Below are 461,373 nucleotides of genomic sequence, written 5' to 3' on the forward strand. Positions count from 1 at the left end.
AGGACGTGGCCATCCACAACCTGAGAGCGAAGGGGCTTAAATGACAACAAAGATCTTGCCGTCTGTTCCGGTGCTGGGCCAGCCCGCCATCGACACCGCCCACCTGGCCCTGGCCGGGCGCGTTGTACAGATGACGGCAGGCAGCGACGGCGAGCTGGAAGCCGGGCTGCCGGCGCTGGTAGACGAGATCGAGGCCGATTTCCGCGCCGAGGATGCGCTGATGGAGGAGATCGCGTTTCCTGGCATCCAGGCGCACCGCGAACAGCATGCGCGCGTGCTGGCCGCCCTGCATCACGTCGACCCGCGCGATCCGGCGGCTGCGCGCAGAGCGCTGGGGCTGCTGATGGAATGGTTCCAGCTGCATGTGGCCACCATGGACAACGTGCTGGCCATTGCGCTGGAACTGGCCGCGTGCGAGCCAGCGCAGTTCAGCGCCGCCAGGAACGCGGACGGCGTCCAGTCCCAGCCGGGCGCCGCACCGGACCGGTGAGCCCCCGCCGGCAGGCCGCCGCTAGCCAGCGCTCAGCACAGTATGGCCGCCGGCATACAGGGCCTCCACCAGCGCCGCGCGGCGGCTCAGTACGACGCGCTGGTTGATCGAGCCCTTGTCGGTCTGCTCGCCGGCCGCCACGGACGGCGCTTCCTCCAGCAGCAGTATGCGCTCGATGCGCGAGGCCGAACCGGTGGCCTTGGCGTTTAGCTGCGCCAGCAACTGCTGGAAGTGGCGGCGCACGGCCGCGCTGGACAGAATAGCGGCGGCGTCGGCCTCCGCCCCCAGGCCGGACAGCGCCAGGCACTGGTCCAGGCGCGGGAACACCAGCAAGCCTATGCTGTCGCGGTCGATGCCGGCCACCACCACGTCCTGGATGTAGGGTGCGCCGGCGCTGATCACGCGCGCCCGCAGCGGCCCCACGCTGACAAAGGTGCCGCTGCTGAGCTTGAAGTCCTCGGCGATGCGGCCGTCGAACATCAATCCCAGTTCCGGCAGGTCCGGATCGACGAAGCGCACCGCGTCGCCGCTGCAGTAGTAGCCCTCCTCATCGAAGGCGGCGGCGGTGGCTTCAGGCGCGCGCCAGTAGCCGGGCATCACGTGCGGGCCTCGGAAGCGCGCCTCGTACTTGCCGTCCACCGGCGCCAGCTTGACTTCGCAGGCCGGCGCCGGCAGGCCGACGTAGCCCGCCATCATCACCGGACCGGTGGTGAAGGTGCAGGAGGGCGCCGTTTCCGTCATGCCCAGGCCGGCCATGATGCGGATGCGCTGGCCGCACTGCTGCTCGCTGACCTGCTCCAGCGCATCCCACGCCGCCTGCGACAGGCCGGCGCCGGCGAAGAAGAACAGTTCCATCTGCGAGAAAAAGTGGCGGCACAGCGCCGCATCGTCGCGCAGCGCGGCGGTGAGCAGCTCCCAGCCCTTGGGCACGTTGAAGAACACCGTTGGCGCGATATCCTTCAGATTGCGCACCGTGGTGGCGAAATCGCGCGGGGTGGGTTTGCCGTCGTCGATGTAGTAGCTGCCGCCGTTGTACAGCGCGATGCCCACGTTGTGGCTGCCGCCGAAGGTGTGGCTCCACGGCAGCCAGTCCAGCAGCACCGGCGGCCTGTCGCCGAAGGCCGGGAAGCTTTGCAGCAGCATCTGCTGGTTGGCGCACAGCATGCGCTGGGTGGTGGTGACGGCCTTGGGCAGCTTGGTCGAGCCGGAAGTGAACAGGAATTTGGCGATGCTATCCGGGCCGGTGGCGGCGTTGGCCGCGTCCACCGTGCCCGGAGCCGTCGCCAGCAGGCTGGCCAGCGGCGTGCTGGGACGGCCAGCGTCGCCATGTCCGGCGACAATCTCGACGCCGTCCGGCACCGTGGCGGCCAGCGCGGCGGCGCAGGCGCCGGCGTCGGTGGCGTAGATCATGCCGGGCGTCAGGTGGCGCACGAAGTGGGCCAGCTTGGTGTAATCGGAGCCTTGCAGCGAAGCGGCCGGCGACACCGGGCAATACGGTATGCCGGCGTACAGCGCTCCCAGCGCCAGTTGCAGGTGTGCCAGGTCGTTGCCGGACCAGATCATCAGCGGGCGCTCGGCCGACAGGCCGCGGTCGAGCAGGGCCTGGCCGACCGCGCGCGCCTGTTCCAGCATCTGCCGGTAGCTGATGTGGCGCCAGGCGCCGTCCGGGCCGCGCTGCGCGGCCAGCGTCCGCTCGGGGTGCTGCCCGGCGCCACGCACCAGGCAGTCGGTAATGCGGTCCGGGTAGGCCCCCAGCGGCTCCTGCGACGCCAGGCGCCAGACGCCATGCGGACCGGCTTCGATCCGCACCGGCGCGCTGCCGACGCGCACCGGGCGGTAGCGCGACAGGTCCAGCTCGGCGGTGGCGGCGGCAACGGCGGCGACAGGGAAGGACTGCGTCATGGCATGTCCCCCATTACACCGGGTAGTGGCGGTGGCCGCTCTGGATGGTGATCCAGCGCAGGTCGGTGAATTCGGCGATGCCGGCCTTGCCGCCGAAACGCCCGTAGCCGCTGGCCTTGACGCCGCCGAACGGCATTTGCGCCTCGTCGGCCACGGTGGAACTGTTGATATGGCAGATGCCAGATTCGACGCGGCGCGCCAGTGCCAGCGCGCGCGGGATGTTGCGGCTGAAGATGGCCGCCGACAGGCCGTATTCGCTGGCGTTGGCTTCGGCCAGCGCCGCCTCGTCGCCGCCGACCCGGATGATGCCGACAATGGGGCCGAACGATTCTTCCTGGTATACCGCCATGTCCGGCGTGATGTGGTCGATGATGGCAGGCTGCAGCACGTTGCCGTCGCTGGCGGCGGCGCCGCATACCAGCGTGGCGCCTTTGGCCAGGGCATCGGCCACCATGGCCGCCACGCGGGCCGCTGCGCCGGCATCGACCATGCCGCCCAGGACCGCGCCTTCCTGCCCCGGCTTGCCGGCGCGCAGGCCGGCGGTCTTGGCGCGCAGCTTGTCGACGAAGGCGTCGGCCACCTTGCGGTCGACGATGATGCGGTCGGTCGACATGCAGATCTGTCCCTGGTTGAAGAAGGCGCCGAAGGCGGCCGCCTGCACCGCCTCGTCGAGGTCGGCGTCGTCCAGCACCAGCAGCGGGTTCTTGCCGCCCAGTTCCAGCACCACCGGTTTCAGCTGCTGCGCCGCCTGTTGGGCGATGATGCGCCCGACCTTGGTTGAACCGGTGAAGTTGATGCGCTTGACGGCCGGATGGGCGATCAGGCGCGCCACCACGGCGGCGGCATCCTGCGGCGCATTGCTGATGACGTTGACCACGCCGGCCGGGAAGCCTGCGTCCTCGAACACGGCGCCGATCAGGCGGTGCAGGGCAGGGCACACTTCGGACGATTTCAGCACCACCGTGTTGCCGCAGGCGAGCGGGGTGGCGATGGCGCGCGTCCCGAGGATGACCGGCGCGTTCCACGGCGCGATGCCCAGTACCACGCCGCAGGCCTGGCGCACGCCCATGGCCATCAGGCCCGGCACGTCGGAGGGAATCACTTCGCCGGCGATCTGGGTGGTCAGCGAGGCCGCTTCGCGCAGCATGCCGGCCGCCAGCATCACGTTGAAGCCGTACCAGCCTGGCACGCCGCCTGCTTCGGCCACGCCGGCCGCGATGAATTCAGGGCCGCGCGCTTCCAGGCAGTCGGCCGCCTTGAGCAGCAGGCGGCGCCGCTCGCCCGGCGCGGTGGCGGACCAGCCAGGGAAGGCCGCCTGCGCCGCAGCCACGGCGGCGTCGGCGTCTTCCAGGGTGGCGGCGGCGGCCACCGAGGCGGTGTCGCCGGTGGCGGGGTTCAGGCGCTGGCAGGTGGCGCCGTTGGATGCGGCCTGCTCCAGGCCTCCAATCAGCAAGCGTGCTTCAAGCATGGCGTATCTCCTTTGTGTTGTGTGGGCGGGGGCTGCTGTGCGTCTTATGCGCGCTTGTAGGTTTGCAGGCCCGGCTTGATGGTCTTGTCGTCCAGGAACTGCTTGAGGCCCTGGGCGCGGCCTTTTTCCGGATCGCGGTAGTTGGACTGGTCAACCTTGGCATACAGATAGTCCTCGTTCTGCTCCCACGTCAGTTCGCGGCAGCGCTTGAAACCGTGCTTGGCGATGCGCAGCACCGTCGGCGACTTGGCCAGCAGCTTCTCCGCCAGCTCGATGGTGGCGGCGCGCAGCTCGGCCAGCGGCACGCTCTTGTTAACCAGCCCCATGGCGGCGGCCTCCTTGCCGGTGAAGGTGTCGCCGGTCATGATGTAGTGTAGCGCCTGGCGGTGGCCCATGGTGTCGGCGACGGCCTTGCTGACCAGGTTGCCCGGCGGGATGCCCCAGTTGATCTCGGACAGGCCGTACACCGCGTCGTCGGCGGAGATGGCCAGGTCGCAGGCCACCAGCGGCGAGAAGGCGCCGCCGAAGCACCAGCCGTTGACCATGGCGATGGTCGGCTTGCTGTACATGCGCAGCAGTTTCCATTGCCACTGCGAGCAGTCGCGGCGCAGCTTTTCCTGGAATATCTCCGGCTTGCCGTCGTTCTCGCGGAAATACTCCTTCAGGTCCATGCCGGCGGTCCAGCTGTCGCCGGCGCCGGTCAGCACCAGCACCTGCATCTCCGGGTCCAGCTCCAGGGTCTCCAGCACGTCGATCATTTCGCGGTTCAGCGTCGGGCTCATGGCGTTGCGCTTCTCCGGACGGTTCAGCGTCACCCAGCCGATGCCGGCGGCGACTTCGACTTTGACGGTGCTCCAGCGGTTCTCATATTGGCTCATCTCATACTCTCTTATGGTAGGTTAATATCAGGTTGCCTGATACGTGACTTATAATATATTCTGCTTGGCCTGGAATGCAAGCGCTTTCTTGAACGCTGTTTGAACTTGTTGAAGACCATGAAAAATGACCAGCCCGCCGCGCCCGGCAAACCCACCGGCATCGCCTACCTGATCGGCCGCATCGACCACGTGCTGAGCCGCCGCCTGCGCGACAGCCTGGGGCTGCTGGGACTGAGCGCCGCCCAGTACACGGCGCTGTCGGTGCTGGACACCCAGAAGCAGCTGTCGAACGCGCAGCTGGCCGAGCGTTCCATGATCTCGCCGCAGTCGGCCAACGAGATGGTGAAGGCGATGGAGGCGCGCGGCTGGATCGTGCGCCAGGCGGACGCCCACCATGGCCGCATCATCCATTTGCGCTTGAGCGACGAGGGCAGCGCCTTGCTGCGCCAGGGGCACGCCGCCGTGGCGCAGCTGGAGCAGGCCATGCTGGCCGAGCTGGGCGTGGACCAGCGCAGCGAGCTGCATGCGCAGCTGCGGGTGCTGTTGCGCTCATTGAGCGCCATTGTGCTTTGACGGACGCCATTCCAGGTGCTCCAGCCCGGAAGCGATGATGGCCGCCGCCGCGGTCGGCGGCCGGCACGCCGCTGCGGCGCAGCACCGCGCGCGCGGCCTCGAGGCCAAGATCGGTGGGCGACACGTGGCTGAAGGCGCCGCAGTAGTCGGCCATGGGTGTGCGCAGGCCGTCCAGCATCCACAGGTCTTCGACACTGCGGAAAAAGCCGGGTTTGGTGTGCGCGCTCATGGCCAGTAGCCGGGGCGCAGCTGCTCGGTGGGACCGGCATAGCCGTGCGCCAGGGCATAGGCGGCCAGCGCCTGCGGCGCCTCCTGGCCGCCGAAGATGGACCACAGGAACATGCGGCCAAACAGCTCGCAGCGTTCGCGCGGATTGCCGTCCAGCGCCGGGTCCTGCGCCAGCGCCGCCTTAAGTGCGGCCCGGCTGTTCTCGTGCACCACCATGCGGCTGCCGCCGCCGGCGCTGGTGTCGAACACCATCAGGCGCGGCTGGGAGGTGTCCTCGCTCCAGCGCCACCAGTCGGCCAGCATGCCGCCGGGGCCGCGCCCGGGCCGGCCGTGGCGGGCGAAGCCGGTCCAGTAGCCGGCCATGGCGTCCGAGACCTCCTTGCGGCCCGGCAGGTTGGCGCCCGTGAAGGAGCGGAAGGGATCGAACTCGCCGTCCAGGTCGCGGAACACGAAGGCCACGTCCAGCACGTGGGCCGCGCCCAGCAGCACGCGCGGCGCTATCAGCGGTATGGCCGGCTGTTCGTCCCAGTCGAAGCGGTAGACCCAGACGTCGCGATGGCCTGAGGCCAGCATGGCGTTGGCCGGCTCCAGCGCGCCCGCAGCCTGCCACAGGGCCGACATATAAGCGGCGTGGCGCTGGTAGCGGACGCGGTCGCGCATCAGGGGGATAGTGCCGAACACCATGCGCACGTAGTCCGGGTTGTTGGACATGAAGAGCTTGTATTCGTCCCGGTTGGTGCCGATGATGACCGGCACCGCGTTGTAGCGGCGGCGGTCGGTGAACACCTCGGGCAGCGGCATGGCCGGCAGCACGTGGCCGTCCTGCAGCACGCAGGGCGCATCGTAGAAGCTCAGTGAACCCGGCTTGACAGGGGCCAGCAGTGCCTCCGGCGACAGGCCTCGCACGTAGGCCGCGATGTCGGCGGCCGGCATGGAGGCAATCAGCGCCTTGGCGGCGGCGCGGTCGGCTGCACGGCCGTCGCGCTGCAGCCATGCGCACAGCAGTTCGCGCGAACTGAGGGCGTGGCCGGGCGGCGCGCCTTCCGGGCCTTCTTCAGCGTAGTTGCGCGCCTGCGCCATGGTGTAGCTGGCTGTCAGCGGCGACTGCAGGATGGCGCGCTGGAACAGGCCCGTGGCCAGCGGGCTGGCCAGCATGGTGTAGGTGTTCAGGCCGCCGGCCGATTCGCCGAACACCGTGACGTTTCGCGGGTCGCCGCCGAAGGCCGCGATGTTGCTGCGCACCCATTGCAGCGCGGCGATCAGGTCCAGCGTGCCGAAGTTGCCCGAGCGGTCAGCGCCGGTGTCGCCGTCCTGGGCCAGTTCCTCCAGGCTGAACCAGCCGAGAATGCCGAGGCGGTAGTTGGCCGACACCACAATCATACGGTCCTGGCCGGCCAGGTTGCGCAGCGTGGTATAGGTGGCGGCGGTGCCGGCCGAGTTGGCGCCGCCGTGGATCCAGAACATCACCGGCAACGCGGCCGCTTGCGCCTCGGCGGCCGTCATCCGCGGGGCAAACACGTTCAGCGTCAGGCAATCTTCCGAACCGGCCAAGCGGCCCCATTGCGCGGGCGGCAGCTCCAGCGTGATGCCGCCCAGTTGCACGGCGGGCTGACTGAACGCCAGCGCCTCACGCACGCCGCTCCACCGCCCCGGTGGACGAGGCGCCTTCCAGCGCAGCGGGCCAACCGGCGGCTGCGCATACGGAAGGCCGAGCCAGGCGTGGGTCTGGTGGCGGTCGTCAAAGCCCAGCACGTCGCCCAGAGTAGTGCTGCGCAACGATCCAGGCGCGGGCACGGCAGCCGTCCGGGTCGCATGCGGTGCTGCGTTGGGCCCTGCGGCGGCTGGCGCCGGCGCGGACGGAGCATCGGCGGCGCTTGCAATGCGGCGTCTGCGGCGCCACAGCAGGGCGGCCGCCAAGCCCAGGGCTGCTGCGGAGTACAGCAAAATGTCAGGTATTATCGCGGGCATGATAGGCGTCCTTTTGGTGGGGGAGTAGGTGGTGTGACCGGGCGGGCGTGTCGTCCAGTTTGAAGGCGCGTACCAGCTGCGCCAGTTCGGCCGCCTGGCTGCGCATGCCGGCGGCGGCGCCGGTGGCATGCTCGACCAGTTCAGCGTTGCGCAGCGTGGCCCGCTCCATTGCCAGCAGGGCGGCGCCGGCCTGCTCGATGCCTGCCTGCTGCCGGGTGCTGACCGTCGCGATGCGGCCGATGATGGCGCTCACCTGCCGCACGCTGCCTACAACCTCCGCCATGGTGGCGCCAGCGCGCGCCACCAGCCGGTTGCCCGCTTCGACCTGTGCCACGGAGTGTTCAATCAGCGTGCGGATTTCGCGCGCGGCGGTGGCGGAACGCTGGGCCAGGCTGCGCACCTCGGCGGCGACGACGGCGAAGCCGCGTCCGTGTTCGCCCGCACGCGCCGCTTCCACCGCCGCGTTCAGGGCCAGGATGTTGGTCTGGAAGGCGATCCCGTCGATGACGCCGACGATTTCGCCGATGCGGCGCGCCGAAGCGGTGATCGAGTCCATGGTGCGTATCACCTCTGCCGCAGCCTGGCCGCCGTCCCCGGCTACTGTGGTGGCGCTGGCGGCAAGCGCGGTGGCTTGCCGGGCATGGCCGGCATTGTCGCGCACGGCCACGGCCAGCTGTTCCACGCAACCGGCAGTGGCGCGCAGCGACGCGCGCTGGCCATCGCTGCGGCGGGCTAGGTCCTGGTGGCCGCCGGCGATATCGTCCGCCGCGCCGGCGATGTGGTCGGCGCCCTGGCGCACCTTGCCGACCATGGCAGCCAGTTCGGTGCGCATGGTGTGCATGGCGAACAGCAGGCTTGATGCGTCGCCGCCGCGCAGCACAACGCCGCCCGCCAGGTCGCCGGCGGCGGTGCGGCCGGCGATGCTGACCGCATAAGCGGGTTCGCCGCCCAGCTGAGCGAGGATGCCGCGCGTAAGCCGCCAGCACAGCAGGCCGCCCAGCAGCAGGGCGCCAAGGCCCAGGCCCAGCATCCAGGACCGCGCCATGGCGTCGGAGGACCGGCTCTGGGAAGCTGCCTGCTCGTTCTGGCGGGCCTCCAGCGCCGCCAGCTGTTCCAGCGCCGCCATCCAGCGTGACTGGACCGGCAGCAGGCGTTCCACCAGCACGGTGTAGATGCGGTCGGACTCGCTTGCCATGGCGAGGTCCACGGCTTGCAAGATCGGCGTGCGTGCTGCCGCATCGTGCTGGCTTATCTGCGCCAGCAGTGCGGTTTCCTCCGGCGTCGCCGTGGCGGCCAGCAGCCCGCGCAACTGCGCTTCGGCGGCCGCGTAGCGCCTGGCCTGGTCCTGCACCCGTTCGGCTTCCGGCTGCAGGTAGGACAGGGAACCGATCAGCGCCATATTGCGCAATGCGATCATGCGCTCGTACACGGTGTCGCGCATTTGCGTGGCGAGCCGGGTCTTGACGTTGCCGACCAGGGTGATCTGGTCGGTGCGGCGCTGCATCTGCGCCATGTGGCTCACGCCGAGCGCCACCACGGCAACCAGCAGTGCCAGGATCAGGCCGAAGCCCAGGCGCAGGCGGGAACCTATGCTCATGTCGAAAGCGCGCATGGCCTTAGTGGACCCCGGCCACGCTGGCTTGCTGCTCCGGCGCCGGCGCTTCATCCTGCGCTGCCTGTGGCGAGGCCCCGGCATGTTGCGCGGCCTTCTGCGGCATCAGGAAGTAGGCCAGCGCCGGTACCAGCACCAGCGCGCCCACCATATTCCACAGGAACATGAAGGCCAGCAGGATGCCCATGTCGGCCTGGAACTTGATGGGCGAGAACAGCCAGGTGGCGACCGCCACCGCCAGCGTCACGCCGGTCAGGATCACTACGCGCCCGGTGAAATGCAGCGCATGCAGGTAGGCGCTGGACAGGCTGGCGCCGGCGCGCATGCGGGTCAGCATCACGCTCAGCACGTAGAGCGCGTAGTCCACGCCGATACCGACGCCGAGCGCAATCACCGGCAGGGTGGCGACCTTGACGCCCAGGCCCAGCACCACCATCAGCACTTCGCACAGGATGGAAGTGAGCACCAGCGGGAGGATGGCCACCGCCACCGCGCGCCAGTCGCGGAAGGTGGCGTAGCACAGCAGGATCACCGCGCCGTAGACCCAGAACAGCATGTCGCGCATGGCTTTCTTGACGACGATGTTGGTGGCCGCTTCGATACCCGCGCTGCCGGCAGCGAGCTGGAACTGTACTTCCGGCGTGTGGTTGGCGGCGCTGAAAGCTTCCACCGCGTCTACCACGCGGCTCAGCGTGGCGGCCTTGTGGTCCTTCAGGTAAACATACAGTGACAGCAGCGAACAGCCCTGGTTGAACAGTTCGCGCGGGGCCCGCGTCTGCACCGCACCCAGCGCGCCGGCGTTGGGGATCAGGTCGAACCACTTGAAGCTGCCCTCGTTATAGCCGGTGGTGGCAAGCTTGCTCAGCGCCGCCATCGAATTGGTCGAGTCCACGCCGGGCAACTGCTCCAGTTGCCACGCCAGGGTGTCGACGCTGGCCAGCGTGTCGTAGCGGGTGCATTGGTCGGGCGCGGTCTTGACCATCACCACCAGGATGTCCGAGCTGGCCGCGTAGTTGGCGACCATGAAGCCGTTGTCGCGGTTGTAGCGGGAGTCGGCGCGCAGTTCCGGTGCGCCTGGATCGAGGTCGCCGACCTGCAGGTTCAGGCTGTACAGGTAGCCCAGGGCGCCCAGCAGGACGCTCGCGGCCACCGTGATGGCGGCCCAGCGGCGCCTTGTGAAGCGGTCCAGGAAGGTCCACAGCCAGGGCTGGGAGGCGCCGTCGGTGCCGGCGCTGTCGGCCTGCAGGCTGCGCACGGCGGCGCTGGCGCTGACGCCGGTGTAGGATAGCAGCACGGGCATCAGCACCAGGTTGGTAAAGATCAGCACCGCCACGCCAATGCTGGCGACGATGGCCAGGTCCTGGATCACCTTGATCTGGATGCTGACCAGCACCGCGAAGCCGACCGCATCGCACAGCAGCGCGGTGAGACCGGCCGCGAACAGGCGCCGGAAGGTGTAGCGCGCGGCCACTACCTTATGGGTGCCGCGCCCTACGTCCTGCATGATGCCGTTCATTTTCTGGGCGCCGTGGCTCATGCCGATGGCGAACACCAGGAAGGGCACCAGCACCGAGTAGGGATCGAGTTCGTAGCCCAGCGTTGCCAGCAGGCCGCACTGCCACAGCACGGCCACCAGCGAACACGCCACCACCAGCGAAGTGCTGCGCCAGCAGCGTGTGTACCAGAACAGCACCGCGCCCGCGATGGCGATGGCCAGCAGGAAGAACAGCAGCACCTGCTGCAGGCCGTCGATCAGGTCGCCGACGATCTTGGCGAAGCCGGTGATGTGGATGCGCACGCCTTCCTGCTCGTACCTGGCGCGGATCTGTTCCAGCCGCGCCGACAGGTTGCCGTAGTCGAGCGCCTGGCCGGTCTGCGGGTTCTTTTCCAGCAGCGGCACGAAGACGATGCTGGACTTGAAGTCGGCCGCTACCAGCTGGCCGATTTCGCCGGAGCGGGCCACATTGGCGCGCAGCTGGGTCAGGCTCTCGTGTGAGCCATCGTAGCCGTCCGGGATGACGGTGCCGCCGTCCAGGCCATCCTCGGTAACGGAGGCCCAGCGCGTGCTGGGCGTCCAGAGCGACTTCATGAAGGGCCGGTCCACGCCCGGCAACAGGAACAGTTCATCGTTCAGGCGCTGCAGGGTGTCCATGTAGCTGCGCTCGTAGATGCTGCCGCTGCCCGTTGCCACGGCGATGCGCACCGAGTTGCCCAGGCCGTTCAGGTCAGACTTGTTGGCCAGGTAGTTCAGCACGTAGGGATGGGCGCTGGGGATCATCTTCTCGAAGCTGGCATTGAGCTTGATGCGGGTGGCCTGGTAGCCGAGCATGATGGTCGCGAGCAGGCATAGCAGGATGACCAGCGGCCGGTAGTTGAACAGTGCGCGTTCGCCCAGCTTGCCCGAGGCCGTGTCGAAGTCCTGCAGCCGTTTCACCACCGGCTGTTGTTGCAAATCTTGATCTGTGTGCATGATGATTCAACCGTGTTGGTATGGGGGAGGCGCTAGCGCGGGAGCGCCGGCGCCGATGCGGACGGGATGTCGACGCGGCGCAAGCCGCGCAGGCCGGCCAGCACCAGGGCGCCGCCGGGCGCCTGCGCCACGGCCGCCAGCGGCAGGGCCGGCGGCAGCGCGGGGCCGGCTTGCGGGGCGAAGCTGCGGCCCTGGTCCCGGCTGAGCAGGACGTCGCCGCCCTGGCTGACCAGCACCAGTGTGCCGTCCGCCAGCTCGGCGCCCCCGGCCAGCGCGGCCTGGACGCCGGTTTCCACCTTGCTCCAGCTGGCGCCCTGGTCTTCGGTCCGGAAGGCGTTGCCGCGCAGGCCGAAGGCAATCAGCGCACCGCTCCGTGCTGCCAGCAGTCCGAAGTAGCTGCCCTTGTAGGGCGTGGCGAGCGCGCTGAAGCTGGCGCCCTGGTCGGTCGAGCGCAGCAGCAGGCCTTGTTCTCCGGCGATGTAGAGCGCGCCGCCGGCGGCGCGCATGCCGTACAGGTGCAAGCCCTTCGGATTGGCGGTTCGGCCCTGCCATGGCTGCCAGGTGGCGCCGCCGTCGGCGGTTCTGAACAGCAGGTTGTAGGCGCCCAGCGCGTAGCCGTGGCGCGGGCCGTCGAAGTGGACGTCGAGGAAGGGCTTGTCGGGACCGTCATCGACCAGGCGCTGGGCGTCTGCCCGGACGCGCGCCTGATCCGGCCCCGTGGCTTCAGCAGCCGCACGCAGCGCCAGCTGGGCGGCCTGGATGCCGTCCAGCTGCTTGCTCCAGGTGGCGCCGCCGTCGGTGCTGTGCAGGACCACGCCCTGGTGGCCGACGGCCCAGCCGCGCTTGGCGTCGACGAACTGCAGCGCCGTCAGGCTGACGCTGACCGGCACGCTCGCCTGGCGCCACGTGGAGCCGGCGTCATCCGAATACAGGATGGTGCCGCGTTCGCCGGCCGCCACGATTCGATGGCCGGCAACGCCCACCGTCAGCATCGCCGCATGCAGCGCCTTGGGCGTGACCGGGGCCGGCTGCCGCAGCGCCGCCGTAACGGCAGTGGCTGCCGTTCCGGCTGCTCCGGCGGCAGCCGCCGGCACCCGGCCGCCGGCGCTGGCGGCGTGCGCGTCATCTGCGCGGGCGAACGGCGCCAGTGCCAGCACCAGCGCGCTGCACGCCGCCAGCGCTGCCGACGCTGTCCGTGCCGGCGGAGGTGCGGCGGCAGCCTTGGCCATCGTTGCGTGGCCGGCGCATGGGGTCAGTCTGTTCATCGAACGCTCTCCATTTAGCGCGAGCCCTGATTGGCCAGTTCTTCCGGGCCGAAGTAGCTGGCCGGCAGGCGCGGGATCATTTTGTACTGCGACGACAGCTCATTGGACGCCTCGTTCAGCAGGTAGGCGCCGGTCTGCACGTTGTAGGTGCCCCACATGACGTTGCCCACTACGGCCGGCACGTCCGGCGCCAGCAGCGTCAGTGTGTAGTTGCCGCGCCAGATCTGGCCCTGCGCGTCGTAGCCGTCGACCAGGATGATCTGCCAGGTGTCCTCATCGAGGTAGTAGCGGCGCTTGGCCACCACGTGGCGCTTGCCGGGGACCAGCGTCGCTTCCACTTCCCATACGCGGTGCAGCTCCCAGCGCACCAGGTCCGGGTTGAGGAACTGCGGTCCCACCAGGTCGCCGATCTTGGCCGACGCGGCGCGGTTGTTGTTGTACGGGATGTACATTTCCTTCTTGCCAATCAGCTTGAGCTCGTGGTGGTCCACCGGCCCGAACAGCATGAAAGCTTCGTCGAACAGGCCGATGCCGGAGGTGACCGAGTCCGGTGTGTCGTAGGACACCGACGGCGCCCGCCGCACGCGGCGCTGGCCCACCAGGTACTGCCAGATGGCGCGCGGCTGCGCCTCGCTGATGCCGTCATGGACCAGGATGCCTTCGCCCGCTTTGGAGGCCGGCGCGCGCGTGATCAGGCGGCCCATCTGGTAGATGCCGTCGAACTTCTCCAGGCTGCCGTCCTTGAAGTAGTAGGGCCGCATGATGGTCTGCTCGGCCTCGGTGGCGGTGGCGCGCTTGCCGTCCGGGGTGACAATGGTGGTCCGCAGCGGGAACACGGTGGTTTCGCCGGTCCAGGCCAGGCGGTGGTTCATCAGCGCCTCGTAGCCGGTCTTCGGAATGGGAAAGGGAATGCCGCCGAACGCGCCTTCCACGCCGAAGCCGCCGTCGATGGCCTTGGCGCGGGTGGCGTTCTTGAACGTGTTGTCATATACCCAGCCCGGTGCGCCGCCGGTGCGGTGGGTCGGGTACACGTCGAGCCGGTAGTTGGGGTACTTCTTCAGCAGCGCCACGGTGGCGGCCGACAGCCTGGCCGCGTGCTGGTCGACGTTGTTGCCGGTGATGGCCAGCGTCGGCTTCTCGCCGGAGAAGGGATCTGCGCGGAAGTCCCCGGCCTTGAAACCGGCGGGCACTTTGGCGTAGGCACCGTCCCAGGCCGGGATGGTGCCGTCCTTGTTGGCGGCCTTTTCGGCGCCCAGCGGCGTGAGCGTGGAGCGCAGCTTGGCCGCGTCTTCCGGCGAAACGGCGGCGCCGGCGTGCGGCAAGGCGAAGGCCAGCGACAGGGCGGCGGCTGCGAAAGTCAGGGTCGTCTTCATCATGGTCTTTTCCTTAGAATGCGCGTTTGATGTTGAAGGAGATGTAGTCGCGGTCGGCCAGCGACTGGGCGTAGCTCAGGACGGGCGTGTTGGTGGCTGGATTGTTCTTCAGGAAGGTGCCGCTGGAGCCGAGGAAGCGCACGTAGCTGATGCCGAACTTCCAGTCCTGGCGGTAGGTGCCGTTGACGCCGATGTTGAAGTCGCCGCCGTGCGAGCTGCCGCCGTTGAAATTGAACACCGCGCGCGAGCGGCCGTCGATGTTGTAGCCGAGGCCGATCGGGATCGAGATGTCCAGCCCGTCCATCACCTGGTAATAGGCCGGTTCGAAGATCACGCGGGCCGAGGTGGCGTCGCGCGTGGTGTTGGGGTCGAGCGAGCCCTGGAAAGCCACGCTGGTGGCGCGGTTCCACGCCAGTTCGCCCAGCAGCGACGCGCCCTGGAAGAAGGGATTGGTCGGCATCACGTAGATGGCGGACAGGTTCATGTGCGCCGTGTTGCCGACCGCGTAGGCCGGGTTGCCGCGGTTGTCGGCGAGCTGGCCGACGCCGGCGCGAGACAGGAAATCGGGCGTGGGATCGCTGACTAGCGGCGAGTTGCGGCGCACCGAGATCTCGGCCGCGACGTTGGCGCCCAGCAGCACGGTGCTGGCGCTGGCGCCGAAGGTGCGCACGCCCTGCGCGTACACCGCCTGCACGGTGGACGGCGCGCCGGGCGGAAACGCGGGGGCGAAGCCCAGGTAGAAGTATGGCGTCTTGTCGTGGTAGCGCGCGGCATACAAGCCGTATTCGACGTCCGAGCCGGCAGGGGTGTACTTGAGCTGCAGGCCTCCCTGGCCGGCGTTTTTCGCCTTCATGTCCGGCACGGTGCGGAAGGCCGGCGCGCCGCTGTCGGTGGGCGCCACCAGGAAGGCGGTGCTGCCGGCGCCGGCCGCGTCGTAGGAGCTGAGGTAGCTGCCCACGCCCGGAATCTGTGTGGCGCGCCATTCGAACTGGTAATAACCGCCCAGCGAGACGTTGGGCAGCAGCTGCAACTGGCCGGAAACCTGGTTCACCGGACGCAGGATCTCCTTGAACTGTGCGCCCGGCACACTGAGCAGCTTGACCAGGTCCACCGGCCCCTGCGCGTTGGCGATGCCGTTGGCCCCGAAGAACAGGCTTTCGCCGTACTGCAGCGTGTGGCGGCCCACCCGCACGGTGCCCGGCAGTGCGCCCAGCGAACCTTTGGCGAAGACGAAGGCGTCCAGCAGCTCGGCGTTGCGGCCATGCAGCAGGCGGGTCCCCTTGGCGAAGCTGTTGCCGCCCTGGCCGGCCAGCGTGACTGCGTTGCTGGCAGGGGAAGCGTTGCCGTTGCTGCGGTTGTAGACGCTGTCGTACCAGCCGGCCGCGCTGACGCGCATGCCCAGCGTGCGGGTGCCGGCGTCGAACTCGGACAGCCAGTCGATGCGGCTGGAGACTATGCCCTTGTTGCGGAAGTTCTGGTTGCCGTCATCCAGGTTGTAGCCGGTGAAGTCGCCGGGCCCGGCCGATGGATAGCCGCCCGCCAGCAGGCCGGCGTCGGCGTCCTTCAGGCGGTAGGCGGCGCTGTATTTGAAGGTGTTGTTCCAGCTGACCTTGAATTCGGGATTGCCGGTATCGAATTCGTGGGCATGGACCGGCAGGGCTGCCATCGCGGCCAGTGCCAGCAGGGTCGGGCTCAGGCGCGTCGTCGCGTGCCGTTTGTTCGCGTGCATGTTGTCTCCTGGTTATTGTTTTTATGGCCGCTGGCGCGCGGCCGGGCGTATCCTCAACGGATCAGATAAAGGTCGAAGCCAGCCCGCCATCCACCGCTAGGTTCACGCCGCTGATCCAGCGCGCGTCGTCGCTGCACAGGAAGCCGATGGCGGCTGCCACTTCGTCCGCGTAGGCCGGGCGTTTCATGCGGTGCGCGTCGCGCTGCACGCGCTCCTGGCCCAGCATGGTTATGAAGTCGCCCAGGATGGGTGTGAACACCGGGCCGGGCGCCACGCAGTTCATGCGCACCGAATGGGCCAGGAACCATTTCTGCGACTGGGCGGCGCTCCACACGATCAGCGCCTCCTTGAAGTACTGGTAGCAGGTGTCGGCCGGCACCGGGTGCGCGTCCAGCCATGCCTGGCCCTCCGCGTAGCCCTGCACGGCGGCCAGCTGCTTGTGCAGTTCCAGCCGCTGCGGCCACTCGGCGCCGAGAATGGAGGCCACGTTGACGATAGCGCCGCCGGCCGGCATGCGCGGCAGCACGGCTTCGGTCAGGTGGCGCAGGCCGAGGTAGTTGACCTTCGCCAGCAGCGCTGGATCGGCGGTGCCGGGCACGCCGGCGATATTGCACAGCGCGTCCACGCGCTGCGGCAACTGGGCGGCGGCGGCATCGATGCTGGCGGTCGACGCCATGTCGACGGCGATAAATCCGTCCAGCGTGAGGCCGGCTTCGTTGCGGTCCATGCCGATCACGGTGGCGCCTTCGAAGCGCGCCAGGCGCGCCACTTCGGCGCCGATGCCGGAAGCGGCGCCGGTGACGACGATGGTCTTGTTGCGTAACTTCATATGCTCTCCTTGTTGGTGTGGTCTGTCGCTTCAGAACGGGTAGCGCGGCGCTTCGGTTTTCACCGTCATCCACTGCCACTGGGTGAACTCGTCCCAGTCGGACGTGCCGCCATGGCGGCCGCCGTTGCCCGAAGTGCCGCAGCCGCCGAAGGGCGCGTGCGCCTCGGCCAGCACGGTCTGGTCGTTGATGTGCACGTGGCCGGCCGGTACCCGGTCGGCGATGAACATGGCGCGCGCCAGCGACGGCGAGATCACGCCGAGCGCCAGGCAGCCGGTGGTGGCCGACGCCAGCGCGATGGCTTCCTGGTCTGTGTCGAACACGGTGACCGAGGCCACCGGGCCGAACAGCTCTTCCTCGAAGCAGCGCATGCCGGGCCGCACGTTGGCCAGCACGGTTGGCCGGTAGAACTGGCGCTCGTAGCTGCCGCCGGCCAGCAGCGTGGCGCCGGCCGCCACGCTGTCTTCGACGATGGCGTGCAGCCGCTGCACCTGGCGCGCGTTGATCAGGGGCCCGAGCGCCACCTGGCCGCCCATCGGGTCGCCCACCGGCAGCGACCTGGCCTTGGCCAGCACGCGCTCGATCACGGCGTCGGCGATGCCGCGCTGGAGCAGGATGCGGCCGGCGGCCATGCAGATCTGGCCCTGGTGCAGATAGGCGCCCCAGGCCACGTTGGCGGCGGCGATGTCGGGATCGGCGTCGTCCAGCACGATCAGCGAGTTCTTGCCGCCCAGCTCCAGCGACATCTTTTTCAGGTTGCGCCCGGCCAGCTCGCCGATGCTGCGGCCCACGGCGGTGGAGCCGGTGAAGGCGATCATGGCGATGTCGGGATGGCTGCACATGGCCTGGCCCGCCTCGGCGGCGCCGGGCAGCACCTGCAGCACGCCCTTGGGCAGGCCGGCCGCTTCGAACACGCGGGCGATCAGCACGCCGCCGCTGATGGGCGTTTGCAGGTCCGGCTTGTGCACCACGGCGTTGCCGGTGGCCAGGGCCGGCGCGATGGAACGGATCGACAGGATCAGCGGGAAGTTGAACGGCGAAATCACGCCGACCACGCCGTGCGGCATGCGCCGCGCAATGCTCATCTGGCCGGCGGCGGAGGCCAGCAGCTGGCCCTTGGGCTGGGTCAGCATGGCGGCCGCTTCCTGCAGGTGGGCGCCGGCTTCGCGAAGCTCCAGGTCGGCCTTGGGGCGGATGGCGCCGGTTTCGCGCACGATCCAGGTGGCCAGTTCGTCGTGGTGTCCGGCGATCACGGCGGCGGCGCGGCGGAAGATGGCGGCGCGTTCCTTGTAGTCGCTGGCGCCCCATGCCGGCTGGGCGGTGCGCGCCTGGCTGGCGGCGCGCGCCACGTCGCCGGCGTTGGCCAGGCCGACACGGCCCAGTTGTTCGCCGGTTGCCGGCTCGGTGAAAGTGTGGACGCCGCCGTGGGCGGCGATCCAGTCGCCGTTGAAGATGCGGTCCTGCCAGACCGCGGGGCGCAAAAGCGCGTTAGCGTCAGTCATGCTGTCTCCTGTTGTTGATGGATGGTGGGGAAGTCGGCCTGTTTGCGCCCGGTGAGCACACAAGTTGCATTCAGGTCCGCTTGCCGTTCTTGCCTTAGCTATTACAAGTTGCGTGCCAGCGCGCCGCAAGGTTTGGCCGCTGCGCCGCAATACGCACGCTGCGCGCTATGAGGACGGCGCCATTCCCTGGCCCGGCGTGGCGCGGCGCAGCATGGGACGAGGCTTCCGGCCGACTGATGAAATGATCAAATGAGAGGATTGCCGATGTATGATTTGGTGAAAGACAAGGAAGGCGGAGACATGAGCAAACCCCATCGCGTATCGCTGGCGGAGGTGTCGCGCGCCACCGGCAAGATGCTGCAGCACGGCGACAGCCAGCACCTGAGCGCCGGCGCGGCGCCCTCGCTGGAGGACCTGACGCAAAGCCTGCACTTTTCGCCGGGCGACGGCCGCATCTGGCTCAACGGCCAGCGCATGCAGCTGCTGCACACCACCTCGCTGGGCGCGCTGCGGCGCGAGCTGCTGGAGAGCATAGGCGCCGAGCGCGCGCGCGGCCTGCTGACGCGGGTGGGCTATTCGGCCGGCGCGCGCGATGCGCAACTGCTGCGCGAGCGCTGGCCGGACGCAGAACCGGGCTCGCTGTTCGCGGCCGGGCCGCGCATGCATTCGCTGGAAGGCGCGGTGAAGGTGGAACCGGTGCATTTCGAGTTCGACTTCGAGCGCGGCACCTACCACGGCGAATTCCTGTGGCACCACTCCAGCGAGGCCGAGGTGCATATGGCCGATTTCGGCATCGGCACCGCGCCGGCGTGCTGGATGCAGACCGGCTATGCCATCGGCTACACCAGCGCGATGATAGGGCGGCTGACCGTCTACCGCGAGATCGAATGCACCGCCATGGGCCACAAGCACTGCCGCCTGATCGGCAAGCCGGCCGACGAATGGGATAACGTGGAGGAAGACCTGCGCTTCCTGAACGCGGAGCCGTTTGTCAGCACCACGGCCTACGGCGGCCCGGGCCAGCACCAGCAGGCGGCCGAGCTGCCGGGAGACGATGGCCGCGCCTACGGCGAAAAGGAGATGGTGGGCGTGTCATCGGCCTTCAACGCGGCCTGCCATATGCTCAAACGGGTGGCGCCCACCGCCGCCACGGTGCTGTTCACCGGTGAGTCGGGCGTGGGCAAGGAGCTGTTCGCCTACATGCTGCACCAGATCGGTTCCCGCAAGGAGCAGCCTTTCGTGGCGGTCAATTGCGCGGCGATCCCGGAAACGCTGATCGAGTCCGAGCTGTTCGGCGTGGAGCGGGGCGCTTTCACCGGCGCCACCCAGTCGCGGCCCGGCCGCTTCGAGCGCGCCTCCGGCGGCACGCTGTTCCTGGACGAGATCGGCACGCTCAGCCTGGTGGCGCAGGGCAAGCTGCTGCGCGCGTTGCAGGAAGCGGAGATCGAACGGGTGGGCGGCGTGCGCAGCGTGAAGGTGGACGTGCGGCTGGTGGCGGCCACCAATGTCGACCTGCGAGAGGAAGTGCGCCTGGGCCGCTTCCGCGAAGACCTGTTCTTCCGCCTGAACGTGTTCCCCATCCGCCTGCCGCCGCTGCGCGAGCGGCGCGACGACATCCCGCTGCTGATGGGCTACTTCATGCGCCACTACGGCCAGAAGCACCAGCGCCGCGTAACCGGCTTCACCGCGCGCGCGGTCGACGCGCTGCTCAACTACCACTTCCCGGGAAATATCCGCGAGCTGCAAAACCTGGTGGAGCGCGGCGTCATCTACGCTGACGAGGATGGTCCGATCGACCTGCCGCACCTGTTCACCAGCGGCGAGGAAGCGCAGACCTCCTATTTCTCGCTGGCGCAGACCGGGCGCCTGACCAGCCACGGCACGCCCGCAACGGCGGAGGCGGAGGCCGCGCCAGGCGGCGCCTTGCTCGATGTGCTGCCGGCCATGTTGCGCCAGCAGGCGCAGCAGGGGCAGGGAGAAGGTCAGGCATGGTCGCTGGACCACCTGGAAAGCACGCTGATACTGGCGGCGGTGAAGCGGGCCGACGGCAACCTGTCGGCGGCGGCGCGCATGCTGGGCATTACGCGGCCGCAGCTGTCCTACCGCATCAAGAAGCTGCAGCAGGTCCAGGAATAGATCACTGCATGTAGATCTTCTGCAGCAGGCGGATCAGCTGCGCGCGCTCGTCGTCGGTGAGCGCGGAGGTGGCGTCCGCTTCCAGCTCGCTGGCGGTCTTTTCCGCCCTGGTGCACATGCTCAGGCCTGCGGGCGTCAGCGCCAGCGTCTGCGAGCGCCGGTCCAGGGGGCTGCGCTGGCGCAGCAGCAAGCCGCGTTCCTGCAGCCTGTCCAGCAGGATGGCCAGGTTCGGCGGCGATACGTTCACCGCATCCGATAGCCGCTTCTGGTTGATGTTGGGATTCGCCTTGAGCAGGCTCAGAACACTGAAATCCACCGGCCGCAGCTGGTACTTCGCCATGCGCTTTTCAAACAGCGGCAGGATGTTGATGTAGGCGCGCCGGCAGTTATAGCCCACCAGGCCGGACAGGGTGCTCTGGTCCAGCGGCTGATCCGCCGCCTCCTGGACGGCGTCGATCAGGTCGAGTTTCTTGTTGGGCTGCTTGGTCATGCCCCGATTCTAGCAAAGATGCCGCACGCCGGCCATCCAAAAGCTTGCAATGTGGCGAAAATGCGTATAGCCTATAATCATTATAAATCATAACTAAATTTCGCAAACCCCACCCATCGAGGAGACAGGATGAAGACCGCCGCAATCGCTACCGCGTTCAGTACTGCGTTCGCTACCGTATTTACGGCCATGCTGGCCGCCAGCCCGGCCCAAGCCCAGGACACCATCCGCATCGGCGTCATCGCGGCGCTCACCGGGCCATTCGCCAACACCGGCAAGCCGTTCGAGGACGGCATCAAGACCTATATGCAGCAATACGGCGACAAGGTGGCCGGCAAGAAGATCGAAATCATCTACCGCGACGACGGCGGTACCAACGTCGACCATTCCAAGCGGGCCGCGCAGGAGCTCATCACGCGCGACCGCGTCAGCTTCCTGATCGGCTTTTCGCTGACCCCGAGCGCCCTGGCGGTGGCGCCCATCGCCACCCAGGCCAAGATGCCGATGATCGTGATGAACGCCGTCACCAACGGCATCACAGCCAAGTCGCCCTACATGCTGCGCACCAGCATGACGATGCACCAGATGACCGGCCCGTTCGGCGAATGGACCGCCAAGAACAAGATCGGCAAGGTGTACACCCTGGTGAGCGACTACAGCACCGGGCTGGACGCCGAGGCGCGCTTCAGCAAGACCTTCAGCGCGGGCGGCGGCAAGGTGGTGGGCACGGCGCGCGTACCGCTGGCCAATCCCGACTATTCGCCCTTCATCCAGCGCATCAAGGATGAAAAGCCGGACGCGCTGTTCTTCTTTGCACCCGGCGTGGAGGACGGTGTCGGCCTGCTGAAGGCTTTCAGCGACAAGGGCCTGGACAAGGCCGGCATCAAGTTCCTCGGCGTGGGCGACATGACCAGCGAAACGCCGACGCTGGAGGCGCTGGGCGACCGCGCGCTGGGCGCGGTGACGGTGCTGAACTACGCCCCCACGCTGGACAACGAGGCCAACAAGGCCTTTCTGAAAGCCTACGCTGCGGCCAATCCGGGCCGTCCACCTGCCACCTTCGTCACCGTGGCGGCGTACGACACCATGGGCATGATCTACGAAACCATCCGCGCGCTGGGCGGCGCCGTCAGCGGCGACAAGGCCATGCAGGCGCTGTCCGGCATGAAGCGCGACAGTCCGCGCGGCCCGATCAGCATCGACCCGGCCACCCGCGACATCGTGCAGAACATGTACATCCGCGAAGTGAAGAAGATCAACGGCAAGCTGGTAAATGAGCCCATCGGCGTGCTGCGCGACGTCAGCCCTAACTGAGGAGAGCGGCCATGACCATCGAACGACGTAAGCCGAAGGGCGCGCCGCTGGCTGCGCTCGGCCTGGCGGCAGCGGCATTGGGCGCCTTGGGCGCCTGCGGCAGCCACAGCGGCGGAGCCGCCCCCGGCGGCGCGGTGACGCTGCCGCAGTTGACCGCCGCCAGCGGCGCCAAGCTGGCCTCCTGCGCTGATTTGGCCGGCAAGATCAATTATCCCAACACGTCCATCGCCAGCACCGCGCCGGTAGCGGCAGGCGTGCTGACGGTAGCCGGCAAGCCTTTGCCCGCGCACTGCCTGGTCAAGGGTGCGATGCACCGGCGCGTCAGCCCTGTGGACGGCAAGGGCTACGCGATCGGCTTTGAAATGCGGCTGCCGGTGGACTGGAACGGCCGCTTCTTCTACCAGGCCAACGGCGGCCTTGACGGCGCCGTAGTCACGGCGTTGGGCGAAGTGGGCGGCGGCGGGCAGCTGGACAACGCGCTGAACCAGGGCTTCGCCGTGATCAGTTCCGACGCCGGCCACGGCGCCGCCACGCCGCTGTTCGGAATCGACCCGCAGGCCCGGCTGGATTACGGCTACCAGGCATCCGGCAAACTGGCGCCGATGGCCAAGAGCGTGATACAGACCGCTTACGGCAAGGGGCCGGACCGCTCCTACTTCGGCGGCTGTTCCAATGGCGGCCGCCACACCATGGTGGCTGCGGCGCGCTACGGCGAGCAGTTCGACGGTTACCTGGTCGGCAATCCCGGCTTCCGCCTGCCGTTGGCCGCCATCGCCAACATCGCCGGCGGCCAGGCCTATGCCTCGCTGGCCAGCACGCCGGGCGACCTGGGCACCGGCTTTACGGCGGCCGAACGCACGCTGGTGTCGAATGCGGTGCTGGGCAAGTGCGACGCGCTCGACGGCGCCACGGACGGGCTGGTGCAAGATACAAGCGCCTGCCAGGCCGCCTTCAGCCTCGAGCGCGACGTGCCCGTGTGCGGCGCGCAGGGCCGCGACGGCAGCTGCCTCAGCGCGGCGCAAAAGACGGCAATCGGACGGCTGTTCTCGGGTGCGGTCACCAGCACCGGCGCCAAGTTCTATTCCAGCTTCCCGTACGATGCCGGCCTGGGCGCCGGCAACTGGGCGTTCTGGAAGTTCTTCAGTCCTTTGCAGCTCGACTCCGGCGCGGTGGCGATGATCTGGAAAGTGCCTCCGGCGGACCCGGCCACCTTCAACGGCGCGGCGTTCGCCCTGGGCGCCAACATCGACACGCTGCTGGCGCAGGTTGCCGCAAGCGACGCCACTTACACGGAAAGCGCGCTGTCCTTCATGCTGCCGCCGCACCTGGCCGACTACAGCACCATCAAGAACCGGGGCGCCAAGATGATGGTCTACCACGGCACCAGCGATGCGATCTTTTCCAGCGACGACACCACCGCCTGGTACGACAATCTGCGCGCCGCGAATGGCGGCGACGCCTCCGGCTTCGCGCGCTTCTTCCGGGTGCCGGGCATGAACCACTGCTCCGGCGGCCCGGCGGCCGACCAGTTCGACATGCTGACGCCGCTGGTCAACTGGGTCGAGAAGGGCCTGGCGCCGGAGCGGGTGCTTGCCAGCGTGCGCGGTGCGGGCAATGCGGGCGGTGCCAATACCGAACTGCCGGCGTCCTGGTCCGCCACGCGCACCCGGCCGCTATGCCCGTATCCGCAGGTGGCGAAGTACAGCGGCAGCGGCAGCATCGAGGATGCGGCGAACTTCAGCTGCAAATAGCGTCCCCGGCGCGCCCGGCGCACCCGGCGTACACAGGGGGCGTCGGGCGCGGAGAGCCATGCCCCGCGCTCGCGGCCCTTACTTGCCCGGGTCCTTCTGGCTGGCGAATTGGTCGAACTCGATGTTGTACACCTCGTTGCCGACCTTTTCGACCTTGCGCACGTAGACCGTCTGCACGATGTCGCGCGTGGCCGGATCGATGGAGATCGGGCCGCGCGGGCTGTTGAGGCGCATGTTCTTCAGGATGGCCATGGCTTGGTCCCCCTCGATCTTGCCGTTCAGCTTGCGCGCCACCTCATAGATCGCGGCCATGCCGTCATAGGCCGCCACGGCCATGAAGTTGGGCCTTCCGCCATCCGGATTGGCGGACGCGAAATTCTTCAGGAAGGTCGCATTCTCGGGGGACTTATGGGCAGCGGAGTAGTGGAACGTCGTGATCACGCCCAGCGTGGCGTCGCCCATCGCCGGCAACACGTGGTCGTCGGTCAGGTCGCCGGTGGCGATCACCTTGATGCCGGCCGCCGCCAGGCCGCGCTCGCGGTAGCCTTTCATGAAGGCGATGCTTTGCTCGCCGGCCGGCACGAAGATGAACACGGCGTCCGGCTTGGCGTCCTTGATGCGCTGGATGTAGGGCGCGAATTCCGGATTGCGCAGCGGCACCCGGATCGCTTCCGTCACCGCGCCGCCGCTTTTCACGAATTCAGTCTTGAAGGCCGCCTCGGCGTCGATGCCGGGGCCGTAGTCCGCCACCAGCGTGACCACTTTCCTGATGCCGTTCTTCGCCGCCCAGGTTGCCATCGGCGCGGAGATCTGCGGCAGCGTCATCGAAAAGCGCGCGATATAGTTGGACTTGGTGGTGATCACCGAAGTGGCCGCGTTCATGATGATCATCGGCTTCCTGGCCTGCTCGGCGATGGGCGCGACGGCCAGCGCCTCGGGCGTCAGGCCGAAGCCCGCCAGGAAGTCCACCTTGTCGCGCACCACCAGTTCCTGCGCCAGCCGCTTGGCGACTTCGGGCGCGGGGCCAGTTGTGTCCTTGAGGATGATCTCGATCTTCTTGCCTGCGACGGAGGCGCCGTGCTGCGCCATGTACGCCTTGATGCCGCCCTCCATCTGCTTGCCGTAATCGGCGAAGGGACCGGAGAAGGCGGCGATCACGCCCACCTTGATGGTGTCCTGCGCTTGCGCCAGCGGCATGGCGCTCCACGCGGCCGCGGCAAGTGTCGCAATTGGTACAAGTTTGCTGATCGTCATGCTGGTCTCCTTGATGTAGTTGTTGACAGTGTATCGCCTGATCCATAGTATCCAATATATGTGCGATTAACAAGCGAATGTTCGGTGATCGCACATTCATGAGTAAGAACCAAAACAATACTGGAGACTGGAATGAAGAAAGCAATCCGATGCGCTGCGGCGCTGCTGGCCGGTGCGGGGGCATCCGCCGCCATGGCGCAAAGCAATGTGACGGTGTACGGCCTGGTGGATACGGGCCTGGTGTACACCACCAACGTCAACGCCGCCGGCGGCAACATGACCAAGATGCCATCGCTGACCGGCTCCTTCCCGTCGCGCGTGGGCTTTCGCGGCACCGAGGACCTGGGCGGCGGCCTGCAGGCCGTATTCACGCTGGAGACCGGGTTGTCGCTGGACACCGGCGCCATGGGGCAGGGCAACCGCATCTTCGGCCGCCAGGCCTCGGTGGGATTGAAGGGCGCCTTCGGCACCGTGACGCTGGGCCGCCAGATCAACATGACCTACCTGGCGATGATCAAGGCCGACGTGCTGGGGCCCAACCTGTTCGCCATCGGCAGCATTGACGCCTACCTGCCGAATGCGCGCAGCGACAACGCAGTGGGCTACCTGGGCAACTTCAACAACTTCGTGGTGGGCGCCACCTACAGCACCGGGCGCGACGCGTCCGCCGCCGGCGGGCCGGCAGCCACCAACTGCCCTGGCGAGGTGGCCGGCAATTCCAAGGCTTGCCGCCAGGTCACCGGCCTGTTCGGCTACGAAGTGCCGGAGTACGGCCTGAACGTGTCGTACGACATCCTGTACGGGAACACCGGCGCCGCCGCCGGCCTGACCAGCAGCAGCAACAGCGACAAGCGCATCACCGTGAACGGCTACCTCAAAGTGGGGCAGGCCAAGATCGGCGCCGGGGTAGTGGACCGCAGTACGAGCGCAGTGACGGGCTTGAGCGAGTCCGACCTGTACTATCTGGGCTTGAGCTACCCGGTCACGCCGCTGGCCACCTTCGACGTCCAGGTGGCGCGCCGCGACACCAAGCGCAGCGCCTCGGACGTGAGCATGCTGGTGGGCCGCATGACCTACTTCCTGTCCAAGCGTACCGCGGTGTACGGCGCGATAGGCCGCATGAAGAACTCCGGCACTTCGGCCGTGGCGCTGGATGCCGGCGGCACCGTGGGCGCGGGGATGACGCAGAACGGCGTGATGGCCGGCCTGCGCCACCATTTCTGACCGGCCTAAGGCAGCAGTATCGAGAGTTCCTGGGCGCCGCGCAGCAGCACCGGCAGGAACTCCTGCTCCAGCTGCTGCACGCTGACGCGCGACGCCTGTGCGCCGACGTTGAGCGCCGCCAGCACCGAGCCCGAGGCGCCGCGCACCGGCACGGCGATGGAACGCAGTCCCAGTTCCAGCTCCTCGTCGTTGATGGCGTAGCCGGCCTGGCGCACGCCGGCCAGGATGTCGCGCAGGCGCTTCTGGTTCACCACCGTGTTCTCGGTCATCGGCTTGAGGCGGGTGGTGGCCAGGTACTGGTCCAGTTCCTTGGGCGGCAGGTGCGCCAGCATCACGCGGCCCAGCGAAGTGCAGTAAGCTGGCAGGCGGCTGCCGGTGTTCAGCGCCACCGACATCACGCGCGAGGTGGCGGCGCGCGCCACGTACAGCACCTCGCCGTCGTCCAGCACCGCCAGCGAGCTCGATTCGTTCAGCGTGCGGCTGATGCTGTTCAGGTAGGGCTGGGCCGACACGGTCAGCGGTGTCGACGACAAGTAGGAGTAGCCCAGGGTGAGCACCTTGGGCCGCAGCGAGAAGTTGTTCAGCTCCGCATCCACGTAGCCCAGTTCGCGCAGCGTGTGCAGGCAGCGCCGCACGGCCGCGCGCGGAATGCCGGTCTTCTGGCTGATGTTGGCGATGGTTTGCGGCTTGCGCGAATCGCTGAAGGCCTGCAGCACGGCCAGGCCGCGCGCCAGCGAGGTCATGAAGCTGGGATCGGTGAGCGCGTCGATCTGCTCGGAGATGGTGGGCTCGCGCTGAGGCTCCGGCTGATGATCAAGTTCGGGACTCGGCTCGCCGGCATTGAGTTTGGTAGTCTTGGGCATGGCGTGATTCTAATGCAGTCGGCGGATTCGATAGGCGTTTTTTTGTTGACCTGCGCAAGAGGGCGTTGCTAAACTGAGTGTGCGATAAACAATCATAAGTGCGGTAATCGCACATGGAGATAAGATGAATCAAGAATACCTCAGTGGATATCCCGGCGGATGCCTCGGCGGGAGGCAGACATGCTAGCCAACTTCGCCGGCGTACTATTTGACGGCATCGCCTACGGCAGCCTGCTGTTCCTGATCAGCGTCGGCCTGTCGGTCACGATGGGCATGATGAACTTCATAAACCTGGCCCATGGCGCCTTCGCCATGCTGGGCGGCTATGTCAGCGTGACCGTGCTGTCGCGCCTGGGCGTGCCTTTCCTGGCCTCGCTGCCGCTGGCCTTCCTGGCCTCCGCCGTGGCCGGGCTGGTGCTGGAGCGGCTGCTGTACCGCCGCCTGTACCAGGCCAGCCACCTGGACCAGGTGCTGTTCTCCATCGGCCTGACCTTCATGTCGGTGGCCGGCGCCACCTGGCTGTTCGGCCCCACGCAGCAGCCGGTAAGCTTGCCGGAATGGCTGCGCGGCCAGGTGCCGCTGCTTGGGCTGGAAGTGGGCGCCTACCGCCTGTTCTTGATCGGCGTGGTGGTGCTGGTCACGCTGGCGCTGGGACTGCTGATCGAACGCACCCGCTTCGGCGCGCAGATCCGCGCGGCAGTGGACAACCAGACCGCCTCCGCCGGCCTGGGCATCAACGTCGGCATGGTGTTCAGCCTGACCTTCGCGCTGGGCTCCGGCCTGGCCGGCCTGGGCGGCGGGCTCGGCATCGACGTGCTGGGCCTGGACCCGACGTTCCCGCTCAAATACATGGTCTACTTCCTGCTGGTGGTGGCCGTGGGCGGGGCCGGCACCATCAAGGGGCCGCTGCTGGCGGCGCTGATCCTGGGTGTGTTCGACGTGGCCGGAAAATACTATGTGCCGCAGGTGGGCGCTTTCGTCATCTATGGGCTGATGGTGGTGCTGCTGATCCTGTTCCCCGCAGGCCTGATCCGGAGGAAAGCATGAACGCCTTTTCCCAAACCGCCGTCAAACCGGCGCCCGCCGCCGAACAGGCGGAAAACATGCATCCGCAGAACCCGAGTGCGAAAAATATGACCCCGCTCCGCTTGCCCAACGACCGCTGGAAGGCGCTCGAAATCGCCTTCTGGCTGCTGCCGGTGGCCGCCTACTTCGCCTTCCCCGGCTACCTGGTGCTGATCAGCCAGATCATGATCGTCGGCCTGTTCGCGCTGTCGCTCGATCTGCTGCTGGGCTACGCGGGCATCGTCTCGCTGGGCCACGCCGCCTTCTTCGGGCTGGGCGCCTACACCGCCGGGCTGCTGTCGGTGCACGGCTGGAGCGAACCGTTCAGCGGCCTGCTGGCCGGCGCCGCAGTGGCGGGGCTGGCCGGCTTCGTGATGTCCTTCCTGGTGGTGCGCGGCCAGGACCTGACGCGCCTGATGGTCACCCTGGGCATCGGCCTGATGCTGTTCGAAGCCGCCAACAAAGCCTCCTTCCTCACCGGCGGCGTCGATGGCTTGTCCGGCATGGTGGTCGGCAAACTGTTCGGCGTGTTCGAGTTCGACCTGAACGGCAATGTGGCTTTCTGTTACAGCCTGGCCGTGCTGTTCGTCGTGTTCGTGGTGCTGCGCCGGGTGGTGAACTCGCCCTTCGGCCTGAGCCTGATCGGCATCCGCGAGGGCGCGCGCCGCATGCCTGCGCTGGGCGTCAACGTCAACCGCCGGCTGGCGGCCGTGTTCACGCTGGGCGCCACCGTGGCCGGCCTGGCCGGCGCGCTGCTGGCGCAGACCACACAGTTCGTGGGCCTGGACTCGCTGGGCTTCCCGCGTTCGGCCGAATTGCTGATCATGCTGGTGCTGGGCGGCACCGGCCGCCTGTACGGCGCGCTGATCGGCGCCGCCGTGTTCATGCTGGCGCAAGACTATATTTCCGGCCTCAATCCGGCCTACTGGCAGTTCTATATCGGCCTGCTGCTGGTGGCCATCGTGCTGTTCGCGCGCGGCGGCATCCTGGGCGGGCTGGAGAAGCTGGCCGCCCGTTTCACACGCAAGGAGCAGCCATGAGCATGGAGACGAACATGAGCACGAGCGCGAACGCCGACATCACGCTGCGCACCGAAGGCCTGAGCAAGCGCTGGGGCGCCTTCGCCGCGAACAGCGATGTCAGCCTGAGCTTCGCGCCGGGCGCGCGCCACGCGCTGATCGGCCCCAATGGCGCCGGCAAGACCACCTTCATCAACCTTCTGACGGGCGGCCTGATGCCCAGCGGCGGCAAGGTCTACCTGGGCGGCGAGGACATTACGCAGCTGCCGCAGCACCAGCGGGTGCAGCGCGGCATGACGCGCACCTTCCAGCTCAACACCCTGTTCGCCGGCATGACGGTGCTGGAGTCGGTGGCGCTGGCGATCTGCGAGCGGCGCGGCCTGCAATCGGTGTGGCACAAGACGGTGGCCAGCCTGACCGACGTGATCGACGAAGCCATGGCCTTGCTGGTCACGCTCAAGCTGGCCGACCAGGCCAACAGCGTCACGCGCAGCATGGCCTACGGCAAGCAGCGCCTGGTGGAGATCGCCCTGGCGCTGGCCACCAAGCCGCGCATCCTGCTGCTGGACGAGCCGGCCGCCGGTATTCCGCAGGCGGAGAGCAAGGAACTGTTCGAGGTGCTGGCCCAGCTGCCGCGCGACGTGACGGTGCTGTTCATCGAACACGACATGGGACTGGTGTTCCGCTTCGCCGACCGCATCACGGTCATGGTGGGCGGCAAAGTGCTGACCGAGGGCACGCCGGCGGAAATCGCGGCCGACCCGCGCGTCAAGGAAGTTTATCTGGGGGAGGCCGAACATGGCTGAATTGCTGGCGCTCGACAAGGTTACTGCCGGTTACGGCGAATCCATCGTGCTGGAAGACGTATCGTTCGCCCTGAGCGAGGGCGACAGCCTGGCCCTGCTGGGCCGCAACGGGGTAGGCAAAACCAGCTTGCTGGTGACGCTGATGGGGTTGACGCGGCTGCACGGCGGCGCCATCCGCTGGGCCGGCGCCGACATCGCCCGCATGCCCACCTACCGGCGCTCCCGCGCGGGACTGGGCTGGGTGCCGCAGGAACGGCATATGTTCCCCTCGCTGACGGTGGAGGAGCATTTGACGGTGGTGGCGCGTTCCGGCCGGTGGAACCTGCAGAAGATCTACCAGCTATTCCCGCGCCTGTTCGAGCGCCGCAGCAACATGGGCAACCAGCTGTCCGGCGGCGAGCAGCAGATGGTGGCCATCGCGCGCGCACTGATGACCAATCCGCGCATCCTGCTGCTGGACGAACCGATGGAGGGCCTGGCGCCCATCATCGTGCAGGAGCTGGTGAAGGTGATCCGCCAGCTGGTGCGGGAGGAGGGCATGTCGGTGATCGTGGTGGAACAGCACGCGCGGCTGGCGTTGTCGCTGACGCAGCGCGCCATCGTGCTGGACCGGGGCCGCATCGTGCACGACTCGGACAGCGCCAGCCTGCTGGCCGAAGGCGACAAGCTGGACCGCCTGGTGGCCGTAGCCTGATCTACTTCGGCTTGTAGATGCCGGCGCCGACGGTGTACTTATCCTCGGCCTGGCGGATATAGGAAGTCTTGTTTTCCAGCGCCTTGGTGACGGGATTGACCCAGACATAGTCGACCCAGCCGGGTTTCTTTGACTGGGCCACTTCCCGCATCTGCTGCACGAACTGCTTGCCGTCGGCGTCCTTCAGCTGGGACATGTCCTTGCCGTTCATGCGCGGCGTGGTGGCATGGCACACCATCATCATTTGCGCGTCCTGCACGAACACATACAGGTCGCCCTGGATAAAGCCGGCCCTGGGATCGGCGAAGTCCTTGCAGGCTTCCTCGATGCCTTTCTTCTGGATGGTGGCCACGGCCTTGTCCACCAGCGCGATGGCGTCGGCCTTGGTGGCGTTTTGCGCGGACGCGGGCAGCGCGGCGGCCAGCAGCCAGGCGCCGGCGAGGTGGGCGAGCGGGGAACGATGCATGGTGTCTCCTTGTAGTGTGGGAACGGCGGTCCTGCCCATGTATATTGCACCAGAATCGCCGTGCCGGAACCGTTTCGTGTGGTCCTTTCCGTTGTTTTACGGCACCAGTTTGAGCGCCGTTTCGGCCGGCCGCACCCGCCCCGGCTACCCCCCGATTCAATTGAATCACTCTTGCCACGAAGCAGTAACTCAGGTTTAATGCCCGACGGAACATAGTAATTTATTAATTTATCCGTTTTTGCATGTATGTCGAGGGCTGGGCCAATGTCTGTGTTGCAAGAAAATTTTACTCAAGATAAACGAATTCTTCAGTTGATCACGCCGCTCGGCCCACAGCGCCTGCTGGCGGAATGCCTGCGCGGCGAGGAAGCGCTGAGCCAGCCTTACTCGCTGACAGTGACGGCGCTGTCGACCGACGCCACCATCGCGCTGAAGTCGCTGCTGGGCCAGCCGGTGCTGCTGCAACTGATGACGGCCGCCAGCCGCGAGCAGCTGCGTCCCTTCCACGGTCACGTGACGGGCGCGCGCATGCTGGGCGCCGACGGCGGCCTGGCGCGCTACGAACTCAGCATCGGCCCCTGGTACGCCTTCCTCGGCCTGGGCCGCGACAGCCGCGTGTTCCAGGACATGACCGTGTTCGACATCCTGGACGCGCTGTTCGGCGGCTGGGCGAACCCCGGCCGGCTGGTGCCGCAGTGGCGCTACGACGTGGCCGACCGCGCCTTGTACCCGAAGCGCTCGCTGACCTGCCAGTACCAGGAATCCAGCCTGGCTTTCGCCGAACGCCTGATGCACGAGGAGGGCCTGTTCTATTACTTCGAGCACGAGGGCGCGCCCGGCAGCCCGGCGCTGGGCGGCCACACCATGGTGATTGCGGACCACAACGGCAGCTTCCAGCCGAATGCCCAGGCCAGCGTGCGCTTCACCCAGCCCGGCGCGGTCATGAAGGATGACGCCATGGACCGCTGGCGCAGCGAGTTGAACTGGAAAGTGGGCGGCGTGGAAGTGGCCAGCTGGGACTACCGCAGCACCGGCATGCGCCCGGTGAGCGCCGGTGCCGGCAACGCAGCTGGTCCCGCCAGCCGGGATACGCCCGGCGCCTATGCCTATGTGTCGCGTGAACACGGCCAGCGCATTGCCGACCGCCAGGCCGAAGCGCTGGCGGCAGGCCAGGCCATCTATACCGGCGCCGGCACCGTGCGTACGCTCAGTCCCGGCACCACCTTCACGCTGGACGAGGGCGTGCATGCAGGCGAGGGCGAGAACAGCTACGCCATCGTGCGCGTGGTGCACCTGGCGCACAACAACTTGAGCAGCGAAGTGCGCGAAGCCGCGCACCAGGCGCTGGGCGCGTGCGCGCTCGCCGCCGCGGTGCTGCGCGAGCAGCAGCAATCGCTGGGCGGCCTGCACGCGGTGGGCAGCGGCAAGGGCGAGCGGCCGCTCTACCGCAACCGCGTCGACGCCATCCCCAGCGCCGTGCCATACCGCCACAGCGGCCGCGATGGCCACGGCGTGCTGTTGCATCCCAAGCCCACCGCGGGCGGCCAGCAGACCGCCATCGTGGTCGGTCCGCCGGGCGCCGTGATCCACACCGACCGCGACCACCGCATCAAGGTGCAGTTCCACTGGCAGCGCGGCGAACAGAGCCACAGCCGCCTGGCCCATCCGGCGCCGCAGGGCGACAGCGGTGCGCCCGGCGACGACAGGGCGGGCACCTGGGTGCGCATCGCCACCCCGCTGGCGCCGGTTGCCGGCACCAACTGGGGCTCGGTGGCGGTGCCGCGCATCGGCAGCGAAGTGCTGATCGATTTCATCGACGGCGACATCGACCGCCCGGTAGCGATCGGCAGCCTGTACAACGGCAGCGGCCAGACCGATGCGCAGCACAACAAGGTGGGCCAGGGCGCTGGCGCCGCCACCGGCAATGCGCCGCCCTGGTTCCCCGGCGAGGCCGGCGCGCACGCCCATCCGGCCGCGCTGTCCGGCATCAAGTCGCAAGCCATGCAGGCCAGCCAGAGCGGCACCGGCGCCTACAGCCAGCTGGTGTTCGATGACCATGCGGGCGAACCGCGCGTGGCCCTGCAGCGCCACGCCGCCGCGCACGCCGGCACGGACGAACTGAACCTGGGCCACTTGCGGCACCAGTCCGACAACCAGCGCCTGGCCCCGGCCGGCTTCGGCGCCGAACTGAAGTCCGCGCACAGCGTGGCGCTGCGCGCCGGGCAAGGCATGCTGCTGACGGCCGATGCGCGCCAGGGCGCCACCGGCCAGCAGCTCGACTCGCGCGAGGCGCAAACCCAGGTCGAGCAAAGCTGGCAGCTGCAGCAGCAACTGGCCGGCACGGCGCAGCAGCACAACGCCAAGCTCAAGGACGAGCCGGAACCGGCCAAGCTGGACGCGCTGGCCCAGATGGGGCACAGCGCCGAGGTGCTGCGCGCCAGCGGCGCCGGGCAGGGCGGCGAGGCCGGCGGCGCAGGCCAGGCCACGGCCTACAGCGAAGCGCACCTGCAACTGTCCAGCCCGTCGGGCATCGCCGCCGCCACGCCGGCCAGCGCCATCGTGGCGGCCGGCGGCACGGCCAGCATCACGGCCGGGCAGGACATCAATTTCGCCGCGCAGGGCAACGCCTGCAACCTGGTCAAGGACGGCATCAGCCTGTTTACCTACGGCAAGGCGGGCAATGCCAGCAAGCCGAACCAGGAAACCGGCATCCGGCTGCATGCAGCCAGCGGCAAGTTCAGCATGCAGAGCCAGAACGGCCCCACGCGCGCCACGGCCGACAAGCTGATCACCGTGGCCAGCACCGCCAAGAGCGTATCGGTGGCCGGCAAGACCCACGTGCTGCTGACCGCGCAGGGCGCCTACATCAAGCTCGAGGGCGGCAACATCATGCTGCACGGCCCGGGCACAATAACCTTCAAGGCCAGCATGAAGGAGCTGACCGGGCCGCAGAGCTCGAGCAGCAACCTGGCGCTGCCGCCGCTGGGAAAACTGGCGGAATGTCCTTCCAAACAGGCGGAAGCGGCAGGTGGAGGCGCCAGTGCCATCTAGGCTGGAACAACTGCGTGCCGGCGTTGATGCGTTGACCCCGCTTTTCGTACTGGTGGATCCCATGGCCGGCGAGCCCCTGTCCGGCATGGGCGCTCCCGGCACGGCCGCAGAGGCGCAGGCGCTGCGGGAACAGGCATGGGACAGGGAAATAGCGCCGGTGCCGCTGGCCGGCACGATCGCCTTGCCCCCGCGCCAGCACCCGTATCTGGTGCAATTGCGCGGTGCGGACGACCCGCTGCTGGAGGCCACCCTGGAATTGGCGGAGGAGGAACGGCTCGCCGCGCAGTCCAAAGGTCTGGACGGCGAAGGCCGGGCGGTGCACCGCATCGGCGGCTGGCTGCAAAGCAGCATGCATTTCGAGCAGCTTGGCGCGCGCCTGTCTGCGCTGTGCCGGGTGAACACCGATGCCTATACCAAGGCCACCTATCTGCGGCTGGCCGACCGGCGCGCGCTCGACCTGCTGTGCCACGTGGCCGGCGAGCACCGCGTTGCCAGCCAGCTTGGCCGCGTGCAAAGCTGGACCTACCTCGACGCCTTCGGCGCACTGCGCCGCCTGCGCTCGCCCGGCGAGCTGCCGCAGCCGCTGCGCCTGGACGCGGCCGAATGGCGCCGGATGGAAGGCGGCGAGATGCTGCACCGGACCATCGCGCAATGGCTGGGAGAGCTGAGCCGCAAGGACGGCGCCACGCCCCGGGAGCTGTACCCGGCCGCCGGTGGCGCGGTGAGCGAGGCTGCCAGCGCGGCGCGCAAGTGGCCGCACCGCTTCCAGAACAGCAGCGACCAGGTGGTGTGGGCCACCCTGTCCCTGCTGCACCCGGAGCTGGCGCGGCTGCCTGGGGTACAAGCGCTGCTCGACGATCAGGGCACGCAGGACGAGCCTCCAGAGCCCCTGCGCTACCTGCACCGCGATCTCGATGCCATCGCGCTGCGCGCCGGCGCCGCAAAATCTATGCAAATCGACAGAAATTCAGGAACATCATGGTAACGAACACAGGCTGCGACGTCTGCAGGAAGAGCTCCCTATCGCTATTGTTTTTGCGGCCCAGTCCTATAGCAAAAAGTAAACTGATTGCCGCCACCGGCGCCGACAAAGTCGCGGCCGACGCTGCCGTCACCGGCGGGCTGCTGCCCATGCCCTTGCCCCGCCAGTCGCGCTTTGCCTTGCGGCTGCTGCGTGCAGGCTATGTACACATCTATGTGGAGAGCCCGCCGGCCGGCGTGCCGAACTGGCTGGTCTACCGGGTGACGGAGCACGCCGATCTGGTGCCGGAAAGCCACGAGCTGTTTTCGCAGCCGGACGCGCCGGTGCCATGCAAGCGCCCTGAGCATATCGCCACGGGCATGAAGGTCGCCGGCATTCCGCAGGCGCACAAGATCAAAGAGCTGTGGGTGGCGTACAGCGTTGCATTGTGGAGCGACAAGCTGCGCGACAAGAACAAGGCGGACCCGCTGGTGATGCAGAAGATCTCGCTGCAAAGCTGCGGGCCGAACAGTTTCGTGCCGACGGCCGATAGGCTGAAGGAGCAAGTGCTCGAGTGCGCGCTCGGGACGCTGAAGATTGACGGCGCGACCGACCACGATTTTCCATTCAACAGCATCGCCGGCAAGGTGGACGAGCTGGCGGCCAACTTGACGCTTGCCGCCGCCAAGCATCCCAAGACGGCGGGTAAGGAAATGGCGATCGTGCTGCGCGACCCGGTGGGCATCGCCACCGAACTGAATGCCCTGCGGATACGCAGGAATAGTTTTGTCAAGAGAGAGATTGAAAAGCCGGAAAATCTGCACCCGCTGAACAGCTCCCACACCGTGCTGGGGTTAAAACAAAGCCTGGTTGACGAGGCCGATCTCACCAGCTACGACGATGTCAGTCCTTTGCGCACGAAAAAGTCTTTCGATGCTCAAAGGCACTTGTGGCCGAAGGACGCCTACGCCAGGCCCCTGACGGAAGAGGAAAGGCAGACGCTGATTCGCAGTACGCAGTGCCGTGGTGCACTTGGTAACTTCCTGTTGTCCGGCTACCAGTCGGCCTTTGAAAAGGAAGAACTGGTGCGTGTGGTTTTCGCGGACCACGACGCACGGGCTGCCGCCTGGACAGAGAAAAAGGCCAAGAAGAACTGGGCCAAGTTCACCTCGTACTACGACGAGGAAGAGCGGGCGGCGTGGGTCAAGCAGTTCGAAGCGAAGATGAAGGCGGACCACTATGACCCGATAGAGCTTCTGGAGCAGGACTGGTTCGCCGCCACACGGGATGCGCAGACCTTGACGTACTTTGCGCGGCATTTTGACTCGAATGTGTGCAGCCTTCCTTATTCTTCCGAGAACAGCAGGATAAACGAGCCGGGTCCGTTCATTGTCGGTCCGGTGATGAAGCGTTACGCCGCCTTGCTCGACCTGCCGATAACCGCAGAGGATTCAGTGGCGCTGCGTGCCATGGTGGGCAATATGGACCGGATGATCAAGCAGGTCCATGTGCAGTTGACTGGCGACCCCGGTGCCGAAGGCATGCGTGACAAGACGTACGATCTTGTCAAAGGCTTTAGCGAACTGCAAAAAGCCAAGAACGTCATGGGCTCCCATGGCTGGCTTGGCCACTCGCTGGCGCTGTTCAGTGTCGGCCAGCTCAGCGCACTGAGTGGGGCCGCACTGGCGCTCGCGTCGCACGCGGGAAATAAGACAGGCGCGACCGCCAGCATGCTCGGCAAGCTTCAGAGTTTGTCCCTGGTGCAAAGTGCGCTGGAAATTGCGGTGGAGGGCGCGTTGAAAGGCAACGCACCGAAATTGCCGGTGCTGGTCACGATGAAGGTCAACGCCGACGACGCGCTCGCCATTTTCGCGGCGCGGTCAGGCCAGCCGCTTGGCATCAGCAAAACGCGCATCAAGAAGGCGCGGGCCAACCACACCAAAATCCAGTTGACGTTGCTGACCGACACGGATGCCATCAAGGCAGCGAACGGCAAGGTAGCCGACGTGGCCAACAATCCCGCTGCCGGCACGGTCAAGATGGGTAGCGCCGCCACCACGGCAGCGGTCGCGAAAGCCGGCAGCTCGGTATTCACGATGTCGGAAGAAACGTTCCTGCAGCTGTACCAAGGCCAGGCCAGCACAGCCGCAAAGTCTGCCAATCTGATGCGCTCCGCATTGCCCAATATGGCGCAGAGCGCGACCGGCTCGCATATGGTGGCGGTAGCGAAGACGCTCGATGCGCGCCTGGCGCTGGCCAGCATGGTGATCCAGACGATAGGCGTGATGAACGGCCTGGCAGCGGTGAGCAATGCAAAAGACGAATCGGCGGCGATCGATGCGAATTACGGCATGATGGATAGCGTGTTCGGGTTTACCGGGGGCGCCCTGGCACTGTGGACCGTTGCTGCTGAGATAGATATTTCAAAGCGGTTGGGCCCGGCGGCCGCCAACCTCAGTGTGAAACTGGCCTTGTTGCGGATCGCGGGCAATTTAACGGGTGTTGCAGGGGGCGCGATTAATGCGATTGCTTCCAGGAAGAAAAGCAAAGACCAGGCTGAGCTTGGAAATACGCTGGTTGCCGACCTGTACACAATTTCGGCGTACGCGTTCGCAGGCACGGGGGTGACCTCGGGCGCGCTGACTATCGGTGCCGTAGCAGGCGCGCTCGAGACACGCGCAATCGGTGGCGCGGTGGTCAGAACAGTTGCGACGCGGCTTGCGGCCAACGCGGTTCTTGGCACCGTCGCGGGAGTAGGGTTGACGGTATCGGGTGTCGGTTTGCTGCTGCTTGGCGCCGGCGTTGCGATTCAGGTCGCTGCAATTGTGCTGACGCCAAATGAACTGCAGCGATGGCTGGGACGAAGCTACTTTGGCCGGGATGGCGGTTTTATAGTCCAGGGGAAAAGAGATGACATGTTCGCCAAAGGCGACTGGAGAGCAGAGCGGGCAGCGCTTGATGAGGTAATGAAAAACACCGCGGAGGAGCAGAAGGCTGCGATTGCGCAGGCAAATTCGGGGTGCAGCACATGAGCGCCGATAACACCGGGAAGACGGGCAATGTGTCCGGTGTCCTGCATCGATTCGAGCGCAGCCGGAGAGCATCGGAACATGGGGTGGCGCTCGGTTTGATAAAGAACGTTTTTGACGACGCGATTGAATACACCGCCATAGCTCCGGGCATGAGGGGCGTGGTGATGCTGGGCGGGGTCCTGATTGCGGCCTTTGCGTTCTGGTTCGGCCAGCTCTTCTTGTTTGACATACTGGAGAGAGGGAAGTTTCGGCTGTTCGAGATTTTTGCCGTGTTCTGCACATCCCTGTTCTTTATATTCGGTGCCTATTTCGGCATCAAGTACATCCGGTTCGAGCTATTTCGACCTGAAGATGAGCCGACGATTTTTGACAGGAAGAACCGTAAGGTTTACCGGATTTTCCGGGAGACCTATTCGGGCTTCCGGGGCGTTCTCAGTCGGTGGCCAACCAAGACTGCCGAGTACGATTGGGATCTCATCGACGCCGAGCATCACGCTGCGGTAAGCACAACCGGCTCGACGATTGCGCGGCAACACGGCCTTATCTTTGTGGTGCGGACCAGCGCCACCGATCCGACGCCGATGGACAGTTTTGCGATCGGCAACAGTACGCTGATGGGGGAGGTGACCGTTCCGGCTGCGTGGGAGCATATCCGGCGCTTCATGGAAGAAGACGGCCCGCACTTGCCGCCGGGTGAAGTACTGGCGCGGGCCAGCAGCACGGCATCGTTTTGGCAGTGCATGGCGTCGGCCGGACCCTACGGCAAGAGATTTCGCATCTGGTGGCGCGAGCAGAAGGCGATGATGGTACTCGGGCTGATCTTCTTCCCCATCGTCTTTCCTCTCATGACGCTGGTGGGCATATTCAGGTGGCTGAGCTACAAGACGGCCGCGCCAATCAAGTGGTCGCCTTCAGTACGCGCGGCAATCGGGGCAGCGTGACACTGTGGGCATGGACGGGCGCATTGGAAACCCGCGCCAACAGAACGGCAACGGTTTGGCATTGCATGGCCGCCACAGGACCCTACGGCGCAAATTTTCGCAATCGACTGGGCGCTGTCGGTGAGGGCTGCGATAGGCGCCGGGCGACGACAGGACGATGCTGCGGCCCCGCAGCAAGTACCGAGCTGACCGCCGGGCGCCGAAGCCTCAAGCGTCGCGGCTTGCCAGCGGGGCGCGGCTTTGGTCGTTGTTTTCCTGTACCAGCTTGGTCAGCAGTTCCATGAACTGCAGCTGCTCCGGCCCGGTCAGGGGCGCCAGCAGGCGGCGGCGCAGGCGCTGCGAGCCGGGGATCAGGTCGGCCAGCAGCTGCTCGCCGGCAGGCGTGATGGCGAGCGCGCGCTGGCGGCGGTTGGTCGGGATCACCGTGCGGGTCAGCAGGCCTTTCTCGGCCAGCCGCGCGCAGACCGTGGCGCCGGTGGACGTGTCGATGCCGCTGGCGGCCGACAGCGTGACCTGGTCGATGCCCGGATTGCGCTCCAGGTTGCGCAGCATGGCGTATTGCACCGGGGTCAGCTCGCTCCCCATTTCATCGTAAAAAATCGATACCGAGATCTGCTGCGCACGGCGCAGCAAGTGGCCAGGGTGCTCGTACAGATTGGTCAGTTTGCTTTCGGTTTCTGGCATGGCGTACCGTAAAAAAGATTTCGAGCCGGGTGTTTACTTCTCCGGTTTCCAGTCTATACTTTACAACATTCAGTGTACTGAATATCAAAAACAAACAAGGAGACGAGATGTACCCGAAAAATACCTGGTACGTGGCCTGCACCCCGGACGAAATCGAAGGCAAGCCGCTGGGGCGCCAGATCTGCGGCGAGAAGATCGTGTTGTATCGCGGCGCCGGCGGCAAGGTGGCGGCGGTGGAGGATTTCTGCCCGCACCGCGGCGCGCCGCTCTCGCTCGGCTTCGTGCGCGGCGGCCAGTTGGTGTGCGGCTACCATGGCCTGGAAATGGGCTGCGAGGGCAAGGTGATCAGCATGCCGGGCCAGCGCGTGCGCGGCTTCCCGTGCATCCGCAGCTATCCCGTGGAAGAGCGCTATGGCTTCATCTGGGTCTGGACCGGTGAACGCGAGCTGGCCGATCCGGCCCTGATCCACCACCTGGAGTGGGCCGACAATCCCGAGTGGGCTTATGGCGGCGGGCTGTATCACATCAACTGCGAATACCGGCTGATGATAGACAACCTGATGGACCTGACGCACGAGACCTATGTGCACGCGTCGAGCATCGGCCAGAAGGAAATCGACGAGGCGCCGGTCAGTACCCGCGTCGAGGGCGAGCAGGTCATCACCAGCCGCTACATGGAGAACATCATGGCGCCGCCGTTCTGGCGCGCCGCGCTGCGCGGCAACGGCCTGGCCGACGACGTGCCGGTGGACCGCTGGCAGGTGTGCCGCTTCACGCCGCCCAGCCACGTGATGATCGAAGTGGGCGTGGCGCACGCCGGCAAGGGCGGCTATGATGCCGCACCCGAGCACAAGGCTTCCAGTATCGTGGTCGACTTCATCACGCCGGAAACCGAGACCTCGCACTGGTATTTCTGGGGCATGGCGCGCAATTTCAAGCCGCAGGACAAGGAACTGACCGCCACCATCCGCGAGGGCCAGGGCAAGATCTTCGCCGAGGACCGGCAGATGCTGGAGCTGCAGCAGGCCAACATCCTGCGCCATCCCGATCGCAAGCTGCTGATGCTGAATATCGACGCCGGCGGCGTGCAGTCGCGCCGCCTGCTGGACCAGTGGCTGCTAAAGGAGCAAGCGCAACAGGGCAAGCAGGAGCGGGCCGCATGAGCACCGAACTCCTGCAGGTCCGCGTCGAGCGCAAGCACCAGGAGGCGCAGGACATCTGCAGCTACGAACTGGTGAGCGCGGATGGTGCGCCGCTGCCGTCCTTCACCGCCGGCGCCCATATCGACGTGCACACCGGCGCGGCCGGCCTGGTACGCCAGTACTCGCTGTGCAATCCGCCGCACGAACGGCACCGCTACCTGATCGGCGTACTGCGCGAGCCCGGCTCGCGCGGCGGGTCGCAAGCCATGCACGACGAGATCCGCGCCGGCGCCACGCTGCGCATCAGCGCACCGAAGAATCACTTTGCGCTGGCCGATGCGCCATACAGCCTGTTGCTGGCCGGCGGCATAGGCGTGACGCCCATCCTGGCGATGGCGGAAGCGCTGTCGGCGCAGGGCGCGCCCTTCGAGATGCACTATTGCACCCGCTCGCCCGAACGCACCGCCTTCCGCGGCCGTATCGCCGCCGCCCTGTTCGCGCCGCAGGTCCATTTCCACTACGACAGCGGCGACGCCGCGCAGAAGCTGGATCTGCCGGCCTTGCTGGCCAGGCTGGACCGGCGCACCCGCATCTACCTGTGCGGCCCGGCCGGTTTCATCGACTATGCGAAGGCCACCGCGAAGGCGCACGGCTGGCCGCAGGAGCAGCTGCATCTGGAATACTTCGGCGCCGGCGCGGTGGAAGCGGCGGTGTTGGAAGGCGACCGGCCGTTCGAGGTGAAGCTGGCGTCGAGCGGCATGGTGTACGCGATACCGGCCGGCAGCACCGTGCTGCGCGTGCTGAGCGACGCCGGCGTGTTCATTCCCGCCTCCTGCGAGCAGGGCGTGTGCGGCACCTGCCTGACGCGCGTGCTGGACGGCGTGCCGGACCACCGCGACCTGTATCTGGACGAATCCGAGCAGGCCGCCAACGACCAGTTCACCCCCTGCTGTTCCCGCGCCAAAACCGCCACGCTGCTGCTGGACCTATAAGCTAACCTACAACGAGGAGACACCATGCCAGACAATATCAACCACCAGCGCCGCCATTTGCTGCTGGGCGCCGCAGCCCTGTCGGCCGGCGTGCTGCCAGCCGTACCCGCATCCGCTGCCGAACCGCTGAAAATCGGCCTGATCGTGCCGATGTCCGGCCCGTTCGCCTCCACCGGCCGCCAGATCGAGGCGGCGGTGAAGCTCTACCTGCAGCAGAACGGCGCCAGCGTGGCCGGCCGTCCGGTCGAGATCCTGCTCAAGGATGACGGCGGCGTGGCGCCGGATGTGACCAAGCGCCTGGCGCAGGAGCTGGTGTCGCGCGACAAGGTGCAGGTGCTGGCCGGTTTCGGCCTGACACCGCTGGCCTTTGCCGCCGCGCCGGTGGCCACGCAAGCCAAGGTACCGATGATCGTGATGGCGGCCGCCACCTCGGTGATACCGCAGCGTTCCCCCTACATCGTGCGCACCGGCTTCACGCTGGCGCAGGTGACGGCGCCGATGGCACAGTGGGCGGCCCGCAACAAGATACGCAACGTGGTGACACTGGTGAGCGACTACGGACCGGGGCTGGACGCGGAGAAGGTGTTTGTGAAGGACTTTGCCGAAGGCGGGGGCAAGGTTGGCGACAGCCTGCGCGCGCCGCTGCGCAATCCGGATTACGCGCCGTTCCTGGCGCGCGTGAAGGACTTGAAACCGGACGCGCTGTTCGTATTCGTGCCGTCGGGCGAGGGCGCCGCCGTGCTCAAGCAGTTCACCGAGCGCGGACTGGCCGCCGCCGGCATTCGCCTGATCTGCACCGGCGACGTGCTGGACGACGACCTGATGGCCAGCATCGGCCCGGCCGCCGCCGGCGTGGTCAGCAGCCATCACTACTCGGCGGCCCACCCGTCGGCCGAAAACAAGGCTTACGTGGAGGCGTTCGGCAAGGCGAACAAGGGCATGCGGCCCAACTTTCACTCGGTCGGCGCGTACGACGGCATGCATTTGCTGTACCAGGCGCTGAAGCAGACCAGGGGTGACAGCAACGGCGACAAGCTGCTGGCCGCCATGAAAGGCATGGCCTGGACCAGCGTGCGCGGCCCGGTCAGCATCGACGCCGCCACGCGCGACATCGTGCAGACGGTATACATCCGCCGCGCCGAGCAAAGCGGGGCGGCCTGGTACAACGTGGAGTTCGACCAGGCCGAGAAGGTGCGCGATCCCGGCGTGTAGCGGGGATGCGCAGCGCGGGTCAGAGCGCGGCCATAAAGCTGCGCACCGCCGCCGCGAAGGCCTGCGGCTGCTCGACGCAGGCCAGGTGGGACGCGTCATTCAGCACCAGCAGCCGAGCCCCGGGCACGGCCTCCGCCAGGGTGCGTGCCATTTCAGGCGGCGTGCCCTGGTCCAGTTCCCCGGCGATCACCAATACAGGCGCGGCGATCGCGTGCAGCCGCGCGGTGGTATCGAGCGTGCCAACCGCGTTGCAGCAGCCGATATAGCCTTGCACGTCCGTGCTGACTACGCGGCGCCGGAAGCGCGCCACGGTGGCCGCCTGCGTGCTGCGGAAGCCGTCGTGGAAGTAGCGCCCCATCACCGCGTCGGCGATGGCTTCGATGCCCTGCGCGCGCACGGTGGCGATGCGCTGGCGCCATACCTCGCGCGCCGCCTCGGGATAGCCCGAAGTGGTGTTGGCCAGCACCAGTGCGCGCACCAGCGCCGGATGGCGCAGCGCCAGCTCCTGGCCCGCCATGCCGCCCATCGACACGCCTATCCACACCACCGGCCCGGTATCGAGTTCGCGCAGCAGGGCGGCGGCGTCGTCGGCCAGGTCGGCCATGGAATACGCGCCGTCGGGCGCTGCCGAGCTGCCGTGGCCGCGGTGGTCGTAGGCGATCACGCGGCAGTCGGCGGCCAGCTGGTTCGCCAGCGCGTCCCACATGGTCAGGTCGCAGCCCAGGGCATGGCTCAGTACCACGGTATGGCGCGGCGCCTTGCCGCTGCGCGGGGCGCGCACGGTGTAGTGCAGCGCAGGCTGGCCGGCACTGCGGCCTTCGCGGCCCACGCCCGGATGGCTGGCGGCGGCGGGCGCCGCCGCTTCCAGCACATAGCCGATCTGCGGCCCGACCTCGCGCAGGATGGCCTGCGCGTGGGAGAAGGCGGTGTTGGCGGCCGGTACGCCGGCGTAGATGGCCGACTGTATCAGCACTTCCTTCAGTTCGTCCGGCGACAGGCGGTTGCCGGCCTCGCCCAGCAGCGCGGCGCGCACGTGCAGTTCGAACTCTTCCCAGCGGCCCAGGGCGATGGTGATGGAAAGGACGATGGCGCGGCGGGTCTTCTGCTCCAGGCCGGGCCGGCCCCAGACTTCGTTCCAGGCAAAGCGCGTGATCAGGTTCTGGAAGTCGGCGTTGAAGCTGTTGGCGTTGGCCAGCGAACGCTCAACCCAGGCGTCGCCGAGGATGGCGCGGCGGTGGTTCAGTCCGCGTTCGAAGTCGTGGTCGATAGGGTCGAAGCTCATTTGGTGGTCCTGTCGTGCGTGTCGGGATTGGCGCCGGAATAGGCGTGGGCGCCGTTCAGCGTTGCGATGTCCATGCGCAGGCCGTGCAATTGCTGCTGTGCCAGGCGCCGGGCCGGTGCGGCGGCGGTGGCCGGATCGAATAGCGTGGCCAGCGCGGCCGGGTCGACTTGCCGGCGCAGCTGGTCGTCGGCCCGCACTGCTTCGGCCAGCGCATCGGCAAGGTGACTGCCACTGGCAAGCGCCTGCGCGCTCATGGTTTCGAGCAGGCTGTGTGCCGCCGGACGGCCGATGCTGCCGGCTAGCCAGGCCGACGCCGCCTCGGCGAACACCAGCCCCTGCAAGGCATCGATGTTGCGCAGCATGCGCGCCGGGTCCACCTGCAGTCCGGCGAAGGCGTCGTTCAGCGCTTGCAGTGCGCCGTGCGCGCTGAGGAACAGGCCGGGCCATTCGGCCAGTTCGGCCTGCCAGTTGCCCAGGCCGCGCTCATGCTGCTGCCCCATGCTGGCCAGCAGCGCCGCCGCGTGCTGCGGCGTGCGGGTGGCGGCCGCCAGCGCGATCATGGCCGATACCGGGTTGCGCTTGTGCGGCATGGCGGACGAGCCGCCCCGGCCATTGCCGGACGGTTCCGCCAGCTCGGCGATCTCGCCTTGCGCCATCAGGCTGATGTCGGTGGCGATCTTGCCCAGGCTGCCGGCCAGCACCGCCACCTCCAGGCCCAGGCGCACCCATTCGTCGCGCTGCGTGTGCCAGGCGGCGTCGGCCAGCTTCAGGCCCAGGTCTGCGGCCACCAGTGCTGCCACGGCCGCGCCTTGCTGGCCCATCACGGCCAGCGTGCCGACCGCACCGCCCAGCTGCAGCTGCAATGCGCGCGCGGCGCATTCGCGCAGGCGGGCCCGCGCGCGCACCAGCGGCGCCAGCCAGCCCGCCAGCTTGAACCCGAAGCTGCTGACCTGCGCCGGCTGCATCAGGGTGCGCGCCAGCACCGGCGTGTCCACGTGCCGCTCCGCCAGCTGCAGCAGCCGGCCGCACAGGTCGTGCAGGCCGTCGTCCAGCAGCTGCAGGGCGTCGCGCGTGGCCAGTACCATGGCGGTGTCGATCACGTCCTGGCTGGTGCTGCCCCAGTGCACGCGCGAGGCGGCTTCTTTGTCGTACAGCGCCACGGTGCGGGTCAGCTCGCGCACCAGCGGAATCGCCAGGCTGCCGGCGCGCCTTCCGGCGTTGACGATGGCCGGGATGTCGTACAGCTGGGCATTGCACACGCCGGCAATGGCGCGTGCGGTGGCCGGCGGCAGCAAGCCCGCTTCGGCCTGCGCCTGCGCCAGCGCCTGCTCGAAGCGCAGCATGGCCTGCACGATGGCTGCGTCGTCGAACACGGCGATCATGTCCGGCGTGGTAAGGAAACTGTCGAAAATGGATACGCTCAAGGGAACCCCGCTGCCAGGTCAGACATAGTCGAAGAATGCGGTTTCCTTGTCGGACTGCATCCAGATGTCCCAATGATAGACCCCGGGCGCGGTCTTGCGCGCTATCAGGGTGTGGCGCCGTTCGGCCGGCACCTGCTGCAGTATCGCCGACTGCGCCAGGCCGGCGTCGTCCTCCAGGAACACGGCGCTGAACTGGTGCTTGACCAGGCCGCGCGCGAACACGGTGATGAAGGTGGCCGGCGCGCCGCTGCCCGGCGCTGCGCACTGCGACAGGCGCAGGCCGAACTGGCCCTGGTCGCCGCTGGGCACACGGCGGAAGCCGGGCAGCGCCTGTGCCGCCTCGGCGCCGGCGGCCTCCGGCTGCCAGGCTTCGATCTGGGCGTCGTTCACCGGCACACCGTCGCCGTCGTAGATGGCGCCGCTGATGGTGATGGTGGCGGCCGTGGTCTCAAGCTGCCCGGCGGCGCTGGCGTCGACCGCCCACTGCCAGGCTTCGTGCGAGAAGGGACCGATGGTTTGCGAAGTCGTAATCCTGGTCATGCGCTGCTCCTCAAATGCCCATGGGCGTGGCGCCGCGGCCGCGCAGTACGATATCGAATTCATAGCCCAGCATCTTGTCGCTGTCGGTGTGCTCCAGGCTATAGCGGGAAATCAGGCGCTGGCGCGCGTCCAGGTCGGGGATGCTCTGGAAGATGGGGTCGTAGTCGAACAGCGGGTCGCTGGGGAAGTACATCTGCGTGACCAGGCGCTGCGCGTACACATTGCCGAACAGGGAAAAATGGATGTGGGCCGGACGCCACGCCTTGTCGTGGTTGCCCCACGGGTAAGGGCCGGGCTTGATGGTGATGAACCGGTAGCGGCCATCGTCGCCGGTCATCATCTTGCCCCAGCCGTTGAAGTTGGGGTCCAGCGGCGCATTGTGCTGGTCGCGCTTGTGGCGGTAGCGGCCGGCGGCGTTGCATTGCCACACTTCCAGCAGCGAGTTGCGCACCGGTTTGCCGTCTTCATCGACCACGCGGCCGGTGACGACGATTTTCTCGCCCAGCGGCTCGCCCTGGCCGTGCGCCGTCAAGTCCATGTCGTTGGGCAGCAGGATGCGCGGGGAAGGCTGCAGATTGTCCTGCACCGGCTGCTCGGCGCGGATGCGCAGCAGCGGCTGCGTGGGGCCGCGCTTCAGCGTGGATTTGTATGGCGGGTAGATCAGCTCCGGGTACACGCCGGGCGCGATGGCATCGAATTGCAAGGCAGGCCTCCAGTGGTTTGTTGTGCCTTGAATGTTATGAAAGGCCGCGCGGCGCGACAATACGCCCATGTCGAGCGACATTCGCTATGCGCCCAAAATGTGCGATACTCGCACAAATCAGCAAATATCTTATCCATGGACACTGCAGACGAATCGCCGGCCAAGCGCGACATGGTGGCCGGCCTGGAAAAAGGCTTGCAAGTGATCGCCGCCTTTGACCAGGAGCGCAGCCGCCTGACCATCGCCGAGGTGGCCGAGCGCACCGGCCTGACGCGCGCGGCGGCGCGCCGCTACCTGATCACGCTGACGCACCTGGGCTATATGCGGCACGAGAACAAGCAGTTCGCGCTGACGCCCATGGTGCTGCGGCTGGGCCAGTCCTACCTGCATTCGGCGCGCCTGCCGCGCATCGTGCAGCCCTTGCTGTACCGGCTCGCCTATTCGCTGGGCGAGGCGGCCTCGGCCGGCGTGCTCGATCACGACCAGCTGGTGTGCGTGGCCGCCGTCAGCGCCGGGCAGCTGGTGTCCGTCACGCTGCAGCCGGGCACCCGGGTGCCGGCTTACTGCACCGCCAATGGACGCGTGCTGCTGGCGCACCTGCCTCAGGCGCAGATCGAGGCCTTCCTGGAGCGCGCCCAGCCCGAACGCATTACCGAGCACACCGTCGTCAGCAAGGAGCGCCTGGCGCTGGAGCTGGCGCGGGTGCGCGCACAGGGCTATGCGCTGGTGGACCAGGAACTGGAACTGGGCTTGCGCACCATGGCCGTGCCGCTGAAGAACTTCCGGGGCGAGATCGTGGCGGCCATGAACATCAGCGTGCACGCCGGACGCATGCCGCTGGAGCAGATGGTGGAACGCTGCCTGCCGGCGCTGATCAAGATCCAGGTGGAGCTGAACGCCTTGCTGTAGATTGCTGCGGGCAGCGCTCAGGCGGCCCGGAAGGCCTTGGGCGTCAGTCCCATGCGTTTCTTGAACAGGCGGCTGAAGTAGGCCGGGTCCTGGAATCCCAGCTCGTAGGCGATGCTGGCGATGCTGGCGGGAAGATAGGTCAGCTTGCGGCACGCTTCCAGCATCAGCCTGTCCTGCGCAATGTCGAACGCCGACTTGCCGGACAACTTGAGGCACAGCCGGTTCAGCCGCGTGGGCGTGGCCCGCAGCGCTGCCGCATACTGGCCCACCTGCCACTGCTCCCTGTAATGCTGCTCCACTTCCGCCCGGAAGCGGCTGAACAGTTCAAAGTCGCTGCGGCCCGACTGGTCGGCGAAGCGGCGCTCCGCGTGCACGCGCACCAGCAGCAGCAGGGCGCTGCGGGCCAGCCATTCCAGCATCAGCGTGTGGCCGTGCCGCGGCCAGGCCGCTTCTTCCAGCAACTGGCGCAGCAGCGGCTCCAGCCGCGCGCACTCCGGGGCACTGGACAGGTCGAGCGCCAGCGGTTCCACGAACAGCGGCGAGTACAGGTCGCCGTGGCTGCCTCCGGCCGCGAACAGCACGTTCTGGTCCACCGTCAGCACATAGCCGTGCGCCTCGGCTGAAAAATCGAAGCCGTGCACCACGGAGGGATGGATGGTGATGGCGGCCGGCGCGCGGCGTTCCCACACGGCGCCGCCGATGCTGGCGCGGACTTCGCCACCGAACAGGAAAAGTACCTGAAACAGGCCGGCGTGGGTATGCTTGTCGATGTGCCAGTGATGTAGGCGGCTGCGCGTTTCGATCAGCTCGATATGCACGAACTCGGCGCCGTCGCCCCGTGTTTGCTCGCCGTACAGGGCGAACTGGGGAATTTCCGGACGGGACGGTTTCGTGCTGCGGGACATGGGCGGGGCGGGCGGTGAAAGTGGCTGGGTGTCGAAATAGTACAAGTTTTATGCGATTTCCTCCATTTTTTTTCGCCGCCCCCGGCGCTACGATGGCTGCACATAACAACCAACCGGAGACACCATGCGTACCCAGGTAGCCATCATCGGCGCCGGCCCAGCGGGCCTGCTGCTATCCCATCTGCTGCATCTGAACGGCATCGAATCGATCGTGCTGGAGTCGCGCAGCCAGGCCGAGATCGAAGCGACGATACGCGCCGGCGTGCTGGAGCAAGGCACCATGGACATCCTCAACAACGCCGGCGTTGGCGCCCGCATGCGGGCCGAGGGCGCGCTGCACCACGGTTTCGAACTGGCTTTCAGCGGCCGCCGCCACCGCATCGACCTGACCGAACTGACCGGCAAGTCGATCACCGTCTACCCGCAGCATGAGGTGATCAAGGACCTGGTGGCGGCGCGGCAGGCGGCGCAGGGGCAATTGCTGTTCGAGGTGAGCGGGGTACAGCTGCATCGCGTCGAAACCACCACGCCGTCGGTCACTTACAGCCACGGCGGGGGGGCGGCGCGCATCGATGCCGATTTCGTCATCGGTTGCGACGGCTACCACGGCGTGACGCGGCCGGCCATGCCGGTGCAGGGACGGCAGGATTACCAGCGCACGTATGGTTTCGGCTGGTTCGGCATCCTGGTGGAGTCGGCGCCCTCGTCAGAAGAGCTGATCTATGCGCGCCACCCGCGCGGCTTCGCGCTGGTCAGCACCCGCTCGCCCACGGTGCAGCGGCTGTACTTCCAGTGCGACCCCGCCGACCATGTCGACAACTGGTCCGACGACCGCATCTGGGCCGAGCTGCATGCGCGGCTGGAGAACCGGGACGGCTGGATAGTCCAGGAAGGACGCATCTTCCAGAAGAACATCATCGGCATGCGCAGCTTCGTGTCCACGCCGATGCAGGCTGGCCGGCTATTCCTGGCCGGAGACGCGGCCCACATCGTGCCGCCCACCGGCGCCAAGGGCATGAACCTGGCGGTGTCCGACGTGCACCTGCTGGCGCAGGGACTGGAGCAGTTCTACCGCCAGGGAGCCGACGAGCGCCTGCAGGGCTACACGGCGGGCGCGCTGAAGCGCATCTGGCGCGCCGAGTACTTCTCCTGGTGGATGACCAACCTGCTGCACACCTTCCCCGACGCCACCCCGTTCAAGCGCGAGGTGCAGCGCGCCGAACTGGAATGCCTGGTCAGCTCGCGCGCGATGGCGACCGCCCTGGCAGAAAATTATGTCGGGGCATTCTGAGCGGGACGGCTATGGCGCAGCGCGGCGCGCCAGCCAGGCTTCGTAGCGCAGGCGGGTTTCCGGCGCCGTGGGCGGGTACAGGCCGATGATGGTTGCACCGCGCCGCACTTCGTCCAGCACGAAATCCTCGAAGCGCTCCATCTCCACCGCGTCCCGGGCGATTTCATCGGCCAGGTGGCGCGGGATGCAGACGACGCCGTCGCTGTCGCCCACCATGATGTCGCCCGGGTACACCGGCACGCCGCCGCAGCCGATGGGCGCGTTGATGTCCAGCGCGTGGTGGCGCAGCAGGTTGGTCGGGGCCGATGGGCCGGAACACCAGGCCGGCATGTCCAGGGCCGCGATGCCGGCCGCGTCGCGCAGGCCGCCGTCGGTGACAATGCCTGCCACGCCGCGCACCTGCATGCGTGTGGCCAGGATGCTGCCGGCCGAGGCCACCGAGACGTCGCCCCGGCAGTCCATCACCAGCACGGCGCCAGGCGGGATTTCTTCCACCGCCACGCGTTGCGGATGGCGTGGATCGAGGAAGGCATCAACGCCGTCCAGGTCTTCGCGCGAGGGAATGTAGCGCAGCGTGAACGCCGGTCCCGCCAGGCGCTGGCCCGGCTTCAGGGGCCGCGCTCCCTGGATGAAGACGTTTCGAAAACCACGCTTGAACAGCAGCGTGGTGAGGGTTGAGGTGCTGACGGTTTCCAGCGTGGCCAGTGTGCCGGGTTGCAGGGATTGATCCATGGTTTCCTATCCGCGTGTGAATTTGGTGTTGTCGAAGCGCACCTCGCTGCTGCCGATGCCCTTCTGCTGCAAGTACTGGTCCCATTTCGCGCTGTTGCTGGTGTGCGCATCGGTGGCTGGGTCCCGCGCCTGAAGGTAATCGCCGAACTTGAAATAAATCCTGCCGCTGTCGGCCTTGACAGGCGTGCGCCCGGTATCGATGGCGCCATGCCGGACGGTGGTCGCCGCCACGATCGCGGAGCCGCCGGCGAAACGGATGTCCAGGCCGAAGCTCTCGCCGGAGCGCACGATGCCCAGGGCAGTGGTCACTTCCTTGCCGTCCGTGCCCTTCAGGCGGGCCAGCACGTCGAACAGGCCGTTGTCGGCTTTGCCGTCGATGCCGGCCGCGTCGGCCGTATCCTGCACATAGACTTTCACCAATGTATCGAGGCCTTCGGCGTGGTACTGGGCGACGATGGTCTTGGCGCCTGCCGGCAGCGTGGGCGTGACGTTCGCGGAAAAGTGCTCGCGCGTGGCGGCAACGGTCTGCCTGTACGGTGCCAGGGTCTTCAGCTCGTGGCGGTAACCGTGGCCATTACCGGACACATATCTGGCTTTCAGCGCGCTGAAGGCGAGTGTACCGGCGTAGGGCGAGGGGAACGGCGCCTCGCCTTCGGCCTCGAACAGGGCGCTCAATTCCTCCTTGGGCGTAAAGCCGGACTTCATCATGCTGTCGAGTAGCGGCTGCATGGCGTCGGCCCACAGCTGGTAGCCGGCGGCGCCGGGGTGTAGCTGGTCCGGCATGATGGACTTGGGGATGCGCCCGTCCTGGCCAAGGAAGACGGCGCCGATGTCCAGGAAGCGCACGGTCTTGCCGTCGTCCAGCCTTGCCAGGTCGCGGTTCACGGCATCGATGGTAGCCATGCGTTTTGCGGCTTCTTCCACCGCTGCCGGGGTAACCGGCCCGCCCTTGGGGTCGCGCGGGCCGCGCGGGAAGATGCCCAGCACCAGTATCCGCGTGTCAGGCAGGCGGGCACGTATCATGCCGACGATCTTGCGGTTGGCGGCGGCGATTTCCTCGGCGTTGTAATCAAGGCTGTTGTTGGTGCCCATCATCAGTACCGTCACCTTGGGCGCTATGCCTTCCAGCTCGCCGTGCTCGATCTGCCAGATCAGGTTCTGGGTGCGCGCGCCGCCGATGCCGAAGTTGGCCGGCTGGTATTTGCCGTAGTACGCTTCCCAGATATGCGGTGCGCGCTGCCAGCCGGCCGTGATCGAGTCGCCCAGGAACAGCAGCCCGACCGGGCCGCTTTTGGCGCGTGCCAGGAAACGGGCGTGCAGCTCAAGGAAGGTGCCGTTGTCCTGCTTCTGGAATGCTTCGGAGGCGCTGAGCTTGGGCTTTGCGGTGATTGGCGCAGTGGTCTGCGCAGGGGCTTGCGCCGCTGCAGGCGGGAGCGACAGCGGGCCGGCCACCGCGGCAAACAGGGCGGCGAGCAGGGCGGCGGCCAGCCGCGTGCGCTTGCGGAATGCGGCGGCCGTCATGCGTGTTCTCCTTGCGCTGTGACTTGCGCCACGGGACCGCCCAGCCAGACCGAGACGAACACCAGCGGCACCAGCAAGGCGCCCAGCACGAAGAACGGCGTGTAGTTGCCGCCCGCCGTCAGTTCAGGCACCAGCTGCATGCAGATGATCACGCCCAGCACGGCCGAGGTGCCGCTGAGGCCAGCCAGCGAGCCGACCGTCTTGCCGGAGAAGAAATCGCTGGGCAGGGTCTGGATATTGGTGATGGCGGCCTGGAAGCCGAACAGGATCACGGCAATAGACAGCACGGCCAGCAGCGGCGTGGCGGCCCTGGCGCTGAACAGCAGGGCGGGCAGCATCAGCGCCAGTCCGAGCCCGATCACGGTCTTGCGGGCACGGTTGACGCTCCAGCCGCGCTGCAGCAGCCGCCCGCACAGCCAGCCGCCGGACAGTGCGCCGATGGCGGCGCCCACGTACGGCACCCAGGCGAAGATGCCGATCTGTTTCACATCGAAGTGGAACTTCTCGTTCAGGTACAGCGGCAGCCAGGCCACGAACAGCCACCAGACCGGGTCGATGAAAAAGCGGGCGGCAATCACGCCCCAGCTCTGGCGGTGCCGCAGCAGCTGGCCCAGCGTGGGAACGTATTCGGCGGCCCGCGCCGTTTCGCTGCGCTGGCCCGTCAGGATGTAGCCGCGCTCCTCCTCGGTAATCCAGGGATGAGCATTGGGGCCGGATTTGTAGATGATCATCCAGGGAATGACCCAGATGAAGCCGAGCACCGCGATCAAAAGGAAGGTGGTTTTCCAGCCGAAGTAGGCGTACAGGATGGCAATCAGCGGCGGCGCGATGATGGAACCGAGCGAAGCGCCGGCGCCGAAGATGCCCTGCGCCAGCGCGCGCTCGCGGATGGGGAACCATTCGGCCACGGCCTTGGTCGCGCCCGGCCAGTTGCCCGCTTCGCCTACGCCCAGCAGTACGCGGAACAGGCCGAACGACAGCGCCGAACGGGCCACAAAGTGCAGGCCGATGGAGACTGACCACACGATGATGGACAAGATGAAGCCGATGCGCGTGCCCAGCGCGTCGAACAGTTTGCCGAACAGCGTCTGCCCGACGGCATAGCCGACCAGGAACACGGTGACGATGTTGGCGTAGTCGCGTTTGTCCATCCCCAGTTCGGCTGCGATGCCCGGCCACATGACCGCCAACGCGGAGCGGTCTATATAGTTGATAATTGTCGCGACGGCCACCAGTGTTATCACCAGCCAGCGCAAACCTGCCATTGTCTTCATGCACGAGTCTCCAAGATGTCTCTGTATTGTTTTGTTTTGCGGCCCGCCCGCGGCGGGGCGGTGCGCACTCTTGTCGTTCTTGCTGCAGGCGCGGCTACCGCAAGCCCAGCCACCGCAAGCCCAGCTACCGCAGGCCCAGCTGGGCGCGGGTGGGCAGGCCTTCGCAGTCGCCCCGGTACTGCACCACGCGCGCGCCAATGGCGTTGCCGCGCGCGGCCGCTGCTGCCAGCGGCAGGTCTTCGAGCAAGGCGCTTATGACGCCCACCGCGAAGCCGTCCCCGGCGCCGACGGTGTCGACCACGTTAGCCGGCGGCACCGGTGCGCCGGGAGCGACGCCCCGGCCCTCCGCGCTGGCGTAGTAGGCGCCCTGGGGGCCCAGCTTCACCACCACCTGCCGCGCCCCGCGCGCTAGGTAGAAGTCCGCGATGCCGTGCGCTTCGGCGCAGCCGGTGAGCAGCTTGCCCTCGGCCAGGCCGGGCATGACGATGTCGGCCAGGCCGGCCAGCGTATTCACGGTTTCGACCATGGCCGCCTCGGTCGGCCACAGGCGCGGGCGCAGATTGGGGTCGAAGGTGACCAGGCGTCCAGCGCCCCGCGCTTGCGCCGCCATGGTCAGCACCATGTCGCGGCAGGTGTCCGATAACGCAGGCGAGATGCCGGTCAGATGCAGCAGGCGCGCGTGCTGGTACGGGCCGGAGGGTATGTCGGTCCGCGACATGTGGCTGGCCGCCGAGCCGCGCCGGAAATACTCCACTTCCGGATCGCTGCCATCGAGCGCCATGGACTTCAGCATGAATCCGGTCGGGTAGCGTTCGTCCTGCCGCACGTGGCGCAGGTCTATGCCCTCGGCCGCCATGAAGTCCAGCAGATTGCGGGCCAGGCTGTCCTTGCCCAAGCGGCTTACGTAGCCGACGCGGTAGCCCAGGCGGCTCAATCCGACCGAGACGTTCAGTTCCGCCCCGGCCGTGGCGCGTTCGAACTGGCGCACTGCGGCCAGCGGGCCGGGCTGGCACGCCATCAGCAGGGCCATGGCCTCGCCGACGGTGACCACGTCCGGAATTTTCTCGCCGCCGGCGCCGCCCGCGCCTTCAATGTTGTCGATGTCCATGGCGCCCCGCTCAGAATTTCATGCCGGTGACCAGCGTTGCCTGCTTGCCGGGTGGGAGCGACATGCGCAGCACGTTGCCGCGCTGCTGCTTCGGTCCCTTGTCGACATTGCCCGGCGGCCCGGCAGAGATGACAAAGCCCGGCTCGACCACGGCCTTGACCGCTTTCGTGCGCGCTTCCACCTTGAGCGCCGACGGCCGGCCTTCGACCACGAAGCTGCGTTCGGCCACCTGCCTGATATCGCGGTCGCCGTGTACTTGCGCGGTCAGCACCACCGGTTTGCTGGCGCGCAGCGTGTCGCTGGTGGTCCAGGCGCCGCGCGCGAAGCTGAAGCGGCGTTCCAGCCGCTCGACGCCCAGTTCGGGGCGGTAGGCGCCGCTCAGGTCGGCGACGATGTCGGCGTGATCGCTGCCCAGCGTCAGCTTGGTGATGCGGATGCTGTCCAGCCGCGCATACGGGTAGTCGCGGAAGGCGTCGTGGCCGCCGCCCTCGTTGGCCTGGCCCTGGCCGTCCACCAGCAGCGTGTTGCTCAATTTGCTGCTCGGGATGCCGGCGTAGCCTTTCGGGCCGGTCAGGTAGCTGCCGCCGCCGTACAGGATGAAACTGCCCGCGTCCGGGTGCGAGTGGCCCATGGACAGGTGCCAGTCCGGCATCTTGCCGATCAGCGTGGCGGCATGGTGGCCCTCGGGCGGCCCGGCCCGGAAGGCGAAGGCGGTGGCCTTGCTGCTCCAGTCGCTGCGCCAGTACACGGTGCCCAGGTCGTCGAAGTGATGGTGTGGCGCGATGGCCGACATCGGCTTGGCGGCCAGCTTGTCGTCGAACCACTGCAGGGACCAGAAATCCTCCGCGCAGACGTGGCCGAGCGACTGCATCCACGTCGCCACACCCTGCGCCTCGGGATTGCCGAAGCGCTGCGCAAGGCGGTACAGCAGGTTGTAGTTGGAATGCAGTTTGCCGTCCGGATGGGTGCGGTCCGGTTCGTGGCCGACGCGCGAACGCGTGACCGGGCCTTCGAAGGCGTCGCCGAAGTCGAAGATGTCCTGGCCGTTGGGCGTCATCGAATGCGCCATGTACAGGTGGGCTTTGCGCAGCGCGGGCAGGTCGTACATGTCGTCACCGGCCGCATGCGCGAAAGCGTCCAGCGCGTGGATAATCCACGGCATGGAGAACACCCAGTACTCCACGCCTTCGTAGAAATAGCCGTCCGGTGACGCCACCGCCAGCACCCGGGTGAAAATGGCGCGCGACAGGGCGGCCCAGCCGGCCGCTTCGGGCACTTCATCGAACACGGCGTAGGCCGCCACGGCCAGCCCGGCGATGGGGATGAAGCAGTGGTTCTGGCTGTACGAATAGGATTTCCCCGCTGTTGGGGTGAAGTGCGCCGCCATGATGCGCGCCTGGCGCACCAGTTTCTCCCGGTAGCGGGTGCGCTCCTCTGCGCTCAGCACGTCGAACAGCAGGTCGTAGGCTGTTCCGAGGCCGTACAGCAGATGGCCAGCGGCCAGGTCGATGTCCGGTTTGCTGTAGGTGTAACCCCATACCGGATAGCTGAGCGCCGCGTCCATGTAAACCCTGGCGCGTTCCAGGTAGCGCGGGTCGCCTTCGACCTTGTAGGCCAGGGCAGCGCCCACCATGCCGATGCCCACCGTGTTCTGGGCGCGGCGCGTTTGCGCCGGCGAGGCTTCCGGTTCGGCGCGCATGGCCACCAGGCCGGATAGTGCCTTCTGCCAAACGGCGCTGTGGCTGCCGCGCGCGCGCTGGCGCAGCTGTTCCAGACCGGCCGCCGTGGTGAATATGCGCGGATGCACGCCGTGCAGTTCCGGGCGCAGCGGGGCAGGATGCTGCTGCATCAGCGTTTGCAGCGGATGCACGCCGCCGAAGCTGGCCTTGCCCTGCCTGGTTCCCAGTGCTTCGCGCGAATCCTGGCCGAAGGCGGGCAGGCTGGTGAGGGCGCCGCCGCTGCCGAGCGCAGGCAAGGCGAGGGCGGCGGTGCCGACAAAACGGCGCCGTGTGAATTGCTGTGTCATGGGATCTCCCGGGCGGATCAGTAGAGGCCGAGGCCGCCGTTGACCTGGATGATTTCGCCGGCCAGGAAGGCGGCGCGTTCGGAGGCAAGGAACACCACCACGTTGGCCACGTCGGCCGGTTCGCCTTCGCGGCGGGCCGGCGTGCGCTCGGCGATGGCCAGGCGGTTGGCCGGGGTGTTGAAGGTGTCGTGGAAGCGGGTGGCGATCAGGCCGGGCGAGACGCCGTTGACGCGGATGCCGAGCGGGCCGACTTCCTTGGCCAGTGCGCGCGTGAAGGTGGCCACCGCCGCCTTGGACGAGGCATAGTGCGCCGAGCCCGGACCGCCGCCGTCGAACGCGGCCAGCGAGGACATGGTGACGATCACGCCCCGCTTGCGCGGCTCCATGCGCTTTAGCGCGGCCTGGCAGATCAGGAAGGTGCTGGTCAGGTTGAGGTTCATGGATTCGTTCCACAGCGACAGCGGCATGTCCACCACGCGGCAGCGCTGGATCAGGCCACCGATGTTTGCGAACAGGACGTCGATCTCGCCGATGGCCCCTTCGGCCTCGGCGTATACCTGTTCGGCCACGGCGGCGTCGGTCAGGTCGGCCTTGATGGCCTGGGCGCGGCGGCCCATGGCGCGGATCTGCGCCACTACTGCATTGGCTTCGCCGGCGCTGCTCCAGTAAGTCAGCACCACGTCGGCGCCGGCCTGCGCCAGCGCCAGCGAGGTTGCCTTGCCGATGCCCGAGGCCCCGCCCATGACCAGGGCGCGCTTGCCGTTGAGCTCATTTGCATTCAATTCCGTCATGTCTCTCTCCAGTTGGATGGTGTTATTTTTTCGGCGCCGCAGTGGACGCCCTGACGATCAGCTCCGGCGCAAACAGCTGCCCGTCCGGCACGGCCGACGGCGCCAGGATGCGCTGCACCGCCGCATCGGCCATGGCCTGGATGGGTTGGCGCAGGGTGGTCAGCGGTGGGTCGTGTGCGGCCGAGAAGAAGATATCGTCGATGCCGATCAGGGAAAAATCTTCCGGGATGCGCTTGCCCAGCTGCTTTAGCCCGATGCCGATGCCGATGGCCATCATGTCGTTGATGGCGATGGCCGCCGTCGGTTTGCCGGGCGCGGCCAGCAGGCGCGCCGCCGCGCTGCGTCCCAGTTCGAACAGCTGCGTGTCGCCGTGCGGATCGCTGGGCGCCTCGGTGCCGTCCGCAATCACCAGTTCGCCGCTGATGCCCGCCTGCGCCACCGCCTGCTGGAAGCCGCTCACGCGTTCCTGGCGGTTCAGCGTGTAGGGCGGCGGCGTCACCAGCGCGATGGAGCGATGCCCCAACGCCACCAGGTGCTCCACCGCCATTGCCGTGGCGGCGGCGTTGTCCACCGAGATGGTGGCGATGCGGTCATGCCGTTCGTCCGAGCGCTTGATGTCGAAGGCTACCACCGGGCAGCGCGCTGTCATGGCCGCCAGGTGGTCCGTGTCGCTCAGCGCCGAGCCGGTGATGATGCCCTGCACGCCGTAGGACAGCAGGTCGGCCATCACCGCGCGTTCCCGGGCGGGATCGCGGAAGGTGCTGAAGGTCATCACGTGGCAGTGGTGGCGGGCGGCGGCCGCTTCCACGGCGCAGGCGAGCGAACCGAAAAACTGGTTGGCCAGCGAGGGCACCAGCAGGCCGACCATGGCCGCTACGCCGGTCTTGAGCTGGCGCGCCGCGCTGTTGGGACGGTAGCCCAGCTGCTCGATCGCCTGCTGGATCTTGCGCTGGGTGTCCGGCCGCATCTGGCCCATCCGGTTGTTCAGAAAATTCGAAATGCTGGAGGTGGATACGCCGGCGAGGCGGGCCACGTCCTGAATTTTGGGTTCGCTCATGGTTTCCTTGGTTTTCTTAGAATGCTGCATCCAGGCGGACGGTGAAGTAGCGGAAGGCATCGCGCGCAGGCTGCCAGCCGAGCGACTTGATGTCCGGGCCTGAGGTTTTCTTGAAGTTCAGGAAGGAGCCGACGTTGCCCGACGCGTAGTGATGGTCGGCCACGTTCTTCACGCCTATCGAGAGCTTGTACTTGCCTTTGTCGTCCGACATGGATGCTCCCAGGTCAACGATACCATAGCCCGGACGGTTCAAACTCGGGTCCTGGCTGATGGCGCCCTGCACGCGCGACTGGGTGCGCCACTGCACGTTGAAAGCGGTCTTGAACGGCAGCCAGCCCTGCGGAACGCGGTAGTCGGCGCCCATGCTCAGCTTCCACTTCGGCGCGTTCGGCATGGTGCCGCCGCTGGCGTCGCGCAGGAAGGCGCCGGGCACCAGCTGATTGGGTACCGTGCAGTCCTTGGCGCCGCTGTAGCACGGACCCTGGGTCCAGTTCAGGATGGTGGCGCGGGTGAAAGCCAGGCTGGCGTTCAGCTGCAGTTCGCGCGTGAGCAGCACGGTGCTGTCGGCCTCGAAACCCTTGGTCTGCAACGCCGGTATGCTGTACAGCACACTGGCCTGGCTGCCGTCGGAGAAGCGCTCGGTGGCCGAGGTCTGGTAGTCGTGGAAGCGGGTGCGGAAGGCGGCCGCGTTGAAAGTGGCGCGGTTGTTCCACAGGTTGGCCTTGAAGCCGAGCTCGAAACTGTCCGCCGTTTCGGCCGGCAGCGGCAGCCGCTTGAACACGTTGACGTTGTTGGCGCCGCTGGTCATGTCGTAGGCCACGCCCTTGCGGCCGGTGGCGGCCGAGCCGTAGGCCATCACGTCCGGCGTGAAGTGATAGCTGTAGGCCAGCTTGCCGGTCACGCCGGTTTCGTCGTGCTGCGGCGCGCGGTAGAAATTCTCGCCGGTGTGCACATTGTTCGGCGCGCTCGACGACAGGCTGTCGATGGTGTGGAAGGTGTAGTTGTTCGATTCCCGGTTCACGCGCAAGCCCGTGGTCAGCTTCTGGCGCGGCGCGAAGTCCCAGGTGCTGTTGCCGTAAATGGCGCGGTTCAGGTTGGACGAGGTGGTCTCGTAGTTGGTGAAGTTGGTCTCTTTCACGAACGGATTGCCGCGATAGTAGGTGCGCTCCAGGCTGTTGCGTGCGATCCAGATGCCCGCGATGTAGCGGAACGTGCCTTCGTCCGGCGAGGTCAGGCGCAATTCCTGGGTCGAGGTCTTGCTGTCGCTGGTACCGTTGATCTCCGGCGGATCGGAAATGCCGGACGGCTTGCCCTGGTGGTTGACCTGGTAGAAGGTGGAGATCAGGTCGATATTGTCGTTGTCGCGAAAGTCGTTGGACAAGTTCTTCACCACCGACGAAATCGAAGTGAGCGCGTGGCCGCGCAGCGGCGAGCTGTCCTGGAACTGGTAGTTGATGCGTACGCCGATGCCGCGGTTGGTCGCTTCCAGGCCGGTGGGCGAATCGTTGCGGATGTCGCGGTTGTAGCGGCTGACGTTAATGCCGCGCAACACCTCGGTATTGGACAGGGCGGTGTAGTTCTTGTTGTACAGGTAGCCCACGCCCGGATCGATGGAGGTGATGGCGGCGGTGTTGCCGGTCGAAAGCGAGTGATCGTAATGCGGCGTCACCAGCACATCGAGGTCGCTGTTTACCTTCCACAGGAACTTGGTGATGAAGCTCTTGCCGCCGGAGCCATTTTGCTTGCGGCCGGTGGTCAGGTTGTTCAGCAGGCCGGGGAAGTTGGTCTTGCTGGCGAACAGGCGCATGGCCACGTCGTCCGACAGGCGGCCGCTGAGGGCGGCCGAGGCGCGGTATTCGTCGTCGCTGGATTTGAACAGGCTGACGTTGGTCTTCATTGGTCCGGCGCCGATCGGCTTGGTGGTCATCACCACCGCGCCGGCGATGGCGCTCTTGCCGAACATGGTGCTTTGCGGTCCCTTCAGCACTTCCACGCGTGACACGTCGGACTGGTCCTTGAACGCCTGCTGCGCCTGGGCGTAGGGCAGGTCGTCGATGATGACAGCGATGTCGCCTTCGATGCCCAGGTTGTTCGAGGTGGTGCCGATGCCGCGCATATTGATGCTGTTGGTGCCGACCTGGGTGCCGACCGAGATCGACAGGGCGGGGGACAGGTTGACGATATCGTTGAATTCGCGCACGTTGTTGCGCTGCACGTACTCTTCGCCCAGCACCGTGATGGACTGCGGCACGTCCTCCAGTTTTTCAATGCGGCGGTTGGCGGACACCACCACCGTTTCCAGCTTCAATTGTTCGCCTGCGGGCGGGTTTTGCTGCGCCTGCGCCGGCGCGGCGATGCCCAGGGCCAGCAGCGCCGCCGCTGCCGCTATCGGGGTCGGGCGGTGCCGGATTGCGGCCTGCCACTGTTTACCAGTCATCTCTTGTCTCCGTTATCGGTTTTATAAGTCAGAACTGTATCGATTTACTGTAACGTTACAGTAAATGGCAAAAAAATATAGCCATCGCGTCTTGTCAAAGTCCGGCGGTCTTACACCGACGGCACTTGGTAAAACGATTTACTGTAACGTTGCAGTAAGCTTAAACCAATGCGGTTTGAAGTCAACAACAATTTTGTTTCCACGCGCATGCACGTTGCGGCGAGTGCTGGTAGCGGCCGCTTTGATCCAGATCAAAGAATCCGGCCGCGCCTCCCTGCATAGTATGCGGCGCCGGCACTTGCACGGCGACCATATGAAGGAGGATAGAACTATGCGCACGCAACAACCGGGTGCGGCGGCCTTGACCGCTGCCGAAGTCATGGCCCGCCTGCTCATCACGGTCGGGCCGGAAGCGGGCGTGCAGCACGCCATCGGCCTGATGCTCAAGCACCGCCTGGGGGGGCTGCCGGTGGTGGACGCGCAGGGCTGCCTGGTCGGCATGCTGAGCGAGGGCGACCTGCTGCGCCGCGCCGAGCTGGGCGAGGGCGCGGCACTGCCGCCCTGGCTCGCGCTGCTGCGCGCCAGGGGCGGCGGCAATGACAGCGGCAAGCGCGGCGCGCTGGTCGGCGAGGTGATGAGCGCGGCCGCCGTCTGCGTGGCGCCCGGCACCCCGCTCGAGCAAGTGGCGGCGCTGATGGAGGAGTTCGGCATCCAGCGCGTGCCGGTGCTGCGCGACGGACGGCTGGAGGGTATGGTGAGCCGGGCCAACCTGCTGCAAGCGCTGCTGCGCCTGGTGCCGGCGGCCGCTCCGGCTGCGGACGGGAGTGACGAGGCTGAAACCGACATGGCGGACGGTGACGGTACGGTGAGCCTGGTGGAGACGGCCGCGCTCGAAATGGACTCGGACATCGGCGCGCTGGGCCTGGGCCTGATCGACACGTTCAAGCTGCGCCGTTCGCAGCGCGCCTTCAGCCCGAGGGAGCTGCCGCGCTATCGGCTGTCGCGCCTGCTGTGGGCGGCTTTCGGCATCAACCGGGCGTCGGAACGCGGCCGCACCGCGCCGTCGGTGTCCAATGCGCAGGAGATAGACATTTACGTGGCCACGGCCAACGGCTGGTACCGCTACGACCCGGACGCGCCGGCCCTGCTGCTGTGCGGCCGGGCCGACATCCGCGCTGCGACCGGCAAGCAGGACTATCCCGCCAGCGCGCCGGTCACGCTGCTGTACGTGGCCAACCTGGCCCGGCTGCCGGCGGAGGACCACGCCGAGCGCCTGCTGCACGCCGCATTCGATGCGGGCCACATCAGCCAGAACGTGTACCTGTTCTGCGCTGCCGAAGGCATGGCCACGGTGGCGCGCGGCTGGTTCGATGCTGCCGAACTGGCTGCGCTGATGGGGCTGGGTAGCGGGCAGCGGGTCATGCTGGCGCAGACGGTAGGCTATCCGGTCGAGACGGCGTGAGCCTGTTTGCGCGCGCCGGCGGGCTTGCCGTCGCCTGAAGGCCTATCCAGAAAAGTGGTTTTGTGTAAATATTGACCGGTTAGCTCACTTACCGGTCCATCCATGAAAAAATCACTCTCGAGCCTCTTTCTCAGCGCCGGCCTGCTGGCCTTTGTGCCCGTTGCCGGCCACGCCGCCAAGCCTGCCGTCCCGGCCACGCCGGAAAAAATGAACCAGATCTACGCGGAGTACTGGGAAGAGTACTCGAAGGCGAATCCGCTGTCCGCCACCTTCAACGGCGACAACCGCTACAACGACCGCTTCGGCCCCATCACGTCCAGGGAAGCACTGGCCGAGCGCAAGCGCCTGGCCGACAAATACCTGGCCCGCACCGCCGAATTCGATCCAGCCAGGCTGGGCGCCGAGGACCGTATCAGCTACGATCTGCTGCGCTACAAGCTGCAGCAGTCGCTGGACGATATGCGCTTCCCGTCGCAGCTCACGCCCATCAACCAGACCTTCAGCCTGCACCTGCTGTTCGCGCAGCTCGGTTCGGGCAAGCTGGCGCAGCCCTTTGCCACGGTGAAGGATTACGACAACTGGCTGGCGCGCGCGGCCGGCTTTGCCCCGGCGGTGGACGGCATGATCGCCGACATGCGCGCCGGCATGGCGCGCGGCGTGGTGCAGCCCAAAATCGTCACCAGGCAGATCCTGCCGCAGCTGGAGAACCTGGGCACCGCCGACCTGGCCAAGAGCGTCTACATGGCGCCGGTGCGCCAGTTCCCCAAGGATTTCGGCGAGCAAGACAAGGCGCGCCTGACGGCCGCCTACTCGAAGCTGGTGGGCGAGCAGATTGCGCCAGCCTACCAGCGCCTGCTGGCCTTCATGCGCGACACCTACCTGCCGGCCAGCCGCGAGACCGTGGGCCTGGGTGCGCTGCCGGAAGGGAAGGCGTGGTATGACTCCAAGGTGCGCAGTTCGACCACCACCGCGCTCACCGCCGAGGAGATCCACACCATCGGCCTGAACGAGGTGACCCGCATCCGCGCGCTGTTCGAGCAAGCCAAGCAGCGCGTCGGCTTCCAGGGCACGCTGAAGGAGTTCTTCGTGCACCTGAACACCGCGCCGGAGCAGCGCTTCAGCACCCGCGAGCAGATCCAGGCCGCCTACGAAAGCCTGCGTCCGCGGGTGGAGGCGAAGACGCCGCAGTTCTTCGGCAAGATGCCGAACACCCCGTTCGAAGTGCGCCCGGTGGAATCGTTTCGCGAAGTGAGCGCCGCGCCGGCCCAGTACTTCGCGGGCCTGCCGGACGGTTCGCGTCCCGGCATCTTCTACTACAACGCCTACAAGCCGGAAACGCGCACCCGCTTCACCACGGTGGCGTTCTTCCTGCACGAAGCGATTCCAGGCCACCATTTCGAGATCAGCCTGGCCAAGGAACAGACCGGCTTCCCGGCGTTCCGCCGCAATGAAGGTACTGGCGCCTTCAGCGAAGGCTGGGGCCTGTACAGCGAAATGCTGGGCCAGGAGATGGGCTTGTACGACGATCCGTGGCAATGGTGCGGCCGCCTGTCGGCCGAGATCTGGCGCGCGGTGCGGCTGGTGGTCGACACCGGCATCCACGCCAAGGGCTGGACGCGCGAGCAGGCCATCGCCTATTTCGTCGACAATGTGCCGCAGAACGAGGTGGTGGCGGTGCAGGAGGTGGAACGCTATATCGCCGCGCCGGGCCAGGCCCTGAGCTACAAGATCGGCGAACTGAAGCTGCGCGAACTGCGCGCGCGCGCTGAACAGCAGCTAGGCGCGAAGTTCGACCTGCGCGCCTTCCACGACGAAGTACTGTCGCACGGCTCCGTGCCGCTCAGCGTGCTGGAAGCGGCAGTGGACCGCTGGCTGGCGCGCCAGGCGGCGACTGCGGGTGCTAGTGCAGGCTCTTGATCTTCCGCACCACGTTCTCGACTACCGGACCGACCTCGTTGACGATCTCAACGAGGGTTTCCTTCGGCACGCCGAGCTTTTTGCTCCAGTAAGCCACTTCCCATTCTTTTTCCACGTGGATACGCGAGCGGTCCCGCTGAAACAAATCGACTAAATTTTCCGCCATGTGTGCTCCTGTTTTTTGGGGCATCACTATAGCCGGACAGGCGCTGCCGCTCTGTGCGATAACGCACACTGGCGGGAAATTCAATCTTGCGGCCCACTGCGGAGCGCGGCGCCGCTGCCATGGCGCTGCGGCGGCGCCCTGCGTTATGCCGCAGCGTTGTCGCCAAGGCGCGCGTCGCGCGGCCGGCTGCCGTAGTGGCGGCGGTACGCGGTGGAAAAGTTGCAGGCCGCCGAGTAGCCGGCCGCGTCCGCCGCCTGCGCCACGCTGGCCCCGCCCTGCAGCAGTGCGTGCGCGCGCTGCATGCGCAGCTGGCGCACGCGTTCGAAGACCGTGACGCCCCACGCGCGCCGGGTGAGCGCCTGCAGCGACACCGGATTGGTGCCCAGCTCGCGGGCTATGCCCTGCATCGACAAATCGGCGCCGCAGCTGCTGCGCAGCAATTCCTCCAGGCGCGCCAGGCGGCGCAGGTCAAGCTCGCGCAGGGCTGGCTTGGCTGCCGCCGTGGCCTGCTGGGCGCCGACCGCCGCCAGCGCCTCGGCTGCCAATTCGATGCAGCGCGCTTCCAGGCGCAGGCGCTGCAGGCCGGGCATCAGCGCCTGCGGCGCCAGGATCTGCCTTGCCAGTTCGCGGGCGCGTGGCGTCACGGTCCACGGCTGGCGTGCCAGGTGTTCGCCGTGAAAGGACTGCAGCGCGCCGTGCGCGGCATGCCCCTGCAAACCGCCGTTCTCCAGCCACTCGGGCGTAAGCGTGAGGCTGACCTTGCGCTCGCTGCGGCCGGCCAGCCAGCGGCGCGAGAACATCTCTTGTTCGGCCAGGTTGACCAACGCACCCGCGCTGCGCTGGCGCGGATCAGCCGTGGCCGGGCCGAGGTGAAAGCGGTGATGGCCGAACGAGAGGTCGGTGGCGCCGTCGACCAGCAGCACGATCTTGATGCCGGGATTTAAGTGGTTGCTGGTGTTCATGGTGTGCAGGTCGCGCACGCAGGCGGCGTGCAGGATCAGGCCGGGGCGCAGCTGCAGCGTGTCGAACTGGCCATGCAGCACTTCCTCGTCGGCGGGCGCGCTGTTGTTGAAGGTGTAGGCGGCGCCCAGCAGGCCGGCGCTACGCACCAGGTCGGCCCGCGTGACAAACCGTGTGCTGCCGCACACTGGTGGCGCATTATTTGCCGAATCATACATTTTCTTTTTCCTTGCAAATGTTGCTTAGACAAGATTCTGCCACACTGGCGGTCTTTATGAAATAAGAATCATTCGTATTTGCACACATGGAGAAGATAATGCAGTCCCCAACGAAGTTCCCGTCGACATTCCCCGTACCGCTGCCGCTCGCCAGCCTGCTGTGCGCCGCGTTCGCCCTGCCTGCCGTGGCACAGTCCGATATGCCCACCGTGGTGGTGACCGCGTCCTCCCTGGAACAGACGTTGAAGGATGCGCCGGCCAGCATTTCAGTGTTGACGCGGGCGGACATCGAGAAGCGCCCGGTGGTCGAACTGGCCGAGCTGCTGGGAACGGTTGAGGGCGTGTCGCTGTCGCGCAGCGGCAATGCGGTGCCCGGCGTGCAGTTGCGCGGCCTGGGCCAGGCTTACACGCTGTTCCTGGTGGACGGCAAGCGCGTAAACGCCACCAGCGTGAGCTTCCGTGGCAACGATTACGACACGGGCTGGGTGCCGACTTCGGAAATTGAACGGATTGAAATCGTGCGCGGCCCGATGTCCTCGCTGTACGGGTCGGACGCCATCGGCGGCGTAGTCAACATCATCACCCGCAAAGTGGGCAAGACCTGGCGCGGCTCCATGAAGCTGGACACCGTGCTGCCGAGCGACGATGCGCAGGGCGACACCCGCACGGCCAGCTTCAGCGCCAGCGGCCCGCTGATTGCGGACGTGCTGGGCCTGCGCGTGTCGGCCGGGTACGACAAGCGCGAAGGGGACGGCAAGGTCAATGCGCCGGTGAACGGCGTGACGCAGCCGGGCTTCCCGCTGATCGCCAACCGCCAGTTCGGCGGCGCGCTGTCGTGGATGCCGGCGGCCGGGCAGGACGTGAAGCTGGGTTACGACACCAGCCGGCGCGACCACGGCGGCTTCATCCTGGAACGCCACGCCAGCGCGCTCAGCCACCAGGGGCGTTACGATTTCGGCCGCTCCGAGGTCACGCTGAACGCGGACGAGACGCGCAACCTGGTGGGTACCGTGACGGGCCAGGTCAATCCGAACAAGGCCAACAACAACAGCCTGGACGGCAAGCTGGTGCTGCCGTGGGACGCGGCCCGCCAGACCATCACCGTGGGCGGTGAACTGCGGCGTGAGAAACTGTTCGACCCTGCCAACGTGACCGGCCTGCCGGGCACGCCCGGCTACCGCCAGAATCCGACGGTGAAGCTGAGCCAGTACGCGGCCTTCGTGGAGGATGAAGTGGCGCTGCGCGACGGCCTGAAGCTGACCATCGGCGACCGCTATGACCACCACGAGAACTTCGGCGCGCACCACAGCCCGCGCGCCTACCTGGTCTATCACGCCACGCCCGGCATCACGCTCAAGAGCGGCTGGGCGCGCGCCTTCCGCGCGCCGACGCTGCTGCAGGGCAGCCAGAACTGGGGTTCGGTGTCGTGCGGCAGCGCCACGGTGGGCTGCTACATTGTTGGCAGCGCTGCGCTGAAGCCGGAAACGAGCACCAGCAAGGAACTGGGCGCGCAATTCGACTACGGCAAGGTGGGCGGCGGTTTCACGTTCTTCCGCAACGACCTGAAGGACATGATCGACATCACCAGCCGTACGGCGGACCGCAAGCTGGCGCCGTCGTACAGCAATTTCATCGGCTTCCTGCCGGACGGGCGGCCGATCTTTGCCTATCAGAATATCGCCAAGGTGCGCACCAAGGGTGTGGAGACCAGCCTGAGGGCGGAATTCTCGCCGCAGGTGTCGGTTCGGGCCAATTACACTTACACGGACGCGAAGAACGTCAGCGGCGCGATCGGGCTGCCGATGATTTACCGGCCCAAGAACAACGCCAACGTGACGCTGGACCTGCGTCCGGCCGACAGCTGGACCGCGTCCGCCACCGCGCGCTACATCGGGGAACAGTACCTGAACGTGCCTGCCAGCGGCCTGAACCTGGTGAAAAAGGGCGCTTACACCGTGGCGGACGTGAACGCGGCCTACCGCTGGAACAAGAACCTGACCGTCAGCGCAGGTGTGCTGAACCTGGGCGACAAGGGCAGCCAGCGCGACACGTCGGCCGACTTCAACGAGGAAGGCCGCCGCGTATTCCTGTCTCTGTTGGCGAAATTCTGATGAACACGCATCCGCGTATGACATTGCCGCGCGCGATGCTCGCCGTGGCGCTGGCGGCTGCGGTGGCCACCGCTCCGGCGCTGGCCCATGCGGCCGAGGGGGCGCAAACTGGGGCCGGCCTGGCGAGCTTCGGCGGTACGCTGGAGGCGCAGACGCACCGCGAGCATCCGCTGCAGCTGGCCGAGGGCGACTTTGTGCAGGGGCGGCTGGTGGGCAAGGGCATGCGTTTGGTGCTGATGGACCGCGACGGCAAGCGCGCCAAGATATTGGCCAAGGGCCGCCGCGACGACCAGGACTTCATGTTCGTTGCGGGCGACCGTGGACCGTATGCGCTGGACGTGCGCGCGCCGGAAGCGGGCAGCTACCAGTTGAGCGTGCAGCATCGCGTGCCGCGTGCGGAGCAGGTGGCGCCGCCGCCGGCCATCGACAGCCCGCGCCTGCGCGCGCTCCAGCAGCAACTGGCGCAGGGCGGCGGCACGGATGCTTTCTGGGCCGAAGCTGCAGCGCAGGGCGGGCCGCTGATCGAGGGAGGCACGGCAGGTGCAACGGCTGGCAGCGGCCCGCAGATCAGCCCGTCCCTGGCCAGGGACGAACTGCTGCTCACCTTCCTGTGGCGCGGCGCACAGCGCAATGTCCGCATCTTGGGCGCGCCATCGTCGGACCACGATGAGATGCAGCGCCTGGGCGGCAGCGACGTGTGGTACCGCAGCTACCGGGTGCCGGCCAGCACCCGCCTGAGCTACCGCCTGGCGCCGGACGTGCCGGAATTGAATGGCACGGCCATGCAGCGCCGCCGCGCCATCCTCGCGACGGTGCAGCGCGACCCGCTGAACCCGCGCAGCTTTCCGGCCAGGCCGCTTGACCAGTACGACGGCGCCTCGGTGCTGGAACTGCCCGCTGCGCCCCCGCAGCAGTGGGTGCAGCCGCGTGCCGGCGTGCCGCAGGGCGGGCTGGAAAAGCTGCGCCTGGCCAGCAAACACCTGGGCAACGAACGCGACATCTACTTGTACCGTTCGCACGGCTACCGTCCTGGTGCAAAGGGCAACGCCCTGGTCGTGCTGTTTGACGCCGAGAACTACACCACCGACGTGCCCACGCCGGCGATCCTGGACAACCTGGTCGCCGCCGGCGCCTTGCCGCCCACCGCCGCCATCCTGATCGCCAATCCCAGCGGCGAGACGCGCTCGGCCGAGCTGCCGCCCAACCCGGCGTTCGCGCGCTTCCTGTCGCAGGAACTGATGCCGTGGGCGCGCCAGCGGGGTGTGCATGCGCCGGCCGCGCAGACGGTGATCGCAGGCGCCAGCTATGGCGGGCTGGCGGCGGCCTATGCGGGCCTGAAGCATCCCGAACTGTTCGGCAAGGTGTATAGCCAGTCCGGCTCGTTCTGGTGGGCGCCGCCGCAGCAGGACGCCGAGTGGCTGACCCGCCAGTTCGTGGACCTGCGTGCCGCTGCGCGCCGGCCGCCGCTGCGCTTTCTGCTGGAGGCCGGGCAGTTCGAAACCGGCCGCAATGGCGGCGCCGGCATTGTCGATACCACCCGCCATTTGCGCGATGTATTGCGCGCCAAGGGCTACGCGGTGGCGCACCGCGAATACGCGGCGGGCCACGACTATTACCACTGGCGCGGTAGCCTGGCGAATGGCCTGATAGAGATGATAGGCAAAAGGTGAAGCACTAAACGTTGAATCGCGGTTAAAATACGCCGTTTCCATCCCAGCGAATTGACCGACGTGCTACGCCGTATGCTGCCCCTGCTAATTGCCTACCTGTTGCTGATGTCGCAACAGGTAGCGCTGTCGCACGGCTATACGCACTGGGCGCCGATACAAAAGGCCGTTGGCGGCGAAATGCTGGCCTCGGCCAGCGCCGCACCGGAAGCCACGCTGGTCGACCACATCTGCCTGCAATGCGTGGCCGCCGCGGAACTGGCGTTCGCCGTCAGCAGCCCGCTGCTGCGCTTCAAGGCGCCCGACAGCAGGCCTTCCTTGCCGGCGCAGCTGTTGCTGCAGGTGCGCGAGCGCCTTGCCACCGTTGTATTCCAATCCCGGGCTCCCCCGGTCCTCTGACAAAAAAACACTCCCAGTCGGGCATGCGCGCCAGGAAGGCGCGCAGCCGCTTCACGTCTTTTTTGTTTTAGAGGTTCATATGATTTTCACCCGTACCCTGATCGCTACGGCGGTCCTGTCCGCCATTTCGTCCGCCGCTGTTGCCCAGTCCACCGACGCGGCCATTCCCAAAGTGCTGGTGACCGCCAGCCCCTTCAAAACGGCGGAGGGCGACCAGATCCTGACTCCTGCCAAAGTGCTGGCCGGCGACGAGCTGCGCGACAAGATGGGCAGCTCGCTGGGCGATACGCTGTCGCAGGAACTGGGCGTGTCCGCCTCGGCCTTCGGCGCCGGCGCCTCGCGTCCCATCATTCGCGGCATGGAAGGCGCGCGCGTCAAGATGCTGGAGAACGGCATGGCGGTGTCGGACGTGTCCGGCCTGTCGAACGACCATGCGGTGGCGGCCGAAGGCGCGGTGGCGCGCCAGGTTGAAATCCTGCGCGGCCCTGCGGCGCTGCTGTACGGCTCGGGCGCCATCGGCGGCCTGGTCAACGTGGTCAACGAGCGCATCCCGACCGCGCTGGAAAAGAAGCCGACCGGCCAGGTCGAAGCGCGCTACAGTACCGTCGACAGCGGCAAGAACCTGTCCGGCACCGTCGACGGCGCAGTAGGCCAGTTCGCGCTGCATGTGGACGGCAACTTGCGCAACGCGGACGACTACAAGATTCCGGAAAACCGCGTGGTCAACGACCCTGGCTCGGCTTCCGGCCGCCTGCCGCATTCGGCCACGCGCGAACGCAACGCGGGCCTGGGCGGTTCCTATATCGCGGACTGGGGTTTTGTTGGCGCTTCCGTGTCGCGCCTGGACAATGTGTACGGCATCCCGAGCGATGAAGGTTCGAAGATCGACCAGAAGCAAACCCGCTACGATATCGACAGCCTGGTGCGCAAGCCGTTCGACGGTTTCGAGAGCTTCAAGTTCAAGGCCGGCTACACCTCCTACGAACACGCGGAGCTGGACGAAGAGAACGCGCCTGTGGTGATCTTCAACAACCGCTCGCTGGAAACCCGCGCCGAGCTGGCGCACAACCCGATCGCCGGCATGCGCGGCACCTTCGGCGTGCAGACCGAAAACACGCACTTCTCTGCGCTAAGCCCTGAAGGCGCGGCCGATACCGTGCCGGTCACGCATTCGACTTCCACCGCCGGCTTCCTGGTGGAAGAAGCCAGGGTGGGCGAGTTCCTGCTGAGCGCCGGCGCCCGCGTGGAATCGGTCAAGCGCAAGCCCGTGACCGGCCAGGACCGCGCTTTCAACTTGAATTCTGGCTCGCTCGGCACGTTGTGGACCTTCGCGCCAGGCTATGGCGCAGGCGCCACCTTCTCGTACGCCGAGCGCGCACCGGCCACGGAAGAGCTGTACTCCGGCGGCCCGCACGACGCCACCGTCACCTTCGACATCGGCAACCCGGACTTCAGGAAGGAAGCCTCGCGCAACATCGAATTGAGCGTGCAGAAGACCACGGGCCTGGTTCGCTGGAAGGCCAACCTGTTCCGCAACAAGGTGCGCGATTTCATCTACGGGCATATCACGGGCCAGCTGCTGGACGAGGAAGGCAACCCGGGCGACGAACTGCGCGAGCGCATCTTTGAGCAGGCCAACGCCACCATCAAGGGCGCGGAAGCCGAAATCACCTATAACGCGCAGGGCAGCGGCTGGTCGGGACGCCTGTTCGCCGATACCTCGAAGGGCAAGCTGGATAACGCGGGCAACCTGCCGCTGCAGCCGGCCAGCCGTTTCGGCGCCAGCGTCGGCTTCCGCGAAGGCGCATGGCGCGGCGGCTTGTCGCTGGTGCACGCGAACGGCCAGGACCGCCTGGCGTCGTTCGAGACCACGCCGACCGCGTCGTACAACCAGGTCAATGCGAACTTTTCGTACACGCAGAAACTCGGCTCGCAGGACGTCACCTGGTTTGTGCTGGCCAAGAACCTGCTGAACGACGAGATCCGCATGTCGACCTCGGTGCTGAAGGATATCGCGCCTTTGCCGGGCCGCAATATCGTGCTGGGCGTGCGCACCAAGTTCTGATCAGCGCTTGGGCCTGCGCTTGGTGTAACTGCCCGAGCGCGGCGCTTTCCTGGCCCGGTATTTAGCGATGCCGCGCCAGGACCAGATGCCAAAGGCAATGAACACCGGCAGCAGCAATAGGGCCGACCAGTACGTAAAAGACTGCGAAAGCATGGGGGGTGTGCATGACTGCCTGAAAGGGCCGCCATTCTAGCACGCACCCCCGTGCTCAGTTTTGCGCCGCTTGCCAGGCGTAGGGGCCGATAATGGTGCCGACGAATCCGCCCGCCTTGCGGGTGGACAGGAACGTGGCGTCCAGCTTGTCCGCCAGTGTCCTGGTCTTGCCGCCGATGGTATAGCTGAACGCCATGCTGCCGCCATCTGCCTTCAAGGTCAACGTCGCGGTGTCGCCCGCAAGCGGCGCGCTGGCCACCAGCACATCCTCATTCGATTTCGCCCTGGTGTACAGGGCCAGCACATTCTTGCCGCCGATGCGGCTTATTCCGTAGAACAGATGGGACTCGTCGCTCTGGTAGGCCAGCAGGCCGGCGCGGTCGCCGTCGTGTACGGGGCGGAAGCTGAGCGTGGTGGATACGGTGGTGATGTGGTGCTGCTGGCGGCGCGCGATAAAAGATGGCGTGCTTTTCAGGTCGCCCAGCCGGCCGCCCGGCGTCAGTACCAGCTGGCCTTTGTCCAGTTTGTAGAATGGGGTGGCCGGCGTGCGTACGCCTATCCATTGGTCCGACAGGGTGCTGCCGCTGAATTCGTCCGTATAGCTGATATCACCGGTGAAAGGCTGGGCCGGCCGGACGCCGGTGCCTAAACCGGGAATAGCCGGCTTGGGAACGGTGAACGGAATGCGCTTGCCCGCTTCCAGCACCACCGGCCAGCCATCCTGCCATGTCACCGGCAGCAAGAAGGTTTCGCGGCCGATGTTGTACAAGTCCGGGCCGTAAGGGCGGGTGGCCAGGAAGGTGGCCCACCATTCGCCGCTCTGCGTCTGCACGAACTTGGCATGGCCGGCCGAGGTCACTGGGTTGGCGCGGCTGGCGTCCAGTGAGCGCTGGCTCAGGATGGGGTTGTGCTCGAACGGCACGAACGGACCGCGCACGCTGGTGGAGCGGAACACCACCTGGGAGTGCTGGTCGCCGGTGCCGCCTTCGGCCGCGGTCAGGTAGTAGTACTCGCCGCGCTTCAGCAAGTGCGGTCCCTCGATCCAGATCGGCTTGGTGGAAATGTCGACACCGCCGTTTACGATCAGCGTGCGCTCGCCCACCATGGCGAGCGTTTTCGGATCAAACTCCTGCACCCAGATCGCGCGGTGGCCGTCGTAGCGCGGGGTTTCAACAGGATCGCCATTGTTCACGATGTAGGCCTTGCCGTCGGTGTCCCAGAAGATGGACGGGTCGATGCCGCCGAACTTCACGGGCTTGGGATCGGACCACGGGCCGGCCGGATTGGTGGCCGTCATCACCACGTTGCCGCCGCAGTCGACGCAGGTGGTAACCACGTAGAACACGCCGTTGTTGTGCGAGATGTCCGGCGCGTAGATGCCGCGCGAGGAGCGCAGACCCTGGAAGTTGAACTGGCCGGGACGGCTGATGGCGTTGCCGATCTGCTTCCAGCTCACCAGGTCGCGCGAGTGGAACACCGGCAGGCCGGGATAATTCGTGAACGAGGAGTTGATCAGGTAGTAATCGTCGCCCACGCGGGTGACCGACGGGTCCGGGTAGTAGCCAGACAGGATGGGGTTGCGGAATTCGTTGGCGGCCGGCTGCGCGCTTTCCTGCGCGTGGCCTTCGTAGCTGAAGCGCTCGAAGCGTGCCTCTGCGGCGTGTGCGCTCGCGGCTGTACCGGCCAGGGCGGCGGCGAGGATGATCGCCAGGCGTTGTTGTCTCATTGTTGTTGTCTCGCTGTTATTGTAAGTTTTTGACGTCTACCATAGCGTATATCATAATGAATAGCGCTACCATTAGCATCCTGCCGGATTCGGCATAAGACGTCAACAGGAGACATGATGAATCGACTTTGCCGCGGCGCCGCTGCCGCATGGACGGCTGCGCTTTGCCTGGGCAGCCTGACCGGACTGCCCGCCGCCGCCGCCGACAACGGCAATGGCAGCTACACCAACCCGCCGCTGTACGCCGACTACCCGGACCCGGACATCATCCGCGTGGGCGAAGACTTCTATTTCGTCACCACCACCTTCGCCAACAGTCCCGGCCTGACGCTGCTGCACTCGAAAGACCTGGTGAACTGGGCCTTCGCCTCGCACCTGGTGCCACGGCTGGACGGCGATGAGCGCTTCGACCTGAAGCAGGGCGGCGCCTACCGCCACGGCATGTTTGCCGCCAGCCTGCGGCACCACGCCGGCATGTTCTACGTGGCGGTAACGCCGGTCAACCAGAACACGCGTATCTACTACAGCAAGGATATCAAGGGGCCGTGGGCCTACCATACCCTGGACCGCCCGGCCTTCGACCCGGCCTTGTTCATTGAACCGGATGGCAAGGCCTATATCGCAAGCTCCGGCGGCTGGGACGGCACGGTCACACTGCTGACGCTCAGCGGCGATTTCTCCAAGGTGACGGATGCGCGCAAGATCCACTATTACAAGGGGGCCGAAGGCTCGAAGCTGGTCAGGCGCGGCGAGTACTACTACCTGTTTAATGCCTTGCCTTCCAAACTGGCGCTGGTGGTGTCGCGCGCGAAAAGCCTGCAAGGACCTTGGGAGACGCGCCCGCAGATCGACGATCGCAGCGGCGGTCACCAGGGCGCCATCGTCGATCTGCCGGACGGCGGCTGGTATGGTTTCGTGATGGTGGACGCAGGGCCGATCGGGCGCATGACGAATATCAGTCCGGTGTTCTGGGAAGATGGCTGGCCCGTGTGGGGCACGAAGGAGGCGCCGGGCCGCGTGCCTGCGGTGGCGCCCAAGCCAGTACAAGGCCGGCCGGTACTGGCGCTGGCCGCCTCGGACGATTTCAGCGCGCCGCGGCTGGGGCTCCAGTGGCAGTGGAACCACAACCCGGTCGACAGCCGCTGGTCGCTTGGCGAGCGGCCGGGCTTCCTGCGCTTGAAGCCGACCGAGGCGACCGAGTTCTGGACCGCGCGCAATACGCTGACGCAGAAAGGGCAGGGGCCGTGGAGCCGTGGCGTCGTATCGCTCGACGTGGCCAATCTGAAGGAGGGCGACGTGTGCGGCTTCGGCACGCTGGGCAAGTTCAACGGCCATATCGCCGTGGTGGGCGGCGCCGGGGGCAAGCTGTCGCTGCGCATGGAGGTGATCGAGGATACGGCGGCGGGCAGGCAGTCGGATGTGCGGGTGCCGTCGCTGCCTTTGCCGGCGACATCGGCTTTGGCGGCCGGCAGGATCCACCTGCGCACGGACATGGACTTCAAGACCAATCTGGCCGAGGTGGCGTACAGCGTGGACGGCAAGCAGTGGCACGGCCTGGGCGGCAGCTTCAAGCTGGCCTATGACTGGCGAACCGGCACGTTCCAGGGGCAGCAGTTTGCGCTGTTCTGCTACAACCCGAAACCCGGCGCGGGCTTCCTCGACGTGGACAGCTTCGAGTTCACCCGCGCCGAGGCGCCGCCGCAGAGCTAAGGCCGCGCGCGGCCAGGCAGTTGTGGCAGGCCTGCGCTTTGCGGCAGGCCTGGGCGGCGCGGCTGCCGGGTCAGGCGGCGCGCTGCGGCATGTCGCGCAGCGCCTTGGCGATAGCTTCGCGCAGCGGCTTGGCGCGCAGCTGGTCGTCGAAGGGGGCAGGGCGCTGCGCCTTGCCGTCGGTGCGCGCCGCTTCCTTCCACGTCTGCAGCCAGTTCACGTGGTCGGCCATGCCCCACAGCAGGAGGTCGCGGCAGCGCGGATAGCTCAGCGTCAGGTCGAGGTAGTCGCGCGCCAGGGCGGCCACACCCGCATCGCGCTTGGCGAAATCCACCGGCAGCTTGCGGTCGTTCACGTCGAACTCCGTAATCAGCAAGTCGTAGCCCATGCCGGTCGCCTCGTCCAGGAACTTGCGCCACTCACTGCTGGCGGCCGTGTCGGCGGGCGGCAGCGAATCGCCGATGTGGCTTTGCAGGCCGAGCGCATGCACCGGCGTGCCGCGTGCACGCAAGTCGGCCAGCAGCTTGAGCACGCCCGCGCGATGCTTGGCACTGCCCGCGCCGGGATTCATGTAGTCGTTGTAGACCAACTGCGCGTGCGGCGCATGTTCGTGCGCCAGCCGGAAGGCCAGGTCGATCTCGTCCAGCGCGCCCAGGCGCTTGCTGAACACGTTCTCGATCAGCCGGCCCGTGGCCGGGTCGACCGCCTCGTTCACCACGTCGTAGCTGACGATGTCCTTGCCGAAGTGGCCGCACACGGCCTTGATATGCTCACCCAGCAAACGCTCGGCGGCCTGCTTGGGCTGGGCGCCGAAGTCGTAGGCGCTGACCCAGTCCGGCAGCCATTTCGGCGATTGCCAGATCAGTGTGTGGCCGCGGATCGCCATGCCTTCCTTCTTGGCCCAGGCGAACATTTCGTCCGGCACCGCGAACTGGTGCGGGCCGGGACGCGGCTGCAGCGCTGGCCATTTGGTCTCGTTCTCGGCTACGATCATGTTGCACTCGCGGGCCATGAGCTGGCGGTAGGCAGGGCCGCCCACCTTGCCAAGCGCATTACCGAAGCGCATGCCCTTTTTCGCGGCGATGTCTTTCAGCGGCTCGGGTGCGGGTGGGGCGGCCAATGTTTCGGCCAGGGCCGATGGCGGCAGCAGCAGGGCGCCGGCGGCGGCTCCGAGCAGGTGCAAGGTGTTGCGTCGCGTAGTCATGTGTCTCCTTTGTTAGATTTTATAACGGCGTTTAGTGCGGAATGATAGCGCAATCTATTCTATTTCGGCTTATCATGTTATATCAACCATTTTCGCAGGAAACAGCCTGAATGCACCCAGATTCCAAACGCAGTCCGAATATGATCGACGTGGCCAGGCTGGCCGGCGTGTCGCCCATGACGGTGTCGCGCGTCATGAACGGTAAAGACATCGTGCGCGGCAGCACCCGCAAGAAGGTGGCCGAAGCGGTGGCGGCGCTGAACTACGCGCCCAATCCGGAAGCGCGCACCATCGCCGGCCTGAAGCCGATACGGGTCGGCTTCCTGTACAGCAAACCGAGCGGCGCCTACCTCGCGGAATTCCTGCTTGGCCTGCTCAACCAGGCCAGCCTGAATAATGTGCAGTTGCTGGTGGAGCAGTGCGGGGAGGGCAAGGAGGCATTGACGCAGGCGCAGCGCCTGCTGGACAGCAACCTGGATGGCATCATCCTGCCGCCGCCGCTGTGCGACCGCGCCCCGATTGTCGACCTGGCGGTCAATTCCGGCGTGCCGCTGGTGGTGGTGGCCTGCGGCCAGCCCGACAGCCGCGCCAGCGCCGTCAGCATCGATGAACACGGCGCCGCCTACGAAATGACGCGCCACCTGATCGAACTGGGACATGAACGCATCGGTTTCGTGATGGGCAACCCGGCCCAGTCCTGCAGCGCGCTGCGGCTGGCCGGCTACCAGGCCGCGCTGCGCGATTTCGGCGGCCAGCTGGCGCCCGAGCTGGTGGTGCCGGGCCTGTTCAACTACCGGTCGGGGCTGGACGCGGCCGAACAGCTGCTGGCGCTGCGCGACCGTCCGACCGCGATTTTCGCCAGCAACGACGACATGGCTGCGGCGGTAGTGGCGGTGGCGCACCGGCTGCGGCTGGACGTGCCGGGCGACCTGACCGTGACCGGCTTCGATGACACCGCGCTGGCCATGACGATCTGGCCGGCGCTGACCACCGTGCGCCAGCCAACAGCGGCCATGGCGGAGGCGGCGGTGCAGTGCCTGGTGCGCCAGGTGCAGGCCCAGCGCAGCCAGCAGCCGGGCGCCACCGAGCAGCTGTCCATCGGCTTCACGCTGATCCGGCGCCAGTCCGACGCGCCGCCCCGGATCCGGCCGCCTGCCCGCGCTTATTGAAAAAGCCGTCTTGACAAGTTGCCTTGCAAAGGAATAGACTGAAATGGTTGCGCTATCTTTTTCCTGTTATCCCATTCATTTGGGTGGTCGCGTAACTCATAAGGTCTTTTCGCCGGCGCCATTCGTGGCCCCGGCGTTTTTTTTTAATACGACGACAACGAGACATGAAACCAATTCCTAACTACACGGCGCTTGGCCGCCTGATGCTGTATGCGGGTATGGCGGTCGGATTCGGCAGTGCGGCAGCCGCTGCGGCCGCGACCCCGGCAGCAAGCCCGGCGCAGCGCGAGCGCGTGCTGATCAACGCCGACTGGCGCTTCCAGATGGGCGACCCGGCCGGCACGTCCGATTCGCTGCGCTACGACGTGCGCCCCGAAGTGAAAATCAGCGAAGACGGCAAGGCGGCGGACGCGGTGCCGGATGCCGCCGTCCAGGCCGGCGCGGCGCAGGCCCCGGTGCTCAAAGCGTGGATACTCCCGACCGGCAACGCCTTCATCCGCGACCCGGCGCGCCGCCACCGGCGCCCCGCGCAGGAGCCCAGGCTGGATGTGGCCTACTTGAAGACCGGCTATGACGACAGCGCCTGGAAGCGCGTCAGCCTGCCGCACGACTGGGCCATCGCCGGGCCTTTCCTGGAGCAGGGGCCATACGGCGGCGTGGGCCGCCTGCCCAGCTGGGGCATAGGCTGGTACCGCAAGCAGCTCGCCATCCCCGCGTCCGACAGGGGCCGCTCCATCTTCCTCGACGTGGAAGGCGCCATGTCCTACTCGTCGGTCTGGCTGAACGGCAAACTGGTGGGCGGCTGGCCTTACGGCTACAACTCCTGGCGCGTGGACCTGACGCCCTACGTGGTGCCGGGAGGCGCCAATACGCTGGCGATCCGTCTCGACAACCCGCCGGAATCGTCGCGCTGGTATCCGGGCGGCGGCATCTACCGCAACGTGTGGCTGACCAAGGCCAACCCGGTGCACGTGGGCCAGTGGGGTACACATGTGAAGACCGCCAAGGTCAGCAAGGCATCCGCCGAAGTGTCGCTGGACGTGGCGGTGGATAACGATTCCGGCGCCGCAGCGGAGGTGGAAGTGGCCACCGCCATCTACAACCTGGACGACAAGGGCGCGAAGACGGGCGGCGTGGTCGCCTCCATCGCACCGGCGCGCATCCGGCTGGCGGCCGGCGCCAGCGGCACGGCCAGCGGCTCGGTGGCCATCGCCAATCCGCGCCTGTGGGGGCCGCCGCCGACGCAGCGTCCGAACCGCTATGTGGCCGTGACCACCGTGAAGCGTGACGGCGCCGTGGTGGACAGCTACGAGACCAAGTTCGGCGTGCGCGAGCTGCGCATGGACCCCAACCAAGGCATGTTCGTCAACGGCGAGCACATTCCGTTCAAGGGCGTGAACAACCACCACGACCTGGGCGCGCTGGGCGCCGCCTTCAACGTGCGCGCCGCCGAGCGCCAGCTGGAGATCCTGATCGAGATGGGCACCAATGCGCTGCGCATGAGCCACAATCCGCCCGCGCCCGAGCTGCTGGAACTGACCGACCGCATGGGCATTGTCGTCATCGACGAAGTGTTCGACGTGTGGGAGCGCAAGAAGACTGCGCTGGACACGCACCTGATCTTCCCCGACTGGCACGAGCAGGACCTGCGCTCCATGCTGCGGCGCGACCGCAACCATCCATCCGTGGTGATCTGGAGCATCGGCAACGAGGTGGGCGAGCAGTATTCGGGCGAGGCCGGCGCCGCCATCGGCCGCAAGCTGCACGCCATCGTGCGCGAGGAAGACCCCGGCCGCCCGACCATGACAGCCATGAACTTCGCCCGCGCCGACATGCCGCTGCCCACCACCGTGGACATGATCAGCGTGAACTACCAGGGTGCGGGCATCCGCACCAATCCGGGCCGCTTCCCCGAGTTCCGCGCGCGCTTCCCGGACAAGGTGATCTTCAGCAGCGAAAGCGCGTCCGCGCTGAGCAGCCGCGGCGAGTACCAGTTCCCGGTGACCGGCGCGCTCACCTCGCCGGTGCGTCCGGACGCAGGCGGCGACTGGGCCACGCGCCAGGTCAGCGCCTACGAGCTGTACGCGGCCGATTTCGGCACCTCGGCGGACCGCTCCTGGGCCGCGCAGGACCAGTATCCCTTCGTGGCGGGCGAATTCGTCTGGTCCGGCTGGGACTACCTGGGCGAACCGACGCCGTTCTATTCCTCGCGCAGTTCCTACTCGGGCATGATCGATCTGGCCGGTTTCAAGAAGGACCGCTTCTACCTGTACCAGGCGCGCTGGAGGCCCGAGCTGCCGCTGGCGCACATCTTGCCGCACTGGACCTGGCCGGGCCGCGAAGGCAAGGTCACGCCGGTGCATGTGTTTACCTCCGGCGACGAGGCCGAGCTGTTCGTCAACGGCAAAAGCCAGGGCCGCAAGAAGCGCACCGAGTTCGAATACCGCCTGCGCTGGGACCTGGTGACGTATGAACCGGGCGAGGTGAAAGTGGTGGCCTACAAGCAGGGCAAGGAATGGACCACCTCCACCGTGCGCACCGTGGGCAGCGCCGCGAAGCTGGACCTGGCGCCGGACCGCAAGCAGATCGCCGCCGACGGCCTGGACCTGTCCTTCATCACCTTGCGCGTGGCGGACAAGGATGGCAACACCGCGCCCATGGCGAAGAACCAGGTCAAGTTCAGCATCGAAGGCCCGGGCGAGATCGTCGCCACCGACAACGGCGATCCGACCAGCTTCGTACCGTTCCCGTCGGCCGAGCGGCCAGCCTTCAACGGCCTGGCGCTGGTGATTGTGCGCGGCAAGCCCGGCCAGCGCGGCGCCATCACCGTGCATGCCGAATCCGCAGCGCTGCAAGGCGCGTCGACCACGTTGCAAGCAAATTAATTAAGTCGTTTCGTGTCCATGTAACAACGCATGGACACGATGTTGTTGACGCAGCGTTGCTGAAAAGGTCACAATCAAATGGTAGCGCTATTCATTTGAATATCTCTACCATTGAATTTTAACGAAGGAGGGTATCCGCACCTGATCGTATATGGCGGCGCACAGAGCGTTTGCGCAACCAACAATTTGCTTTTCCTGACATAAGAAGATTGATGCGCCCGCTGGCGCAGACAACCAAGGCACAAGAGGCCACAACAGAGGAGACAAGTATGACCAAGCAACTGGGAGGCGCCGTCCGGCGCTTTGGCTCGGGGGGAGAAGTGTTTGTAATGACCGTCCTCGCGGGGTTGATTTCCACCGCATACGCACAGACCGAACCGGCCGCAGCGCAGGGCACCACGCCTGCGGCCACGCAAACCACCGCCCAATCGAATACCGAAGCGATCGCCAAGTCGCCAGCCGACAAGGCGGTCGTCACGGTGAGCGGCTTCCGCAGCTCGCTGGGCCTGTCCGCGATGGAAAAGCGCGACAACATCGGCCTGAGCGACACCGTGTTCTCCGAGGACATGGGCAAGTTCCCCGACCCTAATATCGCCGACGCGCTGGCCCGCGTGCCGGGCGTGACCGTGCGCCGCGCCGAGATCGACGGCGAAGGCCTGAACATCTCCATCCGGGGCATGGGCCCGGCCTTCACGCGCGTACTGCTGAACAATGCGCCGATGGCGTCGGCCTCGGCCGGCAGCTGGGGCGGCTCCATCAGCGCCAACCGCGAAGTGGACATGGACTTCCTGCCGTCCGAACTGTTCCGCAGTGCCAGCGTCTATAAAAGCCAGCAGGCCAGCCTGATCGAAGGCGGCATCGCCGGCACGGTCAACATGCGCAGCGTGCGCCCGTTCGACAAGTCCGGCTTCCGTTCTGCCTTCACCCTGAGCGGCAACTACCGCGAGCAAAACAGCAAGACCGGCCACACCGGCTCGGCCCTGGTCAGCAATACCTGGAACGACAGCCGCTTCGGCAAATTCGGCGCGCTGGCCGGTATCGCATGGGGCAACACCGAATACAAGACCGACGGCTTCCAGACCGTGGACATGCGCAACCTGCAGCTGAAGAGCTTCCAGAGCAACGCCACCGACAAGCCAAACAGCACCGGCGGCGGCTCGCAATCGACGCCGGACACCGTGCCGTCCGGCCTGGCGCTGGACGCCTTGCCCGCCTATGCGCGCCCCATCCTGGTGCCAGGCAAGCAGATCGACCGCGCCATGCTGCTGGCGTTGAACCCCGGCGCCACCATGGAGCAGATCGACAACGGCCTGATGGGCCGCCTGGGCCGCCACCTGGTGTACGAGGGCGAGCGCAAGCGCGCCGGCGAAGTCATCAGCCTGCAATGGCAGCCGAACGAGAAGTGGGACATCTACCTCGACACGCTGTTCGCCCAGAAGAACAACAAGATGACCTACGAGGCCATGAACGCCGGCACCCGCGCCAACACCGTGATCCCGATCAGCATGGAGTTCGACCGCAGCGACTGCACCATCGGCTGCACCATCACCAAGGCCACCTTCGCCAACACCTTCTGGTCGCTGGAGTACCGGCCGATGGAAGAGAAGACCAAGTTCCGCAGTTTCAACCCGGGCTTTGAATTCCGTCCGGCCGACAAGTGGGTGATCGACGCCCACTTCAACGCCACCAACAGCACCTTCTTCCGCGACATGCCGACCGTGCTGCTGGCCACCAAGTCGCCGAACTCGGTCATCAACTACGACAACACGGTATCGGGCCGGGCGCCCATCTACTCCGGCAACCTGGACGTGAACGACCCGGCCAATTTCGGCTGGTACCAGGCCGGCCAGGGCCTGTCCGGCCTGCGCATGGACCTGTACGAGCGCAACAACAAGACCAAGGGCTCGCGCCTGAACGTCAACTGGGGCGACAACGACTTCAGCATCAAAGTAGGCGGTTCGTGGGACGACATCGAGCGCCGCTACCGCAGCTACTCGGTGGCCGACGCGTGGATGAACGTCGCCTGCGGCAACAACATGAGCTACCGCTTCTTCCAGCCCAACACGCAGATCCGCACCCCGGGCTGCGACGGCCGCAGCACGCCGGGCGCGGTCACCGACGTGGCCACCGCCTATCCGGGCTACGGCACCGGCTCCACCGCCGGCGCCGCGCCGCTGACCTACCTGGGCTCGGTGGTGCCGAACTCCGCCGTGGTGAACTACGCCAAGCCATCGGGCAACGGCTTCATCACGCTGGACTGGCCAAAGTTCGCGCAAGCGACGGACTACCAGTACTTCCGCGACAACATCAAGAAGGGCTTCCAGAACGGCAGCGGCGGCTACATCCGCGAAGTGGTGAGCGCAGCCTATGTGGAAACCACTGGCCGCACCCAGCTGTTCGGCGGCACGCTGCGCTACAACGCCGGCGTGCGCTATGCCGAGACCAAGCAGACCATCGGCGCGCTCAGCGTCGGCGCCGACCCGCGCAACGCCGCCTTGCTGAACGGTGGCCTGTACGACAACGTTGGCGTCTGGGCCTACGAATCGGTCAAGTACGGCAACGCGCTGCCATCGGGCACGCTGGCCTACAACATCACGCCCAAGCTGATCCTGCGCGCCTCCGGCTCCAAGTCCATGACACGCGCCAGCCCGGCCGACCTGCGCCAGACCCAGCTCACGCTGGGCGACCAGGGCGCGCGCCAGGGCAGCGTCACCAATCCCAAGCTCAAGCCGTTCGAAGCGGAGAACCTGGACGTGGGCCTGGAGTACTACATGACGCGCGAATCCTACGTGTCGGCCAGTGGCTTCGCCAAGGACATCATCAGCCGTCCGGGCCAGCGCATCACCACCTACTCGCTGGCGCAGCTGGACCAGATGTTCGGCACCATCGGCCTGACGGACGCGCAGCAGCAGTCGGTGACCGCCAGCGGGGGGCGCGACAAGCACCTGGTGGAAATCACCGAGCCGTTCAACATCGACACCAAGCTCAAAGTGCGTGGCGTCGAGCTGACCTGGCAGCAGCCGCTGGACATGCTGCCGGTGAAAGGCTTCGGCTTGACGGCCAACTTCACCTACGCCAAGCAGACCGACTCGGCCAAGAACGCGCCGCCGGTGGCCGGCGTGCCGCCGCGCACCAACAACCTGACGCTGTACTATGAGCGCAACGGCTTGAACGTGCGTGTGGCCCGCCAGTACACGGCAGCGCACGTGGTCAACACCAGCACCGGCCTGAACGTGCCGGGCGGCGCCTACGCGTACACCACCGAACGCGCGCAAGTGGACGCATCGGTCGGCATGAACCTCAAGCAGATGTTCAACTTCCGCTACAACACCGACGTCACGTTCAGCGTGTGGAACGCCAACAAGGCCATCAGCCAGACCTACACGCAGTTCAGCAACGCCATCTTCGACGAGTACAAGCCAGGCGCCAGCTACACGCTGTCGCTGCGCACCTCGTTCTAAGCCAGCGCCAGCCTCATCCGGCCCGGCAGCTCACCCCTGCCGCGCTTTAACTTTCCAAAAATCAAAATGGGGTCAGGGTTAATTATTTTGTCCAAGACAGAATAATTAACCCTGACCCCATTTTGCTGTAAAAAAACCCAGCGGGCGGGGCCGGCAGGCGGAAGCGACAGTGGGCTCCGGGTCAGGCGGATTTGCCGTAGGGAGGCCAGGCGCCAGCTACTGCTGTCGCCACACACCTCGTTCTAAGCCAGCGCCAGCCTCACCCCTGCCGGGCTTTAACTTTCTAAAAACCAAAATGGGGTCAGGGTTAATTATCTTGTCCAAGACAAAACAATTAACCCTGCCCCCATTTTGCTGTAAAAAAACCCAGCGGGCGGGGCCGGCAGGCGGAAGCGACAGTGGGCTCCGGGTCAGGCGGATTTGCCGTAGGGAGGCCAGGCGCCAGCTACTGCTGTCGCCTCACACCTCGTTCTAAGCCAGCGCCAGCCTCACCCCTGCCGGGCTTTAACTTTCTAAAAACCAAAATGGGGTCAGGGTTAATTATCTTGTCCAAGACAAAACAATTAACCCTGNCACACCTCGTTCTAAGCCAGCGCCAGCCTCACCCCTGCCGGGCTTTAACTTTCTAAAAACCAAAATGGGGTCAGGGTTAATTATCTTGTCCAAGACAAAACAATTAACCCTGACCCCATTTTGCTGTAAAAAAACCCAGCGGGCGGGGCCGGCTGGGCGGAAGCTACGGTGTGGTCCGGGTTAGGCGGATTTGCCGTAGGGAGAGATGGGGATGATCTTGCCGTCAGCGTCGTATTGCAGCTCGGTCATCTTGACCGAGCGCAGGTGGGTGACACCGTCGGACAGGCTGCTGTCGTGGTAGAACAGGTACCAGCGGCCTTCGAATTCGCAGATGGAGTGGTGCGTGGTCCAGCCGATCACCGGGCTCAGGATGCGGCCCTGGTAGGTGAACGGGCCGTATGGGCTGTCGCCGGTGGCGTAGCACAGGAAGTGGGTGTCGCCGGTGGAGTAGGAGAAGTAGTACTTGCCCTTGTACTTGTGCATCCACGGGCCTTCGAAGTAGCGGCGGTCGTGGTCTTCGGCCAGCAGTTCCTTGCCGTTTTGGTCCAGGATGACGACCGCGCGCGGCGCTTCGGCGAACTGCTTCATGTCGCCGCCCAGGCGGGCCACGCGCGCTTGCAGCGCGGGCTGGCCGTCGGCCGGTTCTTGGTGCGCCGCGCTGTAGACGTTGTCGCGGTATTTCTGCAGCTGGCCGCCCCAGATGCCGCCGAAGTACATGTAGTGCTCGCCGCCGTCTTCGAACACCGCCGGGTCGATGGAGTAGCTGCCTTCGATCGGCGCCGCTTCGGGCACGAAGGGGCCGGCCGGGCCGTCGCCGATGGCGACGCCGATCTGGAAGATGCCGTCGGCCTTCTTGGCCGGGAAGTAGAGGTAGTACTTGCCGTCCTTGAAGGCGGCATCGGGCGCCCACATCTGGCGTTCGGCCCAGGGCACGTCATTCACGTGCAACGCCACGCCGTGGTCCACCGTTTCGGCGCCGGGGCGCTCCATCGACAGTACACGGTAGTCTTCCATGGCGAAGTGGTCGCCGTTGTCGTTGAAGGCGATGCCGGCTTCGATGTCGTGCGACGGATAGACGTAGAGGCGGCCGTTGAATACATGGGCCGACGGGTCGGCCGTGTAGATGTGCTCAACCAGGGGCTGCGAGATGGCGCGCGCCTTCAGCTGCTGCAGATCGTCCTGCTTCAATTCCTGTTCTGGCATTTCTGTTACCTAAGTTTGTAGTGGATTGTTGTGCTTAGCGCTGGGCGGCGGCGCGGCGCATGCCCAGTTCTTGTTCGATGGTGCGCTCGGTGGCTTTGCGGATGTCGTAGAACACCAGGCTGGCCACGCCAAGCAGGAAGGGAATCGAGGCGTAGATGCTGACTGACAGCTTGATGCCGACCGCCACGGTTTCCGGCTGCACCGCCAGCAGGGCGTCGTAGCCGATCATGGACAGCAGCGCGGCCACCAGCGCGCCGCCGATGCTGAGGCCCGCTTTCAGGCCGAAGATCATGGCCGAGAACAGCAGCGCGGTGGCGCGGCGGTTGTTTTTCCATTCAGAGTAGTCGGCCACGTCGGCGATCATGGCCCACAGCAGCGGGATGGTGATGCCGTAGAAGAAGCCGTGCAGGGTCTGGGATACGAACACCAGGCCGATCGAGCTGGGCGCATAGAAGTAGAACGCCAGCATGAACAGGGTGGACACCAGCAGCGCGGCGCCGAACACGTCGCGCTTGCCGAAGCGGTCGGCCAGCGGCTTGGAGAAGCCGATACCGATGATCATCATCAGGATGCCGGCGGCGTTGAACAGGCTGAAGCCGGAGGTGGCGGCGTCTTCCGGCCACTGGAACTTGGTCAGGCCGACGCTGGTGAGGACCGAGTTCAGGCCGTTGATGAAGCCGATAAAGCCCACGTCGCGCAGGAAGGCGGCCAGCGACGCTTCGTCCAGATAGGTCTTGAAGTAGAAAATGTACATGCCGCCCTTCAGGGCCAGCGTGATGAACACCAGGATGGTCAGCACCAGCATCACCACCCATGGACGGTTGCCCAGCAGGTCGATGATGTCCTGGCGGATGCTGGAGCGCTGCTCGGCGGTGGGTACGATGCGCTCCTTGGTGGTGAAGAAGGTGACCAGGAAGCACAGCGTACCGGCCACGGCGAAGATGATCATGGTGTTCTGGAAGCCTTGCACCTTGTCGCCGCCGCCCAGGATCAGCACCAGCGGCAGCAGCAGCACCTGAATGATGAACTGCGCCACCATCACGGCCACGAAGCGGTAGGCCGACAGGCTGTTGCGCTGTTCCATGCTGCCGGTAAGCACGCCGCTGAGGGCGGAGTAGGGCAGGTTGTTGGCCGAATAGATCAGCATCAGCAGCACATAGGTCAGTGTGGCGTAGATGACTTTGCCCTGCGCGCCGAGGTCGGGCACGCTGAAGGCGAGGATGGCGACCAGGCCGAAGGGCACCGAGGTCCACAGTATCCAGGGGCGGAACTTGCCCCAGCGCGTGACGGTGCGGTCGGCGATCAGGCCCATGATGGGGTTGAAGCAGGCGCCCACCAGGCCGCCGGCGAAGATGATGCTGGCCGCCGCGTTGGGGGAGATCTTCGCCACGTCCGTGTAGAAGAAGGCGATGAAGGTCAGCAGGGTCTGGAAGATCAGGTTGGCCGCCAGGTCGCCCAGGCTGTAGCCGATTTTCTCCAACGTCCCCAGTTTCGCCGTGGAGCTGTCTGCGATGCTTGTCATGTTGTCTCGTATTTATCGTTATCAGTGCGCGATTCGAAATGAATAGCGCTACCATTTCGTGATGTTGAACCATTTGGCGGTGGTCGTCAACTGTGCCGCGCCGCTCACTGTTCTGTCGATGGGACGCTGAGTTGGGAAACTAGTGGCTAGTGGCGGCATTGTTCCGGGAATAGCATCGGTGCAGTGCGGTTTCGCACGAGCCAACTTTCCAAGGAGACTAGAAATGAGTATGCCGAACAATATCGCCAACTGCGGCGGCACGCGCCCTGTGATTGACCCGGCCGACGCGGCGATGCTGCTGATTGACCATCAGAGCGGCCTGTTCCAGACTGTCAACGACATGCCGATGCCGCGCTTGCGCGCCCACGCCGCGGCGCTGGCGAAGATGGCCGCGCTGGCCAAGCTGCCGGTGATCACCACGGCGTCCGTGCCGCAGGGGCCGAACGGTCCGCTGATCCCGGAGATTCATGCCAACGCGCCGCACGCGCAGTACGTGGCGCGGCGCGGCGAGATCAATGCCTGGGACAACCCGGATTTCGTGGCGGCGGTCAAGGCGACGGGACGCAAGACACTGATCATCGCCGGCACCATTACCAGCGTATGCATGGCGTTTCCGGCGATTAGCGCGGTTTGCGACGGCTACAAGGTGTTCGCCGTGGTCGATGCGTCAGGCACGTATTCCAAGATGGCGCAGGAGATTACGCTGGCCCGCGTGGTGCAGGCCGGTGTGGTGCCGATGGACACGGCGGCGGTGGCGGCGGAACTGCAGAAGACCTGGCACCGCGACGATGCGCAGGAGTGGGCTGCCATTTACTCCCGGATCTTCCCCGAGTACCAATTGCTGAGCGAGAGCTACAGCAAGGCCCAGGAGGTGATCAGCAAGGGCGAGCAGCTGGATTCCGCGCGCCCTTGATGCAAGGATTGCTTACACGGCCGCTCAGGCTGGCGGGTAGCCGTCCATGTATGGCCGGCCCATGTGCTCGATGATCTTGCGCAGCTTGGCACGCAGGAAACGGGTCCAGAGACGCACGTCGGATGGCGATGGGCCGTAGGTGACTTGACTTACGGCGTAGGGTGGGTAGGGTGGGAAATTCATGTTGTTCTCCTGCATGTAGGATTGCGATGAGTTCATATTAGTGCGCTGCAGCATATAAATCCAATTGCAAATACCGATGCCAGACATTCGAATTGTGAATGTTGCTAAAAGATAGATACCCGTATTGATATCGCTTATAAGAAATTATGAATTGGTAAGATATGCGCCGGCCTCCTAAGATGAAATCCGCAATGTGAGCGGTTTGTTTGGATCAGGAGACAAAGATGGGACAGCAGCAACAGCCGAGCAAAGAGCAGATTCGGCAATACATGGAAACGCGGCAGGCACAGCAGTGTCCGCCGCCGTCGATGCCCGAGATCCGGCGCCAGCTGGGCTGGGGCCTGGTTGCGGCGAACCAGGGGGAGGACGTTGCCTATTGCGAGCTGGTGCTGCGCGGCACGGAGTGACTTCCGTGCTTGTATTGGGTGGATGGCCGTTACAGTTAAGTCGACTTTGCGATAAAGTGTATCGGTACTGTATTGGAGGGGTGCGCTAGCATGGGGGCCTTGATAAGGAGAATCCCATGGACTTGCTGCTGCCGCTGGCCCCGCTGATGACGTTTGCCTTCGTTTCGTCCATCACGCCCGGTCCCAACAACATCATGCTGGCCTCGTCCGGCATCTGGTTCGGCTTCCGCCGTTCCATTCCGCATATGCTGGGCATCACCATCGGCTTCGGGGTGCTGCTGGCGATTTGCGCGGTGGGCATCGGCACGCTGGTGATGGCGGTGCCGGCCATGCAGACCCTGCTGAAGGTGGCCGGCTCGGCCTATCTGCTGTATCTGGCCTGGCAGATGCGCGCCATGAGTTTCGACCGGGAGGCCGAGAAAACGCACCGGCCCATGAGTTTCCTGGGCGCGGCCATCTTCCAGTTCGCCAATCCGAAGGCGTGGATCATGGCCATCACCGGCGGCTCGGCCTTCCTGCCGCAGATGGCGCCGGTGTCGCTGGCGATCGCCGTGTACTGCCTGGTGTTTTGCGCGGTGAACCTGCCCTGCATTTCGCTGTGGGCCGGCGCGGGGGCGCTGTTGCGCCGTTACCTGGCCGATCCGTTCTGGCAAAAGGCGTTTTGCTTCACCATGATTGCGCTGACGGCGTATTCCGCGCTGGCGGTGTGGCTGTAAGGCGGACCGCGCGCCTCTGAGGGCTAGCGTACAGAATGGCTGCGGCCTCGGCGCTACCCTGAGCCATTACTTTGGCAAGGAGGACGCGATGAATTCCTGCACGAATCGCTATATCAGCAAGCCCGCGCGCACCATGCAGGCGGCCGCGCTGACGGTAGCATTGACACTGAGCAGCGCTTTGGCCAGCGCCCAGGAGGCCGAATACATTACCGGCGGCGTGGGCGCGGAACAGCGCGAGGAAATGAAGGCGCAGCGGGATCAGTACAACCTGCTGCTGACCTTTGCCGACCGCAACGGCGAAATGCAGGCCGGCGTGGCCGTCACCGTGCGCGACCGGCGCGGGCGCACGGTGCTTGAACTGCCCGATGCCGGTCCCATGGTGTATGCCAAGCTACCCCCGGGCAGCTACCGCATCATCGCCAACGTCGACGGCCGGCAGCAAGTACGGTCGGCCAACGTCGGCCATGGGCCGCGCGAGGTGTCGTTCCACTGGGCGGCGGAGATGGCCAGCGCGCGCTGAGCGGGAGCGGCCGTGCCACGCTTGCGCACAGTTTGCCTGCACGGCCGCTTAGTATTACTCTTAACAGTATGAAAAAATCGATGCCTGCAGTCTCTTCGCCGCCCGTGCCGCCGTCCGCCGCCGAGCCTTCTCAAGCCGAACTGGATGCCGCATGCAAGCGGGTAGCCCGCCAATTGGCGGCGCGCCAGCACGTTTCGCGCAACCTGGCGCAGGAGGGCGACCAGCAAGCCACGCGCGGCCAGAAGGCGGCCGACGCGGTGGCCGCCTTTGGCGGTTCGTGGACCTTCATCGGCTTGTTCATGGCTACACTGCTGGCCTGGGTGGTGCTGAACTCGGTCATCCTGGTGCGGCATGGCAAGCCCTTCGACCCTTACCCCTACATCCTGCTGAACCTGTTCCTGTCCATGCTGGCCTCGGTGCAGGCGCCCATTATCCTGATGTCACAAAACCGCCAGGCGCAGAAAGACAGGATGACCGTGGAGCACGACTACGAAGTGAACCTGAAGGCAGAAGTGGAGATCCTGCTGCTGCATGAAAAGCTGGACCATCTGCGCGAGGAGCAGTGGCGCGAACTGGTGGCCATGCAGCAAAAGCAGATCGACATGCTGACCAGGATATGCGAGCAGCGCGCCGCCGAGGAATAGCACGCGGCGGTAGAGCCGCAGCTCAGCCAGAAGGAAGAGGTAGCGCATCATTGCTTTAGTTCGGCCCGGAATAGTCCAATAATGTTGTTTGCAGGCGAACAACAACCCGGGGGGGTGATGATGAGCTATGTAATCAACGTGAACGGCAAGAGCCGGACCGCCGACGTGGAGGGGGACACGCCGCTGCTGTGGGTGCTGCGCGACGTGTGGCAGATGACCGGCACCAAGTTCGGCTGCGGCATGGCGCTGTGCGGCGCCTGCACGGTGCACCTGAACGGGCAGGCGGTACGCTCCTGCGTCACCCCCGTCGGCAGCGTTGGCAAGGGCAAGGTGGTGACGATAGAAGCGGCCGGCGCCACCCCGGCCGGCAAGCGTATCCAGCAAGCCTGGGTGGCGCACGAGGTGCCGCAATGCGGCTACTGCCAATCCGGCCAGATCATGTCGGCCACGGCGCTGCTGGCGGCCAATCCCAGGCCCAGCGACAGCGACATTGAACAGGCCATGTCCGGCAATGTGTGCCGCTGCGGCACTTACGGCCGCATCCGCGCCGCCATCAAGACCGCCGCGCAGAAAGGATGACCGCCATGGACGCATCCGACCTGCGTAACGATAAGCATGCGACGCCACGCACTGCGGCGCGGCGCGCCTTCCTGAAGACCGGTCTTGGCGCTGCCGGCGGCCTGCTGCTGTCGTTCTGCCTGCCGTCCGCCGGTGCTGCGGCAAAGATGGCGCCCGGCCCCGCATTCGCGCCCAACGCCTATTTGCGCATCGGCGCCGACAACAGCGTGACGGTGGTCTGCCCATTCGTGGAAATGGGGCAGGGCGCTTACACGTCTATTCCCATGCTGCTGGCCGAGGAACTGGAAGTGGACCTGGCCAACGTGCGCGTGGAGCACGCCCCGGCCGACGAAAAACTGTACGGCCACCCGCTGTTCGGCGCGCAATTGACGGGCGCTTCGGCCAGCGTGCGCGGCGCGTGGGAGCCGATGCGCAAGGCCGGCGCGTCGGCGCGCCTCATGCTGGTGTCGGCCGCAGCGTCCACCTGGGGCGTGGAGCCGGGCAGCTGCACGGTAGCGCAAGGCGTGGTGACGCACCAGGCCAGCGGCCGCAAGCTGACATACGGCGAACTGGCGGCCAAGGCGGCAACCATGCCGCCGCCCACGGAGGTGCCGCTCAAGCCCGCGTCGGCCTTCCGCCTGGTGGGCACGCCGGCCAAGCGGCTGGACATTGCCGCCAAGGTGAACGGCACGGCCAAATTCGGCATCGACGCGCAGGCGCCGGGCATGAAGGTGGCGGCGGTGGCGGCCTGCCCGGTCTTCGGCGGCAAGCTGGCGTCGGTGGACGACAGCAAGGCGCGCGCGGTCAAGGGCGTGCGCAAGGTGGTCAAGCTGGACGATGCGGTGGCGGTCATCGCCGACCACACCGGCGCCGCCCGCAAGGGCCTGGCCGCGCTGGCCATCACCTGGGACGAGGGACCGAACGCCAGGTTCTCGGGAGCCGAATGGGAGCGCCAGCTGGAAGCGGCCATGAACGGCAAGGGCCTGCTGGCGGTGAACGAAGGCGGCTACGCCAAGCTGGTCGAGGGCGGCGCGCGCCAGGTGGAGGCGGTTTATATGATGCCTTTCCTGGCCCACGCCACCATGGAGCCGATGAACTGCACCGCGCACGTGCGCAAGGACGGCGTGGACATCTGGACCGGCACCCAGGCGGCGGGCCGGGCGCAGGACTTCGTGGCCAAGGCGCTGAACGTGGACCCGGGCACGGTGCGCATCAATAACTTCCTGCTGGGCGGCGGTTTCGGGCGCAGGCTGGAGGTGGACTACATCGTGCAGGCGGCGCTGATCGCGCGCCAGGTGAGTTACCCGGTGAAGGTGGTGTGGAGCCGGGAAGAGGACATGCAGCACGATTATTTCCGTCCGCTATACCGCGACGAGCTGGCCATGGCGCTGGACGCAAAGGGCAAGCCGGTGGGCTTCCGCCACCGCTTCGCCGGCTCGGCCGTCGAGGCGCGCTACGCGCCGGCATGGATGAAGGACGGCATCGACACGGATGCCATCGACGCCGCCGCCAGCCCCTACGACTTTGCCCACAAGGTGGTGGAATTCCACCCGGTGGAGACGGCGGTGCCGACCGGCTTCTGGCGCGGTGTCGGGCCTACCCACAACACCTTCGTCATCGAGGGCTTCATGGATGAACTGGCGGCCGGCGCCAAGGCCGACCCGCTGGCCTATCGGCGCGCCGTGCTGAGCAAGGAGCCGCGCGCGCTGGCGGTGCTGGAGCTGGCGGCGCAAAAGGCTGGCTGGGGCAAGACCATGGCGCCGGGGACCGGCATGGGGCTGGCGCTGGCAGTGGCCTGGGGCAGCTATGCCGCCTGCGTGGTGGAAGCGGCGGTGGACGCGGCGGGCCAGGTCAATCTGAAACGGGTGGTGTCGGCCATCGATTGCGGCCAGGCTGTAAATACCGACGGGGTGATCGCGCAGATCGAGAGCGGCAGCGTGTACGGGCTGACGGCCGCCTTGTACGGCAAGCTGACGCTGGAGAACGGGCGCGTCATGCAGGGTAACTTCCACGACTATCCGGTGCTGCGCATGAACGAAGTGCCGCCCATCGAGGTGCACCTGGTGCAGAATGGCCTGGCGCCGGGGGGCGTGGGCGAGATCGGCTGCGCCATGGTGGCGCCAGCGCTGGTGAACGCGGTGTTCGCGGCTACCGGAAAACGGCTGCGCCGCCTGCCGGTGGAGGCGGAGCAGCTGAAACAGGCTTAGCGGGCTGAGGGGCAGGCGCGGCGCTTGTGCGGGATGGTGCTTAGTCCGCCGGGGCGGCCGGCAGTTGCGCCAGTACCTTGCGCAGCGCGCCATGCGCCATGGCGACCTCGGGCGAATCGTGCAGCATGGCGCTGTAGCGCAGGCGGAAATCCTCGTCCGTGGCCGGCAGGGGGCCGACCAGGCCTTCGACCTCGGCGCGGAAGCGGCGTTCCAGGTCGACCACCAGGGCTTCCTCGTCGTCCAGGCATTCGTCCAGCGTGCTGATGATGCCGGACAGCTTTTGCAGCCAGGCGAAATGCGGGTGGCTGGTGACCAGTTGCAGGTGTTCGAGAGCGCTGCCGACGTTGCCGAAATACTGGGTTTCGACGTCCAGCAGCGCTTTGTGCAGCGTCCTGAGCGCGCGCGACAGGTGTTGCAGGTCGCTGCGCAGGGTTTTTCCTTCTATCATTTCCGGCTCCGGCTGATGTGATTGTCAAATACGTAAACCGTCATCATAAGCCATTGCCGGAAATCCGGCGCTCTGCTATTTGGCAGGGAGGCCGGCGGGCGCCGTTTGGTTCAGCAGCGAGTGGTGGCGGGCATAGCCGAAGTACACCACCAGGCCGATGGCCAGCCAGATGCCGAAGGCGACCCAGGTGAACCAGGCCAGGAAGCTCATCAGCGCCAGGCACAGCACCACCGCCAGCGCCGGCACCACCGGCACGCCGGGGCAGCGGAAGGCGCGGTGCAGGTCGGGGCGCTTCTTGCGCAGCACGATCACGGCGACCGACACCAGGCAGAAGGCGGCCAGCGTGCCGATGTTGATCAGCTCGGTCAGCACGTTTAGCGGCACCAGGGCGGCGATACCGCCGAAGATCAGGCCCACCATCCACGTGGCGAAGAACGGCGTGTGGTGCTTGGGGTGCACTTCCGACAGTTTTTTCGGCAGCAGGCCGTCGCGCGACATGGCGAAGATGATGCGGGTCTGGCCGTAGGCCATCACCAGGATCACCGTCGTCATGCCGAGGATGGCGCCCAGGTTGACGAAGCGCGCCACCCAGTTTTCGCCCGCATATTCCAGCGCCAGGGTGACCGGATGGTCCACGCCCAGGAATTTCTGGTAAGGCACGATGCCGGTCATGATGGCCGAGACGATCACGTACAGCACGGCGCAGGCGGCCAGCGAGCCGATAATGCCGATCGGCAAGTCGCGCTCGGGGCGCTTGACTTCCTCGGCGGCCGAGGTCACCGCGTCGAAGCCAATGAAGGCGAAAAACACCAGCGCGGCGGCGCTCATGATGCCGGTGGCGCCGAACGGCGCGTACGGCTGCCAGTTGCTCGGCTCCACGTGGCCGATGCCGACCGCGATGAACAGCAGCACCACGCCGATCTTGATGGCGACCATGATGTTGTTGACGCGGGCCGATTCGCGCACGCCCAGCGACAGCATGGCCGTCAGCACCAGCATGATGAGCAGCGCGGGCAGGTTGAACCAGGTGCTCACGCCGGGCACGGCGCCGGGCGCGGCGGTCAGCTCCACCGGCAGGCGGAAACCGACGCTGGCCAGCAGCGACTGCAGGTAGCCGGACCAGCCGACCGACACGGCGGAAGTGGCCAGGCCGTATTCCAGCAGCAAGTCCCAGCCTATCATCCAGGCCACCACTTCGCCCAGGGTGGCGTAGCTGTAGGTGTAGATGGAGCCGGCAACCGGCACCGAGGAGGCAAATTCAGCGTAACAGAGGGCGGCGAAGCCGCAGGCGATGGCGGCGATCACGAAGGAGATGGTCAGGGCCGGACCGGCGGTCAGCGCCCCGGTACCGGTCAGCACGAAGATGCCGGTGCCGACAATGGCGCCTATGCCCATCAGGATGAGGTCGAAGGGGCCGAGTACTTTGGCCAGGCCGCCCGGTTTGCGGCTGGCGGCGACCATGTCGTCTAGATTCTTGGTTCTAAAGATGCTCACTATCGTGTTTCTCCAATGTGTCTCTGTCTTGAGATTTTTTAAGTATGGGCGCCTGGCCAGATCATGGCTGGACGCTGCCGCATACTAGCACAAGGCGCCTTGTTGGCACCATGGCAAGGACGGAGACGTGGAGAGGGGTTGCGGCGATTAGTGCAGCAGGCGGCCGGCGCGGTCGACGTAGCGGCTGGCGGCCGGCATCGGGGCAGCCGAGGCGGCGGCGGTGCGGTCCAACCGGGCCTGCACCAGCTTCTGCCAGGCACTCACCCAGCGCGACGCAACCACGCATTCTTCAGTAGACCTGGCGCCGAGCGTGCGCTCGACAGCGAGTTTCTGGCGTTTCAGGGCGTACAGGGCTTGGGAGTAGTTGTCCATCTGGTGTCGTCGAACAGTAGTGGGGCGGTGCGCTGCCATGGGTCTATTATCGGCGAGCCGGGAATGGCTGAATGTGCGTTACCTCTCACTACGTAGGAATAAGATGACATTTTCGCCTGCTGATGTACTACACGCGGCGATCTTCTGGTCCGATACTGCTGAGCTGCCGGCGCTATTAAAGTAGAGCCTGAAGAAAACAACAACAGATCAGGTGTCCCATGTTCCCAGCCGCTCACAATAGTGTCATCGCCCCTCCCCCAGCCGTGCGCCGTCCGGCCGCCGCGCCTGCCATGTCGCTGGCCGGCGCCCGCCAGAACGAGCTGCTGCGGGCCCTGCCCGAGGCCGACCTGGAGCGCCTGTTCGGGCACATGGAGCTGGTGCCGCTGAAGCCCGGCCAATGCCTGTACGACTTCGGCGACGAACTCGAATACTGCTACTTCCCCACCAACGCCATCGTCTCGCTGCAATATATTAACGAGGAGGGCGCCACCACCGAGATCGCCGTGGTCGGCCGCGAAGGCGTGGCCGGCGTGGCCGTCTACCGTGGCGAGCGCGCCAGCAACACCGCCGTGGTCACCGGCGCCGGCTACGGCTACCGCCTGCATGCCGAGGCGCTGCGCGGCATGTTCGCCGAGGGTGGCATGCTGGCCCAGCAGCTGATGCGCTACACCAGCAGCATGTTTACCCAGCTGGCCCAGAACGTGGTGAGCAGCCGCCACAGCAGCATCGACCAGAAACTGTGCCGCTGGCTGCTGGAGCGCCTGGACCGCTCCATCGGTACTGAATTGAAAGCCACGCAGGAGAACATCGCCAACCTGCTGGGCGTGCGCCGCGAAAGCATTACCGCCAGCGCCGCCAAGCTGCAGGCCGAAGGGGCGATCCAGTGCCGCCGCGGCGTGATCGACGTGCTGGACCGCACCATCCTGGAAAACAATGCGGGCGCATGCTACTTCGCGCCGCGCCTGGCCTTGCCGGAGTAGCCTCCCAACCGTGAAATGTTAGTCCCATCCCGTGTCCCGGTACGGCTGCGCCATTTGCTGGTGCTGCTGACCGCGATCGGCTTTATTCCGCTGATCCTGATTGGCGCCTGGGGCGTCAAGATGACGGCCGACCATCAGCGGCGCGAACTGGAGCGCTCGATGCTGGATTTGTCGCGCGCGCTCTCCAGCGCCGTCGATGCGGAACTGGACGGCTGGGTCGGCACGCTGCGCACCATGGCGCGCACTCCCGCGCTGGGCAGCGGCGACATGCGCGCCTTCTACGACTTCGCCAAGGAACAGGTGCACATGCAATCCGACTGGTCCAGCGTGGTGCTGACCGACGCCAACGGCGCAGTCGTGTTCAAGACCGTGCTGCCCTACGGCTCCCAGGACGGGTGGGTGATCGATCCGGACAGCCTGCAGCGCGCCATGTCCTTGCGCCAGCCTGTGATCGGCCGCATCGCGCACGGCCAGGCGGCGCAGCCGGCCTTCCCGGTGCGGGTGCCGGTGACCGACAACCAGAACAATCTCTATGTGCTGACGGCGGCGATCCAGCCCAGCCGCATTCTCAAGCTGGTGCAGCGCCAGCGCAATCCGGACGGCTGGGTGATCTCGGTGCATGACAGCAGCGGCCTGCGGGTGGCGCGTTCGCTGGACCACGAGCGCACCATCGGCACCGGACCCAGCGCCAGCCTGGCGCAGCTGATGCAGAACGGGCCGATGGAAGGCGTGGGCGTGACGCGCACGCTGGAAAACGTGGAAGTGGTGTCGGCCTACACGCGCCTGTCGCGCTACGGCTGGACCGTGGCGGTCGGCGCGCCGACCGCCGCGCTAACCGGCATCCTGGCCCAAAGCGCGGCGGTGTACGCGGGCGCCATCATCGCTTCGCTGCTGCTGTGCACCGGGCTGGCGGTGCTGATCGCGCGCCGCATGGTGGCGGCGATCGGTGCGCTGCAGGAGCAGGCGGTGCGGCTGGGGCGCGGCGAGCCGGTGCAGATTGCGCCGTCCGGCATCTATGAAGTGAACATGATGGGGTTGGCGCTGGAGGCGGCGGCGCACCAGCGCACCGGCCATGAACGCGAGCGCGGACACTTGCTGGCGTCGCTGGAACAGGCGCTGAAGGCGCAGGAGGAGGCGCTGGCGCGCGCCGAGAGCGCCAGCCGCGCCAAGGACGACTTTCTGGCCGTGCTGGGACATGAGCTGCGCAATCCTTTAAGTCCGATCGTCAGCGCGCTGGACCTGATGTCGGCGCGCGAGCAGGGCGTGTACCAGCGCGAGCGCGACGTGATGCGGCGCCAGGTGGTGCACCTGAAGCGGCTGGTGGACGATTTGCTGGACGTGTCGCGCATCACGCGCGGCAAGCTGGAACTGGTCATGGCGCCGGTGAACCTGTGCCAGGTGGTGGCCCAGGCGGTGGACGCGGCCAACGGCGCCAAGCTGCGCGGGCCCGCCATCGGCGTGCGCATGCCGGAGAGCGCCTGGGTCATGGGCGATGAAAGCCGGCTGGTGCAGGTGCTGACCAATTTGCTGTCGAACGCGGTGCGTTTCGGCGGCGATGGCGCCATTGCGGTAACGCTGGAAGTGGTGTCCGGGCAGGCCCGCCTGCAGGTGCGCGACCACGGCGTCGGCATGCATCCGGGCATGCTGGAGCATATTTTCGAGCCATTCTACCAGGCCCCTCAGCCGCTGGCGCGGGCGGCCGGCGGCTTGGGGCTGGGCCTGGCCATTGCCCGCAATATCGTGGAACGGCACGGCGGGCGCATCGGCGCCATCAGCCCTGGGCAGGCGCAGGGCAGCACTTTCGAAGTGCTGTTGCCTGCCATCGCCGCGCCCAGGCTGGGACTGCCTGCCGACGGCGCGCCGGAACATGAGCCGGATGCCGGCGCCGCGCATGCCGATGCGACATCGTCAGAGCCGGCGCGCCGCCGCATCCTGGTGGTGGACGACAACCAGGACGCCGCGAAGGGCTTGCAGGCCCTGCTGGAATTGAGCGGCCACGAGGTGGTGGCAGTCCATAGCGCCTGCGCCGCGCTCGACAGTTTCGCTGCGGAGCAGCCCGAGGTGGCCATTGTCGATATCGGCCTGCCGGACATGAACGGCTACCAGCTGGCCGGCGCGCTGCGCGCCCGCAGCCGCGGCGCCTTGCGCCTGATCGCGCTGACCGGCTACGGCCAGGCCGCCGACAAGCAGCGCGCCGAAGCGGCGGGATTCGACCTGCACCTGACCAAGCCGGCCGGCATCACCGAGCTGCAGCGCGCGATCGCCGACGTGGAATGAGTAAAGCCCCTGGCGGGGCAGGGGCTTTCGGGACTGGCTTTCGGTGCCCTGGCGGGCGCCGGATTATTTCTCGGCGAAGGCGCGCTCGATGACGAAGTCGCCCGGCGTGGAGGTATTGCCTTCCTTGAAGCCGCGCGCTTCCAGCATTTCCTTCAGGTCGCGCAGCATGTCCGAGCTGCCGCAGATCATCACGCGGTCTTCGTTCGGGTTCAGTTCCGGCACGCCCAGGTCTTCGAACAGCTTGCCGCTTTCGATCAGCGCGGTCACGCGGCCCATGTTCTTGTACTCTTCACGGGTCACGGTCGGGTAGTAGCGCAGCTTGCTGGTCACCAGTTCGCCCAGGAACTCGTGGTTGGGCAAGTGCTCCACCAGCATGTCGTGGTAGGCCAGCTCGTCGACCTGGCGCACGCCGTGCACCAGGATCAGCTGGTCGAACTTCTCGTAGATTTCCGGATCGCGCACAATGCTCAGGAACGGCGCCAGGCCGGTGCCGGTCGACAGCATGTACAGGCGCTTGCCCGGCAGCAGATAGTCGGACACCAGCGTGCCGGTCGGCTTGCGGCCGACGATCACGGTGTCGCCCACCTGCAGGTGCTGCAGGCGCGAGGTCAGCGGGCCGCCCGGAACCTTGATGCTGAAGAATTCCAGGTGGTCTTCGTAGTTGGCGCTGGCGATGCTGTAGGCGCGCAGCAGCGGCTTGCCGTCGACGCGCAGGCCGATCATGGTGAAGTGGCCGTTGGAAAAGCGCAAGGCAGGGTCGCGCGTGGTGGTAAAGGAGAACAGGGTGTCCGTCCAGTGGTGCACGCTTAAAACCTTCTCCTCGTTCATGTTGCTCATTGTCTGATCCCGATTGACTAAAAAGTGAAAGCACCAGGCCCCGCGCGGTGGGCGTTTGCTTGGCAATCGGCTGAGCAGGGGGATGGCGCCGTAGAAAATTAGTGGCGTAACTGACATTGTAACGGATCGCGGGCCATCCTGTCTTGCAGGGCAAGCGACAGCTTAATCATATGCTTATGCGGTAGCGCAAGGGGTTTGCGTGGCATGATGGCGGTTTGATAATCATTGTCCCGGTCCCATGCCCGCTTTTTCTCGTTCCACACCGCTGCCTGTTCTGCCGCTGCTGTCGCTGCTGTTACTACTGGCGCTGCTGTCCCTGCCGCTGACGCCGCGCGCCGCCGAGCCGCCGCAGCTTGTCGCTGGCGCGCCAGCCGCCGCAGCAGCCCCAGCCGGCCAGGTTCCCGGCGCGGCGCCGGGGCCGGTCCTGCCCGCGCCCACCTCGGCACTGGTCTTCGCCAATCGCAGCGTGTTCGTGTTCCGCGCCCCGCTGGCGGGCTATCCGCCGTCGGACCGCGCCGCCGGCGCGCTGCGCCGACTGGAGGCCGCCATGGCCAGGGGCGGGCCGCTGAAGCCTGCCATCCGCAGCATCCCCGAAGGCACGCAAGTGCTGCTGGACGGCATGCAACTGTTCGTGGTGACGCCGGCCGACATCAACCTGCTGGCCGGCGACAGCACCGACAGCGTGGCCGGCGCCGCCGCCGCGCACCTGGGCATGGCGCTGGCGGAGCACCAGGAGCAGGGCAGCTTGCGCTACCTGGCCGTGGCGGCCGCCTACTGCGCCGGCGCCACGCTGGTGTATGCGCTGCTGCTGCGCGGCCTGTCGCTGCTGCACCGCTGGGCCGCGCGCCGCAGCGCCGCGCTGCTGGGCATGCGGCTGCGCGACGTGCGCCTGAAGAATGTGCGCGTGCTGGACGCCGAACACTACATCGTCTTCGCGCGCCACCTGCTCAACGCCGCGCTTTGGCTGCTGTTCCTGATGGCCACCTACCTGTGGCTGGCCTTCGTGCTGGGCCGCGTGCCCTACACCCGCGCGTGGGGCGAGCGCCTGAGCGGCTACCTGCTGGACGTGGCGGGCGACGTCGGCCGCGCCGTGGCCGGCGCGCTGCCCGGCATGGTGCTGGTGCTGATCATCTTCGCCTGCGCGCGCCTGGTGGCGCTGACCGCCTCGTCCTTCTTCAAGCGCTTTGAAAGCGGCGAGCTGCAAATGGGCTGGCTGGACCGCGACACCGCACTGCCCACGCGCCGCATCGCCAGCGTGGTGATCTGGCTGTTCGCGCTGGCCATGGCCTATCCCTATCTTCCCGGCGCGCACACGGCTGCGTTCCAGGGCTTGTCGGTGCTGGTGGGGCTGATGGTGTCGATCGGCGCGTCCAGCGTGGTCGGCCAGGGCGCCAGCGGCCTGATACTGATGTATACACGCGCGCTGCGCAAGGGCGAGTACGTCAAGGTCGGCGACAGCGAAGGCACGGTGCTGGAAGTGGGCATGTTCGAAACCCGCCTGCGCACCGGCCTGGGCGAGGAACTGGCGCTGCCCAACGCCTGGGTCATGGGCCAGACCACCAAGAACTACTCGCGCGCCCACACCGGCACCGGTTTCGTGCTCGACGCCAGCGTCACCATCGGCTACAACACGCCGTGGCGCCAGGTGCACGCCATGCTGGAACTGGCGGCCGCGCGCACCGAGGATGTGGCGCCGTCGCCCAAGCCCTACGTGATGCAGGTGGCCTTGCATGACTACTATGTGGAGTACCGGCTGGTGGCGTACGCCAAGGCGGAAGCGCCGCGCAAGCGTGTGGAAGTATTGAACCAGCTGCACCAGCACATTATCGACGTGTTCAACGAGTTCGGCGTGCAGATGATGTCGCCGCACTATATGGCGGATCCGCCGGCGCCGATGGTGGTGCCGAAGGAGGACTGGCACCTGGCGCCCGCCAGGCGGCCGGACCACAATCCGGCCGGCGCCAGTCCCGGGAAGGATTAAGCGCTGGCAGCCTGGGTGCCGCGCTGCTTGCTCCAGTAGCCCACGCCCAGCACCAGCAGCCAGGCTGGAATCAGGTAGACCGACAGGCGCAGGTCCGGCGTCAGATACATTACCACCAGGATGGCGGCCAGGAAGGCCAGGCACAGGTAATTGGTGAGCGGGTAGCCCAGGCTGCGGAAGCCGGTGACCTTGCCTTCGAGCTGCTTTTGCGCGCGGAAGCGCAGGTGAATCCAGCTGATCATGCCCCAGTTGATGATCAGCGCCGAGACCACCAGGCCCATCAGCATGCCGAAGGCTTGGCCCGGCAGGAAGTAGTTGACCACCACGCAGATGCCGGTGGCCACCGCCGACACGCCCAGCGCCGCCAGCGGCACGCCGCGCTGGTTCACCTTGAGCAGCGAGCGCGGCGCGTTGCCTTGCTTGGCCAGGCCGAACAGCATGCGGCTGTTGCAGTATACGCAGCTGTTATATACCGACAGTGCTGCCGTCAGCACCACGATGTTGAGCGCATTGGCCACCACGTTGCTGTTCAGCGCGTGGAAGATCAGCACGAAGGGGCTGCCGCCGGTGACCACCTTGGTCCATGGGTACAGCGACAGCAGCACGCCCAGTGCGCCGATGTAGAAGATCAGGATGCGGTAGATGGCCTGGTTGGTGGCCTTCGGGATGGTCTCGGACGGGTTGGCCGCTTCGGCGGCGGTAATGCCCACCAGTTCCAGGCCGCCAAAGGAGAACATGATGACCGCCATGGCCATCACCAGTCCCGAAATCCCGTTCGGGAAGAAGCCGCCGTGCTGCCACAGGTTGGCGACACCCGCTTCCGGGCCGGCACTGCCAGATACCAGCAGGTAGACACCGAAGCCGATCATGGCCACGATGGCGACCACCTTGATGATGGCGAACCAGAACTCCATCTCGCCGAACGCTTTCACGTTGGCCAGGCTGATGCTGTTGATGATGACGAAGAAGGCCAGCGCCGACACCCAGGTCGGAATGGCGGGCCACCAGTACTGCACGTAGATGCCGACCGCGGTCAGCTCGGCCATGCTCACCAGCACGTACAGCACCCAGTAATTCCAGCCGGCGACGAAGCCTGCCATGTTGCCGCAGTATTTGTCGGCGAAGTAGGCAAAGGAGCCGGCCACCGGCTCGTCCACCACCATCTCGCCCAACTGGCGCATGATCAGGAACGCGATAAAACCCGCCACTGCATAGCCCAGCAGCACCGAGGGACCGGCCATCTGGATGGTCTGCGCAATGCCCAGGAACAGGCCGGTGCCGATGGCGCCGCCCAGCGCGATCAGCTGGATGTGGCGGCTCTTCAGGCCGCGCTTCAGTTCATTCTTCCCGTCTTCAATCATGTCTCATGGTCCCTGATCGTTTTAAAGGCGCGTTGATGTGGATATTCATGCAACACGCGGAAGCCAGTGATTCTAAAGCATAGCCGTGCCGTGCGGTGGACTCAAATCAGTCACTGTAGAATGCTGGCAACATGGTTTTTTTGCTAAGTTAAATATATCATCAGGAGATGGCAATGCTTGACATGGCGCAGCAGGCTGCATGGACTTCGGAGAGCGGCACTGAGGCCTGGGCCGCTAGCCTGCATGGGCAGTTGGCGGGACTCGAGTCGCGCTACGGCGCCCGCGCGGGCCTGGAGCGCGATATCGCCGGCTACGTGCTGACTGGCCAGCCGCGCACGGTGCCGGCGGAACTGAAGACGGCGGTGCGCGCGCTCGGCCAGCAACTGCGCCTGTGCGGCCTGCCGCCGCCGCTGGACGAGGAGGCGCTGCGCGGGTTTTACGCCGGCTTCAGCAGCCTGCCCCCTGCCGTGGCCCTGCGCTGGACACAGGTGCTGGACGCCGGCTGGAATGACGGCGCCGCGCGTCATCACGGCTTGGCCATGCCGGACGGCAGCCACTGGGCGGAGCATTTGCTGGTGCATGCAGCGACCGAGGCGAAGGGACAGGCCGGCCAGCGCGACCGGGCCGTCGGTCCCAGCGCAAGCTGCATGGAAGCGCTGCTGTCTGAAACCGGCCTGCCGCCGCAAGCGCTGCTGCTGGCGGCGTTCACCGTGCCGGCCGAGGTGTACTCCTGGGTGCGGCGGGCCGCGTTGCTGGTGACCGACCTGCCAGGTTTCCCACAGCAGCTGCAGCGCAACCTGGCGCTGGTGCGGCCGCTGCTGTCCGCGCCGTCGGCGGAGCAGCGCGCCCTGCTGGCCGAACTGCTGGCGCAGGCCGATCCGGCCACACTGGCCGAACTGGCGCCCGAAGTCACCGAGTTTGCCACCTGCGGCAGCAAGCAGGTGCGGGGCGCAGCCGAAGCGCTGCTGTTCAAGGGCGGCATGCTGCTGGTACCGGCACTGCACAAGCTGGCCGTCAAGGGGAAGACCGAGCAGCGTTTGCATGCGCTGCGCGGCTTGTGGCTGATCGCCGGCCAGCAGGGCGACGCCGGACTGCGGGCGGCCGCGCTCGCGCTGGCCCAGGCGGACAAGGCCGGCGCGGTGCAGGCGCTGGCCGCCGAATGGAGCAGCAGCGCCGCCGCAGCAGCGGCGCCGCCCGCCGCGCCGCCAGCCATGCAGTGGTCGCTGCCGTTGACAGCGGAACTGGACGCGGCCCTGGCCGACCTCGCGGACGCTATATATATAGCGGTGCGCGAACGCAACGATGAAGCGATACAGGAGTCCGGAAAGAAAGGCGCGCCGCCGCTGGAATTGTGGGATTACCTCACCGATGCCGACGCCGCCACCTTGCGCGGCTTCCTGGGCGAGCACGCCCTGGCGGCGCCGCCGCTCGAAGGACGCTATGGCTGGAGCCCGTTCGGCGAACCGCTGCAGGCCTTCGCCGCCAGGCCGGGCGTCACGCCGGCAGCCGTGGTCAAGCTGCTGCTGGCGTTTGCCCCCGCCAAGGCCGCGGCCGGGAAGATCCTGGTCAAATTGCTGGAAACGGCGCACCGTGCCAATGGCAGGCCGTCGCTGCTTGAATTGCAGCAGTTGCTCGAACCGGCCGGCGTCACGGCCGAACAGGTGTTCGACGATTATTTCCACACTTGGAGCGGCTTGCAGTTCGACTGGCTGCCGCACGAAATCTGGCCTTTCCTGGAGCAGCACCAGGACCTGGTGCGCCGCAAGCTGGCAGCGCCTGCCGAAGACCGCTATGGTTTCGACCGCATGAAGCTGTACCGCGCCCTTGCCATGCTGCCGCGCATGGGAGCGGCCTATGCCGACGTGCTGTTCGAGCAGGCGCTGGGGGCGCAAAAATCCTGGCGCTTGCCGGCGCAGGACGCGCTGGCTGCTTTCGAGGGCAAGGTGGAGCGCATCCTGGCGGCTCTGGCAAGCAGCAAGGCCGATGCGCGCACGGCCGCCGCGAACTGGCTGATGCGGCTGAACCACGCGCCGGCGGTGGCCGCGCTGGAAGCGGCCGTGGCCAGGGAAAAGCACGATGTGGCCAAGGGCGCCATGCTGGACGCCTTGCAGCGCTTCGGCCAGCCGGTTGAAAAGTACCTGGACCCCGACGCGCTGCTCAAGGAGGCGAGGAAAACGCAGAAGGACATACACCAGGACCTGGCCTGGTTCCCCTGGGGCGCCATGCCGCAAGTGGCGTGGGCCGGCAGCGCTGCTCCGGTTGCGCCGGATATCCTGAAATTTCTGCTGGTGCAGGCCTTCAAACAGAAGAATCCCGAGCCGAACGCGGTGCTGCGCAAGTTCTGCGGCATGTTCGAGCCGGCCGGGCGCGACTGTTTCGGCCAGTTCGTGCTGGAATGCTGGCTGGCGCAGGATGTGAGCACCGTGTCGCAGGCCGATGCCGCCGCCATGGCGATACACGACGGCCGCGCGCTGCACGCCGACATGCAGCAGATCCCGGGGTTGTACCAGGGACATCCGATGGAGGGCCGTTCCGAGCCGGAACTGATCGCCTGGTGCCTGAAACAGCGATTGTCGCAGCCGGCCGGAAACGCCGTTGCCAGCAAAGGCGTATTGGCCGTTGCTGCGGCCTGCGCCGGGGCGCGCGCCGCAGCGCCGGTGGAGCGCTACCTGAAAGCCTGGTACGGCACCCGCCCTTCCCAGGGCAAGTCCCTGATCGCCATGCTGGCCTGGATCGACCAGCCGTCGGCCATCCAGCTGGTGCTGGCCGTGGGCAGCCGCTTCCGCACCCGCAGCTTCCAGGAGGAAGCCAGCCGTCAGATCGAGGCGCTGGCCGAGCGCAAGGGATGGAGCGTAGCCGAACTGGCCGACCGCACCGTGCCGGGAGCGGGATTCGACGAGGCTGGCGTGCTCGAGCTGCCGTTCGGAGCGGGCGAAGGCAGCCGCGTGTTCACTGCGCGCCTCGGCCCGGACTTCAAGGTGGCGCTGTTCAATGAGGAAGGCAAGGCCATCGCCGCGCTGCCGGAGCCGCGCGCGGGCGAGGATGCCGCACTGGCCAAGGACGCCAGGTCCGCGCTGGCGGCTGCGAAAAAGGAGCTCAAGACGGTCGTGTCGCAGCAGGCCGACCGCTTGTACGAAGCGCTGTGCGTCGAGCGGGAGTGGCAGTTCGAGGACTGGCAGCTGTACCTGAACCGGCACCCCATCGTGCGGCGCCTGGCGCAGCAGCTGGTCTGGGCCGAGGTCGAGGGCGCAGAGGGCGGCGCGCGCGTGGTGCGGACCTTCCGCCCGCTTGACGACGGCACGCTCACCAGCCGGCACGAGGAAGCCGTGCGGCCCGCTCCGGCCGCGCGCATCCGGCTGGCACACGATACCATCCTGGCGCAAGAGGAAGTGGCCGGATGGCTGGCCCACCTTGCCGACTACGAGGTGGCCGCGCTGTTCCCGCAGCTTGGCAAGGGCGTCTATGCCTTGCCGGAAGCGCTGCGGCACGCGGCCGGCATCGACGACTTCAAGGGCCACGCCATCAAGGCCTTTGCCTTGCGCACCCGTGCGCAGAAGCTAGGCTATGCGCGCGGCGCCACGCAGGACGGCGGCTGGTTCTATTCCTACGACAGGCGCTTCGCTGCGCTGGGCCTGACCGCGCATGTCGAATTTACGGGAAACAGCCTGCCCGAGGCGGACCGGGAGACCGTGCTGACGCGGCTGTCGTTTACCGACAACCGCAGCGGCTCGGCGGCGCCGCTGGGCAAAATTCCCGCCGTGCTGCTGTCCGAGTGCTATCACGACATGCGGCTGCTGGCCGCCGCCGGCAGCGGCCATACCGAGAAGCGGGAAGCCAATGTAGAATGAGGGCAACATGTCCGATTTGCTAACGGCCGGACCATTTTTGAGGAGCGACAATGCGCAGTGCAGCAGTGCAGGAGCAACAGGCGGCCCCGCCGGACCACGACAACGCCGCCGCGTGGCTGGTGCATTTGCGGCGCGCGCTTGAAGGGCTGGACCAGCGTCCCGGCGCACGCGCCGGGCTGGCGGCCGACATCGAATCCTACCTGCTGCGCGGCGAGCCGCGCGCCGTGCTGGGCGAGGCGGCCTGGCTGTCGCCGGTCAGCAGCCAGTTGCACCTGGATGTCGACCGCGAAGAGGCTGGCCGGGACGAACTGGGGCGTTTCTACCAGGCCCTGTGCCAGGCCGGCAGCGCCACGGGTTTGCGTTGGGCGCACCTGCTGGAGTCGGCCGGCACCGACGCCGGCGTTGAGTGCTATGGCATCGTCATGCCGGACGGCAGCCACTGGGCCGAGGCCTTGATGACACACGCGCGAGGCCTTATCTGCCGTGGGTTACGCTGGCCCACGCCAGCCATGCGGGGCCTGAGCGCGGCCGGAGTCGAGGGCCTGCTGACCGAGGCCGGGCTTGCGGCGGACGCCTTGCTGCTGGGCGTCTTCGGCACACCGGCGGAGCACAATTTCCACACCGGGCACCGTGTGCCCGGCGTGACGGAGCTTGAAGGGTATGCGGACTACGTGCAGCGGCACGTGGAGTCGGTAAGGCCATTGCTGGATGCCGGCGACACCAAGCGGCGCGTGATGAGCATGGAACTACTAAGGCCATGCGGCGACGCGACGCTGGCCTCCCTTGCTCCCGAACTGGCGGGCCTGGCCACTTGCGGCAGCAAGCAGGTGCGCGTTGCAGCCGAACCGCTGGCGCGCAGGGCCGCAATAGCGGTATCGCCCGAGCTGGTGAGGCTGGCAACGAGTGGCAAGCCGGACCAGCGCCTGCACGCGTTGCGGCTGCTGCGGCAGGTGGGCGCGGATCGCGGCGATGCGGCCCTGATGGAACAGGCACGCGGCCTGGCCGCAGCCGACAAGGCCGCAACCGTGCAAGCCTTGCTGGGCGAATGGGAAAGCGCGGCCGTGCCGCACAGCGACGCCTGCGCGTACACGATGCCGGTGATCGGCTGGTCCACGGCGCTGACGCCTGAACTGGATGCCGCGCTGGAGGCATTGTGGGCAAGCATCGGCGAGCGCATCGTGCTGCGCAACCAGGAGCGCACCGAGTGGCACGCGAAGTCGGCGGCCCGTGGCCACAACTGGAAACTGGAGCTGGAACCGCCGCTGCCTGCGTCCAGCCTGGAGCGCCTGCGGGCCTATCTTGCCGAGGCAGGCATTGCCGGGCGCCCCGGCGCAGGCATCTGCGAGCTGCATTTTTCCAGCGATGCGCTGGCGACGTTTGCCGTTCAGCCGGGCGTGACGCCGGCGGTACTGGCCAAGACGGCCATGACGTTCACGGAAAAGCGCGACGTCCTGCTCAATTCCAATGTGACGCCGGCGTTCGATGCGCTGTACCGCGCCACCGGCCATCCCACGCTGCTGGAATACCAGCTGCTGGCCGAAGGGGCGGGGAGCACCGCGCGCGATGTGCTGGACAATTACTGCGCTGGCTGGTGCGCGGTCGGCGCCAACATGGCTGCCGAAGATGTGTGGCCCTTCCTCGCCCATAACCGGGATTTGCTGGTTCAGCGCATCCTCTCTCCGGGCGACGACGACTACCGTTTCGAGCGCCGCAAGCTGTATGCGGCGCTGAAGACTTTCCCGGTGCTGCCGCCGCAGGTCGCCGATGCCCTGTTCGAGCTGGCGTTGAGCTCCTTGAAGAGCGCGCGTCCCGGTGCGCAGGAAGCGCTGGACGGCTTTCCGGGCAAGGAAGCACGCATCACGGCCGCACTGGCCAGCGGCAAGGCCGAGGTACGTGCGGTCGCCGCGCAGTGGCTGATGCGGCTCGGCCACAGCGCCGCCGTGCCGCAGCTCGAAGCGGCCGTAGCGAAAGAGAAGCACGACCTGGCCAAGGGCGCCATGCTGGACGCGTTGCAGCGCTTCGGCCAGCCGGTGGAAAAATACCTGGACCGCGCAGCGCTGCTGAAGGAAGCCGGCAAGACGCTGGAGAAGGGCATCCACAAGGACTTGGCATGGTTCCCCTGGGAGCACCTGCCGGCGGTGGCGTGGGCCGACAACAGCACCGCCGTGCCGCATGAGGTGCTGAAGCTGCTGCTGGTGCAGGCCTTCAAGCAGAAGTCCCCGGAACCCAACGCGGTGCTGCGCAAATTTTGCGTCATGTTCGCGCCGCAGGGCCGGGAGGCGCTGGGGCAGTTCGTGCTGGAGGCGTGGCTGGAGGAGGACGTGCGGCCGATACCGGCCTCGGTGGCCGCCGAACTGGCCGCCTCGGACGGCGCTACGCTACTTCACGGCATGCAGAACTGGCCGCAGTACTACGAGAACCATCCTTTGCTGGGGCGGCCGCTGCCGGACCTGGTGGCCAGCGCGCTGCCGCGCCGGCTGCGCCAGCCGGCCGGCAGCGCCATTGCCAGCAAGGGCCTGCTGGCGATAGCGTCGGCCTGCGCGGGCGGGCGCGCGGCCGCGCCGGTGGCGGCTTACCTGAAGCAGTGGTACGGTACCCGCGCTGCGCACGGCAAGGCGCTGATCGCCATGCTGGCCTGGATCGATCATCCCGGCGCCACCCAGCTGATGCTGTCGGTGGGGAACCGCTTCCGCACCCGCAGCTTCCAGGAGGAAGCCACGCTGCAGGCCGAGGCGCTGGCCGAGCGCAAGGGCTGGACGCTGTCGGAACTGGCCGATCGCACCATCCCCGCCGGCGGCTTCGACGAACACGGCGTGCTGGAGCTGAGCTACGGCGAGCGCGCGTTTACCGCGCGCCTCATGCCCGACTTCAAGGTTGAGCTGTTCAATCCGGAAGGCAAAGCCATCGGCGCGCTGCCCGAGCCGCGCGCCGACGACGACGCGGCGCTGGCCAAGGAGTCCAAGGCGGCGCTGTCGGCTGCGAAGAAGGAAATCAAGGGCATCGTCAAATTGCAGGGCGAGCGCCTGTACGAAGCGTTGTGCACGGAGCGCGACTGGGCTTTCGAGGACTGGCAGCAGTACTTGAACCAGCACGCCATCGTGCGCCGCCTGATCCAGCGCCTGGTGTGGGTGGAAATGCAAGACGGCGTGGCCGTGCGTTCGTTCCGGCCGCTGGACGATGGCACGCTCACCGACCGCGATGACAATCCGGTATCGCTGGCCCCGGCCGCCCGCATTCGCGTCGCGCACGATTCCTGCCTGCCGGCCGAAGAGGTGGCGGGCTGGCTGCAGCACATGGCCGACTACGAAGTGGCGCCGCTGTTCCAGCAGCTGGGCAAAGGCGTCTACTCGCTGCCGCAGGGGCAGCAGGACGCCACCGGCATCGAGGACCACAAGGGCCATATGATAGAGACCTTCGCCTTGCGCAACCGCGCGCTCAAGCTGGGCTACACGCGCGGCGCCGCGGAGGACGGCGGCTGGTTCTATGTCTACGAGAAGCGCTTTCCCACGCAAGGGGTGACCGCGCTGATCGAATTCACCGGCAACGGCCTGCCCGAGGAGAACCGCAAGGTGGCGCTGCTGAAGGTCGCCTTTGCCGGCCCGGGCGGCGGGCGCGGCGGGGCGGCGGGCCTGCCCCTGAGTTCGATCCCGAAAGTGCTGATCTCCGAGTGCTACAACGACATGCGCCTGATTGCTTCCGACGGCAGCGGCTTCCATGCCGACTGGCAGTCGCTCAGCAACTACTAAAACAAGCAGCAAAGCGAGCCCTGATGAATACCATTCCACCTGTATTTCCGCAAGGCACGGAGCCGCATCGTGCGGTGCTGCGCGCCCCGGCCGAGCAAGTGCACGCGGCCGACCTGGCCCGCCTGGCCGAACGCGACAGCGGGCCGCGCCCGCCGGGCTGGCGGATGTCGCCGCGCGCAGTGCGCAGTTTCATCATCGGCGACGACAGGCTGGACGTACGCCGCAAGTTCTATGGCGACGACGCCCTGATCGACCGTTGCATCGTCACGCTGATGAGTCAGCGCGGCCTGCTGCTGGTGGGCGAGCCCGGAACGGCCAAATCCATGCTGTCGGAACTGCTGGCGGCGGCCATCTCGGGGCAATCGGCGTGCACCGTCCAGGGCACGGCCGGCACTTCCGAAGAGCAGATCAAGTACAGCTGGAACTACGCGCTGCTGCTGGCGGAAGGGCCGACGCAGCGCGCGCTGGTGCCCGGGCCGATGTACCAGGCCATGCGCGGCGGCTGGCTGTGCCGCTTCGAGGAAGTGACGCGGGTGCAGCCCGAGATCCAGGACTGTTTAATCAGCCTGCTGTCCGACAAGGTGATCCACGTGGCCGAGCTGAACGGCGAGGATGGCACGCTGTACGCTGCCAGGGGCTTCAATGTGCTGGCCACGGCCAACCTCCGGGACCGGGGCGTGCATGAAATGTCCAGCGCCCTGAAGCGCCGCTTCAATTTTGAAACGGTGCGGCCGATCGCGGACCGGCAGCTGGAACTGAAACTGGTGCGCGAGCAGACCGAGGCCTTGTTGCGGCACGCGCAGGTGGAGGTCGAGCTGGCGCCGGAAGTGATGGAGCTGCTGGTGACGGCGTTCCAGGACATGCGGGAGGGCGCGACGGCGGAAGGCGTGGTGCTGGAGCGCGCGACGGCGGTGATGTCGTCCGCCGAAGCGGTGGCGGTGGCTTACGCGGCTTGCCTGGACGCCCACTATTTCGGCGACGGCGCCGTGGGCGGGGAGCACGTGGCGCGCCAGCTGATCGGCACGGTACTGAAGGACAATCCCGACGACGGCAAGAAGCTGCGCCATTACTTCGACGTGGTGGTCAAGCAGCGCGCCCAGCGCAGCGCGCAATGGAAGCGCGTGCTCGAAGCGCGCCGGGAACTGGAGCGCTGATGACGCATCCGGCGGACCCGCCTGGCGTGGCTGCGCTTGCCGAGGCCATGCTGGACGTGCCTGGCCTGACCCGGTTGGGCGAGTCCTTGCTGTCCGACGAGCTGGTGCTGTTCCCCGTGCGTCACCACAGTCCCGCCTGCGCGCTGCAGCTGCAGCGGCTGTTCGCCGCGCGCGGTCCGAGCATGGTGCTGGTGGAGGGGCCGGCGTCCTTCACGCCGCTGATACCGGCGCTGACGGCGCCGGAAGCGCAGGCCCCGCTGGCAATCTACACCTACGCCGTGCTGCAGGGCGGGCAGCGCCATGCTGCCTACTATCCATTTTGCGACTATTCGCCGGAGTTGCTGGCGCTGCGCGAGGCGCGCCGGCTGGGCATACCGGCGCGCTTTGTCGACCTCGATTTCGTCCAGCAGCTCCGCTTCAGCGCGGCGCACGACGATGGGCCCGACAGCGGCGGGCGCTCGCTGCTGGATGAACGGCACTACCGGCACAGCCGGTACCTCGCTGAACTGGCCAGCCGTGCCGGCTGCCGCGACCACGAGGAATTGTGGGAGCACCTGTTCGAACAGCCCGCGCCCGGCCTGGCGCTGGAGCAGCACGTCGCGAACGTGGCGGCCTATTGCGCACTGGCCCGTGCCAACGCATCCAGCGAGGAATTGATGGCGGACGGCACGCTGGCGCGGGAAGATGGCATGGCCGCCCGCATCCTTTCGGCGCTGTCCGAGCGCCGCCGGGGAGACGGGCCGGTGGTCGCCGTGCTTGGGGGCTTTCATGCCGTCGCCATGCCGGCGCTGCTGCAAGAGCGCCGCCTGCAAGCCGGCCGGTTTCCGCAAGCAGCGGAAACCGGCGTGCTGGACGCCGCCGACGCCCTGATCCGCTACAGCTTTGAACGACTGGACCGCTTGAACGGCTATGCGGCCGGCATCACCTCGCCCGGCTGGCACCAGCGCATCTGGGACCTGTTGCAGAAGCACGAGCGCGCAGGCGTGGCGGGCAAAGCGCGGGTGCGGCAGGAAGCCGCGCTGTCCACCCTGTACGAGCTGGCCGCGCAACTGCGCGAGAGCCACGGCGTCGCAGTTCCCATGCCCGCGCTGGCGGCCGCCTATGAACAGGCGCTGGGCCTGGCCGCACTGCGCGGCCGCTCCGGGCCGGTGCGGGACGACGTGATGGACGCCGTCACCAGTTGCTATATCAAGGGCGACGCGGACGCGGAAGGCCGCCTGGTGCGCCAGGCAGCGCAGCGCTTGATGTGCGGCGAGCGCATGGGGACGGCGCCGCCCGGTGGCGCAGCACCGCCGCTGGTGCGCGACGTGGAGCAGCGGGCGCTGCGGCTGCGGCTCAAACTGCAGGCGGGCGGCATCCGGCGCGTGGTGCTGGACATTTACCGCCGCAGCGAACACCGCGCCACCAGCCGTCTGCTGCACGGTCTGGCCCTGCTTGAGGTGCCATTCGCCGTGCGCACGGCGGGGCCGGATTTCGTTGCCGGGCATGGGCTGGAGCGCTTGCAGGAGCACTGGGAGTACGCCTATACGCCGATGACGGAGGCGGCCCTGGTGGAAGCCTCGGTCTACGGCATGACACTGCCGCAGGCCGTCGCCAGCCGCTACGCGGCACAGCTGCAGCGCCTGCACGACAACGGCGCGGCGGATGCCGCGGCGGCCGCCGGCGCCCTGGCGCAAGGGTGCGTGTTGGGCTTGCATGCCGAGCTGCCGCGCGTACTGGCCTTGCTGCGCCAGTCGGTGGCGGCGGATGCGCGGTACGAACGCGTCACCAGCGCCGCTGTCGCCATCGCCCTGCTGTGGGAGGCGCGCGAACCGCTGGAAGCGCGGCACGCAAGCGAACTGCCGCTGGTGTTGGGCGCCGCCTACGAACGGGCCATCTACCTGGCCACGGCCAGCGCCAGCGATCCTGCCGGCGGCGCTGCAGGCAGTTCGGGTGGCGGCGCAGCGCACGACGCGCAGGCTTCTGCGCTGATGCGCTTGCGGGAACTGCTTGCCAGCGAGGCCGGCCGGGGGCTGGACGCTGCACTATTCTGGAACATGGCGCAACATGCTTTCCGCCGCCATCCCTCCGCCATGCTGCGCGGCGCCGCCGCAGGCGTGCTGTTCGGCGGCGGATACCTGGATGACGCCGCGCTGGCGGCCTCGCTGCGCGGCCACCTGGAAGGCTTGCTGGCGCCGCCCGAAGCCGTGGCCTTCCTGCGTGGCTTGCTGAGCAGTGCGCGCGAGGCGGCCTGGCAGCTGCCGGCCTTGCTGGAATCGGTCAACGGCATGCTGGCGCGCTGGCCGGAGGCCGAGTTCATCGGCTGCCTGCCGGAACTGCGCCTGGCCTTCGCCGCCATGACGCCGCGCGAGACCGGCCGCATCGCCGAAGCGGTGGCCGCGCTGCACGGCGGACAGAGTCTTGGCCAGCTGGTCCACCACGGCGTAACGGAGCGCCAGTTGCAGGCCAATCTCGCGCTGTCGCAGGCGGTGCGCACAGCGCTGGAGCAGGATGGCCTGGCCGGATGGGGAGCGGGGCATGACTAGCCAGCGCTGGCGCCTGGTGCTGGGCAAATACGCCGAAGACAGCTTGCCGGGCGGGGCGCTGGAGGGGGCGCATAGCCGCATGGACCACGCGCTGGAGTATCTTTACGGCCGCGAATACGGCGGCCGGGGCGTGCGTCCAGGCTCCCTGGACGCGACCCAGCTTACGGTGGTGAACTGGCTGGGCGAGGTGCGCGCGCTGTTCCCGCGCGAGACGGTGGAAATCATCGAGAAGCACGCGCTGGACCGTTACGGCATGACCGAGCTGGTGACCGATCCCGACACGCTGGCGCGGCTGGAGCCCAACCAACAGCTGCTGCGCACCTTGCTGGCTTTGCGCGGCCATCTGAAAGGCGAGGTGCTGGAGATGGCGCGCCGCATCGTACGACAGGTGGTGGAGGAAATCCGCCGCAAGCTGGAGCCGGAAGTGCGCCGGACCCTGTCCGGCCGCCGCAACCGGTTCCGCCATTCGCCCATGGCACAGGCCAGCAATTTCGACGCGGCAGGCACCTTGCGCCGCAACCTGAAGCACTACAGCCTGGAACGGCGCCAGATCGTGCTGGAGCAGTTGCTGTTCTTTGAACGCAACGCGCGCCGTCTTCCTTGGGACATCATCCTGTGCGTGGACCAGAGTGGCAGCATGGCCGATTCGGTGATCCACAGCGCGGTGATGGCGGGCATATTGGCGGGTTTGCCGGCTTTCCGCGTCAAGCTGGTGGTATTCGATACCAGCGTAGTGGACCTGTCCGAGGCGGCGGACGATCCGGTGGAAACGTTGATGCGCGTGCAGTTGGGCGGCGGCACGGATATCGGCCAGGCGCTGCGCTATTGCAGCCAGCTGGTTGAAAATCCGCTGCGCACGGTGCTGGTACTGGTGACGGACTTTTGCGAAGGGGCGCCGCCGGGCGAACTGGTACGCGCAGTGCAGAAGCTGGCCGAAGCCCGCGTGCGGCTGCTTGGACTGGCGGCGCTGGACGGCAGCGCCAATCCGGTCTATGACAGACAGATGGCCGACACGCTGGCGGCATCCGGCATGGAGATCGCCGCGCTGACGCCGCAGCGCCTGGCGCACTGGCTGGTGAAAGTGGTCTCGTGAGCACGCGCCATCCTTTGCTCGGCGCGCTGGCGGCCCAGCTGGCGCGCTTTGACGACGACGCCTGGGTTGCGCTGGCAAATCGCGGCCTGTTGCGCCGCGCGCTGAAGGACCTGGAGACGCAGCAAGCCGAGATTGTGGATGACGGCGGTGCCGACCCGGCCACGCTGGCGGTGAGCATGGGCGGGCAGCACATCCTGTTCGACGTGCGCGGGCCGGCGCAGGCACGCTGCAGCTGCCCGGCGGCCGGCGTCTGCCAGCACATCCTGGCTGCCGCAATCGGCCTGCAGCGGATCACGGCCGGTACGCTGTCCACGGCTCCTGCGCCGCCTGGCGTGCCTCTGCCGGCCCAGGCGCCAGCCGGGGAAGGACAGGCCGAATCGGGTGACGGGCCCGTGGCGGCAGCGGACCCGGATGGTCTGGATCTCCTCGCCGCGGAGCTGCTCGCCTTGCCGGCCGAGGCCCTGACGGCGCACGCGGGCTTGGCCGGCTATCGATGGGCGTGGGAGTACGTCCAGGCGCTGGACCTGCGGCGCGGCCTGACGGTGTCCGGCGACCGCAGCATCGTGCTGGCGCTGCGCCATCCCCGTATCACCTTGCGCTACATGGGCGGCGGGCTGGCGGCGATGGTAGCCGGCAGCGCCACGACACACTTGCCCCGGATGCAGGTCGCCGCGGCGCTGGCCTTCCGCCGCCTGAACGGGGTCGAGGATGCGCCCGCCGCCGCACGGTCCGCCAAACCGTCCGCCACACTGTCCGCTTCGTCCGCCGCCGACGCCCCGCGCAGGCCGCCGCTGCAATCCAGGCAGGATGAATCGCGGCGCAGGCTGCTCGCGGCGGTGTGCGGCGCCGCCGAGGATTGCTTGAGCCTGGGCCTGTCGCACCTGTCCGACAACACGCAGCAACGCTTCAACACCCTGGCCGTGTGGGCGCAGGGCGCGGACTGTTACCGCCTGGCGCTGCTGCTGCGCCGGATCGCCGACCATGCGGCTGCGTTGCTGGCGCGCGGCGCCGGCGCCGACGAGCACCGGCTGCTGGAGCAGCTTGCACTGGCCGTCGGGTTGGCGCGCGCGCTGCAGGCGGCGGGCGAGCGGCCGCCGCAGCATTTGCTGGGCAGGGCGCGCAGCAGTTACGAGGGCGGCGGCACGCTGGATTTGCTGGGCCTGGGCGCGCACGCATGGCGCACGCCGGCCGGATACACCGGTTTGACGATGCTGTTCTGGTCCGAGTCCAGCCGCGAGTTCACCGCCTGCACCGAGGCACGCCCGGTACTGCAACGGGGGTTCAATCCGCTTGCGCGCTACCGCGCACCGGGGCCCTGGCAGGGCCTGCACGCGCCGGCGGCGGCGACCGGGCGGCTGGTCCGGCTGGTCAATCCGCAGCTCAACGACACGGGCCGGCTGTCGCCCGCCGAGCGCACCACAGCCAGCGTGGAGACAGCGGCTGGCTTCGCGGCCCGTCTGCCGGCGCGCGCGCGCTGGGCCGATATCGCGGCGGAGCGGGCGCAGTGGGGACGCAGTCTGCTGGCGGAACCGGACCCGATGCGCGACTGGTGCGTGCTGGCGCCGCGCCGCTGGGGCTTGCCCGTGTTCGACGCGGCACGCCAGACGCTGTGCTGGACGGTGTATGACAGCCTGGATGCGCCGCTGGTGCTGGAACTGGCGTATTCGCCCTTCAACATGGCGGCCATCGAACGCATCGAGCTGCATGCGGCGCGCGGAATCGCGCCGGGCACGCTGCTGGTGGCGCGAATCGCCGATACGGCCGGGGGGCTGCTGGGCGAGCCGCTCAGCCTGGTATTGCAGGGCGACGATGGCATGCCGGTGGATTGCCTGCACTTTCCGCAGCCCGAGGCCGGCGCGGTCGCCGCAGCCGAGGGGGCTTTGCCCGCCGGGCCGCGCGGATCGGCAGCGGCAGTGGCAGGCAGCGCACGCCTGTCGCGCGGGCCGCAGCCTGCGCTGCAGCCGCTGCGCGAGTTCCGGCACTGGCTGAACCGGCAGGCCGAGCGCGGGCTGCAGGAGCACAGGCTGCCGGCCTTCGGCCGCGAGTACGCCGTCCGCAGTGCGCAGCTTGCCGCCCAAGGCCACTCGCTGTTTCAGCGCGGCGGGCCGGCAACGCCGGAGTTGCTGCTGTGGGCCTGCTATCGCTGCATGCAGCTCGACCAGCTGGCCGAGCACAGGCCCGCTGGCGCAGACCCGGACAGCTAGCGGAGCAGCCCCGGACCGGGGCGCCGTGCGCTGTCGCCCATGCGGAACTCGCCCACCAGCGCCACCAGCATGGCGGCCTGGTCCTGCAGGCTTTCGGCAGCGGCCGCCGCCTGTTCCACCAGCGCCGCATTCTGCTGGGTCACATCGTCCATCTGCACGATGGCCTGGTTGACCTGGGCGATGCCGGTGCTCTGCTCGGCGCTGGCGTTGGCGATTTCGCCGATAATGGATGTCACCCGGCCCACGCTGGCCACCACCTCGTCCATGGTGCTGCCGGCGTTGGCCACCAGCCTGCTGCCGGCCTCCACCTGCGTCACCGAGGCGTTGATCAGTTCCTTGATCTCCTTGGCGGCACTGGCGCTGCGCTGCGCCAGGTTGCGCACTTCAGAGGCCACGACCGCGAAACCGCGCCCCTGCTCGCCGGCGCGCGCCGCTTCCACGGCCGCGTTCAGCGCCAGGATATTGGTCTGGAAGGCGATGCCGTCGATCACGCTGATGATGTCCACCACCCGCCTTGACGAGTGGTTGATGGACTCCATGGTCTGCACCACTTGCGCCACCACGCCGCCGCCGCGCACCGCCACCTCGGAGGCGGAGGTGGCCAGCTGGCTGGCCTGGCGCGCATTGTCGGCGTTCTGCTTGACGGTGCTGGTCAGCTCTTCCATCGAGGCGGCGGTCTCCTCCAGCGAACTGGCTTGCTGCTCGGTGCGGGCCGACAATGCCGCGTTGCCCTGGCTGATCTCGGTGCTGGCGGTGGCCACGCTGCCGGAGGCCACGCACACCTGGGACAGCACGCCGTGGATCTTGCCGACGAACTGGTTGAAGCCGTTGCCGATGACGGCCAGTTCATCCTGGCCCTGCACGCTCAGGCGCGCGCCCAGGTCGGCATTGCCGCTGGCCAGGCCTGTCATGGCCGCGCCCAGTGTGCGCAGCGGACGCGTGAGGCGGTTGACCAGCATGATCAGCAGCGCCGCCGTGGCCAGCGCGCACAGCACCGACACCACCAGCGTATAGCCCAGCAGCTCGCGCGCCGGCGCCTTGGCCACGGCGCGCGGGAAGCTCAGCTTCACTGCCCATGGCGCGATGTCGGCGTGCAGGTACAGCGGCTGCAGCAGGTGCACCAGGCCGCTGGCGTCCTCGTATTGGTAGGGTTTGCCCTGGCGCACCTGCTCGATGCCGGCGGCAGGGATGTCGCTGGCCGGCTTGCCGGTGAGCTGCGCGTCCGGGTTGCTGGCGTACAGGCCGCCGTTCGACACCAGCGCCAGCTGGCCGCCTTCGATGGTCTTCAGTTCGGCCAAAATCTTGGCCAGCCGGGTCAGCATGAAGTCGGCGCTGGAGACGCCAATGAACTTGCCGTCCACCAGGATGGGTGCGACCAGCGACGCCATCAGCACGTCCTTGCCGTTGACAGGATAGGCATACGGCTCGGTGAAGTAGACCTTGCCGCTGCGCTTGGGAATGTCGTACCAGTCGTTGGCGCCGGGTTTGGGATCGAACACGATGGGTTCCACCGACACGGCCGAGCCATTCCGGGTCCAGTACGGCATGTAGCGGCCGGTGTCGTCGTAATGCGGCTTTTTGCCAGCGTAGTCGGCGTCCTTGCCGTCGAGGGCGTTCGGCTCGAAGGTGACAGCGGCGCCCAGCAGGTCTTCCGAGCCGAGCAAGGTGGCCTTGCTCATTTCGCCGATCTGCTCGCGCGCCAGCGGCACGCCGGCGGCCTTGGTTGCGCGCAGGGCGCCGCCGGCGTTGATCACGGCCGACAGGTTGCTGCCGATGCGGCCTTGCACGGCGGCGGCCGCTTCGCGCGCGGCGGTGTGGGCCAGCTCCATGGCGGCCGCTTCGGCCGAACTGCTGCTCTTGATGCCGGTGACGGTGGCCGTGACGGCCAGGCTGAGCACCACCAGCGCGGTGGCTGCGGCGCAGATTTTGGCGTTCAGGGACAGGGCGGCGTAGGCCTGCTTCGGACTCATGCTCATGCGTGTCGCCTTTCTTTAGAAGACTTTGGTGAGGGACAGGACTACCGTGCCGCGCGCGACGTTGGAGATGTCGAAGGCGCCGGACCGGTTCGGTATGCCCAGCGTGTAGATATCGTAGGCGTTGGTGGCGCCCTTGGCGCGGGTGTAGGCGCCGCTGATGCTCCAACCGTCCTCGAGCGCCTTGGTGAGGCCGACCTTGCCGTCCTTCCAGTCCCAGATGTGGTTGCCCGCGCCGGCCACGCGGCCGTCGCCGTAGTGCAGGTTCAGGGTGTGGCCGCCGCCCACTTCGACATTGGCGCCCAGGTCCAGGTAGCCGGTGCCGCGCGCGTCCGGAATGCCAAAGAAGTCGCGTGAAATGGTGCGGTTGTACTTGGCGTACAGGGCCCGGTAGGTCAGGCCCAGCGATACTTCGTTGTAGTGGTATCTGGTGCCCGTGGCGCGGTAGATGGCGTTCGGGTAGCGGTAAACGTAGAGCATGGCGCTGTAGCCGACGCCGCCCACGGCGCCGCTGTAGCCGCCGTAGATGTCCCACTCGACGGTAGCGCTTTCGACGAACTTGTCGCTGATGGCGGAGGCCCAGGTGCCGGCCGACAAGCCGCTGGGATGCACGTAGTCCAGCCCGCCTTGCAAGGCCGGCTTGTCCCAGGTCTGGCGGATGCCGCGCGAGACGTACTGGCTGGCCAGGGTGATGTTGGCAGTGACGGCCGGAACGGCCGGTGCCGGTGCATCGCCGGCTGCTGCGGATTCTGCCGCAGATGCAGCCTGGGCACACAGGCCGAGATAGAGCGCGGCACAGGCGTGCGCGCAGGTTTGGTGGTACGTCATGAAGATGCCCCTGGCTGAATTGTGTTAACTGCAAGCGGGGTTGGGGCTTGGCGTAGAGCAAAATTTTACAGGCTGGACAAGGAATTGGCGAATGGCCTGTTTACGGAACGCAACAGTGTGTCAGGAAGTCTGCCGCGGCTCCATTGCCGCGCCGGCGGTGATCGCGGCGATCAGTGCGCGGCAGGCGGCGGACAGGCTGCGGTGCGGCGGATAGATCAGCGAAAAGCGGCGGCTGCGGCCCCAATGCTGCGGCAGCACCGGCACAAGCTCGCCGCTGCGCAGGCGCTCGTCGGCGATGAAGCGGTAAGTCTGGCAGATGCCCAGGCCCTGCCGGGCCAGCGTGACCACGCCCAGCACGTCGTCAGTGATGTGCATGCGCGCCGCAGGCAGCCAGTCCACGTCGCCGCCGCCATCGCGCAGCGGCCATGGCGCCGCCTTGCCGGTGCTGGGCATGGTGAACGGCAGGCAGGCGTGCCCGGCCAGGTCGGCTATGCTGGCGGGTGTGCCGGCGCGGGCCAGGTAGCCGGGCGAGGCCACCAGGCACAGTTGCGCATCTTCCAGCGGCCGGGCGATCAGGCCGCTATCGGGCAGCGTGCCCTGGCGGATGGCCATGTCATAGCCTTCCTGCACCAGGTCCACATTGCGGTTGGAGATGCTCAGTTCGACCAGGACGCGCGGATGCTGCTCCATGAACGGCTGCAGCAGCGCCGGCAGGCGGTAGTGGCCGTAGGTGGTGGGGGCGCTCAGGCGCACGGTGCCGGACAGTTCGCCGCCCTGGTCGCGCATCGAGCGTTCGGCGTCCGCCATCAGGCCGAAGGCGCTGCGGGCCTGGTCCAGGTAAGCCTTCCCCGCGTCGGTCAGACTGAGGCGGCGGGTGGTGCGGCGCATCAGTTGCACGCCCAGGCGGGCTTCCAGCCGGGCCACCGCGCGGCTCAGCACGGAGGCGGTCGTGCCCAGGGACACTGCGGCGGCGCTGATGGTGCCCTTGTCGGCGATGACGAGGAAGGCTTCCACGTCGCCCAGGTAGTCGAATTGGCGAGGCATTAAGCTCTTTCAAGAACAAATGATTTGAATTGGTGGCAGTTTATTGTCTCTGGCAATGGGAATAGAGTAGCGCTTATCCACTTAGCCCACAAGGAGTTTTGCCATGAAAGCTGTCATTCCTACCGCTGCTGCCCTTGCCTCGGCCGCCGTGCTCGGCCTTTGCGCCGCCGGCGCGCAAGCCGCCAACGTGCTGGTTGTGTTGTCGGACGCGTCGACGCTGGCGTTGCGCGGCCAGCGCGTCTATGAAACCGGCTTCTACGCCAACGAACTGATGCAGCCTGTCAAAAAACTGATGGACGCCGGCCACAGCATCACGTTCGCCACACCGCTGGGCAAGGCGCCCGCCGTCGACCGCAATTCGCTGGACGCCTCGCTGTTCGGCGGCGAAGCAGCCATGCGGGAACATCTGGCGCTGCTGGCGCAGCTCAAGCTGACCTCGGTATCCGCCTCGCCGGTGCTCAGCCTGGCCCGCGTGGAGCAGGGCGGCTACGCCCAGTATGACGCGGTCTATATACCGGGCGGCCACGCGCCGATGCAGGATTTGATCCGCAGCCCGGCGGTCGGCCGTTTGCTGGCCCATTTCCACAGCAGCGCCAAGCCTACCGCGCTGGTCTGCCACGGCCCGGCCGCGCTGGTGGCCGCGCTGGACCGGCCCGAAGCATTCGTTGCCAAGCTGGAATCGGGCGCCAGGGTGGACGGCAAGGGCTGGATCTATGCCGGCTACCGCATGACGGTGATCAGCAATGCGGAAGAGGAGGCCGGCAAGGGCTACCTGAATGGCGGCGTGATGAAACTGACGCCGCAGACGGCGCTGGAGCGCGCGGGCGGCAAGTACAGCAGCGGCCCGAACTGGGCGCCGCATATCGTTTCGGACCGCGAACTGATCACCGGCCAGAATCCGGCCTCGGCCGTCGGTGTGGCCGATCTGCTACTGGCCCGCTTGCCGGCAGCCGCACTGAACACTACTAAATAGCGGATTGGTATTAACATTTTGGCCCGGCTCGTGCTACTATTTCCAGCACTGTCCAGAACAGCGTACCAAGCGCCCAAACCGCAGCGCGTCCTCCGTGCAGAGCAAGCACATGCCTACCCAGCTCCGTAGGCAGCCCGAGGGAGTCAGTACTATGAGCAGCTGCAAGCGAAACAACCACGACCTGGCCAAGGTGATCGAAGAGGGCCGGCGTATAGACGCGGCCCAAGGCGCCGCGAACGCCTGGGCCTACCTGCTGGCCCATTCCGTCGACCCCAAGACCATACTGCGCGTCCTCACCGGCAATGCCGTGCGGCGCGACGCCGGTTTGCACTAGCGGGCAGGGATGCCGGCCGCTGCGGCAGGCTCACCGCCGACCAGGCGTTTCATGGCTTGGGACACCGCGCCCATTTTGTCGTCCTGCTGGTTGATATCCGAGCAACTTTCCTGCAGCGTTCTTTCGGAGGACTGCGCCGGATAGCGGCCCAACAGGCTGGAGCAGTCACAGCGCAGGCGGGCCTTCAGCTTCTTCGACTTGCGCTCCCTTAGCTCGGCGACCCAGCAGCTGTCGGCGCAGCCGCACGATTTGTAGGTCAGCACTTCCGATGCTACCGCCCACGGCACGGCATAGGTGGCTGGGGCACTGCTCGCCGAGGCGGGGTTGGCAAGCGTCAGAAGCAGCAGGGCGGCGAACAATCTCAGGGACATATTTTCCGGATTTTCATATCGGCGGCAAACGGCGCCTTCGAAAGCCAGGGGCCCGCGGCTTGCGCCGGGAGCCCCTGGGATGCTGGCTGTTCAGGCGGCGGCGCTTAGTCGCGGATTTCCAGCGCGCGGTTCAGGCTCAGTGCGGCCAGGGAGCCGACAGCGCCGGACAGCAGGTACAGGCTGACATAGGCCAGGCCGAAGTTGGCCGACAAGCCCAGCGCCACCAGCGGGGCGAAGCCCGCGCCCACCAGCCAGGCCAGGTCGGACGTCAGGGCCGCGCCGGTGTAGCGGTACTTGGTCTGGAAGTTGGCGGTCACGGCGCCGGCGGCCTGGCCGTACGACAGGCCCAGCAGCAGGAAGCCCACCATCAGGAAGATGTTCTGGCCGCTCTCGCCGCCGTCCATCAGCATCGGCACGAAGCCGCTGAACACGGCGATCAGCGCGGCCAGGGTGCCCAGCGTGGTGCGGCGGCCGAAGCGGTCGGCCAGCAGGCCGGAGACGATGATGCCGAACGCGGCCAGCACCGCGCCTATCATCTGCAGCCCCAGGAAGTCGCTCAGCGAACGGGTCGAGTACAGATTGATCCACGACAGCGGGAACACCGTCACCAGGTGGAACAGCGCGTAGCTGGCCAGCGCGGCCAGCGCGCCGATCAGCACGTTGCGGCCTTGTGAGCGGGCCAGTTCCATGACCGGGGTTGGATCCAGCTCATGCTCGTCCAGCAGCTTGGTGTATTCCGTGGTGGAAACCAGGCGCAGGCGGGCAAACAGGGCCACCACGTTGATGGCGAAGGCCACATAGAACGGGTAGCGCCAGCCCCAGCCCAGAAATTCCAGCGTGTTCAGCTCGGCCAGCAGGAAGGCGAACAGCCCGGCGGCCAGGATGAAGCCGACCGGCGCCCCCAGCTGGCCCAGCATGGCGTACCAGCCGCGCTTGTTCTTCGGCGCGCTCAGCGCCAGCAGCGACGGCAGGCCGTCCCACGAGCCGCCCTGCGCCACGCCCTGGCCGATGCGCAGCACCGACAGCATGATGATGGCCGTCATGCCCCAGTCCGCATACTCGGGCAGGAAGGCGATGCCGGCGGTGGAGGTGCCCAACAAGAACAGGGCGGCGGTGAGCTTGGCTTCGCGTCCGAAGTGCCGCTGCAGCGTCATGAACAGGATGGAGCCGAGCGGACGTGCGATAAAGGCGAACGAGAAAATGACAAAGGAGTACAGTGTGCCGTCGAGGCGGCTTTCGAAGGGGAAGAAGACTTGCGGGAAGACCAGCACCGAGGCGATGGCGTAGACGAAGAAGTCGAAGTATTCGGATGCTCGGCCTATCACAACCCCGATCGCTATCTCTCCGGGTTCGATGTGCCCATCCCTGGCATTAATATTCCGCGCCCCCTGACTGGTCTGGCGCGATGGATGTTCGGCGGGAAGATCGCCGTTGAATGTTGTCGTCGTGGCCATATTCCTTGTCTCGCTTATTAGTTGTACAACGGTCCATCCCCGGGGGTAGGACAAAGTGTCCAATGTCCAGGAGCAGCCGTTGTGGTTACAGTACCATGTTATTCATTTTATGTAACGTACATAACCGCATGAAATCTCCCTTGAACCATCGTGGATTGGCTCTTTTGCCACTGTTGTTGCTTGCAGGCTGCAACACCGTGGTGATGAACCCGTCCGGCGATATCGCCGCGCAGCAGGCCCGCCTTGTGGTGGTGTCCACCTTGCTGATGCTGCTGATTGTCGTCCCAGTCATCGCACTGACCCTGTTCTTTGCGTGGAAGTATCGCCAAAGCAACACTAAAGCCAAATATGAACCCGATTGGGATCATTCCACCAAGCTCGAACTGGTGATCTGGGGCGCACCGCTGCTGATCATCATCGTGCTGGGCCTGCTGACCTGGATCAGCACCCACAAGCTGGACCCCTACCGTCCGCTGGACCGCATTGACGAGAAGCGTCCGCTGGCCGCCGGCGTCAAGCCGCTGGAAGTGCAGGTGGTGGCGCTGGACTGGAAATGGCTGTTCATTTATCCGGAGCAGGGCATCGCCACGGTGAATGAGCTGGTGACGCCGGTCGATGTGCCTGTACGTTTCAAGATTACCGCCTCGAACGTGATGAATGCCTTCTATGTGCCAGCGCTGGCCGGCATGATTTACGCGATGCCGAGCATGGAGACGCAGCTGAACGCCATCATCAACAAGCCTGGCGTATACGACGGCTTCTCGGCCAACTTCAGCGGCGCCGGCTTCTCGCACATGCGTTTCAAGTACCACGGCGTGAGCAACGCGGACTTCGACACCTGGGTGGCCAAGGTCAAGGCCTCCGGCGCCACCGGCAGCGTCGCGCTGGACCGCGCCAACTACCAGGTGCTGGAAAAGCCGAGCGAAAAAGAGCCGGTGCGCTACTACCCGACCGTTTCTGCAGACCTGTACGACGCGATCCTGAACCGCTGCGTCGGCGACGGCACCACCTGCATGAACAAGATGATGGCGGATGACATCGTGCGCGCGAAAACCGCGGCCGAGCTGTGCAATACGCCGACTCCCGTGCCTAATCTTTCCATGAAGAGCAACAATGCAACACGATACTGATCTCATCTTCGGACGGCTGAGCTGGGAAGCGATTCCCTTCCACGAGCCTATCCTGCTGGCGACCTTCGCCGGCGTAGTGCTGGGCGGCATAGGCCTGCTCGGCGCCATTTCCTACTTCCGCCTGTGGGGCAACCTGTGGACGAACTGGATCACCAGTATCGACCACAAGAAAATCGGCATCATGTACATGATCCTGGGCCTGATCATGCTGCTGCGCGGCTTCGCCGACGCGCTGATGATGCGCGCCCAGCAAGCCATGTCCTTCGGCGACTCGGCCGGCTTCCTGCCGCCGCACCACTACGACCAGGTCTTCACCGCCCACGGCGTGATCATGATCTTCTTCGTGGCGATGCCGTTCGTGACCGGCCTGATGAACTACGTGGTGCCGCTGCAGATCGGCGCGCGCGACGTGGCCTTCCCGTTCCTGAACAACTTCTCCTTCTGGATGACCGCCTTCGGCGCGATCCTGGTGATGGCGTCGCTGTTCGTGGGCGAATTCGCCCGCACCGGCTGGCTGGCCTATCCGCCGCTGTCGGGCATCCTGGCTTCGCCCGACGTCGGGGTGGACTATTACATCTGGTCATTACAGGTGGCCGGGGTGGGGACGCTGCTGTCCGGCGTCAACCTGGTGGTCACCATCGTGAAGATGCGCGCGCCCGGCATGGACATGATGAAGATGCCGGTGTTCACCTGGACCGCCCTGTGCACCAACGCGCTGATCGTGGCCGTGTTCCCTGTGCTGACCGCCGTGCTGGGCATGCTGTCGCTGGACCGCACCTTCGGCACCAACTTCTTCACCAACGAGCTGGGCGGCAACCCCATGCTGTACGTGAACCTGATCTGGATCTGGGGCCACCCCGAGGTGTACATCCTGGTGCTGCCGGTGTTCGGCGTGTTCTCGGAAATCGTCTCGACCTACTGCGGCAAGCGCCTGTTCGGCTACACCTCCATGGTGTATGCGACCGTTGTGATCACCATCCTGTCCTACCTGGTCTGGCTGCACCACTTCTTCACCATGGGCTCCGGCGCCAGCGTGAACTCATTCTTCGGCATTACCACGATGATTATCTCGATCCCGACCGGGGCCAAGATCTTCAACTGGCTATTTACCATGTACCGCGGCCGCATCCGCTTTGAAGTGCCGATGCTGTGGACCATCGGTTTCATCATCACCTTCGTCATCGGCGGCATGACCGGCGTGCTGCTGGCCGTGCCTCCGGCCGACTTCGTGCTGCACAACTCGCTGTTCCTGATTGCGCACTTCCACAACGTCATCATCGGCGGCGTGGTGTTTGGCGTGTTCGCCGCCATCAACTACTGGTTCCCGAAAGCGTTCGGCTACAAGCTCAACGAGTACTGGGGCAAGTGGTCGTTCTGGCTGTGGTTCGTGGGCTTCTACTTCGCCTTCATGCCGCTGTACGTGCTGGGCCTGATGGGCGTGACCCGCCGCATGAGCCACTTCGACGATCCATCGCTGCAGATCTGGTTCCAGATCGCCGCCGTGGGCGCGGTGATGATCGCCGGCGGTATTGGCGCCATGCTGATGCAGTTCTGGGTTTCGTTCCGCGACCGCAAGCAGAACCTGGACGTCACCGGCGACCCATGGAACGGCCGCACGCTGGAATGGTCGACCTCGTCGCCGCCGCCGGACTACAACTTCGCGTTCACCCCGCGTGTGCATGACAACGACACCTGGGCCGACATGAAGAAGAACGGCTACCAGCGTCCGCTGAAGGACTACGTGGCGATCCACATGCCCAAGAACACCTGGGCCGGCTTCGCCATCGCGGCGATCAGCGGCCTGGTCGGCTTCGCGCTGATCTGGCAGATGTGGATCCTGGCAGGGCTGTCGTTCGCCGCCATGCTGGCAACCATCATTGTTCACACGTTTAACTACAAACGCGATTACTACATTCCTGCGGACGAAGTGGTCCGCACCGAAAATGCTCGCACCCAACTGCTGAATGCCCATGTCTGACGCCACTTTGAACCCAAGCTCGCGCTACTTCGTGCGCGAGCACCATCCGGAAAACGGCACCTTGCTCGGTTTCTGGATCTACCTGATGAGCGATTGCCTGATCTTCGCCGTCCTGTTTGCAACCTACGCCGTGCTGGGCCGCAACTACGCGGGCGGCCCGACCGGCGCCGAGCTGTTCGACCTGAAGCTGGTGGCATTGAACACCTCGATGCTGCTGCTGTCGTCGATCACCTACGGCTTCGCCATGCTGGAAGCGGGCCGCAAACGCCTGGGCGCCACCATGGGCTGGCTGATCGTCACCGGCCTGTTCGGTGCGGCCTTCATCTCGCTGGAACTGTACGAATTCATGCACCTGCTGCATGAAAACGCCGGTCCGCAGCGCAGCGCCTTCCTGACCTCGTTCTGGGCGCTGGTGGCCACCCACGGCCTGCACGTGACGTTCGGCATCGTGTGGCTGGTCACGCTGCTGTTCCAGCTGAAAAAGCACGGCCTGACGCATGAAAACATGCGCCGCATGACCTGCCTGTCGATGTTCTGGCACTTCCTGGACGTGGTCTGGATCGGCGTGTTCACCTTTGTTTACCTGATGGGAGTTCTGCCATGAGCGATCACAATCACGAGCACCATGGCCATGACGATCACGGCCACCACGGCCATGGCGACCACAACCACGGCAGCCTGAAGTCGTACACCATCGGCTTCATCCTGTCGGTGATCCTGACCGCCATTCCGTTCTGGCTGGTGATGGGCAATGTGTTCGCCAACCCGGCCACCACCGCCTTCACCATCCTCGGCTTCGCCGCCGTGCAGATCGTGGTCCACATGGTCTACTTCCTGCACATGAACGCCAAAGTGGAGGGCGGCTGGTCGATGCTGGCCATGATGTTCACGCTGATCCTGGTGGTCATCGTGCTGGCCGGCTCGATCTGGGTCATGTACCACATGAACACCAACATGATGCCGGGCATGGACGCGCACCAAATGCGCAACATGCCATGATGTCCGCACCGCGCACCCCCGCCGCGCTGCGTCTGCGTTCCGCAGGCCTGCGCTACACGCTGGTGGGCTGCGCGGTGCTCGTTATTGCGGTACTGCTCGCGCTGGGCACCTGGCAAGTCCAGCGCCTGCAATGGAAACTGGCTCTGATCGAACGCGTCAACGCGCGCGTGCACGCGGAGCCGGTGCCCGCCCCCGGCCAGCAGGACTGGGCCAAGGTCTCTGCGCAGGCCGATGAATACAAGCATGTCCACCTGACGGGCATGCTGCTCCCCGAATACTCCACCAAAGCGCAGGCGACCACCGAACGTGGCCCTGGCTATTGGCTGCTGACGCCGCTGTGCCTGGCGGACGGCAGCAACGGCGTCAGCATTGTCATGGTCAACCGCGGCTTCCTGCCGCTGGACGCTGCTGCCCGAGTCGAATCCAGCCTGTCCAACAGCGTGCCCGCCGGCAGCGACGCCTGTGCCGCCGCCGCGCTGGCCGGCCGCGCTGCGGTGCGCCTGAACGGCTTGCTGCGCATCAGCGAAGTGGGCAAGGGCCCGATGGGCCTGCGCGCCAACGAGCCGGCGCAAAACCGCTGGTACGCGCGCGACGTGCACGCCATGGCGGCCGCGCGCGGCTTGCACACGGCGCGCGTGGCGCCTTACTTCGTCGATGTCGACGCCGGCCAGTACGTGGCCGACCTGGACCCGGCCGCGCGCCCTTACGGCGGCATGACGGTTATTTCTTTCCCCAACAATCATCTGGTTTATGCTCTCACCTGGTACGCGCTGGCTGTTATGATGGCGGCCGCGCTGGCGTGGGTGATCCGCGACGAGCGCCGCCGCGCGCGCAGGGACGGCGCGGACGCATAAACCGGGCGAGGGATGATGTCGGGCCAAATACTTTCGATAGCAAAATTGCCGTCCTTCCTGGCCCAGGCCAGCGCGGGACAGGCGGCAGGGCACCAGAACATGCAGCAGCTGATCCAGCTGCGCTGGATCGCCGTGGTCGGCCAGGTGACCACCATCGCGGTGGTGGCCTGGGGCTTCGGCATCAAGCTGCCGCTGGTGTATATGCTGGAAGTGCTGGCCTGCCTGATCGCCTTCAACGTGGCCAGCCAGCTGCGCTGGCATGAAAAATGGGCGGTGTCGAACGCCGAACTGTTCATCGCCATGCTGGTGGACGTGGCCAGTCTCACGGCCCAGCTCTACCTGAGCGGCGGCACCTCCAATCCCTTCGTCTACCTCTACCTGCTGCAGGTGATCCTGAGCGCGGTGCTGCTGGAGGCGTGGTCGACCTGGACCATCGTCGCCATCGCCAGCGCCTGCCTGGCCGGGCTGTCGGTGTGGTCCAAGCCGATCGCGCTGCCGCTGTTCCACGAGCGCGGCTACTTCAGCCTGTACATCCAGGGCATGCTGATCTGCTTCGCGCTCAACGCGGCGCTGCTGGTGGTGTTCATCACCCGCATCATGAGCAATCTGCGCGCCGGCGACGCCATGCTGGCCAGCATGCGCCAGCGCGCCGCCGAGGAAGAGCACATTGTCCGCATGGGCCTGCTCGCCTCGGGCGCCGCGCACGAACTGGGCACGCCGCTGGCCACCTTGTCGGTCATACTGGGGGACTGGCGCCGCATGCCCGAATTTAGCAAGCATCCCGAACTGCTGGAGGAAATCGGCGAAATGCAGGCCCAGCTGGCGCGCTGCAAGTCCATCGTCAGCGGCATTTTGCTGTCGGCGGGCGAGGCGCGCGGGGAGTCGTCGGCGCGCACCACCATCAACACCTTCCTTGACGAACTGGTGCAGGAGTGGCGCGCCAGCCGCCCGGTGGCCGCGTTCGAGTACGATAACCGGATCGCGGACTTGCCGGTGGTGTTCGACTCGGCGCTGAAACAAATGATCTGCAATGTGCTGGACAATGCGCTGGAAGCGTCGCCGGAATGGATCAGGCTGGAAGCCGCCTGCGACGATGGCGCGCTGAAGCTGCTGGTCAGCGACAACGGCCCGGGCTTCGCGCCCGGGATCCTGGAGCAGTTCGGCAAGCCCTACAATTCGAGCAAAGAGGCGCCCGGCCGCGGCCTGGGGCTGTTCCTGACGGTGAACGTGGCGCGCACCCTGGGCGGCACGGTTAGCGCCAGCAACCGTCCCGAAGGCGGCGCGGCCGTCCAGTTGAGCTTGCCGCTTACGGCCATCGCAGTGGAAGAGGAATAGGCATGAGCGCAGAAGAGGCATCAGGGCAGGAAGCGGCTGAGGTACGCCAGCTCATCATTATCGAAGACGACGCTGCCTTCGCGCGCACGCTGGGCCGTTCGTTCGAGCGGCGCGGCTACCAGGTGCTGCTGGCGGCCAGCCTGGAGGAAGCCGAAGCGCTGCTGGAGGAGCATTCGCCCGGCTACGCGGTGGTCGATCTCAAGCTCAAGAACAACACGTCCGGCCTGCTGTGCGTGCAGATGCTGCACGCGCACGACCCGGACATGCTGATCGTGGTGCTGACCGGCTTCGCCAGCATCAACACGGCGGTTGAGGCAATCAAGCTGGGCGCCTGCCAATACCTGGCCAAGCCCTCCAACACGGACGACATCGAAGCGGCCTTCGCCCACGTGGCCGGCAGCGCCGGCGTCGAGATGACCAACCGCTCCACGTCGATCAAGACGCTGGAGTGGGAGCGCATCCACGAAGTGCTGGCCGAGACCGACTTCAACATCTCCGAAGCGGCGCGCCGCCTCGGCATGCACCGCCGCACGCTGGCGCGCAAGCTGGAAAAGCAGCGCGTCAAGTAGGCGCCTGGCGCGGCGCCTAAGCCTTGCCCTCGGCGCCGCCCTCCATGCGGGCCCGCGCCAGCGCCCATTCAAAGTCCTGCACCATGTCGTTCAGGCCGCGCGCGGTCACTTGCGGCAAGTCGGACTCCATCAGCGGCGCCGGCGCGGCGACCGGCCCCTTGGCGTACACGATTTCCCCACCCGTCGCCTTGGACAGTTCGGCCAGCCGCGTTGTGGCCAGCGGCAGGCCATAGCCGTCTTGCGTCAGCTTGACCCCGAGCTTGTGCACCGTGCCGGCGGCGCCCGACGCATACACGGTGGCCACCACCTCGCCGTTGGTGACGATCTGCGCGTAGACCCGATCCGGGTTGTCCCTGGCGTGGCGCACCGCGGCCGCTTCGCGGGCCTGCATCTGCGCCTCGCGCAGCTGCAATTCCGCCACCTGCTCGGGCGTGGCGGGCAGCACGAAGCCCGGCTTGTCTTTGGCCAGGTCGGCGATGGAGGCCACAGGGCCTTGCACGCGGAAGGAATTGCTGGATTCGATACGGGACATACGGCCATCTCCCTGATTGTCTGGTAACGGAAAGTGTACATCGATTCCAGCGGTGGACAAGCGGTCATTCTTCCGGGTAAGATGATTTTTTTGCTAACTACGCGGAGACGAGCTTGATCAGCCAAAAACTGAGGCATCCAGCCGCCGTGGCGCTGCTGGCGATGGCCGGCCTGCAAGGACAGGCGCTGGCAGCCGATCAGGCCCGGGCCAAAGGCGCCGGCGGCGCGGCGCCGACTGCCGCCGTTGCCGATTTCAGCCAGTGCGACAAGCCTGTCTGGCCGCAGGAAGCCTTGCGCCGCGAGCAGACCGGGGTGGTGACGATGGCGTTCAAGATCGGCGCCGACGGCAGCGTCGAGGAATCCAAGGTCACCAAGTCCAGCGGCTACCCGCTGCTGGACGAGGCGGCGCGCTTCGGCATTGCAAAATGCAAGTTTCAGCCAGGCACCCACAACGGCAAGCCGCAGTCCGCGTGGATGCAGATGCAGTACGTGTGGACGCTGAAGGATGATGCCAAGGACCCGGCGGCGCAGGCGGTCTATGCCGAGACCCGCGCGGCCGCTGAAGCGGGCGATGGCGACGCGCAGCTCAAGCTGGGCATGATGCTCCAGCAAGGCAAGGGCGTGCAGCGCGACGACGTACAGGCGCTGGAGTGGCTGAGCAAAGCGGCCGAGGCCGGCAGCGCAGAGGCGCAGTTCAGGATCGCCTCGCTGTTCCTGGCCCGGGAAAGCGGAGCGGTCACCGCCCAGCAGGCGCATGCGTGGCTGCTGAAGGCTGCCGAACAAGGCCACGCGATGGCCATGATGGGCCTGGCCGGACTGTACGCGACCGGAAAAGGCACGGCCAGGGACCCGGAGCAAGCCTTCGTCTGGCTGCGCAAGGCGGCGGACGCCGGCGTGATCCGCGCCTATGCCGCGCTGGCCTGGGCTTACCAGACCGGCAACGGCGTCGAGCGCGACCCTGAAGAGGCGCTGCGCCTGCTGCGCCAGGGCGCAGAGCTGGACGATCCGGTGGCGGTGCAGGGGCTGGGGTTCGAACTGTACCGCTCCCAGTCGCCGCGCGACCACGAGGAAGCCGTGCCGCTGCTGCAGAAGGCGGCCGACAAGGGCTGGGCTCCCGCGCAGACCTTGCTGGGCAAGGCCTACCGCGAAGGGCGCGGCGTGCCGGCCGACACCGAGCTGGGCAGCGAATGGATCCGCAAGGCCGCAGCGCAAAGCCACCTCGAGGCGCAGTACCTGATGGCCGAGCTGCTGGAGCAGGGCAGCGGCGTGCGCAAGGATGACGCGGAGGCGCTGCGCCTGTACGAGCTGGCGGCGAAACGCGGCTGGGCGCCGGCCGTGCTGCGCATGGTCAAAGTGGCCGAGCGCGGCGAACTGGGCCGGCCGGTGGACGTGGCCGCTGCGGCGCAGTGGCGCGGGCGGCTGCCCGCCGCGCGGGCCCCGCAATAGGGACGGACCATGGGGCCGCCGTCGCCTAAGCCGTTGCGCTCCGCGCCGTGGATCGCGGCCGGCGCGCTGGCCGCGCTGGCCGCGCTGGCCGCCGGCGCCGCCGTTTCGCTGGGCGGCGCCGGCGAACTGCGCGCGCAACTGCGCAGCCTGCTGGAAGACGAAGCAACGCCGGCCCAGACCGCCGCGCTGGCCGCGCAAGTGCGGCCGGGCGACGTGATGCTCTACACCGCCGACGGCTGCCTGTACTGCAACCTCGCCAAGGACTGGCTGGAGCAGCGCAGCTTTGCCTATACCGAGTGCAATATCAGCGTCTCCAGTGCCTGCGCCAGGGCCTTCCAGGCCTATGGCGCCAGGGGAACACCGTTCCTGCTGGTGCGCGGCGCGCCGATGCGGGAAGGCTTCCAGCCCGGCGTCTTCCTGAAACTGTTGCGCCAGCAGCCGACCTGACCGGAAAGTGCTATCCTTTTCGCCGGATTGTAAAACGGAGCGGTATCGATGCAAGACTTTCTGGATGCGTACTGCGCGCGCATAGGCTACAGCGGCGCGCGCGCGCCCACGCTGGAGACCCTGCGCGCCTTGCAGCAGCTGCACCCGGCCGCCATTCCCTTTGAAGCCCTGGACCCGCTGCTGCACCAGCCGGTGGACCTGTCGCCGCAGGCCGTGGACGCCAAGCTGATCGCGGCACGGCGCGGCGGCTACTGTTTCGAGCAGAACAGCCTTTTCCAGCGCGTGCTGGAGGCGATGGGATTCAGCGTGGAAGGCCTGATCGCCCAGGTGCGCTGGCAGCTCGGCCCGGAAGCGGCGCTGCGGCCGCGCACGCACATGGTGCTGCGCGTGACCATAGACGGCACGCCCTGGCTGGCCGACGTGGGCTTCGGCAGCTGCGTGCTGACCGCGCCGCTGCGCTTCGACCGCGACGGCCCGCAGGAAACGCCGCACGAGCGCTTCCGCCTGCGCGCGGCCGGCAACGAGCAGCTGCTCGAAGTCGAGACTGGGAATGGCGACGGCGCCGCGTGGCAGCCCGTGTACCGGATTTCGCCGGCGCTGCAGACGGCGGGCGATTACGAGATGGCGAACTACTACACGGCCACGCATCCGGACTCGCATTTCCGCCACAAGCTGATCGTGGCGCGCACCACGCCGCAGGCGCGCCACGCACTGCTGCAGAACCGCCTGACGACACGGGACAGCGACGGCAACGCCACGCGCAGCTATCTCGATGCGGATGGACTCGAGCAGGCGCTGCGCGAGGTGTTCCTGCTGCCGGTGGCGCCCGCGTTGCGCCCGGTGCTGGAGGCCGCCGCTGCCACCGTCTGGGACGACGCCGCGCGCTGACGCGGCGGCGCCGGGGCTGGCGCGTCAGCAGCCTTGCGCGGTGCACAGCGCGGCGATGTTGCCGCTGGTGAAGCGCGGACCGTTGAAGGTCTGTCCGAAGGTGCCGGTGCAGGTGGAGCCGTCGTAGCCGTGCACCACCGAGTCGACATGGTTGCCGCCACGGTAGTCGCGCAGCCACGGCCCGCCGCTAGAGCCGAAGGTCATCGAGCAGCCGGTGTTGAGTACCGAGGTGCCACCGCAGCTGCCGCCGGGGCTGAAGCTCTCGGAGGCGCACAGCTGCAGCGTGTTGCCGCCGCCCAGGTTGCCCGGGTAGCCCAGCGCGTGCTGGCTGAGCACGCTGCCATAGTTCCATGAACGTCCCAGCCAGCCGGTGTAGAAGGTGACGCCACGGCCGGCCGCGTCCGGCTGCAGGGCGATCAGGCAGACGTCGGAGGCCACGTCGCCGTTGTTGATCCAGCTGGTCAGGATGCGGGCCTGCGACCAGCTGAACACGCCGAAGGGCGCGTTGCCGCTGTTGTAGGCCGGGGCGAAGGCCCAGCCGCCTATCCAGTTGCCGCGGCCACGGTCGTAGCAGCAGTGTGCCGCCGTGACTATGATGTTGTTGCCGCTGATGACGGAGGCGGAGCAGCTGCCGGCGTTGGTAAACAGCTTGCCGATCGCGCGCGGGGTGTTGTTGTTGGCAGTTTCCTGGTATTGGGTGAAGATGTCGGCTGTCGCATGCGCCGGGCCAGCCCGGCCCAGCGCGGCCACGCCGGCCAGCGCGGCCAGCGCCATGATGGTGTACTTGTCCATGTCGGATCTCCCTGCCGGGTTCGGCTAGCGTTGTTGATCGGGGGCTTTCCAGTCGTCGGGATGCAGGCGCCGCGCTTCCTCGTCGGCCTTGGGATCGGGCGCGCCGCCTTCGGTGTGCTCGGCCTTGGCGCCGGCCTGCGCCTTGCGTTCGGCCGCCGTCTGCGTCTTGCGCTTGGGCTTGCCCTTGGTGGCGTTCCAGTCCAGCGGCCTGGCGTTCAGGCGTTCTTCGCGGGTCTGGTAGGACGGCTCGGCCAGGGAACGGGCCGGGTCGCTGTCGCGCTTGATGCTGGTGGTGGGCTCTTGCGGCGCTGCGGTGGCGGGGCCGGCCATGAACAGGGCGGCCAGTGCAGCGAGGGATGTGGCTGTGGTCGACATATGCGCCTCCTTTAGGTGAAGCGGGCGGTCCGGCCCCGCTTGCTAAAGTTCAGCCTAGGCCGCCGCCGCCGATATGCAATGGTTTGCTGGAACAGGATTGACGCAGGTCATGGCGCGTCCAGTTCGCGCACGGCCGCTTCCAGCGCCTCGAACGTGGCCGGCTTGGTCAGGTGGCGGTCGAAGCCTGCCGCCAGGGCGTTGTCGCGGTCGCGTGCCTGGCCGTAGCCGCTCAGCGCCACCAGGCGGATGCCGTCCAGTTCGGGCAGCCTGCGGATGGCGCTGGCCACCTCGGTGCCGGGCATGTCCGGCAGGCCGATGTCGAGAAAGACCAGCTGCGGCCGGAACGCCAGCGCCTGGCGGAGCGCGTCCGCGCCGGTGTGGGCCGTGGCTACCTGGTGGCCGCTAAAGCCCAGCAGCGAGGCCACCATGTCGGCTGAATCCACGCTGTCGTCCACCACCAGGATGCGGCGCGGCGGCCGCGCCGCGCCGGAAGCGGACCCGGCGGCAATGTCGCCGGCGCCGGCGGCGGGCGGGGCGCACAGCGGCAGCCGGATCTCGAACGCGGCGCCCTGGCCTTCGCCGGCGCTGCTGGCCGCCACGCTGCCGCCGTGCAGGTCCACCAGGGTCTTGACCAGCGACAGGCCGATGCCGAGCCCGTCCTGCACCCGGTCGGCGCTGTGGCCGGCCTGCGCGAAGAGGGTGAAGATGCTGTCGAGCTGTTCGGGCGGGATGCCGATGCCGTTGTCGCTGATGCGTATCAGCGCGCTGTCGCCTTCGCGCGCCAGGATGGCCTCGATGGCGCCGCCCAGCGCGGTAAACTTGCAGGCGTTGTTGAGCAGGTTGCCGGTGACCTGCGCCAGGCGCACCGCATCGCCGGCCACCCACAGCGGCTCGCCGGGCAGCCGGGACGACAGCGTCTGGCTGCGCCGAGCGGCGTTGTCGGAAGCGGTCTCGAGCACCGAGCGCAGCAGCTCGCCCAGCTCCACCGGCGCCACCCGCAGCACGATCTTGCCCTGGGAAATGCGGGACACGTCCAGCAGGTCGTCCACCAGGCGCACCATGTGGTCGGTCTGGCGGATGATCATCTGGCGCGCCCCTTCCTGCGGCGGCGGGGCGTAGGGGTCGAGGTTGCGCAGCAGCTCGACCGCGTTGCGGATCGGGCCCAGCGGGTTGCGCAGCTCGTGCGCCAGGATGGCCAGGAACTCGTCCTTCCGGCGATTGACCTCGCGCAGCTCGCGCTCGGCCTTGGCCAGGCGCAGCAGGGCGCGCACATTGGCCACCAGCTCTTCCGGTTCGATCGGCTCGATCAGGTAATTGTCGGCGCCGCTGTCCAGCGCGCGCACGCGGTCCGGCGAGGCCACGTAGGAGGCCGAGGTCTGCAGCACCAGCACCATGGCGGTGTGCGGATTCTGCTTCAGGCGGCGGCACACGTCGAAGCCACTGAGGTCGGGCAGCTTGGTGTCGAGCAGGACCAGGGCGGGGTTTTCGCTGGCGGCCTTGGCCAGCGCTTCGCCGCCGCTGGCCGCCTCGATCACCTGGAATCCGGCGCGCTGCAGGATGCGCGATTTGGCGTAGCGCGCCGCTTCGGTGTCGTCTACATTGAGGATCAGGTCGTGCGCCATCATGGGGCCTCGCGCAGTTTGGGGGACGGCGCGCCGGCGCCGGAAGCGGCCAGGTACAGGGCGTTGAGCTGCGCCAGCAGCTCGGCGCGCGGCACCGGCTTGACGAAGTAGGCGTCCGCGCCCAGCGCGTAGGCCTTCTGGCGGTCCGCCACTTCGGAGGCGATGATCACCGGCACGTGGCGGCGCCGCTCGTCGTTCTTGGTCTGCGTCAGCCAGCGCCAGGTGTCGGTGCCGTTCAGGTAGAGGTCCAGGATGATGGCGGCCGGCGCGCCGCTATTCCAGATCTGTTCGGCTTCCCACAGGCTGCGCGCCCACACGGCGCGGTAGGGCGTGTTGCGGAAGAAGCTGCGGTACAGCAGCATGGCGGTACGGTCGTCCTCGACCACCAGCACCGGGATGCCGCCGTCGCCGGCCGGGTTGGCCGCTGCGGAAACGTCCGCGCCGCCGGCCGCGGCCAGGCTGTCCGGCAGGCCGGCGCCGGACTGGCGCAGCTTGAGCGGCAGCGTGGCGAAGAAGGTCGAACCCTGGCCGGGGGTGCTGCTCAGGCTCACCCTGCCGCCCAGCAGCGCGGCCAGCTTGCGGCACAGCGGCAGGCCCAGTCCGGTGCCCTTGGCGCTGCGCTGCAGGTGGCTGGGCACCTGGCTGAATTCTTCGAAGATCAACTGCTGGTCCCCGGCGGCGATGCCGATGCCGCTGTCCTGCACGGCAAAGCGCACCCCGGCGCCGTCCGGCAGCAGCTGGGCCGACACGCGCACCTGGCCGGCCTCGGTGAACTTCAGGGCGTTGGAGATGAAGTTGCGCAGGATTTGCGACACCTTGCCCTCGTCGCTGAGCATGAGCAGGGGGGCGGCCGGCATCTCGAACAGCAGTTCCACCTTGGCGCTCACCAGCAGCGGGCGCAGCATGCCGCGCAGGGCGCTGAACATGTCGGCCACGTCGAACGGCTCGGCGCGGATGTCGATCTTGCCGGCCTCGATCTTGGCCAGGTCGAGCAGGTCATCGACCAGCTCGGCCAGCGAGTCGGCGCTTTTCAGGATGTAGCCGACCTGTTTTTCCTGCTCGCCGCCCAGCTCGCCGTCGGTGCGGTCCAGCAGCAGCTTGGACAGGGCGCGGATCGAGTTCAGCGGGGTGCGGAACTCGTGGCTCATATTGGACAGGAAGCGCGTTTTCATTTCATCGGCGCCGCGCAGATGCTCGGCCTGCTGGTCCAGTTCGGCGTACAGGGCCACCACGCCGCGGTTGGTGTCCTCCAGTTCGCGCGTGAGCTTGAGCAGCTCCTCCTGCCGCACGTTCAGTTCGGCCAGCGTGGTCAGCAGTTCCTTGTTCTGCTGTTGCATCTCGGACAGCGCGGCGCCGGGAGGCAGCGCGTGCAGCTCGGCGCCCAGCGCGCCGACGGCGGCCGCCGTGAGCATGGGCGCGTCGGCCGGCAGCAGCTTCTTGAGCAGGATCACGGTGCCCTTGCCGGGCGCGGTCTCGATGTCGCACTGGTCCATCAGGCGGCGGGCACCCAGGATGCCCATGCCCATGCCGGTGCTGGACTGGTAGCGCCCGGACAGTACCAGCGGCAGGTCGGCGATGCCAGGCCCCTGGTCCTCCACGCGGATCACCAGCAGCTGCGGCGCGGTGGCGCCTTCCACACTGAATTCGATGCGGCCGCTGCCGGCGTAGCTGTAGACGTTGCGCGCCAGTTCGGACACGGCGGTGGCGATGCGGGTCTGGTCCTGGCCGCCGAATCCGCACAGCGCGCCGATCTGGCGCGCGCGCTGGCGCGACGCCACCACGTCCACTTCGGCCACGATGGCCAGGCTGAGGATACGCAAGCTCATGGCTGGCCTCCCTGGCGGTCGCGCAGCACCAGCACGGTGACGTCGTCCCGCCCGCGCGAGAAATCGCGGTACAGCACGGCGGCGATGACGGCCGGGTGGCGCCCGGCCAGGCCGGGATAGTCGTCCAGGTTCCAGCGCGTGGCCAGGCCGTCGCTGTGCAGGATCAGCATGCCGCCGTGGTCCCAGGGCGCGCCGAATTCCTGCACCTTGCGCATATTGCTGCCGACAATGCCGTTGTGCGACACCAGCTGGCGGCGCGCCTCGGCGCTCCAGGCGTGGCAGGCGATGTTGCCGACCCCGGCCAGCTGCACCTGTCCTGCCAGCATGTCGATGCGGACCACGGCGGCGGCGGCGCCACGCGTGGCGCGCAGCGCGGTGTGCGCGTCCTGCAGCAGCACGGCGGCGGGCAGGGCGGGATTGGCCAGCACCGTATGCGCCGCCAGGCGCGACGCGTCGGCCGCCAGCGGGCCGTGGCCCAGGCCGTCGGCCACCAGCACGGTGGCGCTGGTGGCGTCGCACGCCAGGGCCCAGCTGTCGCCGCAGATGGTCTCGCCGTGCATGGGCTGGCACACCACGCCCACCTCCAGCGCCATGACCGGCTGCGTGCCGTCCCCCATGCCCTGCTGTGACGGCTGCGCCTGCAACGCCTGCAACGGCTGCTGCAACTGCTGCGACTGCGGCGGCGGCTGTCCATGCTGCCCCGGCGGCGCTTGCTGCCACAGCGTCATCCAGACCACGCTACCCTGGCCCGGCGCGCTGTAGGCGTCGAAGCGGGTCGACAGGCGCTGCATGGCGCCCAGGCCCACGCCGTAGCTGCCGGCCGTGGTGCGGCCGTCCTGCAGGCTGGCGGCCAGGCTGGCCATGCCGGGGCCGGCGTCCAGCGCCAGCACTTCCACGCCCGCGGCGCCGCGGGCCGAGTGCAGCGGGCGCAGCAGGATCTCGCCGTGCCCGGCGTGCTTGAGGATGTTGCTGGCCGCCTCGGTCACCACGATGGCCAGTTCGCCGGCGCGCACCGCGTCCATGCCGGCGCGCGCGCCCAGCTCGGCGGCGGCGCGGCGCACGGCCGCCACGTGGGTGGGGTCGGATACCGGGCAGCACAGCTGCAGCGGATTTAGTATGGTTTCCATTTGGTGATGCTAACGGTAGTGCCGGCGCCGGGCGCCGACGTGATGTCAAACTCGTCCGCCAGCCGCTTGGCGCCGGACAGTCCCAGGCCCATGCCGCCGCCGCTGGTGTAGCCATCGGTGAGGGCGCGGGGAATGTCGTCGATGCCGGGTCCATCGTCCGTGAAAACCAGCTGCAGCCCGCGCCGCATGCCGTTGGCCACGTGCAGCAGGTGCGCTTCGCCGCCGCCGCCGTAGCGCAGCGTGTTGCGCGCCAGCTCGCTGGCCGCCGTCACCATCTTGGTCTGGTCGATCAGGCTGAAGCCCTGCGCCACCAGCTGCTCGCGCACCTGCTGGCGCAGGCGCACCATGTCTTCGTCCAGCCGCAGCGGCACCACCATGGCGCCGGGCGCGGGGGCGTTCATGCGATCTGGCGTTGAAGCAGCAGCACGCCCTTTTCCACGTTGAGCGCGGTTTGCACGCCTTCCAGCTTCAGGCCCAGCTCCACCAGCGTGATGGCCACGGCCGGCTGCATGCCCACCAGCACCGTGTGCGCATCGAGCACGCGCGCCATGGCGGCGGTGTTGCTGATCATGCGGCCGATAAAGGAGTCCACCATGTCCAGCGTGGAAATGTCGATCAGCACGCCGCGCGCGCGGTCCTGCACGATGCGCGAGGTCAGGTCGTCCTGCAAGGTCATGGCCAGCCTGTCGTGCATGTCGACCTGGATAGTCACCAGCAGCAGCTGGCCCATCTTGAGTATCGGGATGCGCTCCATGCCTGCCTCACGCCGCCTGGCCGTAGGTGACCGAGGCGCCCAGCCGCTTCATGGCGGTCTGGAAGGCGTCGGCCAGCGTGGCCTTGGTGGTCACGTCCTCCAGGTTCACGCCCAGGTGGACGATGGTTTGCGCGATCTGCGGGCGGATGCCGCTGATGATGCAGTCGGCCCCCATCAGGCGCGCGGCGGCCACGGTCTTGAGCAAATGCTGCGCCACCAGGGTGTCCACGGTGGGCACGCCGGTGATGTCGATGATGGCGATGGAGGCGCCGGTGTCGATGATCTTCTGCAGCAGGTTTTCCATCACCACCTGGGTGCGGGCGCTGTCGAGGGTGCCGATCAAGGGCAGGGCCAGCACGTCGCGCCACAGTTGCACCACCGGGGTGGACAGTTCCAGCAGCTCCTGCTGCTGGCGCAGGATCACGCCTTCGCGGTTGCGCTGGTATTCCTCGACGGTGTACAGGCCCAGGCGGTCGAACAGGGCGCCGGTGTCGGCCAGCTCCGCGCCCAGCGCGGCGCCGTCGTGGGCCAGCTCGGCGCGCAGGCCGGCGAACAGCGGCTCCTTCAGGGCGAACACGAAGGTGGCCGTCTCGGTGGGCGTGTAGCCCTGGCGCACGCGCGACGCGGAGATTTCCCTGAGCAGCTGGCGTACTTCGGTCCAGGCCGCGCCGTCGATCTCGTAGCTGGCGCCGGCCGGGGTGGCCTGGATCAGCAGCGGCAGCAGGCGCGCGGCCTGCTGGCGCATCTCGCTTTCGGCGCCTTTGTCGCGGCGCACCGTGCGCGACAGCATGGCGCTGAGCCAGCTTTCCAGCAGCGCCTCCTGGTTTTTGCTGAGGATGTTGGCGAGATGCCCGCTGCTCTGCTTGCTCATGCGTACTCCACTAAGAATGGATTTAGGAGGAGCCAGTCTAACAGCTAATGTTGAAAATCATGATTAATTTGAAACGAGGCGTGCGGCGCGGAACCGGCAGCGCGCACGCTGCCGGGCCGGGAGGGGGAGGGAGCGGCTTACAGCTTGTAGCTGGCCTGCAGCGAGAAGGTGCGGCCGGCCATCGGCAAGTCGAACGGCAGGGTCAGGCCGGGCGCCACGCTGGGTTCGCGCACGTCGGCGTTGAAGGCGTTGCGCACGGAGGCCGAGAAGTTCCACTGGTTCTTGCCGCGCCGTGTGGACACGGTCAGGTCCAGCGTGCGGTAGTCGGCGATCGGGGCGCGCAGGTCGCCGGCCGGACGCTCGCGGTCCGCCACCCAGTTCAGCTGCGGCGACAAGGTGTAGCCGCCGCCGAACTGCCAGTCCGCGCGGGCGTACACGTGGTGGTGCGGCGCATAGCCGGCATCGCGCTGGGTAGTCTTGTCCACCGAGCGCTGCCAGGCGTAGTTGCCCACCAGGCGCAGGTCGCGGTTCACATTCCAGTTGCCTTCCAGCTCCAGGCCGTGGCCGGTCTGGCTGCCCTGGTTGGCGTAGGTGGAGCCGGTGCCGGCCACCGGGTTGGGCAGCAGGCGGATGATGTCGTCCATGGCGTAGCGGAACAGCGTCAGGTTCACCTGCGCGTCGGCCTGCGCCTGCCAGGCCAGCGCCGCCTCGAGCGTGTGGTCGGTTTCCGGCTTCAGGTTGGGGTTGCCCAGCGCCACCGGATTGGTTTCGCCGTAGGCTTCGTTGAAGGCCGGCGCGCGGAAGGCGCGCCCGTACATCAGCTTGGCGGTCAGGTCGAAGCTGGCGTCCCACACCAGCGCCACGCGCGGATTGGTGGTGCCGCCGAAGTCGGAATAGCGGTCGTGGCGCACGCCCGCCGTCAGGTTCCAGTCCTTGGCCAGGCGCCACTCGTCCTGCAGGTAAAGATAGTCGATGCGGCGCCGGTGCGGGCGCAGGAAGGTGCCTGCGTGGCTGAAATCGGCCACCGAGGGCAGCGGAATCGGGCTGCCGTTCGGCGCGTAGGTGAAGTTGCGGCGCTCGCGCGTGCGGTACAGGTGCAGGTCGTCGTGGCCGGCGCCGATGCGGATGTGGTGGTCGGCGAAGCCGCTGTAGTCGGCGAAGGCGGTGGCGCGCACGTTGCGCTCCCAGGTCTCCGGCGCGCCTATCATGCCGTTCGGGAACAGGCCGGTCGGCAGCCGCGCGCCGGGCGGCAGCAGATAATAGGCCACCGGGATTTCCTGCGAATACTGCTGCGTGCTGACGCTCGCGCCCAGGCCCCAGTCCCTGCTGAACTGCGGGCTGGCCCAGGCCAGGCTGGAGGTGATGCGTTCGCTGCGGCCTTCGCCCACCGGGTCCAGCGCCGAGGCGATGCCGGCGCCGCTTTGCACCTTGTCGCGCAGCTTGTAGCCGAAGCGCGCGCGCCACTGGCCGTAGGCCAGCTCGAGGTTGCCGTCGATGGCGTCGCTGCCGGCGTTCATGGGCCCGGGGGCCAGGCTGGCGCGCGTGCCCAGCAGGGTGTCGTTGCGGGTCTGGCCGTCGGCCGCGATGGTGCCGTCCGGGCCGCCCGTGGTGCCCACGCGGACGAAGGCCGCCACATCGAGCGGACCGAGCTTGCCGCCGTGCTGGAACCAGGCGTCGCGCGTGGACAGCGAGCCGATGCTCGCGCCCACTTCGGTGCCGGCCGCCTCGGCCGGGCCCTTGGTGATGATGTTGATGACGCCGGAGAAGGCGTCCGAGCCGTACAGCGCCGAACCGGGGCCGCGTATGACTTCGATGCGCGAGATGTGCTCGACCGGGAAGTTGCCCCAGAAATTGCCCTTGTTGCCGATGAACAGCGTGGTCACCGGCACGCCGTTCTGCAGCACCAGCAGTTGCGGCGTGAACTGGCTGAAGATGCCGCGCACGATATAGAGGGATGAATAGCTGTTGCCGCCGTGGCCCACGTGCAGGCCGGCCACCGATTCGAGCACCTGGTCCAAGTCGGTGGCGCCCATGGCGGCGATGTCGGACGCCGTGATCACCGACGCCACGGCCGGGGCGCGCCGCAGGGTCTGCAGGCTGCCGGTGGCGATGCTGACGGAGTCGCTGTCGCCGTACACCAAGGTCAGTTCGTCTTCTTCGCTGGGCGGGGCGGCCCAGGCCAGTGCCGCCGGCAGTGTCAAGGCCACCGCCAGGCAGATACGGGTTGCGCGGGAGGACTTCAAAGGCTATCTCCAGATGTCTATTTTTGCCATTGTAGCGTGGGGTTTCGTTGCCATGGGTAAAATCGCCACAAGTGTTGCTAGCCTGCTGCTATGCACGTCCCGGTGCGCTGTTGCGCCCCTTCCAGCTTCGGGGCGCGGCGCCGGCATAGGCCACCCCGCTGCAGGGCGTGGCGAACAGCGTGCCTTCGGGCTTTTCGGCCGCTTCCGCCTGGCACGGCGCCATGCCCGCCACGAAGGACGGCACGCGCAGCAGCTGGTATTCGCGCACGGACAGGCCCATGTCCGCGATCATGGCGGCCTGCAGCGCGGCATAGTTCATGCGCAGCTGCGGGTAGCGCGTGAGCAGCACCGCTTCGATCTCGAAGGCCAGCTTCAGGTGGGGCCCGTCGTGCAGGCCCAGCCGCCTGGCCAAGTCCATGATCCAGGGCAGGCGCTCGTCGGTGGAGTTGATCGGGCGGCCGTAGCCGTAGATCTTGCTGCGTCCGGTTTCGGTCCATACCACGTCGGCCAGGCTGGCGCCGGCCTGCACCTGGGCCAGCGCCGACTGCAGGAAGGCCATGCACATCAGGCCGGCGTGGCCGCCGTACACCTTGGCCTCCGACACCGCCATGCCGGCCACCAGGCCCAGCGCGGCGCTGCTGCGCGCGCTGCCTGCCAGCGCCGCCACGCGGTTGTTCCACAGGCGCGCATCCGGGTAGCTGGTGTGGGTCCACAGCGCCTGCACCATCTCGGCCTGCGCCGTGCTCAGGCGGCGGCCGGTGATGCCGAAGGCGTACAGCTCTATCCACTGCAGGTGGCGCAGGTCGCGGTGCAGGTCGTGGCCGCGGAACACCGCGTGGCTGCCCGGGAAGGCGGCGCCGGCCCGCGTGCGCAGGCGGCCGGCGAACTGCTGCAGCAGGGCCGGACCGCGCGCGGGCGCGGCGGGCTGGTAGTGCAAGGCGGCGCTCATGCGGCCTCCCGCAGCTGCATGGACGGCGTGGCGGCCGGATCGAGCTCCAGTTTATAGAAGGGGAAGTGCTTGAAGCCGGTGCGGCCCTGTTCCAGCGCGTGGGCGGCGGCGCCGGGCAGGCGCAGCAGCAGGTACAGCATCTCGCCCTCGTCGGGGCTGAAGCCGAGGTCGTTGAACACGCAGGCGGCCACGCCGCTGACGGCCAGCGGCAGGCCGACGGCGGCGCGCGCATGGTCTTCGCGGCCGAGCGACACTTGCGCGTGCAGCCAGGCGGTGTAGGGACCGGCGCCCAGCTCGGTCAGCGTGGCCAGCAGCTGGCGCACCGGCAGCGCGGTGCTCACGCCGTGCGGGTCGAAGCCGGGCACGTGGGCGGCCTCGGGCCAGACGTCGACCACGTCCTGGCGGCGGCCGGCAAGATAGGCGGCCCAGGCCGACAGGTCGGGGCCGCAGCTGCGCCACATGGTCATGGCGTCGTGCACTTCGCGCGCGCCGCCGCTGCGGCCGGCGCCCACGGCCAGCGCCGCCATCAGGGCGGAGGCGGCGGACGAGCCGCCCACGCCGGCGCACATGGCCGCGTGCACCGAGGCGTCGCGCGGGCCGGGATTGGCCAGCGCCACGGCCAGCGCTTCAAGCGCGTCGAGCTGCGGGCGGGCCGGCAGTTCGCTGCGCAGCAGCAGCCACAGCATCTCCACCCAGCGCGCGTTGCCCACCATTTCGCCGTACACGTCGTAGCCGCGCAGGCGCGCGCTGCGGGTGGCGAAGGCGTTGTCGGCCTCCGGCGCTTCATCCCAGATGGCGGTGTGGATCAAATCCTTGGGCGAGGGCGCCGGCGCCGCGTGCAGGTTCTGCTGCGCCATCACTCGCCTCCGTTGAGCAGGACCCGCAGGCGGCTGCCCATGGGCGGCACTTCCTCCGGGTCGATCTGGATGTCGAGCAGCGTGGGGCCGGGATAGTTGCAGATGGCCTTGATGTCGAGCGCCTCCAGCTCGGCCGCCGAGCGGATGGTGTGGCCGCGCCCGCCCAGCGCGCGGGCCAGGCCGGCGAAATCAGTTTGCGGCAGGGCGAAGGCGATCGGCTCGCCGCCGCCCAGGCGCTGGCCGTGCTTGACCATGCCCAGCGCCGCGTCGTTAAGAATGACGAACACCACGCACTGCTGCTCGGCCACCGCCACGGACAGCTCCTGGCCGCTCATCAGCATGCTGCCGTCGCCGGTGATGCACACCACCGGCGCCGAGGCGTTGCCGGCCGCCGTGCCGACGGCCGCGCCGATGGCCCAGCCCATGGGGGCGAAGTGGGACGTCAGGCGCAGCCAGCCGCCGGCGCTGCGGCGCTTGCCCAGTTGGCGCGACCGGTCGCTGTTGCCGGCGCGGCGTTCGCCCATGCGGCGGTCGCGCGGCTGCAGGTAGTGGATGGCCCAGGCGGCGCTGCTGCCGGCGTCTGCCAGGAAGCGGGTGCTGGGCGGGAACATGCGGCCCAGCTCCTTCATCAGGCGCTGCGGCTTGATCGGCACCGCGTCGCTGTCGTAGGCGGCCTGGGAGTCGAGCATGGAAGCCGGCTCCCAGCGGTGGCTGGCCAGCTCGCGCTTGTGGCGGCGCTTGGCGCGCGCGGACACGCCCAGGTGGCCCTGGCCCAGCATGGTGGCCTGCTCGTGGGCGATGCCGTCGACCAGGCGCTCGAACACGGCGGCCAGGCTGCCGCGCACGTGCAGGCCGGCCATCGGCGTGCGCGCGAGGTGCTCCTCGCAGTCGCCGACGTGCACCAGGCGGCCGTTCAGCAGGCTCTCGCTCCAGCCGCCGGTGTCCCATTCGCCCATGCTGCAGCCGACTGCCAGGATCAGGTCCACCGAGCTCTCGCGCAGGGCCGCGTCGGCCGTGGCGTGGCCGCCGAAGCCGAAGGTGCCGCGGTACAGCGGATGCTGCGGACTGACCAGGCCCTTGCCGTCGGTGGTGGTGATGAAGGTGGCGCCCTCCAGGTCGGCGAACTGCAGGATGGAGTGGATGGCGTCGGTGCAGCCGGCGCCGATCAGCATCACCACGTTGCGCGCGCCGGCCAGCAGCGAGCGCAGCTTTTCCACCGCGCCGTCGTCCATCAGGCCGGCCGCGCCATGCAGGGCGGACAGGTCGTAGCTGGGCGCCGGCTGCGGGCTGGCGGCGCGGAACACGTCGGACGGCACGCTCAGGTGCACCGGGCCGGGCGCGCTGCGGGTGGCGTGCTGCAGCGCGGTGACCAGTTTCCATTCCAGCTGGGCGGGGTGGGACACCATGGTGTTGTAGCGCGTGCAGTGGCGGAACATGGCCAGCACGTCGATGCCGGTGCAGGACGATTCCTGCAGCGTCACCTTGCCGAAGGAGGGCAGATTGGGCTGAGCGGTGATGACCAGCACCGGCACGCCGTTGGCGTGGGAGTTGGCCACGGCGGTGAGCATATTGGTGGCGCCCGGGCCGGAGGTGGAGATGCAGACGCCGAGCTTGCCGGTTTCGCGGGCGTAGCCGTCGGCCATGAAGGCGGCGCCGGCCTCGTTGCGCGCCACGATCTGGCTCAGGTTGCCGCCGTTGCGCAGGTTGCGGGCGATGGCGTTGTACAGCGGCTCGATGGCGCCGCCGGGCACGCCGAACACGTAGTCGACCCCCATCTGCTCCAGGTAGGCCACCAGCAGGTCGGCGGTGTCGGTGATGTGCAGGGTGGGATTGGCGGCGGCAGGGCGTGACTTCTCCTGTCGTTCAAACTCGACATTGTCAAACATATAAGCTCCTAATATGGGCGAAATCGGCTTGTCCGATAAGCCGATATTAACTAGCAAGATTGCAACGTTGAGTGCTCAAATGCAATAAATGTTGCAGTGCGAGATAATAGCTTAAATTTCAGGCAATGTGTGAGATTTGGTGATAATTAGTGAAAAAATTCTATTGCCGCTTTCGTAATAACGATTGCTGCAATGAAATTACAAGGTGAACAAGGCCCGCAGGTAGACCGAGCGCGGGGCCATGGGCAGGTCGTTGGGGATGAGACCGGGCGCCAGGCTGGGCTCGCGCACGTCGGCGTTGAAGACGTTGCGCAGCGCGAGCGACAGTTCGCAATGGCGCAGCAGGCGGCCGGTGCTGAAGGCCAGGTCGACGGTGGTGTAGTCGGGCACCTTGGGACGGGCGTCGCCGGGCGCGCGGCGGCGCTCGGCCACCCGGTTGAGCTGGGGGCTGAGCAGGCCGATGCCGGGCAGGCGCAGGTCCAGCCTGCCGCTCAGGTGGTGGCGCGGCGCGTAGCCGGCGTCGCGCCCGGTGGCCGCGTCGATCGAGCGCTGGTAGGCATAGCTGCCGGCCAGCTGCACCGCGCGCGCCGCTTCCCATACCGCCTCCAGCTCCAGCCCCTTGCCGCGCTGGTTGCCGATGTTCTGGAACGTGGCGCCGGTGCCGGCCTGCGGGTTGGGCACGCCGCGGATGATGTCGTTCATCTTGTGGCGGTACAGGTTCAGGTTCAGCTGCAGCTGCGGGCTGGCCTGCCAGGCCAGCGCCCCCTCCAGCGTGGCGATGCGCTCCGGCTGCAGGTCCGGATTGCCGCGCTGGATGGGATTGTTGATGCCGTATTCCTCATTGAAGGAGGGCGCGCGGAAGGCGCGGCCGTACAGCAGCTTGGCGGTCAGGTCCAGCGCCGCGTCCCACACCAGGGCCAGGCGCGGGTTGGTGGTGCCGCCGAAATCGGAATAGCGGTCGTGGCGCACGCCCGCCGTCAGCGTCCAGTCGCGCGCGAACTGCCATTCGTCCTGCGCGGTGACGTAGTTCACCAGGCGCCGCTGCGGCAGCAGGAAGGGCTGGATCCGCGAATAGTCGATCACCGGGCCGGTGGGCACCGGCACGCCGGCCTGGTTGAAGATGTAGTTCTTGAAGGTGGCCGTGTAGTACATGTCCAGGTTGTCGTGGCCCACGCCGATGCGCAGCTTGTGGCCGTTCCAGCCGTGGTACAGCGCGTGGGCCGACAGGCGCACCTGGCGCTCCGAGGTGTCGGGGTGGCCGATGAAGCCGTCCGGGAACAGGCCGGTGGGGAAGCGCGTGCCGGGCGGCGAGAGCCGCAGGTCGGTGGTGATGCGCTGCTTGAACTGCAGCACGCTCACGGTGGCGCCCACGCTCCAGTCAGCGCTGAAATCGGGCTCGGTCCAGCCCAGGTCGGCGTGCACGCGCTCGCCGCGCTCCTTGCCCACCGGGTCCAGCGCCGAGCCGACGCCGGCGCCGGTGCCCAGGTTGTCGCGCAGCTGGTAGCCGGCGCGCAGGCGCCACTGCGGCCATGCCGGCAGCGCCAGCTCGAGCAGGCTGTCGATGGCGTCGTAGCCGGTATTGACCGGCCCCGGGGCCAGCGAGGCGCGGGTTCCAAAAAGCTTGTCGCGCGCGCTTTGCGCGTCGGCCGTGATCAGCGAACGGAAGCCGTCCGTGGCGCCCACGCGCAGGTAGGCCGCCACTTCCAGCGGTCCGGCCTTGCCGCCGTGCTGGACCCAGGCGTCGCGCGTGCGGAAGGAGCCGGCGCCCGCGCCGGCCTGCGTGCCCGGCGCGTCCGCCGCGCGCTTGGTGACGATGTTGATCACGCCGCTGTAGGCGTCGGCCCCGTACAGAGCCGAGCCGGGGCCGCGTATGATTTCGATGCGCGCGATGTGCGTCACCGGGTAGCCGCCCCATAAGGTGCCCCGGCTGCCGGTGAGCAGCGTGGTCATCGGCACGCCGTTCTGCAGCATCAGCATCTGCGGGTTGTTCACGCTGTAGATGCCGCGCGCGATGTACAGCGGTTCGTAGTTGATGGCCGAGCGCGAGACATGCATGCCGGGCACGCTCTCCAGCACCTGGTCCAGGTCGTTGGCGCCCATGGCGGCGATGTCCTCGGCCGTGATCACGGTGGCCACCGCCGGCGCGCGGCGCAGCGGCTGGGCGCTGCCGGTGGCGATGCTGACCGAGGACTTATCGCCGTACACCAGCGCCAGCTCGTCCTCCTCGCTCAACTGCGCCGGCCCTGGCCGGGCCGGCACGGCCACCCCGGCCGCCATGGAGGGGCCGCTCAGCAGCGGCAGGACCAGGATTGCAGACAGGCAGGGGAACAAGCGCATGGCGGGCCTCGAGGTTGGTGTCAGCGCAGGGCTGCGCCCTCCCGCTGCCGGATCAGGGCGGCGAACTGGTCGTGCGGGATGGCGGGACTGAGATAGTAGCCCTGCATCAGGTCGCAGTTGCGGCCTTTCAGGAAGTTCAGCTGGGCTTCGGTTTCCACGCCTTCGGCCACCACCTCCAGCCGCAGGCTGTGCGCCAGCGCGATGATGGCGGTGACGATGGCCACGTCGTCCGCGTCCATCGGCACGTCGCGCACGAAGGAGCGGTCGATCTTGATGATGTCGACCGGGAAGCGCTTCAGGTAGGACAGCGAGGAATAGCCGGTGCCGAAGTCGTCGATCGACAGGCGCACGCCCAGGCCGCGCAGGCGGTGCAGCGCCTTGAGCGTGTCCTGCGCGTTCTCCATCAGCGTGCTTTCTGTGATCTCCAGCTCCAGCAGGTGCGGCGGCAGGCCGGTGTCGGCCAGCACCGCTTCCACCGAGGCGGCGAATTCCTTCTGCAGCAGCTGGCGCACCGAGAGGTTGACCGCCACCCGCAGCGGCGGCAGGCCCTGCTCCATCCAGCTGCGCAGCTGGGCGCAGGCGGTGCGCAGCACCCAGTCGCCGAGCGGGTTGATCAAGCCGGTTTCCTCGGCCAGCGGAATGAATTCGTTGGGCGGCACCATGCCGCGCGTTGGATGGCGCCAGCGCACCAGCGCTTCCATGGCGATGATCTGGCCGTCTTCCAGGCTGGCCTGCGGCTGGTAATACACCTCCAGCTGCTGCTGCTCCAGCGCGCGCCGCAAGTCGCTTTCCAGTCGCACGTGCTCGGAGATGGACTGCTCCATCGAGGCCTCGTAGAACTGGAAGCCGGTGTTGGTCTTCTTGGCGCGGTACATGGCGCTGTCGGCGTGCTTGACCAGGGTGGCCACGTCGCTGCCGTCGTGCGGGTACATGGCGATGCCGACGCTGCTGGTGACGAAGATGTCGTGGCCGTCGATCTGGAACGGCGCGGCCAGCACGCGGCAGATGTTGTGGGCGGCGGTGGCGGCGGCGGCCGGCCCGTCCAGGTCGCTCAACACCACGGTGAACTCGTCGCCGCCCAGCCGGGCCACGGTATCTACCGTGCGTACGCTGTGGCGCACGCGCTGGGCCACCGCCACCAGCAGGCGGTCGCCGACGTCGTGGCCCAGGTTGTCGTTCACGTACTTGAAGCGGTCCAGGTCCATGAACAGCACGCCGAGCAGCTTGGCGTCGTTCTTGGCTTGCTGGATGCCTTGCGCCAGCAGCTCAAAGAACAGGGTGCGGTTCGGCAGGCCGGTGAGCAAGTCGTTATAGGCCAGGTGGCGGATGCGCTTCTCGGCGCGGTTGGCCTCGATGATGCGGCGCACGCGCTGCGACAGCACGGCGTAGTGGATCGGTTTCGGGATGTAGTCGCTGGCGCCGGCGGCGAAGGCGCGCTCGACCGAGGAATTGTCCTGCAGTGCGGTGATCATCAGCACCGGGATGGCGCTGCCGCCCGGCAGTTCCTGCAGGCGCGCGCAGGCGGTGAAGCCGTCCATCACCGGCATCACGGCGTCCATCAGGATCACGTCCGGATGGAAGCGCTTCAGCATGGCCAGGGCTTGCACGCCGTCGGCCGCTTCCTCCACCTGGAAGCCGTCGCGCTGCAGGGTGTAGCGCAGCGTGCTGCGGGTGCTGCGGTCGTCGTCGACGATCAGCACCGAGGCCAGTTCTTCTTGCGGTGCGTCGGTTTCGGGGTCGTCCACACTCATTTCGGCACTGAGAAAGGCCGCCACGCTGCCGTATTCGGCGCGCAGCGCCGGCAGCAGCGGGGCGATGTGGGACAGCCGGCGCTCGATGGCCAGCGCTTCGATCTGCTGCGCCAGCAGCGCCAAGGCGTTCGCGCCCAGGTTGCCGGACGAGCCTTTCAGCGCGTGGGCGCGGGCCCGTGCCGTGTCGCTGTCGCCGGTGTGCACGGCCTGTTCCAGTTCGTTCAGGTAGACCGGCGAATCTTCCAGGAAGGGCGACACAGCGTGCGGCAGCGCCGCGCCCAGGATTTCGCGCAGTTTCTCGAACACTTCCATGTCGATCGGCGCCAGGTGGTGCGGTTCTGCATGCTGGCCTGCGTGCAGCTGCGCCAGCGCAGCCGTGGCGGGGGCGCCATGCGCCTGGTTGGCCGAGTGGGGGTCGCTTCCATGCGGCAGCCATTTCTGCAGCTTGTGGCGCAGCTCGACCAGCGTGATCGGCTTGGCCAGATAGTCGTCCATGCCGGCCGCCATGCATTTCTCCGCGTCGCCGCGCTGGGTGTTGGCGGTCATGGCCACCAGCGGCGTGCGCAAGCCTTCGGCTTCCTCCGCCACGCGGATGTGGGCGGTGGCTTCGTATCCGTCCATTTCAGGCATGCTGCAGTCCATCAGGATCAGGTCGAAACGGCTGCGCTTGGCCGCCTCCACCGCTTCGCGGCCGTTGGCGGCGAACTCGCATACGCAGTTGTTCATGGCCAGCATGCCGGCCGCCACCATCTGGTTGGTGCGGTTGTCCTCGGCCACCAGTACGCGGAACTGGCGCGCGGGCAGGGCGCCGCCCGGCTGCGCGTGCTGCGGTTCGGCGTGGCTGCGGCCGGCCAGCAGTTCATGCAGGGCGTTCAGCAGGCGCGACTGGCGCAGCGGCTTGGGCAGCACGGCGTGGCTGCTGGCGTGCGCTTGCGGCGGCGAGCCGGTGCCGCCGTGGCGGTCCATCAGCAGCAAGTGCGGCGACAGGCCGGCGGCGGCAATGCGTTCGGCGATGTCGCTGCCCTGGTCGTCGGTGGCGCCGATGTTCATGATGACCACGTGGTAGGGCTGGCCGGCTTCGGCCGCTTCTTTCAGTTCCACCATGGCTTCGCGCCCGCAGCTGCTCAGGTAGCAGGTCATGGCATGGCGTGTCAGCGTGTCCTTGAGGAAGGCCAGCACGGTGGCGCTTTCGTCCAGCGCCAGCACGCGCACATTGGCCAGCGCCGGATCGGCCTGGAAGGGCAGCTGGGCGGGCGCCGCCTGGCAGCGCACGGTGACGACAAAGGCGGTGCCGCTGCCCAGCGTACTGTCGACGCGGATGTCGCCGCCCATCAGGTTGACCAACTGCCGGCAGATCGCCAGGCCCAGGCCGGTGCCGCCGTAGCGGCGCGTGGTGGATGGATCGGGCTGCACGTAGGATTCGAACAGGTGCTGCTGCACCTCCCGGGTCATGCCGATGCCGGTGTCGCGCACTTCGAATTCGAGCGCGATGCCGGTGTCGCCCGCCGCCGGCGAGGTCGCCAAGGCGGTGGCCAACGAGACCTGCAGCGTGACTTCGCCGTTGTCCGTGAATTTGACGGCATTGCCCATCAGGTTGATCAGGATCTGGCGCAGGCGCAGCGCATCGCCGGTGATGCGCTCGGGTACGCCCGGCATCACCAGGTAGGCCAGTTCCAGGCCCTTTTGCTGCGCCGGACGGGCCACCAGCTCGATCACTTCCTCCAGCAGCTTGCGCAGGTCGAAGTCGGTTTCCTCCAGCGTCAGCTTGCCGGCGTCCATCTTGGAAAAGTCCAGCACGTTGTTGATCAGGTCGATCAGCGTGCGCGACGAGTTCCAGGCCACGTCCACGCATTCCTGCTGGCGCTGCGTGAGGCGCATTTCCTTCAGCATGTCGAGCATGCCGACCACGCCGTTGAGCGGGGTGCGCACCTCGTGGCTGACGGTGGCGGCGAATTGCGCCTTCATCTCGGCCATGTTGACGGCCGCGTCGCGCGATTCCTTCAGTTCCGCCTCGCGCTGCTCCAGCACGTTCATCATCTTGTTGAACGCTTGCGCCATGTCGATCAGGTCGCGCGGGCCGGCCGGCTCGGCGCGCATGCCCGATTCGCCCGCTTCGGCGCGGCGCATCAGGTTCGACAGCGCGTTGAGGGGATTGATCATGTGGCGCGTCAGCAGGCGCACCAGCGCCAGCAGGATGGCGGCGAACGAGAGGGTCAGCGCCATGTTGCCCACCAGCAGGGACCAGGTCAGGCGGTTCAGCGTGTCCTTGCCGACCTGGACGTGGACATAGCCCAGCAGCTGCGGCTTCTGGTCCTGCATGTCGAACGGCGAGGCCTCGCTCTGGCCGCCATACACCGGCGCGGCGAACAGCCACGCTTCCGAGCTTTCACCCACCAGGCTGGCGTTGGCCGGGCTGGCCTGGGCCGCAGTCATGGTCGACAGGCGCGCGCTCAGCGGGCCTTGCAGCAGCAGCGGCTTGTGCTTGGCGTCGCTGATCTGCAGGCCCACCACGTCCGGGAAGGCCAAGGTGGTGCTGACCACGTCGCGCGCGTTCTCGGCCGAGTGGAAAAGCAGCGCCAGCGTGCTTTGGCGGGCCAGGTTGTCGGCGATGCGCTGGCCTTGCTCGGTAAAGTGGTCGCGCATGCGGCCGCGCGCTTCCCAGGAATTCATCAGCGACGAGAACAGGGCCAGGCCGAGAATGGCGGCCGAGACGATGACGGTCAGCTGACGGCGAAATCCTGTACGGCGCAAATAATTATGAAACATAGTCCACCGAAAAGAGGCTGCAAAAATACATCGTCAGGGCTGCGGGAACACGTAGTCGAAATTGCGTTGCTGCTGGTGGCCCAGGTTCAGGCCCATGTGGCTGGCCGTGCGCAGGTTGATGGCCGTCTGCAGTTCGCGCAGCGGCGTCAGGCTGCGGCGCTTGCCGTCGCCGGCAATCACGCCCAGCGCGCTGCTGGCCAGCGTGCGGCCCAGTTCCACATTGTTTGGCGCCATGGCGAACAGCGCCCCTTTTTTCACGTGCAGCATATTCGACGAGAACACCGGCACGCCGCTGTTCCAGGATTCGCGCAGCACCAGCGGCAGGATGGTGCTTTCCTCCACCGTGGTGCTGTCGTGCGGCAGCCAGAGCGCATCGCGCCGGTTGTCGGCCGCGCCGATCACCTGCGGGTAAAGCTGGGCCGCGCGCGACAGGTCGTTGGCCACGTGCGCCACCAGCTCCAGCCCCTGGGCGCGGGCTGCGTCGCGCGCCAGCCGGATCAGCCAGTCGCTCTTGGCCGGGTCGTACACCACCACCACGCGGCGCAAGTCCGGCAGCAGCGCGCGCAGGCGCGCGAACAGCACCGCCGGATCGGGCGTGAGGCTGATGCCGGCCACGTTTTCGGCGTCCGACAGCAGCAGCACACCGCCCACCAGCACGGTGATTTCGCGGTCCAGGCCGGCCGTCGCGTTCAGGCCCTGGCGGCCCAGCGCGATGACGACCTTGGTGCCGTTGTGCTTGAGCGTGGCGTTCAGTTCGGCGACGTCCACCTTGGGATCGACCGGGTAGCTGCGCACGCGCAGCTTGGTGCGCTCTTCGATGCCCTGGATGATGCTGGTGAAAGCGTGGCGGAATTGCGCCTCCACATTGGGGTAGAGCACGGCGATGGTACCCTTGCCGATCGACGCCTGCACTTCCGGCCGGCGCAGCTGGTCTTCCAGCTGCGCCAGGGTGACGGGGCGCACGTAGCCGCGCGGCACGTCGCGCGGCAGGCTTTGCTGGAATTCGCGCAGGTATTCGCGCTGGCTGGACGCCGGCGTGCTGCCGGATTCGATGCGGGCCATCACTTCGCTGACGGTGGTGCGCGCGTCGGCGCCGGCGCCGGGGAGCTCGATGTAGCTGTCGGCGTCGTTCAGCTCGGCGTTGGCGGCCGGCGCGGCAACGCCGGTCCCGAGCGCCAGCAGCAGCGCGGCGCTGGCGCGCAGGCGGCGGCTGGCATTAATTGTCATTTTAATCATTATACTATCCGGTGCGGCCCCGGCGCGGGTCTCTTACTGCTAGCGCCATACAGCGGCCAAATTACTGCCGGTAGTATATTCCACTTACTTGGCTGTTTAGAAAGAAATTTAATTTCGACCGGAAACAATTAACAGATCGTTAAAACTCTGTGGCCGGCGCGGCCGGGTAGCCCAGCAGCCATCAAGGTTCCGGGAAAATCGCGTCGTAAGTGCGCTGTTGTCCGAGGGCAACAGAGAGCCCGAAGTGACTGGCCGAGCGCCAGTTGAACGCGGTCCGCACCGCGCGCAGCGGCGTCAGGCCGGGGCGCGGATTGTCGCCGTTGAGCACGCCCAGCGCCAGGGTGGCCAGGTCGCGCCCCAGCGCGAAATTGTTGGGATAGAGCGCGAACAGCGCGCCTTTTTTCACGTGCAGGATGCTGCTGGAAAAGATTGGTACGCTGCGGTTCCAGGATTCCTTCAGCACCAGCGGCACGATGGTTTGCTCGTCGACCGTGACCGGATCGGGCGGCAGCCACAGCGCATCCGAACGGCCGTCGGCGGACGCCAGCGCGCTTTCGTAGCGGCGCGCGGCGCCGGCCAGGTCGCCAGCCTCGTGCGCCACCAGTTCCAGCCCCTGGCCGCGCGCGGCCTCGCGCGCCAGTTTTATCATGGGGCCGCTGGCTTGCGGGTTGTACACGACGATCACGCGCCGCACGTGCGGCATCATGCTTTTCAGGTAGCTGAACAGCAGCGCCGGGTCGGGCAGCAGCGTGATGCCGCGCAGCCGCTCGCTATCCGGCGCCGAACTGACGCCGCCCACCACCACGCCGGTGGAGCCGTCGAAGGCACTGGCTGCTTGCAGTCCCTGGCGCCCGAGCGCGATCACCACCTTGCCGCCGTTGCGCTTGAGCGTGGCCTGCAGGTCGGCAAAGTCGGCATTGGCGGCCACCGGGTAGCCGCGCACGCGCAGCTTGGCCTGTTCTTCGATGCCTTCGATAATTTCGGTGAAGATCTTGCGGTGGGGCTGGCCGATGTCGGGATAGATGACCGCAAGCGATTCGGGCGCAGGGGCGCCCAGCACGCGCTCGCAAAAGAGCGCGGTGCACAGCGCCGGCAGCACGGCAAGCAGCGAACGTCGGTGGCTAGAGTCCAGGTCAGGCAAGGGGTGGTCGTACCGGAGTGGTGGTTGTTCTGAACAAAAATGTACCACGCCTGCGGCTATTGCTCAAAAACATCTTGCTGACTCCGTTGTATAGACATCCGGCGGGGCTGCTGCTCAGGCGGTGACCATAGCGGCTGGCAGCGGCTACCATTTGCAGCCGGAGTCCTTTTTGTCGGTGAGTATCATCACCGGCACGATAATCAGGGCCAGGATGCCGGTGCCGGACGCCACGTCCTTGCAGTCGGCGCGGGCGGTGCGGCCCACCGCGCTGCCCAGCGGCGTATCGGACGGCGGGCCGTACAGGGGCTTGTCGTAGATCTGTGCGACGGGCGGATCATCCTTGGTGGACTTGGCGGTGGCCAGCTTGCGGGCCGATTTCATGGCGGCGCTCACGTCAAATTTGCCCTGGACAGGCGCTGCCGCTGGCGCGAAGGGATCGGCCGGCAGGCTGGGCCCCGCCTGCGCCGTGGCCGGCGGGGTGGCGCCGCTGTGCGCGACGGCGGACGGCTGTTCCACGGGCGCGGCCGATTGCGCGCGGACGGCGCTGCCTGGGCGTTGCGAGAGGCGAGGCGGCGGGAGCGGCGCGCGCCGGGTGGCCGTTTCCGGGGCAGCCGCAGGGACGGGCGTGCCGACGGGCTGGGACGAGGGAAGGGCGGCGGGCGGCGTCAGCCACACCATCATGCGGCGCGGGTCGGGCGGTCGCTCGCGGTGCACGGGGGCGGCCATCATGGCGATCAGCCCGGCATGCAGCAGCAGTGAAACGGCGATGCCGGGCAGCAGGGTCCGATTTTTAGCCATGGTGAGAATGCGCCGGGTTGCGCGTGTCATATTTAATAAACAATATTCTAGCACTCAGGCCAGCTTTCTAGGCTGCAATGTCGAGAGCATTACCGCGCCGATGACGAGCGCTCCGCCCAGCAGGACGGACGCGCCCGGCGCGCTGCCGAACAGTAGCCAGGCCAGCGCGATGGCGTACACCGGTTCCATGCAGATCACGATGGCCACGGTCTGCGCCTTCACCTGTTCCAGCGCCTGGATCAGCATGGTGTAGGCCAGCCCGGTGCATACCGCGCCCAGGCAGGCCAGCAGCAGCCATTCGCCGGCCTCGAGCGCGGCCGCTTCGCGCCAGCCGAACGGGGCCAGCACGCAGGCCGCCGCCAGGCACTGCCACCAGCACGACTGGGTGCCGCTGGCCGCGCTGGACAGGTAGCGGTTGAACACGGCGATGCAGGCGTAGATGGCGCCGGACAGGATGCCCCACAGCAGGCCGGTGGTGGACGCGTTGCGCAAGTCGAAGGCGGGCGTGATGAGCACCAGGCCGGCCAGCACCAGCAGCAGCACGGCCGCGTCCCGGGCGCGCAGGCGCTCGCCGAGGATGGCCAGTTCCAGCAGCGCCACGAACACCGGGAAGGAGGCGAAGCCTAGCGTGGCCAGCGCCACGCCGCCGCTGCGCACGGCCATGAAGAAGGTGACCCAGTGCAGCGCCAGCACCACGCCAGCCCCCATCAGCTTGCCGATGTCGCGCGCTGCCAGGCCGTGCCAGGGCGCACGCCTGCCGCAGGCGGCAAACAGGCCAAGCGCCAGCACGGCGAAGGCGGTGCGTCCGAACACGATCATGACCGGACTGGCGCTCATGGCATGGCCGAATAGCGCGGTGCTGCCGAACAGCAGGGCGGCGAAGTGCAGTTTGAGCAGGGCGCTGGAGCGGGACATGGCAGCCGGGCAATAAAACCCCCATTAGACCTGAACGCGCCCGGCTTGCAAACCGAATTCAGCTACGACGGCGCTACCAGCCGATGTCCTTCAGCAGCGGCAGGGTCAGGTCGCGCGGCGGCGCCACCTCGTGCGACAGGTCGCCGCTGATGGCTGGCTCCATCAGCTGGTTGGGCTTGGCGGCCGTGCTGTAGTGCGACACCGAGGATCCCGGCTGCAGCGGATCGGGCGCGTACATCAGCATGCGCCGCTCGGGGTCCGCGCCCGCCAGTTTCAGCGGATTCACCCCCAGGCTGGCCGTTACGCCGGACTGGGTGCGGGAGCGGCGCTGCAACTGCGCGCGGATGGCGTTGCCATCCTCCTGCGTCAGGCGGACCGCCGGGATGGCGACGGCCGGATCGGCGCCGCCCAGGCCGGTGAGCGGCCCGGCCACGTTGTCCACCACAATCATGGCGATGGCGCCCGCGTTCTGCACGTTGAGCGCCTTCACCACGAAGGCGCATGCGCCACGGTCCACCAGCGCCACGTTGCCGTTCACGGCCAGCCCGTTTTGCGGCGACAGCGGCTCGCACGCCAGACCACGGCCATCGGGCTGGTCCGCCACCGGCATCACCTGCCCGGTCAGCGGCGGATTGGCCAGCGGCGGACCGAAGGAGGCGTCGCCCACCTCGTAGTCGCGCGCGGCGGGACCGGCTGCCGGGCCGGCCACCGTGAGGCGGGACACCGGGTCCAGCACGTCCGGTACCGCCGCCGTCACGAACGGGCCGTTCCACGCCAGGCCGTCGTTGCTGATGGCCGAGGCGGCGCGCTGGGCCGGGGTCAGCTCCACCCACTCGTGGCCGAGGCGGTTGTCGAGCAGGTAGTGGTCCCAGATCGACGGGACGCCGGCGTAGTACTGGCCATTGGCCTCGTCGGTGAAGGTCTGGAAACCCAGGCCGTGTGCGATTTCGTGCAGCAGCACGGTAACGAAGTCGGTGGCGCTGCCGAAGTTGCCGTCCAGGCCCAGGTAGAAGCCGCCGCCGGGCAGGCAGTCGGCCGCCAGGCCCAGGCGCGAATTGAAGGTGGCGCCGATGTGCGGGTCGCCGGGGGCGGACAGGTCGGCGCCGCGCAGCTTGTTGGCCAGTGCGGCCGGGTACCATGTGTTGGCCTTGGGCGCGCCGGGGAAGTCGGCGAAGATGTCCCACGCCCCGGCCGCGCCCAGCACGCCGCTGTTGGCGCTGCACGGCAAGGGATCGAAGGCGGCGCGGATGCGGATCGGCACGCTGCTGTTGAGCCGGCTGCCCCACAGCTTGGCGGCGTAGGTGAAGGCTATCAGGCGCTGTTCGCCCAGCGTCGTGCCGGTGTTGCCGCCCACCGGCGCGGCCGGCGTGGGGTCGTTGAAGCCCTCGCCGGGGCCGTCGGCGACGACGATGACGATGGGCACGGCGGCAAAGGCTGCGCCCCAGCCTGCGGCCAGGCTTGCGCAGCAGAGCAGGGCGGCGGCCGCAGCGCGCGAGACGAGGCGGTTAGCGGTGTTCATGGCTGTTTTCCTCGCTGGCGTTGGCGCCCCGCGGGCGGGAACCATCCTGGCGCAGGGCGGCCTCGGCCGCCTGCTCGCCATGCACGCAGCGGCTGGCCAGGACGCCGTCCGCGCCGCGCGTGGCCACCGAGTAGACCTGGCGCTGGGCGACGCGCGACTGGCGGGTGCCGTCCGGGTGCTGGAACACTTGCGGCGCCACCGTGGGAGGACGTCCCTGCTGCGCCCGCAGGGCCTCGAACTCGGCCGCCGTGGGCGCGCGCAGGGCGCCGGTTTCGGCGTCGCGCACCAGTACCATGCCGTCCTGCCCGGCCGCCGCCGCACCTTGCGCACCGGCCAGCAAGGACGCCATCGCCAGCAGGCGCGCCACGGAGGCACGGCGCCGCGCGCGCCACAGCACCAGCAGCAGGCCGCCGGCGAGCATCAGCCATACGGACGGCTCGGGCACGGCGTTCACCACCACCGTGTCCAGGCCGATATAGTCGGCGTTGGCCGCAGGCCCGGTATAGCGGAAGGCGAAACGGACGGTGGTACCGGGGTCCGTGGTCAGCGAGTACTGCTGCCAGAGGGCGGGATAGGGGCCGCCGCCGCCCAGGGTCAACAGCACGTTGCTGAAATCGCCGATGGCGGAACCGCCGCTGGAGTAGCGTACCTCAAGGTGGTCGCTGAAGCCGGGTGTGGCGGCGCTGCGGGTGTAGAAGCTGAGGGTGGCCGCGCCCGGCAGGCTCAGTTCCGGAGTGATGAGCCAGTTGTCGATGGTGCCGCTGCCCTGGCCCGCGCTGAGGAAATTGGCGGCGATATAGGCGTTGCCGGCGCCAGCCTGCGCCGGGAAGATGCCGCTGTTGCCCTGGAACCAGAGCGAGCCGGACGGGTTGCTCTGGTTGACGAACAGCCAGCCGCCCAGCGCGCCGACATCGTCAAACCCGGTGCTGAGTACGGTTACCTCGGCTCGCGCCTGCGGGGCGGCGGCCAGCATCGCCGCCAAGACCGCATGCAAAGATCTTGCTGGAGTTCTCATGGTGCACTCTCCTTTTCGCTGAGAAATTAAACGAAGCGCAAGATGCGCCGCGCCGTTTCAGTGTATGAAAAGGCAACATTAAGATATTGATATTTGTTCTATATCAAGCGATTAATGGCTGAACTAGTCGTCGAACGTGGGAATTTGCTTGCTCATATTGGCCATCATGGCTGCCTGGAGGTCGTTCGACATCAGCATCGCGGCGTTCCAGGTAGCAATGTAGTTCAAGCCGTCGGCCACGCTGTGGTCGCGCGCGTAGCTGATCATTTCCTTGGTGCCGCGCATGGCCAGCGGCGACTTGGCGGCGATGCCGGCGGCGATCTCGCGCACGCCTGCCGCCAGCGCCTCGGGCGATTCGAACACGCGGTTCACCAGGCGGATCTCGCGCGCTTCCGCCGCGTCCACCGTGCGGGCGGTGTAGGCCAGCTCGCGCGCCATGCCTTCGCCGATCAGGCGGGGCAGGCGCTGCAAGGTGCCGACGTCGGCCGTCATGCCGATGTCGATTTCCTTCACGCTGAACCAGGCGTCGGCCGAGCAGTAGCGCATGTCGGCGCAGGTGACCAGGTCGATGCCGCCGCCGATGCAGGCGCCGTGGATGGCGGCCAGCACCGGCTTGCGGCAGCGCTCCAGGCTGCTCAGGCAATCCTGCAGGTCGAGGATGGTGCGGCGCAGGTTTTCGCGGGTGCGGCCGTCGCAGTCGTTGCGGATCGAGGCAGCCAGGCCCATCATCATCTGCAGGTCGATGCCGGACGTGAACAGTTTGCCTTCGCCCTCCAGCACCACGGCACGCACTTCCGGCGTGCTGTCGGCCCACTCGAAGGCGGTGCGGATTTCGTGCCACATGGCCAGGTTCATGGCGTTGGCCTTGTCCGGACGGTTCAGCCGTATCACGGCCACATGCGCTTCCAGGCTCACTTGCAAGGTTTCGTAACTCATGGTGGTCTCTTTTATTAGGATGATGGGGTGCCGTGGGCATTTTATGCGATTACAATGCATGCTTCCGTAATTAGAAACAGTGTTCTAGTGCAAAGCCGCCAACTCTACTTCCGCCTGCTTGGACAGTTCCGTCCCTATCTTGGCGCCATGTTCGCCACGCTGCTCGCAGTGGGCATAGCGGCGGCCACCGACGTTATGCTGATTCGCCAGTTGCAAAACGTGGTGGATGCCTTGCAGCCCGCCGGCTCGGCCGCCGGTCCGCTGGGCGCGATCCAGGGCGCCACCGGCGGCATGATGGTGACGGTGCAGAGCTGGCTGGATTCGCTCTTGCCCGGCAATCCTGCCGAGGCAGCGCTGTGGAGCATCCCGCTGGTCATCACCAGCCTGGCGCTGCTGCGCATGGTGAGCAGCTTTTCCGCCGATTACGGCTCGGCCTGGCTCACCAGCCGCGTCCAGGCCAATATGCGCGAAGCCATGTTCGCGCGCCTGCTGCGCTTGCCGAACAAGTATTACGACCAGACTTCCACCGGCGCCACCCTGTCGCGTGTGGCGTACGACGCTGCCCAGGTGGCCCAGGCCGGCCTGAACGTGCTGAACGTCTTTGTGCGCGACTCTGTTGCGACGGTCGGCTACTTGATCCTGCTGATCACCATCGACTGGCAACTGGCATGCTTCTGCTTCGGCCTGTTGCCACTGGTGGCGGTGGTGGTGACCGTGGCGGGGCGCCGCATGCGCCGCCTGGCCGAGGATGCGCAGGCCGCCATGGGAGAATTGAGCAGCGTGCTCGATGAAAGCATCGGCGGCCAGCGCGTGGTGAAGATATTCGGCGGCGAGGCGTACGAGCAGCGCCGCTTCCACGACGTGGTCAAGCATAACCGCCATCTGGCGGTGAAGCACGCCGCCACGGCGGCGATGAATTCGGGCCTGATCATGATGCTGGTGGGGATCACGCTGTCGGCCGTAATCTACTTTGCGCTGCTGCGTGCCCGCGCCGGCCACTTGTCGCCAGGTGCGTTCGTCGCTTTCATGGTGTCGCTGATGGCCATGCAGTCGCCGATCAAGAATCTGACCAAGATTAACGAGCCGCTGCAGCGCGGCCTGGCTGCCGCCAAGTCGGTGTTCGGGCTGATCGACGCGCCGGCCGAGGTGGACCAGGGCACGCGCGAGCTGAAACGCGCCACCGGCAGTATTTCGCTGCAAAACGTGGGTTTCCAGTACAACGTAGGCGACCCGGACGCGGCGCCGGCCCTGCGCGACGTGTCGCTTGACATCGCCGCCGGCGAAACGGTGGCGCTGGTGGGCGGCTCCGGCAGCGGCAAGACCACGCTGGCCGGCCTGCTGCCGCGCTTCTACGACGTGGGCCAGGGCCGCATCCTGCTCGACGGCCACGACCTGCGCGACTACCGCCTGGCCGAACTGCGCTCGCAAATCGCCTTGGTGAGCCAGGACGTGGTGCTGTTCAACGACACGCTGGCTTCCAACATCGCCTACGGCGACCCGGCCCCGGACCAGGCCCGCATCGAGTCGGCGGCGCGCGCGGCCTATGCGCACGACTTCATCATGAAGCAGCCGCAGGGCTACCAGACGCAGGTGGGCGAGAACGGCTCGCGCCTGTCCGGCGGCCAGCGCCAGCGCCTGGCGATCGCGCGCGCGCTGTACAAGAACGCGCCCATCCTGATCCTGGACGAAGCCACCAGCGCGCTGGACACCGAGTCCGAACGCCAGGTGCAGGCCGCGCTGGAAGTGCTGATGCAGGGTCGCACCACGGTGGTCATCGCGCACCGCCTGTCCACTATCGAGAAGGCGGACCGCATCGTGGTGATGGAGTCCGGCCGCATCGCCGAATCGGGCAGCCACGACGCGCTGCTGGAGCGCGGCGGCCATTACGCGCGCCTGTACCAGACCCAGAAGCAGGCGCCGGTGCCGGGCTAATCCTTTTTCGCCATCTGCGCGGGCGGCTTGGCGTCGTCGCCCAGCACGTCCTGCACGTACAGCATCACCACCAGCACCATCAATACCGCCGTCATCGGCGTGGCCAGCGCCACGCCGGCCATGCCGAACACCGCGCCGAACGTGACCTGCATGGCGATGGTCAGCGCTGGCGGCAGCGCCACCGTGTGCTGGTCGATCAGCGGTTCCAGCAGGTAGCCTTGCACCACCTGGATGCCGCCGAACAGCAGCAGCACGTACAGCGCTTGCGTGGGGCTGTCCGAGAACGCGATCAGCAGCGCCGGCACCCCCGCCATCAGCGGCCCCACGTAGGGAATGAAGTCCAGCAGCCCGGCGATAAGCCCCAGCAGCAGCGCCATCGGCACGCCCAGCAGGCTAAGCCCGACGGCGGTCATCACGCCGGCCGCCACCATCGAACAGGCTTTCCCCACCAGCCATTTGGACAGTGTGTCGCCGATTTCGTCCAGCACCGCGCGGGCACGCGGGCGGCGGCCCGGCGGCACCAGCGTGACAATGCCGTCGATGTAGAGCCGCGGACGCATGGCGAAGTAGATGCCGACCGCGAGGATGATGATGGCGTTGCCCAGCGCGCCGAACACGCCGGAGAAGAACAGGCCGGCGTTGGGCACCATGGCAGAGAGCTGCCGCGCCAGGTCCTTGTTGCTGGGCAGCTCGTTGAGCAGGCTGCGCAACCTTGGATAGCGCGCCAGTTCGGCCCGTACCTGGTCGAGCGAGGTGGGCACCACCTGGGCAAGGTGGCTGGCCTGTTCCGACAGCTGCGGCGCCATCAGCCAGCCGCCCACGCCGAGCAGCGCCGCCAGCAAGGCCAGCACCAGCGCCAGTGCAATGCGGCGCGACGGCAGGCGCAAACGCCGGTGGGCGATGCGGGCCAGCGCGTTGAGCAGGATGGCGAACAGGATGCAGGCGAAGATGAGCAGCAGCGCGTCCGCCGCAAACCATAAGGCGGCCAGCGTCAGCAGGAACAGGGCGGCGATGCCGTCCATCAGCACAACGCGGTGCAGGAAACCGCGCTGGCCGGTGTCGGCCGCCTGCGGGGTATGGTCGTCGCTCATCGGTATATGATTGCGCATTTCGCAAATGCGTGACGCACGCCGTGGGCGTCGGGCCCGGTTCAGTGATCAGTGCAGCGTTTGAAGGTACGCGGCGATGTCCACCGCGTCCTGCTCGGACACGCCCAGCACGGGCATGGCGGTACCCGGCTGCACATGGCGCGGGTCGCGCATCCAGAGCGCCATGCTGGCGGCGGAATTGGGCAGCCGCCCGGCGATCAGGGCGCGGCCGGCAATGCCTTGCAGCGGCGGCCCGACGTAGACGCGTGAACCGGTTACGCCCGGTATCATGTGGCAGGCCTGGCAAGCGTATTGCGTGAGGGCCGCGCGCCCGCGTTCCGGGCGGCCGGGCAGGACGCCCTGTGCGCCGTGGCCTGCCGCAGCGCCTGACCCGGTAGCCTGTGCCATCCAGTCGCTGTAGGTTGCCGGCGTCATTCTCGGCATCTCGGCGACGAAGGCCACCGTGGCCCACAGGTCCTGCTCGGCCATGTGGTACTCCCATGCCGGCATGCCGCTCATCTTGATACCGTGCCGGATAATCCAGTACATCTCGGCTGGCTGCCAGCGGCGCGCCGCGTCCACCAGCGGGCCGGGTACGGGCTGCATGCTTTGCCCGAACTTCTCCTGCGCCACGCCCGGACCGCCATGGCAGACTACGCAATGGCTGCGGTAAAGCGCCGCGCCGCGCCGTATCAGTTCGGGTTCGTCCAGCGGCGGCGCGGAAGTGGCGCTGGCGTAGCGCCGCACCGACTGGTGCATGGCCCGTTCCAGCAAGCTGTGCACCGGCTGCAGGTGCTGCTCATTGGCGGCCACGTTGTACCACCCCGATTCGACGAGCAGATAAGCGCCCAGCGCGCCGAGCGCAGCCAGTCCGGCCGTGGTTGCAGCCATGGTCTTGAGCATCAGCCGGCGCCGGTTGGATGGCATTGTTCTTGGTCAATAGAAATTAGCCAATTTTGGCATGCTTGTATTATAGCTACTGGCCTCATCAGCACAGGAGTTCAGCGGTGCGCACCTATCGGACAGTCAGCTGCATGGCTCTGCCCCTGGCTTTGCTGGCCGGGTGCAGCGACGACGGTCCGGCGCCCATGCCCGTCCCGGGCGGCAACGCCGGCGCCGGCAGGGCCCTGCTGGTGCGCTATCACTGCGCTGCCTGCCACAGCATCCCGGGTGTGGAAGGGACCCAGGGGCGGATCGGTCCGGCCCTCGACACGTTCGGGCGCGCCAGTTATATCGCCGGACAACTGCCCAACACCCCGGACGTGCTGCAACGCTGGATCGTCGACCCGCCGGCCGCCAAACCCGGCACGGCGATGCCCGCCATGGGCGTCTCGCCGGCCGATGCGCGCGACATGGCTGCTTACCTTTACACGCTGCGCTGAACATGGACGCCGTCTTTGCCCCCGCCAGTGCCGACGCGGCCATCATCTCGCAAATGGCCTGGGTGCTGATTGCGGGCGCGGCGCTGATTTTCGGCGGCGTGATGCTGCTGCTCGGGCTAAGCCTGCGCCGGCGCGGGCAGGGCGGCGCGGCCGGAGCAGGCGGGCGGGTGCTGCGCCCCGGACTATGGATTGTTGGCGGCGGCGTGCTGCTGCCGGTTGCCGTGCTGTCCGCACTCATGGCCTACAACGTGGTGCGCAGCGCGCAGCTCGACCCGCAGACCTCGCGCGGCGCGCTGCTGGTGTCGGTGACGGCCAGGATGTGGTGGTGGGAAGTGCGCTACAGCGATCCGTCCGGTGGAGCGGACATCGTCCTGGCGAACGAGTTGCACCTGCCGGCGGACCGCCCGGTCTACCTGGCGCTTACCAGCACGGACGTGATCCACAGCTTCTGGGTCCCTGCGCTGGCGGGCAAAATGGACATGGTGCCGGGCCGGATGACCGGACTTTCGCTGCGCCCGGTGAAAACCGGCGTGTATCGCGGCCAGTGCGCCGAGTACTGCGGCATCCAGCACGCCAGGATGGCGCTGCACGTGGTGGTCGAGCCGCCGGCCGCCTTTTCCGCGTGGCTGGCGCAGCAGGCGCGCCCGCAGCCGCTGCCTGCCGTGGGCGAAGGCGGCGCGCCGCTTGCGCTGGGTCGCGAACTCTTCCTGCAGCACTGCGCTGCCTGCCACGCGGTCCGCACCGCGGGGGGAGCGGCGGGGCTGGCTCCGGGTGCCGGTCCCTTGCAGCTGTCCGGCGCTGGACCAGACCTGACGCACGTGGCAAGCCGGCTCTACCTGGCTGCCGGCACGCTGCGCAACGAGCCTGGCGCCATGGCCGCATGGATCGCCGATCCGAATGCCCATAAGGCCGGTGTGCGCATGCCGGCCGCCAGCGGCGTCGACCCGGAATCGCTGCGGGCATTGGCCGCCTACCTGGAGCAATTGAAATGAGCCAGCTGCCCAACAGCCTGCCGCGTCCACCCGGCGAGCTGGAACAGCTGGAGCGCGTGTGGCGCACGCCCTCCGGCTGGCGCCACTTCAGTACCGTCAACAACACCAACATCGGCCGCCTGTACCTGGCCACGGCACTGCTGTTCTTCCTGCTGGCCGGCGTGCTTGGCCTGCTGATGCGGCTGCAGCTCGCCGTGCCCGGCAACACGCTGCTGGGCGCGGCCACTTACAACCAGCTGTTCACCATGCACGGCACGGTGATGATGTTCCTGTTCGCCATCCCCGTGGTGGAAGCGTTCGCCGTCTACCTGCTGCCCAATATGCTGGGTGCGCGCGACCTGCCGTTCCCGCGCCTTTCGGCCTACGCTTACTGGGCTTACGCCATCGGCGGCCTGGCCTTTTTTTGCACGCTGTTCGCAGGCCTGGCGCCGGATGGCGGCTGGTTCATGTACCCGCCGCTGACCGGCAAGGCCTGGTCGCCCGGCCTGGGAGCGGACTTCTGGCTGCTGGGCATAGGCTTCATTGAAATCTCCGCCATCGCCGGGGCCATCGAGCTTGTTGTCGGCATCCTGTTTACCCGCGCGCCCGGCATGACGCTCGCGCGCATGCCGGTGTTCGCGTGGGCCATGCTGGTCGTCGGCCTGATGATCGTGTTCGCGTTCCCGGCGGTCATCGCCGGTACCGCGCTGCTGGAACTGGAACGGGCATGGGACTGGCCGTTCTTCATCCCGGAACGCGGCGGCGACCCGGCCCTGTGGCAGCATCTGTTCTGGTTCTTCGGCCACCCGGAGGTGTACATCATCTTCCTGCCCGCTGCCGGGCTGGTGTCCACCATGCTTCCCGCGATCGCCGGCACGCCGCTGGTGGGGCGCCATGCGGTGATCTGGTCGATGGCCGTCACCGGTGTCGTCAGCTTCGCGCTGTGGGCGCACCATATGTTCACCGGCGGCCTCACGCTGCTGTCGGCCAGCCTGGTGTCGGCGGCCAGCATGGTGGTGGCGATTCCGGCCTCGGTCCAGGTGTTCGCGTGGATCGCCACGATCTGGCGGGCCGGCGTGCGGCGCGATCCGCACACCGGCCGCATGAACGGCCCCACCTTGTTCATGTTGGGCTTCCTGTCCATCTTCGCGCTCGGCGGGCTGACCGGCGTGATGGTGGCCGTGCTGCCGTTCGACTGGCAGGCGCACGACAGCTATTTCATTGTCGCCCACCTGCACTACGTACTGGTGGGCGGCATGCTGTTCCCGGTGTTCGCCGGCATCTGCTACTGGCTGCCGCTGCTGAACGGGCACACCATGTCCGAGCGCAGCAATCGCTGGGCCTTCTGGCTCATGTTCGGCGGCTTCAACCTGGGCTTCTTCACGATGCACATCACGGGCCTGCTGGGCATGCCGCGCCGGGTCTACACCTACGCGCCGGACCTGGGCTGGAATGGCCTGAACATGGTCTCCACCATCGGCGCTTTCGTGTTCGCCGCCGGTGTGCTGCTGTTCACGGTCGAGGTGGTACGCACGCTGTGCCGCCCGGAGCAGGACAAGGGCAACCCCTGGGGGGCGGCCACCATGGAGTGGCTGCCGGACGAGGAATACGGTCCGCGCAGCATACCGCTGGTGACGTCGAGCGAGCCGCTATGGGAGCAGGAGGGCCTGGCCGAACAGGTCGAGCGCGGCGCGCACTTCCTGCCCGGCACAGCCACTGGACGGCGCGAAACCATCTTCACCAGCTGGAAGGACGCCAGTCCGCGCTACCTGCTGATACTGGCAGGCGACAGCTGGTGGCCGCTGGTGGCGGCGGCTGGCACGGCGGGCTACTTCCTGCTGCTTACGGTAAAGTGGACCGTGCCGGCCTGGTTGTGCGGCCTGCTGGCGGTGGCCGCCGTCATGGCCTGGCTGTGGCAGACCGACCGCGTGCCGCCGATGGCGAGCGCGAAAGTGGCGGACCGGCTACGGCTGCCGGTGGGAGAGCGCGGCTGCAGGGGCCATTCGTGGTGGGCCTGCGTAATCATGCTGGTGGTGGACGGCTGCATCTTCGCGTCATTCGGGTTCACACACATCCACCTGGCGATGCAGCTGGCCGTGTGCCCGCCACCGGGCGCCAGCCTGCCTGCGGCACAATGGGCCTGGCTGTCGAGCGCGCTGTGGGTGGCGGGAGCCGCATTGATAGCGCTGGCCTGCCGGCCCGCGCGGCCAGGCGAGATGCCGGGCGAACCGCAATGCGGCTTGCGGCTGCTGGTCGCAGGCGCGCTGGCGTGTACGCTGGCCGCGATGGGCAGCGACATCGCCAGCCTGGCGACGGCCGGCCTGTCGGCCAAGAGGGATGCATGGAGCGCGTCGGTAGCGGTGCTGAGCGCCTACCAGGCCTTGCACGTGGTGCTGCTGGCGCTGGCCGCGCCCTACCTGTGCGCGCGCTCGTGGCGCGGGCACCTGACCGCCGACAGCCGGGCCACGCTGAACAATGTGGCCCTGATCTGGTACTACACGGCGGCGCAGGGCGTGCTGGCGGCCTGGCTGCCGCGCATCATGGGCCAGGCCTAGGAGAACTGCTTCAGAAGGAGTACACCAGGGTCAGCGAGGTTTGCGTATCGGTGTTTTTCTTGTCTTCGGGGACGTTGGTGTCGCTGCGGGCGCTGAAGGCGGCCTTCATCTGCATGGTGCCGTTGATCTTGGTGCTAAGCGCCGTCTCGGCCTGCGAGTGCAGGTTCGAGGTGCCGCGTTCCATGCTGACCGTTTGCGTGAACAGCGCGGAAGGGCTGAGCTGCCAGCGCATCGAGGCTGCGCCGCGCACGGTCAGGCCGTTCTCGGATTCGCCGGTGGCGCGCGTGCCGGTGAAGTAGCCCGGACCCAGTTCCACGTCCAGGGTCTTGTCGCGCGACTTGAGCCAGCGCGAGCTGTGACCGACCGACAGCGAGCTGTAAGTGGTGTAGGCGCCGAACTTGTCGTCCACGTGGGAGCCGAGCACGAACAGCTTCTTGTTCTCGTCCACCAGCTTGTAGGCGGCCTTGGCCGACAGGGCGAAACGCTCGGCCGAACGCTCGCGCACCTTGTCGCCGTTGTCGGTGTGGGTTTCGTCTTCCTTGAAATAGCCGCTCAGGATGTATTCGTTGCTCCAGTTGTCCAGCTCCTGGCGCGCATCGATCTTGCCGGTGACGGAAGTGCCGACGGTGTTGCCGGTGGTGGTAATGGCGCCCAGTTCGGCCGAGGTGGACCAGGTGCGTTCAGGGATGTCCTGGGCGGCCGCGCCGCCGTGCGCGGCGGCCAGCGCCAGCGCGAGAATCGAAATCAATTTCATGTGTTGTGTGCCGTGCTGCTCGGGCAGGCCGGCCAGAATACGGTGAGCCAGCATTGTACCTTAATGCCGCTGGCCCCCGCCGTTCATGACACAATCGTTACAATTTGCCAGCTTATGATGCGAAGCCACCGTCGATCAGCAGGTTGGCGCCGGTGACGAAGCCCGCTTCAGGGCTGGCAACGTAGGCCACCATGCCGGCCACTTCTTCCGGGGTGCCGTGGCGCGGGATCGCCATCAGGCCGTGCATGACGGCGGCGAAGTCGCTGTCCTGCGGGTTCATGTCGGTGTTGACCGGGCCGGGACCCACGTTGTTGATGGTGATGCCGCGCGGCGCCAGGTCGCGCGACAGGCCTTGCACCAGGCCCAGCAGGGCGGACTTGCTCATGGCGTAGGCGGCTGCGCCGGCAAACGGCATGCGCACGGCATTGGTGCTGCCGATGTTGATGATGCGGCCGCCCTTGTCCATGAAGGGCAGCACGGCTTGCACGGCCACGAACACCGCGCGGATGTTGACGGCCACCGTGTCGTCGAAGTCCTTCAGCGAGAACTCGGCCACGTCGCCCATGCGCAGCACGCCGGCGTTGTTGACCAGGATGTCGACCTTGCCGAATTCGGCGGCGGTCTGCGCGATGGCGGCGGTGACGGCGGCAGCGTCGGCAGCGTCGGCCTTGATGGCGAGGGCGCGGCCGCCGGCGGCCTTGATGCTGTCGGCCAGCGCCTCGGCCACGGCGGACGAGGACTGGTAGGTGAAGGCGACGGCGGCGCCGCCCTCTGCCAGGCGGCGCACGACTGCCGCGCCGATGCCGCGCGCGCCGCCGGTGACGAAGGCGACTTTGTTGGCGAAGGTGGTAGCGGTGGTGATGGTGGTGGTGTTCATGTTGTTTCTCCTTGGGTGGGTTGATGAGTCCAGTATGTCCTTGTAATTACCTCTCCGCTAGACCGTAATCCGTTATTGCAGTTTCAACTGATGGTATAAAATAAAACGATGGAGCCCCTTAACTACCTGGAATCATTCATCCACGCCGCCGAGACGGGCAGCTTTTCCGCCGCCGCGCGCCGGCTCGGCCTGACGCCGGCCGCCGTCAGCAAGAACGTGGCGCGCCTGGAGGCAAGCCTGGGACTGCGGCTGTTCCAGCGTAGCACCCGCAGTCTCACGCTCACCAGCGGCGGCGAACGCTTCCTGCATCAGGCAGGCGGCGCTTTCTCCACTTTGAGGGACGCCTTCGCCAACGCGGCGGCGGACGACGGCCAGCCGTCAGGCGTGCTCAAAGTGGGCATGGCGCTGGCCTTCGGACGCGAGTACCTGCTGCCGCTGCTGGACGATTTCCTGCAGCGCTATCCGGCCGTGCTGCCGGACTGGCACTTCGACAACCGCCAGGTGGACCTGGTGGGCGGCGGGTTCGACGCGGCCATCGGGGGCGGCATCGAACTGTCGCCGGGCGTGGTGGCGCGGGAGTTGACCAAGGTCGATATGGTGGCGGTGGCGTCGCCGGCCTATATGGAAGGCCGTGAGTGGCCGCGCCATCCAGCCGACCTGGCCCAATTCGACGGCATCGTGCGGCGCTCGGCAGGCACCGGGCGCGCCAAAGTCTGGACGCTGGCGCACGACAGCGGCGAGCAGGGCTTGGCCGCCAGCCGTCCGCGCATGATATTCGACGACCCGGAGGCGATGGCGCACGCCGCCATGCGCGGCCTGGGCGTGGCGCTGCTGCCCATGCCCCACGCTGCGCACTGGCTGAAGCGCGGCGCGCTGGCGCGCTTGCTGCCGGGCTGGCACGCGGACGCGGGGCCGGTGTCGATCTACTATCCCAGCAAGAAGCTGCTGCCGGCGAAGACGCGTGTGTTTGTCGACTACGTGGTGGAGCACTTCCGGCGCCCTGAGGTGGCGGCCATCTTCGACAGCGGCAACTACTAGCGGGCGGAAAGCGTCATGGTTCCACGGAATGCGCGCGTTTCAGGCAGCGCAGCACGAAGGTGGAACGGCTGTGGCGCAGGCCGGGCAGCTTGTATAGCTTGCGGCGCAGGAATTCCTCGTAGCCGGCGGTGCCGGCCACCGCCACCTTGATCAGGTAGTCGTACTCCCCGGTGAGCAGGTAGGCTTCGATCACTTCCGGCAGGTCGGCCAGCGCCTGGCCGAATTTCTCGAAGATCTCGTCGTCGTGGCGGTCCAGCGTCACTTCGATGATGACCGTGTCCGGCAGGCCGAGCGCCTGCTGGTTCAGCACCGCCGTGTAGCTTTCGATCACGCCGTTCTCTTCCAGCGCCCGCACCCGGTTCCAGCACGGGGTGGTGGACAGGCCCACCTGTTCGGCCAGTTTGGTGTTGCTCAGGCGGCCGTCGCGCCGCAGTGCGCGCAGGATGCGGCGGTCGGTTTCATCGATGCTTGGTGTGGAATTCATGATATTGACAAAAATGAAGAAGAATATTCTTCATTCTAGCGAAAATGGCGCAATAACAGGAAGCCTATTTTCCTGGTCGGGCCGTATAGTTCTCAACATGAACACACACACCACTCCCTGCCGGAAAAGCCTGCGCTTCACCATCGAAGCAGACGCAGCCCTGTCCACGCTCGAGAACGCACTTGCGATTGTGCGCCGGGCCGGAATCGATCTGGAGGCGATGCGAATTAGCCAGTGCCCGCAGGGCATGGACGTGCGGATGCGGCTGGGGGCGCCGGAGGAGGATCTTCTGACGTTGTGCCGCATGCGGCTGCACAACGTCGTCGGCATCCTGGCGATCAAGGAATCGCCGGTAGCGCAGGCCTTTGCCGGGAAATCAGCCCGGAAGGTAAGCGTATTTAAAGGTGAACACGGCGGCGATGATCCACACGATGGGTTTGACTTCCCGCGCGCGGCCGGTGAGCAGCTTGAGCACGGCGTAGGTGATGAATCCGAAGGCGATACCGTGCGCAATCGAGTACGTGAACGGAATCAGCATGGCGGTGATACCAGCCGGTACGCTTTCCGTGGTGTCGCTCCAGTCAATATCCGCCAGGTCGCGCAGCATCAGGCAGGCCACGAATAGCAAGGCAGGGGCGGTGGCATAGGCCGGCACGGCGCCGGCCAGCGGGGCGATGAACAGGCAGGCCAGGAACAGCAGGGCCACCACCAGCGCGGTCAGGCCGGTGCGGCCGCCGGCCTGCACGCCCGACGCGCTTTCAACGTAGGCGGTGGTGCTGGAGGTGCCCAGCAGCGAACCGGCCACGATGGCGGCACTGTCGGCCAGCAGGGCCTTGTTCATGCGCTCCATTTTGCCCGGCACCAGCAGGCCGGCGCGGCTGGCCACGCCCATCAGGGTGCCGGTGGCGTCAAACAGTTCAACCAGGAAGAACACCAGCACCACATTGACGATGCCGACCGACAGGGCGCCCTTGATGTCGAGCTTCAGCAGGGTCGGGTCGAGCGATGGCGGTGCGGAGAATATGCCGTTGAACTTGTTGTCGCCGAAGACGAAGCTGAGCAGGGTCACCGCGACGATGCCGATCAGGATGGCGCCGCGTACTTTCAGCTTGTCCAGCGCCACAATCAGCATGAAACCGAAGATGGCCATTAGCGCCGGCGGCTTGTGCAGGTCGCCCGCAGTGACCATGGTGGCCGGATTGGCGGTGACGATGCCGGCGCTCTTGAGCGCAATCAACGCCAGGAACAGTCCCAGGCCGACCGTGATGGCGGTGCGCAGTCCGTGCGGGATGCCGTTGATAATCAGGCCGCGCAGCCCAAGCAGGCTGACGACGACAAACAGGCAGCCTGAAATAAATACCGCACCCAGCGCCGATTGCCAGGGCACGCCCATGCCGAGCACCACGGCGTAGGCGAAATAGGCATTCAGACCCATGCCGGGCGCCATGCCGATCGGGTAGTTGGCGTACAGCGCCATGATGGCCGTGCCCAGCGCGGCGGCCAGGCAGGTGGCGACAAACACCGCTTCCTTCGGCACGCCGGCGTCGCCAAGGATGGCGGGGTTGACGAAGATGATGTAGGCCATGGTGAGGAAAGTGGTGATCCCTGCCACGGTTTCGGTCCGCACGTCCGAGCCGGCTTCTTTTAGTTTGAATAGTCTTTCAGCGATGGACATTGGGGCTCCCGGAATGGTGTCAGGAGCAGCATATCATCTCTCGGTCAGCTCCCAAAAGCCGTTTTGGCGGTGTGGCGCGGGCGCCAGCCGGTGGTCCAGCCGGTGGTCCAGTTGATGGGTCAGCCCGAGGGCGTCCAGGAAGCGGGCGTCGTGCGAGACCACGGCGAGCGCGCCGGTGTAGCTTTGCAGCGCCTGTTCCAGTGCCCGCACCGCGGCCAGGTCGAGGTGGTTGGTGGGTTCGTCCAGCAGCAGGAGCTGGGCCGGCTGCCCGCGCCACAGCGCGCAGGCCAGCGCCGCTTTCAGGCGTTCGCCGCCGCTCAGCAGGCCGGAAGGCGTCTGCACTTGCGCCGTCTGCAGGCCCAGCAGGGCAAGGCGGCTGCGCAGTTCGCCTTCCAGCAAGGGGCTGTCCAGCTGGCGCAGGCGCTCCAGCACCGTCAGTTCTGGCGGCAGCAGGGCGGCGGCATGCTGGTCCAGCCAGGCGTGCGGCACGCAGATCCGGCATTCGCCGGACAAAGGCGGCAACAGGCCCGCCATCATTTTCAGCAGCGTGGTCTTGCCGCAGCCGTTGGGGCCTGTGATCGCAAGCCGCACCGGGCCGGCCAGCGTGAAGTCCAGTGCCGCACCGGCTTGCGCAGCCGGGGGCGGGGCGCCGCCGGCGCCGCCGCGCGCGAGCGGCGTCTGCAAGCCTGGCGGCGGATACGGCGGCACCACGCTGTCGAACTGGACAACGCGCCTGCCCGGCGGGACGGTGCTGGCCGGCAGCAGCAGGGCGACGGCTGCGGGTGCGTTCAGGCGGGACGCGGCCTCGCGCACTGCATCGTCGAGGGCTGCGCTGGTGTCGGCGCGGCGCTGGACTTCGCGGCCGGCGCTGGCCTCGGCCTGCCGTTTCAGCTTGCCGCGCAGGATAGGGGCGATATTGGCCTCTTTGCCCACCCTGGCATTGCGGGCAGCGCGGGCTTGCTGGCCGTCGTGCTGCTTGCGCAGGGCGCGCAGCGCCGTGTCGCGTTCATTGCGCGCGTGTTCCAGCGCGCCGCGCGCGGCGTTGCCGGCGGCCTCGCGCTGTGTCTCGTAGTGGCTGTAGTTGCCGCCATAGCTGTGCAGGCCGGCCGCGTCCAGCTCGACGATGCGGTCCATCGTGTCCAGCAGCTCGCGGTCGTGGCTGACGACCACGGCGCCGCCGCGCCAGTCCAGCAAGCGCGCACACAGCCATGCGCGCCCGGCGCGGTCCAGGTGATTGGTGGGTTCGTCCAGCAGCAGGCCTGCCGCCCGGGACAGGAAGGCGCCCGCCAGGGCCACCCGCATCAGTTCGCCGCCGCTCAGGCCCGCGGCACTGTCGCCGGGCCGCAGTTGCGGCATGCCGCACTCGGCCAGCGCCTGCGCGAATTCGGCCGCCATGTGCCAGCGGCCCTCCAGCAGATCCAGGTCGTCGCTGCGGACTTCGCCCGCGTCCATGCGGCGCAGCGCGTCGAACAGCGCGGCCAGCCCGGCCACGGCGGCAACCGTGTCGCCGGCGGCAGGGCGTATTTCCTGCGGCACGAACACGACGCCGCCTTCGCGCAGCACGGCGCCGCTGTCGGGCGCGACCAGGCCTGCCATGACGCGGGCCAGCAGGCTTTTGCCTGTGCCGTTGGCGCCCACCAGGCCGGTTCGTTCGGCGTGGAAAGTGGCCTCCAGGCGGTCGAACAGGACGCGGCCGGAAGGCAGTGCCAGCGACAACCGGCGCAGGGCGATCGAGAAAACGCTGGAAGGTGAGGGCGCGTTGGACGGCGCCACGGCCACCGTGGCGGTGGCGTTGACAAGTACTGCCATAAAAGTAAGCTCCAGACGAGATATGACGTCATACGCAGGCCGCGCGGCGGTCGTGCGTTCTCTTGCTGAGGAGGCTTACTTCTTCATCGGCGCATACTCCTGAATGGGCGCTGCCCGAAAAATGGGCAGCGCACGCATTTTAGCGCAGCTTCAGGGCGGTGGCAATATCGGACCAGGCCACGTACTTGAAGTTTTGCGGACCGTCGGGCAGGCGCTTGTAGCCGTCCTGCACCACCAGCATGCCCTCGCTGTAGGCGCCGCCAAGGTTGGCGGAGCTGACATCCAGGCCGTCCGTTTCGGAAGCGCCGTCGATGCCGGCCGCCACGTTCAGGCCGATGCGGAAGCTGCCGCGCACCTTGTGCGGTGCAGCCGCATCAAGCACCACATAGCTGTTGCTGCCCTGGCTGGACACCACCAGGTAGCTCGCTTGCGCACCGTGGTAGAGCGACAGGCCTTCCACGTCGGCGGTCAGCACGCCGCCAACCGGCAGCACCATGCGCATGGCCGAGCCCTGGTCTGCAACTGCCGGCAGTGTCCATACGCCGCGCTTTTCCTCGCCCACGTACAGGCGCCCGCTGCGGTCGTCGGCTACGCAGCCTTCGGGTTGGCTGGCGACCTTGAAGCTGCGCAGCAGGGTGCTGGTGTAGGCGCCGTCCTTGCGGCCGATGCGGTAGTGCTGGAACGTGCCGTCCTTGTCGTTGACGAAGGCTTCCAGGCCGCCGCCGGCCGGCTGGTAGACGCAGATGCCGTAGATTTTCTCCAGGCCGGTCTGGAACCTCGCGGTTTCGGCGACCGCGCCGCTGCCGTCTATCGTGAACAGCACAATGCTGTTGTCGTCGCGCTGGGTGGCCAGTGCCAGGTCGTGACGGGCGCCGTCCAGCAGCACATTCTGGCGCAGGTCCACGTTGTTCAGGCGGCCCGATTCCAGCAACTGGGTCTGCCTGCCGTGCATGTCGTAGACCAGCAAGCCTTGCTTCTTGTTGGTGCCCAGTACGCGCGAGGCGGACGGATCGGATGGATGGACCCAGATGGCCGGGTCGTCCGCAGCGTCGCCCAGGCGCGCCATGGGTTCGGTCTGGGCACGGGGCAGGACGACCGCAGGCGAGGCGGCGGGCGCGGTGGCTGCCGCAGCGTTGCCCGCAGCGGTGGCGGCACTGCCGGCTGCGAGGCCGCGTTGCGCAGCCAGTCCGGCCGGGACGGCGTGCCATTGCTTCGCATCCTCGTCGTTCAGCAGCAGTTCGGTGCGCGCGCCGCTGCTGCGGCTGGCCAGCGTGCGGCCGTAGGCGGCCGCCTTCAGCACGCGCGGCGCTTGCGCCTGCCAGGCGCCGTTGCGCAGGCTGAACAGGTTCAGCGTCTTGCCCTTGGCGTCCAGCATGGCCAGCCCGCCCGGCAGCAGCGCCAGTGCGCCGGCGCCGCCGGGCAGCTTGCCGTACGGCGGGCGCAGCGCCAGCGCATGGCGCTCGCCCACGCTGGCCGCGCCTTCCGCATCGGCGTTGTAGGCCCACAAGCCCATGCCGGACTCGCTGACGAACAGTGTGCCGGTGGCGTCGTCCGCGCGGCAATGGCGCACGTGCGTCGGCAGAGCGAGCCTGCGCACCAGTTTGCGTTCGGCGCCGTCCAGCAGCCACTGTTCCCCCTGGCCGTCCTTGGCGATCAGGAACTGGTAGCTGAGCTGCTGGGCGTCGCGGTACAGGCAGGCCGCTTCGGGTGCGAAGGCTGGCGCCGGGAAGGGCGCCTGCACGCGCAGCGTGCCCGCTTTCAGGTCCGCGTCGATGGCGACGGTGCGCTCGGTGTTCGAGTCGACCAGCGTGGCGAGCACGCCGCCGGGCTGGCTGCGGGTGTCCAGCTGCTTGCCGCGCACCGCATGGCGGGCGCGTTCGGCGCCATTGGCGTCCAGCAGGCGCAGGGCGTTCTTGTCGAGCGCCAGCCAGCCGCCGTCCGGCAGCGCGGCCAGCTCCGTGGCCGCCGCGATGGCAGCCAGGGAGCCTGCCGAGGCAGGCGAGCCGGCCGGGCCGATCGACGCGGTGGTTGCAACGCCGGCCGGCAGGCCGGCTGCGGTGGCGCCGGCTGCTGCGGCGGTGCCGGCGAAGGCGGCGAATGCCGCCGTGATGATTGCTTGGGTCTTCATATCAGAACAGGCTGGCTTTCAGGGTGATTTTATAGGTGCGGCCATACTGCTCGTACTGCGCGTTATGGTTCTTGACGCCTTGGTAGACGTAGTACTTCTCGTTGTTCAGGTTGGACGCCTCGAACTGCAGCTGCAGCTGCTTGCTGATCTGGTATGCGAAAGACAGGTCGAGCTGCTTCTGGCTGTCGACGATGCGGTCCTGCGCCGGGTTCAGGATGTCGCCCATTTCAAGCAGGTACTCGGACTTGTAGTTCAGCGCCAGGCGGGTGCTGACCGGACCCTGTTCGTACCCCAGCATCACATTCATCACGCGGTCCGACTGGCCCGGCATGGAGATGCTGCGCGACAGGACCTTGCCGGCCTTGGTGTCGAAGCGCGCCACGTTGGCCCTGGAGTCGCTCAGGCTCGCGTTCACACCCGCCAGCAGGCGGTTGAAAGGCGCCGGGAGCATGCGCAGCGGCTGGGTCCAGGCCAGTTCGATGCCCTTCACGCTGGCCTTGTCGCCGTTGGCGTAGGAAGTGGCCGACGAGTAGCCCGCCCACTGGCCGGTACCGGCCAGGTTGGTGGTGTAGGTGAAGTTCTTGATCTCCTTGTGGAAGGCATAGGCCGACACCGTGCCGTCGGTGCCGAGGATGCGTTCCACGCCCAAGTCCAGGTTGCGCGCCTGCAGCGGGGCCAGGTCCGGGTTGCCGATGGTGGCTTCGGTGGCGCTGGCCAGGCTCACGCCCGGCGCCAGCTGGCTGAAGTTGGCGCGCACCACGGCCTTGGTGACGGCGGCGCGGACGCTGGTGTGCTCGTCGGCGTCGTAGCGCGCTTGCAGCGACGGCAGCCAGTTGGTGTAGGAGCGCTCGCGCTGCAACGGGGTGATGACGGAGCCGTTGACCTGGGAGCCGGCCGCGTCGAAGCTGGTGTGCTCGGCGCGCACGCCGGCCAGCACGCGCCAGGCGTCCCAGGCCAGCGTGTTCTGTACGTAGGCCGAGTCGATGTCCTCTTTCATGCGGAAATCGTTGATGGCCGATTCCGCAGCGAGGCGCGCCGCATTGCGGTCCAGGCCGGCGACACGGGCGCGCACGGCGGAAGGATCGATGGCCGTGCCGATGCGGCCCAGCTTGTAGTCCAGTTCATCGGCGCCCACGAAAGCGGCCAGGGCGGTGGGGCCGGCGCCCCAGTAGTTGGCGCTGCTGGCCTTGCTGCTGTTGTAGGTCCACTGGTTGGTGTCATTGGCCTTCTCGCGGCGGCTGGTCTTGGCGCCAAACTTCAGCGTCGAGCGCATCTCGCCGACAGGGAAGGCGTGCGACAGGTCGAAGCGCGCATGGCGTTCCTTGTCTTCCGAATAGCGCTGCTGCAGCGCGATGGCGTTCAGGCTGTAGCTGGCGGCGTCGTAGACGCCGGCCGGCGCGGCGAGCTGCGGCTTGGCGCCGTCCTTGAAACCGATGCCGGCAAAGTTGGCGTTGCCGCGGAAGCGCGCGTCATTGATCGATTCCGGCGTGTCTTCGTTGGCGCGGCTGGCGCCGCCTTCCACGTTCAGCTGCCAGTCGCCGAACTTCTGTTCGGTGCCCAGCACGGTGGAGCGGATCTCTTGCGTGTACTTGCGCTGGCGCAGGCGGCGCTCGGCGCGGGCGCTGGCGGTAGCGCCTTCGGTGAGGCTGCCGCCGGCGATATTGCTGATGGTGAGGCGGTCGCGCACCTCGTCGTCGCTGAAGCGGCTCAGCAGGTTGCGCATGAACCAGCTGCTGCCCGCTGCCGGGCGGTAGTCCAGGTTGATGGCGGCGGCGCGGCGCTCGCGCACCGGCAGGTAGTCGCGGAATTCGACGCCGCCCAGCTTGTCGCCGTCCCAGGCGCCCCCGGTTTCCACGTTGTCGGAGCCGAACTTGCGCTTCTCGCCGCTCAGGCCCACGGCCACGCCCAGGTGGCCGTCCATGAAGCGCTGCGCCCACAGCAGGCCGGCGCTGGGGCTGGTCTGCGCCGTGTTCTGGTCGCGGCTGGCCGCTGCGCTGAGCGACAGCACCTTGCCCGGCAGGTCGAAGGCGGACAGCGATTTCACTTCCACGGTGGCGCCCAGGGAGTTGGCGTCCATGTCCGGGGTCAGGGTCTTGCTCACTTCCAGCGAGCGGATCAGGCCCGCCGGCAGGATGTCGAGGGCCACGGCGCGCCGGCCCGCTTCTGGCGAGGGCACCAGCGCGCCGTTGATGGTGACGGCGTTCAGGTCCGGCCCCAGGCCGCGCACCGTGATGTAACGGCCTTCACCCTGGTCGCGCTGCACCGACACGCCCGGCAGGCGCGCCAGTGCCTCGGCGGCGTTCTTGTCCGGCAGGCCGCCGATGTCGTCGCTGCTGACGACGCTGATAATGTTGTCGGCCTTGTCCTGCGCGGCGATGGATTTGCGCAGGCTGGCTTGCTGGCCGGTGATGACGACGACGCCCGCCATGGAGGAGGATTCGGCCACCTGGGCGTGCACGCCCATGGAGGTCAGCATGGCCAGCACGCCCATGCTGAGGGCGGACAGGCGGAAGGTTGGCGCGGTTGGCTTGTGCATGGTTTTTTTCGTTGGTTGAAATGATGAGGTAACGCCGGGCATTCTAGAAAGGCAATATGTCGCTTCTGTTACAAAGCGGGTGCGGCGCGTGAGCCGTTTGCACCTCCCCCCGTTGCCAGGGGCGCCTTCCCGGGGCGGTCATGCCCTTGTCATAAAGCGCCGCTATGCTGCGGCCATGCTAAAACTGCACCGCCCCTATCTGATACTGTCGGCCGCCGGCTTGCTGCTGTTCCCCGTGATCTATGCGGTCATGGGCGAGGCCAGGCCGCCGGCGCAATGGAAATGGCTGGATATCCTTTGCGAAGGCGGCACGTCCGCCATGGCGGGCATCTGGCTGCTGATTACCCTGAGCAGCCGGCCGGGCGGCCTGGTGACGCGGCTGCTGGCGCTGGGCTTGGCGGCCATCATGCTGGGTTCGTGGGCGGATTGCCTGGATGAGTTCTTCCATGTCGCCAAGGACCAGCTGTGGGACAACTGGCTGGAGGCGTTGATGCCGCTGGGGATGCTGACACTCACGGGCGGCATGTATTACTGGCGCCAGGAACAGTTCAGCCTGAATGAACACTTGCAGAAACGCGAACGGCTGTTCCGCGACCATCGCGCCTTCGACCGTGTAACCCAGCTGGCCGGCGCCGACTACCTGCGCGCCCAGATAAGGCTGGAGCACGCGCGCGCCCCGGGCAATCCATGCGCTCTAGTGCTGCTGGACATAGACGGCTTCCACAGAATCAACCGTGAACACGGCCAGCGCGAGGGCGACCGGGTGCTGCAGGCAGTGGGCCACATGCTGCTGCTTAACCTGCGCAACGAGGATTTGTTGTGCCGCTACGCGGGCGACCGTTACGCCATCCTGTTGCCCGGCATGGTGCAGGCGCAGGCGCGCGAACTGGCCGAGCACTTGTGCAGCATGGTGGGCCGGATGCGCCACGCGTCGCCCGCCGGACAGATCGCGGTGGGACTGCGCCACGCCTGCACGCTGGCCGAAGGCGAGCCCGAGGCCTTGCTGGCCGAGCTGGGCAAGGCGGTCGACTTGGCGCCTGCAGCCGCAGGCGGCGGACACGGCCTGGCCGCGGCGTGATCGTCTACCACGGCGCCGGCGATGCGGTGATCCCTGCGCGGCACCAGCCGTGGCAGGTGCTGGACTACGCTGCCAGCCGCGATGCGGCGCTGCCGGCGCTGTGGCGCGGCAGCGGGCTGGATGGGCCGGATCTGCCGCCTGCGGAACTGCGCCTGACGCCGCAGCAGTATCTGCAGCTGCTGCAGAACGCCGCGCGCGTGCTCGGTAGCGCCGATACCGCCTTCATGCTGGGCCAGCAGATGCTGCCGGGCGACTACGGTCCGGCCAGCGCCGCGCTGCTGCGCGCCGGCAGCCTGCGCGAAGCCTTGCAGATCCTGGCGGCCGGCCAGTGCCTGCTGTCGCCGCTGCTTTGCCCGCGTTTTCGCGAGGAGGGCGCACTGACTGCGCTGTACTGGACCGACAGTTACGGCGCGCCCGGCCAGTTGCCCTTCCTGGCCGAGATGCACATGACGGCGCTGGCGTCCATGTGCCGCTGGCTGGGCGGCGAGCGCCTGCCCTGGCGCTTCTGTTTCAACCGCACGCGGCCGCGCTACACCGAACAGCACGAAGTGCACCTCGGCGCCGACCTGCGTTTCGACTGCCACCTCGACGCCATGCTGATCGACACCGCGTGGCTGGACCGTCCATGGCCGGCGGCCGCCCCCGCGCCGGCGCCGCCGGTCATGCCGGCCTGGGCCGCCGCCACATCGCCCAGCCTGCTGACCGTGCTGTACGACTACCTGCTGGCGCGCGTGCGCGCCGCGCCGACGCTGGAACAGACTGCGGCGGACTTCGCCGTCAGTCCGGCCACGCTGAAGCGCCACCTGGCGCGCCACCACACGCACTTCCAGGCCGAACTGGACCAGGTACGCACCCACGTCGCCTTATACCTGTTCCAGACCCGCCGCGCCGACAACGACGCCGTGGCCCGGCACCTGGGCTTCCACGACGCCACCAATTTCCGCCGCTCCTTCAAGCGCTGGACCGGCCAGACGCCAGGCCTGCTGCGCGAAGCGCTGCTCTCCGGCGCCAACTAAATCGCGCGGCGCCATTGTACAATTGGCGTCCAACAGACCCATGATCATCGATGCGACTACGTACCCACTATTGGTTGCTTGCTTCCTCCATTGTGCTGCCGGTGGCCGTATTTTGCAGCATCGCCCTCGACATGCTGCTCACGGCGCAGCGCGCGTCGGCGATGCGGCACATCGAGGAAAGCGCCCGCGCCGCCACGCTGGAAATCGACGCTGAAATCCGCCGCGCGCAGTCGGTGCTGCGGGTGCTGGCCAATTCCCATTCCCTCGCTTCCGGCGACATGCAGCGCTTTCACCAGGAGGCCGGCGCCGCCAATGCCGGCCACGGCGGCTGGATCATCCTGTACGACCGCAGCGGCCAGCAGCTGGTCAATACCCGGCTGCCGTACGACGCCAGGCTGCCGCTGCGGCCCGATCCCGAGGTCGTGGCGCAGCAACTCGACAGCGGCACCGGGGTGGTGTCGGGCATGAAATGGGGCCTGGACCTGAAACGGGTGTTCGTCACGGTCGAATTGCCCATCACCACGGCGGCCGGCGACCGGCGCGTGATTTCGCAGGCGTTCACGCCATCCTATTTTGCGCGCAGTTTCCACGCGCGCACCATCCCCGCAAGCTGGAAGGTCAGCGTCATCGACAGCACCGGCGTCATCATCGCCGAGCGCGGCCAGGAAGACGATCCGGCGCGCGTGCGCATCGCGCCCGATGTGCTGGCGCGGGTGCAGGCCGCGCCGGATGGCACGCTGCGCCACGCCAGTGCCCAGGGCACCGAAGTCTATTCGTATTTCGTGCGCTCGGCGCTGTCCGGCTGGGCGGTGGTGGTATCGGCGCCGGTGGCGGAAATCAATGCGGCGGTGCTGCGCGGGATGTCGGTGGCCATTGCCGGTTTTGTCATTGCCATCGGTTCGGCGCTGGCGCTCGGCATCCATACCGGACGCCGGCTGGTGCGCTTTGTGTCGGGCGCCTCCCGCGCGGCGCGCGCCCTGGGCGGCAGCCTGCCGGTGTCCGGCCTGCGCCATTCGAGTATCCGGGAAATGGAAGCGCTGAACGACGCCATCCGCGACGCCGACGCCCGCCTGCGCGCTGAAATGGTGAGCCGCGCCAGCGTGGAGGCGGAACGCAACGAATTGCTGGTGCGCGAGCGCGCCGCGCGCGAACACGCGGAGCGGCAGAACGCGGCCAAGGATGAATTCCTGGCCATGCTGGGCCACGAGCTGCGCAACCCCCTGAGCGCTATCACCAGCGCGGTGGCCCTGCTCGACATGGGCAGCCAGGCCGGCGCGCCGCCGCAGGCAGGCCAGCGGGTGCGCGAGGTACTGCGGCGCCAGACTGCCCACTTGACGTCGCTGGTGGATGACCTGCTGGAGGTGAACCGGGCGCTGATGGGCAAGCTGGCGCTGAGCAAGCGCCAGATCGACCTGGCCGATGCGGCGCGCGGCTGCGTCGAAACGCTGCAGGCCGGCGGGCGGCTGGAGCAGCACCGCATCGAACTGCACGCCGAGCCGGCCCCGGTGCTGGGCGACGCGACCCGGCTGGCGCAAGTGATCGACAACATTCTCGACAACGCGCTGAAATACAGCCCCGCAGGATCTTCCATCGCCATCCGCGTAACGCAGGAAGACGGCATGGCGCAGCTGACGGTGCGCGACCAGGGCGTGGGCATTCCGGCGCAACTCCTGCCGCACGTGTTCAAGGTGTTCGTGCAGGGCGAACAGACCTTGCAGCGCGCGCAGGGCGGGCTGGGCATAGGCTTGACGCTGGTGCAGCGGCTGGTGGAAATGCACGGTGGGACGATAGGCATCGCCAGCGCAGGGTCCGGACAGGGCACCTGCGTGACCGTGCGGCTGCCTGTCGCCGACGCTGCCGGCCCGGCGCACATGGCGGCGGCAACCGGCCCGCTGACGGCTACAAGTTGAAGAGCTGGCTGTAGATGCGCGCGGCCATCAGGCCTGCCGGCGTGTGCTGCAGCGATGGCGCCAGCAGGCGCGCCAGCGTGGCCATGGCTTCCTCTTTGCTGTCCGACGCTGCCAGGCGTGCTTCCAGCAGGCGCAGCTCGCAGCCTATCGATTCCCATGCGTGTTCGTCGGCCGGAAAGTGGTGGCGGATAACCGGACGGTCCGTGCGCACGCGCGGCGCGGTTTCGGCGGTGGCCAGCTGGCCGGTCCGTTGCGCCGCATCGTGGCCGGCGCTGGATGAGCCATGCTGCGCGGCCGCCGACGCCGGCAATGCTGTTGACGATGCCGCCGCTTGCGTGCGCCCCTGGCTGGAAGCCGGCCTGGCGCCGGCGCGGTCCGGCACGGCGTCCGGCGGCAGCACCGGTTCGGCCGGCTCCCGCTGCGGCGCGCTCTGGACCGTGGCCGGCTGTATTGCGGCTGACGGGGCTGCGCCGCCATGCTGCGGGCCGGCAGGCTGGCTGTCCGGCGCTTCGGCCGCCAGCGGCGCCGCGGCGTCGCTGGCCGCAGGCAGCGGCAGGTGCGCCGCCAGCGCATGCAGACGGTAGCCGTCTGCCACGCGGCGGTAGAAGGCGGCCGGGTCGCCGACCCGGGCCATTACGCCGCGCAGGGTGAGCAGGGCGGAAGGGCCGCTGCCCGCCGCCACGGCGGCGGCGGCAAACGCATCCGCGTTCAAGCCCAGTTCCGTCAGTTCGTGACGCGCCACCAGCAGTTCCGCCGACGGCTGCTGCCGCGACAGGTTGTAGCCGATCAATTCCGGCAGGAAGTCGTCACCGTTGTGTGCAAGCGACAGTTCCAGCGCTGCGCTGCGGTAGTTGCCCAGCGGGATGCCGGCATCGGCATTGCCGGCGCCGCCCGCCTGCAGGTCGCGGTACAGCAAGTAGCGGTTGCGGTCCGGCACGCCATTGCCCAGTTGCTCCAGATAGCTCGCAATCATGGGCTGGAAGTCGACATCGTCCCAGCGTTCCACCACGCCGTACAGCGAAGCGCCGTCCGCCAGCCGGGCCGGCGCGGCCAGGCGCAAGAACTGGCGCGCCTGCGCCTGCGTGGCGAAGTGGCGGCGCGGCGCGCCGAATTCGCGCGCTACCTGGTAGCGGTGGTAGGCGTCGGTGACGCTTTGCGCGTGATGGCTGATCCAGCCGGCCAGTTCGTCATAACGTGCAGGCAGGCAGGCAGCCTGGCCGGCTGCGGTGTCGAGCTGGCTGCGCAGGAATAGCGCGGCGTCGGCGGCGCGCAGCGAGTCGCCAGCTTCGGACAGGGCGGCGTAGATGCGCCTCGATGCTTCGGGGGAGGTGGTGGCTACGGGATTCTGCATGACTTGTCTCGCTCAGCTATCAGTTTTTTCCAGTATGCAAAATTGTCGCTTGCATGCGTAGCAGTGATTGTCCCGCCACTCTGTAAGACTAGACTGACAACGCGAAAAAGCCACCCCGAAAAGCCACTCGGCAAGCCAGCCCCCTCGGGATTCAAAACTTGGTGAACTGGCTTTCGTCCAGGGTGCTGGCGGGCGCCAGGGCCGCCGCCGGGCCGGGGCGCTGCGGGCGCGGCTTGGCCGATTTCACCGAACGCACATTGGAACGCGCCGGCTGCTCCTCGCTGGCGTAGCGCTTGAACAGCGCCATCAGATGCGCCAGGTGGTCGGCCTGCGAACTCATCTCTTCCGAGGTGGCGGCCAGTTGTTCCGAGCTGGCGGCGTTGGTCTGGGTGGCCTGGCTGAGCTGGCCCACGGCGGCATTGATCTGGCCCACGCCTGCCGACTGCTCTTCGGATGCGGCGGCGATTTCCTGCACCAGATCCGAGGTGCGGCGGATGTTCGGCACCATGGCGTCCAGCAGCACGCCGGCCTGTTCGGCCAGGTCGACGCTGTTGGCCGCCACTTCGCCGATCTCCTGCGCCGCCACCTGGCTGCGCTCGGCCAGCTTGCGCACCTCGGCCGCGACCACCGCGAAGCCCTTGCCGTGCTCGTGCGCGCGGGCCGCCTCGATGGCGGCGTTCAGGGCCAGCAGATTGGTCTGGTAGGCGATATCGTCGATGATGCTGACCTTTTTGGCGATCTGGCGCATGGCCGCCGCCGTGGCTTTCACCACTTCGCCGCCCTTGGCCGCTTCCTGCGCCGCCTTGGTGGCTATGCCGTCGGTGATGCGGGCGTTCTCCGCGTTCTGGGTGATGGAAGCGGTCATCTGTTCGAGGGAGGCGCTGGTTTCCTCCACGCTGGCGGCCTGCTCGCTGGAGGCCTGCGACAGCGATTGGGCCGTGGCGCTGACCTCGGTGGAGGCGCTGGCCAGCGCGCCGGTGACTTGCTGGATGTCGCGCACGATGCTGCTCAGGCTGCGTGAAATCCACACCGCCAGCAGGCAGCCCAGCACGGCGATCACCACCGCGAAGGACAGGATCCACAGCTTGGCCTGCCGGGCGATGCCGGTCATCTCGGCCGATTCGGCCTTGGTCTCGGCGGCATTGACCTCGCGCAAGCGGGCGCTGGCGGTGGCGATGCCGGCGTCCGCCCCCTTCACGGCCTTGTCCAGGTCCGCCACCGTGGCGCCTTTTTCGCGCAGCGCCTCCAGGTGCGCCATCTGCTGGCCGTATTCCTTGGTGGAGGCCAGGATTTCATTCAGCAAGCCTTGCTCTTCGCGCGACACCTCGCCGCCGGCCAGGTAGCTGTTGGCGGCCTTGTCGATCTCGGCCATTTCGGTGCGGAATTTGGCGGCATAGTCGCCGCCGCGCAGCACATAGTTCTTGAAGCTGTGCGTGGCGCGCCCATGCGCCGCGGCGATGGACATGACAGCGTCCTTGCGCGCCAGCGTCACGCTCTCGATATTGTTCCAGCGTCCCAGCAGGGCGCTCAGGCTGGCAAAAGCCGTCAAGCCCAGCAGTACGACCAGGATCACGATACCGCCCAGTCCAACATGCAGCCGGGTCTCCATTTTCATGTGCTTCAGCATGGCTTTTCCTCCTGACGGCGCGGGCCGCTAAGAAGGACATTGTGCCGCAATCGGCACGCACAATTGTCACCAAATCCCACAATGCCGCATTTACCTCAGCTTTGTTCCGCATCCACAACATAGCAGTCCCGGCCGTTGCGCTTGGCCTCGTACAGCGCCCGGTCGGCGCGCGCGATCAGGCTGGACGCTGTCTCGCCCACGCCTTCGCCGCCGCCCTTGTACAAGGCCACGCCTATGCTGGTGGTCACTTGCATCGGTGAACCATTGACCGTGAACGGGGTGCGCACGGCGGCCACGATCTTGGCCGCCAGCTGCGCCGCTTCGCCGCCCTGGTCCACGTTCTCGAGCACGATGATGAACTCGTCCCCGGCCAGGCGCGCCACCAGGTCGACCGCCCGCACCGACTGGATCAGGCGGCTGGCGAACTCTTTCAGCACGTCGTCGCCGGCGCCGTGGCCCAGGCTGTCGTTGATGGCCTTGAAGTGGTCGATGTCGAGGTAAGCCAGCGCCATGCGGCGCGCCAGGCGCTGGCTGCGCGCCATGGCTTGCTGCAAAACCTCCTCGAATTTGCGGCGGTTGGCGATGCCGGTCAGCGCATCGACCCGGGCCAGCTCGATCAGCTGCTGTTCCACCGCCTTGATGCGGCTCATGTCCTGCGTCAGCGCGTACACGCCGGCCACGCTGCCGTCGGCCCGTACATCCGGCACGAAAGTGGTTTCCAGCGTGCGCAGGTCGCCGTGCAGGCGGGCGCGGTGTTCGAAGCAGACGCGCTGGCCGGCGAAGGCGCGCGCCAGCTGGGGCAGGGTTTTGCCGTAGGCGGCCGCCCCCATCACCTCGCGCAGCGGCCGGCCGGCCAGGCTGGCCGGGTCCAGGCCCAGCCAGTGCTGGAAAGTGGCGTTGCCGAAGCGCAGGGCGTGCCCGCGGTCTATATACGAGATCAGCGCGGGCAGGTGGTCGGTGATCAGTTGCAGGCGTTGCTCGCTGGCGGCCTGGGTCAGCTCGGCGTTGCGGCGCTGGGTGATGTCCATCGACATCGCGTAAATGCCCTGCACCTGGCCGGCGGCGTCCACGTCCGGCACCAGGTCGGTCATCAGGTGCAGCGCGCGCCCCAATTGCACGCCGTCGCGTTCCTCATGCACGCGTTCGCCGCGCAGCGCAGCGTCCATCTTGTCCTTCCAGTTCAGGTAGACCGCCGGGCCGAACACTTCGCTGACCGACTTGCCCAGCATGGCGTCAGGGTCCATCCCCAGCAGCACCTGGTAGTGCTCGTTGGTGAAGCGGTAACGCAGGTCGCGGTCCAGGTAGGCCACCAGCGCGGGCATGCTGTCGGCGATCATGCGCGCGCGGTGCTCGCTGGCGGCCAGCTGTTCCTCGTGCGCCACCCGCTCCGAGATGTCGTGCAGGAAGGCGGTGGCGATCATGCCGCTGTCGTGGCGCAAGCTGCCGATCGACAGCTCCACCGGGATCTCGTGGCCGTCGCGGTGCTGCGCCGCGATGCGGGTGCGTTGCAGCCGGCGCTGGCGCGGCAAGCCGTCCGGCGCGCTGCGGCCGGCGGCCAGGCGCATGATGCCCAGCGCGTGCGCGCTGCGCAGGCGGGGCGGCACGATCAGTTCGGCCACGTTGCGGCCCACGGCTTCGTCGCGGCGCCAGCCGAAGGTCTGCTCAGCCTGTGCGTTCCATTCGGTCACCGTGCCGTCGGGGCCGGTGCTGACGAAGGCGTCGGGCGCATGCTCGAGGATGCTGCGCACCAGGCTCTCGCTGGCCAGCACGCGCTCCTGGGTGGCGGCGCGCTCGGCGGTCAGCTGGTAGAACGCCTCGCTCAGCTCGCCGATTTCGTCCTGCCGCCCGGTGCGCAGCGACGCCAGGTCGGTGCCGCCCCGGCGCAGCAGCGCCACTTGCGAGCGCAGGCGCTCCAGCGGCGCCAGCAGGCGGTCGATGGCCAGCCAGGCGACCAGGCCGGCCACCGCCGCGAACACGCTGGCGGCCAGGATGGCCCGCTTGCGCAATTCAATCAGCGGGGCGAAAGCCTCGTCGGTGGGATAGCGGGCCGCCACGATCCAGTTGGTGGCCTTCAGGCGCTTATATGAATAGATGCCTTCGTTGCCGTCCTTGTTTTTCGCCTCGGTCCAGCCCTCGAAGCCGTTCAGCGCCATTTCCGTGGCGCGGTTGTAGCCGGGCCGGTCATTGATGTTGCGCAGCAGGCGCTCCGGCGTGGGGTGGTGCAGCAGGATGCCGCTGGCCGTCATGATGAACATGAAGCCGGTCTTGCCGGGCTTGAGGCCATTGATCGGGCCGAAGAAGTCGGACTGCTGCAAGTCGATGCCGGCTGCGATCACGTAGGCCACTTCGCCGCGCGGGTCCAGCACCGGCTGGGTCATCAGGACCACCGGGCGGCCCGACAGCCGGCTCAGGAAGGGCGCCGAGATCAAGCCGGCGCGGCTCTTGACGGTATTGTCGAAATAGGGCGCGCCGGCGGCGGAAAGACCTGCTTCCTTCAGGTCCGGACGCATGGTGGCGACCATTTTGCCGCTGCGGTCGAACGCCACCACGTTAAAGAATTCCGCGCCGACCGCAGGGCGGGCCAGCAGCAGCGCCTGCAGCGCGGCCGGGTCGCTGTGGATGCCGGGCGGCAGGCCTTCGGGCAGGGTGGAGAGCAGTGCGCGCTTGGCTTCCAGCTGTTCATCGACATAGGAGGCGGCGGTCGACAGCACCGCATACTGCTGGGCGCCGATGACGGCCTTCATGTCGCGCTCGGCCAGCATCAGCGCGACAGTGGTGACGATGGTGGTGGCGGCCAGCACCAGCAGGATGACAACCGTGGTCATCCGGGATTTCAGGGTACGTGGCAGTAAGCCGGCTGGGGCCATGTCTTTGAGCAAGTCGTTCGGTAGCGTGGAGTATTGCACACCCGGCCCCGGCTAGCCACGGAATTTGGAACGAATGGCGCGCCGGCCGCACATGCCCTACAATTGCTGCACCGCATCTAAACAGAGCCCCGAGTGATCTCCAAGCCCGTCCTGCTGGCCGCCGTAGCGGCCGCCGTCCTGTCCGCCGCCGGCGCAGGCTACTATTACACCCACCGCGCCGCGCCAGGCGCGGGCGCCGGCGCTCCAGTTGCCGGCCAGCCCGGCGCCGCCGGCGCCCCCGCCCCGGCGCAGCAGGCCATCGCCGGCCAGCTCAAGGAAGTGCTGGCGGCCTACCGCAAGACCATCGTGCTGCTTGCAGATGAACAGTCGCTGAGCGAGGCGGAGAAATCGCGCGCCAACCAGGTCGGGCAGGGGCTGTTCCACGACAACCAGCTGCGCATCGCCCGCATCGACGAGGCGCTGGCCGCGCTGGCGGCGTCGGCCGACGCGGGGCGCTTTGCCGGCATGGGCGCGCTGCTGGACTATATCGAGGCCGATCCCGGCCTGTACGACGCCGACCGGCTGGCGTTCCGGGAACTGCTGCAATCGCTGCGCGGCTATGTGGCCAAGGACGGCTCCCTGCCTGCCATCAAGCTGCACAAGCGCATTTCGGAGGACCTGGACGCGCTGGCCGAGATCGAACGCAATTACGACCAGGAGATCAAGCAGATCTTCGGCCGTTTCGAAACGCGCGGCATCGAGCTCAAGCGCGAGCGCTGGGACGACTACGTGGCGCACCTGAAGAAACTGTACAGCCGCGAACAGATCCTGAAGGAATACGGCGTGGTGATGCCGTATCCGCAGCCGCCCGCCGGCGCCGGCGCTAGCCCGGCCAAGCCGGAGGACGGCGAGATCTTCGGCAAGGCGCTGCCGAAAAAGACCGTGGTGCTGACCTTCGACGACGGCCCGCACAAGCGCTACAGCGAAGAGATTGCCGCCATCCTGAAGCAGTACGGCGCGCCGGCCGTGTTCTTCGAGGTGGGCCGCAACATCGGCAGCGTGGACGGCGCGCAGCAGGCCAAGCTGAACGGCGGCGCGGAGGTGAGCCGCAAGCTGAAGGCGGCCGGCTACACGCTGGCCAACCACAGCTACAGCCACGCCCAGCTGTCCAAGGAAAGCGGCGACAAGCTGCAGGCCGAGATCCTGAACACCGACGTGCTGCTGAAGGCGGTGGACGCCGAGCGCTCGCCATTGTTCCGCTTCCCCTACGGCGCGCGCAACAGCGAGGGCATGGCCATGCTGCACAAGGCCAAGCTGCAGTCGGTGATGTGGAACATCGATTCGCTGGACTGGGCCGACCCGGTGCCCAGTTCGATCGCCGGACGCGTGCTGCAGGGCGTGGAGAAGGAAGGGCGCGGCATCATCCTGTTCCATGACATTCACGAGCGCACCGTGAAGGCGCTGCCCATCATCCTGGACCGCCTGGTGGCGGAAGGCTACCAGTTCGCCGGCTGGGACGGCACCGCCTTCAAGGCGGCGCAGGGCGCGTCCGCGCAAGCACCGGCCCCGGCGGCGCCGGTGTCCGTCGGCTACGGCAACTCCTGGGCCATTGTGATCGGCATCGACGACTACGCGAAGTGGCCCAAGCTGCAGTACGCCGTGCGCGACGCGCAGGGCGTGCGGCAGACGCTGATCGACAAGTTCGGCTTCGCCGCCGAGCGCGTGGTGACGCTGAAGAATGCGGAGGCCACGCGGGCCGGCATCCTGCGCGCCTTCCACGACCGGCTGGCGCATGGCGGCGTGCAGAAAAACGACCGTATCTTCGTGTTCTTTGCCGGCCACGGCGCCACGCGCAAGCTCAGTTCCGGGCGTGACCTGGGCTACATCGTGCCGGCCGACGCGGACCCGAACCAGCTGGCCACGGACGCTATCCCGATGACCGAGATCCAGAACATCGCCGAGAGCCTCAGCGCCAAGCACGTGCTGTTCGTGATGGACGCCTGCTACAGCGGCCTGGGCCTGACGCGCGGCGGCTCCTCGTCGTCCTTCCTGCGCGACAACGCCAAGCGCATCGGGCGCCAGATGCTGACTGCCGGCGGCGGCGACCAGCTGGTGGCGGACGGCGGCCCGAACGGCCATTCGGTGTTCACCTGGACCCTGCTGCAGGGCCTGGGCGGCAAGGCCGACCTGAACGGCGACGGCCTGATCACTGCGACCGAGCTGGCGGCCTATGTGGCGCCGGCGGTGGCGGGCGTGTCCAGCCAGACTCCGGCGTTCGGCAGCCTGCCGGGTTCCGAGGGCGGCGACTTCGTGTTCGAGCTGCCGGCCGAGACCGAGTTCCTGGGCGCGGGCACGGCGCAGCTGTCGAACGACGCCATCGCGCTCAATTCCAAGCTCGATGCCAAGGCCGAGGCCAAGCAGGACGCCAAGCCTGATGCGGCGCCGGTGGCCGTCACCATCAAGGACTTGCAGGGCAAGGACCAGGCCATCACGCCGCCGGCGGCGGTGCCGGTGTCCGCGCGCCAGCTGGCCCAGCGCGCCAACGACCGTGGCCTGCAGCTGTACAAGGAAAAACAGTACGCGGCGGCCGAGGCGCAGTTTACCGAGGCGCTCAAGCTGCGCGCCGACTTCGCGCTGGCGGCCAACAACCTGGGCTTCGTGTTCTACAAGCAGGAGCGCTACCCGGAAGCGGCGCGCTGGTTCGAAAACACCATCAAGATGGACCCGTCGCGCGCCATCGCCTATCTGAACCTGGGCGACGCCACGGCGCGCGCCGGCGACGGCAAGCGGGCGCAGGGCGCCTACAAGACTTACCTCGAACTGGCGCCGAACGGCAGCGGCGCGGCGTATGCGCGGCAGCAGCTGGAGAAGCTCTGATGGCGGTGACGGAGCGCCTGTGAAGCCTATCGAAGGCATCCTGTGGGACAACGACGGCGTGCTGGTGGACACGGAGCGGCTGTTCTACCAGTCCAACCGCGAGCTGTTCCTGCCGTTCGGCGTGGAGTTGACCGAGCTGGATTTCTTTAACTGGTACCTGGCCGACAACTGCGGCGCGTGGCACCTGCTGGCGCATCTGGGCATGAGCGAGGAGCGCATCGCCGAACTGCGCGCAGGGCGCAACCGGCGCTACTCGGAATTGCTGCTGGGTGCGGCCGTCGAACCCATCGCCGGGGTGGCGGAGCTGCTGTCCGAGCTGGCGCCACGGCTGCCGATGGGCGTAGTGACCAGCTCCATGGGCAGCCATTTCGAGCTGATCCATTCCAGGCTGGACCTGCTGCGCCATTTCCGCTTCGTGCTGACGGCGGAGCACTATGCGCACAGCAAACCGTCGCCCGAGCCGTATTTGCTGGGGCTGGAGCAGCTGGGACTGGCGGCAGGCCAATGCGTGGTGGTGGAGGATTCGCCGCGCGGCCTGCAGGCAGCCACTGCAGCGGGCATACGCTGCATCGTGCTGCGCAACGCGCTGACGCGGCACTATGACTTTCCGGGCGCGTGGCGCATTGCCGACGACATGGCCGGCCTGCACGCCGAACTGGCGGCGCTGGCCGGCGCGGAGCGCTAGCGCATGGCGCGCTTTCACCTGTGCTGGGAACTGGGCGGCGGCCTGGGGCACGCCGGACGGCTGAAGGTGCTGGCCGCGGCCCTGCTGGCGCGCGGCCACGAGGTGAGCGTCAGCCTGCGCGACCTGGCGCAGGCGCATGGCCTGTTCAGTGGCCGGTTCAGTGACCCGTTGCGCGCCGCTCCGGGCGTCATGGGCGCGCGCGGGCCGCAGATGCCCGCATTGCGCACGCCCCCGCTGCAGGCGCCGGTCTGGCTGCACCGCACCGAAGGCATGCCGCCGAACCACGCCAGCCATGCCGAGATCCTGCTGACCGCGGGTTATCTGCAGGCGGAGCCGCTGGCAGGCCTGGTGGCCGGCTGGCGCTCCATCTTCAGCCTGTTGCGTCCCGAGGTGGTGGTGGCGGACTACGCGCCCACCGCCATCCTGGCCGCGCGCAGCATGGGTTTGCGCAGCGCCTCGGTCGGCTCGGCATTCTCCATGCCGCCGCCCGGGCGCGCCTTGCCCTGCCTGCGTGAATGGGAGAACATCGCGCCGCAACGGCTGGCCGATGCCGAAGCGCGCGTGCTGCAAGCCGCCAATGCCGTGCTGGCGCACCATGGCGCGCCGCCGCTGAGCTGGGCCGCCGATCTGCTGCTGGGTGACGCGCCGCTGCTGACCACATGGCCCGAGCTCGACCCGTTCAGCCGCACCGCCGGCGCCGCTGGCGTCGAATGGTACGGCCCGGCCTTCCTGCCGGCCGGCGGCGCGCCGCCGGCATGGCCGCCGGGGAACGGCCCGAAGGTGTTCGCCTATCTGAAACCGGCCATGCCGACCACGCGGAAGTGCTGGCTGCGCTGGCGCAGCAAGGCTGCCGGGTGCTTTGCTACTTGCCGGAAGTCGCCGGCGGCAAGGCGCCGCCGGTCACCGCGCCCAGCCTGGCGTTCGCGCGCGGGCCGGTTGCGCTGCAAGCCGCACTGGCCGAGGCGCAGTTGTGCGTCGCCCACGGCGGCGAGGCGACCCTGGCGCAAGCCATGCTGGCCGGGGTGCCGGTTTTGATGCTGCCCATGCAGCTGGAACAATTCCTCACCGCGCGCCGCATCGCCGCAGCCGGGATGGGCGTGAATGCCGCGATGCTGGCCAAGCCGCCCGACTGGCGCGCGCTGGTGCGCCACATGCTCGCCACACCCGGTTATGCAAACGCTGCGCAAGCATACGCCGCGCGCGCACAAGGCTACAAAGTGGAAGAGATGGCCACGCGCGTGGCCATGGCGCTGGAACGGCAGGCTGCGGGGAGCTGAACGCGCTTTTCAGCACAGCTTGGTACGCTTGGCCAGTATGTCATTTGGGACGCGCCGGGACGATGCCTGCATCCGGCCGCACGGGATCGCCGGCGCGCAGGCGGGCGATGCAGGCGGCGACTGCGCGCGCCACCACGCGGACCTCTTGCTGGAACTTCTGCTCGCGGTCCAGCACTTCATGGCTGTCGGCATAGGATTCGTAGTAGCCCAGATACCGGTCCAGCTCGGCCTGGCCGCCCGCGCTCACCAGCCCCATCCAGCTCAGCCAGTCCGACAGACTCCGCCGCAGGCTTTCCACGCCCGCCACGTCGCCATGCACCACCAGCCCGTAGGCGCGCCCAGCCAGGTGCTTGGGGTAGCCCCAGCCGGCCAGCTCCAGCGCCTTGGCTTCGGCCGCCTGCTTGCCGTGCGTGCTGGTGGGGTCCGGATTGCCGCCGTCGGCGCAGACCAGCCGGTCTATCATCAGCTTGAGCGGGCTGGGCGCCTGGTACCAGTACACGGGCGTGAGGATGATGACGCCGTGCGCCGCCACCCATTTCTCGTAGATCTCGGCCATCCAGTCATTGGTCTGGCGTTCCGCGTGGTTGGGGTAGCAGCTGCACGGCCAGTGGCACAGCGGCATGGCGGTCGAGACGCAGCCCTTGCAAGGATGGATGTGCAGGTCGTAGCTGGAGGTCAGCAGGCTCAGGTCCAGCACATCCGTTTCGATCTGCTGCGCGGACAGCGTTTCACGCGCCAGTTGCGCCATGCGCCAGGTCTTGGACACTTCGCCGGGGCAGGTGCCGTCGTTGCGCGCCGAGCCGATGATCAGCAGCGCGCGCGAAGGCGTGGCCGGATCCTTCTGTCTGTGTTCGGCGGCGCGCAGGCGCTCGCGGGTGGCCACCCATTCGGCCGACAGCTTGTATCCGGGATCGGCGTAGCCTTCGCCGGCGGCCTGGGTGACAGGCGCCTTGCGGCCCGCATGGTAGTTATTCCAGGCCACTTCCTCCACCTGGTCCAGGGCGCCGCGCACCGCATCGAATGCTGGATCGAGGAAGGAACGCTGGAACTGCAGGCGGAACTCCTGCCGTTCCAGCGGTTTGGGCGCCTGGCCCTTGCGTATCTTTGTCATGGCGGCCTCCGGAGGAAGCCTCAAGCTTGCCACTGCCGCGGCAGGCGCTCTGTACGCTAACGTACGGTCAGAACTCCTGCCATTCGCCGTCGGCTTCATGCACCGGCGCGGCGCCGCCCGCCGCCTTCCGTGCGGCTGGCTTGGCCGGACCGGCCGGGGCGGGCAGCTGCGCGGCGGCCTTGCCGGCCGGGCGCGGCTTCGGCATGCGGCTGACAGTGGCGCCTTGCGCCTTGGCGGCGCCGTCCGCCAGCGTAAACACGCCCACCGTGCCCGACAGTGCCAGCGCTTGCTCGCGCATCGCGGCCGCCGCCGCCGAGGCCTGCTCCACCAGTGCCGCGTTGCGCTGTGTGGTTTCGTCCATGTCGCAGATGGCGCTGTTGATCTGTTCGATACCGTCCAGCTGCTCCTGGCTGGCCGACGCGATCTCGCCGATGATATCCGTCACGCGCCGCACGCTGGCCACGATGTCCTCCATCGTATGTCCGGCCTGGTCCACCAGCCTGGCGCCCCCGTCCACCTTGTCGACCGAGTCAGCGATCAGCGCCTTGATCTCGCGCGCCGCCGCAGCCGAACGCTGCGCCAGGTTGCGCACTTCATTGGCCACCACGGCGAACCCCCGGCCCTGTTCGCCCGCGCGCGCCGCTTCCACGGCCGCGTTCAGCGCCAGGATATTGGTCTGGAAAGCGATGCCGTCGATAACGGCAATGATGTCGACGATCTTGCGCGACGATGCGTTGATGGCAGCCATGGTGTCGACCACCTGCGCCACCACCGCGCCGCCTTTGCCCGCCACGTCCGACGCGGACAGCGCCAGCCGGTTGGCCTGGCGCGCGTTGTCGGCGTTCTGCTTCACGGTCGAGGTCAGCTGCTCCATCGAGGAAGCGGTTTCCTCCAGCGAACCGGCCTGCTGTTCGGTGCGTGCCGACAGGTCGGCATTGCCGGACGCGATTTCCGCCGACGCGGTGGCAATGGTGTCCGTCCCCACGCGCACCTGGGTGACGATGCGCACCAGGCTGTCGTTCATGTCGCGCAGCGCCGCCGTCAGCTGGCCCGCCTCGTCGCTGGAGCGGACTTCGATTGCCGAGCTCAGGTCGCCGCCGGCCACGGTGCGCGCCACTTTCACGGCATGGCCGAGAGGGCGCACGATGCCGCGCGTGATGTACCAGGCCGTGGCCAGGCTCAGGACGGCGCCCGCTGCGCCAAGCAGCACCATGAGCAGGCGCGCGTTGGCCGCCACGTCCTGCGCCGCCTGGCCGGAGGCCTGCATCAGCGCCACCTGAAAATCGATCAGCTGATCCACCGCCGCAAAATAGGCCAGCTGTTCGCCGCGCACGCGCTGGTACAGGGTGGCGATGGCCGCTTCGCGCTCGCCGGCCTTGGCCTGCGCCAGCAGCACGGCAGTGCCGGCGCCGTAGCTGGCGCGCGTGGCGGCAATGCGTGCCAGCAGGGCGCGCGCTTGGGGCAGCGTCACTATGCTGTCCAGCCTGGCCAGATGGGCATCGGCTTGCCTGGCGCTCTGCTCCGCCAGCTCCAGTTCGGCCTTGGCCGCCGCCGCGTCCTGCATCAGCAGTATATTGCGCAGGCTGCGCGCCTGCTGGTTGGCGCTGTTTTTGATCTCGTTCAGCAGGCGGATCTTGTTGTAGCGGTCGCCTATGGTGACGCCGATCTCGCCGCTGACGGCTTGCAGGCGGGTCACGCCGACACCCACCACGACGGCCATCAGCAGCACGGTGAGCGAGAAGGCGATGGTGAGGCGGTGTCCGATCTTGATATTGGCGATATTCATCTGGCCTGGTTTCCCGCGTGTTGTTTGAATTCTGGAAAAATAGTGTAGCAGTGCTATTTTTATTTTTAAAGAAATATTTCTTGATAAGAATCCATAAAAAATTTGTATGATCGTTTTTGCTACACAATGTGAAACTGCTAGGGTGGAAATGTTGCGATTTACGCCAAGCACGGTGTACACTCGATTGCAAGTTGCAGAGGCGCAAGCACCGCCATTCGTGGAAATCGCATAACCGTGGAGTCTGTTCCAACGTGTATTCACAAACGCAAATCGATCCGGTCGTGAGTTTCCAGAATGCGCAGGGCGAGACGGTGCGCGCCACCATCGTCAACCTGCAGCGGCGCGCGCTGGTGATGGAGGTGTACAACCCGTATTCCATCGTGCAGGCCAGCGAAGTGCTGAGCGAACTGACGGTGCGCATCGGCACCCGCTGCGGCTATTCGGGCAAGGCGGTGGTGGTGAGCATCGTCAACACCGGACTGACGGCCGTGGTGTCGGTGACGCTGATCGACGAATGGCGCGAGCTGGGCATGGAAGGCATGGCCGGGATGGGCGATATGCACGGCGGCGGGCTGGCGTTGTCGCCCGGCGCCGTGCGCCGCGAGGCCAGCCAGTTCGTTGCGGACTGGGACGAACGCTTCCGCATCCGGCGCGATTACCAGATCGCCATCAACGAAACGCGCGCCTACCTGTCCGAAGTGGCGCGCTGGGTGGAACAGGTGGATCTGTCCGGTGCGCTGCCCAGGGAGCACGGCAAGCTGCGTGCCGACGTGTTCGCCGAACTGGCCGAGCCGCTGGTGCTGCGCACCAAACGCTATTTCGGCGACATCAACGCCGAGGCGGCGCTGGTGGAGGACGAATGCGCCGCTTCGCACCGCGCGTTCGCCCAGGCCGCGCTGCATCCATTGATACTGCGCGCGCCTTTCGTGTTCCGCACCTACACCAAGCCGCTGGGCTACGCGGGCGACTACCATATGGTCAACCAGATCCTGGACGATCCGCGCCAGGGGCCCAGCACCTATTTCCAGATCGTGAACGCGGCCTTCCTGCAAACGGCGGTTGCGCTGGCGCACCGCAACCGCATCGACATCCTCACCGCCTTCCTGAAGCGGATGGCCGACGCGGCGCGCGCCTTGGGGCGGCCGTTCCGGGTGCTGAACGTCGGCTGCGGCCCGGCGGCGGAACTGCAGCGCTTCATGGCGGAGTACGACGAACCGCACTGGCTGTCATTCGAACTGGTGGATTTCAACGGCGAAACGCTGGAATGGACCAGCCAGCGCCTGGGGGCCATCAACAACAGCCTGCGGCGCCAGGTGACGCTGCGCTTCATGCAGGACTCGGTGCAGCAGTTGCTCAAGCGGCGCGTGGAGGCCGAACCGGCAGGGGAATTCGACGTGGTCTACTGCGCCGGCCTGTTCGACTACCTGTCCGACAAGGTGTGCGCCCGCATGGTAGCCCACTTCACGGCGCGCATGCGCTCCGGCGGCCACCTGCTGCTGACCAATGTCCACGCCAGCAATCCGGAGCGCCCCGGCATGGAGCACCTGCTGGAATGGTATCTGATCCACCGCGACGAACTGAAGATGCAGCAGCTGCTGCCGTTCGAGGCGCTGCACCGCAAGGTGTACCTGGACGCGACCGGCGTCAACGTGTTCGCGGAAGCCGGCATTCCATGACCGGGCGGGGCGGCAGCTACGCCTCCGTGCTGCGCGCCTACCGGCTGCGCTTCAGCCGGGGCGGCGCCTTCACCGCGATTGCGCTCATCCTGCTGGGTACAGGCCTCGACTACAGCCTCTACCCCGCCCATCAGCTGGAATTCGCGCTGGCGCGCGTGGCCACCGCGGCGGTGCTGTTTGGCGTGGTGCTGGCCATGCGCAACCCGTGGGGCGAGCGCAATGTGCAGTCCCTCACGTTTTGCTGGCTGCTGGCGCCGCAGTTGATGATAGCGTGGATGATCCAGCAGACCGAGGGCGCCAATTCCATCTATTACGCGGGCCTGAACCTGGCCGTGTTCGCGTCCGGCATCGCGCTGCCGTTCAGCCTGTGGCAAAACCTGTCGCTGGGCGGCCTGACCTATTTGAGCTACTTCGTCGCGTGCTATCTGCATCCGGCCGGGGTGCAGTGGGCTGGCGCCTTCGCCGTCAACTCCATGTTCCTGGTATTCACCGCGATTGCCAGCGCGGTGTGCACTTTCTACAACGAGCAGGCGCGCTTCATGCTCTACCGCCTGAAAGCCGAACTGGCGGACAACAACGCCCAGCTTGAAGCCACCAACCGCGACCTGGCCGAGATCAAGGGCCAGATGCTGCAGCAGGAGAAGATGGCGGCCCTCGGCACGCTGGCGGCAGGCCTGCTGCACGAAGTAAACAACCCGGTCAACTACTGCATGATGGCAATCGACGTGGCCATCGAAGACCCGGCCGCGCGGGCCAGTGAGCTGGTGAGCGAATGCCTGGCCGACGCCAAGCAGGGCATGCAGCGCGTGCAGCACATCGTGTCCGACCTGAAGACCTTCGCCTACCGCAAGCAGGACGCCGACCACTACAGTGCGCGCTTCATGTTCGAGCGCGCGCTCGATTCGGCGGTGCGGCTGGTGAGCCACGAAACCAAGGGCGTGCGCATCCGCCGCGAGCTGCGCGGCGACACCATGGTGCGCGGCGACGAAGCGGCCATCATCGGCGTGCTGATCAACCTCATCAGCAACGCCGCGCTGGCCATGCGCAAGCACGGCACCGCCGATCCGGCCATCGACATCGTGGCCGAAGCGGGCAGCGGCGCGGCCGCCGAGCGCCTGCGGGTCAGCGTGCGCGACAACGGCCCCGGCATCCTGCCCGAGCACCTCGGCCGCGTCTTCGAACCTTTTTTCACCACGCGCGAAGTGGGCCAGGGCCTCGGCCTGGGCCTGAGCATCAGCTACAGCGTGGTGCAGCGCCATGGCGGCACGCTGGTGGCAGACAGCGCCGTCGGGTTCTGGACCCAGTTTACATTCGACCTGCCATGTGCAGCCCATCCATCGTGACATGAAATTCCCGCGTTCAGAGAAGGAAAAAGCATGAGCGACACCAGCAATCACAGCAAGCCAGGCACACCGCCGCCGGCCATACTTTACGTGGACGACGAGGTCACCGCCCTCAAATACTTCCAGCGCGCGCTCGGCACGCTGGCCCCCATCCTCACCGCCGCCTCGGTGGAGGAGGGCAAGCGGCTGCTGGACCAGCACGCCGACAGCATCGCCGTGCTGGTGTCCGACCAGCGCATGCCCGGGGCCTATGGCAACGAGCTGCTGGTCTACGCCTGGGACAAATACCCGCACATCATCCGCATCCTGACGACCGCCTACGCGGAACTGGAGCACACGGTGGAAGCGGTGAACCAGGGGCAGATCCACCGCTACATGCAAAAGCCGTGGGACATCGCCGCGCTGCGCATGGAGATGAAACAGGCGCTGGACCTGGCCCGGCTGCGCAAGGAACACGCCCAGCTGCTGCGGGAAAAGCTGCTGGTGCGCCAGCAGCAGACAGTGGCCGCCCGCATCGGCACCATCTACACGCTCAGCGCCAGCATCGCCGGCCAGGTGTCCTACCTGCCGGTGGATGCCTATCTGTCGGCCGCGCTGCTGGCCGGCATGACGCCGCCGGAGCCGGACTGGCTGCTGATGGACTACGCCGACCTGACCGCGTCCGAAGCCTTCCGCAGCGCCGCCTTCGGCCTGGCCGTGCGGGAGCAGCTGGCAGGCATCGAGCAGCGCTATCCGCAGGCCGAACCGGCGCGGGCGCTGGAAATGCTGGCAGAAGTATTCGGCGACAGCTGCGCCGCGCTGGGCGGCACCGGCGTGCAGTTCCAGCGCGGCGCCGGCCTGGCCGAATTTCTTGAGACGGCGACCGGCGATGCACTGTCGGCGCAGCACGCGTTCTGGCTGGCGGCGCTGCTGTGGCTCGGCAGGCACGGCTGGTCGCTGCAGGTCTGCCATGGCGAAGGGGGCACGGTGCAAGGCAAGCTGGCGCAAGCCGACAGCATGCTGACGCCGGCGCAGCTTGCGGCTTGGGTGGAACAGTTCTAGCGCGGGGCGACGACGGAGCTTGCTAGCGGACTGGGGCCAGAGTATATTGATTTGACAACATTCACTGTTGAAGGAGCGGTCTGTGACCCTGCACGCTAGCGCAATCCCCGAAACATTCCTCGCCAAGTGGCAAACCACCACCGACGTCATGGCCGGCATCTTCGACGTGCCGGCCGGCTTGATCATGCGCGTGCTGCCGGAGCAGATCGAAGTGCTGGTCTCCAGCCATAGCGAAGGCAATCCCTACGAAGCCGACGAAAAGGCCAAGCTGAACACCGGCTTGTACTGCGAGACGGTGATGGCCACGCGCGGGCTGCTGCATGTGCCGGATGCGCTGGAAGACGAGGACTGGCGCTGCAATCCGGACGTGGCGCTGAACATGATTTCCTATCTCGGCGTACCGCTGCTGTGGCCCGATCAGCAGGTGTTCGGCACCATCTGCGTACTCGACAGCAAGAAGCGCAACTACCAGCAGAAATACGTTGAACTGCTGTGGGAGATCAAGAAGAGCATCGAGCGCGACTTCGTGGTAATCGAGCAACAGGAACAGCTGGAAGCCAGCAATGCCGAACTGCGCCTGGCCATGCGCCAGCAGGAAGCGTTCTCGCTCAAGCTGGCGCAGTCCAACCAGGACCTGCACGCCGCGCTCATGCGGCTGACCTCGCTGCAGGACGAACTGTTGCGCTCCGAGAAAATGGCGGCGCTGGGCGCGGTGGTGGCCGGCATCTCCCACGAGCTGAACACACCGATCGGCAACAGCCTGCTGGCGGCCAGCACGCTGCAGTCGCGCACCGCCGAGTTCGCGCAGGAGATGGGGCGCGGCCTGACGCGCAGCCGCATGCAGGAATTCGTCGGCACGGTGGAGCAGGGCGCGGCCATCCTGATGCGCAGCCTGGACCAGGCGGCCAAGCTGGTGGCCAGTTTTAAACAGGTGGCGGACGAGCAGGCGGCCGACGGCCGGCGGCGCTTCGACCTGGGCGACGCGGTGCGCAGCGCGCTGCAAGGCCTGGACCAGGCGATCACCGACAGCGGCCACCGCGTGCTGTGCAGCATAGGCCCCGGCATAGAAATGGACAGCTACCCCGACCAGCTGGGCCAGGTGGTGGCGCAACTGATCGCCAACGCGGTGCAACACGCCTTTTTGCCCGGGCTGGCCGGCACGGTCACCATTGCCGCCGAGCCGGACGGCGCAGGCCAGGTGGCCATCACCGTGACCGACGACGGCCTCGGCATTCCGCAGGACAACCTGGGGCGCGTGTTCGATCCCTTTTTCACCACCCGCATGGGCAAGGGCGGCAGCGGACTCGGGCTGCACATCGTCTACAAGCTGGTGACCACGACCCTGCACGGCAGCGTGGAAGCCAGCAGCAGCGACGGCGCGGGCGCGTGCTTCACGGTGACGCTGCCGTTGCTGGCGCCGGCGCCGATGCGCAAGCCCGATCGTGCGCCGCCGGCAGGGCCGATTTTGTAGTATCGGCGGTATCTTCACTGCCAGGAGAAGCGCCATGCCACGAGGAGCCAGCCCGAAACGGGAACGCGAGTACAACGAGCTTGAAGAAAAGTTCGAAAAGGAAGGCCGCTACAAAGGACGCGAGGAAGAAGTGGCGGCGCGCATCGTCAACAAGCAGCGCAAGGAAAGCGGCGAGACCAAGGAACAGAAGGGCAAGCAGGGCGACGCCGCGCTGCCCATCAAGAACTACCAGCAGCTCACCGTGACCGAGATCCGCAGCCGGCTCGATGAGCTGACCGCCGCCCAGGTGCGCAAGATCCGCAGCTTTGAAGCGGCGCACAAGAACCGCAAAGGCGTGCTGCAAGCGCTGGAACGGCGCAGCAAATAACGCTACACTGCCTCCATAACAATCTGATGGAGACGGCAATGCGCTATACCGGAAGCTGCCACTGCGGCAACGTGAAGTTCGAAGTCGAAGGAGAGATCACTGGAGCGATGACGTGCAACTGCTCCATTTGCCAGCGCAAGGGCGCCCGCATGGCCTTCTTCCCGCGCAGCGCCCTGACGCTGCTGACGCCGGAAGACAAGCTGGCCAGCTACACTTTCAACAAGCACGTCATCCACCACCGTTTCTGCCCCGCGTGCGGCATCCACACCTACGGCGAAGGCGTAGACCCGCAGGGCAACGCCATGGCTGCCGTCAACATCAACTGCCTGGAAGACATCGACATCTACGCACTGCCGGTGCAGCAGTACGACGGCCGCGCGCTGTAAGCCGCCCTCAGCGCAGCGACCGCCCGCCCACCACCAGGGTCACGTCGTGCGGCTGCCAGCGCGGCGCCAGTTCGCGCAAGGCCTGGCTGGCGCTTAGCAGCGCGGTGAAAATCAGCAGCACGCCCATGGCGCGCGCGGTCACGACGGCGGCGCGCGGATGCGTGCTGAACCAGCCGCTGGCCTGGCTGGACGCAAACGCCAGGGCGCCATAGACGGCCACCTGCGTCACCGCCGTGATCGCGCCCAGCACGCCGGACTGCAGCCAGAGCGGGCCCTGGTCGGTCTTCAGGAATTGCGGGAAAATCGCCAGCATGAAGATGTACGACTTGGGATTGAGCAGGCTGGTCATCATCGCGCGGCGGAAGATGACGGGCGGCGCCAGCACTTCGCGGCCGGTGGCGGGCCGGAACACGCTGTCGCTGCGCAGGAAAGTCATACCCATCCACGCGATATAGGCGGCGCCCGCCAGCAAGATCACGTTGAACAGCGAGGGCCACAGCTGCAGCACGACGGCGATGCCGGCCGTGGCCATCAGCAGGTGGCAGAGCCCGCCCGCCACAATGCCGCCCACCGCCGCCAGTCCCGCGCGGCGCCCGCCGAGGATGGAGCTGGCCATGACGTAAGCCATGTCCAGCCCCGGCAGGGCGATGATGCCGAATACCACCACGAAGTACAGCCACAGGTTGGTGCTTTGTTCCATTTGAATCTCCTTCTTGATTTCTTGTGCGAAGAAGGAGCATAAAGTTCAAATAGGACAGATTCCGCCCTGATTTTCTGCTATCTTTGGCGGCATGTACCATCCAACCACCCGAGTCCTGGCCGTGCTGGAGCTGCTGCAGACGCATGGCCGCCTGAGCGGCGCCGAGATGTCGCGCCGGCTCGAAGTCGACGGCCGCACCTTGCGGCGCTATATTGTCATGCTCGAGCAGATCGGCATCCCCATCCTGAGCGAGCGCGGGCGCCACGGCGGCTACGCGCTGATGCCCGGCTTCAAGCTGCCGCCGATGATGTTTACGGACGACGAGGCGCTGGCGCTGGCGCTTGGCTTGCTGGCCGCGCGCAGTCTGGGGCTGGCCGAAGCGGCGCCGGCGGTGGCCAGCGCGCAGGCCAAGCTGGAGCGCATCATGCCGGCCGGGCTGAAGCAGCGGGTGGGCGCCATCGACGAAACGGTGCGGCTCGACCTGGCGCGCGCCACCGCGCCGGAGGACAATGCCGCGCTGGTGACGCTCAGCTCAGCGGCGCAGGCGCGCCGCCGCGTCCAGCTGCGCTACCAGCCGCCCGGCGCGGCCGAGAGCGAGCGCGGCTTCGACCCCTACGGTCTGGCGTTCTACGACGGCTGCTGGTACGCGGTCGGCTACTGTCATCTGCGGCAGGACATGCGCACCTTCCGCCTGGACCGGATTGTCACGGCGTCGGCGCTGCCGCAGCGCTTCAAGCGCCCGGACAGTTTCGATGCGCTGGCCCACCTGCGCACGTCGCTCGCCTCCATCCCGCGCACGCACGCCACGAAGGTGTTGCTGAACACCGACCTGCGCACGGCGCAGCGCTTCCTGAAGGACGCGATCGGCCTGTTCGAGCAAACCGCCGACGGCGTACTGCTGCACAACCAGGCCGACGACCTGTCGTGGCTGGCGCGCCAGCTGGCCGGCTTGCCGTTCGGCTTCCACATCCTCACCCCCGACGCCCTGCGAGGCGAGCTCGACACGATAGCGCAGCGCCTGTCGCAAATCGCCCGCGTCCGCTAAAATGCGCCCGCCCCGGCGCGCCCCTGCGGCCCGCCATGGCCCTTGAGACACCCAAGCGAGCTGTGCCGCATTCCACCCAAACCGGGGTCAGACCCCGGTGGTGGGTGGAATGCGGCACAGCTCGCTTTCGCAACTGTTTGTTTATTTAGGGATTTATGATTCGGAAATTGGTAATAGCCGGCGTTTTGGCGCTGGCAACGGGATGGGCGGTCGCCGGCGCTTGCCCTTCTCATTATGTCGATGGGCGTACGCCGGAGATACGCAACGGTAAGCTGGCTTCGGCGACCAGGGAATTGTGCTACGGGGTGTTCGGTGTCATGCATTCGGGGATCACGCGCACGCCGCTGTGGTCGGCCGAGCATCTGACCTCCGGCAACGTCGAGCAGGCGCGCGAGCTGGACCGGGAGAACTCTTTCCATCCCGAGCCGCGCTTGCCGCGCAGCGAGCGGGCCGAGCTGTCCGATTACGCGCGCAGCGGGTTCGACCGCGGCCACATGGCGCCCAACGGCGACATGCCTGACCGCGCCACGCAGCGCGACAGCTTCACGCTGGCCAATATGGTCCCCCAGGATGCCGACAATAACCGCCAGGTCTGGGCCGCCATCGAGCAGGCGGTGCGCAAGCTGGCCAAGAAGGAGGGCGACCTGTACGTGATCACCGGCCCGGCCTTCCTGGGCAGCGAGCTGCGCAAGGTGGGCAACGTGCTGGCGCCCAGCCATCTGTATAAGGTGGTGTACAGCCCGCGCCAGCGCGCCGGCGCAGCCTACTTTGTCGAGAACAAGGCGGACGTCAATTATGTCACCATGAGTGTGGCGCAGCTGGAAGCCAAGATCGGCATCGACCTGCTGCCTTCGCTGTCGGCGCGCCAGAAGGAAACCATGCTGCGCCTGCCGAGCCCGAAGATCCGTAAACGTTAACCAGAGTGAAGAATGAACATGGCAAACAAATTCATCCCGTACGCGAACGAGGCCGACGTGCTGCACATCGGTGGCCTGATGATAGAGAACCGCCTGGACCGCATTACCATCAGCGGCGATATCGACCTGAGCCTGGACCAGGCCGGACTGGCCGACGCGCGCGCGCTGCACGCCTTGCTGGGCGACGTGCTGGCGCAGATGGAGGCGCAATCCCTGCCGGCAAATCTGCCGGCAGCCGACGTGAAGACCGTTAAGAATCCGTTCGAATAAGTCAAGTTCAGCGATTTTGCTTGCTTCATCATGATAATGCAGGCAAAATCGCCGCATGGATACCCACGACCTGCAAATTCTACAGCTGATCCAGTCCGATAACCGGCGCTCCGCTGCCGAGATCGGGCAGGAAATCGGCTTGTCCGTTTCCGCCGTCAGTGACAGGCTGCGGCGCCTGAACGCGTCCGGCGCGGTGGCCGGCAACCGCGCGGTGATCGACCCGGCACGCGTCGGCATCACCGTGTGTGCTTTCGTCTTCGTGGACCTGGAGCCGCGCGCCGACGAGGCCCTGTTCGCGGCTGCCTTGCGTTCCTTCGCCGAGGTGCAGGAAGCGCACCACATCACCGGCCCGCATTCATGGCTGGTGAAAGTGCGCGTGTGCGACACCGCCGCTCTGCAGCGCTTCCTCACCACGCAGCTCAAGCCGGTGCAGGGCGTGCTGCGCACCGAGACCATCATCGCGCTGGATACGGCCAAGGAAACCTCCGAACTGTGCTTCAGCCCGGGACAGGGGGCTGCGCCATGATCGAGATGGGTTCGACCCTGATGCGGGGTGCGGTGATCGGCTTCGCCATCGCGGCGCCGGTGGGCCCGGTGGGCCTGCTGTGCATCCGCCGCACCTTCGCCCACGGCGCCCGCACCGGGCTGGCGTCCGGCTTGGGCGCGGCCACGGCGGACGCCATGTACGGATTGATCGCGGCCCTGGGCATCAGCGCCGTTGCAGCGCTGCTGCTGGAACATGCGGCGCTGCTGCGCATGGTCGGCGGCTTGCTGATGGCCGGACTAGGAATTGCCGCGCTGCGCCGCGCCCGCGCGATGCAGGCGCCGGCGCCCGTCGCGCACGGCCAGCAGGGCCAGGCTGCGGCCGCCCAGCCGCCGTCGGCGGACGCAGCCGCCGCGCCCCTCGCGGCGACAGCGCGCGGCCTGTTCGGCGCTTTCGGCAGCACCTTCGCGCTGACTGCCTCCAGCCCGATGACCATCCTCTCCTTCGCCGGCCTGCTGGCGGCCCTGGCGCCCCCCGATGGCAGCATGGCCGGCGGCCTGCTGCTGGTGGCCGGCGTGTTCGCCGGTTCCATCGCATGGTGGGCGCTGCTGGTGGGCGGCGTGGCCGCCAGCCGCAAGGCGGTTTCGCCTGGAATCCTGCGCATCATCGAAGCGGTATCGGGATGCGCCTTGCTGGCCTTCGCTGCCTGGTCGCTGATCACCGGGATGACAATGGCCTGATCAATGGCCTGATCGGATCCTGAAAACGGTGCTAAAGTAGCAGGCAGCCCATGCCTATTCATTACGCCCGAAAACTCACCGGCAGCAAACGCAGCCCCGACGGCAACCGCCACCTTGGCGTGCTGTTGTGCTTTGTCGCCGGCGCGATCAACGCGGGCGGCTTCCTGGCCGTGCGCCAATACACTTCCCACATGACCGGCATCGTGTCCGACATGGCCGACAACCTGGCGCTGGGCGCTTACCGCCTGGTGCTGCCGGGCCTGGGCGCTCTGCTGTCCTTCCTCGCCGGCGCGGCTTGTTCGGCCATCATGGTCAATTACGCGCGCCGGCGCCGGATGCACGGCGAGTATGCACTGCCCTTGCTGCTGGAAGCCTTGCTGCTGCTGGGCTTCGGCGTTTTGGGCGCGCAACTGGCGGACATTGCCGGCCTGTTTGTTCCGCTCACCGTGATGACGCTGTGCTTCATCATGGGCCTGCAGAACGCGCTGATCACCAAGATCTCGAAGGCCGAGATCCGTACCACCCACATCACCGGTATCGTGACCGACATCGGCATTGAGTTGGGCAAGCTGGCGTACTGGAACGGGCGCGAACTGCAGCCGGGCCAGCACCGCGTGCAAGCCAACGGCGAGCGCCTGTGGCTGCTGGTGACGCTGGTATCCGCGTTCTTTGCCGGCGGCGTGTCCGGCGCGCTGGGCTTCCAGACCATGGGCTACACGGCAACCGTTCCATTGGCGCTGCTACTGGTGGCAATGGCGATCGTCCCTGCGCTGGACGATTTGGTGGCCCGCCAGGGCTAAGTAACGATGGCTGCATGGCGTCAAATTCCGCTTGCACCGTTATCCAATATGCTGGATACTTAATCCACTATGACGGAATCTTCTCTCCATTTGTTAATTGCCCAGCGCGTGCGCGAACTGCGCGCCGCGCGCGGCCAGTCACTGGACGCGCTGGCCAGCCACTGCGGTGTCAGCCGTTCCATGCTGTCGTTGATCGAACGCGGCGAAAGCAGTCCCACCGCCGTGGTGCTGGAGAAGCTGGCCACCGGCCTTGGCGTGACACTGGCCTCGCTGTTCGAGGCGCCGGCGGCGGCGGGCGATCCAGTTTCTCGCCGTGCCCAGCAGCAGTCCTGGCGCGACCCGCATTCCGGCTACGTGCGGCGCAACGTGTCGCCGGCAGGCGTGGCCTCGCCGATCCAGCTGGTGGAAGTCGAGTTCCCGCCTCTGGCCCGCGTGGCCTATGAAACCGCCGCGCGCGAGCCGCAGGTGCACCAGCAGGTGTGGATACTGGAAGGCGTGATCGAGATTACCTATGGCGAGGAACTGTTCCGGCTGGGCGCGGGGGACTGCTACGCGATGGTGCTGGACCGGCCCATGGCGTTCCACAATCCTACCGGCGAGACCACGCGCTACGCGGTCGTCATTACCACCACAGGCAACTTCAGGAGCTGACATGCAGGACTATCGCGTACACCGCCTGGCTTCCGTCAGCGAGGCCCACATCCAGGAACTGGCGGACCTGTTGACCGATTGCGTGGAGGGCGGCGCATCGGTGAGTTTCATGCAGCCCTTGGGGATGGACAAGGCGCTGGCCTTCTGGCGCGGCGTCGCGGACGGGGTGGCGTGCGGCGAGCGCGCATTGATGGTGGCCGAGGACGACACCGGCATCCTCGGCACGGTGCAGCTGGTGCTGGCGCAGCCGGATAACCAGCCGCACCGGGCGGACGTCTCCAAGATGCTGGTGCGGCGCCGTGCGCGCCGGCGCGGCCTGGGCGAGGCGCTGATGCGGCACGCCGAGCAGGTGGCGCGCGACTGCGGCAAATGGCTGCTGGTGCTGGACACCGCCAGCCCCGACGCGGAGCGGCTGTACCAGCGGCAGGGCTGGCAGCGCGTCGGCGTGGTGCCCGACTTTGCGCTGATGCCCGACGGCGCGCTGTGCGACACCACTTTCTATTACCGCAAACTGGAGCCGCTGGCGCTGGACAATCCGGTCTGGAACGCGCTTGGCGGCAACGGCCTTGACGGTGGCAGCGGCAGTGGAACACACGCCGCGATGGCACTGCGCAATGGCCTGGCCGCGCGCTATCCGCGCGACGTGTCGCCGCTGGCGGGGCTGCGCGAGCCGTCGGCACAAGCGTTCGAAGACTTGCGCGCGATGGTCGAAACCGATGAGGAAGTGTGGCTGCTGACGCCCAGCCCGCTGGCGCTGCCGCCGGAATGGGAAGTGGTGCGGGCGCGCTATATCGACCAGATGGTCTACACGGGCCCGCATCCCGTGCAGGCCGGCCCGCACGCCTGGCCGCTGCTGGCGCTGGGCGCCGACGATGTGCCGGAAATGATAGCGCTGGCGGCGGAAACCAGGCCGGGGCCGTTCGTGCGGAAGACCATCACCATGGGCCGCTATCTTGGTGTACGCGCGGCCGGCGGCAGCCTGGCGGCGATGTCCGGCACGCGCATGGCGCTGGACGGGTACACGGAAATCAGCGCGGTCTGCACCAGCCCTGAAGCGCGCGGCGCAGGCCACGCGCGGGCCCTGATGCAGTCGCTGATGGCGCAGATCCAGGCGTCCGGCAAGACGCCGTTCCTGCACGTGAAAACGGAAAACGGCGCCAAGCAAGTCTATGAAAAATTAGGCTTTGCCGTGCGCCGCGAGATCTGCTTCAGCGTAATCAGGCGCGTAGCCTGATCATTCCGCGAACACCTGGGCCGACGGCGTGATCTTCACCGCCTCCGGCTTGATGTTCAGCTTCAGGTTGCCGATCACCTGGTCTTCGTCCAGCACTTCCTTCGGCTTGTTGCCGTCGTACTTGATGGGTGAGGGCGCGTCGCTGAGCAGTTTTTCCTTCAGGCCGGCGGCATCCTTGGTGATCATGACCACCGACAGGTTTCTGGCCGACAGGTGTTTCTTCATGGCCGCGTTGACGTCGTCGACGGTCAGCTTCGACAGGCCGTCCCGCATCAGCTTTGTGAATTCGGGCGTGTCGTACCACTGCGAATCGAGCGCATAGCCCAGTTGCTGGTCCTGCGTCGAGGTCATGACGAACACGTTCTTCATCAGGTAGCCGCGCGTGGTTTCGAACTGCTCCTTGCTCATGCCGTTGCTGAGCGCCTTATCCAGTTCCGACAGCGCGATGCGCAGCGCGAAGTGGCCGTTTTCAGGCGCCACAGGGCGGATCCACACCTCGAACAGCTGTGCCTTGCGTCCCAGGTTAGGGTTGGGGAAGAACTGGAACATTCCGCGCGGGAAGGCTTCGGTGTACGCGTAATCGCCATAGTTCATGCCGCGCAGTTGGCGGATGCGCTGGTACAGCAGGGCGCTCGACGAACGGTGCTCGCCCAGCCAGGTCTTCACCATCCACAAGGCGGGGAAGTCGGTGTGGGAACGGGTTACCGTGAGCGGCAGGCCGAAGGAAATGGCGGTGGCGCGAGTGTTCTTCTCGATGATCTCGATTTCCAGTCCGGCCGGCGTCTTGCCCACCGGCGGCTTGCTTGCCGGCAGGCCGGCGCCATCGGGAAGCTTGGCCAGCGCCTGCTTCAGCGTGGCGGTCATGGCCTCGCTCACGTCGCCGGAAATGCCGACGCGCACGGCGCCCTGGGTGTAGGCGGTTTTCCAGAAGTTCTTCACATCGTCCAGCGTGATGCTGTCCAGGCCCTTGGCGGTGCCCAGCACGGCGTGGCCATAGCCGCTGCCCGCGAACACATTCGCCTGCAGGCGCTCCTTGCCCAGTTCTTCCTCGTTGTTGTCCTTCAGGTCAACTTGCAGCGCGTTTTTCTGCGCATCCTTCAGGCGGCGGAAGTCTTCCTGGCGGAAGCCCGGCGACAGCAGCATCGGCAGCGCGATCTCGTTGAAGGCGGCCCAGTTGTCCTTGTGGATGGAGCCGGTGAAGGTGGTCATCTCCTTGTCGGTCTGCTCGCTGAAGCTGCCTGCCATGGGGAAGAACGCCTTGGCGATCTCGTCGATCTTGCGGTCGGTGGAGCCGGCCGAGGCCACCATGGCGGCGGTCAGCGCCGCCAGGCCTTCCTTGCCGGCCGGGTCGTGGGCGGAACCGGCCGAGAACAGCAGCTTGTAACGGATCTGCGGCAGGGCGGACTTTTGCACCAGCACGTCGAGGTTGGCCTTGCCCGCCTTCGGCTCGAAGCTGGCCAGTTTCGGCAGCGTGCCGATCTGCGCCGGCAGCGTGGAGTGCGACAGTGTGGTCACCACCATGCCGTCGTCGGTGAGGAACTTGCGGCCGGCGGCCAGCAGGTCGGCCGGGGTCAGCGAGTCCAGCACGCGGTAGTAGTTGTTGATGGTGCCGTAGGAGCGGTTGAAATGCACGAAGGAGGCCAGCGTGCCGGCGATCTGTTCGGTATTGTCCAGCGAGCGGATTACGCCGTACTTCAGCGCGGACTTGGCTTCGGCCAGCGTCTTGTCGCTGACCGCTTCGGTGCGCGCCTTGGCGACGGTTTGCAGGATGGCGTCGCGCACGTAGATGGCGTCATCGCCTTTCTTCACGCGGGCGGCGATCAGGGCCAGCGTCGGATCGACGCGGTTGGGCGTGCTGTCGAACAGCTGGTCCACTTTCTGCTCGTCCTGTACCAGGCGCTTGAATAGCGGCGAGGTACGGCCGAAGGACAGCGACAGCAGCATCGACAGCGCGGCCTGCTCCTTGGCTTGTTCGGAGAAGGCCGGCGCGCGGAAGGCGACGGTGACCAGCGGCAGGGTGGGCGTGGCCCAAGGAACGTGCTTGTAGATGGCGCCTGCCGGAGCCGGTTCCACCGGCACGTCGGCCTTGTAGCTGCCGCGCTGCCATTTGCTCCAGTATTTTTCCACCATGGCGATAGCCTTGTCCGGCTCCACGTCGCCGGCGACGATGATGGTGGTGCGCTCAGGGCGGTACCAGCGGTCGAAAAACACCTTGGAATAGGCATACTGGTTCGGCATGTCCTCGATGTCCTTGATGAAGCCCATCGTGGTGTGCTTGTAGGTGTGCTTTTCAAAGGCGGCGTCGCGCATCACTTCGAACAGCTTGGAGAACGGATTGGCGCTGTTCTTGTTGTATTCGCCCAGCACGGCGCGCGATTCGGTCTTGAACACGTCTTCGCTGTACTCCAGGTTCTGGAAGCGGTCCGCTTCCACCTTCAGCACGGTGTCCAGGTCTTCCTTGGCGAAGGTGGTGTAGTAGTTGGTCAGGTCGTCGCTGGTGTAGGCGTTCTGGCGCGCGCCGGCCTTGGTGATGATGTCCTGGTATTTCTCGGGCGGGTAGTTCTTGGTGCCCCGGAACATCATATGCTCGAAGAAGTGGGCGAAACCGGACTTGCCGGGCTCCACCTCATTGCGCGAACCGGTCTGCACCGGGATCTGCAGCGAGACGATGTTGGGGAAGCCGGTCGGCACGACGATCACTTTCAGGCCGTTGGCGAGGGTCTTCTCGGTGGCTTTGAAGGGCAGCAGATCGGCCTTGGCCGGGCTGACCGAAGGCGCCGCCATCGCGGGCGCGGCCAGTGCCAGGGTAAGGACTGGTATCAGCTTGGACACTTATTTCTCCTTGTTGTTTTAAAAAACCACGCAACCTTGTGGGGAGTGGCAACGTGGAAGAATAAAATATTCAGGCCCGGATGCATAGGCATTTCGGCGTGCTAACATGAAAGTAAAACGGCCCATTCAGAGCAAGTAACAATATGAGCGCAACCACCGGTATCAACAGCATCGATGCACTGGCCTACAGCAGCTGGACTACGGTGCCCGGCACGGCGGCAACGCTGACCTACCGCTTCCTGACCAGCGTGCCGGGCGACGCCACGGCCGACGATGCCAAGGGTTTCCAGGCGATGACGTTTGCGCAGCAGCAGGCCACCCGCGCCGCGCTGGACGCCTGGGCTGCCGTGGCCAACGTGACTTTCGTCGAAACCGCCGGCGGCGGACAGCTGCGCTTCGGCACCAACGACCAGAGCGGGGACAACAGCAGCGCCTATGCGTACCTGCCTGAACCGGGCGTTGCGTGGGTGGCGCTGTACCTGAACAACCGCGGCTACTACAACAGCGTTTTCACGCCCGGCAGCTTCGGTCCGGCCGTGCTGCTGCACGAGATCGGCCACACCCTGGGGCTGAAGCACCCAGGCGACTATGATTCGGCCGGCGGCAGCGTGGATGGGCCCTTCCTGCCATCGGCCACCGACAATACCGATTACACGGTGATGTCCTATCACCAGTCGTCCGCTTTCAACGGGCGCTACGACGTCTCGCCCATGCTGTACGACATCCAGGCCATCCAGTACCTGTACGGCGCCAACACGGGCTACCGCACCGGGGACGACGTGTACGCTTTCGGCAGCGGGCAGGCGCCAGTGTGCGTGTGGGACGCGGGCGGCAACAATACCTTCGACTTTTCGGCCTGTACCGGCGCCACGCAGATCGACCTGCGCGCGGGCGCCTTCAGCGGCACGGCCAGCGGCCTGGCCAATGTGTCGATCGCCTACAACGTATCGATACGGAACGTGCTGACCGGCGCCGGCGGTTCCAGCGTCACGCTCAACGACGCGGGCAATGTAATGAAAGGCGGCAGCGGCGCCGACGTGGTAAAGGTCGGCGCGGGCGACGACATCATCAACACCGGCGACGGTGAGGACGCGGTGGTGTTCAGCGGCCTGTTTGCCAGCTATTCCATCATCCGCACGGCGGACGAAGTGCGCATAGGAGGGCAGGGGCTGGATGTGCTGACTGGCGTGGAGCTGCTGCAGTTCGCCGACATGCGCGTGAACGTGGCGGACCTTGCCTTGCGCGGGCCGGCCGGCGGCACCGGCGGCAACGATATGCTGCAGGCGGCGCCGGGCAATGAATTCATCGACGGCGGCGCGGGTCTCGATACGCTGGTCTACGGCGCTGCGCGCGGCTCCTACTCGGTGCGCGCGTCCGGCAAGGGCTACACCGTCACCGACGGCGGCGGCAGCATCGATGTGCTGAGCAGCGTCGAGCGGCTTGCGTTCAGCGACAGCGCGCTGGCGCTGGACGTGGGCGTGGACGGGGCGGCCGGCGAAGTGTTCCGCCTGTTCCGGGCGGCGCTGGACCGGGCGCCGGCCAGCGGCGGGCTGGGTTTCTGGATGTCCGCCCTGGACCACGGCACTGGCCTCGGCGCGCTGGCGCAAAGCTTCCTGGACAGCGCCGAGTTCAACGCACGCTACGGCGGCTATGACAACCGGCAGTTCCTCACGCAGCTGTACTTGAACGCGCTGCACCGCGCACCCGACGAGGCCGGCTTGAACTGGAATGTGGCCATCCTTGACGGCGGCATGTCGCGCGCCACCATGCTGCTCAACTTTGCCGACTCGCCTGAGTGCCAGGCGGCGGTGGCCGGCCTGATCGGCAATGGCCTGGTCTACACGCCGTTCGGCTAGGACTCGGCTTCCTGCGTCAGGCTGATGCGGTTGCGGCCCATGTGCTTGGCCCGGTACAGCGCCGCGTCGGCGGTCGCCACCAACTGGGGCGGATCGGCCTCCGGCGCCGGCAGCGCGGTGGCGGCACCGATGCTGACCGTGACGAACTGCTTCTCCGCGCCCAGGTTGGGCAGCTGCAGCCGCTCCACGCGGCAGCGTATGCGCTCGGCCACGATGGCCGCGCCTTTCAGCGACTGGTTGGGCAGGATCACCGCGAATTCCTCGCCGCCGTAGCGGGCCACCAGGTCGTTGGCGCGCATCTCGCTGGCCACCGCCGTGGCGATGCGCTGCAGGCATTCGTCCCCGCCCAGGTGGCCGTAGGCGTCGTTGTATTGCTTGAAGTTGTCGACATCGACCATCAGCAGCGACAGCGGCTGCTGCTGGCGCAAGGCGCGCTGCCACTCGGCGTGCAAGGTGCTGTCGAAGCAGCGGCGGTTGGCCAGCCCGGTCAGGCCGTCGCGCGTGGCCAGCTGCTCGAGCGCGATCTGGGCCTTCTTTTCGTCCGTCAGGTCGCGCAAGGTTTCCACCACCGCCACGATGGCGCCGTCGCCGTCGCGGATCGGGCTGGCGTCCACCGCCAGGTAGCGGCTGCGGCCAAGGCGCGGCATGTCGCACCAGTTTTCGGCGGTCAGGCTTGCTTCGTCCTCGGCGCGGCGCACGTGCAGGTCGTACAGGTGGCCGGCCTCGCCGCTGCGGCCCTGCACCACCAGGTCGGCCAGGGTGGGGCGCTGCTGGTGGTAAAAGCAGCGCCAGTGCTCGCAGCTGCCCAGCACCTCGCCGGCCTTGACCCCGGTAAGCCGCTCGCAGGCGCGGTTCCAGATCAGCACCCGCCCGTGCCCGTCCAGTACGAAGGTGGGGACCACCAGCAGCTCCATCAGCCTGAGCGCCAGGCCGTGCTGCGGGCCGGCCAGGGCCGGGTCGAACAGATGCAAAACCTGTGGCATACGATTCCTTTTTTGACCTGTTTTTACGTGCTTGTGGTTGATTGCGGTGCTGTTTATTGTGCTGCGGCAAGTCACCGCCTGGCTTGATGCGGAACAAAAGATGGCTGATTGGCCGCCTTGGCGGCCGTGGGGATGGAGATGGTCAGCGCGGTGCCCTGTCCGGGCGTGCTGGCCAGCACGAAGCAGCCGCCGGCGGCGGCCACGCGGTGTTCGATGCCGAGCAGGCCGCAGCCCCGGCGCGGCGGCCCTTCGCGCATGCCGACGCCGTTGTCGCGCACCGTCATGCTCAGCTCGTGGTCGTTGCGGCACAGCGCGATGCGCACTTCGGTGGCGCCGGCGTGGCGCGCGATGTTGGACAGCGACTCCTGCAGCACGCGGAACACGGTGGCGTCGGCCGGGCAGGCGGCGTCGCTGCCGTACTGGGCCGACTCCAGCTGATAGTGTATGCCGTTGATGCGCGAGAATTCCGTCAGTTGGCGCTCCACGGCGCGCCGCAGCCCCTGTTCCAGCCCTACCGGCCGCAAGCCGTTGATGACGCCGCGCAGCGAACGCACGGCGGCGTCGGTATGCGCCAGCAAGGTGGCCAGGTGAGGGCGCGCGGATGGCGGCATGCCGGGGTGGTTCTGCAGCGCCGCCAGTTCGATGTTCAGTGTCAGCAGGTTTTGCCCGAGGTCGTCGTGGATGTCGCCGGCGATGCGCATGCGCTCCTCGTGCAGCAGTACGGCGCCGCCCGCCCGGGCCGCTTCCAGCGCGCGTTCGAGCAGCTGGCAGCGCCACAGCAGCGCCAGCGAAATGGACGCCAGCAATACTGTGCAGGCACTCAGAATCTCCACATGGGATGCGGTCATGGCAGGCCCTCCAGCTGTCGGAACAGCTCTGAACATATCCTGAACGCAATTAATGCACTTTGTTAAATATCAAACTGTCAATCGGATATGCCGTATGGCTAACATTTTTTCCACACTTTATGGCAGCGCCGCTTTCGGCTATAATTGAAGGTTGACTATCGGGTTAATCATCGTGACTTACAGCATCAAAGAGATTTTCTACACCTTGCAAGGCGAGGGCGCCCACGCCGGCCGTCCCGCGGTGTTCTGCCGCTTTGCGGGCTGCAATCTGTGGACCGGCCGAGAGAGCGACCGCGCCACGGCGGTCTGCCAGTTCTGCGATACCGACTTCGTCGGCACGGACGGCGAACGGGGCGGCAAGTTCGCCACGCCGGAGGCCTTGGCCGGGGTGATCAACAGCCTATGGCCGGAGACCTATCCAGCCAGCAAGTATGTGGTGTTTACCGGCGGCGAGCCCTTGCTGCAGCTGGACCCGGCCCTGATCGCAGCGATGCACGCGGCGGGCTTTGAGATTGCGATTGAAACCAACGGTACCTTGCCGGTGCCAGAAGGCGTGGACTGGATCTGCGTGAGCCCGAAAATGGGTTCCAGGCTGGTGGTCCACAAAGGCAACGAGATCAAGGTTGTGATCCCGCAGAAGGACCAGGACCTGGCCGCCTATGAAGGCCTGGACTTCGAGAACTTCTTCGTCCAGCCCATGGACGGCCCGCTGGCCGAATTCAACACCACGCTGGCGATCGAAACCTGCAAGCGCAATCCGAAATGGAAACTGAGCCTGCAAACACATAAACTGCTGCAAATACCTTAAGAATCAATATGCTGACCATCACCCGTAAACTGGAATTCGACGCAGGCCACCGCATTCCGGACCACAAAAGCCAGTGCCGCAACCTGCATGGCCACCGCTACACGCTCGAAATCACGCTCACCGGCCAGGTGATCAACGCCGAAGGCAATTCCGACAACGGCATGATCATGGACTTTTCGGACGTGAAGACCATCGCCAAGGAACACCTGGTGGACGTCTGGGACCACGCCTTCCTGGTCTACGAGAAGGACAGCGCGGTCAAGGAGTTCCTGGCTTCGCTGCCGAACCACAAGACCGTGGTGATCGACCGCATTCCGACCGTGGAAAACCTGGCGGCGGTGGCCTTCGACATCCTGAAAGCAGCTTTCAAGGACCGCTACGGCACAGGCCTGCACCTGCACAAGCTGGTGCTGCACGAAACCCCTAACTGCTGGGCAGAGATCACCGATGCCTGATTTGCAGGCGCCCGCCGCACTGGCCGGGCCGCTGCCCACGGCGGCTGTGCAGCCGGCTGACGAGGCCTTCATGCGCGAAGCGCTGGAACAGGCGCAAAGGGCCTGGGACGAGGGCGAAGTGCCGGTGGGCGCCGTCGTCGTCAAGGACGGCGTGGTCATCGCGCGCGGCTACAACCAGCCTATCGGCAAGCACGACCCCACCGCGCACGCGGAGATCGTGGCGCTGCGCGCCGCCGCCGAAGTGCTCGGCAATTACCGCCTGCCGGGCTGCGAGTTGTACGTGACCCTGGAACCGTGCGTGATGTGTTCCGGCGCGATGATGCACGCGCGCCTGGCCCGCATCGTCTACGGCGCGCCCGACCCCAAGACCGGCGCCTGCGGCTCGGTGGTTAACCTGTTCGAGCAGGAGCGGCTCAATCATCACGCCCGGACCGTGGGCGGAGTGCTGGCCGATGATTGCGCCGGCATGCTGAAGAGCTTTTTCGCTGCCCGCCGCGCTGCGGCCTCGGCGGCACGCAAGGCGGCTGCGGAGTAAGGGTCCTGTGGAGTAAAAGCCACTACCTGCGGCGCTCTCCGCATTGGTGTTCCCCCTGCTCAGCGGTTGGTGCTATGCTGGTGCAAACGGCAAGAGGCATTACCCGTAAGCAGGAGATTCAATGCGGTCCCCCAAACAAATAGAAGATGAGGGCGCGCCTGGCGCGGTGCGCCTCGCCCTGGAGTTGCGCGCGCCCTGGGAATTGGGCGCGGCCTTCGCGGCCTACCCCTTCGCCCGCCTGGCGCCCGCCGGCGATGGCCACCCCGTCATGGTATTTCCCGGCCTGGCGGCAGGCGACACCACCACCATCATTTTAAGGCGCTTCCTGGCCGACCGCGGCTACGATACCTATGGCTGGGAGCAGGGCCTGAACTTCGGTCCCAAGCCGGGCGTGCTGGAAGCCTGTGTCGCGCGCATTGAACAAATCCATGAGAGCACCGGCCGCAAGGTCAGCCTGGTCGGCTGGAGCCTGGGCGGCGTGTATGCGCGCGAAGTCGCCAAGATGCTGCCGGAGAAGGTGCGCCTGGTGGTCACCATGGGCTCGCCCTTCACCGGCCACCCCAAGGCCACCAATGCCTGGCGCGTGTACCAGCTGGTAACGGGCGAAAAGCGCATCGATGCGGCGCGTTTCGCGACGCTGAAGCGGCGCCCGCCGGTGCCCACCACCTCCATTTTCAGCCGCACCGACGGCGTGGTCGCCTGGCAGTGCAGCATGGAGGAGGAGACGGCGGACTCGGAGAACATCGAAGTGCATGCCAGCCATTTCGGCATGGGTGCCAACCCCAGCGCGCTGTTCGCCGTTGCCGACCGGCTGGCGCAGCCGGAAGGGCAATGGTCCCGTTTCGACCGCGTGGCGCACACCGGGATCAAGAAGCTGCTGTATCTCGATCCCCAGCGTACGCCGTTCTTCCAAAACCTTTTTGGACTGTACTGATCATGCCTACCGCCCTCGCCAACGGCATCACCATCGCCTACGAAACTTCCGGAGATCCAGCCGGCCCGCCGGTGCTGCTGATCATGGGGCTGGGCATGCAGCTGATTTCGTGGCCGCAGGAGTTCGTGGACGGCCTGGTGGCGCGCGGCTGCCACGTCATCCGCTACGACAACCGCGACTGCGGCCTGTCCACCAAGTTCGACGGCGCGGGCGTGCCGAATCTGCCGCTGTCTTACCTGAAGAATATCGTCGGCTGGCCGCTGCGGCCGGCCTACACGCTGGACGACATGGCGGACGACGCGCACGGCCTGCTGGACCACCTGCAGGTGCCGCAGGCGCATGTGATCGGCGTTTCCATGGGCGGCATGATTGCCCAGGTATTCGCGGCGCGGCATGCCCGGCGCACGCTGAGCCTTACCTCCATCATGTCGAGCAGCGGCAGGCGCGGCCTGCCGGGGCCGACCCGCGCGGCGCGCAAGTCGCTGCTGACGCCTGCGCCGGCGGGCGGCACGCGCGAGCAGCTGGTGGCGCACCTGGTCGACACCTTCCGTGTGATCGGCAGTCCGGGGTTCCCGATACCCGAACATGAGCTGAGGGCGCGCATCGCCCGCACGCTGGACCGCAGCGTGTGCCCGGCCGGCGTGGCCCGGCAGCTGGTGGCCATTGCCGCCAACGGCGACCGCAGCCACCTGCTCAAGCAGATCCGCAAACCTGCCCTGGTGATACACGGCGCCAGCGATCCGCTGGTGCCGGTAGCCTGCGGCATCGACACCGCCAGCCAGATCGCCGGCGCCGCGCTGCACATCATTGAGGGCATGGGCCACGACCTGCCGCCGCAGCTGATAGGCCGGCTGCTCGCCTTGATCGATCCGCACGTGCAAGGTAAGATGGCCCGGCATTCCCAGGCTGCCTGAACGCCTGGGTGCGTACCTTGGGCTGAATCGATTTGAGTACTTCAAAAGCAGGGAAGGGCGTTGGTATCGCGATCGCGGCGCCGGGCGGCTATGCGCTGGATGAAGCGCTGCTGGCGCGCGGTATTGCGCGCATGGAAGCGCAGGGCTTTGTGGTCCACAATTATTATGAGCCGGAGCTGAAGTTCCAGCGTTTCGGCGGCACGGACCAGGCGCGCCTGGCCCAGCTGAACGCGGCGGCGGCCGATCCCGAAGTGCAAGTGGTGATGGCGCTGCGCGGCTCCTACGGCATCAGCCGCATCCTGCCGCAAATCGACTTCCGCGCCATGGCCGACAGCGGCAAGCTGTTCGTCGGCTACAGCGATTTCACCGCTTTCCATATGGGCTTGATGCAGGCCACCGGCGCCATCAGCTTCGCCGGCCCGATGATCTGCGACGATTTCATCCGCGACGAGCCGGTGGACTACACGCTGAAGCAGCTGTGGAACTGCCTGCGCGGCCCGGCCCACTCGGTGCGCGGCAGCGCCGCCGGCAATCCGGCGGTGGACGTGAGCGGCAAACTGTGGGGCGGCAACCTGGCCATGCTGGTGCACCTGCTGGGCACGCCGTATTTCGCGCAAGTTCAGGACGGCATCCTGTTCGTCGAGGACATCAACGAACACCCTTACCGCATCGAGCGCATGCTGCTGCAGTTGCTGCACGCCGGCGTGCTGGACAAGCAAAAGGCGCTGGTGCTGGGCGACGTGTCCGGCTACAAGCTGGCGGCATTCGACAACGGTTACGACTTCGACGCTATGCTGGCCTACATGCGTTCGCGGCTGCCGATACCGGTGCTGACCGGGCTGCCATTCGGGCACATCAAGCAGCGCTGCACCTTGCCGTTCGGCGCGCAGGCGCATCTGGTGTCGGATGCAGAAGGCTTCGATTTGACCGCGAGCGGCTACCCCACGCTGGGGCATGGCTGATATCGAGCCATGCCCCAGCGTAGTATCAACCTGGAAAAAGAAATGGCGACCGTGCGGGCTACTGTGGAAGCCATGCGCTCAAGCTATGTGACCATGGAAGACTTGGTGTGAGTTGGCTGCTGTCTGCTTCGTTGCCCGGTACGTCAACTGAGCTCAGCTGAGCCTTGGCTGACGCTGAGTTCATAGAGTGGTAAAATGTCAGGTTGTGAATTTACCGCTTTAAGGGCCTTCAGACGTGTTATCGACCGCAAACATCACCATGCAGTTCGGCGCCAAGCCGCTGTTCGAAAATATTTCCGTCAAGTTCGGCGACGGCAACCGCTATGGCCTGATCGGCGCCAACGGCTGCGGCAAGTCGACCTTCATGAAAATCCTGGGCGGCGACCTGGAGCCGTCGGCCGGCAACGTGGCGCTGGACGTCAACGAGCGCCTCGGCAAGCTGCGCCAGGACCAGTTCGCCTACGAAGAAATGCGCGTGCTCGACGTGGTAATGATGGGCCACACCGAAATGTGGGCCGCCATGCAGGAACGCGATGCCATCTACGCCAACCCGGACGCCACCGACGACGACTACATGCGTGCGGCCGACCTGGAAGGCAAAGTCTCCGAATACGACGGCTACACCGCCGAATCGCGCGCCGGCGAACTGCTGCTGGGCGCCGGCGTGGACATCTCGCTGCACCAGGGTCCGATGAGCGCCGTCTCGCCCGGCTGGAAGCTGCGCGTGCTGCTGGCCCAGGCCCTGTTCTCGAATCCGGACATCCTGCTGCTGGACGAACCGACCAATAACCTGGACATCAACACCATCCGCTGGCTGGAAGACGTGCTAAACGAGCGCAATTCCACCATGATCATCATTTCCCACGATCGCCACTTCCTGAACCAGGTGTGCACCCACGTGGCCGACATGGATTACGGTACGCTGAAGATCTACCCGGGCAACTACGACGAGTACATGCTGGCCTCGACCCAGGCCCGCAACCAGCAGCTGGCCAACAACGCCAAGGCGAAAGAGAAGGTCGCCGAGCTGCAGGACTTCGTGCGCCGCTTCTCGGCCAACAAGTCCAAGGCCCGCCAGGCCACCTCGCGCGCCAAGATGATCGAGAAGATCAAGGTCGAAGACATGAAGCCGTCCTCGCGCGCCTACCCCTTCGTACGTTTCGACGGCGAGAAGAAGCTGCACCGCCTGGCCGTGGAAGCGGAGAACATCTCCAAAGCCTACGACCGCCAGCTGTTCAAGAACTTCAGCATCATGGTGGAAGCGGGTGAGCGCATCGCCATTATCGGCGCCAACGGCGCCGGCAAGACCACGCTGCTGCGCTGCATCGGCGGCGAAGAGATCACCGGCCTGAACGCCGACACCGGCCGCATCAAGTGGGCGGAAAACGCCAACGTCGGCTACATGCCGCAGGATCCGACCGAGGAATTCGCCACCGACCTGACGCTGACCGACTGGATGGGCCGCTGGACCAAGGAAGGCGACGACGACCAGGCCGTGCGTTCCAGCCTGGGCCGCCTGCTGTTCGGCGGCGACGAGGTGAAGAAGTCGGTGCGCGTGCTGTCCGGCGGTGAAAAGGGCCGGATGATGTACGGCAAGCTGATGCTGGGCCGCCACAACGTGCTGCTGCTCGATGAGCCGACCAACCACATGGACATGGAATCGATCGAATCGCTGAACATCGCGCTGGATAAGTACGCCGGCACCCTGATCTTCGTTTCGCACGACCGCGAATTCGTTTCGTCGCTGGCCAACCGCATCCTCGAAGTCAAGGAAAACGAGATCGTCGATTTCCGCGGCAACTACGAAGAGTACCTGACCAGCCAGGGCATCAACTAATCCAAGAGCACCATGCAACAGACTCTCGCCATCAAGCCAGTCGAGTACGAGCACCCGCAACAGGGAACCAGCTGCGTTGCGCATGCCTGGGCACGTACGCCAGCCACTCCCAGCGCGGAAGAACGCGTTGCCCTCAAGGAGCGCATCAAGCGCCTGCTGAAAGAAAAAGAAGCAGTGCTGGTTGCGCACTACTATGTCGATGCGGACCTGCAGGACCTGGCCGAGGAAACCGGCGGCTGCGTGTCGGACTCGCTGGAGATGGCCCGTTTCGGCCGCGACCACCCTGCCAAGACCCTGGTGGTGGCGGGCGTGCGCTTCATGGGCGAGACGGCGAAAATCCTCAGTCCCGAGAAGACCATCCTGATGCCGGACCTGGACGCGACCTGTTCGCTGGACCTGGGCTGCCCGGCCGACGAGTTCACCGCCTTTTGCGACCAGCATCCGGACCGCACGGTGGTGGTGTACGCCAACACCAGCGCCGCCGTGAAAGCGCGCGCCGACTGGATGGTGACCTCGTCGATCGGCCTGGACATCGTCAAGCACCTGCACCAGCAGGGCAAGAAAATCCTGTGGGCGCCGGACAAGCATCTGGGCTCCTACATCCAGAAGCAGACCGGGGCCGACATGCTGCTGTGGCAGGGCTCCTGCCTGGTGCACGATGAATTCAAGGGCGTGGAACTGGACCTGCTGAAGGCCGAATATCCGAACGCCAAGGTGTTGGTGCATCCGGAATCGCCGGCCAATGTGGTGGAACAGGCCGACGTGGTAGGTTCCACGTCGCAGATGATCGCCGCCGCCGTCAACCTGGACGCCGACACCTTCATCGTCGCCACCGACAACGGCATCCTGCACAAGATGCGCGCCGCCGCGCCGGGCAAGACCTTCATCGAAGCGCCGACAGCCGGCAACAGCGCCACCTGCAAGAGCTGCGCGCACTGCCCGTGGATGGCCATGAACGGCCTGCAGAACCTGGCCGATGTGCTCGGCGGTACCGCAGGCGGGAACATGAAGAACGAAATCCACGTCGACCCTGCGGTCGGCCTGCAGGCCAAGCGTTCCATCGACCGCATGCTGGACTTCGCAGCAGCCAAGAAAGCCAAGGTTGCGCCAAGCGCGGACCTGGCGCAGGAAGGCAAACTGTTCCAGGGGATAGGACCGGCATGAGCACCTTGCGCAACCCATACGCTCCCTTCGACGCGCCGCTGAAGGCCGCGTTTGAAGCCAACCTGCTGGCCGCGCTGCTGGAAGACGTCGGCACCGGCGACCTGACCGGCCAGCTGGTGCAGGCCGAAGGCCGCAGCACCGCGCGCGTCATCGTCCGCGAAGACGCCGTGCTATGCGGCGCGCCCTGGTTTGAAGGCGTGATGCTGGCCGTCGATGGCAGCATCGGCGTCACCTGGCACTACGCCGAAGGCGACATGATGAAGGCCGACAGCGCCGTTTGCACGCTGGAAGGCCCGTCGCGCGCGCTGCTCACCGGCGAGCGTGCGGCACTCAACTTCATGCAGTTGCTGTCCGGCGTGGCCACTGCCACCCGGCGCTATGTGCAGGTAGTGGAAGGCACCCGCGCCAAGATTCTCGACACCCGCAAAACGCTGCCCGGCCTGCGCCTGGCGCAAAAGTACGCGGTGCGCGTGGGCGGCGGCGCCAACCAGCGCATGGCGTTGTACGACGGCATCCTGATCAAGGAAAACCACATCGCGGCGGCCGGGGGTATTACCGCCGCGCTGGTGGCGGCCAAGCGCGTGGTGGCCAATACCGCTGCCAATGCCAATGTGACGATACAGGTGGAAGTGGAAAACCTGGCCGAGCTGGAAGAAGCGCTGGCCGCCGGCGCCACCTCGGTCCTGCTCGACAATTTCGACCTCGGCATGATGCGCGCCGCCGTGCAAATGAATGGCGGGCGCGCGCTGCTGGAAGGCTCGGGCGGCGTCAACCTGGACACCGTGCGCGGCATTGCGGAGACGGGTGTGGACCGTATCTCCATCGGCGGCCTGACCAAGGACGTGCACGCAACCGACTTTTCGCTGCGCATCGTCGGCTGATCCATCACCAGCTGATCCCCGGCCGGCTGAAGCTTCACTTCAGCCGTCTTTCCCCCACTCGGGAAAAGCGGTAATATCATTCCGCAGTCCGCCTGATCCAGACAGGAGATGCCGAATGAGCAACGATAGATCCCCCCTCGGCCCGGCGAGCGCCATCCATGGCCTTGCTGGCTAAGTTCCACGCCCGCCTGGCACGCCTGAGCTTGCGCTCCAGGCTACGCACCGTCATCACTTGCTTAGCTATCCCGATGCTAGTATCTGCACTGGCAGTGGTGCTGGTGCACGCCTACGCGGCGTCCGTGTGGCACACTTTCGCCGAGCAGGACGAACGGGCGCTGCAGCTTGCCCTGAAAGGCAGCGCTTCGCTGCCTGCATTGGAAACACCCGCCAGCCGGCGCGCCACGCTGAGCGCGCTGCGCGCGCAGATGCGCGACATCTCGGCCCTGAGCGGGGACGCCAACGTGCGGCAGGCCGCGCAGGCGGTCACCCTGTTCACCTATGACTATGAAGCCGGCAGGACTGCGGAAGCGCACGAGGGGGCTGCACTTGCGGCGGCGGCAGCGGTAACGCCGGCTCCGTTGCGGCCCCTGCTCGACGATCTGGTGGTGCAGGCCTCGGGCGCCGCGGCCCAGGCGCAAGCGCATGCCGTGCTGGTGGGGCGCATTGCGCTGGCAGCCATGATCCTGCTGCCGGCGCTGGCCGTGGCGGGCGCCATTGTGCTGGCGAGCGGCATCACGCGCAGCATAGACGGCACGTTGCGCGACTGTATCGCCTTCGCCGGCGAAATCGCGGCCGGCAATTTCAGCCACGGCAGCAGCTCGGCGCGCCCGGCCGCGCGGGCGCGCCACATCGACGCCGATCCCGACAGCGCCAGCGAGTTCGACATCCTGGTGCGCTCCATGAACCGCATCGCCGACGAAACCGTCACCGCCGCCGAACGCGAAGTGGAACAGACCTCGCGGCTGGAGCGGGTGGAACGGGCCTGGGCGCTGCGCTCGGCTTGCAGCAAGTCCCTGGTACAGGCCGAAAGCGAAGCCGAACTGGTCAGCGCCATCTGCGGCCATCTGGTGGAACTGGGCGGCTACCGCGTGGCATGGGTGGGCTATGCCCGCGACGATGAGGCGCAAAGCGTGGAAGTGGCCGCGCATGCCGGCACCGATGCCGCTTACGTCAATGACTTGCAGCTGAGCTGGGGCAGCGATGTGCACAAGCAGGGCGGTTTCGGCACTGCCATCCACCAAGGGCGTACGCTGACGACCACCCAGCTGGCTTCCGACCTCGTGTTTACCTGCTGGCGCGAGCTGACGCCGCCGCACGGCCTGGCATCGGCCCTGGCGTTGCCGCTCAGCGAAGAGCGGGGCGAGGGCGGCACCGGCGGCGCCACAGCCTTCGGTGTGCTCGGACTTTACTCCGAGCGGGCGCGCGCCTTCGAAGACGACGAGCTGCAACTGCTGCACGACCTGGCGGACGATCTGGCTTTCGGCATCGTCAGCCGGCGCCAGTCCGGACAGCGCCAGCGCGCCGAGGAGCAGCTGGCCCACCATGTCAACTACGATGGGCTGACCGGCCTGGCCAAGCTGGAAACGCTGCAGGCGCAACTGGCGCCGCTGGCGGAACAGGCGCGCGCCGGCAGCCGCAAGCTGGCGGCGCTGCATGTGAACCTGGACCGCTTCAAGGACGTCAACAATGCGCTCGGCCGCGCCGGCGGCGACCAGGTGCTGCTGCAGGCCGCGCAGCGGCTGGTCCAGTGCGCCGGCGAAGGCGCGCTGCTGGCGCGCAGCGGGGCCGACGAGTTCATCGTGCTGCTGCCGGTGCCGGCGGCGGCCGATGCCGCGCAGGCTGCGGGACGCATGGCCGCAAGGCTGTCCGAGCCGGTGGCGGCCAGCCTGCTGCCGGCCGCTGCGCCGGCCATCCGGCCGATCGCTTCCATCGGCATCAGCGTCTATCCCGACGACAGCGCGCAATCCGGCGACCTGCTGCGCAATGCCGGCCTGGCACTGCAGGAGGCCAAGCGCCAGGGCGGCAACACTTACCGCTACTATGCGCCCGAGCTTAACGCGCGCATGGCATCGCGCTTCGTCATGGAGTCGGAGCTGAGCCGTGCGCTGGAGCGGGGCGAGCTGGCGATGCACTATCAGCCGCAGTGCAATCTGCAAACCGGCGTCGTCACCGGGGCGGAGGCGCTGATGCGCTGGAAGCACCCCACGCGCGGCATGGTTGCGCCGGGCGAATTCATCAAGCTGGCCGAGGAAACCGGGCTGGTGCTGCCGCTGGGCGCCTGGGCTATTGAAAATGTGTGCGCGCAGCTCAAGGCCTGGCGCGAAGGCGGCGTCAAGGCGCCGCCGGTGGCGGTCAACCTGTCGGCCAAACAGTTCCAGCAAAAAGACCTGGTGCAAACGGTGCGGCGCGCCCTGGAAAGCACCGGCACGCCGGCCCGCCAGCTGGTACTGGAACTCACCGAGAGCGCGGTGATGCACGACGTGACGTCGGCCATTCGCACGCTGAACGAGCTGAAAGAAGTGGGCGTGGGAATCTCGCTGGACGATTTCGGCACCGGCTACTCCTCGCTGAGCCACCTGAAGCGCTTCCCGATCGACCACCTGAAGATAGACCAGTCTTTCGTGCGCGACATCACCACCTCGCCGGACGACGCGGCCATCTGCAACGCCGTCATCGGCCTGGCGCACAATCTGCGGGTGGGCGTGGTGGCCGAAGGCGTGGAGACGGACGAGCAGATGAACTACCTCAGGCGCCGTTTCTGCGACAGCATGCAGGGCTTCCTGTTCAGCAAGGCGGTGCCGCCGGACGCTTACGCGCAGCTGCTCGCCAGCGGCAAGAGGCTGGTCCTGCCGGATGCGGCGGAAACGCCGCGCACCTTGCTGCTGCTGGACGACGAGCCCAACATCATCCGCTCGCTGAACCGCGCGCTGCGGCTGGACGGCTACAAGATACTGGCCGCCACCAGCGCCGCCGACGCGCTCAAGCTGCTGGCCATGAACCCGGTGCAGGTGGTGGTGTCGGACCACCGCATGCCGGAAATGACCGGCATCGAATTCCTTAGCCGGGTGAAAGAGCTGTACCCGGACACCGTGCGCATTATCCTGTCGGGCTACGCCGACCTGGATTCGGTGATCGACGCCATTAACCGGGGCGCCGTCTACCGCTACTTCACCAAACCCTGGGACGACGAGCAGCTGCGCGAATGCGTGCAGGAAGCATTCCGCCACCAGCAATTGCTCACCGTTTGATCTGGCTCAAGTGTCAGAAGGCATCTTATCTTTCCTTTAGGCAAATATCGTACTACTATGTACTAGTAGTAATAGGTATAGACCATTGCCCTTGAGGACAGGAGATCCCGCCCTATGCGCTTGCTTGCCCAGTTCGATAACCGCCTGGCGCGGCTTAGCCTGCATGGACGGCTGTGGGCCGTGGTGGCCAGCCTGGCGCTGCCGATGCTGCTGGCGGCGCTGCTGGCGGCCATGTTTCATCTGTACGCGGTCCAGGCCTGGCGTGGCTACAGCGGCCAGGAGCAGTACGCGGTGGAACTGGCGCTCAAGGCCGGCGCGGACCTGCGGCTGCTGGACGCTCCCGCCGCCCGCCAGGCCGGGCTGCTGGCGCTGCGCGAGCAAATGCGGACCGTCGGTGCGCTGAGCAGTGAGGCCGGCGTGCGGCGCGCAGCGCAGGCGGTGACAACGCTCAGTTACGAATTCGAGGCGGGCACGGGTGCCCAGTCCGGCGCCGGCGCATCGCCCTCCGCCGCACTGGCGCCGCTGCTCGACACGCTCGGTGCGCGGGCGGCCGATGCCTCGGCAAAGGGCAGGGGGCGCGCGGCCAGCCTGGCCATGACCGCGCTGGTGGCAATGTTGCTGCTGCCGGCCCTGGCCGTGGGCGCCGGCATCGCGCTGGCGCGGCGCCTGACCCACAGCATCGACGGCACGCTGCGCGACTGCATAGCTTTCGCCGGCGCCATCGCATCGGACAATTTCAGCCACGGCGGCAGCCAGGCCCGCGCGTCCGTGCGCGCCATGCGCATGAATACCGATGCCGACAGCGCCAGCGAGTTCGACATCCTGGTACGCTCCATGAACCGCATCGCCGACGAAACCACCATCGCCGCCAAGCGCGGCGCCGCGCAAAGCGCCCGCCTGCAGCACCTGGAACGCTCCTGGGCGCTGTTCTCGGCCTGCGCGCAGTCGCAATTGCGGGCGGCGGACGACAGGGAGCTGATGGCCGCCGTGTGCGCACACCTGTGCGAGCATGGCGGCTACCGCGCCGCCTGGGTGGGCTACGCGCTGGACGACGCGGGGCGCGGCATCGAAGTGGCGGCCCGGGCGGGGACGGACGCGAACTACATCCACAAGCTGGCCCTGTCCTGGGGCGATGACGCGCACCAGCAGGGCGGCTTCGGCACGGCCATCCACCAGAACCGCACCATGACGACAAGCGAGCTGGCGGAGGACCTGGTGTTCAATGCGGAGGGCCGGCCGGCTATACCGCACGGCCTGCTGGCCGCCGCGGCGCTGCCGCTGCGCACCGATGCGGACGGCGCGCCGTTCGGGGTGCTGGGCCTGTATTCGGCCAAGGCGGACGTGTTTACCAGCCAGGAACTGGCGCTGCTGCAGCAACTGGCGGACGACCTGGTGCTGGGCATTGCCCGCTGCCGGCTGCACGCGCAGTGCGTGCGGCAGGCCGACGCCGAGGCCGCCAAGGCCGCCGAGGTGCACCCGGTCTACTACGACAATCTGACCGGCCTGGCCACGCTGGAAACCGTGCAGCGCCAGCTGGCCGCTTTGGCCGGCCTTGCCCCGGCCTCGCACAGGAAGCTGGGTTGCCTGCACATCAACCTGGACAGTTTCGACGTGATCAACGAGAGGCTGGGTTATGCGGTCGCCGACCAGCTGCTGGTGCAGGCGGCGCTGCGGCTGGCGCAGGCGGCCGGGGACAAGGCGGTGCTGGCCCGGCCCGGTGCCGACGAGTTTATCGTGCTGCTGCCGGGGCTGGTGTCGGCCGCGCACGCCGGCAAGATCGCCGCGCGCGTGGCCGCCACGCTGGGCCAGGAAATCGATGCCGGCCTGCTGCCGCCCGGTACCCCGCAGCTCAAGCTGATGTGCTCCACCGGCATTGCCGTCTATCCGGATGACAGCGCCGACGCAGCCGACCTGCTGCCGCATGCGCGCCAGGCCATGCAGCAGGCCAAGCAGCAGGGCGGCAATGCGCACCGCTATTATGCGGACGCGCTCAATGCGCAAGTGGCGCAGCGCACCGCCATGGAGCTGGCCCTGCGCCGCGCGCTGGAGCGGGACGAACTGCTGCTGTTCTACCAGCCGCAGAACAGCCTGGCGCATGGCGGTGTGGTCGGCGCGGAAGCGCTCATGCGCTGGCAGCATCCGCAGCGCGGCTTGCTGGCGCCGTTGGAGTTCATCCGCCAGGCCGAAGAAACCGGGCTGGTGATGCCGGTTGGCGCCTGGGCCATCGACCGCGCCTGCCGCCAGATGAAGGAGTGGGCCGGACTGGGGCTGCATATGCCGCCGGTGGCGGTCAACCTGTCGCCCAGCCAGTTCCGCCTGCCGGGCCTGGCCCAGACAGTGCGCCATGCCTTGGCCGCGCACGGCCTGCCGGGCGCGTCCCTGGTGATCGAGGTGAGTGAGCAGGCCCTGGTGCAGGACGCGGAGGCTGCGGCCGCCGTGCTGCGCGAGCTCAAGGAGCTGGGCGTGGGCGTGACGCTGGACGATTTCGGCCATGGCCAGGTGTCGCTGTCATGCCTGCAGCAATTCCCGGTCGACCGCCTGAAGATCGCCCCCGCCCTGGTGCACGAGTTGTCCACTTCGCCGGCCGCCGGCGTGCTGTGCGGGGGCATCATTTCGCTGGCGCACACGCTGGGCATCAAGGTGATCGCCGACTGCGTGGACAGCGAGGCGCAGCTGAACGGCCTGCGCAGCCAGCGCTGCGACACCGTGCAAGGCGCACTGTTCAGCAAGGCGCTGCCGGCGGATAGCTACGCCAGCCTGTTCGCCGCCGGTAAGAAGCTGACGCTGTCGGCCCGGCCGGCGCAGGACCAGCCGGGCGCGGCGGACAAGCGCGCTGCCGCGGACGGCGGCGCCGTCGCGGCGCAAGGCGAAGACAGGGTGCAGCGTTGCCTGTTGCTGGTGGATGAGGATGCGGGCACACTGCGCGCGCTGAACCGCGTGTTGAAGGGCGAGGGTTACAAGATCCTGGCGGCGGCCAGCGCGGGCGATGCGCTGGCGCTGATGGAGGCCAACCCGGTGCAGGTGGTGGTGTGCGGTGACCGGCTGCCGGATATGGGCGGCAGCGAGTTCCTGGCCAGGGTGGCGCGGCAAGACCCGGCCGCCGAGCGTATCCTGCTGACGGGCGACGCCGGCTTTGCCGAGGCGCTGGATGCCCTCAACAGCGGCGCGGCGCAGCGCATCTTCCCCAAACCATGGAGCGACGCGCAGCTGCGCGAATGCGTTCATCCACCGCTGCGGGCTGCGTAAAAAAAACCGCCCGAAGGCGGTTTCAAACGTGCCGGCGGGAGTTGTCTCCCGCCTTCTTGGGGTAATCAGTCTGCTGCGTAGATGTCGTTGTGGACGGTCTCTTTGACGAACAGGGTACCGATGACGACCGTGACCAGCGCGATCACGATCGGGTACCACAGGCCGTAGTAGATGTCGCCCTTGAAGGCTACCAGCGCGAAAGCGGTGGTAGGCAGCAGTCCGCCAAACCAGCCGTTACCGATGTGATACGGCAGCGACATGGAGGTGTAGCGGATGCGGGTCGGGAACATCTCCACCAGCATGGCGGCAATCGGGCCGTACACCATGGTCACGTACAGCACCAGGATGAACAGCAGCAGCACCATCATCGGCTTGTTGATCTGGTCAGGATCGGCCTTGGCCGGGTAGCCTGCGGCCTTGATCGCTGCGCCAGCTTCCTTCTTGAAGGCGGTTTCCTGCTTTTTGCTTTCGTCGTTGAAGTTCAGGCCGTCAGGCGTCATGACCGCATTGAAGGAAGGCACTTCCTTGTCGCCGATCTTGATGGTGGCAACCGTGCCGGCAGGCGCATCCTGGCGGGTGTAGGCCACCGAGTTAGCCGACAGCATGGCGGTGGCGATGTCGCACGACGATGGGAACTTCTTGGTGCCGGTCATGTTGAACTGGAAATGGCAGGACGCAGGGTCTGCCACCACCACGACTGGCGAATTTTTCAGCGCGGTTTCCAGCGCAGGGTTGCCGTAGTGGGTCAGGCCGCTAAACAGCGGGAAGTAGGTCGCGGCGGCAATCACGCAGCCACCGAGGATGATGTACTTGCGGCCGATGCGGTCCGACAGGCTGCCGAAGAAGATGAAGAACGGCGTAGCCAGCAGCAGGGCGATGGCGATCAGCACGTTGGCGGTGGCGATGTCGATCTTCAAGGTTTGCAGCATGAAGAACAGCGCGTAGAACTGGCCGGTGTACCACACCACTGCCTGGCCCATGGTCAGGCCGATCAGCGCCAGGATCACGATCTTGGCGTTTTTCCACTGGCCGAAGGCTTCGCTCAGCGGCGCCTTGGATACTTTGCCTTCCGCTTTCATCTTGGCGAATGCAGGCGACTCATTCATGGCCAGGCGGATCCACACCGAGATACCCAGCAGCAGCACGGAGACCAGGAAGGGAATGCGCCAGCCCCAGGCGTTGAACGCTTCTTCGCCGGTAGCCATGCGGGTACCCAGGATCACCATCAGCGACAGGAAGAAGCCCAGCGTGGCGGTGGTCTGGATCCAGGCGGTGAACAGGCCGCGCTTGCCGTGCGGTGCGTGCTCGGCCACATAGGTTGCCGCGCCGCCGTACTCGCCGCCCAGCGCCAGGCCTTGCAAAATGCGCAGCGTGACCAGGATGATGGGGGCGGCAATGCCGATTGCTGCGTAGCCCGGCAGCAAGCCGACGATGAAGGTCGACAAGCCCATGATCAGGATGGTGATCAGGAAGGTGTACTTACGGCCGATCATGTCGCCCAGGCGGCCGAATACCAGCGCACCGAATGGACGGACGATGAAGCCGGCGGCGAAGGCCAGAAGTGCGAAAATGAAGGTGGTGGTGGGGTCGCCGATAAAGAACTGCTTGGCGATGATGGATGCGAGCGAGCCGTACAGATAAAAATCGTACCACTCGAATACTGTGCCTAGTGAGGACGCGAAGATAACTTTCTTTTCTTCCGCCGTCATGGGCGCTGCTTTGCCCACGTTGCGCGCGCCATTGGCGGTGCCGGATGCTGTTGCCATGATTGTCTCCATATAATTATTAAACCCCGACAGCTAACGAGTTGTTACTTTATTAGCCTGAATGCACTATGGACGCGAAACCTTACGTCAGGCTTGCTTCAAACTTACGCAGAACTTACACGCCGCGCCGCTTGAATAAATTTGCGAACGACCGTACTAAAATATGCTATTCTCAATCCATCGACTACAACACTTCCAACCTGGAGACAGAAAATGACTGATGCCGTGATCGTTTCGACCGCCCGTACTGGCCTGGCCAAATCGTGGAAAGGCGCTTTCAACATGACCCATGGCGCCACGCTGGGCGGCCACGCGCTGCAGGCGGCGATTGCCCGCGCCAAGATCGAGGCGGGCGAGGTGGAGGACGTGCTGATCGGCTGCGCCAACCCCGAAGGCGCCACCGGCGGCAACATCGCGCGCCAGATCGCGCTGCGGGCCGGCTGCCCGGTGACCACCGCCGGCATGACGGTCAACCGTTTTTGCTCGTCCGGCCTGCAAACCATCGCCACTGCCGCCCAGGCCATCATCGCCGGCCAGGGCGACATTTTTGCCGCCGGCGGCGTGGAATCGATCTCCTGCGTGCAGCAGGAAATGAACCTGCATATGTATAAGGAAGTCTGGCTGTCGCAGAACAAGCCGGAAATCTACTGGAGCATGCTGCAAACGGCCGAGAACGTGGCCAAGCGTTACAGCATCGGCAAGGAGCGCCAGGACGAGTACGGCGTGCAGAGCCAGCAGCGCGCCGCCGCCGCCCAGGCCGCCGGCTTGTTCAACGCCGAAATCGTGCCGATGACCACCGTGATGGGCGTGGCCGACAAGGCCACCGGCATGCTGGTGAGCCGCGAAGTGACGATTTCCGCCGACGAAGGCATCCGCGCCGACACCACACTGGAAGGCGTGTCGAAGATCCGCACCGCCATGCCGGGCGGCGTGGTCACCGCAGGCAATGCCAGCCAGTTCTCGGACGGGGCCTCGGTGGCCATCGTGATGAATTCGAAAGTGGCCGAAGCAAAGGGCCTGCAGCCGCTGGGTATCTTCCGCGGTTACGCAATTGCCGGCTGCGAGCCGGACGAAATGGGCATCGGACCGGTGTTCGCCATTCCCAAGCTGCTCAAGCAGGCTGGCCTGAAAGTCGAGGACATCGGCCTGTGGGAGCTCAATGAAGCGTTCGCCGTGCAGGTGCTGTACTGCGCCGACAAGCTGGGCATCCCGATGGACCGCCTGAACGTGAACGGCGGCGCCATCGCCGTGGGCCACCCGTACGGCGTGTCGGGCGCGCGCCTGACCGGCCATGCGCTGATCGAAGGCAAACGCCGTGGCGTGAAGTACGTGGTGGTCACCATGTGCATCGGCGGCGGCCAGGGCGCGGCAGGCCTGTTCGAGGTCGTCTAAGGCGGCACAGCAGCAAGCACGGGCGCTCGGAGAAGCGCCCGTTTCATAACTAGATCGTCGAGACTACTATGCAATCCAAACTCCTGTCGCGGCGCGACATCGATTTCCTGTTGTATGAATGGCTGGACGTGGAATCGCTAAACCAGCGGCCGCGCTTCCAGGACCATAGCCGCGAGACCTTCAACGCGGCCATCGACACGGCCGAGCAGATCGCCACCGACCTGTTCGCGCCGCACAACAAGAAGAGCGACCAGGAAGAACCGCATACGGTGCCGGGCGAGCACTGCCTGGAAGTGAAGATCATCCCCGAAGTGAAAGCCGCGCTGGACGCCTACGTCGGCGCCGGCCTGATGGCGGCGGGCCAGGACTATGAACTGGGCGGCATGCAGCTGCCGGTGACGGTGGAGAAGGTGCTGGCGGCGTACTTCACGGCGGCCAACGTGTCCACCACGTCGTATCTGTTCCTCACCATCGGCAACGCCAATACGCTGCTCAAGACCGGCACGCCGCAACAGGTGCGCCGCTTCGTGCAGCCCATGTTCGAGGGCCGCTACTTCGGCACCATGTGCTTGTCCGAGCCACAGGCCGGTTCCAGCCTGTCCGACATCACCACCCGCGCCGAACCCGATCCAGCCCCCGGTCCCGAAGGCGAGCGCCAGTACCGCCTGACCGGCAACAAGATGTGGATCTCGGCCGGCGAGCATGACCTGGCCGGCAATATCGTGCACCTGGTGCTGGCCAAGATCCCCGGCCCGGACGGCAAGCTGATTCCCGGAGTGAAAGGCATTTCGCTGTTCATCGTGCCCAAGTTCCTGGTCAACGACGACGGCACGCTGGGCGAGCGCAACGATGTGGTGCTGGCTGGCCTGAACCACAAGATGGGCAACCGGGGCACCAGCAACTGCCTGCTCAACTTCGGCGAGGGCAAGTTCAAGCCGCAGGGCAAAGGCGGCGCCATCGGCTACTTGGTCGGCAATGCGCACCAGGGCCTGGCCAATATGTTCCACATGATGAACGAGGCGCGCATCGGCGTGGGCGCGGGCGCGGCGGTGCTGGGCTATACCGGCTACCTGCACGCGCTGGACTACGCGCGCAACCGTCCGCAAGGCCGCCACCCGGCCGCCAAGGACCCGGCGCAGCCGCAGCTGCCCATTATTGCGCACACCGACGTGCGGCGCATGCTGCTGGCGCAGAAGGCCTACTGCGAAGGCGCCCTGGCGCTGGTGCTGTACAGCTCCCGCCTGGTGGACGAGCAGCACACGGCAGCCACGCCGCAAGCGCGCGAGCATGCCGGCCGCCTGCTGGATTTCCTCACGCCCATCACCAAGTCCTGGCCCTCGCAATGGTGCGTGGAGGCCAACAGCCTGGCAATCCAGGTGCACGGCGGTTACGGCTACACCCGCGAATACAACGTGGAGCAGTTCTATCGCGACAACCGCCTGAACGCCATCCACGAAGGCACGCACGGCATCCACGGGCTGGACCTGCTGGGCCGCAAGGTGTCCATGCAGGAGGGCGCGCTGTTCAAGGCCTTCGCAGGCGAAGTGCGCAAGACGGTGGACCGCGCCGCGTCGGCCAACCCGCATCACGCGCTGTCGGCCGAACTGTGCGCGCAGGCGGACGCATTGGCCGCCGCGCTGCGCCGCACCAGCCACGTGACGCAGGCCCTGTACGCGGCGGGCGACATGAACAAGACCCTGGCCAACGCCAGCACCTACCTGGAAGCCATGGGCCACATCGTGGTGGCGTGGATGTGGCTGGAGCAGGCCGTGGTGGCCGCGCGCAGCCTGGCCGAAGGCGCTGCCGGAGAGGACGCCAATTTCTATCACGGCAAGCTGCAAGCCTGCCGCTACTTCTTCCGCTGGGAGCTGCCCAAAGTGCAGCAACAGCTGGATTTGCTGGAAAGTATAGACACGACCACGCTCGACATGCAGGATGCGTGGTTTTGAATTTTAATCTCAGCAGGAGACCAACGATATGCGTACTACCCAAGAACTATTCAGCCTGCAAGGCAAAACCGCACTGGTAACCGGCGGCTCGCGCGGCCTGGGCCTGCAAATGGCGCTGGCGCTGGGCGAGCAGGGCGCCAAGGTGGTGCTGTCCTCGCGCAAGCAGGCAGACCTGGACGAAGCCGTGGCCATCCTGGCCAAGCATGGCGTGACCGCCTACGCCATCGCGGCGGACCTGGGCAAGGAAGCCGCCGTCGGCCCGCTGGTGGACGCGGCAATGGAAAAGCTGGGCGGCCATATCGACATCCTGGTCAATAATGCCGGCGCCACCTGGGGCGCGCCGGCCGAAGACTACCCACTGGAAGCGTGGGACAAGGTGATGAACCTGAACATCCGCAGCATTTTCCTGGTGTCGCAGGCGGTGGGCAAGCGCTCCATGATTCCGCGCAAGTATGGGCGCATCATCAACATCGCGTCGATTGCCGGCCTGGCCGGCAATCCGCCGGGCATGCAGACCATCGCCTACAACACCTCCAAGGCGGCAGTGATCAACTTCACCCGCACCCTGGCGGCGGAATGGGGCGTGCATGGCATCACGGTCAACGCCATTGCGCCTGGCTTCTTCCCTTCCAAGATGACGGCCGGCCTGCTGGCCGCGCTGGGCGAAGAGCAGATGGCCGCCGAAGCGCCGCTGCGCCGCCTGGGCGACGATGAAGACCTGAAAGGGCCGGTGGTGCTGCTGGCGTCCGACGCGGGCAAGCACATCACCGGCCAGACCCTGCCTGTCGACGGCGGCGTGTCCGCGCTGTAAGGAGACCTGCAATGACTACCTACCAGCGCATCGTCCTCGCTTCCCGCCCAAGCGGCGAAGTCCAGGCCAGTAACTTCCGCCTGGAGACTGCCGAGATCCCGGCGATCGCCGACGGCCAGATCCTGATCCGCAACCACTACTTGTCGCTGGACCCCTACATGCGCGGCCGCATGAGCGACGCCAAGAGCTACGCCGAACCGCAGCCGCTGGACGCCACCATGATAGGCGGGACCGTTGGCCAGGTGATCGCATCGACGCACCCCAAGTTCGCTGCGGGCGATTTCGTGGCCGGCATGTTCGGCTGGTCCGAGATCGGCGTATCCGACGGCGCGCTGCTGCGCAAGCTCGATACCACGCACATCCCGCTGTCTGCCTACCTGGGTCCGGTCGGCATGCCCGGCATGACCGCATGGTTCGGCTTCAACCAGATCATGCAGCCGAAAGCCGGCGAGACGGTGGTCGTGTCGGCAGCCAGCGGCGCGGTGGGCAGCGTGGTGGGCCAGTTGGCCAAGCTGCGCGGCTGCCGCGCGGTAGGCATCGCCGGCGGCAAGGACAAGTGCGACTACGTGGTCAATGAGCTGGGCTTCGACGCCTGCATTGATTACAAGGCCGGCAAGCTGGACGCGGACCTGGCGGCCGCCACACCGGACGGCATCGACGCCATCTTCGAAAACGTGGGCGGCGCGGTGTTCGACGCCGCGCTGGCGCGCACCAACGCGTTCGCCCGCGTCGCGCTGTGCGGCATGATCGCCGGCTACAACGGCGAAGACGTCCCGATCCGCAATGCGCGCGTGCTGCTGACCAACCGCCTGACGGTGCGCGGCTTCATCGTCTCCGAACACATCGAGCTGTGGCCGCAGGGCCTGGGCGAACTGGGCGGCCTGGTCGCCACCGGCAAGCTCAAATACCGCGAATCGGTGGCGCAAGGCCTGGCCGCCGCGCCGGAGGCATTCATGGGCCTCCTCAAAGGCAAAAACTTCGGCAAGCAACTGGTAAAACTGATTTAAGGCTGACACGAATGAAAAACTTCCAAGACAAAGTAGCCGTCATCACCGGTGGCGCAGCGGGCCTGGGCCGCGAATTCGCCATCAAGGCGCATAAGCTGGGCATGAAGCTGGTACTGGCCGACGTGCAGCAGGACACGCTGGACAAGACCGTGGCCGAACTGAAGGAGCAGGGCGCGCAGGTGATCGGCCTGATCTGCGACGTGCGCAAGGGTGAGCAGGTGCAGGCGCTGGCCGACGCTACCATGAAGGAGTTCGGCTCGGTGCACCTGGTATTCAACAACGCCGGCGTGGGCTCGGGTGGCCTGATCTGGGAAAACACGGTGGCGGACTGGGAGTGGGTGCTGGGCGTGAACGTGTGGGGCGTGATCCACGGCGTGCGCATCTTCACCAGGCTGATGCTCGAATGCGCGAAGAAGGAGGAGGGCTACGAGGGTCATATCGTCAACACGTCGTCGATGGCCGGGGTGGTGAATCCGACCGCGATGGGCGTCTACAACGTGTCCAAACACGCGGTGGTGTCGCTGTCCGAAACGCTGTACCACGACCTGAGCCTGGTGGACGCGCCTATCGGCGCCTCGGTGCTGTGCCCGTTCTTCGTCCCGACCGGCATCAACCAGTCGCACCGCAACCGCCCGGACGACGTGAAGATGGACGCCAAGCCGACCCGCAGCCAGCTGGCCTCGCAGGCCATGACGGACAAGGCCGTCAGCTCCGGCAAGGTGACCGCCGAAGACGTGGCCAACATCACCTTCCAGGCGATCGAGGATGGCCAGTTCTACATCTACACGCATCCGCAGGCGCTGGGCGGCCTGAAGACGCGCATGGAAGACATGATTTCCGGCCGCAATCCGACCGATCCCAACGACGCCACCCCGCACATCCGGCAGATGCTGAAGGACATGGTCAAAGGCGGTGGCGCAGCCTGATTCCATATGCGACAATCCTGCGCATGAATACTGCGCACGATATTCGCTTCGGCGACTGGAGCACCCTGCAACAAGACGCAAAGGCCATCCGCATGGAGGTCTTCGTGGTGGAGCAGAACGTTCCCGCCGAGCTGGAAATGGATGACAACGACGCGGCATGCCTGCATGCCGTGGCCTACGACGCGGCCGGCGCGCCCATCGGCACCGGCCGCCTGCTGCCGGACGGGCATATCGGCCGCATGGCCGTGCGCAAGCCGGCGCGCGGCAGCGGGATCGGCGGCGCACTGCTGCAAGGGCTGATGGCCCAGGCCAAGCTGCGCGGCCACAAGACCGTGGTGCTGGGTGCGCAGACGCATGCGGCGCCATTCTACGAAAAGCATGGTTTCTCCATCGTCGGCGACGAGTTCACCGAAGCCGGCATTCCCCACGTCGAGATGACGCATATGTTCGCCTGATTGTCGCCTGATTGTCGCCTGACTGCGGCAGCCAGGTCCTGCCGGTCGCCAGCCGGGTCAGTAGCGGTACCACGCGCCAACGTAGGCGTAGCCGCCCGACGGCCGGCCTGCGCGGTTCAGCACTGAGCCGGCATTGAAGCGCTCAATATTGAGGCTAAGCGTCAACGCAGGCTCCGGCGACCAGCTGGCAACCACGCGCAACAGCCCTCCTATCTCGTGGCCCGCCACGTTCTGCGTGCCGGCATAGGCGCGCATACCGCCCGCATAGGCCGCATCGCGCTCCGTATAGCGGCGTGCAAAGCCGTATTCTGCCGACAGCCTGGTCTGTGCCGTGGGCGCCAGCGCCAGGCCGGGCGTTACCATGACGAGATTGCTCAAACTGAGAAACTGGCCTTCGCCCAGGTAGTTGGAGCTGGCGTACAGCTGGTTGAAGCTGCGCTGGGGAGCGCTGGCAGGTGCAACGCTGCCATCGGCTCCGCTGCCATCGATGCGCCCGCCCGAGGCCACGTCCAGCCGCGCGGTGATACGCGGCTTCCAGCCTTGGCCGGACAATGCGAGACTGTGGACGGCAAACAGCGCCCACGCTTCGGTCTTGCGGCCTGGACTGCTCCCTCCCACTCCGCTTGCCGGCATGGCGCCACCCGCAGCCGGGACGGTGTACCGGCCTGCCTGGTGCGCCAGCGTCCAGTCGAACGCCAGCCGGCCGCTGCGGCCCCAGATGCGCAGACCGAGGGTGTCGCGCTTGTCGAGTCCTGTGCGTCCGCCGAGACGGAAGGCTGGATTCTTGGTGCGCAGCCAGAACGGATCGAGCGAGAGCGCCGCCTCCCCGTTGCCAGCATCGCCCGGCATGGCGAGGTTTGCGCTGAGCCCCTGCAGCCGCTCGGCGTGATTAATCTTCTCATCGAAAGGACCGCGCCGCAGCGTGGTCGCCCGCAAGTCGAACGCGGTAACGCGCAAAGCGCCGTCCTTGCCGTACAGCCGTACTCCGTTCCAGCTGCGGTGGATATTCGGGCCGTCGCCTACGCTGAGCAGCTGTTTCGGTCCGTCGGCGAATTCCTGCCGGCCTAGCGCCGCCCCGATGACGGCGCTTCCCATGCTGGCGCTGGCGTCGGCGTAAAACTGCTGCAGCGACACCGTGTTCTGGAAGTTGGCGCCGGCACTGTCCCGGCGCCCCGCAACCTGCCCGGTGCCGGCCTCGCCAACCAGGCGCAGATTCGGGCCGAGGTGCAGCTTGGCGCCCAGGATGCCGCGAAACAGCGTTTGCCGGTAGTCGTTGCCTCGCACGGCCTGGGCGTTGTTGAAGCTGTCGTAGCGCAAGCGTGCCTCACCGTTCAGCGCAAACGCCGGCTCGCCAAGCGCCCACGACGGGCACTGCGCCGCCCCCAGCAACACGCTTGCCAGCCCCGCGCGGATGGCGTTTGATGCCGACGGCTTCAACCGGCGCTCCCGGTCCGGGCGGCGCCCGGCAGCGGCCGTCCCAGGTGGACGATGGCAAAGGCGGCAAGGATCAGTACCGCTGCTGCCCCGAATGCAGCCTGCATGCCGCCCGTCACGGCGCCCGGATCGGCGGCAGGCAGGCCGGACGCCGCCACGCCCAGTGCGTACACGGCCCCCATGGCTGACGCACCCGTAATGAGGCCCAGATTGCGCGACAGGTTCAACAAGCCCGACACTACGCCGCGCTGATCCTGGCAGGCGGCTGCCATGACGGCGGTATTGTTTGCTGCCTGGAACAGCGCATAGCCCGCAGTAAGCATGGCCAGCGGGCCGACGTAGCCGGGCACGCCGTAGCGGGCCGCCAGCAAAGGCAGCGCTGCGGCGCCGGCCAGCATGGCGGCCAGGCCGGACAGGCTCATGCGGTGCGCGCCGAGGCGGTCGACCAGCCGGCCGGCTGGAAAACCGGCCACTGCCGCCACCAGCGGTCCGGCGGACATGGCGAGACCTGTCTGGCCGGCATCCAGCGCCAGTGCGCCGCCCAGGTAGAACGGGCCGACTATCAGCGTCGCCATCACAACCGTTGTCACCAGCGCGCTTGCCACAAAGCCTGCGCCGAGGGCTGCGTCGCTGAACATTGCCAACCGGATCAACGGCGAGCGCGCCTTCTTCTGGGAGAGCACGAAAACGACCGCGCCTGCGCCGGCGCACAGCAGCAGCGAGGCGTTCAGCCAGCCGAAATCGCCGCGCCCGGTGGTCATCGCGGTGGCGAACGCCGCCAGCGTGAGGGCCAGCAGCAAAGTGCCGAGATGATCGAAATGCGGGCGCGGCGCGGCGCCGGCCGGATGGTCTGCGGGCAGGAAGCGCTGCGCGAGGAGGGCGGCAAGCAGGCCCAGCGGCACAGTCACGCCAAATACGGCAGGCCACGCGGCCAGGCCGAGCAGCGCCCCGCCCAAGGTCGGTCCCAGCGCCGTGCCAGCGGCCGACATGGCGCCCAGCAGGCCCATGGCGCTGCCGGTCTTCGCCTTGGGTACGGAAGCTGCAACGAAGGCCATCGACAGCGCCATCATGGCGGCGGCGCCCAGGCCTTGCAAGGCGCGGGCAGCGATCAGTTGCCACAGTTCCGACGCCAGCGCGCACAGGCCCGAAGCGAGCGTGAACAGCAGGATGCCGCCGACCAGCAAGCGGCGCCGGCCCACCAGGTCGCCCAGCCTGCCAACGCTGACGACCAGCGTCGTCACGGCCAGCAGATAGGCCAGCACCACCCATTGGACATGCTGGAAGGTGGCATCGAAGGCGAGCGCCAGCGCCGGCAGGGCGACATTGGCGATGCTGGTTCCCAATGAGGAAAGCAGCGTGGTCAGCGAGAGCGCGGCCAGCGCGCGCCCGGCGGCGCGCGCGAGCGGCGGAGTGGTGATATTCATAAGGGCGTCCTGGTTGATTGCTTACCAAGCATCGTACCGGCGCGCGGGATACGGCGGAAGGCGCAGCAATTGCAGCTTATTAGTGCAGCTGACGCCATATATGAAACGCATCCGTGCTATCGTTGAGGCATGACTTCCCCCGATTTCAACTTGCTCGTTACGCTGGATGTGCTGCTGTCCGAGGGCAGCGTGGCGCGTGCGGCGCGGCGCCTGCGGCTCAGTCCGTCGGCCATGAGCCGGGCGCTGGCGCGGCTGCGTGTAACCACCGGCGACCCGCTGCTGGTGCGGGCCGGACGCGGCCTGGTGCCTACGCCGCGCGCGCTGGAACTGCGCGAGCGCGTCAGCCAGCTGGTGCAGGAAGCCGAGTCCGTGCTGCGGCCGGCGGAACGGCTGGACCTTGCCGGCCTGGTGCGCACATTCACGATCCGCGCGCGGGAAGGCTTCATCGACAATTTCGGCGCCGAGCTGATCGCCCGTGTCTCGGCCGAAGCGCCCGGCGTACGGCTATGCTTCATCGACAAGTTGGACAAGGAAAGTACCGGGTTGCGCGACGCGACGGTGGACCTGGAAACAGGCGTGGTCGGCAAGGCCACCGGCCCGGAAGTGCGCACCCGCGCGCTGTTTCGGGACCGCTTCGTGGGCGTGGTGCGCGCCGGCCATGCGCTTGGCGAGGGCACGGTGACGGCAGCCCGTTACGGCCAGGGCCGGCACGTCGCGGTATCGCGGCAAGGACAGGAAAGAGGGCCGATAGATGAAGCACTACGGCAAGCGGGTCAAGAGCGGACGGTGGTCACCGTTGTCGGCAGTTTCGCAGCAGCGCTGGCGCTGGCCCGCGCCACGGATCTGATCGCCAGCGTGCCTGAACGACAAACCGGCAAACTGCGCGACGGCCTGCACAGCTTCCCGCTGCCGCTGGCCGCGCCGCAAATCACGGTGTCCATGCTGTGGCATCCGCGCATGGAAGCCGACCCGGCCCACCGCTGGCTGCGCGGCCTGGTTCACGCGATCTGCGCTGCGGAAGGCTAAGCCGATCGGCCTTGCTCGCGAGTGTGGCAGACGCGGACGATGGCGACGGTCGAGTCCGGAATCCGCGCGGGGAGTGGGGTGTCTTTTCCAGGCTGCCGGTCCACGCCTTGGGCCGCCTCCATGCAATATGCCGTGGCCTTACTGTATGAGCATTTCATGCAGTACCGCGGGGGCATCCGCGTAGAGCTTGACGACTGTCGAACTGCGGGTGCCGTAGCCGGGGGACTCGATGCGCACTGCCGACAGCAGGCGCTCCACCTCGATCGGCACGCCGGTTTCCGGCAGGCGCAGGTCGGGGGCGCGGGTGGTGTCGGCCAGCATTTCGAAGTAGGCGTCGTCCGGCGCGCCGAGGCACAGCAGGCTGGCGAACTGGGCTTTCGTCTTCAGCACTTTCGGCCACGGCGAGTCCAGCGTGGCGTTGGACAGGCCGTAGATGCCGGGTGTCAGCGGCTGGCCGTTGCGCGGGTCGCCGTCGCCCTTGTTGGAGTACCAGATCAAGGTGTCGCGGTCGCCAATGACAAGGTTGAAGCCGTTGTAGGCATGCGCGCCTTCGCGGATATGGTCGATATACTCGGCCGGCGACAGGCTGCCGGCCAGGAAGTCGGACACCAGCTGCCCGCGCGAGGGCGCATCGGCCTTGTGTTCCTGCGGCGCGCGGATGTTTGTGATGGCCGCAAAGCGGGGCGAAGCGCCGCCTGCCGCGGCGCCGGCGTCCGCCCCGGCGTCGTTCCCGGCCTGGCTGATGCCCATCCAGCTGCCGCCGGCCTTCAGGTCGCGGCCCGCATAAATACGCGGCTGGTCCGGCCATGGTGCAGCCGGGGCCGCTTCGCGCGCGTAGTACTCATCGCGGTTGGCGGCGGCAATCAGCGGCACGGCCGGCACCACTTGCCACGCGAAAACAATCAAACACATGAGTTCAAGTCCGTAAAAACTTCAGTGTGGCGGGGGCCGGCGGTCAGCGGCGCCAGCCCCGACTGCTGGACGGCGGCCGACAGCGCGGCCTCGAACCCGTCCGGCACCGCCGGATAAACTTCCATCCAGGTCTGCAAGCCATCCCTGGCCTGCGGACGGCGCTTCAGCTGCGGCGCGGCGCCGCAAGCGCTGGCCAGCCCGGCCTGCATGGCCGTGACCGCTCCGTGCAGGGCTGCCGTGTCGGCTTCCCGCACCTGGTAGTAAATATACAAATCGGTCATGTCAGACGTCGAGCTTGTCCAGCACGTAGGGCATGGGCAGGAACTCCAGCGCCACGCCGTGCGCCGCAGCCAGGCGCACCTGGCCCTGCTCCAGCGCATCGAGCTTCATTTCCACCAGCGCGTCCACGCCGCCCAGGCCGTTCGGCGCGGCGTTGACCACCATGCCGCAAGGCTGGGAAGGGTCGGACTCGGCGAACACTTCCGCACCCGCAGCTGCGGACGGGTCCGCAATGCGCACCAGGGCCGTGCGGCGCTTGAGCTTGCCCAGATACTGGCTGCGCGCGATGATTTCCTGGCCCGGATAGCACCCCTTCTTGAAATTCACGCCGCCCAGCAGCTCGAAATTGATCATCTGCGGCACGAACTGCTCCTGGGTGCCGGCGCCGATCTGCGGCACGCCGGCGTGGATCTCGGCCAGGCGCCAGGCTTCGTTGCCGCCCACGTTCAGCTTGTCCGCCAGCACCGGTGCGACGGTGGCGGCGATGTCCGCCGAGGTCAGCCACAGGTAGCGCGGCGCGCCGAAGGCGTCGGCCACGCGCAGCAGCGTGCCGAGTGCGTGCTCGGTCTTGCTGTACGGGCGCTCGGGCAGCGGCTCGAACCAGGTCTGCAGCACCGCTTCGGCCATGCCGCCGCCCAGGCCCAGCACCACTTGCGTGCCTGGTGCATCGGTCGCGTCGGCCAGCTTGGTCTTGGCGCGCAGCACGAACATGCTCAGGCGTTTTTGCAGCGGAGGCTGGATTTCGCGCGGCAATTGCAGGAAGATGGATTCTTCGTTGCGCCACATCAGGAAAGTGGCTTGCAGCCGGCCTTTCGGGGTGCAGTAGCCGGCCAGGCGCACGTCGTCCTGGCCCAGGTGTTCGACGTCGTTGGTGAGCTGATTGTGCAGGAAACCGGCCGAGTCTTCGCCGGTCAATGCGATCAGGCCCTGGTCGGTGACGGCGGCAACAAAGCCCACGGCCAGTTCGGTCGGGGTCAGCGGCTTGCCCTGCGGCGTTAGAAGTTGATTCCAGTTACTCATAAATTCCAATAATTTGACGATTAAAGCATTATCATTACGGCCTAATTATAGTGATGTAGAAGAATTCGCGCCGGACACCGCAAAAAAGCGCGTGCTCGGCATTAACTGCCGGCCTTGACTGCCGGCCAAGTGGCTAGCAAAGATGGCATTCATAAAAAAGACGATAGTATTGGGTATCCTGGCTGCTGCCGCAGCCGGCGGGGGATTTGCCTGGTGGGCCAGGCAGCCCATCATCACGGAAGAGCCGCCGATCGATTTCACCATCGTGCCCGGCAGCGGCGCGCACGCAGCAGGCCAGCAGATCGCCGAAGCCGGCGTTCCGATCCAGCCGCTGCTGTTCAACCTGCTGGCCCGTTTCACGCAAAAGTCGTCCAAACTCAAGGCTGGCGCGTATGAGCTCAAGCCCGGCACCACGCCGCTGCGGCTGATTGACCAGCTGGTGCGCGGCGAGTTCGCGCAGGAGCAACTGACCATCATCGAAGGCTGGACCTTCCGCCAGATGCGCCAGGCCGTGGCCACCCACAAAGGCTTGAAACACGATACCGTCGCCATGTCCGACACGGAACTGATGGCGCTGGTCTCGCCCGAGTTCAAGGCGCCCGAAGGGCTGTTCTTCCCGGATACCTATCTGTTCGCCAAGGGTTCGAGCGAGCTGGCCATTTTCCGCCAGGCGCACACCATGCTGATCGCCAAGCTGAGCGAGGCCTGGGAAAAGCGCGATCCGAACCTGCCCTACAAGAACCCCTACGAAGCGCTGACCATGGCGTCCATCGTGGAAAAGGAAACCGGGCAGAAGTCCGAGCGCGGCATGATCGCCGGCGTGTTCGTCAACCGCCTGCGCCTCGGCATGCTGCTGCAGACCGACCCCACCGTGATCTACGGCATGGGCGCCAGGTATGACGGCAAGATCCGTAAAAAGGACCTGGAGACCGACACCCCTTACAATACCTACACCCGGGCCGGCCTGCCGCCGACGCCGATTGCCTTGCCGGGCATGCAGTCGCTGACGGCGGCACTGGCTCCCGCCAAGACGCCGGCGCTGTATTTCGTTTCGCGCGGCAACGGCACCAGCCAGTTTTCCGATAATCTGACCGACCACAACCGGGCAGTGAATCAGTACCAACGTTAAAGAATTCAGAGTTACATGAAACAATATAGCGGCAAGTTCATCAGTTTCGAAGGCATAGACGGCGCCGGGAAATCGACCCACATCAGCTTTGTGACCGACTACATCCGCGCGCGCGGCATCCAGCTGGTCAGCACCCGCGAGCCGGGCGGCACGCCGCTGGGCGAGAAGATCCGCGAGTTGTTCCTGCACGAGAAAATGCACCTGGAAACCGAAACCTTGCTGGTGTTCGCCAGCCGCCGCGAACATCTGGCGCAAGTGATCGAGCCGGCGCTGGCCCGGGGTGACTGGGTGCTGACCGACCGCTTCACCGACGCCAGCTTCGCCTACCAGGGCGCAGGACGCGGCCTGGACCGCGCCAAGCTGGAAACGCTGGCGCACTGGGTGCACGCCGACCTGGAGCCGGACCTGACCTTGTTGTTCGACGTGCCGCTGGAAGTGGCGCGCGCCCGCCTGGATTCCACCCGCGAACTGGACAAGTTCGAGCGCGAGAAGGAAGCCTTCTTTCATGCGACCCGCAACGAGTACCTGCGCCGCGCGGCCGAAGCGCCGCAGCGCTTTCGCGTGATCGACTCCACCCGCAGCATCGCCGTGATCCAGCAGGAACTGGCGGCCATCCTGGACGGCGCATTGGCATGAGCACGGCCATCTACCCCTGGCAGGAAGCGGCCTGGACGCAGCTTAAGGCGCTGCGCGCGCGCATGCCGCACGCCATCCTGTTCCACGGCGCGGCCGGCACCGGCAAGGCCGACTTTATCGAGCATTTCGCCCAGTCGCTGCTGTGCGAGAATGCCGGACCCGGCGGGCACGCCTGCGGCGCCTGCGTCTCCTGCGGCTGGTTCGGCCAGCAGAACCACCCCGACTTCCGCCGCGTGCGGCCCGAGTCCTTCGAGGACGAAGTGACCGGCGAGGGCGAGGATGGCGAGGAAAAGAAGGCGGCCAAGAGCAAGACGCCGTCGAAAGAGATCAAGATCGAGCAGATCCGGCAACTGTCGGACTTCATGAATATTTCCACCCACCGCCAGGGCTTGCGCGTGGTGGTGCTGTATCCGGCCGAGGCGCTCAACATGCCGGCCTCGAACGCCTTGCTGAAAACGCTGGAAGAACCGCCGCCCGGCACGGTGTTCCTGCTGTCATCGAACAGCTTGGACCGGCTGCTGCCCACCATCCTGTCGCGCTGCCGCAAGTTTGCGCTGCCGATGCCCGGGCATGACGAAGCGCTGGCCTGGCTCAAGGCGCAAGGCGTGGCCGACGCCGACAGCTGGCTGCGCGAGCAGGGCGGCGCACCACTGGCGGCCATGGCCCAGTCCGAGTCCGGCAGCCGCGAGGAAATGGACTTGCTGCTGCAAATGCTGGCCCACCCCAGCGTGGAGGCGGCGCTGCGCGCGGCCGACAAAATGCAGAAAGTGCCGCTGGCCGCGCTGGTTTCGTGGCTGCAGCGCTGGCTTTACGATATGTTTTCCTACAAACTGTCAGGCAACATCCGTTATTATCCTCGGTACCGCAAGGAGTTGGCCGGGCTGGCCGACAAGGTGCACACGGCCAGGCTGATGGCGGCGATCAAGGGCGTCAACGAACGCCGCGCAATTGCCGACCATCCCTTGTCGCCCAAGCTGTTTATCGAGGACATGCTGCTGGACTACACGGCTAGCTGCGCTTGAAAGGAACCGAATTGACCGGCAGTACCATCGATCCGAATGCCGTACCGATAGCGCGGCCCACCGTGCTGTCGCTGGCCATCAAGGAAAAGGCTGCGCTGTACGCGGCCTACATGCCGTTCCTGAAGCACGGCGGCATCTTCGTGCCGACCCAGAAGCCCTACAAGATAGGCGACGAGATCTACCTGATCCTCGCCTTGATGGACGACGCCACCAAGTACCCGATCGCAGGCAAAGTAGCCTGGATCACGCCGCCTTCGGCCGCCCACAACAAGGCGCAAGGGATAGGCCTGCATTTCCCCGACGACGAAACCGGCCAGCGCGTGCGCGCCCGCATCGAGGAAATCCTCGGCGCCGCGCTGCGCTCTTCGCGCGCCACGCATACCCTTTAATCATCTTAGCCTTTGCCTATGTCTTTCCGCCACCGCATCGCCACGCTCGACGACCTGCCCACCATCGTCGCCATCTACAACAGCACCGTCGCTTCCCGCGAAGTCACCGCCGACACCGAACCGGTCTCGGTCGAGTCGCGCCTGGCCTGGTTTCACGAGCACACGCCGGAACGCCGCCCGCTGTGGGTGATCGAGCGCGCCGGCGACGATTCGGCCTCACCGGCCGTCCTTGGCTGGATTTCATACTCCAATTTCTATGGCCGCCCGGCCTACTCGGGCACGGCTGAAGTGTCGATCTACATCGACGAAGCGGCGCGCGGCAAAGGCATTGGACGCTACGCCTTGCAGCAAGCAATCGACTTTGCGCCCAGCATCAAGGTGCATACCTTGCTGGGCTTTATCTTCGGCCATAACCAGCCCAGCCTGGGCCTGTTCACCAAGTTCGGCTTTGAAACCTGGGCCAACCTGCCCAAAGTCGCCAACCTCGACGGCATCGAGCGTGACCTGATCATCCTCGGCAAACGCGTCGCCTGAATTGAACGCCACCATGCTGCGTAAACTAGCCTTCGCCCTGATCCTGGGCATTTGCGCAGCACGGCCGGCCGGGGCCGAACTGCTGGGCAACGCCGAGAGCCAGAAGCTGGTGTCCGAAGGGCATGCCCTTCAGGCGGCCGGCAAGTACAAGGAAGCGCTGGACAAGTTCGAAGCGGCGCGCAAGCTGTCGCCTGAGGCGTCCAGCCCCTTGTCCTCGGCGGCCTACCTGCTGCAAATGCTGCTTCCCGGCCTGCCCGAGGACGCCGCCGGCAAGGCGCGGCGGCAGGCCGAGGGCCTGGCGCGCGAAGCGCTGAAGCTGGCGGCCAACGATCCGCTGGCCGCCGAAGTGCTGCGCATGCTGGAGGACCCGATGGCGACTTCCGGCTACAAGCCCAACGCGGAAGCGGACAAGGCGTACACGGAAGGGGAAGTGCTGTTCCACCAGGGCCAGTACGAGGCCGCCCGCGTCAAGTACCGCGAGGCGCAGCTGGCCGATCCCAAGTTTTCCGCGGCCTTCCTGATGGAAGGCGACACCTATTTCATGGAGAAGAACTGGCTGGCTGCCGAAATGCTGTTCAACAAGGCCACGCAAGTGGATCCGCAGAACGCGCAAGCCTGGCGCTTCCTGGCCGATACCCTGGCGCGCCTGGGTAACCGGGCCGGGCTGGAGCACGCCGCCTTGCACGCCGTCGCCGCGCAACCCAGCCAAATGCCGAGCTGGGACCGGCTGGCGGCGGTGGCCAGGCTGGACGGCAAGCCGCTGACGCGCCTGCAAGTGGTGCGCCTCGCCACGGTGTCGCTGGACCCGAAGACCGGCAAGGCCACCATCAGCCTGGCCGAACAGTTCAAAGGCGCCAAGGTCGAGGACAACAGCGATTACGCGGTCTGGCTGGCGTACGCGCTGGCGCAGGCCAATGCGCTCACGTCGGCGGCCAAGGAAGGCCGTACGCTGTCGCCGTTTGCGCTGGAGCAGGCCGGCTGGAGCACCGCCCTCAAGGTGGCCGGCGAGCTGCAGGAGAAGGGGGCGCCGCCGCTGGCGTCTCCCGTGCTGCTGACCTTGCGCGGCCTGAAGTCCCCGGCCGACCTGGAAGCGGCCATCCTGCTGCTGATGTACCGCGAAGCCTACCGGCCGGAACTTGAAGCCTGGAAGAAGGCGCGCCCGGACGGCATCCGCGATTTCGTTGCCGCGTACCGGCTGATGCCCTAGTCAGCGCCCCGGGGCCGGCGCCGGTCCCGGTGTCCGCTGCGCGGGGTTTGGCGCGGGCCCGCTCGCTCGCGTACAATCACGTCATGTTTATCGATTCCCACTGCCACATCAATTTCCCCGAGCTGGCTGCTCGCATGCCCGAGATTCTCGGCAAAATGGCCGAGAACAAGGTGACGCACGCGCTCTGCGTTTCGGTCGACCTGCCGGACTTCCCGCAAGTGCTGGCGCTGGCCGAGCAGTACCCGCACATCTACGCCTCGGTGGGCGTCCATCCCGATTACGAAGACACGCCGGAACCCAGCGTCGAGCAGCTGGTGCGGCTGGCCGACAACCCGCGCATCATCGCCATCGGCGAAACCGGGCTGGACTACTACCGCCTGGAAGGCGACCTGGAGTGGCAGCGTGAGCGCTTCCGCACCCATATCAAAGCTTCAAGAATCACCCGCAAGCCCTTGATTATCCACACAAGATCGGCAAGCGAAGACACCATCCGCATCATGCAGGAGGAGGGGGCCGGCACCGACAAGGGCGGCGTGGCGGGCGTGATGCACTGCTTCACCGAATCGCTGGACGTGGCGCGCGCGGCGATGGCGATGGGTTTTTACATTTCGTTCTCCGGCATTGTCACCTTCAAGAGCGCCAAGGAGTTGCAGGCGGTGGCCATGGAAGTGCCGCTGGAACAGATGCTGATCGAAACCGATTCGCCCTACCTGGCGCCGATGCCGCACCGGGGCAAGATGAACGAACCCGGCTTCGTGGCCCACGTGGGCGAGTACATCGCCAAGCTGAAAGGTGTGCCGGTGGAGCAGGTCGCGCAGCAGACCAGCGACAATTTCTTCAAATTATTCAACGTGCTACGTTGATCTTTTAAGGTAAAACATGATCGTAAAACGCCGGGTATTGTTGTCTCTGCTCACCGCTATCGCCCTGCTGCCGGCCGCCCCGGCGTTTTCCGAGACCGAAGACGAAGTCCAGTTCTTCCGCGCCGCCCAGATCGACAACACGGTGGTGGTGCGCGACGTGCTCAAGCGCGGACTGGACCCGAACCTGCACGAACCGGAGCGCGGCGAAACCGGGCTCATCATCGCCATGCGGCACGACGCCAACCGTGTCTTCAAGCTCCTGCTGGAGCATCCGAAGATCGACCTGGAAGCCCAGTCCGCCAACGGCAGCACCGCGCTGATGATGGCGGCCTTCAAGCGCAACAAGGGTGCAGTGAAGGCCATGATCGCCAAGGGCGCGCAAGTCAACCGCAAAGGCTGGACCCCGCTGCACTTCGCTGCGGCGGCCGGCGACCTGGACATCATGAACATTCTGCTCGAACACCACGCCTACATCGACGCCGGCTCGCCGTCCGGGCTCACGCCGCTGATGCTGGCCGCGCGCGAAGGCATGGAGGACGCCGTGAAGCTGCTGCTGGAGCAGGGCGCGGACGCCGCGCTGAAAGACGGCGCCTTCCGCATCGATGCCGCCGAGTTCGCCGCGCGCGCCGACAAACCCTGGATTACCAAGGCCATCGAGGCCCACCTGGCCGCGAAAGCGGCAAAGTAGACGGTTTTTCCGCGCCAACTCGCCGCTTAACTTTGCCCGGCGGGCAAAGATAATGGCTACGTTGCGCTAACAAGGAAAAACCATGCTGAACGAACGTGAAATAGAGAGCTGCTACCTGGGACAATTCATCCCGGTCCATTACCATCACAACATGCTGATGGACCAGAACCGCATGCACAGCTTCAAGTCGGCCATCGACTACGCCGTCAAGCCGGGCATGAAAGTGCTGGAACTCGGGGGCGGCACCGGCGTGCTCTCCTTCTTCGCCGCAGCCAAGGCCGGCAAAGTCTATTGCGTCGAATTCAACCCGGACATGGTCAAGGAAGCGCGCAAATTCCTCGCCATCAACCCGAACGGTGAAAAAGTCGAAGTCATCCACGCCGACGCGTTCGAATACCTGCCGCCCGAGCCGGTGGACGTGGTGATCTGCGAAATGATCCATGTCGGCATGCTGCGCGAAAAGCAGGTGGAAGTGATCGAATCGTTCAAGCGCCGCTACCTGGAGCGCTTCGGCGGGCCGTTGCCGGTATTTATGCCGGAAGCGGTCATCATGGCGGTGCAGCCGCTGCAGCAGGAGTACGACTTTGAAGGCTTCTTCGCGCCCATCGTGCAGTTCCAGGAAACCCAGGTCATCTATCCCGGCACCGTCGAGATGGCGCAGCCCGCCGTGTACAGCGTGCTCGACTTCACGCAGCCGAACGAGCTGCTGATCGGCTGGGAAGGCAAATTCGTAGTCGAGCGCAGCGGTTGCGTGAACGCCATGCGTTTCGTCACCAAGAACATCCTGTCCGTGGTCCAGGAGCGCAACAGCACCATCGACTGGCTGAACCACTACATGACTCTGCCGCTGGCCAAGCCGGTGCAAGCCAAGGAAGGCGACGTGCTGGCGGTCAGCTTCCAGTACCGCGCCGGCGGCTCGCTGCCGTCGCTGCAGGCCTCGCTGCGGGTGGACGTGCTGTACGAATCGGCGCTTCAGCCCCACCACTACGCCCCGGCTTTCGCCTGAGGGCGCCATGGCGGTATACTCCGGGTTTTGATTAAAGAGTATTCGCCATGGAACAAGAAGACCGCCGCTACATCGTGCAACAGAAGAAGATCTCGGAAGGCGACAAGCCGCCCGTGTTCGCGAAGGTAATGCGCAGCAAGGAGGGCGTGTTCGAGGGCGTATCCTTCATCAAGTCGAAGGAAAAAGCCACGATTTTGACCGTGCCCGAGGCCGAGCAGGCCATCGCCTGGGCCCAGAAGAAAAAGCCGAACGCAAAAGAGTACGAAACCAAGATCATCTGCGTCGGCCAGTAATTCAGCCATGCCCTATGCCGCCTGTCCGCGTGACAGGCGGACCAGCAATTCTCCCAGCTCTGACGCTGGGGCGGCTGGAAAGGGAGATGAAGTTGCTTATGCGTTTATAAATCCTGCAAAATCCATCGCCCCGGTTGACGAAAGTTAAGCTGCGCGCTTGTCCAGCAGGCGGGCGCGGGCGCTTTCGTATTCGGCCGTGAGGCGGCTGACCAGTTCGGCCACCGTCGGCGCGTCTTCCATCAGGCCCACGCCTTGGCCTGCGCCCCAGATGTCGCGCCAGGCCTTGGCTTCGCTCGAGCTGCCCGAGCCGAAGTTCATGGCCGATTTGTCGGCTTCCGGCAGCGCGTCCGGGTCCAGGCCGGCTGCCACGATGGATTTCTTCAGGTAATTGCCGTGCACGCCGGTGAACAGGTTGGTGTAGACGATGTCCGCCGCCGTCGATTCGATAATGGCCTGGCGGTAGCTGTCATCCACGTTCGATTCCTGCGTGGCCAGCCAGCGCGAGCCAATGTAGGCGAAGTCGGCGCCCATGGCCTGCGCGGCCAGGATGGCGTCGCCGGTGGCAATCGAACCGGACAGGGTGATCGGTCCCTTGAAGAATTTCCGCACTTCTCCCACCAGCGCGAACGGCGACAAGGTGCCGGCATGGCCGCCGGCGCCGCTGGCCACCAGGATCAGGCCGTCCACGCCCGCTTCCAGCGCTTTCTGTGCGTGGCGGATCGAAATCACGTCATGCAGCACTATGCCGCCGTAGCTATGGATGGCGTCGAGCATCTCTTTCGGCGGCGCGCGCAGCGAGGAGATGATGATGGGCACTTGATGCTTGACGCACATTTCCACGTCGTGCGCGAGGCGGGTGTTGGACTGGTGCACGATCTGGTTGACGGCGATGGGCCCGATAATGGCGTCCGGATTGGCTGCCTTGTAGGCGGCCAGCTCGGCTTTCAGCTCGGTCAGCCAGGTGTCCAGCAGCTCGGCCGGCCGCGCGTTCAGCGCCGGGAAGGAGCCGACTATGCCGGCCTTGCACTGCGCCGCCACCAGTTTCGGGCCGCTGGCGATGAACAGCGGCGAGCCGATCACAGGCAGGGCCAGGTTGCGCAATACCTCGGGGATGTGGTTCGATGTCATGATATGCTCCGTCGGGTTAGGTCTGATACGATGTTATCAGAAAAAACGCTGTTTTTTCCATTGAAATTTAGAGTGCAGCTTCATGAATAAAGCCAAAGTGGTCGATTTCCGCCAGGAACAGGAAGATTTGCGGGGCGCGCTGCGCCAGGGCATGCTGGACGCCGCCAGCCGTTTGCTGGTGGAGGAGGGGCCGGCCGCGCTCACGGTGCGCAAGGTGGCCGAGGCGGTTAATTGCTCAACCACGCTGCTGTATTCCATCTTCGGCGGCAAGGACGGACTGAGCAACGCGCTCTACCTGGAGGGCTGCGAGCGCCTGAAGCGCGACTTCGCCGCCGCCGAGCCGGAACTGGCGCAGACCGATGCGCTGCAAGGCGTCTGGATCTGCGCCCGCGCCTACCTCGACTACGCGCGCCGCAACCCGGCCTACTACCAGGTGATGTTCGGCGACGCCATCGCCGGCTTTATTCCGCCGCTGGCGTCGCGCGTGTCCGCCTGGGGCACCTTCACGCCATTGATCAGGCAGTTCGAGCGCTGCATGGAGCAGGGCCTGCTGCCGAAGTCCAGCCCCACGGCGGCGGCGCGCCTGCTGTGGGCGGCGCTGCACGGGATCGCCAGCCTGGAGCTGAAGGGCTTCTACCTGAAGAAGGAACACCCCGACGCGCTGTTCAAGTCGGCCGTGCGCGCGGTGCTGCTGTCGCTGCAAGACCCCGAGACTTGAGTATGTACTTTTAGGCAAACGTGACAAAGCGTGCATTTTTCACGCGGGCAAGCTGCTATCCTGTGGGCCAGTTGCTTTTCTAACCCAGGGGATGGCCCAATGACGATTTCACAGGAAACAGAGACTTTTTTCAACAAGCCGGTAGCCGCCTTCGTGCCCGGCGAGGCGATCGACACTGGGAAGTCGGTCTACCGCCTGGCGCTCGACTATGACGACGAGAAGGAAATGGTGGTCCTGATCGACGAATTCCTGGCCCAGGCCGACAAGGCAGAGCTCGACGCGCTGATTATCGGCAGCTGGGGCGCGCCCGCGGAAAATGGCGTGGAGGACATCCTGGCCAAGCTGGTTGCCCTGGCGCCGGAGTTGCCCAAGCTGCGCGCGCTGTTCATCGGCGACATGACGTTTGAAGAGTGCGAAATCTCCTGGATCATCCAGGGCGATTACACGCCTTTGCTGGCGGCTTTCCCGCAGCTGGAAGCCTTGCGCATCCGTGGCGGCACCGACCTTGAGATCTCGCCCTTCACCCATCAGGCGCTGCGTTCCTTCACCATCGAAAGCGGCGGTTTGCCTGCCGGGGTGGCGGAATCGCTGGCGGCGTCGTCCATGCCCAAGCTGGCCCACCTCGAGCTGTGGCTCGGCACTGAGGAGTACGGCTTCTCCGGGGACGTGGCACTGTACCGCCGCGTGCTTGACGCGCTGCTGACGCCGGAATTGAAGTACCTGGGATTGCGCGATTCGGAAATCGCCGATGAACTGGCCGTCATGCTGGCTTCCCATCCAGTGCTGGGGCAGCTCGACACGCTAGACCTGTCGCTGGGTACCATCGGCGATACCGGCGCCGAGGCCTTGTACGGCAGCCAGCTGGTAGCCCGGCTCACATGCCTGAATCTGTCGCACCATTACATTTCGGCTGCATGGCAGGCCAAGCTCGGCACCCTGCCACTGCAGGTGCTGCTGGACGATCCGGCGCAGGAAGACGACGGTGACCGCTACGTTGCCGTTGGCGAGTAATTGCCCGATAGCTGGTGCACCGCTGGTGAATAGGCTGCCGTTCGTACTGCTGGGCGTTGGCTCGGGCAAGCGGGTGCGGCTGATGCAGGCCGCGCGCGGCGGGCTGGGCCTGGCGCCGGCGGTGCTGGTCGAGTGGAGCGCGTGGCTGGGCCAACCGGCGCTGCTCGAAGCGGCGCTGGCCCGGCCCTGCGTTTTCAAGATCGAATCCCCCGGCGACGATCCGGCCTTGCACCACCAGCTGGTGCGGGAGGGCGCGCGGGCGTTCGGCTGCGCCGCGCCGCCGGCGCCCGAGTTCGGGGAGCTGGCCGTGTCGCCGATATGGTACGCCGGCCTGTCCACCGCCATGGCGCGCATCGCCGCGCTGGTGGCCGGGCGGCCCCACGTGCGGGTGCTGAATGCGCCCGATGAACTGCTGCTGATGACGGACAAGCTGCGTTGCCAGCAGCACCTGATCGCCCACCAGGTGCCGGCACCCCGGCTCTTTGGGCCGCTGGACGGCTATGCCCATTTGCGGGCCATCATGGACCAACATTGCCTGAACCAGCTGTTTGTGAAGGCGCGCTACGGTTCCAGCGCCTCCGGCGTGATCGCTTACCGCCGCAACAGCCGAGGGGCCGAGCAGGCCACCAGTTCGGCGCACCTGGTGGCGGGCGCGGGCGGTGCGCGCCTGTACAACGTGAAGCAACTGCGCCGCTACCACAGGCAGGACGACATCGTGCAGCTGGTCGACTTGCTGGCGGGCCAGCAGGCGTATGCGGAAGCCTGGCTGCCCAAGCCGCGCTGCGCCAACGGGCACTTCGACGTGCGCATGCTGACCCTGGCCGGCCAGCCGGCGCACCGCGTGGCGCGCATGGGGACGCAAATGATGACCAATCTCCACCTGGGCAACCAGCGCGCGCAGACCGACAGCTTGCTGGCCGCCCCGGACCAGCTCGTGCTGGAGCACGCGGCCTGCCTGGCGGCGGCGGCCTTCCCGGCCAGCCATGTGATCGGGCTGGACATCGTGGTGCGGCGCGGCCACGCGCACGTGCTCGAAGCCAACGCCTTCGGCGACCTGCTGCCCGGACTGCTGCACAAGGGCTGGGACAGCTATGCCGGGCAGCTGCAGGCATTGCCGCGCCATGAAACCTGATCCGAACGCGATTCCGGACATGCGGGCGGTGGTGGGCAGCCACGACATCGTCTTCATCACCCTCGACACCTTGCGCTACGACGTGGCGCAGCAGCTGTTCCTGGACGGCGAGCTGCCGGTGCTGGGGCCGCACCTTCCGCCCGGCGGTTGGGAGCGGCGCCACAGCCCGGCCAGTTTCACCTACGCCGCGCACCATGCTTTCTTTGCCGGCTTCCTGCCGACGCCGGCCGCGCCGGGCCGCCACGCGCGCCTGTTCGCCACCGCCTTTCGCGGCAGCGAGACCACGTCGGCGCACACCTGCGTGTTCCAGGAGGAGAGCATCGTCGCCGGGCTGTCCGCGCGCGGCTATCGCACCATTTGCGTAGGCGGCGTGGGTTTTTTCAACAAGCTCACGGCGTTGGGGCGGGTATTGCCGGCCATGTTCGACGAGAGCCACTGGTCGCCCGCGATGGGTGTCGGCCAGCGGCGCTCGGCCGAACGCCAGGTGGCCCTGGCGCTGCAGCGGCTGCAGGAAATCCGCCGGGCCGGCGGCCAGCGCGTCTTTCTGTTCATTAACGTGGCGGCGATCCATGCGCCCAACCGGGTGCACCTGCCCGGCAGCGCCGCCGATACTGTTGAAAGCCACGCGGCCGCGCTGCGCCATGTGGACGCCGCGCTGGCGCCGCTGCTGGCCGGCTGCGCGGCGCCCGGGCCGGCCTTTGTCATCCTGTGTTCCGACCACGGCAGCGCCTATGGCGAGGATGGCTACCAGGGCCACCGCGTGGCGCATGAAACGGTCTGGACCGTCCCCTACGCGCATTTCTTCATCGAACAACAAGGAGCGAGCCCACCGTGAACCAATCCGATGCCCCGGGCACACTGGCACAGCGCCTGCGCCTGACCCCTTACCAGGCGTATTCCTATTCCTACCCGCACAAGGCGGCTTACCGCGCCTTGCCGCAGCCGGAATCGCTGGAGCGGCTGTGGGCCGAGCAGGACCGCTCGGCCCTGTTCGCCTATATCCACGTGCCGTTCTGCGAAATGCGCTGCGGCTTCTGCAACCTGTTCGCCATGGCGCGTCCGCAGCCCGAGATGGTGGACCGCTATGTGGCCCAGGTGCTGCGGCAGATGCGGGTGCTGGACCGCGTGCTGGGCGAGCGCCGCTTCGCCCGTTTCGCCATTGGCGGCGGCACCCCGACCTACCTGAGCGCGGCGCAGCTGCAAACGCTGCTGGACGGCGCGCGCGACATCCTCGGCATCGACCTGCACGCCACGCCGGCCGGTATTGAAGCGTCGCCGGAAACCGTCACGCCGGCGCGGCTGGCCGTGTGCCGCAGCATGGGGGTGGACCGGGTAAGCCTGGGCATCCAGAGTTTCGCCGCCGGAGAAATGCGCGCGCTGGCCCGTCCGCAACAGAACAGTGTGGTGCAGCAGGCCATCGCGCGCATCCGCGCTGCCGGTTTCCCCACCCTGAACCTGGACCTGATCTACGGCATCGCAGGACAGAGCGTCGCCAGCCTGCTGGCGTCGATCGACAGCGCGTTGGCATTCGCGCCGGAAGAGCTGTACTTGTATCCGCTGTACGTGCGGCCGCATACCGGCCTGGGCAAGCTGGCCAGCCGCAAAGGCGTCACCTCGTTCGACCCGGTGATGCTGGCGCAAGCCGGCGACAGCCGCCTCGACCTGTACCAGGCGGCGCGCGACCATTTGCTGGCGCACGGCTACCAGCAGGTGTCGATGCGCATGTTCCGCGCTCCCCATGCGCCCGCGCAGGACGGCCCGTCCTACTGCTGCCAGAACGACGGCATGGTTGGCATGGGGGCGGGGGCACGCGCCTATACGCAGCGGCTGCACTATTCAACGGACTACGCGGTGGGCCGCAGCGGCACCGCCGATATCATCGAAGCCTACCTGGCGCTCGGCGAGGACGGCTTCGCCCAGGCGCATCACGGCTTTGCGCTGGGGCCGGAGGAGCAGCGCAGGCGCTACGTGATCCAGTCGCTGCTGACGGAGCCCGGGCTCGACCGGGCCGCCTACCGCGCGCGCTTCGGCAGCGACTGCCTGCGGGACCTGCCCCAGCTGCTGGAGCTCGACCAGCTGGGCCTGCTTGAGGGCGAATCGGACCTGATGCGCCTGAACCAGCGCGGCTATGCCTACGCCGATACGATAGGGCCGTGGCTGGCCTCGGACGCTGTGCGCGCGCTGATGGCCGAGGGCGGACCTGCATGCTAGCCGGGCCGCAGGCGCTGGCGATGGCGCCGGCCGCCGCGCTGGCGGCAGGGCAGGGGCTGACCCTGCTGTACCGGGGCACGTTGGAAAGCTGCAACTACACCTGCGGCTACTGTCCGTTCGCCAAGCGCGTCGACAGCCGGGCCAGGCTGGCGCGCGACGCGGCCGAGGTGGCCCGCTTCACCGCCTGGGCGGCGCAGCGGCAGGACCCGCTCAACGTGCTGTTTACCCCCTGGGGCGAAGCGCTGGTGCGGCGCCATTACCGGACCGCAATCCAGGCGCTGTCGCTCATGCCGCACGTCGGCCAGGTGGCGCTGCAGACCAATCTGTCGGGTCCGCTCGCCTGGCTGCAGGATGCGGACCGCAACAAGATCGGCCTGTGGTGCACCTACCATCCGGACCAGACCAGCCTGGAACGCTTCCTGGAGCGCTGCGGCCGCCTGGAGCGGCTGGGTGCGCGCTTTTCGGTCGGCGTGGTGGCCATGCGCGAGCATTTCGGCGCCATCCGCGCGCTGCGCGCGGCGCTGCCGGCCCGGCACTACATCTGGCTCAACGCCTACGACCGGCGCGGCCCGGGCTACTACCGCGAGGAAGACCTGGCGTGGCTCGACGCGCTGGATCCGTGGTTTGCCTACAGCCGCAGGCCGGCGCCGTCGCGCGGCAAGCCATGCCGGGCGGGCGCCGACGTGCTGTCGGTGGATGGGGATGGGGAGTTGCGGCGCTGCCACTTCCTGCCTGAGCGGCTGGGAAACCTCTATACGGACCCGCTGGAACAGCTGCTGCAGCAGCGCTCCTGCCCGCGCCACAAGTGCGACTGCTACATCGGCTATGCGCACCGCGAGGACTTGCCGTTCTATTCGGACTTCGGCAGCGGCGTGCTGGCGCGCATCCCCGTGCGGCCGGGCGGCGCCGGCTGAGGGGCCAGAAGCGCAGGCGCACGGGGCGGCGCGCCGTTCGGCCCCGCTTTTCTGCCTTTTGTCGGTCCAGCGTGCAGCCGGTCGCATCGCGGCTGGCAGGGCCGCCGCTTCGGTTACATTAACGTTGTCCGTAACGTACCGTCCTGGAGCGCATCATGCTGAGTTTTATGTTGTGGCTGGTTCTGCTGTTCTTGTGCTGGCCGCTGGCCCTGCTGGCTTTGCTGCTCTACCCGCTGGTGTGGCTGGTGCTGCTGCCGTTCCGGCTGATCGGCGTCGGCGCGGAAGCCGTGTTCGAGCTGCTGCGCGCCATCGTCATGCTGCCGGCCCGCGTGCTGCGCGGTTCGCCCGGCCGTTAAAACTCCACCAGCACGCCTGCGCCCACCGACATCTGGGCGTAGTTGTAGTCGATCAGGCTCTGGCCGTAGCCGGTGCTGCCTTGCAGATAACCCTTCAGATTGTCCCGCAGCGGGAAATTCCAGCCCAGCTGCAGGAAGCCGTGCTTGGTGCTCAGGTTGCGGCGCGCCAGCAGTGAGTACTCGTGGCCGGCGTTGCGGTAGGCCAGGCGCAAGTCGCCCCGGCCCATGTAGTCGCTGATGTCGATGTTGTCGTTGTCCGATTTGGCGTTGTCCAGCCTGCGCCAGTAGCGCAGCGAGCCGCTGAAGTGCTTGCCCCATTCGCCGCCCACCTCGGCATAGAGCCGGTTCCAGCTGCGCGACAGCGTGGAAGTCTGGCCGTTGGACTGGTGCACCAGGCCGAAATTCACATAGCGTAACCGCGCCTCGCCGATGCCGGCGGTCAGCGGCGCCACCGCCATCAGCTCGGGCTGGTAGTTGGTTTCGCGGAACGGGCTGGAGGCGGAACGGTTGTAGGCCTGCCAAAAGCTCTGCTGGGTGTAGGCGAACCACAGGTCGAATGGGCTGTTGGCGATGCCTTCCATCATCTTCATCTTGAAACTAAGCTGGTAGCTCAACTCCACGTGCTGGCTTTTCAGTCCGGCCGGCGTGAAATCCTTGAACGGGCCGTCATTGGTGCCATTGCTGTAGTTGGCCAGCAGCAGGTAGGTATCGCGGTGCGGGCTGAACGAGAACACGCCGCGCTTGGACGGCCTATCCAGCTCCCAGCGCTGCACCATGCGCGACAGTTCCCGTTCCGGCTCGGCGCCGTTCACCGCATCCATGGCGGTGGGCGCGGCTTCGGCCTTGGCAGCCGCCACCGCCGGGGCGATCACGGCAGCCGTTTCCGTGGCTGGCGCCGCGTGGGTGCCCGGGGCGGCGCCGGCGGGCGCCGGCGTCGAAGCCAGCGGCCCTTTTTTGGCCAGCGCGTCGTAGCAGGCCAGGCGGGCGCTCGGGTCGCCCAGCGTGGAACAGCGCTGCAGCAGGACTTCGACTTCGGCAGCGTCCTGGGCGCAGGCGGGTAGCGGCGCGATGGCGCTTAGCGCCGCAGTGGCGATCAGGGACTGGATGGTGTGCTGCGATCGGGTCTGGTTGGTCTTCATGGGATGACGAAAAGTATGCGTTGGCAGGCAGTCTATATTGATTATTGGCAAATGCGGCGCACTACAGGCGAATATCGCCGGTGCATACCCCTCTTTTGGGTGGGCTTGAATTCTGTCAAGCACGCCATACTTCAGTGATCCTGAGTTGCCATTACTGTTAGAATCAACGACGACCCACTGCCGGGCCCTCGTTCCAAGGAGATTGTGATGACCCGCAAGACACCTATCGAGCGTTACCGCAATATCGGCATCAGCGCTCACATCGATGCCGGAAAAACCACCACCACCGAGCGCATCCTGTTTTACACCGGCGTCAATCACAAGATCGGCGAGGTGCACAACGGCGCGGCCACCATGGACTGGATGGAGCAGGAGCAAGAGCGCGGCATTACCATCACGTCGGCCGCCACCACGGCCTTCTGGAAAGGCATGGCCGGCAACTTCCCCGAGCACCGCATCAACATCATCGACACGCCCGGCCACGTCGACTTCACCATCGAGGTGGAGCGCTCCATGCGCGTGCTGGACGGGGCAGTCATGGTGTACGACTCGGTGGGCGGGGTGCAGCCGCAGTCCGAGACCGTCTGGCGCCAGGCCAACAAGTACAAGGTGCCGCGCATCGCTTTCATCAACAAGATGGACCGCGTGGGCGCGGACTTCTTCCGCGTGCAGCAGCAGATCAAGGACCGGCTGAAAGGCACCGCCGTGCCGATCCAGATTCCGCTGGGCGCCGAGGACAATTTCCACGGCGTGGTGGACCTGGTGAAAATGCGCGCCATTAACTGGGACGACGCCAGCCTGGGCGTGAAATTCACCTATGAGGAAATCCCCGCCGACTTGAAAGAGCTGGCGCAGAAGTGGCACGACCACATGGTGGAAGCGGCCGCCGAGGGTTCGCCCGAACTGCTGGACAAATACCTGAATGGCGAAGCCTTGAGCGAGGCCGAGATCAAGCAGGGCCTGCGCGCGCGCACCATCCGCAACGAGATCGTGCCCATGCTGGCCGGCAGCGCGTTCAAGAACCGGGGCGTGCAAGCCATGCTGGACGCTGTGATCGAGTACCTGCCTTCGCCGGTCGACGTGCCCGCCATCAACGGCCACGACGAGCAGGACAACCCGATCGAGCGCCATCCGACGGACGACGAGCCGTTCTCGGCGCTCGCCTTCAAGATCATGACCGACCCCTTTGTGGGCCAGCTGACCTTCTTCCGCGTCTATTCCGGCGTGGTCAATTCGGGCGACACGGTGTACAACCCTACCAAGAGCCAGAGGGAGCGCCTGGGCCGCATCCTGCAGATGCACGCCAACGAGCGCAAGGAGATCAAGGAGGTCTACGCCGGCGACATCGCGGCGGCGGTGGGCCTGAAGGCCGTCACCACCGGCGATACGCTGAGCAATCCGGACCACGTGATCGTGCTGGAGAAGATGATTTTCCCCGAGCCCGTGATTTCGCAGGCGGTGGAACCGAAGACCAAGGCCGACCAGGAAAAGATGGGCATCGCCTTGAACCGCCTGGCGCAGGAAGACCCGTCGTTCAAGGTGCACACAGACCAGGAATCGGGCCAGACCATCATGTCCGGCATGGGCGAGCTGCACCTGGAGATCCTGGTGGACCGCATGCGGCGCGAGTTCGGCGTGGAGGCGACCGTGGGCAAGCCGCAGGTGGCGTACCGCGAAACCATCACCAAGACCGCCAGCGACGTGGAAGGCAAGTTCGTCAAACAGTCCGGCGGGCGCGGCCAATATGGCCACGCGGTGCTGACGGTGGAGCCGGCAGCGCCGGGCAAGGGCTATGAGTTCGTCGACGCCATCAAGGGCGGTGTGATACCGCGCGAATTCATCCCGGCGGTGGACAAGGGCATCCAGGAGACCTTGCAGACCGGCGTGCTGGCGGGCTATCCGGTGGTGGACGTGAAAGTGACGCTCACTTTCGGCTCCTACCACGACGTGGACTCGAACGAGAACGCATTCCGCATGGCCGGCTCGATGGCCTTCAAGGAGGGCATGCGGCGCGCTTCGCCGGTGCTGCTGGAGCCGATGATGCACGTGGAGGTGGAGACGCCGGAAGAGTTCATGGGCAACGCCATGGGCGACCTGACGGCGCGGCGCGGCATGGTGCAGGGCATGGACGAGATCCCGGGCGGCGGCGGCAAGATCATCCGCGCGCTGGTGCCGCTGGCCGAGATGTTCGGCTACTCCACTACCTTGCGTTCGCTGACGCAGGGCAGGGCGACCTACACCATGGAGTTCAAGCATTATGCCGAGGTGCCGAAGCACATCCTCGACCAGATTGCGGTGTCGTCGAAGGGCCGGGGGCACTAACCGGCAGCGCGCAACCCGCCGCCTTCCGGGCGGCACAGCATGGCGGCGAAGTCCGCGGCGGGGACAGGTTTGCTATACAGATAGCCCTGTCCCTGCTCGCAGCGCAGCAGCCGCAGCAGCTTGGCTTCTTCCTCGGTTTCTATCCCCTCGGCCACCACCTTCAAGTCCAGGTTGTGCGCCAGCGACACGATGGTGCTGACCAGGCCCATATAGCCTGCGTCGTGCGCCATCTTCATCACGAACGAGCGGTCTACCTTGAGCACGTCCACCGGCAGCGTCACCAGGTAGGCCAGCGACGAGTAGCCGGTGCCGAAATCGTCGATGGCGATCGGCACGCCGTGGCTGCGGATGCGGGTCAGGATGTCCACCACCCGCGCATGGTCGGCCACCAGGCTGCTCTCGGTGATTTCGATCGACAGCGGCTGCAGCTCGGCGCCGGCGGTCTGCAGCACCCGTTCGATATCGCCGATCAGCGTATCGCAGCGGAACTGCGCCGGCGCCACGTTGACGGCGATCTGCGGCGGCTTCAGGCCGGCGTCGTACCACGCGCGCCAATCGGCCATGGCCTGTTCCATCACTTGCCGTCCGGCCGCGATCACCAGTCCGCTGCGCTCCAGCACCGGCACGAATTCGGCCGGCGCCACAATGCCGCGCGTGGGATGGTTCCAGCGTATCAGCGCCTCCGCGCCGGACAGCCTGCCGGTCTTCATGTCGATCTTGGGCTGGTAGTAGTTGACGAACTCGCGCCGCACGATGGCGTCGCGCAGTTCGGACTCCAGGCTCAGCTCACGGGCCAGGGCCTGGTCGGCGTGCCGGTCGTAATAGCCGAAGCGTTCTTCCTTGAGGCGCGCGCCGGCCAGCGCATCCCAGGCTTTCACCAGCAGCGCGTCGGCCGAGGTGCCGTCCTCGGGCAGCGCCGCCGCGCCGGCATTGATGGTGCACCAGATGCGGTGCTCGTCCACGTGATAGGAGCCCTGCAGCAGCGGCACGATGGTGTCGCGCACGAAGGCCGAAGGCGTGCCCGCCTCGTCCGCAGGATAGAACAGCGCAAAGCGCCCGATGCCGATGTGCGACAGCAGCATGCGCGGCGCCACTTCCATGTTCAGGCGCTGCGCGATGGCGCGCATCAGGCCGATGGCGGCGCTGTTGCCGTAGGCCGAACTGATTTCGTCAAAGCGGTTGATGTTAATCAGCAGCACGGTGCCGCGCTGCTCGGCGGCGGCCAGCACGGCGACCTGTTCTTCGAAGTGGGTACGGCTGGGCAGGCCGGTCAGGGGATTGGTGCGCGCCAGCCGGTACAGCTCCTGCGCGTTGACCAGGCGCTCCAGGCCGAAGCTCAGTTCGGAGCCGATCTCGCCGGCGCGCTCCAGGTAGAAGGCGTCGAACAGGTCGCTGTGCAGCGAATACAGCGACAGCACGCCCCAGCGCCGGTTGTTGGCGAACAGCGGGATAGCCATGCAGGAGGCGATGCAGCGCCGCTGGCAGCCGGGGGTGAGCTGGTTGGAGAAACGCATTTCGCCCGCTTCCAGCGCCTCGAGCGCCAGTTCGGGCGTAAACCAGTCGGCGGCGTCCGTGGCCTCGCCGCTGTGCCATTCCCGTTCGGCGCCGTCGCGCTCCACGGAGGTCAGCAGGCGCAGCTTGCCGGTGGTTTCGTCGCAATAGCTGACGTCGACGATCTGGATGCCGGGTTGTGCGGCGATGATGCGGCAGGCCCCGAGGCACAGGCTTTCCAGCGAGCGCGCGCGCGACACCACCGGGGTCAGGCGCGACAGCAGCACATAGAAGCTGTCGTGGCGCACCAGCTTTTCCTGCAGCTCGGCCTGCGTCAGCCGCAGCCGCTCGAGCGCCGCCAGCGCCGCCTGCTGGGCGCAGGGATCGGCCAGCGCGTCGCGCCTGATGTAGGCGGCCAGCCGGGTGGCGTCGTCCTGTGGTGCCGTGAGATCCATGTCAGTCGGTCAGTTTGAATTTCAGCTGTATCGATAGTGCCCCATGCAACCTGTCCTTGTAGCGCGGGATGACGGCGATATTGGCGCCCACGCGCTGGTACTCGAAGCTCATGACGGGAATGGCGGCAAGGAACCAGCCGCCGTCGCGCATCTTGGGATAGCCGTTGAAGCCGCCGACCACCGCGCCCAGGCGCACCGGACCAATTGCAAAGGGCTGGTAGTACAAGCCCGCGTAATTGGAATACTGGCGGTCACTATTATAGAACCGTCCCGCAGTCGCTGCTGCGACCGTGGAGAAACGGTATTCCGCGCCGATGCCGGGATTGCGGTCGTTCAGATTCTTTTCGCGGTCGAAATGGTAGGAATAGAAGCCCGGGTTGATCCATAGTTCGCTCAGCGGCTTGCTTTCCACTAGCTCGAAAGAATACGCATCGCCGGCCATGGCGGCCGCGGGCACCGAGAGGATTGCCGCAGAGGTTAAATTGCCGGCGATTCCGGCCGCCTTTTTCACCGCCTTCGCCGCTATGTGATGTGTCATCCCAACAGTCCTTGATAAATGCCAGTTCGGCGGTCCCGGCATTATAGCCAAGAGCAGGCCCGCTAGTTACAATGGGAATGGAACTAGTTGCCTTGTAACAAGATAGTCACTTCATGGCAATATAATAGTCACACGATAGTCACACCATAGTCACCATCCCGTATCAAACCTTCAGAGAAGAATCACCATGACGATTACCAAACGCCTGATGCTGACCCTGTCAGTGGCATTGCTGGCGCTGCTATTTGTCGGCGGAAACGGCGTGCTGCAGCTGCAGCGTGCGCAAGCCCGCCTCGACACCGTGCAGACAGAACTGATTCCCAGCATCGCCGGCCTGAACATGGCCAAGAATGCCGTGTCCGACAGCCGCTTGGCCGGTTATCGCCTGTCCGTGTTTTCCGCGCCCGCGCCGGCCGAATGCCCGGACCCATGCAAGATGCCGGACAAAGCCTCGCTGCTCAAAGCCTACAACGACGCGCACGCCAAGTTCGACGAGATCCTGGCCAAGTACGAGAAAGAGAACGTCACCGACGAGACCGACCGCAAGATGGTCGAAGCGGACCGCGAAGCGATGGCCACTTACCGCAAGGCGCTGGTGCCCTTCCTGGAAGCTTCGCACGCGGGCGACATGGACGGTGTGCGCGCCACCCTGGTTGGCGGCTCGCCGCTGGCGATCGGCGCGGCCGGCGTGAAGAAAGCGCTGGACGACCATATCGCCTACAACAATACCCTGATCGACAAGGTGCGGGCCGAATCCATCGCCGCCTACCAGTCCGCCTTTACCTTGCTGGTGGGCGTGATCGTCGCCGCGCTGGTGGTGACCGGCTTCCTGGGCTACCAGCTGTACCGCATCATCAGCGTGAGCTTGAGCAATATCCAGGGCACGCTGGAGGACGTGAGCCAATCGCTGGACCTGACGCACCAGGTGCGCGTCGAGCGCATGGACGAAGTGGGGCACACGGCGGTCGCCTTCAACATGCTGCTGGCCGATATCGGCGGCGTGATCGGCAAGGTGCGCACCTCGACCGAGACGGTCAGCTCGGCGTCGCAGCAGATCGCGGCCGGGACCGGCGATCTGTCCTCGCGCACCGCCGCGCAGGCGGCGGCGCTGGAGCAGACCGCGTCCAGCATGGAAGAACTGAGCTCCACCGTCGGCCAGAACGCGGACAACGCGCGCCAGGCCAACCAGCTGGCGCTGTCCGCATCGGACGTGGCGGTGAAGGGCGGCAGCGTGGTCGACCAGGTGACCGAGACCATGTCGTCGATCAACGAATCGTCGCGCAAGATCGTGGACATCATCAGCGTCATCGACGGCATCGCCTTCCAGACCAACATTCTGGCGCTGAATGCTGCGGTGGAAGCGGCGCGCGCCGGTGAGCAGGGCCGCGGCTTTGCCGTGGTGGCAACCGAAGTGCGCAACCTGGCGCAGCGCTCGGCGGCGGCGGCCAAGGAAATCAAGGTGCTGATCGAGGACTCGGTGGACAAGGTCGGTTCGGGCACCAAGCTGGTCGAGCAGGCAGGCGCCACCATGAGCCAGGTGGTGACCAGCGTGCGCCAGGTGACGGACATCGTGGCCGCCATCAGCGCCGCGACCGACGAGCAGAACGCGGGTATCGCCCAGGTGCACCAGGCCATCACGCAGATGGACCAGGTGACGCAGGAGAACGCGTCGCTGGTGGAAGAAACGGCCGCCGCCGCGCAGCTGATGCGCGACCAGGCCGAGGAATTGTCGCAGGCGGTGGCCGCCTTCAAGATCAGCGCTGTCGCGGCGCCTCAACCCGCCCGGCAGGCGGCCAACCGTGCCAAGGTCGCCCCTATCGGCACGGCCGTGGCCCGCGCGCCTGCGGCGCCCGCAGCCAAGCGCGCAGCGCCGGCCAAGCTGGCCAACGCCAAGCCTGCCAGCAGCGACTGGGAAGAGTTCTGATATCTGGCAGCTCGCGCCAGTGAGCCGCTGACCAGGCCGCGCCAGAAATGGCGCGGCTTTTTTTTCAGGTCTTGCACGGTACTCCGGAGAACGGAGATCGCCGCCGCAACCTTGCAGCCCTGCGACATCTGTCGGCGCCGCTTCGCAGTGTGGGAGCGGTTGCCATGGCGCCGTCCATTCCCGGGTCGATTGAAAACTACATCAAGCCGCCGCCCGACAACAGCCGGCGGCAAAGAAAGGGAAGGGCGGGCAGCGCGGCTCCGCACGAGGACGCGTCGGGCGCAGCTGTTGCCGCTCGACGCGCGGTTCCAGTCCCGATACAATGCTGTGGTATCGCTAACAATCAGGGCGGGAAGCTGAAGGGCCGGGCACTGGCCGCCTTCGCGGGCCGCCGCCACTTCTTCCGCGTATCGATTAAAACTGATGCTTCCACAACTGACACTACTCGCCGCCGCAGCACTGATCGCCTTCCCGCCAGCGGCATCGGCGGCCACCACCGAGACGGCTGCCGCTACCGGTCCCGTGTTCGGCAACCCGCTGGTGCGCCAGCGCGCCGATCCCCATGTGACGCTGCACAGCGACGGCTACTACTATTTCACGGCCACCGTGCCGGAGTACGACCGCATCGAACTGCGCCGCGCGCGCACGCTGGATGAACTGGGCAGCGCAAAGGCGCAAGTGCTCTGGCGCCAGCACGCCAGCGGGCCGATGAGCTACCACATCTGGGCGCCGGAGCTGCACCGCATCGACGGCAAGTGGTATATCTACTTCACTGCCGGCCGCGCCGACGCGCATTGGGAAATCCGCCTGTATGTGCTGGAGAACAGCTCGCCGGACCCGCTGCAGGGCGAGTGGGTGGAACGCGGCCAGCTGAAAACCGGCTGGGAAAGCTTTGCGCTGGACGCCACCACCTTCGCGCTGGGCGGCAAGCGCTACCTGGCATGGACGCAGCGCGGCGCCGAGCCGGCATACCAGGGCACCAATATCTACCTGGCCGAGATGGATACGCCGCTGTCGATCAAGGGCCCGGCCACCATGCTGTCGCATCCCCAGTACGCTTGGGAGAAGGTCAAGCACGACGTCAACGAAGCGCCTTCTGCGCTGGTGCGCAACGGCCGCGTGTTCCTGACCTATTCGGCCAGCGCCACCGACGCCAACTACGCGCTGGGCTTGCTGAGCGCGCCGGTGGACGCCAACCTGCTGGACAGCGCCTCGTGGCGCAAATCGCCGGTGCCGGTGTTCAAGAGCGCCAACGGCCAGTACGGGCCGGGCCACAACTCCTTCACCACCACGCCGGACGGCAAGAACGACCTGCTGGTCTACCACGCGCGCAATTACCGCGACATCAAGGGCGATCCGCTGCGCGACCAGAACCGGCACACCCGCGCGCAAGTGCTGCGCTGGCATCCAGACGGCACGCCCGACTTCGGCGAGCCGGTGGCCGACCAGGCCAGGGTGGCGGCCAAGCCGCTGTTCCGCGATCCGGTGGAGGATGGCGCGGCCGACCCGGTGGTGATCTGGAATGCGGCGCGCGGCAAATGGTGGATGTACTACACCAACCGTCGCGCCAAATCTCCCGGCCTGTCCGGTGTCACCTGGGTGCACGGCACCCGCATCGGCATCGCCGAGTCGGAGGACGCGGGCGCCACCTGGACCTACACGGGCACGGCGGATATTGAGCTGCCGCCTGAATTGGGCGGCAAGGACGCCACGCACTGGGCGCCAGAGATCGTGCAGGGCGATGACGGTGTCTACCACATGTACCTGACCGTGGTGCCGGGCGTGTTCACCGACTGGAAGCACCCGCGCCACATGGTGCACCTGACCAGCACCGACATGCGCAACTGGCGCAGGCCGGAGCTGATCAAGCTGGCGTCCGACCGCATAATCGACGCGTGCGTGTCGCGCATGCCAGGCGGCGGATGGCGCATGTGGTACAACAATGAAACCGACAAGAAGGCCATCTACTACGCGGACAGCAAGGATCTGGCGACTTGGACCGACCGTGGCCGCGCCGTCGGCGACCAGGGCGGCGAGGGGCCCAAGGTATTCCAGTGGCGCGGCTCTTGGTGGATGATCACCGACGTGTGGCAAGGCCTGGGCGTGTACCGCTCGGACGATGCCGTGAACTGGAAGCGCCAGCCGGACAATTTGCTGCAAGTTGCCGGGCAGGGCGCCGACGACCAGGTGATGGGCGGCCACGCGGACGTGGTGGTCACCGAGGAACGGGCCTACCTGTTCTACTTTACCCATCCAGGCCGGCGCGGCGCGGACGCCAGGCTCGACGGGCCCGAACAGCGCCGCAGCGCGATCCAGGTAGTTGAGCTGGCCGAATCCAACGGCGTGCTGCGCGCCGAACGCGACAAGCCGACGCATATCCTGCTGAAAGCGCCGGCGCCTTAGCGCCGGGGGTACGAGCTCCCGCCCCCCGCACGTTCAATGCGGGGCGTTCTCCGCGATGCTGGCCAACGCCATGTCGCGGCTTTTTTTGCTATGCTGGCAAGGCTGATCCGGGTACTTCGACTGACTATTTTCTAAGGAAACGACAAATGCCAAAGAACACGATTTGCCTGTGGTACGACCGGGACGCGGAAGACGCCGCGAACTTTTACGCCAGCGTCTTTCCGGACAGCTCGGTTGGCGCCGTGCACCGCGCGCCGGGGGATTTTCCGGGCGGGCAGGCAGGACAGGTGCTGACGGTGGAGTTCAACGTCTGCGGCGTGCCGTGCCTGGGACTCAACGGCGGCAAGGCCTTTACGCAAAGCGAGGCGTTCTCGTTCCAGATCGCCACCGACGACCAGGAAGAGACCGACCGCTATTGGAACGCCATCGTCGGTAACGGCGGGCAGGAGAGCGCCTGCGGCTGGTGCAAGGATAAATGGGGCCTGTCGTGGCAGATCACCCCGCGCGTGCTGACCGACGCCATGGCTCAGGGTGGCGAGGTGGCCAAGCGCGCCTTCGATTCGATGATGACGATGCGGAAGATCGATGTCGCCCGAATCGAGGCAGCCGTTCGCGGATAGATCCCGTGCTTACAGTGCCGCCAGCCAGCGTGCGCGGTACTCTGTCCAACCGTCCAGCGTGAGCGCTTTGGCGGCTGCCGGGGGCGTGCTGCCGGTGCCGATTACGCCGTCGCCGTCCCGGCCGGCGGCGGTCCAATGCGCCAGCATCCATGCGCCGCAGGTCGTGCCGCTGGCGTCGTCGGAACAGCCGACCGCCTGCCCGGGCCGCAGTGCCGCCAGCAGCGGCGCGAAATGCGGGTTGCCGGTATAACTGCCTTCCACCACCACATCGCCTTGCGCCGCGTTCAGCGCTGACAGGCAATAGTCGCTCATCAGTACGCAATACAGCGTGGCCAGCGCATAGCGCTCTTGCGCTGTCTGCGGCGCCGGTCCGGCAATGGCGCCCGCCCGGCCGCCGAACGGGCCGCCTGCAGCGGCGAAGCACGGCAGCGCCATGCTTCCTTGCGATATCAGCCGCTGCAGATCGTCCACCGAGCACGGTTCTGGCGCCGGCCCGGCCAGTTCGGCGAACTCGCGCCCGCCCATGAAGCGCATGCAGGCCACCGGCTCGCCCAGCGCGTTGCTGTTGGCCAGCATGTCGTCGGCCTCCCGCAAGCCGTCCAGGGGCATGCCGATGGCGGCGGCGATCACCCAGGTTCCGGTCGACAGCACGGTGCGCGGACCCGCGCCGTTCAGATGGCGCAGCAGCGAGGCGTTGCTGTCGTGGATGCCGCAGATCACTTGGCAGTCCGCCGGCAGGCCGGTTTGCGCCGCCAGTTCCCGCTTCAGTGCGCCGAGCGGCGCCCAGGCTGGCTGCAGCGCAGGAAACAGGCCGCTCCAGCCCATGCGCTCCACCAGTGCGGAATACTGCTGCCGTGCCGGCTGCCACAAATCGGTGTGGCAGCCGAGCGAGGTCACTTCGCTGGCTGGCACGCCGCTCAGGCGCCACGCCCAGTATTGCGGATACATGAGGATGTGGCGCGCGCGCGCGAATTGCTCGGGATAGGCGTGCGCCTGCCAGGCCAGCTGGCGTCCCAGGTTCAGGCCGGCGGGCAGCAGGGGAGAATAGCTGGACGCATAAGATGGGCGCAGCGCGCGGTAGGCCGCGTCCTGCGACGGCGGCAGCCCGAACTCGTAGTCAAGCACCGGCAGCACCAGGCCGTCGTCGTCCACCAGCGCCGCCGTGGCGCCGTGGGTGACGGGCACGATCGCGGCCACTTGCGCCAACTGCGCAAATGCCCGCATGGCGTCCAGCATCCAGGTCCAGATCCGCTCGGTGTCGTGGTGCGGATAGAGCCCGTCCATGACGATGGCGTTCGGGCTGCGCTGTTCGGCCAGGGTGCGGCCGCCGCCATCGATCAGCGCCAGCTTGACGTTGGTCTTGCCGATGTCGAGGACGATGGTGGCTGGATTGGATTGCGTCATTTGGCCACCTTGCGGCCGCGCAGCAGGCGTGGCAGGGCGATGGTCACCAGCAGCAGGATGCCGACCACGATGGTCATGTAGATGCCGGGAATGTTGGCCAGCGACAGGCCGTACGTCACGGTGCCCAGCGTGAGCACCGCCAGCAGCACGCCGCCGATGGTGCCGGCGCCGCCGGCGATGCTGACGCCACCCAGGATCACCATGGTGATCACTTCCAGTTCCCAGCCCATGGCGATGTTGGGACGCGTGCTGCCGATGCGGCCGGTCAGCAGGTAGGCCGCCAGGCCGGCCATGGCGCCTGCCACCATGAACAGCACCAGGCGGTAGCGTTCCACCGGGATGCCGGAGAAGCGTGCCGCCACCGGGTTGTTGCCGATGGCGTAGATGCGGCGGCCCCAGGTCGTCGCGTGCAGCACGAATGCGAAGAGGGCGGCGAACACCAGCAGCACCACGAACTCGCGCGGGATGAAGTCGAAGAAGTAGCCCTGGCCCCAGTCCATCATGATCTGCGGGTAGCCGGTGTAGGCCTGGTCGCCCAGCACCACGCTGGCCAGGCCGCGGAACAGCGAGACGGTGCCGATGGTGACGACGATGGAAGGCAGCGCCCAGCGCGTCACCAGCCATCCGTTTAGCCAGCCGCACGCGGTGCCAGTGGCTAGCGCCACGAACAGCAGGCTTTCGGGAGGCAGGCCGATGGACTTGGCGTAGCCCATGGCCACCGACGACAGCGCCAGCGTACCGGCCACGGAAATGTCGATCTCGCGGCAGATGATCAGCAGCGCCATCGGCAGGGCGATCAGGGCCTTCTCGCTGAAGTTGAAGGTGCCGTCGGCCAGGTTGTAAGGGTCCAGGAAGTTCGGCAGCACGATGCCGCAGACCACGAAGGACGCCAGCAGCAGCAAGGCCAGCAGGCTCTCCCAGCGGCCCAGCGCCGCACTTAGGCGGAAGCCGGGACGGTCCTGGATGACGTAGCGCGAGGTGGACGCGGACGTGGATGTAGAAGAAACAGGCGCAGGATTCACGCGGCACTCCCAGTGGCAGGTTGAGCAGGTTTAACGAGATGCAGCGGCAGGATCTGGCGGCCGGCGCTCTTGTTGCCGCGTGCGTTGATCATGACGGCGGTCAGGATGACGATGCCGGTCAGCGCGCTTTGCCAGAACGGCGACACTTTGAGCACCGGCAGCGCGTTTCCGATCACCGCCAGGAACAGCGCGCCGAGCACCGCGCCCGCCACCGTGCCGGTCCCGCCGGCGATGCTGATGCCACCGATAACGCAGGCGGCAATCACCGTGAACTCGAAGCCATAGGCAATTTCCGTATAGGCCACCGCGTAGCGCGCCACCCACAAGTAGCCGCACAACCCGGCCATCAGTCCCGACAGGCCGTAAGTCCACAGCAGGCGGCGCGCGATCGGGATGCCGACGTAGCGCGCCGACGCCGGCTCGTTGCCGACTGCGTACAGGTCGCGGCCGAAGCGGCTGTGGCGGGCAATGAACAGGGCCGCCAGCACAGTGGCCGCTGCGATCCAGACCAGGTGGCTGATGCCGAACAGGCGCGCCAGCGGGAAGGCGATGAAGCCGGGCGGCATCTGGTGCGACGATACCCAGGCGCCGCCGGACAGCACGAACACCATGCCCCGGTAGACGCTCATGGTGCCCAGCGTGACGACGATGGGCGGCAGTTGCAGGTAGCCGATCAGCCATCCGTTGATCAGTCCCAGCACCAGCCCGATGGCCACGGCGGACAGCACCACCAGCACCAGCGGCAGTTCCGGGTAGCGCGCCGCCAGCAGCGCGGACATCATGCCCGACAAGGCCAGGTTGGACGCCACCGACAGGTCCACCCCGCGCGTGACGATCACCAGCATTTGCGCCAGCGCCAGCATGACCAGCAAGGTGCTGTCGGTGAGCAGGCCGGCCAGGCTGGCGCCGCTCAGGAACACCGGCGCGCGCAGGCCGACCAGCAGGATCAGGCCGACTATCATCAGCGCCAGCAGCGCCTCCCTTTGTTTCAGTACGCTTTTCAGTGCGTTCATGCGCATTCCTCTACCGGCAGCGCGCAGCCCGAAGCCGCCGCCACCACTTTCTCTGGCGTGGCCTCGGCCCGCTCGAATACATTGGTAATGTGCCCCTGGTGCATGACCACTACGCGGTCAGCCAGCCCGAGCACCTCCGGCAGTTCGGACGACACCAGGATCACCGACAGGCCCTTGCCGACCAGTTCGCTGACGAACTTGTGTACGGCGGCCTTGGAGCCGATGTCGATGCCCTTGGTCGGCTCGTCCAGGATGATCACGCGTGGATTGGTGGCCAGCCATTTGCCCAGCACCACTTTCTGCTGGTTGCCGCCGGACAGTTCCGACACCAGCTGCGTCAGGTGGCTGGCCTTCAGTTCCAGCTGTTCGCTGAAGTGGCGCGCGATGGTGTTTTCCTTGGCGCGGCGGCCGCGCAGCAGGAAGCCCACCTTGTCGAGGATGGGCAGGGTGATGTTATGCAGGATGGGCAGCGACAGGTGCGCGCCCTGGTGCTGGCGGTCTTCCGGCACGTAGGCGATGCCGTTGGCGATGGCGTCGGCGGGGCAGGTGATGCGCACTTGCCGCCCGCCCAGCTTGACCGCGCCGCGCACGCCCGTGCTCAGGCCGAACAGCGCCTGCATCACTTCGGAGCGGCCGGCGCCGACCAGGCCGTAGAAGCCCAGGATCTCGCCCTGGCGCAGCGTGAAGCTGACGTTCTCGAACTCGGTGGGGTGGCAGAACGAGTCCACCTCCAGCAGCACCGGGCCGTGGGCCACGTCGGCCTTGGGATAGGCCTGGTGCACCGCGCGGCCCACCATCAGCGCCACCAGTTCCGGTTCGGTGATGTCGCACAGTGCGCCTTCGGCGATGAACTGGCCGTCGCGCAGCACGGTGTAGCGGTCCGCCACGGCGAAAATCTCGTCGAACTTGTGCGAAATGAAGATGACGGCGGTGCCCGCCGCGCGCAGCTGGGCGATGATGCGGTACAGCTCCTGGATCTCGCGCTGCGACAGCGAAGCGGTCGGCTCGTCCATGATGACCACGCGCGCATCCTGCGACAGGGCGCGCGCGATCTCCACGAAGTGGCGCTGCGCCACGCTCAGGTCTTTCACCTTGGCGCGCACCGGCAGGGAGACCTCCAGGCGCTCGAACAGTTTCTCGGCTTCAGCCTCGATCAGGCGCCAGTCGACCCGGCCCAGCGCACCCTTGCACGGCTGGCGGCCGACGTAGATGTTCTCGGCCACGGTCAGTTCGTCGAACATCACCGTTTCCTGGTGCACCGCGGTGATCCCGGCGCGCATGGCCTCCTGCGCGCTGGCGAAGGTCACCGGCTTGCCGCACAGTTCCATCGTGCCTTCGTCCGGCCGGTAAATGCCGGTCAGGGTCTTGACCAGGGTTGATTTGCCGGCGCCGTTCTCGCCGATCAGCGCCATCACTTCCCCTGGGCGCACGGATAGCGCTACCTTGTTCAGGGCGACAATGCCGGCGAAGCGTTTGCTGATGCCGGTCAACGCCAGCACCGGCGCGGACAGGGCGGCGGTATTGGAGGCCGCGCCAGCCGCCGCGCCGGCTCCCGGCACCGTGACCGCCGCGCCGCCCGCCTGCAACGGCAGGCCGCCATCTACTAACAAATTGAGTTGCATGCTACGTCCGCGTCAGAAGATTTTGGAGAACTTGTCGACGTTCTCTTTGTTATAGGTGAACGGGGCGCCCATAGCCGCCTCGCCGTTCGCGTCGATCGCGATGGTGCCCATGCGGCCGGCCGAGACAGAACCGCCTGCCTTCGCGTTCGGCGCAGCCTTGACGAAGTCATACGCCGCGTAGGTGGCCGCGTAGCCCAGGTCGATCGGATTCCAGATGGCGAACTCGCGCACCGCCCCGGTCTTGACATGGCCGGCCATTTCGGAAGGCAGTCCCAGGCCGGTCACGAACACCTTGCCCACCAGGTGCTCGTCCACCACGGCCTTGCTGGCCGCGTTGATGCCCACGGTGGTCGGCGCGATGATGGCTTTCAGGTTCGGATTGCTGCGCAGCAGGCCGATGGCTTCGCGGTAGCTCTTGTCCGACTGGTCGTCGCCGTACACGGTGGCCACCAGTTTGAGCTTGGAGAACTCCGGCTTGGCCAGTTCGCTCTTCATCACGTTGATCCAGATATTCTGGTTGGTGGCCTGCGCCGATGCCGACAGGATGGCGATCTCGCCCGCGCCGCCGATGGCGTCCGAGGCCATCTGGATCTGCTTCTGCCCGATCAGGTTGGCGTTCGAGGGATTGAGCTGCATCAGGCGGCCTTCTTGCGCCAGGCCGCTGTCGAAGGAAATCACCTTGATGCCGCGCGCCATGGCCTTCTTCGCGATCGGCACCAGCGCATCCGGATCGTTGGCCGAGATCACGATGGCGCTGACCTTCTGGCTGATCAGCGAGTTGATGATCTCGATCTGGCCCTCAGCGCTCGGCGTGGTGGGGCCGGTGTAGATGATTTCCACATCCTTCAGCTGTGCGGCCGCTTCATTGGCGCCGCTGTGGGCCGCGTCGAAGAAGCCGTTGCCCAGGCTCTTCACCACCATGGCGATGCGCACCTTCTCGGGCTTTTTTTCACAGCCTGCGACGGCAACGAGCATGCTGGCGGCCAGCGCCGCGATTGCGAGTTTCTTGAGCTTCAATGCGAGATCTCCGATTGGTACATGGACGCGGTCTGATAGTCGAACGCCGGGTTGTAGTTGGGGGTATTGATTTGCGGCGGCATCGCTTCCGGCTCCACGGTCACTACGCGGATGCCCGACTGCTCCATCAACTGCACTGCCGAATCGGAGGCGTGGGTGTCGGTGATGACGGTGGCCACACGGTTCAAGCCGCACAGGATCAGGCCGGCCTTCTTCTGGAACTTGGAGCTGTCGGCCAGAACGATCAATTCTTCGGCCTGGCTGATCAGGCGCTTCTCGGCCTGGATCAGCAGCGGGTCCGCCTCCATCAGTCCCAGCAGCGACAAGCCGTACACGCTCATGAACATCTTGGCCGCGTAGTGGTGCTGGGTGATGTCGTTGTCGAACGGGCTCAGGATCACGTTCTGCTCGCGGTATACCTTGCCGCCGGGGAGGATGATCTCGTTCTCGCTCGATACCAGCAGGCGCTCGGCCATGAGGAAGGAGTTGGTGAGGATCTTCAGGTGCTGGTCCACCAGGAACTCGGCCATCATGAAGGTGGTGGTGCCACCGTTGATGATGATGGTTTCGCCCTCGGTGCACATGCCGGCCGCGTAGCGGGCGATGGCGCGTTTGCGCTCGGCGTAGCACTGGATGTTGTTCTGGAAGGTTTCGCTGGTGAGCGGGAAACCGCGCTTTTTCTGTTGCAGATTGGTTGCGCCACCCCGTGTGCGGGTGAGCAGATTGCGGCCGGCCAGCCAGCTGATGTCCCTGCGGACGGTAGCAGGCGAGGCATTGAGCCACTCGACCAGTTGAGGCACGCTAGCCGTATTATGTTCGGCGAGCAGCTTCAACAAACGTTTACGGCGCTTGTGATTTACCATTTCTGTCTCCTCTTATTTTGTGTCTACTCAAGTTCGCCCGCCGGTTTTATCCGCCGGCGGTGCCAGGTGATCACTTTATTAACGTAGAGACTAATCATTTTGGCCTGACCAGTCAATCAGGCTTCGCTCAACTACTTGATTATTTCCGCCGCATTGCAGCATAACGAGCACGTTTCAATCAACGATATGATTATTTCGTTCTTAGTCATCATGTTGATTGCTTCCGCATTGACACCCCATACCCCGCTGATTTCTACTGATTGCAGTTGCCCTGACGGCAAAAAGTCACACATACCCCACAACGGAGATCAGCAAATGAAAGACCCGAAGCAGAAAGAACCGATCGCTTCCCTATGGAATGACAGCGCCGCCGCCGCCATGAGCGAGCCGGAACTGCTGCTGTACCGTTCCAACCTGTTGGGTTCGGACCTGCGCATTACCAATTTCGGCGGCGGCAATACCTCCGCCAAGGTCATGATGGCCGACCCGCTCAGCGGCGAACAGGTGGAAGTGCTGTGGGTGAAAGGTTCCGGCGGCGATCTGGGCAGCATCAAGCTGGACGGCTTCTCCACGCTGTACATGGACAAGCTGCAGGCGCTCAAGCAGCGCTACCGCGGCCTGGCGCTCGAAGACGAGATGGTGGCTTACCTGCCGCACTGCACCTTCAACCTGAATCCGCGCGCCGCCAGTATCGACACCCCGCTGCACGCCTACATCGACCGCAAGCATGTCGACCATATGCATCCGGACTCCTGCATCGCCATCGCGGCGTGCAAGAACAGCGAAGCGCTGACCGCCAAGATCTTCGAAGGCGAACTGGGCTGGCTGCCTTGGCAGCGTCCAGGCTACGATCTCGGCCTGAAGCTGGAAGCGCTGTCGAAATCGCAGCCGCAGCTGAAGGGCATCATCCTGGAGGGCCACGGCCTGTTCACCTGGGGCGATACCGCCAAGAGCTGCTACGAAACCACGCTCAACATCATCAAGCGCGCCGAGGAATGGCTGGCAGCGAACGTCAAGCAACCCGTGTTCGGCGGCGCCGGCACCACGCCGCTGGCGGCCGAAGCACGCTCCGCGCTGGCGGCCAAACTGATGCCTGTCCTGCGCGGCAAGATCAGCCAGGACGAATACAAGCTGGGCCACTTCGACGACAGCGACGCGGTACTGGAATTCGTGTGCAGCAAAGACCTGGCGCCGCTGGCAGCGCTGGGTACTTCCTGCCCGGACCACTTCCTGCGCACCAAGATCCGTCCCTTCGTGATCGATTTCGATCCGGCCAAGCCGGACTTCGACGGCCTGGTGGCCGGCCTGGACGCGCAGCTGGAAGCCTACCGCGCCGACTATCGTGCCTACCACGAGCGCTGCAAGCATGACAACAGCCCAGCCGTGCGTGACGCCAATCCGATCATCTACCTGATTCCTGGCGTGGGCATGCTGTCGTTCGCCAAGGACAAGGCCACCGCGCGCATCGCCGGCGAGTTCTACGTCAACGCCATCAACGTGATGCGCGGCGCGAACGGCGTGGACACCTACGTCGGCCTGCCGGAGCAGGAAGCGTTCGACATCGAATACTGGCTGCTGGAAGAAGCGAAACTGCAGCGCATGCCCAAACCGAAAAGCCTGGCCGGCCGCATCGCGCTGGTAACCGGCGGCGCCGGCGGCATCGGCCAGGCGGTTGCCCGCCAGCTGCTGCAAGAGGGCGCATGCGTGATGCTGACCGATATCGATGCCGAGGCACTGGAACAGGCCCACAAAGACCTGGCCAGGGCCGCAGGCAAGGACAGCGTGGGCAGCATCGTCGCCAACATCACCAGCGAACAGGCGGTGGAGGACGTGATCAACGCTTCGGCGCTGCGTTTCGGCGGCATCGACCTGCTGGTCTCCAACGCCGGCATCGCCTCGTCGGCGCCGCTGGACGAGACCACGCTGGAAATCTGGAACCGCAACCAGGACATCCTGGTGACCGGCTACTTCCTGGCCAGCCGCGCCGCGTTCCGCATCATGAAGCAGCAGAAGCTGGGTGGCAGCATGGTGTTCGTGGCGTCCAAGAACGGCCTGGTGGCCTCGGCCGGCGCATCGGCATACTGCACCGCAAAGGCTGCCGAAATCCACCTGGCCCGCTGCATCGCGCTGGAAGGCGCGCCGCACGGCATCCGCGTCAACGTGGTCAACCCGGACGCCGTGATCCGCGGCTCCCGCATCTGGGACGGGAAATGGAAGCAGGAACGCGCTCAGTCGAATAAAATCGGCGCGGACGACGTGGAAGATTTCTACCGCCAGCGCAGCATGCTGAAACTGAGCGTGCTGCCTGAAGATATCGCCGAAGCGGTGTACTTCCTGGCCAGCGACAAGGCAGGCAAGAGCACCGGCAACATCCTGAATGTGGACGCCGGCAACGCGGCCGCCTTCACGCGTTAATATGCAGGGGGCGGGCCGCGGCCCGCTTCGTAAAAAGAATAGAGATGGAGACTGGAATGAGCACTTTGATCGACGCTGGCCGCGTGGCCGAACACAACGCAAAACTGGAAGCTAACCTGCAGGCCGACTACGACGCGCTGGCCGGCGTGCTGGCCCGCCGTGGCCAGGACATCGAGAAGCTGACCGCCGTCGCGCAACGCTTCGCGGTAGCGCTCCCGAGCTGGGGCGTGGGCACCGGCGGCACCCGCTTCGCGCGTTTCCCGGGCAAAGGCGAGCCGCGCAACGTGTTCGAAAAAATGGAAGACTGCGGCGTGATCCACCAGCTCACGCGCGCCACCCCGAGCGTGTCGCTGCACTTCCCATGGGATAAGACCACCGACCCGAGCGCGCTGCGCCAGCAGGCCGAAGGCTATGGCCTGGGCTTCGACGCGGTCAACTCGAACACCTTCCAGGACCAGCAGGGCCAGGAACATAGCTACAAGTACGGCAGCCTGACCTCGCAGGACGCGGCCACCCGCGCGCAGGCGGTTGCGCACAATATCGAATGCATCGAACTGGGCAAGGCGCTCGGCTCGAAAGGCCTGACCGTGTGGGTGGGCGACGGCGCCAACTTCCCCGGCCAGCACAACCTGCGCGGCGCGCTGGAACGCTACCTGGACAGCGCGCGCGGCATTTACGCGGCCCTGCCGGACGACTGGCAGATGTACATCGAGCACAAGCTGTTCGAACCTGCGTTCTACGCCACCACCATCGCCGACTGGGGCACCAGCTTCGCCTGCGCGCAGCAACTGGGCCCGAAGGCGAAATGCCTGGTCGACCTGGGCCACCACGCGCCCAACACCAATATCGAGATGATCGTGGCGCGCCTGGCGCAGTTCGGCAAGCTGGGCGGCTTCCATTTCAACGACAGCAAGTACGGCGACGACGACCTGGACTCGGGCAGCATCAACCCCTTCCAGCTGTTCCTGGTCTTCAACGAGCTGGCCGACGCGGAGCAGCGCGACGGCGCCAACTTCAATCCGGCCTACATGCTGGACCAGTCGCACAACGTGACCGATCCAATCGAAAGCCTGATGAACAGCGCCGCTGAAGTGCAGCGCGCAGCGGTCCAGGCTGCGCTGGTGGATCGCTCGGCGCTCAAGCAGTACCAGGAAGCCAACGACGCGCTGCAATCGGCGCAGGCGCTGAAACAGGCCTACCGCACCGACGTCAGTGCCATCCTGGCCATGGCCCGCGTGCGTTCCGGCGGCGCCATCGATCCGGTGGCATGCTACCGCGCTTCGGGCTACCGCGAAAAGGCAGCCGAAGCACGTCCAGCAAAGGCAGGCGCCAGCAGCAGCGGCATCGTCTAAGCCTTCGCCCGGAGTCTATCGATGAGCAAGCGCACCATGCGCAGGACGGCGGCTACGCGTAACATTTCCTCAACATGGCTCGCTGCGGCTGTGGCTGCCGCAGTGGCCGCCATGGCTGCCGGCGGCGCGCTTGCCTCGGCCGGCGCCGGTGCCGCAGCGGCTGGCGCGAGTGCGGCGGCTGCCCCCGGTGCCGCTGGCGGCGCCAAGCCGTACGTGCCGCCGGCGGCGGTGCGGTTCAACCGCGTGGCAGACGTTGCCGAACGGCTGGCGGCCCCGCCGGACGACGCCAAAGCCTTGGTGCGCTGGTGGTGGTTCGGCCCCAACGTAGTCAAATCGCAGCTCGAGCGCGAAATGCAGGCCATGAAGGCGGGCGGCTTCGGCGGTTTCGAGATCCAGCCGGTATACCCGATGGAGCTGGACGACCCGGCGCGCGGCATCCGCAACGTTCCCTATCTTTCCCCCGAATTCCTCGACGCGCTCGGCTTCGTCAACATGAAAGCGCACGAGCAGAAGCTGCGCGTGGACATGACGCTGGCCAGCGGCTGGCCATACGGCGGTCCCAACGTGCCGGTCACCGAAGCGGCAAGCCGCATGCGGGTCGCTGCCGTCGCCATCCCCGCCAATGCCGAATCATGGCCGCTGCCGTCCGTCATGAGCGGCGAAAAGCTGGTGGCCGCCTTTATCGGCGAGGGTACAGACAAGCAGTACGACGCCACCAAGCTGCGCCTGATCGGGCCAGCGGACGCCCAATCGGCCGGCCCCGGGCGCGCCTCCGCCGCGCCGGCCGCGCAAGACCGCGTGGCCGTGTACTACATCGCCAGCCGCACCGGCCAGCAAGTCAAGCGCGCCGCGCTCGGCGCCGAAGGCTTCGTACTGGACCACCTGAGCCGCACCGCCATCGACCACCACCTGAACGCTGTCGCCGAGCCACTGCTCAAGGCCTTCGGCGACCGGCCGCCGTACGCCGTGTTTTCGGATAGCCTGGAAGTCTACGGCACCGACTGGACCGACGATTTCCTGTCCGAGTTCCGGCGCCGCCGCGGCTACGACCTGAAGCCGCACCTGCCTGCCGTCTACAGCGGGCAGGGGCCGGACGCAGGCGCGTTGCGCCGCGACTGGGCGCTCACGCAAACGGAACTGGTCAACGAACGCTACCTGACCCCGCTGAACGACTGGGCCACCGCCCACCGCACGCAGTTCCGATCCCAGACTTACGGCGAGCCGGCCGTCTCCATGTCCAGCAACCGCCTGGTGGCGCTGCCGGAAGGCGAGGGACCGCAGTTCCGCAGCTTCTCGTTCACCCGGCTGGCCACGTCGGCCGGCCACCTGTACAACCGTCCGGTGGTCTCCGCCGAGACCTGGACCTGGCTCAACTCGCCTGCCTTCAGCGCCACGCCGCTGGACATGAAAGTCGAAGCGGACCGCATGCTGCTGCAGGGCGTCAACCAGTTCGTCGGCCATGGCTGGCCGTATACGCCGCCTGGTGCGCAGGAACCCGGCTATGCCTTTTACGCCGCCGCCGTCTTCAACGACCACCAGCCATGGTGGAGCGTCATGCCGGACGTGAACGCCTATCTGCAGCGCACCAGCTATTTGCTGCGTCAGGGGCATCCGGCGAACCGGGTCGCCGTGCTGCTGCCGAATGACGACGTCTACGCCGCACTCAAGCCGGCCAAGGTATCGCTGTCGGCCGAAATGCACAAGCACGTGACGCCGCTGCTGACGGAGCAGATTCTCGACAGCGGCCATAATTTCGACTATATCGACGCCGAGTCCATCCTGGCGCAGGACATCAAGCACGACGTGGTCGTCATGCCGCACGTAACCAGGCTGGCGCCAGACGTGCTGGCCAGGCTGCATGCTTACGTGCGGAACGGCGGCAAGATCATCGCGGTCGGCAGCAAGCCGTCCCTGGCGCCCGGCTATGCCGATGCCGCCCGCCTCAGCGCCAAGGTCGCGGCCATATCGGATCTCATGTTCGGTTCCGGTTCGCGGGCGCAGTTGGTGGGCGACGACGGCGCCGTGGGCGCGGCGCTGAAGAAGGCGCTGCCGGGCGATCTGCGCCTGGCAACGGATCAGTCCGACGTCGGCTTCATCCGGCGCAAGCTGGCCGACGGCGATATCTACTTCATCGCCAATACCAGCAACCGGGAAGTCCGCACCACCGCGACGCTAGCTAACACGCGCCGCTCGGCCGCGTGGTGGGATCCGCAGGACGGCAAAGTCACGCCGGCCGACGTGAAGTCCGGCTTCGCGCTGACCCTGGCGCCCTACGAGTCGCGCGTGCTGGTGCTGTCCGACACGGCGCAGGCCACCGTGCCCCGCGCAGCCGGTTCAGCCGGCGCGCCTGGCGTCGCCACGCCGGCGAGCGCGCCGGCGCTCCTGGCGGACCTGAGCCGCGACTGGCGGCTGGCTTTCCCCGGCGCCCAGCCGCAGGCCATGCCAGAGCTGCGTTCCTGGACCGACACCCCCGCGAAACGCTACTACTCCGGCGAAGGCGTCTACACGAAAGACGTGAACCTGCCGGCAGCGCCGCAGGCAGGCTCGCGCGTCACGCTGGACTTTGGCCCCGGCGCACCGCTGGACAGCACGCCCAAGGTCCCGGCAGGTATGCGCGCTATGCTGGAAAGCCCCGTGCGTGAAGCCGCCGTGGTCTATATCAACGGCCAGCGCGCCGGCTCGGTCTGGAAGCCGCCGTACCAGCTCGATGTCACCCCATGGCTCAAAGCAGGCAGCAATCGCATCGAAGTGCGCGTCGCCAATCTCGCGCTGAACGGCCTCGCCGGCCAGGAACGCCCCGACTACCGTCTGCTGTCCGCCCGCTACGGGCAGCGCTTCGTCCCGCAGGACACCCACCTGATCGAGCCCAGGCCATCCGGCATGCTCGGCCCCGTGCTCCTGCTGTCAGAGCAAATCAAATGAGGAACATCATGCAGACAAACTGGATACGCGCCGCGCTGGCGGCCGGGTTGGCAGCGGTCATGGCGCTGGCCATGCCGGCCGCCAGCGCCAAGGACTATAGTGTGGACAAATACGGCGCCAAGGGCGACGGCACGACCATCAACACCAAGGCCATCCAGGCCGCCATCGATGCGGCGGCCAAGGACGGCGGCCGCGTCGTATTCCCGGCCGGGACTTACCTGAGCGGCTCCATTTTCGTCAAGAGCGGCGTCACGCTCAACGTGGGGAAGGGCGCCACCATCCTCGGTTCGCAGAACATCCAGGACTATCCGGTCATGCCGACCCGTATTGCCGGCATCGAGATGAGCTGGCCGGCGGCGCTGGTAAACGTCTATGAGCAGAAGAACGCGGTAATCGAAGGGGAAGGCACCATCGACGGCGACGGAAAAATATTCTGGGACAGCTACTGGACCCTGCGCAAGGAGTACGAACCGCGCGGCCTGCGCTGGGCCTCGGACTACGACGCGCAGCGACCGCGCCTGGTACAGGTATTCAACTCCTCCAACGTGAAGGTCGGCGGCGGCCTGCTGCTGCGCCGGTCCGGCTTCTGGACGCTGCATATTTGCTACTCCAGCGACGTGACGGTGGACGGCGTTGTGATCCGCAACAATGAAGGCGGACGCGGACCGTCGACGGACGGCATCGACATCGATTCCTCCAAGCGCATCCTGGTGCAGAACGCCGACATCGCTGTCAACGACGATGCGCTGTGCCTGAAAGCCGGTCGCGATTCCGACGGCCAGCGGGTGGCCCGCACCACGGAGGACGTGGTTATCCGCGACTCCATCGTGCGCGACGGCGCCGCCGGTGTCACTTTCGGCAGCGAAACAGCAGGCGGCTTCCGCAATATCGAGGCCTACAACATCACCGTGGTCGGCAACGTACCGGTCGGTATCCTGTTCAAGTCCGCGCATACCCGGGGCGGCTTCGGCGAAAATCTGCGCCTGCACGATTTCAAGATGACGGACATCCCGGTCGTCATGCGCATCACCATGAACTGGAATCCGAGCTACAGCTATGCCACCATTCCGCCGGAGATCAAGGACTATCCGCCGTACTGGAAAGTGCTGGCCACGCCGGTGCCGAAGGAAAAGGGCCGCGCATTCTTCCACGACGTGAGCATCTGGAACATCAAGGCCACCGGCGCGACCACGGCGTTCGAGGTCAGCGGCTACAAGGAAGTACCGCTGGAGCGTTTCAGCCTGAAGAATATCGATATCCAGGCCAGGCAGGGCGGCCATATCTATGACGTGAAGGATTGGCAGTTCACCGACGTAAAGCTGGCCATTACCGCGCCGGTGGAGTTGGAAGAGGCCGCTGCCGTGCGCGGCCTGCCTGCCGGCGCCAGCGTGGTGCGCCAGGTGCGCAAAGTGGAAGACCCATCGAAGAAGAGCTTTGAAGAACAGGACAAGACCTGATGTTTAAGCAGACCACACTTTTCCTCTCCCTCGGCCTGGCGTTCGGGCTTGCCGCCGGCGCAGCCTCCGCCCAGCAGAGTTACCCCTTGCCGACTGCTGCCCAGCAAGCCATCGTCGAGAAGGACACCAGCCGCAAGTTCGGCGACGCGCCTGCCGACGGCGGGCCGCTGGCAACCGATCTCTCGCCCGCGCTGGAGCCGGCCGCCATCGACAAGGCCCTGCGCAAGGTGGCCGACTGGCAGCTGGACCGCACCATGCGCCATCTGGACAAGATCTGGACCTCGGCAGTGCTGTTTACCGGCTTCATGGCAGCCAGCGAAGCCACCGGCGACCCGAAATACCGCCACGCCATGCTGAGCATGGCCAAGGGTTTCAATTGGGAGCTGCGCACGCCGTATCCGAACGCGGACGATATCAGCGTGGCCCAGACCTACCTGGAGCTGTATGCGCTGGACCCGTCGCCGGAGAAGCTGGCGGCCACGCGCACCCAGCTGGACATCCTGATCAACCTGAAAACGCTGAAGCCCGGCGACGACCGCCTGCCGTGGTGGTGGTGCGACGCGCTGTTCATGGCGCCGCCGGTCTGGCTCAAGATGTACAAGGCCACCGGCGAGCGTAAATACCTGGACTACGTGCACGAACAATGGCAGAAGACCTACGATCTGCTGTACGACAAGCAGGAGCACTTGTACGCGCGTGACGCGAGCTACATCGGCAAGACCGAGCCGAACGGCAAGAAGATCTTCTGGTCGCGTGGCGAAGGCTGGGTGTTGGGCGGGCTGGCGCGCAGCCTCGACTACATTCCTGCGGACGACCCGAAGCGGCCGTTCTACATCCGGCAGTTGCGCGAGATGTCGGCCGCCGTGGCCAGGCTCCAGGGACCGGACGGCCTGTGGCACGCCGGCTTGCTTGACCCGGCCACTTATCCGTTGCCCGAGATTTCGGGTTCGGCGCTATTCGTGTACGGCATGGCCTACGGCGTGAACAAGGGCTACCTGGATGAGAAAACCTACCGCCCGGTGATCGAGCGCGCGTGGGCCGGTATCCTGAAGAGCGTTTACCAGGACGGCCGCCTGGGCGGCATCCAGCAAACCGGCGCGGAACCGGCGTTTTACCGGCCCGCGTCCAGTTACAACTACGGCGTGGGCGGCTTCCTGCTGGCTGCGGCCGAACTGAAGAAGATGGCGGTAAAAAAATGACGATACGCGCGTTCCGCATGAAACTGAAACCCGGCACGGTGGAGGAGTACCGCCGCCGGCACGACGAGCTGTGGCCGGACCTCGGCCGCGCGCTGGGCGAAGCAGGCATCTACGATTATTCCATCTTCCTCGACGAGGAAACGCTGCATCTGTTCGCGGTGCTCAAGCTGCGGCAGGAAAATCACATTGCCGAGCTGCCGAAGAAGGAAGTGATGCAGCGCTGGTGGGACTATATGGCCGACCTGATGGAAGTGGAACCCGGCAACCGGCCGCGCGAATGGCCGCTCGAGCAGATGTTCCACTTCGCCTGATGTTACTTCTTTGTCAGCAGGCCGCGTGCGCGCAGCCATTCCTCGGCGCGGCGCGGCCAGTCGGAGGAAGTGCCCAGGCCATCGCGCATACCCATGCCGTGGCCGCCGCGTTCTAGCAGATACATCTCGGCCGGCACGCGCGCCTTGGTCAGCGCCTGGTAGAACAGGATGCTGTTCTCAACCGGCACCGACTGGTCTTCCTGGGTGTGGATCAGCAGCGTGGGCGGCGTGGCGGCGGTAACCTGCTTCTCCAGCGACATTAGCTTCACCAGGTCGGCCGGCGGCGATTTGCCCAGCAGTGCCTGGCGCGAGCCCATGTGCGCGGCCGGCGGTTCCATGGTGATGACGGGGTACATCAGCATCAGGAAGTCCGGCCGGCCGCTGGTGCCGTCAAGCGCGGCGCCAGTGCGGCCGGCCGGCAGGTCGAACAGCGTGCCCGCGCTGGCCGCCAGGTGGCCGCCGGCCGAGCTGCCCATCACGCCGATGCGCGCCGGGTCGATGCCGAATTCCTTGGCCCGCGCGCGCACCATGCGCACGGCGCGCAGCACGTCCTGCAGTGGCGCCGGATGGCCGAATTCCTGCATGCGGTACTTGAGCACAAAGGTGGTGACGCCCAGGCCGGAGAGCCAGTTCGCATACTGCGTGCCTTCGCGGTCGGCCGAGAGCCGCACATAACCGCCGCCAGGGCATATGATGACGGCGGTGCCGTTGGGCCGGTCCACCGCAGGCCCGACCAGCGTCAGGGTAGGCTCGCTGACGTTGGAAATGCGGCCTTCCTGGAGCTGCTCGGCGCCCATGCCGGCGCGGGCGCCGGGCACGCCCTCGGGCCACAGGGCAATGACGGGATTGGCGCTGGCCAGCGCGGCAATGCAGCTGATCATGGTCGCAAGTATGAGTTTTTTCATGGTGTCGGAGAGAATATCAGAGATGAATAAGATGAGTGATCGCAAAATGAACCGATTGTGGACCATGCTGGGTGCGGCATTGCTGGCGGCCGGCGCGGCTGCCAGCCAGGCCGCCGCGGCAGACCTTTTCAATGGCAAGGATTTCTCCGGCTGGGAGCTGCAGACCACGCCTGCAGCGCCGCTCGATAGTGTTTTCACGATGCTGCCTGACGGCGTGGTGGCGTCCACCGGACAGCCGTCGGGCTTCCTGGCCACCACAGAGAGCTACCGCAATTACCGCCTGCACCTGGAATGGCGCTGGAGCGGCAAACCTGGCAACGGCGGTGTGCTGTTGCATATCAGCCCCGGTCCCATGGACCGCGTCTGGCCGGTGAGCCTGCAGCTGCAGACCAAGCATGGCAGCACCGGCGACCTGTTGCCGATGGCGGGCTACGCTTTCGCCGAGCCGCCCACCAGCGCGGCCGGCGCGTCGCCCGTTATCAAGGCCCGCATGGCCGGGGACAGCGAACTGGCGGCCGGCCAATGGAACAGCGCCGACATCGTCAGCCGCGATGGCACGGTGGAAATCAGCGTCAACGGCGTGGCGCAGAACAAGGTCACCAGGGCCAGCCCGGCCTCGGGCCGCATCGGCTTCCAGCTGGAAGGGGCGCCGTACGAGCTGCGCCGGGTGAACCTGACGCCGCTCGACTGAGCATCCCTTCGGAATTACTTCCGCTTCAGCCACTCTTCCGGCACCGGAACGATCACGATGTTCATCGAGCGGCCATCCTCGGACAGCATGGCCGACTGGATTTCGATCTTGGTGCCGTCGGCGTTGAAAGTCGGATGCGGATGGTCGGCGGCGGTGTCCTTGTGGCCGGTGGTCAGCATGATCATTTCGCGCGTCTTGCGGTCTATCAGGTAGACGCTGCGGCTGAAGTCGTCGCCCACCGCCCAGCGGCCGTCCGACGAGCCATGCACGTGCCATAGCCCGCTGCCCGACGGGGTTTGTCCGGCAATGGTCATTTCGCGCGTGCGCAGGTTGACGATGGCCAGGCCGGTCGGCTTTTCTCGTGTGCCCGACGGCCCCCATGCCGCGTCCTGGCCCGGATTGGCGCCGCCCACGCCGGTCGCCGGAGCCGCCACGCCGCCCGCGCCCTCGGGAATTTTGCGGTGGCCCATGATGGCCATCGCCACCTCGTCCTTGGAGATCACGGCCTCGTGCGTCACCCACTCGTACGGCGCTTCCGGGTACAGCGGACGCAAGCCGCTGCCGTCGGCTTTCACGGTCCAGGTGCGCTGCGGCGACTTGCCGCCGGTCTCCCAGCAGAACACGATCTCGCCCGGGTTCCACAGATTGGCCTGGATATGGCCGATCTGGAACGGCACCGACACCACGTGCTTGATCTCGCCCGTTTGCACGTTCATGCGCGCGATGCCGTTCGGCCCCGCGCCCATGCCGCGCGGGCCGAAGGGCTGTTCGGCTTTGACGCCGGGCGCCAGGTGCTTGGCTGCTTCATCTTTGCCTACGCGGAAGTAGGCCCATTCCTCGTCCGCGTCCAGCGCCATGTCGCCGCCGGCTTCCATGCCCAGCGGGGTGGTGCCGGCGACGCGCTGGTAGGCGGCGGCCGGCTTGAGCGAGCCGGCCGCGCTGTCGGCAAACAGGCGCGCCATGTCCACTTCCACGATTTGCAGGCGGCCCTTGACGCTGTCCTGGCGCATGAAGTACAACTTCATGCTCTTGCGCGCCAGGTTCAGCATGCCGGTATAGCCGCCTTCGCTGACCTGGACGATGTCGCCCGTCTTCTCGTTTACCGCCAAGGCTTCGCCATCGGCCAGGCGCGACCTGAACACCACCCACTGGCCGTCGGACGTCCATTGCGGGTGGGTAGGGTAGATTTTCGAGTCCCCATGCGGCTTGCTGGTCAGGAAGGTGAGCATGGTGCCGGTGACGGGATCCTTCACCACCTTGCGCTCGGACGGGAAGCGCTTGCCGATCTGGGCGTGCGCAGTACCACTGAAGGCGCATGCCATCAGGATCGCCGCGATGGCCGGCATGAGGAGTCTGGTTTTCATAAATAGCTGATTTCAGGTTACGGGAATTCGATTGTGTCCGCATTTTAGCGGTGCGATTGCTCATCTTCCTGATTCTTTGCAAGCCAGGCGCGGAGTCTGAATGGCATCGCATAGAATTATCTCCATGAACAAAATCCTGAAGGCGCTGGGCCACGCCGCATCCACCCTGGTCTGCTGCATCGCAATATCGTCGGCCGCATCGGCGCAGGGCGCCTTGCCGGCCGCCGTGAATACCGACCCGGCGCAGGCGCGTCCGCAACTGCCGGAACCGGCCAACCCCGCGCTGCCGTCACTGGTCCTGATAGGCGACTCCACGGTCCGCAATGGCCGCGATGATGGCCAGGGCAAGGGCGAGGAGGGCCAGTGGGGCTGGGGCAATCCGATTGCCGCCTATTTCGACGCCGGCAAGATCAATGTGGTGAACCGCGCCATTGGCGGCTTGAGCAGCCGCACCTATATCAGCGGCGGGCACTGGGAGCGCACGCTGGCTTTCATCAAGGCCGGCGACGTGGTCATCATGCAGTTCGGGCATAACGATTCGAGCGCCATCAACGACACCAGCCGCGCGCGCGGCACCATCAAAGGCGTGGGCGAGGAGAGCCAGGAGATCGACAACCTGCTCACCGGGAAGCATGAAACGGTGCGCAGCTACGGCTGGTACCTGCGCCGCTACGTCGCCGAGATCCGCGCCAGGGGCGCCACGCCCGTCATCTGCTCGCCGATACCGCGCAAGATATGGGACGCCGAAGGCAAGATCGGCCGCGGCAAGGGCGACTACGCCGGCTGGGCCGCCGAGGTGGCGCGCCAGGAGCGCGTGGCTTTCATCGATCTGAACGAAATGGCGGCCCGCAAGTACGATGAGATGGGCCGCGACGCGGTGATGAAACTGTTTCCGCTGGTGACGCCGGATGAGCGCGTCCACTCCAACTGGGCCGGCGCGGAACTCAATGCGCGGCTGGTTGTCTCAGGCTTGAAGTCGCTGCGGCTGCCGCTGGTGCAATCCGCGTTCAGCGCCAAGGCGGCGGATATTGCCCCCGCCGAGGACGAGCGGCCGGTGGTGGACGGCGCCAAGGTGCGTGGCGACATGCCGCGCGATCCGGCGCTGCCGAATGTCTTCATTGTCGGCGACTCGACCGTGCGCAGCGGAGGCTCGAACGGCATGTTCGGCTGGGGCGAGCGCATTGCGCCGTTCTTCGATACCAGCAAGGTGAATGTCGTCAATCACGCCATCGGTGGCCGCAGCAGCCGCACCTTTCTGACCGAAGGCCGCTGGGACAAGGTATTGGCGCAGATGAAGGCCGGCGACGTGGTGCTGATCCAGTTCGGCCACAACGACGGCGGCCGCATCGGTGATCCGGCCATGAAGGGCAGGGCGTCCGGCAAGGGCACCGGCCCGGAAACCGTCGAGGACACCAAGCCGGACGGCAGCAAGGAGCAGGTGCATAGCTTCGGCTGGTACATGGCGAAATACGTGGCCGACGCCAAGGCGAAGGGCGCTTCCGTCGTGCTGCTCTCGCCGGTGCCGCACAAGGACGCCTGGGAGCAGGGCCGCGACTTTTCCACCTTCGCCCAGTGGGATGCCGAAGTGGCTGCAGCGGGCGGCGCCCAGTTCGCCGACCTGACCATGGTCGTCAGCGACGGCTACCGCAAGCTTGGCGCCGCAGCCGTGGCCGGCTTGTTCTCGGACGCGCGCACCCATACCAACGACGCCGGCGCGCAGTTCAACGCCCGCAGCGTGATCGCGGCGCTGAATGGCCTGCCGCGCAACCCGGCTGCACCGTATTTGTCCGCGCAGGGCAAGGCCGTACCGCCAGCCGCCGCCACGGCAGGTAGCGCACCCGCGTCCGCAGCCGCCGCCAAGGCCTGGCCATGAGCGCGTACCGTGCGGCCGCGCTGGCGACACTGGCCATTGTGCTGTCGGGGGCGGCGCAGGCGCAGGAGTGCAGCAGCTGGGGAAAACCGGGCGCGCTGCTGTATGCGGACGGTTTCGATGGCGGGCTGTCGCAATGGGTACCGGAGTACCGGGCCGCCGCCGGCTCGAGCATCGCCGCACGGCAGGGCAAGCTCACCGTGGACGTGGCGGGCGACGCCACCGTCTGGTTCAAGCCCAGCCTGTCGGGCGATGTCCAGATCAGCTACCGCCGCAAGATGCTGATGGCCGGCGGCGCCAACGACCGCCTGTCGGACCTGAACCAGTTCTGGATGGCGAGCGATCCGCGCAACGCCAACTTGTTCACCCGCGACGGCACTTTCGCCCAGTACGACGCGCTGAGCCTGTACTACATGGGCATGGGGGGCAACAGCAACACCACCACCCGTTTCCGCAAGTACGACGGCAAGGGCCAGCGGGTGCTGCTCGGCGACCTGGCCGACAGTGACTACCTGCTGCTGCCCAACCGCGAATACCAGATCGAGATCGCGGTCTACCGGGGCTGTACGCGCATCCTGGTGGATGGCGAGGCATACTTTACCTACCGCGATCCAGAACCGCTGCGCTCTGGCCATTTTGGCTTTCGCACCACACATTCGCGGCAGGAGATTACCGACTTCAAAGTGCAGCGGCTAGAATAGCAGCATGAAATTTACACTACCGTTGCCATTGTTCGCCGCATTGCCCCTGGCATTGGCGGTGCAAACCGCGCAAGCCGCCCCGTGCCTGCCTGTTGCCGACCTGATTGCGCGCGATTCCCAGTACGAGGAAGCGATGCGCGTCGGCGACGCCGCGTTCCTGGAAAATCTGCTTGCCGAAGATTTCGTCTGGGTGCACAACCTGGTCTCGTCCATCGACGACAAGGCAGCCATGGTGGCGCGGGCGAGGAAGCCGGCCAGCATACCGAAAGCCCGCACCACCAGCGGCGTGCAGGCGCAGGTGCTGGGCGATACCGTTGTGTTGCGCGGCCAGAGCACGGTGGATGCCTGGAACGTGGACGGCAAGACCTGGCGCAGCAACCGCTACCAGTTCATGCGCACTTACGTCAACACCGCCGCCGGCTGCAAGCTGCTGGCGGTGCAGACCATGAAGGTCTGGTCCAGCGAAGCGGACAAGCCGGCGCCGAAGCCGGCCGCAGCGCAGCTGCCCTGAAGTGCGGGCGCACTAGCGCATCCTTTTGGAGCGCAGCGGGCAGGCGCCAGCGCCCGGCTAGCGCTGGCCGCCGCTGCTGCCGCGCTGTCCCTGTCCCATCCCTTGTCCCTGCCCGCCGCCTGGCCGGTTTCCCGTCCCCGCAGTCCCCGCCGTGAAGCCGCCCAGCCGATATGACAGGCCCAGGTAGGCGATCCGGCCGTCCGAGCGCCGTATGCTGTTCTCCTTCAGCGTGGCGGTGTCGGTGAGGGTCTCGATCTGGTTCGAGTTGAAGGCGTCCGTAAGGTTCAGCACCAGGTTCAGTTTCGGCGTCAGTGCGTGGCGCAGGCTGAAATTGACCGTGGTGTTGGGCTGCCGCACGCCCTGGCCGGACAGGGCGCGGCCCTGGGTGGTCAGCATGGTCTGGAACTGGTCGTCGGGCGTCACCTGGTAGTTCAGCCGCAGGCGCCCACTGAGCGACGAGGCGGTTCGCGTGCTGATGAATCCGTACAAATCTTCCGTCAGCTGTTCCGTGTGTCCCAGGTTGCCGCTGGCGCTCATCGACAAGCCCGGCATGATCTTGCCCTGCAGCGTGAACTCCAGCCCGCTGGCGTTGTTGCGGCCGCCGTTGGCTGGCGTCGTCAGCAGCACGGTGTCGTTGATGAAGTAACGGCGGATCAGGATGGAATCGCGGTCCTTGCGGTGATAGGCGCGCAGACTGGTCTCCATGCCGGCTACGCGGCTCTCGTAGCCGAGCTCGAAAGAATCCGTCTTGGTTGGATTGAGTTGCGGGTTGCCGGACGAGACATTCAGCTCATCGCGGTAAATCACGAAGGGATTGAGCTCGTTGGCAGTCGGCCGGCGCAAGCGGTGCGCGTAGCTGAAGCGCAGAGTGGTATCGTCCGACCATTTGTAGGTGGCGTAGGCACTGGGGATGTAGCTGAGGTAGTTGTTGGCCGCATTCACATGTGTGGTCAGCTGCTCGATATCCAGGCCGGTGTGCTCAACCCGCAGGCCGCCCAGCACACCCCATTTCTCGTTCAAGCGCACTTGGTAGGAACCGTACAGCGCCAGGTTCTTCTCGGCCATGCTGAAGCGGTTGCTGCGCTGGGTGTTCACATAGGGCAGTTGCGAGACGGGATCGACGCCGGTGTACAAGGTGTCGAACTCGCTGCGGTTGCTTGCCACCTTGTAGCCCAGCTTGAGCATCGCGCGGTCTATCGGCAGTTCGTAGTCGCCGGTGAAGTCGATAATCCGGTTGTTGCTGGCGTTGTCCTGGAAGCTGGTCTGGTCCAGCGCTCCGCGCGGCGCAACCGCGTAGATATTCTTATAAGCGCTGTTGTGGGTATTGTCGGCCGAGCTGACACGCAAATCCACTTTCATGCTTTCGCCGTCCACGCCGCCTTTATGCTCCCAGCGTGCGCCGAGGCCATAGTTGCGCGAGTCGCCGCCGCGCTGCGTGCTGCGGACGTAGTCGCTGTCCACCGGCCCCGGCCCGGCTCCGGCCCCGTCGGCGGCGTGGCGCAGATAGCGGTCCTGCGAGCGCTGGGCATTGTCGCGGCCCTGGTAGGACAGGCTGGCAGCCAGGGTATCCTTGGCGCCGATGTTGTAGTTGAGGGAAGCGTTGGCGCCGACGTTGTCGTTCAAGCCGCTGGAGCCGCCGGCTTGCGCGCTGTGCACCATGGCGCCGGTGGTCGGATCAATGCGGTCGCGCACTGTCTCGCTGCGGCTGGCACGGCCATCGTGGCGGACGTTCAGCCCGCCCTGGATGCCGAACACGCCCGAGTTATAAGTGCCGGACAGTCCGGTATTGTAGCGCCCCGCCGTACCACCGTTGGCGTTGACTACGCCGAAACCGCCGGGCCGCCGTGTGCGGCGCATCACCAGGTTGATGATGGGGCCGCCGCCGCCGTCGTTGCCGAACTGCGCGCCGGGGTTGTTGATGACCTCGACCGATTCGATATCCTCGGCGGGAATGGCGTTGAGCGAGGCGCCCCGGTTTTCGCCTTGCAGCATGGCGGACGGTTTGCCGTCGATGAGGATCTGCACGTTGGGGCTGCCGCGCAGCGTGACCGAGCCGTCCGGATCGACCGCCACCGAGGGCACGCTGTTCAACGCATCGGCCGCCGAGCCGTTGCTGGCGCCGACGTCCGATTTCACGTCGTAGACCTGGCGGTCGATGCGGTTGGTGGGCCGTTCGGCCGAGACCACGACGCTGGCCACGTCCGGAGCGTCGGTGCTGGCGGGCGTTGCGGGCGGCTCCGGCGGCTTGGCCGGCAGAGCCTTCTTGATGGTCACGGTCGGCGGCGGCGCGGTCTGGGCCAAGGCAGGCTGCGCGAACGCGATTGCAAGCCATGTTGCGACAGCCGTAGGGCGGGTCATGCTATTTCTGAACGGTTGCCAGCAGGGCGTCCAGCTCGTCGGCCCACATGTTGTAGCCGGTCGCCGTCAGGTGCAGCTTGTCGCCGCTGAGGCCTTTCCAGTTGTCGCCTTCCGGGGTGAAGCGCGCGGCCAGGTCCAGATACCAGATCGACTTGCCGTCGGCCATGGGGGCCAGCAGCTTGTTCACGGCCGCCATGCGCTGGTCCGCGCGGGCGTTCGGCAGGATGCTGACCACCACCACTTTCACCCCCGCGAACTTCTTCTGCGTCGCAGCCACCACGGCCTTGATGCCCTTGGCGATGTCTTCGGGCTCGTTGCTGACGTTGTTGGTGCCGATCATGATGACCGCCACCTTCGGTTTCAGGAAGGACAGGTCGAAATTGTCCAGGCGCCACAGCACGTGCTGGGTCCTGTCCGCGCCCAGGCCGAAATCGAAAGCGCGGTTGTCGAAGCGCGTATTCCAGACCGGCGCGCCGGCGCCCCAGCGGAACTGTTCCGTGATCGAATCGCCGATGAAGATGATGTCGGACTGGCGGCCTTTGCGCAGCGCGAGGTAGTCGGCGAAGTAGGTCTGGTAGGGAACCCGCGCGAGGTAGTTCTGGTCGCTGGGCGTGGTGGTGGCGGGATCCAGCGCGGCGGCGGGCAGCGACAGGCCCAGATTCAGGGTGGCGGCGGTGGCCAGGGCGAGCAGCAGTCGTTTCATGTAAGTCTCCAGGGTTGTCAGTATTATTCTGCGCGCAGTTGCTCGAGCAGTGCGGCAGGTACGGCGAAGGCGGTTCCGTGGCGCATACGCAGTGGCGTGCCTTCGTCCGGGAAGCGCATCTTGGCCGTCACATCTTCCCAGGTAACGAGGTCGCGCGAGCGCATCGCGCCATAATGCTTGCTGCGGTAGGCATCATAGTAGACGATGACATCGGCGCCGGCCTGGATGGCGGTCGGACCCTCCACCCACATGCCCGGCGGCGTGATGGGGGCGCCCAGCTTGCCGAACGGGCCGTTCAATGCGGGGGCATCGGCCACCTGCAGGTATTTGCGCGGCGGCTTCACCGTTTCGTCCTTGACCATCAAGTGGTTCTTGCCGTTGGCGCGCACGAAGGTGGCGTCAATCACGCTGAAACCGGGATCGTAGAACAGCCGGGTAGGCGTGAAGGTCTTGAAGTCCCTGGTGGTGGTGGCGTACAGGCGGTGGTTGTACTTTTCCTCGGACGAACCGGCCGTCTCCGTGAACTTGCCGGGTACGGTGGAAGCCCAGAAGATCAGGTACTCGCCGCGCTGCTCGTCGTACACGATTTCAGGCGCCCAGGCATTGAGTACGCCTTTTTCATGGGCCATGACGGGCAGTTCCTGCTGCTCGGACCAGTTGACCAGGTCCTTCGACGAGGCGTAGCCGATGTTGTTCTCTTTCCAGCCCGAAGTCCAGACCATATGGTAGGTGCCGTCCGGTCCCCTCACGATGCACGGGTCGCGCATCAGCTTTGACATGCCGACCTTGGGTGTCAGGTAGCTGCGCCCGCCGCCCAGCTTGTCCCAGCGGTAGCCGTCGGCACTGGCGGCCAGGTGCAGGCCGTCCTCGCCGTTCTTTGTGAAGTAGGCAAAGATGTAGGCGTTGGCGCCGGTGTCCGTGCCGGCGTTGGCCTCGTCGCCCAACGGGCGCTCGTTGGTGAACTTGGGGCTGGGCGGAACAGCGAACCTGGCCACCGGGTCCGGTTTGGACGGATCGAAACTGCCGTAGCCGTCCGCGATATAGGACGCGGCGGGCACGCCGGCCTGGCGCATGCCGGTCAGTACCGCCTGCGCCAGTTCGTAGGCGCCATAGTTGTTGTGGTGCGTGTTGTCGGTGCGGCCGGGCTGCGGTTCAGCGAAGGCGGCCTTGGACGCCTCGCTGCCCAGCGCCTCGTAGAGCGGCTTGCTCATTGAGTTCAGGTCGATGAAGGCCACGCCCAGCTCCAGCGCCGACTGGCGGGCGGCGGTGGCGTAGTCGATCAGCGACGGAATCACCTTGCCATTGGCGTCGAAGGCGCGCCGCTCCATCGAAGAGATCACGACGGGGACGCCGCCGCGTGCCCGGATACTGTCCACGTGCTGCTTGATCTCGGCCTTGTAGGTGGTGAACGGGCCGCTTTTGCCATCCTTGATCTGTTTCTGGTCGTTGTGCCCGAACTGCATCATCACGGTATCTCCGGGCCGCATGGCGCTCAGCACCTTGTCGAGGCGGCGCCGGGACAGCGAGTCGCGATAGGTTTCGCCGGATTGCGCGTAGTTGGCGACGGCCACGCCGGGCTTCAGGAAGCGCGGCAGCATCTGGCCCCAGCTGGCGTAGGGCTCGCCGGGCTGGTCGGAAACGGTGGAGTCGCCCAGCAGGAAAATGGTGGGCGCCTGCACGGGCGTGATCTCGATGGCGCGCACGGCGGGGCTGGCGCCGTTGAATTCCAGTGTCAGGCGGCGGTCCCAGTTCCAGGCTTCCTGCACCGTCTCGCGCGGCGCCTTGAGATTCACGGCGCCGGCCGCCAGGCCAGCAACGGCCGGAATTTGCGGGGTGCGGATGTTGACGGTGAAGGTGCGCACTTCCGTCCTGCCCGCTGCGCTGCGTACGTTTTCCAGCATCAGGCGGCGCAGCTCGGATTTGATGGTGGTGCTGCCTTCCATGGCGCCGCCCAGCGTCACGGTGACGTTGTAGCTGCCTTCGGGAAGGTCCACCGAGAAGAAGGACGGCTTTCCGGGCATGGCGCCGGGTTCGAAACCGTAGCCGCGGCCGGCGCTGTACTCGCTTGCTTGCGGGACGGCGGTGTAGCCGGCAGCCGGCTGCGCGCTGAAGTCGAACTTGCGGACGGCGGTTTGCGCGCTGGCGGCAAAGCTGGCCGCCAGCAGCATGGTGAACAGGGAAATCTTCATGGTCTCTTTATCGATTTATTTTGCAGGAATATGGTCGCCGATCAGCGCAAGGTTCTGGATTGCGGCCAGGCCCCATTGTGCGGTGTCGTTGGTGCTGATCCAGTCGACTTCCTGCACCGGATTGAGTACCGCCGGGCCGCGCAGCTCGACCGGACGCACCAGCGGAGCAGGACGCTCATGGAACTCGCGCCAGGCGCGGCGCGCCAGCTCGGCGTTCCCGGTGCGCCACGCAGCGTAGGCGGTCAGCCGCGAATGGCCCACGCGCAGCGCGTTGGTGCCGCCGTGCGGCATGCCCAGCGCCCTGGTTTGCTCCTCCCGGCTGGCGTTGTACAGCGTGCAGTATTGCACCCAGGCGCGCTCAAAGGCCTTGTCGCCGGTGACCGAGATCAGCTCTGCGAACACTTCCACGGCGCCGAATACCGCGTTGAGGTGGCTGGCCTGGACCTTGTCGCCCGCCATATTGGCCAGATGGCCATCCTTCGGCTGGTAGCCGGCGCGCTCGGCGCTGAAGAAGCCGTGCGGCATGGCGGCGATGTCGCGCATGCCGGTCAACAGCTTGGACTTGTACAGCGGCTTGCCGCCGCGCTCCCACTCGGTGAGCCAGTTGCCGGCCAGCGAGCCCCAGTCCGTGCCGAAGCTGGCGCGTGCCGGATAGAGCGACTTGTCCAGCGGCGCGGCGCGCTTGCGCACCGGGTCCACGTCGGCCAGCTTGGCGTCGGCGTCGAGCAGCTCGTGCATGATGTCGCCGATGCGCTCGTCGGCGGTGAGGTAGTAGTAGAACCTGCGGTACACGGCGGCGCTGATGCGCACCTGCTTGGCGCTGCAACCCCAATGCTGCACGTTGTGGCGCGTTCCCAGTCCTGCGAAACGGCCCAGGTGGTAGATGTCCACCTCGCTGGTGTGGCGCACCATGGCCTCGGCCAGGCGGAAAATGTCGGCGCGGCCGGTGCGCAGGAAGGAATACCACAGCCACAGGTCGGGCGACAGCTCGGAGTTGTCCCAGGCGTAGCCGCCGACGTCGTAACGCCAGACGTGGCGGTCGGCGTCGTAAGTGTGCATCACGTCGCCGTAGTTCCAGAAGCCGTACCAGTGGTGCTGCTCCACCTGGCCACGGTAGTAGTCGAAGCGGCGGTCCAGTTCATCCTCGATGACGGCCTTGGCAGGGTGCGAACGGTCCGGCAGGCTCCACATGCCGCCGAACACGTTGCATGCCAGGTAGTGCGCAGGCTGCGCCACCAATTGCGGCGGCGACTGCACGGCCTGTGCGAGGCGGGTCATGGCCTCGCGCGACGGGGTGGCGGCCAGCGCCCACAGCGTGATTTCGCTGCTGCGGGCCACCCCGTGCGGGCTGCCGTAGCCCTTTTCGTAGTCCTCGTAGGTGATTTCCAGGCCATCGAGTTCGTCGGCGTGGGTTTCCATGCCCATGCCGTCGTGGTAGAAGCGCATGTCCATCGCCTGCGCATCGGGGGACCACATCCACAGCGTCACCTCGGCATCGTCGGTGTGGGCCTTGCGGATGTCGAGCTGGGTGGGGTGGCGCTGCCAGAAATCGCGCAAGCCAAAGGCGACGCCGCCGGAGGCGCCGCCGATGTAGCCGGCGCCCGGCGCGCGGCGGCCCCACGCGGCGTCGATCCAGCCGTGGCCCGGCTTGGTGCGCTTGCGGATCTGGAAACCGTCGGCCGACAGCTGGGACAGCGTGTAGTCGCCCCAGGCCGGTATCAGGTGCATCAGCTTGCGCACGTTGGGCGCCATGGTGTCGAGCGGCGGGCACGCCAGGCCGGCCACCTGGGCCGAGCGGAAGGCGGCGCCGGGATCGCGCCGCAGGCCGGTGAGGCCGCGCACCGCTTCGGCCCACAGGCCTTGGTCCTCGCCGGCGAAACGCACGTGGCGGTCGTGCGGCTGGTCGCGCATCGGCACACTGACGCGCAGGCCGACGCCGCGTATGAATTCCTTGTGCTCGTCGCCGTCGAAAACGAAGGTATGCATGATACGCACCGATTCGGCGCCCGCGTAGAAGTACAGCCGCACCGAAAATGGCAGCCAGGCACGTTGGCCGTTGCGGTGCATGCCGTCGATCTTGACGACGGCGCGCACCGGGCCGCGCTGCTCAACCGTTACCGTCCTGATGTCGCTTTCGAAGGCCGTCTGACGGGTAGCGCCGGCGCTGCCATCCGGCTGGTCGTCGCTTAAGGCCACCAGCTTACCGTTGCTTGCAATGACGCGGCCTGCGCGCGTGATGGAGCGGATCAAGTGGGCGCCGCGCTTGGGAACCTGGCAGGAGACCACGCCGGTATCGACCGAGACTTCGTTCGCGCTCTCCTGCACGCGCACGGCTGGACCGGAGCCGGGGCCGAGGCCGGCTGCCGATTTTCCACCGGCGGGCGCCAGTGTCAGGGTTTCGGACATGCCGGCCCCGGTCAGCAAGGCGTGCGCGCTCCATTTCAGCGTGCCGTCCGGCCAGTAGGCCAGGGGCCAGCTTTGTACGGCGATACCGGCGGCCCCGGCGCCGCCCGGCGAGGACAGCACGAAGGCCTGGCCTTTGGCGACCTTGCCCTGGGGCCAGGGCACGCCGAGCGTGACGCCTTGCGACAGCCCCGGCACACCGTCCAGCCAGCGCAGCTCGGCGCTTTTGTCCGGCGTGGCGGCAGGCCGGGGCGGAGGCGTGCCCGCAGGCTGGCCTGCGGGCGCGGATTCGGCGGCGCCCGCAGGCGTACTTCCGGCGGCGAGCAGCGGCGCGGCGCCGAGAACAGAGGCTTGAAGAAAGGTGCGGCGGCTAAAGGTAGTCAAATTAGTCTCTCGTTGCAAGTGTTGAGTCTAGTCCTGGGCGCTGAAGCGGAAAGCGCCGGGTGGCAGCATCAGCTTGGGCACAGGTTTGCCGGCTTCCACCAGGACGGTGTCGACAGGCAGGGCATTCTCGGGATCGCCCGCACGATGGGCCAGGATCAGCCTGCGGCCGGATGCGGGCAGCAGCGCCGGTGGTATGGCCTGCGGCTTGCGGCCCGCCAGCTGTTCCAGCCACGTGGGGCGGCCATAGTCGGCGCTGTTGGCGTACGGCGGAAAGATAACCTGCATGTCGGACCGCTGCGCCATGCCTTTGAGGACCAGCGGCTTGCCGTCGGCGGTTTTCAATATGATGGGCGAGGCGGGTTGGTACTTGTCAATGATGGCCTGGTAGGTCTGGCCATTGAATGCCGGGTCCGGATGGGAATAGAAACGTTCCTGCTCGACGTGCAGCGTCTCCAGGCCAGTCATGCGCCGCAAGTGCTCGCCCATCATGACGGCGCCGCGCGCCTCGCCGGCGGGCGTCTTCAACAGGTGGCTATAGCCTACGTAGACGAAGACCCTGGCCTGGGAATCTTTTGCGAAGATTCGCTCAACCAGGTTGGTGGCCTGCACCAGTTCGCGCCGCCGCATGCGTTCCATGGGGGCCAGCTGCTGCAATGCTTCGGCGGACTCGTAGCCGGCCAGCTTCCAGTTGTCCGCCAGCGCGGAATGGACAAAGTCGGCGAACAGGGGATCTTCCAGGTAGTAGCCGTGGGCGCGCGTGAGGATGTTGCCCGGCGGGCGTTCCCCTATATCAGTGCTGAACGTTTCGCAAGCCAGGTAAGTGTAGCCAACCTTGCGCAATTCGGCGGCCAGCCGTTTGGCGAAGGCGCGGTGCATGGGGACGTGGTGCGCCTCGTTCAGCAGCACGATGCGCTTGTTGCGCGCCTCGGCCACGATGGCGTCGACGGCGTCAACGGCCTGGGCATTGGCCAGTTTGTCGATATCGGCCGGATTGTCGTTCACCCGCGCGCCCGGGCGCTGGTCGAAGGCGGCCATGGCGCCGTCGTAGTCGCCGGCAAAGCTGCGCTTGGTGCCGAGATTCTGGACATCGGCAGGACGGCTCTCGGCCTGCTTCAATTGTTCCATGTGCGTGTGCGCAGTGCGCGCAACGCCGGCGGTCTGCGCCATGCCTGCGCCAAGGTAGAACGAGGGATGCGGCGGCTGGTTGTAGCCGGCGTTCTGGCCCGCTACCTGCACCCGGTACTGGGCGTCCTGCATCAGCGCCGGTATGCGGTGCGCGGTGGGCGCTGTGGTGCTGAACACCAGCAGGGCGTTGTTATCGGCGCTGCGCCAGACCACTTCTTCGCGCCAGTCGCCCAGCAGGTCGGCTGACAGCACCGGCGTGGCCTTGGTGCCGTTGTTGGCGGCGGCGCCAGCGTCGGCGCCGTTCACCAGGGGCAGCAGCGTGGCGCTTTGCGGGTTCCACTTCTCGATGCGGGTGCCGTCCAGCGATTCGCGCAGCAGGTCGCCGTCCCACCAGGCCGCGAAATTGATGCGGCGCGGGCGTTCGCTGGATATCTGCACGCCTGCCGCGCTCATCAAACCGCCTACCGAGGCCCAGCATTCCTCTCCCAGGTGGGCAGGGTCGATGTCCATGCAGACGCCGCGTCCGACGTCAGCGCCTTTGCCGTCCAGGCTCCACAGGAGCTTGCCGCTGGCCGCGTCGTGCATCTCCACGCCGTGCTTGCCGTAGCAGCTCGGGGTTTCGTGCACCATGAAAACCTGCTGGCCGGGCAGGGCGGGGTTCAGCTTGCCCACATGGAGGGCATCGCCGTGGCACAGACCGGTGCTGTACAACATTTTTCCGCTGCTGGCGATGGTGGCCGCGCCGTAGATGATGTCATCCTGGCCGTCGTTGTCCACGTCGGCCACGGATAGCCAGTGCGCGCCCTGGTGGTTCACCTCGCCGCCCGCCACGTCGCTGTCGAACACCCAGCGGCTGCTCAGCTTCCCGCCGCGCCAGTCCCAGGCCGCGACCACGGCGCGCGTGTAGTAGCCGCGCGAGAAGATGGCGCTGGGGCGGGCGCCGTCCAGGTAGGCCACGCCGCCGAGGAAGCGGTCTACCCGGTTGCCATAGGCGTCGCCCCATGCCGCCACATCGCCGCGGCCGGGCAGGTAGGGCGCGCTGGCCATGGCCGCGCCGGTTTCGCCGTTGAACACGGTGATGAATTCGGGGCCGGACAGGATGTAGCCCCTGTCGTTGCGGTGGTCGGCTTTCGGATCGCCGATGACCGCGCCCTTGCCGTCGACAGTGCCATCGGCGGTTTTGACCATCAGTTCGGCCTTGCCGTCGCCGTCGAAGTCGTACACCAGGAACGTGGTGTAGTGCGCGCCGGCGCGGATGTTGCGTCCAAGGTCAACACGCCACAGGCGGGTGCCGTCCATCTTGTAGGCGTCGATATAGGTATGGCCGGTGTCGCCCGCTTGCGAATTGTCGCGCGCATTGGCCGGCTGCCACTTCACGATCAGCTCATAGCTGCCGTCGCCGTCCAGGTCGGCCGCCGAGCCGTCATTGATCTCGTAGCCGTAGCGCTTGCCATCCGGCGTGGCGCCGTCGGCGGGCTTCTGGACCGGGATGGTCTTGTACTGCCGCGGCCATGTGGCGCCCGCGCTGGCCGGCGCTTGCTCGGCGCCGCCAGGCAGCACCGGCCGCACCGTGTAGGCGGCTGCAGCGCTGCCTGCGGCGTCCAGGTGGTTGGTGGCATTCAGCGGCGCGGCGTTTACGCGCCGGCTGTCGCGGTAGAGATTGAAGGTCATGCCGGCCGGGTCGGTGGCCAGGGCGCGCCAGCTGACAAACACCGCGCCATTGGCGGCAATGGCGCTTACCCCGCGGTCCAGGTTTTCCAGCTGCTTGCCGGCGATTTGAACAGGACCGGCCGCCGTGGCGGCGCCGGCGTCCAGCGCCACGGCCAGCGCCGTTGCGATGCCGGCGATGCGATAGGTGTGCATAAAGGTCTTGGCTGAGCGGTCGCCCGCGAGGATTTCGAGTATCGAGAGTCGTTTCACCAGTGTCAACGGCTGACGCAATCTAATCATGTTTATGAGTGATACAAAGCGATACGTGCGCGAAACGTGAGAGCGCGCTACGCTAGCAGGCAGCTAAAATAACTATCGGAGACCGCGATGTCACGCACGCGACTGATACTTTCACTGCTGATACCGGCACTGGCCGTGGCCGGCCCGCTGCCCAAGCCGGACCGGGGCGGCGTGCCAGAGTCGAGGCTGTACGACTACGGCGTCATGGGACCGCCGGCCACGCCTGCCATCGTGGCGGCGGCCGGCGCGGCGGTGGCCACGCCGCTGCCGGCCGGCCCGTTCGAGGCGGACTGGGAGTCCATCCGCAAGCATTACCGCACTCCGGCCTGGTTCGAGGACGCCAAGTTCGGCATCTTCATGCACTGGGGCGTGTACGCCGTGCCCGCGCACCGCAACGAATGGTATGAAAAGTACATGTACGGCGCCGGACTGGCCTGGCACACGGCCAATTTCGGCGCGCCCGACCAGTTCGGCTACAAGGATTTCATCCCCATGTTCCGGCAGGAGAAGTTCGACGCGGCCCAATGGGCCGGCCTGTTCCGCCGCTCCGGCGCGCGCTTCGTGATGCCGTCCGCCCAGCATCATGACAATTTTGCGCTGTGGGACAGCAAGGTCACCCCGTTCAACGCGCTCCGCATGGGGCCGAAGCGCGACCTGATCGGCGAGCTGGCTGCCGCCGTGCGCAAGGAAGGCATGAAGTTCGGCGTGTCCAACCACGGCGTGGAGAATTTCACTTTTATCAACCCGCCGCAGGCGCTGGACGACAGGCTCAAAGCGGCGCAGGCGGACCTGTACGACCCGAAGTGGGCCGCCTTCTACAACGTGGCCGACCGCAGCCCGGCTGCCATGACGCGCTTCCTGAGCGACTGGCTGGCGCGCAACCTGGAGCTGATCGACCAGTACCAGCCGGACTTGCTGTGGTTCGACAACGGCGTCAACCTGCGCGTGCTGGATCCGCTCAAGCTGCGCGTGGCGGCCCACTATTACAACCGCGCCCGAGCCTGGAACAAGGAAGTCTCGATCGGCAGCAAGTTCGTGGCCTACGCCCCCAGCAACGACGATACGCAGCAAGTCGGCGCCATCATCGACTTCGAGAAGATCGGCGCGCGCTCGCCGCCGGACATCCGGCCCGGCCCGTGGATGGTGGACGACGCCATCGGCAGCACCTGGGGCTATACCAGCGGCATGAAGGTGGCCGGCGGCGGCGCCATCGTCGGCCGCCTGGTCGATACGGTCAGCAAGGGCGGCTTCTACCTGCTCAACCTGTCGCCCAGGGCCGACGGCGTCATTCCCGAGGAGCAGCAGCGCACCTTGCAGGAAGTGGGCGCCTGGCTGGACAACAACGGCGAGGCGATCTACGGCACCCGGCCGTGGAAACAGTTCGGGGAGGACAGCTGGCGTTTCACCAGCAAGGGCGACGCGGTGTATGCCGTCGGCCTGCCGCGCGACGGTTCGGTGGTGCTGCGCGTGCTGGGGCCGGGCGCAGGCAGGGTGCAGCGCGTGGAACAGCTGGGCCGCGACGGCGTGCTGCCGTTCCGGCAGGCCCAGGAAGGCCTGACGGTGGAAGGCATTTCCATCGCGGCCGGCGGCTTGCCGGCGGCGCTCAAGGTCACTTTCTGATGCCGGGGTGCTGCGCCGGATTCATCGCTCAGTCCGCCGCGCAGGCCTCGGGCGGCACCGCGTACAGTTCGGTGTGGCCGAATTCCACGCTGTAGTCCAGCAGCGAGACCACTTGCGGCACGATGCGCAGCACCAGCACGCTGCCCCAGCCGGGCGGATTGCCTGCCGCCTGCATGTGCTTAATCTCAGGAAACTTGTGCACCATCAGCGCGGCTACCCGCTCCAGCGCGTCGGCGCCGTTGACGATGGTGGCGGTAGCGGCCGCCGAGATGCCGCGGATGCCGTTCCAGTTGGTATAGGGCAGGTTGATGGTCAGCGATACCTTGGGACAATAGGCGATGTTGCGCGCCTTCTGGCTGTCCAACCCGACGCCGGCGTATAGCACCAGCCCTTGGTTTACATAGCTGACCGTGGTCGCCTGCGGATAGCCGTCAGGGCGTAGCGTGGCCAGCGTCAAGTCGGCGCCGGCCGACAGGATGGCCAGGATCCGGTCGCGTGCGGCGGTATGCAAATTGTCCATATTGTCCTCCCTGAGCGCATAAGCGACTGTAGCGCCGTACGGCCGTCCGGTTCTTTGATCCAGATCAAACCCGCTTGTTTTTCGCTCGCGTAGGGGATCCCCTACAGCATCTGGCCGGGATACCCGATAGCGCGCCGGGCAGGCATGGTCGATACTGTGACTCAACTTAGCCATCCCCAATTCCAGGAGTCCACTGTGAACGCCACCATTCCCATCGCCTCCGCCCTCCGCGCACCGGCCCAGCCGCGTTGCGGCCTGTGCAGCTTCAACCGCTTCTGCCTGCCGCAGGGACTGGGCGAGGACACGATGCGCCGCCTGGACCAGATAATTTCGCGTCGCCGCCGCGTGCAGCGCGACGAGCAGCTGTTCAGCATGGGCCAGTCCTTCGGCAGCCTGTACGCGGTGCGGCTGGGCCACTTCAAGACGGCCCAGGTGAACCAGCGTGGCGAGCAGCAGATCACCGGTTTCCACATGGCCGGCGACCTGCTGGGCATGGAGGCGATCGGCGCCGCCCAGCACAGCTGCAGCGCGGTGGCCCTGGAAGACAGCGAAGTGTGCGAGATTCCGTTCGCCCGGCTGCAGGAGCTGGTGGCCCAGGTGCCCGAGCTGATGCAGCAGTTCCACCGCACCATGGCGCGCGAGATCCAGCGCGAGCAGGCGGTGGCTTTATTCCTTGGCAACATGCGCGCCGAGCAGCGCCTGGCGCTGCTGCTGACCCAGCTGGGCGCGCGCTACGCCGCGCGCGGCTTCTCGCCGTCCAGCTTCCAGCTGCGCATGTCGCGCGAAGATATCGGCGGCTACCTGGGATTGACCATCGAGAGCATCAGCCGCCTGCTGGCGCGTTTCCGCAAGGCCGGCTGGATCGACCTGAACAACCGCGACCTGCGCATTCTCGACCTGCCCGGTTTGCAGGACCTGGCCGCAGGCCGCATCGAAGCCGAGTGCGTGGCGGCCTGAGCCGCCACATCGCCGGGCCGGCCGCACCCGGCGCCTGCTAGTGCGCCATCAGCACCGGCAACGTCATGTCACGCAATATGGTGGCAGTCACGCCGCCCAGCAGCATCTCGCGCAGGCGCGCGTGGCCGTAGGCCCCCATGACCAGCAGGTCGGCCCCCGTGTCGGCCGCCAGCGACAGCAGCGCGTTGCCGGCGTCGAGCGCGGTCGGCTGCGCGCTCACTTCCACCTTCACACCGTGCCGGCTCAGATACAGCGCCAGGTCGGCGCCCGGCTGTTCGCCGTGCGTTCCCCAGCGGCTTTGCGGGTTGAACACCACCACCGTCACCCGGGCAGCCAGCTTTAACAGAGGCAAGGCGGCCGTGACGGCGCGCGTGGCCTCGTCGCTGCCGTCCCACGCCACCAGCGCGTGGCTGCCGGTGTGCTCCCAGTCGCCGGCGTACGGCACCAGCAGCACCGGCCGGACCGCGTTCAGCAGCACGTACTCGGGCAGGTCATTCCAGTCGCCCGGTACCGGGTTGTCCGGATCGGTCTGGCTCAGCACCACCAGGTCCGCATAGCGCGCCTGCAGGGCCATGCCGCCGTCGAACTCGTCGCGCACCAGGCGCCGCTCGAAGGAGGGCGCGCCGGTCTGGTCGGCCAGCGTGTCGAACTGGGCCAGCGCACGCTCGGCGCTCTCGCGCATCAGGTCAACCTGTTCCGCGATCATCGGCCCGCCCATGGCTATGCTGGCCGGCATCAGGAAACGCGATACGCCCGTCATGGCGCCGCCGACCAGGTGGGCGTCGAAGGTGCGCGCCAGGGTGGCGGCAAAGCGGATGCGCTGCGGCGCATGGCGCGACAGGTCCGCATGGACCAGGATAGTGCGGTAAGTCATGGCAAACTCCTTGGGTTGGGAAACGACACGTGTCAAACGGGCTGCACGCGATAGTGCCGCTCGCTGGCCTGCTGGCAGTCCAGGCACAGCACCGCAGTGGGCTGCGCCTCCAGGCGCGCCTTGGCAACCGGCTGGCCGCATTGCTGGCACAGGCCGTAACTGCCGTCCGCCATCCGGCTCAGCGCCAGCTCAACCGCCTCCAGCTGGCGGCAGTCCTGGTGCAGCAACGCCAATTCATCCTCGCCCAGCGCGTCGGCCTGGGCCGGATCGGCCAGGGCGTTGCAGGTGGCCAGGGTGCTGGCATCTTCGCTGCCGTCCGAGTACAGCCGCGCGCGCACCGCGCCGGCCAGGGCGCCGCGCCGCTCCAGCAGCGCGCGCTGCAGGCTTGCTATCAAGTTGCTATCGATTTGTTGCATTGCATTCTCCACTCTTCCACTGGCACCACTGTAGGGGAAGCGGGCAGGGCGCGTCAGTAGCCGGTTTGATCCAGGTCAAATCGCCCCGCAATTTCGCCGCTGGCGGGGCGGGCTTTACCGGGCAGGGGTATCGATCGTATGATGGTGGCCTCTTCGACAACCGCAGGGACCTTGCGTGCAGAATCCCCCCATTGCCGACCAGAGCCTGGCCTGGCTGCTGGCGTCGGCCACCGACCCGGTCATCATCGTCGACCGCGCCGGCCTGATCGCGCTGGCCAATCCTGCGCTGGAGGCGCTTTTCGGCTATGCGCAGCAGCAGCTGCAGGGTTTGCCGGTGGAAACGCTGATCCCGGAGCGCTTTCGGCGCGGCCACGAGGCGCTGCGCGAGGGCTACAGCGCACAGCCGCATCCACGCGTGATGGGCGCCGGCGCCGCACTGTTCGGCCGCCACCGCGAAGGACGCGAATTTCCGGTCGAAGTAAGCCTGTCGCCGCTGCGCAGCCCGGACGGCCAGGACATGGTGATGGCCACGGTGCACGACGTGAGCGCGCGCAAGGCCGCCGAACGCGCGCTCGAGGAGAGCGAAGCGCGCATGCGCGCGGTGTTCGAAACGGCCGTGGACGCCATCATCACCATCGACGAGCACGGCGCGCTGGAGCGCCTGAACCCGGCCGCCGAGCGCATGTTCGGCTACCGCGAGGACGAGGTCGCCGGCCGCAACATTTCCATGCTGATGCCCGAACCGCACCGCAGCGCGCACGACGGCTACCTGGCGCACTACCTGGCCACGGGCGAGAAGCGCATCATCGGCAAGGGGCGCGAAGTGCAGGGCATGCGGCGCGACGGCAGCGTGTTCCCCATGGACTTGTCGGTGGCGGAAATGACGCTGGGCGGCAAGCGCATGTTTACCGGCTTGGTGCGCGACATCACCGAGCGCAAGCAGTCCGAGCAGAAAACCCAGCAGCTGCTGCAGGAGCTGAGCAGCGCCAACGAGGAACTGACCAATTTCGCCTACGTCGTGTCGCACGACCTGAAGGCGCCGCTGCGCGGCATCGGCTCGCTGGCCGACTGGCTGGCCACCGACTACGCCGAGCAGTTCAACGACGAAGGCAAGGAGCACATGCGCCTGCTGATCAACCGCGTGCACCGCATGGGCGCGCTGATCGACGGCATCCTGCAGTATTCGCGGGTGGGCCGGGTGCGCGAGGCGGTGTGCCCGGTGGACCTGAACCGGGTGCTGGCCGAGGTGGTCGACCTGCTGGCGCCGCCGCCCGGCATCGTCGTCGATATTGCCCCCGGCCTGCCCACCGTGGCCGGCGAGCCGACCCGGCTGCAGCAAGTGTTTCACAACCTGATTTCCAACGCCATTAAATACATGGACCGCCCGGATGGGCGCGTCAGCGTCGGCTGTGCCGACGAGGGCAGCCACTGGCGCTTCGCCGTGGCCGACAACGGCCCCGGCATCGAGCCGCGCCATTTCGACCGTATTTTCCAGCTGTTCCAGACGCTGGCCCCGCGCGACCGCGTCGAGAGCACCGGCGTCGGCCTGGCACTGGTGAAGAAAATCGTCGAGATGTACCGCGGCCGCGTCTGGGTCGAGTCCGCGCCGGGCGCGGGCGCCACTTTCTATTTCACATGGCCCAAGGATAGCCGATGAAAAATTCAAGCAAGCCCATACTGCTGATCGAGGACGACAGCGTGGACGTGATGACCGTCAAGCGCGCCCTGAAGGAGATCGGCGTGGGCAATACCGTGGTGGCGCTGGAGCACGGCGAGGCCGCGCTGGACTACCTGCGCACGCCGGGCAACGAGCGCCCCTGCATCATCCTGCTGGACCTGAACATGCCCATCATGAGCGGCATCGAGTTCCTGCGCGAGGCCAAGCGCGATCCCGCGCTGCGCCTGATCCCGGTGGTGGTGCTGACCACGTCGGCCGAACAGCAGGACAAGCTCAGCAGTTTCGAACTGGGCGTGGCCGGCTACATGGCCAAGCCGGTCGACTACCGCGCCTTCGTCGAAGTGATGCGCTCGATCGACCGCTACTGGACCGTCAGCGAGATGCCCTGACCATGGACAGCCCGTCACTGCCGGCCGCGCCGGTGCGCGTGCTGATCGTCGAGGACGACATGGTCGACCGCATGGCCTGCCGGCGCGCCTTCCGCGCCGCCGGCGCCTACCAGCTGCTGGAAGCCGAAACCGGCCAGCAGGGCCTGGCCATGGCGCTGTCCGGCGAGGCCGACTGCGTGCTGCTGGACTACAATCTGCCGGACCTGACCGGCCTGGAATTTTTGGCCGGGCTGGCGGCCAGCCGTCCCGGCGGCGACGCGCCGCCGGTGATGATGCTGACCGGCGCCGACAGCGCCACCGTGGCTGCCGAAGCCATGCGGCGCGGCGCGCGCGACTACCTGGTCAAGGACGCCGAAGGGCGCTACCTGGAACTGCTGCCGGCCGGCATAGAACGCATGCTGCGCGAGCAGCGCCTGCGCGCCGACAAGCAGCAGGCCGAGGCGCGCTTCCGCACGCTGGTCGAGCAGATCCACGCGGTCAGCTACGTGGCTGGCACCGGCCCGCGCGCGGTGCTGGAGTATGTCAGCCCGCAGATCCGCCTGCTGGGCTACACGCCCGAGGAATGGCTGGCCGACCCCGGCCTGGCGCGCGCGCGCATGCACCCGGAGGACCGCGAGCGGGCCTGGGCGCAGGTGTGCACCAGCCGGGCCGAGGCCAGCCCGCTGCGGGTGGAGTACCGGCTGCTGCCGCGCGGCGGCGGCGAACTGTGGGTGCGCGACCAGGCCGACCCGGTGCCCGGCAGCGGCGGCCCCGGACCGGGCGCGGCGGTGCTGCAGGGCCTGCTGATCGATATCAGCGCCAGCAAGGCGGCCGAACAGGCGCTGCGCCAGTCGCAGGAAGAACTGCGGCGCCTGGGCGCGCACCAGGAACGCATCAAGGAAGAGGAGCGCAAGCGCATTGCGCAGGAAATTCACGACGAGCTGGGCGGCCTGCTGACCGGCATCCGCGCCTACATCCTGGTGGCGCAGGAGCGCGCCGTGGCGGCCGGACGCGAACCGGAACCGCTGCTGGCCGACACGGCAGACCTGGTGCAGACCGCCATCGAAACGGTGCGGCGCGTGATCACCGACCTGCGGCCCAGCGTGCTGGACCAGCTGGGCGTGTGGGCCGCGCTGGAATGGTACGCCGGCCAGGTGGCGCTGCGCGCCGGCTTGCGCTGCGAGTGCAGCATCGACGCCCGGGTGGCCGAGCTGGAACTGGACGCCGAACGCAGCACCATGCTGTTCCGCGTGGTGCAGGAAGCGCTGACCAATGTGGTGCGGCACGCCGGCGCCAGCGAAGCGCGGGTCGCGGTGGCGCGCGAGCCGGCCGGCTTGCGGCTGACGGTCACGGACAACGGCAAGGGCATTGCCGCCGAGGGACTGTTGCGGCGCGAATCGTGGGGCATACTCGGCATGCACGAGCGCAGCCGCAGCTTCGGCGGTGAACTGGCCATCACCGGCGGCGAGGGCGGTACGGCGCTGACCTTGCGCCTGCCATTGCCACAGGAGGAACATCATGACTGACGCGATCCGGGTCTTGCTGGTGGACGACCACGCCATCGCCCGCAACGGCGTGCGCCTGATGCTGGGCACGGCCAGCGGCATCGCAGTGACGGGCGAAGCCGGCAATGCCGGCGAGGCCATGCAGCGCGTGGCGGAGCAGGAATTCGACGTGGCGCTGGTGGACATCACCATGCCAGGCAAAAATGGCCTGGAACTGCTGAAGGCGCTGCGCGCCGAGCGTCCCCGCATGGCGGTGCTGATGCTGAGCACCTACTCGGAAGAGATTTACGCCGTGCGCGCGCTGAAACTGGGCGCGGCGGGCTATCTGACCAAGGACGCGCCCACCGCCACGCTGGTGGAGGCGGTGCGCAAGGCGGCCGCCGGCGGCAAGCACGTCAGCCCGGCGCTGGTGGAAAAACTGGCCATGCTGGTGGGCGGCGGCGGCGCCGGCGACCACGAGGCGCTGTCGGACCGCGAGCTGGAAGTATTCAAGCTGATCGCCGCCGGGGAGGCGCTGGTGCGCATCGGCGAGCTGCTGCACCTGAGCCCGAACACCGTCACCACCTACCGCACCCGCATCCTGGACAAGATGGGCATGGCCAGCAACGCCGAGCTGACCCGCTACGCGCTCGAGCACGGCATGATCTGACCCGCCGTGCGCCCGCACACGGCTCAAACGGCGTGCATGGCCAGCCCTTCCTGCGCCGGGGCCGCCGCAATCGCGCGCAGGCCGGCCGTGTCGAGCAGTTCGATGGCGCGGTTGCTCACCGCCAGCAGGCCGTTCTGCTTGAACATCGACAGCAGGCGGCTTACGCTCTCCACCGTCAGCGCCAGGTAGGCGGCCAAGTCCTCGCGCGACATGCACAGCTGGAAGTTGGTTGCCGAGCCGCCGCGCTCGCCGTAACGCCCGCCCAGGTCGAGCAGCAAGCGCGCCAGCCGCTGCGGGGCACGCGCATTGCCGAGAAAGAGCATCTGGTCCTGGCGCTGCGCCAGGTTGGCACTGAGCAATTGCGACAGGCGCCGCGCCAGCGCCGGTTGCTGCGCCATCAGGCTTTCCAGCCCGGCATAGGGGAGGGAGCAGATCACGCTGTCCGACAGGGCCACCGCGTCGTTCGCGTAGCGGCCGTTGCCGATGGCGTCCAGTCCCATCAGGTCGCCGGGCATGGCAAAGCCCAGTACCTGTACGCCGCCATCCGGGGCCGCGCGCTGCAGCTTGAACTGGCCGCTCAGCACCGCATGCAGCTGGCCGAAGGGCGTACCGCCGACTTCCACGCGTTCGTGCCGCGCCACCGGCCGCCGCTGCGCCACGGTACGTTCGAATTCATCCAGCGCGCCGCCTGCCAGGCCAGAGGGCAGGCAGAGCGCGCGCCAGCGGCAGTTGGCACAGTTGGCGGAGGAAAGCGGGGACGGCTGATTCATTGTGGCAAGAAACCTTTCATACTTGAAGTTGCAGAATATCAAGTATGCAAAGCTGCGCCTTTGATCCATATCAAAAAATCCTGCACTACCTTTCCTTGCTGCGCTGCAAAAATACGGCGCTTTTTTGATCTAGATCAGTCTTTTTGTTGCCCAACGTCAGTATTCTTGCGCTGATTTCCCTGAAGTAATGAGCGAGGAGCCATGAACAACACCCAATCCGCAGCCCACGGCCTGGCGGTGCATGCACTGCTGGACGCGTTACCCGACGAGATAGCCGTGCTCGGCCCGGATGGCACCATCCTGGCGGTCAACCGCGCCTGGCGCAGGTTCGCTGCGCGCCACGGCGCAGGCGGCGCCGAGGCAGTCGGCGCAGTCGGCAGCAACTACCTGGCCGCATGCCACCAGGGGAGCACGGCGGGGCAGGCCCACGCCGGCATCTCGGCGGTACTGGCCGGGGCCTCGGAGCGCTTCCAGATGGAGTACGCGCTGCCGACTGCGGAAGGGGAGCGCTGGTTCGGCATGTCCGTTACGCCGCTGGAGGCGGGCTGGCGGGGGGCGCTGGTGGCACACACCGACACTACCGAGCGGCGCCGGGCCGAAGCGGGCCAGCGCATCGCCGCCATCGCCTTCGATTCCCCGGAAGGCATGATGGTGACCGACGCCGACGGTATCATCCTGCAGGTCAACGCATCGTTCAGCCGCATCACCGGCTACAGCAGCGCCGAGGCGGTGGGGCGGACACCGGGCATGCTCAGCTCGGGCCGCCACGACGCCGCCTTCTATCAGGGCATGTGGGCCGCCATCGGCGCCAACGGCCGCTGGCAGGGCGAAGTCTGGAACCGCCGCAAGAATGGCGAAGTGTATCCGGAACTGCTCAACATTGCCGCGGTGCGCGACGGCAGCGGCGCCGTCACGCACTACGTGGCCTCGCTCAACGACATCACGCTGAGCAAGGCGGCCAGCGACCAGATCAAGAACCTGGCCTTCTACGACCCGCTCACGCACCTGCCCAACCGGCGCATGCTGCTGGAGCGGCTGGCGCAGGCGCTGCCCGCCGCCCACAGCAGCGGCCACCACGGCGCGCTGATGATCATTGACCTGGACGACTTCAAGACCCTCAACGAAACGCTGGGCCACAGCACCGGCGACCTGCTGCTGCAAAAGGTCGCGGCCCGGCTGCACGCCTGCCTGCGCCAGGGGGACACGGTGGCGCGCCTGGGGGGCGACGAGTTCGTGGTGCTGGTGGAAGGCTTGAGCGCGCAGCAGAGGGAGGCCGGTACGCAGTGCGAGGCGCTGGCCGGCAAGGTGCTGGCGGCGTTGAGCCGTCCTTACGGGCTGGGCCCGCACCAGTGCCACAGCACGCCCAGCATCGGCATCACGCTGTTCAGCGGCGGCGTCGAGCAGCATGCCGACGAAGTGCTGGCGCAGGCCGACATTGCCATGTACCAGGCCAAGCAGGCCGGCCGCAACGGCATCCGCTTCTTCGACCAGAGCATGCAGGACAGCATCAGCGACCGGGTGCGGCTGGAAAACGAGCTGCGCCACGCCATCGACACCCAGCAGTTTGAACTCTATTACCAGCTGCAGGTGAACCGCCTGCATCAGCCCGTGGGGGCGGAGGCGCTGATACGCTGGCGCCAGCCGGACGGCAGTACGGTCTCGCCGGCGCGCTTCATTCCGCTGGCCGAGGAAACCGGCATGATCTTGCAGCTGGGCCAGTGGGTGCTGGAAAGCGCCTGCGCCCAGCTGCGCGCGTGGCGCAGCGAGCCTGCCATGGCGGCACTGACGCTGGCTGTCAATGTCAGCGCGCGCCAGTTCCACCAGTCGGACTTCTGCGAGCAGGTCTGCTCGGCCGTGCAGCGCTACGGCATCGACCCGGGCTTGCTGAAACTGGAGCTGACCGAGGGCGTGCTGCTCGACAACACGGACGACACCATCGCCAGCATGCAGGCGCTGCGCCGCCTCGGCGTGCGCTTTTCGCTGGACGATTTCGGCACCGGCTACTCCTCGCTGCAATACCTGAAGCGGCTGCCGCTGGACCAGTTGAAGATCGACCAGTCCTTCGTGCGCGATCTGGTGAACGACGGCAATGACCAGGCCATCGTGCTCACCATTATCGCCATGGCGCGCAGCCTGAACCTGGACGTGATCGCCGAAGGCGTGGAGACGGACGGGCAGTGCGCTTTGCTTGGCCAGCTGGGCTGCCAGTCCTACCAGGGCTATCTGTTCAGCAAGCCGGTGCCGGCAGCGGCGCTGGCGCGGCTGGTGCAACAGGGAATTCCCGGGGCGATTTGATCCACATCAAGGCTTTTGTAGCTATATGGACACTATAGTGTATCAACTTATAATAAAACCTGACAGGGATCCATGAATCAAACCATGTCCGAACAGCTGGGCGTGCTGGTCGAAGAAATGATGCCGGACGCGGAGGCGGTGCGCCGGCGCCTGGCCTTCCTCGAGTTTGGCCACACCGATGCAGTCTTGCTGCGCCAGGCCCACGATGGCCTGGAACGGCAGGCCGGCCCGGTGATCGACGCGTTCTACCGGCACCTCGGCAGCGTGCCCGAACTGGCCGGCATGCTGGCCGACAAGGTCCGCTTCGAGCGCCTGCAGCGTGCCCAGTCCAACTACTTCAGCAGCCTGTCCGGCGCCCCGGTCGATGGCGACTACGTGCGCGACCGCGTGACCGTGGGCCTGGTGCACCAGCACATCGGGCTCGAACCGCAGTGGTATATCGGCGCCTACCGCAAATATCTGGCCTCCATCGGTGGCGTGTTGCGCGAGCAGCTTGCAGACCAGCCTGACCTGACGTGGGAAACCTACGGCGCGCTGCTCAAGCTGGTCTTTTTCGACCTCGGCCTGGCGCTGGACACCTACATCCGTTCCGGCGAACAGGACCTGCTGCGGCTCAAGACGTATTCCGAGCAGGTGATCGACAGCATGCCGGCCGGCGTGATGGCGGTGTGCGCCAACGGCACGGTGCGCACCATGAACCAGGCCTGGTGCGCGCTGCTGGCGGTGGAGGGCCGGGACGCGGCCGGGCAGCCTTACGCGGCCTTCGTTCCGCAGCCGCAGCTCAGGGCCGGCATCGCGGCCGGCCTGGGCGACCCAGATTACCGCCAGGAGCTGGTGATCAGCGCCGGCGCCGACCACCAGCCGGCGCGCCAGCTGCGCTGCAAGCTGACGCGCGTGCCGCTGGACGGGCAGCGCATGCTGCTGCTGGTGATCGAGGATGTGACCGCGTCGATGGAGGCGCGCGCGCAGCTGCGCGCCAGCGAGGCGCGCTTCCGGGCCGCCTTCGGCCAGGCCGCCGTGGGCCTGGCGCAGCTGTCGCTGGACGGGCGCTGGCTGCGCGCCAACCTCAAGGTGCAGGGGCTGCTGGGTTACACCGAGGCCGAGCTGGCCGGCATGACGCTGTGCGACGTGCTGCCGCAGGAAGAGCGCGCGGCCGACACTGCGGCGCTGCACGGCCTGCTGGCCGGCGATAGCGACGGCTACTGCCGCGAGCTGCGCTACCGCCACAAGGCCGGCCACCTGGTGTGGGTGCAGGCGAGCTACTCGCGCATGTACACCGAACAGGACGGCATCACCCTGATCGGCGTGATCGAGGACGTGGCGCAGCGCAAGCGCTACGAGCAAGAGTTGACGCAAATGGCCAACCACGACGCGCTGACCGGCCTGGCCAACCGGGCGCTGCTGCTGGACCGGCTGACCCAGGCCGTGACCTATGCGCGCCGCGCCAGCCGCTGGGTGGCGGTGCTGTTCCTCGACCTGGACCGCTTCAAGAACATCAACGACAGCCTGGGCCACGACGCCGGCGACCAGGTGCTGGTGGAAGTGGCGGCCCGGCTCTCGGCCTGCGTGCGCAACGGCGACACCGTGGCGCGCCTGGGCGGCGACGAGTTCGTGGTGCTGCTGGCCGACGTGGCGCGCGGCGAGGAGGTGGCGGTGGTGGCGCAGAAGCTGGCCGACGCGCTGGCGCTGCCGATGTCGGTGTTCGGGCATGAGATTACGCCGGTGGCCAGCTTCGGCATCAGCCTGTATCCCAAGGACGGCGGCGACAGCCAGGCGCTCCTGAAAAACGCGGACGCGGCCATGTACAGCGCCAAGAAGCTGGGCGGCGCCCAGTTCCAGTTCTATGCGCTGGACATGAATCTGCGCACGCTGGACCGGCTCAAGCTGGAGGCGGCGCTGCGCCACGCCGTCGAGCGCGACGAGTTCGAGCTGCACTACCAGCCGCAGCTGGACCTGGCCAGCGGCGCCATCGAAGGCGTGGAGGCGCTGGTGCGCTGGCGCCGGCCCGGCCACGGCCTGGTGCCGCCGGCCGAGTTCATCCCAGTGGCGGAGGAGACCGGCCTCATCATCCCGCTGGGCGACTGGGTGCTGCGCGCCGCCTGCGCCCAGCAGGTGGCCTGGCGCGAGGCCGGCCTGGGCGACCTGCGCATGGCGGTCAACCTGTCGGCACGCCAGTTCAAGCAGCACGACCTGATGCACAGCGTGGTGCAGGCGCTGCACCAGACCGGCTGCGCGCCGGAGCGGCTGGAACTGGAAATTACGGAAAGCGTGCTGATGGAACATCCCGACGCGGCCACGCTGATCATGCAGCAGCTCAGCGACATGGGCGTGCAGCTGTCGATCGACGACTTCGGCAGCGGCTATTCCAGCCTGGCGTACCTGAAGCGCTTTCCCATCCATTCACTGAAGATAGACCGCGCCTTCGTGCACGACATCACCACCGACGACGACGACGCGGCCATCGCCAGCGCCATCATCGCGCTGGCCCACAGCATGAAGCTGACGGTGATCGCGGAAGGGGTGGAGACCGAGCAGCAGCTGGCCTTCCTGCGGCGCGCGCAGTGCGACCAGGTGCAGGGCTATTACTTCAGCCGGCCCTTGCCCGCCGCCGCCCTGGCTGGGTGGCTGGCTAAGGCGCCGGCGCCGCCCGCTGCGGCAGCGCCGACAGCAGGTGGGTGATGTCGCGGCCGACGCCGCGGTAGCCGCTGAAGCGCCCGCCGCCGTCGAACATCGGCTCGCCGCTGACTTCAACGTACTGCATGGCGCCGCGCGCCGTGGTGCGGCTGCAGATCAGGTCGAGGAAGGGCTTGCGCTCGGCGATGTTGGCTTCCAGCGCGGCGCGCTCGGCGGCGTTCCAGTCGCCCACCGGCTGGCCCGGGGCCTGTTCCAGGCCCAGCATGCCGGCCGCGCCGCCCGAACTGCACGCCAGCGCGCCCTCGGCGTCCTGCTCCCAGTACCAGTCCGACGACAGCTCGGTGAAGCGCTGGAAGCGCGCCTCGCTGGCGCGCAGCTCGGCGGTGCGCTCGAGCACGGTGAACTCGAGCTGCTGGTTGTAGCGGTTCAGGCGCTGGTGCAGCAGGCGCAGTTCCAGCATGTTGCGGATGCGCGTCTGCAGCTCCACCAGTTCATAGGGCTTGCTGACGAAGTCGCGCGCGCCCGCTTGCAGCGCCCGCAGCTTGTGGTCGGGCTGGGCGGTGACGACCAGCACCGGCACATAGCTGTCCGGCTCGATGTCCTGCAGCCCGGCCATGACGCCGAAACCGTCCAGGCCCGGCATCTGCAGGTCGAGCAGGATCAGGTCATAGGAGTGTTCGAGGTGCAGCGCGCGCACCGCGAACGGATCGGTGCAGGACGTCACGCGCTGGTAGCCGGCGTTGTCCAGCATTTGCTCCAGCAGCATGACGTTGGCCTCCTGGTCGTCGACGATCAGGATGCTGGCGTTGAGTATGGCGGATGCTTCAATCATGGTGTTCTACCTTGGTGTTCAACTTGGTGTCCAACTTGGTGTCCAACTGAGTGTCCAATTTCTGGTCCTGGCTGTACTGCAGCGCGATGTCCAGCGTGTCCATGAACTCGGCCACATTGATCGGCTTGGTGAGATAGCGGAAGAACCCGGCCTGCAGGCCGCGCTCGATGTCGCGCGGGACCGCGTTGGCCGACAGCGCCACGACGGGAATGCGCGCGGTGGCCGCTTCCGTCTGCAGGATTTTCAGGCAGCCGAAGCCGCTGATGCCGGGCAGGTTGATGTCCATCAGGATCACGTCGGGCAGGCAGGTGCGGGCCAGCTGCAGGCCAAGGCTGCCGTCGATGGCAGTCAGCAGCGCCAGGTCGGTGCGGCGCGCCACCAGCTGCTCGACCAGGCTGAGGTTGGCCGGATTGTCCTCCACGTACAGCAGCGTGCGCAGCGCCGAGGACAGCGCGGGGAGTTCGGCCGGCGGCGGCACATAGGTGGCCACGTCCAGCATGGGCTCGCTGCTGGCCTGCATCTCGATCCAGAACGAGGTGCCCACGCCCGGCGCGCTGTCGACGCCGATGCGGCCGTTCATCAGTTCGATCAGCTGGCGCGTCACCACCAGGCCGATGCCGGTGCCTTCCTCGCCGCTTTCGTCCTGGCCCAGCCGGTTGAACGGCTGGAACAATTGCCCCAGCTGGGCCGGCGTCAGGCCGTGGCCGGTGTCGTCCACGCTCACGCGCACCACGCCGTCCATGCTGGCGCAGCGCACCGTGACGCTGCCGCCGTGGCGGTTGTATTTGATGGCGTTCGACAGCAGGTTGATCATCACCTGCTTGACCCGGGTACGGTCGGCGTGCACGAACAGCGCCTGGTCCGGTTCGGGGAAGTACATGGTGATGCCGCGCTTCTCGGCCAGCGGCGCTACCATGGCATGGCAGTCGTGCAGCACGTCAAGCAAGCCCATCGATTCGCGCGACATGGTGACGCGGCCCGATTCGATCATGGCCAGGTCGAGGATCTCGTTGATCAGGCGCAGCAGATACCAGCCAGCTTTCATGATCTGGTCAAGCGAGCGCTGCTGGCGCAGCGGCGGCGGCGGCTTTTCGGACGCCATCAGCTGCGCGAAACCCAGCACCGCGTTGAGCGGCGTGCGCAGTTCATGGCTCATGCTCGACAGGAATTCGGACTTGGCGCGGTTGGCCTTGTCGGCCGTGGCGCGGGCCTGCTCCAGTTCCACGTTGCTCTCCTGCAGTGCCTGCTGCTGCTCGCGCAGGCGCTGGTCGAGCAGGGACTGGACCGCCTCGGCCTGCTTGCGCGCCGTGTTGTCGGTGCCCATCAGCAGATAGCCGATGACCTGCTCGCGCCCGTCGCGCAGCGGACTCACCGAAACGAGGGCCGGCAGGCGGCTGCCGTCCTTGCGGATGTAGGTCAGCTCGTAGATGTCCTCGATGCCGCGCGTAGCCTTGAACACCAGCGCCTCGAAGCCGGGTGCGATCGCCGTGCCCAGCTCTTCGCTCAGGGAGGCGGCGCGCGCCACCAGTTCGTCGGCGTCCGAAATGCCGGCCGGTGTGATGCGGTTCACCACGTCGGCCGCCTCGTAGCCCAGCATGCGTTCGGCGCCGACGTTGAACAGCTGGATCACCCCCTGCGTGTCGGTGGCGATGCTGGAAAAATTGGCGCTGTTGAAAATGGCGTGCTGCAGCGCGTCCGCCTTGAGCAATTGCTGGCGGCCGTGCAGCACCGCGCTGCGGTTGCGCATCATCCACATGATGCGCAGGTAGACCCCGCCCAGGAACAGGGCGCCGGCCAGGGCCATGTTGCCGGCCAGGCCCAGGCTGGTGGCCGGGTCGAGGCGGCCATTGCGCGCCATGGCGAACGTGCCCAGCAGCAGCACCAGCGTCACGCCGAAGCCGCCCAGCAGCAAGCGTTCGGTCGGGGTCTTCTGTTTGGAAACCATGCTCACTCCCGGTTGTCGCGCACGTCGGACAGCAGGCGCGCGAACTCGCTCTTGACCACTTGGTAGCACTCGCACACGTCCGCTTCCAGCCCGGCACGGTCGAGCACGGTGATATGGCCGCGCCGGTAGCTGATGTAGCCGAAGTCCTGCAGGCGGCCGGCCGCCTCCGTCACGCCTTCGCGGCGCACTCCCAGCATGCCGGCGATCAGCTCCTGGGTCATGGTCAGTTCCTTGTCGCCCAGGCGGTCCAGCGTCAGCAGCAGCCAGCGGCACAGCTGCTGGTACAGCGTGTGGTGCCGGTTGCAGACCGCCGTTTGCGACATCTGCGTCAGCAGCGCCTGGGTGTAGCGCAGCAGCAGGCGCATCGCGGGGCCGGCCCGGTTGAACTCTTCCTGCAGTATGGCAGCCCGCAACCGGTAGCCGTGGCCGCCGGTCTGCACCACGGCGCGGCTGGGCGTGGAATCGCCGCCCATGAACAGTGCGATGCCCAGCACGCCCTCGTTGCCCACGCCGGCAATTTCCGACGAGCCGCCGTTCTCGAGCAGGTAGTGCAGCGAGACGATGGCGGTGGTGGGAAAATAGACGTGGGCGAGCTTGGCCCCGGATTCGTACAGCACGTCGCCCAGCCGCATGGCGACCAGTTCGAGGTGCGGCGCCAAGCGCGCCAATTCGGGGGCGGGCAGGGCGGACAGCAGATGGTTTTGTGTGGGGTCGTTAAGACCGGACATGTCAGGATTCCTGATTCCAGTCGTTAACTAGGTGGGTAGCAGAGGCGGCCGAACGATTGCCGTGTCGACACAGTAACACAGCGCATGTGTTTCCGTTGGTTTCTCTGCACGGTCCCTATTTATTCGCCACGCCCGGGATGTCCTTGGTCGCGGGGCCGAATTTGCCCTTCAGCTCGTCCACGCCCGATTGCGGCCGGGCCAGCGGCCGCAAAGCGGCCCGCTTGCCGCGCTTTTTCTCGGTGCTCATCTTCATGCGCTGGTCGCGCGCGGCCACCAGGCCGGGCAGGGCTTCGCCGTCGCGGTTGAAGGACCAGGCCAGCATCGGCTCGCCCAGCGGCAGCGTGTCATTGGGGTGGCCCTGGTGGCCGGTATTCCACACATGCCAGGTCTTGCCGTGGCTGTTGAGCTTGTCCTTCATCAGCGCCGTTTCCGCGGCTTCCGGTATCCCCGGCGCCACCAGTTGCCCGCTCAGGATTTCGCCGTTGTGCGGATGCCAGTACTTGCGCTCGGCTTCCGGCAGCGTTTCAAACAGCTTCTCCGAAATGATGTACTCGATGCCATGCAGGTTTGCCGCCTGGGTATTGCCGTCGAACAGCACGCACTGCGCGAAATCCTGGTTGCGCTGGTGGCAATAGTGATGCGCCTCGATCTGCTGTTCCGGATGCTCCTTCATGGGGTGGAAACCGACCAGGTAGATGTCGAACCTGGCCGCCGGCGTGTTATCTTGCAACACTTTCGCGCCGCCTTCCAGCACCCGGGTCCGCGCCGTCTTTTCCGCGCCCGGCGGCGCGGCAGCCGGCGCCACCGGTTGCTGCGCGGCGGCGCCGGCTGCCGCCAAGGCCGCTGCCAGAGCGGCTCTCTGAAATCCCGTGCCCATGCGCGCCTCCATGCCACATGCAAACAGGGCACCAGCGTAACGTCTCCGTGGGCCTGCCCGCCACACCTTTCCGCAGGCAAACCGTTGCTCCGGGGCGGTTACCAGCGGGTGAATATTGATGTACTATCCTTGCAACAATCCTTTAATTTTCACAACGACCGGATGGCGCAATCACCTTGCACCAAAACGGCACAGGAGACATTTGTACATGCAAGGATTACTCCGCCTCTCGCACTGGCTCGACAAGATCGGCTACCGCTGCGGGCAACTGGCCAACCTGATGATACTGGCTTCATGCGTCGTCAGTGCCAGCAACGCCATGATCCGTTACGGCTTCGACTGGAGCAACAACTGGCTGCTGGAACTGCAGTGGTACCTGTTCGGCGCCGCCGTCATGCTGGGCGCCAGCTACACCTTCCAGCGCAACGAGCATGTGCGCGTGGACCTGGTTTACGGCCACGTATCCGAGCGCAAGCAGCTCTGGATCGACGTGTTCGGCATCATCTTCTTCCTGTTCCCGGCCTGCGTGCTGTTCGCCTGGCTGTCCTGGTATTCGCTGTTCATGCCCTCGTGGGAAGTGCTGGAGCAGTCCAGCAACTCCGGCGGCCTGCCGCGCTACCCGATCAAGATCATCGTGCCCCTTGGCTTCGCGCTGCTCACGCTGCAAGGCATAGCCGAACTGATTAAACGCATCGCCGCACTGGCCGGCAAAGCCCACCTGGACAGCAAGTACGAAAGGCCAGTGCAATGATTCCGCTCGAAATAATGCCGCCGCTGATGTTTGGCGGCCTGGTCGTGTTCATGCTGGTCGGCTTCCCGGTGGCGTTCTCGCTGCTGGCGGTCGGCCTGTTCTTTGGCCTGATCGCCATGTGGCAGGGTTTCTTCGGCGTGTCCTTCATGCAGGCCGTGCCGCAGCGCATCTTCGGCAGCGTGCTGGCCAATGATCTGCTGCTGGCGATTCCGTTCTTCACCTTCATGGGGGCGGTGCTGGAAAAGTGCCGCCTGGCCGAGGACATGCTGGACTCCATGGGCCAGCTGTTCGGCAAGATGCGCGGCGGCCTGGGCTACTCGGTCATCATCGTCGGCTTCATCCTGGGCGCCATCACCGGCACCGTGGCGGCGCAGGTGATCGCCATGGCCATGATTTCGCTGCCGGTCATGATGCGCTACGGTTACCACATGCGCTACGCCACCGGCGTGCTGGCCGCTTCGGGCACCATCACGCAACTGGTGCCGCCGTCGCTGGTGCTGGTGGTGCTGGCCGACCAACTGAAAACCCAGACCGCCAGCGCCGATGTGGGCAGCATGTACCTGGGCGCCTGGGGCCCGTCGCTGGTGCAGATCGGCCTGTTCGCGCTTTACACCTTTGTGCTCTCGCGCGTGCGTCCGGACTGGCTGCCGGCCGCCCCGCGCGACGAGAAAACGCTGGAAGGCTGGGCCTTGTGGCGCCAGTGCCTGCGCGGCATCATCCCGGCCGCCGTGCTGATCTTCATGGTGCTGGGCACCATGATGCTGGGCATCGCCACGCCGACCGAATCGGGCGCCATGGGGGCGCTGGGCGCGGTGATGCTGGCGGTGCTCCGGCATCCGGAGTTCACCCTGCGCGACAAGGTCGTGTTCCGGGTGGGCATGGCGGCCATGGTGCTGGCCGGCCTGATCGGCGCTTTCTACTATGAAAAGCTGACCGGCCTGGCGCAGCCCGCCAAGCCCTTCGTGCAAGCGGCGCTGGCGGTGCTGTACATCGCCGTGATCTGGATGGTGGTGCGCGCCAGCCGCATCAAGCCGCTGCGTGAACTGATCAAGCTGAGCTACCAGTCCACCATGCGCCTGACCGCGATGGTGGTGTTCATCCTGATCGGCTCGACCTGCTTCTCGGTGGTGTTCCAGGGCGTGGACGGCGGCGTGTGGGTCGAGCACCTGTTCACCGGCATACCCGGCGGCTGGATCGGCTTCCTGCTGGTGGTCAACCTGTTCGTGTTCTTCCTGGCCTTCTTCCTCGATTTCTTCGAAATCGCCTTCATCGTGGTGCCCATGCTGGCGCCGGTGGCGCAAAAGATCCTGGCGCCCGAGCTGGAGCCGATGATGGGCAGCCCGGAAGCGGCCGCCTCGGCTGCGCTGGTGTGGTTTGGCGTGATGCTGTGCGTGAACATGCAGACCTCCTTCATGCACCCGCCATTCGGCTTCGCGCTGTTCTACCTGCGCGGCGTGGCGCCCAAGGAAGTCAAGAGCTCCGATATCTACTGGGGCGCCTTGCCGTGGGTGGGCCTGCAAATGGTGATGGTGCTGCTGGTGGCGGCGTTCCCGCAAACGGTGACCATGTTCCTGGACAAAGGCACACCGGGCACAACGGGCTCGGGCGACCTGATCATCGAACGGCCGGCCGGGGATACCGGGCAGGGCGCGGAACCGGACTTCCAGATTCCGCAGTTCGACGACAGCACGCCGGCCGAACCGCCCGCAAGCAAACCGGAGCCGGCGCCGGCACCCAAGCCGGAACCGGACAAGAAGTAGGGAGCCCGCCATGACCGCCTCGCCGTTCGACCAGCCGCCGCTTCCGACCCCGGAACTGGAGCGGCGCCGCCACCAGATTTTCCCGGTGCTGAGCGAGGCGGATATCCGCCACGTGAGCCGCTTCGGCGAGGAGCGCGTCTACCGCGGCGGCGAGGTGCTGTTCGAGGCCGGCAAGCCGACGCCCGGCATCATGTTCGTGCTGGAAGGCGGCATTACGGTCCACCGCCACAACGGCTTCGACACCTGCGCCCGGATCGCCACCCTGCGGCCGGGCCAGTTCACCGGCGAGGTCGGCGAGCTGTCCTGCCGGCCGGCCATGGCCAACGGCATCGCCAGCGGCGAGCTGCGGGTGCGGCTGCTGCCGGCCGAGGCGCTGCGCGCGCTGCTGGTCGCCAGCACCGACCTGAGCGAGCGCATCATCCGGGCGCTGATACTGCGCACCGTGACCCTGCTTGAGCAAAACTCCGGCGGCCCCGTCATCATCGCCCCGCGCGGGCATGGCCGGGTGCACGCGCTGGAGAGTTTTTTGACCGCCAACGCGCACCCCTACACGGTGCTGGACCCGGTCACCGATTCGCGCGCCGTCGCGCTGGTGGAGCAGCACCGGCCGGCGGCGGAGGAGTGGCCGCTGGTGGTCTGCCCTGGCGTGGGGCTGAAGAAAAATCCGTCGATCGTGGAGCTGGGCCGCTGCATCGGCATGCTGCGCCCGCTGAGCGAGGACAAGCTGTGGGACGTGATCGTGGTCGGCGCCGGCCCGGCCGGACTGGCGACGGCGGTGTATGCCGCGTCCGAGGGCCTGTCGGTGCTGGCGCTCGAAACGCGCGCCTACGGCGGCCAGGCCGGGGCCAGCGCGCGCATTGAAAACTACCTCGGTTTCCCGACCGGGATATCGGGCGGCGCGCTGACCGGTCGCGCTTACGTGCAGGCCGAAAAGTTCGGCGTCGAGATCGCCATTCCGGCGCCGGCGGGCCGGCTGGACTGCGCCGGCTATCCCTTGCGGGTGGAAATGTGCGGCAGCCTGACGCTGCTCAAGGCGCGCGCCGTGGTGCTGTCGTGCGGCGCCCGCTACCGCCGGCCGTCGCTGGCCAACCTGAAGCAGTTTGAAGGCAAGGGCGTCTATTACTGGGCCTCGCCGGTGGAGGCGCAGCTGTGCAAGGCGGAAGAGGTGGTGCTGGTAGGCGGCGGCAATTCGGCCGGCCAGGCCGCCGTGTTCCTGGCCGGCCACGCCGCCAAGGTGCACATCCTGATCCGCAAGGGCAGCCTGGCCTCGACCATGTCCAGCTACCTGATCGAACGGATACAGGCCACGCCCAACATCGAGTTGCACACCCACTCGGAAATCATCGCGCTGGAAGGCGACGACGACGGCTTAAAGCAGGTCCGGATACGCAGTTCGCGCAGCGGCGAGGAAATCGATTGCGATACCTGCCGCGTGTTCCTCTTTATCGGTGCGGACCCCAACACGGGGTGGCTGGGCGACTGCGGCGTGGAAGTCGACGAACACGGCTTCATCCGTACCGGTTTCAACGCCATGCTGCCCTTGCAGACCAGTGTTCCCGGCGTGTTTGCCATCGGCGACGTGCGCGCCGGCTCGACCAAGCGGGTGGCCGCAGCGGTCGGCGAGGGTGCGGCGGTGGTGGCGCAGATCCACCAGTTCCTGGCAGCTGCGGAGCTGCAGGCGGTACAGACCTCACAGGTTTAAGCCGCGTCCAGGCCGCCGTCCACCGTAATCACCTGGGCGGTGAGCCAGGCCGCACCGGGCGCGGCCAGCGCGACGATCCAGGGCGCCACATCTTCCGGCACGCCGCGCCGCCCCAGCGGAATGCGGGCGGCTTCCTCGGCCTTCACTTGGACCACCTGTTCCGGCGACAGCTTCATGCGTTCGGAGAGGAACTCGGTTTCGGTCGGCCCGGCCGCCACCGCGTTGACGCGCACGCCGTCGGGCGCCAGCTCCAGCGCCCAACAGCGCGTCATGTGTTCCAGCGCGGCCTTGCTGGCAGCGTAGTGGGACAAGCCCGGCGCCGCCTTGTGGCCGAAAGTGCTCGAAACGTTCACGATGGCGCCGCGCGCAGCCTTCAGATGCGGCAGCGCGGCAGTGGCCAGCAGCGACGGGCCGATCACGTTGACCGCGAAAATCTCCCTGACGCGTTCCACGCCGGCTTCGGCCAGCGGCAGGATGGCGCCTGCGCCCGCGTTGTTCACCAGGATATCCAGCCTGCCCCAGCGTTCGATGACGGTTCGCACCGTCTGCGCCGCGTCTTGCGTACTGCCGGCGTCGGCCACCACGTAGCCGATGCGCGGATTCTCGCCGGCCAGCTCCTGTAAAACCGCCTCGCGGCGGCCGGTGACCACGACGCGCGCGCCTTGCGCCGCGAACTGCCGCGCAGCCGCGCGGCCTATGCCGGCGCCGCCGCCGGTGATCAGTACAACTTTGTCGGTAAATTGATGCATTTCCTTGTCCTTTTTGGTTAAAAAGCAGAGGGGAGGAACAGCTGCGCCATGCGTTCCGCCAGGCGCGCCCGCCGTTCGCCGAGTACCGCGAGCAGCGCATCCAGTTCCTGCAGCTTTGCGCGGTGCTGCAGCAGGCCGGCCTCGCATTGTCCGGCCTCCGCCTGCTCTTGCGCGTAGCAGTGCATAAAGCCCTGGATCTGCCGCGTGCTGAAGCCGCAGTCAAGCAGTTCGCGCACCCAGCGCACCTTGCCTACCGTGTCCGGCGCATAGTCCCGGTAGCCGTTCGGCAGCCGCCGCGACTGAATCAGCCCTTGTGCTTCGTAGTGCCGCAGCAGGCGCCCGGTGATGCCGGCGGCGCGCGCAAGTTCGCCTATCCGCATTGCTCATCCCCCTTTAGCCATTCTCGGCGATTGACATTAGTGGCATTGTCAAGCGGCCTGGCGTTCGGCCAAGTCTTCCGACAAGGCCGCGCGGCCGGCCGCCATCTGGCGCGCCGCCAGCGCAACCCGGGAGCCCAGATGGGCGGAGGTTTTCAGGTCGGCCGGCGTGGCGCCTTCGTCAGCGCCCGCGTCGGCGTCCGACTGTGCCGCCGCGCCGATATAGAAGCCGTGGCGGTTCAGCGTGTCCTCGCTGCTTTGGGAGCTGTTGTGGCCACCCTGCAGGCCCAGGTTGATCCAGTTCATGCCGTGCTGCGCGGCGAAGATGGCGAGCTGCTGCAGCGTGGCCAGCTTGTCGCCGGAGCGGTTGGCGGCGTTGGTGAAGCCTGCGGCCAGCTTGTCCTTCCATTTGGCATCGATGAAGGCGCGGCGCGAACTGGCGTCCATGAACATTTTGAACTGGCCGGAGGCGCTGCCCATGTAGGTGGGGCAGCCGAAGATGATGGCGTCCACCTGTTCCAGCGTGTCCCAGTACCGGTCGATCTCCCCGACGCCGATCAGCAGGGCCTCCGCGCCTGCCGAGGTGGCGCCGGTTGCGACGGCCTCGGCATGCCTGGCGGTGTGGCCGTAGCCGCTGTGATAGACGACGGCGACGCGAACGTTGATTGCTTTTGACATGATGTGTCTTTCGGTAGGTCGCGGCGGCACGGGTGTGCCACCTCATACACTATTAGACGCAGGCGCAGGCCGGTTTGTGACAGGCTGCCCATCAACACGCGCCGATGAGGCTACGGGCAGGGGGCTTGGGGCGGCGGATAGAATTGGAGAGAATTGGCAGCGTTGAAAGGTGAAAGAATAGACATCACACTTCACCTTGCGCACCTCCCATGAACGTCTGCCTCTCGGACCACCCGGACCGGCTTGAACTCAGCATCTTCCGCGCGCGCGGCGCGTCCGGCAGCGTGGCGCACGGCAGCGCGCAGGAGGTATACCGCTACATCAAGGCGCGTACCAGCCGGATCGGCGCTGCCGCCGAACTGCGCGAGCTGATGGAGAAGCAGGGCGCGCACAATCTGCGCTCCGACGACGACGTGTGGCGCGAGGCCGCCTCGCAAGTGATGCTGGGGCGCCTGTTCCTGCTGCTGGGCGAGCAGCGTCCGGCCGTCAGCCCCGGTGCTGGCGACCCCGAGGCGCCGCCAGCGCTGGCAGAGCGCCCCAGGCGTCCCGCCGTCTCGCCGCCGCCGCCGTTGCCGCCGCCGCGCAAGGCAGCAGCAACTGAAGCGCCGCCGCCCGAACCCGAAGTAACGGCGGCGCTGGCGCAGGACGTGCAGGCGGCGGCGCTGGAAGAGGCGGCCAAGGACGGCACGCCGTTCTGCGAAGTCTGCGAGAAGGCCAAGGCGGCGCGCGAAGCGGCGGCAGCGGACTCCCGGGCCGCAGCATGAGCGCCGCGCCGGATATCGTCGCGGCCCCTGTACCCGCCCCCGGTCGCTTGCCTGAGCTGGATGCCGCGGTTGCGGCACTTTGGCCGCACGGCGACAGCCTCAATGCGCCGCAAGTGCACATGCTGGCCGATGGCGCGCGCGACGTGGCCATCGCGCCGATGATACGGTTCGGGAAGCTCGACTATGACTGCCTGTTCGCGGAACCGCTGACGCCGCGCCTGCGCGCGGCCGCACCCTACCTGGTCCATCTGGCGGCGGCCTCCGCGCAGTCGCGCGAGATGCTGCGCCGCTGCGGCGACGGACATTGGGGCATCCTGGTTTCCGCTCCCTCGCACGTCACCACCCGCCAGTTGCGGCTGCATTTCAAGAAACTCCTCTGGGTGCACGACGAGCGGGGCCGCAAGCTGAACTTCCGCTTCTACGATCCGCGCGTGCTGAGTGTGTATCTGCCCACCTGCACCCAGGAGGAACGGGACATCTTCTTCGGCCCCGCCGAGTCACTGTTCTGCATGCAGGGCGCAAGCTTGCAGCGCTACGATCGCCGCACTTGATTCCTGGCCAAGTATGCTGTAATGTATTACGTAATTACATATTACGTAATACATTACAGGAGAATCTGGATGGCCAGGACCGGACTCGATAAAGCCGATGTGCAGCGCGCGCGCGACAGCCTGGTGGCGCAGTCGCTATACCCTTCGGTCGATGCCGTTCGCATCGCACTGGGCAATACCGGCTCGAAGTCCACGATACACAAGTATTTGAAGGAACTGGAACAGGAGCAGGGCGGGGCGCCCCGCCAGAATTCGGTCAGCGGCGCCTTGCAGGACCTGGTGGCGCGCCTGGCCGCCCGGCTGCACGAGGAGGCGGACGGCCGCATCGCTGCACTGGCGCAAGAGCACGAGGAAGAGCGCGCGCGCCTGGACAACGGATTGGTCCAAGCCCGTGCCGAAGCGGCAGACTTGCACGCACGGCTGAACGCGGAAATCGCCGGCCATGCGCAGGCCCGCGCGCAGCTGCAAACCGAAACGCTGGCGCGCCACAAGGCAGAACAGCAAGTGGAGCACCTGACGGAACGGCGCGAGCACGTGCAGGCCGAGCTGCGCAAGGCACAGCAGGCGCTGGTGCTGAAGCAGGAGGAACTGGCGCGCGCAAATCAGGAGGCAGCCAAGGCGGCCACGGAGCTGGCGCACGCGCGGGTCGCGGCATATGACGCCCAGCGCCTGGCGCGGGAACAGGAGGCCAGGCTGGGCCAGATGCGGGAGATGGAACTGGAGCTGGCCAGGTCACGCGCGGCGGCGGACGGGCAAGCGGGCCTGGTGGCCGAGTTGCGCGGCATGTTGCAAGGCCAGCGGGACGGACGGAAGGATGCGGCGCCCAAGGCCGGCCGCAAGCGCGGCTAGGCCAGCGGCGGCTCCCGTGCGGCACTTGGCCGGAATTTTCCCTTGATCTCATCCAGCTGTTCGTCGATGGAAAAGGGCAGCACCTTGGCCAGCAAGTCCAGCAGCAGGAAGGCGTTGATGGCGCCGTCCCCCGTGATGGCATGCTTCAGCCGTGCGGCCATGCCGGCGTTGACGGTCTGCAGCGCCAGGTAGCTGGCCTTCAGGCCGTCCAGTTCCCAGTCCGGGATGCCGCCTTCGCGTTCGATGAAGTACTGCGCCAGCAAGTAGGTGGAGGTCGCGCGGTAGATGGTTTCCTCCTCGGACGCAAACGGCAGGTGGAACTGCGCCATGGGACGCAGGAAGTCCACGCGCGGGCAGGCACTGCTGGCGGAGAGCAGGCCCATCAAGGCGCCTATGCCGCGCTGCACTGTTGTGTCCTTGCTCACCGTGCGCTCGGGCATGTCCACGCGCACTTCCACCTTGTCATAGGAGCGCAGCGCGCCAACCATGGCCACCAGCGGCACGAAGCTTACGGCCATCGGGCAATGCGGCGTGCTGCCGGGCTGCAGCGGGCAATTGGCGCATTGCTGGAATTCGAGGGCGGTCCAGGCGGGCAAATCGGCCGGGGCCGCGCCCGGACCCGCGTCGGCCGCGCAGGAAGCGGTGTGGCCGTCGGCAAAGCGGAAGTGGTAGAGCACATTGTGCATGGCGGTTCCTGGAGGCGCGGGCTAAGCTGCAGTGTATTCCCGGCGCGCGGCTTTCTCAACCGCGCACCGGGCCGCCAACGCTGCGCTACAACGACTTCAGGAATGCAAGCAGGGCTTCGCGGTCGGTTTTGCTCAAGCCTTCAAAGCGCTGGCGCGCGGCGTTGGCTTCGCCGCCGTGCCACATGACGGCTTCGGTCAATGTGCGGGCGCGGCCGTCGTGCAGGTAGCCGGCCTGGCCGCCGTTGCCCAGCACTTTGTCGGTGTAGCCTATGCCCCACAGCGGCGCGGTACGCCACATATGGCCCTTCGCCTGGCCTTCCACCACCTTGTCCGCCAGGCCTTCGCCCATGTCGTGCAGCAGCAGGTCGGTGTAGGGGCGGATGGTCTGGTTGCGCAGTTCTGCGAACAGGTGGCCGCTGCCGGTCTTCATCTCCACCGTGTGGCAGGCGGCGCAACGCATGGCCTGGAACAGCCGGGCTCCGGTGCTGACCTGCTGCGCGTCCACACGGTGTTCGTCCAGCGGCGCCACGCCTTTCGGGAAGCCGCTCGGCATGCTGCGCTGTGCGGGCACAGCCACCAGCGCCAGGTAGCGCGAAATGGACTGCAGGTCCGCTTCCGTCATGCCCTTCTGCGGGCTGGCCTTGGCGCAGCCTGCAGGATCGGTGGCGCAGGAGCGGTTGGGGTAGACCGGCGAGGTGACAGCCATGTCCTGCAGCAGCGCGGCGGCAGCCTGGTGGCGCAGCGAGGCCTTGGACGCCTTCCAGCCGAAGCGGCCCAGCCGCACGGCGCCGGTTTCCGGGTCGAACACCCAGTTCGGCACGCCCTTGACGCCGTCGGCGTCCGGCGTGCTGCCGGCGCGCGACAGGATGTCCGCCTCGGGCACCGCTTCCAGCAGGCCCGCGCCTATCATGGGCTGGGCCGCGCGCAGCGAGTGCATTTCCGGCACCGCCCCTTCGAAGCCCAGCACCGGCTTGCGCAGTTCCACGGCGCTGCCATCCGCCAGCCTGGCGGTGCGCGTTTCAAAGCCCGCCACGCGCACCCCGGTGCCCCAGTTTTGCGGCGCGCCGCTGGCCGAGATGGCGTGCATCTGCACCGCCGCGCCGTACAGCGGATGCGGCACCTGCTGGCCGGCAGCGTTGGTGGCGGCAACCCGCACCGACATGGTGTCGAGCAGCTGGTTGGCGGCAAACGGCGCCGGGCTGCGGCCGTTGTTGACGTGGCAGCCGATGCAGGCGGACTGGTTGAAGCGCTGGCCTTGCAGGCCAACGGCTGCCGTGTAGCGGTCGTTGCCGGGCTCGTTGTGATCGCCGGTGGTGAAGCTGGTATGCACCAGGCGGCGGCCTTCGACGAAACGTTGCACGTTCTGCATGCCGATGTTGTTGTGCGGCTGCTGGAACATGAACAGGCCGTTGTCCGAGTAGTTATAGGACACCGAGCCGTCGCCGCCGGACAGCGTTTCGGCCGGCAGCGGCACCGAGTTCAGGCGCGGCTGCACGCCGTACCATGGCCGCAAACCGGTGCCCACCACGTAGATCCACTCGGCGGAGTAGTAGCGCACGCCGCCGCTGTCGCCCTTGGCCTGCATGGACTCGGCGGTGCTGAACATGGAGGGCGACACTTCGATCACATCGCCCACCACCAGCGGCCGGGCAGGGATGTTCTGGCCGTTCGGGAAGCCGTTGGCGTCCAGCGCGTTCATGCCCGGGTAGTTCTTCACCTGGATGGTGCAGCCGCCGTTGATGCCGTCTGCATTGCTCAGCCGGTTGTTTGCCGGGTAGGCGACCGGCTTGCAGATGTCGATATTGTCGTTGATCAGCTGCCCGGGCGCCATCCAGCCGTAGCCGGTGACGCCGGGCCGGTCGATGGCGCGGAAGAAGGCCACGCCACCCTTGAGGAAGTCCACCGTGGTGTACTGGTTCACGGTCAAGGTAGGCTTGGTCACGCCGGCCACGCGGCTGTTGTCGATCACCTCCACGCCCCAGGTGCGGTTCTTGAAGTACTGCGGCACGAAGGTCAGGTAGTTGCCCGGGCCTTTGTCGCGCGGCATACCGGTGACCGGATCCACGGTCTCGTTCGGGCCGTAGCCGATCTCGTTCCATTCCTCGCCGCGTTCGCGGCCGTGGCGGGCCAGCCCGCGTGCGCCGAAACGGGTGACCAGGGTGCCGTCCGGCAGCGTGAACTGCAGCGTTTCCAGCGGTTCGGCGGCGGACGGCAGGGGCGCCCAGCCGGACCCGCTGGCCGGGAATTTCAGGGCCGAGGTGACGGACGTGGGCAGCGTGTTGTCGCTGCCTGGCGACTTGAACTCCACTTCGAACAGCGAATAGCCGTAGCTGGTGGCGCGCGCGATGCCTTGCAGGCGAACGTAGCGGGCGTGGATGCCGAGGTTGAAGAACTCTTCGGTGCCGCCCTGGCCGTTGCCGACGTAGCGCGCCTGCGACCAGTTCTGGCCGTCGTCCGACGCTTGCAGCGCGTACTGCTTGCCGTAGGCGTTCTCCCATTGCAGCTTCATGTAGCCGACGCGGGTTTTGGCGCCAAAGTCGAACTGGATCCAGGCGCCGTTCTCGGCCTTGCTGGCCCAGCGCGTGGCCAACTTGCCGTCGATCGCCTGGCCGGCAGCCAGGCCACCGTTTTCCGGCTGGGACGAGGCCGCCGCAACCGGTTTGAGCAGGACGCCGGGACGGGATGTGTCGATCGGGCCGGGATCGCTTCCAGGATCGGGCTGCGGGGCCGGCTCAGGCTGCACCACCGTGCCGCCCGAATAGGCCTGGATCTCGAAAATCGAATAGCCGTAGCCGGTGGAACGCTTCACGCCCTGCATGCGCAGGTAGCGGCCTTGCCCGGTGAGGGCGGTCCAGTCTTCGGAACCGCCGCTACTGCCTTCGACCGCCTTGATGGTGGTCCAGTTCGCGCCGTCTTCCGAGGTTTGCAGCAGGTACTGCGTGGCGTGCGCATTTTCCCAGTCGATGCGGACCCGGTTGATGGGCACGGAGGCGCCGAAATCCAGCGTCAGCGATTGCTCGTCCGAAAAGGCGCTGCCCCAGCGCGTGCTGACGCTGCCGTCGATGGCGGCGGCGGCAGCCAGGTCGCCGCGTTCGGCCGAGGTGGCGCTGGCGCCCACCGGCGTCAATGCCGTTTCCTGCGCAGCGCCGGCTGCGGCCATGCCCCTGGCCGAACTGCCGCCCTGGATGCTGGAGCTGAGCAAGGTTGGGCCGCCGCTGACTTTGCTTTCGCTGCCGCCGCCACCGCCGCAAGCGGCCAGCAGCAAGGAAAGGGCGAGAGGTAGCCCTTGGATGGATGGATTTCTTCGATATGGCATGTGGTGCATGCTACCTCCCATGAAACAGTTTCAAGTTAAAAATGACAACCGTCATATTGACTTGCCAATTAAAAGCCGCCTGTGTGAGGCGGCTTGCGATGTGCTCGGGACAGTTACCATGGACTTCCCGTAGAGCAACTTTTGGTAACATATCTTGTGTCATGAATCATGTCAAGCGCCACACTTTGCCTGAATCGCCATTGACCCGGCTGGCGCAGCGTGCTAATTTAACCTAATGGTTAAATACGAAAGCCAATTGGATGCGGTGTTTACCGCGCTGGCCCACCCGGCCCGGCGCGCCATGCTGGCTCGCTTGAGCCGGGGCACCGCCACCGTGGGTGAACTTGCCGAACCGTTCGAGATGTCGCTGCCTGCGGTAACCAAGCATCTCAAGGTGCTGGAGCGGGCCGAACTGATCAGCCGCAGCAAGAGCGCCCAGTGGCGTTTGTGCCGGCTGGAAGCGGCGCCCCTGAACAGCGCTTCCGGCTGGATAGACGAACAGCGCAAGGTGTGGCAGTCGCGCCTGGACCGCCTGGAAGACTACCTGCATGTCCTGCAAAACGAGAAAGGAAGAGACGATGGCAACGAGTGAACGCGAACTGGTGCTGCAACGGGAACTGCCGTTTCCACGCGAATTGATATGGAAGGCCATGACCGTGCCCGAGCACGTGAACAGATGGTGGGGGCCGGATGGTTTCCGCAATGAGAACGTGGCCATGGACTTCCGGGTCGGCGGCGCCTGGACGTTTGACATGGTGGGCCCGGATGGCGCCCGCTATCCCAATCGTTCCGTGTACAAGGAGATTACGCCGCCGTCACGCCTGGTGTACGAGCACGGCGACGGCGCCCGGGTCTGGTTCGAGGCCAGCATCGTGCTTGAAGAGACTGCCGGCGGCACCCTGATCACTTTGCGCCAGCTGTATGACAGCCAGGCGGCGCGCGACGAGGTGGTGGAAAAATACGGCGCCATCGAGGGCGGCAAACAGCACCTGGCCAAGCTGGACAATTATCTGCGCGAGCACGGCGGCCTGGCTGCCGGGACCGGCACGCAGCTTGCGCTGTACGGCCATCCGTTTTCCTCGTACACGCAGAAAGTGCTGATTGCGCTGTACGAAAACGGCACGCCGTTCGAATTCCGCTGTCTGGGCCCGGATACGCCGCAGCACGCTGCCGAGTGGCAGCGCCGCTGGCCGCTGAACAAGTTCCCCTTGCTGGTGGACGGCGAGCGCGACCTGGCCGAGAGCAGCATCATCATCGAGTACCTGCAGATAGTCCATCCCGGACCGGTGCGGCTGCTGCCTGCGGACGCCACGGCGGCGCTCGACGTGCGCTTTATGGACCGCTTTTTCGACCTGCACGTGATGACACCGATGCAGCATGCGGTAGGCGGTGCGTTGACAGGTGTAACGGCCAAACGGGAGGAAGCGCTGGCCTACGCCGCCGGCAAACTGGAAATGGCCTACGCCTGGCTGGAGCGCCATCTCGCAGGCAAGGGCTGGGCCGCCGGCGCCGAGTTCTCGCTGGCCGACTGCGCTGCGGCGCCGTCGCTGTTCTACGCCGACTGGACGCATCCCATTTCGGCCAGCTATCCGGTGCTGAGGGCTTACCGCGCCCGCCTGCTGGCCCGCCCGTCCTTCGCCAGGGCGGTGGAAGAGGCGCGGCAGTTCCGGCACCTGTTCCCGCTGGGAGCGCCGCAGCGCGACTAAGGCAGCAGCACCCGCAGCAGGTCCAGGCAGGCGCGCGCTGCCTGGCCGCCGCTGTCCTGCTCTCCATGCCAGGACGAAACGGATACGCCAACCAGCGGAAAGCCGCGCAGGCGCTCGAACAGGGCCGCCATCTGCTCCAGGCCAGGGCCGTTGGGCACATGGTATTTCAGCGCGGGCATGCGCTGCGACTCGTCCAGCACATCGGTGTCGAAATGCAGGTACAGGGTTTCGCCGGACGACAAGTGCGTGAGTACATCGTCCCATTCGCTGTGCACGATGGCGGAAGCGCGCAAGGCTTCGTCTTCGCCGGGATCCAGGTCGCGCGCGTCGGACAACACGATGCGCTCCTCGGGATAGGGGCGCGCGCCCACCTGCGCGCGCATGGCGGCGATGCTGTCGCGCTGTTCCTTGCGCCGGTCGGGCCGGCCCACCAGCATGGCCAGCGGCATGCCGCCCAGATATTGCGTCTGGGTGGTGGCCCAGGTATGGAAGTCGCCGTGCGCGTCCAGCCACAGGATGCGTTGCGGCTCGCATCCGGCCTGCTGCAAGCCCGCCAGCATGCCTATGGATGAGACGCAGTCGCCGCAGATGCTGAGCGGCAGCTCGCCGGTGCGCACGGCCAGCCGGACTTGCTCGGCCAGCAGGGCGTAGATGGTACCCATGCTGCGCAGCTGCTCGTTCTTGTCCGCAATGGTGACAGGCGGTTGCTCGGGCGGGGCGATGATGGTCCAGGGATGCTCGTCCAGCTTGGCGACCTGGCGCAGGCCGTCGCGCCGCTGCCCCATCAGATAAGGTGCCAGCAGCCGCCGTACCGCCGCGCCGCTCATTGCCACGCCTCCGGCTCGGCGCCGTAGCCCAGTTCGCGCATGGTGCGCGCGACGTCGGGCAGGCGGGCCAGCGGTTCCAGCAGCAAGCGGCGCTTGCGCCAGCGGCCGGGCGCCGGTGTTTCGGTGGCCATGGTCACCGGCAGCTGGCGCCCGCACAGGTCCGGCGGCGGCGGCAGGTCCAGCCAGCCGTACACGCGCGCCAGCGTGCCGGCGGGATCGGCCAGGAAGTCTTCGAACGCGACGCGGTGCGCGGCCACGCCGCTGTCCAGGATATGGCGGTGGCAGGACAGCCACTGGTTCAGGCACACCAGCTCCAGGCTGCTGCGCGCGTAGGCGCGCCAGTTCGGCGGCAGGTCGAATTTCCACCAGCGGCGCCCGAAGGCGCGGAAATTGGAGTAACCCTCGATGGCCAGTTCGGCGCCGGCGCGCGCCATGTCGTGCGAAAAGAAGCCGGTGGGCGACAGCCAGCCGTCCATCAGGCCGTTGACGCACTGCGCGTAGCCGCGCGTCAGGTGGATGTGGCGCACGTCCGCGTTGGGAAACAGCTGCTGATAGAGGCCCGGGCGGTAGGCATCGGACGGCGTCTTGAACAGTAGCACCTTGCTGGCCGCATCGTCCTCGGTGCAGCGCCGGCGCCGCAGGTCGGGCAGCACGAAAGGCGGCTCCTCGATCTTGGCTGCCTCCGCGAAAGGACGGCATTCGCCGGGGCCGATCTTGCCGTCATAATAGTCCAGGCGCCAGTGTTCGCCCCCGAATATGCCGGCCAGCACGGCCCTGGCCACGTCCTGCTGTGCGATGGCGCGGCCCTGGCCGGGGGCTTGCTCGCAGGCGGCGCCGAACGATGCGGCCAGCGCCTGCTGCAGACGCGCGTAGGCGTCCCGCGTGCCGAACAGGGCAGGAAATTGCAGCAGCAAACGCTTGCTCCAGCGCTGCTGCAGCTCGCCCAGCGGGGCGATGTGCGCGGTGGCGATGCTCAGGCCATCGAAGATGTTGTCGGCCAGTCTGTCCGGCTGTGCCAGGCGGTCGATAGCGTCGCTGGCGCAGGCCGCGTCCTGGCCGAAGCCATTGCCGCTCAGCGCCAGGAAGGGCTCGGCTTCACCGTCCAGCGCTGCCACGCCGGGGTGGCTGGCCATGGCCGCCTTGAACAGCGTGGAGCCCGAGCGCGAACTGGTGAGAATGACCGCCACGCGGCGCACGCTGGCGCGCCAGGGCGCGTGGGGCACGGCGCGCAGGGAGTTGACGCTGGCAAGCAGGCTGTCCATCGCCGCTAGGCGGACGTGGCGCGCTGGAACAGGAAGGCGTAGAACTGGCGCTCTTCGGCTTCGCCGGGCACGCTGCTGGCCAGCAGCGCGATGCTAAAACCGGCTTCCGCCGCCAGCCGCTTGACCTCGTCCACGGCGCCGAAATTGGAATGCGAGAAGTAGATCCGGCCGCCAGGCTTCAAATACTTGCCGGCTTCACGGAAGAAGCGGGTATTGGTTTGAAACTCGGTGTCCCACTGCGAACGGGCCACCACGTCGTGCGCGGGCTTGTTGCGGAAGGGCAGGTTGGCGGTAATGACGTCGAACTGCTCGCCGCCCACCTCGTCGAACAGGTCGGAGCGGCGCACTTCCATGACGCCGTCGAAGCCATGTTCGTGCGCGTTGTGGGTGGCGCTGCGCACCGCCGCCGGGTTGATGTCCAGCGCCAGGACGCGCCCGGCCTGCGCGTAACAGCTGAAAATGGCGATGACGCCGGAGCCGGTGCCCACATCGAGCACGCTCTCACCGGGTTCGATGCGGAAATTGCGCACCAGCGGCTGGCTGTCGAGGAAGGGCCAGAAGGTGTCCGGATAGACGTGGAACTTCTTGCCGAGATAGGTGATGGTGCGGCCTTCGTCCGGCACTTCCTTGAAAGCCTTCTGCCGGCTGCGCTGCCACCGGTCGACCTTGAGTTCATTGACGGGCAATGCGGATTCCATGGCGAACTCCAGCGGTTTGACGTGCACCATACTACGCACGCCGCCAGGCCGAATCAAGCGTGTGCGGCGGCCTGTGCAGGAACCCCACAACTTGCAGCTTACGAGCCGCGCGGCTTCACCGCCCGGTTATTTTTGATCTGGATCAACGAAGTTTCAATAGGGGCGCCCCATAATGGCGCCTGCTCAAGGCGGACCTAACCATGGAAAATCATCTGACACCGATTCCCGCCGATGCATGGCACGCCTGGACGGCGGCCGAGGTCCTGGCGCGCCTGCAGACCGGCGCGCAAGGCCTGGCCGGCGAGGAGTGCACGCGGCGAGCCGCGCTGTCCGGGCCGAACCGCATGCCGGCGCCGCCCAGGCCCAGTCTGGTGATGGCCTTCCTGCGCCAATTCAATAACGCGCTGATTTACGTCCTGCTGGCATGCGTGGCCGTGACGGGCGCGCTGCAGCACTGGGTCGACAGCGCCGTGATCCTGGCGGTGGTACTGGTCAACGCCGTCATCGGCCTGGCCCAGGAAGGCAAGACCGAGCGGGCAATGGACGCGATCCGCGACATGCTGGCGCCGGCTGCCACCGTGCTGCGGGAGGGCCGGCGCGCCACCGTGGGGGCCGAATCGCTGGTGCCGGGCGACATCGTGCTGGTGGAGGCCGGCGACAAGGTGCCGGCCGACTTGCGGCTGCTGTCTGCTCATGCGGTCTCGGTGCAGGAGGCGATCCTGACGGGCGAATCAGCCACGGCAGCGAAGCACTGCGCACCGGTGGCCGCCGGTGCCGCGCTCGGCGACCGTGCCAACATGCTGTTCTCGGGCACCATCGTTGCCACCGGACAGGCGCACGGCGTGGTGGTGGCCACCGGAGCCTGCACGCAGATTGGCCGTATCAGCGGCATGCTGACCGAGGTGGGCGTACCCGATACGCCGCTGGTCCGGCAGATGACGGTGCTGTCGCGCTGGCTGACCGCGCTGATCCTGCTGCTGGCGGGCTTGATGCTGGCGTATGGCTATTTCGTTGGGCGTTACCCGTTCGGCGAGATCTTCATGGCGGTGGTTGGGCTGTCGGTGGCAGCGATCCCGGAAGGGCTGCCGGCCGTGATGACGGTGACCCTGGCGGCCGGCGTGCAGGCCATGGCGCGGCGCAAGGCGATCGTCCGCCGCTTGCCGGCCATCGAGTCGATCGGCGCGGTGTCGGTGATCTGCACCGATAAAACCGGCACGCTGACCCGCAACGAGATGATGGTGGGCGCGGTCGTCACCGCCGGGCACGTCTTCACGCTGCAGGGCGATGGCTATGCGCCGACCGGCGCGCTGCACCTGGATGAAACCGAAGTGGACGCCGGCGAGTTTGCCGTGCTGGAGGAACTGGCGAGGGCGGCGGTATTGTGCAACGACGCCGAGCTGCACGACCGCACCGGCACCTGGTCGGTCGAGGGCGACCCGATGGAAGGAGCGCTGCTGGCGTTCAGCGGCAAGATGGGCATAGACGCATCCGGCGAGCGGCGCTTCTGGCGCCGTACCGACGCCATCGCCTTCGACGCCCGCCACCGCTACATGGCGACGCTGCACCACGACCATCTCCACCATGCGGTGGTGTATGTGAAGGGAGCGCCCGAGCGGGTACTGGCCATGTGCCGCAGCCAGCGCGCCGAAGGCGGCGCCACCGCGGCGCTGGACCGTGGCTATTGGGAGCGGCAGGCCGAGTCGCTGGCGGGCCGTGGCCAGCGGCTACTTGCCTTCGCCGCGCTGCCCGCTCCCGGTGCCACTGCAGTGCTGGAACACAGCACGGTTGAAGGGCCGCTGACGCTGCTCGGAATGGTGGGCATGGTCGATCCGCCGCGCCTCGAAGCGGTGAACGCGATAGCACAGTGCCATGCGGCCGGCATCGCCGTCAAGATGATTACCGGCGACCACGCCAGCACCGCTGCGGCCATCGGCCGGCAAGTCGGGCTGGCCGGTGCCGGCCAGGTGCTGACCGGCGCCGACCTGGACGGCATGGACGACATGGCCCTGCGCGGCGCGGCCGCATCGTGCAATGTATTTGCGCGCACCAGCCCGGAGCACAAACTGCGCCTGGTGATGGCGCTGCAGGCGCAAGGCATGACGGTGGCCATGACGGGCGACGGCGTCAACGACGCTCCCGCACTCAAGCGTGCCGACGCCGGTATCGCGATGGGGCGCAAGGGTAGCGAGGCGGCCAAGGAGGCGGCGCTGCTGGTGCTGGCCGACGACAATTTCGCCACCATCGTGGCGGCGGTCCGCGAGGGCAGGACGGTCTATGACAACCTCAAGAAGGTTATTAGCTGGACCTTGCCGACCAACGCAGGCGAGGCCGCCACCATCGTGGCTGCCCTGCTGTTCGGCACGGTGCTGCCGGTCACGCCGGTGCAGATCCTGTGGGTCAACCTGGTGACGGCGTCCACGCTGGGGGTCGCGCTGGCGTTCGAGCCGACCGAGGACAACACCATGGTACGTCCTCCGCGCGCCCGCAGCGAGGCGCTGATCGGACCGGCGCTGGCCTGGCACATCGTCCTGGTGTCGCTGCTGTTCGTGGGTGGAGTGTCGGGCATACTCAACTACGCGCTGGCCAAGGGCTATCCGATCGAACTGGCGCGCACCATGGCGCTCAATACGCTGGTGGTGATGGAGGTCTTCCACCTGTTCTTCATCCGCAACATCTACGGCACTTCGCTGACGTGGAAGGGCCTGCGCGGCACCAGGGCGGTGTGGGCGACCATCGCCATGGTGACGGCTGCCCAGTTCGCCGTGACCTATTTGCCGCCCATGCAGGCGTGGTTCGCGACCCGCCCGGTGCCCTGGCTGGACGGCTTGCTGGTGGCCGGCACCGGCGTGGTGCTGTTCGCGCTGCTCGAGATCGAAAAGCAGATCCGGCTGCGCCTGTGAAGACGGACGGCCGAATAGGCGGAAAAGTGCTTGACCTTCCCGCAATGGGAAGGTGTAGCGTATGCTTACCTTACTCGACTTGCCATGGTTTGGCCGGCTGCTGTACCATTTGCACACTCATGCGTATACTTTTCCGTTTCCTGTTGTGGATGTTGATAGCAGCAATGCCGCTGCAGGGGAACGCGTTCGCCGGTATCCCATGCGCCGGCACGGCTGGCACAGGCATGGAAAGCCATGGTAGGCAAGCGCCGCCCGCCGCGCACCACGCCATGGCCGCCAGCCAGCACTGTGCGGACATGGCCGGCGTGGCCGCCGCCGTTCCGGCAAACGGCGGCCATGACTGCGCCGGCCACGATGGCGGCGATGCTGCGGAAAGCCATGGCAAGTGTAGCCAGTGCGCAAGTTGCTGCACGGGCGCGTCCGCGCCGCCGGCCATGCCTTCCCCGGTTTTCCCCGCTGCCTTCTCCACGGTCGCGCCATCCGCAGCCGAGCCTGCGATGATTGCCCACGTTCCGGCAACGCCCAAGCGTCCGCCGCGCCACAACGCCTAAGCATCGATATAGGCGCGGGCTGCGGCCCGCCTTGCCCGGCGCTGCGGCGGCGGGCCTTCATTCCCCTTTAGAAAGAACATCATGAATCGCTTCAGCTTGCTGCTACTGGCAGCCGTTGGCGCGCCGTTGCTGGTGCACGCACAGGTCGCCCGCCCGCCGGCGGCTGTGACGGACGCCAACGCCGCCGTGCCTGCTCTGCAATACCGGTCCATCTTTACCAGCCAGCCAACCCCTGACCCTGCCACCACGCCCGACAAGGTGTGGATCCAGGCCAACCGCGACGTCACCGGCGGCTCGGGCCACGGCGGTCATGGCGGTCATGCAGGCCACGGCACGGAGCCGGCCCGGCAACCGGCTGCCGATCCGCACCAGGGCCACCAGGACCCGCACCAGGGACATAAGGAACAGAAGGACCATGACGGCCATCAGCACCAAAGGAAGAACAAGGTCCACGAGGGCCACGACATGCACAAGAAAGGCCACTAACATGCAGAACTTACCCACGCCCGCGCTGGGCCGCATGGCGGCGGCGATGTCGGCCGTATTGCTGGCAGGCTGCGCCAGCCTGTCGCCGGATGGCGGACTCAATGACGTCTCGCGCCTGACCCGGGAGCGCATCGGCCAGCCTGCTGCCTTTACCAAGCAAACCGCGCAGGAAGATGGCGCCGGCAATGCACAGGTGCAGTCGCTGCTGTCCCAGCCGCTCAGTGCGGACACGGCGGTGCAGATTGCCTTGTTGAACAGCCCAGCGCTGAAAGCCTCATTGGCCGAACTGGGCCTGTCTGAAGCCGAGTTCGTGCAGGCCGGCCGCCTGCGCAACCCCAGCTTCGGCTTTAGCCGGGTGCGGGGCGGCAACGACAAGGAGATCGAACGCAGCATAAGCTTCGACCTGGCCGGGCTGCTGACCTTGCCGGCGCGGCACCGTATTGAACAAGGCCGATTCGAGCAGGCCAAGCTGCAAGCGGCATTGCAGGCGGTGCGGCTGGCGGCTGACACCCGCCGCGCCTACTACATGGCGGTGGCAGCCGCGCAGTCGGCAGCGTTTGCCGAGCAAGTGCGCGGCGCCGCCGAGGCGTCCGCCATGCTGGCGGCGAATATGGCCAAGGTTGGCAACTGGAGCAAGCTGGACCAGGCCCGCGAGCGCGCCTTCCATCAGGACGCGATGACGCAGCTGGCGCGCACCCGCCACGCAGCGGCGGCCAGCCGAGAGAAGCTGATCCGGCTGCTGGGCCTGTGGGGTGAGCAGCAGAACTTCAGTCTGCCCGACCGCTTGCCGGACTTGCCGGCGCAGCCGCAGGAACCCGGCAATGCCGAGGCGCGCGCGCTGTCGCAGCGGCTCGACGTGCTGGCGGCGCGGCGCGACGTGGATGCCACTGCTTCCGCGCTCGGGCTGACCAAGGCCAGCCGCTTTTTCAATGTCTTCGACGCAGGCTATACAAACAAGAGCAGCACCGGCGCGCCGCGCGGGAACGGCTACGAGATCTCGCTGGAATTGCCGCTGTTCGACTGGGGCGGGGCCAACGTGGCACGCGCCGAAGCGCTGTACATGCAGGCGGTACACCGCACGGCGGACACCGCGGTGCGGGCGCGCTCCGAAGTGCGCGAGGCCTACTCGGCCTATCGCACCACCTACGACATCGCGCGCCACTACCGCGACGACGTGGTACCGCTGCGCAAGCAGATTTCCGATGAAGTCATGCTGCGCTACAACGGCATGCTGGCCAGCGTATTCGAACTGCTGGCCGACTCGCGCGAGCAACTGGCCAGCGTCAACGCCGCCATCGACAGCCAGCGCGACTTCTGGATCGCCGAGAGCGAGCTCCACTCCGCCATCAACGGTGGCGGCAATAACGAACCGAGGAATTAAGCATGTTTTCACGCCGAGACTTTTTCAAGGGCGCCGGCGCGGTCGCCGTCAGCGCTGCCGCCGTCAGCAAAGCCGGGGCCGCGACCCTGCCCGAAGCCATGCTGATGGACAGCCCCAGAACGGTGGTGCCGCCGCCACCGCCCAACGGCCGGCCCTTCAATCCGGTAGTCACGTTGAACGGATGGTCGCTGCCATGGCGCATGAACAACGGCGTCAAGGAATTCCACCTGGTGGCCGAACCGGTGGTGCGCGAGCTGGCGCCTGGCATGAAGGCAAACCTGTGGGGCTATAACGGCCAGTCACCCGGCCCGACCATCGAAGTGGTGGAGGGCGACCGTGTACGCATTTTTGTCACCAACAAGCTGCCCGAGCAGACCAGCGTGCACTGGCACGGCCAGCGCCTGCCGAACGGCATGGACGGCGTGACCGGCCTGACACAGCCCGGCATCGCGCCCGGCAAGACCTTCGTCTACGAGTTCGTGGCCAAGCGTCCCGGCACTTTCATGTACCACCCGCATGCAGACGAAATGACGCAAATGGCCATGGGCATGATGGGTTTCTGGGTAACCCACCCGAAAGATCCCTCCTTGCACGCGGTGGACCGAGACTTCGTATTCCTGCTGAGCGCCTACGACGTCGAGCCGGGCAGCTACACGCCGAAGACCAACACCATGCTCGATTTCAACCTGTGGACCTTCAATAGCCGGGTGTTCCCGGGCATCGATTCTCTGCACGTGCGGCAGAACGACAAGGTGCGCATCCGGGTCGGCAACCTGACCATGACCAACCATCCGATCCACATGCACGGTCACGAATTTGTCGTCACCGGCACCGACGGCGGCTGGACCCCGCCGGCGTCGCGCTGGCCGGAGGTCACGACCGATATCGCCGTGGGCCAGATGCGCGCCATCGAGTTCGTTGCCACCGACCTGGGTGACTGGGCGCTGCACTGCCACAAGTCGCACCACACCATGAACGCCATGGGGCACGGCGTGCCCAACCTGATCGGTGTCGACCATCGCGGCGTGGCAGAGAAGATCAACAAGATCGTGCCGGGCTACATGGTCATGGGTGAGAAGGGCGGCTCCATGGGCGGCATGGAAATGCCGCTGCCGGAAAATACGCTGCCGATGATGACGGGCGAAGGCCCGTTCGGCGGCGTGGAGATGGGCGGCATGTTCACCGTGCTGAAGGTACGCAAGGACCAGAAGCGCGGCGACTATTCCGATCCGGGCTGGTACAAGCACCCGGCCGGCACGGTAGCCTACGAATGGACCGGCGAGCTGCCCGCGCCGCAGCGCAGCGCCAGCGCCGGCGGGCAGTCCATGCCGCTGGTGAAAAAGCCGGACGTCGAAGTTACAGTGCGCAAACCGTCGGGCGGCAATGGCCATCACGGGCACTAAGGCGCCACGGCCCTGCGGCTAGAACCACTTCTTCTGCAGGGCCGCGAAGGTACCGTTGGCCTTGACGGTTTCCAGCCCCCTGCGGAAGCGCTCCACCAGCAGGTCATCGGTCTTCGTGCCGAACGCCATGTAGCTGCCGCCGCTTCCCAGGTCGGCGAGGTGCAGCACGCGCGCCAGCACCTGCGACGGATCGCCGCCGTCACGCCGCACAATGTCGGTCGCGACCATCTCGCTCATGGCCCACAAGTCGACGCGCCCCAGCTTCAGCTTTTCGTAGGTTGTCCTCGGCAAGGCATTGCCGTGCAAATGACGGCCCTTGACGAAGCCCCTGGATTCCAGATACTGCTCGCGCGCGTCGCTGTTGATGGTGCCGATCTTGTAGTTGCGCGCGTCGCCGAGATTGTCCAGCTTAAGCTTGCGTTCGCGCAGGGCGAACAGATAGGAGCTGTCGGGCGGCGAGACCACGCCGACCCACTTGAACAGATGCTCCCGCTCGGCGGTTCGCATGATGGAGAAGATCAGCACGTTCTCGCTGTGCAGCGCGGTCGCGTAGGCGCGCGCCCACGGCATGATCTGGATGCTGGCCTGCACATCGATTTCCTTGAGGACCGCCTCGACGACCTCGGTGCTGAAGCCGGTGACCCTGCCGTTTTCCAGAAAATTGACGGGCCGGTTTTCCTCCGTGACGCAGGTCACCGTGATGCCCGCGTTCACGGCGGTGGCCCAGCATAGCAAACCCACCCAGAGCAACAGGCGAAGCATCTTGACCCCTCAGTATTCACTCAAGATACATTGTACGCGCGTTGCAATCGGATTTTCCAAGGCCATCGAGCAAAAAATATAACGCACCTTGGCGGTTTTAGTGATGGTGGTGGGCTGTTCCACGGAGCGAAATAACGCCAAACTTCACACTACCGACACCACCCATCCTATACCCGTATGAATGAACACTTCCGCACCCGCCTGGCCGGCCTGGCCGTCATCCTGATTGCCTCGTCGCCCTGGCCGGCGGCGCGGGCGCAGGCAGCGGCGCCCGCCTTCGCAGCCGTTTTCAGCGATCACGCCGTACTGCAACGGGGCGAGCCCTTGACCGTATGGGGCACTGCGGCACCCGGGCGGCGCGTCATGGTGAACCTGGGCGGCACGGCTGCCGAGTCCAACGCCGGGACGGATGGCCGGTGGCGCGTGGCCTTGCCTGCGATGACGGCCGGCGGCCCCCATGCGCTGGCAGTAAGCGACGGCAGCGGCGCAACGACGCTCAAGGACATCATGATCGGCGACGTCTATCTGTGCGGCGGACAGTCGAACATGGCGTTCCCGGTACGGCTCTCCACCGGCGCATGGTCTGATTTTCCCGCCAATTCCGAATTGCGCTTCCTGAACATTCACATGGCCAGCGAGCCCGCCCGCCAAGATGACCTGAAACGGCCGGCGGAATGGAAGGTGGTCACGTCGAAGAGTGTGGGCGAAGCCTCTGCGGTGTGCTATTACATGGCACGCAGCCTGCAACAGAGCCAGAAGGTGCCGGTCGGCTTCATCGGGGCAACCTGGGGCGGCACCACCATACAGGGCTGGATTGGGCCGTCGTCGCTGAAGACATTGCCGGCCTATGCCAGGCAGCTGGCTGCGCTGGCCGATATGGCCAGCAATCCCGTCAAGGCGATGGCCGACGAAGCGCGCCGGCACGAGCAGTGGTGGGAAGCGCACGACCCGCAAGCGAAGGCGCAGCGCACCTGGAGCTCGCCCGGCTTCGACGATTCGGCATGGCCCAGCCTGACGCCGAGGGGATCGTGGAAGGATGCCGGCGTTCCCGCGCTGGCAGGCTTCGACGGCGCCGCGTGGTTCCGCACCACCGTCACGCTTGACGAGGCACAGGCGAAAGCTGCCAACGCGATTCAGCTCGGCCCCATCGATACCTATGACAGTACCTGGGTCAACGGCGTGCGCGTTGGCGGCGGCAGCACGGCGTGGGTGTGGCGCGACTACGCCGTGCCGGCAGGCGTGTTCAAAGCGGGCCGCAATGTGATCGCGGTCCGGGTTCTGGGCGGCGCCAGCGGAGGCGGGCTGACAGGTGGACCGGAGAACCGCGCCATCAGGACGGGTGACGGGAACTTGATTGCCTTGCCAGCGGCATGGAAGTACCAGCCTGGCATGCGCGCGAAGGGCTTGTCGATCCCGCCTTCGCCGTGGGACATCCCGACCAGTTTGTCAACCCTGCACAACGCGATGATCGCGCCGCTGGCCGGCTACAAGTTCAAGCTGGCCGCGTGGTACCAGGGCGAGTCCAACGCAGGGCAGCCCAGCGAGTACGAGACTTTGCTGCCGTTGCTGATTGCCGACTGGCGCAAGACCTTTGCCCAGCCGGAGCTACCATTTCTCGTGGTGCAGTTGTCGTCGTTCGGCGGCGTGGCGGCACAGCCGGGGGAGTCGAACTGGGCACGCTTGCGCGAGGCCCAGGCCATGACCGTCCGCAACGACCGGCGTGCCGGCTTGGCGGTCTCCATCGACGTGGGCGACCGCACCGACATTCATCCACCGCAGAAAGCCGTGGTCGGCGAGCGGCTGGCGCTCGCGGCCCGCGCAGTGGCCTACGGTGAAGCGATTGCGCCCGGTGGGCCGGAAGCGACCGGCGTTACGCGGTCCGGCGACGACCTGTTGGTCAAGTTCAGGAACACCGGCGGCGGCTTGCGCACCTACAGCGCCGGGCATGCGATCGGCTTCGAAACCTGTACCGGCAAAGCTTGCCGGTACGCGCTGGCGGTGGCGCAAGGCGACACTGTCGTACTGAAAGGGGCCAACCAGCCAGGCACGACCCATGTGCGCTATGCCTGGGCCGATGCGCCCTATGTGAACCTATACAGCACGGACGACCTGCCGGCGGCGCCGTTCAAGATGGAGCTGACCAGGACCGTCGACTAATTCTGCACGGCCTTGAGGCCGCCACCGGTGCTGCGGCCGGCCCAGGTGGCGCGGTGCCACAGCGCTTCCAGCGGCCCTTGTTTATGCCTGCGCAGCCACCAGACGCTGAACCAGCCTTGCAGCAGTGCCAGGCCAAGCCCGATCAGCAGCGACTGGCTTGCGCCGGTGACCTTGTACAGGCCCAGGCCATAGCCGTAGTAGATGAACGATCCCGCCACTGACTGCGTGAAGTAACTGGTAAGGCTCATGCGGCCCAGCGGCGCGAAGATGCTCACGAGGCGCTCCCGGGTGCCGCCCTGAAACAGCAGCACGAAGCCCGACACCAGTACGAGCATGAAAGCGAGGTTCGACCAGGTGGCAAGCATGACCGATAGCGGCTCGCGCACGGCCTCGCCGGAGACCAGGCCGCGCAGTTCGGACTTCAGGAAGAACAAGGGAAGGAACAGCAGCGATGCCGCCAGCAGGGTCCTGGTCCAGAAACGCCTGCTTTCGGGCGAGGGCACAAACAGCGACAAGCGTCCGGCCAGCATGCCCAACATGAACAGCGCCGGCATCTGGAACATGCGCCCGTTTTCCCAGCTCCACAGCAGCGCCGCCATCCTGCCGTTGGTGAAATTGCCGTACAAGGTGGCAAGGAGCGAGTCGCCGCGAAGGTAGGCGGCACCCCTGCCGAAATAGGCCCAGGAAGCCGGGTCTGCCAGCTTGAGTTCGGGATGCTGCAGCGCGTTGATCAACGCCAGCCACTCCACCGGCTGCAGCATCAGCACCAGCGCGATCAGGAAGACGGTCTTGTTGCCCAATCGCGCAACGGGAATCAGCAGCAGCCCGACGGTGGCGTAAAAGGCGAGAATATCGCCCTGGTAGAACAGTGAATTGAGCAGGCCAAACCCGAACAGCAACATCAGGCGCCAGGCGAAGCGTGTCCGGAAGTCCTCGCCGCGCTGTTGCCGGGCGTGCAGCTGGATGAAGAAGGTGACGCCGAACAGCAGCGAGAAAATGGCGTACGATTTGCCGCCAAAAAGGAAGAAGATGGAGTCCCAGACCGCCGAATCCAGTGACTTCAGCCATTCCGTCAGGCCTGGCGGCCGGTAGATCAGGTCGAAATGCTCGACGTTATGCACGAGCATGATAGAAACGATGGCGAAGCCCCGCAGGGCATCGATCACATCAAGGCGGGCAGGTATGGCGGGCGTAATTTTCATCGCGGACGATGCTAAACGAAATGCGCGCGGCCGCAAAGTGAAATCGGCTGATGCTCGAAAATCATAAGCGGACATGGCCGGTTTCAAGCTTGACGGCGCGGAGCAGGGCGGCCGGAGGACTCACTTGGGCACCGTATCGTCCTGCTTCTCGCAGTGGTCGGCAGGCTTGTTCTTCCCCGCCCGCCCATGACGCAGCATGGACAGGATCGCCAGCGCGAACAGGGCGCTCAGGACGGCGGTCGCCTCGCGGCCCATGCCGGCCGCCACACCGACGGCCGCCGTCAGCCACAGGCCGGCTGCGGTTGTCAGTCCCGTGATCTGGTTTTCGTTCTCTTGCTTGAGGATGGCGCCGGCGCCGATGAAGCCGATGCCGGCCGTCACCCCTTGCAGTACCCGCGACACGTCCGTTATTGCCATCCCGGCCTGCAGGGGAACCAGCACGAACAGCGCCGATCCGAGCGACACAAGCATATGGGTGCGCAGCCCGGCGGATGCGCCGACAGACTCGCGCTCGTAGCCCAGTATCGCGCCGAGCGCCACCGCCACCGTCAGGCGGATGCAGACGCGGGTGATGTCGGAGACGTCACCCAGGTCGGAGAACTCCTGTTCGACGGTTGTCCAGATCTTCGCCCACATGCCAGCCTCAATGAGTTGCTTCGATGGTGAATTGTAGAGCAGTGCGGCACGGAGCAACGCCACGGAGGCGGCGTACCGCAGCCAGGCTGGTCCGACGTAGCCGAAGCGTACCGGTCGAAGGCAGGGCGGGCGAACAGGCGGGCGTCGCCGGCCGTGTCCTGATCGAGCCCGAATCTCGCTGAGTTAAACTGGATCGGCCGGCATGCCCTGCGCATCGACGCGCAAGGCATGCCATGTATGTCGCTACCTCGCGGCTTCCTCCAACAGCCAGCCCCGGAATGTCACCAGCCGCGGCAAGCCAGCCGACTCGGGGCGGTACACGATGTAATAGGCCAGCGGCGACTCGAACGTGATATCGCCGCACAGTCGCACCAGCCGCCCCGAGGCGATGTCGTCGTGCGCCATCACGCTGCGCGCCATCGCCACGCCATGGCCTTCGACCGCCGCCTGCAGCACTGCGGCCGAGTTGTTGATCTGCATGCCGCGCGAGGTCGGGGCATCGTGCACGCCCGATGAGTGTCAGAAGGTGTTTCGGAATCGATCGATGGGTTCCACGCCGCCGGCGCAATTAGAGCTATTTCCATTTGACCCGTTGTCTAAGTCGGAGCGACTTGAGATGTACCAGCTGATTCGGAACAGCTACTGGCATTTGCACAATCTGCGTGGCGGGCGTTTCGGGGAGGCTTGCCGTCGGAAGCAGTACCGGCTGGTGGCAGTCCAAAAAAAAACGCCTGCTGTTGGCAGGCGTCTGAAAGCGTGAAGTGTTGGACCTTTTAAAGTGCTGCAGGCTCCGGTGCGGCAGGCATTTTCAGCCGTTCCAACCATGTCCGTATTGCCCTCGATAGGCGAGTCCGGCGGAAACCTCATTTGACATAATATAGATTATGCGAAGTTTCGAGAATCCGCTGGACTTGGCGTTTTTGGCGTTCCCCGGTCCAAACAAGCGTCTTCCCGGGGAACGTCATCTTTCCAGATATGGCCTACATCGACTTATCTGGAGGCTGCAACCTTGGCGCGTGCCGCATGCAGCTTCTTGTAGCTATCGATCAGGCGCTCGTGCCTGTCGAGGCCTTCCAGCTTCATGCTGGTTGGCGTCAGGCCGAAGAAACGCACGCTGCCGTCTACCGAACCCAGCACCGCGTCCATCCGCTCGTTGCCGAACATGCGGCGGAAATTGACGACGTAGTCTTCCAGCTCCAGATCGTCATCCAGCTGCACTTCCAGCACCGCATTCAGGGCCTGATAAAACAGTCCGCGCTCCAAGGTGTTGTCGTTGTACTGCAGGAAGGCTTCGACCAGCTCCTTGGCTTCCTCGAACTGCTTCAAGGCGAGCTGGATCAGCAGCCGCAGTTCCAGCGTGGTCAGCTGGCCCCAAGGCGTATTCTCGTCGAACTCGATGCCGATCAAGGTGGCAATATCGCCGTAATCGTCCAGTTCGCTATTTTCCAGGCGGTCAAGCAGCGCTTCGAGACTTGCGCTATCCAGGCGGTGCAAGTTCAGGATGTCCGAGCGGAACGACAGAGCCTTGTTGGTATTGTCCCAGATCAGGTCTTCGACTGGATAAATCTCGGAGTAACCAGGCACCAGAATCCGGCATGCGGCCGCGCCCAGCGTCTCGTAGGCAGCCACATACACCTCTTTGCCCATGTTTTCGAGAATGCCGAACAAGGTGGCGGCTTCCTCGGCGTTCGAGTTTTCGCCCTGACCGGAGAAATCCCATTCGACGAAGTCGTAGTCGGCTTTGGCGCTGAAGAAGCGCCAGGATACGATGCCGCTGGAATCGATGAAGTGTTCAACGAAATTGTATGGCTCAGTGACCGCATTGCTGGCAAACGTCGGCCGAGGCAAGTCGTTCAGGCCTTCAAAACTGCGCCCTTGCAGCAGCTCCGTCAGGCTGCGCTCAAGCGCCACTTCCAGGCTGGGATGCGCGCCAAACGACGCAAACACGCCGCCCGTGCGCGGATTCATCAGCGTAACGCACATGACGGGATATTGCCCGCCCAGCGACGCGTCTTTCACCAGGACCGGGAAACCTTGCTCTTCCAGGCCGTGTATACCGGCCAGGATGCCGGGATATTTCGCCAGAACTTCCAACGGCACATCCGGCAAGGCGATTTCGCCTTCCAGGATTTCGCGCTTCACAGCGCGCTCGAAGATTTCCGATAAGCATTGCACTTGCGCTTCGGCCAGCGTATTGCCGGCACTCATGCCATTGCTGACGAACAGGTTCTCAACCAGGTTCGATGGGAAATACACGGTTTCGCCGTCCGACTGGCGCACGAACGGCAAGGAGCAGATACCGCGCTCGACGTTGCCGGAATTGGTGTCGTACAGGTGCGTCCCGAGCAATTCGTCGTCCGGGTTGTAAATCTCGAGGCAGTATTCGTCCAGGATTTCGGCCGGCAGTGCGCCTTTGCGGCCGGGTTTGAACCAGCGTTCGTCCGGGAAATGGACAAAGTCGGCGCTGGCGATGTCTTCGCCCCAGAACGTGCCGGCATAGAAGTGATTGAAATTCAGGCGTTCGATAAATTCGCCCAACGCCGAGGCCAGCGCACTTTCTTTGGTCGCGCCCTTGCCATTGGTAAAGCACATCGGCGAATGCGCATCGCGGATATGCAGCGACCAGACATTGGGCACGATATTGCGCCAAGACGCGATTTCAATCTTCATGCCCAACCCGGCCAGCACGGCCGACATATTGGCGATGGTTTGCTCCAGTGGCAAATCCTTGCCCAGGATGAAGGTGCTGGCGTCGGTTGCCGGCTTCAGCGTCAGCAGCGCCTGCGCGTCGGCATCCAGGTTGTCCACTTCTTCGATAACGAACTCCGGACCGGCCTGCACTACCTTTTTCACGGTGCAGCGGTCGATGGAACGCAGGATGCCCTGGCGGTCCTTGGCGGAAATATCGGCCGGTAATTCAACCTGGATCTTGAAGATCTGCTGGTAGCGGTTTTCCGGGTCAACAATATTATTCTGCGACAAGCGGATATTTTCGGTCGGAATATTGCGCGTGTCGCAATACAGCTTCACAAAATAAGCGGCGCACAAGGCCGACGAGGCGAGAAAATAGTCGAACGGGCCAGGCGCGGAGCCGTCGCCCTTGTAGCGGATGGGCTGGTCGGCGACCACTGTGAAGTCATCGAACTTTGCTTCGAGGCGAAGCTTGTCGAGGAAGTTGACCTTAATTTCCATGGGGAATTCCAAATTCGTACAAATTGATCTGGCCGCCATTATCCGTTGTTTCGGGCGCATGGCAAAGGACGCGTCCTGCTGAATGTTGAGAATGTGAAATTAAACGTGTCGAAAATCTTTACAGTAAAACAATCATGACACAAGTCAGTTGTTTAAAAACAAAGACTTATAAAAATGGCATGATCCTTGCTGTAAGGGCTGCACCTCCAACTTTTCAGAATGAACCTACCGAATGAAGATTCTTCCTAAACTGATCGCCAGCGTCGTGTTCGCTGCCACCAGCCTGGCTGCCAACGCCACCGTAACCACCGTTTCGCAGAACGCCCTGAAAGCGTCGGCCGGCTACTACACCGACGTGATCGGCGGCGGCATCGGCGACATCGTCGTGACCACCGGCGGCGGCAACGCCGCGAACGTCGGCCAGGCTGATGGCCGCAACGACGACGGCTATACCGGCGCCATCGACCTGGGCTTCAATGTCAACCTGTTCGGCAATTCCTACAGCTCGCTGTATATCAACAACAACGGCAACGTGACCTTCGGCGGCGGCCTGTCGGCCTACAACCCCATGGGTCCGACTGAAACCAGCCTGCCGATCGTCGCGCCGTTCTTCGGTGACGTGGACACACGCCACATCAACAGCGGCGTAGTGCATGTGCGTACCGACGTGGCCAACCAGATCATCATCACCTGGGACAACGTTGGCTACTTCGCTGAACACGGCGACCTGCTGAACAGCTTCCAGCTGATCCTGCGCGGCACCGATTACCTGGTACCGGTGGGTGAAGGCACGATCGGTTTCTATTACGGCCGCATGGGCTGGGAAATCGCCGACACGCATAACAACCAGGCGGTGGTCGGCTTTGGCGATGGCCAGAACAACGGCGTCATCCTGGAAGGCTCCGGCGCGGCCGGTATCGCCGGCACGCTGTCGAACCATCACGTGTGGTTCAACGAACGCCTGGAACCAACCACCGTGCCTGAGCCAGGCTCGATCGCCTTGCTGGCACTGGGCCTGGGCGCCCTGGCGTTCGCGCGCCGCCGCAGCGTCAAGTAATCCTCAAGCAATCAGGCAGTTCCCTGGCCGTTCACCGACGCCATGATTTCGTCATGGCGCTGGTTGTCGGTCTTGTGCAGGTAGGCGGCCGTGGTGGCAATGCTGGCATGGCCCGCCGTATCCTGCAGTGTCTTCAGTTGCACGCCGTTGTTGGCGTGGTTGGTCAGCATACTGTGGCGCAGCCAATGCGCCGATGCCTGGCGCAGCGTGGCCGCCATATCGGCGTCGCCTTGGGCTGCAGCCTCGCCGGCCGCCGCAGCAAACACGGCTTTCAGTGCATTCGATGCCGCTTCGTCCGTCAGGCGCGCCGGCTCCCGGCTGCGGCTCGAGAGCACCAGTGGCGTGCGGTCGGCGCGGCCGGTTTGCGGCAGCAGGCCGTAAGCCTGGCGGTAGGCGCGGTAGGCGTCCAGCAGCTCCGGCGGCACCGGCACGCGGCGCGGTTTGTTGCCTTTCCCTAGCAAGTCCAGCCACCAGCGGCCGCCGCCCTCGGTGTACACGTCGCCCATGCTGGCGCTCACGATTTCGTTCAGGCGCGCGCCGGTGTGCGCGTAGGCCAGCAGCAGGAACAGGTCGCGCGCGCGGCGCCGCAATTCGGCGGGCAAGTCGGCGGCGCGGTTTGCCACGGCGGCCAGGGCCAGGTTGATGGCGTCCTGGTTCAGATAGCGCGTAATGCGGCTCGCGCCACGGGTTTTCACGTGCTTGACCAAGGCGCCGGGGTCGCGTCGCAGGTAGCCGGTTTGCTCGGCGAACGCCAGCAATCCCTTTACCGCGATCATGGCCTGGCGCCGGCTCGGGTCCGATAAGGGCCCGGTAAACGGCCTGTAGCGCGGGTCGGTGCGCGGCCACTTGGTGGTCGATATCCAGTCCGGCGGCGGTTCGCGCAGGAATTCCTTGTAGGCGTTCAGGTCGGCCACCTGCAACTGGCGCAGCGATTTGCCGGCTTCTTCCCGGCACCAGGTCAGGAAGCGAAACAGCTCTTTCTGCGTGTTGGCGCGGGATTTGGCGCTCAGTTCGCCATGGCCGATGAATTCACGCGCGATTTCGCTGTCGGTGCGGGCATCCGTCAGCGCGTCTTCGGGCATTTCCCGGTACGGGTTCAAGTCCGCCCGGCGGGCCTGCCCGGTCAGTGGCTCCAGGTCGATCAAGGTAAATTTACTGGTCATAAACACAGTATACCATACAGTATTCCATACAGTATTTTTACTCGACAATATAAACTGTAATCTCGAGTTCGATGTCGTTTGCGATTTAGTGTCTATACTGAAACGATAGCGACCTTCCCCGGAGCCATCGATGAATCGCACCGCCGTGCCCCGCCTGTTCGCCGCCACCTCCGAGCCGCAAGTGCTGGGTTCCGCCGCGCATGTGATCACGCTGCGCTTCCTGCCGTCCGCCCACCATCCTCCGCCCAGCCGCTTGCCGACGCTGAGCCTGGTCGGCGCCTCCCCCGCTACCGACGGCGCTTACCAGGCAGTGTTCCTGAATTTCGAGGACATGGTCGATCAAGGCCTGCCGCCGGTGTTCGAGGTCTACCTTGGGGTGCCGCCCTGCACTGCGCCATGCGACGAGAGCTATGCAGGCGCCCTGCCTTTCTCTGCGCATGCGGCGCTGGATATCACAGAAGTGTTCACGCGCTTGCGCAGCAAGCCGGAATGGGACCAGAAGCATTTGCAGGTCCTGCTCAAGCCGCGTAACGCCATGCGGTCCACCGCTGCCCTGTCGATCGGCAGGGTCAGCCTGTACACGGAACACCGCACTCCTTAACTGGGCGAGGATTCTTCCATCAGCTCCCCTATCCAGTCGATGAAGGCGCGCACGGTCGGCGACAGGTGGCGGTTTTGCGGATACATCACGGAGACGGGAACGCGCGGCGCCTTGTACTGCGCCAGCAGCTGGACCAGCGCGCCTGACTGCACGTGCGGCCGCACCAGGTAGGCTGCGGTGCAGATCAGGCCCAGGCCCTGCAAGCCGGCCTGCACATAGGTGCTGGTGTCGTTGGAGGAAAGCCGGCTTTTCATGGGCACGCTGATGGTGGTGTTGCCATCGTTGAAAATCCAGTCCATCGCCCTGCCCGTGCGGCCCAGCAGATAGCCCACCGACACGTGGTGCTGCAAATCGTCCAGCGTCTGGGGCGCGCCGTACTTCTCTATATAAGACGGCGCGGCAGCCACCATCCAGCCGAAACTGGCGATCTGGCGCGCCACCAGGGAAGTGGAATCCTCCGGCTGGCCGGCGCGGATCACGCAGTCTATGCCCTTCTGCACCAGGTCCACCGGCCGGTCGCTCACGGTGACGGCCATCTGCACGTCCGGATAGCGGTCCAGGAACTGGCTCACTGAAGGGATGACAAAATTGCGGGCAAAGGACGGCGTCATATCCACCCGCAGCTTGCCGCGCGGCTGGCCGGAGTTGCCGGGAAAGCTGGCCTCCACCTCGTCCAACTCGTCCAGCAGCCGGCGGCAATGGCCGTAGTAGATGGTGCCGTCGGGCGTGAGGCTGAGGCGGCGGGTGGTCCGCTGCAGCAGGCGCACGCCGATGTGCGCCTCCAGTTCCTTCACCGCGCGCGTGACCGTGGAAGGCGGCAGCGACATGCCCTCCGCCGCCTTGTTGAAGCTGTTGACCTCCACTACGCGCACAAACATCCGCATGGCGTCGAGGCGGTCCATATCAGGCTTTCTCGATCAGGATGGGCACTTCCTTGAAGGCCGGCGTGTTCGAACCGCGCGCCGTCAGATCCGGCGAGGACAACGGCGTCAGCTCGGGGAAATAGCCAAACACGTCGTCGCTCGGGATGGGATACTCAACCAGCCGGTAACCTTCCACCACCCGCTCGACGCCGTCCAGCGAGGCGGCGCGCAGGTTGGCGGTGTCGCCGTCCTTGAAGCCGAGCCGCGCCAGCGTGGCCGGTCCGACGAACAGCACCTTGCGCGTATGGTGCACGCCGCGGTAGCGGTCCACTTCCCCCTTCGGATCGAAGTACACGGTGGTGTTGTACTGGCGGTGCGCACGCACGGTCGCCAGGCATACCACGCGTTCGCCGTGCATGGCCCGGGCGCGCTTCATGATGGTGTCCTGCGGCAGTGCGTGCGGCGCGAAGTTGGCCTTGCCGCTGTCGGTCTTCCACACCCGCAGCGCCGCAGTGTTCGGCAGATGGAAGCCGCGCTTGCGGCGGATGTTGGCGTTGTAGTGTTCAAACCCGGCCACGGCGCCGTGCGCCACGCGTTCGATCAAGTCGCGCGTGGCGTCGTAGTCGCGGCCCATCAGGGCCCAATCTATCTGCAGCGCCGGCTTCGCCGCAGCCAGCGTGTGGCGCGCCAGTTCCGTCACGATGAACGGTTCCGAGCGCAGCTTGCCGCTGGCGGGCCGGTTGCGCCCGGTGGATGCGTGCACCATGCTGGCCGTGTCTTCCACGCTGACGAATTGCTGGCCGCCAGCCTGCCGGTCGAATTCCGTGCGGCCGAGGCATGGCAGCAGCAAGCCGAGCTCGCCGGGATACAAATGGGTGCGATTGAGCTTGGTGGCGATGTGTACGGTGAGCTTGCAGCGCGACAGCGCGTCCAGCACACGCGGGCTGTCCGGCCCGGCCACCGCGAAATTGCCACCCAGTCCCGTGAAGGCGTGCACCGAGCCGTCCAGCAAGCCATTGATGGTAGCCACCGCGTCCAGGCCAGGCGCGGTGGGCGGCTGAAAGCCGAACACGCGCTCCAGGCCCTGCAGCCACTCCGCGCGCGGGCGGTTGGTAATGCCTACGGTACGGTCGCCCTGCACATTGGAGTGGCCGCGCACCGGCATCAGCCCCGCGCCCGGCTTGCCCACGTTGCCGCGCAAGAGCATCAGGTTGCTCAGCATCTGGATGGTCTCGATGGCGTACTCGTGCTGCGTCAGGCCCATGCACCAGGTGCTGATGGTGGCGTTGGACTGCGCGTAGATGCGGGCCACGTGCTCGATCTGTGCGCGCGCCAGGCCGCTGTCGCGTTCGATATCGTTCCAGCACTGGCCGCGCACCACCGCTTCCAGCGCTGCAAAGCCTTGCGTGTGTTCGGCGATAAAGGCCCGGTCCAGCAGACCTGCCGGCGCGCTGCTGGCGTCATCGGCTTCCAGCAGCGCCTTGATCATGCCGGTAATGGCCGCCATGTCCCCGCCCACGCGCACCTGGCAGTACTCGTCGGCGATCGGCGTACTGGCGCCGGTCAGCAGCTCGCCTGCCGCTTGCGGGTCGGTGAATTTCTGCAGGCCGCGCTCGAGCAGCGGATTGAAGACCACGATCTTGCAGCCGCGCAGCTTGGCGTGGCGCAGGTCGCCCAGCATGCGCGGGTGATTGGTGGCCGGGTTCTGGCCAAACACGAATATCGCTTCCGCGTGCTCGAAGTCTTCGCGCGTGACGGTGGATTTGCCAACGCCGATGGAGAGCCGCAGCGCGTCGCCGGACGCCTCGTGGCAGTAGTTGGACGAGTCGGGCAGATTGTTGGTGCCGAAGGCGCGCGCGAACAGCTGGTAGGGAAACGCCGCTTCATTGCTGCTGCGGCCGGACGCGTAGAACACTGCGCGGTTCGGGTTGTCCAGCGCGCGCAGCGCCTCGCCGGCCAGCGTGAAGGCCTGTTCCCATTCGATTTCGCGGTAGGTGTCGCTGGCGCGGTCGTACAGCATGGGCGCGGTCAGGCGGCCGATGGCTTCCAGCTGCCATTCCTCGCAGCGGCGCAATTCGGTGACGGTGTGCCTGGCGAAATGCGCCGGCGTGGCACGCTTGGGCGTGGCTTCGTGCGAAATCGCCCAGGCGCCCTGCTCGCAGAAATCCACTGCTTTGTCGGTCGGCGAATCCGGGTAGGCGCAGCCGGGGCAATCGATGCCTTGCGGCTGGTTCACGCTCGGCAGCGTTTGCAGGGCGGGAAAGGCGCCGTTGCCGCTCAGCGCGCTGGCCGTGCCGCGCAGGGAACCGAAACCGCCCGCAGGCTTGTCATAGGCTTGGATAGGAATGAATTTGTCGGACAAAACAGAAAACTCCAGTGACACAGCAAGCTGCGCACTTTACCACAGGGCCGTGCGCACACAAATGCCGCCACGGCCCGCTGCGATTACAGCGCCCTGCCCTTCGGTTTGCGGCGCCGCGCCGCGTAGCCAAGCACACCGAGGCCGGCCAGCATCATGCCGTAGGTTTCCGGTTCGGGCACGGGCGTGAGCAGCACGCCGCTGCACTCGCCGAACGAGTTGCAGGCCGAGCCAACGATCTGGCCGAGGTCATTGATGTCGGTGACGTCCTGAATCGTCAACCCTGAAGCCGGGTCGATGAGCGTGCTCAGGTTGTGCATCGCGCCGCCGCTGTACAGCCAGCCGCCGCCGCCCGATTGGCCAACCACCGCCTGCCCGTGTTCATTGACGGCGCGCGCGTAGCTGTTGGACCCCAGCCAGCCCAGGTCGGTCATCGCGCCGTTATGATAGAAGAAGGCGTTCTGCTGGCCGTTCGCATTGACCGAACTACCGACGATCTGGCCGACGTTGTTGATGCCATAGGCGGCGCTGTAGCCGCCGCCCAGCGTGCCCAGGTCAGTCATCTGCCCGTTCACATAGATGAAAGCGTGCTCGCTTCCGCCGCCGGCGGTCTGGCTCTTGCCGACGATGACGCCGGCGTCGTTTACCGACTCCGCAACGCTGTTCCTGCCGCCCAGCGTGCCAAGGTCGGTGAGTATGCCGTCCTTGTAATGGGTGGCATGGCGCGCCGCATCGGTGCTCCAGGTGTCGGCTTCCAGGCCGGAGTCGCCCACGATGGCGCCATTATTATTCAAGCCCAGCGCGCGCGTGGTGGCGTAGGGCTTCAGGCTGCCCAGCCGGGTCAGTTCGCCGTCCTGGTAGCGGTAGGCGTGGCCCCGGCTGACATCGAGCTCGCCGCGCACCATGGCGGCGGCGCCATGCTGGTTGATCTCGGTGAAGTATTCGCCTTGCACCCCGGTGGCCGGCAGCAGCGTGAAATTGCCGCTGGACCAAAGGAAGGCGCGCGTGCCCATGTCCGCGTAGGAGTAGTAGCCGCCCGCGACGACACCTGAATTGTTAATTGAGGTAGGCGAACCGCCGTCGCCTGGCAGTACCAGGCGGGTAATGGCGTACTGGATGTCGGCCTGGGCCAGCGCCGGCAGGGCCGCAGCCAGCGCCAGGAGCAGTGGCCGTAGCTTGTTGATTATTTGCATTATATTGTCCTTGAACGTCGTTGATCGGATGCGCGCGCGAGCGCCATCCTACCCCCATGCGCGGCGCGCACAGTTAACGTTAGGACTATATTTTTATTTTGTCATGATTGTGACATTGTGTGAGCCGCGCGCCTGCTGGCCCAGCTATACTGGCGCGCGGCCACCGCCGAACTTACTGCAGCGCTTCGGCCGGGCCGAAGAATTCATAGTAGGTTTGCGCTTCCGGCACGCCCAGCTCGCGCAAGTGCGATTTCATCGCTTTCATGAACGGCTTGGGGCCGAGGAAGTAGGCGTCCACGTCGCGCGAAGCGGGCAGCCAGTCGGCCAGGTGGCCTTTGCCGATGTAGCCGGTGGCGTCGGCCTTGGCGCCGCCGTGGTCCTGTTCATAGACATAGTAGCGCGTCAGCTGCGGGTGCTGTGCGGCCAGCTGGTCGATATGGCTGCGGAACGCATGCACGCCGGCGTGGCGCGCAGCGTGGATAAAGTGCACCGGGCGCTCGGTGCGCAAGGCAGCGCTGAGCATGGCCAGGGTCGGGGTGATGCCTACACCGCCGCTGATCAACACCAGCGGTTTGTCGCTCTTGGCCAGTGTGAACGCGCCGGCCGGCGGGAACAGCGTGATGCTGTCGCCAACTTTCAGCTTGTCGTGCAGATGGTTCGACACCTTGCCGTCCGGCTCGCGCTTGACACTGATGCGGTAGGTGGCGCCGTTGCTCTCGGCCGACAGGGAATACTGGCGGCGCGCTTCTTCACCGTCCACCGTCACCAGCACGGTGATGTACTGGCCCGGCAGGAAGGCCACCACTTCGCCGCCGTCCGCCGGTGCGAACACGAAGGAGGTGATCTCGTCGCTCTCGATGATCTTGGCGGCCACCTTGAATTCGCGCGCGCCGCGCCAGCCGCCGTCGGCTTGCTCGTTGGCCTTGTAGATCTGCTCTTCCGCCCCGGCCAGTATGTCGGCCAGCTGGCCGTAGGCCGAGGCCCAGGCTTCAATCACCGCATCGGTTGCCACCTCGGCGCCCAGCACTTCGCGTATCGCGCCAAGCAGCGCGGCGCCCACCTTGGGATAGTGCTCGGGCAGGATTTGCAGTGCGGCGTGCTTGTTGATGATGGTGTTGACCAGCGGGCCCAGCTCCTCCAGGCGCTCGATGTTCGAGGCATACATCAGGATGGAGTTAGCCAGCGCGCGCTGCTGGGTGCCGCCATGCTGGTGGGCTTGGTTGAAGAAGGGTTTCACTTCCGGGAAATCATTGAACAGCTTCAGGTAAAAGTGGCGCGTCAGGGTTTCGCCGCCCTCTTTCAAGACAGGCACGGTGGCGGTGATGATGGCGCGGTGTTCCGGAGTCAGCATGATATTCAGCCTTTATCAGTAGGGGTATGGGTGTTGGGGTGTTGGTGTTCAGGCGGCCAGGCGGTCGGCTTCGAGCGCTTCCACGGCCGGGTAAAATTCGTGGTCCTCCTTCTTCATGCGTTCGTAGACCTTGCGCAGCACCGTGTTGGCATCGGCCCGGAATTTCTCGGGCGCGGCCTGCAGGTGGGCGGCGGAATTCCAGGTGGTTGCGAACGCCAGGTAGGCGGAAACGATGCCGTTCATCTCAAGCTGGTACAGATTGCTCATGCGCGCCAGTGCGGCGTGCCCGCTGCCGCGCAGCGCCGGGTACAGCAGCTTGTCTTCCACCGCCAGGTGCAGCTTGATGTTGCCGCTCATGGCGATGATGCGCGCGGCGATGCGCTCCGCGTTGGCTTCGATGCCGCCCTGTACCAGCTGGCGCAGTGCAGCGATGTCGGCGAGGATGTCCTCGTGCTGATGCTTGAATTTGTCGATGTTCATGGCGTTCGCTCCCTCTTCTACAATCAGTCTCGCTATCAATGTGGCTCAACTATAGCGGGTTTTTCTTAAACATGCAAACGATGTGCATGTTTAAGCATGCAGCAAGCGCGCCCGGGGCCGACCGGCAGGCTAGATGGCGGTGCGGCGGCGGGTGCTGTGCAGCCAGATGAACAAGGCGGTGGCTGCGGCGGCCCCGGCCAGCTGCGCCAGGATGTAAGCCGGCGCGTCAGCCAGGCGGATGCCGCCGCTGCCGAACACGCGCGCCAGCGTCATGGCGGGATTCATGAAAGCGGCCGAGGGGCTGAACCAGCATGCCGCCATCACGTAGCCGGCCACGGCGAACGGCGCCACCACCGGCCGGCTGCGCCCGCAGCCGATGAAGACGGCGAGCAGGCCGAACGTGGCGATAAATTCGCCCAGCCATTGCGCGGCGCCGGTGCGCACCTGGGTGGAAGCGACCAGCCAGTTCAGGTCGAACATGGCGTGCGCGCACGCCGCGCCTATGAAGGCGCCGGCAGTCTGCGCGGCGATGTAGGGCAAGGCCTCCTCCAGCGCAAGGCCACCGCGCCACGCCTGGGACAGGGTCAGCACCGGGCTGAACAGGCCGCCCGAGACGGGGCCGAAAGCAAGGATCAGCACCGCCAGGCCGACGCTGGATACAGCCGATGCCAGCATCAGGGCCAACGCCGCATCGCCGCCGGCCAGCCGCGCCGCCGCAAAGCCGGTGCTGCATGAAATAGCCAGCAATAAAGCCGTGCCCACGCACTCCGCCGCCAGGCGCTTCCCGATATCCTTCACCGCACTCCCCCATCAATCCGAACGACCCTTCACTGTAGGGGGCCGGCCGGCAATGTCGTGCGCTCCGGGCTTATATATGCTATACCGCCTGTGCTTTACCGTTGGTGCGCACTACGGCCAGCGCGGCGTCGAGCGCATCGTGCAGGGCGGCGATGTCGATGGGTTTGGTGAGGTAGCGGAAGAAGCCGGCGTCCAGCGCGGCGTCGATATCGTTGCGCATGGCGTTGGCCGAGATGGCCAACACCGGCGTCGCTGTCATGGCAGGGTCGTCCCGCAGTTGGCGCTGGATTTCACGGCCGCTCATGCCGGGCAGGTTCATGTCCAGCAACACGATGTCGGGCCGGTGCCTGCGCGCCAGGTCCAGCCCCGTCAGCCCCTCGACGGCTGTCATGAAATCCAGGTCGTTGCGGAAACCCAGCACTTCCTGCACCAGCCGCAGGTTGGTGGGATTGTCCTCGACGTAAAGCAGCAGGGGCCGGCGGCTGCGCACCGGCGCCGGAGCCTCCGCCGGTAGCGCCGCCGCGGCGGCGATGGCGGCGCGGGCAGTTTCCGGCGCGGCCGTCAACGGCAGCTCGATCCAGAACACGCTGCCGGTACCGAAGGTGCTGCTCACGCCGATGGTGCCGCCCATCAGTTCCACCAGGCGCTTGGTCACCACCAGGCCGATGCCGCTGCCCTCCTCGCTGCCGCCTTCCTGGCCCAGGCGGTTGAACGGCTGGAACAGCGCGTCGACCTGGTCGGGCCTGAGGCCGGGACCGGTGTCCTGCACCGACATGCGCACCCTTCCCGGGCCCGCATCGGCGCAGTCGACCACCACCGCCCCTTGTTCACGGTTGTACTTGATGGCGTTCGACAGCAGGTTCAGCACGACTTGCTTGAGCCGCGTGCGGTCGGCCTGCACATGCAGGCCGTCGACCGGCGAGACAATAATGCGGATGCCGCGCTTGTTGGCCTCCACTTCCACCATGCGGTAGGCTTCCTGCAACAGCTCGCCCAGTCCCACCGGCTCCATCGAGAAGGTGACCGTGCCCGATTCGATCTTGGCCAGGTCGAGGATTTCATTGATCAGCGTGAGCAGGTGCTCCCCGGCTTTCAGGATATGCCCCATAAAGGTCTTGCGCTGCTGCGCGGTGATGGGCAGCGAGTCGTTATTGAGCAACTGGGTGAAGCCGAGGATGGCGTTGAGCGGTGTGCGCAGTTCGTGCGACATGCTGGCCAGGAACAGGTCCTTGGCCTTGCCGGCCCGCTCCAGTTCCAGCTTCTGTTCGTGCAGCGTACGCTCGATGCGTTTGCGCTCGCTGATGTCGCGGATGGCGCTCGACACCAGCACCTCGCCTTCCGTTTCCAGCGGGCTCAGGCTGATCTCGACGGGAAACTCGGTGCCGTCGCGGCGCAGCCCGTACAGTTCCAGCCCGGCGCCCATGGAACGTGGCCGCGGCGAGTCGAAAAAACTGGTGCGCAAGTGCGGATGGCCACTGGCGAAGCGCTGCGGAATCAGCACTTCCATGCGCTTGCCCAGCAGGTCGCGGCGGTCATAGCCGAACAGCTGCTCGGTTTGCGAATTAATCAGCACGATTTCGCCCTGCCGATTGACGATGACGATGGCGTCCGGCGCCGATTCCAGCAGGCCGCGGAACTTCTGCTCCGCCTTGCGCCGCTCGCTGATGTCGCGGATGGCGCTCATCACCAGCGTGCCTTCCTCGGTGCTGATGGGGCTCAGGCTGATCTCGACGGGAAATTCAACCTGGTCCTTGCGCAAGCCATACAGTTCCAGACCGGCGCCCATGGTGCGCGGGCGCGGCTGGAAAAAGTAATTGGAACGGTGCGCCACGTGGCCGCCCCGGTAGCGCGCGGGCAGCAGCACTTCCACCGGCAGCCCGCGCAGCTCGCCGGACTGGTAGCCGAACAGGCGCTCGGCCTGGGAGTTGGCCAGCACGATCAGGCCGGTGGAGTTGGCCATGATGATGCCGTCCGGCGTCGATTCGAGCACATCGCGGAACTTCGCTTCCACGTGCTTGGCGTCGCGCAGCGCCTTCTGGCGCGTGATGTCTTTTTTGGTGCACAGGATGTACTCGGTGCGGTCGGTGTCGTCGAAAATGACCTTGCTGGCCACGTCAACGAACAGCGGCGAGCCATCCTTGCGCCGCCGCAGGCACTCGTAGTCGTACACGCCGCCGCTGCGCGCCAGCTCCTGCAGCAGGGTGCCCCACTCCTGGCCCGGCAAGCCGATCAGGTCGTGCAGCGGGCGGCCTACCGCTTCCGCCGCCGTATAGCCGAACAACTGCTCGGCGCCGGGCGTCCAGTGCACCACCTGGCCCTTGCGGTTGGCCACCACCACACCGCCTGGCGCCTGTTCCAGTACCAGCCGGTCGAAATCCGTCGTCATCCTGTCGCCTCGCGCAGCACGTGATGTGCTGTGCGAGTATAGAACCGGTCGCGGCGGTAGACAAGCGCTGCCGCGCGCCCGCCATCATGCCGCTGCGCTTACGCCTCGCCGCCCAAGCTTCCGGCATGCAAGCCACCGCCGGAGGCTTGCAGCTCCGCCCCGGCCTGTTCGGCCGCCCGTTTGCCGGCCAGGAAGGCGTGGTCCGAATTGTAGTACTCCCACTCGCTGTAGCGCCCGGCCAGCAGGATGCCCTGCCCCTCCAGCCAGTCGCGCACGGTGGCCACGTTGGCTGCCCGGGCATGGTCGTACACCACGTAGGCGTAGGGCATGTCCACCAAGCTGGTCGTGAGCACCTCGTCGTCCGGCCGCATGAAGCCGACCTTGATACAGTCCTGGATGCAGCGCCTCACCAGCGCATCGCCCTCCACCGGCAGCGGCTTGGTGGGCGAGTACGAGATTTCACAAGTAAAGCCGAAACCGCCGGGCGCATTGCATTCGTGGCTGGCATTGCCTTGCACGAAAATGCGGTGGAAGATGCTGTCTTCCGGGTAGTAGATCCAGTGCTTGTCGGTGACGCCGGTGCGCGCGATGCCGATGTTGACACAGCGCACCGAGACGTGGCGCAGGCCGCGCGCCGCAGCGCGCACCGCTTCGGGCGCCTCGCTCCCTATCAGGCGCACCAGTTCCGGCAGCGGCATGGTGCTGATCAGGCGCTGGTATTGGAAGCGGCGGCCATCGGCCAGCGCCACGGTGCGCTCGCCGGGCAGCAGTTGCACCACGTCCGCGTTCAGTTCCAGCTTGCCCCGGATATGGGGCAGGAAGCCGTCCATCAGCGCCTGGAAGCCGCCCCGGCGCGGATAGCCGAAGCGCGCGTTCGGGCCCATCGGACGCGCCACCGGCTTCAGCGCGCCGTCGATGATCTCGCCCAAGTCCGGCAGCGGCACCCGCCCGCCCAGCCAGGAGGTTTCCATGTCACTGAGCGGCACGGTCCAGAGCTTGCGGTTGTAGGGAATGGCGAAGTGGCGCGCGATGCCGGCGCCCCACACCTGGTGGATGAATTCCTCGAAGCTGCGCGTGCGCTGTTCGCGCGCCGGGTTGTCCGGCAGGTTGCCGTTCAGGGCATCGGCAGTGCCGTCCGCGCAACAGTCTTCCACCCCGGCTGCCTGGCAGGCGGCCTCGTTGGCGGCTTTGCCGTAGCGCGCCTCGATGGCGCCGACGATACATTCCTTGATCACCTCCGACGGCAGGCCGTACAGCGCACCCTGGAACGGGTAGCGCGTGTACACCTGCTTGCTGTAGATCCATGCTTCGCGCATTTGCCAATGCTGGTTGTCTCCCAGCAGGGTGTCGTACAGCCTGAGCACGTAGGGATCGTTGGAAAACATGATGTGGCCGGCGTGGTCGAATGTGAAACCGTTCTGGCGAATCGAACGGCACCAGCCGCCCACCGTGGCGTTACGCTCCAGCAGCAAGGTGTCCGTTCCCAGATGATAGGCGGCCGACAGCCCGGTCGGACCGGCGCCGATGATGACGGCGCCAAAGCGCTGCGCCGGGCTCGGCGCGCGCAGCGGATTGACCTTGGCCGGTTCGCCCTGGCCGGCAGCCGGCGCCGCGCTCGCCCCGGATCCTGTTCCCGCGCCAGCCGCAAGGCCTGGTGCGGCAGCGCCGGCCTGCCCTGGGCGCGCACCCTGGCCGCCCGGCGGCGCTGCACCCAGCAGCGCGCGCATGGCGTCGGCGGTGGCGTCCCAGGAAGTCCGCGCTACGATGGCGCGCATACCTGCCGCCATGGCGGCGCGCTGCGGCCGTGTTTGCGCCAGCGCCGCCTCGCAGTGCGCAATAAACTCGGCGTGGCTGCGGCCGATGGCCACCGTACCGCCGTATGGCTGCGCCACGTCGGCGATGGCGGTGCTGACGATGGGCAGTTCGGCCGCCATGTATTCCAGCACCTTGGTAGGGCTGATGTAGCGCGTGGCCTCGTTCAGCGCGAACGGCAGCAGGCAAACGTCCCATCCGGCCAGGAAGTGCGGCAGCGCCGCGTAGGGCTGCTGCCCCAGGTAGTGCACGTTCTGCCGCTGCGGCAGCGTTTCCGGCGCGATCTTGACGATGGGGCCGACCAGCACGATCTGCCATTCGGGGTGGGCGTCGGCCAGCGCGGCGATCAGTTCGGTATCGAGCCGCTCGTCCAGCACGCCATAGAAGCCGAGCCGCGGCCGCCCGATGTCCTGGTGCAGCGGGTGGCCGTTGCTGCGGTCCAGCGCCTGCTCGAAGTGCACCACGTCCACGCTGCTGGGGAAGCAGTGCACGTGCGGGTGCCGGTGGCGCTTGGCTTCATAGAGGCTGGGACCGCCGGTAAACACCACGCCGGCCAGGTTCAGCAGCGCCGTCTCGCGCTGCAGCAGCTGGCGCGGCGGGTTCTTGAACGCGGACAGTTCGTCCATGCAGTCGTACACCACGCGCGCCGGATGCAGCTTGGCCAGCAGCGGCAACGCCATCGGTGTGTAGAACCAGACGATGGGCTGCTCGCCATCGGGCACCAGCTTGTCCAGCAGCGGCTGCAGCAGCGGAATCTGGTCGTCGTGGAAGCCGGCCGCCAGCGACGGCGTGCGCGGCTGGTACACGGTGATGTTGGGCGCGGGTTGATAGCTGGTCAGCCTGGCGGGACCAGCATCGTGCAACGGCTCCTCGACAAACAGCACCTTGTAGTGCTGCGCGAGCCGCGTCAGCAGTTGCTGGGGCCGTTGGTAGACGAAGTCCCAGCGCAAGTGACTAAAGACGATGATGGTTTCCATGCTGTTCTCCTTGGTTGGTGTTGTACAGAGCGCGCCGGTCACGCGCATGGCCTGCCGCAGCGCAGTCGCATAGCCGGGCACCAGCACGCGCGCCAGCGGGTCGGCGCCGTCCCGGTCCAGGTCCCACAGTCCGCTGTGGTGCCAGTGGTTCTCGTCCTCCCAGTCCGGGCGGTCGATGGCCGGATACAGGCAGATGCCGTGGAAGTCGACGCCGTGCTGCATGGCCAGCGCCGCCTCGCTGGCCATTTCGCGCGCCCAGGCGCCCCGTCCGCTGCCCACGTGGCTGGTTTCCGCCAGCAGCAGCGGGCGCCCGTAGCGCTGCTGGTACTCCATCAGGATGCAGTGCAGCGGCAGCCGGCGCGGCTCGCCCAGGTGCCACCACAGCCGCAGGTTGGTCCCGCTTTCCCACTGGTTGCTGTGGTAGTAGTTGCCGCCGATGAGGTCGACATAGCGCGGCGCGCCGCCCAGTTCCGGCTGCACGCGGCCGCACAGCATGTCCAGCGCTTCGAACTGCGAGGCGCGCCAGCCGGCCGCCTGCACCGCCCAGTCGGGCCGGTTGGCCGGGGCGATCACGTGGATCATGGGGTCGCACTGCAAGATGCGGGCGCCGGGCGTGACGTCCCAGATGGCGTCGCAGCCGGCGATGCTGGCGCGCACCAGTTGCCGCTTGCCCTCCCCGCCCGCGTCCGGATGGCGCATGTTCTTGATGCGGAACATGTGGATCGACAGGCCCCAGCTGGTAAACGAGATTTCATTGATGGGCGAATACACCGGCTGCGGCCCGCCGTACGGGGCGAGGAACTCGGCGGCGGCGCGGCAGAAGCGGGCAAAGCGCGGCACGAAGTCCGGACCGAACAGATCCAGGTCGTCCGGAATGCCGTAGTGGCAGAAAGTCCAGCTGACCTGCAGGCCCAGTTCCTGCGCGGCGCGGCAGCGGCCTTCCAGCACCGAGAAATCATGGCGCCCGTCGCGTTCGCACAGCCGCCAGCCGATCGATTCGCGCACGGTGCGGAATCCCAGGCGCTGGGCTTGCTCGTAGTCGCTGCGGGCCCGCTCCAGGTGGCCGGTGACGGCGTTCATGTCCAGCGCGCGGCCGGCGTGGTTGATATGGTCGGCGCCTTCGTAGCCGGCCTGCCAGAAACCGGCGAATGGGGAACTGCTGATCGTCATCGCGGCCTCATCGGTCTACGTTGCGGGTGGCCGCGTTGATGCGTTCAATGGCAATCTTGGGACTGCGGTCGGCGTTCAGCAGGCCGTTGGCTTCCTGGAAGGTGTCGGCAAACTGGGTGTAGCAAAAACCGCTGAACATGGGCAGCTCGTTGACCACCGCCAGCAGCGCGCGGTAAGCCGCCTCATACGCGTCGGCGCTGTTGGCGCGCGAGTAGCCCCAGGTATGGTGGGCCGGCGCCCTGGGGTCGAAAGCGATGCCGCCGAACTCGGTGAGGATGATGGGCTGGCCGCGGTGCGGGAAGCCGTCCAGCGTCAGGATGCGGCCGCCGGGACGGCGCCGGTCGAACAAGGTGGCGACCGGGTCGGTCAGCTCGTAGCGGGCGGCGATGCGCTGCGGATCGGCGTCGTAGTCGTGGATGCCGAGCAGGTCGGTGGCCGAGGCTTCCCAGCCGTCGTTGCCGATCACCGGGCGGGTGGCGTCGAGCACGCGCGTCATGTGGTACAGCGCCTCCACGGCGTTGCGGTGCGCCTGCATCGCCGTCAGGTTGGGCACGCCCCACGATTCGTTGAACGCCACCCAGACGATGATGCAGGGATGGCTGTAGTCGCGCTCGATGGCCTCGGTCCACTCGCGCACCATGCGCGTCACGGCCAGCGGGCTGAAGGCGTAGCAGGACGGCATTTCTTCCCACACCAGCAAGCCCAGCTTGTCGGCCCAGTACAGGTAGCGCGGGTCTTCGATTTTCTGGTGCTTGCGCACGCCGTTGAAGCCCATGGCCTTGGCCAGCTCCACGTCGCGCCGCAGCGCATCGTCGCTCGGGGCGGTCATGATGGTGTCCGGCCAGTAGCCCTGGTCCAGCACCAGCCGCAGATGATAAGGCCGGCCGTTCAGCATGAAGCGGTCGCGGTTCACCGAGACCGAGCGCAGCGCGGTATAGGAGCGCACCCGGTCCAGCTCCGCGTCGCCGCAGCGCAAGGTCAGCTCGGCGTCCAGCAGGATGGGGTTTTCGGGGCTCCACAGCAGCTCGTTGCGCGAGTCGTCGATGCCGGGATCGGACAGCGCGATCTTGCGGTTGGCCTCCTGGCCGACCAGCATGTAGACGTCGTCGGCCAGCAGCTTGCCGCCGTGCGACAGCTTTACTTCCACCGTCAGGCCCGAGGTGAGGTCGCCGGCCGCCAGGATCTGGCAGCCGATCTCGAAGCCCTCGAAGATCGGCGTCCAGCGCAGCGACTTGATGTAGGTGGCGCCGACCGGCTCCAGCCAGACGGTCTGCCAGATGCCGGTGGTGCGCGGATACCAGATCGAATGCGGGTCCAGCTGCCAGTCCTGCTTGCCGCGCGGCTTGGCCAGATCGGCCGGGTCGTCCTCGGCGCGCACCATCACCACCTGCTCCGCGCCGTCCAGCAGCGCGGCGGTGATGTCGGCGTAGAACGGCGTGTGCCCGCCCTCGTGGCAGGCCACCAGTTCGCCGTTGACCCAGACCTTGGCCGCGTAGTCGACCGCGCCGAAGTGCAGCAGCGTGCGCGGTCCGCGCGTGGCCAGATCGAGCCTCAACCGGTACCAGCAGACGCGGTGAAAGCCGGTGTCGCCAATGCCGCTGGCGTCCGATTCGGGCGGGAACGGCACGTTGATGCTGCGCTCCCATTCGATCTCGTCCTGCGGCCCGCGATAGCGCCGCTGGTCATCGTAGGAAAAATCCCAGGGGCCATTCAGACAAGTCCATTCGGCGCGCACGAGCTGCGGCCTCGGGTAGCAAAAGTCTGCCATGTCGTCTCCACCGTTTTGGTTCAATCCGGTGAAAATCTTAACAACCTTCGCGCCCCGGCGCTGCCCCAATTCCGCTCCGAAATGTTCGCGTCGAAACCGCAGAGCGCCTTTAGGTAAGCGGCCTCTTCGGTTCACCAGATGTCGTTCGAGAAGGTGGTTGCCTATCCGGCTGCGCCCCTGCCCTGAGGCCTGGCTGCGGCGGGGGGCCGATGCTGTTCGTCTTTTGCCACGAGGTGGTAACGGCCGCGCATCGCCATGGGCAGCGCACCGGCGCCTCGTGCGCGCCGGCCGCCGGCTTCGTCGCGATGATGGAGCTCGATCCCGCGCTCGCCAAGCGCTGGCCGGCCTGGCGCACGGACGGCGCCGGAAGCAAACCTTGACATTCGGCGGCGCAATTGCTCCAATGCCAAGATGTTTGCCTCCGCCCTCTCCCAACTGGCCCACGTGGTCCTGCTGCCGCCGATGTGCCTGTTCCTTGCGATGCTGGCCGGGTGGCTGCTGCGGCGCCGTTGGCCGCGCTTCGGCACGGCGCTGGCAGGCGGCGGCCTGGCCGCGCTGGTAGTCCTGAGCACCGACGCCGGCGCCCGCCTGCTGGTGCGTCCGCTGGAGACCATGAGCGCGCCGCTGGCGCCCGGCCAACCGCTGGCGCAAGCCATCGTCGTGCTAGCGGCGGGAAATATGGAGCACGCGCCGGAATACGGCGGCAACAGTCCGGACAGCATCGCACTGGCACGCCTGCGCTACGGTGCGCGCCTGCAGCACCAGACCGGGCTGCCGCTGCTGGTCAGCGGGGGCAATGCCGACCCCGCGCGCGGCATTCCGCCCAAGGCCGAGTCCATGGCGCGCGCGCTGCGCGAAGACTTCCGCACCGAGGTGCGCTGGGTGGAGGCCGCCTCCGCTACCACTGCGGAGAACGCCGCATTCTCCGCCCGCCTGCTCAAACCGGCCGGCGTGCGGACCGTGCTGCTGGTGACCGACGCCATGCACATGCCCCGTGCACGCCGAACGTTCGAGCGCGCCGGCCTGCAGGTGGTGGCCGCTCCCACCATGTTCCGCGCATGGGGGCCGGTGTCGGCCTCCTCCTTCCTGCCACGCGCGGACGCGCTGGCCTCTTCCTACTACGCCGCCTATGAGTGGATAGGCCTGGCCTGGTACCGGCTCATGGAATAGGCTGCGCGCAATCCAGGCCGGCGCAAACGCATCCGCACCGTTCCCCACCACCGCCTCTCTCAACGGAATCCCATGTCCCGCACCAAGACCGCACTGCCCCGCACAGCTTCACGCAAGCTTCTCCCGCTGGCCATCATCGGCCTGATCTGCCTTGGCGGCGGAGCCGCTGCCGCCTTGTACGTTGTCAACCAGGTCGGCATGGCGCCGCGCCAGGTTGCGCCCTACCTGGAGCACCGCACCGCCGGACACAACAGCATCATCGAGGGCGCCGGCCGCAAACTGTCCGCCACGCTGGCCGCGCTGGATGGCGGCGCCGCCGGGGCGCCCGCCCTGCCCGCCTGGAACGTCGGCGCCCAGCCTGGCCTGCGCGCGGGCCAGGCCGCGGACGCGGCGCCAGGCAAGCGCGTACCGGTCGCCACCCCGGCGGCGCTGCTGCAGGCCCTGGCGGGCGCGCGGGCCGGCGACGTGATCACGCTGCAGCCCGGCGCGTACAGCTTGGGCAGCGGGCCCTTTGTCGCCGCCAGCGCCGCCGGCAGCAAAGAACGGCCCATCACCGTGCGCGCCGAGCGGCCCGGCACCGTCACCATCGAATTCAAGCTGACCGAAGGCTTCCTTGTCACGGGGCCGCACTGGACTTTCGAGAACCTGTCCATACGCGGCGCCTGCGCCGAAGCCGCCGCGTGCGAACACGCCTTCCACGTAGCGGGCCGCGCCAGCGGCTTCGTGGCGCGCAACAACACCATCAGCGACTTCAACTCGCACTTCAAGATCAACGCGCAGGGCGGCAGCGCGCCGGACAACGGGCTTATCGAATTCAACACGCTCACCAACCGTGCGGTGCGCCAGACCGGCCAGCCGGTCACGCCGGTCGACCTGGTGGCGGCCAGCAACTGGATCATCCGTGGCAACCTGATTTCGGACTTCATCAAGGCCGGCGGCGACGGCGTCAGCTACGGCGCCTATGCCAAGGGCGCGGGCGCGGGCAACCTGTTCGAACGCAACGTGGTGCTGTGCGAGCACAAGCTGCGCGGCCACCCGGGCCAGCGGGTCGGCTTGTCCCTGGGCGGCGGCGGCACCGGTACGCCCTACTGCCGCGACCAGCGCTGCGTCACCGAGCAGGACGGCGGCGTCATCCAGTCCAACGTGGTTGCTGCATGTTCGGACGAAGGCATCTACCTGAACCGCGCCGCCACCAGCAAGGTGCTGCACAACACGCTGATCGACACGGCCGGCATCGTGGCGCGATTCCCGGAAAGCAGTGTGCAGGTGGAAGGCAATATCATCGACGGCCGACTGCGCGCGGACCGTGGCGGCATCCTGCACGCGGGCGACAACCTGGACACCAGCCTGAACCGGCTGTTTGTCGGTTCCCATCCGCAACGGGCGCTGTTCCGGGATGCGCTGGCGCTGGACCTGGGCTGGGCCGGCGACGTGCCGCGCCGCAGCGCTTCGGCGTCGGCGCAGGAGCCGGGCTCGGCGCTGCCGGCGACCGACCTGTGCGGCGCCGCCCGGCCGGCGCAGCCCGCTTACGGTGCGGTGGAAGACTTTGCCGCCTGCCTGAAGCGGTAGGCACCACGAGCTACAAGCCGGCGCGCAGCCGGAACCGCACTAAACCGGTGCATCTGTTCGTTGCAATGCTGGCACGCTTCTTGATACTACAAGCGTATCGCAGCCACGGAACAAGCAGATGCCTACCTTCTTTAATGAAATGCATGCGGACGGCGGATCGGAAGTGCGGGAACATTACCGCGAATTCTGCCGCTGGCTGGCCCAACAAGCGCCTGAAACCATCGAGCGCAAGCGCGCCGAAGCGGACTTGATGTTCCGCCGCGTCGGCATCACCTTCGCCGTCTACGGCGACGACGCCGGCACCGAGCGGCTGATCCCCTTCGACATCGTGCCGCGCATCATCCCGGCCGGCGAATGGCGCCAGCTGCAAACCGGACTGGTACAGCGCGTCAAGGCGCTGAACATGTTCATCCACGACATCTACCACGGCCAGAACATCATCAAGGCCGGTATCATTCCCGCCGAGCAGATCTACCGCAACGCCCAGTACCGTCCGGAGATGCAAGGCATCGCGGTGGCCTCCGATATTTACGCCCACATCGCCGGGGTGGACATCGTGCGCGCCGGCCAGGGCGAATTCTACGTGCTGGAGGATAACCTGCGGGTCCCATCCGGCGTCTCCTACATGCTGGAAGACCGCAAGATGATGATGCGGCTGTTCCCGGAACTGTTTGCCCGCAACAAGATCGCGCCGGTGGACCATTATCCCGACCTGCTGCTGGACAACCTGCGCTCGGTGGCGCCCATGGGCGCGGACGACCCCACCATTGTTGTCATGACGCCCGGCATGTACAACTCGGCCTACTTCGAGCACGCTTTCCTGGCGCAGCAGATGGGCGTGGAACTGGTGGAGGGCAAGGACCTGTTTGTGGCCGACAATTCCGTCTACATGCGCACCACGCACGGTCCCAAGCGGGTGGACGTGATCTACCGGCGCCTGGACGACGACTTCCTCGATCCGCTGGCCTTCCGGCCCGATTCCTCGCTGGGCGTGCCCGGCCTGCTGTCGGTGTACCGCGCCGGGCGCGTCACGCTGGCCAACGCGATCGGCACCGGCGTGGCCGACGACAAATCGATCTATCCCTACGTGCCGGACATGATCCGCTTCTACCTGTCCGAAGAACCGGTGCTGAACAACGTACCGACCTACCAGTGCCGGAAGAAGGAGGACTTGCAGTACACGCTGGCCCACCTGCCCGACCTGGTGGTGAAGGAAGTGCACGGCGCGGGCGGCTACGGCATGCTGGTTGGCCCGGCCTCCACCCGCGAGCAGATCGCGGACTTCCGCCGGCGCCTGATTGCCAAGCCGGACGGCTATATCGCCCAACCGACGCTGGCCCTGTCCAACTGCCCCACCTTCGTGGAAAGCGGCGTGGCGCCGCGCCATATCGACTTGCGGCCCTTCGTGCTGTCCGGGAAAACCATCTCCATGGTGCCGGGCGGGCTGACGCGCGTGGCCCTGCAGGAAGGCTCGCTGGTGGTGAACTCCTCGCAGGGCGGCGGCACCAAAGACACCTGGATACTGGAAAAGGACCTCCCATGCTGAGCCGCACCGCCGACCACCTGTTCTGGATGGCGCGCTATACCGAGCGCGCCGAAAACACCGCCCGCATGCTGGACGTGAACGTGCAGACGTCCATGCTGCCGCAGTCCGAGCAGGACGCCGCCCGGGGCTGGCGCGCCATGCTGGGCATATCCGAGCTGCAGCAAGCCTACGACCGCAAGCACGACACGGTGGAAGGCCGCGCCGTGATCGATTTCATGGTGCGCGACCCGTCCAATCCATCATCCATCGCGGCTTGCCTGAAGGAAGCGCGCGAAAACGCCCGCGCCGTGCGCGGCACGCTGACCACCGAGGTGTGGGAGATCCAGAACCAGACCTGGCTGGACTTGCAGAAGCGCTTGAACAACGGCGTGCTGGAACACGATCCGAGCCAGTTCTTCGAGTGGGTGAAGTACCGCTCCCACCTGTCGCGCGGGGTGACGCTGGGCACCATGCTGCGCGACGACGCGGTGCACTTCATCCGGCTCGGCACCTTCCTGGAGCGGGCCGACAACACGGCACGCATCCTGGACGTGAAGTTCCACGGCGCGCGCGACGCCGAGGACGGCGACTTTTATTACTGGGCGGCGCTGCTGCGTTCCGTGTCCGGCTTCGAGATCTACCGCAAGGTGTACCGCGACATCATCACCCCGGCCCGGGTGGCCGAACTGCTGATGCTGCGCGCCGACATGCCGCGCTCGCTGCTGGCCTGCATGGACGAGGTGGTGCAGAACCTGCACCAGGTGCGCAACGACCTGTCGCGCGACACCGAGCGGCTGGCCGGCAAGCTGCACGCCGAGCTGCAGTTCGGCCGCATCGACGACATCCTGCAGGCCGGGCTGCACGACACGCTGACCGAGTTCCTGCAGCGCATATACGAACTGGGCAATCGCATCAGCCGCGATTTCCTGGTGCCGCTGGCGGCCTAGGAAGACTCAAGGAGATCCGAATGCAATTGTCCATACGCCACGAAACCAGCTACAGCTACACCGCGCCGCAGGCCTATTCGATCCAGCAGTTGCACCTGACGCCGCGCGCCGAGGCGCACCAGCACGTGCTGAACTGGCACCTGAACACGGTGGGCCAGATCCACGGCTACACGGATGCCTATGGCAACCTGTCCCATATGCTGACAATCAATTCGCCGCACATGGGCCTGGCCATCGTGGCGCACGGGCTGGTGGAGACCACCACGCCGGACGAGGGCCGCATCGCCAACGGCGACACGCTGTCGCCGCTGATCTACACGGTGCCGACCCGGCTGACGCAGGCCACACCCGGCATCCTGGAGCTGGCCGCCGCCTGCCTGCCGGACCGCACGGCGCAGACGCGGCATCTGATGCGGCTGGCGGAGCACATCTTTGGTGCGGTCAAGTATCAAAGCGGTGCGACCGAAGTGACCACCACCGCCAGCGCCGCGCTGCAGCTCGGCATCGGCGTGTGCCAGGACCACGCGCACATCTTCCTGGCCTGCTGCCACGCGCAAGGCATACCGGCGCGCTACGTGTCCGGCTACATCGACCCGGGCGGCACCAGCCACGCCGCCAGCCACGCCTGGGTGGATGCCTGGGCGGAAGACCGCGATTACAGCGGCTGGGTCAGCATCGACGTGACGCACGCGCGGCTGATGACGGATGCCTATTGCCGGCTGGCCATCGGGCGCGACTATGACGCGGCGGCCCCGGTACGCGGCGTGCGGCGCGGCGGCGGCGACGAAGCGATGTCGGTCAATGTGCTGATTGTGCCGCAGTAAGTGCCGCGGCAGGCGCGCCATCAGATGGCGCCGGGCCCACCCGTCCAAGTGATAGAATTAATTCCTTGAACCAATAAACTGTTATCAAATGACTTATTGTGTAGGGATGCGCCTGGACGCAGGCCTGGTTTTCTTGTCGGACTCGCGCACCAACGCCGGCGTGGACCAGGTGAGCACGGCGCGCAAGCTGAACGTCTTCGAAATCCCGGGCGAGCGCATGATGGTGCTGATGACGGCCGGGAATCTGTCGATTTCGCAATCTGTGCGGCAACTGCTGTCCGAGCACGTCGGCGTGGCCGGCTACAGCATCTGGAACGTGCCCACCATGCACGAGGCGGCGCGGCTGGTGGGCGAAGTGGTGCGCCTGGTGCATGAGCGCGACGCCAAGGCACTGGCCGAGTTCGGCATTGATTTCAACGTCAGCCTGATATTCGGCGGCCAGATCACCGGCGAGCGCTGCCGCTTGTTCCAGGTGTACTCGGCCGGCAATTTCATCGAGTCGCACAACGAGAACACCTATTTCCAGATCGGCGAGGCGAAGTACGGCAAGCCTATCATCGACCGCGTGGTGACGCCCTCCACTTCGCTGGACGAAGCGGCCAAGTGCGCGCTGATTTCCATGGATTCGACGCTGCGCTCGAACGTGTCGGTCGGCCTGCCGCTGGACTTGCTGGTCTATGAAAGCAACTCGCTGGCGGTGACGCGCTTCGTCACCATCGACGAGCGGAACCAGTACTTCCAGATGATACGCACCACCTGGGGCCAGCAATTGAAGACCATCTTCGAGGGCATCGCGGCGCCGGAATGGGACGCGGCGCCGGAGGTGGCGGCGAGCAGGCCGGTGCGCGTTCCGCTGCCGGACAGCCTGGCCCCCGCCACGCAGCCGCCGGGCCCGCTGCAGTCGTTCGCGCAGCAGTTCGGCAGCAAGCAGCAGTAAGCCATCCGCATTACGGCCGCCAGCGCTTCAGCAGCAGTGCATTGCTGATGACGCTGACCGAGCTGAAGGCCATGGCGGCGCCTGCCACCACCGGGCTGAGCAAGCCCGCCGCCGCCAGCGGTATTCCCACCAGGTTGTAGATAAAGGCCCAGAACAGGTTCTGGCGGATCTTGTTGTAGGTGCGGCGCGAGATGTCGATGGCGTCCGCCACCAGCGCCGGGTCGCCGCGCATCAGCGTGATGCCGGCGGCGTGCATGGCGACGTCAGTGCCGGTGGACATGGCGATGCCGACGTCGGCCGCCGTCAGCGCCGGCGCGTCGTTGATGCCATCCCCGACCATGGCAACGCTTTCGCCCGCCTTGCGCAAGCGCGCCACCTCGTCCGCCTTCGCTTCCGGCAACACCTCCGCAATCACCCGCCGGATGCCGAGCGCAGCGCCCACTGCCTGCGCACTGCCCTGGTTGTCGCCGGTGAGCAGCACGGTCTGGATGCCGAGCGCGTGCAGCTTGTCCACCGCGGCGCGCGCGCCGGGCTTGATCTGGTCGCCGAAAGCAATCAGTCCGAGCAGGCTCGGCGCCGGGCCGGCGGCGGCGACCCACGACACGGTATTGCCGGCATGCTCCAATACTTGGGCCCGGCCCTGGAGCGCCGCCAGATCGATGCCGGTTTCCCGCATCAGCCGCGTACTGCCCAGCAGCAAAGGCTGGCCGTCGACGGTGCCCGCCAGGCCGCGCCCGGGCAGCGCCGTCACACCAATTGCCCGCGACGGCGCCACGCCGCGCGCTTCGGCCAGCTTCCTGACGGCGGCAGCCAGCGGGTGCTCGCTGCCCTGCTGCAGCGAGGCGGCCAAGCGCAGCAAGTGTTCATCCGCGCCGGCCGCAGGCAGCAACTCGGTCACCACCGGCTCGCCCACGGTCAGCGTGCCGGTCTTGTCGAACACCACCGTGCTGACGCGGTGCGCGATCTCCAGCGCTTCCGCATCCTTGATCAGGATACCGTGCCGGGCGCCGACGCCGGTACCGGCCATGATGGCGGCAGGTGTGGCCAGCCCCAGTGCGCACGGGCAAGCGATCACCAGCACCGCCACCGCATTGATGATGGCCGTCTCGGCGCCCGCGCCGGCCAGCCACCAGCCTGCGAAGGTGAGCAGTGCGATCACCAATACCACCGGCACGAACACCGAGCTGACCTGATCCACCATCCGCTGCACAGGCGCCTTTTCGGCCTGCGCGTTTTCCACCATGCGGATAATGCGCGACAGCGTTGTCTCGGCGCCCACCGCGTCGGTCCGGACCAGCAGCAAGCCTTCGGCATTGATCGCGCCTCCGGTCACCTTGGCGCCGGCATGTTTCGCCACCGGCATGCTCTCGCCGGTCAGCATGGATTCGTTCACATGGCTGGCCCCTTCCGTCACCGTGCCGTCCACCGGAATGCGCTCGCCGGGCCGCACCACCACCAGGTCGCCCACGCGCACCGCGCCCACGCGAAGTTCCACCTCCACGCCGTCGCGCCGCACGCGCGCCAGGTCCGGACGCAGCGCCTGCAGGGCGCGGATGGCGTCCGTGGTCTGGCGCTTGGCGCGCGCCTCCAGCCATTTGCCGAGCAATACCAGGGTGATGACGACCGATGCGGCCTCGAAGTACAGGTGCGGCATGCCGCCGCCCGACGCCAGCAGCTGATAGACACTCAGGCCGAATGCGGCGCTGGTGCCGATGGCCACCAGCAAGTCCATATTGCCGGCGCCCGCCCGCGCCGCCTTCCAGCCAGCGATGTAAAAGCGCGCGCCCAGCCAGAACTGCACCGGCGCCGCCAGCGCAAGCTGCAGCCAGCCCGGCAGCATCCAGTGCTGTCCGGCCAGCTCCGCCACCATGGGCACAACCAGCGGCAGCGACAGCAATGCCGCGATGCCGACGCGGATCCCCTGCCAGTCGCGCCCGGCCGCCGCGCCCAGCGCCGGAACGGCTGGCGTGCCGATCGCTGCGCCCACTGCGTCGGGCGGCGCCGTGCCTTGGCCGGCGGCAGGCGCGCCGCCTGCCTCGGGCGTGGCCTGATAGCCTGCCGCCGCGATGGCGTCGACCAGCTGCTGCACCTCCACGCCCGGCGCCGCCACCACGTGCGCGCGTTCGGTCGCGAGATTGACGCTCACGCTGTCCACACCCACGACTTTGCTGATTGCTTTTTCGACACGCCCGACGCAGGAAGCGCAGCTCATCCCCTCGATATCGAGGGAGAGTTCGCGCTGCGCGGCGCCGTTCTCTACTACCGCTGAATTTGCCATGATGCCGTCCCGAATGCTGATCCGGCTTCCAGTGTAGGGCTTCCCATGATGGGAAGGTCAAGCACAGGATGACCGGCCTGTCAGCCCGCGAAACCGCACAGTCAGCGCCGTTCCGTGCCGCCCGGCAGCGTCATGGTGAACCGCGTGCCTTCGCCGAGCTCGCTCTTGACGTCGATTTTGCCATCCAGCACGCCGTACACGATGTTGTACACGATGTTGAGGCCGAGCCCGGACCCGCCCCGCCCCAGCTTGGTGGTAAAGAAGGGGTCGTAGATGCGGCTCATATTCTCCGGCGCGATGCCGCCGCCGTTGTCGGACACGCACACCTCCACCTTGCCGCCTTCGACGCTGCGCCCGGTCACCAGCACCTCTCCCTCGCCACGCCCGTCGAAGCCGTGGCTGAGGGCGTTGGTGATGAGATTGATCAGGACCTGGCCGAACGGACCGGGGTAACTGTTCATTTCGATCAGTTCGTGCACTTCCTGGCGCACCCGGATACCGGATTTTTTAAAGGTGGGCATCAGCACCAGCAGGATCTCGTCCACCAGCTCGGCCAGCATGAACACGCGGCGCTGCGACGTGGTGCGGTCCACCGCCACCTGCTTGAAGCTGGCCACCAGGTCCACCGCCCGGTGCAGGTTGCGCAGCACGATCTCGCCGCCGCCGTTGATGTCGGCAACAAAGGTCTGCAAGGTGGAGCGCTTCAGGCCCTCTGCCGACAGCTTCTGAAACTCGCGGGTCTGGTCCATCAGTGTGCTGACCGCCAGCAGGCTGTTGCCGATCGGCGTGTTCAGTTCATGCGCCACCCCGGCCACCAGCGCGCCCAGCGCGGCCAGCTTCTCGTTGCGCACCAGCTCATCCTGGGCGCGCTGCAGCGTTTCCAGCGACGCGGCCAGGCCCCGGTTGGCCTCGACCATCTGGCCGGTGCGTTCGGCCACTTCCAGTTCCAGGCGGTCGCGGTATTGCAGCAGTTCGCGCTCACCGCGCTTGCGCTCGGTGATGTCGGTGGACACGCCGCCCAGCGCCCAGGTATGGCCCTGCTCGTCGATCAGGGGGAACTTCTCGGACAGGTAAGTGCGTTCCTCGCCGGTGTGGTCCGGCACCGATTCTTCGTAGGCCCTGGCGTGCCCGCTGTCGAGCACCTCGCGGTCGTTCTCCCGCAACTGGCTGGCAGCGCCGGCGCTGTACAGCCGCACGTCGTCCTGGCCGATGGGTTCGGGCGCGCCTGCCGGCAGGGTGAGCCGGAAGCGCTCGTTGACCAGCATGTAGCGCCCCTCCAGGTCCTTGATGTAAATGACCGCTGAGGACTTCTCGACGATGTTTTCCAGCAGCGACTGGCTGCGGCGCAGCGCCGCGTCGCGCGCGGCGATGGTGCCAAGCATGGTGTTGATGGCTTCGGCCAGCCGCCCTACTTCGTCGCGCCCTGCCACTTGGGCGCGCAGGTCGTAGCGCTGCTCCTGGGTGACCCGGTGCGCCACCGAGGACAGGGCCAGCAGCGGGCGCGTGACCAGGCGCCGCACGATCAGCGCATGCAGCAGGCCGCCCACCGTCAGCGTCAGCAGCACCACCGCCAGCACCAGGCCGTAGTGGCGCAGCCGCTCGCCCAGCGGGGGCAGCGCGTACTCCACCTGCAGGTAGCCCAAGGTCTCGCGCTCCAGGCGCACCGGCACCATCATGGTCAGGTAGGGGCCGGCGAAGTGGTAGCCGGGCGCGGCGGTGTTCTTCCCGGACCAGACGCAGCCGCCGTCGCCGCTGCGCCGGTAGCGGGCGAATTCCCGGTGCTGGGCGTCGAACAGGCAGGCGCTCTGGATGTCCGGGGTGCCGCGCAGCGCGGCCAGCGTGCGGGTGGCAACGGCGCGGTCGCCGAAATTCAGGTCGGCGTCCAGTTTGAGCGATACCAGTTCGATGCGGCCGGCCAGGTCCGATACCAGTTTGGGACGGGCCACGACCACGTCATACGAGGCAAGGGCCAGCAAGGCGGCCAGCAGCGACACGCCGGCAGTCACCACCGACACGAACAGCAGCTTGCGCTGCAGCGCAGTATCGCGCAGCGACACGCTCAGCGCCTTGTGCGGCGCTTTCACCCGGCCGCCCTGCCGGCCACGCGCTCGATCGGCATCATAGTGCTCCAGCCCCCATATCGCTAGGAAACATCTTTGATTCTAGCGCAATCAATCGGGACACAGCGAGCATTTTGGCGCGCGGGCAGGCAGGGCCGGAGGCACCCATTCTTGCTCTGACGCTGCATGCATTAAACTGATCCGAAAAGCCGGCACGCATGCACAGGAGTTATAATACGTTCATAAATCGCTAACGATGTAAGCCTATTCCTACTGTGCGTTGAGGAATCTCACAAGTAGTTACAATTGTTACCCTGTCTGGTGGGAATGTGTGCTTTTTGCGCAAAATGAGCATGCTATTATCGCTTCGCTTTGCAAGCCATAGGCAAAAGGCGCATGATGTAATGCGCTGCACCAAATAGCAAAAGCATAAAACATTAGTTGTCGCTTGGAAAGAAGTGGTATCATCCGCATCCACGTCGCCGGCTGCGACTTGCATAGGGGCAAACTCGAAGATGGAATTATTCAACAAATCCGGCGTTTTGGTAGCAACGGTGCTGGTTACCGTTGGCGTACTGATCGGCGTGCAAGCCAAGGACGATATGGTCCCGCCCGCACCGGTCATCGAAGCGACGGCCTTGCAAATGAATAAGGGCGGCAATTTTGCTGCGGAGCGGCGACTGCGCGAATGGGCCGAACAAGGCTCGGCTGTGGCGCGCCGCGAACTGGCCCGCCAGTACCAGGCCGACAGCAGCCGCCGCGAGGAAGCCATCAAGCTGTTTGAAGACGCCGCCCGCGCCGGCGATAGCCAGGCCGCCACCCAGTTGTCCGAGATGCAGCGCGAGGCGCGCGACGCCGAACTGAGCAATATCAAGGAAGCGGCCGCCACCCGCACCGCAGCCAATACCTGGAACCGCTATTAAGCGTTGCCACGGCTGATGGATAGACTACGCGCACTGGAAGTGTTCGTCGAAGTCGTCCGCAAGGAAGGCTTTGCCCGCGCCGCCGAAGCCCTCGACACCTCCCCCGCCAACGTTACCCGCTATATCAGCGACCTGGAAGCGCACCTGCACACGCGCCTGCTTAACCGCAGCTCGCGCCGCATGTCGCTCACGTCGAGCGGCGAAGCGCTGTTCGAGCGCGCTAAGTCCATCCTCGATGAAGTGGCCGAGGCCGAAGCCATTGTTTCCTCCGCCACCATGCAGCCGCGCGGCTTGCTGCGCATTAACGCGCCGCTCAGCTTCGGCGTGCAGCACCTGGCGCCACTGTGGCCGCGCTTCATGGAACTTTACCCCGACGTGCAGCTGGAAGTGGCGCTGATTGACCGCGTGGTCGACATTGTCGAGGAGGGCTACGACATGGCCATCCGCATCTCGCGTGCAGGCTCGGCCTCGCACGTGGCGCGCAAGCTGGCCAGTTCGGTGAACGTGCTGTGCGCCGCGCCCGCCTACCTGGCCAGGCACGGCGCCCCGGCCACCCCGGCCGAGCTGCTGAAGCACCAGTGCATCGGCTACAGCTATGCCGCCAGCGACGAATGGCAGCTGCTGGACGCGGAAGGCAAGGCGCACACTGTCAAGATTCCCTTCATGATGCGCACCAATAACGGCGATACGGCGCGCGCCGTGGCGCTGGGCGGGCGCGGCATCATCTGGCAGCCGACCTTCCTGGTGGGCGCCGATCTGCGCGCCGGCCGGCTGGTGCCGGTGCTGCCCGACTACCGCATGCAGGACATCGACATCCAGGCCGTGTACCCGAGCCGGCGCCACCTGAGCGCCAAGGTGCGCGTGATGATCGATTTCCTGGTGGACCAGTTCAAGGACACGCCGCCCTGGGACCGCCCCGGCGCCGCCGGCTAGCGCGGCACGGCCCCGGCCTATAGGGCATAAGGGAGAGCGCGTTTCGCCGCGCGCTGCGTTACAGTGCCTCCTTTTACAGATAGATGGAGCATTTTCATGGCGGACAGCAAGAACGAAGTACAGGCATCCCGACAGGCCGTAGCGCTTGGTTTTCTCGCAGGGTACGTCGACGCGCTGGGTTTCGTGGCCCTGTTCGGCCTGTTTACGGCCCACGTGACCGGTAACTTCGTGCTGATCGGCAGCGAACTGGCCAGGCCCAGCGGAAATAGCGTGCTGATCAAATTCCTGGCCTTCGGCGCCTTCGTGGCTGCCGTCGCCTTTACCCGGCTGTACATCCTCTGGCTGGAACGGCGCGGCGTGGCGCCGCTGCGCTCCGTGTTCGGGCTGCAATTGCTGTTGCTCATCGGCTTTATGCTGGCTGGCCTGGCAGCACTGCCGGTGACCGCCTCCGACACCCCGCTGGCCCTGCTGGCGGGCGCCATCGGCGCCGCCGCCATGGGCGTGCAGAACGCCGCCGCCAAGCTGCTGCTGTCCAACCTGACCCCGACCACCGTTATGACCGGCAATGTCACGCAACTGGTGATCGATCTGGTGGACGTGGTGCGCGGCGGCGCCGACCAGGCCATCCACCGCCGCTGCGCCAAATTCCTGTGGCCGATACTGGCATTCGGCAGCGGTTGCATCGGCGGCGCGTTTGCATACATTTACGCCGGCTTTTACGGCCTGCTGCCCGCCATCGCGCTGCTGGCGTGGCTCACCTGGGGCGCGCGCCCGCAGCCGGCGGCAGCCTAGCGCGGACTGCAACGACTTGCAAACTCCGCGTTAACCCCGATTAACATCTCTTAACTTGATCTGCCTACGTTGCCCGTACATCATAAATGCATGAGAAGCAACAGCGTTCGCTGCTGCAGTACGTAGGAGATCACAATGCAGCTCAATACTGTCAACATCCACATCATGCATGAAGACCCCGTCATGACGGCGGGACTGCGCGCCATCCTGGGCGAGCATGGCGAATTCACCGTCTCCACCCACGCGCTGTGCCCGCATGCGCTGAGCATGGCGCACGTCATCGTGGCCGACTACCAGAGCGGCATCGCCGCCGCCCGGCAGATGCCGCAGGACCGCTACAGCCCTGCACCGCGCGTGCTCATCGTGACGCAGTTCGACAAGGAGTGGGAGGTGCGCATGGCCATGGACAGCGGCGTGCACGGCTACCTGCTGCAAGGCTGCAGCGCCGAGGAGCTGGCCAAGGCGGCACGCCTGCTGAGCCAGGGCCTGCGCTACCTGAGCGAGGCGGTGACGCGCTGCGTGGCCGACAGCCTGAGCCGCGAGTCGCTGACCGGCCGCGAAACGGACGTGCTGCGCCTGCTGGCCCAAGGCTGCTGCAACAAGTCCATCGCGCGCGAACTGGGCATCGGCGTGGGCACCGTGAAGACGCACGTCAAAGGCCTGATGAGCAAGCTGGACGCCACCGCCCGCACCCACGCGGTGGTGGTGGCCACGCAGCGCGGCCTGATCGGTCCCAGCCAGCGCGCCACCGCCCCCAAGAACATCATGCCCCGTCCCCAGAACAACGGTTTTCACAACGCAGCACTACAGTAAGGATAATTTATGAACAAGCTGACCACGGCTTTTGGCGCGCCGGTTCCCGACAACCAGAATATCCAGACCGCCGGCCCGCGCGGCCCGGCCCTGCTGCAGGACGTCTGGTTCCTGGAAAAGCTGGCGCATTTCGACCGTGAAGTGATCCCGGAGCGGCGCATGCACGCCAAGGGCGCCGGCGCCTACGGCACCTTCACGGTGACGCACGACATCACCAAGTACACCAAGGCCGCGCTGTTCTCGCAAATCGGCAAGCAGACCGAACTGTTCGTGCGCTTCTCGACCGTGGCGGGCGAACGCGGGGCGGCCGACGCCGAGCGCGACATCCGCGGCTTCGCCATCAAGTTCTACACCGAGCAGGGCAACTGGGACCTGGTGGGCAACAACACGCCGGTATTCTTTCTGCGCGACCCGCTCAAGTTCCCTGACCTGAACCACGCCATCAAGCGCGACCCGCGCAGTGGCCTGCGCAGCGCCAACAGCAACTGGGACTTCTGGACCCTGCTGCCGGAAGCGCTGCACCAGGTGACGGTGGTGATGAGCGACCGCGGCATTCCGCGCAGCTATCGCCACATGCATGGCTTCGGCAGCCACACCTTCAGCTTCATCAATACGCAAAACGAGCGCTACTGGGTGAAGTTCACCCTCAAGACGCAGCAAGGCATTGAGAACTTCAGCGACGCGGAAGCCACCGCGCACATCGGCGCGGACCGTGAAACCCATCTGCGCGACCTGTACGACAGCATCGAGGGCAAGAACTTCCCGAAATGGACGCTGTTCGTACAAGTGATGCCGGAAAAGGAGGCGGCCACCTGCCCTTACAACCCGTTCGACCTGACCAAGGTCTGGCTGCACAAGGACTACCCGCTGATCGAGGTGGGCGTGCTGGAGCTGAACCGCAATCCCGAAAACCACTTCGCCGAAGTGGAGCAGGCTGCGTTCAATCCTGCCAACATCGTGCCCGGCATCAGCTTCTCGCCGGACAAGATGCTGCAAGGCCGCCTGTTCTCCTACGGCGACGCGCAGCGCTACCGCCTGGGCGTGAACCACGCGTCGATCCCGGTCAACGCGCCGAAGTGCCCCTTCCACAGCTACCACCGCGACGGCCAGATGCGGGTGGACGGCAATATGGGCGGCGCCACGCCGTACGAGCCGAACAGCTACCAGGAGTGGGTCGAGCAGCCCGACTTCCGCGAACCGCCGCTGGCGCTCGAAGGCGCGGCCGACCACTGGAACCACCGCACCGACGACGATTACTACACACAGCCGCGCCTGCTGTTCCAGCTGATGACGCCGGCCCAGCAAACGCTGCTGTTCGAGAACACCGCGCGCGCCATCCTGGGGGCCTCGCAGCAGGTGATCGACCGCCATGTCGGCAACTGCACCAAGTGCGACCCGGCCTACGGCGCCGGCGTGGCTGCCGCCATCGCGCGCATCCACAACGTCGCGTAGTCGGAGCGGGCCGCAACGGTCCGCCGGGCGGGTTGGCAGGGATGCCTCCCGCCGGCTCGCCGAACCCGGCACGCCCAAAAAGTTCCCCTCTTCCGCTTGACGCTCCTCAGTCCGCTCCATGCCGGCTGGCGGATACTTAGCCAACTGGAGGAGGACGCCGTGGCGCATCATCAACAATTCCTGGACAGCTTGCACGCCAGCGGGCAATGCCCGCGCGCCGAGCCTTGGCGCGGCAACTTCAGCCAGTTCATCGAGCAGGTACTGGCTGCCGAGCCCGGCGCACCCGCCCTGCTGGCGCGCAATTCCCACCAGTACATCTGGGACATGCTGCGCTGGAGCGGCGCCGGCCACAACGCTGGCGACAAGGGTTGCGCACAGCCCGGAAGCACGCTGTTTTCCGGCGAACTGTTTGGACTGGACGAGGCGCTGGGCCGCGTTGCCGCCTATTTCCAGGCTGCCGCGGCCGGCTCCGAGGTCGGCCGCCGCCTGCTGTTGCTGCTCGGCCCGCCGTCCGGCGGCAAATCCACCCTGGTGATCCTGCTCAAGCGCGGCCTGGAGGAGTACAGCCGCACCGACGACGGTGCGCTGTACGCCATCGCCGGCTGTCCGGTGCACGAGTCGCCGCTGCACTTGCTGCCGCACAGCCTGCGCGGCGCGTTCCGCGACACCTATGGCGTGACGGCCGAGGGCGAGCTTTGTCCGCACTGCCGCGCGCGGCTGGAACGCCAGCATGGCGGCGACTTTCTGCACATGCCGGTGGAACGGCTGTTGCTGTTGGAGGCGGACCGCTGCGGCGTGGGCACTTACGCGCCGCACGACCCCGCCACCGCCGACATGGCGGACCTGGTCGGTTCGGTCGACCTGTCCAAGGTTGCCGAAGTCGGCGACGAGGGCGATCCGCGTGCGTGGTCCTGGTCCGGCGCCGTCTACGCGGCCAGCCGCGGCCTGCTGGAGATGATAGAAATCCTCAAAGCCAAGCGCGAATTCCTGCAGCGCACCGCGTCGTCCACCGAGGCGCCGTACTGGTAGCGCACCTGCGCCAGCCCGGTAATGCCCGGCTTGATGCTGTGGCGCACATTGTAATAAGGCACCTGTTCGCCCAGCTGCCCGACGAAATACGCCCGCTCCGGACGCGGGCCGACAAAGCTCATCTCGCCGCGGAACACATTCAACATCTGCGGCAGCTCGTCGATGCGCAGCTTGCGTATCCAGTGCCCAACCCGGGTCACGCGCGGATCGTCCTGCGCGGCCCAGCGCGGCTTGCCGTCGCCTTCGGCGTCGCTGCGCATGCTGCGGAACTTCAGCACACTGAACAAACGCCCGTCCTTGCCCACCCGCTCCTGCTGGTAAAACACCGGTCCGCCGTCCTCGGCCACGATACAGGCCGCCGCCAGCAGCATCACCGGCATGGCGGCCAGGCAGATGGCCCCGCTCGCGGCCAGATCGAATGTGCGCTTCACACTTGCACGGAGGAAACTCTGGTCGAAGCCGCCGCCAAAGATCAGGTAGCTCGGCTGCAATGTATCGATGCGGATCTGGCATGCTTCGCGCTCGAAGAAGGCGGCCGCGTCCACCACCCGCACGCCGCCCAGCACACATTCGAGCAATTGCCGCACCGGGTAGGCGCCGCCGCGCCGGTCGCCCAGCGACACCACCACCTCGCCTGCGCCGTGCGCGCGCGCCAGCTCCAGCAGCGACGGTCCGGCCGGCAACAGGCAGGATGCGGCCACCCGGCGCTCCTCGCCCGGCACCGACACGCAGCCCACCACGTGAAAGCGCTGAAAGCCTTGCTTGCTGACCGCCAGTTGCATGCATTCCTGCGCCAGCGCGCCATCGCCCAACAGGATCAGCCGGTCCGCCATGCGGTCGGTGCGCACCGTGGAAAACAGCAGCAGCCGGGTCAGCAGCACCGTCGCGCCGCCCAGCAGGAAGGCGAACGCGCCCAGCTGCGCCACGCGCAGTGCGGGCAGCATGCTGGACAGCGCGCTCAGCATCCCGAACGCCAGCAGCAGCGCCGGCACTATGCGCAGCAGCGTCTGGCGCAGCGCGTGGCCCGGGTGCAGCCGGAAGTCGGACTGGTACATGCCCAGCGTGCCCATGCTCAATACGATCAGCAGTGCAAACAGCAGCGCGCTCCAGTACACGCTGCCCGGCTTCACGGCGCGCTGCGCCTCGGCCAGCCAGGCCAGCGACGCCAGCCCGGCCGTGGCCAGCAACAGCATCACCTCCATCAGCAGCAGGATAAAGGCCATGCGCGGAACATAATGGTTGAAGATACGGATCACGGCTCACTCCCGCGCCCGTCGGATGGGCGCCCGCGCCACCGCGCCTGCAGTGGTTCAGCCATGATGCCGCGCACATTCGGCATGCGTCTTGAGCCGCGACAAGCCCGGCGCGCAGCAAACCCGCGCCAGATCAACATCGTGCGTAAAAATGGCCGGCGCATGACGCCTGGCGGCAAATCGTCTATAGTCTTGCTTCCCTACTCAGCAATGTGAACCGTGAACCATGAAATTTGATGTTGCGATTGTCGGCAGCGGCCTGGCCGGCCTGTCGGTGGCCTTGCACCTGGCCGAAACGCGCAAGGTGGCGATTATTTCGAAACGCGAGCTGCTGGATGGCGCCAGCAACTGGGCTCAGGGCGGCATTGCCGCCGTGCTCGACTCGGGCGACAGCCACGACCAGCATATTGCCGACACCCTGGTGGCGGGCGGCGGCCTGTGCGACGCCGATGCCACCCGCTTCATCGTGGAAAACGGCCGCGCCGCCATCGAATGGCTGATCGAACAGGGCGTACCCTTCACGCGCGACGACAGCGCCGAGCTCGGTTTCCACCTGACACGGGAAGGCGGCCACAGCCAGCGCCGCATCATCCACGCCGCCGACGCCACCGGCCACGCGGTGCAGGTCACGCTGGAACAAAAAGTACGCGCCCACCCCAACATCAGCCTGTTCGAGCACCACTGCGCGATCGATCTGATCACTTCCGACAAGCTGGACGCCAAGTCGCAGCACCGCAACCTGCAGCCCAAGTGCCACGGCCTGTACGTGCAGGACGTGCGCAGCGGCGAGGTGCACACCGTTGCCGCCGAGCACACCGTGATGGCCACCGGCGGCGCCGGCAAGGTTTATCTGTATACCACCAACCCGGACACCGCCAGCGGCGACGGCATCGCCATGGCATGGCGCGCGGGCTGCCGGGTCGCCAACATGGAATTCATCCAGTTCCATCCGACCTGCTTGTACCACCCTTACGCCAAGTCCTTCCTGATCACCGAAGCGATCCGCGGCGAAGGCGGCCTGCTGAAACTGCCGCCCGAAGCGGGCCCGGCGGCCGGCATGCGCTTCATGCTGGCGCACGACGAGCGCGCCGAACTGGCGCCGCGCGACGTGGTGGCGCGCGCCATTGACTTCGAAATCAAGAAACGCGGCCTGGATTATGTGCACCTGGACATCAGCCACAAGCCGGCCGCCTGGCTGATCGAGCACTTCCCCACCATCTATGCGCGCTGCCTGGAGCTGGGCATCGACATCACCAAGGAGCCGATCCCCATCGTGCCGGCCGCGCACTACACCTGCGGCGGCGTGGTAACCGATCTGCAAGGCCGCACCGACCTGCCCGGCCTGTATGCCGTGGGCGAAACGGCCTGCACCGGCCTGCACGGCGCCAACCGCCTGGCCTCGAACTCGCTGCTGGAATGCGTGGTGATCGGCCGCGCCTGCGCGCAAGATATCGAAAGCAAGGAACGGGTGGGCGCCCCTTACCTGCCGGACTGGGACGAGAGCCGGGTGACCGATGCCGACGAGGAAGTGGTGATCGCCCACAATTGGGACGAGCTGCGCCGCTTCATGTGGAACTATGTCGGCATCGTGCGCACCACCAAGCGCCTGGAGCGGGCGCAGCACCGCATCGCGCTGCTGAAGGAAGAGATCGACGAGTACTACCGGAATTTCCGCATCACCAGCGACCTGCTGGAGCTGCGCAACCTGGTGGACGTGGCCGGCCTGATCGTCAACAGCGCGCTGCAGCGCCGCGAGAGCCGCGGCCTGCACTTTAGCCGCGACTATCCGGAAACGCTGCCGAAGGCGCTGCCCAGCATCCTGACGCCGACCCGGCGTTAAGGAATATCCACGTCGTAGCGCAGGCTAAGGCGCTTCAGCTCGCCGCTTTCGATCAAGGCGTCGAACGCGCTGTCAAAGCTGGCGCGGATGGCGTCGTGGCTGGCGCGCCTGGGAAAGGCGAAATAGCCGTCCTGCACCTGGATCACCTGCGGCAGCACCAGCACCTGCCCGTTCAGCTTCAGCGCCGCCAGCACCGGCTCGGTATTGCGCCGGTTGCTGGCGAACAGGGCCACATGCTTGTAGGTCAGCATCAGCAGCCCGTTTTCCACGTTGTTGGCCACGCTGATGCGCAGGCGCGGACGGGCCGCGTCGAAGCCGGCGCCGTAGGCCCAGCCGTTCATGACCACGATGGATTTGCCTTCCAGCGCCGCGTAGTCGCCCTGCCAGCCGTGCCCCGCGCCGGCCAGCGTGTAAAACACCATGTCGTCGCGGTAAAAGGCCGAACGCGAAAACGCCATCCGCTCCAGCCGCTCGGCCGATTTGTAGGGCCCGACCAGAATATCGGCCAGTCCCTGCGCCACCATGGCCTGCGCCCGCGCCCACGGATACAGTTCGAAACGCACCGTGTCCTTGTTGCGGCGCGCCACCATGCGCACTATGTCCGGCCCCATGCCGGTAAATTCGCCGTCCGCGCGGCGCTCGTACACGCGCTCGAAATGGGCGCCGACCACCACCAGCTCGCGCGCACCGGCGCCGGCCGCCGCCAGGGCCAGCGCCAGGACCAGCGCGGCAGCCGCCGCGGCCGGATTGAGTAGTCTGTGCATTGAATCTCCTATGCGCACATGATACCCAAGAGCATGGACTAGTCAAAAGAATTGCATTAACGTATGGTCATGACAACACATGACCACCTTCGCGCCGCCCGCCTGGACGACGTCCCCCGCATGGAAGCGCTGATCGCCGAGGCCGGCATTGCGCTGAGCGCGGGCTACTATACCCCGGAGCAGGCGCAGGCGGTAACGCGCCACGTGTTCGGGGTGGATACCCAGCTGATCGAGGACGGCACCTATTTCATTATCGAGCGCGACGGGGAGGCGGTGGCTTGCGGCGGCTGGAGCAAGCGCGCCACGCTGTTTGGCGCGGACCGCACCAAGACCGGGCCGGACCGCCTGCTCGACCCGGCGCACGAGGCCGGCCGCATCCGGGCCTTCTTCGTGGCGCCGTCGGCCGCCCGGCAAGGCTTGGGCCGGATGCTGATGGAGCATTGCCAGCGCGCAGCGGCTGCGCAGGGCTATCTGACGCTGGAACTGGCGGCCACCATGCCCGGCGTGCCGCTGTACCTGGCCAGCGGATTCGAGGTCGTCGAACCGTTTGAAATTACGCTGCCGGGCAGCGTCAGCGTACCGCTGGCCCGGATGCGCAAGCCGATAGGCTAGCGTCCGCTCAGGCGTTGAAGCCCTTGCCTTCGGCAGCGAGCTTCACCAGCAGCGGCGCCGGCTTCCACGCTTCGCCGTGGCGCCCGCGCGCCAGGCGCTCTATGGTGCCCAGCACGTTCGGCAGGCCCACTGTGTCGGCGTAGAACATCGGACCGCCACGGTGCAGCGGGAAGCCGTAGCCGGTCAGGTAGACCATGTCGATATCGGAAGCGCGCATGGCAATGCCCTCTTCCAGGATCTGCGCGCCTTCGTTCACCAGCGCGTACACCAGGCGTTCGACGATCTCCTGGTCGCTGATCTTGCGGCGCACCACGCCGATGTCTTGCGAATGCTTGACGATCATGGCGTTGACCTCCTCGTTCGGATAGGCCTTGCGGTCGCCTGCCTTGTAATCGTACCAGCCGCCGCCGGTCTTCTGGCCATAGCGGCCCATTTCGCACAGCAGGTCGGCGGTCTTCGAGTAGGTGATCTCGGGCGATTCCACATAGCGGCGCTTGCGGATGTACCAGCCGATGTCGTTGCCGGCCAGGTCGCCCATGCGGAACGGCCCCATGGCGAAGCCGAACTTTTCCACCGCCTTGTCCACCTGCTCCGGCAAGCAGCCCTCTTCCAGCAGGAAGCCGGCCTGGCGGCTGTACTGCTCGATCATGCGGTTGCCGATGAAACCATCGCACACGCCCGACACCACGCCGGTCTTCTTCAGTTTTTTCGACAGCGCCAGGGTAGTGGCCAGCACGTCCTTGCCGGTGGCCTTGCCGCGCACGATTTCCAGCAGCTTCATCACGTTGGCCGGGCTGAAGAAGTGGGTGCCGATCACGTCCTGCGGACGCGCGGTGAAGGCGGCGATCTGGTCCACGTCCAGGGTCGATGTGTTCGACGCCAGGATGGCGCCCTGCTTCATCACCTGGTCCAGCTTGCGGAACACGGCTTCCTTCACGCCCATGTCCTCGAACACGGCCTCCACCACGATATCGGCGTCGCCGATTTCCTCGTAATTCATGGTGCCGCTGATCAGGGCCACGCGCTGGTCGAACTTCTCCTGCGTCAGCTTGCCCTTCTTCAGCGTGTTTTCATAGTTCTTGCGGATCGTGGCCAGGCCCTTTTCCAGCGCCTCGGCCTTCATCTCCAGGATGGTGACCGGGATGCCGGCATTGGCGAAGTTCATTGCAATGCCGCCGCCCATGGTGCCGGCGCCGATCACGGCAGCCTTCTTGATGGCGCGGGTCGGGGTGTCGGCCGGCACGTCCGGCACCTTGCTGGCCTGGCGCTCGCTGAAGAAGGCGTGGCGCAGCGATTTCGATTCGCTGGTCTGGATCAGCTTGAGGAAGCGCTCGCGCTCGAACTTCAGGCCGTCCTCGAACTTCATGCTCACCGAGGCGGCCACGCATTCCACGCATTCCAGCGGCGCCGGGAACGGGCCGGACATGGCTTTTACCGTATTGCGCGAGAATTGCAGGAAGGCTTCGTGGTTCGGGTAGTCCACCTTGCGCTCGCGCACTGTCGGCAGCGGGCGCGCATCGGCGACTTTGCTGGCGAAGGCAAGCGCCGATTCCAGCAAATTGGCGTCGGCCGCGAACACTACGTCGAAGATGGCGGTATTGGCCAGCTTCTCGGACGCCACCGGGGTGCCCGAGACGATCATGTTCAACGCCATTTCCAGGCCCAGCACGCGCGGCAGGCGCTGCGTGCCGCCGGCGCCGGGCAGCAGGCCCAGTTTCACTTCCGGCAAGGCGATCTGCGCGCCCGGCATGGCGACCCGGTAATTGCAGCCCAGCGCCAGTTCCAGCCCGCCGCCCATGCAAACGGTGTGAATGGCCGCCACCACCGGCTTGGTCGATTCCTCCACCGTGCGGATCAGGGAATGCAGGCTGGGCTCGGCCAGCGCCTTGGGCGAGTTGAATTCCTTGATGTCGGCGCCGCCGGAAAAGGCCTTGCCCGCCCCCGTGATGACGATGGCCTTGACGGCATCGTCCGCCAGCGCCTGCTGCATCCCCTGCACCGCTGCGCTGCGGGTGGCGTGGCCCAGGCCGTTGACCGGCGGGTTGTTCAGCGTGATGACGGCTACGGAGCCGTGAACCTGGTATTCGGCACTCATGTCTCTTCCTTCTTGTAAGTGTAAATGTTCAGTGGGGAGCGGCTTGCTAAGGCCTCACTATACCTCAAAAAAACGCACGGTCGTGTTATTTTTTGACGGGTGCGCAAGGCGCGGCGCGCCACCCATGCCATCCTGCAAATCGTTTCGCAGGAAACATACACCGTAATTGATCATTCTCTATATGCCGCTTGCCTTTATGTTGTACCGGGAAAATAATGATGAGGATCAATTTGCTGTGCGCCGCAATATGAATTCTCACCAAATATAACAAGCGGTTATCAATCCGCTAGTAACACATCCTGTTGTAACGCAGGAATTAACATTTAAGGAATCGCCATGGACATGAATGCCCCTAGCCAAATCCAATCCCAAGACCTGGATCTGCAAGCAATCAACGCCGCGCTGAACCGTGTACAGGCCGTGATTGAATTCGACCTGGCAGGCAATATCCTGCATGCGAACGAGAACTTCCTGCGCACGCTAGGGTATACGCTGGAGGAAGTACAAGGCAAGCATCATTCCATGTTCTGCGAACCGGAATACGTGAAGACGGCCGAGTACCGCAACTTCTGGCTGCGCCTGGCTGCCGGAGAATTCGAGCAGGCCGACTACAAGCGGCTGGGCAAAGGCGGCCGGGAGATCTGGATCAGCGCCTCCTACAATCCCATCATGGACGGCAGCGGCAAGCCCTACAAGGTGATCAAATTCGCCACCGACATCACCGCCGCGCGCCAGCGCAGCGCAGAGTACGAGAGCAAGCTTACCGCCATCGGCAAGGCCCAGGCAGTGATCGAGTTCGACACCAATGGCTGCGTACTGGAAGCCAATGAGAACTTCCTGAGAGTAATGGGATACACGCTGGAAGAGATTCAAGGCGAGCACCATCGCATGTTTTGCGAACCGGACTACACCAATAGCCTGGAGTACAAGAAATTCTGGCAAAAATTAAATCGGGGTGAATTCGATTGCGGCCGCTACAAGCGGATTGGCAATGGTGGCAAGGAAATATGGATACAAGCCACATATAATCCTATTCTGGATTTGAATGGCAAACCATATAAGATAGTGAAATTTGCCAGCGACGTCACCGAGCAGGTAGGACTGGAACACAGCACCAAGGTCAAGGCCGAGTCCGACGGCCGCAAGGTCGACCTGCTGCTGGCCTCCGTGGCCAAGGCCGCGCAAGGCGACCTGAGCTGCAACGTGCAGGTGGAAGGCGACGAACCGCTCGACGAACTGGGACGCGGCATCGGCAAAATGATCACCGACCTGCGCGGCGTGATCGGCAAGGTGGTGACCTCGGCGGGCAGCTTCGCGCAAGCCTCGCAGGCCATCGCGGAACGCTCCAGCGGCGTGGCCACCGGCACCCAGGCCCTGGGCGCCACCGTGGAACAGATGAACGCTTCCATCGACGGCTTGACCAATTCCATCAACTCGATTGCCGAAAACACCGGCAATGCCGACCACCTGGCCAAGGCCACCCAGCACGAGGCGGAAGCGGGCGCCAAGGCGGTGGCCAAGTCGATCGAAGCAATGGAGCTGATCAACCGCTCCTCCGAGGACATCGGCGAAATCGTCAAGGTCATCAGCGAGATCGCCAACCAGACCAATATGCTGGCCTTCAACGCCGCCATCGAGGCGGCGCGCGCGGGCGAGCACGGCCTGGGCTTCTCGGTGGTGGCCGACGAGGTGCGCAAGCTGGCCGAGCGCTCGTCCCAGGCCACCAAGGAAATCTCCAAGCTGATCAACGAGTCGGTCAAGCGCGTGACAGCCGGCAGCGAGATCTCGCGCCAGGCCAGCGACGCCTTCGACAAGATCGTCAGCGGCGTCTCGCGCACCACGCTGGCCATCTCGGATATTGCCAAATCGGCCAACGAGCAGCTGCTCACCGCCAAGGAGGTGAGCACCGCCATCCAGTACATTGCCGAGGAGACGGAAAAGTCGGCCGCCAACTGCGACAGCATTGCCCGCTCCACGGACAAGCTGAAGCAAAGCGCGACCGACCTCAACCACATCGTGTCCGGCTTCGTGGTGTAGGCCGTGGCCAGCGTTGCCGAACTCAGCCCCGTCACACTGGCGGCGCTCATTGCGCTGGTGCGCAAGCACACCGGCATCGCCATGAACGAGCGCAAGAGCGTGCTGCTCGAGCGCCGCCTGCGCCCGCGCATGGCCGCGCTGGCGCTGGGCAGCTACCAGGCCTATATGGAGCGGGTCGAGAGCGACCGCAGCGAAGTGCCGCACTTTATCGACCTGGTAACCACCAACGACACGCAATTCTTCCGCACGCCGCACATTTGGGAGTACCTGGCCAAGCGCTTCCTGCCCGAGTGGCAGCGCAGCCATCCGGACCAGTGCCTGAACATCTGGTCCGCCGCCTCCGCCAGCGGCGAAGAGCTGTATTCGGCCGCCATGCTGTGCGAGGAATTCCAACTCCTGCACGGCCCTCTGCGCTATCGCATCCTGGCCACCGACATTTCGCAGCAGATGCTGGCGCTGGCGACGGCCGGCCAGTACGGCGGCCGCTCGGTGGAACGGCTGCGGGCCTCGCACCCGGCCCTGTATGCACGCTATTTCGTGGCCAACACGGCTGGCGCCCGCGTGCGGGACGAGCTCAAGCGCAACGTCACATTCTGCCGCCACAACCTGCTGCAGCCGCTGCGCCCCGCCCAGCAGTTCGACCTGATCCTGCTGCGCAACGTGTTGATTTATTTTGACGCGGAACACCAGCAGACCGTGCTCGACTGCGCGCGTCCCAGCATGAAACCGCATGCCCGCCTGATCCTCGGCGAATCCGAAAGCATCCAGCGGCTGGCGTCGGACTACAGCTACGACGCTCCCATGATCTACTCCCTGCGCGCGGGCCAGCCATGACCGCACCGCACGCCAACCAGGCTTGCCTCGACGACAAGCCAGCCCGCGACGCGCTTGCCGGGGAGGCGCTTGCCGGCGGTGAACTGCTGCAAGTCGGCATCGGCCAGCTGAAGGTGGCGGGACGCGCCGGCCAGCTGCAGGCCGTGCTGGGCTCCTGCATCGGTATCGCCTTCATCTGGGAAAAAGGCGGCCGCTGCGGCCTGGCGCACTGCCTGCTGCCCGAACCGCGCGGCGCATGCGACGCCGCCACCGGGGCCCGCTACGTCAGCCAGGCTGTGCCGTCTCTGCTGCGGCTGATGGGCGCGCGCCAAGCGGACTATCCCGACATCACCGTGGTGCTGGCCGGCGGCGCCAGCATGCTCTGCTCCAAGCGGCTCTGCGTGGGACAGGAGAACGCCGCGGCCGCCCGCAAATACCTCGGCCAGTGCGGCCTGGAGGTGCGCTACTGCGAGCTGGGCGGCCGTCACGGCCGCCAGCTGCTGATCGACTGCGCGCGCCACAGCTACATCATCAAGGACATTACGCCATCGCGCCAGGAAGCCATCCATGAACACCATTGAAAACCTGAACATCCCGCTGCCACCACCCGGCGACGGCGCCGGCCCGCTCCCTGCGGGCACGATGAGCGAGCTGGCCAGCGCCGCCGCCAATGCCGCCGCCGTGGCCGCCTCGGCCGTCAAGGCCGCCTCTGCCTCCGCCGCGGCGACCGAGTTGTACGGCTCCTTCTTCCTCGGCCCCGACGAATTCGCGCTGCCTGCAGTCTGCATCCGCGAAGTGGTCAACCTGCCCGCCAAGATCAGCGCCCTGCCGCTGTCGCCGGCCTACCTGGAAGGCATGTTCACGCTGCGCGGCACGGTGATCCCCATCGTCAACCTGGCACGCCTGTTCAATCCCGGGGCGGGCCCGGCCGTGGCCGGCAACAAGGTCGCTATCATCGAGCACCAGGACGTGCTGGTCGGCATGCTGTTCGACGACACCGGCGAGATCCTGCGCGTACGCCCTGAACAGCGCAGCGTGCTGCAGTACGCGCCCGGCGCCACACCCGGCGTGATCGCCGGCGCCATCCTGCTCGACCAGGGCAACCGCCTGCTGCAGGTGCTGGACGCGAACCAGCTGGTGCGCATCGAAAACGTGCCGCAGGTGCTGTCGCTGCGCGCCAGCGGCCAGCAGCGCCTGCAGCGCGCGCAGGCGCAGGGCGAGCGCCGCCGCTGCGTCAGCTTCCGCTCGGCAGGCACCAGCTTCGCCTTCGAGATGGCTGCCATCCAGGAAATCGTGCGCGTGCCGGAACTGCAGCCTTCGGTACTGGCCGGCAAACTGTGCCTGGGGCGCATGAACTTCCGGGGCAACCCGGTCGCCGTGGTCGACTTCGCCGCCTTGCTGAGCGCCGGCGCGTCCACCCGCAGCAGCGACGCGGCCGACCCGGACCAGCGCATCGTGGTCACCCGCATCGGCGACGCCACCATCGCCTTCCTGGTCGACTCGGTCGACAGCATCATCCATTTCTACAACGACGACGTGCTGCCTATCCCGCTGCTGAGCAAAGCGCGGGCCGGGATGTTCGGCGGCTGCCTGTCGCGGCCCGATGCGCGCCCCGAACAGCACGACGTGATCCTGCTGGACCACGCCGGCATCTTTTCCCACAGCGAGATCGCCGAAATGCGCCAGGGACACGCCAACCTGTACCCGCTGGACGGCCAGCATGGCGCCGCTCACGGCAAAGGCAGCTGCCACGGCGCCCGCAAGGTCTATCTCACCTTCCGCATCGAACAGGCATTCGCCGTGGAAATCACGCAGGTGCGCGAGATCATCAAGTTCTCCGACAACATCACCCGCCCGCCGGGCACCCCCGACTACATGCGCGGCGTGCTCAACCTGCGGCAACTGATGGTCAGCGTGATCGACCTGCGCAGCCTGTACGGCATGCCGAACATGGAGCCGACCGAACAGTCGCGCATCCTGATCGTCGAACGCGGCCAGGAACGCTACGGCCTGCTGGTGGACGGCGTGGAAGACATCATCACCGTCACCGACAGCCAGCGCTTCGCAGCGCCGCGCCTGATGCGCAGCGCAACGGCCGGCGCCAGCCTGCAAGGCGACACCGCCGAAGTGATCAACATCGAGAAAGACGACGGCAGCCGGCTTTCCTTCAGCGTTTTCGACTGCGGCAGCCTGATCGACAAGCTGGCCCGCCTGCTGCCTTAGCCCGCCGTTCCGCTACACCTCCAGCCACTCCTTGCGCACGGCCGCGTCGGCGCGCAAGGCGGCCGGCGTGCCCTCGAACACGATGGCGCCGTGGCCCATGACGTAGACGCGCTGCGAAATCTCCATCGCAATGGCCAGTTTCTGTTCCACCAGCAGCACCGAGATGCCGCGCTCCTTCAGCGCCAGCAGGTATTCGGCCACCAGCGCCACGATCTTCGGCGCCAGCCCCTCGGTCGGCTCGTCGATCATGATCAGGTCCGGATCGCCCATCAGCGTGCGGCACAGGGTGAGCATCTGCTGCTCGCCGCCCGACAGCACGCCGGCTGCCACCGCGCGCCGCTCCTGCAGGCGCGGGAACATGCGGTACATGTCGTCCAGGTTCCAGCGGCCCGCCGCGCCGCTCTTCTTCTGTCCCAGCACCAGGTTCTGCTCCACCGTCAGCGTCGGGAACACGTCGCGGTTCTCCGGCACGTAGCCCAGGCCCTGGTGCGCGATCTGGTAAGCCTTCAAGCCCAGGATCTCCCGCCCCTTCAGCTTGACCGAGCCGGTGGCGTTGACCTGTCCCATGGCCGCCTTCACCAGCGTCGAACGCCCGGCGCCGTTGCGTCCCAGCAGGCTGACGATCTCGCCCGGCTTCACGTGCAAGTCCACGCCGTGCAGCACGTGGCTCTTGCCATAGTAGGCGTGCAGCTGGCGGATATCGAGCATGCGGTCCTCGCCCATGCGTTCCGGGTTCATGCCTTCCACCGTCATGCCGCCTCCTCGTGGCCGCCCAGGTAGGCCGCCTGCACTGCGGCGTTGCCGCGTATGCGTTCCGGCGTGTCGCAGGCAATCACTTCGCCGTACACCAGCACCGCGATCTTGTCGGCCAGGCCGAACACCACGCTCATGTCGTGCTCCACCATCAGCAGCGTCTTGCCCACAGTAACCTTGCGGATCAGCTCCACCGCCGCGTCCGACTCGGAGCGGCTCATCCCGGCGGTCGGCTCGTCCAGCAGGATCACGCCGGCGCCGCCGGCGATGGTAATGCCGATCTCCAGCGCGCGCTGCTCGGCGTAAGTCAGCACGCCGGCCAGCACGTGGCGCTGGCGCTGCAGTCCGATCTCCTCCAGCACTTGCTCGGCCCGCTCGTGCGCATCGCGCAGCTTGCCCAGCCGGTGCCAGAACGAATACTTGTAACCCAGCGACCACAGCACAGCGCAGCGCAGGTTCTCATATACCGACAGGTTGACGAACAGATTGCTGATCTGGAAGCTGCGCGACAAGCCCAGCCGGTTGATCTGGTACGGCTTCAGGCCGCTGATGCGCTGCCCGTTCAGCCGGATCTCGCCGCTGCTCAAAGGAAAGCGCCCCGAGATCAGGTTGAACAGCGTCGACTTGCCCGCGCCGTTCGGCCCGATCACCGCACAGCGCTCGCCCTGCGCTATGTTCAGATTGGCGCCCCGTATGATCTCGGACTTGCCAAAGCGCTTGCGCACGTCCAGTAATTCCAGTGCCATCATCGCGCGCTCCTCGTCTGCAATGCAATCGCCGCGCAGGATTCGCCCCACGCCTCGGCAAACACCGGCTGCGCCTTGCGCCAGGCCAGTATGCTGGCCACCAGCAAGCCGCCCGCCACCGCCCACGGCAGCACGGCCTTGGTGTCGACGGCCATGCCGAACAGCTGCTTCACGCTGCCGTTGGCCGATTCCAGCGTCAGGTGGTACAGCATCTCCACCCCCGCCACGAAGCCGATCAGCCCCGGCAGCACCGCCAGGCAAACCCAGCCCAGTGGCCGGGCGACGCGGCCGAATTGGCCGAACTTTGCCGCCCTCAGCAGCAGCATGATCAGGCTGCCCAGCCCGCCCGGCGCGTAGCGCACCAGCAGCACGAAGAACAGGCCCAGGTACAGCTGCCAGGCCGGCGTGAAGTCGGACAGCAGCACCGAGAACAGGATGCCGACGATGGCCCCCAGCAGCGGCCCGAAGAAAAAGCCGATGCCGCCGATGAAGGTGAACAGCAGGATGCTGCCGGATCGGATGGCGCTGACGTTCTCCGCGCTGACGATCTCGAAATTGATCGCCGACAGGCCGCCGGAGACGCCGGCAAAGAAGGACGACAGGATCACCACCAGGTAGCGCACCCACTGCGTGTCGTAGCCGATGAACTCCACCCGTTCCGGATTGTCGCGCACGGCGTTGATGATGCGGCCCAGCGGGGTGTGCGTGTAGGCATAGACGGCGGCGGTGCAGACAAACAGCCAGAACGCGATCAGGTAGTAGACCTGGATCTGCGGCCCGTACGTGATGCCCAGTACGGCCCCGCCGATCACGCGGTTGGTGGTGACCCCGCCTTCACCGCCGAAAAAGCCCGGGAACATCAGCGAACTGGCAAACACCAGTTCCACCAGCCCCAGTGTAATCATGGCGAACGTGGTGCCGGCCTTGCGCGTGGTGACGTAGCCGAACAGCACGCCGAAGCCCACGCCCGCCACGCCGCCCACCAGCGGGATCAGGCTGGTCGGCACGGGCAGTTGGCCCGCGCCGGCCATGTTCATGGCGTGGATGGCGAAGAACGCGCCCAGGCCGGAATACACCGCGTGGCCGAAGGACAGCATGCCGCCCTGCCCCAGCAGCATGTTATAGGACAGGCCGAAAATCATCACCGTGCCCATCTGCGACAGCAAGGTCAGGCCGCCGCCCTTGCTGAACACCAGCGGCGCGGCCAGCAGCAGCAGTGCGTAGCCGCTCCACACCAGCCAGCGGCCCAGGTTGAGCGGGGTATATCGTAGTGCTTTCATTCGCGCGTCCCCATCAGGCCCTTAGGGCGGAAGATCAAAATCAGCACCAGCAGCAGGTACGGCAGGATGGCCGCGCTCTGCGCTATGGTCACGTTCAGCAGCGCGTAGGCCGGTGTATCGGGCGTGACGGCCACGCCTGTCCAGCCCAGCAGGTGGGCCAGCGAATAGTCCAGCGCCACGGCCGTGGTCTGCATGATGCCAATCAGCAGCGATGCGACGAAAGCGCCAGCCAGCGAGCCCATGCCGCCGACCACCACCACCACAAAGATGATGCTGCCCACGGTGGCCGCCATGGCCGGTTCGGTGACGAAGGCGTTGCCGCCGATCACGCCGGCCAGCCCGGCCAGCGCGCTGCCGCCGCCGAATACCCACATGAAGATGCGCGGCACGTTGTGGCCCAGCGCTTCGGCCGCTTCCGGGTGCGTCAACGCGGCCTGGATCACCAGGCCGACGCGGGTGCGGGTCAGCACCAGCCAGATGCCGCCCAGCATGGCCAGCGCGACCACCATCATGAAGGCGCGGTAGGCCGGGAAGCTGGTCGAAAACAGCGTGAACAGCGGGCCGTCCAGCTCCTTGGGGATGGCGTACTGCACTGCCGCGCGGCCCCAGATCAGCTGCACCAGCTCCACGATCAGGAAGGACAGGCCAAAGGTAAACAACAGCTCGGGGATGTGGCCGAACCTGTGCAGCGGCCGCAGGCCGTAGCGCTCCACCAGCGCCCCCAGCAAGCCGACGGCGATAGGCGCCAGCAGCAGCGCCGGCCAGAAGCCGACCACGCTGCTGATGGTGTAGGCGATGTAAGCGCCCAGCATGTAAAAACTGGCATGGGCAAAGTTCAGCACGCCCATCATGCTGAAGATCAGCGTCAGTCCGGAGGACAGCATGAACAGCAGCAGTCCATAACTGATGCCGTTAAGCATAGTAAACAGGGTAAATTCCATTGAGGCTCCACGAGAACTCGTAGGGCGGGTTGGCGCGGTGCGCGTCCCCCCTGGTGCCGGCGCGACGCCGGGCGGTTACGCGCCATGCGCTAACCCGCCCTACAGCCGCGGCCGGCTGACACCGGCGGCCGGCGGTCAGCCCGGCCGTTTCATCTGGCACGAGGTCGGCTGGCCGGCCACGTAGGCATCGATCTTCTTGTCCATCTTCCAGCCGTAGCCGGTGTTCTCCTGGTCGTACTTGACGTCCTTGCCGTTGACCTTGGTCCAGGTGCCGATATACAGCGGCTGCTGCAGCTGGTGATCCTGCTTCTGCATCATCACGCCGCCGTTCAGCGACTGCGCCTTCATGCCTTCCAGCGCGAACGCCACCTTCACCGGATCGGCGGTCTTGGCGGCCTTGATGGCCTGCGACAGCATGGTGATGATGACGTGGGTCTGCGCGGCGTAGTAGTCGTCGTTGTACTTGGCCTTGAATGCCTCCACCACTTCCTTGCCGTTGAAAGTTTCGTTGTTGATCATCCAGTTGCCGATGATCTTGGTGCGCTCGGCGCCGGCCGCGCCCATGGCCGTCGGCACGCCGGTGGTGATGCCGTAGTAGGTGTAGAAGTTGGCCTTCAGGTCCGCGTCCTTGGCGGCGCGCACCAGCAGCGCCAGGTCGGCGCCCCAGTTGCCGGTGATGACCGAATCGGCGCCGGACGCCTTGATCTTGGCGATATAGGGCGAGAAGTCTTTCACCTGCCCGATCGGGTGCAAATCGTCGCCGGCGATCTTGATGTCGGGCCGCTTGCGCGCCAGGTACTCCTTGGCCGCGCGGCTGACCGCCTGGCCGAAGGCGTAGTTCTGGCCGATGATGTAGACCGACTTGATGTTCTTGTCCGGCGCCATGTAGCTGGTAAGCGCCTCCATCTTCATGTCGGAATTGGCGTCGAAACGGAAATGCCAGAAGCTGCACTTGCTGTTGGTCATGTCCGGATCGATCGCCGCGTAGTTCAGGTAGACGATTTCCTTGCCCGGATTGCGCTCGTTGTGCTTGTTCACCGCGTCCAGCAGCGCCAGGCCCACGCCGGAGCCGTTGCCTTGCGTGATGTAGCGGTAGCCCTGGTCGATGACCGCCTTGAGCTGGGTCAGCGATTCCTGCGGGCTGCCCTTGTTGTCGAAGCCGTTTACTTCGATCTTGTTTTCGCCGGCCCACTTGCCCTTGGTGGCCATGTCGGCGATCAACTGGAAGCTTTTCAGCTGGTTCTGGCCGACCGGGGCGAACGGGCCGGAGAGCGGATCGATGAACGCGATTTTCACGGTCTCGGCCAGCGCGGCCGTGGACAACAGGGTAAGGCTGACAGCAACAGCGAGCTTGCGGTAGGTCATGGTCTCCATCCTTCTTTTGTAGTTGTGGTTGTCCATCTTGCAGCGTCGATTACAACTTTATGCCGTAGGCAGTTTGTACTCCTTATATTGCTCACGCAACTTGTTTTTCTGCACTTTTCCGGTGCCGCCCAGCGGCAGCGCGTCGGCGAAGACCACGTCGTCCGGCAGCCACCACTTGGCGATCTTGCCGTCATAAAAGGCCAGCAACTCCTCGCGGCTCACCTCCATGCCCGGCTTGCGCACGATCACCAGCAGCGGGCGCTCGTCCCATTTCGGGTGCGCGATGCCGATGCAGGCCGCCTGCATCACGGCCGGGTGCGACACGGCGATGTTTTCCAGGTCGATGGTGCCGATCCACTCGCCGCCGGACTTGATCACGTCCTTGCTGCGGTCGGTGATCTGCATATAGCCGTCGGCGTCGATGGTGGCCACGTCGCCGGTCGGGAACCAGCCGTGCTGCAGCGGGTCGCCGCCCTCGTCCTTGTAGTAGGCGGCGATCACCCATGGACCTTTGACCATCAGGTGGCCGTAGCTGCTGCCGTCCCACGGCAATTCCTTGCCGTCGTCGTCGACGATCTTCATGTCCACGCCGTACACCGCGTGGCCCTGCTTGAGCAGGATCTTGCGCTGCTCGTCCTGCGGCAATTCCAGGTGCTTGCCCAGCAATACGCCAGCCGTGCCCAGCGGCGACATCTCCGTCATGCCCCAGGCATGGATCACCTCCACGCCCAGCTCGTCCATCAGGGTGTTCATCATGGCCGGCGAGCATGCCGAGCCGCCGATCACCGTGCGGCGGAAACTGCTGAATTTCAGCTTGTTCTGCAGCATGAAGTTAATCAGGCCCAGCCAGACCGTCGGCACGCCAGCCGAGAAGGTCACTTGTTCGGCCTCGAACAGTTCGTACAGCGACTTGCCGTCCAGCGCCGCGCCGGGGAACACCATCTTGGCGCCGCTCAGCGGCACCGAGTACGGCAAGCCCCAGGCATTCACGTGGAACATGGGCACCACCGGCAGCACCACGTCGCGCGAAGTGACGTTAAGCGCGTTCGGCAGCGCCGAGCCGTAGGCATGCAGCACGGTCGAGCGGTGCGAATACAGTGCCCCCTTCGGATTGCCGGTGGTGCCGGAGGTGTAGCACAGCGTGCAGGCGGAGTTCTCGTCGAACAGCGGCCAGGTGTAGTCGTCCGTATGGCTGGCGATCAGGTCTTCGTAGCACACCAGGTTGGGAATCCTGGTCTCGGCCGGCATGCGGTCGCGGTCGCACATCAGCACGTAGTGCTTGATCTGCCTGCAATGCGCGGCCACCGCCTCCACGGCGGGCAGGAAGGTCAGGTCGAACATCAGCACCTGGTCTTCGGCGTGGTTGATGATGTAGGCGATCTGTTCCGGGTGCAGGCGCGGATTGATGGTGTGCAGCACGGCGCCGGAACCGGACACGGCGTAGTACGCCTCCAGGTGGCGATAGCCGTTCCATGCCAGCGTGGCGACCCGGTCTCCCAGCGCGATGCCCATGCCGTGCAGCGCATTGGCCAGGCGGCGCGCGCGCTGGTGGCAGTCGCGGTAGGTGTAGCGGTGGATGTCGCCCTCGACGCGGCGCGACACAATCAGGCTGTCGCCGAAATGGCGGGCAGCGAATTCCAAGATGCCGGATACAAGCAGGGGCTGATTCATCATCTGCCCCATCAGCGGGCTCTGCGGAAGCGACATTCTGTCTCCTAGGTAACTTTGTCTTTTATGTTATTTCCAAGCGCGAACCCATATTCGTACGTCCGTGCTATTTTCGTCAAACTGTTTCTATGCTGCAGTGCAGCAAACGCCACATTTCGTTGTCCAGGGGAGCGTTACCAAGTGTAACTGGAATGGCAATGCCCGTGCCACCGCCTAGAATCCCCTCTGTGCGTTAAAATTTGGATTTCACCCACCGCCACTGGAACCGTCATCAAAAAGCTGCCTCTGGACAACTCGTTTGCGAGTCTCCCGCCCTCTTTCTACACCCGCCTGATGCCGACACCGCTGCCCGCCCCCTATATGGTGGCGGTCAGTCCGCCGGCAGCGGCCCTGATCGGCCTGGACGCCGCTGCGCTGGCCGAGCAGCAAGCCATCGACATCCTGGCCGGCAACGCGGTACCCGACACCGCCCGGCCGCTCTCGGCGGTGTATTCAGGCCACCAGTTCGGCGTGTGGGCCGGCCAGCTGGGCGACGGCCGCGCCATCCTGCTGGGCGACGTGGCCACGGCCAACGGTCCGATGGAGCTGCAACTGAAAGGCGCCGGCCTGACGCCCTATTCCCGCATGGGCGACGGGCGCGCCGTGTTGCGGTCATCGATCCGCGAATTCCTGTGCTCGGAGGCCATGGCCGCGCTTGGCATCCCCACCTCGCGCGCGCTGTCCGTCACCGGCTCGGACCAGGGCGTGATGCGGGAAACCGTGGAAACCTCGGCAGTCGTGCTGCGCATGGCGCCCACCTTCATCCGTTTCGGCTCGTTCGAACACTGGTCCAGCCGCCAGCAGCCGGCGCAGTTGAAAGTGCTGGCCGACTACGTGATCGACCGCTTTTACCCGCAGTTGCGCACCGAACAGTATCCATACGCGGCATTCCTGGCCGAAGTGACACGCCGCACGGCCGAATTGATGGCCCAATGGCAAGCGGTCGGCTTCATGCACGGCGTCATGAATACCGACAATATGTCCATCCTGGGCGAAACCCTGGATTACGGCCCGTTCGGCTTCATGGAAGCCTTCGACAGCGGCCACATCTGCAACCACAGCGACCAGCAGGGCCGCTACGCCTACGGCATGCAGCCGCAAATCGGCCACTGGAACTGCTATGCGCTGGGCCAGGCGCTGCTGCCGCTGATTAACGATGTCCCCGCCGCCCAGGCTGCGCTGGACGTCTACCAGCCCGCTTTTGCCGCCAGGATGGACGCCCTGCTGCGCGCCAAGCTGGGCCTGGCGACCGAACAGGACGGCGACCGCGAGCTGATGGACGCCATGTTCGCGCTGCTGCAGGAAAATCACGCCGACTTCACCCTGTTCTTCCGCACCTTGAGCAATCTCAAGACCGATACCGATGAGCAGGACCATGATCTTCGGGATGCGTTCATCAACCGCGAGAGCTTCGACGCCTGGGCCAAGCGCTATCGCGCCCGCCTGCGCGCCGAGCACAGCGACGACGCCGCCCGCAAAGTTGCAATGGACGCAGTGAACCCCAAATACGTGCTGCGCAATTACCTGGCGCAAGTCGCAATTGAGAAAGCGCAAAATAAAGACTTTACGGAAGTCGAACGTTTATTGTCAGTTTTGCTGCGCCCATTCAACGAACAGCCAGAAAATGAACGATACGCGGCTTTGCCGCCGGACTGGGCCAGCCATTTGGAAGTTAGCTGTTCTTCTTAAGAAAGTTTTAAACAATGAACGATAAAGTCGTCAAAACCGATGCCGAATGGCGTGCCCAGCTGGACGCAATGGAATACCAGGTGACCCGCCACGCGGCCACCGAGCGCGCCTTCACCGGCAAGTTCTGGGACCACCACGAGCACGGCATTTACACTTGTGTCTGCTGCAACACGCCATTGTTTGCATCCGATACCAAGTTCGACTCCGGCTGCGGCTGGCCTAGCTATTTCGAGCCGCTGAATCCGGCCAACGTAACCGAGGTGGTGGACCGCTCCCATGGTATGCTGCGTACAGAGATCATTTGTGCCGTCTGCGACGCCCACCTGGGCCACGTCTTCCCCGACGGCCCGCCACCTACCGGATTGCGCTACTGCATTAATTCCGCTTCGTTGCGCTTCGACCCGCAAGATTGACCACCAACGTAATTAACCAGCGTCAATAACAACCATAACAACGGCCTCACCATGAAAATCCTGTTCGACTTCCTTCCGCTGCTGGTCTTCTTCGGCTGCTACAAACTGGGCGGCATGCATCCGGAAGCGGCGCAAGCCTTCGTCAACAACTACATGAGCAGCCTGCTGTACGACGGCACGGCGACGGCAGACCAGGCGCCGATGGTGATCGCCACCATGGCCGGCATCCTGGCCAACGCGGCCCAGATCGTTTACCTGAAGCTGCGCGGGCGCAAGGTCGATTTCATGCTGTGGCTGTCGCTGTTCCTGTTTGTCGTGTTCGGCGGCCTGACCATTTATTTCCACGACGAGATCTTCATCAAGTGGAAGCCAACCATGATCTACTGGTGCTTCGCGATCGGCCTGCTGGTGGCGCGCTACTCGTTCAAGAACAACCTGATCCGCAAAGCCATGGGCGCGCAACTCACCTTGCCGGACGAGGTGTGGGAAAAGCTCAACCTGTCATGGACGCTGTTCTTCGCCGCATTGGGCGCCATCAACCTGTTCGTGGCCTTCGTGCTGTTCAAGTCCGACTTCTCTTCCTGGGTCAGCTTCAAGGCTTTCGGCACCACCGGTTTGACATTCGCCTTCATTATCGTCCAGACTATTTACCTCGCTAAATATATGAAGGACGAAGAAGCATGACCGATCCGCGCATCGCCAAGATTGAACAGCGCCTGCGCGCCGCGCTCCAGCCCGCTGAACTGGTGCTGGAAGACGAATCCGCACTGCATGCCGGCCATGCCGGCGCAGCCTCGGGCGGCGGCCATTACCAGCTGCGTATCGTTTCCGATAAATTCGAAGGCCTTAAACTCGTCACAAGACATCGACTCGTGTATGATTCCGTGCACGATATGATGCGTGGGGAGATACACGCATTGGCCATTACCGCACTGGCACCGTCTGAAGTATGATATGCGCGGAGATTTGGAAACAATGAGAGACAACGCGATCACACAAAATCCGGCTCTCCGCAATTAAGAACTTTACCCCTTAGGATTTGAAATAATGAATTTGAAGCCAGCCCGTCTGCTGATCGCACTTATCGCTGTTGTTGCGGCACCCGCTATTGCCCAGAACCTGGCCGTCGTCAACGGCAAGGCTATCCCGTCGTCGCGCGTGGATGCGGTCGTCAAGCAAGTTGTTGCCCAAGGTCAGCAACCGGATTCCCCACAGCTGCGTGAAGCAATCAAGAAAGAAATGATTGGCCGCGAAGTGCTGATGCAGGAAGCGGAAAAGCAGGGTTACTCCAAGAACGCCGACGTCAAGGCCCAGCTGGAGAACGCACGCCAGGCCATCTTCATCAACGCCCTGGTTGGCGAATACGTGAAGAAGAACCCGGTCAAGGACGCCGACATCAAGGCTGAGTACGACAAATTCGTTGCGCAAACCGGCAACAAGGAATACCACGTTCGCCACATCCTGACCGAAACCGAAGCCGAAGCCAACGCCGTCATCGCCAAGCTGAAGGGCGGCGCCAAGTTCGAAGAACTGGCCAAGACCTCGAAAGACACCGGCTCCGCGGCCAATGGCGGCGACCTGGACTGGGCGACCCCATCGTCCTTCCCGAAAGTATTCTCGGATGCCTTCGTGGCCCTGCAAAAAGGCCAGGTTACCGAGAAAGCCGTACAGACCCCGAACGGCTTCCACGTGATCAAAGTCGATGACGTGCGCGAAGCCAAGCTGCCTACCCTGGAAGAAGTGAAGCCGCAAATTTCGGACGCGCTGACCCAGAAGAAGCTGCAGGCTTACCAGGAAGAACTGGTCAAGAAAGCCAAAGTTCAGTAATTAGTCGGCAGTAAGGAACGGCGCCCTTGTGGCGCCGCTATCATTTGGGCTATGCGCACTGCGCTCCCGTGTTTTTTATAGGATGTGATAATGATTTTGAAGCCAGCCCGCCTGTTGTTAGCCCTGATTGCTGTCGTTGCAGCCCCGGCATTCGCACAAAACGTTGCTACCGTTAATGGCAAGGCCATTCCTGCATCGAAAGTTGAGACCATCGTCAAGCAAGTCGTCGCCCAGGGCAAACAGGCCGATTCCCCGCAACTGCGCGAAGCCATCAAGAAAGACCTGATCGGCCGCGAAGTACTGATCCAGGAAGCCGACAAGCAAGGCGTCGGCACCCGCGCCGAAGTCAAAGCCGCGCTGGAAAACACCCGCCAGAGCATCATCATCAACGCCATGCTGGCCGACTACGTGAAGAAGAACCCGGTCTCCGATGCCGACATCAAGGCAGAGTACGACAAGTACAAGGCACAGGTAGGCGACAAGGAATACCACGCTCGCCATATCCTGGTTGAAACCGAGCAGCAAGCCAAGGACATCATCGCCAAGCTGAAAGCCGGCGGCAAGTTCGAAGAGCTGGCCAAGCAGTCGAAAGACGGCTCCGCCAACAACGGCGGCGACCTGGACTGGGCAGCCCCATCGTCCTACGTCAAGCCCTTCTCCGACGCCATGGTGGCCCTGAAGGACGGCCAGATCACTGAAACCCCGGTGAAATCGCAGTTCGGCTATCACGTGATCAAGCTGGAAGGCTCGCGCGCCGCCAAGCTGCCGTCGCTGGACGAAGTCAAAGGCCAGGTGGCAGAAGCGCTGACCCAGAAGAAAGTTGCCGCTTTCCGCGAAGAGCTGATCAAAAAAGCAAAGATCCAGTAATCTTTGCCTGAAGTTGTATCGGAAATGGCACTTGCACCAAAGTGCCATTTTTCATTTGGGGCGCACAAGGCTACTATTGATGCACGACAACAATAGCCAGGAGTGCTTCCGTGAATCTGAAATCCAAAATGACGCTGTGCATAGGCATGGTCTGCCTGTTCTTCGTCTGCGCACTCGGCGTCGCCCTGCAGGGCATGCAGGCCGCCAAGAACCAGTTCCAGAGCTTCCTGGAGCAGGACCAGGCCCTGCTGATGACCGCCACCAATATGTACGCGCAAGGCCTCCAGATGGGCCAGGCGCTGCGCAACGTGGTGCTGGACCCCGCCAACAAGACCGGCCACAAGAACCTGGAAGACGCGGGCGCCGCCTTCAAGGAACACAGCACCACCGCACTCGAGCTGGCGCGCGACAATTCCGCCAACCTGGCCATGTTCCAGAAAGTCTCCGAGTTGCGCAACAAGCAAGCCACCCTGCAAGCCAAGGTCGCCACGCTGGCCAAGGAAGACCAGGCCGCCGCCATCGTCACCCTGAACAAGGAAGAGACGCCGGTATGGCGCGAAATGCGCACTCCGCTGCTCGAATTCATCAAACAGAAGAACGCCGAAGTCAAAGAGACCAAGGCAGCCGTGGTCAGCTCCACCCACCGCATGCTGTTGATCAGCGTCTCGCTCGGCGTTGCCGCCGTGCTGATCGGCGCCGGCATTGCCATCTGGCTGTCCCGCAACGTCATGCACCAACTGGGCGGCGAACCGGACTATGCGGCCAAAACCGCGCACCGCATTGCCAGCGGCGATTTCTCCGTGCGAATTGAAACCGCGCAAGGCGACAACAGCAGCCTGCTGTATGAGATTAAACGGATCCAGGACCACCTGGCTGCCATGGTGCAGCAAATCCGGGCCGGTACCGATACGATTGCCCTCGCCTCCCAGGAAATCGCTTCCGGCAATCTGGATTTGTCCAACCGCACCGAAGAACAAGCCGGTTCATTGGGCCGTACTGCTTCCTCGATGAATCAAATTACCGCGACCGTCAAACAGAATGCCGATAACGCACGCCAGGCAAATGGACTTGCCGCATCCGCTTCCGAGGTTGCACTGAAAGGCGGCGATGTGGTGGAGGAAGTAGTTAAAACCATGAGCTCGATTAACGACTCGTCCCGCAAGATCGTCGATATTATCGGCGTAATCGACGGTATCGCATTCCAGACAAATATCCTGGCATTGAATGCAGCAGTGGAAGCGGCAAGGGCTGGTGAGCAAGGGCGAGGTTTCGCGGTGGTCGCATCCGAAGTCCGGAATCTCGCACAGCGTTCCGCAGCCGCAGCGCGCGAAATTAAAGGCCTGATTGACGATTCAGTTCAGAAAGTGGACGCCGGCAGCCGGCTGGTGGACCAGGCCGGCACGACGATGCAGGAAATCGTCAATAGCGTCAAACGGGTGACGGATATTATGGCCGAGATCAGCCACGCCAGCCAGGAACAAACAGCGGGCATTGAACAAGTTAATATCGCCATTAGCCAGATGGACCAGGTCACCCAGCAGAATGCCGCGCTGGTGGAAGAAGCCGCTGCAGCGGCGGCGTCGATGCAGGACGAGTCATCCAATCTCGCCCAGGTGGTAAGCCGCTTCAAGCTATAAGCCCGCTGCGCGGCAACGGCGCTCTGCGGAGCGCCTTTTTTTCGCCTATCCGATACCAGATTCCGGCATGATCAAGCCAGCTTCTGGCATACTTTAGCCCATGAGCACCGAATTTCTCCAGCAAGTGCAGGCCGCGCTGCAATCTATCGCCGATCCGGACCGCGCAAAAGGAATGCGCGCCTATATGCGCGATCAATTCGAGTACCTGGGCGTCCCAGCGCCGGCGCGCCGCACCGCTTTGAAAATGCAGTTGCGCCAATTAACAGGCAGCGGGCCCGCCCATCTGATTGCGCTCGCAAATGAATTATGGGACCTTCCCGAACGCGAGTACCAATATGCCGCGCTGGACCTGCTGGACATGCACCGCAAAGAACTCGGCATAACAGATATTCCCGCCCTGCTCTCCCTCGTCGTTAAAAGATCATGGTGGGATACTGTGGATGCATTAGCCGGCATCATAGGCAAAGTATTACGCGGCCAACACGAATATATGGACGATGCACTGGCCCATGAGAATTTCTGGATGCGCCGCATCGCCCTGCTGCACCAGCTTGGCTGGCGCGGCAATACCGACAGCGGCAAGCTCTATGCATATTGCCTCGCACTAGCGCATGAAAAGGAATTCTTTATCCAGAAAGCGATTGGCTGGGCACTGAGGGATTATGCACGTCACGCCCCCGATGAAGTTCGCGCCTTCACCCGGAAGCACAAGGACTCGCTGCCCGCACTCAGCTACCGCGAAGCCAATAAGCATATCTGACAGGGATATATTCCGCAGCGCATGGCAACCATTACGTCCGGCGCATTAGCAAGGCAAAGGCGGCCTGCTATTCTGTCCCGATGGACAGACTCTCTACATCAGGCCAGGCCGCATTAACGCCGCCCGGCATCACCAGCCCCGCCGAATGGCAAACGCGGATTGATCTCGCGGCCTGCTACCGGCTATGCGCCCGATTCGGATGGGACGACGGCATATACACCCACATATCCGCCGCCGTTGCCGGCGAGCCGGGGCACTATTTAATCAACCCCTTCGGATTCCGTTTCGACGAAATCCGCGCCTCCAATCTGGTCAAGGTGGACCGCAGCGGCAATATCGTCTGCCGCTCCCAGCACACGGTCAACAAAGCCGGCTTCGCCCTGCACGGCGCGGTGCATGCAGCCCGCCCGGACGCAGCCTGCGTCATGCATCTGCACAACCCCAACGCCATCGCGGTCGGCATGCAAGGTCCCGGTTTGCAGCCGCTGTCGCCCTACGCCCTGCGCTTCTACGGCGAACTCGCCTACCACGACTACGAAGGCCTGGACATGACGCCAGCCGAACAAGCGCGCCTGACGGCCAATCTGGCCCGGCACCCCGCCATGCTGCTGCGCAACCACGGCAGCATGACGATCGGCCGCACCATAGCCGAAGCGTTCGTGCTGATGCAAACGCTGGACCAGGCCTGCCGTGTCCAGCTGCTCGCCCAGTCCGCCTGCATGCCGCTCCGCCAACCCAGCGAAGCCGTGTGCCGCAAGGCGCAGCGCGAGCTGGTTGGCGACGGCAGTCCCGAAGGCCAGCTCGAATGGCCGGCCCTGCTGCGCCAGCTCGACGCCACCACCCCCACCTACCGCACCTGAGGAGCCGCCATGCCCACCATCAACGTCCAGCTCTTCGAAGGCCGCAGCCCCGAGCAAAAGCGCGCCTTCGTCAAAGCCATCACCGAAGCCACCTGTGCCACGCTGGGATCGACACCCGACTCCGTGGACGTCCTCATCCATGAAGTCAAGAAAGAGCACTGGGCCACTGCCGGCCGCCTCTGGTCCGACGAATAAAGTTTCCGAAAACACAAATGGGGTCAGGGTTAATTATTTTTGAAATGTTTCAAAAATAATTAACCCTGACCCCATTTTGCTGTGCGGGAATATGAAATGAAAAAAAGCCGGGCGGACCCGGCTTTGGTAGCTTGCGAGGCTGACTTAGCCGATGAACTTGCGGGCGTTGCGGAACATGCGCATCCATGGGGAGTCTTCGCCCCACGATTCGGGGTGCCACGATTGCTGCACGCTGCGGAATACGCGTTCAGCGTGCGGCATCATCACCGTGAAGCGGCCGTCGGCCGTGGTCACCGACGTCAGGCCTTGCGGCGAGCCGTTCGGATTGTACGGGTAGGCTTCGGTGGCGGCGCCCTTGTTGTCGATGAAGCGCAGGGCTGCGATCGCTTCGCCAATGTTGCCGGTCTGCGTGAAGTCGGCGTAGCCTTCGCCGTGGGCGATGGCAATGGCGGTCTGGGTGCCGGCCATGCCCTGGAAGAAGATCGACGGCGAGTCCAGCACTTCCACCATCGAGAAGCGTGCTTCGAATTTTTCCGATTTGTTGGTGGTGAACTTGGGCCACGCGTGCGCGCCCGGGATGATGGACTTGAGGTTGCTCATCATCTGGCAACCGTTGCACACGCCCAGGCCGAAGGTGTCGCTGCGGCCGAAGAAGCGCGCGAACTGCTCCGCCATCGCCGGGTTGAACAGGATGGACTTGGCCCAGCCTTCGCCCGCGCCCAGCACGTCGCCGTAGGAGAAGCCGCCCACGGCAATGATGCCCTGGAAGTCGTCCAGCCTGACGCGGCCGGCAATCAGGTCGCTCATGTGCACGTCGACAGCGGCAAAGCCGGCCTGGTGCATGACCCACGCGGTTTCAATGTGCGAATTGACACCCTGCTCGCGCAGGATGGCAACGCGCGGACGCGCGCCAGTGGCCAGGAACGGCGCGGCCACGTTGTCCGACGGGTCGAACGTCAGCTTCGGCGAGATGCCGGGATCGGCCAGGTCCAGCAGGCGGTCGTATTCGGCGTCGGCCGTGGCCGGGTTTTCGCGCATGCGCGATACACGCCAGCTGGTTTCGCTCCACAGGCGGTGCAGCTCGAAGCGCTGCTGGCTGTAGATGGTCTTGGCGTCACGCGTGAATTCGATCACGCCACGGTCGTTCGGCTTGCCGATGATGTGGCTGCACGCGCCCAGGTTGAACGAGCGCAGCACGTCCATGACCAGCGATTTCTCGTCGGCGCGCACTTGCACCACCGCGCCCAGTTCTTCGTTGAACAGCGCCTTGAGCGTCTGCTCGTTGCGGCGTTCGCCGATCTGCGCGGCCCAGTTCTTGGCGTCGCCCTGGTCGGCGCCGTGGCCGGCGTCCAGCGTCAGGATGTCGAGGTTGATCGACAGGCCGGCGCGGCCGGCGAAGGCCATCTCGGCCAGCGTGCCGAACAGGCCGCCGTCCGAACGGTCGTGGTAGGCCAGCAGCTTGCCGTCCTGGTTCAGTTGCTGGATGGCCGTGAAGAAGGCTTTCAGGTCTTCGGCGCTGTCGACGTCCGGCGCTTCGTTGCCCAGCTGGCCCATCACCTGCGCCAGCGCGGAGGCGCCCATGCGGTTCTTGCCGCGGCCCAGGTCGATCAGGATCATGACGGTGTCGCCCGCGTCCGTGCGGATCTGCGGGGTCAGCGATTTGCGCACGTCGTACACCGGCGCGAAGCCGGACACGATCAGCGATACCGGCGACATCACGGCCTTGCTCTGGTCTTCGTCCTTCCAGGTGGTGCGCATGGACAGCGAGTCCTTGCCCACCGGGATCGAGATGCCCAGCGCCGGGCACAGTTCCATGCCGACCGCCTGCACGGTGTCGTACAGCGCGGCGTCCTGGCCCGGCTGGCCGCAGGCGGCCATCCAGTTGGCGGACAGTTTGATGTCTTCGATCGAGCGGATCGGCGCGGCAGCCAGGTTGGTCACCGTTTCGCCAACGGCCATGCGGCCCGAGGCCGGCGCGTTGATCACGGCCAGCGGGGTGCGCTCGCCCATCGCCATCGCTTCGCCCAGGTAGCCTTCATAGCTCATGGCGGTGACGGCGCAGTCGGCCACCGGCACCTGCCACGGGCCGACCATCTGGTCGCGCACGGACATGCCGCCCACGGTGCGGTCGCCGATGGTGATCAGGAAGGATTTGTCGCCCACGGTCGGCAGCAGCAGCACGCGCCTGGCGGCTTCTTCCAGCGAGATGCCGGTCAGGTCGATGGCCGGGTAGTCGTTCTGCACGTGGTGCACATCGCGCTGCATCTTGGGCGGTTTGCCCAGCAGGACGTCCATCGGCATGTCGACCGGGCTGTCGCCCATTTCGCCGTCGATCAGCTTGAGCTGGCGTTCTTCGGTGGCGGTACCGACCACGGCGAACGGGCAGCGCTCGCGGTCGCACATGGCCTTGAAGGCAGGCAGGTCGTTCGGCGCGATGGCCAGCACGTAGCGTTCCTGCGATTCGTTGGACCAGATTTCCTTCGGCGCCATGCCCGATTCTTCCAGCGGGATCTTGCGCAGGTCGAACAGCGCGCCGCGCTTGGCGTCATTGGTGATTTCCGGGAAGGCGTTCGACAGGCCGCCGGCGCCCACGTCGTGGATCGAGATGATGGGGTTGTTCGGCCCCAGCTGCCAGCAGCCGTTGATCACTTCCTGGGCGCGGCGTTCCATTTCCGGGTTGCCGCGCTGGACCGAGTCGAAGTCCAGGTCGGCAGTGTTGGTGCCGGTGGCCATCGAGGAAGCGGCCGAGCCGCCCATGCCGATGCGCATGCCCGGACCGCCCAGCTGGATCAGCAGGCTGCCGACCGGGATGTCGTTCTTGTGCGTGTGCTGGCCGGAGATGTTGCCGATGCCGCCGGCAATCATGATGGGCTTGTGGTAGCCGTACACGGTGTCCGGCGTGCCGGCGGTCTGCGTGCCGACGTTCTGCTCGTAGGTGCGGAAGTAGCCGCCCAGCACAGGACGGCCAAATTCGTTGGAGAACGCGGCACCGCCCAGCGGGCCGTCGATCATGATCTGCAGCGGCGAGGCGATGCGGTCGGGCTTGCCGTAGGCTTTCGACGCGTTTGCGTCACTGCTGCGCTGGGCGTACGGCGCGGTCACCGAAGCGGCGTTTTCCCAGGCCTGCACGGCGCCCGGGATCATCAGGTTCGATACGGTGAAGCCGCACAGGCCGGCTTTCGGCTTGGCGCCGCGGCCGGTCGCGCCTTCGTCGCGGATCTCGCCGCCGGCGCCGGTGGAGGCGCCCGGGAACGGGGAAATCGCGGTCGGGTGGTTGTGCGTCTCCACCTTCATCAAGGTGTGCGTCAGCTCGGTGGTGGCGGCGTATTCATTGCCGGCGCCCTGCGGGAAGAAGCGCGATACGACGGCGCCTTCCATGATCGACGAGTTGTCGCTGTAGGCCACGATGGTGCCTTTCGGCTGCTTCTCGTGGGTGTTCTTGATCATCTTGAACAGCGACTTGTCCTTCGTTTCGCCGTCGATGGTCCAGTCGGCGTTGAAGATCTTGTGGCGGCAGTGTTCGCTGTTCGCTTGCGCGAACATCATCAGTTCCACGTCGGTCGGGTTGCGCTGGGCCTTGGTAAAGGCGTCGTGCAGGTAGTCCACTTCATCTTCCGACATGGCCAGGCCGAGATCGGTATTGGCTTTTTCCAGCGCCTGCTTGCCGGCGCCCAGCACGTCGATCGCTTCCAGCGGCCTGGCTTCCAGCGTGCGGAACAGGCCGGCGGCCTCGTCGGCGTGGCGCAGCACGGAATCGGTCATGCGGTCGTGCAGCAGCGCTGCCACGGCCTCGGCCTGCTCGGCCGACATCTTGCCGGCGCCGATGCTGCTGCCCAGGAAACCGGCTTTCAGGTGGATGCGGTAGGCCACGCCGCGCTCGACGCGCTTGATATGGGCCATGCCGCAGTTGTGCACGATGTCGGTGGCCTTGGATGCCCATGGCGAAATGGTGCCGAAACGCGGGATCACGACAAATTCTTCGACCGCGCCGCCGTCGGCCAGTTCGGCCTGGGCGGGCTCGCCATAGGTCAGCAGCCCTTGCAGGCGGCTGGTGTCGTCGCTGGACAGCGGCGTGGCGGCGTCGATGAAGTGCAGATGGCGCGCCTGCACGGCCGTAATGGCGGGCAGCACGGCTTGCAGTTGAGTGAGGAGGCGTTGGCTACGGAATGCAGACAGGGCGTTAGAACCCGGCAAAATCAACATGGTTGGGAGGTGGTTGAGCAGCGTGGCTGCGGATTAAAGAAGAAATCTGTGCGGCTAAAATCCTTTGCCCGGCATTATACCCTGTTAGCACCTCCCCGGGCAGGGTCCGCTATACAGCTTTGTCAGGCGCAGACCGGGGGGCTCGTGCCCTGCAAGCAACATTTTTGCTGTATAAGTGCTGCGGCGCACCCAAATGCGGCTATCCTTGGAGTATGCTGGAAAAAAAGTACGCCCGGCCTGAGAGAAAGAAGATGCCAGACTATAGCAACCTGTCGGTCCTGATCGTCGACCCCAACCAGGGTATGCGCGCCAGTGTCCACAATATGCTGACCCAGGTGAACATCACCAAGGTGGAACACGCCGTCAGCGCCGGCACGGCCATCCGGGCACTGAACAAGCGCGATTTCGATGTCATCCTGTGCGAATACGACCTGGGCAGCGCCGGCGGCAGCGACGCCGGCCAGGACGGCCAGCAGCTGCTGGAGGACCTGCGCCTGCACCGCGTGATCAGCCAATGGGCCATCTTCATCATGCTTACCTCGGAGGGCGTGTACAGCAAGGTGGTGAGCGCGGCCGAGCTGCTGCCTACCGACTATATATTGAAGCCGTTCACCGTGGATGTGCTGTCGCAGCGCATTGGCCGCGCCCTTGAGCGGCGCGCCACCTTCCTGCCTGTCTACCAGATGATCAGCTCGGGCAAGGCGCGCGAAGCCATCGCCGCCTGCCTCGGCAACGAGGCCGCCCTGCCCCGCTACGCCACCGACTACGCGCGCCTGCGCGCCGAGCTGCTGGTCAGCCTGGACCGCCTGCCGGAGGCCGAACAGGCCTATACCGCCATCGTCGCCGGCAAGCCGCTGGGCTGGGCGCAACTGGGCCGCGCGCGCTGCGCCTTCGCGCTGAAGCGCTATCCGGACGCCCAGGCGCAGCTGGAAACCCTGGTGGCCGACAACCCCAAGCTGATGGCGGCCTACGACCTGCTGGCCCAGGTGCTGCGCGCCCAGCGCAAGGACCAGGAGGCGCAGAAAGTGCTGGAAGACGCGGTCGCCATTTCCCCGCACATGGTGTCCCGCTTGCGCAGCCTGGGCGACGTGGCGTACGCCACCGGCGACGTCGATGCGGCCGAGAAGGCGTTCAAGCAGGTGGTGGCCAAGGCCAAGTACTCGGAGTTCCGCGACCCGGCCGACCATGTGAACCTGGTGCGCACCCTGGTCAGGAAAGGCGACGCCAGCGGCGCCTCGGCCGTGATCCGCGACATGGAACGTTCGCTGCGCAGCGGCCCGGACGTGGAAGTATGCCGTGCCTATTCGTCGTCCATGCTGCAGGAATTGAACGGCAAGCCGGACGCGGCGGCGGCCGAACTGGCCAAGGCCATGGCGCTGCTGTCCGAAGCCACCGGCATGTCCAGCAACATCAAGCTGGGCCTGGCGCACAGCTGCCTGGTGAACCGCATGGACGAGCAAGCGGCGCTGCTGTTCTCCGAATTGACCAAGGACCCGGACAGCGGCGTGAGCGCCGAGGACGTGGTGGGCCTGTGCGCCCAGGCCGGGCGCGAGGACGTGGCGCGCAGCTACGACCAGCAGCTGGACCTGGAAGTGGACGCCATGGTGCGCCAGGCTGCCGAGAAAAGCCGCAACGCCGACCTGCCGGGTGCGGTCGACGTGCTGCAGCAGGCCTTGCGCAAGCGCCCCGAACACAAAGGTTTGTGGACCGTGGCTGCGACCGCCATGCTGCGCCGGATTATGGATCTGGGATGGGACGCCACCCTGGCCGTGCAATGCACCGGGCTGCTGCGCCGCATCCGCGACGACAATCCGGCCCACCCGCTGCTGCCCGGCCTGATCGCGCAGTACTCCGCCATCCGCCAGAAATACGCGCCTGCCGTGGCGGCCTCCGCCGCCGCGGACACCGCCGCCACGCCGACGCAGCATCCGGCTGCCGCCCCTGCCACCGTGGAGTCCCGCTGATGCAAGATTACGCCGAACTCTCCGTCCTGCTGGTGGACCCGAATCCCGGCATGCGCGCCAGCCTGCGCAACATGCTGAACCAGTCCGGCATCACCCGCATCGACGATGCCGTCAGTTCCGGCACCGCCATCCGCCAGTTGGGCAAGCGGATGTACGACCTGGTGCTGTGCGAGTACGACCTGGGCAGCGGCAGCGGCGACAACGGCCAGGACGGCCAGCAGCTGCTGGAGGACCTGCGGCACCACAAGCTGATCGGCCCGTGGACCATATTCATCATGCTCACTTCGGAAGGCGTGTACGGCAAAGTGGTCAGCGCCGCCGAGCTGCTGCCGTCGGACTACATCCTGAAGCCGTTTACGGTGGAAGTGCTGCTGCAGCGCATCGCCAAGGCGGTGGGCCGGCGCACCGCCTTCCTGCCCATCTACGAGAAAATCACGCAGGGCGACGTGCGCGGCGCCATCGCCGCGTCCACCGCGGCCGAAGCCAACCATCCGCGCCACGCCACCGACTTTGCCCGCCTGCGCGCCGAGCTGTTCTTCGGCGAGGGCCAGCTGGCCGAGGCGGAACTGGCCTACCACACCATCCTGGCTGGACGCCCGATAGGCTGGGCGCACCTCGGCCTGGCGCGTTGCCAGTTTGCCGCCCAGCGCTACGACGACGCCCTGCTCACGCTCGACAAGCTGCTGTCGCAGAACCCCAAGTACATGGCCGCCTATGACTTGCTGGCGCGCACCCACGAGGCGCTGGGCCAGGCGGTGCAGGCCAAGAAGGTGCTGGAGGATGCGGTGGCGATCTCGCCGCACATGGTGAGCCGTTTGCGCCACCTGGGCACGGTGGCCTATGAGACCGGCGACATCGGCATGGCCGAGAAAGCCTTCAAGCAAGTGGTGGCGAAAGCCAAGTACTCCGAATTCCGCAACCCGGAAGACCATGTCAACCTGGTCAAGGCCCTGGTCAAGAAAGGTGACGCCAACCAGGCCAGCGGCGTAATCCGCGACCTGGAGCGCTCGCTGCGCGGCAACGCCAACACCGAAGTGTGCCGCGCCATCTCCGCCGCCCTGCTGCTGGACCTGACCGGCAACGATACGGCCGCGGCCAGCGAACTGAGCAATGCTGTGGCCGCCGTCGCGCTGGCCAAGGGCTTGTCCAGTCCGCTCAAACTCAACCTGGTGCAAAGCTGCCTCAAGCACAAACTGGACAAGGATGCCGCCGGCGTCGTCATCGATATGATGAACGACAGCGACAGCGGCCTGTCGATGGAGCAAGCGGTGGGCGTGTTCGAGCAGGCCGGCCGGCACGACCTGGCGCGCGGCATCGGCGAACAGATCACGCACCAGGTGGAAGAGCTGCTGGAAAGCGCCGCCGGCCACCTGGAACAGGGCGACCACCGCGCGGCGGTCAGCTCGCTCAACATGGCATTGCGCAAGAGCCCGGGCAACCTGCCGGTGCTGTACGCCACCACCAGCGCCATGCTGCGCCAGCTCGACGAGCTGGGCTGGGAAGCGCCGCTGGCCGAACAGGCAAGCCACCTGCTGCAGCGCCTGGGCCGCATCGACAGCGGCAACCCGGACTACGACATGCTGATGCAGCAATACAGCGCCACCCAGCGCAAGTACGGCATTTCCACCACGGCTTAGGCTCAGCCCTTGCCGTAGCCGCCCCCGCCCGGCGTTTCGATGATGAACACGTCGCCCGGGGCCATATCGGTCTTGCCGATATGGCCCAGCTGCTCGATGCTGCCGTCCGCGCGCTGCACCAGGTTGCGCCCGACCTGGGCCGGCTGCCCGCCGGCCATGCCGAACGGCGCGTGCAGGCGGTTGTTGGACAGGATGGCGGCCGTCATGGCCTCCAGGAAGCGCACCTTGCGCACGCCGCCATTCCCACCGCGCCAGCGCCCCGCGCCGCCCGAACCCTGGCGGATCTCGTAGCTCTCCAGCCGCACCGGGAAGCGGAACTCCAGGATCTCCGGGTCCGTCAGGCGCGAGTTGGTCATATTGGTCTGCACCACCGAGGTGCCGTCGAAGCCCTCGCCCGCGCCCGAACCGCCGCTGATGGTCTCATAGTACTGGTAGCGCGCGTTCCCGAACGTGAAGTTGTTCATGGTGCCCTGCGACGCGGCCAGCACCCCCAGCGCGCCGTACAGCGCATTGGTGATGCAGGTCGACGTCTCCACATTGCCCGAGACCACCGACGCCGGATAGTGCGGATTGAGCATGGAACCCGGCGGTATCAGCACGCGCAGCGGCTTGAGGCAGCCCGCGTTGAGCGGAATCTCGTCATCCACCAGCGTACGGAACACGTACAGCACCGCCGCCATGCACACGGCAGACGGCGCGTTGAAGTTGTTCTCCAGCTGCGCCGAGGTGCCGCTGAAATCGATCTCGGCGCTGCGCCCGGCCCGGTCCACCCGCACCGCCACCTGGATCTGCGCGCCGTTGTCCAGCTTGAGCGTGTAGCTGCCGTCGTGCAGCGCGCCGATCACGCGGCGCACGGCCTCTTCGGCGTTGTCCTGCACGTGGCCCATGTAGGCGCGCACCACGTCCAGCCCGAAGTGCGCCACCATCTTGCGCAGTTCCTCCACGCCTTTCTGGTTGGCCGCCACCTGGGCCCGCAGGTCGGCCATGTTCTGGTCCGGATTGCGCGCCGGGTACTTTGCGCCGGCCAGCAGCGCGCGGGTTTCAGCGTCCCGCAGCTGGCCGCCCGAGGCACCGTCCACCAGCTTGAAGTTGTTGATCAATACACCCTCTTCCTCGATGCTGCGCGAGTCCGGCGGCATCGAGCCGGGCGTGGTGCCGCCGATATCGGCGTGGTGGCCGCGCGAGCCGACATAGAACAGGATCTCCTTGCCCGCCTCGTCGAACACAGGGGAAATCACCGTCACGTCAGGCAAATGCGTGCCGCCGTTGTACGGGTCGTTCAGCATGTAGACGTCGCCCGCATGCATCTGCCCGGCGTTCTCGCGCATCACGGTCTTGATGCTCTCGCCCATGGAGCCCAGGTGCACCGGCATGTGCGGCGCGTTGGCGATCAGGTTGCCGTCGGCGTCGAAGATGGCGCAGCTGAAGTCCAGGCGCTCCTTGATATTGACCGAGTAGGCCGTGTTCTGCAGCCGCAGGCCCATTTGCTCGGCAATCGACATGAACAGGTTGTTGAAGATCTCCAGCATCACCGGCTCGGCGGTGGTGCCGATGGCGCGCCGCTCGGGCAGCGCCTCGACCCGCGTGAGCACCAGGTGGTCGTGCGGGGTGACGACCGCTTGCCAGCCCGGCTCCACCACCGTGGTGGCATTGGCTTCGGCGATGATGGCAGGGCCAGTGATGACGTCGCCGATGCGCGTGTCTTGCCGCTGGTAGAGCGGCGTGTCGCGCCAGGCGCCGGCCGCGTACATCGGCACCACGGCCGACGCTTGCAGCCCGCCTGCGCGCGGCGCCTGCTGCGGCGCCGCCTCCGCCGGCGCATCCGAGGCGCCGACCGCTTCCACCGACACCGCCTCCACGATCAGCGCCTTGTGCTGCATCAGGAAGGAGAAGCGTTTTTTGTAGGCCGCTTCGAACTGCGCCGTCATGCTGTCCACGCTGTCGAACAGCACGATCAGCGCGGAATCCGTGCCTTCGTAGCGCAGGTGCACGCGGCGTATCAGCGAAATGCGGCCGGCTGCCACGCCTTGCCGCAGCAGCTCGGCGCGCGCTTCCTCGCCCAGCGCGGCCAGCCGGTCCGAAAGATCCTGCTCGCCGCCCTCGGCCAGCCGCACCTCGACAGCCGCCTCGCGCATCGCGGCCTGGTCGGCCAGGCCCATGCCGTAGGCCGACAGCACGCCCGCCAGGGAATGGATGAATACCGTTTTCATGCCCAGCGCATCGGCCACCAAACAGGCATGCTGCCCGCCGGCGCCGCCGAAGCTGGTCAGCGTGTAGTCGGTGACGTCATGGCCGCGCTGCACGGAAATCTGCTTGATCGCGTTGGCCATATTGCCCACCGCGATTTCGATAAAGCCGGCTGCCACCTGCTCCGGCGTGGCCGGCACCGGCGGCGCAGCCGCGTTGGCTGCCGCGGCCGCATTGATCTCGCCGGCCAGCGCGGCGAAGCGCTCGCGTACCGCGCCGGCATCCAGCGGCTGCCGGCCATCCGCGCCGAACAGCCTGGGGAAATGGCCGGACTGGATTTTGCCCAGCATGACGTTGCAGTCCGTGACCGCCAGCGGCCCGCCGCGCCGGTAGCTGGCCGGGCCCGGGTTGGCGCCGGCGCTGTCCGGTCCCACGCGGAAGCGGCTGCCGTCGAAATGCAGCACCGAGCCGCCGCCCGCCGCCACGGTGTGGATACTCATCATCGGCGCGCGCATGCGCACGCCGGCCACCTGGGTCTCGAACACGCGCTCGAAATCGCCCGAAAAGTGCGACACGTCGGTCGAGGTGCCGCCCATGTCGAAGCCGATGATGCGCTCGAAGCCGGCCAGCCGGCTGGCCCGCACCATGCCCACAATGCCGCCCGCCGGTCCGCTCAGGATGCTGTCCTTGCCCTGGAAGGCACGCGCATCCGTCAAGCCGCCGTTGGACTGCATGAACTGCAAGTTCACGCCGGGCAGCTCGGCCGCCACCTGGTCCACATAGCGCCGCAGGATGGGCGACAGATAGGCGTCCACCACCGTGGTGTCGCCGCGCGCCACCAGCTTCATCATCGGACTGACCAGGTGCGACACCGATACCTGCGTATAGCCGATTTCGCGCGCAATGACCGCCACCGCAGCCTCGTGCGCGCTGTGGCGGTAACCGTGCATGAAGACTATGGCCAGCGAGCGCAGCCCCTTGTCGTAGGCCGCCTGCAGCCCGGCGCGCGCCGCGTCCGCGTCCAGCGCCTGCACCACCTCGCCGTGCGCGCCCATGCGCTCGTCGATTTCCACCACTTGGCTGTACAGCAGCTCGGGCAGCACGATGTGGCGGTCGAACAGGCGCGGGCGATTCTGGTAGGCGATGCGCAGCGCATCGCGGAAGCCGCGCGTGATGGCCAGCGCGGTTGGCTCGCCCTTGCGCTCCAGCAGCGCGTTGGTGGCCACCGTGGTGCCCATCTTGACCGCCTCGATGCGCGCCGCCGGCACCGGTTCGCCCGCAGCCACGCCCAGCAGGTGGCGGATGCCGGCGATCGCCGCGTCGCGGTACTGCTCAGGATTCTCGGACAGCAGCTTGTGCGTGCGCAGGCCGCCATCCGGCATGCGCGCCACGATATCGGTGAACGTACCGCCACGATCGATCCAGAACTGCCAGTCCATATGCTCTACCTCCAGCTATGCGAGAAGCGCTTATTGTAGTGTGCATGGCAAGGCTTGGGTGTTCGATATGGACGCAATGCGGTGGCAGTTCAGCAATGCACGCTGGATGCTAGAATGACATCATCTCCACTGCCATGGCCAGCCATGAATCCCCTCTACACTGTCGCCGAGATCCGCCTGATTGAGCACACCGCCGCGCAGCGCCTGCCGGCGGGCGCACTGATGCAACGGGCCGGCCAGGCCGGGGCCAACGCCGCGCTGGACCTGCTGCCATTTTCCACCAGCCGCGCGCGCGTGCTGGTGCTGGCCGGACCCGGCAACAATGGCGGCGACGCGCTCGAAACGGCGGCCCACCTGGCTTACGCCGGCGCCCAGGTCAGCATCCTGCATTTCGACGGCGCCGCATCGGCTATGCCGGCCGCCACTTCGCCTGAGCGCGAACACGCGCTGCAACGCGCGCGCACCAGTGCCGCCGTATTCGAGGAGCTGGGCCTGGAGGCGATCGCCAGCATAGAGTGGAACCTGGTGGTCGACGGCCTGTTCGGCATAGGCCTGAAGCGCCCGCTGGAAGGGCATCTGCGCGCGCTGGTGGCCGCCGTCAACGGCCTGTCCTGCTCGCGCCTGGCGCTGGACGTGCCGAGCGGCCTGGATGCCGACACCGGTGCCATCGTCGGCCCCAACGGGGTAGCGCTGCGCGCCACGCACACCGTCACCTTCATAGGCGACAAGCCCGGCCTGCACACCTGCGAAGGCCGCGACCATGCCGGCCTGGTGCAGGTTTCGCGCCTGGACCTGGACGCCTCGCTGTTCCAGCCTTCGCGCCAGCACCTGAACGACGTCAAGTTCTTCGTGCGCCACGCGCGTGCCCGGCGCCACAACACGCACAAGGGCAGCTACGGCAACGTGGCGGTGCTGGGCGGCGCGCACGGCATGGCCGGCGCGCCCATCCTGGCCGCGCGCGCCGCGCTGCTCACCGGCGCCGGCCGCGTCTACGCCTGCTTCGCCGACCACGCGCCCGCCTACGACAGCGCCCACCCCGAACTGATGTGCCGCCAGGCCGGCGACTTCGACTTCGACAGCGCCGTGGTGGTGGCCGGCCCCGGCCTCGGCACGGCGCGCGCCGCGCACGGCCTGCTGGCGCGCGCCATCGCCAGCGCCAGTCCCGCCGTGCTGGACGCGGACGCGCTCAACCTGCTGGCGGCCGACCCGGCCCTGCAGAACGCGCTGGCCGAGCGCGCGGGCGCCACGCTGCTCACGCCGCACCCGCTGGAGGCGGCGCGCCTGCTGGGCATTTCAGTTTCAGAAGTGCAGGCCGACCGTCCCTCGGCCGCGCGCCAGCTGGCCGCGCGCATGCAGGCGGTGGTGGTGCTGAAGGGCTCCGGCACGGTGCTGGCCGAGCCGCAGGGCCAGACGGTCATCAACACCACCGGCAATCCCGCGCTGGCCACGGCGGGCACCGGCGACGTGCTGGCGGGCCTGTGCGGCAGCCTGCTGGCGCAAGGGTGGCCGGTATGGGAAGCGGCGCTGGCGGCGGTGTGGCTGCACGGCATGGCGGCGGACGTGCTGGTCACCGAGGGCGCCGGGCCGATCGGCCTGAGCGCCGGCGAACTGATACCGGCCATCCGCACGGCGCTGAACCGCATGGTCCAGCACCACGGGCGCTGATGGCGCTGAGCTAGACGATGCGCCCGGCGGCGATGGTGATGACGCGCCCGCAGCGGGCGGCGATGGACGGGTCGTGCGTCACCAGCACCAGGGTGGAGCCGTGCTCGCGGTTCAGTTCGAACATCAGCTGGATCACCGCTTCGCCTGTGGCCGCGTCCAGCGAACCGGTCGGCTCGTCGGCAAACAGCAGCGGCGGCTCGCCGACAAACGCGCGCGCCAGCGCCACGCGCTGCTGTTCGCCGCCGGACAAATACTTGGGATAATGCTTCAGGCGGCTGGACAGTCCCACCCGGCCCAGCATGGCCTCGGCCTTGGCGCGGGCGCTGGCGTCGCCGGCCAGCTCCAGCGGCAGCATCACGTTCTCCAGCGCCGTCAGGTGCGCCAGCAGCTGGAAGGACTGGAACACAAAACCCAGCTTGGCCTTGCGCACGGCGGCGCGGCCATCCTCGTCCAGCGCGTAGATATTGCTGCCGTCCAGGTGCACGCTGCCGGTGCTGGGCGAGTCCAGCCCGGCCAGCAGGCCCAGCAAGGTGGACTTGCCGGAGCCCGACGCACCAACGATGGCAAGCGTCTCGGCCTTTTGCACGGTAAAATCCACGCTGTGCAGGATGGTCAGCTCGCCGCTGGCATCGGCCACGCGTTTGCTCAGGCCCGCCACCACGATGGCCGCCTGGCCGGCCGCGCTGGCCGGCACAGTGCCGCTGTCCAGCATGGATGGCGAATCCGGAATGAAATTGCTGGACGCTTTAGGGAATTCAGGCATGGTCTTCTTGAAAAAATTACGTCAGGTTCTGTGGCTGCCGGTGGTGGCGCTGTGCTTGTTGAGCGCCGCCGCAAGCGCCTATTCTGCACCAAAAACCGTGCTGGTGCTGGGCGACAGCCTGTCAGCCGAGTACGGCCTGGCGCGCGGCGCAGGCTGGGTGTCGCTGCTCGAGCAGAAACTGCAGGCGCAGAAAATCGACGCGCGCATCGTCAACGCCAGCGTCAGCGGCGAGACCACCAGCGGCGGCCGCACCCGCCTGCCGGCGCTGCTGAGCAAGCACCAGCCGTCCATCGTGGTCATCGAACTGGGCGCCAACGACGGCCTGCGCGGCCTGCCGGTGGCCGCCGCCGAAGCCAATCTGCGCGCCATGGTCGCGCAGGCGCGTGGCGCCGGCGCCCAGGTGCTGCTGGTGGGGATGCGCATGCCGCCCAACTACGGCCGCGACTACGCCGACAAATTCTTCGCCATGTTCGGCGCGCTCAGCAAGGAAGTGAAAGCGCCGCTGGCGCCCTTCATGCTTGACGGCGTGGCCGACAAGACCGAACTGTTCCAGCCGGACCGCCTGCACCCGCTGGCAGCCGCGCATCCCATCATCCTCGGCAACATCTGGCCGCACCTGCAGCCTCTCCTGAAAGCAAAATGAAATATCCCGAAATCCTGCGCTTTGCCGACATCGCCGGCCGCCTCGGCGAATTCGATGCCATCATCGACGCGCGCAGCCCGTCCGAATACGCCCTCGACCACCTGCCCGGCGCCATCAACTGCCCGGTGCTCAACGACGAGGAGCGCATCCAGGTGGGCACCACCTACAAGCAAGTCAATTCTTTCGAGGCGCGCAAGATGGGCGCCGCCATGGTTGCCCGCAACATCAGCGCCCACATCGACGCGCTGTGGCTGGACAAGCCGCGCGACTGGCGGCCGCTGGTCTACTGCTGGCGCGGCGGCAACCGCAGCGGCTCGCTGGCCCACATCATGGCCAAGATCGGCTGGCCGGTGGTGCAGCTCGACGGCGGCTACAAGGACTTCCGCCAGTTCGTCAGCAGCGCGCTGGAGCACCCGCCGGCGCTGGACTTCCGCGTGGTGTGCGGCACCACCGGCAGCGCCAAGAGCCGGCTGTTGCAGGCGCTGGAATCGATCGGCGCGCAAGTGCTGGACCTGGAACAGCTGGCGGCGCACCGCGGCTCCGTGCTGGGCGGCCTGCCCAGCCAGCCGCAGCCGACGCAGAAAGCCTTCGAGACGGCCATCTGGCAGCGCCTGCAAGGCTTCGACCCGGCGCTGCCGGTCTTCGTCGAATCGGAAAGCAAGAAAGTCGGCGCGCTGCGCGTGCCGGGCGCGCTGATGGAGCAGATCCGCGCCGCGCGCTGCATCGCGCTGCAACTGTCGCGCCCGCACCGCGTGCAGCTGCTGATGGAAGACTACGCCCACTACACGCAGGACGCCGGCCCGCTCAACGAGCAGCTGGGCTACCTGGCCTCGCTGCACGGCAATGATAAGATCCGCAACTGGCAAGGCCTGGCCAGCGAAGGCCGCATGGCCGAGCTGGTGGACGCGCTGCTGGCCGAGCACTACGACCCTGCCTACACGCGCTCCATCGACCGCAACTTCCCCCGCATCGCCGACGCCGAAGTAGTGGCGCTGCCGGGCATCGCCCCCGCCGACCTGCTCGCCGCCGCCCGCCAGCTCCACCCCGCCTGAGCCGCCCCGCTACGGCTTGCCGTAAACCAAAATGGGGTCAGGGTTAATTATTCTTGCAATATTAACCCTGACCCCATTTTGCCGCGCGGATCAATTTTACGTCAGGAAATGAAAAATGCCGCCCGGGGGCGGCATTTGTGCTGGCGGTGTGTTACTTGGCTTCGTCGGTCTTGGCCGGCGCTGCCGTGGCCAGGATCTTGACCTTGGACTTCTGCTTGAGCGCTTCGACATAGGCCGCCATTTCCTGCTCGGCGACGATGCCGGTGATCTGCTCTTCCTCGGCCTTGCGGCGTGCCGCGTCCTGCGTGGCCGGCTGCTGCACTTTGCCGATGCGGTACACGCCGTAGCCTGCGCCCGGCACTTCCACGCCCACGTAGGCCGGCAGCTTGCTGGCGTCGGCCTTCATGACTTCAGCCAGCACTTGCGGGCTCAGGCCCTTGCCTTCGCTGCGCGACACCAGCTGCGCCGGGCCGAAGCCTTCCGCGCTGCCGGCTGCCTTGGCGGCGGCCATCTTGGCCTCGCCTTCCTTGCGCGCCAGCTTGACCGCTTCTTCGGCCGTCACGCGCTGGCGGATGGCGGCGTCGACTTCGGCCAGCGGGCGCTTGGCCGCTGGCTTGAATTCGACGATGCGGCCCGCCACCAGGGTGCTCGGCGCCACTTCAACCGCTTCCGTGTTGCGCTTGTTCTTCAGCGAATCGGCCGAGAACAGCGCGGTCAGGAACTTGGCGTGGTTGAACGGCGCGGCGCCCAGGGCCGGCGATGGATTGCGGGTCACATGCTCGGCCGTTTCCACTTTCAGCTTCAGCTTGTCGGCCACCGGTTTGAGGCTGTCGGACTGCTCGTACACGGTGTTGGTGAACGCTTCGGCCATTTCCGAGTACTGCTTGCCGGCCTTCTGCTTCTTCAGGTCGGCGGCGATGGTGTCTTTCACTTCGTCCAGCGGCTTGGTGGTCGATGGCTTCAGTGACGTGATAGTGACCACGTGGTAGCCGAACTCGGTCTCGATCGGACCGGCGATCTCGCCCTGCTTCATGCTGAAGGCCTTGTCTTCCAGCGCCTTCGGCAGCGAACCTTTTTCCAGTTCGTTCAGGTCGCCGCCCTGCTCTGCCGACGACGGATCCTGCGACTTGGCCTTGGCGATCCGGGCGAAGTCCGCCGGGTTCTTCTGCACCTCGGCCAGGATGGCTTCAGCCTTGGCCTTGGCCGCTGCCTTGTCGGCGGCGCTGGCGTCCTTGCCCACGGTGACCAGGATGTGGCTGGCGCGGCGCGACTCGGCGCTGGCAAAGCGGGCCTTGTTGGCTTCGTAGTAGGCGGCGACTTCGGCGTCGCTCACGCTGACCTGCTCGGCCACGGCGGCGGCGCTGAACACCACGTATTCGATCTTGGCCTGCTCGGGCACTTCAAACAGCTTGCTGTTCTTGTCGTAGAACGCTTTCACCATCTCGTCGCTGACTTTGACTTGCGGCAGGAATTGCGCGGCCGGGAACAGCTGCTCCTGCACTTCGCGCTCCTGGGCGCCGAAATCGGAAATCTGCTTGGCCACGGCGCGCGGCACGATGCCGGTGCCTTGCACGGCGCCGCCGAGCTGCTGCAGCGCCATGTCGCGGCGCAGCTGCGCTTCGTAGCCGGCCGGCGACAGGCCTTGGGCGCCCAGCAGCGCCTTGTAGCGCTCCATGTCGAAGCTGCCGTCATCCTTGCGCAGGCCCGGCGTGTCCAGGATCTGCTTCTGCAGCACGGCGTCGGCCACGGTCAGGTGGCTGCGGACCATCTCGGCGGCGACCGCGCGGTCGGCCACCAGGCGCTCCAGCACGTTCTGCTTGAACTCGGGGGTGTCGAACAGCTTCTGGTCGAACTGGGCGCCCATACGCTGGCGGAAGCTGTCGAGCTGGTTGCGCTGCGCGGCTTCCCATTCCTGCCGGGTGATGGACTGGTCGCCGACCTTGGCCACGACATTGGCCTCGTCGCCGGTATTGTTGTAGCCGGCCACGCCGACGAACACAAACGACGGCACGATCAGGATCGCCAGTAAAATCTGCATCAGCTTTTGATGCGTGCGTATAAATTCAAACATGGTCCGCCATTCTGAGGAGAGGAAATATTCCGTCGCGATTTTACAGCGCCGCGCCGCTCTATAGCAAGGCGCAGTTTTGAGAAAACGGCAAGCATGCCAAAAATGAAAAAGCCCCTGCAACTTCGCAGCTGCAGGGGCTTTCATGTTCTTGGCGGAGCGGACGGGACTCGAACCCGCGACCCCCGGCGTGACAGGCCGGTATTCTAACCAACTGAACTACCGCTCCTGGTCAGGATTTGTTTGCATTTGCTGGCGGAGCGGACGGGACTCGAACCCGCGACCCCCGGCGTGACAGGCCGGTATTCTAACCAACTGAACTACCGCTCCAGCAAAAACAGGTACAGCATCACTGTTAGTACAACTTCACGGCTAGACTGGTGGGCGCTGAGAGGCTCGAACTCCCGACCTAAGCCTTGTAAGGGCTCCGCTCTACCAACTGAGCTAAGCGCCCAATCAAACCGGCTCGGCAAGTTTCAAGCTAGCTTGGCAACTCACCGAAGTCCGTTAGTTTACAGCATCCTTCAAAGCTTTGCCAGCTTTAAATTTAGGAACTTTGGCTGCATCGATCACGATTTCTTCTTTCGTGCGCGGATTGCGGCCGGTACGGGCGGCGCGTTCGCTCACGGAGAAAGTGCCGAAGCCGACCAGGGTGACGCTGTCGTTCTTGGCCAGAGTGGTAGTTACGCCATCGATCACCGCATCCAGTGCGCGCGCAGCAGCCGCTTTCGAGATGTCAGCGGAAGTGGCAATATGGTCGATCAATTCAGTCTTGTTCACAAGCTTCCCCGTCACAAAGGTTTATATCGTTTATACCGTTTTTATACGGCAGAGAAAATCTCAGGCCGTATTAAACAAGCCGTTGCAACCTTGTGTCAAGGGAAACACAGTACAAAACTACAGTAAAAATTGAAACAGGCGCCATTTCGGCGCCTGTTTATGGTCAAACGGACAATTTATGCAAGCCGGGGCTTAGTGTTTGACCACTTCGCCCTGGCCGTCCACCTTGGCTGCCGCCGCGGCCACCGCCTCTACCGGAGGGGTTTCCACGATGGCCTCAGGCTGGCGCTCCAGTGCGATTTCCAGCACCTTGTCGATCCAGCGCACCGGCACGATTTCCAGCTTGTTCTTCACGTTGTCCGGAATTTCAGCCAGGTCCTTGACGTTCTGCTCGGGGATCAGCACCGTCTTGATGCCGCCGCGATGCGCCGCCAGCAGCTTCTCTTTCAGACCGCCGATCGGCAGCACTTCGCCGCGCAGCGTGATCTCGCCCGTCATCGCCACGTCGGCGCGCACCGGGATACCCGTAAACACGGAAACCAGGGCGGTCGTCATCGCGATACCGGCCGAAGGACCGTCCTTCGGCGTGGCGCCTTCCGGCACGTGGATGTGGATGTCGCTCTTCTCGAACACTTCGGGCTTGATGCCCAGCCGCGCCGAACGGCTGCGCACCACGGTGCGCGCCGCCTCGATCGATTCCTTCATCACGTCGCCCAGGGTGCCGGTGCGGATCACGTTGCCCTTGCCCGGCATGGTCACGGCTTCGATGGTCAGCAGATCGCCGCCCACCTCGGTCCATGCCAGACCGACCACCTGGCCAACCTGGTTCTCCTTCTCGGCCACGCCGAAGTCGTAGCGGCGCACGCCCAGGAACTTGTCCAGGTTTTTCGGCGTCACGGCGACCTTCTTCTCGGTCTTCTTCAGCAGCAGCATCTTGACCACCTTGCGGCAGATCTTCGACACTTCCCGTTCCAGCGAACGCACGCCGGCTTCGCGGGTGTAGTAGCGGATGATGTCGCGCAGCGCCGCTTCCGATACCGAGATCTCTTCTTCCTTCAGACCGTTGTTCTTGATCTGCTTGGGCAGCAGGTAGCGCTGCGAGATATTGGTCTTCTCGTCTTCCGTGTAACCCGACAGGCGGATCACTTCCATGCGGTCCAGCAGGGCCGGCGGAATGTTGTACGAGTTCGAGGTCGCCACGAACATCACATCGGACAGGTCGAAGTCCACTTCGATGTAGTGGTCCGAGAACGTGTGGTTCTGTTCAGGGTCCAGCACCTCCAGCAGGGCCGACGACGGATCGCCGCGGAAGTCCGCGCCCATCTTGTCGATCTCGTCCAGCAGGAACAGCGGATTGCGCACGCCGACCTTGGCCAGCGACTGCAGCACCTTGCCCGGCATGGAGCCGATGTAGGTACGGCGGTGGCCGCGGATCTCGGCTTCGTCGCGCACGCCGCCCAGCGCCATGCGCACGAACTTACGGTTCGTGGCGCGGGCGATCGACTGGCCCAGCGAGGTCTTGCCCACGCCCGGTGGCCCGACGAAGCACAGGATAGGCGCCTTCAGCTTGTCGACGCGCTGCTGCACCGCGAGGTACTCCAGGATGCGTTCCTTGACCTTGTCCAGGCCATAGTGGTCGCCTTCCAGCACTTTCTCGGCGTTCGCCAGGTCGTTGTTGACCTTGGATTTTTTCTTCCACGGCAGGCCGACCAGGGTGTCGATGTAGTTGCGCACCACGGTCGCTTCGGCCGACATCGGCGACATCAGCTTGAGCTTTTTCAGCTCGGCGTTGGCCTTGTCCAGCGCCTCTTTCGGCATCTTGGCGGCGGCCACTTTCTTTTCCAGCTCGTCCAGGTCGGCGCCGTCCTCGCCCTCGCCCAGCTCTTTCTGGATCGCCTTGACCTGCTCATTCAGGTAGTACTCGCGCTGCGACTTCTCCATCTGGCGCTTGACGCGGCCACGGATGCGCTTTTCCACCTGCAGGATGTCGAGCTCGCCTTCCAGCTGGCCGAGCAGGTGCTCCAGGCGCTTGGCGACGTTGAAGATCTCCAGGATGACTTGCTTCTGCTCGAGCTTGAGGGGCAGGTGCGCGGCCACGGTGTCGGCCAGGCGGCCGGCGTCGTCGATGCCGGACAGCGAAGCCAGGATCTCGGGCGGGATTTTCTTGTTCAGTTTGACGTACTGGTCGAACTGCTGGACGATGGCGCGGCGCATCGCTTCGATTTCCGAATCGTCGCCAATCTCGGAATCGAGCGGGGTCAGATCGGCCACGAAGTGCGTCGGCGCGTCGGTGATTTTGCGGATACGGGCGCGCTGGGCGCCCTCGACCAGCACCTTGACGGTGCCGTCCGGCAGTTTCAGCATCTGCAGGATGTTAGCCACGCAACCGATTTCATAGATGTCGGAGGCGGAAGGTTCGTCCTTGGCGGCAGCTTTCTGGGCAGCGAGCATGATGCTCTTGCCCTGCTCCATCGCGGCTTCCAGCGCCTTGATCGACTTGGGGCGACCTACAAACAGCGGTATCACCATATGCGGGAAAACTACAACGTCCCGCAGCGGCAATAACGGCAGTTGAGTTTGCTCAGTTAATTTGGAAGTTGTCATGGCGTACCTTATGTGAAAGCGTGTTGCAGATATTGGCGCAAAGATGCCAAATCACAAGACCCGGCAGATAATATTTCTTTCAAATAATGCTCGGAAATACTGCCGTGCTATAAAAATATGCAGAATTCAAATAAAAAAGCCACGCGCGACGCAGGCATCGCGTGTGGCTTTCCGAATGAAGCCTGCATTCTTTTATTGATTTAAATTGTACCGCCTTGCCCCATGGATGCAAAACGAATTTTGCGCATGTGTGCAGTCGTTATTTAATTTTCACCAGAAGCTTTTGGGCTTTCCTGATAAATCAGCAATGGCTTGGCGCCGCTGGTGATCGTATTTTCATCAATCACCACTTTGCTCACATTCTGCTCATTCGGCAGCTCGTACATCACGTCGAGCAGCGCATGTTCCAGGATGGAGCGCAGGCCGCGCGCGCCGGTCTTGCGGGCCAGCGCCTTCTTGGCGATGGCGTGCAAGGCGGCCGGGCGGATTTCCAGTTCCGAGCCTTCCATGTCCAGCAGCTTGGAATACTGCTTGACCAGCGCGTTCTTCGGCTCCACCAGGATCTGGATCAGCGCCTCTTCGGTCAGTTCGGCCAGCGTGGCCACCACCGGCAGACGGCCCACCAGTTCGGGGATCAGGCCGAACTTGATCAGGTCTTCCGGTTCCGCTTCCATCAGGATCTCGGAGGCAGCGCGCTGCTCCTTGCTCTTGACGGTGGCCGAGAAGCCGATGCCGCTCTTCTCCGAACGGTTGGAGATGATCTTGGCCAGGCCGTCGAAGGCGCCGCCGCAGATGAACATGATGTTGGTGGTGTCGATCTGCACGAAGTCCTGGTTCGGATGCTTGCGCCCGCCCTGCGGCGGCACCGAGGCCATGGTGCCTTCGATCAGTTTCAGCAGCGCCTGCTGCACGCCCTCGCCCGACACGTCGCGGGTGATGGACGGGTTGTCCGACTTGCGCGAGATCTTGTCGATCTCGTCGATGTAGACGATGCCGCGCTGGGCTTTTTCCACATCGTAGTTGCAGCTCTGCAGCAGCTTCTGGATGATGTTCTCGACGTCTTCGCCCACGTAGCCGGCCTCGGTCAAGGTGGTGGCGTCGGCGATCACGAATGGCACGTTGAGCATGCGGGCCAGGGTCTGGGCCAGCAGGGTCTTGCCGGAGCCGGTCGGGCCGACCAGCAGGATGTTGCTCTTGGCCAGCTCGATGTCATCCTTCTTGCCCAAGTGCTTCAGCCGCTTGTAGTGGTTGTACACGGCCACCGACAGGATGCGCTTGGCGGTCTGCTGGCCGATGACGTACTGGTCCAGCAGTTCCTTGATTTCGTGCGGGGTCGGCAGGTCCGACTTGGCGCCGGTGACCGACTCGATGCTCGACGTCTCGTCACGGATGATGTCGTTGCACAAGTCGATGCACTCGTCGCAGATGAAGACGGACGGACCGGCGATCAGCTTCTTGACCTCGTGCTGGCTCTTGCCGCAGAACGAGCAGTAGAGGAGTTTTTCGCCGCTGGAGGATTTTTTCTCGGACATGGGACTTGTTTAAGTAGTTGCAAGATTGGTGCTGCGTACACCTTGCAGGTTTTGCCCTGGGCAAAACGTGCGACAGCGTACATAGCACATGCTACCTGAAATAAAAAAGAAACGCCCGGAACGTTGTAGCGTCCGGGCGTCTTTTTTCAGTTCTCAGCGCTGAGGACGCATTAGCCGCGGCTGGTCAACACTTTGTCGATCAGGCCGTATTCGGTGGCCTCTTCGGCGGACAGGAAACGATCGCGGTCGGTATCCTTGGCGATCTGCTCCACCGTCTGGCCGGTGCGTTCGGCCATGATCGAGTTCAGGCGATGGCGCAGGTACAGGATTTCCTTGGCCTGGATTTCGATGTCCGACGCCATGCCCTGCGAGCCGCCCGAAGGCTGGTGAATCATGATGCGCGAGTTCGGCAGCGAGAAGCGCTTGCCCTTCGCGCCCGCCGCCAGCAGGAAAGCGCCCATCGACGCTGCCATGCCGGTGCACAGGGTGGAGACGTCCGGCTTGATAAACTGCATCGTGTCGAAAATCGCCAGGCCGGCCGAAACCGAACCACCAGGAGAGTTGATGTAGAGCGAGATATCCTTGTCCGGATTTTCGCTCTCCAGGAACAGCAGCTGGGCCACGATCAGATTGGCCATCTGGTCATTGACGGGGCCCACCATGAAGATCACACGCTCCTTCAACAGGCGCGAATAGATGTCATAGGAGCGCTCGCCACGGCCGCTTTGTTCAATCACCATCGGCACCAGGCCGAGCATTTCAGTGTCGAGTGCCGGATTACGGTTCATCATGCATTGTTCCTTGTGATGCAGCTTCTCTGAAGCTGGATTACGCTTGCGCGTTGCTTCCCATCAGCTCGTCGAAGGCAACAGCTTTCGACGTGGTTTTCGACAGGCCCAGAACGAAGTTAACGACGTTTTCTTCCAATACAAGGGCTTCGACTTCAGCCAGGCGGCGACGGTCGCTGTAGTAGTACTTCAGCACTTCGCGCGGGTCTTCGTAGCTTTGGGCGAAGTCTTCCACTTGCGCCTTGACCTGCTCAGGCAGCGCTTGCAGCTTGTTTTCGTTGACCAGCTGCGACAGGATCAGGCCCAGGCGCACGCGGCGCTCGGCCTTGTCGGCGAACAGTTCCGGTGGGAACGGCACGTCCTTGACGTTCATGCCGCGCTGCGCCATGTCCTGGCGCGTCATTTCAGCCAGGCGCTCGGTGTCCTGGGCGATCAGGGCTTGCGGCACGTCCAGGGTGGCGGTCTTGACCAGCGCATCCATCACGGCTTCCTTGTTGCGTGCTTTCACACGGCCGGTCACTTCGCGTTCCAGGTTGACCTTGATGTCTTCGCGCATTTTGGCCAGGTCGCCGTCGGCGACGCCCAGCGATTTGGCAAATTCAGCGTCGACTTCCGGCAGGTGCGCCCATTCCAGCTTTTTCAGCGTGATGGTGAACTGGGCGGTCTTGCCGGCCACGTCCTTGCCATGGTAGTCCTCTGGGAAAGCCAGGTCGAAGGTCTTGGCTTCGCCCACTTTCAGGCCCACGGTGGCGGCTTCGAACTCCGGCAGCATGCGGCCTTCGCCCAGCACGAATGCGTAGTCTTCAGCTTTGCCGCCGGGGAACTCAACGCCGTCGATCGAGCCGACGAAGTCCACGGTCACGCGGTCGCCGTTGGCGGCGATCGGCGCACCGCCGTCGCCGTGTTCACCGGCTTCACCCTTGGTGTGGAAGTGCACCCGCTGCTTGCGCAGGATTTCGATGGTCTTGTCGATTTCCGCGTCCGACACGTCGGCTTTCACGGTTTCGATTTCAACGGTGGACAGGTCGCCGATGACGACTTCCGGATACACTTCGAACGTTGCGTCGAAGGTCAGCTGGCCTTCTGGTGCGTCGTTCTTTGGTTCGATGCGCGGATAGCCAGCTACGCGCAGTTCGGCGGCGTTGGCGGCGTCATTGAAGGCGCGGCCGACTTTATCGTTCAGCACTTCGGTCTCGATCTGATAACCGTATTGTGCCGCGACCATTTTCATGGGCACTTTGCCAGGACGGAAGCCTGGTGCCTTAGCCGATTTGGCTTGCACTTTCAGGCGCTTCTCAACTTCCGAGCGGACTTCGCTCAGGGGGAAGGAGATCGTGATACGACGTTCGAGTTTGCCCAGGGTTTCGACTGCAGTTGCCATGTAAAAATCGTCCAAAAAATATAAAGAATACTGTGGTGCGAGGAGGGGGACTCGAACCCCCACACCATTGCTGGCGTCAGGACCTAAACCTGGTGCGTCTACCAATTTCGCCATCCTCGCGGCGTATTTGTACAAAAGCAAAGGGCGGCCCGTTTTCAATTGAGGTCCATTGAAAACGGCTCGCCCTTACCCCGCCGCAGCAGGGGCTTTCAACTTCAACGCGGTATTTTACTGTTTTTTTCAGAGTACGGAAGGGTTTTTTAACCTAAACACAACGTTATAAGTGTAATGCCTTGATTCCTCTGCAATTTCAGCTTCCCGCGTCAGGTTTGCACCGGCTTTTTGACCCTGAACCAGGCCGCGTACAGGGCCGGCAGGAACAGCAACGTCAGTGCCGTGGCCAATATCAGGCCACCCATGATGGCTACCGCCATCGGCCCCCAGAATACCGAGCGCGACAACGGTATCATCGCCAGCGCGGCGGCGGCCGCCGTCAGGATGATGGGGCGGCAGCGCCGCACCGCCGACTCCACGATGGCGTCCCACGGCGCCGCCCCGCCCTTGATGTCCTGTTCGATCTGGTCGACCAGGATCACCGAATTGCGGATGATCATGCCGAACAGCGCGATGATGCCCAGGTTGGCCACGAAGCCCAGCGGACGGCCCAGCAGCAGCAAGGCCGCAGCCGCGCCGGCCACGCCCAGCGGCCCGGTGAGGAACACCAGCAGCGCGCGCGAGAAGCTGTGCAGCTGCAGCATCAGCAAGGTGAAGATGATGAAGATCGCCAGCGGCAGGTTGGCCGAGATCGACGCTTCCGCCTCGCTGCTGTCGGACGCGGCGCCCTTGACGTCGATGCGGTAGCCGGCCGGCAGGTTCTTGCGCAGCTCGCCCAGCTTGGGGTCGATCTGGCCGGTGACGGTCGGGCCCTGGATGCCCTCGGCCACGTCCGACTGCACCGTGATGGCCCACTCGCGTCCTTCGCGCCACACCACGCCCGGCTCCCACACGAAATGCACGCGCGCTAGCTGGCCGATGGTGACGGACCTGCCGTTGGCGGTCGGGATATTGGTGTCGTTCAGGCGCGAGATGGTGTTGCGCTCCTCGAGCGGCTGGCGCACCTGGATGTCGATCAGCTTGATGCCGTCCCTGAACTGGCCCACCGTGGTGCCGGACAGGATGGTGTTCGCCGCGCGCATCACCGTTTGCGATGTGACGCCCAGCGCGCGCATCTTGTCCTGGTCCAGGTCCATGCGCAGCACTTTCACGGATTCGTTCCAGTTGTCGTTGACGCCCAGCGTGTTCGGATTGGCGCGCATGATGTCCTTCACCTGGTCGGCGATGATGCGCACCTTCTCCACTTCGCCGCCGATCACGCGGAACTGCACCGGATACGGCACCGGCGGACCGTTCGGCAACAGCTTGACGCGGCCGCGCACCTCGGGGAAGTCCTCCTTGAATACCTTGGTGATCTTCTGGCGCAGCGCTTCGCGGGTTTTCAGGTCTTTCGGCAGCACCACGAACTGCGACACGTTCGTCTGCGGGAAAATCTGGTCCAGCGGCAGGTAGAAGCGCGGGCTGCCGGTGCCCACATAGCTGGTAACGCTGACTACGCCCTCCTGTTTTTGCATGAACGCTTCGAACTTCTTCACCTGCTTCTCGTTGGCGGCGAACGAAGTCCCTTCCGGCATCCAGATTTCCACCATCAGTTCGGGGCGGCTCGAATCCGGGAAGAACTGCTTTTCGATAAATCCGAAGCCATACACGCCGAGGAAGAAGATGGCCAGCGTGGCGCCGATGGTGGTCTTGCGCCACTCCACGCACCAGTTCACCACCGAGCGGAACTTGCGGTAGCCGGGCGTATCGAACAGCTCGTGGTGCCCGTCGCTGTGCGGCTGCACCCTCAGCAGCAAGTAGCCGATGTAGGGCGTGAAGATCACCGCCACGAACCACGAAATGATCAGCGCCAGCGCGTTCACCGAGAACAGCGTGAAGGTGTATTCGCCGGCCGCCGACTTGGCCAGGCCGATCGGCAGGAAGCCGGCCACCGTGATCAGCGTGCCGGTCAGCATCGGCAGCGCGGTGGAGGTGTAGGCGAAGGTGGCGGCGTCGAAGCGCGAGAAGCCCTCCTCCATTTTGCGCACCATCATTTCCACCGCGATGATGGCGTCGTCGACCAGCAAGCCGAGGGCGATGATCAGCGCGCCCAGCGAAATCTTGTGCAGGTCGATCGACAGCATGCGCATGAACAGGAAGGTCACCGCCAGCACCAGCGGAATGGTCAGCGCCACCACCAGGCCGGGACGCGCGTCCAGGCGGAACTTGGGCTTGGTATGCATGCCGAGCGCCACGAAGCTCACCGCCAGCACAATCAGCACCGCCTCGATCAGCGTGTTGACGAATTCGCCCACCGAGGCCTTCACGGCGCTCGGCTGGTTCGAGACGCGCTCGAGCTCGATACCGACCGGCAGCTTGGCCTTCATTTCGGCCACGGCCTTCTCCATGCTCTCGCCCATCTTGATAATGTTGCCGCCCTTCTGCATCGACACGCCCAGGCCGATCACTTCCTTGCCGTTGAAGCGCATCTTCTCCAGCGGCGGATCCTCGTACTCGCGCTTGATGGTGGCGAAGTCGCCCAGGCGGAAGGTGGTGCCGTTGGCGCGCAGCTCCAGCTCCTCCAGGTCCTTGACGGTCTTCAGGGCGCCGGTCACGCGCACCTGCAGGTTGTCGGTCGGCGTCACCAGCACGCCGGTGGACTCCACGTTGTTCTGCGTGGCGATCTGGTTGACGATGGCCTCGAACGGGATGCCCAGCTGGGCAAACTTCTTGTGCGAGAACTCGATATTGATCTTCTCGTCCTGCACGCCGAACAGCTCGACCTTGGACACCTGCGACACGCCCAGCAGCTGCTGGCGCGCGAAGTCCGCGTAGTCCTTCATTTCGGCGTAGGTGAAGCCGTCGCCCGACAGCGCGAAAATGGAACCGTAGGTGTCGCCGAATTCGTCGTTGAAGAACGGGCCCTGCACGCCTTGCGGCAAGGTGCCCTTGATGTCGCCGATCTTCTTGCGCACCTGGTACCAGGACTCGGCCGTCTCGCCTGGCGGCGCCGACTCGCGCAGCTCGACCAGGATCAGCGTTTCGCCCGGCTTGGAATAGCTGCTGATCTCATTGACATGCGGCGTTTCCTGCAGCTTCTTTTCCAGCTTGTCCGTGACCTGCTCGGCCATCTGCAGCGCGGTGGCGCCCGGCCAGAAGGCCCGCACCACCATCACGCGGAAGGTAAAGGGAGGGTCTTCATCCTGTCCCAGGTTGGCGTAGGCCAGCATGCCGCCCAGCAGCAGCACCGCCATCAGGTAGCGCGTCAGCGGAATGTGTTCCAGCGCCCAGCGTGAGAGGTTGAAGCCGTCCTTCATTTGGCGGCTCCGGCAGGGGCTTGGGCTGCGGCCGGCTTGGCCAGTTCCTCGCCGAGGATCTTGACCTTCTGGCCCGGCTTCAGCACGTTTACGCCCGCCGTGACGATGGTCTGGCCGGGCTTGACGCCCGACGCCAGCACGATATCGTTGCCGGCCACGCCGCCGGGCGTCACCGGCACCAGCTTGACTGCGCCGTTTTCAACCACCCACACCGAGGTGGTGGCTTTTTCATAATGCAGCGCCGTCAGCGGCACCTTGATTTGCGGCTGCGCGGTCCTGGAGGCGAACTCCACCACCGCCGTCATGCCCAGCCTGGCTTCGGCCAGGCTCTCGGGTATGGTCACCTTGACCGTATAAGTACGGGTGGCCGGGTCGGCCGCCGGCGAAATCTCGCGGATCTTGCCGGGCACCGTATGCTGCGGGTTGGCCCACAGCCGCACGCGCACGTCCGAAATGGACTTCAGCGCATCGACCTTGTCCTCCGGGATGCCGATGACGACTTCCTTGTCGCCGTCCTTGGCCACGCGCACCACCGGCGTGCCGGCCGCCACCACCTGGCCCGCTTCGGCGTCGACCGCCGTCACCACGCCGTCGATGTCGGCCACCAGCGCCGAATAGCCGGCCTGGTTGGACTGCGAACGGTACGCCGCCTGGGCCGCGTCCACATTCGCCTGGGCTGCCTTGTAGGCCGAGTCCTTGCTGTCCAGGATAGTCTGGGCGACGAAGTTCTGCGCCTTCAGGTCCTGGTAACGCTTCAGTTCCGCCTTGGCGAAGTCGCGCGAGGTTTCCGCCGCCCGCAGCGAGGCCAGCGCCTGCGCCTGCGACAGTTTCAGGTCCTGCGGGTCCAGCTGCATCAGCTGCTGCCCCTTCTTCACCACCGAGCCCACGTCCACGCTGCGCTTGACGATCTTGCCCGGCACGCGGAAGCCCAGGCGCGACTCGACGCGCGCCCGCACCTCGCCGGAGAACTCGGCGTCCACGCCGATCTCGCTGCTTTGCAGCACAATCGCGCGCACCGGGCGGATATCTTCGGTCTTCTCGGCTTTCTTGCCGCAGCCGGCCAACAGCACGGCTGCAGCGGCGGCGCCGCAGAGTGTGGCGGCGAAGGCGGGGGAAGGACGCGGTTTTTTCAGGGAGTACACATTAATTCCTTTACTATGCGGGCTGCTTTGGATTGCGGCGATAGCACTTTGCCACTATGATGGTTCCGGCCAGAAAGTAAATGACTTTCCGTTAATTAAAAATTATAAGCCGTGACACACTCTTTGCAAATGACTTTTGCGTCATTTACTTGAATACCCCTATATGTCTGTAGACCATTACGAGAATTTCCCTGTCGCTTCCGTCCTCATGCCGCGCCGCCTGGTGCCGGCGGTGGAAGCCATTTACGCCTTTGCCCGCAGTGCCGACGACCTGGCCGACGAGGGCGACGCCACGCCCGAGCAGCGCCTGGCCGCCCTCGCCGCCTATGAGCAGGCGCTGGACCGCATTGCCGCCGGCGGGGAGGCGCAATCCGGCCTGGACCCGATGTTCCTGCGCCTGGCCGGCGTCATCGCGCAATACGACTTGCCGCTGCAGCCCTTCCGCGACCTGCTGTCCGCCTTCAAACAGGACGTGACGGTCACGCGCTACGCCAGCTACGGCGCGCTGCTGGACTACTGCGCGCGCTCGGCCAACCCGGTTGGCCTGCTGATGCTGTCGCTGTACGGCCAGGCCGACGAACAAAACGTGCGCGACTCCGACGCCATTTGTTCAGCATTACAGATTATCAATTTTTTACAAGACGTGGCGATCGATCTGCAGAAGGAGCGCATCTACCTGCCGATGGAAGACCTGGCGCGCTTTGCCGTGTCCCCGGCGGCGCTGGACCATCCGGGCGGCACGGCCAAGTGGCGCACCCTGATGAAGTTCGAGGTGGCCCGCGCGCGCGCGCTGATGCTGAGCGGCGCGCCGCTGGCGGTGCGCCTGCGCGGGCGCATCGGCCTTGAGCTGCGCATGGTGGTGCAAGGCGGCCTGCGCATCCTGGAGTCGATCGAGGAAGTCGAGTACGACGTCTTCCGCCGCCGCCCGAAACTGACCCGCAAGGACTGGATGAAGGTGATCTGGCGTGGCCTGCGGATGAAAGCGCGGATGAAACGCGCCATGAAAAGCCCCTCCGGCGCGGCGCTTCCCTTAGAATAGCGGCTTCGATCGCCTCACCCTTGCTTTTTTGACCATGTCACCAGACGAATACTGCCAGCAAAAAGCCGCCGCCAGCGGGTCCAGTTTCTACTACAGCTTCCTGTTCCTGCCGCAGGAGCGGCGCCGCGCCATCATGGCCTTGTACGCGTTCTGCCGGGAAGTGGACGACACCGTGGACGAATGCACCGACGAATCGGTGGCGCGCGTGAAGCTGGCGTGGTGGCGCAAGGAGATCTCCGGCATGTACGAAGGCAAGCAGACGCACCCGGTGACCCAGGCGCTGCAGCCGCACCTGGCCAGCTATCAGTTGAAGCAGGAACACATGCAGGCCATCATCGACGGCATGGAGATGGACCTGAACCAGACCCGCTACCTGGACTATGTGGGCATGTCCAAATACTGCTGGCACGTGGCCAGCGTGGTGGGCATCCTGTCGGCCAGCATATTTGGCGTGAGCAATCCGCAAACCTTGCAATTCGCCGAGAAGCTGGGCCACGCTTTCCAGCTGACCAACATCATCCGCGACGTGGGCGAAGATGCGCGCAAAGGCCGCATCTACCTGCCGGTCAATGAGCTGCAGCAGTTCAATGTGACCGCCGCCGACCTGCTGAACGCGCGCCACAGCGAGAACTTCGAGAACCTGATGAAGTTCCAGATCGCCCGCGCGCACAAGGCTTACGACGAAGCGTTCGCGCTGCTGCCGAAGGAAGACCGCCGCGCGCAGCGTCCCGGCCTGATGATGGCGGCCATCTACCGCACCTTGCTGACCGAGATCGAGAACGACGGCTACCACGTGCTGACCCAGCGCATCTCGCTGACGCCGATCCGCAAGCTGTGGCTGGCGTGGAAAACCTACATCCGTGGCTGACGCAAAATGACACGGGGGACTGCGCGCACCGTTGCCGTGGTCGGCGCCGGCTGGGCCGGCTGCGCGGCGGCGCTGGAGCTGGCGCGCGCCGGCTGCACGGTAACGCTGCTGGAGGCGGCCCGCACGCTGGGCGGACGCGCGCGGCGCGTGGAGATGGACGGCCGCCAGCTCGATAACGGCCAGCACATCATGCTGGGCGCCTATGCCGAATCGCTGCGGGTGATGAAGCTGGCGGGCGTGGACCTGCCTGCCGCGATGCTGTCGCTGCCGCTGCAGATGCGCTACGCGCCGGGCGCCGGCGGCATGGACTTCCTGGCTCCGCGCCTGCCCGCGCCGCTGCACCTGCTGGGCGCGCTGCTGCGCGCGAAGGGCCTGGCGCGCGAAGACAAGCTGTCGCTGGCGCGCTTCTCGACCACCGCGCGCTGGATGGACTGGCAACTCAACACCGATTGCAGCGTCGATGAACTGCTGCAGCGCTTCGACCAGACGCCGCGCCTGATCCAGCTGATGTGGCGCCCGCTGTGCCTGGCCGCGCTGAACACGCCGACCGACCGCGCCTCGGCCCAGGTATTCCTGAACGTGCTGCGCGACAGCCTGGGCGCGCGCCGCAAGGCATCCGACATGCTGATCCCGCGCGCCGACCTGACCGCCCTGTTCCCCGACGCCGCGGCCGCCTGCGTGGCCCGCCGCGGCGGCACGGTGCACGCCGGCGCCAAGGTAACCGCCCTGGCGCAATTGCCCGATGGCCGCTGGCGACTTTCCGCCACCGGCGCCGGCCTTGCACAGCTTGCCGGCCCGGCTGCGGCAAGCGGCGCGGCCTCCCCCTGGAGCGCCGAATTCGATGCCGTCATCCTGGCCCTGGGCGCGCCGGGCACCGCCGCCATGCTGCGCGGGCTCGCGCCGCTGCAGGCACTGGCGACGCAGCTGGAAGCGTTTACACCCGAGGCCATCACCACCTGCTACCTGCAATACGATGGGAACGTGCGGCTCGGCATCCCCTTCTACGCGCTGCTGGACAATCCAGACCATGGCCACTGGGGCCAGTTCGTGTTCGACCGTGGCCAGCTCGATGCGGCGCAGGCGGGCATGCTCGCCGTGGTCATCAGCGCGTCCGGCAAGGCCGCAGGACTGGGACAGGCCGCGCTGGCCGCCGCCATCGCCGCGCAGCTGGCCGCCGTGCTGCGCCGCCCGGAGCTGGCGCAGCCTTCCTGGAGCCGCGTCGTCACGGAAAAGCGCGCCACCTACGCCTGCACTCCCGCCCTCGCCCGTCCGGCCAACGCCACCGGCCTGCCCGGGCTACTGCTGGCAGGCGACTACACTGCGGGCGATGACGCGGCCGCCAACTACCCCGCCACGCTGGAAAGCGCCGTGCGCAGCGGTGTGGCGGCAGTCAAAATATTGCTTAAAAACAAATAACCGCCCCAGCATGGCTCAGCTGCAAACCATCCCCGGCTATCCCCGTCATACGTCGTCTGCCCCGTCATTTATGCATCCTGTCGCACACCGGTGGTCTGTACAAGTTCGTTTGCGTACAGTCGCATCATCGGTAGTGAATCAATATGGACCTAAGGACGGAGCTGCAAATGACACTCGGACTGACTTTGAAAACCCTGGCAGTGCTGGCCATCGTGGCCGCCAGCACGGTTGCCATCGTGCTGAGCGAACACTTCAGCGCGGCAGTTTCCCTGTCGCAACACGTATCGTTTTAACCGCGGGAGTTCTGGATGGATAAGCAGGCTTACCTGGACGCGCTGCAAAAAGCCCTGGCGGGACTGCCGCCGGACACGGTCGCCAAGACCCTGGCCTACTATGAGCAGCGTTTCGTCGACGGCGTAATGGCCGGGCGCACCGAGCAGGAAATCGCCGCCGACCTGGGCGAACCGCGCAAGATCGCCATGACGCTGCGCGCCAACGTCCACCTGTCCGCCTTTGAACAAAAGAAAACCCCGGTCAACGCCGCCCGCATGGCCGTGTCGGTGGCCGGACTGGCCATCTTCAACCTGTTCATGGTGGTGCCGGCCATGGTGTACGCCGCGCTGCTGGCCACCATCTACGTGTGCGCCTTCAGCTTCTACCTGAGCGGCATCGTGATCACCGCCAGCGGCCTGTCGGGCACCAACGAACTGGTACTGGATGGCCCGCTGCGCGAATTCATCCACTTCGACGGCCGCGACGGCGAAGGCCACCGCACCCAGACCAAGATCGCCATCGACCACCAGGGCATCCAGATCTACCAGGAACCGATGGACGGCTACGACGCCGCGCCGGACGCCGGCCAGGCCGATGCGGACAACGCCGACGGCGACGACAGCAACAGCCGCTCCGGCAAGATCATCGAGAAAGCCGAGCGCATGGCCACCAGCGCGGTGCACATCTCGACCGACCTGGACGGCGAATCGCGCACCACGCAGTCGGTGCTGGGCATGACGCTGGTGATAGTCGGCATCCTGCTCAGTTTGCTCAGCCTAGTGGTGACCAAGTACACCATCGTCGGCATCAAGCGCTATATCCAGATGAATTCCTCGCTGTTGCGGGGCCGCTAAGGCGGACAGGAGCACACCATGAAAGCCTTACTCAAAGTCGGAATCAGTATGCTGTTGCTGGCATTCGTGCTGATCGCCGTCTCCTACAGCATGCTGCGCGCGCACGGCGCCACCAATCCGTCCAGTGCGCAAGGCCGGGCGCCGGCCAGCGAGACGCGCGATATCAGCCACGGCATCACCTCCGTCGAACTGAGCGGCCCGATCGACCTGACCCTGCGCCAGGGCGACAAGCCATCCCTCAAGGTGCGCGGCGAACAGCGCCTGCTGGGCAACGTGGAAACCGAACAGGAAGGCAACACACTGCACATCGGCACCAAGGGCATGCTGTTCCACCACCGCCGGCCGTTGCAGGTGGAGCTGGTACTGCCTTCGCTGTCCGAGCTGGAAATCCACGGCAGCGGCGACAGCACGGTCAACGGCTTCAGCGGAGAAAAGCTGTCGGTGCAAGTGCACGGGCCGGGCAACCTGAACTTCAACGGCCGCTTCAAGAAAGTCGACGCGGGCCTGCACGGCAGCGGCGACCTGACGCTGAACACCGGCGCCAGCGACGTGGTGACGCTGGAGATGGTCGGCTCCGGCCAGATCCGCAGCAGCGGCAGCTGCAAGAGCCTGAACGCCGAATTGACCGGCTCGGGCGACCTGGATGCGCAGCACCTGGCGTCGGACCAGGTGGTGGTGAACCTGAAAGGCTCGGGCACCACCAACGTGTTCGCCCGCAAATCGGTGGAGCTGACCCTGAACGGCAGCGGCGACATCCGCGTGTTCGGCAACCCCGACAACCGCAATGTGAGCCGCACCGGTTCCGGCGAGGTTAGCTGGGATCATTGAGCCGGGCCGCGGCTGATACGCGCTGCGCCTCCCCCCGCGCCCCGCGCGTGGCAGCTGTCGCAGGGCGGCTTAGCTCCGCAGGGGCGCCACCGGCCGCAGCCAGCGCAGCACATCCTCACCCGCCGCCTGGCCGCTGGCCAGGCAGGCCGTCAGCAGATAGCCTCCGGTGGGCGCTTCCCAGTCCAGCATCTCCCCGGCCACGAACACACCCGGCTTCGCCTTCAGCATCATCCCCTCCATGGCTTCAAAGCGCACTCCGCCGGCGGTGCTGATCGCCTCGTCAATCGGGCGCGGCGCGCGCAAGCGCACCGGCAGCATCTTCAGCGCCCGCGCCAGCTGCGCCGGGTCGGCATACTGTTCCGCGCTGGCGCACTCGCGCAGCAAGCCTGCCTTCACGCCCTTGATGCCCAAACGGCTCTGCAAGTGACTGGCCATGGAGCGCGAGCCGCGCGGGCGGCTGAGTTCATCCACCACCCTGGCCGCGTCCAGGTCCGGCAGCAGATCCAGGTGGATCAGCGCACTGCCATCGGCAGCGATCTGGTCGCGCAAGGCGGCCGACAGCGCGTAGATCAAGCTGCCCTCGACGCCGGTGGCGGTGACGACAAACTGGCCCTGCTTGCGGAACGGCTGCCCGTCCGCCCCGGTCGAGGTGATGGCCACCGTGGTCAGCGGCTCCCCCGCGTGCCTGGCACTGAAATGCGCGCTCCAGTGCACGTCGAAGCCGCAGTTGGCCGGAAGCAGCGGCGCCACTTGCACGCCCCGTTGCTCCAGCACCGGCACCCAGGCGCCGTCCGAGCCCAGCCGCGCCCAGCTGGCGCCGCCCAGCGCCAGGATGGTGGCGTCGGCCGCAACGGGCAGTTCGCCGTCCGGCGTGGCCAGCAACAACGCGCCATCCTCGTCCCAGCCTGTCCAGCGGTGGCGCTGGTGGAAATGCACGCCCAGCTCGCGCAAGCGGTGAAGCCAGGCGCGCAGCAGCGGCGCGGCCTTCATCTCGGTGGGGAACACGCGGCCGGAGGTGCCGACAAAGGTCTCGATGCCCAGGCCATGCACCCAGTCGCGCACGTGCTGCGGCCCGAAGGCGTCCAGCATGGCCTGCAGGATGGCGGCACGCTTGCCGTAGCGGGTGACGAAGGTCTGGTACGCCTCGGCGTGGGTGATGTTCATGCCGCCGCGCCCGGCCAGCAGGAACTTGCGGCCCACCGAGGGCATGGCGTCGTAGACGTCGATCTGCAGCGGACGGGCGGGGTCGGCACGCTGCGCCAGCGTTTGCGCCGCCATCAGGCCGGCCGGGCCGCCGCCAATGACGGCGACGCGAAATACATGATTGTTCTGAGACTGCATGGGGGAATCCCGGGTGAAATATTGAGGCAATCCGGCATTCTAGGGCATACTGGCACGCATCTACCACATCCACCAACTCGAGGGGCAGTCATGGGTGCAGCATTCTGGATCAAGCGCTATTTGCTGGCGGCGGTGCCGCTGTTCGCCATACTGGCCGGTGTGGAATACGTGAAGGGCACGCCAACCCAGGCCGACATCCTGAGCGCCGGCGTGTGGGCCGCCGTGGCGGCCGCCATTTTCGTCGGCACGCAGTACCGGCGCTACCGCAAGAATCAGGAGTGCGCGCCCTGCGACGCGGTGGGCAAGCCCACCAAGGCGAACAAGCCCAACACACGGTCCTGATTCGTCCCGGCCTCAGCCGCCGGTAACCGGCGGGAAGAACGCCACTTCGGCGCCCTCTTTGACCACCGTCTCCGGCTGGCACATCACCTGGTTGCAGGCCATGCGCAAGGCGCGGCCTTCACCCAGGGCTTGCTCCCAGGCGCCGCCGCGCGCCACCAGCAGCGCGCGGATGGCCGCCACCGTGTCCACACCGGCGGGCAGTTCAAGCATTTCGGTGGAGGTGCCCACCGCTTCGCGCACGCTGGCGAAGAATTTCAGAGTAACGTTCATCTCAACTATCAAATCAATTCGGAAAATGGGATAAATCGCACCGTGTCGCCGGGCTGGATGGCCTGGCCGGGAGGGTTGTCGACCAGTCCGTCGCCCCACACCGTGGACGTCAGCACGCCGGAGCTTTGGTTCATGAACAGCTCCAGCCCGCCCTGCTCGTTCAGCCGCGCCCGCAGGAATTCGTTGCGCCTGTCGGCTTTCGGCCAGCTGAAATCGGCGCGCAGCTGGTAGGCCTTCGGCGCCAGCGCTTTCGCATCGCCCACGCCTTGCATGCGCAGGATGAACGGCCGCACAAACAGCAGGAAGGTGACAAAACTCGACACCGGATTGCCGGGCAAGCCGACAAAGAATGCATCCCTCACCTCGCCAAAGGCCAGCGGCTTGCCCGGCTTGACGGCGATCTGCCACATGTTCAGGCGGCCCTCCGCTTCCACCGCAGGCTTGATATGGTCTTCCTCGCCGACGGACACGCCCCCGGAGGTGATGATCAAGTCGTTGCCTTCTGCGGCCTGGCGCAGCACGGAGCGGGTGGCGTCCAGCGAGTCGGGCACGATGCCGAAATCGCTGATTTCGCAGCCCAGGTTTTCCAGCAGCGCGCGCAGGGTGAAGCGGTTGGAGTTGTAGATGGCTCCAGGCGCCAGCGGCTCTCCGGGCATGGCCAGCTCATCGCCAGTGAAAAACACCGCCACGCGCAGCTTGCGCCGCACCGGCAGTTCGGCCAGGCCGACCGAGGCGGCCAGCCCCAGTTCCTGGCTGCGCAGGCGGGTACCCGCGGGCAGGATCACGCTGCCGTTGCTGATGTCCTCGCCGGCACGGCGTATCCACTCGCCGGACTTCGGGGCGTGCCCGATGGTGACGACGTTGCCGGTCAGCTCGCACTGCTCCTGCATCACCACCGCGTCCGCGCCCTCGGGTATCAGGGCGCCGGTGAAGATGCGCGCCGCCGTGCCGGGCAGCAGCGGCTGGCCGACGTGGCCGGCCGGGATGCGCTGCGACACGGTCAGCGTGGCAGCACCGCTGGCGCAGTCGGCCGCGCGCACGGCGTAGCCGTCCATCTGGGTGTTGTCGTGCGTGGGCACGTTCATGCCCGAGACCTGCGCCTGCGCCAGCACGCGGCCGTTGGCTGCCAGCGTGGACAGCGTTTCCACGTCCGCCACCGGGCGCGCGGCGGCCAGCATGAGGTCGAGCGCCTCGCGCACCGGCATCAGAGGTTTCATCAATTACAGTCCCGTATTGGTGGCGATGTAGTCCTTCATTTTGGCCACGTCGGCCGGCATCACGACGAAACGCTGCTCCAGCGCCTCGATGTTTTCGAAGCCGGCCGGACGCTCGGCATCCTCGCCCAGCGCTTCCAGAATGGTTTCGTTGAACTTGGCCGCCAGCGCGGTTTCCAGCACGATCATCGTCACGCCCGGTTCCAGGTTCTCGCGCGCCACCTTGATGCCGTCGGCGGTGTGGGTGTCGATCACGATGCCGTAGTCGTCGGCCACGTCGCGGATGGTGTCGAGGCGGTCCTTGTGGGTGGACTTGCCGGACTTGAAGCCGTACTGGGCCACCTTGGTGAACTCGTCGCCGTCGCTGCCAGGGTAGCCGGACAGGTCGAAGCCGCCGTGGGTTTCCACCTTCAGGAACAGCGCGCGGGTGCGCTCGGCGTCGCGGCCCACCAGGTCGTAGATGAAGCGCTCGAAGTTGGAAGCTTTCGAGATGTCCATCGACGGGCTGCTGGTATGGTAAGTCTCGGCGGACTTGCGCACGCGGTACACGCCGGTGCGGAAGAATTCGTCCAGCACGTCGTTTTCATTGGTGGCGGCCACCAGCTTGTCGATCGGCAGGCCCATCATGCGGGCGATGTGGCCGGCGCAGATGTTGCCGAAATTGCCCGACGGGACGGTGAAGGACACCTTCTGGTCGTTGCTGGCGGTGGCGGCCAGGTAGCCGCGGAAGTAGTACACCACCTGGGCCACGACGCGCGCCCAGTTGATGGAGTTGACGGTGCCGATCTTCTGTTTGGCCTTGAAAGGCAGGTCGTTCGATACGGCCTTCACCATGTCCTGGCAGTCGTCGAACACGCCTTCGACGGCGATATTGAAGATGTTCGGATCTTGCAGGCTGAACATCTGCGCGGTCTGGAAGGCGCTCATCTTCTTGTGCGGCGACAGCATGAATACGCGGATACCCTTCTTTCCGCGCATGGCGTATTCGGCGGCGCTGCCGGTGTCGCCCGAGGTGGCGCCGAAGATGTTCAGTTCAGCGTTCTTCTTGGCCAGCGCATATTCAAACAGGTTGCCCAGCAACTGCATGGCCATGTCCTTGAAGGCCAGCGTGGGGCCGTTCGACAGCGCCTGCAGCACCAGTCTCCTGCCCTTGGATTCTTCCAGCACGCGCAGCGGCGTGATGTCGGCGGGCGATTCGCCCTCGCGCGCGTTGCGGTACACGTCGGCGGTGTAGGTCTTCGCGGTCAGCGCCTTCAGGTCGGCTTCCGGAATGTCGGTGGCGAACTTCTTCAGGATCTCGAAAGCCAGTTCGGCATAGGACAGCTTGCGCCAGGCGTCGAGCTCGGCGCCGGTCACTTGCGGGTACTCGGTGGGCAGATACAGGCCGCCGTCCGGCGCGAGGCCGCCCAGCAGGATATCGGAGAACTGTTGCGGAGACTGCGATGCGGCCGACGCTGCGGCGCGGGTAGACACATATTGCATAGATGAGAAAGTCCGGTTGGCGTGCGAAATCGAGCGCCTATTATAGTGCGGCTCGGCCTTTGCTGTTATATCGCATTGTTTTATGTATATTTCGAATAAGGGCGCGACAGGTGATTTTACCAAAAAAGCAATCTGGTATGATTGTCATTTCCGCACTCTCGTACTCCCATGAAACCGCAAAAGATCCTGCTCCTCAGCGTGTCGGCCGGCGCCGGCCACATGCGCGCCGCCGAGGCGATCCGCGCCCATGCCGGCGACAGCGTGCAAGCCATCCATCTGGACGTGATGGATTACGTCAGCGCCGGCTTCCGCAAGCTCTACACCGACTTCTACATCACGCTGGTGAACAAGCTGCCCGCGCTGTGGGGCTATCTGTACCAGGCCACGCATGACGCGCCGGCACGCAGTTCCATGCAGCGGCTGCGGCGCGGCGTGGAGCGGCTCAACACGCGCGCACTGATGAAGGAAATCGGCGCCTTCCAGCCCGACGCCATCATCTGCACCCACTTCCTGCCAGCCGAGCTGCTGTCGCGCGCCATTGCCAAGGGCGAGCTGCATTGCCCGGTGTGGGTGCAAGTGACCGACTTCGACCTGCACCGGCTGTGGATACAAGACAACATGGCGGGCTACTTTGCCGCCAATGACGAGGTGGCGTTCCGCATGCGCGCCGCAGGTGTGCCCGCCGCGCGCGTGCACCAGACGGGCATCCCCATCATGCCGGCATTCGGCCAGCCGCTGCCGCGCGCGGCCTGCGCGGCAGCGTTCGGGCTGGACCCGGCGCGCCCCACCTTGCTGATGATGGGCGGCGGCGCCGGCCTGGGCAGCCTGCACACCGTGGCCGCGCGCCTGCTCGCATTGGAGGGCGACTTCCAGCTGATCGTGCTGGCGGGTAAAAACGCGCAGGCGCTGACGGCCCTGCAGCAGCTGGCGCTGCGCCATCCGGGCCGGCTGCTGGCGCAAGGCTTCACCAGCCAGGTGGAGCGCCTGATGGCATGCGCGGACCTGGTGATCACCAAACCGGGCGGGCTGACCACGTCCGAGTGCCTGGCCATGGGTCTGCCAATGATCGTCAACTCGCCCATCCCCGGCCAGGAGGAACGCAACGCCGACTTCCTGCTCGAGCAAGGTGTGGCGCTGAAGGCCTTCGATCACGTAACGCTGGAGTACCGCGTGCAACTGCTGCTGCGCGATCCGGCGCGCCTGGCGGAAATGGCCGGGAAGGCGCGCGCGCTGGGCAGGCCCGACGCGGCCCGCCGGGTGCTGGAGCGCGTACTCGC

Annotated in this window: 364 protein-coding genes, 4 tRNA genes and 4 pseudogenes (2 of these 372 running past the window's edge); 202 read left to right on the plus strand and 170 right to left on the minus strand. The window is 66.3% G+C overall.

The genetic code is table 11. The features are described 5' to 3' along the window. Both ASD15_RS17715 and ASD15_RS17720 read left to right on the plus strand, forming a co-directional pair. Position 1, plus strand: partial view of a universal stress protein gene (locus ASD15_RS17715; protein WP_057156311.1) — a 1-nt sliver only. 437 nt of this gene lie to the left of the window's left edge; just 1 of its 438 coding nucleotides falls inside the window; the start codon falls outside the window, past its left edge; the stop codon is cut by the window's left edge — 1 of its three bases falls inside, at position 1. Between the two features lie 39 nt (positions 2 to 40). Further along, positions 41 to 490, plus strand: a complete 450-nt coding sequence (locus ASD15_RS17720) for a bacteriohemerythrin (RefSeq protein WP_157201001.1) — start codon at positions 41 to 43, stop codon at positions 488 to 490. Positions 491 to 511: 21 nt separating this feature from the next. Here ASD15_RS17720 and ASD15_RS17725 read toward each other — a convergent pair whose 3' ends face one another. Genes ASD15_RS17725 through ASD15_RS17735 form a run of 3 tightly spaced genes read right to left on the minus strand, consistent with a single transcriptional unit; the run spans position 512 to position 4,738 of the window. Beyond that, on the minus strand, positions 512 to 2,392 hold the full coding sequence (locus tag ASD15_RS17725) for a feruloyl-CoA synthase (RefSeq protein WP_057156313.1): 1,881 nt from the start codon (positions 2,390 to 2,392) through the stop codon (positions 512 to 514). 13 nt (positions 2,393 to 2,405) lie between these two features. After that, positions 2,406 to 3,860 carry an aldehyde dehydrogenase gene (locus tag ASD15_RS17730; RefSeq protein ID WP_057156314.1) on the minus strand — a complete coding sequence of 485 codons (1,455 nt, stop codon included), beginning with the start codon at positions 3,858 to 3,860 and terminating at the stop codon, positions 2,406 to 2,408. 44 nt (positions 3,861 to 3,904) lie between these two features. Then, the gene (locus tag ASD15_RS17735; protein WP_057156315.1) at positions 3,905 to 4,738 is read right to left on the minus strand and encodes a p-hydroxycinnamoyl CoA hydratase/lyase; all 834 of its coding nucleotides are present in this window, start codon (positions 4,736 to 4,738) and stop codon (positions 3,905 to 3,907) included. 117 nt (positions 4,739 to 4,855) lie between these two features. Here ASD15_RS17735 and ASD15_RS17740 point away from each other — a divergent pair, with 117 nt between their 5' ends. Next, the gene (locus ASD15_RS17740; RefSeq protein ID WP_057156738.1) at positions 4,856 to 5,311 is read left to right on the plus strand and encodes a MarR family winged helix-turn-helix transcriptional regulator; all 456 of its coding nucleotides are present in this window, start codon (positions 4,856 to 4,858) and stop codon (positions 5,309 to 5,311) included. 225 nt (positions 5,312 to 5,536) lie between these two features. Here the strand turns inward: ASD15_RS17740 and ASD15_RS17750 are convergent, their stop codons facing one another. The 8 genes from ASD15_RS17750 to ASD15_RS17785 form a co-directional block, all read right to left on the minus strand. Further along, positions 5,537 to 7,315 carry a carboxylesterase/lipase family protein gene (locus tag ASD15_RS17750; protein WP_057156317.1) on the minus strand — a complete coding sequence of 593 codons (1,779 nt, stop codon included), beginning with the start codon at positions 7,313 to 7,315 and terminating at the stop codon, positions 5,537 to 5,539. Between the two features lie 172 nt (positions 7,316 to 7,487). Next, a complete protein-coding gene (locus ASD15_RS17755) occupies positions 7,488 to 9,104 on the minus strand; it encodes a methyl-accepting chemotaxis protein (RefSeq protein ID WP_200953988.1) in 1,617 nt (538 codons plus the stop codon). A 19-nt stretch (positions 9,105 to 9,123) separates the two neighbouring features. Beyond that, the gene (locus ASD15_RS17760) at positions 9,124 to 11,589 is read right to left on the minus strand and encodes an RND family transporter (protein WP_057156319.1); all 2,466 of its coding nucleotides are present in this window, start codon (positions 11,587 to 11,589) and stop codon (positions 9,124 to 9,126) included. Between the two features lie 32 nt (positions 11,590 to 11,621). Beyond that, positions 11,622 to 12,854 (minus strand): YCF48-related protein, encoded by a 1,233-nt coding sequence (locus tag ASD15_RS17765; protein WP_229418247.1) that lies wholly within the window; start codon positions 12,852 to 12,854, stop codon positions 11,622 to 11,624. Between the two features lie 14 nt (positions 12,855 to 12,868). Next, positions 12,869 to 14,230 (minus strand): DUF1329 domain-containing protein, encoded by a 1,362-nt coding sequence (locus tag ASD15_RS17770; protein ID WP_229418248.1) that lies wholly within the window; start codon positions 14,228 to 14,230, stop codon positions 12,869 to 12,871. Positions 14,231 to 14,240: 10 nt separating this feature from the next. After that, the gene (locus ASD15_RS17775) at positions 14,241 to 15,956 is read right to left on the minus strand and encodes a DUF1302 domain-containing protein (RefSeq protein ID WP_057156320.1); all 1,716 of its coding nucleotides are present in this window, start codon (positions 15,954 to 15,956) and stop codon (positions 14,241 to 14,243) included. 61 nt (positions 15,957 to 16,017) lie between these two features. After that, on the minus strand, positions 16,018 to 16,785 hold the full coding sequence (locus tag ASD15_RS17780; protein WP_057156321.1) for a coniferyl-alcohol dehydrogenase: 768 nt from the start codon (positions 16,783 to 16,785) through the stop codon (positions 16,018 to 16,020). Positions 16,786 to 16,815: 30 nt separating this feature from the next. After that, positions 16,816 to 18,285, minus strand: coding sequence for a benzaldehyde dehydrogenase (locus ASD15_RS17785; RefSeq protein ID WP_057156322.1), 1,470 nt, complete (start codon positions 18,283 to 18,285; stop codon positions 16,816 to 16,818). Positions 18,286 to 18,585: 300 nt separating this feature from the next. On the opposite strand from ASD15_RS17785, the gene ASD15_RS17790 reads away from it, so the two are divergent. After that, a complete protein-coding gene (locus tag ASD15_RS17790; RefSeq protein ID WP_057156741.1) occupies positions 18,586 to 20,421 on the plus strand; it encodes a sigma-54-dependent Fis family transcriptional regulator in 1,836 nt (611 codons plus the stop codon). A gap of 1 nt (position 20,422) precedes the next feature. Here ASD15_RS17790 and ASD15_RS17795 read toward each other — a convergent pair whose 3' ends face one another. Beyond that, positions 20,423 to 20,911 (minus strand): MarR family winged helix-turn-helix transcriptional regulator, encoded by a 489-nt coding sequence (locus tag ASD15_RS17795; protein ID WP_057156323.1) that lies wholly within the window; start codon positions 20,909 to 20,911, stop codon positions 20,423 to 20,425. A gap of 129 nt (positions 20,912 to 21,040) precedes the next feature. On the opposite strand from ASD15_RS17795, the gene ASD15_RS17800 reads away from it, so the two are divergent. Both ASD15_RS17800 and ASD15_RS17805 read left to right on the plus strand, forming a co-directional pair. Further along, entirely contained in the window at positions 21,041 to 22,225 is a 1,185-nt protein-coding gene (locus ASD15_RS17800; RefSeq protein ID WP_057156324.1) for an ABC transporter substrate-binding protein, read from the plus strand. An 11-nt stretch (positions 22,226 to 22,236) separates the two neighbouring features. Further along, a complete protein-coding gene (locus ASD15_RS17805; protein WP_057156325.1) occupies positions 22,237 to 23,976 on the plus strand; it encodes a tannase/feruloyl esterase family alpha/beta hydrolase in 1,740 nt (579 codons plus the stop codon). Positions 23,977 to 24,054: 78 nt separating this feature from the next. Here ASD15_RS17805 and ASD15_RS17810 read toward each other — a convergent pair whose 3' ends face one another. Continuing rightward, the gene (locus tag ASD15_RS17810; protein ID WP_373888192.1) at positions 24,055 to 25,173 is read right to left on the minus strand and encodes an ABC transporter substrate-binding protein; all 1,119 of its coding nucleotides are present in this window, start codon (positions 25,171 to 25,173) and stop codon (positions 24,055 to 24,057) included. Positions 25,174 to 25,362: 189 nt separating this feature from the next. Here ASD15_RS17810 and ASD15_RS17815 point away from each other — a divergent pair, with 189 nt between their 5' ends. Then, positions 25,363 to 26,454, plus strand: a complete 1,092-nt coding sequence (locus ASD15_RS17815) for a porin (RefSeq protein WP_057156327.1) — start codon at positions 25,363 to 25,365, stop codon at positions 26,452 to 26,454. A 5-nt stretch (positions 26,455 to 26,459) separates the two neighbouring features. Here the strand turns inward: ASD15_RS17815 and ASD15_RS17820 are convergent, their stop codons facing one another. Next, a complete protein-coding gene (locus ASD15_RS17820) occupies positions 26,460 to 27,317 on the minus strand; it encodes an IclR family transcriptional regulator C-terminal domain-containing protein (RefSeq protein WP_057156328.1) in 858 nt (285 codons plus the stop codon). A gap of 180 nt (positions 27,318 to 27,497) precedes the next feature. On the opposite strand from ASD15_RS17820, the gene ASD15_RS17825 reads away from it, so the two are divergent. The 4 genes from ASD15_RS17825 to ASD15_RS17840 are packed head-to-tail and all read left to right on the plus strand — an operon-like array spanning position 27,498 to position 30,901. Further along, complete coding sequence (locus ASD15_RS17825) at positions 27,498 to 28,364, plus strand: branched-chain amino acid ABC transporter permease (RefSeq protein ID WP_057156329.1); 867 nt, start codon at positions 27,498 to 27,500, stop codon at positions 28,362 to 28,364. After that, entirely contained in the window at positions 28,361 to 29,422 is a 1,062-nt protein-coding gene (locus ASD15_RS17830; RefSeq protein ID WP_057156331.1) for a branched-chain amino acid ABC transporter permease, read from the plus strand. The genes ASD15_RS17825 and ASD15_RS17830 overlap by 4 nt, the downstream gene beginning before the upstream one ends. Before the next feature lie 14 nt (positions 29,423 to 29,436). After that, positions 29,437 to 30,207 carry an ABC transporter ATP-binding protein gene (locus ASD15_RS17835; RefSeq protein WP_057156742.1) on the plus strand — a complete coding sequence of 257 codons (771 nt, stop codon included), beginning with the start codon at positions 29,437 to 29,439 and terminating at the stop codon, positions 30,205 to 30,207. After that, positions 30,200 to 30,901 (plus strand): ABC transporter ATP-binding protein, encoded by a 702-nt coding sequence (locus ASD15_RS17840; protein ID WP_057156333.1) that lies wholly within the window; start codon positions 30,200 to 30,202, stop codon positions 30,899 to 30,901. Before ASD15_RS17835 ends, ASD15_RS17840 begins: the two co-directional genes overlap by 8 nt. A 1-nt stretch (position 30,902) precedes the next feature. On the opposite strand, the gene ASD15_RS17845 is transcribed toward ASD15_RS17840, so the two are convergent. Then, complete coding sequence (locus ASD15_RS17845; protein WP_057156335.1) at positions 30,903 to 31,367, minus strand: cache domain-containing protein; 465 nt, start codon at positions 31,365 to 31,367, stop codon at positions 30,903 to 30,905. A gap of 264 nt (positions 31,368 to 31,631) precedes the next feature. Between ASD15_RS17845 and ASD15_RS17850 the strand changes: the two genes are divergently transcribed. The 4 genes from ASD15_RS17850 (at position 31,632) to ASD15_RS17865 (ending at position 39,352) form a co-directional block, all read left to right on the plus strand. Continuing rightward, a complete protein-coding gene (locus ASD15_RS17850; protein ID WP_082551919.1) occupies positions 31,632 to 34,418 on the plus strand; it encodes a type VI secretion system Vgr family protein in 2,787 nt (928 codons plus the stop codon). A 61-nt stretch (positions 34,419 to 34,479) separates the two neighbouring features. Continuing rightward, positions 34,480 to 35,403, plus strand: coding sequence for a hypothetical protein (locus ASD15_RS17855; protein ID WP_157201002.1), 924 nt, complete (start codon positions 34,480 to 34,482; stop codon positions 35,401 to 35,403). After that, positions 35,397 to 38,411, plus strand: a complete 3,015-nt coding sequence (locus tag ASD15_RS17860) for a T6SS effector BTH_I2691 family protein (protein ID WP_057156340.1) — start codon at positions 35,397 to 35,399, stop codon at positions 38,409 to 38,411. Before ASD15_RS17855 ends, ASD15_RS17860 begins: the two co-directional genes overlap by 7 nt. Then, on the plus strand, positions 38,408 to 39,352 hold the full coding sequence (locus ASD15_RS17865) for a DUF6708 domain-containing protein (RefSeq protein WP_057156342.1): 945 nt from the start codon (positions 38,408 to 38,410) through the stop codon (positions 39,350 to 39,352). Before ASD15_RS17860 ends, ASD15_RS17865 begins: the two co-directional genes overlap by 4 nt. Before the next feature lie 207 nt (positions 39,353 to 39,559). On the opposite strand, the gene ASD15_RS17870 is transcribed toward ASD15_RS17865, so the two are convergent. Then, positions 39,560 to 40,036: a MarR family winged helix-turn-helix transcriptional regulator gene (locus ASD15_RS17870; protein WP_057156344.1), complete on the minus strand. Its 477-nt coding sequence runs from the start codon at positions 40,034 to 40,036 to the stop codon at positions 39,560 to 39,562. A 107-nt stretch (positions 40,037 to 40,143) separates the two neighbouring features. Between ASD15_RS17870 and ASD15_RS17875 the strand changes: the two genes are divergently transcribed. The 3 genes from ASD15_RS17875 to ASD15_RS17885 are packed head-to-tail and all read left to right on the plus strand — an operon-like array spanning position 40,144 to position 43,382. Then, positions 40,144 to 41,199, plus strand: coding sequence for an aromatic ring-hydroxylating dioxygenase subunit alpha (locus tag ASD15_RS17875; RefSeq protein ID WP_057156345.1), 1,056 nt, complete (start codon positions 40,144 to 40,146; stop codon positions 41,197 to 41,199). Continuing rightward, complete coding sequence (locus ASD15_RS17880) at positions 41,196 to 42,170, plus strand: PDR/VanB family oxidoreductase (RefSeq protein ID WP_057156347.1); 975 nt, start codon at positions 41,196 to 41,198, stop codon at positions 42,168 to 42,170. Before ASD15_RS17875 ends, ASD15_RS17880 begins: the two co-directional genes overlap by 4 nt. 24 nt (positions 42,171 to 42,194) lie before the next feature. Continuing rightward, the gene (locus ASD15_RS17885) at positions 42,195 to 43,382 is read left to right on the plus strand and encodes an ABC transporter substrate-binding protein (RefSeq protein ID WP_057156349.1); all 1,188 of its coding nucleotides are present in this window, start codon (positions 42,195 to 42,197) and stop codon (positions 43,380 to 43,382) included. 19 nt (positions 43,383 to 43,401) lie between these two features. On the opposite strand, the gene pcaD is transcribed toward ASD15_RS17885, so the two are convergent. The 4 genes from pcaD to pcaH are packed head-to-tail and all read right to left on the minus strand — an operon-like array spanning position 43,402 to position 47,331. Further along, the gene (gene pcaD / locus ASD15_RS17890) at positions 43,402 to 44,664 is read right to left on the minus strand and encodes a 3-oxoadipate enol-lactonase (RefSeq protein WP_057156351.1); all 1,263 of its coding nucleotides are present in this window, start codon (positions 44,662 to 44,664) and stop codon (positions 43,402 to 43,404) included. Next, the gene (gene pcaB / locus ASD15_RS17895) at positions 44,661 to 46,088 is read right to left on the minus strand and encodes a 3-carboxy-cis,cis-muconate cycloisomerase (protein WP_057156353.1); all 1,428 of its coding nucleotides are present in this window, start codon (positions 46,086 to 46,088) and stop codon (positions 44,661 to 44,663) included. The genes pcaD and pcaB overlap by 4 nt, the downstream gene beginning before the upstream one ends. 18 nt (positions 46,089 to 46,106) lie before the next feature. Continuing rightward, entirely contained in the window at positions 46,107 to 46,628 is a 522-nt protein-coding gene (locus ASD15_RS17900) for a protocatechuate 3,4-dioxygenase (protein WP_057156355.1), read from the minus strand. A gap of 10 nt (positions 46,629 to 46,638) precedes the next feature. Next, positions 46,639 to 47,331: a protocatechuate 3,4-dioxygenase subunit beta gene (gene pcaH / locus ASD15_RS17905; RefSeq protein WP_057156356.1), complete on the minus strand. Its 693-nt coding sequence runs from the start codon at positions 47,329 to 47,331 to the stop codon at positions 46,639 to 46,641. Between the two features lie 135 nt (positions 47,332 to 47,466). On the opposite strand from pcaH, the gene ASD15_RS17910 reads away from it, so the two are divergent. Then, on the plus strand, positions 47,467 to 48,240 hold the full coding sequence (locus ASD15_RS17910; protein ID WP_057156358.1) for an IclR family transcriptional regulator C-terminal domain-containing protein: 774 nt from the start codon (positions 47,467 to 47,469) through the stop codon (positions 48,238 to 48,240). A gap of 17 nt (positions 48,241 to 48,257) precedes the next feature. Here the strand turns inward: ASD15_RS17910 and ASD15_RS17915 are convergent, their stop codons facing one another. Then, positions 48,258 to 49,145, minus strand: coding sequence for a helix-turn-helix domain-containing protein (locus ASD15_RS17915; RefSeq protein ID WP_057156743.1), 888 nt, complete (start codon positions 49,143 to 49,145; stop codon positions 48,258 to 48,260). A 124-nt stretch (positions 49,146 to 49,269) separates the two neighbouring features. Between ASD15_RS17915 and ASD15_RS17920 the strand changes: the two genes are divergently transcribed. Further along, complete coding sequence (locus tag ASD15_RS17920) at positions 49,270 to 50,436, plus strand: 4-hydroxybenzoate 3-monooxygenase (RefSeq protein ID WP_057156360.1); 1,167 nt, start codon at positions 49,270 to 49,272, stop codon at positions 50,434 to 50,436. 9 nt (positions 50,437 to 50,445) lie between these two features. Here the strand turns inward: ASD15_RS17920 and ASD15_RS17925 are convergent, their stop codons facing one another. From ASD15_RS17925 to ASD15_RS17960, 8 genes are all read right to left on the minus strand, one after another. After that, a complete protein-coding gene (locus ASD15_RS17925; protein ID WP_057156361.1) occupies positions 50,446 to 51,168 on the minus strand; it encodes a ribonuclease activity regulator RraA in 723 nt (240 codons plus the stop codon). A 6-nt stretch (positions 51,169 to 51,174) separates the two neighbouring features. Continuing rightward, positions 51,175 to 52,689, minus strand: coding sequence for a GDSL-type esterase/lipase family protein (locus ASD15_RS17930; protein WP_057156363.1), 1,515 nt, complete (start codon positions 52,687 to 52,689; stop codon positions 51,175 to 51,177). Then, positions 52,686 to 53,963: an MFS transporter gene (locus ASD15_RS17935; protein ID WP_057156365.1), complete on the minus strand. Its 1,278-nt coding sequence runs from the start codon at positions 53,961 to 53,963 to the stop codon at positions 52,686 to 52,688. Before ASD15_RS17935 ends, ASD15_RS17930 begins: the two co-directional genes overlap by 4 nt. 124 nt (positions 53,964 to 54,087) lie before the next feature. Continuing rightward, entirely contained in the window at positions 54,088 to 55,071 is a 984-nt protein-coding gene (locus ASD15_RS17940; RefSeq protein ID WP_057156366.1) for a sugar kinase, read from the minus strand. A gap of 10 nt (positions 55,072 to 55,081) precedes the next feature. Continuing rightward, positions 55,082 to 57,097 carry a DUF4962 domain-containing protein gene (locus ASD15_RS17945; protein WP_057156367.1) on the minus strand — a complete coding sequence of 672 codons (2,016 nt, stop codon included), beginning with the start codon at positions 57,095 to 57,097 and terminating at the stop codon, positions 55,082 to 55,084. 17 nt (positions 57,098 to 57,114) lie between these two features. Beyond that, complete coding sequence (locus ASD15_RS17950; protein ID WP_200953990.1) at positions 57,115 to 57,888, minus strand: SDR family NAD(P)-dependent oxidoreductase; 774 nt, start codon at positions 57,886 to 57,888, stop codon at positions 57,115 to 57,117. Positions 57,889 to 57,910: 22 nt separating this feature from the next. After that, entirely contained in the window at positions 57,911 to 58,945 is a 1,035-nt protein-coding gene (locus ASD15_RS17955; protein ID WP_057156368.1) for a LacI family DNA-binding transcriptional regulator, read from the minus strand. 16 nt (positions 58,946 to 58,961) lie between these two features. Continuing rightward, the gene (locus tag ASD15_RS17960; RefSeq protein ID WP_057156370.1) at positions 58,962 to 61,382 is read right to left on the minus strand and encodes a TonB-dependent receptor; all 2,421 of its coding nucleotides are present in this window, start codon (positions 61,380 to 61,382) and stop codon (positions 58,962 to 58,964) included. A gap of 331 nt (positions 61,383 to 61,713) precedes the next feature. Between ASD15_RS17960 and ASD15_RS31815 the strand changes: the two genes are divergently transcribed. Next, complete coding sequence (locus ASD15_RS31815; protein WP_162249916.1) at positions 61,714 to 62,844, plus strand: CBS domain-containing protein; 1,131 nt, start codon at positions 61,714 to 61,716, stop codon at positions 62,842 to 62,844. 102 nt (positions 62,845 to 62,946) lie between these two features. After that, a complete protein-coding gene (locus ASD15_RS17970) occupies positions 62,947 to 64,761 on the plus strand; it encodes a DUF885 family protein (RefSeq protein WP_057156372.1) in 1,815 nt (604 codons plus the stop codon). Here the strand turns inward: ASD15_RS17970 and ASD15_RS17975 are convergent. Together ASD15_RS17975 and ASD15_RS17980 are read right to left on the minus strand one after the other, a co-directional pair. After that, positions 64,745 to 64,927, minus strand: a complete 183-nt coding sequence (locus ASD15_RS17975) for a DUF3606 domain-containing protein (RefSeq protein ID WP_057156374.1) — start codon at positions 64,925 to 64,927, stop codon at positions 64,745 to 64,747. The genes ASD15_RS17970 and ASD15_RS17975 overlap by 17 nt on opposite strands. Before the next feature lie 143 nt (positions 64,928 to 65,070). Next, complete coding sequence (locus tag ASD15_RS17980) at positions 65,071 to 66,105, minus strand: AraC family transcriptional regulator (RefSeq protein WP_057156376.1); 1,035 nt, start codon at positions 66,103 to 66,105, stop codon at positions 65,071 to 65,073. Positions 66,106 to 66,203: 98 nt separating this feature from the next. Here ASD15_RS17980 and ASD15_RS17985 point away from each other — a divergent pair, with 98 nt between their 5' ends. The 4 genes from ASD15_RS17985 (at position 66,204) to ASD15_RS18000 (ending at position 72,347) form a co-directional block, all read left to right on the plus strand. Then, positions 66,204 to 68,216, plus strand: coding sequence for a TonB-dependent receptor domain-containing protein (locus tag ASD15_RS17985; RefSeq protein WP_057156746.1), 2,013 nt, complete (start codon positions 66,204 to 66,206; stop codon positions 68,214 to 68,216). 17 nt (positions 68,217 to 68,233) lie between these two features. Then, positions 68,234 to 69,886, plus strand: coding sequence for an enterochelin esterase (fes, locus tag ASD15_RS17990; protein ID WP_229418249.1), 1,653 nt, complete (start codon positions 68,234 to 68,236; stop codon positions 69,884 to 69,886). 72 nt (positions 69,887 to 69,958) lie between these two features. Next, positions 69,959 to 70,282, plus strand: a complete 324-nt coding sequence (locus ASD15_RS17995) for a hypothetical protein (RefSeq protein WP_157201003.1) — start codon at positions 69,959 to 69,961, stop codon at positions 70,280 to 70,282. A gap of 79 nt (positions 70,283 to 70,361) precedes the next feature. Further along, on the plus strand, positions 70,362 to 72,347 hold the full coding sequence (locus ASD15_RS18000) for a TonB-dependent receptor (RefSeq protein ID WP_057156381.1): 1,986 nt from the start codon (positions 70,362 to 70,364) through the stop codon (positions 72,345 to 72,347). 208 nt (positions 72,348 to 72,555) lie between these two features. Here the strand turns inward: ASD15_RS18000 and ASD15_RS18005 are convergent, their stop codons facing one another. After that, the gene (locus tag ASD15_RS18005; RefSeq protein WP_057156383.1) at positions 72,556 to 74,226 is read right to left on the minus strand and encodes a glycoside hydrolase family 43 protein; all 1,671 of its coding nucleotides are present in this window, start codon (positions 74,224 to 74,226) and stop codon (positions 72,556 to 72,558) included. A 114-nt stretch (positions 74,227 to 74,340) separates the two neighbouring features. On the opposite strand from ASD15_RS18005, the gene ASD15_RS18010 reads away from it, so the two are divergent. Then, complete coding sequence (locus ASD15_RS18010; protein ID WP_200953991.1) at positions 74,341 to 75,936, plus strand: glycoside hydrolase 43 family protein; 1,596 nt, start codon at positions 74,341 to 74,343, stop codon at positions 75,934 to 75,936. A 70-nt stretch (positions 75,937 to 76,006) separates the two neighbouring features. Here the strand turns inward: ASD15_RS18010 and ASD15_RS18015 are convergent, their stop codons facing one another. After that, positions 76,007 to 77,137 carry an endo-1,4-beta-xylanase gene (locus tag ASD15_RS18015; protein WP_057156385.1) on the minus strand — a complete coding sequence of 377 codons (1,131 nt, stop codon included), beginning with the start codon at positions 77,135 to 77,137 and terminating at the stop codon, positions 76,007 to 76,009. A gap of 110 nt (positions 77,138 to 77,247) precedes the next feature. Here ASD15_RS18015 and ASD15_RS18020 point away from each other — a divergent pair, with 110 nt between their 5' ends. The 3 genes from ASD15_RS18020 to ASD15_RS18030 all read left to right on the plus strand — a co-directional run bounded on the left by ASD15_RS18020 (position 77,248) and on the right by ASD15_RS18030 (position 84,652). Next, positions 77,248 to 78,306, plus strand: a complete 1,059-nt coding sequence (locus tag ASD15_RS18020) for a LacI family DNA-binding transcriptional regulator (protein WP_057156386.1) — start codon at positions 77,248 to 77,250, stop codon at positions 78,304 to 78,306. A gap of 164 nt (positions 78,307 to 78,470) precedes the next feature. Continuing rightward, positions 78,471 to 81,191, plus strand: a complete 2,721-nt coding sequence (galB, locus tag ASD15_RS18025) for a beta-galactosidase GalB (RefSeq protein ID WP_200953993.1) — start codon at positions 78,471 to 78,473, stop codon at positions 81,189 to 81,191. A gap of 269 nt (positions 81,192 to 81,460) precedes the next feature. Next, a complete protein-coding gene (locus ASD15_RS18030; protein WP_162249917.1) occupies positions 81,461 to 84,652 on the plus strand; it encodes a TonB-dependent receptor in 3,192 nt (1,063 codons plus the stop codon). A gap of 753 nt (positions 84,653 to 85,405) precedes the next feature. Here the strand turns inward: ASD15_RS18030 and ASD15_RS18035 are convergent. Together ASD15_RS18035 and ASD15_RS18040 are read right to left on the minus strand one after the other, a co-directional pair. Then, complete coding sequence (locus ASD15_RS18035) at positions 85,406 to 86,428, minus strand: glycoside hydrolase family 43 protein (RefSeq protein ID WP_057156389.1); 1,023 nt, start codon at positions 86,426 to 86,428, stop codon at positions 85,406 to 85,408. A 34-nt stretch (positions 86,429 to 86,462) separates the two neighbouring features. Beyond that, a complete protein-coding gene (locus tag ASD15_RS18040; protein ID WP_057156391.1) occupies positions 86,463 to 87,950 on the minus strand; it encodes an MFS transporter in 1,488 nt (495 codons plus the stop codon). Between the two features lie 223 nt (positions 87,951 to 88,173). Between ASD15_RS18040 and ASD15_RS18045 the strand changes: the two genes are divergently transcribed. Continuing rightward, a complete protein-coding gene (locus tag ASD15_RS18045; RefSeq protein ID WP_057156392.1) occupies positions 88,174 to 88,863 on the plus strand; it encodes an isochorismatase family protein in 690 nt (229 codons plus the stop codon). Positions 88,864 to 88,887: 24 nt separating this feature from the next. Here the strand turns inward: ASD15_RS18045 and ASD15_RS18050 are convergent, their stop codons facing one another. Then, complete coding sequence (locus tag ASD15_RS18050) at positions 88,888 to 89,046, minus strand: hypothetical protein (protein WP_157201004.1); 159 nt, start codon at positions 89,044 to 89,046, stop codon at positions 88,888 to 88,890. A gap of 224 nt (positions 89,047 to 89,270) precedes the next feature. Between ASD15_RS18050 and ASD15_RS18055 the strand changes: the two genes are divergently transcribed. The 6 genes from ASD15_RS18055 to ASD15_RS18080 all read left to right on the plus strand — a co-directional run bounded on the left by ASD15_RS18055 (position 89,271) and on the right by ASD15_RS18080 (position 94,098). Then, complete coding sequence (locus ASD15_RS18055; protein WP_082551977.1) at positions 89,271 to 89,453, plus strand: hypothetical protein; 183 nt, start codon at positions 89,271 to 89,273, stop codon at positions 89,451 to 89,453. A gap of 116 nt (positions 89,454 to 89,569) precedes the next feature. Further along, complete coding sequence (locus ASD15_RS18060; RefSeq protein ID WP_200953995.1) at positions 89,570 to 90,169, plus strand: LysE family translocator; 600 nt, start codon at positions 89,570 to 89,572, stop codon at positions 90,167 to 90,169. Between the two features lie 88 nt (positions 90,170 to 90,257). Then, positions 90,258 to 90,689, plus strand: a complete 432-nt coding sequence (locus tag ASD15_RS18065; RefSeq protein WP_057156398.1) for a hypothetical protein — start codon at positions 90,258 to 90,260, stop codon at positions 90,687 to 90,689. Positions 90,690 to 90,769: 80 nt separating this feature from the next. Then, positions 90,770 to 91,333 carry a DUF1003 domain-containing protein gene (locus tag ASD15_RS18070; protein WP_057156400.1) on the plus strand — a complete coding sequence of 188 codons (564 nt, stop codon included), beginning with the start codon at positions 90,770 to 90,772 and terminating at the stop codon, positions 91,331 to 91,333. A gap of 120 nt (positions 91,334 to 91,453) precedes the next feature. Then, on the plus strand, positions 91,454 to 91,912 hold the full coding sequence (locus ASD15_RS18075) for a (2Fe-2S)-binding protein (RefSeq protein WP_057156750.1): 459 nt from the start codon (positions 91,454 to 91,456) through the stop codon (positions 91,910 to 91,912). Positions 91,913 to 91,917: 5 nt separating this feature from the next. Beyond that, positions 91,918 to 94,098 carry a xanthine dehydrogenase family protein molybdopterin-binding subunit gene (locus tag ASD15_RS18080; protein ID WP_157201005.1) on the plus strand — a complete coding sequence of 727 codons (2,181 nt, stop codon included), beginning with the start codon at positions 91,918 to 91,920 and terminating at the stop codon, positions 94,096 to 94,098. Between the two features lie 40 nt (positions 94,099 to 94,138). Here ASD15_RS18080 and ASD15_RS18085 read toward each other — a convergent pair whose 3' ends face one another. From ASD15_RS18085 to ASD15_RS18095, 3 genes are all read right to left on the minus strand, one after another. Then, on the minus strand, positions 94,139 to 94,546 hold the full coding sequence (locus tag ASD15_RS18085; protein WP_057156404.1) for a hypothetical protein: 408 nt from the start codon (positions 94,544 to 94,546) through the stop codon (positions 94,139 to 94,141). 75 nt (positions 94,547 to 94,621) lie between these two features. Further along, positions 94,622 to 96,040, minus strand: coding sequence for an amino acid permease (locus tag ASD15_RS18090; protein ID WP_057156405.1), 1,419 nt, complete (start codon positions 96,038 to 96,040; stop codon positions 94,622 to 94,624). 147 nt (positions 96,041 to 96,187) lie between these two features. Continuing rightward, the gene (locus tag ASD15_RS18095) at positions 96,188 to 96,412 is read right to left on the minus strand and encodes a hypothetical protein (RefSeq protein ID WP_157201006.1); all 225 of its coding nucleotides are present in this window, start codon (positions 96,410 to 96,412) and stop codon (positions 96,188 to 96,190) included. Between the two features lie 218 nt (positions 96,413 to 96,630). On the opposite strand from ASD15_RS18095, the gene ASD15_RS18100 reads away from it, so the two are divergent. Together ASD15_RS18100 and ASD15_RS18105 are read left to right on the plus strand one after the other, a co-directional pair. Further along, complete coding sequence (locus ASD15_RS18100) at positions 96,631 to 97,392, plus strand: Crp/Fnr family transcriptional regulator (RefSeq protein WP_057156408.1); 762 nt, start codon at positions 96,631 to 96,633, stop codon at positions 97,390 to 97,392. A 15-nt stretch (positions 97,393 to 97,407) separates the two neighbouring features. Further along, positions 97,408 to 99,669, plus strand: a complete 2,262-nt coding sequence (locus ASD15_RS18105; protein WP_057156410.1) for an ATP-binding protein — start codon at positions 97,408 to 97,410, stop codon at positions 99,667 to 99,669. Between the two features lie 63 nt (positions 99,670 to 99,732). Here the strand turns inward: ASD15_RS18105 and ASD15_RS18110 are convergent, their stop codons facing one another. Then, a complete protein-coding gene (locus ASD15_RS18110) occupies positions 99,733 to 100,506 on the minus strand; it encodes a ferredoxin--NADP reductase (protein WP_057156411.1) in 774 nt (257 codons plus the stop codon). Positions 100,507 to 100,744: 238 nt separating this feature from the next. Here ASD15_RS18110 and ASD15_RS18115 point away from each other — a divergent pair, with 238 nt between their 5' ends. Then, positions 100,745 to 102,487: a mechanosensitive ion channel family protein gene (locus ASD15_RS18115; RefSeq protein WP_057156413.1), complete on the plus strand. Its 1,743-nt coding sequence runs from the start codon at positions 100,745 to 100,747 to the stop codon at positions 102,485 to 102,487. Here ASD15_RS18115 and ASD15_RS18120 read toward each other — a convergent pair. Continuing rightward, positions 102,484 to 103,848 carry an amino acid permease gene (locus ASD15_RS18120; protein WP_057156415.1) on the minus strand — a complete coding sequence of 455 codons (1,365 nt, stop codon included), beginning with the start codon at positions 103,846 to 103,848 and terminating at the stop codon, positions 102,484 to 102,486. The genes ASD15_RS18115 and ASD15_RS18120 overlap by 4 nt on opposite strands. A gap of 173 nt (positions 103,849 to 104,021) precedes the next feature. On the opposite strand from ASD15_RS18120, the gene ASD15_RS18125 reads away from it, so the two are divergent. From ASD15_RS18125 to ASD15_RS32415, 6 genes are read left to right on the plus strand one after another with little or no spacing between them, the layout of a single operon-like run. Then, a complete protein-coding gene (locus ASD15_RS18125; protein ID WP_057156417.1) occupies positions 104,022 to 107,696 on the plus strand; it encodes a DUF4132 domain-containing protein in 3,675 nt (1,224 codons plus the stop codon). 50 nt (positions 107,697 to 107,746) lie between these two features. Then, complete coding sequence (locus ASD15_RS18130; RefSeq protein WP_057156419.1) at positions 107,747 to 111,442, plus strand: DUF4132 domain-containing protein; 3,696 nt, start codon at positions 107,747 to 107,749, stop codon at positions 111,440 to 111,442. A 23-nt stretch (positions 111,443 to 111,465) separates the two neighbouring features. After that, positions 111,466 to 112,596: an AAA family ATPase gene (locus tag ASD15_RS18135; RefSeq protein ID WP_057156421.1), complete on the plus strand. Its 1,131-nt coding sequence runs from the start codon at positions 111,466 to 111,468 to the stop codon at positions 112,594 to 112,596. Beyond that, positions 112,596 to 115,121 carry a DUF5682 family protein gene (locus ASD15_RS18140; RefSeq protein WP_057156423.1) on the plus strand — a complete coding sequence of 842 codons (2,526 nt, stop codon included), beginning with the start codon at positions 112,596 to 112,598 and terminating at the stop codon, positions 115,119 to 115,121. The genes ASD15_RS18135 and ASD15_RS18140 overlap by 1 nt, the downstream gene beginning before the upstream one ends. Beyond that, positions 115,114 to 116,214 carry a VWA domain-containing protein gene (locus ASD15_RS18145; RefSeq protein ID WP_057156751.1) on the plus strand — a complete coding sequence of 367 codons (1,101 nt, stop codon included), beginning with the start codon at positions 115,114 to 115,116 and terminating at the stop codon, positions 116,212 to 116,214. The genes ASD15_RS18140 and ASD15_RS18145 overlap by 8 nt, the downstream gene beginning before the upstream one ends. Beyond that, complete coding sequence (locus tag ASD15_RS32415; RefSeq protein WP_057156425.1) at positions 116,211 to 118,418, plus strand: hypothetical protein; 2,208 nt, start codon at positions 116,211 to 116,213, stop codon at positions 118,416 to 118,418. Before ASD15_RS18145 ends, ASD15_RS32415 begins: the two co-directional genes overlap by 4 nt. On the opposite strand, the gene ASD15_RS18155 is transcribed toward ASD15_RS32415, so the two are convergent. From ASD15_RS18155 to ASD15_RS18165, 3 genes are all read right to left on the minus strand, one after another. Further along, a complete protein-coding gene (locus ASD15_RS18155) occupies positions 118,415 to 120,394 on the minus strand; it encodes a methyl-accepting chemotaxis protein (protein ID WP_157201007.1) in 1,980 nt (659 codons plus the stop codon). The genes ASD15_RS32415 and ASD15_RS18155 overlap by 4 nt on opposite strands. A 15-nt stretch (positions 120,395 to 120,409) precedes the next feature. Then, a complete protein-coding gene (locus ASD15_RS18160) occupies positions 120,410 to 121,219 on the minus strand; it encodes a TorF family putative porin (RefSeq protein WP_057156427.1) in 810 nt (269 codons plus the stop codon). A 120-nt stretch (positions 121,220 to 121,339) separates the two neighbouring features. Next, the gene (locus tag ASD15_RS18165; protein WP_057156430.1) at positions 121,340 to 122,263 is read right to left on the minus strand and encodes a LysR family transcriptional regulator; all 924 of its coding nucleotides are present in this window, start codon (positions 122,261 to 122,263) and stop codon (positions 121,340 to 121,342) included. Between the two features lie 103 nt (positions 122,264 to 122,366). Between ASD15_RS18165 and ASD15_RS18170 the strand changes: the two genes are divergently transcribed. Beyond that, a complete protein-coding gene (locus tag ASD15_RS18170; protein ID WP_057156431.1) occupies positions 122,367 to 123,236 on the plus strand; it encodes a type 1 glutamine amidotransferase domain-containing protein in 870 nt (289 codons plus the stop codon). A 151-nt stretch (positions 123,237 to 123,387) separates the two neighbouring features. Then, entirely contained in the window at positions 123,388 to 123,570 is a 183-nt protein-coding gene (locus ASD15_RS18175) for a hypothetical protein (RefSeq protein ID WP_057156432.1), read from the plus strand. On the opposite strand, the gene ASD15_RS18180 is transcribed toward ASD15_RS18175, so the two are convergent. Next, positions 123,567 to 123,941: a hypothetical protein gene (locus ASD15_RS18180; RefSeq protein WP_157201008.1), complete on the minus strand. Its 375-nt coding sequence runs from the start codon at positions 123,939 to 123,941 to the stop codon at positions 123,567 to 123,569. The two genes, ASD15_RS18175 and ASD15_RS18180, sit on opposite strands and share 4 nt — an antisense overlap. A gap of 104 nt (positions 123,942 to 124,045) precedes the next feature. Then, a complete protein-coding gene (locus tag ASD15_RS18185) occupies positions 124,046 to 125,395 on the minus strand; it encodes an MFS transporter (RefSeq protein WP_057156434.1) in 1,350 nt (449 codons plus the stop codon). Positions 125,396 to 125,523: 128 nt separating this feature from the next. Between ASD15_RS18185 and cyoA the strand changes: the two genes are divergently transcribed. The 7 genes from cyoA to ASD15_RS18220 all read left to right on the plus strand — a co-directional run bounded on the left by cyoA (position 125,524) and on the right by ASD15_RS18220 (position 132,260). Further along, positions 125,524 to 126,525 carry a ubiquinol oxidase subunit II gene (gene cyoA / locus ASD15_RS18190; RefSeq protein ID WP_082551923.1) on the plus strand — a complete coding sequence of 334 codons (1,002 nt, stop codon included), beginning with the start codon at positions 125,524 to 125,526 and terminating at the stop codon, positions 126,523 to 126,525. After that, positions 126,509 to 128,503, plus strand: a complete 1,995-nt coding sequence (gene cyoB, locus ASD15_RS18195) for a cytochrome o ubiquinol oxidase subunit I (protein ID WP_057156435.1) — start codon at positions 126,509 to 126,511, stop codon at positions 128,501 to 128,503. The genes cyoA and cyoB overlap by 17 nt, the downstream gene beginning before the upstream one ends. After that, entirely contained in the window at positions 128,496 to 129,107 is a 612-nt protein-coding gene (cyoC, locus tag ASD15_RS18200; RefSeq protein WP_057156436.1) for a cytochrome o ubiquinol oxidase subunit III, read from the plus strand. The genes cyoB and cyoC overlap by 8 nt, the downstream gene beginning before the upstream one ends. After that, complete coding sequence (gene cyoD, locus ASD15_RS18205; protein WP_057156437.1) at positions 129,104 to 129,502, plus strand: cytochrome o ubiquinol oxidase subunit IV; 399 nt, start codon at positions 129,104 to 129,106, stop codon at positions 129,500 to 129,502. The genes cyoC and cyoD overlap by 4 nt, the downstream gene beginning before the upstream one ends. Continuing rightward, the gene (locus ASD15_RS18210) at positions 129,499 to 130,356 is read left to right on the plus strand and encodes an SURF1 family protein (protein WP_057156438.1); all 858 of its coding nucleotides are present in this window, start codon (positions 129,499 to 129,501) and stop codon (positions 130,354 to 130,356) included. Before cyoD ends, ASD15_RS18210 begins: the two co-directional genes overlap by 4 nt. Positions 130,357 to 130,455: 99 nt before the next feature. Continuing rightward, positions 130,456 to 131,691 carry an ATP-binding protein gene (locus ASD15_RS18215; protein ID WP_229418271.1) on the plus strand — a complete coding sequence of 412 codons (1,236 nt, stop codon included), beginning with the start codon at positions 130,456 to 130,458 and terminating at the stop codon, positions 131,689 to 131,691. 2 nt (positions 131,692 to 131,693) lie between these two features. After that, a complete protein-coding gene (locus ASD15_RS18220) occupies positions 131,694 to 132,260 on the plus strand; it encodes a response regulator transcription factor (protein WP_057156439.1) in 567 nt (188 codons plus the stop codon). A 16-nt stretch (positions 132,261 to 132,276) separates the two neighbouring features. Here the strand turns inward: ASD15_RS18220 and ASD15_RS18225 are convergent, their stop codons facing one another. Continuing rightward, positions 132,277 to 132,792 carry a hypothetical protein gene (locus tag ASD15_RS18225; RefSeq protein WP_057156440.1) on the minus strand — a complete coding sequence of 172 codons (516 nt, stop codon included), beginning with the start codon at positions 132,790 to 132,792 and terminating at the stop codon, positions 132,277 to 132,279. 113 nt (positions 132,793 to 132,905) lie between these two features. Here ASD15_RS18225 and ASD15_RS18230 point away from each other — a divergent pair, with 113 nt between their 5' ends. From ASD15_RS18230 to ASD15_RS18240, 3 genes are read left to right on the plus strand one after another with little or no spacing between them, the layout of a single operon-like run. Beyond that, the gene (locus ASD15_RS18230) at positions 132,906 to 134,237 is read left to right on the plus strand and encodes a TonB family protein (RefSeq protein WP_057156441.1); all 1,332 of its coding nucleotides are present in this window, start codon (positions 132,906 to 132,908) and stop codon (positions 134,235 to 134,237) included. 9 nt (positions 134,238 to 134,246) lie between these two features. Continuing rightward, the gene (locus ASD15_RS18235) at positions 134,247 to 134,684 is read left to right on the plus strand and encodes a glutaredoxin family protein (RefSeq protein WP_082551924.1); all 438 of its coding nucleotides are present in this window, start codon (positions 134,247 to 134,249) and stop codon (positions 134,682 to 134,684) included. Between the two features lie 48 nt (positions 134,685 to 134,732). Next, the gene (locus tag ASD15_RS18240) at positions 134,733 to 135,572 is read left to right on the plus strand and encodes an arylamine N-acetyltransferase (RefSeq protein ID WP_057156443.1); all 840 of its coding nucleotides are present in this window, start codon (positions 134,733 to 134,735) and stop codon (positions 135,570 to 135,572) included. Positions 135,573 to 135,596: 24 nt separating this feature from the next. On the opposite strand, the gene ASD15_RS18245 is transcribed toward ASD15_RS18240, so the two are convergent. The 21 genes from ASD15_RS18245 to ASD15_RS18345 form a co-directional block, all read right to left on the minus strand. Beyond that, the gene (locus tag ASD15_RS18245) at positions 135,597 to 136,364 is read right to left on the minus strand and encodes a serine protease (RefSeq protein WP_057156444.1); all 768 of its coding nucleotides are present in this window, start codon (positions 136,362 to 136,364) and stop codon (positions 135,597 to 135,599) included. Positions 136,365 to 136,388: 24 nt separating this feature from the next. Next, the gene (locus ASD15_RS18250; RefSeq protein WP_057156445.1) at positions 136,389 to 136,739 is read right to left on the minus strand and encodes a hypothetical protein; all 351 of its coding nucleotides are present in this window, start codon (positions 136,737 to 136,739) and stop codon (positions 136,389 to 136,391) included. Positions 136,740 to 136,846: 107 nt separating this feature from the next. Next, a complete protein-coding gene (locus tag ASD15_RS18255) occupies positions 136,847 to 138,364 on the minus strand; it encodes a response regulator (protein ID WP_057156446.1) in 1,518 nt (505 codons plus the stop codon). Then, positions 138,361 to 140,187: an ATP-binding protein gene (locus tag ASD15_RS18260; protein ID WP_057156447.1), complete on the minus strand. Its 1,827-nt coding sequence runs from the start codon at positions 140,185 to 140,187 to the stop codon at positions 138,361 to 138,363. Before ASD15_RS18260 ends, ASD15_RS18255 begins: the two co-directional genes overlap by 4 nt. Next, positions 140,184 to 141,314, minus strand: a complete 1,131-nt coding sequence (locus ASD15_RS18265) for an ATP-binding protein (protein WP_057156448.1) — start codon at positions 141,312 to 141,314, stop codon at positions 140,184 to 140,186. Before ASD15_RS18265 ends, ASD15_RS18260 begins: the two co-directional genes overlap by 4 nt. Then, positions 141,299 to 141,715, minus strand: a complete 417-nt coding sequence (locus ASD15_RS18270) for an anti-sigma regulatory factor (protein ID WP_057156449.1) — start codon at positions 141,713 to 141,715, stop codon at positions 141,299 to 141,301. Before ASD15_RS18270 ends, ASD15_RS18265 begins: the two co-directional genes overlap by 16 nt. After that, on the minus strand, positions 141,712 to 142,068 hold the full coding sequence (locus ASD15_RS18275) for an STAS domain-containing protein (protein WP_057156450.1): 357 nt from the start codon (positions 142,066 to 142,068) through the stop codon (positions 141,712 to 141,714). The genes ASD15_RS18270 and ASD15_RS18275 overlap by 4 nt, the downstream gene beginning before the upstream one ends. A 7-nt stretch (positions 142,069 to 142,075) precedes the next feature. Continuing rightward, positions 142,076 to 142,939, minus strand: coding sequence for an STAS domain-containing protein (locus tag ASD15_RS18280; RefSeq protein ID WP_057156451.1), 864 nt, complete (start codon positions 142,937 to 142,939; stop codon positions 142,076 to 142,078). A 137-nt stretch (positions 142,940 to 143,076) separates the two neighbouring features. Continuing rightward, positions 143,077 to 145,182 (minus strand): TonB-dependent siderophore receptor, encoded by a 2,106-nt coding sequence (locus ASD15_RS18285; protein ID WP_057156452.1) that lies wholly within the window; start codon positions 145,180 to 145,182, stop codon positions 143,077 to 143,079. An 88-nt stretch (positions 145,183 to 145,270) separates the two neighbouring features. Beyond that, entirely contained in the window at positions 145,271 to 146,131 is an 861-nt protein-coding gene (locus ASD15_RS18290) for a hypothetical protein (protein ID WP_057156453.1), read from the minus strand. Next, positions 146,128 to 146,988, minus strand: a complete 861-nt coding sequence (locus tag ASD15_RS18295; RefSeq protein ID WP_057156454.1) for a citrate/2-methylcitrate synthase — start codon at positions 146,986 to 146,988, stop codon at positions 146,128 to 146,130. The genes ASD15_RS18290 and ASD15_RS18295 overlap by 4 nt, the downstream gene beginning before the upstream one ends. After that, the gene (locus ASD15_RS18300; protein WP_082551925.1) at positions 146,988 to 148,874 is read right to left on the minus strand and encodes a thiamine pyrophosphate-binding protein; all 1,887 of its coding nucleotides are present in this window, start codon (positions 148,872 to 148,874) and stop codon (positions 146,988 to 146,990) included. Before ASD15_RS18300 ends, ASD15_RS18295 begins: the two co-directional genes overlap by 1 nt. A gap of 198 nt (positions 148,875 to 149,072) precedes the next feature. Then, positions 149,073 to 151,211 (minus strand): TonB-dependent siderophore receptor, encoded by a 2,139-nt coding sequence (locus tag ASD15_RS18305; RefSeq protein ID WP_057156455.1) that lies wholly within the window; start codon positions 151,209 to 151,211, stop codon positions 149,073 to 149,075. A 20-nt stretch (positions 151,212 to 151,231) separates the two neighbouring features. Next, positions 151,232 to 155,728, minus strand: a complete 4,497-nt coding sequence (locus ASD15_RS18310; protein WP_057156456.1) for an EAL domain-containing protein — start codon at positions 155,726 to 155,728, stop codon at positions 151,232 to 151,234. A 33-nt stretch (positions 155,729 to 155,761) separates the two neighbouring features. Continuing rightward, positions 155,762 to 156,955, minus strand: coding sequence for an ABC transporter substrate-binding protein (locus tag ASD15_RS18315; protein WP_229418250.1), 1,194 nt, complete (start codon positions 156,953 to 156,955; stop codon positions 155,762 to 155,764). A gap of 190 nt (positions 156,956 to 157,145) precedes the next feature. Next, complete coding sequence (locus ASD15_RS18320) at positions 157,146 to 158,105, minus strand: ABC transporter substrate-binding protein (RefSeq protein ID WP_229418251.1); 960 nt, start codon at positions 158,103 to 158,105, stop codon at positions 157,146 to 157,148. Positions 158,106 to 158,249: 144 nt separating this feature from the next. Beyond that, the gene (locus tag ASD15_RS18325) at positions 158,250 to 158,903 is read right to left on the minus strand and encodes a hypothetical protein (RefSeq protein WP_057156458.1); all 654 of its coding nucleotides are present in this window, start codon (positions 158,901 to 158,903) and stop codon (positions 158,250 to 158,252) included. Between the two features lie 54 nt (positions 158,904 to 158,957). Next, complete coding sequence (locus tag ASD15_RS18330) at positions 158,958 to 159,818, minus strand: DMT family transporter (protein WP_057156459.1); 861 nt, start codon at positions 159,816 to 159,818, stop codon at positions 158,958 to 158,960. 73 nt (positions 159,819 to 159,891) lie between these two features. Continuing rightward, positions 159,892 to 161,337 carry a PA domain-containing protein gene (locus tag ASD15_RS18335; RefSeq protein WP_082551926.1) on the minus strand — a complete coding sequence of 482 codons (1,446 nt, stop codon included), beginning with the start codon at positions 161,335 to 161,337 and terminating at the stop codon, positions 159,892 to 159,894. Continuing rightward, positions 161,324 to 162,352, minus strand: coding sequence for a choice-of-anchor J family PEP-CTERM protein (locus ASD15_RS18340; RefSeq protein WP_082551927.1), 1,029 nt, complete (start codon positions 162,350 to 162,352; stop codon positions 161,324 to 161,326). Before ASD15_RS18340 ends, ASD15_RS18335 begins: the two co-directional genes overlap by 14 nt. A gap of 123 nt (positions 162,353 to 162,475) precedes the next feature. After that, positions 162,476 to 163,288 (minus strand): crotonase/enoyl-CoA hydratase family protein, encoded by an 813-nt coding sequence (locus tag ASD15_RS18345; protein WP_057156461.1) that lies wholly within the window; start codon positions 163,286 to 163,288, stop codon positions 162,476 to 162,478. Between the two features lie 87 nt (positions 163,289 to 163,375). Here ASD15_RS18345 and msbA point away from each other — a divergent pair, with 87 nt between their 5' ends. Beyond that, positions 163,376 to 165,220: a lipid A export permease/ATP-binding protein MsbA gene (msbA, locus tag ASD15_RS18350; protein WP_057156462.1), complete on the plus strand. Its 1,845-nt coding sequence runs from the start codon at positions 163,376 to 163,378 to the stop codon at positions 165,218 to 165,220. On the opposite strand, the gene ASD15_RS18355 is transcribed toward msbA, so the two are convergent. Together ASD15_RS18355 and ASD15_RS18360 are read right to left on the minus strand one after the other, a co-directional pair. Continuing rightward, positions 165,217 to 166,311 (minus strand): AI-2E family transporter, encoded by a 1,095-nt coding sequence (locus tag ASD15_RS18355; protein WP_057156463.1) that lies wholly within the window; start codon positions 166,309 to 166,311, stop codon positions 165,217 to 165,219. The genes msbA and ASD15_RS18355 overlap by 4 nt on opposite strands. Positions 166,312 to 166,377: 66 nt before the next feature. Then, complete coding sequence (locus tag ASD15_RS18360; protein WP_229418252.1) at positions 166,378 to 167,211, minus strand: c-type cytochrome; 834 nt, start codon at positions 167,209 to 167,211, stop codon at positions 166,378 to 166,380. Positions 167,212 to 167,342: 131 nt separating this feature from the next. Here ASD15_RS18360 and ASD15_RS18365 point away from each other — a divergent pair, with 131 nt between their 5' ends. The 3 genes from ASD15_RS18365 to ASD15_RS18375 are packed head-to-tail and all read left to right on the plus strand — an operon-like array spanning position 167,343 to position 171,216. Next, positions 167,343 to 167,690, plus strand: a complete 348-nt coding sequence (locus ASD15_RS18365) for a cytochrome c family protein (RefSeq protein ID WP_057156465.1) — start codon at positions 167,343 to 167,345, stop codon at positions 167,688 to 167,690. Positions 167,691 to 167,692: 2 nt separating this feature from the next. Beyond that, entirely contained in the window at positions 167,693 to 168,682 is a 990-nt protein-coding gene (locus ASD15_RS18370) for a c-type cytochrome (RefSeq protein ID WP_057156466.1), read from the plus strand. Further along, positions 168,679 to 171,216 carry a cbb3-type cytochrome c oxidase subunit I gene (locus tag ASD15_RS18375; protein WP_057156467.1) on the plus strand — a complete coding sequence of 846 codons (2,538 nt, stop codon included), beginning with the start codon at positions 168,679 to 168,681 and terminating at the stop codon, positions 171,214 to 171,216. Before ASD15_RS18370 ends, ASD15_RS18375 begins: the two co-directional genes overlap by 4 nt. Positions 171,217 to 171,226: 10 nt before the next feature. On the opposite strand, the gene ASD15_RS18380 is transcribed toward ASD15_RS18375, so the two are convergent. Both ASD15_RS18380 and ASD15_RS18385 read right to left on the minus strand, forming a co-directional pair. Further along, positions 171,227 to 171,970 (minus strand): YdiY family protein, encoded by a 744-nt coding sequence (locus tag ASD15_RS18380; RefSeq protein ID WP_057156758.1) that lies wholly within the window; start codon positions 171,968 to 171,970, stop codon positions 171,227 to 171,229. Between the two features lie 112 nt (positions 171,971 to 172,082). Beyond that, positions 172,083 to 172,847, minus strand: coding sequence for an SDR family oxidoreductase (locus ASD15_RS18385; protein ID WP_057156468.1), 765 nt, complete (start codon positions 172,845 to 172,847; stop codon positions 172,083 to 172,085). A 108-nt stretch (positions 172,848 to 172,955) separates the two neighbouring features. Between ASD15_RS18385 and ASD15_RS18390 the strand changes: the two genes are divergently transcribed. Further along, positions 172,956 to 173,885, plus strand: coding sequence for a LysR family transcriptional regulator (locus ASD15_RS18390; protein ID WP_057156469.1), 930 nt, complete (start codon positions 172,956 to 172,958; stop codon positions 173,883 to 173,885). Positions 173,886 to 173,898: 13 nt separating this feature from the next. Here ASD15_RS18390 and ASD15_RS18395 read toward each other — a convergent pair whose 3' ends face one another. From ASD15_RS18395 to ASD15_RS18415, 5 genes are all read right to left on the minus strand, one after another. Then, positions 173,899 to 174,369 (minus strand): Lrp/AsnC family transcriptional regulator, encoded by a 471-nt coding sequence (locus ASD15_RS18395; RefSeq protein ID WP_057156470.1) that lies wholly within the window; start codon positions 174,367 to 174,369, stop codon positions 173,899 to 173,901. A gap of 376 nt (positions 174,370 to 174,745) precedes the next feature. Then, positions 174,746 to 176,044: an NCS2 family permease gene (locus ASD15_RS18400; RefSeq protein WP_057156471.1), complete on the minus strand. Its 1,299-nt coding sequence runs from the start codon at positions 176,042 to 176,044 to the stop codon at positions 174,746 to 174,748. Positions 176,045 to 176,077: 33 nt separating this feature from the next. Continuing rightward, on the minus strand, positions 176,078 to 177,853 hold the full coding sequence (locus tag ASD15_RS18405; protein WP_057156472.1) for an ABC-F family ATP-binding cassette domain-containing protein: 1,776 nt from the start codon (positions 177,851 to 177,853) through the stop codon (positions 176,078 to 176,080). A 139-nt stretch (positions 177,854 to 177,992) separates the two neighbouring features. Then, positions 177,993 to 179,981, minus strand: coding sequence for a phytase (locus ASD15_RS18410; protein WP_082551928.1), 1,989 nt, complete (start codon positions 179,979 to 179,981; stop codon positions 177,993 to 177,995). Position 179,982: 1 nt separating this feature from the next. Then, complete coding sequence (locus tag ASD15_RS18415) at positions 179,983 to 182,517, minus strand: TonB-dependent receptor (RefSeq protein ID WP_057156473.1); 2,535 nt, start codon at positions 182,515 to 182,517, stop codon at positions 179,983 to 179,985. A 175-nt stretch (positions 182,518 to 182,692) separates the two neighbouring features. Between ASD15_RS18415 and ASD15_RS18420 the strand changes: the two genes are divergently transcribed. From ASD15_RS18420 to ASD15_RS18430, 3 genes are read left to right on the plus strand one after another with little or no spacing between them, the layout of a single operon-like run. Further along, positions 182,693 to 183,595: a GGDEF domain-containing protein gene (locus tag ASD15_RS18420; RefSeq protein WP_057156474.1), complete on the plus strand. Its 903-nt coding sequence runs from the start codon at positions 182,693 to 182,695 to the stop codon at positions 183,593 to 183,595. Next, positions 183,592 to 184,611, plus strand: a complete 1,020-nt coding sequence (locus ASD15_RS18425) for an AraC family transcriptional regulator (RefSeq protein ID WP_057156475.1) — start codon at positions 183,592 to 183,594, stop codon at positions 184,609 to 184,611. The genes ASD15_RS18420 and ASD15_RS18425 overlap by 4 nt, the downstream gene beginning before the upstream one ends. Positions 184,612 to 184,661: 50 nt before the next feature. After that, positions 184,662 to 186,521 carry a sensor histidine kinase gene (locus ASD15_RS18430; RefSeq protein WP_082551930.1) on the plus strand — a complete coding sequence of 620 codons (1,860 nt, stop codon included), beginning with the start codon at positions 184,662 to 184,664 and terminating at the stop codon, positions 186,519 to 186,521. Here ASD15_RS18430 and ASD15_RS18435 read toward each other — a convergent pair. The 3 genes from ASD15_RS18435 to ASD15_RS18445 form a co-directional block, all read right to left on the minus strand. Continuing rightward, entirely contained in the window at positions 186,511 to 187,872 is a 1,362-nt protein-coding gene (locus tag ASD15_RS18435; RefSeq protein WP_057156477.1) for a hypothetical protein, read from the minus strand. The two genes, ASD15_RS18430 and ASD15_RS18435, sit on opposite strands and share 11 nt — an antisense overlap. 151 nt (positions 187,873 to 188,023) lie before the next feature. Next, on the minus strand, positions 188,024 to 189,499 hold the full coding sequence (locus tag ASD15_RS18440; RefSeq protein WP_057156478.1) for a methyl-accepting chemotaxis protein: 1,476 nt from the start codon (positions 189,497 to 189,499) through the stop codon (positions 188,024 to 188,026). Positions 189,500 to 189,594: 95 nt separating this feature from the next. Continuing rightward, a complete protein-coding gene (locus tag ASD15_RS18445) occupies positions 189,595 to 192,324 on the minus strand; it encodes a diguanylate cyclase domain-containing protein (RefSeq protein ID WP_057156479.1) in 2,730 nt (909 codons plus the stop codon). Positions 192,325 to 192,498: 174 nt separating this feature from the next. Between ASD15_RS18445 and ASD15_RS18450 the strand changes: the two genes are divergently transcribed. From ASD15_RS18450 to ASD15_RS32780, 4 genes are read left to right on the plus strand one after another with little or no spacing between them, the layout of a single operon-like run. After that, complete coding sequence (locus tag ASD15_RS18450) at positions 192,499 to 195,222, plus strand: polysaccharide deacetylase family protein (RefSeq protein WP_057156480.1); 2,724 nt, start codon at positions 192,499 to 192,501, stop codon at positions 195,220 to 195,222. 19 nt (positions 195,223 to 195,241) lie between these two features. Then, positions 195,242 to 195,907 (plus strand): HAD family phosphatase, encoded by a 666-nt coding sequence (locus ASD15_RS18455; RefSeq protein WP_057156481.1) that lies wholly within the window; start codon positions 195,242 to 195,244, stop codon positions 195,905 to 195,907. Between the two features lie 3 nt (positions 195,908 to 195,910). Further along, the gene (locus ASD15_RS32775) at positions 195,911 to 196,942 is read left to right on the plus strand and encodes a hypothetical protein (protein WP_057156482.1); all 1,032 of its coding nucleotides are present in this window, start codon (positions 195,911 to 195,913) and stop codon (positions 196,940 to 196,942) included. Next, complete coding sequence (locus ASD15_RS32780; RefSeq protein WP_162249918.1) at positions 196,876 to 197,184, plus strand: glycosyltransferase; 309 nt, start codon at positions 196,876 to 196,878, stop codon at positions 197,182 to 197,184. Before ASD15_RS32775 ends, ASD15_RS32780 begins: the two co-directional genes overlap by 67 nt. A gap of 40 nt (positions 197,185 to 197,224) precedes the next feature. On the opposite strand, the gene ASD15_RS18470 is transcribed toward ASD15_RS32780, so the two are convergent. Then, a complete protein-coding gene (locus tag ASD15_RS18470) occupies positions 197,225 to 198,295 on the minus strand; it encodes a flavodoxin family protein (protein ID WP_057156484.1) in 1,071 nt (356 codons plus the stop codon). 67 nt (positions 198,296 to 198,362) lie between these two features. Further along, a complete protein-coding gene (locus ASD15_RS33675; protein WP_057156485.1) occupies positions 198,363 to 200,081 on the minus strand; it encodes a methyl-accepting chemotaxis protein in 1,719 nt (572 codons plus the stop codon). Between the two features lie 251 nt (positions 200,082 to 200,332). Here ASD15_RS33675 and ASD15_RS18480 point away from each other — a divergent pair, with 251 nt between their 5' ends. From ASD15_RS18480 to ASD15_RS18505, 6 genes are all read left to right on the plus strand, one after another. After that, positions 200,333 to 201,757: a class I SAM-dependent methyltransferase gene (locus ASD15_RS18480; RefSeq protein ID WP_057156486.1), complete on the plus strand. Its 1,425-nt coding sequence runs from the start codon at positions 200,333 to 200,335 to the stop codon at positions 201,755 to 201,757. Next, a complete protein-coding gene (locus ASD15_RS18485) occupies positions 201,754 to 203,100 on the plus strand; it encodes a sensor histidine kinase (protein ID WP_057156487.1) in 1,347 nt (448 codons plus the stop codon). The genes ASD15_RS18480 and ASD15_RS18485 overlap by 4 nt, the downstream gene beginning before the upstream one ends. Positions 203,101 to 203,133: 33 nt before the next feature. Further along, the gene (locus tag ASD15_RS18490) at positions 203,134 to 204,141 is read left to right on the plus strand and encodes a response regulator (RefSeq protein WP_057156488.1); all 1,008 of its coding nucleotides are present in this window, start codon (positions 203,134 to 203,136) and stop codon (positions 204,139 to 204,141) included. Between the two features lie 82 nt (positions 204,142 to 204,223). After that, positions 204,224 to 205,612 carry a GAF domain-containing sensor histidine kinase gene (locus ASD15_RS18495; RefSeq protein ID WP_229418254.1) on the plus strand — a complete coding sequence of 463 codons (1,389 nt, stop codon included), beginning with the start codon at positions 204,224 to 204,226 and terminating at the stop codon, positions 205,610 to 205,612. Between the two features lie 34 nt (positions 205,613 to 205,646). Further along, positions 205,647 to 205,979: a hypothetical protein gene (locus ASD15_RS18500; RefSeq protein ID WP_057156489.1), complete on the plus strand. Its 333-nt coding sequence runs from the start codon at positions 205,647 to 205,649 to the stop codon at positions 205,977 to 205,979. A 38-nt stretch (positions 205,980 to 206,017) separates the two neighbouring features. After that, a complete protein-coding gene (locus ASD15_RS18505; protein ID WP_057156490.1) occupies positions 206,018 to 206,365 on the plus strand; it encodes a GFA family protein in 348 nt (115 codons plus the stop codon). Between the two features lie 7 nt (positions 206,366 to 206,372). On the opposite strand, the gene ASD15_RS18510 is transcribed toward ASD15_RS18505, so the two are convergent. Continuing rightward, positions 206,373 to 207,065 carry a LysE family translocator gene (locus ASD15_RS18510; protein ID WP_057156491.1) on the minus strand — a complete coding sequence of 231 codons (693 nt, stop codon included), beginning with the start codon at positions 207,063 to 207,065 and terminating at the stop codon, positions 206,373 to 206,375. A 91-nt stretch (positions 207,066 to 207,156) separates the two neighbouring features. On the opposite strand from ASD15_RS18510, the gene ASD15_RS18515 reads away from it, so the two are divergent. The 9 genes and pseudogenes from ASD15_RS18515 (at position 207,157) to ASD15_RS33255 (ending at position 213,206) form a co-directional block, all read left to right on the plus strand. Next, a complete protein-coding gene (locus tag ASD15_RS18515) occupies positions 207,157 to 208,110 on the plus strand; it encodes a YafY family protein (RefSeq protein WP_057156492.1) in 954 nt (317 codons plus the stop codon). 155 nt (positions 208,111 to 208,265) lie between these two features. Then, entirely contained in the window at positions 208,266 to 209,027 is a 762-nt protein-coding gene (locus ASD15_RS18520; RefSeq protein ID WP_057156493.1) for a DNA/RNA non-specific endonuclease, read from the plus strand. Between the two features lie 18 nt (positions 209,028 to 209,045). Next, positions 209,046 to 209,297, plus strand: coding sequence for a hypothetical protein (locus ASD15_RS18525; RefSeq protein WP_057156494.1), 252 nt, complete (start codon positions 209,046 to 209,048; stop codon positions 209,295 to 209,297). A gap of 55 nt (positions 209,298 to 209,352) precedes the next feature. Beyond that, positions 209,353 to 209,823, plus strand: coding sequence for an Lrp/AsnC family transcriptional regulator (locus ASD15_RS18530; protein WP_057156495.1), 471 nt, complete (start codon positions 209,353 to 209,355; stop codon positions 209,821 to 209,823). Next, positions 209,820 to 210,521, plus strand: coding sequence for a LysE family translocator (locus ASD15_RS18535; protein WP_057156496.1), 702 nt, complete (start codon positions 209,820 to 209,822; stop codon positions 210,519 to 210,521). The genes ASD15_RS18530 and ASD15_RS18535 overlap by 4 nt, the downstream gene beginning before the upstream one ends. A gap of 50 nt (positions 210,522 to 210,571) precedes the next feature. Beyond that, a pseudogene (locus ASD15_RS18540) lies at positions 210,572 to 211,312 on the plus strand (YoaK family protein); the annotation flags it as partial. Between the two features lie 78 nt (positions 211,313 to 211,390). Further along, the gene (locus ASD15_RS18545) at positions 211,391 to 211,972 is read left to right on the plus strand and encodes a helix-turn-helix domain-containing protein (protein ID WP_057156498.1); all 582 of its coding nucleotides are present in this window, start codon (positions 211,391 to 211,393) and stop codon (positions 211,970 to 211,972) included. A gap of 1 nt (position 211,973) precedes the next feature. Next, positions 211,974 to 212,486 (plus strand): annotated as a pseudogene (locus ASD15_RS33250) (N-acetyltransferase family protein); the annotation flags it as partial. A gap of 426 nt (positions 212,487 to 212,912) precedes the next feature. Continuing rightward, positions 212,913 to 213,206, plus strand: a complete 294-nt coding sequence (locus ASD15_RS33255; RefSeq protein WP_267877833.1) for a GNAT family N-acetyltransferase — start codon at positions 212,913 to 212,915, stop codon at positions 213,204 to 213,206. Here ASD15_RS33255 and ASD15_RS18555 read toward each other — a convergent pair whose 3' ends face one another. Beyond that, a complete protein-coding gene (locus tag ASD15_RS18555) occupies positions 213,207 to 216,038 on the minus strand; it encodes a pitrilysin family protein (protein WP_057156499.1) in 2,832 nt (943 codons plus the stop codon). A gap of 143 nt (positions 216,039 to 216,181) precedes the next feature. On the opposite strand from ASD15_RS18555, the gene ASD15_RS18560 reads away from it, so the two are divergent. Next, positions 216,182 to 217,894, plus strand: coding sequence for a DUF4214 domain-containing protein (locus ASD15_RS18560; RefSeq protein ID WP_057156500.1), 1,713 nt, complete (start codon positions 216,182 to 216,184; stop codon positions 217,892 to 217,894). Here the strand turns inward: ASD15_RS18560 and ASD15_RS18565 are convergent. Both ASD15_RS18565 and ASD15_RS18570 read right to left on the minus strand, forming a co-directional pair. Further along, positions 217,891 to 218,877 carry a diguanylate cyclase gene (locus tag ASD15_RS18565; RefSeq protein WP_057156501.1) on the minus strand — a complete coding sequence of 329 codons (987 nt, stop codon included), beginning with the start codon at positions 218,875 to 218,877 and terminating at the stop codon, positions 217,891 to 217,893. The two genes, ASD15_RS18560 and ASD15_RS18565, sit on opposite strands and share 4 nt — an antisense overlap. 71 nt (positions 218,878 to 218,948) lie before the next feature. After that, positions 218,949 to 219,725 carry a sensor histidine kinase gene (locus ASD15_RS18570; protein WP_082551934.1) on the minus strand — a complete coding sequence of 259 codons (777 nt, stop codon included), beginning with the start codon at positions 219,723 to 219,725 and terminating at the stop codon, positions 218,949 to 218,951. A gap of 172 nt (positions 219,726 to 219,897) precedes the next feature. Between ASD15_RS18570 and queE the strand changes: the two genes are divergently transcribed. From queE to ASD15_RS18625, 11 genes are all read left to right on the plus strand, one after another. After that, positions 219,898 to 220,533: a 7-carboxy-7-deazaguanine synthase gene (queE, locus tag ASD15_RS18575; RefSeq protein ID WP_057156503.1), complete on the plus strand. Its 636-nt coding sequence runs from the start codon at positions 219,898 to 219,900 to the stop codon at positions 220,531 to 220,533. Positions 220,534 to 220,541: 8 nt separating this feature from the next. Beyond that, a complete protein-coding gene (queD, locus tag ASD15_RS18580; RefSeq protein WP_057156504.1) occupies positions 220,542 to 220,988 on the plus strand; it encodes a 6-carboxytetrahydropterin synthase QueD in 447 nt (148 codons plus the stop codon). Next, complete coding sequence (tadA, locus tag ASD15_RS18585) at positions 220,981 to 221,523, plus strand: tRNA adenosine(34) deaminase TadA (protein ID WP_082551935.1); 543 nt, start codon at positions 220,981 to 220,983, stop codon at positions 221,521 to 221,523. Before queD ends, tadA begins: the two co-directional genes overlap by 8 nt. Positions 221,524 to 221,644: 121 nt before the next feature. Continuing rightward, the gene (locus ASD15_RS18590) at positions 221,645 to 222,457 is read left to right on the plus strand and encodes an alpha/beta hydrolase (RefSeq protein ID WP_057156505.1); all 813 of its coding nucleotides are present in this window, start codon (positions 221,645 to 221,647) and stop codon (positions 222,455 to 222,457) included. A 2-nt stretch (positions 222,458 to 222,459) separates the two neighbouring features. Beyond that, positions 222,460 to 223,371 (plus strand): alpha/beta fold hydrolase, encoded by a 912-nt coding sequence (locus ASD15_RS18595; protein ID WP_057156506.1) that lies wholly within the window; start codon positions 222,460 to 222,462, stop codon positions 223,369 to 223,371. Positions 223,372 to 223,403: 32 nt separating this feature from the next. After that, positions 223,404 to 224,333, plus strand: a complete 930-nt coding sequence (ldcA, locus tag ASD15_RS18600; protein ID WP_057156507.1) for a muramoyltetrapeptide carboxypeptidase — start codon at positions 223,404 to 223,406, stop codon at positions 224,331 to 224,333. A 235-nt stretch (positions 224,334 to 224,568) separates the two neighbouring features. After that, positions 224,569 to 226,170 (plus strand): ABC-F family ATPase, encoded by a 1,602-nt coding sequence (locus ASD15_RS18605; protein ID WP_082551936.1) that lies wholly within the window; start codon positions 224,569 to 224,571, stop codon positions 226,168 to 226,170. Positions 226,171 to 226,182: 12 nt separating this feature from the next. After that, the gene (gene nadA / locus ASD15_RS18610) at positions 226,183 to 227,334 is read left to right on the plus strand and encodes a quinolinate synthase NadA (RefSeq protein WP_057156509.1); all 1,152 of its coding nucleotides are present in this window, start codon (positions 226,183 to 226,185) and stop codon (positions 227,332 to 227,334) included. Further along, positions 227,331 to 228,215 (plus strand): carboxylating nicotinate-nucleotide diphosphorylase, encoded by an 885-nt coding sequence (gene nadC / locus ASD15_RS18615; RefSeq protein WP_057156510.1) that lies wholly within the window; start codon positions 227,331 to 227,333, stop codon positions 228,213 to 228,215. The genes nadA and nadC overlap by 4 nt, the downstream gene beginning before the upstream one ends. Before the next feature lie 248 nt (positions 228,216 to 228,463). Then, positions 228,464 to 231,463, plus strand: a complete 3,000-nt coding sequence (locus tag ASD15_RS18620; RefSeq protein WP_162249919.1) for an EAL domain-containing protein — start codon at positions 228,464 to 228,466, stop codon at positions 231,461 to 231,463. Positions 231,464 to 231,577: 114 nt separating this feature from the next. After that, complete coding sequence (locus ASD15_RS18625) at positions 231,578 to 234,709, plus strand: EAL domain-containing protein (protein ID WP_057156512.1); 3,132 nt, start codon at positions 231,578 to 231,580, stop codon at positions 234,707 to 234,709. Positions 234,710 to 234,774: 65 nt separating this feature from the next. On the opposite strand, the gene ASD15_RS18630 is transcribed toward ASD15_RS18625, so the two are convergent. Then, complete coding sequence (locus ASD15_RS18630; protein WP_057156513.1) at positions 234,775 to 236,475, minus strand: MFS transporter; 1,701 nt, start codon at positions 236,473 to 236,475, stop codon at positions 234,775 to 234,777. A gap of 213 nt (positions 236,476 to 236,688) precedes the next feature. On the opposite strand from ASD15_RS18630, the gene ASD15_RS18635 reads away from it, so the two are divergent. From ASD15_RS18635 to ASD15_RS18660, 6 genes are all read left to right on the plus strand, one after another. Continuing rightward, entirely contained in the window at positions 236,689 to 237,867 is a 1,179-nt protein-coding gene (locus tag ASD15_RS18635) for an acetyl-CoA C-acyltransferase (protein ID WP_057156514.1), read from the plus strand. Between the two features lie 68 nt (positions 237,868 to 237,935). Continuing rightward, positions 237,936 to 239,816, plus strand: a complete 1,881-nt coding sequence (locus ASD15_RS18640; RefSeq protein ID WP_057156515.1) for an acyl-CoA dehydrogenase — start codon at positions 237,936 to 237,938, stop codon at positions 239,814 to 239,816. 28 nt (positions 239,817 to 239,844) lie between these two features. Then, on the plus strand, positions 239,845 to 240,627 hold the full coding sequence (locus ASD15_RS18645; RefSeq protein ID WP_057156516.1) for an SDR family oxidoreductase: 783 nt from the start codon (positions 239,845 to 239,847) through the stop codon (positions 240,625 to 240,627). Between the two features lie 11 nt (positions 240,628 to 240,638). Then, positions 240,639 to 241,634, plus strand: coding sequence for an NADP-dependent oxidoreductase (locus ASD15_RS18650; RefSeq protein WP_057156517.1), 996 nt, complete (start codon positions 240,639 to 240,641; stop codon positions 241,632 to 241,634). 11 nt (positions 241,635 to 241,645) lie between these two features. Next, positions 241,646 to 242,560 carry an SDR family oxidoreductase gene (locus tag ASD15_RS18655; RefSeq protein WP_057156518.1) on the plus strand — a complete coding sequence of 305 codons (915 nt, stop codon included), beginning with the start codon at positions 241,646 to 241,648 and terminating at the stop codon, positions 242,558 to 242,560. A gap of 23 nt (positions 242,561 to 242,583) precedes the next feature. Next, entirely contained in the window at positions 242,584 to 243,015 is a 432-nt protein-coding gene (locus tag ASD15_RS18660; protein ID WP_057156519.1) for a GNAT family N-acetyltransferase, read from the plus strand. A gap of 57 nt (positions 243,016 to 243,072) precedes the next feature. Here the strand turns inward: ASD15_RS18660 and ASD15_RS18665 are convergent, their stop codons facing one another. Together ASD15_RS18665 and ASD15_RS18670 are read right to left on the minus strand one after the other, a co-directional pair. Then, positions 243,073 to 244,452 (minus strand): alginate export family protein, encoded by a 1,380-nt coding sequence (locus tag ASD15_RS18665; protein ID WP_162249920.1) that lies wholly within the window; start codon positions 244,450 to 244,452, stop codon positions 243,073 to 243,075. Then, positions 244,449 to 245,873, minus strand: a complete 1,425-nt coding sequence (locus ASD15_RS18670) for an MFS transporter (protein WP_057156521.1) — start codon at positions 245,871 to 245,873, stop codon at positions 244,449 to 244,451. Before ASD15_RS18670 ends, ASD15_RS18665 begins: the two co-directional genes overlap by 4 nt. A 129-nt stretch (positions 245,874 to 246,002) precedes the next feature. Here ASD15_RS18670 and ASD15_RS18675 point away from each other — a divergent pair, with 129 nt between their 5' ends. Further along, positions 246,003 to 246,899, plus strand: coding sequence for a LysR family transcriptional regulator (locus ASD15_RS18675; protein ID WP_057156522.1), 897 nt, complete (start codon positions 246,003 to 246,005; stop codon positions 246,897 to 246,899). A 138-nt stretch (positions 246,900 to 247,037) separates the two neighbouring features. Here ASD15_RS18675 and ASD15_RS18680 read toward each other — a convergent pair whose 3' ends face one another. From ASD15_RS18680 to ASD15_RS18690, 3 genes are read right to left on the minus strand one after another with little or no spacing between them, the layout of a single operon-like run. Continuing rightward, entirely contained in the window at positions 247,038 to 247,811 is a 774-nt protein-coding gene (locus ASD15_RS18680) for an NRDE family protein (protein WP_057156523.1), read from the minus strand. After that, on the minus strand, positions 247,802 to 248,092 hold the full coding sequence (locus ASD15_RS18685) for a DUF4936 family protein (RefSeq protein ID WP_057156524.1): 291 nt from the start codon (positions 248,090 to 248,092) through the stop codon (positions 247,802 to 247,804). The genes ASD15_RS18680 and ASD15_RS18685 overlap by 10 nt, the downstream gene beginning before the upstream one ends. A 1-nt stretch (position 248,093) precedes the next feature. Then, a complete protein-coding gene (locus ASD15_RS18690) occupies positions 248,094 to 249,110 on the minus strand; it encodes a folate-binding protein YgfZ (RefSeq protein ID WP_057156525.1) in 1,017 nt (338 codons plus the stop codon). A gap of 142 nt (positions 249,111 to 249,252) precedes the next feature. Between ASD15_RS18690 and mltG the strand changes: the two genes are divergently transcribed. From mltG to ASD15_RS18740, 10 genes are all read left to right on the plus strand, one after another. After that, a complete protein-coding gene (mltG, locus tag ASD15_RS18695) occupies positions 249,253 to 250,239 on the plus strand; it encodes an endolytic transglycosylase MltG (RefSeq protein WP_200953997.1) in 987 nt (328 codons plus the stop codon). Between the two features lie 15 nt (positions 250,240 to 250,254). Further along, entirely contained in the window at positions 250,255 to 250,875 is a 621-nt protein-coding gene (gene tmk / locus ASD15_RS18700; RefSeq protein ID WP_057156526.1) for a dTMP kinase, read from the plus strand. Further along, a complete protein-coding gene (locus ASD15_RS18705) occupies positions 250,872 to 251,897 on the plus strand; it encodes a DNA polymerase III subunit delta' (protein WP_057156527.1) in 1,026 nt (341 codons plus the stop codon). Before tmk ends, ASD15_RS18705 begins: the two co-directional genes overlap by 4 nt. A gap of 11 nt (positions 251,898 to 251,908) precedes the next feature. Beyond that, on the plus strand, positions 251,909 to 252,286 hold the full coding sequence (locus ASD15_RS18710; RefSeq protein ID WP_057156528.1) for a PilZ domain-containing protein: 378 nt from the start codon (positions 251,909 to 251,911) through the stop codon (positions 252,284 to 252,286). An 18-nt stretch (positions 252,287 to 252,304) separates the two neighbouring features. Beyond that, a complete protein-coding gene (locus tag ASD15_RS18715; protein ID WP_057156529.1) occupies positions 252,305 to 252,820 on the plus strand; it encodes a GNAT family N-acetyltransferase in 516 nt (171 codons plus the stop codon). Positions 252,821 to 252,833: 13 nt separating this feature from the next. Continuing rightward, positions 252,834 to 254,027 carry a tetratricopeptide repeat protein gene (locus tag ASD15_RS18720; RefSeq protein WP_157201015.1) on the plus strand — a complete coding sequence of 398 codons (1,194 nt, stop codon included), beginning with the start codon at positions 252,834 to 252,836 and terminating at the stop codon, positions 254,025 to 254,027. Positions 254,028 to 254,110: 83 nt separating this feature from the next. After that, complete coding sequence (locus tag ASD15_RS18725; protein WP_057156531.1) at positions 254,111 to 254,890, plus strand: TatD family hydrolase; 780 nt, start codon at positions 254,111 to 254,113, stop codon at positions 254,888 to 254,890. 16 nt (positions 254,891 to 254,906) lie between these two features. Next, on the plus strand, positions 254,907 to 255,578 hold the full coding sequence (locus ASD15_RS18730) for an ankyrin repeat domain-containing protein (RefSeq protein WP_057156532.1): 672 nt from the start codon (positions 254,907 to 254,909) through the stop codon (positions 255,576 to 255,578). 82 nt (positions 255,579 to 255,660) lie between these two features. After that, positions 255,661 to 256,584 carry a methyltransferase domain-containing protein gene (locus tag ASD15_RS18735; protein WP_057156533.1) on the plus strand — a complete coding sequence of 308 codons (924 nt, stop codon included), beginning with the start codon at positions 255,661 to 255,663 and terminating at the stop codon, positions 256,582 to 256,584. 47 nt (positions 256,585 to 256,631) lie between these two features. Continuing rightward, entirely contained in the window at positions 256,632 to 256,877 is a 246-nt protein-coding gene (locus tag ASD15_RS18740) for a hypothetical protein (RefSeq protein ID WP_057156534.1), read from the plus strand. A gap of 144 nt (positions 256,878 to 257,021) precedes the next feature. Here the strand turns inward: ASD15_RS18740 and ASD15_RS18745 are convergent, their stop codons facing one another. Further along, positions 257,022 to 258,005 carry a nitronate monooxygenase family protein gene (locus ASD15_RS18745; RefSeq protein WP_057156535.1) on the minus strand — a complete coding sequence of 328 codons (984 nt, stop codon included), beginning with the start codon at positions 258,003 to 258,005 and terminating at the stop codon, positions 257,022 to 257,024. 82 nt (positions 258,006 to 258,087) lie between these two features. On the opposite strand from ASD15_RS18745, the gene ASD15_RS18750 reads away from it, so the two are divergent. From ASD15_RS18750 to ASD15_RS18780, 7 genes are all read left to right on the plus strand, one after another. Continuing rightward, entirely contained in the window at positions 258,088 to 258,723 is a 636-nt protein-coding gene (locus ASD15_RS18750; RefSeq protein ID WP_057156536.1) for a TetR/AcrR family transcriptional regulator, read from the plus strand. Between the two features lie 99 nt (positions 258,724 to 258,822). Continuing rightward, entirely contained in the window at positions 258,823 to 259,734 is a 912-nt protein-coding gene (locus ASD15_RS18755) for an STM4015 family protein (protein WP_057156537.1), read from the plus strand. A gap of 25 nt (positions 259,735 to 259,759) precedes the next feature. Then, positions 259,760 to 260,866, plus strand: a complete 1,107-nt coding sequence (locus ASD15_RS18760) for an STM4014 family protein (protein ID WP_057156538.1) — start codon at positions 259,760 to 259,762, stop codon at positions 260,864 to 260,866. Beyond that, positions 260,856 to 261,701 (plus strand): STM4013/SEN3800 family hydrolase, encoded by an 846-nt coding sequence (locus ASD15_RS18765; RefSeq protein WP_057156539.1) that lies wholly within the window; start codon positions 260,856 to 260,858, stop codon positions 261,699 to 261,701. Before ASD15_RS18760 ends, ASD15_RS18765 begins: the two co-directional genes overlap by 11 nt. Next, positions 261,698 to 263,077 carry an STM4012 family radical SAM protein gene (locus ASD15_RS18770; protein ID WP_057156540.1) on the plus strand — a complete coding sequence of 460 codons (1,380 nt, stop codon included), beginning with the start codon at positions 261,698 to 261,700 and terminating at the stop codon, positions 263,075 to 263,077. The genes ASD15_RS18765 and ASD15_RS18770 overlap by 4 nt, the downstream gene beginning before the upstream one ends. Next, complete coding sequence (locus ASD15_RS18775) at positions 263,071 to 263,991, plus strand: STM4011 family radical SAM protein (RefSeq protein ID WP_229418255.1); 921 nt, start codon at positions 263,071 to 263,073, stop codon at positions 263,989 to 263,991. Before ASD15_RS18770 ends, ASD15_RS18775 begins: the two co-directional genes overlap by 7 nt. 155 nt (positions 263,992 to 264,146) lie before the next feature. After that, positions 264,147 to 264,347 carry a hypothetical protein gene (locus tag ASD15_RS18780; RefSeq protein WP_057156542.1) on the plus strand — a complete coding sequence of 67 codons (201 nt, stop codon included), beginning with the start codon at positions 264,147 to 264,149 and terminating at the stop codon, positions 264,345 to 264,347. Here ASD15_RS18780 and ASD15_RS18785 read toward each other — a convergent pair. Continuing rightward, the gene (locus tag ASD15_RS18785) at positions 264,344 to 265,486 is read right to left on the minus strand and encodes a phospholipase A (protein WP_082551938.1); all 1,143 of its coding nucleotides are present in this window, start codon (positions 265,484 to 265,486) and stop codon (positions 264,344 to 264,346) included. The genes ASD15_RS18780 and ASD15_RS18785 overlap by 4 nt on opposite strands. A 207-nt stretch (positions 265,487 to 265,693) precedes the next feature. On the opposite strand from ASD15_RS18785, the gene fusA reads away from it, so the two are divergent. Beyond that, positions 265,694 to 267,808 (plus strand): elongation factor G, encoded by a 2,115-nt coding sequence (gene fusA, locus ASD15_RS18790; protein ID WP_057156543.1) that lies wholly within the window; start codon positions 265,694 to 265,696, stop codon positions 267,806 to 267,808. On the opposite strand, the gene ASD15_RS18795 is transcribed toward fusA, so the two are convergent. Further along, the gene (locus tag ASD15_RS18795) at positions 267,805 to 269,754 is read right to left on the minus strand and encodes a bifunctional diguanylate cyclase/phosphodiesterase (RefSeq protein WP_057156544.1); all 1,950 of its coding nucleotides are present in this window, start codon (positions 269,752 to 269,754) and stop codon (positions 267,805 to 267,807) included. The genes fusA and ASD15_RS18795 overlap by 4 nt on opposite strands. A gap of 1 nt (position 269,755) precedes the next feature. Then, positions 269,756 to 270,196: a hypothetical protein gene (locus tag ASD15_RS18800; RefSeq protein WP_057156764.1), complete on the minus strand. Its 441-nt coding sequence runs from the start codon at positions 270,194 to 270,196 to the stop codon at positions 269,756 to 269,758. A 283-nt stretch (positions 270,197 to 270,479) separates the two neighbouring features. Here ASD15_RS18800 and ASD15_RS18805 point away from each other — a divergent pair, with 283 nt between their 5' ends. The 3 genes from ASD15_RS18805 (at position 270,480) to ASD15_RS18815 (ending at position 275,239) form a co-directional block, all read left to right on the plus strand. Next, positions 270,480 to 272,216: a methyl-accepting chemotaxis protein gene (locus tag ASD15_RS18805; protein ID WP_057156545.1), complete on the plus strand. Its 1,737-nt coding sequence runs from the start codon at positions 270,480 to 270,482 to the stop codon at positions 272,214 to 272,216. Positions 272,217 to 272,639: 423 nt separating this feature from the next. Beyond that, positions 272,640 to 274,619, plus strand: a complete 1,980-nt coding sequence (locus ASD15_RS33680; protein WP_082551939.1) for a family 43 glycosylhydrolase — start codon at positions 272,640 to 272,642, stop codon at positions 274,617 to 274,619. Between the two features lie 146 nt (positions 274,620 to 274,765). Further along, positions 274,766 to 275,239, plus strand: a complete 474-nt coding sequence (locus ASD15_RS18815) for a VOC family protein (protein ID WP_057156546.1) — start codon at positions 274,766 to 274,768, stop codon at positions 275,237 to 275,239. Between the two features lie 9 nt (positions 275,240 to 275,248). On the opposite strand, the gene ASD15_RS18820 is transcribed toward ASD15_RS18815, so the two are convergent. Genes ASD15_RS18820 through ASD15_RS18845 form a run of 6 tightly spaced genes read right to left on the minus strand, consistent with a single transcriptional unit; the run spans position 275,249 to position 282,180 of the window. Continuing rightward, a complete protein-coding gene (locus tag ASD15_RS18820) occupies positions 275,249 to 276,643 on the minus strand; it encodes an FGGY-family carbohydrate kinase (protein WP_057156547.1) in 1,395 nt (464 codons plus the stop codon). Continuing rightward, complete coding sequence (locus ASD15_RS18825; RefSeq protein ID WP_057156548.1) at positions 276,640 to 277,665, minus strand: ABC transporter permease; 1,026 nt, start codon at positions 277,663 to 277,665, stop codon at positions 276,640 to 276,642. Before ASD15_RS18825 ends, ASD15_RS18820 begins: the two co-directional genes overlap by 4 nt. Further along, entirely contained in the window at positions 277,662 to 278,678 is a 1,017-nt protein-coding gene (locus tag ASD15_RS18830; protein WP_057156549.1) for an ABC transporter permease, read from the minus strand. The genes ASD15_RS18825 and ASD15_RS18830 overlap by 4 nt, the downstream gene beginning before the upstream one ends. Beyond that, the gene (locus ASD15_RS18835; protein ID WP_082551941.1) at positions 278,675 to 280,300 is read right to left on the minus strand and encodes a sugar ABC transporter ATP-binding protein; all 1,626 of its coding nucleotides are present in this window, start codon (positions 280,298 to 280,300) and stop codon (positions 278,675 to 278,677) included. The genes ASD15_RS18830 and ASD15_RS18835 overlap by 4 nt, the downstream gene beginning before the upstream one ends. Before the next feature lie 12 nt (positions 280,301 to 280,312). Continuing rightward, positions 280,313 to 281,317: a rhamnose ABC transporter substrate-binding protein gene (gene rhaS / locus ASD15_RS18840; RefSeq protein ID WP_057156550.1), complete on the minus strand. Its 1,005-nt coding sequence runs from the start codon at positions 281,315 to 281,317 to the stop codon at positions 280,313 to 280,315. After that, entirely contained in the window at positions 281,314 to 282,180 is an 867-nt protein-coding gene (locus ASD15_RS18845) for a DeoR/GlpR family DNA-binding transcription regulator (protein ID WP_057156551.1), read from the minus strand. Before ASD15_RS18845 ends, rhaS begins: the two co-directional genes overlap by 4 nt. Before the next feature lie 315 nt (positions 282,181 to 282,495). Between ASD15_RS18845 and ASD15_RS18850 the strand changes: the two genes are divergently transcribed. From ASD15_RS18850 to ASD15_RS18875, 6 genes are read left to right on the plus strand one after another with little or no spacing between them, the layout of a single operon-like run. Continuing rightward, positions 282,496 to 284,595 (plus strand): bifunctional rhamnulose-1-phosphate aldolase/short-chain dehydrogenase, encoded by a 2,100-nt coding sequence (locus ASD15_RS18850; protein ID WP_057156552.1) that lies wholly within the window; start codon positions 282,496 to 282,498, stop codon positions 284,593 to 284,595. Between the two features lie 56 nt (positions 284,596 to 284,651). Then, entirely contained in the window at positions 284,652 to 285,947 is a 1,296-nt protein-coding gene (gene rhaI / locus ASD15_RS18855; protein ID WP_057156553.1) for an L-rhamnose catabolism isomerase, read from the plus strand. 21 nt (positions 285,948 to 285,968) lie between these two features. Then, a complete protein-coding gene (locus tag ASD15_RS18860; protein ID WP_229418256.1) occupies positions 285,969 to 288,869 on the plus strand; it encodes a glycosyl hydrolase in 2,901 nt (966 codons plus the stop codon). Between the two features lie 8 nt (positions 288,870 to 288,877). Beyond that, positions 288,878 to 290,326: a glycoside hydrolase family 28 protein gene (locus ASD15_RS18865; protein ID WP_057156767.1), complete on the plus strand. Its 1,449-nt coding sequence runs from the start codon at positions 288,878 to 288,880 to the stop codon at positions 290,324 to 290,326. Continuing rightward, a complete protein-coding gene (locus tag ASD15_RS18870; protein WP_057156554.1) occupies positions 290,326 to 291,525 on the plus strand; it encodes a glycoside hydrolase family 105 protein in 1,200 nt (399 codons plus the stop codon). The genes ASD15_RS18865 and ASD15_RS18870 overlap by 1 nt, the downstream gene beginning before the upstream one ends. A 17-nt stretch (positions 291,526 to 291,542) precedes the next feature. Continuing rightward, the gene (locus ASD15_RS18875) at positions 291,543 to 291,836 is read left to right on the plus strand and encodes an L-rhamnose mutarotase (protein WP_373888188.1); all 294 of its coding nucleotides are present in this window, start codon (positions 291,543 to 291,545) and stop codon (positions 291,834 to 291,836) included. Between the two features lie 2 nt (positions 291,837 to 291,838). Here the strand turns inward: ASD15_RS18875 and ASD15_RS18880 are convergent, their stop codons facing one another. Next, on the minus strand, positions 291,839 to 292,741 hold the full coding sequence (locus ASD15_RS18880; RefSeq protein WP_057156556.1) for an alpha/beta hydrolase: 903 nt from the start codon (positions 292,739 to 292,741) through the stop codon (positions 291,839 to 291,841). A gap of 31 nt (positions 292,742 to 292,772) precedes the next feature. Between ASD15_RS18880 and ASD15_RS18885 the strand changes: the two genes are divergently transcribed. Next, the gene (locus tag ASD15_RS18885; protein WP_162249921.1) at positions 292,773 to 293,432 is read left to right on the plus strand and encodes a DUF1080 domain-containing protein; all 660 of its coding nucleotides are present in this window, start codon (positions 292,773 to 292,775) and stop codon (positions 293,430 to 293,432) included. A gap of 14 nt (positions 293,433 to 293,446) precedes the next feature. Here the strand turns inward: ASD15_RS18885 and ASD15_RS18890 are convergent, their stop codons facing one another. After that, positions 293,447 to 294,796, minus strand: coding sequence for a hypothetical protein (locus tag ASD15_RS18890; protein ID WP_229418257.1), 1,350 nt, complete (start codon positions 294,794 to 294,796; stop codon positions 293,447 to 293,449). Positions 294,797 to 294,920: 124 nt separating this feature from the next. Between ASD15_RS18890 and ASD15_RS18895 the strand changes: the two genes are divergently transcribed. From ASD15_RS18895 to ASD15_RS18905, 3 genes are read left to right on the plus strand one after another with little or no spacing between them, the layout of a single operon-like run. Then, positions 294,921 to 296,669: a rhamnogalacturonan acetylesterase gene (locus ASD15_RS18895; RefSeq protein ID WP_082551943.1), complete on the plus strand. Its 1,749-nt coding sequence runs from the start codon at positions 294,921 to 294,923 to the stop codon at positions 296,667 to 296,669. Then, positions 296,666 to 297,367, plus strand: a complete 702-nt coding sequence (locus ASD15_RS18900; RefSeq protein WP_057156559.1) for a DUF6250 domain-containing protein — start codon at positions 296,666 to 296,668, stop codon at positions 297,365 to 297,367. The genes ASD15_RS18895 and ASD15_RS18900 overlap by 4 nt, the downstream gene beginning before the upstream one ends. Before the next feature lie 4 nt (positions 297,368 to 297,371). Continuing rightward, entirely contained in the window at positions 297,372 to 297,878 is a 507-nt protein-coding gene (locus ASD15_RS18905) for a nuclear transport factor 2 family protein (protein ID WP_057156560.1), read from the plus strand. Positions 297,879 to 297,935: 57 nt separating this feature from the next. On the opposite strand, the gene ASD15_RS18910 is transcribed toward ASD15_RS18905, so the two are convergent. From ASD15_RS18910 to ASD15_RS32785, 5 genes are read right to left on the minus strand one after another with little or no spacing between them, the layout of a single operon-like run. Then, complete coding sequence (locus ASD15_RS18910; protein ID WP_057156561.1) at positions 297,936 to 300,179, minus strand: TonB-dependent receptor domain-containing protein; 2,244 nt, start codon at positions 300,177 to 300,179, stop codon at positions 297,936 to 297,938. A 58-nt stretch (positions 300,180 to 300,237) separates the two neighbouring features. Then, positions 300,238 to 300,939: a GDSL-type esterase/lipase family protein gene (locus ASD15_RS18915; RefSeq protein WP_057156562.1), complete on the minus strand. Its 702-nt coding sequence runs from the start codon at positions 300,937 to 300,939 to the stop codon at positions 300,238 to 300,240. A gap of 23 nt (positions 300,940 to 300,962) precedes the next feature. Further along, a complete protein-coding gene (locus tag ASD15_RS33265; protein ID WP_229418258.1) occupies positions 300,963 to 303,128 on the minus strand; it encodes a GDSL-type esterase/lipase family protein in 2,166 nt (721 codons plus the stop codon). Positions 303,129 to 303,143: 15 nt separating this feature from the next. Continuing rightward, entirely contained in the window at positions 303,144 to 305,915 is a 2,772-nt protein-coding gene (locus tag ASD15_RS18930; RefSeq protein WP_057156563.1) for a hypothetical protein, read from the minus strand. 27 nt (positions 305,916 to 305,942) lie between these two features. After that, entirely contained in the window at positions 305,943 to 308,903 is a 2,961-nt protein-coding gene (locus ASD15_RS32785) for a rhamnogalacturonan lyase (protein WP_162249922.1), read from the minus strand. Positions 308,904 to 309,077: 174 nt separating this feature from the next. On the opposite strand from ASD15_RS32785, the gene ASD15_RS18940 reads away from it, so the two are divergent. Next, positions 309,078 to 310,610: an alpha-L-fucosidase gene (locus ASD15_RS18940; protein WP_057156564.1), complete on the plus strand. Its 1,533-nt coding sequence runs from the start codon at positions 309,078 to 309,080 to the stop codon at positions 310,608 to 310,610. A 28-nt stretch (positions 310,611 to 310,638) separates the two neighbouring features. Here ASD15_RS18940 and ASD15_RS18945 read toward each other — a convergent pair whose 3' ends face one another. Beyond that, positions 310,639 to 311,130, minus strand: coding sequence for a pyridoxamine 5'-phosphate oxidase family protein (locus ASD15_RS18945; RefSeq protein ID WP_057156565.1), 492 nt, complete (start codon positions 311,128 to 311,130; stop codon positions 310,639 to 310,641). A 195-nt stretch (positions 311,131 to 311,325) separates the two neighbouring features. Between ASD15_RS18945 and fnr the strand changes: the two genes are divergently transcribed. Next, positions 311,326 to 312,087: a fumarate/nitrate reduction transcriptional regulator Fnr gene (gene fnr / locus ASD15_RS18950; protein WP_267877830.1), complete on the plus strand. Its 762-nt coding sequence runs from the start codon at positions 311,326 to 311,328 to the stop codon at positions 312,085 to 312,087. A gap of 37 nt (positions 312,088 to 312,124) precedes the next feature. Here the strand turns inward: fnr and ASD15_RS18955 are convergent, their stop codons facing one another. Then, the gene (locus ASD15_RS18955) at positions 312,125 to 312,961 is read right to left on the minus strand and encodes a universal stress protein (RefSeq protein ID WP_057156566.1); all 837 of its coding nucleotides are present in this window, start codon (positions 312,959 to 312,961) and stop codon (positions 312,125 to 312,127) included. Positions 312,962 to 312,993: 32 nt separating this feature from the next. Then, entirely contained in the window at positions 312,994 to 313,377 is a 384-nt protein-coding gene (locus ASD15_RS18960) for a TraR/DksA family transcriptional regulator (RefSeq protein ID WP_057156567.1), read from the minus strand. Positions 313,378 to 313,552: 175 nt separating this feature from the next. Here ASD15_RS18960 and ASD15_RS18965 point away from each other — a divergent pair, with 175 nt between their 5' ends. The 4 genes from ASD15_RS18965 to ASD15_RS18980 are packed head-to-tail and all read left to right on the plus strand — an operon-like array spanning position 313,553 to position 317,577. After that, positions 313,553 to 315,034, plus strand: a complete 1,482-nt coding sequence (locus ASD15_RS18965) for a PAS domain S-box protein (RefSeq protein ID WP_057156568.1) — start codon at positions 313,553 to 313,555, stop codon at positions 315,032 to 315,034. After that, positions 315,031 to 315,444: a response regulator gene (locus ASD15_RS18970; protein WP_057156569.1), complete on the plus strand. Its 414-nt coding sequence runs from the start codon at positions 315,031 to 315,033 to the stop codon at positions 315,442 to 315,444. Before ASD15_RS18965 ends, ASD15_RS18970 begins: the two co-directional genes overlap by 4 nt. 2 nt (positions 315,445 to 315,446) lie before the next feature. After that, entirely contained in the window at positions 315,447 to 316,949 is a 1,503-nt protein-coding gene (locus ASD15_RS18975; protein ID WP_057156570.1) for a response regulator, read from the plus strand. After that, positions 316,942 to 317,577 (plus strand): response regulator transcription factor, encoded by a 636-nt coding sequence (locus ASD15_RS18980; RefSeq protein WP_057156571.1) that lies wholly within the window; start codon positions 316,942 to 316,944, stop codon positions 317,575 to 317,577. Before ASD15_RS18975 ends, ASD15_RS18980 begins: the two co-directional genes overlap by 8 nt. A gap of 23 nt (positions 317,578 to 317,600) precedes the next feature. Here the strand turns inward: ASD15_RS18980 and ASD15_RS18985 are convergent, their stop codons facing one another. Beyond that, positions 317,601 to 318,347 (minus strand): helix-turn-helix domain-containing protein, encoded by a 747-nt coding sequence (locus ASD15_RS18985; RefSeq protein ID WP_057156572.1) that lies wholly within the window; start codon positions 318,345 to 318,347, stop codon positions 317,601 to 317,603. A 201-nt stretch (positions 318,348 to 318,548) separates the two neighbouring features. Between ASD15_RS18985 and ASD15_RS18990 the strand changes: the two genes are divergently transcribed. Both ASD15_RS18990 and ASD15_RS18995 read left to right on the plus strand, forming a co-directional pair. Continuing rightward, positions 318,549 to 320,642 carry a bifunctional diguanylate cyclase/phosphodiesterase gene (locus ASD15_RS18990; protein ID WP_082551947.1) on the plus strand — a complete coding sequence of 698 codons (2,094 nt, stop codon included), beginning with the start codon at positions 318,549 to 318,551 and terminating at the stop codon, positions 320,640 to 320,642. A gap of 72 nt (positions 320,643 to 320,714) precedes the next feature. Next, positions 320,715 to 323,321: an EAL domain-containing protein gene (locus tag ASD15_RS18995; protein ID WP_082551948.1), complete on the plus strand. Its 2,607-nt coding sequence runs from the start codon at positions 320,715 to 320,717 to the stop codon at positions 323,319 to 323,321. On the opposite strand, the gene ASD15_RS19000 is transcribed toward ASD15_RS18995, so the two are convergent. From ASD15_RS19000 to ASD15_RS19015, 4 genes are all read right to left on the minus strand, one after another. Then, positions 323,272 to 324,108 carry a response regulator gene (locus tag ASD15_RS19000; RefSeq protein WP_057156574.1) on the minus strand — a complete coding sequence of 279 codons (837 nt, stop codon included), beginning with the start codon at positions 324,106 to 324,108 and terminating at the stop codon, positions 323,272 to 323,274. The genes ASD15_RS18995 and ASD15_RS19000 overlap by 50 nt on opposite strands. Further along, positions 324,101 to 325,864, minus strand: coding sequence for an ATP-binding protein (locus tag ASD15_RS19005; RefSeq protein ID WP_229418275.1), 1,764 nt, complete (start codon positions 325,862 to 325,864; stop codon positions 324,101 to 324,103). Before ASD15_RS19005 ends, ASD15_RS19000 begins: the two co-directional genes overlap by 8 nt. 191 nt (positions 325,865 to 326,055) lie before the next feature. Further along, positions 326,056 to 326,781, minus strand: coding sequence for a Crp/Fnr family transcriptional regulator (locus tag ASD15_RS19010; protein ID WP_057156575.1), 726 nt, complete (start codon positions 326,779 to 326,781; stop codon positions 326,056 to 326,058). 115 nt (positions 326,782 to 326,896) lie between these two features. Next, positions 326,897 to 327,658 carry an OBAP family protein gene (locus tag ASD15_RS19015; RefSeq protein WP_157201016.1) on the minus strand — a complete coding sequence of 254 codons (762 nt, stop codon included), beginning with the start codon at positions 327,656 to 327,658 and terminating at the stop codon, positions 326,897 to 326,899. Between the two features lie 208 nt (positions 327,659 to 327,866). Between ASD15_RS19015 and ASD15_RS19020 the strand changes: the two genes are divergently transcribed. Genes ASD15_RS19020 through ASD15_RS19030 form a run of 3 tightly spaced genes read left to right on the plus strand, consistent with a single transcriptional unit; the run spans position 327,867 to position 331,871 of the window. Beyond that, entirely contained in the window at positions 327,867 to 328,409 is a 543-nt protein-coding gene (locus ASD15_RS19020) for a TRAP transporter small permease subunit (protein ID WP_057156772.1), read from the plus strand. After that, a complete protein-coding gene (locus ASD15_RS19025; RefSeq protein WP_057156577.1) occupies positions 328,406 to 330,169 on the plus strand; it encodes a TRAP transporter large permease subunit in 1,764 nt (587 codons plus the stop codon). Before ASD15_RS19020 ends, ASD15_RS19025 begins: the two co-directional genes overlap by 4 nt. Positions 330,170 to 330,179: 10 nt before the next feature. Continuing rightward, complete coding sequence (locus ASD15_RS19030) at positions 330,180 to 331,871, plus strand: cyclic nucleotide-binding domain-containing thioredoxin-disulfide reductase (RefSeq protein WP_057156578.1); 1,692 nt, start codon at positions 330,180 to 330,182, stop codon at positions 331,869 to 331,871. On the opposite strand, the gene ASD15_RS19035 is transcribed toward ASD15_RS19030, so the two are convergent. Genes ASD15_RS19035 through ASD15_RS19045 form a run of 3 tightly spaced genes read right to left on the minus strand, consistent with a single transcriptional unit; the run spans position 331,868 to position 333,675 of the window. After that, the gene (locus ASD15_RS19035) at positions 331,868 to 332,620 is read right to left on the minus strand and encodes an SDR family NAD(P)-dependent oxidoreductase (protein WP_057156579.1); all 753 of its coding nucleotides are present in this window, start codon (positions 332,618 to 332,620) and stop codon (positions 331,868 to 331,870) included. The two genes, ASD15_RS19030 and ASD15_RS19035, sit on opposite strands and share 4 nt — an antisense overlap. A 17-nt stretch (positions 332,621 to 332,637) precedes the next feature. Continuing rightward, positions 332,638 to 333,000, minus strand: coding sequence for a MerR family transcriptional regulator (locus tag ASD15_RS19040; RefSeq protein ID WP_057156580.1), 363 nt, complete (start codon positions 332,998 to 333,000; stop codon positions 332,638 to 332,640). A 48-nt stretch (positions 333,001 to 333,048) separates the two neighbouring features. Further along, the gene (locus tag ASD15_RS19045) at positions 333,049 to 333,675 is read right to left on the minus strand and encodes a flavodoxin family protein (RefSeq protein ID WP_057156582.1); all 627 of its coding nucleotides are present in this window, start codon (positions 333,673 to 333,675) and stop codon (positions 333,049 to 333,051) included. 209 nt (positions 333,676 to 333,884) lie between these two features. Between ASD15_RS19045 and ASD15_RS19050 the strand changes: the two genes are divergently transcribed. The 3 genes from ASD15_RS19050 (at position 333,885) to ASD15_RS19060 (ending at position 335,839) form a co-directional block, all read left to right on the plus strand. Then, complete coding sequence (locus tag ASD15_RS19050) at positions 333,885 to 334,439, plus strand: hypothetical protein (RefSeq protein WP_057156583.1); 555 nt, start codon at positions 333,885 to 333,887, stop codon at positions 334,437 to 334,439. Continuing rightward, complete coding sequence (locus ASD15_RS19055; RefSeq protein WP_082551949.1) at positions 334,436 to 334,990, plus strand: DUF4123 domain-containing protein; 555 nt, start codon at positions 334,436 to 334,438, stop codon at positions 334,988 to 334,990. The genes ASD15_RS19050 and ASD15_RS19055 overlap by 4 nt, the downstream gene beginning before the upstream one ends. 69 nt (positions 334,991 to 335,059) lie before the next feature. Further along, positions 335,060 to 335,839, plus strand: coding sequence for a DNA-binding protein (locus ASD15_RS19060; RefSeq protein WP_057156587.1), 780 nt, complete (start codon positions 335,060 to 335,062; stop codon positions 335,837 to 335,839). Here ASD15_RS19060 and ASD15_RS19065 read toward each other — a convergent pair. Continuing rightward, on the minus strand, positions 335,836 to 336,525 hold the full coding sequence (locus ASD15_RS19065; protein ID WP_057156588.1) for a hypothetical protein: 690 nt from the start codon (positions 336,523 to 336,525) through the stop codon (positions 335,836 to 335,838). The two genes, ASD15_RS19060 and ASD15_RS19065, sit on opposite strands and share 4 nt — an antisense overlap. An 85-nt stretch (positions 336,526 to 336,610) precedes the next feature. Then, positions 336,611 to 339,850 carry a di-heme oxidoredictase family protein gene (locus tag ASD15_RS19070; protein ID WP_373888189.1) on the minus strand — a complete coding sequence of 1,080 codons (3,240 nt, stop codon included), beginning with the start codon at positions 339,848 to 339,850 and terminating at the stop codon, positions 336,611 to 336,613. A 256-nt stretch (positions 339,851 to 340,106) separates the two neighbouring features. Here ASD15_RS19070 and ASD15_RS19075 point away from each other — a divergent pair, with 256 nt between their 5' ends. The 3 genes and pseudogenes from ASD15_RS19075 to ASD15_RS33275 all read left to right on the plus strand — a co-directional run bounded on the left by ASD15_RS19075 (position 340,107) and on the right by ASD15_RS33275 (position 341,547). Then, positions 340,107 to 340,433 carry a helix-turn-helix transcriptional regulator gene (locus ASD15_RS19075; protein ID WP_307188289.1) on the plus strand — a complete coding sequence of 109 codons (327 nt, stop codon included), beginning with the start codon at positions 340,107 to 340,109 and terminating at the stop codon, positions 340,431 to 340,433. Next, positions 340,420 to 340,842 (plus strand): annotated as a pseudogene (locus ASD15_RS33270) (SRPBCC domain-containing protein); the annotation flags it as partial. The gene ASD15_RS19075 and the pseudogene ASD15_RS33270, both read left to right, overlap by 14 nt. A gap of 27 nt (positions 340,843 to 340,869) precedes the next feature. Beyond that, complete coding sequence (locus ASD15_RS33275) at positions 340,870 to 341,547, plus strand: glutathione S-transferase family protein (protein ID WP_057156774.1); 678 nt, start codon at positions 340,870 to 340,872, stop codon at positions 341,545 to 341,547. On the opposite strand, the gene ASD15_RS19085 is transcribed toward ASD15_RS33275, so the two are convergent. The 3 genes from ASD15_RS19085 to ASD15_RS19095 are packed head-to-tail and all read right to left on the minus strand — an operon-like array spanning position 341,544 to position 344,334. After that, a complete protein-coding gene (locus ASD15_RS19085) occupies positions 341,544 to 342,374 on the minus strand; it encodes an arginase family protein (RefSeq protein WP_057156591.1) in 831 nt (276 codons plus the stop codon). The two genes, ASD15_RS33275 and ASD15_RS19085, sit on opposite strands and share 4 nt — an antisense overlap. After that, positions 342,371 to 343,636 carry a sulfotransferase gene (locus tag ASD15_RS19090; RefSeq protein ID WP_057156592.1) on the minus strand — a complete coding sequence of 422 codons (1,266 nt, stop codon included), beginning with the start codon at positions 343,634 to 343,636 and terminating at the stop codon, positions 342,371 to 342,373. The genes ASD15_RS19085 and ASD15_RS19090 overlap by 4 nt, the downstream gene beginning before the upstream one ends. Positions 343,637 to 343,641: 5 nt before the next feature. Beyond that, positions 343,642 to 344,334: a methyltransferase gene (locus tag ASD15_RS19095; RefSeq protein WP_057156775.1), complete on the minus strand. Its 693-nt coding sequence runs from the start codon at positions 344,332 to 344,334 to the stop codon at positions 343,642 to 343,644. A 200-nt stretch (positions 344,335 to 344,534) separates the two neighbouring features. On the opposite strand from ASD15_RS19095, the gene ASD15_RS19100 reads away from it, so the two are divergent. The 5 genes from ASD15_RS19100 (at position 344,535) to ASD15_RS19120 (ending at position 351,055) form a co-directional block, all read left to right on the plus strand. Then, on the plus strand, positions 344,535 to 347,234 hold the full coding sequence (locus ASD15_RS19100; RefSeq protein ID WP_057156594.1) for an HAD-IC family P-type ATPase: 2,700 nt from the start codon (positions 344,535 to 344,537) through the stop codon (positions 347,232 to 347,234). Positions 347,235 to 347,458: 224 nt separating this feature from the next. After that, positions 347,459 to 347,785, plus strand: coding sequence for a hypothetical protein (locus ASD15_RS19105; RefSeq protein ID WP_157201017.1), 327 nt, complete (start codon positions 347,459 to 347,461; stop codon positions 347,783 to 347,785). Between the two features lie 81 nt (positions 347,786 to 347,866). Further along, positions 347,867 to 348,271 (plus strand): hypothetical protein, encoded by a 405-nt coding sequence (locus ASD15_RS19110; RefSeq protein ID WP_057156596.1) that lies wholly within the window; start codon positions 347,867 to 347,869, stop codon positions 348,269 to 348,271. 1 nt (position 348,272) lies between these two features. Continuing rightward, a complete protein-coding gene (locus ASD15_RS19115; RefSeq protein ID WP_057156598.1) occupies positions 348,273 to 349,652 on the plus strand; it encodes a TolC family protein in 1,380 nt (459 codons plus the stop codon). A 2-nt stretch (positions 349,653 to 349,654) separates the two neighbouring features. Then, complete coding sequence (locus ASD15_RS19120; RefSeq protein ID WP_057156599.1) at positions 349,655 to 351,055, plus strand: multicopper oxidase family protein; 1,401 nt, start codon at positions 349,655 to 349,657, stop codon at positions 351,053 to 351,055. Positions 351,056 to 351,073: 18 nt separating this feature from the next. On the opposite strand, the gene ASD15_RS19125 is transcribed toward ASD15_RS19120, so the two are convergent. Then, entirely contained in the window at positions 351,074 to 351,817 is a 744-nt protein-coding gene (locus ASD15_RS19125; RefSeq protein ID WP_082551951.1) for an ABC transporter substrate-binding protein, read from the minus strand. A gap of 177 nt (positions 351,818 to 351,994) precedes the next feature. On the opposite strand from ASD15_RS19125, the gene ASD15_RS19130 reads away from it, so the two are divergent. Continuing rightward, entirely contained in the window at positions 351,995 to 353,974 is a 1,980-nt protein-coding gene (locus tag ASD15_RS19130; RefSeq protein ID WP_057156601.1) for a sialate O-acetylesterase, read from the plus strand. Here ASD15_RS19130 and ASD15_RS19135 read toward each other — a convergent pair. The 4 genes and pseudogenes from ASD15_RS19135 to ASD15_RS19150 all read right to left on the minus strand — a co-directional run bounded on the left by ASD15_RS19135 (position 353,971) and on the right by ASD15_RS19150 (position 359,004). Further along, positions 353,971 to 355,251: a DUF418 domain-containing protein gene (locus ASD15_RS19135; RefSeq protein WP_229418260.1), complete on the minus strand. Its 1,281-nt coding sequence runs from the start codon at positions 355,249 to 355,251 to the stop codon at positions 353,971 to 353,973. The two genes, ASD15_RS19130 and ASD15_RS19135, sit on opposite strands and share 4 nt — an antisense overlap. Positions 355,252 to 355,296: 45 nt before the next feature. Continuing rightward, on the minus strand, positions 355,297 to 355,812 hold the full coding sequence (locus ASD15_RS19140; protein WP_082551952.1) for an MgtC/SapB family protein: 516 nt from the start codon (positions 355,810 to 355,812) through the stop codon (positions 355,297 to 355,299). 243 nt (positions 355,813 to 356,055) lie between these two features. Beyond that, positions 356,056 to 356,325 (minus strand): annotated as a pseudogene (locus ASD15_RS19145) (LysR substrate-binding domain-containing protein); the annotation flags it as partial. 477 nt (positions 356,326 to 356,802) lie between these two features. After that, a complete protein-coding gene (locus ASD15_RS19150; protein ID WP_057156603.1) occupies positions 356,803 to 359,004 on the minus strand; it encodes an OsmC domain/YcaO domain-containing protein in 2,202 nt (733 codons plus the stop codon). Positions 359,005 to 359,236: 232 nt separating this feature from the next. Between ASD15_RS19150 and ASD15_RS19155 the strand changes: the two genes are divergently transcribed. Continuing rightward, on the plus strand, positions 359,237 to 360,061 hold the full coding sequence (locus ASD15_RS19155; protein ID WP_057156604.1) for a nidogen-like domain-containing protein: 825 nt from the start codon (positions 359,237 to 359,239) through the stop codon (positions 360,059 to 360,061). An 11-nt stretch (positions 360,062 to 360,072) separates the two neighbouring features. Here the strand turns inward: ASD15_RS19155 and ASD15_RS19160 are convergent, their stop codons facing one another. Then, positions 360,073 to 361,224 (minus strand): tyrosine-type recombinase/integrase, encoded by a 1,152-nt coding sequence (locus ASD15_RS19160; RefSeq protein WP_057156605.1) that lies wholly within the window; start codon positions 361,222 to 361,224, stop codon positions 360,073 to 360,075. A 130-nt stretch (positions 361,225 to 361,354) separates the two neighbouring features. Between ASD15_RS19160 and ASD15_RS19165 the strand changes: the two genes are divergently transcribed. Continuing rightward, the gene (locus ASD15_RS19165; RefSeq protein ID WP_057156606.1) at positions 361,355 to 361,825 is read left to right on the plus strand and encodes a hypothetical protein; all 471 of its coding nucleotides are present in this window, start codon (positions 361,355 to 361,357) and stop codon (positions 361,823 to 361,825) included. On the opposite strand, the gene ASD15_RS19170 is transcribed toward ASD15_RS19165, so the two are convergent. The 9 genes from ASD15_RS19170 to ASD15_RS19210 form a co-directional block, all read right to left on the minus strand. Beyond that, positions 361,822 to 362,727, minus strand: a complete 906-nt coding sequence (locus ASD15_RS19170; protein WP_057156607.1) for a LysR family transcriptional regulator — start codon at positions 362,725 to 362,727, stop codon at positions 361,822 to 361,824. The genes ASD15_RS19165 and ASD15_RS19170 overlap by 4 nt on opposite strands. 1 nt (position 362,728) lies before the next feature. Continuing rightward, the gene (locus ASD15_RS19175) at positions 362,729 to 365,050 is read right to left on the minus strand and encodes an FdhF/YdeP family oxidoreductase (RefSeq protein WP_057156608.1); all 2,322 of its coding nucleotides are present in this window, start codon (positions 365,048 to 365,050) and stop codon (positions 362,729 to 362,731) included. An 83-nt stretch (positions 365,051 to 365,133) separates the two neighbouring features. Then, a complete protein-coding gene (locus ASD15_RS19180) occupies positions 365,134 to 366,240 on the minus strand; it encodes an FxDxF family PEP-CTERM protein (RefSeq protein ID WP_057156609.1) in 1,107 nt (368 codons plus the stop codon). A 172-nt stretch (positions 366,241 to 366,412) separates the two neighbouring features. Beyond that, complete coding sequence (hmpA, locus tag ASD15_RS19185; protein WP_057156610.1) at positions 366,413 to 367,591, minus strand: NO-inducible flavohemoprotein; 1,179 nt, start codon at positions 367,589 to 367,591, stop codon at positions 366,413 to 366,415. 48 nt (positions 367,592 to 367,639) lie between these two features. Further along, on the minus strand, positions 367,640 to 368,071 hold the full coding sequence (locus tag ASD15_RS19190; protein WP_057156611.1) for a hemerythrin domain-containing protein: 432 nt from the start codon (positions 368,069 to 368,071) through the stop codon (positions 367,640 to 367,642). A gap of 129 nt (positions 368,072 to 368,200) precedes the next feature. After that, a complete protein-coding gene (locus ASD15_RS19195) occupies positions 368,201 to 368,869 on the minus strand; it encodes an aquaporin (RefSeq protein WP_229418261.1) in 669 nt (222 codons plus the stop codon). Between the two features lie 79 nt (positions 368,870 to 368,948). Continuing rightward, positions 368,949 to 371,255 (minus strand): PAS domain S-box protein, encoded by a 2,307-nt coding sequence (locus tag ASD15_RS19200; protein WP_082551953.1) that lies wholly within the window; start codon positions 371,253 to 371,255, stop codon positions 368,949 to 368,951. A gap of 98 nt (positions 371,256 to 371,353) precedes the next feature. Next, complete coding sequence (locus ASD15_RS19205; RefSeq protein ID WP_057156612.1) at positions 371,354 to 375,214, minus strand: NAD(P)-binding protein; 3,861 nt, start codon at positions 375,212 to 375,214, stop codon at positions 371,354 to 371,356. 7 nt (positions 375,215 to 375,221) lie between these two features. Further along, the gene (locus ASD15_RS19210) at positions 375,222 to 376,982 is read right to left on the minus strand and encodes a glycoside hydrolase family 2 protein (protein ID WP_057156613.1); all 1,761 of its coding nucleotides are present in this window, start codon (positions 376,980 to 376,982) and stop codon (positions 375,222 to 375,224) included. Positions 376,983 to 377,191: 209 nt separating this feature from the next. On the opposite strand from ASD15_RS19210, the gene ASD15_RS32430 reads away from it, so the two are divergent. The 7 genes from ASD15_RS32430 to ASD15_RS19240 all read left to right on the plus strand — a co-directional run bounded on the left by ASD15_RS32430 (position 377,192) and on the right by ASD15_RS19240 (position 383,954). Beyond that, positions 377,192 to 377,362 carry a hypothetical protein gene (locus ASD15_RS32430; protein WP_157201018.1) on the plus strand — a complete coding sequence of 57 codons (171 nt, stop codon included), beginning with the start codon at positions 377,192 to 377,194 and terminating at the stop codon, positions 377,360 to 377,362. A gap of 31 nt (positions 377,363 to 377,393) precedes the next feature. After that, positions 377,394 to 378,152 (plus strand): YdcF family protein, encoded by a 759-nt coding sequence (locus tag ASD15_RS19215; RefSeq protein ID WP_057156614.1) that lies wholly within the window; start codon positions 377,394 to 377,396, stop codon positions 378,150 to 378,152. Between the two features lie 72 nt (positions 378,153 to 378,224). Beyond that, on the plus strand, positions 378,225 to 379,721 hold the full coding sequence (locus ASD15_RS19220; protein WP_057156615.1) for a right-handed parallel beta-helix repeat-containing protein: 1,497 nt from the start codon (positions 378,225 to 378,227) through the stop codon (positions 379,719 to 379,721). A gap of 118 nt (positions 379,722 to 379,839) precedes the next feature. Continuing rightward, positions 379,840 to 381,267 (plus strand): circularly permuted type 2 ATP-grasp protein, encoded by a 1,428-nt coding sequence (locus ASD15_RS19225; protein WP_057156616.1) that lies wholly within the window; start codon positions 379,840 to 379,842, stop codon positions 381,265 to 381,267. Beyond that, positions 381,261 to 382,193, plus strand: a complete 933-nt coding sequence (locus ASD15_RS19230) for an alpha-E domain-containing protein (RefSeq protein ID WP_057156617.1) — start codon at positions 381,261 to 381,263, stop codon at positions 382,191 to 382,193. Before ASD15_RS19225 ends, ASD15_RS19230 begins: the two co-directional genes overlap by 7 nt. A 20-nt stretch (positions 382,194 to 382,213) precedes the next feature. Continuing rightward, positions 382,214 to 383,017, plus strand: a complete 804-nt coding sequence (locus tag ASD15_RS19235) for a transglutaminase family protein (protein ID WP_057156618.1) — start codon at positions 382,214 to 382,216, stop codon at positions 383,015 to 383,017. 106 nt (positions 383,018 to 383,123) lie between these two features. Then, positions 383,124 to 383,954 (plus strand): peptidase, encoded by an 831-nt coding sequence (locus ASD15_RS19240; RefSeq protein WP_229418262.1) that lies wholly within the window; start codon positions 383,124 to 383,126, stop codon positions 383,952 to 383,954. A 10-nt stretch (positions 383,955 to 383,964) separates the two neighbouring features. Here ASD15_RS19240 and ASD15_RS19245 read toward each other — a convergent pair whose 3' ends face one another. Beyond that, entirely contained in the window at positions 383,965 to 386,232 is a 2,268-nt protein-coding gene (locus tag ASD15_RS19245) for a cation-translocating P-type ATPase (RefSeq protein ID WP_082551954.1), read from the minus strand. Positions 386,233 to 386,333: 101 nt separating this feature from the next. Continuing rightward, the gene (locus tag ASD15_RS19250; protein ID WP_229418263.1) at positions 386,334 to 388,316 is read right to left on the minus strand and encodes an ATP-binding protein; all 1,983 of its coding nucleotides are present in this window, start codon (positions 388,314 to 388,316) and stop codon (positions 386,334 to 386,336) included. Between the two features lie 491 nt (positions 388,317 to 388,807). Here ASD15_RS19250 and ASD15_RS19255 point away from each other — a divergent pair, with 491 nt between their 5' ends. The 6 genes from ASD15_RS19255 (at position 388,808) to ASD15_RS31850 (ending at position 394,234) form a co-directional block, all read left to right on the plus strand. Next, positions 388,808 to 389,215: a hypothetical protein gene (locus ASD15_RS19255; protein ID WP_200953999.1), complete on the plus strand. Its 408-nt coding sequence runs from the start codon at positions 388,808 to 388,810 to the stop codon at positions 389,213 to 389,215. Positions 389,216 to 389,230: 15 nt separating this feature from the next. Then, positions 389,231 to 390,148 carry a LysR family transcriptional regulator gene (locus ASD15_RS19260; protein WP_057156621.1) on the plus strand — a complete coding sequence of 306 codons (918 nt, stop codon included), beginning with the start codon at positions 389,231 to 389,233 and terminating at the stop codon, positions 390,146 to 390,148. Positions 390,149 to 390,244: 96 nt separating this feature from the next. Beyond that, positions 390,245 to 390,940 carry a YoaK family protein gene (locus ASD15_RS19265; protein WP_057156622.1) on the plus strand — a complete coding sequence of 232 codons (696 nt, stop codon included), beginning with the start codon at positions 390,245 to 390,247 and terminating at the stop codon, positions 390,938 to 390,940. A gap of 135 nt (positions 390,941 to 391,075) precedes the next feature. Beyond that, positions 391,076 to 391,753, plus strand: a complete 678-nt coding sequence (locus tag ASD15_RS19270; RefSeq protein ID WP_057156623.1) for a response regulator transcription factor — start codon at positions 391,076 to 391,078, stop codon at positions 391,751 to 391,753. Between the two features lie 9 nt (positions 391,754 to 391,762). Then, positions 391,763 to 393,205: a catalase gene (locus tag ASD15_RS19275; RefSeq protein ID WP_057156624.1), complete on the plus strand. Its 1,443-nt coding sequence runs from the start codon at positions 391,763 to 391,765 to the stop codon at positions 393,203 to 393,205. A gap of 159 nt (positions 393,206 to 393,364) precedes the next feature. Further along, positions 393,365 to 394,234 carry a hypothetical protein gene (locus ASD15_RS31850; RefSeq protein ID WP_229418264.1) on the plus strand — a complete coding sequence of 290 codons (870 nt, stop codon included), beginning with the start codon at positions 393,365 to 393,367 and terminating at the stop codon, positions 394,232 to 394,234. Here the strand turns inward: ASD15_RS31850 and ASD15_RS19280 are convergent. After that, positions 394,132 to 395,490: a TIGR03013 family XrtA/PEP-CTERM system glycosyltransferase gene (locus ASD15_RS19280; protein WP_057156625.1), complete on the minus strand. Its 1,359-nt coding sequence runs from the start codon at positions 395,488 to 395,490 to the stop codon at positions 394,132 to 394,134. The genes ASD15_RS31850 and ASD15_RS19280 overlap by 103 nt on opposite strands. Before the next feature lie 223 nt (positions 395,491 to 395,713). Here ASD15_RS19280 and nadB point away from each other — a divergent pair, with 223 nt between their 5' ends. Continuing rightward, positions 395,714 to 397,327, plus strand: a complete 1,614-nt coding sequence (gene nadB, locus ASD15_RS19285) for an L-aspartate oxidase (RefSeq protein ID WP_057156626.1) — start codon at positions 395,714 to 395,716, stop codon at positions 397,325 to 397,327. Here nadB and ASD15_RS19290 read toward each other — a convergent pair. Next, on the minus strand, positions 397,324 to 398,091 hold the full coding sequence (locus tag ASD15_RS19290) for an ABC transporter substrate-binding protein (RefSeq protein WP_082551955.1): 768 nt from the start codon (positions 398,089 to 398,091) through the stop codon (positions 397,324 to 397,326). The two genes, nadB and ASD15_RS19290, sit on opposite strands and share 4 nt — an antisense overlap. A 69-nt stretch (positions 398,092 to 398,160) precedes the next feature. Here ASD15_RS19290 and ASD15_RS19295 point away from each other — a divergent pair, with 69 nt between their 5' ends. Then, positions 398,161 to 398,703: a GNAT family N-acetyltransferase gene (locus tag ASD15_RS19295; protein WP_057156779.1), complete on the plus strand. Its 543-nt coding sequence runs from the start codon at positions 398,161 to 398,163 to the stop codon at positions 398,701 to 398,703. A 7-nt stretch (positions 398,704 to 398,710) separates the two neighbouring features. Here the strand turns inward: ASD15_RS19295 and ASD15_RS19300 are convergent, their stop codons facing one another. Beyond that, positions 398,711 to 400,798 (minus strand): 3-hydroxyacyl-CoA dehydrogenase NAD-binding domain-containing protein, encoded by a 2,088-nt coding sequence (locus ASD15_RS19300; RefSeq protein ID WP_057156627.1) that lies wholly within the window; start codon positions 400,796 to 400,798, stop codon positions 398,711 to 398,713. Positions 400,799 to 401,140: 342 nt separating this feature from the next. Between ASD15_RS19300 and ASD15_RS19305 the strand changes: the two genes are divergently transcribed. Genes ASD15_RS19305 through ASD15_RS19320 form a run of 4 tightly spaced genes read left to right on the plus strand, consistent with a single transcriptional unit; the run spans position 401,141 to position 405,871 of the window. Continuing rightward, positions 401,141 to 402,835: a PAS domain-containing methyl-accepting chemotaxis protein gene (locus ASD15_RS19305; RefSeq protein ID WP_057156780.1), complete on the plus strand. Its 1,695-nt coding sequence runs from the start codon at positions 401,141 to 401,143 to the stop codon at positions 402,833 to 402,835. 3 nt (positions 402,836 to 402,838) lie between these two features. Beyond that, a complete protein-coding gene (locus ASD15_RS19310; RefSeq protein WP_057156628.1) occupies positions 402,839 to 403,669 on the plus strand; it encodes a protein-glutamate O-methyltransferase CheR in 831 nt (276 codons plus the stop codon). Further along, complete coding sequence (locus ASD15_RS19315) at positions 403,666 to 404,229, plus strand: chemotaxis protein CheD (RefSeq protein WP_082551956.1); 564 nt, start codon at positions 403,666 to 403,668, stop codon at positions 404,227 to 404,229. The genes ASD15_RS19310 and ASD15_RS19315 overlap by 4 nt, the downstream gene beginning before the upstream one ends. After that, positions 404,216 to 405,871: a chemotaxis protein CheW gene (locus ASD15_RS19320; protein WP_229418265.1), complete on the plus strand. Its 1,656-nt coding sequence runs from the start codon at positions 404,216 to 404,218 to the stop codon at positions 405,869 to 405,871. Before ASD15_RS19315 ends, ASD15_RS19320 begins: the two co-directional genes overlap by 14 nt. Before the next feature lie 12 nt (positions 405,872 to 405,883). Here the strand turns inward: ASD15_RS19320 and ASD15_RS19325 are convergent, their stop codons facing one another. From ASD15_RS19325 to ASD15_RS19350, 6 genes are all read right to left on the minus strand, one after another. After that, positions 405,884 to 406,579: an ABC transporter ATP-binding protein gene (locus ASD15_RS19325; protein ID WP_057156783.1), complete on the minus strand. Its 696-nt coding sequence runs from the start codon at positions 406,577 to 406,579 to the stop codon at positions 405,884 to 405,886. A gap of 41 nt (positions 406,580 to 406,620) precedes the next feature. Then, the gene (locus tag ASD15_RS19330; RefSeq protein ID WP_057156629.1) at positions 406,621 to 407,373 is read right to left on the minus strand and encodes an ABC transporter ATP-binding protein; all 753 of its coding nucleotides are present in this window, start codon (positions 407,371 to 407,373) and stop codon (positions 406,621 to 406,623) included. After that, positions 407,370 to 408,650 (minus strand): branched-chain amino acid ABC transporter permease, encoded by a 1,281-nt coding sequence (locus ASD15_RS19335; RefSeq protein WP_057156630.1) that lies wholly within the window; start codon positions 408,648 to 408,650, stop codon positions 407,370 to 407,372. The genes ASD15_RS19330 and ASD15_RS19335 overlap by 4 nt, the downstream gene beginning before the upstream one ends. Then, positions 408,647 to 409,591: a branched-chain amino acid ABC transporter permease gene (locus ASD15_RS19340; protein ID WP_057156631.1), complete on the minus strand. Its 945-nt coding sequence runs from the start codon at positions 409,589 to 409,591 to the stop codon at positions 408,647 to 408,649. Before ASD15_RS19340 ends, ASD15_RS19335 begins: the two co-directional genes overlap by 4 nt. Before the next feature lie 135 nt (positions 409,592 to 409,726). Beyond that, on the minus strand, positions 409,727 to 410,956 hold the full coding sequence (locus tag ASD15_RS19345; protein ID WP_057156784.1) for a branched-chain amino acid ABC transporter substrate-binding protein: 1,230 nt from the start codon (positions 410,954 to 410,956) through the stop codon (positions 409,727 to 409,729). 57 nt (positions 410,957 to 411,013) lie between these two features. Then, complete coding sequence (locus ASD15_RS19350; protein ID WP_057156632.1) at positions 411,014 to 412,663, minus strand: 3-(methylthio)propionyl-CoA ligase; 1,650 nt, start codon at positions 412,661 to 412,663, stop codon at positions 411,014 to 411,016. A gap of 240 nt (positions 412,664 to 412,903) precedes the next feature. On the opposite strand from ASD15_RS19350, the gene ASD15_RS19355 reads away from it, so the two are divergent. The 10 genes from ASD15_RS19355 (at position 412,904) to ASD15_RS19400 (ending at position 420,911) form a co-directional block, all read left to right on the plus strand. Further along, positions 412,904 to 414,352, plus strand: a complete 1,449-nt coding sequence (locus tag ASD15_RS19355; RefSeq protein ID WP_229418276.1) for a YdiU family protein — start codon at positions 412,904 to 412,906, stop codon at positions 414,350 to 414,352. Between the two features lie 14 nt (positions 414,353 to 414,366). Further along, positions 414,367 to 414,765: a peptide-methionine (R)-S-oxide reductase MsrB gene (gene msrB, locus ASD15_RS19360; protein WP_057156634.1), complete on the plus strand. Its 399-nt coding sequence runs from the start codon at positions 414,367 to 414,369 to the stop codon at positions 414,763 to 414,765. Between the two features lie 51 nt (positions 414,766 to 414,816). Further along, entirely contained in the window at positions 414,817 to 415,449 is a 633-nt protein-coding gene (locus tag ASD15_RS19365; RefSeq protein WP_057156635.1) for a septation protein A, read from the plus strand. Continuing rightward, positions 415,446 to 415,718 (plus strand): BolA family transcriptional regulator, encoded by a 273-nt coding sequence (locus ASD15_RS19370; RefSeq protein WP_057156636.1) that lies wholly within the window; start codon positions 415,446 to 415,448, stop codon positions 415,716 to 415,718. The genes ASD15_RS19365 and ASD15_RS19370 overlap by 4 nt, the downstream gene beginning before the upstream one ends. 94 nt (positions 415,719 to 415,812) lie before the next feature. Then, a complete protein-coding gene (locus ASD15_RS19375; protein ID WP_057156637.1) occupies positions 415,813 to 416,592 on the plus strand; it encodes a peptidyl-prolyl cis-trans isomerase in 780 nt (259 codons plus the stop codon). A 90-nt stretch (positions 416,593 to 416,682) separates the two neighbouring features. Further along, positions 416,683 to 417,459 (plus strand): peptidyl-prolyl cis-trans isomerase, encoded by a 777-nt coding sequence (locus ASD15_RS19380; protein ID WP_057156638.1) that lies wholly within the window; start codon positions 416,683 to 416,685, stop codon positions 417,457 to 417,459. Positions 417,460 to 417,710: 251 nt separating this feature from the next. Next, positions 417,711 to 419,096, plus strand: a complete 1,386-nt coding sequence (locus tag ASD15_RS33685) for a methyl-accepting chemotaxis protein (protein ID WP_307188285.1) — start codon at positions 417,711 to 417,713, stop codon at positions 419,094 to 419,096. A 100-nt stretch (positions 419,097 to 419,196) separates the two neighbouring features. Then, complete coding sequence (locus tag ASD15_RS19390; protein WP_057156640.1) at positions 419,197 to 419,856, plus strand: DNA alkylation repair protein; 660 nt, start codon at positions 419,197 to 419,199, stop codon at positions 419,854 to 419,856. An 80-nt stretch (positions 419,857 to 419,936) separates the two neighbouring features. Beyond that, positions 419,937 to 420,716 (plus strand): class II aldolase/adducin family protein, encoded by a 780-nt coding sequence (locus tag ASD15_RS19395; RefSeq protein ID WP_057156641.1) that lies wholly within the window; start codon positions 419,937 to 419,939, stop codon positions 420,714 to 420,716. Positions 420,717 to 420,725: 9 nt separating this feature from the next. Then, positions 420,726 to 420,911, plus strand: a complete 186-nt coding sequence (locus ASD15_RS19400; protein ID WP_057156642.1) for a 4-oxalocrotonate tautomerase — start codon at positions 420,726 to 420,728, stop codon at positions 420,909 to 420,911. Positions 420,912 to 421,055: 144 nt separating this feature from the next. On the opposite strand, the gene purL is transcribed toward ASD15_RS19400, so the two are convergent. Continuing rightward, positions 421,056 to 425,114 (minus strand): phosphoribosylformylglycinamidine synthase, encoded by a 4,059-nt coding sequence (gene purL / locus ASD15_RS19405; protein WP_057156643.1) that lies wholly within the window; start codon positions 425,112 to 425,114, stop codon positions 421,056 to 421,058. 251 nt (positions 425,115 to 425,365) lie between these two features. On the opposite strand from purL, the gene ASD15_RS19410 reads away from it, so the two are divergent. Beyond that, the gene (locus tag ASD15_RS19410; RefSeq protein WP_082551959.1) at positions 425,366 to 427,078 is read left to right on the plus strand and encodes a response regulator; all 1,713 of its coding nucleotides are present in this window, start codon (positions 425,366 to 425,368) and stop codon (positions 427,076 to 427,078) included. Next, a complete protein-coding gene (locus ASD15_RS19415) occupies positions 427,078 to 428,715 on the plus strand; it encodes a response regulator (RefSeq protein WP_057156644.1) in 1,638 nt (545 codons plus the stop codon). Before ASD15_RS19410 ends, ASD15_RS19415 begins: the two co-directional genes overlap by 1 nt. 2 nt (positions 428,716 to 428,717) lie before the next feature. Here ASD15_RS19415 and ASD15_RS19420 read toward each other — a convergent pair whose 3' ends face one another. Next, on the minus strand, positions 428,718 to 432,341 hold the full coding sequence (locus ASD15_RS19420) for a hydantoinase B/oxoprolinase family protein (RefSeq protein WP_057156645.1): 3,624 nt from the start codon (positions 432,339 to 432,341) through the stop codon (positions 428,718 to 428,720). A 144-nt stretch (positions 432,342 to 432,485) separates the two neighbouring features. Between ASD15_RS19420 and ASD15_RS19425 the strand changes: the two genes are divergently transcribed. Beyond that, positions 432,486 to 434,006 carry a bifunctional ADP-dependent NAD(P)H-hydrate dehydratase/NAD(P)H-hydrate epimerase gene (locus ASD15_RS19425; RefSeq protein WP_057156646.1) on the plus strand — a complete coding sequence of 507 codons (1,521 nt, stop codon included), beginning with the start codon at positions 432,486 to 432,488 and terminating at the stop codon, positions 434,004 to 434,006. A 10-nt stretch (positions 434,007 to 434,016) separates the two neighbouring features. On the opposite strand, the gene ASD15_RS19430 is transcribed toward ASD15_RS19425, so the two are convergent. Next, complete coding sequence (locus ASD15_RS19430) at positions 434,017 to 434,718, minus strand: ABC transporter ATP-binding protein (RefSeq protein WP_057156647.1); 702 nt, start codon at positions 434,716 to 434,718, stop codon at positions 434,017 to 434,019. Positions 434,719 to 434,767: 49 nt separating this feature from the next. Here ASD15_RS19430 and ASD15_RS19435 point away from each other — a divergent pair, with 49 nt between their 5' ends. Both ASD15_RS19435 and mnmH read left to right on the plus strand, forming a co-directional pair. Continuing rightward, the gene (locus ASD15_RS19435) at positions 434,768 to 435,412 is read left to right on the plus strand and encodes an arylesterase (protein ID WP_057156785.1); all 645 of its coding nucleotides are present in this window, start codon (positions 434,768 to 434,770) and stop codon (positions 435,410 to 435,412) included. Continuing rightward, entirely contained in the window at positions 435,409 to 436,464 is a 1,056-nt protein-coding gene (gene mnmH, locus ASD15_RS19440) for a tRNA 2-selenouridine(34) synthase MnmH (protein WP_057156648.1), read from the plus strand. The genes ASD15_RS19435 and mnmH overlap by 4 nt, the downstream gene beginning before the upstream one ends. A 151-nt stretch (positions 436,465 to 436,615) precedes the next feature. On the opposite strand, the gene ASD15_RS19445 is transcribed toward mnmH, so the two are convergent. The 12 genes from ASD15_RS19445 to ASD15_RS19500 form a co-directional block, all read right to left on the minus strand. Next, a complete protein-coding gene (locus ASD15_RS19445) occupies positions 436,616 to 438,535 on the minus strand; it encodes a SurA N-terminal domain-containing protein (protein ID WP_082551960.1) in 1,920 nt (639 codons plus the stop codon). Positions 438,536 to 438,684: 149 nt separating this feature from the next. Next, positions 438,685 to 438,761: transfer RNA gene (locus ASD15_RS19450), tRNA-Asp, on the minus strand. Between the two features lie 24 nt (positions 438,762 to 438,785). Next, a tRNA-Asp gene (locus tag ASD15_RS19455) sits at positions 438,786 to 438,862 on the minus strand. A gap of 48 nt (positions 438,863 to 438,910) precedes the next feature. After that, positions 438,911 to 438,986, minus strand: a tRNA-Val gene (locus ASD15_RS19460). A 53-nt stretch (positions 438,987 to 439,039) separates the two neighbouring features. Beyond that, positions 439,040 to 439,327: an HU family DNA-binding protein gene (locus ASD15_RS19465; protein WP_307188286.1), complete on the minus strand. Its 288-nt coding sequence runs from the start codon at positions 439,325 to 439,327 to the stop codon at positions 439,040 to 439,042. A gap of 177 nt (positions 439,328 to 439,504) precedes the next feature. Next, complete coding sequence (gene lon, locus ASD15_RS19470) at positions 439,505 to 441,916, minus strand: endopeptidase La (RefSeq protein WP_057156649.1); 2,412 nt, start codon at positions 441,914 to 441,916, stop codon at positions 439,505 to 439,507. 263 nt (positions 441,917 to 442,179) lie between these two features. Beyond that, positions 442,180 to 443,448 carry an ATP-dependent Clp protease ATP-binding subunit ClpX gene (gene clpX / locus ASD15_RS19475; RefSeq protein ID WP_057156650.1) on the minus strand — a complete coding sequence of 423 codons (1,269 nt, stop codon included), beginning with the start codon at positions 443,446 to 443,448 and terminating at the stop codon, positions 442,180 to 442,182. A 170-nt stretch (positions 443,449 to 443,618) separates the two neighbouring features. After that, positions 443,619 to 444,236: an ATP-dependent Clp endopeptidase proteolytic subunit ClpP gene (gene clpP / locus ASD15_RS19480; RefSeq protein WP_057156787.1), complete on the minus strand. Its 618-nt coding sequence runs from the start codon at positions 444,234 to 444,236 to the stop codon at positions 443,619 to 443,621. 40 nt (positions 444,237 to 444,276) lie between these two features. Then, entirely contained in the window at positions 444,277 to 445,617 is a 1,341-nt protein-coding gene (gene tig, locus ASD15_RS19485) for a trigger factor (protein WP_057156788.1), read from the minus strand. A gap of 33 nt (positions 445,618 to 445,650) precedes the next feature. After that, a tRNA-Leu gene (locus ASD15_RS19490) sits at positions 445,651 to 445,737 on the minus strand. 203 nt (positions 445,738 to 445,940) lie between these two features. After that, positions 445,941 to 449,027 (minus strand): efflux RND transporter permease subunit, encoded by a 3,087-nt coding sequence (locus tag ASD15_RS19495; RefSeq protein WP_057156651.1) that lies wholly within the window; start codon positions 449,025 to 449,027, stop codon positions 445,941 to 445,943. After that, positions 449,024 to 450,169 (minus strand): efflux RND transporter periplasmic adaptor subunit, encoded by a 1,146-nt coding sequence (locus ASD15_RS19500; RefSeq protein ID WP_307188287.1) that lies wholly within the window; start codon positions 450,167 to 450,169, stop codon positions 449,024 to 449,026. Before ASD15_RS19500 ends, ASD15_RS19495 begins: the two co-directional genes overlap by 4 nt. A 163-nt stretch (positions 450,170 to 450,332) precedes the next feature. Here ASD15_RS19500 and hpnC point away from each other — a divergent pair, with 163 nt between their 5' ends. The 6 genes from hpnC (at position 450,333) to ASD15_RS19525 (ending at position 455,447) form a co-directional block, all read left to right on the plus strand. Further along, positions 450,333 to 451,208 (plus strand): squalene synthase HpnC, encoded by an 876-nt coding sequence (hpnC, locus tag ASD15_RS19505; protein WP_057156652.1) that lies wholly within the window; start codon positions 450,333 to 450,335, stop codon positions 451,206 to 451,208. 34 nt (positions 451,209 to 451,242) lie between these two features. Then, positions 451,243 to 452,076 carry a presqualene diphosphate synthase HpnD gene (gene hpnD, locus ASD15_RS19510; RefSeq protein WP_057156790.1) on the plus strand — a complete coding sequence of 278 codons (834 nt, stop codon included), beginning with the start codon at positions 451,243 to 451,245 and terminating at the stop codon, positions 452,074 to 452,076. 6 nt (positions 452,077 to 452,082) lie between these two features. Beyond that, positions 452,083 to 453,492, plus strand: a complete 1,410-nt coding sequence (hpnE, locus tag ASD15_RS19515) for a hydroxysqualene dehydroxylase HpnE (protein ID WP_057156653.1) — start codon at positions 452,083 to 452,085, stop codon at positions 453,490 to 453,492. Between the two features lie 167 nt (positions 453,493 to 453,659). Beyond that, positions 453,660 to 453,785 (plus strand): hypothetical protein, encoded by a 126-nt coding sequence (locus ASD15_RS33545; protein WP_267877831.1) that lies wholly within the window; start codon positions 453,660 to 453,662, stop codon positions 453,783 to 453,785. A 15-nt stretch (positions 453,786 to 453,800) separates the two neighbouring features. Continuing rightward, positions 453,801 to 454,619 carry a DUF1700 domain-containing protein gene (locus ASD15_RS19520; protein WP_057156654.1) on the plus strand — a complete coding sequence of 273 codons (819 nt, stop codon included), beginning with the start codon at positions 453,801 to 453,803 and terminating at the stop codon, positions 454,617 to 454,619. A gap of 18 nt (positions 454,620 to 454,637) precedes the next feature. After that, positions 454,638 to 455,447 carry a head GIN domain-containing protein gene (locus ASD15_RS19525; protein WP_057156655.1) on the plus strand — a complete coding sequence of 270 codons (810 nt, stop codon included), beginning with the start codon at positions 454,638 to 454,640 and terminating at the stop codon, positions 455,445 to 455,447. Between the two features lie 69 nt (positions 455,448 to 455,516). On the opposite strand, the gene ASD15_RS19530 is transcribed toward ASD15_RS19525, so the two are convergent. Beyond that, positions 455,517 to 456,788 (minus strand): TIGR03862 family flavoprotein, encoded by a 1,272-nt coding sequence (locus ASD15_RS19530; RefSeq protein ID WP_057156656.1) that lies wholly within the window; start codon positions 456,786 to 456,788, stop codon positions 455,517 to 455,519. Positions 456,789 to 456,878: 90 nt separating this feature from the next. Between ASD15_RS19530 and ASD15_RS19535 the strand changes: the two genes are divergently transcribed. After that, positions 456,879 to 457,130, plus strand: a complete 252-nt coding sequence (locus tag ASD15_RS19535) for a hypothetical protein (protein WP_057156657.1) — start codon at positions 456,879 to 456,881, stop codon at positions 457,128 to 457,130. 12 nt (positions 457,131 to 457,142) lie between these two features. Here the strand turns inward: ASD15_RS19535 and moaD are convergent, their stop codons facing one another. Genes moaD through thrC form a run of 3 tightly spaced genes read right to left on the minus strand, consistent with a single transcriptional unit; the run spans position 457,143 to position 460,096 of the window. Beyond that, positions 457,143 to 457,400: a molybdopterin converting factor subunit 1 gene (gene moaD / locus ASD15_RS19540; protein ID WP_057156658.1), complete on the minus strand. Its 258-nt coding sequence runs from the start codon at positions 457,398 to 457,400 to the stop codon at positions 457,143 to 457,145. 8 nt (positions 457,401 to 457,408) lie between these two features. Continuing rightward, on the minus strand, positions 457,409 to 458,617 hold the full coding sequence (glp, locus tag ASD15_RS19545) for a gephyrin-like molybdotransferase Glp (RefSeq protein ID WP_229418266.1): 1,209 nt from the start codon (positions 458,615 to 458,617) through the stop codon (positions 457,409 to 457,411). A gap of 3 nt (positions 458,618 to 458,620) precedes the next feature. Beyond that, positions 458,621 to 460,096 carry a threonine synthase gene (thrC, locus tag ASD15_RS19550; RefSeq protein ID WP_057156660.1) on the minus strand — a complete coding sequence of 492 codons (1,476 nt, stop codon included), beginning with the start codon at positions 460,094 to 460,096 and terminating at the stop codon, positions 458,621 to 458,623. Between the two features lie 168 nt (positions 460,097 to 460,264). Here thrC and ASD15_RS19555 point away from each other — a divergent pair, with 168 nt between their 5' ends. Next, a protein-coding gene (locus tag ASD15_RS19555; RefSeq protein ID WP_057156661.1) for a glycosyltransferase crosses the window boundary here: on the plus strand, positions 460,265 to 461,373 show its 5' portion. Its footprint extends 46 nt past the window's final position; the window shows 1,109 of its 1,155 coding nt (coding positions 1-1,109); its start codon is at positions 460,265 to 460,267; its stop codon lies off the right edge, out of view.

Source organism: Massilia sp. Root351 (genome assembly GCF_001425045.1).
In the GTDB taxonomy this organism is placed as follows: Bacteria; Pseudomonadota; Gammaproteobacteria; order Burkholderiales; family Burkholderiaceae_D; genus Rugamonas.

Excerpts from the sequence above, each read along its gene's own strand:
- ASD15_RS17720 (WP_157201001.1), top strand. The coding sequence starts at position 41 with ATGACAACAAAGATCTTGCCGTCTGTTCCGGTGCTGGGCCAGCCCGCC.
- ASD15_RS17725 (WP_057156313.1), bottom strand. The coding sequence starts at position 2,392 with ATGACGCAGTCCTTCCCTGTCGCCGCCGTTGCCGCCGCCACCGCCGAG.
- ASD15_RS17730 (WP_057156314.1), bottom strand. The coding sequence starts at position 3,860 with ATGCTTGAAGCACGCTTGCTGATTGGAGGCCTGGAGCAGGCCGCATCC.
- ASD15_RS17735 (WP_057156315.1), bottom strand. The coding sequence starts at position 4,738 with ATGAGCCAATATGAGAACCGCTGGAGCACCGTCAAAGTCGAAGTCGCC.
- ASD15_RS17740 (WP_057156738.1), top strand. The coding sequence starts at position 4,856 with ATGAAAAATGACCAGCCCGCCGCGCCCGGCAAACCCACCGGCATCGCC.
- ASD15_RS17755 (WP_200953988.1), bottom strand. The coding sequence starts at position 9,104 with ATGAGCATAGGTTCCCGCCTGCGCCTGGGCTTCGGCCTGATCCTGGCA.
- ASD15_RS17760 (WP_057156319.1), bottom strand. The coding sequence starts at position 11,589 with ATGCACACAGATCAAGATTTGCAACAACAGCCGGTGGTGAAACGGCTG.
- ASD15_RS17765 (WP_229418247.1), bottom strand. The coding sequence starts at position 12,854 with ATGAACAGACTGACCCCATGCGCCGGCCACGCAACGATGGCCAAGGCT.
- ASD15_RS17770 (WP_229418248.1), bottom strand. The coding sequence starts at position 14,230 with ATGATGAAGACGACCCTGACTTTCGCAGCCGCCGCCCTGTCGCTGGCC.
- ASD15_RS17775 (WP_057156320.1), bottom strand. The coding sequence starts at position 15,956 with ATGCACGCGAACAAACGGCACGCGACGACGCGCCTGAGCCCGACCCTG.
- ASD15_RS17780 (WP_057156321.1), bottom strand. The coding sequence starts at position 16,785 with ATGAAGTTACGCAACAAGACCATCGTCGTCACCGGCGCCGCTTCCGGC.
- ASD15_RS17785 (WP_057156322.1), bottom strand. The coding sequence starts at position 18,285 with ATGACTGACGCTAACGCGCTTTTGCGCCCCGCGGTCTGGCAGGACCGC.
- ASD15_RS17790 (WP_057156741.1), top strand. The coding sequence starts at position 18,586 with ATGAGCAAACCCCATCGCGTATCGCTGGCGGAGGTGTCGCGCGCCACC.
- ASD15_RS17795 (WP_057156323.1), bottom strand. The coding sequence starts at position 20,911 with ATGACCAAGCAGCCCAACAAGAAACTCGACCTGATCGACGCCGTCCAG.
- ASD15_RS17800 (WP_057156324.1), top strand. The coding sequence starts at position 21,041 with ATGAAGACCGCCGCAATCGCTACCGCGTTCAGTACTGCGTTCGCTACC.
- ASD15_RS17805 (WP_057156325.1), top strand. The coding sequence starts at position 22,237 with ATGACCATCGAACGACGTAAGCCGAAGGGCGCGCCGCTGGCTGCGCTC.
- ASD15_RS17810 (WP_373888192.1), bottom strand. The coding sequence starts at position 25,173 with ATGCCGCTGGCGCAAGCGCAGGACACCATCAAGGTGGGCGTGATCGCC.
- ASD15_RS17815 (WP_057156327.1), top strand. The coding sequence starts at position 25,363 with ATGAAGAAAGCAATCCGATGCGCTGCGGCGCTGCTGGCCGGTGCGGGG.
- ASD15_RS17820 (WP_057156328.1), bottom strand. The coding sequence starts at position 27,317 with ATGCCCAAGACTACCAAACTCAATGCCGGCGAGCCGAGTCCCGAACTT.
- ASD15_RS17825 (WP_057156329.1), top strand. The coding sequence starts at position 27,498 with ATGCTAGCCAACTTCGCCGGCGTACTATTTGACGGCATCGCCTACGGC.
- ASD15_RS17830 (WP_057156331.1), top strand. The coding sequence starts at position 28,361 with ATGAACGCCTTTTCCCAAACCGCCGTCAAACCGGCGCCCGCCGCCGAA.
- ASD15_RS17835 (WP_057156742.1), top strand. The coding sequence starts at position 29,437 with ATGAGCACGAGCGCGAACGCCGACATCACGCTGCGCACCGAAGGCCTG.
- ASD15_RS17840 (WP_057156333.1), top strand. The coding sequence starts at position 30,200 with ATGGCTGAATTGCTGGCGCTCGACAAGGTTACTGCCGGTTACGGCGAA.
- ASD15_RS17845 (WP_057156335.1), bottom strand. The coding sequence starts at position 31,367 with ATGCATCGTTCCCCGCTCGCCCACCTCGCCGGCGCCTGGCTGCTGGCC.
- ASD15_RS17850 (WP_082551919.1), top strand. The coding sequence starts at position 31,632 with ATGTCTGTGTTGCAAGAAAATTTTACTCAAGATAAACGAATTCTTCAG.
- ASD15_RS17855 (WP_157201002.1), top strand. The coding sequence starts at position 34,480 with ATGGCCGGCGAGCCCCTGTCCGGCATGGGCGCTCCCGGCACGGCCGCA.
- ASD15_RS17860 (WP_057156340.1), top strand. The coding sequence starts at position 35,397 with ATGGTAACGAACACAGGCTGCGACGTCTGCAGGAAGAGCTCCCTATCG.
- ASD15_RS17865 (WP_057156342.1), top strand. The coding sequence starts at position 38,408 with ATGAGCGCCGATAACACCGGGAAGACGGGCAATGTGTCCGGTGTCCTG.
- ASD15_RS17870 (WP_057156344.1), bottom strand. The coding sequence starts at position 40,036 with ATGCCAGAAACCGAAAGCAAACTGACCAATCTGTACGAGCACCCTGGC.
- ASD15_RS17875 (WP_057156345.1), top strand. The coding sequence starts at position 40,144 with ATGTACCCGAAAAATACCTGGTACGTGGCCTGCACCCCGGACGAAATC.
- ASD15_RS17880 (WP_057156347.1), top strand. The coding sequence starts at position 41,196 with ATGAGCACCGAACTCCTGCAGGTCCGCGTCGAGCGCAAGCACCAGGAG.
- ASD15_RS17885 (WP_057156349.1), top strand. The coding sequence starts at position 42,195 with ATGCCAGACAATATCAACCACCAGCGCCGCCATTTGCTGCTGGGCGCC.
- pcaD (WP_057156351.1), bottom strand. The coding sequence starts at position 44,664 with ATGAGCTTCGACCCTATCGACCACGACTTCGAACGCGGACTGAACCAC.
- ASD15_RS17900 (WP_057156355.1), bottom strand. The coding sequence starts at position 46,628 with ATGACCAGGATTACGACTTCGCAAACCATCGGTCCCTTCTCGCACGAA.
- ASD15_RS17910 (WP_057156358.1), top strand. The coding sequence starts at position 47,467 with ATGGACACTGCAGACGAATCGCCGGCCAAGCGCGACATGGTGGCCGGC.
- ASD15_RS17915 (WP_057156743.1), bottom strand. The coding sequence starts at position 49,145 with ATGTCCCGCAGCACGAAACCGTCCCGTCCGGAAATTCCCCAGTTCGCC.
- ASD15_RS17920 (WP_057156360.1), top strand. The coding sequence starts at position 49,270 with ATGCGTACCCAGGTAGCCATCATCGGCGCCGGCCCAGCGGGCCTGCTG.
- ASD15_RS17925 (WP_057156361.1), bottom strand. The coding sequence starts at position 51,168 with ATGGATCAATCCCTGCAACCCGGCACACTGGCCACGCTGGAAACCGTC.
- ASD15_RS17930 (WP_057156363.1), bottom strand. The coding sequence starts at position 52,689 with ATGACGGCCGCCGCATTCCGCAAGCGCACGCGGCTGGCCGCCGCCCTG.
- ASD15_RS17935 (WP_057156365.1), bottom strand. The coding sequence starts at position 53,963 with ATGAAGACAATGGCAGGTTTGCGCTGGCTGGTGATAACACTGGTGGCC.
- ASD15_RS17940 (WP_057156366.1), bottom strand. The coding sequence starts at position 55,071 with ATGGACATCGACAACATTGAAGGCGCGGGCGGCGCCGGCGGCGAGAAA.
- ASD15_RS17945 (WP_057156367.1), bottom strand. The coding sequence starts at position 57,097 with ATGACACAGCAATTCACACGGCGCCGTTTTGTCGGCACCGCCGCCCTC.
- ASD15_RS17950 (WP_200953990.1), bottom strand. The coding sequence starts at position 57,888 with ATGACGGAATTGAATGCAAATGAGCTCAACGGCAAGCGCGCCCTGGTC.
- ASD15_RS17955 (WP_057156368.1), bottom strand. The coding sequence starts at position 58,945 with ATGAGCGAACCCAAAATTCAGGACGTGGCCCGCCTCGCCGGCGTATCC.
- ASD15_RS17960 (WP_057156370.1), bottom strand. The coding sequence starts at position 61,382 with ATGACTGGTAAACAGTGGCAGGCCGCAATCCGGCACCGCCCGACCCCG.
- ASD15_RS31815 (WP_162249916.1), top strand. The coding sequence starts at position 61,714 with ATGCGCACGCAACAACCGGGTGCGGCGGCCTTGACCGCTGCCGAAGTC.
- ASD15_RS17970 (WP_057156372.1), top strand. The coding sequence starts at position 62,947 with ATGAAAAAATCACTCTCGAGCCTCTTTCTCAGCGCCGGCCTGCTGGCC.
- ASD15_RS17975 (WP_057156374.1), bottom strand. The coding sequence starts at position 64,927 with ATGGCGGAAAATTTAGTCGATTTGTTTCAGCGGGACCGCTCGCGTATC.
- ASD15_RS17980 (WP_057156376.1), bottom strand. The coding sequence starts at position 66,105 with ATGTATGATTCGGCAAATAATGCGCCACCAGTGTGCGGCAGCACACGG.
- ASD15_RS17985 (WP_057156746.1), top strand. The coding sequence starts at position 66,204 with ATGCAGTCCCCAACGAAGTTCCCGTCGACATTCCCCGTACCGCTGCCG.
- fes (WP_229418249.1), top strand. The coding sequence starts at position 68,234 with ATGACATTGCCGCGCGCGATGCTCGCCGTGGCGCTGGCGGCTGCGGTG.
- ASD15_RS17995 (WP_157201003.1), top strand. The coding sequence starts at position 69,959 with ATGCTGCCCCTGCTAATTGCCTACCTGTTGCTGATGTCGCAACAGGTA.
- ASD15_RS18000 (WP_057156381.1), top strand. The coding sequence starts at position 70,362 with ATGATTTTCACCCGTACCCTGATCGCTACGGCGGTCCTGTCCGCCATT.
- ASD15_RS18005 (WP_057156383.1), bottom strand. The coding sequence starts at position 74,226 with ATGAGACAACAACGCCTGGCGATCATCCTCGCCGCCGCCCTGGCCGGT.
- ASD15_RS18010 (WP_200953991.1), top strand. The coding sequence starts at position 74,341 with ATGATGAATCGACTTTGCCGCGGCGCCGCTGCCGCATGGACGGCTGCG.
- ASD15_RS18015 (WP_057156385.1), bottom strand. The coding sequence starts at position 77,137 with ATGACTACGCGACGCAACACCTTGCACCTGCTCGGAGCCGCCGCCGGC.
- ASD15_RS18020 (WP_057156386.1), top strand. The coding sequence starts at position 77,248 with ATGCACCCAGATTCCAAACGCAGTCCGAATATGATCGACGTGGCCAGG.
- galB (WP_200953993.1), top strand. The coding sequence starts at position 78,471 with ATGAAACCAATTCCTAACTACACGGCGCTTGGCCGCCTGATGCTGTAT.
- ASD15_RS18030 (WP_162249917.1), top strand. The coding sequence starts at position 81,461 with ATGACCAAGCAACTGGGAGGCGCCGTCCGGCGCTTTGGCTCGGGGGGA.
- ASD15_RS18035 (WP_057156389.1), bottom strand. The coding sequence starts at position 86,428 with ATGCCAGAACAGGAATTGAAGCAGGACGATCTGCAGCAGCTGAAGGCG.
- ASD15_RS18040 (WP_057156391.1), bottom strand. The coding sequence starts at position 87,950 with ATGACAAGCATCGCAGACAGCTCCACGGCGAAACTGGGGACGTTGGAG.
- ASD15_RS18045 (WP_057156392.1), top strand. The coding sequence starts at position 88,174 with ATGAGTATGCCGAACAATATCGCCAACTGCGGCGGCACGCGCCCTGTG.
- ASD15_RS18050 (WP_157201004.1), bottom strand. The coding sequence starts at position 89,046 with ATGAATTTCCCACCCTACCCACCCTACGCCGTAAGTCAAGTCACCTAC.
- ASD15_RS18055 (WP_082551977.1), top strand. The coding sequence starts at position 89,271 with ATGGGACAGCAGCAACAGCCGAGCAAAGAGCAGATTCGGCAATACATG.
- ASD15_RS18060 (WP_200953995.1), top strand. The coding sequence starts at position 89,570 with ATGGACTTGCTGCTGCCGCTGGCCCCGCTGATGACGTTTGCCTTCGTT.
- ASD15_RS18065 (WP_057156398.1), top strand. The coding sequence starts at position 90,258 with ATGAATTCCTGCACGAATCGCTATATCAGCAAGCCCGCGCGCACCATG.
- ASD15_RS18070 (WP_057156400.1), top strand. The coding sequence starts at position 90,770 with ATGCCTGCAGTCTCTTCGCCGCCCGTGCCGCCGTCCGCCGCCGAGCCT.
- ASD15_RS18075 (WP_057156750.1), top strand. The coding sequence starts at position 91,454 with ATGAGCTATGTAATCAACGTGAACGGCAAGAGCCGGACCGCCGACGTG.
- ASD15_RS18080 (WP_157201005.1), top strand. The coding sequence starts at position 91,918 with ATGGACGCATCCGACCTGCGTAACGATAAGCATGCGACGCCACGCACT.
- ASD15_RS18085 (WP_057156404.1), bottom strand. The coding sequence starts at position 94,546 with ATGATAGAAGGAAAAACCCTGCGCAGCGACCTGCAACACCTGTCGCGC.
- ASD15_RS18095 (WP_157201006.1), bottom strand. The coding sequence starts at position 96,412 with ATGGACAACTACTCCCAAGCCCTGTACGCCCTGAAACGCCAGAAACTC.
- ASD15_RS18100 (WP_057156408.1), top strand. The coding sequence starts at position 96,631 with ATGTTCCCAGCCGCTCACAATAGTGTCATCGCCCCTCCCCCAGCCGTG.
- ASD15_RS18105 (WP_057156410.1), top strand. The coding sequence starts at position 97,408 with ATGTTAGTCCCATCCCGTGTCCCGGTACGGCTGCGCCATTTGCTGGTG.
- ASD15_RS18110 (WP_057156411.1), bottom strand. The coding sequence starts at position 100,506 with ATGAGCAACATGAACGAGGAGAAGGTTTTAAGCGTGCACCACTGGACG.
- ASD15_RS18115 (WP_057156413.1), top strand. The coding sequence starts at position 100,745 with ATGCCCGCTTTTTCTCGTTCCACACCGCTGCCTGTTCTGCCGCTGCTG.
- ASD15_RS18120 (WP_057156415.1), bottom strand. The coding sequence starts at position 103,848 with ATGATTGAAGACGGGAAGAATGAACTGAAGCGCGGCCTGAAGAGCCGC.
- ASD15_RS18125 (WP_057156417.1), top strand. The coding sequence starts at position 104,022 with ATGCTTGACATGGCGCAGCAGGCTGCATGGACTTCGGAGAGCGGCACT.
- ASD15_RS18130 (WP_057156419.1), top strand. The coding sequence starts at position 107,747 with ATGCGCAGTGCAGCAGTGCAGGAGCAACAGGCGGCCCCGCCGGACCAC.
- ASD15_RS18135 (WP_057156421.1), top strand. The coding sequence starts at position 111,466 with ATGAATACCATTCCACCTGTATTTCCGCAAGGCACGGAGCCGCATCGT.
- ASD15_RS18140 (WP_057156423.1), top strand. The coding sequence starts at position 112,596 with ATGACGCATCCGGCGGACCCGCCTGGCGTGGCTGCGCTTGCCGAGGCC.
- ASD15_RS18145 (WP_057156751.1), top strand. The coding sequence starts at position 115,114 with ATGACTAGCCAGCGCTGGCGCCTGGTGCTGGGCAAATACGCCGAAGAC.
- ASD15_RS18155 (WP_157201007.1), bottom strand. The coding sequence starts at position 120,394 with ATGAGCATGAGTCCGAAGCAGGCCTACGCCGCCCTGTCCCTGAACGCC.
- ASD15_RS18160 (WP_057156427.1), bottom strand. The coding sequence starts at position 121,219 with ATGACGTACCACCAAACCTGCGCGCACGCCTGTGCCGCGCTCTATCTC.
- ASD15_RS18165 (WP_057156430.1), bottom strand. The coding sequence starts at position 122,263 with ATGCCTCGCCAATTCGACTACCTGGGCGACGTGGAAGCCTTCCTCGTC.
- ASD15_RS18170 (WP_057156431.1), top strand. The coding sequence starts at position 122,367 with ATGAAAGCTGTCATTCCTACCGCTGCTGCCCTTGCCTCGGCCGCCGTG.
- ASD15_RS18175 (WP_057156432.1), top strand. The coding sequence starts at position 123,388 with ATGAGCAGCTGCAAGCGAAACAACCACGACCTGGCCAAGGTGATCGAA.
- ASD15_RS18180 (WP_157201008.1), bottom strand. The coding sequence starts at position 123,941 with ATGTCCCTGAGATTGTTCGCCGCCCTGCTGCTTCTGACGCTTGCCAAC.
- ASD15_RS18185 (WP_057156434.1), bottom strand. The coding sequence starts at position 125,395 with ATGGCCACGACGACAACATTCAACGGCGATCTTCCCGCCGAACATCCA.
- cyoA (WP_082551923.1), top strand. The coding sequence starts at position 125,524 with ATGAAATCTCCCTTGAACCATCGTGGATTGGCTCTTTTGCCACTGTTG.
- cyoB (WP_057156435.1), top strand. The coding sequence starts at position 126,509 with ATGCAACACGATACTGATCTCATCTTCGGACGGCTGAGCTGGGAAGCG.
- cyoC (WP_057156436.1), top strand. The coding sequence starts at position 128,496 with ATGTCTGACGCCACTTTGAACCCAAGCTCGCGCTACTTCGTGCGCGAG.
- cyoD (WP_057156437.1), top strand. The coding sequence starts at position 129,104 with ATGAGCGATCACAATCACGAGCACCATGGCCATGACGATCACGGCCAC.
- ASD15_RS18210 (WP_057156438.1), top strand. The coding sequence starts at position 129,499 with ATGATGTCCGCACCGCGCACCCCCGCCGCGCTGCGTCTGCGTTCCGCA.
- ASD15_RS18215 (WP_229418271.1), top strand. The coding sequence starts at position 130,456 with ATGCAGCAGCTGATCCAGCTGCGCTGGATCGCCGTGGTCGGCCAGGTG.
- ASD15_RS18220 (WP_057156439.1), top strand. The coding sequence starts at position 131,694 with ATGAGCGCAGAAGAGGCATCAGGGCAGGAAGCGGCTGAGGTACGCCAG.
- ASD15_RS18225 (WP_057156440.1), bottom strand. The coding sequence starts at position 132,792 with ATGTCCCGTATCGAATCCAGCAATTCCTTCCGCGTGCAAGGCCCTGTG.
- ASD15_RS18235 (WP_082551924.1), top strand. The coding sequence starts at position 134,247 with ATGGGGCCGCCGTCGCCTAAGCCGTTGCGCTCCGCGCCGTGGATCGCG.
- ASD15_RS18240 (WP_057156443.1), top strand. The coding sequence starts at position 134,733 with ATGCAAGACTTTCTGGATGCGTACTGCGCGCGCATAGGCTACAGCGGC.
- ASD15_RS18245 (WP_057156444.1), bottom strand. The coding sequence starts at position 136,364 with ATGGACAAGTACACCATCATGGCGCTGGCCGCGCTGGCCGGCGTGGCC.
- ASD15_RS18250 (WP_057156445.1), bottom strand. The coding sequence starts at position 136,739 with ATGTCGACCACAGCCACATCCCTCGCTGCACTGGCCGCCCTGTTCATG.
- ASD15_RS18255 (WP_057156446.1), bottom strand. The coding sequence starts at position 138,364 with ATGATGGCGCACGACCTGATCCTCAATGTAGACGACACCGAAGCGGCG.
- ASD15_RS18260 (WP_057156447.1), bottom strand. The coding sequence starts at position 140,187 with ATGAGCTTGCGTATCCTCAGCCTGGCCATCGTGGCCGAAGTGGACGTG.
- ASD15_RS18265 (WP_057156448.1), bottom strand. The coding sequence starts at position 141,314 with ATGGAAACCATACTAAATCCGCTGCAGCTGTGCTGCCCGGTATCCGAC.
- ASD15_RS18270 (WP_057156449.1), bottom strand. The coding sequence starts at position 141,715 with ATGAACGCCCCCGCGCCCGGCGCCATGGTGGTGCCGCTGCGGCTGGAC.
- ASD15_RS18275 (WP_057156450.1), bottom strand. The coding sequence starts at position 142,068 with ATGGAGCGCATCCCGATACTCAAGATGGGCCAGCTGCTGCTGGTGACT.
- ASD15_RS18280 (WP_057156451.1), bottom strand. The coding sequence starts at position 142,939 with ATGAGCAAGCAGAGCAGCGGGCATCTCGCCAACATCCTCAGCAAAAAC.
- ASD15_RS18290 (WP_057156453.1), bottom strand. The coding sequence starts at position 146,131 with ATGAGCGCCGCCTTGCACTACCAGCCCGCCGCGCCCGCGCGCGGTCCG.
- ASD15_RS18295 (WP_057156454.1), bottom strand. The coding sequence starts at position 146,988 with ATGGCGCAGCAGAACCTGCACGCGGCGCCGGCGCCCTCGCCCAAGGAT.
- ASD15_RS18300 (WP_082551925.1), bottom strand. The coding sequence starts at position 148,874 with ATGTTTGACAATGTCGAGTTTGAACGACAGGAGAAGTCACGCCCTGCC.
- ASD15_RS18305 (WP_057156455.1), bottom strand. The coding sequence starts at position 151,211 with ATGCGCTTGTTCCCCTGCCTGTCTGCAATCCTGGTCCTGCCGCTGCTG.
- ASD15_RS18310 (WP_057156456.1), bottom strand. The coding sequence starts at position 155,728 with ATGTTTCATAATTATTTGCGCCGTACAGGATTTCGCCGTCAGCTGACC.
- ASD15_RS18315 (WP_229418250.1), bottom strand. The coding sequence starts at position 156,955 with ATGACAATTAATGCCAGCCGCCGCCTGCGCGCCAGCGCCGCGCTGCTG.
- ASD15_RS18325 (WP_057156458.1), bottom strand. The coding sequence starts at position 158,903 with ATGGCTAAAAATCGGACCCTGCTGCCCGGCATCGCCGTTTCACTGCTG.
- ASD15_RS18330 (WP_057156459.1), bottom strand. The coding sequence starts at position 159,818 with ATGTCCCGCTCCAGCGCCCTGCTCAAACTGCACTTCGCCGCCCTGCTG.
- ASD15_RS18335 (WP_082551926.1), bottom strand. The coding sequence starts at position 161,337 with ATGAACACCGCTAACCGCCTCGTCTCGCGCGCTGCGGCCGCCGCCCTG.
- ASD15_RS18340 (WP_082551927.1), bottom strand. The coding sequence starts at position 162,352 with ATGAGAACTCCAGCAAGATCTTTGCATGCGGTCTTGGCGGCGATGCTG.
- ASD15_RS18345 (WP_057156461.1), bottom strand. The coding sequence starts at position 163,288 with ATGAGTTACGAAACCTTGCAAGTGAGCCTGGAAGCGCATGTGGCCGTG.
- ASD15_RS18355 (WP_057156463.1), bottom strand. The coding sequence starts at position 166,311 with ATGAGCGACGACCATACCCCGCAGGCGGCCGACACCGGCCAGCGCGGT.
- ASD15_RS18360 (WP_229418252.1), bottom strand. The coding sequence starts at position 167,211 with ATGCTCAAGACCATGGCTGCAACCACGGCCGGACTGGCTGCGCTCGGC.
- ASD15_RS18365 (WP_057156465.1), top strand. The coding sequence starts at position 167,343 with ATGGCTCTGCCCCTGGCTTTGCTGGCCGGGTGCAGCGACGACGGTCCG.
- ASD15_RS18370 (WP_057156466.1), top strand. The coding sequence starts at position 167,693 with ATGGACGCCGTCTTTGCCCCCGCCAGTGCCGACGCGGCCATCATCTCG.
- ASD15_RS18375 (WP_057156467.1), top strand. The coding sequence starts at position 168,679 with ATGAGCCAGCTGCCCAACAGCCTGCCGCGTCCACCCGGCGAGCTGGAA.
- ASD15_RS18380 (WP_057156758.1), bottom strand. The coding sequence starts at position 171,970 with ATGAAATTGATTTCGATTCTCGCGCTGGCGCTGGCCGCCGCGCACGGC.
- ASD15_RS18385 (WP_057156468.1), bottom strand. The coding sequence starts at position 172,847 with ATGAACACCACCACCATCACCACCGCTACCACCTTCGCCAACAAAGTC.
- ASD15_RS18390 (WP_057156469.1), top strand. The coding sequence starts at position 172,956 with ATGGAGCCCCTTAACTACCTGGAATCATTCATCCACGCCGCCGAGACG.
- ASD15_RS18395 (WP_057156470.1), bottom strand. The coding sequence starts at position 174,369 with ATGAATTCCACACCAAGCATCGATGAAACCGACCGCCGCATCCTGCGC.
- ASD15_RS18400 (WP_057156471.1), bottom strand. The coding sequence starts at position 176,044 with ATGTCCATCGCTGAAAGACTATTCAAACTAAAAGAAGCCGGCTCGGAC.
- ASD15_RS18405 (WP_057156472.1), bottom strand. The coding sequence starts at position 177,853 with ATGGCAGTACTTGTCAACGCCACCGCCACGGTGGCCGTGGCGCCGTCC.
- ASD15_RS18410 (WP_082551928.1), bottom strand. The coding sequence starts at position 179,981 with ATGAAGACCCAAGCAATCATCACGGCGGCATTCGCCGCCTTCGCCGGC.
- ASD15_RS18415 (WP_057156473.1), bottom strand. The coding sequence starts at position 182,517 with ATGCACAAGCCAACCGCGCCAACCTTCCGCCTGTCCGCCCTCAGCATG.
- ASD15_RS18420 (WP_057156474.1), top strand. The coding sequence starts at position 182,693 with ATGCTAAAACTGCACCGCCCCTATCTGATACTGTCGGCCGCCGGCTTG.
- ASD15_RS18430 (WP_082551930.1), top strand. The coding sequence starts at position 184,662 with ATGCGACTACGTACCCACTATTGGTTGCTTGCTTCCTCCATTGTGCTG.
- ASD15_RS18435 (WP_057156477.1), bottom strand. The coding sequence starts at position 187,872 with ATGCAGAATCCCGTAGCCACCACCTCCCCCGAAGCATCGAGGCGCATC.
- ASD15_RS18440 (WP_057156478.1), bottom strand. The coding sequence starts at position 189,499 with ATGCTGAAGCACATGAAAATGGAGACCCGGCTGCATGTTGGACTGGGC.
- ASD15_RS18445 (WP_057156479.1), bottom strand. The coding sequence starts at position 192,324 with ATGACCACGGTTGTCATCCTGCTGGTGCTGGCCGCCACCACCATCGTC.
- ASD15_RS32775 (WP_057156482.1), top strand. The coding sequence starts at position 195,911 with ATGGCGCGCTTTCACCTGTGCTGGGAACTGGGCGGCGGCCTGGGGCAC.
- ASD15_RS18470 (WP_057156484.1), bottom strand. The coding sequence starts at position 198,295 with ATGACAAAGATACGCAAGGGCCAGGCGCCCAAACCGCTGGAACGGCAG.
- ASD15_RS33675 (WP_057156485.1), bottom strand. The coding sequence starts at position 200,081 with ATGAATATCGCCAATATCAAGATCGGACACCGCCTCACCATCGCCTTC.
- ASD15_RS18485 (WP_057156487.1), top strand. The coding sequence starts at position 201,754 with ATGACCGGGCGGGGCGGCAGCTACGCCTCCGTGCTGCGCGCCTACCGG.
- ASD15_RS18490 (WP_057156488.1), top strand. The coding sequence starts at position 203,134 with ATGAGCGACACCAGCAATCACAGCAAGCCAGGCACACCGCCGCCGGCC.
- ASD15_RS18500 (WP_057156489.1), top strand. The coding sequence starts at position 205,647 with ATGCCACGAGGAGCCAGCCCGAAACGGGAACGCGAGTACAACGAGCTT.
- ASD15_RS18505 (WP_057156490.1), top strand. The coding sequence starts at position 206,018 with ATGCGCTATACCGGAAGCTGCCACTGCGGCAACGTGAAGTTCGAAGTC.
- ASD15_RS18510 (WP_057156491.1), bottom strand. The coding sequence starts at position 207,065 with ATGGAACAAAGCACCAACCTGTGGCTGTACTTCGTGGTGGTATTCGGC.
- ASD15_RS18515 (WP_057156492.1), top strand. The coding sequence starts at position 207,157 with ATGTACCATCCAACCACCCGAGTCCTGGCCGTGCTGGAGCTGCTGCAG.
- ASD15_RS18520 (WP_057156493.1), top strand. The coding sequence starts at position 208,266 with ATGATTCGGAAATTGGTAATAGCCGGCGTTTTGGCGCTGGCAACGGGA.
- ASD15_RS18525 (WP_057156494.1), top strand. The coding sequence starts at position 209,046 with ATGGCAAACAAATTCATCCCGTACGCGAACGAGGCCGACGTGCTGCAC.
- ASD15_RS18530 (WP_057156495.1), top strand. The coding sequence starts at position 209,353 with ATGGATACCCACGACCTGCAAATTCTACAGCTGATCCAGTCCGATAAC.
- ASD15_RS18535 (WP_057156496.1), top strand. The coding sequence starts at position 209,820 with ATGATCGAGATGGGTTCGACCCTGATGCGGGGTGCGGTGATCGGCTTC.
- ASD15_RS18545 (WP_057156498.1), top strand. The coding sequence starts at position 211,391 with ATGACGGAATCTTCTCTCCATTTGTTAATTGCCCAGCGCGTGCGCGAA.
- ASD15_RS33255 (WP_267877833.1), top strand. The coding sequence starts at position 212,913 with ATGGGCCGCTATCTTGGTGTACGCGCGGCCGGCGGCAGCCTGGCGGCG.
- ASD15_RS18560 (WP_057156500.1), top strand. The coding sequence starts at position 216,182 with ATGAGCGCAACCACCGGTATCAACAGCATCGATGCACTGGCCTACAGC.
- ASD15_RS18565 (WP_057156501.1), bottom strand. The coding sequence starts at position 218,877 with ATGCCACAGGTTTTGCATCTGTTCGACCCGGCCCTGGCCGGCCCGCAG.
- ASD15_RS18570 (WP_082551934.1), bottom strand. The coding sequence starts at position 219,725 with ATGACCGCATCCCATGTGGAGATTCTGAGTGCCTGCACAGTATTGCTG.
- queD (WP_057156504.1), top strand. The coding sequence starts at position 220,542 with ATGCTGACCATCACCCGTAAACTGGAATTCGACGCAGGCCACCGCATT.
- tadA (WP_082551935.1), top strand. The coding sequence starts at position 220,981 with ATGCCTGATTTGCAGGCGCCCGCCGCACTGGCCGGGCCGCTGCCCACG.
- ASD15_RS18590 (WP_057156505.1), top strand. The coding sequence starts at position 221,645 with ATGCGGTCCCCCAAACAAATAGAAGATGAGGGCGCGCCTGGCGCGGTG.
- ASD15_RS18595 (WP_057156506.1), top strand. The coding sequence starts at position 222,460 with ATGCCTACCGCCCTCGCCAACGGCATCACCATCGCCTACGAAACTTCC.
- nadA (WP_057156509.1), top strand. The coding sequence starts at position 226,183 with ATGCAACAGACTCTCGCCATCAAGCCAGTCGAGTACGAGCACCCGCAA.
- nadC (WP_057156510.1), top strand. The coding sequence starts at position 227,331 with ATGAGCACCTTGCGCAACCCATACGCTCCCTTCGACGCGCCGCTGAAG.
- ASD15_RS18620 (WP_162249919.1), top strand. The coding sequence starts at position 228,464 with ATGCTAGTATCTGCACTGGCAGTGGTGCTGGTGCACGCCTACGCGGCG.
- ASD15_RS18625 (WP_057156512.1), top strand. The coding sequence starts at position 231,578 with ATGCGCTTGCTTGCCCAGTTCGATAACCGCCTGGCGCGGCTTAGCCTG.
- ASD15_RS18630 (WP_057156513.1), bottom strand. The coding sequence starts at position 236,475 with ATGGCAACAGCATCCGGCACCGCCAATGGCGCGCGCAACGTGGGCAAA.
- ASD15_RS18635 (WP_057156514.1), top strand. The coding sequence starts at position 236,689 with ATGACTGATGCCGTGATCGTTTCGACCGCCCGTACTGGCCTGGCCAAA.
- ASD15_RS18640 (WP_057156515.1), top strand. The coding sequence starts at position 237,936 with ATGCAATCCAAACTCCTGTCGCGGCGCGACATCGATTTCCTGTTGTAT.
- ASD15_RS18645 (WP_057156516.1), top strand. The coding sequence starts at position 239,845 with ATGCGTACTACCCAAGAACTATTCAGCCTGCAAGGCAAAACCGCACTG.
- ASD15_RS18650 (WP_057156517.1), top strand. The coding sequence starts at position 240,639 with ATGACTACCTACCAGCGCATCGTCCTCGCTTCCCGCCCAAGCGGCGAA.
- ASD15_RS18655 (WP_057156518.1), top strand. The coding sequence starts at position 241,646 with ATGAAAAACTTCCAAGACAAAGTAGCCGTCATCACCGGTGGCGCAGCG.
- ASD15_RS18660 (WP_057156519.1), top strand. The coding sequence starts at position 242,584 with ATGAATACTGCGCACGATATTCGCTTCGGCGACTGGAGCACCCTGCAA.
- ASD15_RS18670 (WP_057156521.1), bottom strand. The coding sequence starts at position 245,873 with ATGAATATCACCACTCCGCCGCTCGCGCGCGCCGCCGGGCGCGCGCTG.
- ASD15_RS18675 (WP_057156522.1), top strand. The coding sequence starts at position 246,003 with ATGACTTCCCCCGATTTCAACTTGCTCGTTACGCTGGATGTGCTGCTG.
- ASD15_RS18680 (WP_057156523.1), bottom strand. The coding sequence starts at position 247,811 with ATGTGTTTGATTGTTTTCGCGTGGCAAGTGGTGCCGGCCGTGCCGCTG.
- ASD15_RS18685 (WP_057156524.1), bottom strand. The coding sequence starts at position 248,092 with ATGACCGATTTGTATATTTACTACCAGGTGCGGGAAGCCGACACGGCA.
- ASD15_RS18690 (WP_057156525.1), bottom strand. The coding sequence starts at position 249,110 with ATGAGTAACTGGAATCAACTTCTAACGCCGCAGGGCAAGCCGCTGACC.
- mltG (WP_200953997.1), top strand. The coding sequence starts at position 249,253 with ATGGCATTCATAAAAAAGACGATAGTATTGGGTATCCTGGCTGCTGCC.
- tmk (WP_057156526.1), top strand. The coding sequence starts at position 250,255 with ATGAAACAATATAGCGGCAAGTTCATCAGTTTCGAAGGCATAGACGGC.
- ASD15_RS18705 (WP_057156527.1), top strand. The coding sequence starts at position 250,872 with ATGAGCACGGCCATCTACCCCTGGCAGGAAGCGGCCTGGACGCAGCTT.
- ASD15_RS18715 (WP_057156529.1), top strand. The coding sequence starts at position 252,305 with ATGTCTTTCCGCCACCGCATCGCCACGCTCGACGACCTGCCCACCATC.
- ASD15_RS18720 (WP_157201015.1), top strand. The coding sequence starts at position 252,834 with ATGCTGCGTAAACTAGCCTTCGCCCTGATCCTGGGCATTTGCGCAGCA.
- ASD15_RS18725 (WP_057156531.1), top strand. The coding sequence starts at position 254,111 with ATGTTTATCGATTCCCACTGCCACATCAATTTCCCCGAGCTGGCTGCT.
- ASD15_RS18730 (WP_057156532.1), top strand. The coding sequence starts at position 254,907 with ATGATCGTAAAACGCCGGGTATTGTTGTCTCTGCTCACCGCTATCGCC.
- ASD15_RS18735 (WP_057156533.1), top strand. The coding sequence starts at position 255,661 with ATGCTGAACGAACGTGAAATAGAGAGCTGCTACCTGGGACAATTCATC.
- ASD15_RS18740 (WP_057156534.1), top strand. The coding sequence starts at position 256,632 with ATGGAACAAGAAGACCGCCGCTACATCGTGCAACAGAAGAAGATCTCG.
- ASD15_RS18745 (WP_057156535.1), bottom strand. The coding sequence starts at position 258,005 with ATGACATCGAACCACATCCCCGAGGTATTGCGCAACCTGGCCCTGCCT.
- ASD15_RS18750 (WP_057156536.1), top strand. The coding sequence starts at position 258,088 with ATGAATAAAGCCAAAGTGGTCGATTTCCGCCAGGAACAGGAAGATTTG.
- ASD15_RS18755 (WP_057156537.1), top strand. The coding sequence starts at position 258,823 with ATGACGATTTCACAGGAAACAGAGACTTTTTTCAACAAGCCGGTAGCC.
- ASD15_RS18765 (WP_057156539.1), top strand. The coding sequence starts at position 260,856 with ATGAAACCTGATCCGAACGCGATTCCGGACATGCGGGCGGTGGTGGGC.
- ASD15_RS18775 (WP_229418255.1), top strand. The coding sequence starts at position 263,071 with ATGCTAGCCGGGCCGCAGGCGCTGGCGATGGCGCCGGCCGCCGCGCTG.
- ASD15_RS18780 (WP_057156542.1), top strand. The coding sequence starts at position 264,147 with ATGCTGAGTTTTATGTTGTGGCTGGTTCTGCTGTTCTTGTGCTGGCCG.
- ASD15_RS18785 (WP_082551938.1), bottom strand. The coding sequence starts at position 265,486 with ATGAAGACCAACCAGACCCGATCGCAGCACACCATCCAGTCCCTGATC.
- fusA (WP_057156543.1), top strand. The coding sequence starts at position 265,694 with ATGACCCGCAAGACACCTATCGAGCGTTACCGCAATATCGGCATCAGC.
- ASD15_RS18795 (WP_057156544.1), bottom strand. The coding sequence starts at position 269,754 with ATGGATCTCACGGCACCACAGGACGACGCCACCCGGCTGGCCGCCTAC.
- ASD15_RS18800 (WP_057156764.1), bottom strand. The coding sequence starts at position 270,196 with ATGGCCGGCGATGCGTATTCTTTCGAGCTAGTGGAAAGCAAGCCGCTG.
- ASD15_RS18805 (WP_057156545.1), top strand. The coding sequence starts at position 270,480 with ATGACGATTACCAAACGCCTGATGCTGACCCTGTCAGTGGCATTGCTG.
- ASD15_RS33680 (WP_082551939.1), top strand. The coding sequence starts at position 272,640 with ATGCTTCCACAACTGACACTACTCGCCGCCGCAGCACTGATCGCCTTC.
- ASD15_RS18815 (WP_057156546.1), top strand. The coding sequence starts at position 274,766 with ATGCCAAAGAACACGATTTGCCTGTGGTACGACCGGGACGCGGAAGAC.
- ASD15_RS18820 (WP_057156547.1), bottom strand. The coding sequence starts at position 276,643 with ATGACGCAATCCAATCCAGCCACCATCGTCCTCGACATCGGCAAGACC.
- ASD15_RS18830 (WP_057156549.1), bottom strand. The coding sequence starts at position 278,678 with ATGAACGCACTGAAAAGCGTACTGAAACAAAGGGAGGCGCTGCTGGCG.
- ASD15_RS18835 (WP_082551941.1), bottom strand. The coding sequence starts at position 280,300 with ATGCAACTCAATTTGTTAGTAGATGGCGGCCTGCCGTTGCAGGCGGGC.
- ASD15_RS18845 (WP_057156551.1), bottom strand. The coding sequence starts at position 282,180 with ATGGTAAATCACAAGCGCCGTAAACGTTTGTTGAAGCTGCTCGCCGAA.
- ASD15_RS18850 (WP_057156552.1), top strand. The coding sequence starts at position 282,496 with ATGAAAGACCCGAAGCAGAAAGAACCGATCGCTTCCCTATGGAATGAC.
- rhaI (WP_057156553.1), top strand. The coding sequence starts at position 284,652 with ATGAGCACTTTGATCGACGCTGGCCGCGTGGCCGAACACAACGCAAAA.
- ASD15_RS18860 (WP_229418256.1), top strand. The coding sequence starts at position 285,969 with ATGAGCAAGCGCACCATGCGCAGGACGGCGGCTACGCGTAACATTTCC.
- ASD15_RS18865 (WP_057156767.1), top strand. The coding sequence starts at position 288,878 with ATGCAGACAAACTGGATACGCGCCGCGCTGGCGGCCGGGTTGGCAGCG.
- ASD15_RS18870 (WP_057156554.1), top strand. The coding sequence starts at position 290,326 with ATGTTTAAGCAGACCACACTTTTCCTCTCCCTCGGCCTGGCGTTCGGG.
- ASD15_RS18875 (WP_373888188.1), top strand. The coding sequence starts at position 291,543 with ATGAAACTGAAACCCGGCACGGTGGAGGAGTACCGCCGCCGGCACGAC.
- ASD15_RS18880 (WP_057156556.1), bottom strand. The coding sequence starts at position 292,741 with ATGAAAAAACTCATACTTGCGACCATGATCAGCTGCATTGCCGCGCTG.
- ASD15_RS18885 (WP_162249921.1), top strand. The coding sequence starts at position 292,773 with ATGAGTGATCGCAAAATGAACCGATTGTGGACCATGCTGGGTGCGGCA.
- ASD15_RS18890 (WP_229418257.1), bottom strand. The coding sequence starts at position 294,796 with ATGAAAACCAGACTCCTCATGCCGGCCATCGCGGCGATCCTGATGGCA.
- ASD15_RS18895 (WP_082551943.1), top strand. The coding sequence starts at position 294,921 with ATGAACAAAATCCTGAAGGCGCTGGGCCACGCCGCATCCACCCTGGTC.
- ASD15_RS18900 (WP_057156559.1), top strand. The coding sequence starts at position 296,666 with ATGAGCGCGTACCGTGCGGCCGCGCTGGCGACACTGGCCATTGTGCTG.
- ASD15_RS18905 (WP_057156560.1), top strand. The coding sequence starts at position 297,372 with ATGAAATTTACACTACCGTTGCCATTGTTCGCCGCATTGCCCCTGGCA.
- ASD15_RS18915 (WP_057156562.1), bottom strand. The coding sequence starts at position 300,939 with ATGAAACGACTGCTGCTCGCCCTGGCCACCGCCGCCACCCTGAATCTG.
- ASD15_RS33265 (WP_229418258.1), bottom strand. The coding sequence starts at position 303,128 with ATGAAGATTTCCCTGTTCACCATGCTGCTGGCGGCCAGCTTTGCCGCC.
- ASD15_RS32785 (WP_162249922.1), bottom strand. The coding sequence starts at position 308,903 with ATGCACACCTATCGCATCGCCGGCATCGCAACGGCGCTGGCCGTGGCG.
- ASD15_RS18940 (WP_057156564.1), top strand. The coding sequence starts at position 309,078 with ATGTCACGCACGCGACTGATACTTTCACTGCTGATACCGGCACTGGCC.
- ASD15_RS18945 (WP_057156565.1), bottom strand. The coding sequence starts at position 311,130 with ATGGACAATTTGCATACCGCCGCACGCGACCGGATCCTGGCCATCCTG.
- ASD15_RS18955 (WP_057156566.1), bottom strand. The coding sequence starts at position 312,961 with ATGACTTACCGCACTATCCTGGTCCATGCGGACCTGTCGCGCCATGCG.
- ASD15_RS18960 (WP_057156567.1), bottom strand. The coding sequence starts at position 313,377 with ATGCAACAAATCGATAGCAACTTGATAGCAAGCCTGCAGCGCGCGCTG.
- ASD15_RS18970 (WP_057156569.1), top strand. The coding sequence starts at position 315,031 with ATGAAAAATTCAAGCAAGCCCATACTGCTGATCGAGGACGACAGCGTG.
- ASD15_RS18975 (WP_057156570.1), top strand. The coding sequence starts at position 315,447 with ATGGACAGCCCGTCACTGCCGGCCGCGCCGGTGCGCGTGCTGATCGTC.
- ASD15_RS18980 (WP_057156571.1), top strand. The coding sequence starts at position 316,942 with ATGACTGACGCGATCCGGGTCTTGCTGGTGGACGACCACGCCATCGCC.
- ASD15_RS18985 (WP_057156572.1), bottom strand. The coding sequence starts at position 318,347 with ATGAATCAGCCGTCCCCGCTTTCCTCCGCCAACTGTGCCAACTGCCGC.
- ASD15_RS18990 (WP_082551947.1), top strand. The coding sequence starts at position 318,549 with ATGAACAACACCCAATCCGCAGCCCACGGCCTGGCGGTGCATGCACTG.
- ASD15_RS18995 (WP_082551948.1), top strand. The coding sequence starts at position 320,715 with ATGAATCAAACCATGTCCGAACAGCTGGGCGTGCTGGTCGAAGAAATG.
- ASD15_RS19000 (WP_057156574.1), bottom strand. The coding sequence starts at position 324,108 with ATGATTGAAGCATCCGCCATACTCAACGCCAGCATCCTGATCGTCGAC.
- ASD15_RS19005 (WP_229418275.1), bottom strand. The coding sequence starts at position 325,864 with ATGTGGATGATGCGCAACCGCAGCGCGGTGCTGCACGGCCGCCAGCAA.
- ASD15_RS19010 (WP_057156575.1), bottom strand. The coding sequence starts at position 326,781 with ATGTCCGGTCTTAACGACCCCACACAAAACCATCTGCTGTCCGCCCTG.
- ASD15_RS19015 (WP_157201016.1), bottom strand. The coding sequence starts at position 327,658 with ATGGGCACGGGATTTCAGAGAGCCGCTCTGGCAGCGGCCTTGGCGGCA.
- ASD15_RS19020 (WP_057156772.1), top strand. The coding sequence starts at position 327,867 with ATGCAAGGATTACTCCGCCTCTCGCACTGGCTCGACAAGATCGGCTAC.
- ASD15_RS19025 (WP_057156577.1), top strand. The coding sequence starts at position 328,406 with ATGATTCCGCTCGAAATAATGCCGCCGCTGATGTTTGGCGGCCTGGTC.
- ASD15_RS19030 (WP_057156578.1), top strand. The coding sequence starts at position 330,180 with ATGACCGCCTCGCCGTTCGACCAGCCGCCGCTTCCGACCCCGGAACTG.
- ASD15_RS19035 (WP_057156579.1), bottom strand. The coding sequence starts at position 332,620 with ATGCATCAATTTACCGACAAAGTTGTACTGATCACCGGCGGCGGCGCC.
- ASD15_RS19040 (WP_057156580.1), bottom strand. The coding sequence starts at position 333,000 with ATGCGGATAGGCGAACTTGCGCGCGCCGCCGGCATCACCGGGCGCCTG.
- ASD15_RS19045 (WP_057156582.1), bottom strand. The coding sequence starts at position 333,675 with ATGTCAAAAGCAATCAACGTTCGCGTCGCCGTCGTCTATCACAGCGGC.
- ASD15_RS19050 (WP_057156583.1), top strand. The coding sequence starts at position 333,885 with ATGAACGTCTGCCTCTCGGACCACCCGGACCGGCTTGAACTCAGCATC.
- ASD15_RS19055 (WP_082551949.1), top strand. The coding sequence starts at position 334,436 with ATGAGCGCCGCGCCGGATATCGTCGCGGCCCCTGTACCCGCCCCCGGT.
- ASD15_RS19060 (WP_057156587.1), top strand. The coding sequence starts at position 335,060 with ATGGCCAGGACCGGACTCGATAAAGCCGATGTGCAGCGCGCGCGCGAC.
- ASD15_RS19065 (WP_057156588.1), bottom strand. The coding sequence starts at position 336,525 with ATGCACAATGTGCTCTACCACTTCCGCTTTGCCGACGGCCACACCGCT.
- ASD15_RS19070 (WP_373888189.1), bottom strand. The coding sequence starts at position 339,850 with ATGCACCACATGCCATATCGAAGAAATCCATCCATCCAAGGGCTACCT.
- ASD15_RS19085 (WP_057156591.1), bottom strand. The coding sequence starts at position 342,374 with ATGAGCGGCGCGGCGGTACGGCGGCTGCTGGCACCTTATCTGATGGGG.
- ASD15_RS19090 (WP_057156592.1), bottom strand. The coding sequence starts at position 343,636 with ATGGACAGCCTGCTTGCCAGCGTCAACTCCCTGCGCGCCGTGCCCCAC.
- ASD15_RS19095 (WP_057156775.1), bottom strand. The coding sequence starts at position 344,334 with ATGGAATCCGCATTGCCCGTCAATGAACTCAAGGTCGACCGGTGGCAG.
- ASD15_RS19100 (WP_057156594.1), top strand. The coding sequence starts at position 344,535 with ATGGAAAATCATCTGACACCGATTCCCGCCGATGCATGGCACGCCTGG.
- ASD15_RS19105 (WP_157201017.1), top strand. The coding sequence starts at position 347,459 with ATGGAAAGCCATGGTAGGCAAGCGCCGCCCGCCGCGCACCACGCCATG.
- ASD15_RS19110 (WP_057156596.1), top strand. The coding sequence starts at position 347,867 with ATGAATCGCTTCAGCTTGCTGCTACTGGCAGCCGTTGGCGCGCCGTTG.
- ASD15_RS19115 (WP_057156598.1), top strand. The coding sequence starts at position 348,273 with ATGCAGAACTTACCCACGCCCGCGCTGGGCCGCATGGCGGCGGCGATG.
- ASD15_RS19120 (WP_057156599.1), top strand. The coding sequence starts at position 349,655 with ATGTTTTCACGCCGAGACTTTTTCAAGGGCGCCGGCGCGGTCGCCGTC.
- ASD15_RS19125 (WP_082551951.1), bottom strand. The coding sequence starts at position 351,817 with ATGCTTCGCCTGTTGCTCTGGGTGGGTTTGCTATGCTGGGCCACCGCC.
- ASD15_RS19130 (WP_057156601.1), top strand. The coding sequence starts at position 351,995 with ATGAATGAACACTTCCGCACCCGCCTGGCCGGCCTGGCCGTCATCCTG.
- ASD15_RS19135 (WP_229418260.1), bottom strand. The coding sequence starts at position 355,251 with ATGTCCGCTTATGATTTTCGAGCATCAGCCGATTTCACTTTGCGGCCG.
- ASD15_RS19140 (WP_082551952.1), bottom strand. The coding sequence starts at position 355,812 with ATGTGGGCGAAGATCTGGACAACCGTCGAACAGGAGTTCTCCGACCTG.
- ASD15_RS19150 (WP_057156603.1), bottom strand. The coding sequence starts at position 359,004 with ATGGAAATTAAGGTCAACTTCCTCGACAAGCTTCGCCTCGAAGCAAAG.
- ASD15_RS19155 (WP_057156604.1), top strand. The coding sequence starts at position 359,237 with ATGAAGATTCTTCCTAAACTGATCGCCAGCGTCGTGTTCGCTGCCACC.
- ASD15_RS19160 (WP_057156605.1), bottom strand. The coding sequence starts at position 361,224 with ATGACCAGTAAATTTACCTTGATCGACCTGGAGCCACTGACCGGGCAG.
- ASD15_RS19165 (WP_057156606.1), top strand. The coding sequence starts at position 361,355 with ATGAATCGCACCGCCGTGCCCCGCCTGTTCGCCGCCACCTCCGAGCCG.
- ASD15_RS19170 (WP_057156607.1), bottom strand. The coding sequence starts at position 362,727 with ATGGACCGCCTCGACGCCATGCGGATGTTTGTGCGCGTAGTGGAGGTC.
- ASD15_RS19180 (WP_057156609.1), bottom strand. The coding sequence starts at position 366,240 with ATGCAAATAATCAACAAGCTACGGCCACTGCTCCTGGCGCTGGCTGCG.
- hmpA (WP_057156610.1), bottom strand. The coding sequence starts at position 367,591 with ATGCTGACTCCGGAACACCGCGCCATCATCACCGCCACCGTGCCTGTC.
- ASD15_RS19190 (WP_057156611.1), bottom strand. The coding sequence starts at position 368,071 with ATGAACATCGACAAATTCAAGCATCAGCACGAGGACATCCTCGCCGAC.
- ASD15_RS19200 (WP_082551953.1), bottom strand. The coding sequence starts at position 371,255 with ATGACGACGGATTTCGACCGGCTGGTACTGGAACAGGCGCCAGGCGGT.
- ASD15_RS19205 (WP_057156612.1), bottom strand. The coding sequence starts at position 375,214 with ATGACGATCAGCAGTTCCCCATTCGCCGGTTTCTGGCAGGCCGGCTAC.
- ASD15_RS19210 (WP_057156613.1), bottom strand. The coding sequence starts at position 376,982 with ATGGCAGACTTTTGCTACCCGAGGCCGCAGCTCGTGCGCGCCGAATGG.
- ASD15_RS32430 (WP_157201018.1), top strand. The coding sequence starts at position 377,192 with ATGCTGTTCGTCTTTTGCCACGAGGTGGTAACGGCCGCGCATCGCCAT.
- ASD15_RS19215 (WP_057156614.1), top strand. The coding sequence starts at position 377,394 with ATGTTTGCCTCCGCCCTCTCCCAACTGGCCCACGTGGTCCTGCTGCCG.
- ASD15_RS19220 (WP_057156615.1), top strand. The coding sequence starts at position 378,225 with ATGTCCCGCACCAAGACCGCACTGCCCCGCACAGCTTCACGCAAGCTT.
- ASD15_RS19225 (WP_057156616.1), top strand. The coding sequence starts at position 379,840 with ATGCCTACCTTCTTTAATGAAATGCATGCGGACGGCGGATCGGAAGTG.
- ASD15_RS19230 (WP_057156617.1), top strand. The coding sequence starts at position 381,261 with ATGCTGAGCCGCACCGCCGACCACCTGTTCTGGATGGCGCGCTATACC.
- ASD15_RS19235 (WP_057156618.1), top strand. The coding sequence starts at position 382,214 with ATGCAATTGTCCATACGCCACGAAACCAGCTACAGCTACACCGCGCCG.
- ASD15_RS19240 (WP_229418262.1), top strand. The coding sequence starts at position 383,124 with ATGCGCCTGGACGCAGGCCTGGTTTTCTTGTCGGACTCGCGCACCAAC.
- ASD15_RS19245 (WP_082551954.1), bottom strand. The coding sequence starts at position 386,232 with ATGGCAAATTCAGCGGTAGTAGAGAACGGCGCCGCGCAGCGCGAACTC.
- ASD15_RS19255 (WP_200953999.1), top strand. The coding sequence starts at position 388,808 with ATGGAATTATTCAACAAATCCGGCGTTTTGGTAGCAACGGTGCTGGTT.
- ASD15_RS19260 (WP_057156621.1), top strand. The coding sequence starts at position 389,231 with ATGGATAGACTACGCGCACTGGAAGTGTTCGTCGAAGTCGTCCGCAAG.
- ASD15_RS19265 (WP_057156622.1), top strand. The coding sequence starts at position 390,245 with ATGGCGGACAGCAAGAACGAAGTACAGGCATCCCGACAGGCCGTAGCG.
- ASD15_RS19270 (WP_057156623.1), top strand. The coding sequence starts at position 391,076 with ATGCAGCTCAATACTGTCAACATCCACATCATGCATGAAGACCCCGTC.
- ASD15_RS19275 (WP_057156624.1), top strand. The coding sequence starts at position 391,763 with ATGAACAAGCTGACCACGGCTTTTGGCGCGCCGGTTCCCGACAACCAG.
- nadB (WP_057156626.1), top strand. The coding sequence starts at position 395,714 with ATGAAATTTGATGTTGCGATTGTCGGCAGCGGCCTGGCCGGCCTGTCG.
- ASD15_RS19290 (WP_082551955.1), bottom strand. The coding sequence starts at position 398,091 with ATGCACAGACTACTCAATCCGGCCGCGGCGGCTGCCGCGCTGGTCCTG.
- ASD15_RS19295 (WP_057156779.1), top strand. The coding sequence starts at position 398,161 with ATGACAACACATGACCACCTTCGCGCCGCCCGCCTGGACGACGTCCCC.
- ASD15_RS19300 (WP_057156627.1), bottom strand. The coding sequence starts at position 400,798 with ATGAGTGCCGAATACCAGGTTCACGGCTCCGTAGCCGTCATCACGCTG.
- ASD15_RS19305 (WP_057156780.1), top strand. The coding sequence starts at position 401,141 with ATGAATGCCCCTAGCCAAATCCAATCCCAAGACCTGGATCTGCAAGCA.
- ASD15_RS19315 (WP_082551956.1), top strand. The coding sequence starts at position 403,666 with ATGACCGCACCGCACGCCAACCAGGCTTGCCTCGACGACAAGCCAGCC.
- ASD15_RS19320 (WP_229418265.1), top strand. The coding sequence starts at position 404,216 with ATGAACACCATTGAAAACCTGAACATCCCGCTGCCACCACCCGGCGAC.
- ASD15_RS19325 (WP_057156783.1), bottom strand. The coding sequence starts at position 406,579 with ATGCTCGATATCCGCCAGCTGCACGCCTACTATGGCAAGAGCCACGTG.
- ASD15_RS19330 (WP_057156629.1), bottom strand. The coding sequence starts at position 407,373 with ATGATGGCACTGGAATTACTGGACGTGCGCAAGCGCTTTGGCAAGTCC.
- ASD15_RS19335 (WP_057156630.1), bottom strand. The coding sequence starts at position 408,650 with ATGAAAGCACTACGATATACCCCGCTCAACCTGGGCCGCTGGCTGGTG.
- ASD15_RS19340 (WP_057156631.1), bottom strand. The coding sequence starts at position 409,591 with ATGGAATTTACCCTGTTTACTATGCTTAACGGCATCAGTTATGGACTG.
- ASD15_RS19345 (WP_057156784.1), bottom strand. The coding sequence starts at position 410,956 with ATGACCTACCGCAAGCTCGCTGTTGCTGTCAGCCTTACCCTGTTGTCC.
- ASD15_RS19350 (WP_057156632.1), bottom strand. The coding sequence starts at position 412,663 with ATGTCGCTTCCGCAGAGCCCGCTGATGGGGCAGATGATGAATCAGCCC.
- msrB (WP_057156634.1), top strand. The coding sequence starts at position 414,367 with ATGAACGATAAAGTCGTCAAAACCGATGCCGAATGGCGTGCCCAGCTG.
- ASD15_RS19365 (WP_057156635.1), top strand. The coding sequence starts at position 414,817 with ATGAAAATCCTGTTCGACTTCCTTCCGCTGCTGGTCTTCTTCGGCTGC.
- ASD15_RS19370 (WP_057156636.1), top strand. The coding sequence starts at position 415,446 with ATGACCGATCCGCGCATCGCCAAGATTGAACAGCGCCTGCGCGCCGCG.
- ASD15_RS19375 (WP_057156637.1), top strand. The coding sequence starts at position 415,813 with ATGAATTTGAAGCCAGCCCGTCTGCTGATCGCACTTATCGCTGTTGTT.
- ASD15_RS19380 (WP_057156638.1), top strand. The coding sequence starts at position 416,683 with ATGATTTTGAAGCCAGCCCGCCTGTTGTTAGCCCTGATTGCTGTCGTT.
- ASD15_RS33685 (WP_307188285.1), top strand. The coding sequence starts at position 417,711 with ATGACCGCCACCAATATGTACGCGCAAGGCCTCCAGATGGGCCAGGCG.
- ASD15_RS19390 (WP_057156640.1), top strand. The coding sequence starts at position 419,197 with ATGAGCACCGAATTTCTCCAGCAAGTGCAGGCCGCGCTGCAATCTATC.
- ASD15_RS19395 (WP_057156641.1), top strand. The coding sequence starts at position 419,937 with ATGGACAGACTCTCTACATCAGGCCAGGCCGCATTAACGCCGCCCGGC.
- ASD15_RS19400 (WP_057156642.1), top strand. The coding sequence starts at position 420,726 with ATGCCCACCATCAACGTCCAGCTCTTCGAAGGCCGCAGCCCCGAGCAA.
- purL (WP_057156643.1), bottom strand. The coding sequence starts at position 425,114 with ATGTTGATTTTGCCGGGTTCTAACGCCCTGTCTGCATTCCGTAGCCAA.
- ASD15_RS19410 (WP_082551959.1), top strand. The coding sequence starts at position 425,366 with ATGCCAGACTATAGCAACCTGTCGGTCCTGATCGTCGACCCCAACCAG.
- ASD15_RS19415 (WP_057156644.1), top strand. The coding sequence starts at position 427,078 with ATGCAAGATTACGCCGAACTCTCCGTCCTGCTGGTGGACCCGAATCCC.
- ASD15_RS19420 (WP_057156645.1), bottom strand. The coding sequence starts at position 432,341 with ATGGACTGGCAGTTCTGGATCGATCGTGGCGGTACGTTCACCGATATC.
- ASD15_RS19425 (WP_057156646.1), top strand. The coding sequence starts at position 432,486 with ATGAATCCCCTCTACACTGTCGCCGAGATCCGCCTGATTGAGCACACC.
- ASD15_RS19430 (WP_057156647.1), bottom strand. The coding sequence starts at position 434,718 with ATGCTGGACAGCGGCACTGTGCCGGCCAGCGCGGCCGGCCAGGCGGCC.
- ASD15_RS19435 (WP_057156785.1), top strand. The coding sequence starts at position 434,768 with ATGGTCTTCTTGAAAAAATTACGTCAGGTTCTGTGGCTGCCGGTGGTG.
- mnmH (WP_057156648.1), top strand. The coding sequence starts at position 435,409 with ATGAAATATCCCGAAATCCTGCGCTTTGCCGACATCGCCGGCCGCCTC.
- ASD15_RS19445 (WP_082551960.1), bottom strand. The coding sequence starts at position 438,535 with ATGTTTGAATTTATACGCACGCATCAAAAGCTGATGCAGATTTTACTG.
- lon (WP_057156649.1), bottom strand. The coding sequence starts at position 441,916 with ATGACAACTTCCAAATTAACTGAGCAAACTCAACTGCCGTTATTGCCG.
- clpX (WP_057156650.1), bottom strand. The coding sequence starts at position 443,448 with ATGTCCGAGAAAAAATCCTCCAGCGGCGAAAAACTCCTCTACTGCTCG.
- clpP (WP_057156787.1), bottom strand. The coding sequence starts at position 444,236 with ATGAACCGTAATCCGGCACTCGACACTGAAATGCTCGGCCTGGTGCCG.
- tig (WP_057156788.1), bottom strand. The coding sequence starts at position 445,617 with ATGGCAACTGCAGTCGAAACCCTGGGCAAACTCGAACGTCGTATCACG.
- ASD15_RS19495 (WP_057156651.1), bottom strand. The coding sequence starts at position 449,027 with ATGAAGGACGGCTTCAACCTCTCACGCTGGGCGCTGGAACACATTCCG.
- hpnC (WP_057156652.1), top strand. The coding sequence starts at position 450,333 with ATGTCTGTAGACCATTACGAGAATTTCCCTGTCGCTTCCGTCCTCATG.
- hpnD (WP_057156790.1), top strand. The coding sequence starts at position 451,243 with ATGTCACCAGACGAATACTGCCAGCAAAAAGCCGCCGCCAGCGGGTCC.
- hpnE (WP_057156653.1), top strand. The coding sequence starts at position 452,083 with ATGACACGGGGGACTGCGCGCACCGTTGCCGTGGTCGGCGCCGGCTGG.
- ASD15_RS33545 (WP_267877831.1), top strand. The coding sequence starts at position 453,660 with ATGACACTCGGACTGACTTTGAAAACCCTGGCAGTGCTGGCCATCGTG.
- ASD15_RS19520 (WP_057156654.1), top strand. The coding sequence starts at position 453,801 with ATGGATAAGCAGGCTTACCTGGACGCGCTGCAAAAAGCCCTGGCGGGA.
- ASD15_RS19525 (WP_057156655.1), top strand. The coding sequence starts at position 454,638 with ATGAAAGCCTTACTCAAAGTCGGAATCAGTATGCTGTTGCTGGCATTC.
- ASD15_RS19530 (WP_057156656.1), bottom strand. The coding sequence starts at position 456,788 with ATGCAGTCTCAGAACAATCATGTATTTCGCGTCGCCGTCATTGGCGGC.
- ASD15_RS19535 (WP_057156657.1), top strand. The coding sequence starts at position 456,879 with ATGGGTGCAGCATTCTGGATCAAGCGCTATTTGCTGGCGGCGGTGCCG.
- moaD (WP_057156658.1), bottom strand. The coding sequence starts at position 457,400 with ATGAACGTTACTCTGAAATTCTTCGCCAGCGTGCGCGAAGCGGTGGGC.
- glp (WP_229418266.1), bottom strand. The coding sequence starts at position 458,617 with ATGAAACCTCTGATGCCGGTGCGCGAGGCGCTCGACCTCATGCTGGCC.
- thrC (WP_057156660.1), bottom strand. The coding sequence starts at position 460,096 with ATGCAATATGTGTCTACCCGCGCCGCAGCGTCGGCCGCATCGCAGTCT.